The following is a 356510-nucleotide window of genomic DNA, read 5'->3' on the forward strand; positions in this document are numbered from 1 at the left end:
TTGCCAGCCAAAGACCTAATAGCACACCTGTACCGATAATAATCCCGTACCAATACACAGGAAACGGCCCAAGTTGGATAGCTACACGGTCAAGCTGTGGTACAGAAGCTAACAGCATATGTATATGACCTCCCTCTCCAAAGTTTACTCCTGATTTCCTAACTCAATTGCACTCATTAATCGTTCAGAGAACTGCTGTGCTGCATTGACTCCCATACGTTTCAAACGGAAGTTCATCGCTGCTACTTCAATAATAACAGCCAAGTTTCGACCAGGACGAACTGGAAGTGTAATCTTCGTAAGTTCTGTATCAATAATTTTCATCTTCTCTTCATCAAGACCTAAGCGATCGTAATTTTTCTTTTGATCCCAAATTTCAAGATTAATAACAAGTGTAATACGCTTATAATTTCGTACTGCCCCTGCACCGAATAACGTCATAACGTTAATAATACCTAGACCGCGAATTTCTAATAAATGCTCGATTAAATCTGGTGAACTTCCGACTAACATATCTTCATCTTCTTGACGAATTTCTACACTATCATCCGCAACAAGACGGTGACCACGCTTTACAAGCTCAAGAGCTGTCTCACTTTTACCAACACCACTTTGACCTGTAATTAAAACACCAACGCCGTAAATATCTACTAACACACCATGAACAGCTGTTGTTGGTGCTAACTTACCTTCTAAATAGTTTGTTAAACGACTTGATAATCTCGTTGTCGTTTGAGAAGAACGTAATAAAGGCATACCTGATTCACGTGATGCTTGTAATAACTCATCTGGTACATCTTGATTACGAGTTACAATAATACATGGCGTCTCCTCAGTACAAAGCGCTTTCATTCTCTCTTGTTTTTGCTCTGACGTTAACGTGTCAAAGAAAGTAAGCTCCGTTTTACCAAGAAGCTGCACACGATCTGCTGGATAGTATGTAAAAAATCCTGCCATTTCAATTCCAGGTCGTGATAAATCACTTGTATCAATTGGACGATGAATACCTTCTTCACCACTGATTAACTCCAATTGAAATTGTTCAATTAAATCTTTTGTCCTTACTTTCGGCATATGTATAAACCTCCACTCCGCTGCGGGTTCAGTCTCGTTTGATGTAAAATTCCATTCTATCGGATATTGTACCATTTTTTTCTGAAAACAAGAAATACGGTTTCTAATAAATAGAAAAAAACATTTCATACGAATAATGAAATGTTTTTCTTTTTGTCACTTTCTCTTTTTTTCATATAGAGGCTCAACAATTGCCTTTTCAATTATCATATTAAAAATTGAAATACAAATTGCCGCAACAATCGCTACACCAAATCCTGATATATTAAAAGCATCTCCTAATAATGAATCTGCTATTTTTAACGTAATCGCATTAATAACAATTAAGAAGAAGCCGAAAGTTACAACAGTAATTGGTAGCGTAATTAAAATTAAAAATGGCTTTACGAACACATTTAAAACCGCCAATATAATACTCGCAATAATTGCAGTTTGTATATTTGCTACGTAAAATGCATCTGGTGCAATCCCTTTTAAAAGTCCCGATACAGCGATTAACACAACGCTATTTACAAGAAGTGATACAATCCATCTCATTTCGTCACACATCCTTTTAAACATATATATTTCATCATACGCTAATAGATAATAAACGCAAGTATGATACGAACACTTATATCAACTTATTCTATCTTTCATGCTTGTATACCTACTAACATTTCTTAGTAAAATAAGGGCCGCACCATCTATGTTCATGAGTTTTTACAAAAGTCCAAGTGAACTCTTTATCTACAATATAGATATCACCTTTATACGCATCGTCCCTCTCACACAATATATCATCCATATGTAACAAACTCGCATCCTTTATTAACAGTACCTCATCACAGTGTTGATAGAAAATGTAGCACTCCTTTTTCACTTCATTATGAAACGCGTTCTTTGCTTCTTTCCCCTCTAAACACTTCTTTTTCTCATAACTAAATATGTGCCATAGATAATCACATCCATACTTATCTCCATAAAGAAAAATGTCTTCTTTTTCTTCATCACTTAAATGATTTGCAAAGTTATCCTCCCAGCGCTTCCGAAAATATACACCCCAATTTTGAAACTCTCTTACCTTCATATTTTTCTTTCTTAAAACATCTACAAATTCCATTTTCTCCCCCTATGAACGAAAAACCGAGTGCCATTTCCACTCGGTTTTTCGTAATACACTTATTGAGATAACTCTACTTCTTTTATCTTCTCTTTCATTCTTGCTTTATCACGATTTAAAATCTCTTTTAAATATTTACCTGTATATGAACGCTCTTCTTTCACTACTTGCTCTGGCGTTCCGGAAGCAACGATTTGTCCACCTTTATCTCCACCCTCTGGTCCAAGGTCAACGATATAATCAGCTGTTTTTATCACATCTAAATTATGTTCAATTACAAGTACCGTCTCACCGCTCTCAACAAGACGTTGCAGCACTTCTAGAAGACGTGCAATATCATGCGCATGCAAACCAGTCGTTGGTTCATCTAAAATGTATAACGTACGTCCTGTAGAACGACGGTGTAATTCAGAGGCTAATTTCACACGCTGTGCTTCCCCACCAGATAATGTTGTTGCTGGTTGACCTAATTTCATATAACCAAGCCCAACGTCTACAAGCGTTTGAAGTTTACGCTTAATTTTTGGGATATTAGCGAAGAACTCTACTCCATCTTCAATTGTCATCCCTAACACTTCAGAAATATTCTTATCTTTATATTTCACTTCTAACGTTTCACGATTATATCGTTTACCGTGACAAACTTCACACGGAACATACACATCTGGTAGGAAATGCATTTCGATTTTAATAATTCCATCACCACGGCACGCTTCACAACGGCCACCTTTTACGTTAAAGCTGAAACGTCCTTTTTGATATCCGCGCACTTTCGCTTCATTCGTTTGTGCAAACACATCACGAATATCATCAAATACACCTGTGTACGTCGCTGGATTAGAACGTGGTGTACGACCAATTGGTGATTGATCAATATCAATTACTTTATCTAAATGTTCAAGACCTTTAATCTCTTTATGAGTACCTGGCTTCGCTTTCGCTTTATATAACTTTTGAGCTAGCGATTTATATAGTACTTCATTAATCATCGTACTTTTACCAGAACCAGATACCCCTGTTACCGCTACAAACGTACCGAGTGGGAATGACATTTTCGCATTCTTTAAGTTATTCTCTTTTGCGCCGACAATCTCTACTTTACGTCCATCACCTTTACGTCTTTCAAGTGGAACTGGAATAAACTCTTTACCGCTTAAATACTTCCCTGTTAATGAATTCTCATCTTGCATAACTTCAGCCGGCGTCCCCGCTGAAACGACCTGTCCACCGTGAATACCTGCACCAGGCCCTATATCAAGTAAATAGTCAGCAGCCATCATCGTATCTTCATCATGTTCAACAACGATTAACGTATTACCTAAATCGCGCATTTCTTGCAATGTACGAATAAGACGATCGTTATCACGCTGGTGTAAACCAATTGAAGGTTCATCAAGAATATAAAGTACGCCAGTTAGACGAGAACCAATTTGCGTCGCTAAACGAATACGCTGCGCCTCACCACCTGATAAAGTTCCTGCGGCACGACTTAACGTTAAATAATCTAAACCAACGTTCACTAAGAACCCAACGCGCTCCTGAATTTCTCTTAAAATTAAATGAGCTATTTTTTGTTGCTTCTCCGTTAGCTCTACATTCGAGAAGAATTCTTGTACTTCTTGAACTGAATACTTCGTTACGTCAGCAATCGTTTTTCTGCCAACGAAAACAGCTAAACTCTCAGGCTTTAAGCGTCCACCTTTACACTTCGGACAAGCTTGCTCTGCCATATACTTTTCCATTTGCTCACGAACATAATCAGAACTCGTTTCACGATAACGACGTTCAATATTTGGAATAACACCTTCAAATAAAATCTCATTTTCCTTTACTTGACCAAATTCATTTACATAGCGGAAATAAACCTTCTCTTCACCGCTTCCGTATAACACTTTATCAAATAAATCTTTCGGTATATTTTTCACAGGCACATCCATATCAACGCCATAATGATTACATACAGATTGTAAAAGTTGCGGGTAATATTGTGAGCTTGTCGGTTCCCAAGGTGCAATTGCATGTTCATTTAATGATAAATCCCAGTTCGGGATAACAAGCTCTAAATCTACCTCTAGCTTTGAACCAAGTCCATCACAAGAAGGACATGCTCCGAACGGACTGTTGAATGAGAACATACGCGGCTCTAATTCTCCGATTGAAAAACCACAATGCGGACAAGCATGATGTTCACTAAATAGAAGTTCCTCTTCTCCCATTACATCAATTAACACTCGGCCTCCGCCAAGCTTTAATGCACTTTCAAGTGAATCAGCAAGACGGCTTGCGATTCCTTCTTTTACAACAATACGGTCAATTACAACTTCAATGGAATGCTTCTTATTTTTATCTAACGTAATATCTTCAGATACATCAAGCATTTCACCATCAACACGTACACGAACATATCCTTGCTTCTTAATATCTTCAAGTACTTTCACATGTGCACCTTTACGCCCAGACACGATAGGAGCTAACACTTGTAATTTCGTACGCTCAGGATATTCAAGAACACGGTCTACCATCTGTTCCACTGTTTGTGATGTAATTTCAATGCCATGATTTGGACAAATTGGCGTACCAATTCGCGCAAATAATAAACGTAAATAATCATAAATCTCCGTTACCGTTCCGACAGTTGAACGTGGATTACGACTCGTCGTTTTTTGATCGATTGAAATCGCTGGTGACAATCCTTCAATCGTGTCCACATCCGGCTTATCCATTTGTCCTAAAAACTGGCGCGCATACGCAGATAATGATTCTACGTATCTGCGCTGCCCTTCTGCATAAATCGTATCAAATGCTAATGATGATTTCCCCGAACCAGACAATCCCGTTACAACGACAAGCTGATTTCTCGGAATGGTTACATCAATATTTTTTAAGTTATGTGCTCTAGCACCTTTTACAACGATAAAATCCTTGCTCTTACTCACTTTTTTCACCCTTCCGCTTTTAATTCTAATAGTAAATCTCTTAGTTCAGCTGCACGCTCGAAGTCTAACGCTTTTGCTGCTTCTTTCATCTCTGCTTCCATCTTCGCAATTGTCTTTTCGCGCTCTTTTTTCGTCATTTTCTTAGAAGGAGTTGCTTCGTATGTTTCTGTCTCTTCAGCAGCTGTCGTTGCACGGATAACATCACGAACGCCTTTTTGAATCGTTTTCGGTGTAATACCATGCTCTTCATTGTAAGCTTCTTGTATACTACGACGACGCTTCGTTTCTTCAATCGCAATCCCCATAGATTTCGTTATACGATCTGCATACATAATAACGCGGCCGTTTTCATTACGCGCGGCACGACCAATTGTTTGAATTAATGAACGTTCTGAACGCAAAAATCCTTCCTTATCAGCATCTAAAATAGCGACAAGTGATACTTCCGGAATATCTAATCCTTCTCGCAATAAGTTAATGCCGACAAGTACATCAAATTTACCGAGGCGAAGATCACGGATAATTTCAATACGTTCTAACGTTTTAATTTCAGAGTGAAGATAGTTAACTTTAATTCCTACATCTTTTAAGTAATCCGTTAAATCCTCTGACATTTTCTTCGTTAAAGTCGTAATTAATACACGTTCATTTTTTGCAATGCGATCTTGAATCTCTCCTAATAAATCGTCAATTTGCCCTTCAATTGGTCGTATATCAATTGGCGGATCTAAAAGTCCTGTTGGACGAATAATTTGTTCTATTACTTCTGGTGACTGCTCTAACTCGTACGGTCCTGGCGTTGCCGAAACATAAATAACTTGATTCGTTTTCTCTTCAAACTCATCAAACGTAAGCGGCCTATTATCTAAAGCCGATGGCAGACGGAATCCATGATCCACAAGCACTTGTTTACGTGCTTGGTCACCGTTATACATCGCTCTTACTTGCGGTACTGATACGTGCGACTCATCCATAACGATTAAGAAATCTTTCGGGAAATAGTCTAATAACGTATACGGCGTTGCCCCCGCTGGACGAAGTGTTAAATGACGGGAGTAGTTTTCAATACCTGAACAAAAGCCCATCTCGCGCATCATTTCTAAATCATAACGTGTACGTTGCTCTATACGCTGCGCTTCTAACAACTTACCGTTATCATTTAACTCCTTTAAACGCTCTTCTAATTCTTTTTCGATATTTTCAATAGCGACCTTCATTTTCTCTTCACGTGTAACGAAGTGAGATGCTGGGAAGATTGCTACATGATCACGTTCTGCTAATACTTCACCTGTTAACGCATTTACTTCACGAATACGATCGATTTCATCACCGAAAAATTCAATTCGAATACAATGCTCATCAAGTGATGCCGGGAAGATTTCAACTACATCTCCGCGTACACGGAATGTACCACGCTTGAAATCAATATCATTACGTCCATACTGTACATCAACAAGTTCACGAAGCAATTGATTGCGGTCTTTTTCCATACCAACTCGAAGCGAAACAACTAGCTCGCGGTATTCTTCTGGAGAACCTAAGCCATATATACACGAAACACTCGCAACGATAATTACATCGTCCCGTTCAAATAATGCAGACGTTGCCGAGTGACGCAATTTATCAATTTCATCATTAATCTGCGCATCTTTTTCAATAAACGTATCTGTTTGCGGCACATACGCTTCTGGCTGATAATAATCGTAGTAACTAACAAAATATTCAACTGCATTATTCGGGAAAAAGTCTTTCAACTCACTATACAACTGCCCTGCTAACGTTTTATTATGAGCCATAACAAGTGTTGGCTTTTGCACTTCTTTAATGACATTTGAAATCGTAAATGTCTTACCCGTTCCTGTCGCTCCAAGCAACACTTGCTTTTTCTTTCCACTATTAATTCCCTCTACAAGCTTCTCTATAGCTACCGGCTGATCACCTTGCGGGGAATACGCTGAGACAATTTCAAATTGACGTTCCAAGAAAATCCGACCTCCTCATAAAAATCTGTATTATTATTTTACCACGAATACCTATAAAAAACCTAAAAAAACGAACAGATATTCGGTAAAGTTTTCGACAATATACACATAGAAAAAGGAAGGAGTAAATACTTCCTTCCTCTACTAATTCTATTTTTTAGGTACATATACTAAGTCATATCCATTGCGCCCAGCTTCATTCATACAATCTATTAACCGATAAGTACTTTCTGATTCGCGCTGCTCTTTAACAATACCTTTACAACTATCTTTATGTAACCCTTTATCCTTCCCAGCAAATTTGTCTTTTCTATTATCTGACACATAAAATATATCGTTCCCACTATACTCTAACGTTTGAAAAATCGGGTCCCCTTCAAGGGTATACTGTACAATTCTTATTTTATCAACTTCCCTTTGCTCGACATTCAAAACGAACTTTTCAAATTTATCTAGATTGAGAATTCCTGCTCCCTTTACAATGACATCATTCTTCTTATCAATTGTAGTGCTAGATGGTGAACATGCTACTAAACTAAAGAGAAATAGACTTATAAAACTGGTTCTTTTTCCTATTGTCATCCTCTCCTATAAAAATTATTTGTATACCAGAAAAGCTACTTTCAATTATGAAAGTAGCTATTCTTTTCCTTTCTCCTTCTTCGGAAAAATCACATATGAAAATGAAATCGCTGTATCAACTAAAAATATAATCGCCCACACTTGACTCACGCGACTTGCAGCTTTATTTAAAACGATTCCCGATTCTAACCAATTACCCCATTGTTCAAATGGAATAAATCCATACGCGAAGAAAAAGAATATGTGCACACCAACGAATAAAACAAGATGTAATACCCAATTTTTTATTTCCTGCTTTGCATAGGCCATACCTGTTAATTCTACCTGTTCTTCAATAATAGGCGCCGGTTCATTACGCCATTTCGCAACTGATTTTTGTACAAATATATCAAGCTTCTTTAAATCCTTTTTCCCGTAGAAAACTGCATATAATAAAATGATTACAGTAATAATCTGAAAGTTAGAGAACTTTCCTGTTTGATAATAGTCCACTACCCCTAAAGTTAAAATAAATACTTCATTTACGAGGAGTACAATCCCCATAATAAAACTCGCTCTTTTCAAACGGAATCCGTAGCGAAGTAAAAAGAAACCGATAGCTGATAACCAAAATACAATTTCTGCCCCAATTAAAAAATACCAACGATATTCTGCGAGTATACTCATTTATCCTTCTCCCTTTCATCATAAATACGAAAAGCCTCATCCATATATGCTAAAAGTTCTTCTTCAATTGGATACATGCTCATTTTCTGTGAATCTTCCTTCGATTTTCTAACTTCCCATAACTTATCTAAAAACGCTTCGTCACCATTAGCCATTTCTAAACATTTCTGCATTAATTTCTTCGTTGCCTCTTGTACTTCATCACTTGCGACTTCTTTACCGTCTTTCATAAAAGTACGTAATTGCTTTAATAAATCTATCCATTCTAAAACATTCGGATCTTCCTCACTCATATTTGGCAAATTCTGAAGCAATTTTTGTTCTTCCTTTGAAAATACTTCATTTTGAAATATTTCACGTATACGAGGAGACTGTTTTGAAAGCTGAATAAGTTCAAACATAACTTTCCAATCAAGTTCTCCCTCTACATCTACCGAATAAACAACTGCTTGTAAAACACGCTCCATTCGATTAAATTTCTTTTGTTCTTCCTGTACAAACCGAAGTTGTTTTTCAAGCGAATTTTTTAAATCCAGCTCACCTTTTACTAACATATTCGCAGCTTCTTTTAATGAAAATCCCATTTCTTTCAAAAATAAAATTTGTTGCAAACGAATAACGTCATTTTCACTATATAACCGATGTCCACCCTCTGTTTTTCCGCTCGGCTTTAATAAATCTATTTGATCATAATAACGTAGTGTACGTACTGTAACCCCTGTTTCTTTCGTCAATTCTTGTATTGAAATCACTACCATCACCTCTTCCCTCTCATTATAAAAGATGACGTTACGTAACTTTCAAGCGTTTTGTAAAAAAAATACAAAAAGCTGTTTATACAAAGTGTATAAACAGCTTTTATGGAAATAACCCCTTTTGTATGGCGCGCCCACAAAATAAAATAAGTGCTCCAACAACAACACTCGTTGCCGTTTTATGATAATGGGCTAATAATAATAAATAATACGATAAACCTACAGTACCAATCATAATACAAATGCTCGGCACTGGATTACGAGAAAAGTTTTGCATTCCCCAAAGAAGCGAAAATATAGCTGTAGCGACACATAACACCGGTAATCCCATCCCAGTTCCCCTTTTTCTATCTATTATTCCTTGTTGCTAACACGCTCGTTGATGCGATACTAATTAATAAATCAAAACCAATCCTTATATATTTAAACGTTTACTCTAATTGAAATCTCTCAAACTTATCGTTCATTTTCTCTCCCCTTACTCCAGCGTAAAGATTTCCTCCACCTTCACTCCAAAATACTTGGCGATTTTTAAAGATAACTCTAGACTCGGATTGTAATGATGGTTTTCAATCGCCACTATCGTCTGCCGCGTCACTTGCATCGCCTTTGCCATTTCAACTTGCGTTATATGATTTTGCTTTCTTAACTCTTTTATTTTATTTTTCACACCCATAGGCTCCACCTTCAAAAGTAAAGATATCTTTACTTAAATTATAAATATTTTCCAGTTATAAGTAAAGATATCTTTACAAATTTTAGAAAAACGTTTCACTGAACACCTACTCTAATAAAGTACAAGAGTAATTCAATTTATATCAGCGCAACTTAAATTATATCGGCGATTTCCCAAATATATCAGCGCAACTCCATTTATATCGGCGATTTTTCAAATATATCGACATCCGTAGCGCTACTATAATCATAAGAAAAAGCTGTCCCCAAATACCTTCGGGAACAGCTTTCTCCTCTACTACATAAATCCTAGCGCATATACAAGAACGTATCCAAGAACCGATAAGCAAACCGAGCCAATCAGCCCCGCCACGAACGCTTTGCTTCCTAACTTACGGAACGTTTTAAACTCTACATTTAAACCAAGTCCTGCCATCGCCATTGCGATTAGCATATAAGCAATGACAACAATGTATCCCGCAACAACTTCTGGAATAATCCCGAGCGAATGCACGGCACTCATCGCTAAAAATCCGAAAATGAACCATGGAATTGGAAGGTCGCGCCACGATCTTTTTTCCTTGCTTCCTTCACTCTTTCCAAACCATAATCCAATTAAAATTGCTACTGGTACGAGCATTGCAACGCGCGTTAGCTTCACGATAACTGCGATGTCTATAGCCGTACTTCCTCCTGGCGCCGCGGCTGCGATAACATGAGCAATTTCATGCAGCGTGGCCCCTGAGAATACACCGTAACCATATGGAGATAGGCCAAGCACTGGATATAATAACGTATAAATAAGCGTAAATATCGTACCTAAAATAGCAATAATTGCAGCCCCAACTGCCGTTTCATCATCTTTTGCTTTCACTTGCGGCGCAATTGCCACGACCGCTGCCGCCCCGCAAATTGCTGTACCACATGCTGTTAAAATCCCAAGTTTCTTTTCTACCTTAAATACTTTCGTTAGTCCATATACAACGAAAATCGTAAATGTAATAACAACCGCTGCGATGACCAATACTTTCGGCCCTGCCTTCGCAATATCAACAAGATTTAATCGCATTCCAAGTAAGATGATTCCAAAGCGCAGCAACTTCTTACTCGCAAAGTTCGTCCCTGCAATCGCATCTTGAGGGACTCCAATTGCCGCACGCCAAACCATCCCAATTAGAATAGCAATTACTAATTGTCCCATAATATTTAAAAATGGAAGCTCTGCTAAATATTTCGCGGCAATTGCGATTAATAATGTAATCCCAATTCCTTGCGAAAATCCAAAACGCTTCTTCTTTTGTATAACAAGTGTTTGTTCCATTTTGAACCACTCCAATAATCGTATTGGAACATGCATGTTCTTTCTACTTACATTATAAGAGAGTTTCTATAATAAGTTTAATACCAATACCAAATCTCTATCATTAGAAATACTTATGATAAGATAATAGAAAAAGAAAGGAGCCCATTATATGAACGTAGACATTTTAAAAATTTTTGTTACTGTCGTTGAACAGAAACACTTCTCCCGTGCAGCAGAATTATTAAACCTTTCACAGCCTGGAGTAAGTATGCATATACGCAACTTAGAAAACGAATTTGGCACTATACTTATTCAACGCTCCCCGAAGCACGTCCAAGTTACTGAAGCTGGAAACATATTATATATACATGCAAAGCAAATGCTCTCTCTTTACGAAGATGCTAAACAAGAAATTAATGAACTACATAACGTTGTAACAGGAACACTGCGCATTGGTGCTAGTTTTACAATTGGCGAATACTTACTTCCAAAAATACTGGCTAACTATGCGAATGAAAATCCACACGTCGAAGTTCATACTTTCATCTCAAATACAGAAGACGTTTTGCAAAGCCTTCGCTCTAATCAAATTGATATCGGCCTAGTGGAAGGACAAGTCGTATACGCCGACGTAGATGTTGAAACATTTATGCAAGATGAAATGAAGCTCGTCGTCCCGCCAAATCATCCATTACTCCGCACAAATGAAATAAATGAAAGTACACTCCAAGATCAAGTATGGGTATTAAGAGAAAGTGGTTCTGGTACACGCGCTTATAGTGACCGCTTTATTCATCAACACCATTTAAAAATGAAACGATTCTTTACATTCAGTAGTATCCAAAGCGTAAAGGAAGCTGTTAGTGCCGGGCTTGGCATCGCTATCCTTTCTGATTGGACTGTACGGAAAGAGCTACTAGCAAAAGAACTATTCCACGTCGAAGTTCCAAATGAACAACTCATCCGTCCATTCTCCATCGTGCGCGGCAAATATTTTATTCCGTCTAAAGCTATTCAAGTGTTTTTAAATCATGTAGATTCCTTTGCGAAAAAACAGCATTGACCTTCACATTAGTGTGAAGGTTTACAATACATGTAAAAGGAGTGAAATACATTGCGAATTGGAGAATTATCAAAAGAAACTGGCGTTAGTGAAAGATCACTAAGACATTACGAAGAAAAGGGCTTACTCCCTTCTAAGCGCCTTGCAAATGGTTACCGTGATTTTGATGAAAGTGCCATCGAAAAAGTGGAGCTTATTCAAATGTACTTACAAATTGGCTTAAATTTAGAAGAGACGGCAAGGATGCTGCGCTGCCTTGAAATTGAACCGCACCTGTACGACAATCCGTGCAGCAGTATCCTTACGCTTTACGAAGATAAACTCAATGAAGTAACAAAGCAAATCTCATTGCTTTCCAACATCCAAACGAATTTGCAAAAACACGTTTCACTCCTAAAACATGCAAAAGAAAAGGGATGATTACATGTTTGTTATACATGGCAGTTCAAGAAAAAACGGAAATACAGAAGCTTTAACACATATGATGATAGAGGACATTGAAACAGAACAAATTTATTTGCGTGATCATACCGTCTATCCTATTACAGACCAACGTCATGATGCAGAAGGATTCCAATCCGTAAATGATGACTATGAGCAGTTAACGAAACGCATGCTAGAACACGACACGATTATCTTTGCTACACCATTATATTGGTACGGAATGAGTGGACATATGAAAAATTTTGTTGATCGCTGGTCACAAAGCTTGCGCGATACATCCCTTCATTTCAAAGAAAAAATGAAAGGCAAAAAAATGTATGTTGTCATCGTTGGCGGGGACAACCCAAAGGTAAAAGCATTACCGCTTATTGCTCAATTCCAATATATCTTTGATTTTGTTGGCTCTTCATTTGAAGGTTATGTTATTGGGAATGCGAATGGAATAGATGAAATCCAAAATGATGCTGAGGCGCTAGCGAAGGCACAAATTTATAATAACGAATTCAAAAATCATAAATAGAAATAAGTTTGACAAAAACGATGACATCAAATCTCTCGAACAAGAATACGAAACATTATTAATTGAAATCCGGAAATGTAAAGAGGCACTCTAATGTCTTCCCTATATATCGACGGGACCTTCCGCATTTCCCAAGAAATATTGAAACTTCGACATAGAATATAAAAAGCCGTGCACCAGCACGGCTTTTTACTTTATATACGAACAGCAGTCCCGCTCACCGCAACCATTAGCATCCCTTCGCGAACTACTTCGTAATCCACGTCGATACCAACAATTGCATTCGCATTTTTTTGTCTTGCGAAAGTTTTCATTTCTTCCATTGCGATGTCGCGCGCTTCTTTTAATTTACTTTCATAAGCGCCAGCACGACCGCCGACAACGTCACGAACAGAGGCGAAAAGGTCACGAACGATATTCGCGCCCATAATCGCTTCTCCATTGACGATATCGATATACTCAATAATTTCTTTTCCTTGAATTGTAGACGTTGTTGTTACAATCATACTTTATAGCCTGGTTTAAAATTCTTATAAAAATCTATAAATTGTTGGCGAACCAAGTCAAATGCCAACTACCGAAAAGGAATCTCACCTTTTTCCTGTCCGTAAGGGTTGTGACCTTTTCATCCACCTATTGTGAAAGAATGACGGCAGGTTCCTGTTAGGAACGATCTGCCCTTGCATACTACCATTCATCCAAGTCAGTAGTATGCAAGAGGTTATAAGAAATAAACCAGTACCCCCCTTCTCATTTAAATTTTAAATACGAATTGTTGATTGTTCATATAAACAGTTTTGTGAAGAATGCTCCACAATTTCCAATTATGATATTCTTTCCACGTTTGAATTGTTTGTAACCATTTTTTATATACTTTTTGCGTATTCTTTTTACTTTCTTCCATGGAAGCAACAAGAATACGCAGTTTTGTTGTAATTTGGTTTTTTAATAATAATATAATTTCTTGTGGTACTTGTTCTTGCAATTCTAATCCACGTCTTGCGATCGTGAATGCGGCTGCTTCATGAACACTAATACCAAAATTTTTACTGTATTTTAATTTTCCGATCACACTTGTATAAGCGGGGTTTACTCTTTTAACAGAAAATCCGTTACGAAGAGCCATACGAATTAAACTGTTCAACATCTTTTTATACGTAAATTGATGGAAATTACGATTACTGTATTTATCAGTATCATGAGATTGTTGAAACTTTAAATCTTCTAAAACAATTCCACCTACATTGTTTTCCAATAACCATGTTTTAATTTGTTGTACGATTTGTCCAATTATCGTTGCGCGTTTGTTTGTTGAAAATGTATTCAGATTGTGTAGATAAAAAATTTTTGAACCTTTAAAATTACCTTGTTTTGTACATAAACTAACTGCAATGCGGTCCGGATTTACATCAATTCCTGCAATTACATCTGATTGTGGTGTTTCCTTGAAATCTAGTACACGACCTATTTCTGTTTCATCAAACGTAATATTTACATAAAATTCATTTTGTTTACGAATGATTTCTACACTATATTTTTGATGCTCTATAATCGGTTTTCCTTTTGGATTTACACCGATTTGCTTTCCCATAACGACATTTGTAATTTGATGATAAAAACGATATGGAATCATAATCGGAACTTTGATTCGGGGGCTCTTTGTTTTTCCATTTGTTCGTCCTAATGGATTTGCAATTTCTAACCATCCTTGCCCACAGTCATCAACTGTAATGCGCATGTTCAAATTCCCTTTTTTGCTTTTATCTCCGCGAGAATATAATTGTCGTGTCCGCAAATCTTTCCATTCTTGATTGGATATCTTGCTTTTCATTCTTTCATAGAAATTTTTCCGCCCACCAAAAATAATAGGAGGTAATGTTTTATTTTTAATATGTTTTGCATACGTTTCAATTCTTTGTTCTAATTTTTGTTTTCGTTTTCTTAAACCAATTAAACAAGTTTCTAATGAAACTTGTTTAATTCTTTTTTTGCCGCGTTCATAATCATCTATTTTTTGTAACGTCTTTTCTAACTTTTTTTGATTGTTTTCTAGGTAAACAGGAAGAAGTTCTTTTTGAGAGAAAAGGATCGTTTGCGCTTGTAAAATCGCATCTTCACAAAAACGTTTATTTAATAAATATTTAGGTTGTAGTTTTTTTATCAATTCTTTCTCGTTTTCGCCCTCAATCAAACGATTAAAACTATATCGTTTTGCACTTTCGAACGTACGGATCAAAGTAATTAAAGCTTCCGTTTGTTCTTTTGTAATAGAATTGATTTTACAAGTACGTGTTGTTTTCATCCTTTTCCCCCTTTTCATCACCTGAAAATATTATAGGTTGAATTCTGTAAAATATAAAACCTGTAATTGTAAATTTTTATAGTTTTTTATAGATTCTTATTTACTGTTATTACCTCCCATATGAGATTTTTACCTACTTATGGTGCACTAATTCAGTACAAATTATATTTACAAACTAAACTGAGCTTCGTATAACCTACTGTATCCTCCACCTTGCTCAATTAATTCATTATGTGAACCTTGTTCTGCAATGCCATCTTTATTTACAACGACGATGCGATCTGCATTTTTAATCGTTGCAAGTCTGTGAGCGATAACTAATGTTGTACGACCAACAGATAGTTCAGCAAGCGATTTTTGAATCGCAAGTTCCGTCTCTGTATCTAGTGCAGAAGTTGCTTCATCCAATATTAAAATTGGTGGGTTTTTTAAGAACATACGAGCAATAGCTAGACGCTGCTTTTGTCCACCTGAAAGTTTCACGCCGCGCTCACCGATAACAGTATCTAAACCGTCCGGCTGTGAGTAAATTAAATCTTCTAACTGCGCACGTTTTACTGCCTGCCAAATTTCAGCCTCTGATGCCTTTAAATTTCCGTAAGCGATATTTTCACGAATTGTTCCTGAAAATAAGAACACGTCTTGCTGCACAATTCCAATTTGCTTACGAAGTGAAGATAATGTCATATCTTTCGTATCAATTCCATCAATTTGAATCGATCCAGATGATTGCTCATAAAAACGTGGTAATAGGCTACATAACGTCGTTTTCCCAGCTCCTGATGGTCCAACGAACGCAACCGTTTCACCTGCATGTATTTTCAAACTAATGTCATTTAAAATCGGTTCTTTGTTTTCATATCCGAACGTAATGTTGTTATATTGAATATCACCATGTACATGTTTAACTTCCATTGCATCTTTAGAGTCTACAATGTCAGGCTCTGTTTCAAGAAGCTCTACATATCTTTTAAAACCGGCGATTCCCTTCGGATAGCTTTCGATTACCGCGTTAATTTTTTCAATTGGGCGGAAGAAAATATTCGTTAATAGAACGAATCCGATAAATCCACCGTACGTTAATTCTCCTTGCAGAACAAACCATGTACCGCATATTAAGACGAAGAGCGTTACGAGACGCATGAGCATATAACTAATCGATGAATTTAACGCCATAATTTTATACGCCATTAATTTCGTTGTACGGAAACGAGCGTTGTTGACAGCAAATTGCTCTTTCTCAAACTTTTCATTTCCGAATGCTTGTACAACACGAATTCCCCCAACATTGTTCTCAATGCATGCATTAAAATCAGCAACGTCTGAGAATAAACGTCTAAATGTACCTGTCATTTTTTTATTAAAGTAAAGTGCTAACCATAATAGGAATGGAATGACGAAGAACGTTAATAACGCTAACTTCCAGTTGATCATCATCATAAATGAGAATGCCCCAACTAAAGTCATTACGGCGATAAATAAATCTTCCGGTCCATGATGAGCAATTTCCCCAATTTCCATTAAATCGTTTGTAAGGCGTGAAATTAAATGACCTGTTTTATTATTATCAAAAAATCTGAATGATAGCTTTTGAATATGATCAAATAATTTCTGCCTCATATCTGTTTCAATGTTAACACCAAGCATATGTCCCCAATATGTAACGACATATTGTAAGCCTGCATTTAACATATAAACTGCGAGTAAACCGAAACAAGCCCATAAAATAAGCGTCCAGTTTTGCCCTGGCAATAACTTATCAATAAATTGATTTACGATAAGCGGGAAGCCGAGTTCTAATAATCCTGCGACAACCGCACAAGAAAAGTCGAGTATAAATAAACCTTTATACGGTTTATAGTACGAGAAAAATTTACGCAGCATATCTTACCTCCATTTTCCAAAATTAAAAAGACTCCCTAAATGATAACCATTATCAAATAATTATTCAAGTTATCCGTCTATGAAACTGAAAATAAGCTTTGCGATAGTTGTCGTTTTTTGCTGGAAAGTCGATATATTCGAATAATCGCCGATATATTTCGAGTTGCGCTGATATATTTGCAAAATCGCCGATATATTTCAAGTTGCGCTGATATATTCGGATAATCGCCGATATAAATTTCATTTACTAACTACTCTCCCCTCCCCCAAAAACAAAAAAGGTACCACCACAAGGTGATACCTTTCCTTCTATTACATCGCTTCCGAATCCCACTCGTGCTCCTGCTCAACGAATACAATACCTAATTCGTGATGCCCACCAGCATATAATGCAGTTTGTGCAAGACGAAGCTCACCATTTGTATCTAATACTTCTAATTTACAAAATGCTCCTGTCGTCTTCGTTTGAAGCGCATCATAAAATTCCTCAGCGCTTTTTGGAATAACTCCATTTACTTTCGTAATAATTTCTCCAGGCAGTAACTTTAGCTCTGCTCCAATTGTATTTGGAATTGTATCTAGTACAACGAGCCCATCATTGCGTGCAGCAAAATATGCTGGTCTTGTTTCATCGGCAATTTTCTCTTGCATCGAGATTGTGAAACGCCCAAGCATTGCGACTCCCATCGCGATAATTGCAAGTACGTGCCACCAATAACTTGCGATTCCTAAAACGAGCACAAGTCCTGCTAATCCATAAACACGTCTTCCTGTAAATAATAAGGCTTCCGTCGGCTCATAACTTTTAATCTTTCTCATAAATCCAATTAAAAATGGAACGAGGAATAGAGAATATGTATTTGAACCGATTGAAACGACAGGCCACCATGAAATAAACTGCGTTACCGCATCACCCGGTACAAGAATAAAAATAGGAACGATCCATAAACGCTTTGATTCGTGTAAACCAATCTTTAATCCACGCTTCCCCTTCCTAATCCTCGGCGTCGAATATCCTACTGCGTTTTTAGAAATCAATAAGCCTTCTACAATAAGCATAACGCCTAGTAAAATAACAAGGGATACAATGGTACTCTCTTCACCTTCTCGAAGCTGTAAAAAGGAAACTGGTAGCTTAGAAGATAATAGAACACATACAATCGCAATGCTAAATGTATAAGCTGCCGATAAATATCGATACATAGCCGTTAATCCAAATAGTAACGTCCAAATTAAAATGGCCCATAAGCTTGCTTTAGAAACAACAAGTCCAAGCCCAATCGTAACAATAGATACTACTAATCCGTATCCAATCCCTGCAAATAGAGAGGTTCGCAGTTCAAACCAAATATCATAAACTTTAAAAGAAAAATCTTTTCGTTCTCTTAACATACGTAAGTATCCAACGAAGATACTACTTATTACAAATATATAGACAGCAGGGTGTAAGAAAAAACGTCCAACTGCCCGCATTATTTCAAAAATCCACGCCTCCATGAACTCATTCACCACCATTTATATCATTCTTTCTTTTTATATTATCATAACTAAACAAACGTTTGTTTAACACAAAAAAATACAGGCAGCAAACTGCCTGTATTTCTTCTTATTTTGCCATTAATTTTAATGCTGACTGTAATTGTAGATCATTTTCTCCAGAACGAATTTTTTCGATAATTTTAGTTTGAATCGCTTCAGCTGTCTTTTTATCAAGCTGTCCTGTCGCTTCCATCTCATTTGCATTTTGGAATGCTTTCAGAGCCGATTCTGTCTCTTTACTAAAGTATCCATCTTCACGACCTGGTACATACCCTAAGCTCTTAAGCATTTCTTGAGCATGTTTTACTTGTACATCATTTGAATTGTATGAAAGTGTTTTTTCAATTTGAATTGGTGTCGCATGATAATAATTTGGTTGCTTCACTTCTACTGTTGGCGCGATTCCTTTTTTATGAATCCAGTTCCCATCCGGTGTTAACCATTTAAACATCGTTAATTTAATGTTGCTGCCGTCTTTAAATGGAACAGCTTGCTGGACAGTACCTTTACCAAATGTCTTTTCACCAATTAAATCGTATCCTTCTCCTTCTTTTAGCGCACCCGCTAAAATCTCTGAAGCAGAAGCACTTCCATTATCAATTAATACTGAAATTGGATATGGTTTTCTCTCTTTCAGTTCCGTAGAGAATTTCTTCTTCTCACCATTTCGCTGCTCTACTTGTAGCATCGGCTTTTTATTCGTCATAATTTCCCCTAGTATATCTTCTACACTATTTAAATAGCCACCAGGATTACCACGTACGTCAATAACTAAGCCTTTTATATTTTTCTTCTCTAACTCTTTTAACTGATCCTTAAATTCTTTCGCTGTATTTTCAGCAAAAGAAGTGATTTGCATATAACCGATATTTTTTCCACTCTCTTGCTTCACAGAACTAAATACTGTAAAGATTGGAATCTTTTCACGCTTAATTTTAAATACGATCGGATCAGTTACTCCCGCACGTTTAATTTCAATTGCGACAGTCGTTCCCTTTTTACCACGAATTTTTAATACTGCTTCTTCACGTGATAAGTCTTTCACACTGTTTCCATCTACAGATAAAATTTGGTCATTCGGTTTAATTCCTATCTTTTCTGCTGGTGAACCTTTAATTGGCGATACGATAATAAGCTTACCGTCCGTCTTGTTCACCTCAGCACCAATCCCCTCTAATTCGGGATCAAGTGATTCACTAAACTGTTTGGCTGTTTCTTTATCCATATACGTGGAATAAGGGTCCTTCAGCGTAGACAACATACCTTGTATTGCACCTTCAACTAACTTTTCATCTTTCACGTCTTCCACATAACGTGAATCAATTAGTGCATACGCCTCATTAATTTTTGCCAAATTCCCTTGCGCAGTGCTAGCATTCCCACTCGAAATTGTTTGCGTTACTTCTGATGGGTTAACCCCAAATACAGACATGCCTGCAAACATTCCGCCAGCACCAATTAAAAATGCAACAACCATTCCAATAATTGCAACTCTACGTTTCAATGCGGAATTCCCCTTTCCAAAACACACAGGTGGTGTAGCAAAAGGCATCACACAGTGTGTGATGCCTTTACCTATTTCTACTATATGATAAGCTTGTACGAATTATGTTTGCAACTTTTTATACTTTTAAGAAGCGACGAATTGACATTACACTTCCCCACATACCGATTAAAGCACCGATTAACACTAGTAAACCAGCTAATTGGAATACGAACGGACTGTATGGTAGAAGCTCGAAAATTGTTCCGCCAAGTTTTTCATTAAACACACCTTGCAACGAATTATACGTAATTAGAATTAGGCCAATTGGAATAATTGATCCTAATACTCCTAAGAATAATCCCTCTAGCAAGAATGGCCAACGAATAAACCAGTTTGTTGCACCAACAAGTTTCATAATTTCAATTTCTGTACTACGAGCATAAATTGTAATTTTAATTGTATTAGAGATTAAGAACATCGCTGTGAATAAAAGACCAGCAATTAATGCAATCCCAATGTTACGACCAGTTTTTACAGTATCAAATAATCGTTCAACTTGCCCTTTTCCGTACTGAACATTACTAACAAACTGCATTTTTTCAACCTTCTTCGCGATTGTCGCTGTATCGGTTGGTTCTTTTGCTTTTACAACGAATACGTTTTTAAGTGGGTTATCTTGTTCAAATAACTCAAATGTTTTTCCACTATCACCTAAGCTTTTAATTAAACGTTTTAACTCTTCTTCTTTAGAAGAATATTTAATAGAATCTACTTTTGCAATCTTACTCATATCTTCTTCTAATTTCTTTTGATCCGCTTCTTTTGCAGCTGGATCAATGTGTACACGAATCTCTACATCTTGCTCTACTTTCGTGGCAAAATGGTTCATATTCATAATCGCTGTTAAAAAGACACCTACAAGTAATAATGTAACTGTTACTGCACTAACAGAAGCAAATGTCATCCATCCGTTACGTGATAGATTCTTTACACCTTCTCGCAAATGTCGACTAAGGGTCTTAGCCTTCATATCCGTATCCTCCCTCAATCTCATCTCGAACAATTTTTCCGCCTTCAATCGCGATTACACGATGACGGATTGTATTTACGATATCTGCATTATGCGTCGCCATAACGATCGTTGTGCCGCGCTCATTAATGCGAGTAAAAATATTCATAATATCAAGAGCTGTTTCAATATCTAAGTTACCTGTTGGCTCATCGGCAATTACAACCTTTGGTCTATTTACAATTGCTCTTGCAATAGCCACACGTTGTTGCTCCCCGCCCGAAAGCTCACTTGGAAGTGCGTCTGCACGATCTTCAAGGCCTACAAGACCTAGCACTTCTGTTACACGCTCACGAATTGCATCCGGTTCTTCTTCAATTACTTCTAAAGCAAACGAAACATTCTCATATACCGTTAATTTAGGTAGCAATTTAAAATCTTGGAAAATTACGCCTAATTGACGACGAAAATACGGAACGTCTCTTTCTGCCAATGTTTCGATAGTAAGTCCATTTACATTAATAGATCCTGTAGATGGTTTCTCTTCACGATACATCATTTTAATAAATGTAGATTTCCCGGCTCCACTCGGTCCAACTACGTATACGAATTCACCTTGTTTAATGTTAACTGTAAGACCAGCAATGGCTTTCATACCATTCGGGTACTCCTTATAAACATTCGTCATTTTTATCATTATTTATCACCCAATACTTAATGATTTTTTTCGAAATACTTTTCTGTACATCTGAAAATAAAAGACATCCTTCATTTTCATTTAGTCATCCTTGTTGAAGGTAGTTTACTTATGCTTTCTCATAAGCAATACCACTCTATGTAATATATTTCAGCAAAATTCTACAAACCCCATTGTAACATCAAACGGTTTCCAATTTGGATACATTTTTGTTACAGTTATGTTACATACCAGAAAAAAGGAAAACGAGCTGACTATATTATCAACTCGCCCATTTCACCTTTTTATTTATGTTCAGCTAACCATTCAGATACTTTTTTCGCATCTTCACCTTGAATAAGTCCTGGTGACATTGAACCACGGCCTTTTTTAATAATCTCTTCGATATCTGCAGCGTCGTACTTACCGCCTACTTTTCTTAAATCAGGTCCAGTTGCCCCTGATAAATCTGTTGCGTGACATCCCGCACAACTTCTTTGGAAAATTTGTTCTGCGCTGTCTGTGCTTGCAGACTGTTTCGAAGACTTACTCTCTTCTTTATTTCCGCATGCTCCTAAAGCAAAAACAACTGATGTCCCTAGCGCAATAGCCAACAATTTCTTTTTCACTTCTATCGCTCCCTATTGTTGATATTCTTTTTATTCCTAACACACTCATTTTCATTATAAGCATTATCTTTATATAGAAAAACTAAGGTGTATTTCATATTCCTCAAAAATACAGTGAGAACCTTGATAAAATAAAGCTTTTATAAGTTGTTTCAATTCTGTGAACAACTTATAAAACTTCTATAAAGTATCCTTTTTAAAAGGAAAATTAGAAAAGTTCTATATAAATCTTTACCCTATTACCGCTCTATTTTACTATTCTCTACTTTTTACAAAACAATATACAGCATTGTAATCTACATATAATCCCATCAAAAAGAGAAGTTGTCGTTTCCAACTTCTCTTCCTCTTTACTTCATCTATAAAAATAAAATCAAATTCTTTATATCCTCTATTGTCCTCAGCATGCGCCAACAATTTCGTTGGCTTTTTTTCGCTTATTAGATGCGAGAACGTAAGTAAGCATCAATAAATGGATCAATCTCTCCATCCATAACAGCTTGTACGTTACCAACCTCCGTATTTGTACGATGGTCTTTTACAAGAGAATACGGGTGGAATACATAAGAACGGATTTGGCTACCCCATCCGATTTCTTTTTGCTCTCCGCGAATTTCATCTAATTCTGCTTGTTGCTCTTCTAGTTTCTTTTGATATAATTTCGCTTTTAACATTTTCATCGCATGCTCACGGTTTTTAATTTGAGAACGCTCCGACTGACATGTTACAACCGTATTTGTCGGTGTATGTGTAATACGAACTGCTGAATCTGTCGTATTTACGTGCTGCCCACCAGCTCCACTTGCTCGGTACGTATCAATTTTTAAATCTTCTGTACGTACTTCGATTTCAACTTCATCATTGAACTCTGGTACAACTTCACAAGATACGAACGATGTATGACGGCGCCCTGAAGAATCGAATGGTGAAATACGTACAAGACGATGTACACCTTTCTCTGCTTTTAAGTAACCGTAAGCGTTATGACCTTTAATTAATAAAGTTACACTCTTAATACCAGCTTCATCACCTGGTAAATAATCAACCGTTTCTACTTTGAATCCGCGTTTTTCAGCCCAGCGTGTGTACATACGTAATAACATAGAACCCCAGTCTTGTGACTCAGTTCCACCTGCACCTGGATGTAATTCTAAAATCGCATTATTTTTATCATAAGGATCACTTAATAGTAACTGAAGCTCATACTCATTCATTTCTTGAATTAAGCCTTTTACTTCTGATTCTAATTCCTCATGTAAATCTTCATCATACTCTTCTTTTAAAAGCTCATGCGTGATTTCTAAATTTTCAAACGTCTCATCTAACTGACGGAACTTTCCAACCATATCTTTTAACGCATTCGCTTCATTAATTACAGCTTGTGCGCCTTGTTGGTCATCCCAAAATCCTGCGCCCATCATTTTTTCTTCTAATTCTGCAATTTGTTTCTCCTTAGTAGGGAGGTCAAAGAGACCCCCTAAAAGCCGCTAATCGCTTAGCCATTTTCTCTAATTCCTGTCTAATTTCTACTAATTCCATTTCCTTCACCTCTATGTAATTGCTGTTACTTTCGTATGAAAACAAGGGAAACTCTCTCCACTTATTACGGAGAGAGTTTAATCCTTCTTAATTATACATTTTTGATATAAAAGTTTGCAAAACAGCCAAAGCTACCGTCCTATATTACTGAACGATACCACAGCAGTTTTTATATTTTTTACCACTACCACATTTACATAAATCGTTGCGGCCCACTTGGTCACCTTTTACAACTGGCTTTTTCTTTGCTTCTTCGCCATCGCTAGAAGGATGAACAGCTTCACCTTGAACAACTTCTTGACGTTCTAAGTTTTGTTCAATTTCAGCTTTCATAATGTAACGAGAAATTTCCTCTTCAATAGAAGCAACCATTGACTCGAACATCGCGAACCCTTCCATTTGGTACTCACGAAGTGGATCGATTTGACCGTAAGCACGTAAATGAATACCTTCACGAAGGTGATCCATTGCATCAATATGCTCTGTCCATTTCGTATCTACAACGCGGAATACAACAACCTTCTCAAACTCACGCATTTGCTCTTCTGGCATAAGCTTTTCTTTTTCATTGTATCGCTCTATTAATTTCGCGATAATCGGTTCGCTCATTTCCTCAGGAGCAAGGCGACGTAATTCTTCTTCTTTTACATCTCCGTCTTGAAGAAGGTTTGTATTTAAGTAGTCAACAAGACCTTTAATGTTCCAATCTTCTTCAATTTCCTCTTGCGTATGAAGGGCAACAGCACGTTCTACTGTAGATTTCATCATACCTTCAATAATGCCGCGTAAGTTGTCAGACTCCATTACCTCTTGACGCTGTTTGTAAATAACTTCACGTTGTTGACGAAGTACATCATCATATTGCAGTAACTGCTTACGTGCATCATAGTTATTTCCTTCAACACGTTTTTGTGCAGATTCTACCGCACGAGAAACCATTTTACTTTCAATCGGCTGAGAATCATCCATACCAAGGCGGTCCATCATTGCTTTCATATTATCTGAACCAAATCGGCGCATTAATTCATCTTCCATCGATAAGTAGAACTGCGTAACACCAGGGTCCCCTTGACGACCAGCACGACCACGTAACTGATTATCAATACGACGACTTTCGTGACGCTCTGTACCGATAACTGCTAAACCAACGTTTTTCACATCGTCTCCAAGCTTAATATCTGTACCACGACCTGCCATGTTCGTCGCGATTGTTACAGCACCTTTCATACCAGCCTCTGCAATGATATCTGCTTCACGAGCATGGTTTTTCGCATTTAAGATGTTATGACGTACACCTTTACGCGTTAACATTTTTGAAATAAGCTCTGAAGTTTCAATTGCAACTGTACCTACAAGAACAGGTTGTCCTTTTTTATGACGATTTACAATATCCTCAACAACAGCATTGAACTTACCTTCCATTGATTTAAAGATTAAATCGGCACGATCATCACGAATAATCGGTTTGTTTGTCGGAATTACAATAACGTTCATATTGTAAATGTTACGGAATTCCTCTTCCTCTGTTTTCGCTGTACCAGTCATACCAGATAATTTTTCATACATACGGAAGTAGTTCTGGAATGTAATTGTTGCAAGCGTCATGCTTTCATTTTGAATTTCTACACCTTCTTTTGCTTCAATCGCTTGGTGTAATCCTTCGCTATAACGACGACCTTTCATAAGACGACCAGTGAATTGGTCTACAATTACGATTTCGCCTTCTTGTACAACATAATCTGTATCACGGTGCATAACAACGTGTGCACGAAGCCCCTGATTAATATGGTGAAGAAGTGCTACATGTTTTAAATCGAATAAGTTTTCAATATGGAAAGCTTTCTCCGCTTTCGTAATACCATCTTCTGTTAGCATTACATTTTTCGTTTTCACATCAAATGAATAATCTTTTTCATTTTCTAACGTACGAACAAATGCATTTGCAAACATGTATAGCTCTGTTGATTTTTGAGCTTGTCCTGAAATAATAAGCGGCGTACGTGCTTCATCGACTAAAATAGAATCGACTTCATCGATAATAGCAAAGTGAAGTGGACGTTGAACGCACTGCTCTTTATATAAAACCATGTTATCACGTAAGTAATCGAATCCAAGCTCATTATTTGTGCTATACGTAATATCAGCAGCATAAGCCTCTTGTTTCTCTTCGCGTGACATACTATTTAAGTTAATTCCTACCGTTAAGCCAAGGAACTCATGAAGTTGTCCCATTTCGCTCGCATCACGTTGTGCTAAATATTCATTGACTGTAACAACATGAACACCTTTTCCTGTTAAAGCATTTAAATATACAGGTAATGTAGATGTTAACGTTTTACCTTCACCCGTTTTCATCTCAGAAATATTCCCTTCATGTAAGGCAATACCACCCATTAACTGTACGCCATATGGACGCATTCCAAGAACACGAGTTGCCGCTTCGCGAACAACTGCAAAAGCTTCAGGTAGTAAATCATCTACTGTTTCACCTTTTGTTAGACGTTCTTTAAATTCAAGCGTCTTTCCTTTTAATTGTTCATCAGTTAGTGGCTTAATAGATGACTCTAATGCATCAATTTGCTCAACTGTCTTTTGCATACGTTTAATTTGGCGTTGATTTACATCAAACACCTTTTTTAAAATACCGATCATAGGAAATACGCTCCTCTTTTTATTAAAATAAAACTTCCGATTGTTTTTCTTTTTCTCTATTACAATCAGTCGTTATAAAAATCAAATGTATGTTATGCCAATTTTTCTCCTAATTAAAAAAACTAAAATGTATATACCTAATGATAATTGTAACACTTGTCTTATAACTATGACAACAATCGGCAAGATGTCGGGCCTTATATTCAAAAAAAGTTTTTATTTCATTTGTTACGTTCCTTTTCTCTGTCTCGCTATTTCAATTTCACGTTACAAATTTCGTATTAAATCTAAGTCATATTCTTTCAAGTTTCCTTTTAAAGAATATGACTACCAGAAGTTCCTTAATAAAATCTAAATCAACAATTACAAAAAGCCGGAAACTTTGCAGGTGCAGCATCCATAGATACTTACACCTACAAAAAAACTCCGACTTTAAAAGATATTGTTATGTTGCAAGATCTACAAACACCATTAAAATATAGCTGTATCAATCATAAATTTTATTAATTTATCGGTATTTCTAATTCATGATATTTCCCTTCCTTATCTTTTATACAAGAAATGAATTTCACTTTAGTTGATTCATTTGAAAAGTTTTTATAATTTTTATAAGGGTCATCTCCTATAAAATAATTTGTCCCTATATACCCTCGTACTGTTTTACCAGCAGGTATTACAGGATCAAACTGATATTTTTTAGGTAATTCCATTGAATAAGGGATTAAATTATAAAACTCACCTATTTTAGAATAAAACATTGTATCGGAAATAGACTTATTACTAAGCAAGTTAATATCTCGATTTGTTGTATTTGTAATATCTAAAGGTAAAACATACGTCACTACTTCACGGTCTTCATAGGGATCATAAACTTTTGTAGGATCAAGAGGATTGAGTGCATGAAACGTAACTCCTTGCCCATCTTCAAAAGTTCTATTAGATAAAAACTCATCTTTTACCACTTTATAAGATTCATTATTAAGATTTAATGTTTTAAATCTTAATAAACTAGCAAATATACATAGCAACAGACACAATCCAATACTTATTAAGATATGTTTTCTCGTCACTCTTAATCTACCAACTTTCCATTATTAACATGTACAATACGATCTACCATTTCATTATCTAGAACATGCACATCATGACTGGCTACAACAATAGTCGTTCCCTTGGCTTTTTCTACTTTCAAAATATCTAAAACATCTTTTATCCCATCACTATCTAAAGCATTAGTTGGCTCGTCTAATAACAGTAATTTTGGTTGTTCCATTAAAGCTTGCGCTATCCCTAAACGTTGTTTCATACCTAAAGAGTATCTTTTATACTTTCTCTTATCTGTTTTATCAAGTCCAACCCTTTGAATAATATTATAAATCTCCTCATCGGAGATTTTATTGTTAATCGATGATAAAAATTTCAAATTCTGAAAACCAGTATACCCTGGAATAAAACTTGGATATTCAATCAATATTCCCATAGAATCAGGAAATTGCTTTTGTTTTCCAATCATTTCATTATCTATATAAACAACTCCAGAATTCAAGCGCATTAACCCTGATATAGCGCGTAAAATCATCGTTTTACCAGAGCCATTATGCCCCTTCAAAACTAAAAATTCGCCTTTTTTTACTGACAAACTAATATTATCTAACACAATATTTCCTTTTAATCTTTTCGTCATACATTCACATTTAATATAATTGTCCATAAATTATTCACCTATCACATCTAGTTTTTTAAAACAAAAACTACCTAATAAAATCATTACAACAACAATTACTACTCCTATTAAAAGTAAATCATTATATTGAATAGATTGATTATTACCTAAAGTCAATTGAATTGAACTGTGATCAACAAAATACCAACGATTTGGCATAACAAAAGAGCCTAAAAAATAAATACTATGAAAGAAAATAGACAAAAATAGGTACAACAACATTAGTACAAAAACAATAGTTATCGGTATATAAAAAGTTAAAAACTCAAAAATCAAAGCTAATAAAAAGCTTATAATTATTTGAATTAGCATAGTACCTAATATCTTATAAGGAAATTGACTATATAAATTTAAAAAATTATACTCGCCTAAAGAAAGCAAATAGTAAGCGCTAAACCAAATAAAATACATACCAATCCAAATAATAATTATATAAAAAAACAAAGATAATATTTTCGTTAACCACAGGAAATGCTTCTTCTTAACACGAGGAAATAAATAAACACCATTCTGTTGAATATCTGAAAAAGCAAAATTCCCTACAAGCAACAAAGGAGTGATTTGAAAGAATATCCAATAAAAAGGGATAGAAAATCGCCCCTCCTTATAAAAATAAGATAAATCCACAAAATCTACTCCATGAAAAAATCGATAAAAGGTAACATCTACTAATACAGATTCTTTACCATTACTAAGAGGCTGATTGTATAAAAAGGCAATTGCAATAATAGCGTAAATTAAGAATAAAAAAACCATTATCTTGATGGAATCTCGAAACCTTACATATAAATCTCTTTTTAACAAATAATATAAGATCATAATGTAAACTAGACCACCTCTGTCTCATCATTCATAGAAATATAACTTTTTTTAGATAAAATCCATACACTTATAAAAAAGATAAAAAAACAGCCAAATAAGCGTATAAATAAACCAGTAGCATCTTCAAAGACATTTATATAAAAAGCATTTGTAAATAAAAATCCATGTAATATAAATCTATCTAATAAAACAGCAGTAATCATACATATTATTACAAGTAAACTAGGTAAAAATAATTGCAATAAAGCACTTATCATACATATAAAAACACTCGCAAATAATTGAATGCAAAATAATAATGGATAATTTACATCAACACTAGTTACAGCCATCATAGTTGACATCAAAAACAACTGTAAAATCATACTCCCAGCAAAAAAGTAAACAAAAACGAATAATTTTAAATAATATATAGAAACTAATTTCAATGCATTATTCACTCTGTAAACAACATAAATACTAAAAAAGTTCGACATAGAATATACAGAAAAAACAATTGTTAAAGGAATAAATATAGTCGATAAATTATACAACGACATAACCTTATACAAAGCTTCCAATTCGTTCATTTTCTCTTTTACAATTCCGGGTTCAAAATAATTGAACAAGCAACCAATGATACTAACATTAAGTACAAAAAGAATACTTAACCAAACATATTTCATCCTTATAGTTTCTTTCATAACATTATAAAAGAACATGCTTCCTACTCCCCCGTAAATAAAGAACTACAGAACAAAACCAAATACATAACAGTACACTAAGAAAAATTTGTAATTCAAAAAAGCCAAAATCTTTAATTAAATAATCTTTAGGATTGAGAATCCCTTTTCCAATACCAAGCCCAAAAATATGTAAAATAAATGGAACTAAATAAATAAAATAAACTCGTTTTATAAAAAACGAAACTGATAAAGCTAAACTCGAAAAAACCGCACCGTATAAACCATTTAAAAATACATACATTAGAAAATATAAAGTAGGGTACTTATAATAAACTATATGAAATTGAGCTGTTGGCGAAACAGTAGAAGCCATATAATTTAATATTGGATGCGGAGCAACTGTTGGATAAGTCATCACATATAAATAAAAATTAAATAGTAAAGGGACACTTATAATAAAAAAAGATACAATAAAATTAATAAAATAAAGCAGCTTAAAATAATAACATGTTCCCATCTTAGAAATAACAGGATAAATAAATCCATAATTTTTATCAATTCTATAAATCCCTGCTACAGCCATTGCGGAAAGCATAGGAAATATAAGTAAATAAAACTCACTATAAAACGATAATCTATTAAAATATAAAATATTAGATAAATATGGGGATACCTTTATAATCCCAGCATCGTTAAATCCTTTAGTTGTCACAAACATAGCAATATATTGAGCAATAACAATTACTAACATAATAAATAAAGACAACCAAAACATCCTACCTTTTAAAATCCTTCCTAAAAAGTAACTCATCTATAGCTCCTCCATAAACCATTAAATTTAAATCTTTTTTAATATGAACAATTGATCCGCAACACCATAACATTTCTTTTCTTTATTTAACCAAATGTAACGAAAAGAAACATTTGCTCTCTCTCCTTCAAATTTAGGAAACTCAACTTCATACTGATAAACATCATTTGCACCTTTTCTTTTTACACTCTTAACTTCTTGTTTCCACTGAATTACTTCTCCATCAGTTTGTTCAATCCGTCCCAAGAGATACGTTGGTTTTTTCTTATTCGTAACACCCGTCAAAAAAACATAATAATTTTCTGGTATAACTCCTAATTTCAATTTTTCATTTGAAAGCTTACCCTCTATTAAACTATCATTTTTTTCTATTTGTCCTTGAAAGAAATCATCACCATTTTCACTTTCCAAAAACACTTGTTCAAAAATAGTATTTTTGTTAATTCCTTTTAATTCAATACTTTTCAAATTATCTTTTTCCGTTAAAGTATCTTCAATATGTACAATAGGTTCATCTACTTTCTTTTGACAAGAAACTAAGAAACTAATACTCAATATAAAAAAACAAACTAAAATATATTTTGAAATAAACCTCATTACAGCTCCTCCTATTTTAAAAATGAAATAGCAGGAAAAGTCGTATAATCCGGATTTGAAACTATACGACTTTTTCTAGCACTATAAAATAAATAATTTCAATTTATAATTTCTAAATCAATATTCAATGTAAGGTCCACTAGGTCTTACACTATCAGGACTCCAAGCAGTAGGATAAGCATTATTTTCTCTAGAATAACCACCAAATCTCACAGGCACATTTTTCCCATGGTTTTCATATGCATAATTTTGAAAAAGATATGTTCTACCTGGTATCACTGTTCCTTCATGCTTACCTGAAACATTTACCCATTTTCTATCTTCTGCATTTTTATTTTTATCTGCTTCTGTCCAAACATTGAAAGAACCTCCGCCCTTCTCACTGCTCTTCACACGCATATACATAGAGGTAGGCGTCTCTTTAGGACGTGCATTAGTATAATCATATGGACTCCAAAGTCTAAAGGTAAAATTCACATGGTCATCCCTTGTACTAGCCTTAGCCGGTTCGGTTAAAGCGAAAGTACTAGCTAAAATACCTAACGATAAAACAGATCCAAACATAAAACGACTTTTTTTCTTAATTCCCACTAAAAGCACCTCCGATAATTTGTAGCATTATATTGATTGTATTTTTCCACTGAAGGAACAAAATCAATATAATACAATATTATGGTAACAACACCTCAACACACCTTCAATGGATTTCAGAATATTTAATATTACTTTTACACTTGCGAACATTTCGTTAAATTTTTAAAAACAATACTATATCCCTAGCAAAGAATTACTTGTAAAGGTAGCTATATTCCTATGCTTGTTCCAAATAATAAAGAGTAACTCACCTCTCTAAATTTCGAATTTTCTCCTGCTGTTTTGAGGAAATACCGCCTAAAAATCATTTCTTAATGAAATCGGCTACTTATAAAACTTTTTTAACCTTGCTGCGAAAAATACAAAAAAGCGCAGCCATTTCGGCTGCGCTTTCGAATTATTATTTAGTTTCGATTAAACCGTATTTCCCATCTTTACGGCCATATACAACATTAGTTTCGTTTGTATCAGCATTTGTGAAGACGAAGAAATTATGTCCTAGCATATCCATTTGTAGGATTGCCTCTTCAACGTCCATCGGTTTTAAATCGAATCGTTTTGTACGTACAAGTTCTAATTCATCTTCTTCTACCTCATCCAAAACAGCTACTGCTTCTGGAAGGATAAAGTTCGTTTTCATAGAACCTTTCTCACGTAACTTACGATTTACTTTTGTTTTATGTTTACGAATTTGTCGCTCAATTTTATCAACTACTAAATCGATAGCAGCGTACATATCGCTATTAGTTTCTTCTGCACGAAGTAATAAATCAGTAAATGGTATTGTTACCTCGACACGTTGCTTGTCAGAGTATACTTTTAAATTAACTTTAATCTCTGGGAATGTATCAAAATAACGCTCTAACTTACTTAGTTTTTTCTCTACATATTCCTTTAATGCTGGAGTTACTTCAATATTTTCACCACGAATGTTGAATTTCATAGATGAATTCCTCCTTTCAAGCCTATGTATTATAATTTCGACATTGGCTTAAAAACTCCTTCTAACTTTTTTAAAAAAATTAGTAGAATTGCAATTTTTTTATCGTTTTTTGTTGAAATGAAAAGATGCATCGTTTCTATCTTTATTTTATCCTATTAACATCGTGAATAACGAATGTTTCTGTGGACAATTCGTTACAGAAAAGAAACAACTTTTTGACAACTTACCCTATAACAAAAACCCCTTGCGAAAAACAAGAGGTTCTACTACATATATATAACGTTGCCACAAACGCAGCTTTCTCTTCCAAAAACAATATCCCCTACAGTTTCACAACATTAGCTGCTTGTGGTCCACGTGCTCCATCTACAATGTCAAACTCTACTTGTTGCCCTTCTTCTAATGACTTATATCCATCTTGTTGAATAGCAGAAAAATGAACAAATACATCGTCACCATCTTCACGCTCAATAAACCCAAATCCCTTTTCTGCATTGAACCATTTCACTCTTCCTTGCATGTTCATTCCATTCCCTTCACTCTAAAAATCAGGGTATTCGCCCCATATTTTGACTATAACGAATGACAACATATGAAGTCAAAGAAGACTTATCGCCTTTTTATTATCCCTTTCGACACTGCCATATTAACTTCTACAAAGTGTCAAACTAGATACTTCTCTTGCCCCTCTTTCATATAACAAACTTCCGATTTGCCTAACTGTAATCCCTGTCGTATACACGTCATCAACGAGTAAAATATGTTGCCCAGAAAACATCTCTTCTCCCTGAAAATAAAAAGGATTGCTTCCTGACACCCTTTCTTTACGTGTCTTCTTACTTTGCTTTTCTGTTTCCCTTCTTCTTAATGATGGATAAGAAATTTTGACAGGCAAACAAGTTGCTAATAGCTCAGCTTGATTAAAACCACGTTCAATTTCCCTTTCCTTACTAAGCGGAACAGCGATAACAGTTGAAACATTGGCAAAATGCTTTTGAAATAAATTTCGAAAAGGACGATAAAAAATGTGCACTAACTCTGCATCCCCCCGAAACTTAAACTGCGCTACTATTTCTTTCATTTCATCATCATACATATATAACGAACGGTTTTTAAAAGAACGATACTCCTCCTCTTTCATCCACCTTATACAATCTATACAAATACCGTCTTCTTGAAATGAGGCAGGAACAAATTCTAAAGGCCGCCCACATTCCATGCAAATTTCTCCTATAATATAGGAAAGTTTCTGCTCACATCTATCACATATATATTTTCTATGACACTTTACAAAAAAAGTGTACCAACTAATCTTTTCTACAAAACACTCATCACAAAGTAAACAATGCATTAATCGATCAATCCTTGTTCTTTCGCATTTTTATTCATACCTTGAATATGTTTTTTCGCGCGCACCATCGCCTCTGTCTTGCCATAGTGAAAATAAATGACCTCTCCATACGGTGCTTCAAAGCTCCGCCCTGCTCGGCCCGCAATTTGTACGAGCGCACTTTCTGAAAATATTTCTTCTTCCGCCCCCAAAACTGCGACTTGCAAATTTTTCACAGTTACGCCTCGCTCTAAAATTGTCGTTGTAACTAATAATGGGATTTCTCCCTTTTTGAAAGCCGCTACTTTTTCTTTTCTCCCTGGATCTTCTGCATGTACACCTTCAATTCGATTGTTTAATGGTTTTAACAACAAGCTTATTTCTTCTATATATCGCACATGGGGGACGAATAAAAAAATAGGGAATTTTTTATTTAAGTATGTTTGTAACCACTGTAGTAAAACTCGAGGAATTCTTTTATGAATGAGGTTTTTTTTCCAATTCCCGCACCAACAAAATAAAGGAACTGGCAAAGGATGACGATGATATCGTCCAGAAACAATAACACCTTTTTGTTTACCTTGTTTAAGTTTTCGCTTCCACGTTTCATCTGGAGTCGCAGTTAAATAAATACGCGCCGCTTTTTCTTTCATCGCTTGTTTTACCGCGTACTGTAACATTTGATCTGCACAATATGGAAAAGCATCTATCTCATCTACAACCATGACATGAAACGCCCTATAATAACGTAATAATTGATGCGTAGTCGCAACGACTAGTACTGCATCTTTTTCTTTATCCACACTCCCTCCATATAAAGCCGCTACCTTTATATATGGAAATACTTCTTGCAATCTCGGTGCTAATTCCAGAACAACATCCGTTCTCGGCGTTGCGATACAAACTCTTTCTCCTTTTTGAAGCGCTTCGTTAATTCCGTAAAACAACATCTCTGTTTTCCCAGCCCCGCATACAGCCCAAATAAAAAATGATTCTTTTTGCTTAATAGCCTCTATAACTCCTTGCGCCGCCAAATTCTGGCCAGTAGACAACGTCCCGTTCCACTGTAACAAATTTGAATTCTTTTCTCTCTTTCTTTCAGCAATCCCGCGAACAAGTACAGCACATTCACTTACTCTCCCCATCGTTATACACTTCCGGCAATATGCGCACACTTTACTGCACCTTTTACATAAAAACGACGCAAATAGCCGCCGATCTACATTTCCGCAGCGTTGGCACATATATTTAGAATTCTTCTTTTTTACACCTTGTACACATACGATCTCTCCCTTCTTTTTCAAATCGTTTAATTCCCTCTGTAAATCTGAAGAAAGTTCTTCTAATAGCAACTGTTTCCCCGCTAGCATCAACAATCACCTCCAGCACTACTATAAACCTTTCTCATCATCTCGTAAAAACTCAAAAAAGCCGATAACCTACTTATAAAATAGTAAGCTATCGACTTTATACACGTTTTTTATTCTTTTATAAATCCTAGAATCGACCGTATCCTAAGAAATGTTTTTGGTTATACGAACTGTTAATATCACCGTACGCAATTCCTTTATCACTAGCATGGATCATTTGGCCATTACCAACGTAAATACCGATGTGAGATGGACCTGCTTTATAAGTACCTTGGAAGAATACTAAGTCTCCTGGTTGTGGGCTATCTACTTTAGAAACTGAGTTCCAGTAACCCCTAACGTCTTGACGACCTACACCAAAGATGTAAGAAATGAATCCACTACAGTCAAAACCACCGTTTGATGGAGATGCACTTCCCCAAACATATGGTAAACCTAAGTAGCTTTGCGCTTTACCAATTACGCCACCCACATTTGGAGCTGGTTTTTTCTCTTCTTGTTTAGGTGCTTCTTTTTTAGGCTCTTCTTTTTTTGGTTCCTCTTTTTTAGGTTCTTCTTTTTGAGCTTGTCCACCATTGTTTGCTGGTGCAGCTTGCTCTGCAGGTGCTTGTGCTGGTTGAGCTTGCGCAGCTTTAGCAGCTTGCTCTGCTTGTTTTTGAGCAGCAGCTTCTTGTGCAGCTTTTGCTTGTGCTTCTTCTTCTGCAATGCGTTGTAATTGTAACGCTTGTTTCTCAAGCTCTTTCAATTGACCTTCCGTACTTGTCATTGAAGTTACAACTGTATCCATTTTACCGCTTAAATCGTTTACCGCTGTTGCTTTTTTCTCTTTTTCAGCGTCAAGTTCTTTCTTAGCAGTTTCAATTTGAGCTTGTGCTTCTTTTAATTCTTTTTGTTTTTCTTTTACCGTTGCAACATCTTTTTTCACACTAGCTTGGTCTTCTTGTTGTGTTTTCATGATATCTTCATCAGACTCAAGAATTTTAGAAACAGAAGTTAAACGATCAACTAAATCTGCAACGTTTTTAGAGTTTACAAGAACTTCTGTTACAACGTTCGTATTTGGTTGTTCTTGAAGTGCAACTAAACGCTTTCTTAATAGCTCTTCACGTTTTGCAATCTTTGTTTGTAATTCTGCAATATCTTTATTTTTCTTTTCAATTAATTGCTCAGTATCAGCAACTTTTTTCATTGTTTCATCAAGCTTTGCAGCATTCTCTTGAACAGATTTATCTAAACCTTGAATTGTTTTGTTTAAGTCATTCATTTGCTTTTGTAATTCATCACGTTCTTGTTGTTGTTTATGTAAAGTGTCATTTTGTGTGTTAATTTGTGATTTCACGTCAGAAATTTTATCTTCTGCAAATACATTTGGTGTTAGCCCAGAAAACATTAATCCTGCAACTAATGCACAAGATGCCATTTTTAGCTTTTTCATTTTATTTTTTACACCGCTTTCTTTTTTCTTTTTCCGTATATAACCTATAAAATTTATACCATAATTCGGGATTTTTTTTGCTAATGTTACGTTTTTGTAAAACAAATGTAATATTATATGTAGCTCTAGCGCAAAATGCGTATATTTTTGTATGTATGTGTAGAAATTTATATAATTTTCTCACTTCTATAAACAAAGAAAAAACGTAAGGAATTCCTTACGTTTTATTAAATATACGAATACAAATGAAATACTACTTCATCCATTTCTCAGCCCAATTTTGGACCTCATCCATAACACTTTCTAACGCTTTTCCCTTGTCAGTTAAGCCATACTCTATTCGAACTGGTACTTCTGGATAGACATTACGAACTACAATGCCCTCGCTTTCCAATTCCTTTAAACGCTCTGACAACATACGATCGCTCATATTTGGGATAATATCTGCGATTTCTCTAAAACGTTTCGACTCTTCAAGCAAAGATTTAATAATTAAGCCAGTCCACTTCTTACTAAGCAGAGTAAAAGCTGACTCAAACTTTGGACATAAACAAGAATTATGCTCCATATGTTTCACCTCTCTTCTATTATAATATAGTTTCTTGTAAAAAGTAAGTTATAAAACTTTCCTCATTATTTTATTTTACGTACATTTTACCATTTCCAAATATTAACTTGTCAACTAAACGTAACATACCCGTAAAAAAACCCTCTTAAAAAGAGAGCTTTTTATATCTTTATTACTTCGTATACCATCCAAGACCTAATGCACCTTCACCTAAGTGCGTACCAATTACAGCTCCAAAATAACCTGTACGAATTGTGACGTGAGGATATTTTGCTTCTAATTCTTTCTTCCATTCATTCGCTTCTTCTTCACGTTGTGCATGAATGATAACTGCTTCCATAGGTACACCTTTACTTGCTTGCTCATCAAAAATTTCAATGATACGTTTTAATGCTTTTTTACGTGTACGAATCTTTTCAAACGGAATAATGATTTTATCTCTAAAATATAAAACTGGCTTCACTTGTAACAGACTGCCGATGAAAGCTTGCGCGCTATTTAATCGACCACCACGTTGTAAATGATGTAAATCATCAACTACAAAATAGGCGTCCATCGTTTTCTTCATTTCATCAAAACGAGCGATAATTTCTTTTGGGTTCTTTCCTTCACTTGCTAACTTTGCACCTTCACGCACATAAAATCCTTGTACTTCACAACTAATTTCAGAGTCATACGTGTATACATCAATACCTTCTACCATCTGTCCAGCTGTTGTTGATGTTTGATATGTACCACTAATTCCACTTGATAGGTGAATACTAATAACTGCATCATAATCTTTAGCTAGTTCTTCATATAGCTCAACAAACTTTCCGATTGCTGGTTGAGAAGTTTTTGGAAGTTCCTCTTGTTCACGTACTTTCACATAAAAATCATCTGCTGAAATTTCAGCTTCTTCTTGATAAGATTCTGTTCCAAACACAACGTTTAATGGAATCATATATATATTGAGTTCATCACGAATTTGCTTCGGTATATATGCCGTACTATCAGTAACAATAGCTATTTTCATTTTCGTACCTGCCTTATAAAAAGTTTTATTTCCTAATTTTACACGAAAACTACAAATGGTGCATCCATACATGAAAATGCCGGTTGAAATTATACCTACCATCTCGACAAATTACAACAAAAAGATAAAATACTCACCAAAAACTTCAGCATATTTAGAAAAAATGTTTGAATATAAAAAGGCTCGCTTTTAAAATGGAAAGTACTAGTCATTTTGATAGATAGGGGCGTACACAAGTGCTATTACAATATTTTACAATCAAAGACTACGGCGAACACGAAATCGTCATTCAAAAATCAAGATTTATTTGTTATATTAGCCGAGCAACAACTGAGGAAGAGGCTCAAGAATTTATACAAAAAATAAAAAAACAACATTGGAATGCAACACATAATTGTTCCGCTTATTTAATTGGCGAACAAGATCATATTCAAAAGGCAAATGATGACGGTGAGCCTAGTGGTACAGCTGGCGTACCAATGTTAGAGGTACTAAAAAAACGCGGACTAAAAGATACCGTCGTCGTCATAACACGCTATTTTGGTGGCATTAAACTTGGCGCAGGTGGATTAATTCGTGCATATGGAAAGTGTACAAGCGAAGGCATTAATCATGTCGGTGTTGTCCAGCGAAAACTAATGCGTGTGATGCAAACCGAGATTGATTACACATTACTTGGCAAAGTGGAAAATGAATTACGCAATTCAAAATATGCCATTAAAGATATTCATTATCTAGAAAATGTCACATTTGATACGTATGTAGAAGAAGACGGCAAACAAGCATTTACAGATTGGATGATTGAATTAACAAACGGGAAATGTACAATTACAGAAGGAGATATGTTGTACTTAGAACAAGATGTTATCTAAGAATAACCCATTTATCACCTTCAAAGATTAATGTAGTGAATTACTTCCCTACAAATGAACTAACGAACTAAGGAGATTATATATGGAAGAACGTTATTATCATCTCCAAAATAGCAGAATAAAAAAGAAGCGAAGAAGGAAACTTTTCTTCTTCCTTATTTTCGCATTTTTATTTGGCAGCATAGGAGTTTATGTGTTAAATTCTTACTCTTCTCTTATGGGGATGTATAGTGGTTTTACTCGTGAAAAATCGGATTTAAGAAACGAAGATGTAGAAATTACAAAGGAACCTTTTACAATTCTCATTATGGGTATAGAAGATTATGCGACAGATGGTCAAAATGGTCGTACAGACTCATTAATGTTTGCAACAGTCAATCCGAAAACTAAAAAGATTTCGCTTATGAGCATTCCTCGTGATAGCCGCGTTCCGATTGTCGGAAAGGGAAAAGAAGACAAAATTAATGCCGCCCATGCTTACGGTGGAGAGGAAATGGCAATCAAAACTGTAGAAGGTTTTCTAAAAGTTCCTGTAGACCATTATATTAAAATTGATTTCCAAGGCTTTAAAGGTATCGTTGATGCTGTTGGCGGTGTTACCGTTGACGTACCCTTCGATTTCTGGGAGCGCTCTGACGTGGATTACTACAAAAAAATTCAATTTAAGCAAGGACAGCAAAACTTAAACGGTGAAGAAGCACTTGCTTATGTCCGTATGCGAAAGCAAGATCCAAATGGCGATTATGGTCGAGCTGCTAGACAAAGACAATTACTGGCCGCTGTTGCCCAAAAGCTAAACTCCACCTCTACTGTATTTAAAATTAAAGATTTAACAGCTGTCGTTGGAAAATATATAAAAACCGACATTCCTATTTCAGACGGACTTGCTCTTTACAATAAACTTTCTGGATTTGATCCTTCTACAATGCAAACGTTAAAGCTTGAAGGCGAAGACAAAAAGATAGGCGGTATTTATTACTTCCTTCCAGATCCAATCAGTGTAGAAACGGTGCGTAACGAAATTGAAAAAGAATTAGGAGAAAAAGCAAAAAAACCAACTACAAAAAACAACTCAAGTCCTGATTCAAATTCTAATTCTAACGAACAAACAAAAAAAGCAACAAACCAAAATAAAACACCAACTGATCCGCCACCTTCTACAAATGCTCATGCAGAGTGGATTATGCGCAATCAGCCGTAACAAAAAGGCCCAATCTATGCGATTGGGCCTTTTTTATTTACTTATTAAAGTGCTGTAAAATTGCTTCTACAATACGCTCTGATGCACGACCATCACCGTAAGGGTTAGATGCTTTCGCCATCTTATCATGAGCTTCTTTATCTGATAACAGCTCATCAGCAAGACCAAAGATTGTCTCTTCGTCTGTTCCTGCTAATTTCAGCGTACCTGCTTCAATACCTTCAGGGCGCTCTGTTGTATCACGAAGAACAAGAACTGGTACACCAAGTGATGGAGCTTCTTCTTGTACACCACCAGAATCCGTTAACATTAAGTATGAACGAGCTGCAACATTGTGGAAATCAATTACATCTAGCGGCTCAATTAAATGAATACGGTTATGTTCACCTAAAATTTCATTTGCTATTTCACGAACAACAGGGTTCATATGAACAGGGTACACAACTTGTACATCTTCATGTTTGTCAACAAGACGCTTAATTGCACGGAACATATTACGCATCGGTTCACCTAAGTTTTCACGGCGGTGAGCTGTCATAAGTACAAGACGATCATTTCCAAGTTTCTCTAGTACAGGATGACTATATGTTTCTTTTACAGTCGTTTGTAGCGCGTCAATCGCTGTATTTCCTGTGATGAAAATACGTGACTCATCTTTATTTTCCTTCTGTAAGTTCGTTGCTGATTTTGCTGTCGGTGAGAAATGAAGATCCGCCATTACACCTGTTAATTGACGATTCATCTCTTCTGGGTATGGAGAATACTTATCCCACGTACGAAGGCCCGCCTCAACATGACCTACTGGAATTTGATTATAAAAAGCAGCTAAACTTGCAATAAATGTTGTTGTTGTATCACCATGTACAAGTACAATATCCGGCTTCGCTTCTTTCATTACTTTATCCAAACCTTCTAAACCACGCGTTGTAACATCAATTAAAGTTTGGCGGTCTTTCATAATATTTAAATCGAAATCTGGCGTAATTCCAAAGATACTTAATACTTGATCTAACATTTGGCGATGTTGTGCTGTTACAGTCACAATCGATTCAATTTTTTCTGGGTGTTTTTGCAACTCTAATACAAGAGGTGCCATTTTAATTGCTTCTGGACGTGTCCCGAAAATTGTCATTACTTTTAAACGTTCAGTCATGTGATTGCCTCTTTTCTTTCACTAATTACAGCTTCTATTATGACATATAAAAATATGCATGAGTACATCCCTTTTTAACGCATAACAGAAACTTTTCTATTACAAATACTTTTTCTTCCCACCGAGTAATAATCTATCTTTTGTTTCTTAACATCTTCATCAGTATAACAATTTCTCCCATCAAATAAAATAGGCTCCCTCATAAGTTGTACGTACTTTTCTAACGGATAAGTTTGAATATCTCCCCATTCTGTTACGATAAAAACCGCACTCGCATCTCTAATCGATTCATCTATACATCTACTATATTGTATAGCATCTCCAAATATATTCTTTACATATTGAATTGCTTTTGGGTCATAAAGAACAATATCTGCACCTATATTAATTAATGCTTCTATTATAATAAGAGATGATGCCTCTCTAATATCATCCGTATTCGGTTTAAAGGATGCGCCAAGAACTGCAATCCGCTTTTTATTCATGTTCATAACTTTTTTCGCTTTTTCAATCAATAGCAGCTGTTGCTTATTATTTACTTCAATAACTGCTTTTAACAAACGAAAATCATGAGCAACATTTCCCGCAATTTGTACCAGTGCTTTCGTATCTTTCGGAAAACACGACCCTCCGTAGCCAATGCCCGCATTTAAAAAAGATGCACCGATTCTCTTATCCATTCCCATCCCTTTGGCAACATCCAATACATTCGCGCCTACCTTCTCACATATATTTGAAATTTCATTAATGAAACTAATCTTTGTAGCTAAAAAGGCGTTCGACGCGTATTTAATCATCTCCGCACTTTTAATATCTGTAACATACGTTTCTAAGCATAATTGACTATACAAACTCTCTACTCTTCTTGCTACTTCCTTACTATCCGCTCCAATTACAATACGATCTCCATGAAAGAAATCATAAATACCTGAACCCTCACGCAAAAACTCTGGATTCGATACGATATGTACTGTATGCCTCTCTTTTAACTTCTCCTCAATCCATCCCTTCATTACATCATTTGTGCCTACTGGAACTGTACTTTTCGTAACAACAATAATATCGTTCGTCGCATATAATCCAATATCGTTACAAGCACTCTGAATATACGTTAAATCTGCCGTCCCATCTAATAAAGGTGGTGTTCCAACTGCAATAAATATAAACTCTACATCATCAAATGCCTCTTCTTTATTTGATGTAAAAGTTAAAGCATTATTCTCATATGCATAATTTATTAATTCATGTAATCTGGCCTCATAAATAGGTAAATCCCCTTGTTTTATCCGTTCAATTTTTTCATCATCTATATCAAAACATGTAACTGAATGCCCTAATTTTTCCAATCCTACTCCTGTAATCAATCCAACATATCCAGTACCTACTATCGTAATTTTCATTTCCTTTTCGCACAGGAATTTACAATAGAAAAGATATGAAAATTAGAATTCTCCCTGCGCTTCCCCCTCTCATATTAAAAATGAGAAAACCCTTTTCCTTCTTCATTATATGAATTACTTCCCTTACTTTTTTTTAAGTTTTTGTAAAATTAAATGCACTATAAAGTAAAACTTAATCAGTGAGAATCAGGCTGCCAGGTCACGCGTGATAAATTCCCACATTTTAACATGAAACTTACTCATTTCTACGTGCAACACTTATAATACTGAAATAAAAGTATTCACTATTGAAGAAAAAGAGGAAATGTTACATTCCAAAGCCCAGTACGATTAACCTTCTTATATGATTCAACATTCTATATACAATTGTCATATATTCTATCCGCTTCCATTAACCGTAAAAAGAAAAAAAGATTGAATTCTAATCTTTTTGTGATACCATATGTTATGAGCCTGTAAATAAACATCATAATTTTCAGATAAATATATTTTCAAAAAAAAAATTACGTTAGACTATAAAGGGTGGGGTATTAATGGACTCACAAGTGATTTATGCCATTTTGGCATCATTCATCACTGTACTCGTCGTTACTCCTTTAGTTATTAAATTAGCTTTTAAAATAGGAGCGACAGATAAGCCAAACGCACGTAAAGTGCACCAAAAGATTATGCCACGTCTTGGCGGGTTGGCAATATTTATTGGTGTAGCTGTAGGATTTGTTGTCGGCGGCTTATATGAACAAAGAATGTTATCGATAACGCTAGGTGCGATTATCATTGTAATCATCGGAATTTTAGATGATATGTACGAGTTATCTGCGAGAGTAAAATTCGGTGGACAACTGTTAGTTGCCATTATGATTGTAAAAAGTGGATTATTAGTGCAAGTATTATATATCCCATTCCTTGGGGATACTGAACTTGGATGGCTTGCTTATCCAATTACAGTATTTTGGCTTGTAGGTATTACGAATGCAATCAACTTAATTGACGGCTTAGATGGATTATCTGCTGGGATTTCATCTATCGTACTTGCAACGCTAGCATATATGGCCTTCACTAGCCCATGGGGTACTGGAACAGCTATTATCTTGCCACTTGCATTAATTATATTAGCAAGTACAATTGGATTTTTATTCTACAACTTCCATCCAGCAAAAATTTTCATGGGAGATACAGGAGCACTATTTTTAGGATACTGTATTTCTGTTATATCGTTACTTGGATTATACAAAAGTGTAACGTTATTCAGTTTTATCGTTCCAATTATCATTTTAGGTGTACCTATATTTGATACGATATTTGCAATCATCCGTCGTATCGTAAATAAAAAACCTATTTCAGCACCAGATAAATCGCATTTACATCACCGCTTACTTGCAATGGGATTCTCTCATCGCAAAACGGTACTAATTATATACGCATTCGGTATTTTCTTTAGTGTAAATGCCATTATTTTCACTAGTGCAACGTTATGGTTATCCATTATTCTTCTTTTCGCTTTGATTTTCTTCACAGAAATCATCGCTGAAATAATCGGGCTTGTACATGAACGCTACAAACCAATCATTTCCTTTTATAAAAAAGTGAAAAAACGCGAAGACTAATTGTAGTATAGCCTTTTCAATTATGAAATATTCAAATAGCATCCTCTTTCTTATAAGAGGATGCTATTTTTTATTCTCATTTTATATTTCCAAAATATAGATTGTTTGAGAGTTCCTCTATTGGAGAAAGATATACATAATAAGAAAAGTATCAAGTTTTCTTTTTTACATCTTGATTGTCAAACTGAGGGTGAATGTTATGATCAAGCGAGTATTTCAATGTATTATTTTATTTTTAACGATTACTATGTACGTATCATCTAATACTGAAGCAACAACTGTTATTCCTGCTGAATATCATCCAAATACTGAAACAACTTCTCCTACACAAAAAATTGCGTACTTAACATTTGATGACGGGCCAAACAAATATACTACACAAATTTTAAACATCTTAAAAGAAAAGAACGGAAAAGCAACTTTCTTTGTTATTGGTGGAAAAGTGCCACATTACACAAAAACGATGCAACGATTAATTAAAGAAGGACATTATATCGGGCTCCACAGCATGTCACATGATGTAAAACGCCTTTACACTGGTGACCCTTCCACTTTAATTGCAGAAATGGAGCAAACACAAAGCATTGTCCAGCAAGTTACGAAATTAAATACACATCTCGTTCGCGTTCCATATGGTAGTATGCCTTACTTAAAAAAGAATTACCGTGACGCACTTGTATCGGCCCAGTATAAAATGTGGGATTGGACGATCGATACATACGACTGGAAAAGCTATGACAATCCTTCTGCCATACTCGAAAGAGTACGTAATCAAAGTGATGAACAAGTCGAAGTCATTTTAATGCATGATTCGAGTGTAACCGTACAAATACTGCCAAAAGTAATTGATTATTTACAGTCACAAGGATACAAACTTCTTCCCTATAATCCTTCTTCTCATCTCAAGGTGAATTTTTGGAAAGACACAAGATTGTAACAGCTTTAGCGCCTATGTGCTAAAGCTGTTTTATTTTTCTCTTCCCACCCTTCCCATTTTTGTGTAAAATTTTAAATAGTGATGAAGTTTCGAGGTGAATAGAAATGAAACGAATAGATCTCATTTTTAACGCAATACAAAAAGGCAATTATACAGAAGGTGTAACCGCATCAGAACTCGCTACATTTTTGCAACTAGATCGCGCCAATGTAAGTAGCGATTTAAACAAACTTGTAAAAGATAAACGTTTATTAAAAACAAATACGCGACCTGTTCGTTTTTACATAGAAACGAACACTTCGTTGGAAACGCATTCAAAAGACATAACTTCATTAGATACATTTGCAATTGAAAATACGAGCCTTAAAATTGCAATTGAAAAAGCGAAAGCTTCTATTCTCTATCCTCCAAACGGTATGCATACTTTACTACTGGGAGAAACAGGGGTCGGAAAGTCTATGTTTGCTTCTTTAATGCACGAATATGCAATTGAAGTTGAACAGCTTCCCAAAGATGCACCATTTATCGTATTTAACTGTGCTGATTATGCAAATAATCCACAGTTACTACTCGGGCAATTATTTGGGATTAAAAAAGGAGCTTATACAGGGGCAAGTGATCAAAAAGGGTTAATTGAAAAAGCACATGAAGGAATTCTTTTCTTAGATGAAGTACATCGCCTTCCTCCAGAGGGACAAGAAATGCTTTTCACCTTTATTGACCGCGGAGTATACCGCCGTCTTGGAGAAACAGAGAACGAACGTAAAGCACAAGTATTAATCATTACTGCAACAACAGAAGAACCAAATTCATTTTTATTAAAAACATTTACAAGACGTATACCAATGACTGTTACGCTGCCACCACTTCGTGAGCGTACACATAAAGAGCGCTTTGCTTTACTACAGCTATTTTTCACAAATGAAGCAATTCGTCTGGGAAAAGACATTCACGTTAGCCCAAATGCAATGCGTGCTTTCGTCTTTTACAATTGTCCCAATAACATTGGTCAATTAAAAACAGATGTTCAAATTGCCTGTGCGAAAGCCTATTCTGATTTGGTCACAAAGAAACGTGATTCTGTCTATGTTTCAAGTACAGATTTACCTTGGTATATGAAAGAAGGGTTGTTCATTGAAAGGAAGAGCCGTCACTTATACCAAATACCAAATGAAACATTTGTATTTACAGGTGAGGAAGGTTGGAGTAATCATAAAACAGAAGATGAAAAACGCTCTTCTATTTACGATTATATTGATTATAAATACGAAGAACTTCAAGCACGTGGTATTGAAGAGGAAGAATTAGAATTACTAATAGAAAATGATGTTCAAAGCTTTTTCGTACAATATTTTAACCAAATATCAAAAAAAACAAGCCATGAAAATGTTTTTAAAATTGTGGATCGTAATATCGTTTCCGTATGTGAAAAAATAGCGGAACTTGCTGAAAAGCATTTATCTAAGACGTTTGATGAAAAAGTATTTCTCGCTTTAAGTTTACATGTACAGACAACTCTACAACGTTTACAAAGCGGAAAACAAATACATCACCCACAATTAAATCAAATTCGTACGAAATATAAAGAAGCTTTTTCCGTAGCTATGCAATGCATTCAACTACTGGAGGAAGAATTACAAATAACAATGCCTATTGATGAAGCTGGCTTTTTAACAATGTTCTTCGTTGTTGATCCAATTCCTGCCTCACAAACAGAAGTAAAAGTATTAATATTAGCACACGGTAGTGGCATCGCAACTGAAATGGCAAACGTCGCAAACGAACTTCTCGGCATTGAGGAAGTAACCGGTATTGATATGCCGTTACACGAATCACCGAAAGATTTCTTGGAACGTGTGAAAGTGTATATGAAAACACTACAAAATGTAAATGGGCTTCTCTTACTTGTCGATATGGGGTCACTTGCTTATATCGGTGACATATTAGAAACGGAGTTCAAAATCCCTGTACGTGTTCTCTCGATGACGAGCACACCACACGCACTAGAAGCAGCTCGAAAAGCTCAGCTCGGTTATTCATTAGATGCGCTGTATGAAACAGTAAAAAATTTAACACCATTTTACTTAAACGTACAAGAAGAAAAGAAAAAACCTCTCTCTCCAATGAAATCTGTTATTTTAACAGCTTGCTTAACTGGTGAAGGAAGTGCTTTAGCTATTCAAAAAATGTTAGAGAACTATTTACGATTTGATAAAGACTTAATTGAAATTATTCCGATTAGTATCGTCCATGAAAAAGATTTAACGAAAATGATTGAGAACATAAAAAAAGAGCGTAACATCATTTGTATCGTCACGAATTTCGATGTGCAAGTACCATGCTTAACATATCATTTCCAAGACATCGTAAACTACACAGCGATTCAGCCAATTCAAGAATTAATTACGTATGAAGAAACATATGCGAAAATGGCGGATATTCTTGAACAACAAATGCAGCGTAACGATGGAGCATTACTTATCAAAACAATTCGTTACGCATTAAATACAATTCAGGAATTAATTTCCTTACAGCTAACTCCTGATAGCTTAATGGGTGTTATTCTGCATATGAGCTGTATGGTTGACCGTCTTCAAAAAGGAGAAAGCCTTCTTCCTCACCCTGATAAAGAGAAAAGAAGACAAGATGAGTACTGGATGTATATGAAAGTAAAAAAAGCGTTGCAACCAATTGAAAATACATTTGAAATACAAATACCTGATGACGAAGTATTTTATGTTATGGACTTCTTTATTAAAAATCAGCCTGTGAAAAATTAATCGAGGCCGTTTTTAAAAATATCGACCGTAACGTGAGTTATATCAGCGATTATTGAAATATATCGGCGCAACTCAGATTATATCAGCGATTTTCAAAATATATCGATTTACCGACAATAATTGCTAAAACTAGCACCTTATATAATGAGAAAAGGCTGTTCCAACATATGGACAGCCTTTGCCTCTATTTCTTTACTTTTCTAACTCGCCCTCTTATTTCTCCTCTTTTTTGTGATTTCGTATGGACATTAACATATACATTTGCCTGAATAATTTCTTGAAGTAAATGTACGAATGATTTCCCTTGTAAAGGTCCCTCAAAATCCTCTACATTCACTACACCAGTAATACTTCCCTCGTTCAAGCTAATCCCTTGCTCCAGTGGACCATACAAATATAAAACAACAGGACCAATTTGAGTAGACTTCCCTAAATGAATTTGACAAGATGTAACCTTTTCTATATTTTTTAGTATTACTCTGTAATGCAATTTCGTTAAATCATCACTAAAAATAAACTCTGCTACCCCAAAAGCTTCTGTATTTACAGGAGGCACTTCCCTCTTACCTGTTAACCTGGCAAAGAAATGTGTTGTCATAAGGCATTCTCCTTATATAAATTTCCCAGCACTACTTCTACTACTTTATGGTTTAAACATAATCATTTATGACTTTTTCAATTTTAATTACAAAGAAAAGATTCACAAAATCTTTACATTGTGATTGTTCCTGTAGATTGAAAGTCTCTTGTATAATGCACATAGAAAAACATTATAGGAGGTTCCATTGAAAACTAACAAATACACTTTTCATACATTATTAGAGATTTTTCTCGTCTCATTTAAATTAGGACTTACTTCATTCGGCGGTCCTGTCGCTCATCTCGGCTATTTCCACCACGAATACGTGCAAAAAAGAAAATGGATGGATGAACGAAGCTATGGAGATTTAGTAGCACTATGTCAATTCCTTCCCGGTCCTGCCAGCAGTCAAGTCGGTATGGGGGTTGGATTATTACGGGGCGGTCTATTAGGAGCTATTATTTCATGGATTGGATTCACTTTACCGTCTGTGCTTGTTTTGGTTTTCTTCGCCTCATTCCTTAATCAGTTCGATCTTGGAAGTGCTGGCTGGATTCATGGACTAAAACTTGTAGCAGTCGCTATTGTCGCTCATGCCATATGGGGAATGGCGCGAAAGTTAACTCCAGATCGAAATCGTGCAACGATTGCGATTGTAACTGCCGCAATCGCCTTATTATGGCCAAGTAGTTGGACACAAGTCATCCTTATTATAATATGTGGCTTTATCGGTTGGTTTTTATATCGCAACCAACCAATTAGCCAATCTCAAAATATAAGAGTACCTATTTCAAAAAAGATAGCAGTTTCTTGCCTCGTCTTATTCTTTGGACTATTACTACTGCTACCAATATTAAGACCGTTCTCTTATTACATCGCTTTATTTGACAGTTTCTATCGCTCTGGCGCACTTGTATTTGGAGGAGGACACGTCGTGCTGCCCCTTCTTGAAGGTGAGTTCGTACAAAACGGAATGATGACGAAAGAACAGTTCCTAGCTGGATACGGATTAACACAAGCAGTACCAGGACCACTATTTACATTCGCCTCTTATATAGGAGCAGTGTTAAACGGGACGCTTGGGGCAATAATCGCAACAATTGCGATTTTCCTCCCTGCTTTCTTACTCGTTATTGGTGTTTTACCATTTTGGAACAATGTGAGAAAAATATCATTCATACAAGGCGCACTACTTGGTGTTAACGCCGCAGTTGTTGGTATTTTAATTGCCGCTTTTTACGATCCCATTTGGACGAGTACAATTATAAATGCTTCAGATTTCGTTTTCGCTTCGCTTCTTTTTTGCTTACTAGCTTTTTGGAAAGCACCGCCTTGGGTTATCGTTATACTTGGAGCTTTTGGCGGATATATTCTATCCATTTTGTAAATAAAAAACGACGGCATGATGTAGCCGTCGTTTTTCTATTAAAACTTCACAAGTTCTATCCCTTCAGGCAACTCACTCTCTGTTAAAATACGCAATTCCTTCACACGATCCATTACGTAAGAAGAACGCTTCACAAGCTCTGGATCAATATAAGCTGGATGAACCATAATTTCTACCGTTTGTTCACCTTGTACTTTTTCTTTTAACTTCACAAAGTAATCTTCCGTCACACCATCCGCATAAAAGTCACTGTAAAATACATCAGAAAATGGATGCACCGCTCTATCTTCCCCACAACGACGAATTGGAACATTATATTTAGCTGCTAATCTCTCAAGAACATCGTGTAAGATCGGTAATCCGTGTACATGATGATGACTATCTAAATGAGTTGGTGTTAATCCGTAAGATAGGAATTTCTCAATTTGAGCAGTCCACTCTCTCTCAACTTCTTCTGGATTTATATTCCCTTCCCTTACAACACTTTGTTTATGAAACAATCCGTCGCTACCTACAAGTGATGGTACGTTTCCAAGAAGTGGTTCCCCTGCTGTTAATACGAGATGTACGCCTACTCCGAGTAGGTTATACTCTTTCGCTAAGCGTACCGCATGCTCTGTTCCTGGCATATTCATCATCATCGTCGTTGAATTTACAAGTCCATTTATATGCCCATCAATAATGCCGTAATTTGTACCTTCTGTAAGACCGAAATCATCTGCATTTACAATTAACTTAATCATCATAATACCTCCTAATAGAATAAAAAAAGCGGGCTAAATAGCGCCGCTTTTACTTCTCTACCTTTTTAAAGAACTGTGGAAGATACTCTTTATGTGCTTCCAACATTTCATCTAAAATTTGTTTTGCAACTTTATCTGATGGTACAAGTGGATTGATTGTCATAGCAAGCAGCGCCTTATGATAATCCCCTGTAACAGCAGCTTCAATTGTTGTGCGCTCGAATGATTTAATTTGTTGTACTAAACCGCGAACTGGTACTGGAAGATCTCCAACTGCAATTGGTTTTGGGCCTTCTTTCGTAATAATACAGTTCACTTCAACAGCTGAATCATGTGGTAAGCTTGCAATTGTTCCGTTGTTTCGTGTATTAACAGGCTGGATATCACCTTTATTATTGTAAATAGACGTAATTAAGCTACATGCTGCATCACTATAATAAGCTCCGCCACGTTTTTCTAATTGTGGTGGTTTAATATCTAAGTTCGGGTCTTTATATAACTCAAATAAATCATTTTCTAATTGTTTTACTACTTCTGCACGTGTACCTTTTTCAACAGAAGCCTCTTTCTCTTCTTCTAACATTTCACGTGTTTTGTAGTAGTAACGATGGTATGGACATGGAATTGCACGAAGGCCGCGAATAAAGTCTGGTTCCCAGTTAAGCGCTGCGATATTTTCCATCGTAATTTGCTTTTCTGGATCTGTCACAAGCTCTAACACACGATCCATTACACTTACGCCATCTAAGTATACATCTAGTCCGTATACCATATGATTTAAACCTGCGAAATCAACGTGGACACGACTTGCATCTACTTCAAGTAATCTTGCAAGACCCATGCGGATTCCGATTGGAACGTTACATAGACCAACTACTCTTTGAATATTTGTATAACGAAGGACAGCCTCTGTTACCATACCAGCTGGATTTGCAAAGTTAATTAACCATGCATTCGGACAGAGCTCCTCCATATCTTTACAAATATCTAAAATAACAGGAATCGTTCTCAACGCTTTGAATAGACCACCAGGACCATTTGTTTCCTGACCGATTACATCATATTTTAACGGGATTGCTTCATCTTTTGCACGTGCTTCTAATAAACCAACGCGAAGTTGTGTTGTTACGAAGTCAGCATCTTTTAATGCCTCACGGCGATCAAGTGTTAAATGTACCTCGATTGGTAAACCTGATTTTTTCACCATACGTTTTGCTAAGTTACCAACGATTTCTAACTTTTCTTTTCCTGCCTCAATATCTACTAACCAAATTTCACGAACAGGAAGCTCATCATAACGCTTAATAAATCCTTCAATTAACTCTGGTGTATAACTAGATCCACCGCCGATTGTAGCAATTTTAATTCCAGTCATGCTTTATTCCCCTTTCGCTTCAAGCTTTTTATAAAGATCGATAAACTCTGCTGCTAATTCTTTCACTGTAATCGCATTCATTAAATGATCTTGTGCGTGAATTAAAAGAACACTAACCTCTGTTTTTTCTCCTCTTGCTTCTGATTGTATGAGCTCTGTTTGGAAATGATGCGCTTCATTAATCGCTTCTTTTGCCTTTACCATCGCTTCATCTGCTTCTACCATTTTCCCCTGTTTGGCAAATTGAAGTGCCTCCATCGCAAAGCTTCGTGCGTTACCACTATTTAAAATCAATTGGAATGGAATTTGTTCTGCTGTAGTCATCATAATTACCGCCCTCTCTATTATGGTTCAACCGATTTACATACCCCTTCAGTTTGAACATTTCTATTACATTATTATTTTATGAATGATAGTTTGGTGTTCTTGTAGATGGATTTCATCTTTTTGAACATGATATAAAGGTGATTGTTCTCACAGATAGTGTTATCTGTGAGAACAATTACTATGTTACATAGGTACAGAGTTATTATTTCCTTGTGCTGCTGCTTTTTCAGTACGAACAACTGAACGGTCACATAACACAACGAATGGATAATAAATTACCATTGCAATTACAAAGTTGAATAACTGTAGAATTGCACCAGAAATATGTCCACCTGTTACAAGATAACCACTAATAATTGGTGGTGTTGCCCATGGAATCATCACAACTGTTTTTGGTACCCACCCCATAGATATAGCTGTATAAGAAGTAATTACTAATACAATTGGTGTTAGGATAAAAGGTAAGAATAAAATTGGATTTAAAATAATTGGTGTACCAAATATTACTGGTTCGTTAATGTTAAATGCACCAGGTCCAATTGATAAGCGAGATACACCACGTAATTGTGCACTTTTTGCTACGAGTAATACCACTACTAAGAATGCTAATGTCGCACCAGAACCACCAAGGTATACGAAAGTATCAAAGAATGGTTTTGTAATAATATTTGGAACATCAAATGCAGATGTACCACCTTTAAATAAATTCATATTTTTCTCTAATGCCGGTAAGTATAATGGCTCAATAATACCACCAACGATATTTGGCCCATGTAAACCGAAGAACCAAAGAAGATGAACAAGGATTACAATGATAATTGCACTTGGTAATGTCCCTGCTAAACTTTGCAGTGGTGATTGAATCGTATTAAAAATAAATTCATGAACACTTGTACCAGATAATTTCACTGCTAATTGAATACCTGCAACTACTGTTAAGATAACAAATGCTGGAACTATAGCTGCGAAAGATCTTAAAACTGCTGGTGGTACTCCATCAGGCATTTTAAAAGTAATGTTTCTTTGTACAAAGAAACGGAATACTTCAGTAACAAGGAGTGCCACAATAATTGCTACGAATAACCCTTGTGCACCTGTCCAAGCTAAGTTCAATCCGCCTTCTTTCGGTGTTGTTGGTGTAAGAATAATTAACGCACCAAATGAAATAATACCTGCTGACAAACCATCAACGCCGTAAGATTTTGCTAAGTTATAACTTGTTGTAAATGCTATGATTAGTGCTAGAATCGCGAAAGAACCAGTCCACATTCCGCCGCCGACTTGTTTCCACGTTTCACCAAACAAACCTTTCATGAAATCTTGGAAAACTTCAGATGGAAAACCATTAATTAGTGATGCCAGTGCACCAACTAAAATAAGTGGCATAACTGCAATAAATCCGTCACGGATCGCAGCTAAGTGACGTTGCGATCCGATTTTACCAGCGACAGGAACAATATATTTCTCCATAAATGCAATAAACTTTTGCATTTCGCTTCCCCCCTAATTATTTTTTAAGTGTTAATGCGTGATCTAAAACTGCTTCTCCATTCATCATGCCGTAGTGCATTGGATTGATAACGTCGATTCCAACATTTTTCTCGTCAGCAAGCGTTTTCATTGAAGAGAGCATGTAACGAACCTGTGGTCCTAGTAATAACACATCTGCTTGGTCGATATTGTTTTTTACTGCATCCCCAGATACAGCCCAAATCTTTCCTTCTAGACCGCGAACTTTTGCAGCCGCTTCCATTTTTGTAACTAGTAAACTTGTAGACATCCCTGCTGAACAACATAATAAAATATTCATTTGAAAATCCCCCTTGTGTAGTATAAAAAATTTATGTTTATTTATTTTTCTTTACGCTATTTATTAATGCAATTAGCGTGCCAACTTTTTAAAACCACTAAAATCAGTGCTTTTTCGAGCATTTTCTTTGTGTGTTAACGCTTTCAATTAGTGTGTCGTCCAAAAAACACACAGTGTGTTATAAAACAACACGCTTTTAACACATAACTGTATGAAAATAGATTAGTGTTTAGTCGTCTAGTTGTGTTTAATATGAAAAAACACTAAAAAAACTTTTTCAATGAAAAATAATTCATTATTTTAACCCACTATTTAGTGAAATAAAAAAACCTTGCATAAGCAAGGTTCATTCATCCACCGACATCTTCCTATATAACTCTACAAACTCACTCGCTAATTCTTTCACCGTAATTGCATTCATTAAATGGTCTTGCGCGTGTACCATTAAAAGAGTAACTTCGGTCTTTTCACCACCAGCTTCTTTCTGGATAAGCTCCGTTTGTACACGGTGCGCCTCTTTTAATTCATCTAGTGCTTCTTGTAATTTAGCTTCAGCCTCTGTAAACTCCCCACGCTTCGCACAATCAATTGCTTCCATTGAACAACTTCTCGCGTTTCCCCCATGCAAGATTAAATGAAAAGCTTTCGTCTCTATCGTATCCATTTTAGTTCTTTACTCCCCCTTTTCTTCTGCCAGTTTTTGTTTATCCCATATTTTTAAGAACGGTAAATAAATGAAGAATGCTAGCGCAAAGTTAACAAGTTGCAAAATAACACCTGAAATTTTCCCGCCCGATCCTAAATATCCACTAAAAAGAATAGGTGTCGTCCAAGGTACAGCGGCCCCACTCGGACGTGCGACCCATCCCCATTCCATTGCAAAGTAAGAAACAATCGTTAGGACGACTGGAACTAATATAAATGGAATTAGTAAAAGTGGGTTCATCACAATCGGCATACCAAAAGTTACCATCTCATTAATATTAAATATACCAGGTGCAATTGACAATCTCCCTAAACTTTTTAATTGTTGACTTCGTGCAAATAGTAACATTCCGACAACTAGAGCAAGCGTTGCACCAGAACCGCCCATATAAATCCATAAATCAAAAAACTGTGCCGTAATCGTATTTGGTACATCTTGCCCAGCTTGAAAAGCAACTCGGTTTTGATCCATTAACGACAACCAAACGGGGCTCATTACACCACCAACAATAGTAGCACCATGAATTCCACAAGACCAAAGAACATGAACGAGAATAACTGCTATTATTGCGCCCCAAAGACTAGCACCAAGTACACTAAGCGGTTCCTGTAAAATTTGTCCTACAATATTATGGATACTGCCAAAAGAAGTATTTTCTATAATTAAGCGTAAAATCCAAATAACTGTTACAACAATAAATCCTGGAACAAGTGCTGCAAATGAACGCGTGACAGCTGGTGGAACTGTCTCTGGCATCTTTATAATTATCTTTTTTTGTACAATAAACCGATAAAGTTCAGTAGATATAAGTGCAATAATCATTGCTACAAATAACCCTTGGCTTCCCATTAATGCAGCTGGGATAGCGCCTTCTACAAGTACACTTTCTTTTGTACTTGGTATAATATATGCAACTTGAAATGGAGTCGCAAGTAAAAACGTCACAAGCGACAATGCCCCGGATGCTAAAGCATCTACTTTATAATACTCTCCAAGTCTGTAAGCGATTCCAAAAACAGCTATTAAAGCCATTATATTAAAAGTTGCACTAACTGGATACCCTAAAGCTCGCTGCCAATTCTCCCCAAACAAACCTGCCATAAAATCGTTATATCCCGGTATCGGCAGTGCACTAATAATGAGGAAAAATGATCCAATAATTAAGAAAGGCATCGTTAAAATAATTCCATCTCGAATTGCTTGTAAATGCCTCTGCTCTGCAACCTTCCCTGCTACCGGCATCACATACTTCTCTAAAAACCGTATCATCTATCCCACTCTCCTCATGGTTTCATTAACAAAGCTGCTTGCAAGATAGCTTCTCCATTACAAAGTCCGTAATGAACAGATTGAATGACATCAACAGGTATCCCTTTATCCTTACATAGTTCTTTCATTTTCGGTAATAAATAACGTACTTGCGGTCCAAGTAAAAGGACATCAGCTTTATCAATATGACTATTCACTTCAGAACCTGATACTGCCCAGATTGTTACTTCTATCCCTCTTGCCTCTGCTGCTTTCTCCATCTTTGTAACAATCAAACTGGAAGACATTCCCGCTGCACAGCAAAGTAAAATATTCATCCCGCTTCCCTCCCCCTTTTTCTCTACCTAAGTTATGGTGCACTCCTTGCCACCACTAGGTTACAAATATATATGTCTAGATTTCCTGCTGTATGCCGAGCTTAAAAACAAAAATTTCTTGATTTTCACGCTATTCCATTTATCCGTATTCTCCTAGTAAAGGGGCCCCTAACTCGCTATAATGATTCAGTATGATTTTTTTAATTGATAGGAGGATATATTTATGAAGGCATATCGCTTTCCACTTATTTTATTATCTTCTATCCTAATTGGTGGTTTCATTGGTTATTTCATGGGTGCCGATGCAGTTGCTTTAAAGCCGCTTGGTGACATTTTCTTAAACTTAATGTTTACGATTGTTGTACCTCTAGTGTTCTTTAGCATCGCATCGTCTATTGCTAATATGGATGGATTAAAACGTTTCGGTAAAATTATGTCTAGTATGGCTGGGACTTTCTTATTTACAAGTATTTTAGCTGCTATTTTTATGATTATTGTCGTGAAAGTATTCCCGCCAGCACAAGGTGTTGTACTAGAACTAACACAACCTGACAAAGCCGGCAAAGCTGTTAGTGTTGCAGATCAAATCGTCGGTATTTTAACAGTATCTGACTTCTCGAAGTTACTATCTCGTGAAAATATGTTAGCTCTTATTTTCTTCTCTATCTTAATGGGGATTGCAACTTCAGCAGTTGGCGAAAAAGGAAAGCCATTTGCTACATTCCTACAAGCTGGTGCAGAGATTTCAATGAAGGTTGTATCTTTCATTATGTACTACGCTCCAATCGGACTTGCTGCTTACTTCGCAGCATTAGTTGGCGAATTCGGACCACAACTTCTTGGAACTTACTTCCGAGCAGCAATGGTATACTATCCTGCTTCTCTCATTTATTTCTTTGTATTCTTCACATTCTATGCATACCTTGCAGGTCGCAAACAAGGTGTACAAGTATTTTGGAAGAACATGGTCTCTCCTACAGTTACATCACTTGCAACTTGTAGTAGTGCCGCAAGTATTCCAGCAAACTTAGAAGCAACAAAGAAAATGGGTATTTCTTCAGACGTTCGTGAAACAGTTGTCCTTCTTGGTTCTACTCTTCATAAAGATGGCTCTGTTTTAGGCGGCGTATTAAAAATTGCTTTCTTATTCGGTATTTTCAACATGGAATTCGAAGGACCGAAAACATTAGCAATCGCACTTGTTGTTTCTCTATTAGTAGGGACAGTAATGGGCGCTATTCCAGGCGGCGGTATGATTGGTGAAATGTTAATCGTTTCTTTATATGGCTTCCCGCCAGAAGCATTGCCAATTATCGCAGCAATCAGTACAATCATTGATCCTCCTGCAACGATGTTAAACGTAACAGCAGATAACGCTTGTGCCGTAATGACAGCTCGCCTTGTAGAAGGTAAGAACTGGATTAAAAACAAATTTGCTTAATAAATAGAAAGAGGATGCTCGTTTTGAGCATCCTCTTTCTTTGTTGTTAATCCATTCCGCCACAAATTTGTTAAAACCTTCACAAATATTCCACACCTCTTATCCATTCTCCGTACTATAATCATGTATGGAAAAGGAGATGGATCTAATGACTCAAAGCGCACCAGAATTTAAAGTTTTGCAAAGCATTGCATTTCTCGCTGTCGTTTTGCAAAGTTCTTTATTATATACAATGAATCAAGGAAATGTCTTACTTGAGCAATCCCTCATTATGGGCATGCTATTTAATCTTGCAAAATTCTCAGCACCAGCATTCATATTTATCGTTGGATTTCACTTAATTCGTCACTATACAAAGCAATTAGTATATAAAGAATATATTTTCGAAAAAGCGATACACTTACTCATTCCTTATTTCTTTTGGTCTATTCTTTACTTATTAACAACAAATGATCTTATTACGTTACAAAGTGGAATAAAAAGTTTATTACTCGGAACAGCCGCTCCCCATCTTTGGTACGTTATTATGATGTTCCAAATTCACTTATTGTTCCCTTTACTATGCACACTTTTTTATTGGTTTCAAAAACGAACAGAAAATAAAAAAGACATATATAAATATATGACCTTTTTCGCTTGCCTATATTTTCTATTAATGTGGTTCTCTTCTCACTATATTTTTAATGGAGAAAAATTAACAAGTTCAACAATTTTACATTATACAGATCGATCATTTCTATTCTACTCATTCTATTTCGTTATGGGCGGCATTGCCGCTGTAGCACTAAAAACTTGGCGTCTATTCGTCATGAAACATATCCCGCTTATAACAATATTATTTTTCATCTTATTTTTATTCATCAATTATGAGTTGTTTAGTTTTTACGGAGCAAACTCTATTCATTTAACTGTTTCTACCTATTTAAAACCATCTATGTTTTTATATATCGTATGCGAAATTATCATACTGTATGTGTTATCTATTATGATAGTACAGCGTCGTGGTTTCTTATATAAAACGTTACGTTTCATTGGTAATTACACGTATGGTGCTTATTTAGCTCATTTATTCTTCTTGCAACTATGCACAAAACTTCTTTCCTTATTCACACTGCAAGAAAATACTATATTATATGCCCTATTACTATTTGTGTTAACGGCCATTATCTCTATTTCAACAATGGTCATTTGTAGCACAATACCATTTCATACTTGGATTACAGGGCCTTCTCCTACAACAAAGATGAAATGGACGAAGGTTGTATTACGAAAAAATCATAAAAAACTATTCAAGCCATATATTTGATATAATAATACGCATATAAAAAGAAAGCGAGAGACACCTATGATTAATCAAGTTGGACAAATTATGCTATATGTAAATAACCAAGACGAAACAGTACAATTTTGGACAGAAAAAGTAGGGTTCCAAATCATTGCGGAAGAAAATAACGGAAACGGATTCCGCTGGATTGAAATTGCACCGGCGAAAGAAGCAGGAACAAGCATCGTCCTTCACGATAAAGCGTTAATCGCGAAGATGCAACCTGAACTAAACCTAAATACACCTTCACTTATGTTCTTCTCAAATGACTTAGACCGTCTATATAAAGATCTTTCTGAGAAAAATGTCACAGTTGGACAGGTTGTAGATTTACCTACTGGTAGAGCATTCAACTTTGCTGATAATGAAAATAATTACTTTGCAGTAATGGAACGCAAATAAAAAATAAGCTATCCGAAAAAATCGGATAGCTTATTTCATTTTAAGAAACTTGTTCTGCATTCGTTTCTCTATGCTGTATATGGCTCGTGATCCAAGCAATTCCACCGGCAACAACGAGATAACATAACAATATTAAAATTTGCATTTGTAATTGCGACCAATCTCCTAAAGAAATAACATCTTGTAATCCTCTAAGAGAATGAGACATTGGGAGAAACTGTCCAATTTTGCTAAGAACAGCTATGTTTAATTCTCCTGGGAAAGTACCTCCGCTCGTCGCTAATTGCAGGACAAGAAGCGTTACCGCTAAGAATTTTCCAACAAGACCAAATACTGTTACTAACATAAGAATAAATGTCATGAACGTAAAGGAAATAACAATACTTGATAAAACAAAAAGTGGCACACTTGCAACTTCTAATTTCATAACTCCTAGCACAACTACATCTACGAGTAGCGCTTGAATGAGTCCAATTAAATATACCAATCCTAGTTTATTGATAAAATGTACCGTTCCGCTTACCTTCATGTTTTGTCTGCGGCCAAGAGGTAAAATATTCGATGCCATAATTCCGCCAACATAAAATGCAAGTGATAAGAAATATGGTGCAATGCCTGAACCGTAGTTAGGAACGTCAGAAACTGTTGACTTCACTAACTGAACTGGCTCTGAGAACATCGTATTGCGTGCATCATCATTACGAACATCCGCTATCTTCTCTGCGCCCTCTCCTAATTTCGTAGAAAGTTCTTTCGCACCATCATCAAGTTTAACAAGTCCATTTGTTAATTTACTAGCACCGTTATTCAGCTCCGTTCCACCACTCGCAAGCTGATTTACACCTTCTTGCAGGGATGTAAATCCATTTCCCCACTTCATAAATCCATCAGCCAAATTCGATGCACCATCTGCTATCTTTTTCGTTCCAGCAGTAGCTTCATTTAACTTAAATCCGAATGTATTCATGCCTTCTTCAATCTTATGTTGACCATCAGTTAGCTTCTTCGCACCTTGTGTCAATTGTTGTTGGCTATTATTTAAAGTACTTGTTGCTTTAGTTAGTCCATTAGACGTAGCAACAATTTTTTGAAAAGCGGGATCTTGCTGCACTTCTGGATGATTTTTCACGTACTCTTCTAATTGTTGTTTTACACTATTTGCCGCATTGTCCGCTTTCGCTTGCCCTTCAGCAAGCTTCTCACTTCCGCTCACCCATTCATTTGTACCAGCACTTAATTCACTAATTCCTGATTGTAACGTTTTTTCACCTTGTGCTAGTAATTCCATACCACTATGAAGTGATGTCGCTCCTTGACTCAGCTCATTTGCTCCCCCGGTTAAAGCAGATTGACTGGATGCAAGCTTGTCACTTCCTTCTTTCAATTTCGATGTCCCATTACTTAAACGATCAATACCATCCGCAAGCTGATTCGCTCCATTTTTTGCATCGTTCGTTCCTTCCTGTAACTTCTCAGCACCATTACTTGCATCACTCAATCCTTGTGCCAAATCTTGAAACTTTGAAAAGACACCTTCTGTATAAGATTTCGTAATACTATTTGAGATTTTTGTTTTCATATTTTCAACAGCTGTCGTTCCAATTTGAGCCGCTACAAAGTTTTTACCTGGATTAACTTTGTACTGCAACTTTGCCGGCTCTGGTTTCTCATCCATAAGTGTACTTACCTTTTTAGAGAAATTCTCTGGAATCGTAACAACCATATAATATTTATCTTCTTTTAACCCTTCATCAGCATTTTTTTCTGATACGAAATGAAAAGCCAGTTCTTTATTCTCCTTTAAATTTTTTACAAAATCGTCTCCTGCATGAATTGTTTTCTCATCCATCGCAGCCCCCTTATCTAAGTTCACAACTGCAACAGGTAATTTATCTAATTTTCCGTACGGATCCCAATACCCAGCTAAAAAGAATCCTGAATAAATTAATGGAACGATTAATAAAAAAATTAAAGCGATACGTCCATGTTTATGGTGCCACATCGCTTTCCAATCTTTAAATATAAGTTTAATTCCCTTCATGAAACATACTCCTCTTCTAATTTAACACCCTTCGAATGGTTTAACAGATTTACTATACACGTCACTTTCCATACTGTATAATACATCTTTAATTATTAATTCATTCCTTTTGGTCTATAGAAAGGAGACTCGAAATGGAACTGCTCCAGTTAAAATACTTTCAGACAGTTGCACGACTAGAACACATGACAAAGGCAGCTGAAGAATTGCATATCGCACAACCTTCACTCAGCAAAACAATTGCTAGACTCGAAAAGGATTTAGGAGTCCCTTTATTTGATCGCCAAGGCCGACAGATTACTTTAAATTCTTTCGGAAAAGTATTTTTAAAACGAGTAGAACGTATTTTTCATGAATTAAGTGAAGGGCAACGAGAAATTAAAGATTTAGCAGAATTACAACAAAGCTCTATTACACTGGCCGTTTCTATTCCAAGAATACTACCAGAACTACTTGGCTCTTTTTTACTAGAACATCCTAACGTTCGATTCCAACAATTTCTTGCATCCACTCCTTCTATGAAACGACAACTAGATAATATAGAAATTGACTTTTGTATCTCCTCTGTGCCAATTGAAGGTGAGGAGATTGTTTGGGAACCACTTATTACAGAAGAAATTTTCTTAGTCGTCCCTTCAGGCCATCGTTTATCAGGCCGAAAAAATATCCACCTGCATGAAGTAAAAAACGAACCGTTTATTAGTATGAACACTGGCTATGGATTTCGACACTTAACGGATGAATTTTGCAAAGAAGCTGGTTTCACTCCGCATATTGCTTTTGAAGTAGATGAACCGACCGTGATTAGCGACCTCATTAAGCAAGGTCTCGGCATCGCTTTTGTTCCAAGTTTAACTTTATTAAAAAACTCTACTTTAGCATCAAGCAAGTTGCGTATTATTGAACCCAATTGTCAGCGAACCATCGGATTAAGTTGGTCAAAAAAACGCTACTTATCAAAAACAGCTCAGCAATTCCGTGAATTCGTGATTGATTACTTCTCCAACATTAGGACGTAAAATTATATCAACAAATAAAAGTTGCCACCCTCATATGGTGGCAACTTTTATTGTTCACTCTTTTTTAATTCCATTTCAGCTAAAAGCGGCAAAACATTATCAAAAATATGCGTATTATTATTTTCACCTGTTACATATCCACCGTAATATCTACTAAATACGTTGTCATTTCGGAATGTGGCCATATGATCATACAATTCCTTCGCAAACTTTTTATCACCTGTTTGTAGTACGTACAAAATCGTTAATCCGTATGCGGCTGGCGATTCATAATTCACAGTTTGTTTTCCCGTTTCTAAATTGTAACGACCGTATAGCTTTCCATCCTCCTGGAATTTCTTCTTTATAAATTCCAAATAAGCAGTTGATGAAAGACCACCTAAACTTCGATGATATGCAACGTATGATTGGTCAATAAGATTCACTTCTTTATCGTACGTAAATGTACCATCTTCTTTATACTCTTTCGGGAATGCCCAGCCATGCCTTGGATAGTCCGCTAAAAATTGAACGACTTCCTGATATTGCTGAGCAGAAACTTTGTCGTACTTCTTCATATAGGAGAATGCACGTGGATTTATGTATGATGTTGTTACAAAATTATTTTGTTTCCCTGCATCTGCATCATAATAATCAACATAATAATTATCTTTTTTATTATAACGAAGTACAGCATCACTTAATTGATCGGCAAGGTTTTTATAACGCTCTTCCTTATACATTTCATAAGCACGATATAATTGTTCTATAATACGAAGATCATCTATAAGTGCATTTGTAGCTGACTGCCTCTCTCCCTTTTCAGAGAGTTTCCATAAAACGATATGATTCTTATATACGAAATTATCTTGAATAACCTTTACTTGCTCATCAAATAACGCCTGATCATCTTTATCAAGTGTATATTGTAACCATAATCCCGCTGATTCTGATAAAGCTTCACGTCCCTTGGCTTCACCCGTACCTGCCTTAGTATCTACTAAACGATACGTGGCAAGAGTTCCATTGTCATTCACCATATGTCTTAAAATAAAATTTTCTGTACGGTTTCCTTGTAAAGCTGACCAAAATACAATTCCACCTAAAGCGATTAAGAAGATAACTCCAATCCCTATATATAAACGTTTCCGCAATCTTTTCACCTCCCTAGTAAGGCTAACCTTAATTTTATCAGAACATACATAAATTTAAAAAAGACAATCCACTAGATTGTCTCCCTCATTTCTATCCCTCGCAAACCTCTTTAGAAGGTTTATATAGCGATTGTACAAGTCGATCATATTCACGACGTGTAATCTCTTTATTATATAGCTTCAATAATAAATCTCTATGCTCTTTTGAAAATGCCATCTTTTTAATGACTTCAGGATACATAAAACACCCTCTCCATTTCACATAAACTTCTTTATTCCGAAAAACAGAACTTATGTTCGCATAAAAGATTATAAAAGATTCCTGTAAAAAAAACAAACAAAACATGAGAAACTATTTATTTCTTTCTATTCAAAATATTACAACATTATATTATCATATTCACTTTTTAAATACATATATATTTTTGGTAGTTTTTTTGAATAAATCTTCCAATTCAATCAGAAAATAATGGCAAAAAAGAAGAGGAGTTTACATATGGATACGGTAACATTAGCAAGAGCATTTTTTGGTTCTTCATTAGCATTCCACATTATTTTTGCAACACTTGGCGTCGGACTTTCATTGATGATTTTTATAAGCGAAATACTCTATCACTGGAAGAAAGACTCCGACTATGCCATTATGGCGAAAAGATGGACAAAGGCGTTTGCTATTCTTCTCGGTGTAGCAATTCCAACTGGAACAATTGTTGGTGTGCAAATCTCACTTCTTTGGCCTGGTTTCGCCAAAATTGTTGGGCAAGTTATTTCTGTTCCCTTCCAAATTGAGATTTTCGCCTTCTTTTTGGAGGCTTTATTCATGTCGATTTACGTATATGCAGCTGATAAACTTCCTCCATTTATGAGATTAATCTCGCTATTTTTCGTCATGCTTGGTGCCACGGCATCCGCCGTGCTTATTACATCAGCAAATACATGGATGAATACACCAGCAGGCTTTTCAATGAATCCAGATGGATCTGTTTTTAACGTTGATCCGTGGAAAGCTTTCTTTAATCCAAGTTTTGGCACAAGTGCATTTCATGTCGTTATTACGGCTTATGCAACCGGTGCGGCTGTCATTGCTTCTATTGCTGGATTTAAATTATTGAAGAAAAATTTAAGTACACGTGAAATTGCTTATCATAAAAAAGGGCTGCTATTAGGGCTTGTCGTTACATTTATTACAGGCGCTACGATGTGGCTTTCAGGACATGAATCAGCGATTGCCTTACATAAACACTCACCTGAAAAACTTGCATCTGCTGAAGCTTTATTTGAAACGACATCACACGCACCGCTATCCATTGGCGGAGTTGTGGATCCTAATACACTTGAACTAAACTATGCACTTGAAATTCCAAACATGCTTAGCTTATTAGTGGGACTAGACCCTAGCACTGTCGTAAAAGGACTAAACGAATTCCCACAAGAAACATGGCCACCATTTTATACACATACACTATTCAACTTAATGGTAGGAACTGCTGCGTTTACCTTTGCTGTTGCAACAATTGCACTCTTATATTGGTATTTCGTGTACCGAAAAAAGGGAACAGAACTACCGAAGTGGCTACTTTGGGGGGCTGCCGCATGCGGACCAATTATGATGCTCGGTATTGAATTCGGATGGATTTTCAGTTGTAGCGGTCGTCAACCATGGACAATTTATGGTATGCAACGTACCGTCGATGCATCTACACGCGCCGATTTCGTCGGTCCTTTATTTGTTTTGTTCATCATTTTGTATATTGGACTCGCTATTTTAACAGTCATTGTTCTACGGACATTCTTTAGAAGACATCCATTAAAGAATGATTTACAACACCAAGGAGGCGATTCTCATGTATGAGGAAAGTATTGCAATCATCATCTTATGGGCCCTTATTTTCGTATACAGTATACTAGGGTCCATTGATTTTGGCGCTGGTTTTTGGGGCATGGTATACGCAAAACATCCGACGCTCGCTGCTAAACTTGCGAATCGATACTTATCACCAACTTGGGAAGTAACAAATACGTTTCTCGTTTTCGTCGTTGTCGCATTTCTCGGCTTCTTTCCGAAAGCGGCCTTTACTCTTGCGACAGTAATGTTCGTACCAGTTATGTTAATTTTAGTGCTCATTGCAGTACGTAGTACATTTATGGTATTTGCTTACTCCTTGCCAAAATATCAATACCTTCTTCGGGTTATTTCAGGTATTACTGGTCTATTAATTCCAGCACTATTAATTACCGTTTTACCCGTTACAGAGGGAGCCTATATTACAATGTCTGAAGGAAAGGAAGTACTCCTATATGGAAAACTTCTTTCTAGCCCAGTTATCTACTGTTATATGCTCTTCGGACTAACTTCTGAACTATTTCTCTCCTCTCTCTTTCTTGCTGATTTTTCGAGAGAACAAAGTTCAGAAGATACGTATAGAATTTATAGAAGAAATGCTATCATCCTTGGTCCTGCCACGCTCGTTACGGCAATTATTGCCCTCGTTGTAATGGATCCAGAAACACATTGGCTTATGCAAGGATTAATAAAGCAATTCCCGTGGTTTACAGTTTCTATCGTTTTATTCGTTATCGGATACTCGTCCCTTTGGTGGACAAACAAAAAGTACAATACACTAGGATACCCTCGCATTGCCGTTTTAGCTGTCGTCGCTCAATATGCATTTGCAAGCTATGCTTACGGGGTCGCGCATTTACCGTATATTATTTATCCTGACGTAACTGTATTTACAAGCTTTACAACGAAAGAAACGTTCTATGCACTGCTCATTCTATACGCAATTGGGATTGCAATTTTATTACCAGGATTTATTTTCTTCTGGAACTTATTCTTGAAGGATCGTACTTTTTTGAAAGAAAAATAATATAGCATTGGAGTCTGTTCCAAAAGGCATTTTGGGATGGGCTCCTTTTGTCGTGTTTTGTCGATAAGTCGATATATTTTAAAAATCGCTGATATATTTTAACTTGCGCCGATATATTTCAATAATCGTTGATATATTTTAACTTGCGCCGATATATCTCAATAATCGCTGATATATTTTAACTTGCGCCAATATATCTCAATAATCGCCCATATAAATTTCATTTACTATCTTACTGCCCAATAATTTATAGACTCCTCTCATAATAGTTATTTCACTATTCGTGACACTTGTCCTTTAGCATGAAAAACACATATTCGGTTCATCTCGTTATACGTCTAGTTCTTCTTATTTTTTGCTGAATATACTACCAATATAAACTTGAGACAAGCTACATCTGTTCAAGGGAAAATAGAAAGGTAGGCAAAATATGAGCATTGAAATATGGATTACTATTATTGTATTTTTCTTAACGATGATCGTTATCTTTTGGCGACCTCGCGGCTTAAATGAGGCATGGCCAGCAGCAATCGGAGCTGGTATCATCATAATTACTGGACTTGTATCAAAACCAGACATCATGGATATTATAAGTAAAATTGGCGGTGCTTCCATAACAATATTAGCAACTATTGTTATGGCAGTTATATTAGAAAGCTTCGGCTTCTTCCATTGGTCCGCAGCGAAACTGGCAAATCTAGCGAAAGGTTCTGGACGCCGTCTATACTGGTATATTCAATTATTATGTTTTCTTATGACTCTTTTATTTAATAACGACGGTAGTATTTTAATTACAACTCCCATTTTAATTCTTCTTCTAAAAAACCTTCAATTAAAACCACATCAACAAATTCCTTATTTATTAAGTGGTGCTTTAATCGCTACGGCATCTAGTGCACCAATTGGTGTAAGTAATATCGTAAATTTAATCGCATTAAACATCGTCCATATGACTCTTTATATGCATACCGCTATGATGTTTGTACCTGCAACATTAGGCTTATTATTTATGTCATGGCTCATGTATACAGTTTTGAAGAAAAAACTTCCGAAAAAATTGCCTGTTTCTTCATATGATATTGAAGAAATTTTCTTCACGAAAAACTTCCATCCACTAAAAGGAAATAATTCTGTTGATACGAAACAAAAACGGACAAGATTCATGTTAAAAGTATTAGGTTTCGTCTTCCTGATGCGCTGTCTTCTATTCGTTGCATCCTTCTTATCCATCCCAATTGAAATCGTTGCGGTACTTGGTTCACTCGTTCTGCTTATTTGGAGATGGTACTACTTACGAACAAATCCTGTCGACATTTTGAAAAAGACACCGTGGCACATTTTAATTTTCGCCTTCTCTATGTACGTCATTATTTACGGACTACACAACGCAGGATTAACAGCCGCACTTGTACAATGGCTCGAGCCAGTTGTGAATCAGCATCTACTCTATGCTAGCTTTGCAATGGGCGGACTTGTATCCATCCTCTCTAACGTCTTCAATAACCATCCTGCCCTTATGATTGGTACAATCACATTAACAGAAATGGGACTAGATCCAGTCACATTAAAAACTATCTATCTTGCAAACATCATTGGTAGTGACATCGGTTCACTATTACTACCAATTGGTACGCTAGCTTCACTCATTTGGATGTATATTCTGAAACAAAACAAAATTAAAGTAAAATGGAAAGACTATTTAAGTGTATCCCTTATCGTTATCCCGCTCACAACAGTCATCACACTATTCCTCTTATTCTACTGGGTACATCTCTTCTTCGCCTTATAAACAACAGAAGCCCCATTTGCTACCGTCTTAGCAAATGGGGCTTCTTCTATAATAAAGTTAGGTACTACAGTGTGATCAATTAAGTAAAGAGATGTAACATGTTATTGATATAAATGACTACCAGCTTCTTTAAATTCTTCTGCTTTCTCTTTCATTCCTTTTTCAATTGCTTCTGTCGTTTCTAAATCATTTTCTTTTGCATATTCACGAATATCATGTGAAATTCTCATACTACAAAACTTCGGTCCACACATTGAACAGAAGTGAGCTGTCTTTGCCCCTTCTGCAGGCAACGTTTCATCATGATATTCCATCGCACGTTCAGGATCTAAAGATAAATTAAATTGATCGCGCCAACGGAATTCGAAGCGTGCTTTTGAAAGTGCATCATCACGCTGATGAGCCGTTTTATGTCCTTTCGCAAGATCAGCCGCATGCGCTGCAATTTTGTACGTAATAACACCCGTGCGTACATCATCTTTGTTTGGCAAACCTAAATGTTCTTTAGGCGTTACATAACAAAGCATCGCTGTTCCAAACCAGCCAATCATCGCAGCTCCAATTGCAGATGTAATATGGTCATAACCTGGTGCAATATCTGTCGTTAGTGGCCCAAGTGTGTAAAACGGCGCGCCCTGACAAATATCAAGCTCTTTCTCCATATTCTCTTTAATTAAGTGCATCGGTACGTGTCCAGGTCCTTCAATCATAACTTGCACATCATGTTTCCAAGCAATTTTGGTTAATTCACCAAGTGTTTCAAGCTCAGAAAACTGTGCTTCGTCATTGGCATCTGCAATAGACCCTGGACGTAATCCATCTCCAAGAGAGAACGAAACATCGTACTGCTTCATAATTTCACAAATCTCTTCAAAGTGAGTATATAGGAAGTTTTCTTTATGATGGAATAAACACCACTGCGCCATAATCGAACCACCGCGCGAAACGATACCTGTCGTACGCTTTGCCGTGATTGGAATGTAACGAAGCAATACACCAGCGTGAATCGTAAAGTAATCAACGCCTTGCTCCGCCTGCTCAATTAACGTATCACGATATACTTCCCACGTTAAATCTTCTGCAATTCCGTTTACTTTTTCCAGCGCTTGATAGATCGGTACAGTTCCAACTGGTACAGGCGCGTTACGAATAATCCACTCACGCGTCGTATGAATATTTTTACCTGTAGATAAATCCATAATCGTATCCGCACCCCAGCGCGTTGCCCATGTCATCTTCTCTACTTCTTCTGCAATCGAAGAAGATACAGCTGAGTTTCCGATATTCGCGTTTACCTTCACATGAAAATTACGCCCGATGATCATCGGTTCAGCTTCTGGATGATTAATATTCGCTGGTAAAATAGCGCGGCCTTCTGCGATTTCCTTACGAACAAACTCCGGCTCTACCCCTTCACGAATCGCAACATATTCCATCTCAGACGTAATAATGCCATTACGTGCATAGTGCATTTGCGTAACATTTGCACCTTGCTTTGCTCTAAGTGGCTGGCGATCCATTTGCGGGAAAACAGGTGTATGCTTCGAAGCTACTTTCACACCGTCATCCTCTGGTTTCACTTCACGCCCTTCGTATGCTTCTACATCACCACGCCCCATAATCCAAGAGTGGCGCGGCGTTGGAATTCCTTTTTCCAACTCGACCTTATACGCAGGATCTGTATAAGGACCGCTCGTATCATACACACGGATTGGTGGATTTGGAACGCCATTCGTTTCGCTTTGTTCAATCTCACGCATCGGCACTTTCATACCTTCTCGTGGTCCATCCACATATACTTTCTTACTCCCTGGTAAACTCGACTTCAATTCAATTTGCTCAGCTGAAACAGATTGTTTCATAAATTTTGTTGCCCCCCTGTTCGTGACAAGGACAAGATATGGCCAGCGCATGCCAAAATAAAAAGAGCCAGGTCCATAAAAAAATAAGGACCTGGCTCATAAAGACATCATTATGTAAAGCCGTTAACTTCCCTACGCTGGTACGAGCCAGATCAGGTCCAAAGGGTTAAGAAGTTCACGCGCTTCTCTCTCAGCCTACGCATACGTTAGGCACCCCTAGTTTATCACTGATTTAATTTTCAATACTTTCCCATCATACACGATAATCTGAAAAATGAAAAGTTTATTTCTTTTGCACTTTACGGAATCATCCACGTTAAATAATACGCCTGCACATACGTCATAATACCAACAATAATTACGAAGAATAAGCTATGCTTCACTGTAAAACGGAACAAATCCGATTCTTTTCCAGCAAGACCAACCGCCGCACAAGCGATCGCAATCGACTGCGGGGAAATCATTTTCCCTGTTACACCGCCTGTTGTATTTGCTGCAACAAGAAGCACTTCAGATACACCGACTTGCTGTGCTGTAATCGCTTGTAAATTCGAGAACAGTGCATTCGCTGACGTATCAGACCCTGTTAAGAATACACCGATCCATCCCAGGAATGGTGAGAAGAACGGGAATAGTCCGCCAGTTCCTGCAAGTGCTAACGCTAGTGTAGAAGATAAGCCCGAATAGTTTGCGATAAATGCGAATCCTAATACGAATCCGATAGATAGAATTGGCATTTTAAGTTCATTTAACGTTTCTTTCAATGTCGCTACTGCATCTTTTGCACTCATTTTCAAAATAAAGATAGAAATGATACAAGCAATTAAGATTGCTGTTCCTGTTGCTGATAATACATCAAACTTCAAAATTGCCTCGTAAGGCGTCGGTTTATTTACAATTGGTTCTGCTTTCATTACTAGATTATGCAGACCTGGAATTTCAAACTTAAATACAAAACTTTCTAAAGCCCCTCCTGGAGCGAATAATGCCTTAAAGAAACTTTGGCTCCAAATGACTACCATAACCGTTAATACGATAAATGGGGACCATGCCTTCACTACTTTTCCAAACGTTAATTTCGACATCGATGCTACTGTCGTTGTTGCTGCTACTTCACTATTTGCTTGCCCAGATTGATAAGTTTCTTTCGGCTGCCAAACTTTTAAGAATAGCGATAAACTCACTAAACTTACAAGTGCTGACGTAATATCCGGAAGTTCCGGTCCTAAAAATGTCGCTGTAATGAACTGCGTAATCGCAAATGAACTACCCGCTACAAGTAACGCAGGCCACGTTTGTCTTATACCTTTAAATCCATCCATTAAAAATACGATAAAGAATGGAACAAATAATGATAGGAACGGTAATTGATGCCCAGCCATTTGTCCAATTTTATGTGGATCAATACCTGTTACTTGTCCAGCAACTGTAATCGGAATTCCCATCGCTCCGAACGCCACTGGTGCAGTATTTGCAATCAAACAAAGACCTGCTGCGTATAAAGGATTTAACCCAAGACCCGCAAGAAGCGCTGCTGTAATCGCTACTGGTGCCCCAAATCCTGCCGCTCCTTCTAAAAATGCTCCAAATGAAAATCCAATTAAAATAACGAGTAGACGATGATCGTTCGTAATCGATAATACCGATGCACGAATCACATCAAATTGACCTGTTTTCACAGAAATTTTATATAAAAATACGGACATAATGATAATCCAAGCAATTGGCCATAACCCGTACAAAAAACCGTACCCGGTTGCTGCCATTGCCATCGTGAACGGCATTTTATAAGCGAATAACGCTACTAAAACTGTAAGTACAACTGTAATAAATCCTGCCACATACCCCTTCATGCGGAAAACTGCTAAAGCTAAGAAAAAAAAGATAATCGGAATAAGTGCGACCGCTGCCGAAATCCAAATATTTCCGAACGGATCATAAACTTGTGTCCATGTGTTCATTGTCTCTCCCCCTAAAGAATCCCCTTTTAAATAGAATAACCTCATCAATAGACTATCAGGTCATCATACCTTTAAGCCTAAAATAAAAAAACGTTTAAGAAAACGTTTTCAACAACTTTCATTTATACTGTACCATAACAATTTCTATTAAAAAAGATTTTTTTGAAAATTTTATTATTTAACAGAAAATCTTACAAAATCGTCACGTTCTTGTAATGTTCATCGATAGGAAGTTTGCCAAAATTATTGCATAATAATAGTATAACAACAGAAATTATTCATGAGGTGATATATATGAACGGAAATAAAATATTAGCTGCGTTATCATACTTTAGTGTACTATTTGCCCCTATCTTATTCCCTATTATCGTTTGGATTGTGGGAGACGCTGAAACAAAACCACATGCAAAACGTGCTCTATGGACACACATCATTCCAAGTATCGCTACATTCATTGGCGTAACTATTCTAGGAATTATGGGCCTTGGATCTGATCAACCAGATGTAACACTTGGAATTGGATCAATGATTGTCTTAGCTATTTGCGGAATCATCAGCTTATACTACTTCATCTGGAACATTGTAAAAGGAATTAAAGTGCTGAAAGCTTAATTTTAAACAAATGTTTGTTTAAAAAGGGCCCCTTGCAATTTGCAAGGGGCCCTTTTTCCTAATTCGTTCACTTTATCTTCTGCGTTTCTTCTTTTTTCTCATCATTTTCTTTCGGCGCGTATTCACTTTATCCGCTATAATGTGGAGCGTACTTGCCACAACAATTCCCATTAAGAACGTTACAATTTCAACCTCATGCTTCTTCGCAATTTCTATTAAATTACCATCCAGTGCGATTACATTTAATAGTAATAAAAATGGAGAAAAGACGATTAACATGTACGCAATACGAATTACATCACCAAGTATAATCGTATGTGTAAAGAAAGATCGATGCGGCATTACTTTCTTATAAGGATACCAAAATATACGTAAGAAACCCCATTTGTTATAAGCATTACTGTACGTATCTAAATCTGGTGTTAAAAATGAAGTACCTACTAAAAAACCAATCGCAAAAGTTAATAAAAAATCAAAATTTGTTAATCCATACGAAAAGAGCAAAAACAAAACAACCGGAAGGGATATTAAGTTTATTTTCGTATGCGTTCTTCCTGATGGCATAATGCACTTCCTCGCTTACGTTCGTCCTGTCACCTTATGACAGGTTTCACCTATTGACCTAATTTCTGATCGATAAATGTTGTGTCTATATCCGAACCAAACCATTCTGCCAACTTCACTCGTGCCTTATCTTTCACATCTTCATTGACGTATAACGACACCTGTATTAGTGCGGCCGTTAACGCCCCCAAATCATCCGTATAGCCAATTCCAGCAATGAAATCTGGAATCGCATCAATCGGTGCAATAAAATAAGCAAGTGCTCCAATTACAATAATTTTCACTCGTTTTGGAACATCGGGTCTTTGCAAAACGTAAAACAGTAATAAACTTGCATAAATGACCGATTGCCCTGCTTGCTTTGCAACATGTTTTACTTTCTTCCAAAACGCTTCAACTGAAAATTTTTGTTTCATGTAAAAAGCCTCCCTATTTTTAAAAAGAAATAAGCTACAATATGTTATCAGTAAAAGTTCATGGAAATTACACAAAACCTATCAATGAACTTTTATTGTAACAAACAAACCAAAAAAGAACAAGTGTTCGTTAATTTTCACACTATTTCCTTCATATAATAGATTTCTAGATAACCCTTACCCATCTTCATTTCTTATTTCTCAACAAAGAAAATTTTCACTTCCACTTAACATTCTGCTCTACCTTTGTTATATTTTCTAGTTGACGGACATATAAACGAATGTTAAAGTTTTCTCTGGTAGTGACAAATCTTATACAAAAAATGTAAAATGTTATAGTGTTTCTCAGAAATGAATTTTGTTGTATAATACAGAAATGACGTTATGCTTATGAGCAACAAAAGAAACCAAAAGGGTATGCATAGTTATAGTCGTATATGGGTGAATATAGAACCTTTAATTATGGCCAAGAAAACTATGTATTTTTTATTTTAACATTTTTCGCTCCAAAATCGACCAAGCCTGATAGAGAAAGGGTGGAAATGAATGAAAGAAACCTTGAAATCACAATTTCAAAATGTGCGTTTCACTGTATTCGTAGCTTTAGCCTTATGGCTGAAAACTTACCTTATTACACGCACAAGCTTTGATTTAAAACTTGAATCTTTCATGCAAGAATTCATTTTATTCCTTAGCCCATTAGCAGCATCATTACTGCTTGTTGGTCTTGCATTATTTGCAAAAGGGAAAAAACGTAACTATATAGCACTTGGAATTAATTTTGTCTTAACAATCGTTCTTGTTGGTAACGTAATGTTCTACGGATTCTACAATGACTTCGTTACATTACCGGTGCTAGGACAAACATCTAACTTCGGAAGTTTAGGTTCTAGTGTGAAAGAATTATTTAACTACAAAATTATTCTTGCATTTGCAGACATTATCGTTTTCTTCGTTCTATTAAAGAAAATGAAGAACTTTGCACCTACAGAGCGTGTAGCACGCCCGATGCGTTCTCTATACTTCGTATCAACAGTTGCTATTTTCTTCGCAAACTTAGGACTTGCAGAAGCTGAACGCCCGGAACTATTAACACGTTCATTCGACCGCGTTATGCTTGTTAAAAACTTAGGATTATATGTACATCAAGTATACGATCTTGGCTTACAAGCAAAATCAAGTTCACAAAAAGCGTTCGCTGACGGTAGTAAATTACAAGAAACAGAAAACTACGTAAAAACAACACAAAGTAAACCAGATCCAAATATGTTCGGTACTGCAAAAGGGAAAAACGTAATTGTTGTCTCTCTTGAGTCATTACAAACATTCTTAATTGGTGCAACAGTTAATGGACAAGAAGTTACACCATTCTTAAACCAATTTACGAAAGAAAGTTATTACTTTGATAACTTCTTCCATCAAACTGGTCAAGGTAAAACATCTGATGCTGAATTCCTAGTAGATACTTCGTTATATCCACTAGACCGCGGTGCTGTATTCTTCACACACGGTAACAATGAATATACAGCAACTCCAGAAATTTTACGTCAGCAAGGGTATCACACGTCGGTATTCCACGCAAACAACGCAACATTCTGGAACCGTAACATTATGTATCCAGCACTTGGTTATGATCGTTACTACAACGAGCTTGACTACAAGATTACGCCAGAAACAAAATTAAACTGGGGATTAAAAGATATCGAGTACTTCGATCAATCTATTGATATGCTAAAACAAGTGAAGCAACCATTCTATACTCGCTTCCTTACTTTAACGAATCATTACCCATTCACTTACGATGACAGTACAAAATTAATCGATGAATACAATTCTGGTGATGGAGTATTTGACCGTTACATGGTAACTGCTCGTTACTTAGACGAAGCAATGAAACACTTTATTGAGCGTCTAAAAGCAGAAGGTATTTACGACAACTCAGTAATCGTATTCTACGGTGACCACTACGGTATTTCTGAAAACCATAACCGTGCAATGGCACAGTTCTTAGGAAAAGAAGAAATCACTGCATTTGACCATATGAACTTACAAAAAACACCGATGTTTATTCACGTTCCAGGTCAAAAAGAAGGTAAAACAATTTCGAAACCAACTGGTGAAATTGACATTAAACCAACTATTCTAAACTTACTTGGTGTAGATTCTACAAATGACGTTCGATTCGGTCATGATGTATTCTCACCTGATAATAAAGGATTCGTTGTTCTTCGTGACGGTAGCTTCGTTACAGATAAATACATGTACACAAACAGTACATTCTATGACCGTGCTACTGGCGAAGTTGTACAATTACCGAAAGAAGAATCCCAGCCACTAATTGATCGTGCCCAAAATGAATTGAACATGTCTGATAAAATCATTGAAGGTGACTTACTTCGCTTCTCTGAAAGTAATAAGATCAAAACTGGTGAAGTAAAAACAGTTATTAAAGAAGAAAAGAAGAGCGCTGAGTAATCTCAGCCTCTTTTTTATTTTCTTCCATACAACTACTTATATTCATTAACTTTAAAATTACATAACCTTTACCAAATATTCACATAGTGTTAATGAAGAATCTCTATAATAAAATATGTAAACGAGGTTCTACATATTTCTTATCTCTCATCTTTCGTAAGATCCCTTAAAGAAATGTGTAAATCTTTTGTTTCTACTTTCTTATAATTGTCTTTCAACTTGTTTTGTTTCCATACACAAAGCATTCAACGAGACAATGTCCCTATGAAAGATAGCTACCCTCCTTGTGCAGCATTCCATAAGAATGTTGCTTTTTTTTATTTAAAAGCAGGATTCTCATTTCTTATTTTCGAATTTGTATATACAAAATGCTGTAAAGTGAAACTTTAATCAGCCCTCATCAATCGGGCATTTACGGGCAGTGATTCGCCCACTTCACTTCTTTGCTCTACCCGAATTTGTAAGTAGGGGCTTTACTGCCGTTAATGCGGGGTAGATCATCCTTATTTCTCTATGATTTACAAATACATATATGGTCATATGTAGAGAATTGCTCACATAAAAATTACTATAGTGATTTTTATCTCGCATGAATGAAAGTTTCACGTTACTTACGTACTTACGAAAGGATGGGACGGAAATTGGCATACGAAAAATTTGTACTTTGGAATGATGAAGTTATTGATACAACAAAACAACAAACGTACATAGAACTTGAAGAGAGAGGTTCGCAGTTCGGAGATGGTGTCTATGAGGTTATTCGCCTATATAAAGGGAACTTTCATTTATTAGATCCGCACATAACGAGATTATATCGATCCATGGAAGAAGTAGAATTATCGCTCCCTTTCTCAAAAGCTGAGCTCATCACTTTACTTTACAAATTAATTGAACGAAACCATTTCCACGAAGATGGCACCATTTATTTGCAAGTATCTCGTGGTGTACAAGCTCGCACACATGTATTTTCATATGACAACCCTCCGACAATTTATGCCTATATTACAAAAAAAGAACGACCAGCTTTATGGATTGAATATGGTATACGCGCTATATCAGAACCCGATACTCGATGGCTACGCTGTGACATTAAATCATTAAATTTATTACCAAACGTACTAGCTGCTACGAAAGCTGAACGGAAAGGCTGTAAAGAGGCACTTCTCGTAAGGAACGGTATTGTAACGGAAGGAAGCCATTCCAACTTCTTTTTAATTAAAAACGGAACGCTTTACACACATCCAGCCAATCACCTTATTTTAAATGGCATTATTCGTCAATATGTCCTTTCTTTAGCGAATACTCTTCACATTCCTGTGCAGGAAGAACTTTTCAGCGTTCGTGACGTTTATCAAGCAGATGAATGCTTTTTTACAGGCACAACGATTGAAATTTTACCAATGACCCACCTTGATGGGACCGCGATTCAAGATGGGCAAGTTGGGCCTATCACCAAAAAACTGCAAAAATCTTTTAATCAAATCTTATTACAATCCAATATGGCATCTTCTTAAACACGAATAATTTCTGTCCTTTCATATTCAATATATGCATTTAAATGGAAATCAAGGTGTAATTTTATGCCTTGATTTTTTTCTTGTAATCTTTTTGTCATATTCAGATTCCTATATAAGTCTTGACAGTAATCGACATGCTCTTTAGAATTTTTAACAGTTGGTAAATATTTCTTCACTACATTACAGACAGAAAGGAATCGACAAATTATGAAAAAGTATCTTGCCGGTCTTGCGGCAGTGTCTGTAGCAGGAGGAGCAGCACCTACACTTGATAGTGTTCAAGCTGCACCTGAACAAAATACACAAAAAGCTGCTACAACTGTCCAAGCTTCTGCATCAAACAGCTCATCTTATAAGGTAAACGCGAGCGTATTACATGTTCGTGCGGGATCAAGCACTTCTCACGACATCATCTCACGCGTTTATAACGGTCAATCACTAAACGTGATTGGCGAAGAAAACGGTTGGTTCAAAATTAACATTAATGGACAAACAGGCTTTGTTAGTGGCGAATTTGTATCAAAAAGTGGCGCAGCAAACAACAATGTAAGTACAGGTGGCAACAATAAAGTTACCGCTGATGTATTACGTGTACGTACAGCTCCTAACACATCTAGTTCTGTTTCTGGGCGTGTATATGAAGGACAAACATTAAACGTAATTGGACAAGAAAATGGTTGGGTGAAAATTAACCATAATGGACAAGTAGGTTATGTAAGTGGCGAATTCGTATCTGGCGTTTCTTCTAATGCAGGTTCTTCAAACAACAATACGAATAATAACAACCAAGAAGTAAAACCAGCAAGCGGAAACTATACAGTAAATGTATCTTCCCTTCGCGTTCGTACAGGTCCTAGCACTTCTCACACAACTGTAGGTTCTGTGACAAAAGGACAAGTAGTACAAGTTGTTGGAGAAGTTCAAGATTGGTTCAAAATCAATTACGCAGGACAAACTGCTTATGTAAGCAAAGACTATGTAACAAAAGGCGGTTCTAACGAAAACGTTACAGAAGGCAACAAACAAGAGCAAAACAATAATAATGGAACTATTCAAACTGGCGGTTCTTACGTAGTTAACGCTACATCTTTACGTGTTCGTACAGGCCCTGCCGCTTACCATAGTGTAATTGGTGGCGTTTTAAATGGTACAACATTAAACGTAGTTGGATCTGAAAACGGTTGGTTTAAAGTAAATTACCAAGGAAAAACAGGCTTTGTTAGTAGCGAATTTGTAAAATTCGTTAAAGGTGGTACTACTACTCCTGAGCAACCAAAACAACCTGAAAAACCTAACCAAGGTGCAATTGGCGACTACTACATTAATGCTTCTGCACTAAATGTACGTAGCGGCGAAGGTACAAATTATAGAATCATAGGCGCACTTCCACAAGGACAGAAGGTTCAAGTAATCTCTGAAAACTCTGGATGGAGCAAAATTAACTACAACGGTCAAACTGGTTATATCGGAACACGTTACCTATCTAAAACACCAGTTGGAGGCGCAGTAGATAATAAGCCTAACAATAACCAAAATAACAATCAAAACAATAGCAATAATAATAATACAGGCAACAATAGCGGCGACAGTTCTTCCGTACTTGCATATGCAAAATCAATGCAAGGTGTACCGTACGTTTGGGGCGGAACTTCTGCTAACGGCGTAGACTGCAGTGGCTACATCTACCACGTATTTAAGAAATTTGGTCATAACATTAGCCGCCAAAGTGTTGCAGGATATTGGAGTAGCCTACCAAAAACTTCAAGTCCACAACCTGGTGACCTAATTTATTTCCAAAACACTTATAAATCTGGTCCTTCTCACATGGGTATTTACCTTGGGGGCGGATCGTTTATCCAAGCTGGAGATAACGGTGTAGCAATCGATTCATTAAGTAAATCTTATTGGAAGAGCCACTTCTTAGGATACACGAAAGCACCTTAATTAATAGTTTCAAAGCCTTCTAGTTTACTAGAAGGCTTTTTTGCTATGAGTTCAACATATTACTCCCTTTCTCCTACCTTCTCTCTACAAAAATAATGTATCCATTCTTCCATTTCATACACTTTATTCTACAAAAACAATGCATAACGTTATCATAATGTATATATTTTCATAAAAAACATAACCTATTTCATGTCTATTTATTTTATATGTGTTTTTTTGAAGAATTTTCTTTTTATTTAAACTTTTCATTAGACGTTTGACCTCCGATGTCCATTATGATAAGTTACTAAAGATGTTATATTCGCAAACGTATAGACAACTGGTTTATACACTGTTTTTACTATGAGGAAGGAGCATACACTGCATGAATCTTTTATGGGGAATTGGCGGCGTGATTGGAGTATTAGCAATTGCTTTCTTACTATCTTCCAACCGCAAAGCTATTAATTGGCGCACAATTTTAATTGCGCTAGCATTACAAATGTCATTTTCATTTATCGTATTACGATGGGATGCTGGTAAAGCAGGTTTAAAACACGCTGCTGACGGTGTTCAAGGATTAATTAATTTTTCTTACGAGGGAATTAAGTTCGTTACTGGGGATTTAGTCAACGCAAAGGGACCTTGGGGATTTGTATTCTTTATTCAAGCACTACTTCCAATCGTATTTATTAGTTCATTAGTAGCAATCTTATATTATTTCGGTATTATGCAGAAATTTGTTAGCATCGTTGGTGGTGCATTAAGTAAACTTCTTGGAACTTCTAAAGCAGAAAGTCTAAACTCAGTAACGACTGTATTTTTAGGACAAACTGAAGCTCCAATTTTAATTAAACCTTACTTAGCACGCTTAACAAATAGTGAATTCTTCACTATTATGGTAAGCGGTATGACAGCTGTTGCTGGATCCGTTCTTGTCGGTTATGCAGCAATGGGTATTCCGTTAGAGCACTTATTAGCAGCTGCAATTATGGCGGCTCCATCGAGCTTATTAATTGCGAAACTAATCATGCCAGAGACAGAAAAAGTAGATAATAACGTTGAACTTTCTACAGAACGTGAAGACGCAAATGTTATTGATGCAGCTGCACGCGGCGCATCTGAAGGTATGCAACTTGTTATTAACGTAGCAGCAATGTTAATGGCTTTCATCGCATTAATTGCTTTATTAAATGGATTATTAGGATGGGTTGGTTCTCTGTTCGATATTAAACTTAGTCTTGATTTAATCTTTGGTTACTTATTATCACCATTCGCAATCTTAATCGGGGTTTCTCCTGGTGAAGCGATACAAGCAGCAAGCTTTATCGGTCAAAAACTTGCAATCAACGAATTCGTTGCATACGCAAACTTAGGACCACACATGGCAGAGTTCTCTGACAAAACAAATCTAATTTTAACATTTGCAATCTGTGGATTTGCAAACTTCTCTTCTATCGCAATTCAATTAGGTGTAACAGGAACGTTAGCTCCTACTCGCCGTAAACAAATTGCACAATTAGGGATTAAAGCAGTTATCGCTGGTACATTAGCGAACTTCTTAAACGCAGCAGTTGCAGGTATGATGTTCCTATAAACTTATATAGAGTCTTCTCTTTCTACAAGAGGAGACTTTTTTCATGCAATCCAAACGTCTTTTATGTATCTATTAATCAATTTATCCTAAATATAGGCACATTATGATACAATAATGTTTAAGTCTTTTTATTTTTCTTATGAAAATAGAGATACTACTTGTTGTTACCTTTCAAAAGAGTTTAACGACATGGTCAATTTCTTAATAATTGCGCATACTACAAGTATCTATTGATGAAATAGCTTTAAGGAGGAAAGTTTTGTGAAAGATAAGTTCTATAAAATCCTCTCTATGTGGATTTTACAAATTGTATTTTATTTTACTACTGTACATGTGACGAAATATGAGCATGCTCTCATTTTTACACTAATATACGTAATCGTAAATGTACTATTCTTATTTTTAGCTGACAAAACAGCATTTATTTTCTTCATACTAGGAACCATTATTTCCGTATTTTATTTGTTCTATCAAGCATGGCTTCACTTATGGAGTACATCAGATCAATGGCAATATATGATTACCCACTTCCTGATGGCAGCTAACTTCTTCATTGTATATATAACAACTCACCTATTGAAAAAAGTGATTCATGAAAATAAAGCTTTAACTGAGCGTGTGAGAACATTGGAACAATATATTGGAGAATCCAAATTACTAACAAGACAAGAATTCGAGAGACGCCAAGCGTTATTAACGACTGCAATGAATCGTCGTAATGAAACAGGCATTATTGTTTACTTTGATTTCACTTCCTTTAGTAAATATACAAAGGAAAGTGTTATGGACCGTGTAGCTTCTTTATTAGTTGAAACGGTAAGGAATGATTTTGACCTTGCTGCTGAATATGATAATAATACGCTAGTTATTTTATTACAAAACACAAATGAAGCTGGTGCTGACATTGTAATGAACCGCCTAAAACCAAAAATGGAGCAATGGCTTGCTGCTGAAGCAATCAAAGATATAAAAATTTCACGCGAGCAAATTGGAAACAAAGGACAGACACTGTTATGATGACTCTCGTTATACTTCTTTTATTCCTTCTGTTTTGCGTACTCGTTTTTTGGATTAGTATCACATTTTCAATTAAATATGTACTTATTTTTACGGCCTTTCTATTCTCTGGCTTACTCGTTTACTACTCTTTCTTAACAATCGCGGGCTTAATTCACCGAAATAGTAAACGAAAAGATCGTACGCTAGAACATTATCCGAGCGTCGATATTTTCATACCTGCCCATAATGAAGGCGTCGTTATTAAAGATACTTTAGAGGCGATGGCAAAGATTGAATATCCAGGAAAGCTAACTATTTATTTATTAAATGATAACTCTCAAGATGAAACACCTGAAATCGGAGATGATTTCGACAAAGCTTATGCTCATATTCGTCATATTCGTGTTCCTCCCGGTGAACCGAAGGGTAAATCACGTGTACTAAACTATGGGCTTAGTATTTCAGATGGTGAGTACTTCTGTGTTTACGATGCAGATAACCAACCTGAACCACACGCACTGCGAATGCTTGTAGAACACGCTGAAACAACTGAAGATGCTGTTGGAGCTGTTGGACACGTTCGTACAGTAAACGAAAAAAGAAACTGGTTAACGCGAATGATTTCGCTAGAATTCCAAATCTTCCAGCTCCTTATGCAATCTGGACGCTGGTTACTATTCCAAACGGGCTCGCTGACAGGAACAAACATGCTTCTTCGTCGCTCCGCACTAGAAGAGCTTGGTGGCTATGACCCTTACGCAATTGCAGAAGATGCTGAATTAACATTACGAATTACACAAAAAGGTTATCTCTTACCAATCGTCCCAGAATCAGTTACTTGGGAACAAGAACCAGAGCATTTAAAAATTCTTATTAAACAACGTACACGTTGGCTCCAGGGAAATTTATATATTTTAGAAAAAATGTTCTCATCATTAAGTTTCTTTAAAGGAAAGCTGCTTGTTCATTCCTTACAACAAGTTCTAGTGTATGTTGTATTTTGGCTATTCCTAATCATTTCGAACGTTTGGTTTGTAATTGGGCTACTCGGGATATTCCAAATTCAATATAGCATTCCGCTACTATTTATGTGGTATGTCGCATATATTACATATGTTTCTCAATTATTTAGTGCCCAGAGTGTCGAACGAACCTTTACACCGACTAATATTTTTATTAGCGTTATTATGTACTTTACGTACGCACAGCTCTTTACGTACTTATTTATTCGTAGCTTAATCTTATACTTACGTGCAAAGAGCAAGAAACAAGTCATTGGCTGGGATAAAACAGTTCGATTCAAAAAAGATAAATAATAAAAATAAGCACAGAGCGCCGTATGCTCTGTGCTTATTTATTGCCGTATAAATTATATATCAGACAATACCCCTTAGCTGAAAGTAATTTCACGTCCATCCCCCAACGAACGATCGACCTTCATTTATATACGAAAAAGTGATTGCTATTTTTGTAGAACCAATTGCTTCTCTTGCTGTTCTTTGCGCGTTTCAGTCTTAGGTTCCGTGCTTTCTTGGACACTACGATGTGCCACACGTTTCAAACAAATATGCTTCCACTTTCTTTCGTAACGTTTCATTATTCTAGATGTCCCCCTTGAATGCGCTTTAAAACTATTTGAAATCGCTTACAGGAAATAATATAGCACATATATATAAACGTGACAACACATTTCCGACAATTTTTTGTCAAAAATATGAATAGAATTCGTAAGGGATCGAATATTGTCGAAACCTATCGTTTTTTCTTCGTATAAAAGGCATACTACTTATATGGTAAAGTATTTTATTTCCCCTACCCGCATTTCAAATTCCTTCTATATAAAGTGAAACTTTCATTAGCCATCACCAATCGGGCTTTTACAAGCAGCTCGATTTATTTGCTTTTGCTGAATTTTGAGGTGGGGTTCTTACTGCTCAGCAAATAGAGGGATAAAAAAAGAGCTGATATGAAATCAGCTCTTTTCCTTCTATTATTAATGACGCTTCATACGTCCTTCTTTTTGTAACTCTTTAAATAATGCTGCCATCATAAAGAAAATAACAAAGACGAACGGGAATGCTGCAATGATAGCTGCCGTTTGTAATGCTTCTAATCCGCCAATATATAATAGCGTAGAAGCTATCGCGGCTAGAACGATACCCCAAATCATTTTAATACGATTTGGTGGGTTTAAACTACCATGTGTCGTTAACATCCCTAAAACGAATGTTGCAGAGTCTGCAGATGTAATAAAGAATGTTGCAATAAGTAAAATACCTAAAACTGATAAAGCTGATCCAAAGCTGCCCATCTGATCGAACATAGCGAATAATCCTACTTCTGTTCCCATCTCTTTCACTTTTTCGAAGATATGTGCATCACCAAACAGCTCCATATGAATACCTGTTCCGCCGAAAACGGAGAACCACAGTGCACCAATTACGGTCGGTACGAGTAACACACCGATAACAAACTCACGAATTGTACGGCCTCGTGAAACACGAGCAATAAACGTACCTACGAATGGTGACCACGCAATCCACCATGCCCAATAGAAAATTGTCCACGATTGAATCCATTGGTTTCCACCTTCGTCTAATGGACTTAAACGGAAGCTCATGCTTGGTAATTCCTGAATATAAGAACCGATTGTTGAAGTGAAGTAATTCATAATAAAGTTTGTTGGACCCGCAAATAATACAATGATCATAAGTGCAAACGCAAAAATAATATTCGTATTACTTAAATATTTAATTCCCTTATCAAGACCTGTTTGTGCAGATAACATGAAAAGAACCGTTACGATTGCAATAATAACTAACTGTGTCGTTAATGAGTTCGGGATAGATGTTAAATAACTAACACCACCCGCAATTTGTTTTGCACCGAGACCTAATGACGTTGCAACACCAAACACAGTTGCAAAAACAGCTAACACATCAAATGAATGAGCAATACGCCCGTGTTCCCCGCCCTTAAATAACGGACCTACTGTCGCACTAATCGTACTTGCTTTTCCTTTTCTAAAGGTAAAGTAAGCAATACATAACGCTACAAACGCATATAGTCCCCAAGGATGTAATCCCCAATGGAAAAATGAAAAACGCAGTGCAAGACGCGCACTTTCCTCAGTTGCACCTTCTCCAAACGGAGGTGCGTATAAATGGTTTAATGGTTCAGCAACGCCCCAGAAAACTAAGCCGATACCCATACCAGCACTAAATAACATAGCAAACCATGTCATGTAACTATAATCAGGTTCGTCATCATCTTTACCTAAACGAATAGAACCGTATTTCGAAACAATTAAAAAGATAGACACACCTAAAATAATAGAAACGGAAATAATATAAAACCAGCCGAACTTACTAACTAATGCAGTTTGAATTGCGGTTGTTACATTTCCTAAACTACCTTTTCCAATAATAGATTCGGGAATAATCCCCCAAATTGTAAATGCAATACATAATGTTAATGAAACGATGAATGTTTTTGTCAGTTTCCTCATCAAATCCCCCTTCGTAGGTTTCGCTTTTGTAAATAACATAAATTCCGATATGTAAAATCGGATAGAAAACTATAATTTTGCGGTGATTTTCTTACTTTCACCTTCACCAATTCGAATTCTTATGGACAGCCTTACCTTTCGTATAACCTTTTCACTCTGCAAGAGCTACAAGTTAGAAATACTGCTGTCAAATTGTGTGAGAAAAACGCGGATAGGAATGTATTTTCCTAAAAAAGGATGTGTTACATATGTAAAAAAGGGCAAATTTCTTCCTTGCAACCCTTTCGTTTTGTAACAATTATGCGGTTTTTTTGCTAGTATATAGCACGTGTTTATAGCTTCACAAACAAAATGTTTATGTTTATATAACTATATTACCCATAAAACGGTAAAATACTCAAGGAATGTAATCGTTTAGTAAACATCATGTAACATTACTGTAACATTTTTATTTACGTCGAAAAAAACATGTTGTATTAAATATTTTGAATATAACTAGAAACCTATGAGTCATATAGAATGAAAAACGCTTTCCCATATTTTTTGTTATATTACAGGATATTAACGACTTATTACGAATGGTTTGTAATTGTGTGTTTTCCCCAAATCCGAAAAAATCTGTTGCTATAATGAGGACACGAAAACAAACGCAATGGAGGCTATCATGAAAAAATTAATTGGTATAGCAACAGCAGCAGTTTTTGGTCTTGGGATTTTCACATCATCTGCTAATGCAGAAACTGTTGTAACAACAGATGTACTAAACGTACGCGAAAACCCTACTACGGAATCAAAAGTTGTCGGTAAATTACTAAACGGTAATAAAATAGATGTACAAAATACAGAGAACGGATGGTCAAAAGTTACTTTAGACGGTAAAGACGCATTCGTAAGTGCAGAGTTCACAAAAAGCATCTACTACGTAACAGCTAACGTATTAAACGTACGTGCTGAAGCGAACACAAACTCAGAGGTTCTTGGAAAGTTGAAGAAAGACGATGTAATCGAAACAACGAACCAAGTACAAAATGAGTGGTTACAATTTGAATATAACGGGAAAACAGCTTATGTTCATGTTCCTTTCTTAACAGGTACAGCACCTGTAATTGAGAAACAAGAAACAACGGCTCCCGCTAAAGCTGAAGCACCAGCTAAGGCTCAAGCACCTGTAGCACAAGCAAAACCAGCTGCTAAGCCTGCTGTGAAAGCTGCTGAAACTAGCGAACCATCTGGTGGTCGTGAGTTAACAGTTGTAGCTACAGCATATACAGCTCACCCGAGCGAAAACGGTGGCACATATGGCGGCCGTGTATTAACTGCAATGGGTCATGATTTAACTGCGAATCCAAACATGAAAATGATCGCTGTTGACCCGAAAGTAATCCCATTAGGATCTAAAGTTTGGGTAGAAGGTTACGGAGAAGCTATCGCTGGAGATACTGGTGGTGCAATTAAAGGTAACCGTATCGATATCTTACTTGGATCAGATAGCGCTGCTCAAAAATGGGGACGCAAAACTGTTAAAGTGAAAATTTTAAAATAACCAATAACTGCTAAATTACAAGCCAGTTCTCTTTATTGAGAGCTGGCTTGTATTTATTTATAATACATATAAGGAGGCTATGCCCATGAATGTACAAGCAAAAGTAGACTGGATTGGTACGCCAAAACCGTACATATATAAAGATGAAGTGACATATAACGCTACTTCTATTGATTTTTCACTCGCTGGCGATGATAACCGCTATAAGTTAATTGTGCTCAAGTCTGAAAACAATACACATTACAAAATTGTGCAATATGGAATAAAACCAGGCTCTCAAAAGCCATTTCCTATCGACATTCCATTTGAACAAAGCATGTTACCAATTATAGAGCAAATATTACATGATCCATATGTACAAGAAATATTAAAGGAAACACACTCATAATTGTAAAAAAATATATCAACGGTTCGACACGAAATATCGATTTAGCTACCAAAAAGAAGCTGTTCAAATATTGAACAGCTTCTCTCATATTAACGAGTTGGACCAGATACATCTTCTGATTTCAACGTATTATTTGCACCAAGAGAATGATACAGCATCTTTCCATTTCCATTCACAGTTACAATATGTTCGTTATTAAAACTTTTGAACTTCACAGATCCATCACCGTAACGAATATGATACTCTTCATATGTCGTTACTTTATATTTCGTATCACTTTGACGCTCTACATTACGAACTTCCATTGTTAATAAGTCTTCTGTAATTCCTTTTTTGTGTAAATACTGTATATAATCACGGTCTTCCTTATACGATTTCCCACTCTTATCATAATTCTTTTCAATTAAACTAAAATCATTTAATGAAATTGCACGTACGTTATCATAAATATGATTTCTTACAAATTCACCTACTGCTGAACTTGATGTTTCTTTCGGGAATTTTAAATAATACGTGCTTTGGTCTCCAATTTTAACACTTTCAGATTTCATCACACCAAAATCAGTAGTTTTCTCTAAATGTACTTCTACTGTTTCATCTGTGGATACAGGACCAAGCTTATAACTTCCATAATTTAATTTTCCACGTTTTTTCCCGTTCACAAATACAGTTGCATCACTTTCATCAGAAGAAATGCTTACATACTTGCCTTCAAGCGATAAATCCACTTTCACCTTCTCGCTCTGTTCATCCGCTAAATCTACTTCTTTCTCTGTTTCTAATTCAGTCAGTTCTGTCTTCGCCGTTGCCTTTACAACATATGTACCTGGGAAGTATGGCCCCAACTCTTTCGAAGTTTTATCACTAGAAAGCTCTGTTTCTTTTTTGTCATTCACATATATCTCTGCATTTTTTGCAGTTGTACTAATGCTCATATAATAAGATTTCATGCTAAACTTATACTTTGGATATAAGAACCATTCTTTTCCCTCTTCTACTATTTCCCCGTCCTTAAATGAAGATTTATCTTTAGTTAACTTTTGATCTACTGTCTCTTTCTGTAAATAAGACAGTAATTGTTTGTTGTAAGAAGGATTCTCTTTTAAATAACGCATGTACGCTTTAATATCCTCTATCTTAATCTTTAAGCTTGAATCATTCGCTTTTACAAACTCATCAATTGCATTAATATCTTTCTTTTGGAATGCTTCAATCATTACATTTACTTGCTTTTCTTTTGAAAACTTATATGCTCCAAATTTATATGCCCCAAATAATAATGCAGCAATAGCAGCAAAACCAATGATCAAAAATAAATTTTTCTTACTTTTCACTGGTTTTGTCTCGCTTTGTAATTCTGTATATGAAGCAGCAGTGTTATCAACGATTACTTCCACTTTACTCCCACACTCAGGACAAAAGTTCAAATGGTCTGCAACATTCTTTTTACATGTTCCACAAAACTTCAACGTGCTCTCCTCCTATTTTTTAGCTAATTTCATTCCAGCAAATGCCGCTACATATGTCACAATCAAGCTAAACAAAGTTAAATATATAAATGAATTTTGCATAGATAATACCGTTCCACTTGTTCCAAATAAACCTGTTACCGTTCCTGAAACATTAATTTGGAACTTAGAAATCATATTCATTACAATCATCATAATTGTGTAAGAACCACTACATACCGCTAATGTAATATATATATTGGCGGTCGGTAATTTAGCTAACTTTCTTCCCGCTCTAAACATAAAGAACAATGGAATAATAAGCAGTAATAAACCATAATGGAATACGTTATTCACTTTATCAAATTCTGCAAGGCTTTCCTCATTTGCTCCTTTTGAAATCAATATCTCCCTAAGCTCTACGCCATTTACAGAGACGCCTGATATAAATGAAAACGATAGTGTGCTCTCATATGTATTTGATTTCTTACCAATTCTAGTAAATTCTTTACTAAGTGCTGGACTTGATACTTCTAACGGCGCAAAATGAGCCATACTCCATAATTGAGGTGTTAGCTCTAATGCTAATAATGTACTTTCAGATTTTAAAGTTGTTATTTCTTTTAATGGTTCAATACCGTCTTCCTTACTTACTAACGCCATAATACAAACCGCTACCGCTGTTACTAAAAGTCCTTTTATCATAGCTGAAACACCGTAATACACAGACGCTCCATATGGCATTAACTCTTGAAATGCTACTGCCATATTGTTTTTGCTTGTATGAGCAATAAATCCTAATAAGGTAAATAATGTCCCACATACAAAACCACTCAATAAACTCTTAATCGCTGAATAGCCAACCGTAATCTTACCTGCTTCTGAGAATGGAATTGCAAAAGATTGTGATGCTATAAAACTTATAATGAATAAAAAGACGCCATAAATAATACCAACTGTTGCTGCCATAAAGATTTGATCTTTAATCGTTTTCGCAACATGCTGTTTCCCTAACCAAATTCCTGTACCAACGAAAATAATAAATGGAATGATTAATAATAATGTAAATGGAGTATGCCAAGATAAAGAAAATATCAACCCACTATCATCGTTAGCTGTAAAACCAAGTAAATGGTAACTTAACATCGTAGAAGTTGCACTCGAATAAAAACTTGGCAACATTTCTAATTCTTTTGCAAATTTGCTAAACATCTCACTTAACATAGCAGCAAATAATAAACTACCAATCCAACCAGCAATTAACATGAGAATACTTGCAACAGCCCCACCAATAAAACCTTTTTGTAAAACGGCTTTATCTGCTTTAAATTCAACTTTAGGAGCACCATCCATTGTAGGCAATTTTACAGATTGTTCTTTTTTCTTCACAACAGATAAAGAATACCCACACTTTTGACAATATAAATTTTTTTGAGCATTTTCACTGCCACAACCTTTGCAGTATTTTGCATTATCTTTTTCTAATGTTACTGCATCTATAGCTCCTGCAATCTCCATACTACCTTCATTTGGGCAATAATTTACTTCTTCACCATGTTGTTTTCCACATGTGCGACAATACATTTAATTCACTCCCCACTTTGCTTAATTCCACAAACTGGACAGTAAGTAGAGTTTTTATCGATATGCTCATTACATGAAATACAATTTACCGTTTCACCTTCATTTTCTACTGCTAACATCGGGTTAGGTTTTCCACACGAACCACAAAACTTATCATTTATTGATAAAGATCCACCACATTCACATGTAGCTTTTTCACCTTGTTGTTTTTGCAATTCAACAATGCGCTTTCTTGCTTGATAAATAGCTACATCAAATTCTTGAACTGGAGCAATCATTTCTTTTAAGCTCGCTTCATTTACTCCACTTCCTCTTAATTGAACATACACTTGCTGCCCAACCTCTAATAGAACCTCTGCTTTTTTCTGCATTTGCACTTGCATTCCCTTTTTCAATTGAGCAATTTCTTGTGCAACTTGCAACTTCATTTTCCCTTGTTCTATTCCTTCTTGTAACTTATTCATTCCACTACCTAACTTCGTCTGTAAATCTGACAAATTATTTCTCCTCCTATACGTATATATTCATATATGAAATTAACATTTTATATATTACCATGATTTTCAAGTTATGTAATCCAAATTTCATTTTTTCTGTTTTGAGCATTTTTTGTTTATAATGGTAAAGGAAAGAAATATGTGTACGGAGGAATATTATGCTGCAACACTCAATTACGAAAGATGAAATTATGATGATTGCGAATGAGTTCGTTCAAGGACTAGATCCACAGCAAACAGCTGATCAGGAACATGTCGCTACAGCTCGGCACCTATATCGTAGTGGTGTTGTCTACAACGTTGACTTTGATGGTTATACACTGTCAGGAACTGTAGATGCGGAAGGCAACGTATATAGCGTTCATATTCCGATTAGTAATGTCGCTGAAAGTTATTGTGATTGCTTCGCACCAACACAATGTGAGCATATGCTCGCTGTATTACTATCTGCAGCGTCTAGTTTCGGGCAAGTAGGAGATGTATTAACTTTATTTAAAAATAATACGAGACCTTCCCTTCCTCCTATTAGAACTGCAAGACAAGTATTGCAATCATCAGCTTTTGAAGAAACGGATTATAAAAGTTGGGAATCATATTTTGAAAAAGAATATGAATCATTTAAAAAAGAACAAGCTCGCCTTACTTATAAACAAATGTATTTTCTTATGAGTATCTTTACAGATTTCTATACGAAGCTTGAGCGGAAAGCTCCGCGCGTCATCGCCATACATGAATTATTCAGGTTACATGCAGCAATTTACTGCTTTCAAAAATTATTAGAAGAAATTCAGGCATTCGAAGCAAACAAAACGTATTCTTATCACCAACCTGTTAATGTCATTCGCCTATTTGTAGACAAAGTGGAATCCATCGTTCGGGACTTACAATCAGAAGCGATTCCTTCAGAGTCTGAAATAATTTTACAAGAAACAGCTCGTCTCGTTCATGAAGTATTCTTCTCTACCGACACTTATACGCAAGAGCGATTTTTCATTTATCGTCACATATGGAGTGAACTTTTAAACAATAAAGAGAAAATACAAGAAGAAGAAAAACGAATCGATACGAAAATCAATCCACTATCCAAAGCATTAGCGTCTTCTCATCTTCTCTTTTTAAATGATGAAGATTTACTAGCGATGGACTTACTAAAGAAACAACCTGCTTCTGTTGTGAGTCTATACTTCTATTGGTTAGAAGAACTATTAAGTGCCATGCAATGGGATCGTGCAAAAAACTGGCTTTCCTTTACGTATAAACAAGTAAAGAAAACGATCCAAGATCACGAAAATACGATTTTCATAAAAGATATCGTTCGGCTATTTGTAATCATGTATGAAACATACGCAACACATACAAATGAACAAGCTGGTTTTGAAATGATTTTACAAGAACTATTACCGTATAGTTTCACAAACTACGAACAGTACGTACTCGCGAAAAAACAGTATCGCACATGGGCAGAGCTTCATCTCTTATATGGATTTGAGGCAATTGAACTGTTGAAAGAGCCACTGAAAGATATTGAAAAAGAAGCGCCAGAAGTGGCACTTCCTCTTTACCATCTTGCTGCTGTAGAGGCGATTGAAGAACGAAATCGTAAATCATATAAACGTGCAGTTCGTTACTTAAAGAAATTACGTACATTATATAAACGATTAAAACGCACCGATGAATGGGATGCTTTCATTATTCACATCGCCAATCTCCATTCACGTCTGCGTGCACTACAAGAGGAATTACGGAAAGGAAAATTAATCGATGATCAATCAAACTGAAGTAACAATTAGGCTCCAGCATGTTAGTCAAGGTTGGTTCCTTTGGGGAGAAGATGACAGCGGTACTCCATTATCCGTAACAAGTTGGAAACGAAATGCATTCACATGGCACTCCACTTCTTTCTACGGTACGTTTCTAAAAGAAGCAACCTTCGAAGGAAAACAAGGTGTGCTGCTAACAAATGCACAAGCCTTTGAATACATTGCAAACAAACCGATGAATTCCTTTGCACATATTCAAATAAATGGCACGATTACAGCACTTACGAAAGATGCAAATGAACTATGGGATGCCTTTACGAGTGGTAGTTTCGTACCAGATATGAATCATTGGCCTAAACAACCATCTTGGAAAGTTCAAAATACACCAATTGAAGATGACACATTAGCATCGCTTTTCTCAGCAGCAGTAAATGAAAGCATATTACAAGACAACCGCTCAAATGACGGCTGGGAAGATGCTAAAAGACTATATGAACATTACGACTTTACGAAAAGACAACTGGAAACAGCACTACATGAAGAAGATTGGCTTCGGAAAATTGGTTATATCGAAGATGATCTTCCGTTTACAATCGGACTAAGACTACAAGAACCACAAGAAGAATTTGAAATGTGGAAGCTTGAGACAATTGTGACACCAAAGCGCGGGGCGCATCGCATATATGTATATGAAAACATCGATTCCTTACCGAAAAGATGGCACGATTACGAAGAACGGATTACAGAAACACAAGAAGGTTTTAGTAAACTCATACCGTGGTTAAAAGAAGGAGATACGTTCCGAAATGAACTCTTTGAAACAGAAGCGTGGAACTTCTTAACAGAAGCAAGCGACGAGTTACTTGCAGCCGGCATTACAATTTTACTACCATCATGGTGGCAAAATTTAAAAGCAACAAAACCGAAATTACGTGTCCAGCTGAAGCAAAATACAGCACAAACACAATCGTTCTTCGGTATGAATACGCTCGTTAATTTTGATTGGCGCATTTCGACGAACGGCATTGATTTATCAGAAAGCGAATTTTTCGAACTCGTTGAACAAAACAAACGTCTATTCAATATAAACGGTCAATGGATGCGACTAGATCCAGCCTTTATCGAAGAAGTAAGGAAACTCATGAACCGTGCCGATAAATACGGACTAGAGATGAAAGATGTCCTGCAGCAACATTTATCAAATACGGCTGAAACAGAAATTGTAGAAGATGATAGTCCGTTTACTGATATTGAAATCGAACTAGATGGATATTATGAGGAACTATTCCAAAAGCTGCTTCATATTGGAGATATTCCAAAAGTAGATGTCCCTACTTCACTAAACGCAACACTTCGCCCGTATCAACAACACGGCATTGAATGGTTATTATATTTACGAAAACTTGGATTTGGAGCATTGCTAGCTGACGATATGGGACTCGGGAAAAGTATTCAAACAATCTCTTACTTACTATATATAAAAGAAAACAATCTCAAAACAGGCCCTGCATTAATCGTAGCGCCGACATCTGTTCTTGGAAATTGGCAAAAAGAATTTGAGCGTTTCGCACCGAATTTACGTGTTCAATTACATTACGGAAGTAATAGAGATAAGGGCAATTCTTTTGAAGATTTCCTTCAATCAGCAGATGTTGTATTAACATCTTATGCATTGGCTCAACTCGATGAGGAAGAACTAACTTCATTATGCTGGGATGCTGTTATTTTGGATGAAGCACAAAATATTAAGAACCCACATACGAAACAGTCGAAAGCAGTACGAAACTTGCAAGCAAATCACAAAATTGCTTTAACTGGTACACCGATGGAAAATCGCCTCGCTGAACTTTGGTCCATTTTCGACTTTATTAATCATGGATATCTCGGAAGCTTAGGGCAATTCCAACGCCGCTTCGTCACACCAATTGAAAAGGATCGTGATGAAGGAAAAATCCAGCAAGTTCAACGGTTTATCTCACCATTTTTACTGCGTCGAACGAAGAAAGATCAAACAGTCGCATTAAATTTACCAGATAAACAAGAACAAAAAGCTTACTGTCCTCTTACTGGTGAACAAGCTTCCTTATATGAACAACTTGTTCAAGATACACTACAAAATGTCGAAGGATTAAGCGGAATTGAAAGACGCGGCTTTATATTACTTATGCTGAACAAGCTAAAACAAATTTGTAATCATCCAGCTCTTTATTTAAAAGAAGAAGATCCACAAAATGTCGTTGAACGCTCTATGAAAACAAAAACGTTAATGGAGCTCATCGAAAATATAAAAGATCAAAATGAAAGTTGCCTCATCTTCACTCAATATATCGGCATGGGGAACATGCTAAAACGTGTGCTAGAAGAAAAATTCGGCCAGCGTGTCCTCTTCTTAAACGGTAGTGTACCGAAAAAAGATCGCGACAAGATGATTGAGGAGTTCCAAAATGGAACGTATGACATTTTCATCTTATCCTTAAAAGCTGGCGGAACAGGATTAAACTTAACCGCTGCCAACCATGTCATTCACTACGATCGTTGGTGGAATCCAGCTGTGGAAAATCAAGCAACAGACCGCGCATATCGCATTGGTCAAAAACGATTTGTTCATGTTCACAAACTCATTACAACAGGAACATTAGAAGAAAAAATTGATGAAATGCTAGAAAGAAAACAATCTCTAAACAATGCGGTCATCACAAGCGATAGTTGGATGACTGAACTATCAACAGACGAACTAAAAGAATTACTCGGTGTATAAAGTGAAACTTTAATTAGGCCAATCACGTAGAGTTTTACTACCCGCAAAAAAAAGCGCTAATCTCGAAATGAGATTAGCGCTTTTTTCTATTCCAAAACCAATTACTTATTATAATCCCCGTTAACCCGCCGCACGTATCAAGCAATGAATCTTGCCACATTGGTGTACGGTCTCCCGTATACCATTGGTGAATTTCATCAAATGTTGCATAACCCGCAACGAAAAGAAGGGCATATATAAAACATCTTTTCCTCGAATAACCTGATCGATGAAAAGCGTAATAAATCAATGAACCTAGCATAAAGAACACCATAAAATGAGCACCTTTACGAAGGAAAAACTCAATAAATCCGCCTACACCTTTATTCGCAATACTAACAGGGGTTCCTCCACCATAATCGATAGATACCCATGAAAAATGCTCTTTCACAAATTCAACATTTACATATTGTTCAATATCTGAACGCATATCCTGCTTTTTATATGGTTGTGCCGAAGAATAGAAAATCAGCCCCATCCATAGTAATACAGGAATCCAAAATAACCATTTACGATTCATTATCCAGAATTCTCCTCTCTTAATCTTTTAAGGGTACCAAAAAAAAGAAAAAATTTCACGCCAAAACATGACATTTGCATCCTATTTATAAAGTGAAAGGAGGTGATACACATGGCAATTGAAACAATCGTAATGGATTTAACTTTACGTCTTGTCTTAAACAACGGATTAGATAAGAACGGCAAAACAGTTTTCAAGAGCAAACAATTTAAACGTGTTAAAACAAATGCGAGCTTAGATCAAGTACACAATGTAGCTCATGCTCTAGCTTCCTTACAAGCATCACCGCTTCACGCTGTACAACTTGTAAGCACATCAGATCTTTCTAAACTATAAAGTAAAACTCGGATCAGTGGGGATTTTATTCATCCCCGCTGATTATTAGCCCGCGATTCAACCGGCAGACCCAAATCCCGTAAATAGCGGGATAAATACAAAGGAGGGAATAACACATGCAAGTACTAGAGTTGATTTTCGCGAAGGAAGATGGAAAAACAGTCGTTTTTTCTATCGATACGCCCATCACACCAATCGATGCACAAGTCGTAAATCAAGTAATGGATACAATCCTTGCCTCATCTGTATTTTCATCCATTGATGAAAATACAAGAAAAAAGGGAGCTCGCCTTGTAGAAAAAAATGTATCTGAAGTTCCCATTACTCTATAAAATGAAAAAGACGAATCTGCATCATTTTGCAGATTCGTCTTTTTTCTTCGGCATTTCAATCGGAATAAAAATCTTTGAAAAACCGACGCATACGTACTTATAATGTTCTTCACCTATATCAAACTCAGTCGTATATGTTGAGAAGAATATATAATCATTTCGCTTCGTATAATGATCAATTAATAACCCAACTTGTGGCTCAACATACTTTTTCGCTAACTTTTTACCGGCCGATGCCAAGTCGCCAAGGAGACCCTCTTCATTCTCTTTTTGAACTTCATCTAGCTTCTTACTCACATCATTACGCTTCATAAACTGCTTCGCTGCCCATTCTGTATATTCTCCCTTACTCGGATTACTGTTTGCTAAATATACTAGGAGAACGACAACTAAAGCCATAATAATATACTTTTTCTTCATACTATATCACCGCCTACTCTTTTCTATTTTCATATATATGTACAAGCGATGCAAATTAGAAAGACTATCACCTATTGATTGTAAACGAATAGACAAAATTTACAATACAAAACAAAATATTAACACTTAATTTACTTATTTTGTATATAATTATATTCGAAATATTAATTTCATAAGGGAGGACTTAAAATCATGAATGATGAAAATAACATTATTATTTCTAGTTCTACTATGATGCTTGTTCCATACAATCACCCTTATTATCGTACAAAACTTATCGACAGTAGCGGAAATGATCTTCGTTCCTGCCAAACCGCATTACAACTCATCAAAAAATCTTGCTTAACCCATATTCACTCTACTTATCAAGGCAGGCGTAATGCAGTCCAAACAAATTTTAGATTCAAACAAAACGTTCCAATTCCAATTAATCATCGGGAATACATTTGTGCTTTTCCAACAGAATCTCCTTCATCTCCAAGCTGTATATGGCTATTTTATAACCACATACATGATATAGAATTTTGCCCAAAGATTAAAAAGACTAAAATACACTTTTCAAATGGCACTACTACAACAATATCTATCAGTCCCCATAAATTGCAGCAACAATTATTAAAAGCTGGATACATACTATCTCGTATGAACATGCAAGATTCACTACACTTTAAAAACCCCTTGTTACATTTACTACATTAAACTAATAAGTAGAATGGAAAGCAATATCTCTTGCCTTCCATTCTTATATTAATATTTATCCTTTTACACTATCCCGCATTTTCTCGATTGCTTGCCGATACATCCATCTTACTTGATAATATGTCATTTCCGTCTCTAAAGCGATTTCTCCCATCGTCTTCCCTACAAAAAAACGTTCAAAAATAATATACTTCTCCTTCTCGTCTAACACACTCATAAAATCCTTCACTCTTATTTCAACATCTTCAAAATGAAAGATTTCCTCATACTCACCTACACATACACATCTTTCTTGCAAAGTAGATTCTTTCTTCAATCTTTCTAATATATAACCACGCACCGTTACAAGTGCATATGCAGGGAAATACCCCTTCTTTGCATCAAACCTTTCATACGCATACCAAAGACCAATTAAACCACATTGATAATACTCTTCATAATCTTTACGAATACCTAATTTCTTTATTTGATTTACAATCATCCCTTCATACAAAACAACTGCTTCTTTAAAAGTCGCTGGCTTCACACAGTACCCGTTTCTAAAAGGTATACCTTTCTAGTATTCCGCGGTACCTTCACAATATAAAAATAAAGAAAAGATTTCACTGTGAGTAATTTCAAATACTACCGACAGAATTTGAAATTACAATAGATAGTATTTGAAATTTTGTTGGTGGTATTTGAAATAGGGGTAAAAATAAAAAAGGTGACTCTCTTGAAGAGTCACCTTTTTAAAATAATATGTTATGCACCAAAGCCGCTTACTAAACCTCTTACAACGCCTAATGCAATTGTTAGGATAAAGAAGATTACAATTAAAATCGTAGCTTGTTTCTTACTTAAACCAGCTACAATGTGTAAGCCTAGTCCTGTTAGAATGAGGCTCCAAATATTAAAAATTTCAATTGAAGAGGCAATTCCATGTGCTACTGTCCCTTGTTCAAATAAAGGAGCTAAACTTGTATAAACATCAGTGCCATTTCCATCAAAAATAAAGCCTAATCCTGCATTTAACAACCCGCCGATATAATAAACAAGATTAGCATATAAGTAAATCGATAATATTTTCATGTATGGTGTATCATTGCTCATAAACATCATAATAATTTTATAAAAACCTGCCGCAATAAAGAGACCTATAGGTGTTCCTAATAGACCAACAAGTGCGCCTCCACCAAGGGTAAATCCTTTTACCATTGCCCCTGTTTCACCATTTAATTCTTTTGCCAATTCTGGAGTACTAATTAATGTTAAGTAAGACACTGCTGTTGCTATAATCGTTCCTAATATAACAAATAAGACAAATGCCCCCCAAACCGGACTTTTCGTCTTCATTCTCTCAAACTGCTCACCTGGAGAAGTAATCATTCCTAATAATGATGGCTTCTTCGCACCTACATCTTGCGTATTAATATTTGCTTCCATTATAACGCCTCCTTCTATTTATATAACCCGTTCTAACGGGCGGTTCATTTCCTCATATAGAGGCTACGAACCGCCCACTAGAACGGTAATGTGTATTGTTACTACACTATTAATTACTCATAACGCAATGCTTCAATTGGATCTAATTTCGCAGCTTTATTTGCTGGAATTAATCCGAAAATAATACCGAGTGTCATCGAGAACAGTACGCCTCCAACGACAACTTCCCACGAAACGAGCGGTGGCCATTTTGCGAATGTAGAAACGATATATGCTCCGCCATACCCAAGACCAATTCCGATTAAACCACCTAAAAGTGTTAACATAACAGCTTCAATTAAAAACTGTAATAAAATTTTACTACGCGTTGCTCCAAGCGCTTTACGTATCCCAATTTCGCGCGTACGCTCCGTTACAGATACGAGCATGATATTCATAACACCAATACCACCAACGACTAATGAAATACCCGCGATACCACCGATAATCATCGTCATGATGCTAGTTACTTTAGAAACATTTTCTTGGAGTTCTTTTAAATTCACCAGTTCATATTTACCTGGGATTTCACTTGGCTTACGACTATTTAATACATCAACAGCTCGTTTCCCTGCTGCTTCTAAATTGTCTACATTTTTAGCTTGAATTGCGATATTTTGAATATCATCTGTCCCATATAAAACAGGCCATAACGTAAGAGGAATTAACGCTTCTTCCATTTCAAATCCCATAAATTCATTATCTGATGTATACACACCAATAATTTGCATTGGCTGTCCCTTCATCTCAATAATTTGTCCAACTGGGTTTACGTCCTTAAATAACGTTTCCTCTGTTTTTGTGCTAATCATCACAACGTTATTCGCGTGAGAAATATCTGCTTCATTTAAGGAGCGGCCCTTTACAACCTTTACTTTATTAACCGCAAAATATTCATTATCAAGTCCAATAACATTCAGCCTTGCTTTTTTATCATTTACATCAAGTGTCTCTGTTGTCGAATTTGTTGTAATAACGTGTGAAACATCTTTCACTTGTTTTACTTCCAAAATATCCTCTTCCGTTAACTTCGGTATTTCAAATCCACCTATAGCAAATTCATCATTAATATCTGCTTTAAATTGAATTGGCATAAGGTTATTACCACCAGAACCTGCGAATTTCGATTTCAACATCGCTTCCCCGCCTTGCCCAATTGCAACGACAGTAATAATCGAACCTACCCCGATAATAATACCGAGCATCGTAAGAGCTGAACGCAGTTTATGAGCTAAAATAGAAGATAAGGCAATTTTTATACTATCTAGTAAACTCATACCGCACACCTTCTATCTTCTGTAACTTTCCCGTCTCGCAGTACAATGCGGCGGGAAGAATACGCTGCCACTTCCTCTTCATGCGTAACCATAACAATCGTCGTACCTTCTGCATTAAGCTTCGTGAAAATATTCATAACTTGCTCACCAGACTTCGTATCAAGTGCACCAGTCGGTTCATCGGCCATAATAAACGTTGGATTATTTGCAATCGCTCTTGCAATCGCTACACGCTGCTTCTGTCCACCTGATAACTCATTTGGTAAATGATGCACGCGATCTGCCAATCCAACTTTACCTAGCGCCTCCAAAGCACGCTTGCGACGCTCTGCTTTCTTCACGCCACCGTATACAAGCGGAAGCTCAACATTTTCCACTGCTGAAAGACGAGGCAGTAAATTAAAATGCTGGAATACAAAGCCAATATATTCATTACGAATTAAAGCAAGCTTTGACTCGTCTGCTGTTAAGATATTCACGTCATTCAGCATATATTCGCCTTCTGTTGGACGATCTAAACAACCGATAATATTCATAAGCGTCGACTTACCAGAGCCAGACGGTCCCATAATCGAAACGAACTCACCGCTCTGAATCGTTAAACTAATACCGTGCAAAATCGGCACTGCCAACTTTCCTTGATAATACGTTTTAGCAATATTATTTAACGTAATCATTTCTCTTTCACTTCCATTCCGTCATACACATCGTCGGAAGGATTTTTAACCACCTTTTGCCCCACTGTTACGCCTTCTACAACCTCTGTCCAGTCCCCATCAGTAGAACCTTTTTTCACATTTTGTTTACGAAGCTTACCTTTATCCTCAACATAAACAAATGCATCATCGCCTTTTGCTACAATGCTCTTACTTGGGACAGCAATCATCTTCTTATTCTCTAAGTTTACTTGCAGAGAAACATGATAACCTGGAGATAAACCATCTTGACTATCAAGACTAGCTTTATATGTATATTGGGACATATTTTGAGTTGCTTCACCCACGCCGCCAGCTTGCGCCATCTCTGCGCTCGTTGGGAATTCGCTTACCTCTGTAATCTTACCTGTCCACTTCTTCTTATTATTTGCTTTCGCCGTTACAGTGAATGTTTGATCCTTTTGAATTTGTGACTTCTGAAGCTCAGTTAACGTACCTTGAACTTGGAATGGATCTTTAGAAGCTACTTGTAAAAACGCTTTTCCTTGACCACCTAACGCTTGAGATGAGCTTTGTGCCGCATCTTTATCTAACTTTTGAACAACACCAGCGAAATTACTATAAATCGTAAGTTCTTTCTGCTTCTTACTTAACTCTTCTTTCTGCAACTTTCCTTTTTCTTTCTCAAGGTCAATTGTTTTTTGCCCTATCTCTAACTCGTTTACTTGCTCGTCCATCGGATCTGTTACTTCTTTCCCAGCTCCGCTATCTTTCGCCTTCTTAATTTCTTTCTTCAACGAATCAATCTTCTTTTTCCCTTGATCGTAACGCATATCCGCCATCTTCTGATCAAGCTCAGCTTGCTTCATTTGAAGATTAATCTCTTCATTATCATAAGAGAATAACTTCGTACCTTTTTCTACCTCTTGCCCTTCTTTTACCTCAATATCTTTCACTTTCCCTTTGGCCGGATCTGCATAGAAGCTTTCAATATTACCAGGCTTCACCTGACCAGAAATTAACTTCGTATTATTCAGCTTACGCTCTGTCACTTTCTCAAAACTTACAGCATCAGCATTTGTTGATACACCCTTCTTCTTACCTTGCATAACAAAAATATTAATTGCCGCTACAATAACAATTAGTGCAATAACCCCAATAATAATCCATTTCTTCTTCTTGTTTGGAGTACGAACCGTATTTGGTAACATATTCTCGCTCCCTTTTATAACTTAATAGTTTAATATAAAAATTGTATAAAACTTTCTGAAAATAGATTACATATTATTACATTATTTTTACAAAGTTTTACACATCCATTTATATTGTAACAAAAATTCCAATGATTAGAAATATGACATTATATCTTTTAAGATAGATTTAAGGAAAGGAAAAAGGATAATTTAAATTGAATTTTCAAGTACTTTTTATATGAATATAAGCCATCTTTTATTAATAAACTTCTTACCAAGATAAATTATTAAAATCATTTTTGTCATATATATTTGACATTTCATCTATTCAATTATAAAATGTCACATATAAATGACATTTCGGTACACGAGGTCTACAACCATCAATGGGAGGGTTATATTTGAATAACGTTAAACAATATCGAAAATCTGAAGGGCTATCGCAACTAGAGTTAGCTAAAAAAGTTAACGTGGCGAGACAGACAATAAATTTAATTGAAAACAATAAATATAATCCCTCTTTAGCCTTATGTATCGAATTAGCAAAAGCACTAAAAACAGATTTAAATAGTCTATTTTGGGAGGGAGATTAAATGATGAAAATTGAATGGAAAGAAAGAGTTTATAATAGTTTTGTTGGAACACTAAGTGAGAGAGATGAATATCAAAAACAAGAAATCAATAAAGAGTTATCTGTAGCTGGAATTGGTTTATGGTGGTTAAATATGTTGGTAATGCTTATTATGTTACTTGTTGATACTATGAACCACACAATATCTATAGGAACTATATTTATTTTTCTATCTAATATGATTTACGCTAATTATTTAGCCTTTAAATTCAAGAAAAAAGGTTTAAGTGATACTGAATGTGCAACAAAAGAAGAATATTTACAACACAAGAAAAAATTAAGAAAAGCTGGCTTAAAAGCAGGTGTGCTTTGGGGCTTTCAAATGTTTGTTTTTATGAATTATATCCTTCCCTATGTAGGTTCAGAGGAAATCTCTATTTCTTTATTTAAGGTTGTAATTTTCATCTGTGGCGGCGGATTTTTCGGTATAACCATGTATCTATTTGGTTTATGGAATCTAAAAAAATTATATTAATTAACAAAAATCATTTATATATTAAACTGCAATTTTTCATACTGTTTGTTTTTTCTAATATAAAAGCTATCCAATCACACACAATTGGATAGCTTTTCAAACAAAATATTACGCTACTTTAGGATCTTTTCTCTCATGTCCACGTTGAACAATAAATAAGAAGATTGTTGATAAAACCGCACCTGTTAATAGTAAGATGAAACAACCATCCCAGCCAGAACTATCAACAATAACACCAATTGCTGCGTTAGCTACAAGACTTCCGCCTACATAACCGAATAGACCACACATACCAACTGTCGTACCTACTGCAAATTTCGGTACTAATTCCATCGCACTTAAACCGATTAAGAACTGTGGTACATAAATTAAACAACCGATAATAGAAACTGCAATACTTACAACAAGTACGCTAGTTGCTTGCCAATATATAAACGTACCAATAACAACTCCAACCATACTAATAATACATAATGGCATACGTTTTCCTTTAAATAATTTATCACTTAAAAAGCCAACGATTAATGAACTTGGAATTGCCATACCTTCAAAGATTGCATATGCCGCGTGCGCTTCTGCTTTTGAAAATCCTTTAACTGTCGTTAAATAAAGTGGAACCCAGTTAATAACACCGAAACGAATTAAATAAACAAAAGCATTCGCAATACATAAGAACCATACAAATTTATTTTTCACTACATACTTCATTAAAATTTCTTTTGGTGACATCTTGTTAGCATTATCTGCTTTTTCAAGATTTTCATAGTCATTACGATACTCATCAATTGGAGGAAGACCTTCAGATTCTGGTGTATCCTTCGCATTGATCCAAACAAGTACTGCAATTACCATTGCGATAATCGCAGGGAAAATAAACACGCCGCCTTGCCAATGATTTTCACCGAAAATACCTACACCAATTCCGACAAGTGGTGGTACAAGCATTCCACCAACGTTATGTGAAATATTCCAAAGGCCTGTTTTCGTACCACGTTCTTTCTTCGAGAACCATTTCGTCATAACAATACTACAAGGTGGTGCTCCCATACCTTGTACAATACCGTTAACAACGAGTAATGTAACAATCATCCCAAATGATGATGCAAAACCGAAACAAATATTTACAAGCCCTGATAAGAATAAACCGACTGCGATAAAGCGCTGGGCGAAAGCTTTATCTGATAAATTACCCATAAAGAACTTACTAAATCCATAAACAATTGCCATTACTGAGCCTAGTAGACCAATTTCAGCTGTACTAAAACCATATTCTTGTACTAAATACGTACTTGATAACGTAAAGTTACTACGAACTAAATAATAAGCAGCATATCCAACTGAAATCCCGATTAACACACGAATACGTAGTAATCGATATACACGATCGATCATATCCGCTGGCAATCTTTCAATTGCAGGTGCTGGCTTGAGCCATTTAAACATATATTTTCGTCTCCTTTTCTCACTTCAGAGAGAGACGCTGTCTATTCCATATCTCGATTATTCCGCTATTTGATATATTTTGGTTCGTCCTTCTAACCGGCTGTCCTTCTATTTCTTTCTCATTCTTCGCAAACATCGTTGGTACGCCAAACGACACTTTTTCTAAAATATGCCCCGCTTCTTCTGATAAACAATAATCAATAAATAAATCCGCAATAATACCACTCGGTGCACGTTTTAGTTTCGAAATCGCATTAACAGATAACCCTGTTTGCTCAGGTTCGTTACTTAAAATCGGAAAGCCTTGTTTTTGAAGCATTCTCTGATCTCCCATAAAGTTGATGCCTATCATATATTCACCGCTCGCAACAAGTTCTGCTGGGATGTAACCATTCACTGTTACTTCTCCAACTTGTTCTGCCAGATTCTTCACATATCCCTTCGCTTCCTCTTCACCTAACGTATCAATCAGTGATTGGAAAAACGTATATGCTGTACCTGAAACATTTGGATCGGGCATGACAATCTTTCCTTTATATACTGGATTCAATAAATCTTTCCATCTTAACGGATACGAGAGACCGAGCGGCGCTATTTCCTCGTTCCACCGCTCTTTATTAATCGCAATTGCCAGCTTCTCCACTTCATAACCGTACCAATAACCATCTTTATCTTTAACAGTTTTTGAAATACGATTTGCATGTTGGCTTATCACAGGAATAGAAAGATTTTTTTGCTTCATCATTTGATGCGCATCTACTGTACCGCCAATAATAATATCCGCCTTCGGATTTCCAGCTTCTTCTTCCACTCTACGAAGAAGTTCTTCTGTTGAAAGACGAATAAATTCATACGTACATCCGCGCGGCTTACAAAATGATGAAAGTAACGCTTCACCAACTTCCTCACGAGCCGCTACATACGCAACAATATGACGATCATCCAAAATAGGGAGACCATTTTTACTATATTTAATAGAGGTTGTATCTCGAGAGCAACTAGACATCGCTCCTCCAATTACTAGCAAAAAGAAGAAAAAGGCTATCTTTCTCATGACGCATTCTCCTTTACGAATAACTCTGCTAGAGAGCCTTTCATATACATGACATTCCCGTTATTATCACCGAGATATTGCACAACAAAGTACGATGGATACACAGAAATCGTAAGAATATCTTCACGATCATTCTTTACACGCTTACCTGTTTTATAAGCTGTAATATAAGCAATCGGTTCATTCTGCGATTGTAATAACTTCTGAATTTCTCCGTAATCTGTAATTTGCTTTGCGGACCGAATAGAATCAAGTATGTGCGTAAGATTGATAGTACGTACCACATCGCCTTGACGTACTACGACATCCTTTGCTGAAGCAAAGAAATTATTAATACGCTCTGGCGTGTAATACAGGCTTAATAAATACGTTTGAAGTGCTGAAATCATCGGATCCATGCCATTCTTTCCGTATACATTTTCCCCATACTGGAACAAGTCACCTACTGCAAAAGTACGCTTATGTCCATTCAAGTACGTTACTTCTCCAGTAAATACTTGTTCTTGGCTCTTAACGTCCCCAGGCTCTATTCGAATTCGGTCAAAGAATGAAACAATCGTATGCAAACGAACTTCATCCGTTACAACGATTTCTCCCCACTTTTCATGTCTTACTTTCACTTCAATTGGAAGAGATTCATTCACCCTTTGTAAAACGGCTTGTTTATCATTTACAATGTTGATTCGATTATAGATTTGCTTCTCCATAACATAAAACAAAACAAGAGAAACAATCATACAAATGACAAACATAAGAATTTGAAATGATAGCCTTTTCATTTCTGCCTACCTCCAAGATAAAAAAACGTTGTTTCGAAAATACCGCATAATTGTTTCATAAATGTATCATTTAACCGCTTTCAAGTTTTTTATGTCTTCCATCCTTCTCGGAAGCAAAAATGTAATGAATATTGTAGTACCTATTTCTTCACTACTCTCAATCCGCATGCTTCCGCCCTGCTTACTCATAATCTCCTGACAAATATACAAACCATAACCATTCCCGTAACTAGAAGGAAGTGCCTTTCCTTTCGGAGACTCATTCCACTCTGCAAGCACCACTTCATCTATACCGATCCCATCATCATGAACAAAAACCTTCGCCTCATGCTCATTTACAATTACATTCATACGAATGTGCGAAGCATCACTATACTTAATTGCATTATCAAGCACATTTAAGAAAATTTGCTTCGTCTTATCAAAATCCGCAACAACATGTACATCCGTTAACGCATTTATCACTTCAATTTCAAATTGATTTAGGCGAGGTTTCACAATTGAAACTGCTTCTTCTGCCAATTCCTTTATATTCACAACTGTAGGAGACACTTCAAACGTACTCGTCCCATATTTCGAGGACTTAAGCAGTTCCTCTACAAGTGATAATAAACGCTCACTTTCCACAGCCACATAACGAAGACTTTCCTGTACATCTTCTTTCGATTGTAACTTCGGAATTAAATCAACATAACCGATAATTGCCGTTAGCGGTGTTTTTAGCTCATGCGTAATGCGGTCTAGGAAATCTTTCTGCTTCTCCTTCTCCTCCTGCAATTGCTTAATATGCAGTTCAATTCCATCGGCCATCGCGTTAAAAGATGCTGAAAGCTGAGCGATTTCTACGTACTCATTTAACTCAATCTTACTCTTATAATCACCATTCGCGAGCCTCTGTGCCATTTGTCTCAACTGATCAATCGGTTTATGAAGAGACTTCGCCAAACGAATCGCAAAGAAAATACCGGTAGCTACTAAACAAAGAGATGTCATTAAGAACGTCCAGCTCACATTTGTTAAAACTTCCTTCTCACCCGTTAACTCATTTATAAAACGAATACTTCCAATGACATCGTTTCCATAATAAACCGGGCTTGAAAACAAAAGAATAGGAGCTGGATCCGCCTCCTCAAAAACGTAAGACTTCTTTCCCTTCAAAGAACTTTCAATGTCGATGTTACGGTGAAGCAATGCTCCTTTTTGTGTATCTGCAACAACATCGCCATTCTTCCCAATCATCTGCACACGGACATCCATACGCTTCGCTAAATACGACGCAATTAAAAGTGAATTCGGACCAAGCGTATCCACTTCTGCTTCCTTCTCTAAATAATTCATCGTATAAATTTGTGCTTCTACACTTAACTTTTCTAAAGAATCTGCTGCGTTATGATACATATTCTTTTCTAACGTAATATAAACAACTGCATATAAAAGAACAAAAATCGGAATTAACAGCCCAACTATTCCAAACACCATATTTCGCTTTAAAGACATACCATCACCACTTAACAATCCAGTTTATAGCCAACGCCATAAATTGTCTTAATATATTCCCCGCTCGTCCTAAGCTTCTTTCGAAGTCTCTGCACCATAATATCAACTGCTCTCGTATTTCCGATATACTCAAATCCCCATACTTTCTCAAGCAACTCATCCCTCATAAACACACGCTGCGGATTTGAAACAAATAACTGACATAAATTAAACTCTCGGTACGTTAACTGAATCTCTTGTCCACTCACATGTACCTTTCTTTCCTTAGGACAAATCACTATCTCTCCAGCCTCAATTACTTCATGACTTACAGCCGCCTCCGTCTTCTTTACACGCCGCGCCATATTCTTAACCCGAAGAATAAGCTCCGCATAATTAAACGGCTTCGTCACATAATCATCAGCACCAAGCTGCAAGCCAAGCAACTTATCATTCATCTGACTCTTTGCCGTTAACATCAGCACCGGAATATCCCTATCCCTCTCACGGAACAAACGAAGCAACTCATACCCATCCGTATCCGGAAGCATAACATCCAAAATCAATACATCCGGCCCTTCATTCCATCTCTCTAAAGCTTCTCTCCCATCAGCCGCTGCCAATACTTCATAACCTTCCATCTCCAACTGCATCCGAATCAAATTACGAATACTCGATTCATCATCAACCACAAGTATTTTCATCATTCTCCTCCTTCCACCACGTATTATAGTACAGTTTAGTATAGCAAAAATCCTATAAAAAAAGAGAGGGTATTGTCGAACATATTTTGTCGACGATACCCTCTCCCCTTTTATTATTTAGCTACAAAATAATCCGTTACATATTGTGCCCAAACTTCATGACCTTTAGCAGTTGGGAAACCAAACTCTTCTTTTAAGTATGGTAGGATAGCCTTTGTCGATGCATCCGGCCATGCTCCCCAATGATCAATATATGTATAATTATTTTGCGTCGCAAATTGTTTTAATGCTTCAATCGCTTTCGGATAATTTTTCGCACCATACACTGGATTTGATGGTTGAATCATAATCGTAGCGCCCTTTGCACTAGTAGAAAGTGCTTGAACGAACTTCTGTGTACTCGCAACAGAGTTCCCATTACCAGTTTTACCGTTATCAGTAATAAATGGTGGCTCAAATAAAATCACATCTGGATTCTCTTTCGCAATCTCTTTATCACGCTTATTCGCAATTAACTCTTCTGTGCTTTCACCCTTATATTCCTTTACAGTCACATTCCATAAACCTTTACCGTAAGCAGTTTCTAAATTAGACGTTAACTTAGCTGCCCAAGCACCTTTTTCAGATGAAGAAGCTTCATCACCAACAATAATAAGGTTTACTGCCTTTTTATCCTCAGCAGCTTTCTTTAACTTCTCTTTCACTGCATCTGGCAAATTCTTCGCGTATGCTTCATTAAAAGATGACTTCACATCTTGTTTTTTCTCTTCTTTTTTCTCTTCTTTTTTCTCTTCTTTCTTTGCTCCGCTATCTTTTACTTCAGTCTTTGTTTTCGTTACTTCACTCGTTTGTCCTGTTGCATTCGCAATCTTCTTATTCCAGTACAATTTACCGCTCACAATCGAAGCAACAAACAATACAAAAATAACAAGGACAAGTACCGCTTTCTTATTCATCGATTCACCTCATCTATTAATCTCACAATATATAATACTAATATAAATCCATGCAAAAATAAACCCAACTCCTTCCAAAGGAGCTGGGTTATTACATATTACTTAGTTAATTCAAGATGTGCTCTTAACTTATTCGTTATATCTTGTTTTGCTGCCTCTGGAACATAGTAGTACCAAATACCATCAGCGGCTTTGTGTCCGTCACCTGGAATTTGAATTTCTTCACTGTTCTCCATACAATCTTTATAATTCTTTTGAATATCAAACATTTGATCTTGCGTTAAACTTGTTTTTACGTTTTTCTCAATTGCTTTTAATACATCACCGTAGCTTGCTAGAGAAGATACACTTGCACCCTTCTTAATTACAGCTTGAATAACTTGACGTTGGCGCATTTGACGACCGAAGTCACCACGTGGATCTTCATAACGCATACGAGTATACTTTAATGCTGTTTCACCATTTAAATGGATGTTACCTTTAGCAAAATGTTGCTCCCTTGATGTAAACTCCAAATCATTATTTACATCAACACCACCAACAGCGTCTACAATATCTTTGAATCCAGCCATGTTTACCTCAATGTAATGATCGACTGGTACATTAAGAAAATTCTCTACTGTTTTTACAGCCATATCAATTCCGCCAAAAGCATAGGCATGGTTGATTTTATCTTTTTTCCCTTTCCCTACAATCTCCGTATAAGAGTCTCGTGGGATACTTGTAATTTTCATAGATTTTGTTTTTTGGTTTAAGGTAAATAACATAAGTGAATCGGATCTACCTGTTCCATTACCTTCTTGATCTACGCCCATCAGTAAAATAGATATAGGTTTATTATCCGCAATTTCTACTTTCTTATCTCGTTTATCAGACTTATCACGATCCAAAGGCTTATGCACTGTATTTAATGTATTAGATACATTAGAGTAAACAGTATACGCATATACTCCACCAGCAATAACAAGAACACCAATGATACCTAGAATCCAAAATAGAATCTTTTTCTTCATCGTTTTTCCTTCTTTCAAATAACAAATTCAACAACCTTATTCTTACTATTATTCCACATAAAACTATACAGATTTACAAATCATTTGTAAACTACTGATTCTTCCACTATCTTATAGCTTCTTGAGAAAATCTTTTAAAGCTTCCTTCCAATTTTGAAGCGATTCAAATCCATTTTCTTCAATCATCCCTTTATCCAGCACTGAGTACTTAGGGCGTGCAGCAGGCCTTGGAAAATCTTCGGTCTTTAGTGGATTGACCACTATTTCAATATTAGATTGCTTGAATATCTCTTTTGCAAACTCATACCAAGAGCACACCCCTGAATTAGAACCATGATATACTCCATATTTATCAGTTTGTACAAGACTAATAATAAATCTTGCTAAATCAGTGGTATAAGTTGGTGAACCCACTTGATCATGAACAATCCCTAATTCTTTATTTTCCTCTGCCAAACGTAGCATCGTCTTCACAAAATTATTACCATATAAACCAAATACCCAAGACGTTCTAACAATATAACTTTTTGAACAATACTCTTGTGTATACTGTTCTCCAACTAATTTTGATTTACCGTATACAGTCTGAGGATTCGTTTGATCATCCGGTTTATATGGAGTATCTTTTGTTCCATCAAAAACGTAATCAGTACTTACATAGCAAAACTTTGCCCCTACTGCTTCAGCAGCTTGAGCTAAGTATTTTGTTCCTTCAGCATTGACTTTAAAAGCAGATTCTTCATCGCTTTCCGCTTGATCTACTTGTGTATATGCTGCCGTATGAATGATAATATCGGGTTGAATTAATAATACTTTCTCGCTTACTTGTTTTTCATCTGTAATATTTAACTCTTCTCTGCCGAACCCAAAGACTTCCCATGTCTGTTCTTTTAATAAACTTACTACATCTTGTCCTAACTGACCTTTAGCTCCTGTTACTAACGCCTTCATGTTTTATACCTCTAATCTATTCGCATATTGATTCTTGAAGTATTCTTGGTACTCTCCAGAAATAATATTTTTCCACCAATCTTGATTTTCTAAATACCATTTAATAGTTTGCTCAATACCTGTGTCAAAATTGTACTTTGGTGACCAACCTAATTCTTCACGGAGTTTTGTCGCATCAATTGCGTAACGGCGATCATGACCTGGACGATCTGTAACATACTTAATCAGAGATTCAGGCTTGTCCAATGCTTTTAAGATTGTTTTTACAATTTCAATATTTGTACGTTCGTTATTTCCACCAACATTGTACACTTCACCATTTTTACCTTTATGAAGTACTAAATCAATTGCCTGACAATGATCCTCAACATGTAACCAATCACGTACATTTAAACCATCACCATATACAGGTAATTGTTTATCATTTAGTGCATTAATAATCATTAAAGGAATTAACTTCTCTGGGAAATGGAATGGTCCGTAATTATTTGAACAACGTGTAATATTTACTGGTAAACCAAACGTTTCATGATAAGCACGAACTAATAGATCTGCACCAGCTTTACTTGAACTATACGGGCTATTTGATGCCAAAGGTGTTTCTTCCGTAAAGTAACCAGTTTCGCCTAAAGTTCCATATACCTCATCTGTTGAAACTTGCAAGTATTTTTTTACTTCCGCATTTTTAGCAGCATCTAGTAATACTTGTGTACCTTGAATATTCGTTTGAATAAAAATATCAGGATTTGTAATACTTCTATCAACATGTGACTCTGCTGCAAAATTTAACACATAATCAAACTTTTCTTCTTTAAATAATTGGTTAATAAACTGACGATCTGCTATATCGCCTTTGACAAATTTATAATTAGATAATTCCTCAATATCTTTTAGATTTTCTAAATTACCTGCATATGTTAACGAATCTAAATTTACAATATTATATTCTGGGTACTTCTTCACCATATATCGAACAAAGTTACTTCCAATAAACCCTGCGCCACCTGTTACTAATACTTTCATGTTATTCCTCCTTATTTCTCGTACACAAAATTAATATTTGCTTCTTCTAATAATGGATGTTTAGTATCCTTTTCCGAAAGGATTGGTTCACTCACCGGCCAATCGATTCCTAAGGCTGGATCATTCCATAGAATACCAGCATCATGATTAGGAGAATAGTATTCATCTACTTTGTAAGCCACTGTCGAATTTGGCACTAATGTACAAAATCCATGTGCAAATCCTTTCGGCACGACTAATTGGCGTTTATTATGTTCACTTAAAATAACACCAACCCATTGTCCATATGTAGGTGAACCTTTCCGAATATCAACAGCTACATCATAAATAGCACCTGTGATACAGCGTACTACCTTTGTCTGTGCTTTAGGATTTAACTGAAAATGTAATCCACGTAATGTTCCGGCTGGTACAGATAAAGATTGATTATCCTGAATAAATTCGTAATCTAAACCAAGCTTATCAAAAACCTCTTTATTATAACTTTCCATAAAATATCCGCGATGATCGCCAAATACCCTAGGCTCTAAAATAACTACATCAGGAATTTTAGTTTCAACAATCTTCATTATAAGTACTCCTTTATTGATAAATTGGTTGTTTTTGTTTACTTTGTTCTGCCAATCGAATCAAGTATTGACCGTATTGATTTTTTTTCATCGGCTCTGCTAATTCAAATAATTGCTCACGGGTAATATATCCTTTTCTAAATGCTATTTCCTCTAAACAAGCTACTTTTAAACTTTGACGTTTTTCAATTGTTTCAATAAATTGAGATGCTTCTAATAATGACTCGTGCGTGCCAGAGTCTAACCAAGAAAAACCTCGGCCAAGAATTTCAACGTGCAACTCTTGTAATTGTAAATAAACCTTATTTATATCAGTAATTTCTAACTCTCCACGGGGTGATGGTTTAATATTCTTCGCAATCTCTATAACACGATTATCATAGAAATATAAACCTGTTACAGCATAATGTGACTTTGGCTCTTGAGGCTTCTCTTCAATAGAAATGGCCTTCCCACCTTCATCAAACTCTACAACCCCAAAACGTTCTGGATCATTTACATAATATCCAAAGACGGTTGCCCCTTCTTGGCGTTCTGCGGCGTTTTGTAATAGTTTCGTTAAACCGTGTCCATAGAATAAATTATCACCAAGAACAAGAGCTACAGAATCATCGCCAATAAACTCTTCTCCGATAATAAATGCCTGAGCTAAACCGTCGGGTGAAGGTTGCACAGCATATTCTAGCTTTATCCCAAACTGTGAACCATCTCCCAATAACTCTTTAAAACGAGGTGTATCCTGTGGTGTAGAGATAATTAAAATTTCTTGAATACCAGCAAGCATTAATACTGATAATGGATAGTAAATCATTGGCTTATCATATACAGGTAATAATTGTTTTGATACTGCTTGTGTTAGTGGATATAAACGTGTTCCACTACCTCCAGCTAGAATAATACCTTTCATAAATTGCTCGCGCTCCTTTTATATCATAGAAATAGGGAATAAATCTGTCCGGATTCATCCCCTTTCTAATTTATGACTTTAAAAATAAAGATTCATAATCAGTTACAATTTTTTCCCATGAGTATTCATGGATGATTCTATCTTTCGCCTTATTACTTAATTCATTAATTTGCTCTTGTGAATATTGCTCAACTTCATGAATTAAGTTAGCTAAGGATCCACTTTCTTTAGAGAAGTAAACAGCTCCTGCTTCCCCAACCTCTTTATTAAACACCACATCTAAAAGCATATTTAATTTTGTAGACGCCAATGCTTCCAATAATGATGGATTCGTTCCACCTACTTCATGCCCATGGAAATATGCAAATGCATTTTCACGAACTTTCTTTAATAGTTCTTGATCATATACAGTTCCAACAAACTTAACACGAGGATCCTTATCAAAATTCGTCGTTGCTAATAAATCCTGATAAAATTGATTTTGTTCGACATTAGAGATAATAACAAAGTCTTTTTTAGAATTTGATTTCATGAATTCACGGACCATTAACTCATAATTGTTCTCTGGAACGAAACGACCAACTACTAAGTAATATTCATTGGCGCTTATATCATGTTTCTTATACCATTCATTTAGTTTTACATCCTCGTCTTTTAGAGATGACGATGTAACATCCGCGCCATAAGCAATAAATGTCGTCTTAGGGTTATACTTTTTATAATCTGTTTTAATATATGACTCAATTCCTTTAGAATCACATACTAACAAATCTGCATTTTTAACCATTAACTTCTCAGATATTTTCCAATATGTTCTGATAGCAGGGCTCCATTTACTTCTTTTCCACTCATGCCCATCTGGATTTACAAATACTTTTACACCCATTTTTTCTAGCTTATTTTTATAGAAGGAAAAGAATGGACCAATACGACAAGCAAGCACGTAAACAATGCAATTTGTAAGGCTATTTCTTTTAATATAACGGATACACTCTTTTAAACTTAAAATATCGTATGCTACTGCTTTAGCACTACCAATTTCAGGTGTTTTGACATTAAAACATCTTGCATTATTATGCTTAAACTCATCATTATCATGAGCTAGACAAGATACGTGATATTGAATATCTTCACTTTGTTTTCGAGCTGTTAAGTATTCTACAAATGTTTCGAATCCACCATATTTTGCGGGAATTCCTTTAGATCCGATGATAAATACATGTTTCATTTATTCTTCTACTCCTGCTCTTACCTCTTGATATAGGTTTATTATTTCGTCAGTATGTTTTTTCATAATGAAAGGGAATTTCATTTTTAATATATTTTCATTTATTTTTGCCAATACCGAAGGATTGTCCAATATTAGAGACAGTTTATTCGCAAAATCATTTCCATCCGTCTTATAAATAAATCCAGTTTCACCGTCTTCTATTAAGTCCTTAAATCCGACGTTTTCAGAAACCATGATAGGAACACCATAAGATTGAGCCTCTAGGCCAATAAAGCCAAATGTTTCTTTCCAAATGCTTGGAATAATTAACAAATCAATTCCATTAAACATTTCTTCTAATTGACTGTACTCATATCGCCCATAAAAAGTATAATTCTTTGGATTATACGTTTCTGGATCATTTATAAAACCACCATATACACTTAAATGCCAATTTTCATATCCATTTTTCTTTAAGAAATCCAATGTATCCTTTAAAGTATAAAAACCTTTATATACATCTACAGGACCCAGGTATCCAAACCTTAAAATTGAGCTATTCTTCTTTTCATATAAACGCTCTTGACGATAATCATAAATATCTTTATGACTAATGGAAATCACTTTTCCTTTTACATCTAAAAAGCTTTCGAACTGCTCTTTTGCGACGGAACTATTAAAATGAAAACAGTCTAATATTTTAAATATCTCTAAATAATACTTACGTAATTCCACATATTGAGTAGCTAAATTATCATCTGATTTTATTGCATCTTCCGATATAATAGGTACTCCTATACTCTTTTTAACTTGTTTTTTTTTAAATTCACGTAATGATTTCACAATTCTACTATCCTTTAAATATCGATATGGATAGGATTGCATAACATAAATCATCGGAAAACTAAGGGCATTAACATTACACGATAGACAATTATGACCAAAATTGAAATCTTCACAAATATTTCCTTCTGCATCCATGAGATTGACCTTAGGACAAAGGCCAAAATAATCATGTGTAGTGAATACTAGTTTTATAGATAGATCTTTTGCTGCTTCAAAGAACTCCTTATGTATTCCCATCAAAGTATGGACATGAATTATATCTGGATTTATTTGCTTTAAATACGCTTCATAAATTCCCCTATCAACTTTTTTCATAAATGATTGTGGTTGATTAATACCATTTAACAAAGGAATAGGTAACGGGTTTACTAATTCATAAACCCCTATGTTTCCAAATGGTTTATTCTTTTTGATTGCTATTTTTTTTGAAATAGTAATTTTTCCGGGATATAAAAGAAATACTTTATGCTCACTGGATTGTTGAAACATTAAATCCGTTGCGTACTTCGTTAAACCACCTGTACGATATGGCGGCAACCCCAGTGAGATATGTAATATTTTCAATTTATTCTCTCCTTCATTTCAAGACGACTTTTAACAATCTTCACTGGATTTCCAACGGCAACACTATAGGCTGGAATATTTTTATTTACCAAGGTATTTGCGCCTATAACACAGCCATCACCCACCTCTACTCCATCTAAAAAGACCGCTCCGGATCCTATCCAGCAATCATTTCCAACGGTGATTCCTTTATTCGTAACTCCTTGTTCTTTAATAGGAATATCTAATCTATCAAAATTATGGTTTTCTGAATGAAATCGTACATTTTGTCCCATAATTACATTATTACCAATTTGAATTCCACCAGCGGCTCCAAAAAAGCAAAAATCTCCTATTCCGCTATTATTCCCAATTTTCAAACCTTTCCCTAAGTTTTTCAAGCTACCTGAACAAGCCATTTTAGTATATGTGCCGATGTGCACATTATTTCCAATATGAATTCCTTCTATTGATAATGCATCTAAACTAACATGATTATCTATCGTAATCCCATTTCCTAATTTTATAAAACGTTTCCCTTTTAGTTCTACTTTTTTTCCAACAAATAAAAACTTACCACATTTATCCGTACCAATTCTTCTGTATATCCCCCGCCATAAATATAGGACTCTTATCCAAACAATCCCTAATATATCAATTGTTTTTATACTACTGTCTAATTTATATTCTGTTTTCTTTAGTTTACTAATAAGGAAGTTTAAAATTGAAATCATATATACTCCTCCTTTTCAAAGACATCAATCAACCAAAATGCAACATCTACCTGTATTAATTAAAAATTTTATCCTCTAAATCCTTAACAACATTATCCCACCTGTAATTTACCGCTGCTTTACTCCAATTATTTTGGTCTGAATTCAAATTCCTCTCTATATCTTGAAGAGCCTCTAAAATGCTCTCTTCTTCATTTAAAACTACCGGTCCTTTTTTCACTTGATTCATTAATGGCTGTAGCTCATCTTGCTCATCTCCTAGAAGAGTGACAATTGCAGCCTTACTTCCTAAGTATTCATACACTTTTCCAGGAACTTGCGTGCTATTTTTGTTTCCATATAGTAACAAAGCATCAGCGTGTACAACATACCTTAATGCATCTTTATATGGCATAAGGGGCTTTACTGTGACATTCTCTAAATTTTTAACCCTATTTTCATCTTGAGTGTCTGTAAATTGACCTATAAATAACACATGTATTTTTTTGAACAAATTATAATCATCATACTTTAATTTTTCAAGAGCCTTACACAATGGCGTAATATCACGTAATTCCTTATAAATTGTTCCCGTATGTACAATATTAATTTTGTTCTTATTTAATTCTACTGGTAATTCCTTTTCCTTCTCTATATCCGAATATAACATTTCGTCATAACCTCGATATACAATATCCGTATCATCAGGATTTATCTTATATTTATCAATATACATTTGACGCGTACTATTTGTTGTAAATAAAAACCTATCTACTTTTTTTACAATATTATTTTCAATCTTTTCCTCTAAAATTGTTTTAAATAACGACCTACCTTTTCTTAAGCTATCACCATTCCAAGGGTCACTCCAATACCCAATCCACTTCATACTAGGGAACCTTCGCTTCAACCTAGAAGCAACGACATGACTGGAAGGTGTTTCATGCATCGAAAACATACAATCATATACTCCATTAGCTTTAACTAACGATGATGCTTTTTTAAATGCTGGGTTTATCCATTGTACAAACGGATCTGGGATTAAAATATTACTCTTAACAAATAGACCCACTTTCTTTTTAAAACTAGGCTTATTATTTTCAACTGTACCAGCATCACTTATCTTTTTACTCATTTTTTTTGTATAGGACACATTATAAATTAAGCCTGGACTTATCTTATGTATTTTCACTTCCCGATCAAATACCTCTTCAGAATTTTCATCATATGCTATAGAATCCCTTGGATAATCTACTGCTATTACATCTATTTCATGCCCTAAACGATTTAAGTAATTTATATAATTCAACGCCCTTATATTAGCCGAACCAATAAATGGCGGCAATTGTGTTGATATAAATAAAATTCTCATTTTTTCACACCTTTATATAATACATTTCAATAAAATAACTATTTTAAAAACTATCTATAATTTTGATTTAAAGTCATTCGCATAAAAAATTAATGGCACAGCATATAAAAATATAGGTAACATCTCCATGCTAAAAACAACATCCATCATACAGCTAATAAATAAAGCTAGGATAACTCCTATCATCCTACTATTACTTTTAAAAATTTGTAATTGTATAAGCATGTATATAATTACAAATAGTGTTCCTCCTATAATACCGTGCTTCATAAATTCATTTAGAAATATATTATGTGCATTATTAAATATTACTCCTCCGTAATATGAAGTCGTTAAACCATATTTTTCAGAAATATTGACTACACCCCATGGATTACTTTGAATAAATTCTATTGCAGACTGCCAAATAAACCGTCTACCACCAAAAGTGAAAATATCCCTTTTTTCACTCAATATTGATAAATATTTATAGACTAAGAAAGTACCTCCACCTAAAAAGCTTAGAAAAACAAGCCATTTTACGTAATAATTAATAGTTTTAAAATTCACTAAAAACAAGAATAAAATTAATGACGAAAACAAGACTGTCATAGAATTAGATAAATATATATCTATTAATCCCAAAGAAATAAAAATTATTTTTAAAAATCTATTGAAATTTTGATGATAATATATAAATAAAATTCCTAGCAAGCAAAAAACAGCAAATCTTACTTTATGGGTCATTAACCAAGATAACCTTTTTTCACCAAACATAAAATAATAATCTTGAGATGAAATAAAATGCAGGGATGAAGAGGAAATTTCCAACTTACTATATCCCATTAAAAAAATAAACAACGCTGTTATTAAACATGCACTAAAAAGCAAAGTAACAAAATGAAATACACTTTCTCTGATATCTTCGTACCTTTTAAAGTCAAGAAGAAGTAAAGTAAATGTGATATAAGAAATATTATCAATTAAAAGCTGCGTTATAGCTGATTTATCAACATATAGTGCATTTAAAGAAGTATATACAATATATAAACCAACAAATAGAATCAAAAAATTTTCCAAGCGAGAGAGAGGAATTTTTTGATGTTTATTCAACAAATTTAATAGAAAAACAAATATATATATTACACTTATAACACTCGAAGCTGATATTAGTATTTCATTAGCATTACCTAATTGCTTATGAACAATTAATCCAAAAGTAAAGAAATAGAGTAATTTCAAAATTGTGCTATACATCTTATCTCCCTTTAAAGTTAGACTTTTTTTGTTCTAAAGTATAAATTCCCTCTAAAATTGGAACATTAATATACTTTTTATCTTTTTTAATATAAATGCCATTTGGAAGGTGAATGCCACTTACTGTTTCTTCATCTATACATAAGGATATTAATTGTTTGCTTTTATACCCCGAGCTTTCTATTATAAAGCTTTTTTCATCTATTTGTTTAAACTTACAATTGTCCCTTGCCCTTACGTATTCAGCTAATTCGCTACCTGTACAATACCAAACATTTTTATCCTTCAAGTAATTAAATATATATAATAAACTGCACTTATCATCAAAAATATTTGGTCCTTGTCTCCTGCCATCGTCTCGTGAAGGTGCTATATGTTCTTGAATACTAATAACTAAATTATTTTCTAATAAAAAATCTAATTCTTTCATCCTTTTTTTAATTAAAAGATTTTTTAACATACTTTTAATAAATCCTTTAAATGATTTATCATTCTTGTTCAATAAATCATTTAACAATGCTCCGTTTATAGTTGAGGGTATATCTATTACTTTATTGTCACCAAATTTTTTAACGTCAAAGTTTGTTATCTTATTTGTATCGTTCCCTGTTATATTTGGAATTAATTCATCCTCAACTCCACGATTCCAATATCTGCACCACCAAGTAAATCCTGTTTTATCTATACTCACATCTGAAAATTCATTACTAGTATATCCACAATATTTCCCACCAGATGGGTTTACTCCGATTGCATCTTTATAAATTCCCTTCCCGTGTTCTACTACTCTAATTGCTTCTTCTACATCCCTAAATAATTCCCACTCTTGTTTAAAATCTAAATTTGATTCTCCAACCTCACCATGAGTAGTGCCATGATATGCAATTTCAAACTTAGGGTTTCCATGGATTTCCATAAAAAATTTTTTTGTTTCTTCATTAGCATCTATCTTTTTAGATATGAAAGGAAGTATTGGATTTTTTATCATTCCGACCCTAGTCCCCACAGGAACAAAAAAGGTAACTTTAACTTTTGGAAAATCATTCAGTATTACTTCATTTAGATAACGAAAAGAGGATTTTTCTTCGTTTTTCCAGAAACCCCAATCGCCACCTAAGGCTAATTTTCCATCTTTATTTGTATCCACCCAAACATTCGCCAAATCATCTATCATAAATAATACTGGTGCATCTGCATTATTTAGCCATTTTGCTATTTTAATATTCATTTTTTAACCTCTTAACAAAAATAAATTTACGTTTTAGAACCTTTAGCACTTTGTATCTAATGCTCTTTTTAAAATTAAATGATGTGTATGCTTTTTCAGAAGGAATGTTCCCTTCATAAACTAGTACATTTGCTTTTTTAAACCCCATTTTTTGTGCCTTAGTAATTCTAGCCTCAATAGAATATTTATGTACACCTTTCCCACGATGCTTTAAAAAAGTATAATCATCAAATAATACAACAGTATCATTTGATAAATTTATCCGCCTACCTAATCCTCCACTTTTCATTTCATTTTTTACTAAATGATAGTATCCACATATTTCTTCCTGTTTATTTACTACCACATACCCTATTTCATTATAAGTATTTAGCAATCTCTCTAATAAAATTTCATATTTCTTTTGATCAATTTCATTATAGTATTGCTTTTTTAATTCCATTAAAATGTCTTTATTCATCTCTTTTAAGGTATATCCTGAATCTATTGTTATTTTATAATTTTCAATGTGCAAAGAATATTCGTTAATTATCAAAAAAAACTTACCATAAATCTTACTATATAATTTTTTCACTCGTAGTCACCCATAAACACCCAACTATCCTTATTTTTTTTTAGATAAAATCTTATTAACAAGCATCTTGATTTCATTTATATTGGTAAATCTAAATACAATTAGTAATACAATATACATAACACATAGTATAAGGTTCCAGAAAAATTCTATATATAAATTTTCTAAGGAGGAAATAAAATAATAATAAACCACGTATAAAAGAATAAATACTATAAAATATTTATATGGATAAAAAATTCCTAGCCCTAAACTATAGTACTTTTCACTAAAATAATAATAAAAGACATTGGCAATCATATAGGCGATAATAGTAGCTATAGCTGCCCCATTAACACCAATTTTAGGAATTAATATAATATTAAGAAGTATATTTACAACCGCACTAATTACCACTATTAAAGAATTTGAAACCATTTTATTAGCGATATGCAGACCTAAAGAATAAAACTGTCCAACACCCCAAATAAAATACGAGATTGCAATTAAAGGAATGATTTTATATGCCTCTAAATACTCCTCATTTGCTAAAATATTAACTCCTATTTTCCCAAAAATCGACAAACCAAATACACAAAAACACCCTATCATATTATAAATATGAAACATTTTTTGTATTTTTTCCTTACCGTTAACTTCTTTATACGCCTTAAATTTGAAAGATGTAAATACTTGTGCAAATGGAGCAATAAAAACTGGATTAATCAGCATACCTATTTTATATGATAATGAATATATCCCTACCGCTGAATAACTAATTAGGTCTTTAATAAAAAAGCGATCAATTAAATTCAATACCCACGCCGATATTTGCCCTAATAACAGCCCTCCACCGTAATTCAACATATTTTTCAAATATCCCGTATGTATTTTAAATTTATAATTTCTAAAATCACCTACGAATAATATTACAAAAACGATAAGATTTGCTATAGAAATAGACTTGAGCGCACCTATTATTCCTTCTTCTCTGATTGCTACAAAATAAAATGCTAATCCAAAAGTTATCGTCAAGATAGATAGTTGAATAACAGCAGCACGAAATGCCTTAAATTCCATTTCATAAAAGCTGGTATAAATAGATATTAAGCAAGTTAATATCGAACTCACTACAATAAGCCTTATATAACCAATTGCTGCTTGTTCACCATTAAAGACATAGTCGCTTATGGTTGGACTGAGAAAATAGATAAATACATATACACTAGCCCCCCATAAAAATGAAAAATTCAAAGCCGTATTCTTTAATAGGTGCTTATTCTCTGTCTCATAATAAAATCTCTTTAATCCAGAATATACTCCAACTGTAATTGCTAGCCCTAATAGTTGTTGAATGGTATTCAATAATTCATATTTCCCATACTCCATTTGTGATAAATTATTGGTATACAACGGGATTAACAACATATTAATAACCTGAGTCAAAATAGAAAATACAAAATATACCACACCACTTGAAACTAGCTTCTTACTATCACTTTTCATATGATCCACTTTTCCTTAAATTAATTTCTTCTTGATTTTTGCCAATCTATTAATGTAATACGCTTTTTTACTATTAGGATTCCACATAGATAATGCATACGTAGTTAAATATGTATTCGTCCATTCAAACTTCCAAGGATACCCTCCAGCTCCCCAATCAATTGTGTAATATAATTGATTGTCAAAAAGATAATTTATAATTTCATACATCCGAACTTTACTTAAATTATAATTTACATAACTAGGATGATAACCCGTATTCCAAAAATGTAGTTTATCATGGAATTTATAACAGGTATTATAAGTTATAATTTCACCTGCACCTGAATACAAAACAAAAGTAAGAATATTCTCGTTATCCTTAAATAATTGATATAAGAAATCTGCTTTGCTAGGATCTTCAAATAGACTTTCTCTTTCTGTTCTTCCTTTTTGTTGATTTAAGAATTCTTGTTCTAATTTATGAATTTCAATTATTTCCTTAAATATGTTTTTATCATACTTATTATTAATTACTTCAAATTTATATCCTACTTCTTTTTTTAATTTATTAACAAATTTATTTGTTTTAGCGGGTACATTATTCTTTTTAAATTCATCAAAGTTCCGATAATCTTGTAGTTTAATCTTAGGATTTTGCACCAAATAATTAGTATATTTATTATATTTATTATTTTTCATTAGATGCCAAAATAATAAACTTTCTTCTGAAATATGTGTAAGCTCTAGTTTATCCCACATATTAGAATTTTGTTCTATTCCTAGGAAGATTTCCTTTATAATTTTACTCTCATTTCCTTGTTGCCTATTAATAATAAAGTTTAATGAGTCCCCTCTTCCTAAAAATATTAATTTCCAATAATTAAATATATTACCATTTTTCTCGAGCATTAGTGGTGCTATTCCAACTATTGAATTATTATGGTATACACAAATTATAAACAATTTAAGATTTATATTTTTTCTATTAGCTTCCCACCACGTATAATTAAAATGGAAAGTACTATAATAAGAAATGGTACTATCTGCACGTTCCATTTCTTCCCATACTCCTTTTAAATCATAGAATTCTTCTTTATTACTAATAATTTTGTACTCCATTTTCTCCTCCTTTTATACATATATTTAGTAACTATTCATTAATAATTTCTTTATAAGTTGCGACTAACTCGTTTGAATAATCCTTAATCTCTATTTTACTTATTCTTTTTACATAACGAGGGTGATTACAAATGATATCATTTACAATCCGATATAGATCTAAATCGTTCCTTGATTGAAATAATATCGTTCCTTGAGGCCGATTACATACATTACTTGCTACTGAAGGAACATTATAATAAAGTGCTTCCGCTATAGATACTCCTAATCCATCTGTATTTGTAGGTCTAATAAACAATTGACTCTTTTGTAAAATAGGATATAACTCTGTATTTTCCACTTCATAAAACATAAAAATCTCTTCTAAATCTAATTTACGTAGTCTATCTTGAAGCTCTTTATAATATTCACGCTCTTCTGCGGTTTGACTCTTCTTATCTAATAATGCAAATAGTAAGTGAGCCTTTACCCCTTGATTTTTCAATTTATACATCATATTAATAAGCATGTCTACCCCATATAAATCCTCTTCCTTATAGAACCTAATACATCCGTTGGCCGTAATAAGAAACGGAGATTCTTCAATAAAGTTATGGACGTTTTGGGGTATTGCCATCACATCTTCTTCATACTCTTTAGGATGAATGTATCCTGGTATAACGGTCATATTTGAATTATCCATACCTAATAAAATTAATTCATCCAATAATGATTGATTTACACAAATAACCTTATCAATTTTCTTTAGGCTCATTCTTAGTAAAAATCGCATAAGAGCATTTGACGTTTTTAGTTGATCTGAAAGACTTTCACCATGTATAGTTAAAATAATTTTCTTTCCAAAAAGCTTATAAGCCCCTAATAAGATACGAAGCTTCATATCTATAGAGTGGATATGCAAAAGATCTGCTTGAATAAAAGGTATCTTAAATATAAAAGATCTATATCTAGATATAGGATAAATACGTTCCTGTCTATTTCCCCATCCACCTTCATTATAGACACAGCTTTCAATTCCGTTTACTTCAAGCACCCTTTTTATCCTTTTTATATGAATAGAAATCCCACCTACTGGAGGTGGGATTGAACCAACTATTGAGACTTTCATGAATAGAGCGCTCCTTCATGTTTATTTGCAATAAATAACAAGGTTAGTGCATTAAACTACTTTATGTTAGAAATAATAAACCTATGCTTTTGATTTGAAGGACGATTAATTTTTCCAACTATCTTTATATCAATATTTATTTTATCATCAATGATTTTTGCCAACTCATTGATAAATTGGTTCCCCTCTTTAATTGTGTACCCTTCAGTGGGTACGATTAAAACTTCTACCTTATCATAAGACGATTGTATCAACTGTAAGTCTTTGAAATTCTCAACATAATCCATTGCAAATTCCAAAACTGTTGGTGAATAACATTTACCACTTTTAGTTATTAAGAAATCCCCTGATCTTCCGTCTATTTCTTGAACACTTAAATATGGTTTACCGCATATACCCTTAAATTCTGTCCCTGAAATAGTAGCCATATCTGAAGTTTTATAACGGATAAGAGGAAAAGCATAATTATTAAAACCAGTTCCAACAATTTCTGCTATTTCTCCTTTACCAGAAACCAATACATCATTTGAATCAACAAACTCCGTTATCCCGTATTCAGGTATAACATGATATAAATTACATTGAGGGCAATATTCCATTAAAGTCAGACCTTCATTATGCCCATAATAATCGATTACATCTGTATTAAACGCTCTCTTTATTTCTTTCCTTTGGAAATCATACATTCTTTCAGACGAGCAAAAAATTGCATTAAAGTTTCCGACTTTCCCAGAAATTCCCTTATCATTAATGTACCTAGCAAATAGATATACCAAAGATGGGTACGCTTGCAGATACTGTGGGTTGAATTTTTCAATAACCTTTAAAATACCTTCCATCTTTGAATCATCTAAATTTCTAGTATTAATTGCAATTCTCCTTTGGTAAGGATCGTATCTATAAAGCTCATCCTCCTTACCAGCAGCCCCTCTTAATACTAAGCATACCTGGTTAGTGTATCCATATTTATTCCATATACGATTAAAAAAGGCAATTTCCCTATTATTAGTTGTATCTGTATTAAAGAAATGCATAGGACTCGATGTGGTACCACCTGTATGTGTTGGCTTCAAATCATTCTTACTAAAATTTTTTGCTATAAATTTATCTCTATTTAATTTAACAATTTCTTTATTAATTAGAGGTAATCGTTTTAGATCCCTTATATCCTTTATATCTTCTGACTTTATTCCATAATCATGAAATACCTCTGTGTAAAATGGAACATTTTCATATGCATGCTTAATTAATAATCTCAGCTGTAAATTTTGAAACTCTACTATTTTTTTGCTATCCCACGAATCAGAACCTGCTAAAAAACTAGCATATTCTTTATATTCCTTACCTTGTCTTAAATTCTGTGGAATTAAAGAAGCTGTGTACAATAGAGGAAGCTTAATTTTATACGGTAATCTTTTTATAACGCCTCTCAAGTTAACCACCCTTTTAATTAATAGATATATGTTTCTATAGATTGACCTGAACTTTCCACTACAATTTTTTTACTTTTTCTTTTCTTACCATAGCCACCAGAAACGTAAACATCCTCTAGCGCTATTACCACATCTCCAATTATTTCTAAAACAAGATTCACATCATTCTTAACAATATTTACTTTATTATTATTACAACTAACTATTGAATCAGGATCTAGTACAAAATTTAATTTATAAGACACAGATTGCTTATCAACAAGTAAAGTGTCGATAATTTTCAGTTTATCTTTACTAAGTAAAAAACTTCTCTCATGTATCCCACCATTTTTATCCAAATAACCACGGTGATTACCTACAAAATTATTTTCACTAAAGGATATACATTTTGAAAATGTTTGCTCCTTCATCCGAAATAAATTATGTACTTCAAAGTCATTTTGTTCATATCCAGATATCTCCATAGTGTTATGCATACAAGTACTTCTAAATAAATTCCTCATTTTATAATCTGCTGTATAAATAAACGAACCTGGATCAATAAAGATATCTTCTCCAGCTACATTTAAAGTAAAGCTCAATTGGTCATTATGACTATGTACACCTTCTCCTCTAAAGGAAAGCTCTCCACTTCGAATAAAGCAATGAAATTGTTGATTTTTCAAGAGGTAATACCCTCCATCTTCAAAGGCTTTTGATTGAACAACTGGTTTATTATTTTGCTGTATTTCAGTCCAATTACCATTCGTCCACAAAGCATCTTCCTTGTAAACTCTCCCATGATGTCTAAAATCATTTCGATTAAAAAATTCACCAGCAACCGCTAACAGGTGTCGAAAATCACTTTTATCCCATGAATAATACTTTGAAAAAATAATTAATCTACCATCATCCGCATCACCAATTAATGGACTTCTTCCATTTGGTTGAGTGAGGTGCATAATAAATTCACACATTTTCTCTAAACGTTCCATATACTCATTAGAAAAACTAATATTATTTTTATCACATAAAATTGTTGTCAGTAAAAACAATTCCGTTACTAATCTATGATAAGATGTCGAAGCTTCATAATTTGTTCCATCGGGGTTTACTTGAATTTGCATTTCTTTTTTTATTTCTTGAAGACCAAAATCTAACCATCTTCGTGGAATATTTCTGTCCAATAAATTAGATATCTTAAAACTCCCAAAATATATTCCAATCCAAATCAATCCAACAATATTAGATAAATAATGGTTCCCAGTATAGTCCCCTTTATTCTCCAAATTATTAAAAATAAATTTCCCATGCTGATAAATACTCTTATGAAATATCATCCAAAAATCTTGGTCAATCTCTTTACAATCTTTAAAAAATTGATATCCTTCGATCCAATTCACTGCCCTAATTGCCACATCCATTGTACAAGCCCAATTTACAGATAGTTCAACTGGATTCTTTTCAATCCAATCTATAATTTGATTTTGGAATTCCTTTGCATACCTTGCATCTTTTGTAATCCAGTATGCTTTTCCTAATGTATTGATGTGTTGAAACCTTGATAGCTCCCAAGGTACTTTTACATCCGCATTATTGTTTAAGTCTATAATTTTAATATCCCTATAAAATTCATTTCCCCATATATATCCACTCTTGAAATCTTTATTCCAAGGAATTTTTCTCCCTAATTCCTTTTCTCCCGATCCCAGAAGATTAAAAACGTGACAACAAATTAATTCTGCATCCTGTATGATAGTAGTTTCAGCAGACAATACTTTTATTTTCTCCACATAATAATTACTATCTTGTGAATCAAATAAAGATGTACCTGATGGCTCAAAATTTCTAAAAAGCTCTGCTTCTACATCCACCATTTTTCTATAAACCATTATCTTTCTTATTCTATAATAAAATTTATCATATAACTTTTGAAAAACCTTATGCAGAATAACATGAATTGGTTTGCCCTTTAATTTACTGATTTTATTTACTAAATGAGACATTTTTGTCCTCCAAAATAACTACACGTTACTTAATGAAACCTTTCGTATCTATAACCACTTTTTCTTTTAATTGATCAAAATCGATTGAAAGAAAAACTTCATGGTCGACCATTACTAAAATAATGTCAGATTTTATTACCGCTTCTTCAACTGGCAAAAGTGAAATCCCTTGATTCTCCAAAATTGTTGGTAGCTTATTAACATGTGGCTCTACTGCAATAATTTCTCCTACACCGGATGCAGCCAGTTGTTTAACAATATCCACTGCAGGACTTTCACGTAAGTCATCGATATTTGCTTTAAACGCTAATCCCAAACAAGCAATGACTGGATTTTTAAATCTATCCGCTTTTTCTTTTACTTTTTCAACTACATACGTTGGTTTATAATCATTCACATTTCTCGCAGTATGTATAAGTTTAGCTTCTTCCGGCGCAGCATCTACAATAAACCAAGGATCTACAGCGATACAATGTCCCCCTACACCCGGTCCAGGCTGTAAAATATTCACACGAGGGTGACGATTTGCTAAACGAATTAATTCCCAAACATTAATATTTAGCTTGTCACATATTAATGATAGCTCGTTTGCAAAAGCAATATTTACATCACGGAATGAATTCTCAGTCAATTTCGCCATTTCTGCTGTTCTTGCATTTGTATCAAGAATTTTCCCTTTTACAAATTGTTTATAAAATTCTACTGTACGTTTGGTAGATTCTTTATTCAACCCACCAATAATACGATCGTTTTCTACTAGTTCCTTTAAAATATGCCCTGGTAATACACGTTCTGGGCAATGAGCCACATAAACTCTTCCTTTATCACTATGCATCTCTTCAGAAGTTGTTAAGTCCGAACGCTCCTCTAAAATCCATTCTGCAACCTTTTCTGTTGTACCGATTGGACTTGTTGATTCCAAAATAATAATATCTCCGTTTTTTATAACAGGCGCAATTGTTCTTGCAGCGGCCTCTACATATGCTAAATCTGGTTTATGACCATCTTTAAATGGTGTTGGCACTGCCAAAATGAAAATATCTGCTTCTTCAGGCTGTAATGAAGCTTTTAATTTCCCACTTTGTACCGCTGCTTTAACTAAAATATCTAAATCTGGTTCATAAATATGTACTTTTCCACTATTAATCATTTCAACTGCATTTTTATTTACATCAACACCATGCACTTGAAATCCTTTTGTTGCTAGTAAACTTGCAGTAGGTAAACCAATATATCCCAATCCCATTACACATATCTTTTTATCCATTTTCTTCGACCTCTTTTCTGTCATTAACTACTAAGATGCACCATTAGACTTAATCATAATTTGAATTGTTTTCAAAATAATCTTCAAATCATAGGATAGGCTTCTCTTATTAATATATTCTAAATCTAACTCTACCATTTCTTTAAAACCTACACTATTTCTCTCAGTTACCTGCCACAGTCCTGCACATCCAGGAGTAACAAATAATCTTTGTTTATCATATTGTGTATATTCCTTCACTTCCCTTGGAAGTGGTGGACGTGGACCAACTAAGCTCATTTCACCTTTTAATACATTTAATAGTTGTGGTAACTCATCAAGACTTGTTTTTCGTATAAATTTACCGATTCTTGTGACACGAGGATCTTCCTTCATTTTAAACATTGCGCCAGATACTTCATTATATTTTAATAAATCTTGTAATTTTTCTTCCGCATCTGTTACCATTGAACGAAACTTGTACATATAAAATTCTTTTCCGTTTTTACCAACACGAACTTGCTTGAAAAACACAGGGCCTTTTGAATCTTCATATTTAATTAAAAATGCTATAACAATAAAAATTGGCGATAATACTATTAATCCACATAAAGCCCCAATAAAATCCATACAACGTTTAGATACTAAATATACTTTACGACTATTTACCTTTTCAAAATCAATTTCTTCACTTTTTTCTTTTGCCACATCTCTACTCGAGATTTTTGCCAGATCCAATCCCTTTCACCTCACTTTTATACATTTACATTTTCCTTCATTGCAAGTGCACGTATATAATCTATTAACTCTTCTTTCAATTCAGTCTGCTGTAATGCTATTTCAATGGTTGTTTTAATAAATCCAAGTTTTTCTCCCACATCATAACGTGTTCCCTCAAAATCATAAGCAAACACTCTCTGAATTTCATTTAATCGTTGAATTGCATCTGTTAATTGAATTTCTCCACCTGCACCTGTCTGCTGATTCTCTAGGAACATAAAGATTTCTGGCGTTAATACGTAACGCCCCATAATTGCCAAATTAGATGGCGCTGTCCCTTGAGCTGGCTTTTCCACAAATTGACGCACTTGATAACGGCGATCATTTTGTTCAACTGGATCGATAATACCGTAACGATGTGTTTCACTTTCTGGTACTGTTTGTACACCAATAACAGATGATTGTGTGCCCTCATATTGATCCATTAATTGACGTAAACACGGTGTTTCTGCTTGTACAATATCATCACCAAGTAATACCGCAAATGGTTCATTTCCAATAAATTTACGTGCACACCATACTGCATGTCCTAAACCTTTTGGTTCTTTTTGTCTTATGTAATGAATGTTAATTTTTGAAGAAGCTTGCACTTTCTCAAGCATTTCATGCTTTCCTTTTTCTAGTAGGCTTTGCTCCAATTCAAAAGAATGATCAAAGTGATCTTCAATGGCGCGTTTTCCTTTTCCAGTAACAATAATAATATCTTCAATTCCTGATTCTATCGCTTCTTCTACTATGTATTGAATTGTTGGTTTATCAACGATAGGTAACATTTCTTTCGGCATCGCTTTCGTTGCTGGTAAAAATCTTGTTCCCAGACCAGCTGCTGGGATAATCGCTTTTCTTACTTCTTTCAAATCTAGTACCCCCCAAAAAACATTATTATATCCATATGTAACAATAACAAAAACCCTACTTATAGGGTCGTCTTTACAACTCCATAAGTAGAGTTTCTAACATAAATAAATTATGGGCATCTAACCCATCCTCACGTCATACTCCCGACGACAAGCGTCTAAGGTAGGTTCGAAATAAAAATTTCTACCCACAGCACGACCGAGTGCCCCCATTGATAACGGTTAGGAGACATCACCAATTCTTTATTTAAAAAATACCGAACAATTTTTTACGACGAATTTGTTCTGGATCTTCTTTGTAAATTGCCTTCCCGCTAATTAATAAGTACGGATTTTCTTTCAAATCACTCATAACATTCATTCCGAATTCTTTCTCAATTAGTTCATAGCTTTCCGCTAAATGAAATCCTCTTGACGTTATGTTATGCGCATCTGAAGCGACCATATGTGTTAAATTATGTTCCACAAGTTGCAAGGAAAACTTTTTAATTTTTTTACCGAATTTCCCTAATAAACTACCTGCCGTTACTTGTGTTAATGCACCTTTATTAACAAGGTTATATAACTTATCCGGCCGCTCGATTAACTCGGCATTACGTTCTGGGTGAACAATAATTGGAATCATTCCCTTTACACGTAATTCGTATAATAATTGTTCAGCATAACGAGGTACGTGATTCGATGGAAATTCAATGAATATATATTTATTTGTTTCATTTAAAGTAACGATTTTACCAGCTTCATAGTCTTCTAATAAATCGCCATATAACCTGACCTCTTGCCCAGGTAAAATAGTAAGTGGGATATTATGTTGTTGTAGTTCATCATTTAATTGTTTTACGTGATGAATAATTGAGGTACGTTCATTTACATATTTTCCATTTTGATGGTGCGGCGTTGCGACAATTGTATGTATTCCTTCTGACACGGCTTGTTGTGCCATTGCTAAACTATCTGTTACTGTCTGTGCACCATCATCGATACCAGGTAAAATGTGACAATGTAAATCTATCATTTGTTTCATCCTCCCTCTCTCCTATAAAGATCTTTTTTCCCTTGAATATGAGATATCGCTCATATTCAAGGGAAAAAAGGAGATATGTTTCAACCATATCTCACTCTTTTAATTAGTTTGCACCGTAATAATAATATAAGCCGTTTTCACGTTCACGATCGTTTAGAACAACACCTAACAATTTACCTTTAGCCGATTCTAACAATCCTTTTGCTTTTACTGCTGTTTCTTTTTCTGTTGATTCACTACGAACAACAAGAATAGAAGCATCACATACATTTGCCATAATTTGCGCATCTGTTACAGCTAAAATAGGAGGCATATCAAAAATAACTAAGTCGTACATGCTGTATGCTTGTCCAAGAAGTTCTTTCATTGATTTTGAACCTAACAATTCAGCTGGGTTTGGGGGGATTGGACCACAAGCTAAAAAGTGTAGATTATCAACTAGTGTTGTTTGCACACATTTCTCTAAACGTTCACTATGTGTTAATACGTTCGTTAGTCCAAAAATATTGTCTACTTGGAACATTTGATGCATTGCTGGTTTACGCATATCTGCATCAATTAATAATACTTTTTTTCCTTGTTGAGCAAACACAACAGCCATATTCGCTGTCGTTGTCGTTTTCCCTTCACTTGGATTTGCAGACGTGACCATTAATGAATGTAAATTCGTATCAACGGCTGCAAATTCAATATTCGTTCGAATATTACGATATTGTTCTGAAATTGGTGATTTTGGTTGTTGATGAGCAATTAATTGACGGCGTTGACGATGATTCTTTTTCTTTTTAAATAAATTAAGAGCCAATTGTTTGTCCCCTCACTTTTCTTGATGATGGAGCGTGTGATTTCACGTTCATTGTTTCTTCATCCATACGAGCTACAATCCCTAATACTGGTAAGCCAAGTAAGTTTTCCACATCTTCTTCTTTTTTCACTGTGTTATCTAAGTACTCTAGCAAGAATGCAAGGCCAACTGAAGCCATTAAACCAACAACGAAAGCGATTGCCACATTTAACATTGGACGCGGTTTAATTGGAGATTGATTTTCTGCAACTTCTGCTTTAGATAATACTGTTACGTTATCAACACTCATGATTTTTGCAATTTCACCTTTAAATACTTCTGCAGTTGTATTAGCAATATCCCGAGCAAGTTTTGGATCCTTATCTATTGCTGTTACAGTTACGACTTGTGAATCTTTTTCATTTACTACTTCAATTTTCCCATTTAGATCTTGAGTCGTAAGATCTAATCCCAACTTTTCTTTCACTTGATCCAAAATAACCGGACTTTTAATAATAACTTTATATGTATTCGTCAATTGAATATTTGATTGAATTTCCCCCAACTGAATTGCTGCACCCTCTTGTTTCTTCTGGTTAACAAGAATTTGCGTCGAAGATTGATAGATTGGTGTCATGAAGAAAAAGCTAATGATAGCACTTACAATAGCTGCACCAAAGGCGATTACGAGGATCATTGCTAAACGTTTTTTTAAGATATGAAATAACTCTTTTAGACTAATTGTTTCTTCCATAGGTTCCTCCAACTTTCTAAAATTTACACATAGGAAAAATTATAACATATAAATCTTACATTTTTTATTTTTAATAATTCAGTTCTATATTTGTTCACAAGAAACAAGTTTAATCTTACAAAATAATCTTAAATATGACAACACATTCCAATGATTTCCCAAAAATTTTATCATATCATGCTTTTTACACTGTATAACTTGATAAATAATTTTCAGAAAACAAAAAAGCCAACAAATTTTTGTTGGCTTTTTCATATTTTAGTAATAACCATACTGCTCTTTTTCTTCTCTTTTATCGTTCAAAATAACACCTAGTAGTTTTCCTGATGCTTTATCTAATATTTGTTTCGCTTTTACGATTTTATCTTTTTCTGTCTTTTCACTTCGTACAACGAGTACGATTCCATCACATTTATTCGCAAGTATTTGTGCATCTGTAACCGCAAGGACAGGTGGTGTGTCGATTAATATAATATCAAACATGTTATATGCTTCTAGCAACGCCTCGTCCATTGCCCGGCTCCCTAATAGTTCTGCTGGGTTTGGCGGGATTGGACCTGCTGCCATTAAGTATACGTTCTCTATATCTGTTTTTTGAATGCATTGCATAAGTTTTGCTTGTCCTGATAATAAGTTCGTTAACCCATTTGAAATATGAATGGCAAATAAGTTTTGTATCGTCGGCTTACGCAAGTCAGCTCCAATTAATAAAACTTTCTTTCCTTGTTGTCCGAAAACAACTGCTAAGTTTGCGATTGTTGTTGTTTTCCCATCACCTGGGTCGGCTGAAGTAACAATAATAGAACGAACATGATTATCTACAGATGTAAACTCAATGTTTGTACGAATGTTACGGTATTGTTCTGTAATACGCGATTTAGGCTCTTTATGTGTAATTAATTGTCGTAATGGTTTTCTTTTCTTTCTCCCGAACATATTCATAATCTCCTTTTGTGAAATGCGACATTTCCCTTTTCTCTCTTTTATGCTCGATTTCATACGTCTAATTAATTTTTTGCTGTTTTCCCCATATTTCATCATAATCAATAACATTCTACTTTGTCTTATTTAAGTATCTTAACAATATGACAATGCCCTTATTTCTTTATTACCTTTATCACTTATCCTGTTTTCTAGATAAATAATAAAGTAAGTATATGGTAATTACCATCTATTTACAAGATATTTTCTGATTAGTTTGTATATTATCGTTTCATCGTTATATAGCAGAAACTAAAAAATCCCCTTGTCTTTTCACAAGGAGATTTTTTAGTACTATCTATTCTTTTTTATCACCAATCGCAAATGTAATTTCTGCCTCACATGCAACTTCACCATCTACTGTTGCGATTGCTTTTCCTTTTCCAATTGGGCCGCGTACGCGTGTCATTTCTACTTCTAGACGAAGTTGATCACCTGGGCGTACTTGTTTTTTGAAACGGCAATTGTCGATACCTGCAAAGAAAGCAAGTCTTCCGCGGTTTTCTTCTTTCTTTAATACTGCAACTGCTCCGACTTGTGCTAATGCTTCTACAATAAGTACACCAGGCATAACTGCATAGTCAGGGAAGTGTCCGTTAAAGAATTCTTCATTTGCGGATACATTTTTAATCCCAACCGCTCTTTTTCCTTCATCTACTTCTAATATTTTATCAACAAGTAAAAATGGATAGCGGTGAGGAATGATTTCTTTAATTTGTTCTATATTTAGCATGTAACAATCGCCCCTTTTGTAATATTGGTCTTACCACTTGGACATATTGCTATTATCCCATTTTGTTTATTGTTTGTCATTACAAAGTAACATTTTATATTTAGCACAACTTCCTAAAAAAAATGCACACACTCTATTCCATTAAAATAGTTGCACATTTTTGCAACTGACACGGAGGTGGAAAAGAGTGTATGCCCAAATTAGGGAAAGGCAATATGTATTGAAACATTATTTGCCTTAATGTCGTATTCGACTCATTATATTATAAACGTTTTCAATTAAGGAAATATTAAATTTAACCATATATATGAATATTTTACCTGTTTCCTTCATATTTCTCTATTTTCCTTCCATTTTCGCAAAAAAACAAAATAAAAAAATATAAAAACGAAAAAGAACTAAGGCATTAGCCTTAGTTCTTTCAAATTATCTCAAAGCACGCTTTGGTAATCTGTCGATATTCTCTAACATAATACCTGTACCAACCGCAACGCAGTGCATTGGGTTTTCAGCAATTAATACTGGTACTTTTAGTTCTTCTGCTAGAAGCATGTCGATACCGTGTAGTAAAGCTCCGCCACCTGTTAGAATAACACCGCGGTCGATGATATCTGCAGATAGTTCTGGTGGTGTGCGCTCTAATACGCCTTTTGCAGCTTGTACAATAACAGCTGCATTTTCTTTTAATGCTTCTGTAATTTCTTCAGAGCATACTGTAATTGTACGTGGTAAGCCTGTTACCATGTCACGTCCGCGAATTTCAAGTTCTTCGCTACGTGCACCTGGGAATACTGTACCAACTTTAATTTTAATATCTTCTGAAGTACGTTCTCCGATTAATAGCTTATACTTACGTTTAATATAGTTTAAGATCTCCATATCAAACTTATCGCCAGCCATTTTGATAGAGGAAGAGGTAACAATATCACCCATAGATAGTACAGCGATATCTGTTGTACCTCCACCAATATCAACAACCATGTTACCGCTCGGTTGGAAGATTTCCATACCAGCACCAACTGCGGCTACTTTTGGTTCTTCTTCTAAAAATACTGTTTTACCACCTGAACGTTCAGCAGCTTCACGAATTGCTTTTTGTTCTACTGATGTAATATTTGTTGGACAACAAATTAAAATACGAGGTTTTGAAAAGAAGCTCTTTACGTCCAATTTGTTAATGAAATACTTTAACATTGCTTCTGTAATTTCGAAGTCTGCGATTACACCATCTTTAAGTGGACGAATTGCTACAATATTACCAGGCGTACGTCCCACCATGCTTCTCGCTTCTTCACCTACTGCTAATACTTTACCACTATTACGATCAATCGCCACAACAGATGGCTCATTTAATACAATACCCTTACCTTTAACATGAATTAATACGTTAGCCGTACCTAGGTCAATTCCGATATCTCGCGCAAACATTCCCGTTTTTTCCTCCTCGATATTCAAAATCAGGTTACACCCGAATTCTTTTCACCTAATTTCTGATTTTATCATAAATTTAACAGAAACGTAATATTCGCAAAAAGAATTCTTCTGAAAAATATTACCGAATGTGAACGGAATGTTTGCTACTGTAACATTATTGACGTACAGGCTTCTCTACATCTTCTTTTCTATACTTTTGTTTTGTTGCTTCTCCCCCTCTTAAATGACGAATAGACTTATGATAATCAAGAATTTCTTTCACTTCATTTGCGAGCTCTGGATTAATTTCTGGTAGACGTTCTGTTAAATCTTTATGGACTGTACTCTTTGATACCCCAAATTCCTTTGCAATGACACGCACTGTCTTTCTTGTCTCCACGATATACTTACCAATCTTGATAGTTCTCTCTTTGATGTAATCGTGCACACCACTCGCCTCCCTAATTTGGATGTGAGAAGGGTGAAATGAGCCTCGCTGCATACGACTAAGAAGTAAGTGTGAGTGCTGTTTGTAAGCGTTAAACATTCTTGGATTTATAATGAAATGATTCACGATTTCTCACCTCAAACACTCTCTTTGCTTTGGTTTATACCATTGTATTGCCCGCACTACTGATATATGCTACATGTTCACTATTTTTGCGGACTAAGTTAAGAAAAATTACATTTTTTTGTGAGAAATACGTTAACAGTGACTATTTTGGCGAAAAAAAATGACACCTTATATATAAGGCGTCATTCTTCTCTTTCAAACTCTTCTTCTAATAATTGATGGTGGGGAACCTCTTTCTTACCGGCAATATAATAATATAAAGTGAATAAAACAAACAATAAAATAATAGCAGTCGACAGAACAAACAAAAATGACACAGTATCCCCTCCCTTTTGTAATATATATTCGAGAATCTCGTCATTTTTCCTTGTTATTGCAACTTTTTTCTCGAAATTGAGTATTTTTATATAAAAATAAAAAAATCAGCTCCCCTAGTGGGAACTGATTTTTTCACTTTCTTATTCTTGTGAAGAAGAATCGTTAGATGATTCTGTAGAACCATTTGTTGATTTTTCTTCTTTCTTCGGTTCTTCTTTTTTGTCACTAGTTGAACCGCTTGTTGATTTCTCTTCTTTTTGAGACTTGTCTTCTGTTTTACTTTCTGGTTTCGTGCTCGTTGACTTCTCTTCTTTTTGAGATTTGTCATCAGCTTTTTTACCAGAAGCATTCGTAGCCTTTGCAGCACCTGCATCAGCTTTAATTTCTGTTACTGATTTATTTAAGTAACGTTCAGGGTTCACAGCCACATTGTCTTTACGTACTTCAAAGTGAACGTGAGAACCTGCCTCTTTATTCATTGCACTTAGACCGGATGTTCCTAATACTTCACCTTGTGCAACTCTTGCACCTTTTTCTACTTTCACACTGCCTAAGCTTTGATAAGATACCGCTACACCATTTCCACTATCAACTGTTACAACATAACCAAGAAGTGAATCTTTTTCAGCTTTCGTTACTGTACCACTTAAAGCAGCAGCAACATTGAATTCTTTTCCATTCTTCGCAGCAATGTCAATTCCTTTGTTCGGGGAATATGTGTTGTTATAAAAGACAAGTGCTTTTTCTTGTTCCGCCTCAGTTGCTGCATCTTCATAGAATTTCTTCTGTACGACTACTTCCGCATTCGCGGCAGCTGGCATTTTCACTACTTCTGAAGATTTTGTTACTGGTACTGCTGGATCTTCCGATTGTGTATACGGTGTTGCTTGATCGTGGTTTGGAGTCTTCTTCGGATTAGCTCCTTGGAACCATAGTGCAACCATTAAGATTACCGCTGCACAAGCAATGTATAGTGCCGGAAACACCCATCTTTTTTGAAATAAATGTACTACCTTTTGCGACTTTTTATTATTTCTTCCTCGCATTCCATCATCACCTCAGCAATCATTTTGAACAATATTCACGTATCCTATACAACGTATAACTAATTACTTTTCGACAAAATATGTAAAAATATGTATAAGAATTGTAAAATTCCCGAGGAAATGATAGAAAAAAGAAAAAACTGAGCGTTTCGGCTCAGTTTTTAGTCTAATTGTTTCTTTTTGTACACAATAATACAAAGAATGATAAGACATATACTCCAAATTGTATTGTTTAAAATATGTTCTTGAATCGCAATAAACCCTTCTCCCTTTATAACTTTTTGCAATGCCTCCATAACATGATTTGTCGGAAGAAGATTAACTACTTTTATAATAAATTCATTCTTAACCATTTCTTGTAGCATCGGCCCCATTATGAATATTATAAAAATCGGAAGCCCCAATATAGATGTTTGTGCTATATTTTGGGATAGTAAGCCAACTATAGTACCTAAAACGACACATAACAATGTTCCTATTAAAATAATAATAACTAGCATACCAATATTTCCTTTAAAAGTATCTAAAATCACTAAACTAATAAAACTAGATGCTAGTACAAAAAATACAGTTAATACACTTTTCCCTAAAATAACTTCTATTGGACTTGCCGGAGACAACATCAATACTCGTAACGTGTGTTTTTCCTTCTCCTCTGCAATAATAATTGCTTGCACATAACTTCCCACCATGGTAATCGTCATTACAATAATAAAACCTGCAAAGAACTCTTTTATAGAATCCATATTACTATAGAATACAGCAAGTAGAATAGGTAATAGCGCCATTAATATAACTTGTGAGTTTTTACCTGCATCATTTATTTCTTTTCTTACAATAGCCGAAAACCGTCTCATTGAAAATGTCATTATAATCCCCTCCCAGTAACTTCAATAAAAATATCGCCTAAAGTTGGTTCGTGTGAATGAATGGATAGTAATTCTCCTTTGTTCATCCATTCTGAAATACGTTTTGCACCTAATTCATCTTTTTGTACCGTTTCTTTCTTCTTATCCTTTAACACGACTTGTATTTGATCTTTCGCGTATTGTAAGCGAAGGTTCTCCGGTGTATCGAGTGCTACAATCTCTCCGCCACACAGGAAGGCAATGCGGTTACAAAGCGTTTCTGCTTCGTCCATGTTGTGAGTCGTTAAGAAAATCGTCGTTCCTTCTTTATTTAAGTCTTTTAAGATTTTATGAATGTTTTGTACGTTTACTGGATCAAGTGCAGATGTTGGTTCGTCTAAGAAGAGGATATCTGGTTTATGAAGGATTGCTCTTGCTAGTGTGACGCGTTGCTTCATTCCCTTTGATAATTTTTTTACTGGTGTTTTTTTATCATCTAATAAATTCACTTGTGCTAGTACTTCATCGATTCGTTCTTTTTTGCAATCGTATAAGTCACAAAATAATAGTAAGTTATCATAAATGCTAAGTCTTTCATATAAGCCGCTGTTATCTGTTAAAATACCAATTCGTTTGTAATCGATGCTACTTGGTCCTGTAATATCTTTCCCTAATACTCTTACCGTTCCAACACTATGAAGCAATTGAGAAGTTAAAATTTTTACTGTTGTCGTCTTACCAGATCCACTCGGTCCAAGGAATCCGAATATCTCTCCTTGCTTCACCTCAATATTTACATTTCGAAGTGCCGTTTTTCCACTGAAACTTTTCATTACATCTTTCATTTCAATTGCCAATGTCATTTCTTCATCCCCTTTGTTTTTCTTCTTTATAGATGAAAGTCGCTTTAGCGCTTTTCGTTCGTTTGTTTCGCTTTCTTGACTCAATCATATGAAAAACAAAGGGTAGGCGCATTAAAATACCGGTAAAAGGAGTATTTTTACCGGTGAATGAATCGCATGTTGAGCTTATTGGAGCACTTTTATAGTCCAATAACACCTTTTAATTCATCCATTCGTCCTTTTGAAAGCGGGATTGAACTTTTTCTTTCGTCGTCTAAAATTAAGCTAAAACTGTTACGAGTCCAAGTAATCACTTCTCGCACTCTTTGTAAATTCACAAGGTACGAGCGATGACATCTAAAGAAACCAAAACCTGTTAACCTTGCTTCTAGTTCACCTAATGTTAAAGCGCATACGAAATCTCCTTCACGAACGTGAATATGTGTTACTCCGTTTTGTGTTTCAATGAAATGGATTTCCATCGGATCAAGTAAAATGATTTTATCGTTCACCTTCGCAGGTATTCTTTCTAACTTCATTTGCGGAATTATTTGAACGACCTTCTCTTCATCGACTTCTTCCACTTCCTCTTGTTCAATTTCTACTTTTTTCACACCATCGTTGTTTAATATGTATACATCCTCTGTTAACGAAAGGGCATCCGATAGGAAAGATGACGTAATAAAAATTGCCTTTCCTTGTTCTTTCATTTTCATAATTGCTTTTCGAATAATAACCGTACTCTCTATATCTACATTTTGCTCTGGTTCTTCCAAAATGATTAAATCCGGATTATGAATCATAATTCGTCCTATATGAAGACGGCGCTTCTCTGAAAATGACAATTTTTCTATTTTAACGTTTAGTTTATCTAGGAGACCAACATACTGTACGACTTCTTCTATACTTACCTTTGATTCATAAAGTCCTAATAGAAACTTAAAGTATTCCTTCACCTTCAAACGATCATATGCTTCATCTTTCAAAAAACAAAAGCCGATGCGGAAATAATTTTTCTTTCCAATTGCTTCCCCTTCAAACAGTACGTTGCCAGTTGAAGCTTCTTCTTCACCAATAATAATGCGGTGTAACACTTTAGCTGTATGATTATTGCATTGCAAAACAATACATTGTCCTTTTTCAACCTTTAGCTCAATTTCTGGTAACTGGTTCGTCTTCCCTAACTGTTTCAACTCTAGTAACGCCATTTCATCTCCCCCAAATGCCTTTTTATCCTATTATATCAAACAATTAATGGAAAATTATGATATTTTAAACAGAAAAAAATAGGTGCCAGAGTTCTGCACCTATTTCTTCACCATCAGTTTTCCTTCATAATCATTCATCGTCTTTATTTCAACGCCTTTATAGTAATGAGCGACGATATCTGTATATTTCTTTCCTTCCGCTGCCATGCCGTTCGCCCCGTATTGACTCATACCAACGCCGTGACCGAAGCCTTTCGTTGTAACGATGATTTTATCTCCTTGTTGTTTCCACGTGAAATCAGAAGAACGTAAATCTAACTTTTCACGAACTTCTTTTCCTGTTAATGTTTTTCCTTGAAAAGCTACATCCTTTACGCGCTTTCCTTCCGTAAGGTCTTTAATATTTCCAACCTTCCCGTCTGCTAGCACTTTCACACCGAGACGTTTTTGAAAATCAGCTACTGTAAATGTTTGCTCGCTCGTAAACTTTGGAGAGGCTTGATCCCACGGACTATCTACACTTTTCAAGTACGGATAATCATTTCCCCAATAGTCAGCTGCATTTTCTGTTCGGCCATTACTCGTTGAAAAGAAGGATGCTGAAATTGGTTTTCCATCATACGTTAAAACTTGTCCTGCTGTTTTCGAAACGGCTTCTTCGATTTTCTTCAAATTATTTTCGTAGTTATTACCCCATTGCTTCTTCAATTCATCTTTGCTTTTGTACACTTGATCTTTCACCGTATCTGTCACGTCCGCATTATTTTTCTTTCCTCCGCTTAGCATACGTTGTACTACAAATGTTCTCGCTGCTAATGCCTGCGCCTTTAGTGCCTCTATTTCAAAACTGGCATTCATCTCAGAAGCTACTACACCTGTCACATACTCCTCCACTGGTAATGTTTCTACCTTCTTCTGTTTTTCGCGATATACAGCAACTTGAACAGCTGTATCTACTTTTCCTGGAGCTGGTATGCTTTCTATCGCTGGAGGAGTTTTAGAGGCCGTTTCTTCCCCTACTTTTGCTTTCGCAAATGGAATAACAAGGGCTGCAGGTACAATGATAACGAGCGCTATTAAGAGCGCTACTGTAATAAAAAGTGGCTTTGAAAATTTCATCCTATTTTCCCCCAATATAAAAGCTTTACTCCATTCATTCTTATGGAACAACTCTTTCTTTTAGAACATACTTAAGGGGAAGAGTATAAAACAGAAATTTTCTAAATATTTTTACTGGTACGTGCATAAGTATAGAATTTATTGACTATAACAGTAATAACCCAAAAAAATAGCCCCTATGTCAAAAGACATAGAGACTATTTCAATTAAGCGTGAAGATCAGAAACTTCTTGTTCTTTCACTTCTTCTACTTTTTCGTTTACACGTTCAATAGTTGCACCTAATGCAGCTAATTTCTTATGGAAGTTTACATAGCCACGGTCAAGATGTTTTAACTCAGTTACACGAGTATAACCTTCTGATACTAAACCAGCTAAGATTAATGCAGCTGCAGCACGTAAGTCAGTTGCTGCTACTTCAGCACCTTGTAAGCTGTTTGGACCGTTCATAATAACAGAACGACCTTCAATTTTAATATCAGCATTCATACGACGGAATTCTTCAACGTGCATAAAGCGGTTTTCGAATACCGTTTCTGTAATCATGCTTGTTCCATCAGCTTGTAGTAATAATGCCATCATTTGTGATTGCATGTCTGTTGGGAAACCTGGGTGAGGCATAGTTTTAATATCAACCGCTTTTAACTTATCTGGGCCGATAACACGTACACCTTCGTTTTCCTCAATAATTTTAACACCCATTTCTTCCATTTTCGCTGTAATTGAGCGTAAATGTTCAGGTACAGCATTTTCAATTAAGATGTCTCCACCAGTAATTGCTGCTGCAACCATGAATGTTCCCGCTTCAATACGGTCAGGAATAATAGAGTGGTTTGCACCATATAATTTATCAACGCCTTCGATACGAATCGTTCCAGTTCCAGCTCCGCGTACTTTCGCTCCCATCGCATTTAAGAAGTTAGCTAAGTCAACGATTTCTGGTTCTTTCGCTGCGTTTTCAAGAATTGTTGTCCCTTTTGCTAATGTAGCTGCAGACATAATGTTTTCTGTCGCGCCTACGCTTGGGAAGTCTAAGTAGATTTTAGCTCCTTTTAGTTCTCCCTCAACATATGCCTCAACAAAACCGTTACCAACCTGTACTTTTGCTCCCATTGCTTCGAAGCCTTTTAAATGTTGGTCAATTGGACGTGAACCAATTGCACATCCACCAGGAAGTGCAATACGAGCACGACCGTTACGTGCTAATAATGGTCCCATTACTTGAACAGATGCACGCATTTTACGTACATATTCAAATGGTGCTTCAATGTTTAGTTCTTTAGAAGAATCGATTGTTACTTGATTATTTTCAAATACGACTTCAGCATTTAAATGACGTAATACCTCATTAATTGTGTATACATCAGACAAAACTGGTACTTCAGATAGTACATTCTTTCCATCACTCGCTAATAGGGCTGCAGCGATTATAGGTAATACAGCATTTTTTGCGCCCTCAACACGCACTGTGCCGTTTAACCGCTTTCCGCCACGGACGATGATCTTTTCCAAATTATTCCCCTCCGTGTCCTTTTTTCAGTATCTATTCACTCAATACTCAGAAGTTATGATCGGTGTGCCAACCACAATTGTATCTTTGTTGTCTGTAGAACGTATTGCTATTTGCACATTTATTTTCTCTCTATTTGTTGAAAGAGCGTCATCCCACTTTTTATTGTATGCGGAGACTGACACAAATGCTCTTTCTTCTACTTGTTCGATCGCTCTTGCTGAAAGATCTTTCAAAACCTGATTGGTTTTATTTTGCAAAACACCTTCAATCTTATCATTCAGTACACCTTGAACACAAGTGTAAATTATAGGTTTTTCACTAAAAATTTTATTCATGTTTTGAACATACTTCGGGTCCCATTTCGCCCCACTTACTTCAAAGATAATGAAAGTGTTTTCTTTAGTATTTTCTTTACTCCAAGTTACTACTACTCGTTCTTCATAAGAAGAAAGCTTTTTATAGGATGTAGCTTTATATCCATCTGGAGATTGCTCTACTTCCCACTTTTGAATATTTGCCTTTTCCTTCACATCGTTTAACAACTTTTGAAACGTATGTATGTTAGAAATTGTTTTTGTTTCTCTCGCTAACCATGACCATTTTTCTACTTTAGCATCATTTTTCTCTAAAGCCTTGATCATGCTCTCCATTTTCTGTTCATCGCTTATCGGTTTCATCTCTCTATATCCAACCAAAAATAAAACAACACTAAGTGCAACAATAAGAATGGCTTTAAGCTTCAATTTCATCCCCTCCTATCCCCATTGTTAACGGAGATTTGAGGTTCTATACACTTACTTTACTAAATACGTTAAACTCTTCGAATAGCCTAAATAATCAAGGAAAAAGTTACTTACAGATGTCCCAATTGCAATTGTAATTAAGATGAGTAATACTCGCGTCTGCAGCACTTTTCCGGACTTCATTAAACGCTCAATGTGAATGCCTTGTAAGGCCCACCACGTAATGGTAATAAACAATAAATGCGAAACAATGGCAATCAGTGCTTGTTGCCCTAAAAGTTGTGCCAAAAAATCGACCCCTTTTTACTCAGCTACTACTTATGAAAGAATATAAAAACGATACCATAATAAGTAGGAGCTACACTTTTTCAAATGCACATAGACATCTTACATTTTACATCGTGATTTTCTTTCCAAAAACGTATATCTACATTACAAGTTAACACAAAATAAAAAGCGCAGAGTACTGACTCCACACCTTTTATTTTCACTATTGTACCACGTTCCCTAAGAAGAAGAAATCTTTCATTAATGGAAAATATTCATAAAAGAAATTGTACCCAATCATCGGCATAATCCCTAGTATTACAATCGAAATTGCACAAAGACTCATAACAACCTTTATATTTAACGGTAACCGTATTCTCTCTTCTGTCTCTCCTGTGCGGAAAAACATTTGTTGTAAAATACGGAAATAATATACGAATGAAACAACCGTCGTACCCATCATAATCGAAGCTAGTACGTAATGTGCTGGCTCTACATGAAGCGCGCCTAAAAAGATGTTAATCTTTCCAATGAAGCCAGCCGTTCCTGGTATCCCAGCCAGCGATAAAATAAAGATAGTCATCATAATCGCTGCAAATGGTGACCTTTTATATAAACCTGTGAAAATCGTTATATTTTCCTCATCATTTTGTAAGATTAAGCCGTGGATGATAGCAAATGCACCTATATTCATAAGCATGTATGCCAGCATATAAAACCACATGCTATCCATCGTAAATGGTGATAATGCCACAAGTGGAACGAGTAAATACCCCGCATGAGCAATGCCCGAATAAGCAAATAAACGCTTTATATTGTATTGTTTTAACGCAACTACATTCCCAACAATCATCGTAATACTTGCTAACACCGCGATATATATACTCATATGCCCATATAAAGATTGCATATCTCCTTGTATTAATACACTTGCAAAAACCATAAGGAACAAACGAATAATGAGCAGGAACCCAGCAATTTTAGAAATCGTTCCAAGAAAAGCAGTAACAGGTGTAGCCGCTCCTTCATACACATCAGGTGCCCACATATGAAACGGCACTGTGGCAATTTTAAATGAGAGACCAACTAGCAATAAAAGAAATGCGAGAGCTAACAATAACTGAATACCACTAGCGAGTTCCCCAGTGAGTACCTTTTGCATATCTACAATGTTAGTTGAACCTGTAATACCGTATAAATAACTCATTCCGAAGAGCGTAATCGCCGTTCCGATTCCTCCGCTAATGACGTATTTCATTGCCGCTTCATTTGATGCACGGCTCTTTTTTCGTATTCCTACTAAAATATAGGAAGAAAGTGAAAGTAACTCCAAACCAACGAAAAGGGTAATGAAATCAACACTAGAAGCCATGAACATCGCACCAAGAAGTGCCATTAAAAATAAGTAATAATATTCACCCTTATCTTCAATTGGATTCTTCTTATCATCGCTCATTGCGGTACATAAAATGAGAGCTGAGGCACCTAATAGCAATGTTTTAAACCCTTTTGAAAATCCATCTAACACAAACGATCCGTTTAAAATATCTCCAGCTGGTTCGCTATATAGCGTAATTAATGACACGATTGCTAATACGATAGCAGCAATCGCACCAAGAGCTACATATCTATGATTCAGCTTAAAAAACAAATCACATATGGAAAGGAGGATGGCGGCGCCGAGAATAATAAATTCTGGCACCATTAGATGCCACGATAAGCTAAGTAACGTATTCATATCCATCCTACTTCACCCCCAATGTTTTCAATGTATTTTGAAGCGGATCCCCTAGTAACTCTGGCATAACTCCAATTGCAATAATACAAAAGATAAGTAGTAAAACAGGGACATACTCCCATCCGTGTATATCAGATTTTGCTTCCCACTCTTTCTTTCCAAATGTCACTTGAAGTGTCGCCCTTAATACGTATACAGCGGTTAAAATGATGCCAATCACACCGACTGCAGCAATGACGGGCTCTCCTTGAAATAAACCGAGAAAGGCAAGAAATTCACTAACAAACCCAGACATCCCTGGTAATCCAAGCGAGGCCATTCCTCCTGCTAAAAAGAATCCGCTAAGTATCGGTACACTTTTCGCAAGTCCGCCTAGCACCGTAATATCCGAAGTTCCAAATCGTTGTTCTATAACACCCAGTAGGAAGAAGAGCAAGGCTGCAATTAAACCATGTGATACAACTTGGAATAACGCTCCTTGTGTACCAGGTGCATTAAGTGACGCAAGTCCCATTAACACAATTCCCATATGCGAAATACTAGAGTAAGCCAGTACTTTCCTAAAGTCCGTTTGGATGAGCGCTAAAAAGGCACCGTATAATAAATTAATTACGCCTAATATCGCAATTAGTGTTGCAACATCGTGAAAATATTCCGGGAATAGCCCTTTCCCGAAGCGAATAATACCGTACGCTCCAATCTTTAGCAAAACTCCAGCATGAAGCATAACTACAGCTGGATGCGCTTCTATGTGTACATTGACCATCCAGCGGTGCAACGGAAAAACAGGTAGTTTAATTGCAAAGGCAATCATTATGGCAATAAATACACTAAGCTGCAAACTACTTGGGATGACAAGTTCTCCTTCTGCACTTACGCTTCTTAATATCTCTTTCAGCTCCACAATATTTGTTGTACCTGTTTTCGCGAACAAAATTGAGAAAACAATGAGCAAAATAGCTGAGCCAATACCGTTATATATTAAATAACTATACGCAGCCTTTTCACTCGACAATTTTCCCCACTTTCCAATTAATAAGAACATTGGTGGCAACGTAATTTCAAAGAAGATAAAAAACAACATTAAGTTTTGAGCAGCAAAGACGCCGAGCATTCCTATTTCTAGCATAAGTAACAGCATATAAAATGCTTTTAAGTTTCTTTTAATAGAAAAGGCTGCAATTGCTGCAAGCATCGCTAGAAGAGCCGTCAGTACCATCATGACAAGCGACAAACCATCAATACCGAGCTCGTAATAAATAGAAAACCACCTTTTATCCACCGCTGTAAAATCTCCAAACTTAATCCATTTCACCTTTTCATCAAATAGTGACAAATTCTTTCCAGAAGCATATGTACAAGCGAGGACGATAGCGATTCCAAATGGAAGTGCCGTCCCAAATAAGCCAAGCGCCCGCACTGTACGCAATTCCTTTTTCGGTGTTAATACAAGCAATAAAATTCCTAAAAGCGGGGAAAAAATGAAGAACGTTAACAACAAATCATTCATCGTAAATCCCCTCCCGTATAGAGCAAAATAATGACGAGTACAGCGAGCGAAACCGCCGTTACAGTACCGTACACTTGTACATTCCCGTTTTGAAGTTTCGATCCAAGATTACTTGTGCCTTTAACTACACTTCCAATTAAAACTGCAATTCCTTCGACTACATACACTTCAAATAAGCGAAGCACATGAGCGATTCCTTTCGTAATAGGGATCACCGTCATGTTGTATAGTTCATCCACATAATATTTTTCTTTCAAAAGATTATAAAGAGATGTTTCCGTACCCCCAGCCCAATCTCTAGAAATTGATTTCTTGCCATATATGAAATATGCAAGAGCGATTCCCGCAAATGAAACGAGTGTCGCAACAATCATAATCCAAACTGGTCCATGCGCTTCTTCAACCTTAAACCCTACATCTTTCGTCAACCAATCTCCGAGAAATGTCCCAAACCATGGTGTATTTATATATCCTGCCACTACCGCAAGAACGCCGAGAACAATCATTGGATACGTCATAACGCGAGGCGATTCATGCACTTCTTCCTTCGTCTTCGTTTCTCCAGTAAAGACAAGAAAGTATAGGCGGAACATATAAAATGCTGTTAAAAACGCCGCAATTACTGCTAAAGTAAATAAAACGTAATTGCCATTCATCCACGTCGCCGCTAAAATTTCATCTTTGCTGAAAAAACCGGAAAGCAGCGGAACACCGCTAATGGCAAGGGTACCTATTAAAAATAGCGTACCAGTTACTTTCATCTTCTTCTGTAAACCGCCCATTTTATTAATGTTTTGCGTATGCACAGCATGAATTACACTTCCTGCTGCCAAAAATAGTAGTGCTTTAAAAAAAGCGTGTGTCGTTAAATGGAATATACCAGCTACATAGCCGGCAGAACCTAACGCGAGCATCATATACCCGAGCTGGCTAACTGTAGAATAAGCAAGCACCCTCTTTATATCTGTTTGCACAAGACCGATAGAGGCCGCAAAGATTGCAGTGAAAGCTCCAACGATTGCCACTGTCTGCATCGCCACTGTACTTGCTGAAAATAGAGGGAACATCGTCGCTACTAAATATACGCCAGCCGCGACCATCGTCGCCGCGTGAATAAGTGCCGAAACGGGCGTTGGCCCCTCCATTGCATCTGGCAACCACGTATGAAGCGGGAACTGACCTGATTTTCCCATCGCCCCGATAAAAATTAATATCGCTGTTATTGTAATCATGTAAGGAGGTAGATCCCCTGTATAAATCGCCCTAAATATTGCGTCATATTCAAAACTACCTGCGTACCAAAAAATTAAGATCATCCCGATAAATAAACCAACATCCCCAATACGGGTCATAATAAAAGCCTTTTTTGCAGCAGCCTTCGCTTCTTCTTTAAAGAAATAAAAACCGATAAGTAAAAATGAACCAAGGCCAACTAATTCCCAAAATATATAAAGCTGTAATAAATTCGTTGATATAACAAGCCCTAACATCGCAAATGTAAAGAGTCCTAAATATGCGTAAAAGGTTGGTAATCGTTCATCACCTTTCATATAACCTTTCGAATACACATGTACAAGTAGACTCACAAGCGTCACGATAAATAACATTAAAGCTCCTAATGCAGTCACTTCAAAGCCGAATGATATATCCACATCTCCAGCTCTAAGCCACACCCACTTATGCTTCACGCTTGCTTCTGAAAACCTTTCTATTAACACAAGTACCGCAAGTATAAAGGAGAGAAAGACGAAAAAAATACTAAGTACGCTGCTTCCTTCTCTAATTTTCTTCCCGAATATAATAAGTAACAAAAACGAAACGAGTGGGAAAAGCGGTATGAGCCATGCATAATCGATCATTGTTTCCTTCCCCCTTTTTCGGTCACAATGCTATCCTTTAAGCGTATCCATTTCATCCACCTGAACTGTTGTACGATTACGATATAAAGCAATTAAAATAGCGAGTCCTACCGCCGCTTCCGCTGCCGCTACAGCCATCGTAAACAGTGAGAAAATTTGACCTGTTAAATTCGGAAATAAGCCTAATTTACTAAACGCCACTAAGTTTAAATTGGCAGCATTCAGCATTAATTCGATACAAACTAATACGATTACTGTATTCCGCTTTGTTAAAGCTCCAAATAGACCGATGCAAAACAAAATAATCGCAAGTGTTAAATATGCAGAAGCTGGAACGCTACTCATTGGAATCCTCCTCTTTCTCATCCTTTTTCGCAAGTACAATCGCGCCAACGAGTGCTACAAGTAAAATAACTGAAGTTAGTTCAAATGGGATAATATATTTTGAATAGAGAAGCGTACCGATTTGAAGTGTGTTGTTTTCATGGAGAGGTAAACTTCCTTGTGTGCTTTCATTTGCAAAATCAACATTATTAACAGCGAAATACATAACCGCTCCAAATGCTACAACTGCAAAGAAGATAATCCATTTTCGAAGAGTAAGACGCGATTCATTTTCCGCGTTATGTTTCGTTAACATAATGCCGAAAATCATAATAATTGTGATTGCACCAGAGTAAAGTAAAATTTGTGCAACGCCTATAAATTCAGCTGATAAAAGAAAATACAAACCTGCAATGCTGAGAAATGTCAGAACGAGAGCTAGCATCATGTGCATAACTTTCGTTAAGTTCAACATAAGAACACCGCCGATAATTGCAGACAAGGATAGTATAAAGAATGCTACAAACTCGCCATTCATGCCTTGTTCTCCTTCCTGACGTTTTCGTCGTTTTCGTCAAGCCACTGCAAATTTTTAAATAAGTCATCACGTGAATATTCCGCGAGTTCAAAGTTATTTGTCATGACAATTGCCTCTGTCGGACAAACTTCTGTACATAAATCACAAAGAATACAAATTTCAAAATTAATATCATACGTGTCGATAATTTTTCCTTTTTTCGTAGGATCCGGATGTTTCTTTCCTGTTAACTGAATACAGTCTGTCGGACAAATGTTAGAGCACTGATTACAAACAATACATTTCTCCGGATAAAATTTTTGAATTCCACGAAAACGGTCTGGCAACGGCAACGGTTGATTTGGATAATCATACGTTACCTTCTTCTTGCTCAAATTACTTAATGTATATTTTAATCCTTTAAATAGTCCTTTCATCTCTTACTGGCACCCCCCTCATAGATTAGAAGAATAACTCCTTAATCAATGCCGTTAAGAAAATATTTGCAAGTGCAATCGGCAATAATACTTTCCAACCAAACTCCATTAACTGGTCACCTCTTATACGCGGGAACGTAACGCGGAACCAAATTAATAGAAAGACTACACTGCTAAATTTCAAAGCAAACCATACGGCACCTGGGATAAATCCAAGAAACATGACTGGATTCCATCCGCCTAAAAAGAGCACTGTAATTAACGATGCCATCCCGAAGAAATATACGTACTCTGAAAGCATGAAAAACGCCCAGCGAAAACCTGAGTATTCCGTATGATATCCAGAAACAAGTTCTGACTCCGCTTCTGGCAAATCGAATGGCGTTCTATTTAACTCTGCAACTGCTGCGATTAAGAAAACGACGAAGCCAATTGGCTGTACGAAAATGTACCAAACCTTCTCCTGCGCCGCTACAATCTCATTTAAATTCAGGCTACCAGCTAGCAAAACGATACCAATTACACTCATTACGAGCGGAATCTCATAAGAAATCATTTGCGCCGCCGCACGCATCCCTCCTAAAAGGGAATATTTATTATTCGATGCCCATCCCCCAGTTACAACACCTATCGTCGTAATACCGGAAACAGCAATATAATAAAGTAGCCCAACTCCAATATCTGCAAATTGAAATTTATCAGTGAACGGGATAACCGCAAGCACCATAAATGCTGGTGCAAATGCAATGACAGGCGCTAATATAAACAGCGGTTTATCTGCTGCTTTCGGAATACTATCTTCTTTCAATAATAGTTTTAAAACATCAGCTACCGTTTGCAGTAAACCAAATCGGCCTCCAACCTGGTTTGGGCCAATCCGCCCTTGCATAAACCCCATCACTTTCCGTTCTGCCAAGATTCCATATGTAACGAAGCCAAGGACTGCAAATAGTAGAAGTACCGCTAATCCGAAAAAAATGAAGAAATTCGTCCAGCTTGAAGGTGATTGTAAGAGCGTCTCAATCATTAGCCATCAACCTCCCCAAGTACAATATCAACTCCACCTAAAATCGTAATTAAATTAGCGATGTTTTCACCTTTCAATAACTTCGGTAAAATTTGCAAGTTATAAAAAGATGGCCTACGAAACTTCAAACGGTACGGCTCTTTCTTTCCGTCACTAGCGATATAACACCCAATCTCTCCGCGCGGCGATTCGATACGTACAAATGCTTCTCCCTTAGGTGCCTTAATAATTTTTGGTACTTTTGCCAGCACAGCTCCATCTTTCGGGAACTGCTGAACCGCTTGCTCAACAATCTTTAAAGACTCCTCGATTTCTTGCATTCGGCAAACGTAGCGATCCCAAGCATCTCCCACGCTTCCAACAGGAATATCAAAATCAAAACGATCATAAATCGAATACGGCTCATCTTTGCGAAGATCCCAGTTTACTCCAGTGCACCGCAAATTTGCTCCGCTTAAAGAATACGAAATCGCTTCTTCCGCGCTATATATACCAACGCCTTTCACACGATTTAAGAAAATCTCATTACCGCTAACAAGATCATGATAACCTGCCAGTTGCTCCCTCATATACGGAACAAACTCTTCCACCTTTTCAATCCAACCATCTGGCGCATCCCACTTCACACCACCAACTCTCATATAGTTAAAAGTAAGCCGTGCCCCGCATAATTCATTTAATAAATTTATAATCATCTCTCGTTCACGAAACGCGTACAAAAACGGGCTAACCGCTCCTATATCAAGAAGATTCGTCCCCCACCAAACGAGATGGCTTGCAATTCTTCCTAGCTCCATCGCAAGTACTCGCAAGTATTCGGCACGCTCTGGAATTTCAAGCCCCATCATCGTCTCTACAGCATGGCAAATGACGTAATTATTCGTCATAGCTGATAAATAGTCCATTCGATCTGTATAAGGAATAATTTGCGTATACTGTAAGCTCTCAGCGATCTTTTCCGTCCCGCGATGTAAATACCCAATAACAGGTGTAGCTTCTTTAATAATTTCCCCGTCAATCTTAATTACGAGCCTGAACACACCATGTGTACTCGGATGCTGAGGTCCTACATTCAAAAGCATCTCTTCCGTGCGGATCATAGCTACACCTCCACATCATACGGTTCATAGTCTTTTCTAAGCGGATATCCTACCCAATCCTCTGGCATTAAAATACGTGTTAAATTCGGATGCCCTTTAAATATAATGCCGAGCAAATCGTATGCTTCTCGCTCCGGCCAGTCAGCCCCTTTCCAAAGCGCTGTCACAGATTCGACTTGCGGCGTTTCCCGGTCTAGCTTTACCTTCACCGCTACCGATTGTTTCTTGCCATATGAAAACAAATGAACATACACTTCCATATGTGTCACAAAATCCGTCGCATGTAGCTCTGACATATAATCAAAAGCAAGTCCCTCATGGAATCTCAGTGACTCCATCACTTCATAATATTTTTCGGGATCCACCACAAGAGTTGGCACATCCTTTGACAGTTTATTAATGTAGGAATCTACTAATGCACCCTCTCCTAACTTCTCCCTAATAGCCTCAACATACTGATTTAAATACGGCTGATTTACGGACAGTTCTTTCTGCTTCGGCTCATCCTCTTTCTTACCTTCAGCCCCCTTTGTCTTCGCTCTTGCAGCCGCTGCTGCTTTCGCTTTTGCCGCTGCAATTGCCTTTGCCTTTTCATCTCCCGAATCCCCATCACCTTGCGAGGCTTTCTGCTTCGCCAATGCTGCCGCTTTTGCCTTGGCAGCTGCCACCGCCTTCGCCTTGGCTTTCGCTTTTTCTTCTTCCGTTACTTCTTCTGTCCCTTCTCTTTTCTGCTTCGCTAACGCCTCCGCTTTTGCCTTTGCGGCGGCTGCTGCCTTCGCCTTGGCTTTCGCTTTTTCTTCTTCCGTTACTTCTTCTATTCCTTCTCTTTTCTGCTTCGCTAACGCCGCCACTTTTGCTTTTGCAGCCGCTGCTGCCTTCGCCTTGGCTTTCGCTTTTTCTTCTTCCGTTACTTCTTCTGTCCCTTCTCTTTTCTGCTTCGCTAACGCTGCCGCTTTTGCCTTTGCAGCCGCTGCTGCCTTCGCCTTGGCTTTCGCTTTTTCTTCTTCCGTTACTTCCTCGGTTCCTTCTCTTTTCTGCTTCGCTAACGCCGCCGCTTTTGCTTTTGCAGCAGCTGCTGCACGTCGTTTTGCTTCTTCTATAGTAATATCATCTTTTTTTGGTAGCGCTTTCCCTTTTTCTTGATCTTCTTCCTCAAGCTCACTTATTTCCGCCTCGTGTTTCGCTACAAGGCGTTTTCTCGCTTCTTCTTTTGCACGCCTAGCTGCTTCTTTTTTCAGCTCCTCTAAATCTTTATTTGGATTGCTCATTTATTCGTCACCTGCTTCCCGGTCTTTGCTTCGTAACGAATTTTTTCTTTTAATTTATTAATTCCATAAATTAAAGCAGCTGGATTTGGGGGACAACCAGGAATATACACATCAACTGGTACAATTTGGTCTACACCTTTCACAACAGCATATGAATTTACATACGGACCACCTGCTGTTGCACAAGATCCCATCGCAATAACCCATTTCGGTTCGGGCATTTGATCATATAAGCGCCGAACAATAGGAGCCATCTTCTTCGTTACCGTTCCCGATACAATCATGACGTCCGATTGCCTTGGTGAAGTCCGAAAAAATGACCCAAATCGATCTAAATCATAATGTGATGAGCCTACTCCCATCATTTCAATTGCACAGCACGCCAGTCCGAATGTCATCGGCCATAAAGAATTGCTCCTCGCCCATCCTTTCAACTGTTCCAATGTAGAAAAAAAGATATTTCGTTCTAATTCTGCTCGCTCATTTGGATGTAATTCCTCAAAATTTATAACCATTGTAACACCTTCTTTTTCCAAGCATACGCTAATCCAACTAGCAACATTACAACAAAGATGAGCATTTCAATTAATGCAAATAAACCTAGCTTGTCATACGCAACAGCCCAAGGATATAAAAATAAAGTTTCTACATCAAAGATCACAAACAATAAAGCGAAAATATAATAACGAGCATGAAACCGAATATTTGCATCATGAAAAGGCTCAATTCCACTCTCATACGTCGTCGCCTTTGCTGCACTTGGTTTATTTGGGCGCAGCATCCTTCCTAATGTAAGAGCCACTACCGGCAGCAATATACCTAATAGCAAGAAAATCAAAACGATCATATAACTATTTTCATATACACTTGCCATTGTGAAACCCTCCCCCCTAAATTAAGAACAAGTTCACATAGTAAACAATATGTCCTAGTTGCAGTAATTATTATTTTTAAATTTTTCTAAATAATGCAACTATTCTAATCATTATAGCAAACTTCAAATTCCTATGTCGATATGTTGGGAGGCAGAAACAAGAATTATTAAAATCTATCTTTACAACTTACTATAATTGTGCAAAATAAATATAAAACTTATATATGCTTTTCAAGAAACCGTAGGTGATATAAATGAAAAAACAAACACATGTAAGTATTCTTATAAGCATTGTATTGCTGTCTATAACGCTTCACTATGTAGCGATGCCTTTTCTATATGAATACTCATTTTCTTTTCAGCTATTAATCGGAACGAGTACCCTATTAATTGATATTATCGCTTGTAGTTATATACTTTATTTTTCAAACATGAAAGAAGGGCTATCTCGTTTATTTTGGATCATATTATCTGTTGGAGCTCTCTCTTATTTTATCGGTGATATAGTCGTTGCCTATCAGCGTTTAATTGTAAAGGACTTCTATACGTTCGTTGATCCATCTGACTTTTTTTACTTACTTTTTTTAGTTAGCTTTACGTTTGCCTTTCTATACGAAATCATTTATAACCGAGATTTATTAGAAAAACTTTTTATGCTATGTGATATTTGTATTATCGTTACAGCCCAATTTACTTTAAGTTACTACTTACTTATTGAACAAACTATTCATATCTTTACAACATCCTATATCGACATATTTGTTCAACTTACCTATCCAATGGCTGATTTACTCTTTCTCTTAATAGGAATCAACCTTTTATTCAAACCACTATCCTTATTACCTAAAAAGGTCGGTGCACTTCTTGGCAGTGCTTTAATTTTATATGCTACTACAGATGCGATTTATGCGTATATAAAATACTTCATACCAGAGTATTCTATGTTTACAGTTACTCCTTTCTATCAAGTAACCTTAGTACTAGTAGCAATCGCCTGTATTCTCCATACAAAAAAGCCTGAAAAACAAGAACAAGTACTACTAACACCTAAAATTGGTGAATCAATCCGATTATCATTACCGTATATTTCGGTAGTAATGCTTATTGTTTTCATATTAGTTGAATACGTTTTTGCGCCTATTATAGTAATCGGACTTATAATAACTTTCTCTTTCGTGCTCATACGTCATAGTTTAGTTCGAAAACAAAATAAAATCTTATTGCTAGCTCAAATGCAATTCAACTCAGAACTCGAGAAACAAATTAAACTACGTACAGAAGATTTAGTAGAACAGAAAAATGAACTCTATCATAATCAACAAATGTTTAAATCTTTATACGAGCATCATCCAGATCCAATCTTCACATTAGATTTGTACGGTAATTTTCTCAAAGTAAATAACGCTGGTACTACTTTACTCGGTTATCAAACGAATGAATTATTAAACCAGCCTTACTATTCACTCATATACGAAGAAGATTTAGAAGAAATGATTAACGCCTTTCATCGCGTGAAAAAGGGGTATTCTATCTCTTTAGAAATACGGGCGTACCATAAAAACAGAGATATTTACTACTTGCACGTTACCGCCGTACCGATCTTTTTAAAGGAGAAAATTTCTGGGGTTTATTTAATGATTAAAGATATTACGGAAAGCAAACAACAACAAGAACAAATTAATTTCCTAGCATACCATGATACTTTAACAGAGCTTGCAAATCGACGTGCATTTCATCAACATTTAGAACAGGCAATTGCACGAGCAAAAATATCGAAAAAGCCTTTTGCTGTTATGTTTCTCGACCTAGACCGTTTTAAAGTTATTAATGATACCCTCGGTCATCGAGTAGGAGACCTGTTGCTCATCGCAGTAGCAAAAAGGCTCGAAAGAATAGCAACATCAAATATGAAACTCGCGCGGCTAGCTGGGGATGAGTTCACAATCCTTATCGAGAATTACAAAAAAAAGCCAGATGTCCAAAAAATAGCTGATAGGATTGTAGCGGCCATGAATGAGCCATTTGAAATCGAAAATCAACATTTACAAATCTCACCGAGCATCGGAATTGCAATATATCCTGAAGCAGGTGAAGATGCGCTATCCATTTTGCAGCATGCTGATATGGCCATGTACGAAGCAAAGAATAAAGGAAAAAACGGTAGCTCTCTTTACACGAAAGAACTATATAAAAAAATGGAACGAAAAGCTCGAATTGAAAAAGATTTGCCAATCGCTTTAGTAAACAAAGAATTTTATCTCGTTTATCAACCACAAATTGATACGACAACAAATAAAATTATCGGTGCTGAAGCTTTAATACGTTGGAAACACCCACTATTAGGTGACATTTCACCATGTGAGTTTATTCCAATTGTAGAAGAGACGCCACAAGTAGTCCCACTTGGGCATTGGGTATTACAAGAAGCTTGTCTCCAATTAAAAATATGGCATACCTTTGGCTACCAAAATTTAAAAATAAGTGTTAATTTATCCGCAAAAGAATTCCGGCAAGATCAATTAATCGAAAACATTTCACAAATATTAAACGACGTGCAAGTCGATCCAAAATATGTAACACTTGAGTTAACAGAAAGAATTGCAATGATTGACGAGAAAGAAACGTTATTGAGACTGAAGCAATTAAAAGAGTACGGTATCCAAACTTCCATTGATGACTTCGGTACTGGGTACTCTTCTCTTGCTTATTTATCAATTTTTCCAATCGACACATTAAAAGTACCGAGAGAATTTACACAATTAGCTGATCATCGTCCTGAAGAACGAGCCATCGTTTCTACAATTCTTTCCCTCGCGAATACTTTAAATCTTTCAGTCGTCGCCGAAGGAATTGAAACCGAAAAACAACTTAAGTTTCTGCAAAAACATAACTGTAAATATATGCAAGGTTACTATTTCAGTAAACCACTTACTAGTAATCAGTTTATAAAGTTTCTACAAAAAACCCCCAGTATGAACAAATAATTCATACCGGGGGTTTTTTAGTGCTAAATATTTTTCTCATAATATTCTTCTGCAATCTCTTCGTAAAAAGCTGCAGATGTCGTATAGAAATATGGAATTAACCATAAGAATCCAATCCCTAACGTAATACAACTTAATATAAACCAGCCAATAAAACTTAAACATAAAATGAAATACTCCATCTTATGTCCATCCATCATACGACGACTTTCTGTAATAGCTTGGTTCAGTGAATACTCAGGATGATCGTTTATAATAAAGTATGTCATCGCATAAGAAAATGATTTAATAATACCTGGAATAATGAACAATAACGTCCATAAGAAAAGATAAAGATTTACTAATAAATATAATAAAAATGATTTTAGAAATCTCTTTCCCTCTGAAAACCAAATGAATACATTACCGATACTAGCTTGCTTTTCACGAAGGATATTTAAACCAAGGTAATATCCACCTAAAGTTAACGGTCCAGTAACGAAAAATGTAAGAATATTCATTGAAAGTGAACCGTTTGTTTTTTGCCAACCGAAAATTAAAGAAAATCCCCAATCAACACTAAAATCAAAAGCTGTGATAAGAATTGAAATGAGTAGTGTAGCCCCAACAGCTAATCCCCATTTCCCTTCTAATGAATCTAGTGCTTCTCCTTTTAAATCACTAATCATGCGTAGCCTCGCCTCCTATACACAATAATTCTATTAGTATAGCATGTTCCTATTGAAATTCACCTTTTGAAATATAGCGATAAAAGTGTGCTGTCGTCGTACTCATATACGGACTAAACCAAAGAAATCCTATTCCAAAAGTAAGAAGCGCTAAAATAGCCCATCCTATGAAGCTCAGCCATAAAAGAAACAAATCTAACTTATGACCCTTCATAAGATTCTTACTTTCCTTCATCGCCTGCGAAACACTATATTCTGGATTTTCAATCATCACATAGTACGTCAGTGCATAAGAAAAATACATCACAATCATACCAACAATTGAAATTGCTAGTAGTACACAGATAGCAATAGCAAACGACGCATTTCCTTCTTCACCAAAAAATGCAAATAAGGCTACTAACAATATCGGAATCCATGTACCTGTATATAATAAAATTGCAAGCATTGCCCACATTGTTTTCATCATTCTTTTAAAGCCACGAAATCCTTCAAATAAGTAATCTACTTTAGCATCTTCTCGTTTACTGATCTGTAAAAATACATTTGTATAACCGTATGATGTAATCCCATACGATGCGCTACTCAAAATTATCATAATGCAATAAAAAATCCCGAATGTAACACTTGCTCCATTTGATATTGTTTGCCCTTCAAGTGAACCTGCTAGACCAGCAAATAAGAGAAATATAATAATTCCTGGAATTAATAGTATAAGCATTGCAGCCATCGAAACGACATAACTTAAAATAAAATATAAAATTGTTGATCCAACACCTAGTCCCCATTTTCCCTTTAAAGAGTACAATGCTTCTCGCTTCATTTCACCAATCATTGATTCATCCCCTTTATGAAATATAAATTGTTGTACACTTCTACTTATACAAGCATCAATATAATTATACCAGTTTTGTAAAATTATCCATAAAATACACAAAAAAAAATCCGTAAAGGCAAAGCCCTTACGGATTTTTTCACTTCATATCGGAAACGTTTAAACGGTTCACGGCACGTTGTAATGCCATTTCTGCACGTTTAAAGTCAACATGTGCTTGTTTATCTTGCAGACGTTGCTCAGCGCGACGCTTCGCTTCATTTGCGCGATGGATATCGATATGGTTTGCTTCTTCAGCAGATGATGATAATACAGTCACTTTATCTGGACGAACTTCGATAAAGCCACCGCTTACTGCTACATAATCAGTGTGTCCACCATTTTTCAGACGAACTGCACTAATTTTTAATGGTGCAACAGTTGGAATGTGACCTGGTAAGATCCCCATTTCCCCACTCTCTGCTTTTACACTTACCATTTCTACTTCTTTTTCGTAAACCGGTCCATCAGGAGTTACAATACTGACTGGAAATGTCTTCATACTTCGTCCCTCCTAAGGCCTTACGCCATCATTTTCTTCGCGTTTTCAATAACTTCTTCAATGCCACCTACTAAACGGAATGCATCTTCTGGAAGGTCATCATATTTTCCTTCTAGAATTTCTTTGAAACCACTAACTGTATTCTTTACAGGTACGTAAGAACCTTTTTGACCTGTAAACTGCTCAGCTACGTGGAAGTTTTGAGATAAGAAGAATTGAATACGACGAGCACGATGTACAACTAACTTATCTTCTTCAGATAACTCATCCATACCTAAGATAGCGATGATATCTTGAAGCTCTTTATAACGTTGTAAAGTTTGCTGTACTTGACGAGCTACTTCATAATGTTCTTCTCCTACGATTTCTGGAGAAAGTGCACGAGATGTAGATGCTAATGGATCTACGGCTGGATAAATACCCATTTGCGTTAAACGACGCTCTAAGTTTGTTGTTGCATCTAAGTGAGCGAACGTTGTAGCTGGTGCTGGGTCAGTATAATCATCGGCTGGTACATATACCGCTTGGATAGACGTGATAGACCCTTTATTTGTAGATGTAATACGCTCTTGTAATTGACCCATTTCTGTTGCAAGTGTTGGTTGGTAACCTACCGCAGATGGCATACGACCAAGAAGGGCAGATACTTCAGAACCCGCTTGCGTGAAACGGAAGATGTTATCGATGAACAGAAGTACGTCTTGTCCTTGCTCATCACGGAAATGCTCAGCCATTGTTAAACCTGTTAATGCAACACGTTGACGTGCTCCAGGTGGCTCGTTCATTTGTCCGAATACCATCGCAGTTTTCTTGATTACGCCAGAATCGCTCATTTCGTGGTATAAGTCATTACCCTCACGAGTACGCTCACCTACACCAGCGAATACAGAGATACCACCGTGCTCTTGTGCGATGTTGTTAATTAATTCCTGAATTAATACTGTTTTACCTACGCCGGCACCACCGAATAGGCCGATCTTACCACCCTTAATGTAAGGAGCAAGTAAGTCTACTACTTTAATACCAGTTTCAAGAATTTCTACTTTAGTAGATAATTCTTCGAATGCAGGTGCTTGACGGTGAATTGGATCACGATGTACATCTGCAGGAACCTCACCATCTAAGTCAATTGCATCACCTAATACGTTAAATACGCGACCAAGTGTTACATCACCAACTGGTACAGAGATTGGTTTACCAGTATCTTCTACTTCTGTGCCACGAACAAGTCCATCTGTGGAAGACATTGCAACTGTACGAACTGTATCATCACCTAAATGAAGTGCAACTTCAAATGTTAAGTTAATACTTCCGTTTTCGTTGCTTTGTTTTACCGTAAGGGCGTTGTAGATTTCTGGTAGCTTTCCGCCATCAAACTTAACGTCTACAACCGGACCCATGATTTGCGTAACGCGCCCTTTATTCATCGGGTTCCCTCCTAGCTTTCTTTTAATTAGCCAACTTTCTACGAGCAGCTAGCTTTTAATTTTTTATTGGTTTATAGCTTACGCGACTCTTTTGACAGAGCCGCTTCCGCCTTTTATTGAATCTAGCTCCGGTGGCTAGAAGGGTCGGTCATTTCACCCCTTCCTACGAGGCAAAGAACACCTCTTTGTCAGGAGTTCCAATGCCCTCCCCTTCTGAGCAAGCCACCTACACTTTTTATTGAATCCAGCTCCAGCGGTTAGAATGTTCGGTGGCTTCGCTTTTTCCTACGAGGCACAAATCGCCTCTACGTCAAAAGCTCCATCCCCCTCTCATTCTGAACGAACCGCTTCCGCCTTTTAATACTATTCTAACGCTGCTGCTCCACCAACGATTTCCGTAATTTCTTGCGTAATCGCTGCCTGACGCGCACGGTTGAATGAAAGTGTAAGTGAATCGATAACTTCCATTGCGTTGTCTGTAGCACTCTTCATTGCTGTCATACGCGCTGCGTGTTCACTTGCTTTACCGTCTAGTAATGCACCGTACACTAAGCTTTCTGCGTATTGTGGCAATAGTACTTTTAAAATTTCTTCTTCAGAAGGTTCGAATTCATAAGCTGTCGTCGGTTTGTCAGACGCCACATCAGTAAGCGGTAAAATTTTATTTTCCGTTACCTCTTGTGAAATTTTACTTACGTAATGGTTGTAGTAGATGTACAGCTCATCATAAGCACCATCTGCAAACATCGCAATTGCTCGAGAAGCAAGGTCTTTAATATCAGTAAATGATGGGTGGTCAGATAATCCAACTACTTCATCAATAATGTTAAAGCCGCGACGTTTTAAATAATCACGTCCTAGTCGTCCAAGCACAATAATAGAATATTGGTTTGAATCCATATTATGACGTTCACGAATTACGTTACTTACTGTACGTAATACGTTACTGTTATAACCACCTGCTAGTCCGCGATCAGACGTAATAACGATGTATCCTGTACGCTTTACAGGACGCGCATTTAGCATTGGATGATTAATCCCTTTGCTTCCTTGCGCAATGCTCGCTACTACTTCTTGAATCTTTTCCATATACGGAACGAAAGATTTAGCATTTTGCTCTGCACGGTTTAACTTAGATGCAGATACCATCTCCATCGCTTTCGTAATTTGACTCGTTTTCTTTGTCGAGTTAATCTTCGCTTTTATATCGCGTAAAGATGCCACAGGTTTTCACCACCTTTTTTCCGGAAGTTGGCACGATTAGTAAGAATCCTCTTCCTAATCTACGTTGCAAGATATTCTTGCTCATGATTGAAGGAAAAGAATAGGTGCACCTACTCTTTTCCTTTACATGACCTTTAGCAATCTCAGAGCCCGAGATGCCTTTTATATATACTATCTAGCTCCAGCGGCTTGAATGCTCGGTGGCTTCACTTCTTCCTACGAGGCAAACACCACCTCTTCGTCAGAAGCTCCATCCCCCTCACATTCAGAACGAGCCGCTTCCGCTTTTATTAATCTAGTTCCGCCTCCTAGCCCCTTTCGTCTAAGAACCTTCCCCACAAGAAGGTAAAAAGCACCTTCTGTGAGAAAGAACCTTAGCCGATGGGGCTGAACAGTCGGCTTCACTTTTTATTATTATTCAGAAGCTACAAATACTTTTTTAAATCCATTGATTGCTGCTGCAAATTTGTCGTCATCCGCAAGTTTCTTAGTTGTGCGGATTTCTTCTAATAAGTCAGTCGCATTAGAATCTAACCAAGCATGGAATTCTTCTTCAAAACGAGTGATATCTACTACTGGGATATCATCTAGGAATCCACGTGTTAAAGCGTAAAGAATGATAACTTGTTTCTCTACACGTAATGGTTTGTGTAATCCTTGTTTTAATACCTCAACAGTACGAGCACCACGGTTTAATTTCGCTTGAGTTGCTTTATCAAGGTCAGAACCGAACTGAGCGAACGCTTCTAACTCACGGTAAGATGCAAGGTCAAGACGAAGTGTACCTGATACTTTACTCATTGCTTTAATCTGAGCAGATCCACCTACACGAGATACAGAAGTACCCGCATCGATCGCTGGACGTACGCCAGAGAAGAATAGGTCAGATTGTAAGAAGATTTGTCCATCCGTAATAGAAATTACGTTTGTTGGGATGTATGCTGATACGTCCCCTGCTTGTGTTTCGATGAAAGGTAGTGCAGTTAAAGAACCGCCGCCTTTTGCATCACTTAATTTTGCTGCACGCTCTAATAAGCGAGAATGTAAGTAGAATACATCCCCTGGGTAAGCTTCACGACCTGGAGGACGACGTAATAGTAATGACAGCTCACGGTAAGCCGCTGCTTGTTTTGATAAGTCATCATATACTACTAATACGTGTTTACCATTGTACATGAACTCTTCACCCATTGTTACACCAGCGTAAGGAGCTAGGTATAATAATGGAGCTGGTTGAGAAGCAGATGCAGTTACAACGATTGTGTACTCTAATGCACCGTGCTTACGTAGTGTTTCTACTACGTTACGTACAGTTGATTCTTTTTGTCCAATTGCTACGTAGATACAAATCATGTCTTCATCTTTTTGGTTAATGATTGTATCAAGTGCAACTGCTGTTTTACCAGTTTGACGGTCACCAATGATTAACTCACGTTGACCACGGCCAATTGGTACAAGAGCATCGATCGCTTTAATACCTGTTTGAAGTGGCTCATGAACAGATTTACGATCCATTACACCTGGTGCTGGACTTTCGATTGGACGAGTGTTTGTTGTATTGATTGGGCCTAAACCATCAACTGGTTGACCTAATGGGTTTACAACACGACCAATTAGTTCTTTTCCTACCGGTACTTGCATGATGCGACCAGTACGACGAACTTCGTCACCTTCACGAATTTCTGTGTAAGGTCCTAAAATGATAATACCTACGTTGTTTTCCTCTAAGTTTTGTGCTAGTCCCATAACGCCGTTAGAGAACTCTACAAGTTCACCAGCCATAACGTTATCAAGACCATGAGCACGCGCGATACCGTCACCAACTTGGATAACTGTACCAACATCACTAACTTCGATTTCAGACTGATAGTTCTCGATTTGTTGCTTTATCAGTGCGCTAATTTCTTCAGCTCTGATGCTCATGTGCTTCACCCCTATCTATTCTTCATTAATTCACGCTGAATACGTGCTAATTTTCCTTGTAAACTTCCGTCATAAATGCGATTTCCAATACGTACTTTAATTCCGCCTAGTAAATCTTCATCTACAACATTTTTCACGCGAATTGCATCTTTTCCCGTTCTCTTTGCAAATGCTTCAGCAATGTTAAGCTTCTCTTCTTCTGATAGAAGACGAGTAGAATATACAGTTGCGTCCGCTACGTTACGTTCTTCATTAGCAAGAACAACATATTCATCTGCAATTTCAGGTAAGATATCAATGCGTTTGTTATCAATTAAAATATATAACGTATTTAAAATAGATTCAGAAACAGATCCGAATACGTTTGCAAGAAACGTTTTCTTTTGTTCCTTTGAAATGTTCGGTTGCGTTAAAAAGCTATGTAGTTCTCCGTTCTTTACATAAACGTTTTGTACAAGGCGTAATTCCTCTTCAAACATTTCTAATACGTGTTTTTCTTTAGCAATTTTAAAAAGAGCGACAGCATAACGTTTTGCTACAATCCCATTGCTCATCGCGCTTCTCCTACTTCTTTAATATAATCGCGAATTAACTTCACTTGATCTTCTTCTTTTAATTCTTTTTCAATTACTTTAGAAGCAATTTGAACAGATAAAGAAGCAACTTGTTCTTGTAAAGCAGCAATTGCTTGCTCTTTTTCGCGTTGAATTTCTTGTACAGCAGATGCTTTAATTGATTCTGCTTCTTCTTTCGCAGCAGCAACAATAACATCTTTTTGATCTACAGCTTGCTTTTTCGCTCTTTCGATTAACTCTTGTGCTTCAACACGTGATTGTTTTAACATTTCACGTTGTTCTTCTACTAATTTCTTCGCCTCAGCATTACTTCTTTCTGCAGCGTCGATTTCATTAGTAACATGCTCTTCACGTTCTTTCATAATTCCCATTAAAGGACCCCACGCAAATTTGCGTAGCATTACTAATAGAAGTAAGAAAATGAACAATGTATAAGCAATCGTTCCAAATGGAATGGCAGCACCTAATAATAAAGTTGGCACAAGGATTCACTCCCTTCAAAATATCTAAATTGATCATATGAAAAAAAAAGACATACGTTTCATTCATAAAGCAATGGCGAAGAAAGTTCGGAAAAACACTCTTCGCCATCTATGTAAGGGGAGTCTCCCTTATTTGTTCATTACGATGAATGCAATAACTACACCGATGATTGGAAGTGCCTCAACTAAAGCAACCCCGATGAACATAATTGTTTGAAGTGCGCCTTTTAATTCTGGTTGACGAGCAACACCTTCGATTGTACGTGATACGATAAGACCGTTACCAATACCTGCACCTAATGCTGATAAACCAATTGCAATTGCAGCTGCGATTACACCTAAACTCATTTAATTTGTCCTCCTTTGTATTATAAAAAAATAAATTTTTTCTTACTTAAATTATATTAATGGTCATGGCTTACTTTATGAGCCATATAAACCATCGTTAACATAACGAAAATAAATGCTTGGATTGATCCAACGAATACACTGAATCCCATCCATGCTAACATTGGTACAAGCGCACCTAATGCCCCAAGGACTGATGCTCCGCCCAACTTAGCAAGTAATCCTAATAAGATCTCACCTGCATAAATGTTACCAAATAAACGAAGACCTAACGTTAATGTGTTAGCAAACTCCTCAATAACCTTTAATGGGAATAAGAATTTCATAGGTTGGAAATAACCTTTTACGTACTCTTTCGTACCCTTCATCTTAATTCCATAATAATGGGTGAGGGTAACTACCATCACGGCTAATGTTAATGTAACTGCTGGATCAGACGTTGGTGATCTCCACCATGCAATATGTTCGCCAGCTTCAGTTGCTGAATACATGAATGGTAAACCAAGGAAGTTCGATACGATGATAAACATGATAAGCGTAACGCCAAGCGTTAAGAAACGTCCACCTGTTTTCCAGTCCATCGTACTATTGATAATCCCTTTCACGAAGTCAAACACCCATTCCATGAAGTTTTGCATTCCGGTTGGGCGAAGAGCTAAGCTGCGAGTTCCAATAACAGCGATTAAGAAAACAATAACTGCTGCTACAGTAACCATCATAACTGATGACAAATCGAACGTTAAACCTAGAAATTCAACTAATTTACCGTGTTCCACTAGTAATTCACCTCTCTTCCCTGCTCTTATACTCTAAATAAAGAAAATCTATGATCATGACAAGGTATCCTGTCAGCAATCCTACACCTAGGCCCCACATCGCGATTAACTCTTGATATTTGGCTGCAAATAAAATTAATAACCCAATCGTGGCGAATCTTGAATATGTACTTACCGCTGTTGCCTTGAACTTCACGTTTTCTCCATTTGTTACGCGATCTAGCAGCTTGTCTGTTCTACGTGCAATGATGCGCAAACTAAGAAAACTGAAAATCGTCCCGATAATCAGTCCAAGAAATACATCCTTGTAAGAGGTAAATCCCCATCCTAGCACTAGAAGCGCAAGCAAGTAGTACATATATTTCTTTTGTCTTTGGACAAGTCCATGTACGTCTATCATCATTGCTCTCCCGAATAGTAATGTCGAATGAGTCGAATCATTGCGTATACCCCTGTTCCTAGTCCGAGTAATAACCCTATAATAAGAAACAACGGAAACGTTCCAACCTTATTATCAATCCACTGCCCACCAAAGATTCCAACAAGAATAGAACCGACTAATTGAGCAAGAATACCTGACATTAAAGCATAAGCTTTTATATGGCTGCGATCGTTTTTTTGCAAGGATTCATCCCTCCAATATGTAACCCTCATTCACGATGTGTTAATAATAACTCATTTTTTTGCATAAATCCTATACAAAACAAAAAGTTTACATTTTCGTCACGGAATAGATGTAATTTTGTCACTGAAAGCCCTACCATCTATCCCCGTTGTTAGCATACAATAGGGTATTAACAGTGTCAACGAGAAATCGTAAAAAATCTAAAAATTTGAGTATTAGGCATTTCCTCCCAAAAATGAAAACGTTCCCCTTCTAAATACTGGTTACATATATGCAATTTCTAACAGTTTTCTCTTTATAATAGAAGGAAATGTTCACAAGTTTGTCACTATTATATTTTCGAGATATAACGCTTTTCTTCCATAATATAGTGTTCCTCAGACGTAAGACTTCTATATTATATGTGAGGTGTATGCAACTTATGTTGTATATACGATGTATATTTATCCTCTCCCCCTCCCCTACTTGCTTACAACAAAAAAGACGAGCTAGGGAATCTCCCCTGCTCGTCAGTTGTCTTACTTCGTTCCGAATAAACGGTCACCAGCATCACCAAGACCTGGTACTACATATCCGTGGTCATTTAATTTCTCATCTAATGCTGCTACATAAATATCAACATCAGGATGTTCTTCTTGTACTACTTTTACCCCTTCTGGAGCTGCAACGATACACATTAATTTAATTTGTTTCGCACCGCGCTTTTTCAGAGAGTTAATTGCTTCAGCCGCAGAACCACCTGTTGCTAGCATCGGATCTAGTACGATAAAGTCACGCTCTTCTACATCCGTTGGAAGTTTCACATAGTATTCTACCGGTTGCAATGTTTTAGGGTCACGGTATAAACCAACGTGTCCTACTTTTGCTGCTGGAATTAATTTCAGAATTCCATCAACCATTCCTAAACCTGCACGTAAAATCGGAATTAAACCAAGTTTTTTACCAGCGATCACTTTTGTTGTCGCTTTGCTTACAGGTGTTTCAATTTCAATGTCCTTAAGTGGAAGGTCGCGAGTAATTTCGAAAGCCATTAAGCTTGCTACTTCGTCCACTAATTCACGAAAATCTTTCGTACCTGTATTCTTATCGCGAATATATGTAATCTTATGTTGAATTAACGGGTGATCAAATACATACAGTTTTCCCATGTGAATCTCTCCTTTAGATGATATTCATGCGTTTGCACGCTTTTTTACACTATTTACGATTGTAAAGAAAACGCTACTAATATTCAAGGGCAAATTTGGCAAAATCATGATTTTACGATGAATCTATCTAGTATCTTTACCAATTATGGGAGCTGTATCCTTCATTATATCGCCAAAATTTATTCATCATTTGTATACATACTTTAAAAATAATATATGTCCACAAAAAAGACCGCCAAAACAATTAAGTCTCGGCAGTCTTCTTCAATCTATTATAGATTTGGATACATTGTGAATTTGCTAGTTAACGCTTCTACACGCTTACGTACTTCTTCTAATGCAGCTTCATTTTCATGATTTTTTAATGTATAAGCAATAAGTGACGCAATTTCATCCATTTCTTCTAAACCGAAACCACGAGATGTTACAGCTGCTGTACCGATACGTACACCACTTGTTACAAATGGGCTTGCTGTTTCAAATGGAATTGTATTTTTGTTCACTGTAATACCAACTTCATCTAATACGTGCTCTGCTACTTTACCTGTGATTTCTAAGTTACGAACATCAATCAAGATTAAGTGATTGTCTGTTCCGCCAGAAACAAGTGTAAGTCCTTCTTTTTGAAGACCTTCAGCTAAGCGGTTCGCATTGTTAATGATATTTTGTGCATATGTTTTGAAATCATCTTGAAGTGCTTCACCAAATGCAACAGCTTTTGCAGCGATTACGTGCATAAGTGGACCACCTTGAATACCAGGGAAGATTGATTTATCAATTTGTTTTGCAAATTGCTCTTCACATAAAATCATACCACCACGCGGACCACGTAACGTTTTATGTGTTGTCGTTGTAACGAAATGTGCATGTGGTACTGGATTTGGGTGTAAACCAGCAGCTACTAAACCAGCGATATGTGCCATATCAACCATTAAATAAGCGCCCACTTCATCTGCAATCTCACGGAATCGCTTGAAATCGATAACACGAGGGTATGCACTTGCACCTGCAACGATTAATTTTGGTTTATGTTCTTTCGCTTTTGCTAATACATCATCGTAATTAATACGGTGAGAGTCAGCATCCACGCCATATTCTACGAAATTATATTGTACTCCACTGAAGTTAACAGGGCTTCCGTGTGTTAAGTGACCACCATGAGATAAGTTCATACCAAGTACTGTATCGCCTTGCTCTAAAATCGTAAAGTATACTGCCATGTTCGCTTGTGCACCAGAGTGTGGTTGAACATTTACGTGCTCTGCGCCGAAAATTTCTTTCACGCGATCACGTGCGATATCTTCTACTACGTCTACGTGTTCACAGCCACCATAGTAACGTTTTCCAGGATATCCTTCAGCATACTTATTCGTTAAAACAGAACCTTGTGCCTCCATTACTGCTTCACTTACGAAGTTTTCCGAAGCAATTAACTCAATCTTTGAACGCTGTCTTCCTAGTTCTGCCTCAATTGCAGCAAATACCTTTTCATCTTGACGTTTTAAATGATCCACCAAAATCCCCCTTTTCTGAACGAATTACATCGATTCCCAACAGTTTTTTCTTATTTATTCAGAAAAAACGAAAATTCAGGTTGTAATTCTTTCGAACCTTCATGTTTTCAACTACATTCTAACATGACTTTCTATATCATAAAAGAAAAAAAAGACCGAAAATCGGTCTTTTCTTTCTTCTATTATAAAGTCAGACAACATACCTTTTATCTTATGATAAACAGTTACTATATGACTTCCTAATTTCTCATATTTAACGGCAAGTGATAGTCTCTTCCACTGCCGCATAGACAGCACGCGCTCCACCAATTAGTTTTCCACGTGTTTTGGCCATCGTTACATGCGCACTTCCAATTGCCTTCACACTTGTACGAACCGGAACAGCTACATGCTTTAAATGCATACCGATAAATGTATCACCAATATCCATTCCTGCATCAGCTTTAATAAACTCAACTACTACCGGATCTTTCAAATTGTGATACGCGTATGTCCCCAATGCACCACCTGCTGATCTAACAGGCGTAACTGTTACAATTTCAAATTGATATTTTATCGCTACTTCTCTCTCAACTACTAAAGCACGGTTTAAATGCTCACAACATTGAAACGCTAATTCAATACCTGTTTGCTCTTGAAATTGTTTTAACTCAGAGAAAATCGCCTCTGCTACTTCCATCGTTCCTGATGTTCCAATTCTTTCGCCTAGCACTTCGCTCGTGCTACAACCCACTACAAAAATTTGACCGCTTTGTAATGAAGCTTGTTCTTGGAAATCAGAAAGCGACATTTGTAGCTGTTCTCTTACCTTTACGATTTCTGTCATTACGCCTCTTCCTTTCACAGGTTGGTTCACCAAATTATATTTCACACTACTGATAGTTAGAATCTATTACTTTGTTTCGTATGTTTTAATTTTTCCTACGCGGTTTTCGTGACGACCACCTTCATAGTCAGTTGTTAACCAGATTTTCGCGATATCACGCGCTAGACCAGCACCAATTACACGCTCGCCCATCGCTAGCATGTTAGTGTCATTATGCTCTCTCGTTGCTTTCGCGCTGAAAGTATCATGAACTAACGCACAACGGATACCATTTACTTTGTTTGCTGCGATTGACATACCAATGCCTGTCCCACAAACTAAAATACCACGATCTACTTCACCATTCGCTACCATTTCAGCTGCTGGAAACGCAAAGTCAGGGTAATCAACAGAACCAGCTTCACATTCACAACCTAAATCAATATATTCAATATTTAACTCTTCTAATAAACTTACAAGTTCTTTGCGGATATTCATACCGCCGTGATCAGATGCTATTACTACTTTCATTTTTACCCCTCCAAATTTTCAATCAATTATCTTCATTTCACACTCGCTACCTCACATAGGAAGAAGTGATCTCCAATATCGTATTATACACGAAACATCAACCTACTGAATGTTTTTTCAGGAAAGTTTGTACAAGTTTTTCCATCTCATCTAACGTTTCTTTATAAATAGAAAGCGAGCCTCCAAATGGATCTGAAATGTCCTTGCCTATACCTTCAGTTAATCCATATAACGTATTTAATTTCTTTTCAACGCTCGGATAATGCCCAAGTACAATTTGCTTATGGTTTTCTGTCATCGTTACGACAATATCAGCCCAATCAAGCAAAGTTTCATTTACTTGCTGCGCCGCATGATCAATTAAAATTCCTTTTTCAGCTAAAGCTTCCTTCGCATGTACCGATGCATCGCTCCCAGGATAGGCGAAAACACCAGCAGATTGCACTTCAAACTTATCTCCTCCGTGATGACGAAGCAACGCCTCAGCCATTGGACTACGACATGTATTGCCAGTACAAACAAATAACACTCGTTTCATTCAAACCCACCCCTATATTCGATTTCTTACCATTCATCATAACTTACATTAGAATAGAACAAAAGAAATGTGAATATACAAAAGGCGCATTTCTCTTATATTTTTTCTAAGAAAAATGCGCCTTATCCACATATATGTGAAACCCTATTTCCAAGTGCCTAGAGTATTTTAACATACATGCTGAACATGCAACAAAAATAAGGAATCCATTTCATACGAAACGGATTCCTTATTTTTGTTGCAATTATTTCATTGTAACTTTCATTACTTCTGTTGAACCTTTTGTAGCTGCTACGCCTACAGTTGTCTTAATAGACTCAGCTGCATCTGTGTTTGTAATAACAATTGGAGTAATTGTGCTTTTCGCTTTTTCACGGATTAATTCTAAGTCGAATGAGATTAATTTATCTCCAGCTTTTACAGCTTGGCCTTCAGAAACGTGAGCTTCGAAACCTTCGCCTTCCATTTTTACAGTTTCTAATCCAACGTGGATTAAAATTTCTGTACCGTTTTTCGCTTTAATTCCGATAGCATGTTTTGTGTGGAATAATTGTACGATTTCACCATCAACTGGAGATACAACTACACCTTCAGTAGGATCGATTGCAACACCGTCACCCATCATACGACCAGCAAATACTGGATCTGGTACTTCTTCAATATTTTTCACTGCTCCAGTTAATGGAGCTACGATTGTTTCTTCATTTGTTTTTGAACCAAGACCGAATAATTTTTTAAACATAGGATAGTCCTCCTTATAATTTACCTAAAAGTTTATAGGGCAATCCCTAGTAAAGCTCGGGATACATGTAAGACTTCATACTTCGAATATTATACTGTAAAAACGCTTTCGAAATAAATTACGTCATTACTAATAGACTCTTATTGTAGCGCTTCACAAAATTCCAGTCAATTCTGATTGTCTGAATAACAATTAGAAGTTAACTTCTATTTATATTTTCTCTTTTTTTGCCCAACTTGTCTAGAGGTCTTTACTACATTTTATTTTTTGTTGTTAATTTGTAAAATTTAATTCAAACTTTTTTCGAAATTCACTTGACTAAAGTAAGTAACTATTTTATTATTACTTACGTAATGTAAGTTAATAACTTTTAGGAGGTTTTTAAAAATGATGGATTTCGGTCTACTTATTATTCGTCTTATTATAGGAATTACATTCATGGGTCATGGCGCTCAAAAATTATTTGGTTGGTTCGGCGGTTACGGTTTAAAAGGAACAGGTGGCTGGATGGAGTCAATCGGTTTACGTCCTGGTGTATTTATGGCATTTATGGCTGGCGCAACTGAATTACTAGGTGGTTTCTTATTTGCATCAGGTATTTTCATTGTAGTTGGTTCATTATTTATCGTTGGAACAATGTTAATGGCTATCTTCACCGTTCACGGAAAAAATGGTTACTGGGTAACACAAAACGGATATGAATATAACTTAATGTTAATCGCTGTCGCTGTTGGTGTAGCTTTAATCGGACCTGGGGCATACGTTTTACTTTAATTTTTATCTCAAATTTGAGATTCTCGAAAAAAGAACTTACTTCATTACAATTGAAGTAAGTTCTTTTTATGAAACAAAATATTATTTCCAGCAGGATTTTCTCATCGTTATCTTGTAAACAAACAATAAGTATTCATATTTAGAAAGGGGATTACAAGCATGTTATCCATTAATCCAAATGAACAAACTGAAAAAGATAATTACAAATTACTTACTGGAAGTATCATCCCTCGTCCTGTCGCATTCGTTACTTCTATAACAAAAGAAGGCGTACTAAACGGAGCACCATATAGTTATTTCAATATTGTCGCTGCTAATCCACCACTTATCTCAGTATCTGTACAACGAAAAGCCGGAGAAAGAAAGGACACTTCCCGAAACGCAATTGAAAAAGGAGAATTTGTCGTACATATTTCTGACGAATCATATGTAGCAGCAATTAACGAAACAGCAGCTAACCTCCCGCCAAATGAAAGTGAAATTGAACTAGCAAAACTAACACCAATCGAAAGTGAAGTCATCTCTGTTCCAGGTGTAAAAGAAGCAAATATTCGAATGGAATGCGTATTAGAACGTGCAATTCCACTTGGCGGAACGGAAGACTCACCAGCTTGTGATCTACTAATTGGACGCGTCGTTCGTTTCCACGTTGCCGAACATCTATATGAAAAAGGGCGCATTCACGCCGAAGGACTCAAACCAATAAGCCGCCTAGCAGGACACAACTATGCAAAATTAGGAGAACAATTTGAATTGGTTAGGCCAGTTTAAAAGTGGAAGTGGCCCGTTTAGCTCTGACCAGCTAAGGTTCTCTCGCACAAAAGGTGCTTTTTACCTTTCGTGCGGGAGGTTCTTAGATGCGAAGAGCTGGCCACTGGAACTGGATAATATCTAAAAGTGGAAGCGGCTCGTTCAGAATGGGAGGGGGATGGAGCTTCTGACGTAGAGGCGCTTTTTGCCTCGCAGGAAGACGCGAAGCCACCGACCATTCTAGCCGCTGGAACTGGATATATTTAAAAGCAAGGCGGCTAGATTCCTCCCATCACTCAAATATAAAATCCCCTGCTTTTTAGCAGGGGATTTTCTCATTGTAATTCTTCCTTCTTTTCCTCTAAAGTAGGCATTTTCTCTTTTTTCGGCTTCCCTAGCTTAATTACGAAGAAGTATAGGGAAAGCAATGTAATAAGAAAAACAATTAAAAACGGGTACGGAGAGTAAAAGGCACGCGCCGCCTCAGTCTTTCCCGCAACAAATTTCAATGACTCAATATCTAAAAACTCAGCAAACATTTGTACACCGAGCATACTAAACCAAAAAACAAAAAAACTAATAATAATACCAAAAACTTGCTTCAATCTCGTCATTCATCTCATCCTTTCTATATCTGTAATTTTTAGCGCAATAAATATAGTACAAACAAAATATTCACAGAAAGGAACTATCTCACCATTCACGAATTAACTTAATCCAACCTAACATCGAAATTTGCAAAATAATACCCCAAATTATAAGTCTTCTTAGCCATCGAGGATAGAAGGTCAAAAATTTAACATACCATTCCAATAGCTTGTTCATAATTCCCTCCTACATAAAATTATATAGGAAAAAGGATATATAATCCAAACCCAACCAAAATGATACCACCTACTATCTCACCATATGTACCGAGCATATCTTTCGCATGTCTCCCAATTAATAAACCCATCCACGCTAATAACATGCTAACAAATCCAAAAAGTAAAATCGTAATAATTGTTTGTGCCCCATAAATACCAAGACTAAGTCCTACTGAGAAACTATCTATACTGACGCCAAATGCAAATACGAATAAACTAATTCCAATAGGGGCTGTTCTAGTCTCTTCATTTTGTAAAATGCTCGAATATACGATATAAAACCCTAGTCCGATTAATAAAATAGCACCCGCAAAATGTGCGATATCTCCATACTTCTCTGATAAAAAACGACCTAGTACCATTCCTATAAACGGCATAATAATATGAAATATCCCTATCGTCATACCAATATACAGGATTTGTCTTAACTTTAGGGGTATCATCCCCATACCAAGACTCACCGAGAACGCATCCATCCCTAAGGCGAATGCCATAATTATTAAAGGTATTAGCTGTTCAAACGTCATTCATGCCCCTCCTTGGACGTGCTACTTCACAATATGCTTATCCAAGGAGAAATATTCTGTTTGCTAATCTTACCTTATCATTCAATAATAATATGATGTCCTGCCGCTTTTGTTAAACGATTCATAATTGCATTCCCTATTCCTTCATTAGGGAATGACTCACTAAAAATAACATCCACTTCACTTGCATCAAATGTTCTAAGTACATCATATAATTTAGTCGCAACACTAGCTAAGTCACTTCTAACACCACAAGATAATATAACATCTGCACTATATACATGCTGATACTCTTCTGTCGTTAATACGCCTACTTTAAATCCTTCTTCCTTTTTCTCATCCACAAGATGCTGAATAAACTCACGTGAGCCCTCAACAATACTAAGTGGTGCTTTCGGGGCATAATGTGTGTATTTCATTCCAGGCGATTTCGGTTTTTCCTTCTCATCCTTTAAAGCTGGATCTAAAGAAACAGTACCTATCACCGCTTCTAATTGTTCTTTCGTAATCCCACCTGGACGTAATATTGTTGGAACCGCGCTTGTACAATCAATTACAGTTGATTCAACGCCTACTCCAGTTGCACCACCATCAACAATACCTGCAATCTTCCCATTCAAATCTTCATATACGTGAGAAGCTAATGTTGGACTTGGACGCCCTGAACGATTCGCACTTGGTGCCGCAACAGGTACATTCGCCTCTTCAATAAGAGCAAGTGCAATTGGATGATCAGGCATTCTTACTCCAACCGTATTAAGTCCTGCCGTCACCTTCTCTGAAATCCCTTCTTTTCTCGGCAAAATAATTGTTAATGGTCCTGGCCAAAAATGCGCCATTAACTTCTCTGCAACTGGTGGAATTTCTTTCACAATCCCATCTAACTGAGATTTTGTACCTATATGGACAATGAGTGGATTATCACTCGGTCTTCCTTTCGCTTCGAAAATTTTCGCGATTGCTTCATCATCCATCGCATTTGCACCTAACCCATATACTGTTTCCGTAGGGAAAGCAACCGCCTCATTTTCTCTTAATAATTTTGCTGCTTCTTGTAACTGTGGATAATATTTTTTTCTTTCCACAACATTATCCACAACCCACATGTTTGTATGCATTTTTTTCCACGTCCTTTTCTACCCTTAAATACTTGTATATTTTTAGTTTACTATGAGATTTATCCAAAAGACAAACAAGGTTTATCCACAAAATGTGGATAAACCTAATTAATCCGTGGATAACTTTGTGAATAGCTGACAATTTAGTATTATTGCATTCTGCTCTTTTATATTTTTACAAAAATGTTCTAGTTGTTGAATTCCCTCTGGAACCTCATCCTTTTCTATAGTAAAAAAGTCAAAAAACTGAAAGATCGGTACAGATTGTGGATGATTTGTTAGTAAGTACAATTGTTGAACACTTTTTTCTTTCATATACTGCAAAAACATTTCAAAAAAATATAAGAAAGTCTGTTTATCCACATGAGGTGTGAATAAACAAGAACGAATAAGCACATCTTCCCCACTTCGTTCATAACCAATTACAGCTCGTATTTCTTCCGCCTCTTCCAAAATCATAAATTGTGCGTACAACTCATTTATTTTATCATCTTTTTTATTAGCTTGTCCGAAAAAAGAATGTAATCTTTCCACATCTGCTTTCGTAGCAAAATACACTTTCTTCATAATAAATCCCTCCTCATTTTTATATATGAAGAGGGATTTATTAATAGTACTATTTAGAGAATAAAGATGTAAAAGCTTCTACAATAAACAATTTAACTTCTGGCTTTTCTTCTTCCTCTTCTACTTTTACATACTCATTTTGCTTTTCTTGTTTTTTCTCCACAGGTTTCTCCACTTTTTCCACAGTTTTTATTTCTTCTTTACTTACAGGCTGCTCTTCGACTTTTGTTTCATTTTTTACTACTTTCTTTTCAGAAGCTGTTACTTTTTTTACTACTTCCTGCTTTACAGCTTTCGTTTCTTTTACCTTATCTACTTTCTTCTCTTCTTTATCTATTACTTCCTCATCTAGTTGTTTCACCTGCTCCTCTTCAGGAGATTCCGCCTTCACAACGTGCTCTTCTTTTCTTACAGCTGTCCCGCTCGAAAAATCTAAGAAACACATTGGTGGAAATAATACACACCACCAGTTCGCCCCTTCACCTTCTCCAATTGTGATTAATACTGCTTCATATTCTCCTGCTGGATAAATAAAATTCCCGTATACCTTTGTAGGAAACTTTACATTCTTACTAAATTTCACTTGAAATGAATCTTTACTTCCTTCTCTTTTTAACGTATTTTCCACCGTTTTCTCGATTTCTGGAATATGACTTTGAATTACTTTGCGTGCCTCTTCAAATGAAGTTAAATCCGCTACCCACCCATCAATTTGTGCTTTTACTTCATCACGCACTTTACGCTTTAATGCCTGGTCTTTATCTGAATCACTATTTGCTAAAATTCGTAATCGAACGGCCTCTTTCGGAATAACTGAAGGCCCTTTCGCATCAGCTTTCATATATCCAAACTGCACAAGTAACTGTGCACCAATTAATAGTATAAGAAGATAAGCAATAACTTGTTTTTTCATTTCCTCCACCGTCCCTTCTACAAACAGTGTGGACAGACTTTCATCTTTCTAAACTATTAAATTCAAAATCTATATGAATTTTTCCACAAAAAAATAGAGTAAGGTGTGAACCTTACTCCATCTCTGCAAATACCATACGATCTTTTCCGTTAATATCGAAAACAACCTCAACATGAGCATGTGGGAAAGCTTGTTGTAACAATCTTTTTACATCCTCACCTTGTCCTACTCCAATTTCAAACGCCACAATTGCTTTCTTCTGCAACACATTCGGCAATTCTTCCATAAAACGGCGATAGAAATCTAATCCGTCTTCACCACCAACAAGTGCTCTCTTCGGCTCATGCTCTTTCACAACAGGAGAAAGACCACGCCAATCCTCTTCCGGTATATATGGAGGATTTGAAACAACAACATCTAGCTTTTGACCCGTTTTATGAAATGGTGACAATAAATCACCGTGATAGAACGTTACTTCTGCACCTAAAGCTTTTGCATTTTCTTTTGCAACTTCAATCGACTCTTGTGCAATATCTACTGTATACACATGAAGATTTTCATTTTCTAAAGCAAGCGTAATAGAAATCGCTCCACTACCTGTACCTATATCTGCTACATGTAGTTTCTCATCACCAAAATGGCGCTCGATTCTTTCTAATACTCCCACTATAAGCTCTTCTGTTTCCGGTCTTGGTATTAATACTTCTTCATTCACAAAGAAAGACCGTCCATAAAACATTTCATAACCAATCATATATTGAATAGGAATACCTTCTACATGCTTGTGGATAAACTCCGTAAAGCTTTTCTCTTGATCCTCAGTTATTTCTTCACGCATATTCATAAGTAATCCTGTTCTGTTCACCTTTAATACATGACAAAGGACAATTTCTCCCGCATTTTCATCTCGTCCATTTTCCTGTAAAAAAGAAGAAGCCCATTTCAGGGCTTCATAGACACGCATTACTCAGCTGCCTCCATCTTTTGAGCCTGATCTTCCATCACTAAGGCATTGATGAAATCATCTAACTTACCTTGTAAGATTTGATCTAGCTTTTGAATCGTTAAACCGATTCGATGGTCTGTAACACGGTTTTGCGGGAAGTTATACGTACGAATACGCTCTGAACGATCTCCCGTACCAACAGCTTGTTTACGGTTTTGATCATACTCAGCTTGCGCTTCTTGTCTAAACTTATCATAAACACGTGCGCGTAATACTTTCATCGCTTTTTCTTTATTCTTGATCTGTGATTTCTCATCCTGACAAGATACAACTACACCAGTCGGTAAATGCGTTAAACGCACCGCTGACATCGTTGTATTAACGCTCTGTCCACCAGGTCCACTAGAAGCGAATGTATCAACACGAACATCTTTCTCATGAATATCAATTTCTACTTCTTCTGCCTCTGGTAATACAGCTACAGTTGCTGTAGATGTATGAATACGTCCACCAGATTCCGTTTCAGGAACACGTTGTACACGGTGAGCACCATTCTCGAATTTCAGCTTCGCGAAAGCACCTTTACCATTAATCATAAAGATAATCTCTTTATATCCACCTAACTCTGTATAGCTAGCCTCAATAATCTCCGTTTTCCAGCCCTGTACCTCAGCGTAACGGCTATACATACGGTATAAGTCACCAGCAAATAAAGCTGCCTCGTCTCCACCAGCAGCTCCACGAACCTCAACGATAACGTTCTTATCATCATTAGGGTCTTTTGGAACAAGTAAAATTTTCAGACGCTCTGATAATGTTTTATCTTGTGATTCTAACTCAGAAACTTCTTCTTTTACCATTTCACGCATTTCTGCGTCTAACTTATCTTCTAACATTGCTTTCGCATCTTTTAATTGCTCACGAACATCCTTATACTCACGATACACCTCTACCGTTTCCTGTATATCAGACTGTTCCTTTGAATATTCACGAAGCTTATTTGAATCACTAATAATCGCTGGATCACTTAACAATTCATTTAACTTCTCATAACGATTTTCTACAGCTTGCAAACGATCTAACACATCATTCACCTCTACATCCTAGTATCTAATACAAATAGTATATGGTACTTACTCAAAAAAACGCAAATTATATTTAAAAGCGCAAGCGGCTCGCTCAGAATCGCAGGCCATTGGAGCTCTCGACCTTGAAGCGCTTTTTGCTTCGAGCGAGAGAGCGAAATGGCCGGAGATTCTAGCCGCTGGAGCTAGATAATATATTTAAAAGTGGCGGTGGCTCTTTCAGCTCTGACCAGCTAAGGTTCTTTCGACCTAAAGGTGCTTTTTACCTTTTGGGCGGAAGGTTCTTAGATGCGAAGAGCTAGCCACCAGAACTAGATATATTTAAAAGCGCAAGCGGCTCTTTCAGAATCGCAGGCCACTTTCAACTCTCGACCTTGAAGCGCTTTTTGCTTCAAGCGAGAGAGCGAAATGGCCGGAGATTCTAGCCGCTGGAGCTAGATAATATATTTAAAAGTGGCGGTGGCTCTTTCAGCTCTGACCAGCTAAGGTTCTTTCGACCTAAAGGTGCTTTTTACCTTTTGGGACGGAAGGTTCTTAGATGCAAAGAGCTAGCCACCAGAACTAGATATATTTAAAAGCGTAAGCGGCTCACACCGCTCATTCTCTCTATTTTGAAAAAAACCCGCCTTGCGCAGCGAGTTTTACTTATCTTTGTTTGCAGGTACTGCATGACAATGACGACAACGCGGTTCATACGATTCTGAAGCTCCAACTAAAATAATTGGATCATCAAATGCCGCTGGTTCTCCATCAATTAATCGTTGTGTACGACTTGCTGGAGATCCACATACAGAACATACTGCTTGTAGTTTTGTCACATGTTCAGCAATCGCCATCAGCTGAGGAACTTGTCCAAATGGTAGACCACGGAAATCTTGGTCTAAACCAGCTACAATGACACGATAGCCACGATTTGCCAATACTTGCACCACTTCCACAATGTCCCCATCAAAAAATTGCACCTCATCGATTGCAATAACATCCAGCTCTTCTGTAATATGTTCAAATATATCCTTTGAAGCTGAAACAGGAACTGCTTTTACCTTTAATCCGTTATGTGATACTACATCTTCTTCACTATATCGATTATCAATACATGGTTTAAATACAATTGCATGTTGTTTTGCAAATTGCGTACGGCGCACACGGCGGATTAGCTCTTCTGACTTGCCAGAAAACATACTACCGCAAATCACTTCAATCCAGCCATTTTGATTTATTAAGTACATGAAGCTCTCCTTTCATCTACTTTTCAGTTAAAAGTAGGGTAAAGGTATAATATTTTCGCAAAAAAAACAGACAAGCGAATACATACACTTGCCTGTTTTATGTTTTTATTACTTAAGACCGTATTTCTTATTGAAGCGGTCAACGCGTCCGTCTGCAGTAGCAAACTTCTGACGTCCAGTGTAGAATGGGTGAGAATCAGAACTGATCTCAACTTTTAGTAATGGATAAGTGTTACCATCTTCCCACTCAACAGTTTCGTTAGATCCTTTAGTAGATCCGCTTAAGAATTTGAAGCCTGTGTTTGTGTCCATGAATACAACTTTCTTGTAATCTGGGTGAATTCCTGCTTTCATTCTTTTCATCTCCTTCCGCCCTGAATCATTTTCGAAACAGAGTTTTTCATCTTCAGCTGCATACACAACTATATTGATGAAACACATATGATGAAATTATAACAAGGCTAACTTCATTTTGCAACTACCTGTTTTTGTCTTTTTAATTTTAAAAGCGCACGCGGCTCGTTCAGAATGGGAGGGGGATGGAGCTTCTGACGTAGAGGCGCTTTTTGCCTCGTAGGAAGACGCGAAGCCACCGACCATTCTAGCCGCTGGAGCTGGATATTAAATTGAAAGTGGAGGTGGCTCGCTCAGCTCTGACCAGCTAAGGTTCTTTCGCCCTAAAGGTGCTTTTTACCTTTCGGGCGGAAGGTTCTTAGATGCGAAGAGCTAGCCACCGGAACTGGATACCATTTAAAAGCAGAAGCGGCTCGTTCAGAATCGCAGGGCATTGGAACTCTCGACCTTGAAGCGCTTTTTGCTTCGAGCGAGAGAGTGAAATGACCCGAGATTCTAGCTGCTGGAGCTGGATATCACCTTAAAGCGCACGCGGCTCGTTTAGCTCTGACTGGCTAAGGTTCTCTCACTTATCTCTCTCTTTAATATCACCTAAACAGCATAAAAAACTCGCTTACTATAAAATAAGCGAGTCCTGATTTTTTCCCTTTACTTAGTTGTTACATACCTTTTTGAGTCTGCAACAATGTTTTGTAAAAACTCTTCATTTGTCTTCGTTTGACGAAGCTTACGTAAGAAACTTTCAACGAAGTCTGGTGTATCACGCATTGTTTTACGAATGCCCCATAACTTGTCTAAATGTTCTTTTGGAATTAATAGATCTTCTTTACGTGTACCAGAACGACGAATATCGATCGCCGGGAAGATACGACGTTCAGCTAATGAACGATCTAAGTGAAGTTCCATATTTCCAGTTCCTTTAAATTCCTCGTAAATAACATCGTCCATACGTGATCCTGTATCAACAAGGGCTGTTGCTAAAATTGTTAAGCTACCGCCTTCTTCAATATTACGCGCAGCTCCAAAGAAACGCTTCGGTCTATGGAAGGCAGCTGGATCGATACCACCTGATAATGTTCTACCACTTGGTGGAATAACGAGGTTGTAAGCTCGAGCTAAACGGGTAATACTATCCATTAAAATGATAACATCTTTCTTGTGCTCTACAAGACGCATCGCACGTTCTAACACAAGCTCAGCTACTTTAATATGATTTTCTGGCACTTCATCAAAAGTAGAACTTACAACATCTCCTTTAACAGAACGTTCAATGTCTGTTACTTCCTCTGGACGCTCATCAATTAAAAGTACAATTAATTCTGCTTCCGGATGATTTGTTGTAACACTATGCGCGATTTCTTTTAATAGACTTGTTTTACCAGCCTTTGGAGGCGCAACAATTAAACCACGTTGTCCAAATCCAACTGGTGCGATTAAATCCATGATGCGTGTCGGTAACTTTTTAGGTTCCGTTTCCAATTTCATTTGGCGATCTGGGTATAATGGTGTTAATGCAGGGAAATGCACACGCTCTTTTGCTGAATCTGGATCATCTCCGTTTACAGCTTCAACTTGTAATAACCCAAAATAGCGTTCATTTTCTTTCGGAGGTCGTACTTTACCAGAAACCTTATCTCCATTACGTAAATCGAAACGACGAATTTGCGAAGCTGAGATATAAATATCTTCTGAGCTTGGAGAATAGTTGATAGGACGTAGGAATCCAAATCCTTCTGATTGAATAATTTCTAATACGCCTTCCATGAAAAAGAAACCTTCTTTTTCTGCTCGAGCTTTCAAAATAGAAAAAATTAACTCTTTTTTCGTTAATTTGCTATAATACGAAATCTTAAATTCTTTCGCAAGCTCGTATAACTCTTTTAATTTCATGTTTTCTAATGCTGCAATTGACAAATTCATTCAGACACCACACTTTAACGTTATTCTCTTTTTTCATGGGTAAAGGGAAAAAATACGGAAGGCAAATAATTAATAATGAAAGGCAATAAGTTCAAGTAGGGTAATATTCACTATTGTAACCCTTTTATCTAGTTTTAATCAATACGTTGGAACACAAATACAAGAAGCGAAGACAAGAAAATTTGTCTTCGCTTCTTATTTAATTTAGTTCCAGCTCCGATAGTTAGAAAAGTCGACCATTTTAACCTTTCTGAGCGAGCCGCTTGCACTTTTTATTTAATCCAGCTTCAGCAGCTAGAATGGTCAGGAGTTCCAATGCCTTCCCCTTCTGAGCAAGCCACCTCCGCTTTTTACTTAATCCAGCTTCAGCAGCTAGAATGGTCGGTGGCTTCACTTCTTCCTACGAGGCAAAAAGCGCCTCTACGTCAGAAGCTCCATCCCCCTCCCATTCTGAACGAGCTGCTTACGCTTTTTATTTAATAACCAAGTTTGGTTTTTTATTCAAGCTATGACGTCCATCCACGAAGCGAACTGTGCCTGATTTTGCGCGCATAACAAGGGATTGCGTTGTTCCTACGCTACCTTTAAATTGAACACCGCGTAATAGTTCTCCATCTGTTACGCCTGTTGCTGCAAAGATTGCATCGTCACCTTTTACTAAGTCCTCCATGCGAAGGATACGATTAATGTCTTCTATGCCCATTTTTTTACAACGTGCTAATTCAGCTTCGTTTTGTGGCAATAGTTTTCCGTGAATTTCTCCACCTAAACATTTTAAAGCAACTGCTGCTAATACACCTTCAGGTGCTCCACCAGATCCAAATAAAATATCTACACCTGTACGATCAAACGCTGTATTAATCGCTCCAGCTACATCTCCATCATTAATCAATTTAATGCGCGCACCAGCTTTACGAATTTCTTCGATAATTTCTTGATGACGTGGACGATTTAAAACTGTCGCTACAACATCTTCAATATCTTTATTTTTCGCTTTCGCAACTGCACGTAAGTTATCAATAATAGGCGCATCAATGTCGACCGCCCCAACTGCTTCTGGGCCAACCGCGATTTTATCCATGTACATGTCAGGGGCATGTAACAAATTACCGTGGTCTGCAATTGCAATAACAGCAAGAGCATTCCAGCCACCAGCTGCTACGATGTTTGTCCCTTCTAAAGGATCAACCGCAACGTCTACACGTGGTCCATATCCTGTACCTAATTTCTCTCCGATATATAGCATTGGTGCTTCATCCATCTCACCTTCACCAATTACAACTGTACCCTTCATCGGAATTGTATCAAATACATCACGCATAGCTGATGTTGCTGCACCGTCTGCCTCATCCTTTTTCCCGCGCCCCATCCAACGCGCTGATGATAAAGCCGCAGCCTCTGTTACACGTACTAACTCCATAGATAAACTTCTCTCCACGATAATCCCTCTCCTTTAAGTCTTTATATTTCTGCCGTATTTTGTGAACCGTGTTTTTCTATAAAGTGTACTTCCGCAAGTAGTGATGCTTCGCTTCCCCCTTGCGGAAGTATCACTTATGCGTTCTTCATTTCTTCAATTTCTTGCTTTGTCATTTGTTCTCGCCAAATGTTTGCTCCAAGCCCTTTAAGCTTGTCCACTATATTCTCATAACCTCGATCAATATGCTCAAGTCCTGTTACTTCTGTAATTCCATCTGCCATTAATCCTGCAATAACAAGTGCCGCTCCTGCTCGTAAATCACTCGCTTTCACTTTTGCACCTTGCAATAATACAGGACCAGTTACAATTGCCGAACGACCCTCTACTTTAATTTGAGCATTCATACGACGTAATTCATCAATGTGTTTGAAACGGGCACCGTAAATTGTATCTGTTACAACTCCCGTCCCGTGCGCCTTTGTTAAAAGCGTCGTAAACGGCTGTTGTAAATCCGTTGGAAAACCTGGATATACAAGCGTTTTGATATCAACTACTTTTAACTTTCTATTACCGTTCACCGTAATTTGATCATCGTTCGTTTCAACTTGAACACCAGCTTCTCTTAGCTTTGCAGTAACTGATTCTAAATGCTGAGGAATAACGTTATCAACCGTTACTTCTCCTCCTGATGCAGCTCCTAGAATCATATACGTACCAGCTTCAATACGATCTGGGATGATAGTATGGTGACAACCATGTAAAGAGTCAACACCATCTATTCGGATTACATCAGTACCAGCACCTTTAATACGGGCTCCCATGCTTGTTAACAATGTAGCTACATCAATGATCTCAGGCTCTTTCGCTGCATTTTCAATAACAGTTCTACCTTTTGCTCGTACAGCTGCTAGCATAATATTAATTGTAGCTCCTACACTAACAACATCTAAATAAATACGTGCCCCGCGTAGCTCATCTGCTCTTAAATAGATGGCACCTTGTTCATTCGTAACATGTGCACCTAGCGCTTCAAACCCTTTAATATGCTGATCAATCGGCCTCGGGCCTAAATGACATCCACCCGGAAGCCCAATAACAGCTTTTTTAAAACGGCCAAGCATTGCACCCATTAAATAATAAGAAGCGCGCAATTTTTTCACTTTTCCATTTGGCAAAGGCATTGCAACCATGTTAGAAGGATCGACTACCATTTCTTCCTCCTGTCCATAAGTTACTTTCCCTCCAATTTCCTCTAGTAAGTCTCCTAACATTTTCACGTCCGAAATATTAGGGACACCACCAATAGTTACTGGAGTATCTGCTAAAATTGTCGCTGGAATTAATGCAACGGCACTGTTCTTTGCACCACTTACTCGAATTGTTCCATTTAAAGCTCTTCCGCCTTCAATTAGCAATTTTTCCATATTGAGCTCCCTTCTTGTGAATGTATTTACTTTCTATCTTTTTATAGAAAGCTCCCCTTAAGAATCTCAATTACTCTTTCCATCCCAAAACTCAATAAATAGGAAACCATTATCTTCATTTCTCCTGTAGCACGAATAGATAAAGATCAACTATTCATCGAATTCACTTTATCAATTTAGATACGTTATCACATTTATTAATAGGACTATGCACATTATTTTCTATTTAAAAACCAAAAATGATAAAATCTTTAGACTTGTTCACGCTTTCATTATACAACGAAAGGAAACCGTCTAAAAGACTAGACGGTTTCCAAAACGGAATTTTATTCTTACGCTTTACCGTTAGAACCGAATTCGCGAATTTTACCAATAACAGTTGCTTTGATAGCGTCGCGGCCAGGTCCGATAAATTTACGAGGATCGTAAACTTCTTGGTCTTTGTTTAATACTTCACGAACAGCTTTTGTAAACTCGATTTGGTTCTCAGTGTTTACGTTGATTTTTGAAGTACCTAAAGAGATAGCTTTTTCGATATCAGCAGTTGGGATACCAGTACCACCATGTAATACTAAAGGTACGCCAGTGAAGTCACGAACTTGTTCCATTTCAGCGAATCCTAAGTTAGGCTCACCTTTGTAAGGACCGTGTACAGAACCTAAAGCTGGAGCTAGGCAATCGATACCTGTTGCTTCAACAAGGTGCTTACACTCTGCTGGGTCAGCGTAAATTACGCCTTCAGCGATTACGTCATCTTCTTGTCCGCCAACTGTTCCAAGCTCAGCTTCAACAGATACGTTACGAGCGTGTGCGTATTCTACTACTTGTTTAGTAGTTTCAACGTTTTCTTCGAATGGGTGGTGAGAAGCGTCGATCATTACAGATGTGAAACCTGCATCGATTGCTTCTTTACATTTTTCGAAGCTTGAACCATGGTCAAGGTGAATCGCTACAGGAACAGTGATGTTCATTTCTTCGATTAAAGCTTTAACCATAGCTACAACTGTTTTGAAACCAGTCATATGACGAGCTGCACCCTCAGATACACCTAGGATTACAGGAGATTTTTCTTCTTCCGCAGCAGCTAAGATAGCTTGAGTCCACTCTAAGTTGTTCATGTTGAATTGACCAACTGCGTATTTTCCTTCTAGTGCTTTGTTTAGCATTTCTTTCATAGAAACTAAAGGCATGGTGAATCCTCCTAAAAAACGTTTTTTGTATCCGATAAGTTCTTATCGCTGGTAGTATGACCAGAATAAGGTAAAATATGTATATCTACATACCGGACTTTTTTCTACACTCAATAGGATAACAACTTGTACTCAAAAACTCAACCGTATTCACCTGCACAATAGTCCATGTAAACGCTTTTTTCCATATTTTTTATAAAAAATTCATTTTTACGCCTCTACAGCGAGCTCATTTCTCACAGCTTGACGAATTTCATCAATATCAAATGGTTTAGCAAAATGCATTAAAGCACCTAAATCTTTTGCTTCTTGGATCATATCAAGCTCTCCATAAGCAGTCATTAAAATTACTTTAATACTCTCATCAATTTCTTTTACATGCTTTAAAATCTCTATACCATCCATGCCTGGAATTTTCATATCTAACACTACTAAATCTGGATTATCTTTTTTCACGATATCTAAAGCTTGAAATCCATTTGCTGCTTGGAATGTCTGATAACCTTCTTTTTGGAACACTTCATGTAATAGCACACGAATCCCATATTGATCATCAACGATTAAAATTTTACCTTCCATAATTCCCAACCTTTCTGTGTAAGTACAAGATTTAAAGCTTCTTATATCTTAACGATTTATTTTCGCTATTCTTTGGCAAATTCCTTCCTATTCTTTCTTATTTTACCGTTTCCTATTTTGTTATGCTACCCTACGATTTCACCTTTCTAAAAAAATAAACTATAATGAAAGCCGGCAAACACGTACGAAGGGAGTAACATTATGTTAAAAATTTTTTCAACTCAATTAAGTGGTTATTTCTCCAGAGTTTCTCAAAAAGAAGAAATGAATATAGAAGATAGTGCTCGTTTACTTGCTCAAGCACTAGTTGGCGATGGTTTCATTTATTTACATGGTACAAATGAAATGGAAGGCGTTGTTGCCGAGGCACTATTCGGTGCTGAACCAATGAAGCAAGCAAAACGCTTATTTGAAAATGGTAAAGAAGCAGAAGTAACCTCTGCGGATCGTGTACTTCTTATTAGCCGTTTTTCAACAGATGAAGCGGTTGTAGAAATTGCAAAAAAACTACAAGAAGAGGGACACTCTATTGTCGGCATTTCTGCTCTTCAAGAAGGTACGGAATCACTCGAACGATATACAGACGTACATATTGATACAAAACTGTTAAAAGGTCTTATTCCAGACGATGAAGGTAATCGCTACGGATTCCCAAGTTTAATAGTAGCTTTATTTGCTTATCACGGAATCAAATTTACAATCGATGAAATGTTAAATGAATATTAAAAAAAAGCGCCTTATTTCAGGCGCTTTTTTTATTACTTGCTCTCTTTATTCGTAATAGAAGCTCTTACGAAGTCATGGAACAATGGTTGTGGACGGTTTGGACGAGAAACAAGTTCTGGGTGGAACTGTGCTGCCACGAACCAAGGGTGGTCTTTTAATTCAATGATTTCAACTAGACGGCCGTCTGGGCTTGTACCAGAGAATACAAATCCTTCTTTTTCCATATCAGGACGGAACTGGTTGTTGAACTCATAACGATGACGATGACGCTCATATACAACCGGCTCATTATAAGCATTGTAAGCATTTGTTTCTTCAGCAAGCTTACATGGGTATAGACCAAGACGAAGTGTACCACCTAGGTCCTCTACATCTTTTTGTTCTGGTAATAAGTCGATGATTGCATATGGTGTGTCAGGGTTGATTTCAGAAGAGTTAGCACCTTCTAAACCTAATACATTACGTGCGAATTCGATTGATGCAAGTTGCATACCTAAGCAAATTCCTAAGAATGGAACTTTGTTTTCACGAGCATATTGAATCGCAACGATTTTACCTTCTACACCACGATCGCCGAAGCCACCTGGTACAAGGATACCATCTGTATCGCCAACTAATTCTTTTACGTTTTCTGCTGTTACGTGCTCAGCATTTACCCATTTTACTTCTACATCTGTGTCGAATGAGTAACCAGCATGACGAAGTGCTTCTACAACAGAAATATAAGCATCTTGAAGTTCTACATATTTACCAACAAGAGCGATTTTTGTTTTCTTAGAAAGATTACGCACTTTGTTAACTAGCGCAGTCCACTCTGTCATATCTGCAGCTGGATTGTCTAATTTTAAGTGGTCACAAACGATTTGGTCCATGTTTTGTTCTTGAAGAGATAATGGAACCGCATATAAAGTATCTGCATCGCGAGCTTCGATAACTGCTTTTGTATCGATGTCACAGAATAATGCAAGCTTGTCTTTCATATCTTGAGAAACAGGCATTTCTGTACGAACAACGATAATGTTTGGTTGAATACCTAAGCTACGAAGTTCTTTAACACTATGTTGTGTTGGTTTTGTCTTCATTTCACCCGCTGCTTTTAAGTACGGGATTAACGTACAGTGAATGTACATTACATTGTCACGACCGATGTCGCTCTTAATTTGACGGATTGCTTCTAAGAATGGTAGAGACTCGATGTCACCAACAGTTCCACCGATTTCTGTAATAACAACATCCGCATTTGTTTCACGACCAGAACGATATACGCGTTCTTTAATTTCGTTAGTAATATGAGGAATAACTTGAACTGTTCCTCCTAAATATTCACCGCGACGCTCTTTTTGAAGAACTGAAGAGTAAATTTTACCTGTTGTTACGTTGCTGTATTTGTTTAAGTTAATGTCGATGAAACGCTCATAGTGACCAAGGTCTAAGTCAGTTTCTGCGCCATCATCTGTTACGAATACCTCACCGTGTTGGTATGGGCTCATAGTCCCTGGGTCTACGTTAATGTATGGATCAAACTTTTGAATCGTTACGTTTAAACCACGATTTTTTAAAAGTCTTCCAAGAGATGCTGCTGTAATACCTTTTCCTAAAGACGATACTACACCGCCTGTTACAAAAATATACTTAGTCATGAAAAAGCTCCCTTCTATTTTGCTGTTATATAATCACCGTTGCAAAGCGCAACGTATGTAGATAACACTGTATCCATCTTATTGTTAGACTCTTTTTATTTTCTAAACAAAAAACAAAAAAGAAAATTGCTCCCCTCATCACAAAAAGTAATAAGTAGGGAGCAATTTTCTTTTATATTTACACTTTAAAAGTATTATCGTCCTTTTTTAAAGAGCCCAAAAATGATTCTACATGGACGATAATGAAAAGTCAAGAACTACAGTTCTTCCTCTTCTTCTTCTTCAGTTTCATCATACTCAAGTTCTTCTTCAGCGAAGTCGTCGTCATCTTCGTCTAAATCATCAAGATCGTCGTCATCTCCGTCTTCTTCTTCAAGAACCTTGTCCAAATCTTCTACATCGTCTTCATCTTCACTTACATCTGCATCGTCGAAGTCATCTTCGTCTTCTTCAATGTAGTCGTCAAAACCGTCTTCTTCAACTTTACGTTTCTTCTTCGGTTTTGGTTGAGGCAAGATTTCTTCATCAATTTGCTCATATGGGTACCAGCTGCGTAGTCCCCAACGATTTTCTCCTAAATTAATGAAACGTCCATCGATGTTTAAGTCTGTATAAAATTGTGCGATTTTCGCATTAACTTGCTCTTGAGATAGTCCCAGCACTTGAGCGATTTCTTGAACCAACTCGTTGAATGTCGTTGCTTGTTTTTTATCCCCTAAAACGCTATGTACAACTTCAATCATTGAACATTCTTTTAGCTCTTCTGGTGAATATTGCTTAAAATCCACTTATGCGGCACTTCCTTTCATCAAATATAACCTTATATATAACGGCCTGCTTAAAAAAATCCATACTATTCATTATAAACAAAAGTCGCACAAATATGCTACAAAAAAAACGGGAAACTTTTATAGGGTAGTAAAATTATAATTTGTCTGTTCCTTATTTCGGAAGCATATGGGCCCCTTGCAATACATACCTAATTTGCATTTCTGTATATTCTTCGAGCGTATACAGTTTTTGCAGCGCCCAGCGTCTAAATCCCCACATCTGTCCTTGTATAAAAATATTATGCGCAAGAAGCTGTATTTCTTTTTTATTTAATGTAAATGTTCCATTTTCCGTACACTGTTCTAAAATATTCTCGAACATTCCTACCATTTGAAACTCCTTTTCTAATACATACGGAAGTGATTCTTTCGGTAAAAAGCGTACCTCTTGATACATTATCAATACTTCTTCCTGTAATTCGTCCATCACTTTAAAGTAATTCGTTATTGCTATCTTTAAACTTTCTATACTCCCTTTTTCTGTACAAACTACTTCCTCTAATCTTTCTTTTACATGTTCATAAATACTATCACAAACTAAATATAAAACATCATCTTTGGTACGAATGTACTCATAAAGTGTCCCTATACTAAACCCAGCCGCTTTTGCAATCTCTCTCGTTGTTGTACGCGGAAATCCTTTTTGTTTAAACAGTTGAACCGCACCTTTAATCATTTGTTCACGTCTTAACGCAACTAATTTTTCATCTTTCACCGATGCATGCACATTATGTTTAACCATTCCCTTCACCTCTCTCTATTATTTTTTGGAAGGAAAAAGCGTAGGAAAATACCTACGCTTTCGTTCCTACTTCGTTAACATACGAGAAATTACAAGCCTCTGAATCTCTTGTGTTCCTTCATATATTTGTGTAATCTTTGCATCTCGCATATAACGCTCTACTGGATAATCTTTCGTATAACCGTAACCACCAAATACTTGCACCGCTTCAGTCGTCACCTTCATCGCTGTATCTCCTGCAAATACTTTTGACATCGCTGATTCTTTTCCATACGGAAGCCCTTCTGATTCAAGCCAAGCCGCTTGATATGTTAAGAGGCGTGCCGCTTCTACATCTGTTGCCATATCCGCAAGTTTAAAGCCAATCCCTTGCTGCGCCGCAATTGGTTTTCCAAACTGATGGCGCTCCCTTGCATATTCTACAGAAGCATCTAAAGCCCCTTGTGCAATCCCAACAGCTTGCGCCGCAATACCGTTACGACCTCCATCTAATGTTTGCATCGCAACTTTAAACCCTTGCCCCTCTCCTCCAAGTAGATTCTCTACAGGAATACGGCAATCTTCAAACATAATTTCAGTCGTTGGTGAAGAGCGAATCCCTAGCTTGCTCTCCTTCTTCCCAACTGAAAATCCCGGTGTATCACTTTCTACAATAAATGCACTCGTACCGCGCTGCTTCGATTCAGGATCAGTTAGCGCAAAAACAACATAAATATCAGCAATACCGCCATTTGTAATGAAAATTTTTGATCCATTTAAAATATAATGATCGCCATCTCTCTTTGCGATTGTCTTCATTCCACCAGCATCCGATCCAGATCCTGGTTCCGTTAAGCCGTATGCACCAATTTTCTTCCCTTCAGCCATCGGCCGTAAAAACTTTTGCTTTTGCTCTTCCGTCCCAAATTTAAAAATTGGCCATCCCGCAAGTGAAGTATGCGCAGACAGTGTTACACCTGTTGAAGCACAAACGCGAGATAATTCTTCAATAGCGATTACGTATGCTAAGTAATCGCTTCCAATTCCACCGTACTCTTCAGGCCATGGAATACCAGTTAAACCAAGCTCTGCCATTTGATCAAATAACTCTCTATCAAATCGCTCTTCTTCATCACGCTCAGCTGCTGTTGGTGCCACTTCATTTTTAGCAAAATCTCGAACCATTTTTCTTATCATTTCATGTTCTTCTGATAGTTTAAAATGCATCTCCGTCTCCCCCTCGCCCTTTTATAAAGCACGGCTAATAACAAGTTTCTGTATTTCACTTGTTCCTTCATATATTTGCGTAATTTTCGCATCGCGGAAAAATCGTTCTACTGGATAGTCTTTCGTATAACCGTAACCACCAAATACTTGCACCGCCTCAATCGCGACTTCAACCGCTGTCTTAGAAGCAAATAATTTCGCAATAGATGCTTCTTTACCGCATGGTAATCCTTGTGCCCTAAGAGATGCCGCTCTATATACGAGTAACCTTGCTGCCTCGACACTTGTTGCCATATCTGCAAGCTTGAAGCCAATCCCTTGCTGCGCCGCAATTGGCTTCCCGAATTGCTCTCTTTCTTTTGCATAATCAATTGCACAGCCAAGCGCCGCTTCAGCAATTCCTAAAGCCTGCGCACCGATTCCAATTCGCCCAACATCTAAATTCGCCATCGCCACTTTGAATCCTTGTCCTTCTTCCCCAAGTAAATTCTCAGCTGGCACTTTCATATCTTCAAAAGTAAGTTGTACTGTACGAGAACCGAGAAGTCCCATCTTATGTTCATCTTTTCCAATGATTAAACCAGGTGTATCTTTCTCTACTATAAATGCAGAAATACCACTTTTTCCTGCCTCTGGATTTGTAGAAGCGAATACAATGTATGTACTTGCTTCACCACCATTTGTAATAAACACTTTCGATCCATTAATAATATAATGATCACCTTTTTTCACAGCTCTTGATTTCAAACTCCCTGCATCTGATCCTGCATTTGGCTCTGTTAAAGCAAATGCACCTAAATATTCCCCGGTTGCAAGTTTAGAAACATATTTTTTCTTCTGTTCTTCTGTTCCAAAATATAAAATCGGATTCATTCCAACTGACGTATGTACAGCTAAAATTACACCAACTGTTGCACTTACCTTTGAGATTTCCTCAATTGCTAGAATGTAAGAAATAAAGTCCATTTCTGCCCCGCCGTATTTTGCAGGCGCTGGAATACCCATTAATCCAAGCTCACCCATCTTTTGCAAAATCTCTTTCGGGAACACCCCTTGTTCCATACTAGGAACAAAGGGAGCTATTTCCTTCTGTGCAAAATCCCGAACCATTTTCCTCATCATTTGCTGCTCTTCATTAAAACGAAAGTTCATATATTCCGCCTCCATTTGCTATATATCCTTTAAATAATTTGGTAAGACCACTATGTTGTAACAAAGGGGGCATTTATTCGTAAACGTAGAATCCACGACCTGTTTTACGCCCTAACCATCCTGCATTCACATACTTACGTAATAATGGACATGGGCGATATTTACTATCTCCTAATCCTTCATGCAACACTTCCATAATGTATAAACACGTATCTAAACCGATAAAATCAGCGAGTGTCAAAGGCCCCATCGGATGGTTCATACCAAGCTTCATGACTTCATCAATTGCTTCTTTCGTCGCTACACCTTCATATAACGTATAAATTGCTTCGTTAATCATCGGTAGTAAAATGCGGTTTGATACAAAACCTGGGAAATCATTCACTTCAACTGGTACTTTCCCAATTTTTTTCGTAATATCTTCAATTGCTTCATATACCGCATCATCGGTAGCCAAACCACGAATAATCTCAACAAGCTTCATAACTGGGACTGGATTCATAAAGTGCATACCGATTACTTTTTCCGGACGCTTCGTTACCGCTGCAATTTCTGTAATTGGTAGAGATGACGTATTCGTCGCTAAAATTGCGTGTTCTGGAGCAATTTCATCTAGATTCGCAAAGATTTTCTTTTTAATATCCATTTTCTCAACAGCTGCTTCAATAATAAGATCCGCTTCTTTCACACAATCTAAATCAAGCGTTACTGTAAGACGATTTAATGTCGCTTCCTTCTCTTCTTCCTTCATGCGTCCTTTTTCTACTTGGCGCGCTAAGTTTTTCGTAATGATAGCCATTCCTCTATCTAATTGCTCTTGCTTTAAATCTTGTACCTTCACGTCATATCCTGCCATTGCACATACTTGTGCAATTCCTGATCCCATTTGCCCTGCACCAATTACAACAATGTTTTGTACACCCATTTTTTCTTCCCCCTTAATTGTTAATAAATTTTATACCCTCGAACTTTAATTAGTGAACTTCAATCATCACTGCGTCCCCTTGACCGCCACCGCTACAAATCGAAGCAATTCCAATTCCGCCGCCGCGCTGCTTAAGTGCATGGATTAGTGTAACGATAATGCGCGCTCCGCTTGCTCCAATTGGATGTCCCATCGCTACCGCGCCGCCATTTACATTCAATTTTTCCGGATCAATTCCTGCGATTTCTGTACTTGCAATTGCTACCGCTGCAAATGCTTCATTAATCTCGAATAAATCGATGTCTTCAATTTTCTTGCCTGTTTTTTCAAGCAATGCGTTAATTGCATAACCTGGCGTTCTTGGGAAATCTTTAGATTCCACTGCAATTGCTGTATGCGCCAAAATTGTCGCTAATGGCTTTCTTCCTTCTTGCTTCGCTCTGTCTTCGCTCATTAATACAAGTGCGGCACCACCATCATTTAGTCCCGGCGCATTACCAGCTGTCACCGTCGCTGTCTTATCAAATACAGGTTTTAACTTTGCTAACTTTTCAATCGTTGTATCTTCACGTGGCGCCTCATCCTTTGCAACGACAATAGGATCGCCTTTTCTTTGCGGAATCGTTACTGGCACGATTTCCTCTTCAAAACGCCCTTCTTTATGCGCTGAAACCGCACGCTGATGGCTACGATATGCCCATTCATCTTGCGCTTCGCGAGAAATTCCATCTTCCTTCGCAACTTCTCCGCCATAAACGCCCATGTGTGTACCTGAAAATGCGCATGTTAAACCGTCAGCAACGTTTAAATCAACAACTTCGTTGTTACCCATTCTGTATCCCCATCTTGCTCCGCGTAAAATGTAAGGACTGTTACTCATCGACTCCATACCGCCGGCTACAATCAGTGATTGATCGCCAGTACGAATAATCTGATCCGCTAACGTAACCGCACGAAGTCCTGATGCACAAACTTTATTCACTGTTTCCGTCTGCACTTCCCAAGGGATTCCAGCAGCCCTCGCAGCTTGGCGCGATGGAATTTGCCCCTGTCCACCTTGAATAACCGTTCCAAATATAACTTCTTCAACATCACTAGCCGCAACATTTGCTCTTTCAAGCGCTGCTTTAATTGCAATTCCTCCAAGTTCCGTCGCTTTTACATCTTTTAAAGATCCTCCAAATTTTCCAACTGGTGTTCTTGCAGCACTTAAAATAACTGTTTTACTCATGTTTCTTTCCCCCATTTCATTTTTTAACACTGAGCGCTCGCTCGGTATCCCTACGTTGAGAAGAGGTGCAATCATTGCACCTCTTTCTAAAGTTGTATACATTCTTACAAATTACATCGCTTCTTTTTTCTGTCCGATAACAGATCGTTCTAAAATCTCTGTCACATCAAGAGTTTGAACTTTCTCTTCTACCTCTTTCGCTTTCGTTCCATCACTGATCATCGTTAAGCAATATGGACAACCTGTACCAATAATCGATGGCTGTACAGCTAATGCTTGTTCTGTACGAGCAACGTTAATACGTGAACCTGTTGTTTCTTCCATCCACATTAAGCCACCACCTGCGCCACAGCACATTCCCGTTTCACGGTTACGTGCCATTTCTACAAGATTCACTCCAGGAATCGCTTTCAAAATGTCACGTGGCGCTTCATACACTTCGTTGTATCTTCCTAAATAACAGGAATCATGGTACGTAACTGTTTCTTCAATAGCGTGAACAGGCTTTAAGCGCCCTTCTTTCACCCACTGAGCTAACAATTCTGTATGATGATAGACTTCTGCTTGCAAGCCAAAGTCCGGATACTCATTTTTAAATGTGTTATAAGCATGAGGATCAATCGTAACGATCTTCTTCACTCCTGCCTTTTCAAATTCTTCGATATTCTTTGTCGCCATCTCTTGGAATACAAATTCATTTCCAAGGCGGCGTGGTGTATCTCCAGAATTCTTTTCTTTATTACCGAGAATTGCGAATGAAATGCCTGCTTCGTTCATTAACTTCGCAAACGATATCGCAATCTTCTGACTACGATTGTCGTATGATCCCATTGAACCAACCCAGAATAAATACTCGAATTCCTCCCCAGCTTTTGATTTTTCTTTTACAGTTGGAACTGTTACTTCGTCATCACCTTGGCGCCATGTTTCACGCTCTTTACGGTTCAGCCCCCACGGATTTCCTTGACGCTCGATATTTGTCATCGCGCGTTGTGCTTCCGCGTCCATTTTCCCTTCAGTCAAAACGAGATATCGACGTAAATCAATAATTTTATCAACATGCTCATTCATAACTGGGCATTGATCTTCACAGTTACGACACGTTGTACATGCCCAAATCTCTTCTTCTGTAATAACATCTCCGATTAAACTCGGATCGTAAGCGAGCGTTGTAGACGCTGATTCTTGTTGTCCTTTTCCAGCTGCCATCATCGCTAACTGATTTCCTTGTGTATTATTGAAGGCAACTACTGGAACCCACGGTGCTTTTGATGTTACCGCAGCTCCTTTATCAGTTAAATGATCGCGAAGTTTTAAAATTAAGTCCATCGGCGATAACATTTTTCCTGTTCCTGTTGCAGGACACATATTTGTACAACGGCCACACTCTACACAAGCGTATAAGTCAATAAGTTGATTTTGTCTAAAGTCTTCAATTTTACCAACACCAAATGTTTCTTGCGTTTCATCTTCAAAATCAATCTTTTCAAGCTTTCCTGGGTTTGAAAGACGACCGAAGAATACATTAGCTGGTCCTGCAATTAAATGCGCATGTTTTGATTGTGGAACATACACTAAAAACGTTAACAAAATTAGTAAATGCACCCACCAAGAAAAATAGAACACTGAAATGGCTACGGTTTCATTTATCCCGCTAAAAACGTAAGCGATTGCAGAAGCAATTGGTTCACTCCATGAAAGCTCCTCGCCATGCCATATAAGTCCCATACCGTTACCAAGTAGCACAGAAATCATTAAACCACCGATAAAGATAAGAACAAGACCTGATTTGAAGTTACGTTTTAAACGAACAAGCTTTTCTACATAACGTCTATGAAAAGCCCAAAATACTGCAATTAAAATAACAAGTGTGACAATTTCCTGGAAGAATGTAAATGCAGGGTATAGTGGTCCAAGTGGAAGATGTGATCCTGGTGCGAGTCCTTTCCAAACGAAGTCAATTGCTCCAAATTGGACAAGAATAAATCCGTAAAAGAACATAACGTGAATGATGCCGCTTTTCTTATCTTTCAGCAGCTTTTTCTGACCGAAAACATTGACCTTAAGGAGATCCCAACGCTCTTTAAAACGACGGTCAAACTCAATTTTTTTTCCTAATTGTATGTAGGCCATTCTCGTCCGTATAAGATATACAAACAAATATCCTGCATAAGCAATAACAGCAATGGCAGCCAGCCAATTAATAATCAGTAAGCTATTCATTTTTATGCTACCCCTCTCTTTGTAAGCCCTCTTTCTTTTTGAATCTTCAAAAATATATAATTTTCTGAATTATATCCCCTATCCCCATTATATAATGAGTGAGCATTCAGTCAACAGTTTTTTGTTATAGAACAACACATTTTTTCATAAAGCTGTTTATTTCGGTGAAACTATAAAGTGAAACTTTAATCAGTAGGGGCGGTTCTTCCCCCGCTGATTATTAGTTGAACCAATCGGGCTTTTACGGGCAGTTGATTTCCAAACTAACTTCTACTTATTCAACAGTTTTTGAGGTGTGAGGCTTACTGCCCTTTAAAGCGGGATAAAGTGCAACTTTCATCAATGCAACATACTATCCTCTGATGAAGTTTATAATAACAACCGTGCTACCCGTATCATTTGTAACACACTGAAGGTGAAAAGAATGCGAAGGAGGGAATTCACTGATGCTCTACTTATCTCTTTTGTTAATATCCGTTGCTCTTTGGATTACAATTGACCTTTCATACGGGAGACTTCTTCATTTAAAACGGGTCAGCTCTCGCACTTTCCCTTTACGTCAAAGTGATTTTCGCCTTTATACATACGGGAAAGATTTATATGACGCTTTATTTACTGACATAAAACAAGCACAGCACCACATTCATATTTTATTCTTCATTGTAAAAAACGATAAAATCAGTCGTGAATTTTTAAAATTGTTGATTGATAAGGCTCAGGAAGGAATTGAAGTACGACTTTTACTTGATCGATTTGGCAGCCATTCTTTATCAAACGAAGCTATTCGCTCCCTGCGAAAACATGGTGTATCTTTTTCATTTTGTCATAAGGTAAAATTTCCTCTTCCTTTCTTTTCTGCCAATCAAAGAAATCATAGAAAAATTACAGTGATTGATGGGAAAACCGGCTATATCGGGGGATTTAATATTGGCGAAGAGTATCTAGGGCATAATGAACACTTAGGATTATGGCGAGACTATCATTTACGTCTTACAGGAGAAGGGGTTCAAGATTTACAAAAGCAATTTTTACATGATTGGTTTGATGATACGAAACAGAATTTATTGGATGCTTCTCTTTATTTTCCAAAACAACAACCAGGTACCATCCTGCATCAATTTATTCCGACTGATGGTGCTTATTTACAGCATACTTTTTTTCATTTAATTAACGCGGCAAAAAAAGAAATCTGTATCGGTACGCCATATTTCATTCCTGGAAAAAAAATTATGAATGCCTTATTAAAAGCAAGAGAAAGAGGGGTTCAAATCACAATTCTTGTTCCAGAAAAAGCTGATCACCCTCTCGTTCGGGAAGCAAAATTCCCGTACTGCCGAAAATTAATACAGGCTGGTTGCAATATTTATGCATTTCAACAAGGTTTTTTTCACGCCAAAATTATTATAGTGGACGATGATATTTGTGATATCGGAACGGCAAACTTTGATATGAGAAGTTTATATATTAATCATGAAATAAACTGCCTGTTATATAATAAACATTTCATTCAAACAGTAAAAAATAAATTCCATGAAGATCTAGAGAATGCATCCGTACTTTCCTATAGCGATGTAAACCCGCCTTCTCTTATCGATAGAGGAAAAGAATGGATTGGAACAATGTTTGCTTTCTTTTTATAGGAAAGACAATGAATAAAAGAGGTGTATCTCATATGATTATACGGTTTGGATATGTCTCACATGCAATGGCACTCTGGGACTGTTCTCCTGCCAAAACAATGACGTTTACAAGCTTTAAGAAACTTAGCAAGCAAGAACGAGAAGACAAACTGTATCATATTATAAGGCAAAATTTAGAGCACACAATACGTATCCTTCATTACAATATAGCACATGAAATCCCACTATATCGCCTATCGTCTTCCATCGTCCCACTTGCAACACATCCCGAAGTCGAGTTTGACTATATTGGGGTATTCACACCACTTTGGCATAAAATAGGGGCTTTAATTAAAGAACACAATTTACGAATAAGTTTTCATCCGAATCAATTTACGCTATTTACAAGCGACAAACCACATATTACTACTAACGCTATTACGGATATGACTTATCATTATAAAATATTGGATGCTATAGGCATTGCAGATTCTTCTTACATTAATATTCATGTAGGTGGAGCCTATGGAAATAAAGAAAAGGCAATTGAGCGCTTCCATGAAAACATAAAAAAACTTCCTACACATATAAAAAAACAAATGACTCTTGAAAACGATGATAAAACCTATACAACCGCTGAAACTTTATCAATTTGCCAAAAAGAAAATATCCCATTTGTATTTGATTATCATCATCATATGGCCAATCTTTGCGAAGAACCACTAGAAGAGTTGCTTCCTGCAATTTTTGAAACTTGGTCACATACAAATATCTCTCCTAAAGTTCACATTTCCTCCCCAAGATCGGAAAAAGAATTTAGGGCCCATGCTGAATATATCGATTTAGAGTTTATTAAGCCTTTCTTACACATTGCGAAAAAAAACAATCATAATTTCGATATTATGATTGAAAGTAAACAAAAAGATTTAGCACTATTCCAATTAATAGATGAACTTTCTGCTATAAGAGGAATGAAAAGAATAGGTGGTGCAAAGTTACAGTGGTAAATTGTAACTTTGCACCATTTTTTCAAAAAAGTAATTTTTATAGTAAAAAATATTCTATTTTATATGCTATTATTTAAATTAGCATTTTCTCCCCGAGATTCAACTTTATTGAAACGGAGTCATAATATGATTAATCAAAAAAAGTATATACAATCTGTCATAATATACATATTTATATTTGCTCTTTGGATATTCCTTATACCAAATGAGTCGAATATAAAAGAAATCGGGATTCTTTTCTTATTCTGTTTCGCTGCACTTTTTTCTTGCTATTGCTTATGTAAAGCGATTAGAAAAATGACGCATGGTGATAAATTATTTTGGATTTTATTATTATGTACTTGTCTATGCGGGTTAGCTATGGAAATAACTTTATTTCTTCCTTCACTTTCTATTCATAAGCAAGTTATATTCTCATATAAAGCATTACCTTTTTTTATCATACAATATGTTTTACTCTTTGTTGGATTTGCTATAAAGTTTATAAAAATTTACTCTATTAAGGGTCTTGCTCAATTTTCATTCGATAGCATCTTTATTGTTATTATGAACATTTATTTCACTTTAACTTTTATCTTGGACCTTTCAAGCTTCCGTATGTTAACAAAGGAAACTTGGATTTTAATTGGCTATTTTATTGCACAATCATTAGTAATTTACGCCGTTATTAGTCTATATAGAAGAGAACAATATTCTTCTAGTAGAATCGCATTAATTATCGGTTTCACTATTATACTCGTATACGGTTACATTCATCTGTTTCAATTAAATTTTGGGATGAAAACTTCTCCTGAATTTAATTATTTAATACACACTGCTTCTATTTTATTAATTGGACTTTCTTCCATACTATATATCTTGGATAAACCAATGCAACATGAAACGAAAGCAAAATATTATCGATTCGATTATGTACGTTTTATACTACCTTATTTTAGTATAATTATTACTTTTTCCTTTATTATCATTCAACCTTGGGATGATAAATTTATGTTAATTGGTCTCGTATTATCACTTATTTTGTTATTCTTGCGGCAACTTTACATGTGGAAAGATAATCAAGCACTAATCCTTACATATGAACAGTTGACTACACAACTAGAGGATGAAGTTGAAGAAGGTGCATTTGCATTATCAAAAAGTGAACAACGCTATAAGTCTTTATTCGAAGATCATCCCGATGCCGTTTTCTCTTTAAATATGAATGGCATTTTTCAACAATCTAATAAGGCTTGCGAAAGCTTATTTACTGCCTATTATTGCCAAGTGGCAAGCTATTCTCTGGTACACTTCATTGATTCAAAAGACCACGAACTACTAAAGAAGGCTTTACAAATTACAAAGGAAGGTAGGCCACAAACGTTAGAAGTTCGGACAAAAGAACAAGAAGGCTATTATTATTATCTTCATATTACACTTATCCCTACTTTTATAAACAAAGAAGTGGTCGGAATGTTTGGGATAGCACGTGATATTACCACCTTATATGAAAAACAAAAACAAGTAGAACATTTAGCCTTTCACGATGCACTTACTGGATTACCAAATCGCCGAAAGTTCGAAAAAGATTTAAAAGCCATTTTAAATACAGCTCAAACTAACGCAAATGATGTCGCCGTCATATTCCTTGATTTAGATCGATTTAAAAAAATTAACGATAGACTTGGTCATGACGTCGGAGATTTATTATTAATTGAAGTAGCAAAAAGATTACGCGGTTGCTTGCGTTCAAAAGATATCGTCGCTCGCCAAGGTGGAGATGAGTTTACAATTCTATTACCAGAAATGTACTCAGAAAAAAGTGCAATTTTTATAGCTGAACAGATTTTAACTATTTTAAACAAACCATTCTTCATTCAAGGCGAAGAACTCTCTATTACACCAAGTATCGGAATTGCGATGTACCCTGATTATGGAACTGATGTAAATGAGTTAATGAAAAATGCTGATATGGCTATGTATCGTGCGAAAGCAAATGGAAAAAACCGATTTGTTTTCTTCTCAAAAGAAATGAGTATCGCTCAAAATGAAATTCAATTCTTAGAAGGTGAACTTTCAAAAGCATTACAACAAAATGAATTTTTCCTTGAATACCAGCCACAAGTAAGCACAAAAACAAAACAAATTATCGGTTTTGAAGCATTAATACGTTGGAAGCATCCAAAACTCGGTATCGTATCTCCTGCCCAATTTATTCCTCTAGCAGAGGAAACTGGTTTTATTATTGAACTTGGCAATTGGATTTTACGTACTGCCTGTTTAGAGGCAAAAAGATGGCATAATCAAGGTTTCTCTCACTTAAAAGTTGGTGTAAATTTATCTGTTGTTCAATTTAACCATGCAGATTTAATCCCAACTATTTCAAAGGTGTTGGAAGAAACAGAACTGAAACCAGAAGCACTAGATATTGAAATTACGGAAAGCATCGCAATTAATCAAAATCAATCTGTAGTTGCAAAACTAGAACAACTTCAAAATCTCGGTATTCAAATTTCAATCGACGACTTTGGTACTGGTTATAGTTCTTTAGCTTATTTAACAAAATATCCAATCAACACATTAAAAATCGCTCGAGAGTTTATTTGTGGAATTACAACTAGCCCTTTAGAAGAAGCAATTGTCTCTTCCATTATTACACTATCAAAAGAACTAAATTTAAAAGTGATTGCAGAAGGTGTAGAAACAGCAGAAGAATGGGAATTTTTACATAAACAAAATTGTGATCACATTCAAGGATTCTTTATTAGCAAACCTGTTTCTAGTAAAGACGTTTGGATGTTACTCCATAAAAAAACAACCGCCTAAGTAAGACGGTTGTTTTTTAATATTCAAAAGGTAAATCTTTAGCTAATTGTACCTCTTGATCGTTATGAGAAATTATATGGCTTTTCTCTAATGCCGTATCGCCTAATGAAATACCCCATGCCATCGCTAACGTCAATAAACTACCAATAAGTAATTTCTTCATATTCCATCACCCACATTTTTTATTTTAATATATCATGAAAATTTATCCCTATTATATGCAATTATGCATACCCATTTTTTGGGATTTTTATCTACTGATTTTATTTACGAGCGCTTCTTTATATGCATGCATTTCTAATATATCAAAAAAGAAACTTGCCTTTTTATATGCATCTTCAACCTCTGCCTCATCGTACTCCAACTTCCCTAGGCATTCACCTCTTTGATAATATAGCTGTCCAATTAATGCCATACTATTAATTCGGCATGATATTTCAATCGCTTTATTTACTTGATAAAGTGACTCTTCATATTGATTATCTAAATATAATGCTTTTGCATGATTATATCTTACCTTCACTTCAAATTCTTCATTATCATGCAATACATCTAATTGTTTTAATATATCTTCAAATAACTCAATACTCTTCTTAAAATAGCTATTTTCAGCATAAATATTTGCAATCGCATTTTCTATATAAAGATTTTGGTATACGTCTATTCCAGCTAACTGTTGATTTAACAATTTTTTCAATTCTAAAATACAATATTCGTAATCGATTTTCTTTAATATGTAAGCTGCTACATGATATTGCCATTGAAGAAACTGCTGAAATTCAGGATGATATTCTTCCTTTTTCAGCTCATTCCATACTTTATTATAAATTTCTTTATATCTTTTTTGCTTACAAAGCATAATGATTTGATCTTTAAACTGTTTTTTTCTTTCAATATCAGAATAAATGAGTACCTCATAAAAATGAATAATGGGAACTTGTAATTTTGCTGCGATACCTTGCAATATATCCATACTTGGGTATACCGCGCCCGATTCAATCCTGCTCACTTCCGATTGATGACATATGTTCTCGGATAACTGTTTCTGTGTTAATCCTCTCATCACCCTAATTTTCTTAATTTCACTTCCTAATTTTTCTGCGTGCATACTTACTCACCATCCCATTAGAACAATCTAATTTTTTGAGTTGTCATACCACTACAATAATGTGAATTCGACAATTTTTGATATGAAATAATGCATAATATATATAAAATTCGGCAAATTTTTCATACAATTCATCTCACATACAATAATAGATTAGGAGTGTTATAGATGAATTATAGAAAACTTGCTAGTGCTTTCGTTACATTCGGTCTTCTTTGCCCTTTATCAACAGAAGCTATTCATGCTCAAGAATTAGACAAAAGTGCAGTCAAAGTTGAAATTGCTCAGCCTGGTTTAACAATCGGGAAATTAACACAACCTCAAAATGATACGAAAGAAAATATTGCTAAAAAGTATTTAAAAGGTGAGGTAAATGGGGCGAAAGCTCAACAAGAACAAGTCACTACTGAAAAAAATGTAGATTTCCAACCTACAAATAAAGAAACCAAAGAAAATCAAACCGAAGTTCGCCTTGCACAAACATATAAAAACTATAAAGTATATGGCCAAGATCTCATTGTAAAAGTAGATAAAAATGGAGTAATCACAACTGTTAGTGGTAAAGTTGTTCAAAATTTAAATCAACAACCTAATCTTACTATAACAAATTTTTTGTCGAAAAATGAAGTAAAATCTAAATTACGCGATATAGTTCAAATTCCAAGTGATGCAGTTGAGACAGAATTCTCTAGCGAAACCGTTGTTTATAAGAAAAAAGATGGCTATTATACATTCGCAACTGTTATTACATTTACTTATGAAAACAATGAACAAATTATAAACGGCAATGCTATAGTTGATTTAAAAACTGGCGAAGTACTTTTCCAAGAAAAATTCATTAAAAACAAAGAGAATAAGACTATAAATCAAGTAACATCACCTAGATTATCCCCTGCAAGTGAGCAAGGAACTGGGAAAAATGCACTTCAAGAAAACATCTCTTTCAATATTGCCAAAGGAACTGATGGAAAATTTTATTTAGCGGATTTATCACGGGGAAATGGTATTTATATTTATAATGCAAACTACGCCGATTCCCTCGGGGGATATAGTCAAGCTGGTTATCCAGGGACACTAATTTCAAGTAGTACTCCTAATTTTGCAGATAAAGAAGCCGCGGGCGCTATGAAGAACATGAGTGATATTTACGATTACTTTAAGAAAGAACATAATCTAAAAAGTTACGACAATAAAGATTCAAAAGTTGTTGCTAGTGTACACGGTTTTGATTCTACTGAAGTTAGTGATGGTGTAAAAGAAGACTATGTAAATGCATTTTGGCATCCCGCTTGGAACCAAATGGTATTTGGTGATGGTTTAGACGGAAAACTAACATCCGCTCTTGATGTAACAGCTCATGAATTTGGACATGCTGTATTTAGTGGCACGACGAAAAATAAAGTCGTGAGATATCCAAGCGCTGAAACATCTGCACTAAACGAGGGATTAGCGGATTTCTGGGGTACACAAATCGAATATTACGTAAAGAAAGATAAAGGAAACTGGATTATGGGCGATACATTAGGTGGCCTAACAATTCGTGATATCCCAAGGGAAATTGGTGACGGCGGTCATAAATTATATACAAATTTACAAGATTTCTATAACGATGGTAATAATCAAGAATCACACGTAAATTCTGGTATTATCAGTCACGTATTATATCAATTAGCTGAAGGTAAAACATATAACGGTGTTGCTGTTCAAAAGCAAGGAAATGAAAAAGTAAGTAAAGTTGTTATGCGTACATTGCAAAATTATGCAACTTCCGCTGAAGACTTTGAATCACTTCAATCTCATATTGTACAAGCTGCAAAAGATTTATATGGCACTGCCGTATCAAATGAATTTGCAAAGGCATTTGAAGCACACGGTTACAAACCGTTACAAAAAATAAATAAAGTAATAGCGGTACAATAATAAAAAAGAAGTTTACCAATCATAGGTAAACTTCTTTTCATATCCATCCCTTTTCTTCCGCAATTGTAATTGCTTCAATTCTATTTTTCGCATCAAGCTTCGCTAATACTTCAGAAATATAATTACGCACTGTACCCGGCGAAAGATAAAGTGCCTTCGCAATTTCGTTTGCCGTCTTTCCTTCTTTCGCAAGCAACAATACTTCCTTTTCGCGATCTGACAACGGATTTTGCTCCTGCCATAAACCAAACATTAAATCTTGGGAGACCTCTCGTTTCCCCTTCATTACATTACGAATTGCTGCCGCTAAATCTTCACTTGGGCTATCCTTTAATAAATAGCCGTGCACACCAGCTTTCATTGCTCTTTCAAAATATCCCGGCCGTGCAAATGTTGTTAAAATCATTACTTTGCATGATGATTTTTCTTTCTTTAACGCTTCAGCAACATCTAATCCACTTTGAATCGGCATTTCAATATCCATGATACTTATATCCGGTTTTAACGATTCAATTAATTTTAGCACCTCTTCCCCGTTTGCCGCTTGTCCAATTACTTCGATATCATCTTCTAGATCAAGCAGAGCCCCTAACGCACCACGAAGCATCCGCTGATCTTCTGCAATAATAATTCGGATCATGCCCTCACCTCATCTTTTCCTGTTCTAATAACAACTGGAACTTTTACTGTTAACAACGTCCCTGGATTGATTGTACCTAGTTCAACAAATCCATCAATAAGAGCAATTCGTTCTTTCATGCCGCGAATACCATTTCCATCATGATTTTGATCTGTTAAACCAATTCCGTTATCTTCTACTTTCAAAATCAGTTCACCTTGTGATTCTAATACAGAAACTGCGCACCGCGTCGCCTTACTATGTTTTACAACATTTGTAACGGCCTCACGTAAACACATCCCGACAATATTTTGTTCAATTGGTGATAACGAGCTCGATCTTGCTTCTTGCCTCACTTCTAATTCAATATTAGCTGCTTGTAAGATTGCTTTTATTTGCTCTAGCTCTTCTTCTACCGTAATCATACGCATATCAGAAATTAATTCTCTCAGCTGTTTTAAGGCTGTACGAGACGTTTGTGTAATTTCCTTCGCTTCCGCACTTGCACGCTCTGGATTTTTTACGATTAACTTCTCTACAAGCTGGCTTTTTAAAGTAATAAGAGATAACGTATGCCCTAATGTGTCATGAAGATCTCTTGCAATCCGCTGCCGTTCTTCACGTTTTACTAAGTCTTTAATTTGCTCGTTCGCCTCATCTAATTGATTTCTTAACATCTTTTTCTGATTAAAATTACGCATACCAAATGGCGTAAGAAGCATTAAAATAAACATCGGAACGATATTTACTAAACTTGTAGTTGTTATTTGATTCATATTTACAAATAAAAATGCTCCAAGCATTATAACTAACGAGCATAACAGCACTCGAAATACTTTCTTATTTGGCGCAAATCCCATCGCACTTGCTGTGAAAAAGCCAAAAAATATCATAAAAGGATTATAAAATAAAGCAAATAAAAAGATGAGTATCATTTGAATGCATGCCCATAAAATAAACGTCTTCTGAACAAAATAAAGCTGACGGTATGTGATAATAAAAAGTATCAACATACCGCTTCCTAGCACAAGCTTCCACCCTGATGCTTGTGCTAAATGGTAAATTGGAAATAATAAATACACAAGCCACATGTAAGGAAAAAATCCCATATGTTTTGGAAAAATCTCAATCCTCTTCTTCTCTATCATTTATACCGCTTCCTGTCTTTTTCTTATATATATTGATACTACAACAAATATAAGGAAATAACCTCCTAATACCGCGATATTTTCCCATCCAATTGATTTTCCAGCTACAATATCCCACGCACCACTTCCGAAATGGTATGTTGGTGTCCATTCACCAATCGTTCTTAAGATTTTGGGGAATACTTCAATCGGCATCCATAACCCGCCAACTATAGCTAAACTCATATTTAAAATATTTGCTAAGCCAGCAGCTGCGTCCGCCTTCTTAATGGAACCTATTACTGTTCCTAACGCTAAAAATGGTGTTACCCCTAATAATAACCATAACCCCGCACCAATCCATTGCCCTACCGTTAACTCAACATGATTAATTAGTATCCCTGCAATAAAAATAACTAATATTGAAAAAGCATTTACTACTGTTTGAGCAATAATTTTTGCTGTTAAATATGCTCCCTCTGGAAGCGGTGTAATTTTTAAAAGATGTGTCCATCCTTGCCCTTTTTCCTGAGAAAGTCTCACACCGAAACTAAAGAGTGCAGTCCCTACAATACTGAAAGTTGCCATCGAAATTAAATAATGTGCTTTCCACGCATCTCCGTTTTGTGGTACTTGAACAACATTTGTAAAAATGTAGTAAAACATAACAGGCATTAATAATGAGAAAAAGATAAATAATTTATTGCGGAATGTACGTAAAATTTCTATTTTGCACTGCATCCATAACGCTCTCATGCGATTTCCTCCTTCTGATTTGCGACAAACTGTTCAAATGCCTCATCAAGGCTTCCACGTTCAACTGAAACATCTGTTACAGGTAAACTCCTTTGATAAATGGCTTTTAAAGTTGCATCCGTATCCTCCGTTGTTAAAATGAAGCGTCCTTCGTTTGACTTTACTTCTGTTACATTTGGTAATTCCTTTAGTAATTTTGTAGGAATGCTTTCCTTTGAGTAAAATGTAATTGTTTTTCTCGAAATCGTTGCTTTCATTTCGTCTGGTGTACCATCTGCGATAATCTTTCCGTTCGCAAATAATAAGATACGATTTGCTAAAGCATCTGCTTCTTCTAAATAATGCGTCGTTAAAATAATCGTTTTCCCTTCACTTGCTAACTTTCGAATCGTTTCCCAAAACGTTCTTCGAGACGTAATATCCATTCCGACTGTCGGCTCATCTAAAAATAACAAATCCGGATTTCCCGCAAGTGCAAGCGCAAAGTTTAACCTTCTTTTTTGCCCACCTGATAATTTCTCACATCTTTGCTTTCGCTCTGATTCTAAATTTGATAACTGCAGTAACGTCTCTTTCTCTATAGGATTCGTATAATAACTACGGAATAACTCAATTGCCTCTTCCACCGTAATACTATCAATGACACTTACTTCTTGCAGCATCGCACCGAGGCTATTACGAACATCTCTATGCTTTGGACTCTTTCCAAATATAGAGACCTTACCTTCCGTTGGTTCCTTTAACCCAAGCATCATCGACATCGTCGTTGTTTTCCCAGCACCATTCGGACCAAGCAACGCTACTATTTCCCCTTTATTTACATGAAATGAAACATTATTTACTGCGTTTTTATGTTTAAATGTTTTAGAAACATCATTTACTTCAATAATCTTTTCCATCTCTCCACCCCCGCTGTTTCTTATATTTACATTGTATTCCTTGGAAAACTTAGGAAACAGTATGATGCGTCATGACATCGATATGACAATTGTCATGTATTCTTTATGAGAGGAATCAACCCGCATACCGCAAGCGAGTAGCAGGACGAAAATAAACATGATACAATCGGATAAGATATATATTCGAGGAAGGACAGTGGTTTTCATGATTATTCGTAATGAACAAGATTTAGAAGGCTTACGAAAAATCGGCCGCATCGTTGCGCTTGCACGTGAAGAAATGAAAAAACAAGCGAAGCCAGGTATGACAACGAAAGAGCTTGATTTGATCGGTAAAAAAGTATTAGATGAGCATGGTGCTATTTCTGCACCTGAAAAAGAATATGATTTTCCAGGTGTAACTTGCATTAGTGTAAATGAAGAAGTTGCTCATGGTATTCCAGGAGATCGTGTATTAAAAGAAGGCGACTTAGTAAACGTCGATGTATCTGCTGCACTTGATGGCTATTATGCAGATACAGGCATTTCATTTGTTCTTGGAGAAGACGAGGCAAAAGAAAAACTTTGCCAAGCAGCGGTTGATGCATTTTGGGCAGCAATGAAAAAGGTTAGAGCTGGCTCAAAACAAAATCAAATTGGTCGTGCTGTTTCAAACTTCGCACATAAAAGTGGATACAATGTTATTCAAAACTTAACTGGTCACGGCATTGGTCTTAGCTTACATGAAGCACCAAATCACATTTTAAGTTACTATGACCCAATGGATAATGCACTTCTAAAAGACGGTCTTGTTATCGCTGTAGAACCTTTCATCTCTATGAAAGCTGATCATATTATTGAACGTGGTGACGACGGTTGGACATTCGTTACACCAGATAAAAGTCTTGTTGCACAATGTGAACATACCGTTGTCGTAACACGCGGTGAACCAATAATCTTAACAGAAATCTAATACCAAAAACGGCTGTTTTGTAGATTTATTCCACATAAAACAGCCGTTTTTTATTTTTGGGAAAATATGTGAACTAGTGTTGAACTCTTTATCATTTAAGTATATAATCTTTAGCGGAGGTTACTTAAGCTTATCTTTACTAAAAAGATATTGTAACTAAGGAGTAAAACACCTTCTTTCTTATTGTTTAAACAGGCTCAAAAATGACCGTAGTAACGTGTTAGTCGAATATTCTGTAATCCTTATATTTCTCTAACAATGTAAGAAACTATCACCTTTCAACTTCGGTCCACTAATCGCACAACTCTCTTTAGACAAAATAAATGACTATTTTCAAAGTACATATTGTCTTCATTCTGACCAAAACCAACCCTATCTAGATTTTTATTTCCACATAACTTTAAGGCAAAAATAAGCCTTCACAAAGGGATACACTACATTGGTTAGTATGTATCGTAAAACTTACCTTTATAACCATTCTTTTTTACTAGATATACATGAAAACTATCTCACATATAAAGGTCTGATATCATTATTTATATCAGTATTTTTTTCGACATTTTTTGTCGAATTGTGTATATTTCCATAGAACTGTGTAAATATACATTTTGTTTTACGTTAAATAATATTGCTTTGAACATAATTCTGTTTGTCTGAGAACGCGTATAGAAACGGAGGGATAACAAAAATAAATAGCTTATAACAAATACTTTTAATATTCCATTTGTTCATGTGGAATAAGTCCCCAATGGACAAATGAATGTTCAGAGGAGGAAAAATGAAAAAACTTTTTAATGTATGTTTAATTGTATTCGTACTATTTTCGCAACTTGCTAGTTTTCCATACAATCAAGTAAGAGCGGAAACCTTAACAGGAGATTCCTTATTTGACACTGTTGAAATGAAAGATGCGACGAATCATATTATTGACGAATCAAAAAATCCTAACAATTTAATAAAGATAGGATCAACCATTCAAGTAGAATACGCTTGGTCAATAAAGGATCAACAAGTTGCACACGCAAATGATACAGCAGTAGTTCAAATACCACTTGCATTAAAAGTATCTAAAGATTTGCAAGGGGATTTAGTAACAGATCAAAAAAATATTGGTCAATATTTTATAACAGCTAAAGATAATAAATTAAAATTAATATTTAATGATCAAGTAGAAAATTTGAAAGACGCTAAAGGAAAAATTAAAGTTGATACCGTGTTTAACTCAACTTTAAAAACTGGGGAAAAATCAGTTCAAATCGCTTTTCCTTTAGGAACAATGGTTCAGCCTATATCAGTTCCTGTTCAAGTAGAAAACTCTAAAGAAGATGGCATCAAACAGGATACTAATAAACAAGCGCAAGATCCAGTAGCTAAACCTGTTACTGACAATCTGGAGCAAGATCCAGTAACTAAAACTGTTACTGATAATCCGGAACAAAACCCAGCAGCTAAAACTGCCACTGATAATCCGGAACAAAACCCAGCAACTAAAACTGTTACCGATAATCCGGAACAAAACCCAGCAGCTAAAACTGCCACTGATAATCCGGAACAAAACCCAGTAGCTAAAATTGCTACTGACAATCCAGAACAAAAGCTATCAAGCGACCCTGCTGAGAATACAAATTCAGGTCCAAAGCAAATAACAACAAACATTTTAACCGGTGTAAAGTTGACGGATAAAGACGGAAAACCATTTACAGAGGATAACCGTCCAAGTACAGATTCCCCTGCCAATATTGAGTTTACATGGGAACTTTTAAAATCAATGAATGTGAAAAATGGAGATTACTATATTTTTGATCTTCCTAAACATTTTAAGATTTACAATACAATTAACAGTCCTTTATATGATAGTGAAAACCATAAAATTGGTAATTTTACTGTTACAAAAGATGGAAAAGTCACGATGACATTCAACGATTATGTTGAAGAGCATCCAGATGTTGCTGGTAACCTACAATTAAAGACAGAATTTAATAAAGCTGAAATTAAAGGTACAACAACACAAGAAATTCCTTTCCCGATTAAAGATAAGGATGTTTCTATTACAGTTGACTTTAAGCCTAATGTACAAACAGCTACGAATAAAAAAGGATTACCTGATAGACCAATTAATACAAATGAAATTAATTGGAAAGTAGAGATGAACAAAACGCAAGACACCCTTAAAAACGCTATTTTTAAAGATAACATTCCACAAGGTACAAACTTAAATAAAGATTCTATTAAAGTTTATTATTTAGAAGTTGATGTTAATGGGAATGTAACGCGTGGTGCAGAAGCTGAGCCAACAGATTACAATATTATTTCATCAGATGGCTCAAAATTGGAGATTGCTTTTAAAGATTCTATCAATAAAGCATATCAAATCGAATATGCCACAAAAATTACTGATGAAAATATTAAAAGTTTCCGAAATAACGTTACGATAACGAGTGATAATCAAAAGCAACAAAACGCAAGCTCTACTGTAACGGTTTCTCGTGGTACACACTTAAATAAAACAAGTAAATATGATCCAAAGACGCAAACAATTGAGTGGACAATTACTTACAATGGTGATCAAAGAGAGATCAAAAAAGCAGATGCGATTTTAAAAGATATTTTTGACGATACACACGAACTAGATGCAAATTCTATTGTTGTAAAAAACGCTTCATATAATGAAAAAGGAACGCTTGTAACAGGAGACGCTGTTAATAATTACACTGTAAGTAACAAGAAGAATGGCTTCGATTTACAGTTTAATGATGATATTAATAGTGCTTATGTGATTACCTATAAAACCAAGCCAACTAATAAAGTTATAGAAGATGGAAAAGTAAAAAATAAAGTTACAGCTGATAATGATTCAAGTAAAGAAAATGAAGCTAGCTTCAAGCAGCAAAATATTATTAAATCTAATAATAAAGCTGAAACAAATTATAAAGACAAAACAACAACTTGGACAATTATAGTAAATAATAACAACTATCCATTAAACAACGCGATTATTACGGACACCTTTAATCATGGTGGATTACAATTAAAAGATAAGAAACTAGAAATTAAAGACGGAAATTATACCCTTCAAGCTGGGACTGACTATGTTTTAGATGTAACAGATAAAGGCTTCAAAATCACTCTTATAGGTACGTATCAGTCTAATATGACAAAGACATTAGTCGTAAAATATACGACAGACTTTGATTATACAAAGCTAGAAAGTGGTAAAACTTCATTTAAAAATACAGGTAATCTTTCTTGGATAGATACGGATTCTAATCCACAATCAAATAAAGTTGAAGCTAATTTTGATCCTGATACTTTCACAAAGGCAAATGGTTATAAATACGGTTCTTATAACGCCCAAACGAAGGAAATTACTTGGATAATAGGCTTTAACTATAATAATGTTGAGATTAAAGATCCTTATGTTATAGACGTCATACAAGATAAACAAAAGTTAGTGCCTGGATCCATTGAAGTGCGCGATATGATTTTAAATGGAAATCCTGATAATGCACAACCTGGTAATGCTGTACCAACTGAGAAATATGAACTTGAAGAACCTACAGAGGAAAATAAAAACACCCTAAAGGTTCATTTCAAACAATCAATTAATTCACCTTACTATATTATCTTTAAAACAAGCCTTGATGGTGAACTTATCCAAGGCACCTACAAAAACGAGGCAGATTTAAAAGATGGCTCTAAAATCGTAAACACCCTTACAGGTGACACTCAAGTAAATAAAGGTGGCAGCTTCGTTACTAAAAAAGCTGTGCAAGACGACAACTATATTAATTGGAGTATCGCAATTAACGAAAGCCAATCAACCATTGCAGATGCCGTTGTAACAGATGACCCAACCGAAAATCAGGTAATTGTGGAAGATTCATTCCACTTATATCCTACAACTGTTGATCCATATGGAAATTTAACAAAAGATACAGTAAACGAATTAAAAGAAGGAACAGACTATAAACTCAAAATAACAACAGACAATAATACCGGAAAGCAACATTTCGAAATTGCCTTCTTGAAAAAAATTGATCGAGCTTATATTTTAGAATATCGCTCACTTATTAATGCAGACGATAAAGAAAAAGTAAGTAATAAAGCGAAAATCACAGGCAATAAGTTGACAGTTAAAAACACAGAAACTACTGAAACGATTGAAGTGAGAATGTCTTCTGGTTCAGGCGGAGGATCTGCTACTAAAGGCCGTGGAAACCTTGAAATTATAAAGGTAGATAACGACAATAAAAACGCACTATTAGCTGGGGCAGAATTTACTTTATACGATCGTACAGATAAAACTGTTATCCGTAAAATTACAACAGACAAAGACGGTATCGCTAAATTTAATAATTTAAAACGCGATAAATATTTATTAAAAGAAACAAAGGCTCCTGAAGGCTATGTAATTAGCTGGGATTTAAAACAAGGAAAAATTGTTGAACTTGGTACACAAGAGACTACAACATATAAACTTGCAAATAAGAAGTTTGTCGGTAAAGTAGTTTTAACAAAGTCTGATGACCTGAATAAAAACGTCACACTGCAAGGTGCCGTTTTCACACTACTTGATAAAGATAAAAAAATAATTTCAGAACACGAAAAATTAACAACAAATGATAAAGGACAAATTACTGTAGATAATTTAAAACCAGGAACTTACTATTTAAAAGAAATAAAGGCTCCTGAGCATTATCAATTAGATGATCGACTTATTGAATTTACAATCGAGGAAGATCAAACAACAGTAATCAATAAAACGGCCCAAAACAGCTTAATTAGAGGCTCAGCTATCCTAACAAAAGTTGATAAAGAGGGTAATACTTTAGAAGGTGCTGTATTTAGTATACGGGACCAAAATAACAAAAGAATTCCTGGTTATACCAAATTAACGACAAATGGTAACGGACAAATCGAAGCGAAAAATTTACTTCCTGGAGAGTACCAGTTTGTTGAAGAGAAAGCACCTGAACATTATGAAATAGATAAAAAACCGCTTAAATTTACAATTGAAAAAAGCCAACAGAAAGCACTTACTGTTACCGCGACAAATCACCTCATTAAAGGTGGTGTCACTTTAACGAAAGTCGATGATGTCGATGGCACTGCCCTTGAAGGTGCTGTATTTAAAATTGTCGATGCGAATGACGAGAAACAAGTAATTCGTGAAAATATAAAAACAGGTTCAGATGGAAAAGTTACCATTAAAGATCTAGAGCCTGGTGTTTATAAATTTATCGAAACAGAAGCTCCTAAGGATTATACGTTAAGTACAAACCCTATCGAGTTTACAATTGATAAAAGCCAACAAGCTCTTGCTACTGTTACGGCAAATAACAGCTTAAAAACGGGCGAAGTTGAATTATTAAAAGTTGATGAGTTTGGTGAGAAAAAACCACTTGAAGGTGCAGTATTCAAGCTTGTCGATACAAATAATAATGACGTTTCCCCTTACACTAACTTAACTACTGATAAACACGGTAAAGTTAAAGTTAGTAACCTACGTCCTGGTACGTATAAATTCATTGAAATAGCTGCTCCTGAACATTACGTTTTACGAGCAGAACCTATTGAATTTACAATCGATAGAAGTCAGAAAGAAACTCTACTTGTGAAAGCTGAAAATGCTTTAAAACCAGGAGATGTTGAATTAACAAAAGTTGATGATATCGATGGTACAGCTCTTGAAGGTGCTGTATTTAAAATTGTTGATGCTAATGATGAAAAGAAAGTCATTCGCGAAAATGTAAAAACTGGTGCGGATGGTAAAGCTATCGCTACTGGCTTACGCCCTGGCGATTATAAATTTATCGAAGTAACAGCACCGAAGTATTACGACAAAAATACAAAACCAATTAAATTTACGATTACAGAAAGTCAAACAACTCAGGCTACTGTTACCGCTAAAAACAGCTTAACAAAAGGCGGTATTGAGTTAACAAAAGTGAATGCTGCAGATGAAAAGGAAACACTTGAAGGTGCAGTATTTAAAATCGTTAATAGAGATACTAATGAAGATGTTCGTACGGACCTTGTTACGAATAGTAAAGGAAGGCTAGTTGTAGATGACTTACGTCCTGGTAACTATAAACTTATCGAAACAAAGGCTCCAACTTATTACGATGTAAATGTAGAACCAATTGAATTTACAATCGAAAAAGGACAACAAAAACTCCTTCCACTTACATTTAAAAATAGTTTAACGAAAGGAAAAGTTAAACTTATTAAAGAAGATGATGTGGAAAGTAGTAAAGCTCTTGCCGGCGCTGTATTCACATTGCAAGACCCAACTGGCAAAGAAATTATGAAAGATTTAACAACAGATGATCACGGAGTATTAGTTATTCCTGATTTAGCACCAGGGGATTATCAATTTATCGAAACAAAAGCCCCTGAACATTATAAATTAGACAAAACACCTATTAAGTTCACAATTAAAAAAGGTAGTAAGGAAGATCTTCCTATCCCTGTTACTGTAAAAAATAGTTTACTTACAGGTGGCGTCACTTTAACAAAAGTTGATGATGTTGATGGCACTACTCTTGAAGGTGCAGAATTTATAATCGTTGACGCTCATGATACTAAAAAGGTAATTCGAAAAGGTTTAACGACTGATAAAAACGGTAAAATTACTGCTTCTGATTTACGTCCTGGAGACTATCAATTTATTGAAGTAAAAGCTCCAAAAGACTATACCTTAAGCAAAGACCCTATTCCGTTCACTATCGAAAAAAGTCAAAAAGAGAATATTACTGTTACCGCTACTAACAGTTTAAAGAAAGGTGCAGTAACATTAACAAAAATTGATGACATCGATCGTACGATGCTCGAAGGTGCAATCTTTAAGATTGTGGATATGAATGGTAAGGAAGTTCATACGAATCTTGTTACAGATAAAAACGGAAAAATTTCTGTTTCTGATTTACGCCCTGGAGACTATCAGTTCATTGAAACAAAAGCTCCTGAGCACTATGTATTAGATGAAACAACGATTCCATTTACAATTGAAAGAAGTCAAACGAAAGAGATCAATGTTACAGGCAAAAATGCTTTGAAAAAAGGTAGCGTTGAACTAACAAAGATTGACGATATTGATATAAATACAAAACTTTCTAACGCCGTATTTAATTTATTAGATGCAGACGGTGAGCTAGTTGAAGAGGGCTTAAAAACAAATGCTGAAGGTAAAATTGTTGTTGAAAATCTACGTCCTGGTACGTATCAATTCGTTGAAACAATTGCTCCTGAACATTACGATTTAGATAAAAAGCCTATCGTATTTACAATTAAAAAGAGCCAAACTGAAACTCTTCATATCACTGCTACAAATGCTTTAACAAAGGGTGCAGTTAAACTTTCTAAAGTAGACGATATTGATAGCACTGTTCTTAAAGATGCAGTATTTAAAATTGTTAATATGAACGGTGATGTAGTTCATAAAGACCTTGTTACAAATGAACAAGGAATAATCGAAATTAACGACCTACGTCCTGGTGATTACCAATTCATCGAAACGAAAGCTCCTAAGCATTACGTTTTAGATGAAACACCAATCAAATTCACTATTGAAAAAGGACAGAAGAAAGTTATTTCTTTAACTGCTACAAATAGCTTAAAACAAGGTAGTATCGAATTACTTAAAGTTGATGATTTAAACACTCAAACAAAACTTGCCGATGCGGTATTTAATTTACTAGATCAAGATGGCAAAGTACTTAAAACAGATTTAAAAACAAACAGTGAAGGTAAAATCGTTATCGAAAACTTACGTCCTGGTACGTATCAATTCGTTGAAATAACGGCTCCTGAACACTATGATTTAGACAAAAAACCAATTATATTTACAATTGAAAAAAGCCAAAAAGATATTGCTACCGTTACTATGAAAAATAGTTTAACAAAAGGCGGCGTGGAACTTTCTAAAGTGGATGACGTCGATGGCACTACTCTTGAAGGCGCAGTATTTAAAATTGTGGATATGAATGGCACTGTAATTCGCAAAGATCTTGTTACGAATCAACAAGGTAAAATTAGCGTTTCTGACCTACGTCCTGGTGATTATCAATTCATCGAGACAACGGCTCCGAAACACTATGATTTAAACAAAGAGCCAATTCCATTCACAATCACAAAGAGCCAAGCTGATCCTATCTCCGTTACAGCTACAAATAGCTTAACGAAAGGCACTGTGGAACTTTCTAAAGTAGATGATGTAGATGGTACTGCTCTTAAAGATGCGATATTTAAAATTACTGATATGAATGGTAACGACATTCGCACTGAACTTACAACAGATGTACATGGAAAAGTTTCTGTTTCTGATTTACGTCCTGGGGACTATCAGTTTATTGAAACGAAAGCTCCTGAACACTATAAATTAGATAGTACACCTATTAAGTTTACAATTAAGAAAAGCCAAAAAGAAAAGCTCCAAGTTACTGCTACAAATAGCTTAACTGAGGGTGCTGTAGAATTAATAAAAGTGGATGATATAAATCCAGATACAAAACTTTCTGATGCAGTGTTTAACATCATCGATGCGAAAGGTAAAATTGTTCGCACTGATTTAACTACTGATAAAGATGGGAAGATTTCAGTTTCTGATTTACGTCCGGGAGATTATCAGTTCATTGAAACGAAAGCTCCAACTGGCTATGATTTAAACGTTAAACCAATTCCTTTCACAATTACGAAAGGACAATCTCAGGTTACCTCTGTTACAGCCTTAAATAGTTTAACAACAGGTTCAATTGAGTTAACTAAAGTTGATATTGATCACCATGGAACACTTGAAGGTGCCATTTTCAATATTTTAGACCAAGATGGAAAAGTCATCCGAGAAGGTTTAAAAACAGATCAACACGGAAAAGTAATCGTAAATGATTTGAAACCTGGTAATTATCAATTAGTAGAAACAAAGGCTCCTAAAGGCTATCAATTAGATGCATCACCAATAAACTTTACAATTGATAAAGCCCAAGCTAAGCCACTACAAATTACAGTTTCAAATAAAAAAATTGAATCTTCTTCAGGTGGAGATGACAAGCCAATTACTCCTCCAAATAAAGAAGATAACAAAGGCAATGAAACATCTGAGAAACACGAAAACGGAACTTCTGAAGAACAAAATAATGAAACACCTGAGAAACACGAAAACGCAACTTCCGAAGAAACATCGAATAAAACAGATAACAAACAGCAAGATGATCGAAATACGGATAAGCACCTTCCAAATACAGGTCATAAAGAAGACCCTACACAAACAGTAGGTATTGTTCTTCTACTAGCTGGATTATTAAGTATTTTAGCTACAAAACGCAAAAAAAATTATTAATAATTTTTTCACATCCAATCAATCTCTCAATTGATTGGATGTTTTTTTATACAAAAAGGACGATACATAAAGTATCGTCCTTTTAACGGGGTGAGGCTGCCCAAAAGTACGGAAAACCTTTGAACAGCCTCTTATTTTCATATGGATGCCTTACATATATCACTGATAATAATTATGAAATGCGGAAACATAATTACCATCAACTGATTCAAACATGAGAAATGAAACCCTACAGTGGTTCCATTCCTCTACATAATCTAAAGTTTGGGTACACTAGATTCATGCAATGTAGGAGCTTTCAGAGTAGAAAGCGAACCTTCGTTTAAAATGATAGCATACATATCTCCCTCAAAAATATGCAAATATGCATATATCGTTTTTTTATTTCTCAATGTCAGAATATTGAAAAATAAAAGGTGTGAAGGTAAAATAAAGTCATTATCCGTCTTCTTTTGTCAGTCAGAGAGAATAGAAGAATAGGAGAGGAAAAAATGATAAAATCATTGAAACAAAAAATAGTAAGCTCTTTGCTTGCTGTATCACTTGCTGTTAGCTTAGCTCCAATTGGGCAAGCAAAAGCGGATTCCACGTCAGAGGTTACACAAACTCCATCTATTACAAAACAGATTGATCCAAACCGCGCGATTGAACATGTTCGTTTCTTATCTGAAACAATTGGTCCTCGCCCCGGTGGAACAAAATCCGAAGAATGGGCTTCTCGTTACATTGGTATGCAGCTTAAATCAATGGGCTATGAAGTAGAATATCAACCATTTCAGGTGCCCGATCAATACGTTGGATTCATTGAATCACCCCTATCAACAAAACGTAATTGGCAAGCTGGTGCTGCTCCTAATGCACTAATTTCTACAGAAGCTGTTACAGCTCCCCTTATCTTTGTTCAAGGTGGGACAAAATTAGAAGATATTCCAAATGAAGTAAACGGTAAAATTGTTTTATTTGAAAGAGGAACGACAGTTACCGACTATAATAAACAAGTTGAAAATGCTGTTAGCAAAGGTGCAAAAGGTGTTCTTTTATACAGTTTAATTGGCGGACGCGGAAATTATGGACAAACCTTCAATCCCCGCCTAATGAAAAAGCAATCTATCCCTGTCTTTGGTCTTGCTTATGCGCAAGGAAATGCATTTAAAGAAGAAATCGCTAAAAAAGGGACAACAATTCTTTCCCTAAAAGCGAGACATGAATCTAAATTAACATCTCTAAATGTTATCGCCAAAAAGAAACCAAAGAAGAGTACAGGTAATGAAAAAGCAGTCGTTGTAAGCTCGCACTATGATAGTGTTGTCGGAGCACCTGGCGCAAATGATAATGCTTCTGGAACTGGATTAGTATTAGAACTAGCTCGTGCTTTTCAAAATGTAGAAACTGATAAAGAGATTCGCTTTATTACCTTTGGTTCTGAAGAAACTGGATTACTTGGTTCGGATTATTACGTGAATAGTCTATCCCAAAAAGAACGCGACCGTATTTTAGGTGTCTTTAACGCCGACATGGTTGCAACAAATTATGATAAAGCAAAGAATTTATATGCTATGACACCTGATGGCTCTACAAACTTTGTAACAGACGCTGCCTTGCAAGCAGGTAAACAACTAAATAATAACCTCATCCTACAAGGTAAATTCGGTTCTAGTGATCATGTTCCATTTGCTGAAGCTGGTATTCCTGCTGCTCTATTCATTTGGATGGGTGTCGATAGTTGGAATCCATTAATCTATCATATTGAGAAGGTATACCATACACCTCAAGATAACGTATTAGAAAACATTTCACCTGAACGAATGAGAATGGCATTAGACGTTATCGGAACAGGAGTTTATAACTCGCTTCAAAAACCTGTTCCTCAAACTGAACAGAAAGCTGCTTAATCATTTAAAAGACCACTGATTTTTGAACTGAACCCAAAAAATTAGACAAATATATTAAGCAGCTACTAAGGATTGAACTCTGTATTGCACAGGGGACAATCCTTTTAGTTTTGTTTTAATTCTTTTGTGATTGTAGTAATGAATATAAGTTTCTAGTTCTTGCTTAAATTGTTCCATACTTTCAAACTCTTTAAGATAAAGTAATTCAGACTTTAATAAGCCAAAGAAATTTTCCATGACTGCATTATCTAAGCAATTTCCCTTACGGGACATACTTTGGATAACGTTATGTTTTTTAAGCGACTGATGATATTGTCGCATTTGATAATGCCAACCTTGATCCGAGTGTAAAATAGGAGTTTCCTTATCATTCAAACATTGAAACGCCTTATTTAACATTTTAGAAACAAGGGAATAGGCAGGTCTATGTTCTATATTGTAAGCTATAATTTCTCCGTTATATAAGTCTAAAATGGGTGATAGATATAGTTTTTTACCATGTAAGTGGAACTCCGTCACATCTGTTACCCATTTCTCGTTTGGTTTTGATGCGTGAAAATTACGTTTTAAAATATTAGGAGCGAATTTCCCGACAGTCCCTTTATATGAACGATATTTTTTTAATCGAACAAGACATTTTAATCCCAGGATATTCATTAAACGTCGAACGGTTTTATGATTTAATGCATGGCCTCGATTACGTAATTCCAATGTAATACGACGATAACCATACCTCCCAAAATTCTCACTAAAAATCTCTTTAATTAATTCTTTAACTTTCTTATATTTATCTGGACGTTTCGCTTGTTTCATCCAGTAATAATACGTACTACGAGCGATATTAGCGACTTTCACAAGGTCAACGACCTTATATTTATGCCTTAATTCATAAATCAATTGCGCTTTGTCTTGGTCTGTGATGTTTTCTTCTTTTGAACTAAGGCATTCAACTTTTTTAAATAGTCATTTTCCATACGCAGACGTTCATTCTCTGCTTGTAGCGCTTCTATAGAACCTTCAAGAAATACTTCGTTTTGTTTTAAATGTTGTAGCTTAGCTTTTTCTTTGGCCATGGTTAGACGCCCCTTTTTCTTTGATTTTAGGGCATCTAATCCTTCTGTTTCATAAGCTACTTTCCATTTTCGGAGTGTTTCGCAAGAAGGAATATTAAAAAAAGCAGCTGTTTCTCTCAGAGATGTCCCATTTTCATTCATATAATGAATTACATCTAGTTTATACTCGAGAGGGTAAGTTGTATAGCGTTTTTTAAACGCCTTTTCCCCTGAAAATTCAAACCGTTTAATCCATTGATAAAGTTCTCTAGGATGAACCCCTATAGAATTAGCAATGGTTTTTCCGCCTTCCGTACCTTCTAGATATCGTTTTACTGCTTGTATTTTATCTTTTGAAGAAAATTTAGCCATAAAAAATGCACCTCCAATTGTTAGTTATGTGTCTAACAATTGGGGTGCACTTCATTTATCGGTGGTCTTTTATTGAGAAAAAATATATATGCATAAAAGCATATTTTATCCTACCCATTATCGTATACAATATTAATTGTAACGAAACTGATTACAACTAATAAGGAGGCTTTTTCTATTATGAAAAAAATGATTTTAGCAGGTGCATTAACTTTAGCAGGAATTACTGGAGCTACTGCGTTTATTCCTGAAACAAAAGTCGCTGCTGCCGCTCAAGAACAAAGCTTTACAAAATTTTATTCTTTGCAAACTGGAGGTAGTTCTGAACAAGAACCTATTTTCCTTCAAAAAGGACAAGAACTAACAATTCATCATAACAGCAAAACTCCTAGTTACAGTGTTTATGACTCAAATCATAACCTAATTGGACGTTATTCTGATGGTTACGGCCGAATTTTCACTGCAAAAACAGATGGAAATATGTATGTTCAATTTCATGCACCTTACGTTTACTATAGTCCTGTTAGTTTTTCTGTTACTTATACTATTCAATAAAAAAGAGGTCCTTTATAGGGCCCCTTTTATTTCTCTTGCCAATTCACTTTTACAAATCCATCTTTTACTGTTAATCCGCTTATATTCAATACATATTCTTCATTTGCTTTTAAAGTAACTGTAAAAGTACCTTTTTTCGATTCACAAATTTCCTTTAACTCTTTTATACCTTCTCCTTGTCTTTCATACACACTAAAACATAAGTTTCCTCGTTTTGCATCTGTCTCATAAGAAAATGTCACTTCTGTATCCTTTTCATACTGAAATTCAATATCCTTACTGGCAATATCCCATGATGAGAATTTTGCCTCATAACTTGTTTTCCCTTGCTTCTCATTTGCTAAATATATATCCCCGGCTCTCCATGCATCATCTAACGTTTGTGCAAAAGTAAAACCACTAAGTAATACAAACATTGTGCTTGCCAATATCGCAACTAATGTTACTTTCTGTTTTTTAACAAAATTCACCTTACATTCTCCTTCAACCTTCTTTTTACTTCTTCTTACCATATATAATAAAAACCCAATAAAGAATGGCAATATAACTGCTAAAATACTCCATCCTTTGCTCATTTGATGTGCTTTAGCATCTGTATATACCCATGATGCAACACATATTAAAAGTGCTATAAAAGCTAAAAACATCGTCACTCCAGCTACTTCAAATAGTACAAACGGATTAGCGAACTCTTTCATGTAATCTATACTCCTTCTTTAAAAATGACTGTATTACAACATATATCGGAATGTATACATGCATCATAATCACAATGGCTATCAACATAGGAATTTTATAATCCAAATGTGTGACAAATTGTTCTATAACAATTGTTAACAAAACAATCCAAATGGTGTGAATACAAATCATCCATTTCCTCTCTAACTTCTGAGCCTTTCGCACGCCCTGCTTCGTGTTATTTATTAGCTCTTCGCTTGGAGTTATCTCTTCTGCTAAGCTACTCTTTACCTTCTGTTCAAATTTATCTTCTGTCATAAACGAACCCCTCCAAATGTTCTCGCATTTGCTTCTTCGCATAATTAAGGCGATATTTCACTGTACCAATCGGTATATTTAATATTTCGCTCATTTCTTTATAAGAGTATTGTTCATAATAGTAGAGTACGAGCACGGTTTTATATTTTTCATTCAATAGCTGTATAACTTCCCGTATCATTTCCGCTTCCACTTTTTGAATAAATTCTTCTGATATATTCACATCATCTGCGAAATCTATTTCTCCACCATCTTCTTTATGAAATAAATCTAAGACGCGATCTTTCCATCTTTTCTTCTTGCGGTAAAAGTCATAAAATGTACGAACGCAAATTGTAGTAATCCACTTTTTATAATTATCCACATAAGAAAGTTGGTGCCTTGATGAAAAAACCTTTATCCACGTCTCTTGAAAAATATCTTCCGCATCTTCTTTCGTTTTCGCTAACTTATAGCATAAGGAATATATTTGCTGCTTATATATATCAATTAATTCTTCTATCTTTTCTTCCATCATAAGCCTCCTGTCATTTATATAAGACGATGCAAATTCCCCTTTTGTTTGATAAATTTTTTTTATTATCTCCACATAAAAAGGCAATCACAACATCGTGTGATTGCCTTTTATTTAAAAACGAAAGTCCGCTTCCGCTTTTCTTTATGTCCAGCTCTGCCTCCTAGCCCCTTCTGTCTAAGAACCTTCCCCACGAGAAGATAAAATACATCTTCTGTTGGAAAGAACCTTAGCCTTCGGGACTAAACAGTCGGCTCCGCTTTTCTTTATTGTCCAGTTCCAGCGGCTAGAATACTCGGTGGCTTCGCGCCTTCCTCCGAGGCAAAGTACACCTCTCTGTCAGGAGCTCCATCCCCCTCCTATTCTAAACGAGCCGCTTCCGCTTTTCTTCATTACATTTTTTCTGGTGCAGATACTCCTACGATTGCTAATGCATTTTGAAGTGTAGTGCGTACTGCTTTCATTAACTCGTAACGAGCTTTACTTAATTCTAAGTTATCTTGGTTTAATACTTTTTCTGCATTGTAGAAGCTGTGTAATGTTGCTGCTAATTCAAATGCATAGTTTGTAATACGGTGTGGTAGACGTTTTTGTGCTGCATCCGCAACTACCGCTGGGAATTCACCAAGTTTTTTCAGTAACTCTACTTCTTTCTCAGAAGTAACAAGTTTATAGTTCACATCTCCATCTACAGCTAATCCTAATTCTTCGCCTTGACGAAGGATACTGCATACGCGAGCATGAGCATATTGTGCATAGTATACTGGGTTTTCATTAGATTTTGATACAGCTAAGTCCATATCGAAGTCTAAATGAGAATCACCGCTACGCATTGCGAAGAAGTAACGCATTGCGTCCACGCCTACTTCTTCCATAAGCTCACGAAGTGTAACTGCTTTACCCGTACGCTTACTCATCTTCATTTTTTCACCATTTTGGTATAGTTGTACCATTTGGATGATTTCTACTTCAAGCGTGTCTTTATCGTAACCAAGTGCTTGAATAGCAGCCTTCATACGAGGAATGTAACCGTGGTGGTCAGCACCCCAAATGTTGATTAACTTATCAAAACCACGCTCTAATTTATCACGGTGATACGCGATATCTGGCGTTAAGTATGTGTAAGAACCGTCGTTTTTAATTAATACACGATTTTTGTCATCGCCGTAAGTCATTGAACGGAACCAAGTTGCGCCCTCTTCTTCAAAGATCTCTTCACGCTCTTTTAATACAGCAAGAGCTTGATCGATTTTTCCGTTTTTGTATAGTGATGTTTCTGAGAACCATACATCAAATTTAACGCGGAAGCTTTCTAAGTCTTTTTGAAGTTTTGCTAATTCATATTTTAAACCGTACTCACGGTAGAATTCATAGCTTTCTTTTTCATCAGCTTTCGCATAACGATCGCCGAATTCTTCTGCTAAACGTTTACCGATTCCAATGATATCCGCACCATGGTAACCGTCTTCTGGCATTTCTTTATCTAAGCCTAAAGCTTGCATGTAACGAGCTTCAACAGAAAGAGCTAAGTTATGAATTTGGTTACCAGCATCATTAATGTAGTACTCACGAGATACATCGTAGCCTGCTTTTGCTAATAGGTTACATAAAGTGTCACCTACTGCCGCACCACGTGCATGTCCTAAGTGAAGGTCACCTGTTGGATTAGCAGATACGAACTCAACTTGTACTTTTTCACCTTTACCAGTATTCGTTTCACCGTAAGCTTCACCAGCGTTTACGATTGTTGGAATTAAATCTGTTAAGTAGCTATTATCCATATAGAAGTTAATAAAACCAGGACCAGCGATTTCGATTTTTTCAATAGAAGCTTTTGCTTTATCGAAGTTTGCAACTAGTTCTTCTGCAATCATACGAGGTGCTTTTTTCGCAACGCGTGCAAGTTGCATTGCCATATTTGTAGAGAAGTCACCATTTGTTTTATCTTTTGGAGATTCTAATACAACGTTTGGAATCTGTTCTTCTGTCGCTAATTCTGCCTTTAATACAGCAGCCTGAATTTCTTCTTTAATCAATCCTTTTACTTGTTCTAAGGAATTCATTATTTTGCCTCCTTCAAATTAATTGTAATAGTATATCTGCCAGCTTCTTGTTCACTTAGAAGCAATGCGTAAGTTAAGAAGAGTTGTCCTTTTTTCTTTTCATCCGACCATTTAAAAAGAACGTTATCAGTCTTTGTTTGCAATGCAAACGTACCAAGTTCACTCATATACGTACCAGTTGTCCATTCACCTTTCACATGCGTCTGACGCATAGAAACAGCACCTGAACGCATAATGAGAACTTGTTCATCTTGAATTTTAATAATTGTTTTCACTTCGCCTTGTTCGTTCGGCTCCTGGAATGTTACATATGTACCTTGACCTTTTACATAGTATTGACCATTTGCTTCAAAAGCAACGGTTTCCTTCCTCGCCCCTTCACGGATTTCTGTTACGAAATGAACGTGTACCGGCAAGCCTGCAAGTTGTTTCTCCACGTCTTGCACACCTTTCAAATGTTATAGATATTAAATACTACTTATAATAAATCACTTTTCCTATCATATCAAAAAAAGACTCTGTCTGTCTGCTGAAAAATCAGGAAAACTCCATTTCAAAAAATAATTCACTTCTACTTTATTTCATATGATAAAATATTTTTTAAATCTAAATATTCTTTCAATTAAGGAGGTGAATATAGTGATACCAACAAAGTTAAAAAAGGGTGATGAAATACGAGTGATTTCACCATCGTATAGTTTAAGTATTGTTTCAAATGAAAATAGAAAACTTGCTATAAAAAGATTAACTGACATGGGCTTTCAAGTTACATTCTCAAAATATGCTGATGAGATAGATCGATTTGCTTCCTCCTCTATTTCTTCCCGCATTCAAGACCTCCATGAAGCATTTGGAGACCCTAATGTAAAAGCTATTTTGACTACACTTGGCGGATACAACTCAAATGGTTTATTGAAACATCTCGATTATGATTTAATTCGTGAAAACCCGAAATTTTTCTGTGGTTATTCTGATATTACTGCTTTAAATAATGCAATTTACGCAAAAACAGGTCTCGTTACATATTCAGGACCCCATTTCTCTTCCTTTGGAATGGAGAAAGGGCTCGAGTATACAACCGATTACTTTTTAAAGTGCTTAACTTCTAATGAGCCTATTGAAGTCCTGCCATCTGAAACATGGAGCGATGATTCTTGGTATATAGATCAGGAAAATCGAGAATTTATTAAAAATGAAGGATACGTTTCAATTCAGGAAGGAGAAGCTACGGGAGATATTATCGGTGGCAATATGAGCACATTTAACTTACTGCAAGGCACACCATATATGCCAAATTTAAAGCACAAAATTTTATTTATTGAAGAAGATAGTTTAACTGGAACATCTACTCTTAAAACTTTTGATCGTTATTTACATTCCCTTATGCAGCAGCAAGATTTTGAATACATAAAGGGAATCATTATAGGAAAGATGCAAAAAGGTGCAGAATGTACGATAGAAGACATTCAAGAAATGATTGCTTCAAAACCTGAACTTGCACATATTCCTATCATTGCAAACGCCAGTTTCGGGCATACAACCCCGATTTTCACTTTCCCAATTGGTGGACGTGCAAAAATTATTTCTAACAAGAAAAAAACATCTATCACTATTTTAACGCACTAAAAAAGGAGCGAATGAGTCGCTCCTTTTATGGTTTTTCTATTTTTTCCAACGCTTTTTGCGGAATGGATTCTTTCGGGATTTCAGCCCATCCTTTTCCTTGCATACCTTTTGCATAAATTTTTATAAACGCCCCCTTATGCAATTCACGGTTCATCATTCTTTTAATAACCTGTAACTTTCCATCTTCTGTATACCCTTTAAAAGTATACAAGTATTCTCCGTCTTTTTTCTCACCTTTATCTATAACCGCATAATAATCTTGTATTTCTTTATTTGAAAAGAAGTTGTCTACAAAAGCATGTACACCTTCTGTTTTTGTGTTCAAATAATACGCTGTTCCACCTAGAATAATGGCGAATACAGCTAAAACTTTAATTACCAATTTCATACATGAACCTCCTGTTTGCACTTCTTTCTCACTAGTATTATATCTATACTTGTATTATACGGAAAAGAGCATACTATACTCTATCTAAAAGTCTTACACTTTCCTTACATTATTGTAAGGGATTTTTTCTTACAGCAAGTTCCCAAGAAAAAATTTTTCCGTTTCATACACTTTTATATTATTATTGAATGATACGAATTTTTATTACAAAAATCAAAGGAGACAGTTTTCAAATGGCTATCTTGCAAGGTTTAGCACTATTACTTGTTGTACTTTGTCTATTTACACTTTTCAGTTACCGTGCGCCTTACGGAATGAAGGCGATGGGCGCTTTAGCTAATGCAGCAATTGCAAGTTTTCTTATTGAAGCATTTCACCGTTATATAGGTGGAGAAATGTTTCATAATGACTTTTTACAATCAGTAGGAGAAGCTTCCGGTAGTATGAGCGGTGTCGCAGCAGCGATTTTAGTCGCATTAGCAATCGGTGTTTCCCCCGTATACGCTGTTTTAATTGGTATCGCTACTAGTGGATTCGGTATTTTACCAGGATTTTTCGCTGGATACGTTTGTGCCTTCGTCGTGAAATTTCTCGAAAAGAAATTACCAGCTGGCGTGGAATTTTTAGCAATCCTATTTATCGCTGCACCAATCTCACGCGGAATGGCAATGCTTATGGATCCGCTTGTTAACGCAACACTCGGTAAAATCGGTTCTATGATTTCAGTTGCAACTACAGAAAGTCCTATCATTATGGGTATTATGCTTGGTGGATTAATAACAGTTATTTCTACCTCTCCACTAAGTTCTATGGCACTAACTGCAATGCTTGGATTAACAGGTTTACCAATGGCGATTGGTAGTCTTGCCGTTGCCGCCTCAGCCCCGATGAACTTTATTTTCTTTAAACGATTAAAAATTTGTTCAAAGAAAGATACAATTGCTGTAGCAATCGAGCCTTTAACACAAGCTGATGTTGTCTCAGCAAATCCAATTCCTATCTATATGACAAATTTCGTTGGCGGTGCACTTGCCGGTATTATTACATCGCTATTCCAGCTTGTTAATAATGCACCAGGAACAGCATCACCAATTCCAGGTCTTCTTGTCCTATTCGGATTTAATGACGTTATAAAAGTAACGATCGCTGCCGTACTATGTGGAATCGTTACCACTATTGTCGGATACATTGGATCTATTGTGTTCCGTAAATATCCAATCCGCTCTGCTGATGAAATTCGCGGAGTTACTTCAGAAGAGAAGGTTGCATAAGAAAAAAAGCTATTCCCATCGTTTGAGAATAGCTTTTTTTTGTGTTGCGTAACGGTAAATGAAATTATATCGACGGTTTTTTAAATATATCAGCGCAACTCAAATTATATCAGCGATTTTTTTAATATATCGACTTACCGACACATAACGACAAAATAAGAGCCCTCTAATCATATAGAGGGCTCTTACTTTATCTAGCTGCAGCGGCTAGAATCTCCAGCCATTTCACACTCTCGGTCGAGCGTTCCAATGACCTGCGATTCTGAGCGAGCTGCCTCCGCTTTTATTACTATCCAGTTACGCCTCCTAGACCCTTGCGTCTAAGAACCTTCCCTGCCAAAAGGTAAAAAGCACCTTTTGCAGGAAAGAACCTTAGTCACCGGGTCTAAACAGTCGGCTTCACTTTTACTTTATCTAGCTGCAGTGGCTAGAATGATCGGTGGCTTCGCTTCTTCCTTCGAGGCAAAAAGCGCCTCTACGTCTGAAACTCCATCCCCCTCACATTCTGAGCGAGCCGCTTCCGCTTTTATTTCACCCAACCGAGCAGCATTTCCCGCACGAATTTGCTTGCTGCGACTGGTGTTTGATCACTATGGTCGTAGACTGGAGCTACTTCTACTAAGTCTGCTCCAACTACATTTATATTTGAATTTGCAATTGCTACGATGGAATCTAATAATTCTTTAGATGTGATACCGCCAGCTTCTAACGTTCCTGTTCCTGGAGCGTGAGCTGGGTCTAATACATCAATGTCGATTGTGACATAGACTGGGCGGCCAGCAAGTTTCGGTAATACTTCTTTTAACGGTTCTAATACGTCAAATTTGTATAAGTTCATACCTACTTCTTTCGCCCATTCAAATTCTTCCTTCATTCCAGAACGAATTCCGAAAGAATATACGTTTTCCGGACCAATTAAATCACACACTTTACGAATTGGTGTAGAGTGGGATAAAGGCTCCCCTTCATACGATTCACGTAAATCAGTATGAGCATCCATGTGGATGATTGCTAAATCCGGATATTTTTTTGCCATTGCCTTAAAAATTGGCCAAGACACTAGGTGCTCACCGCCGAGACCTAGTGGAAACTTATCGGCATCTAAAAGTTTTGATACATACTCTTCAATCATGTCTAAGCTGCGTTGTGCGTTTCCGAATGGTAATGGGATATCACCCGCATCAAAATATTTTACCTCTTCTAGTTCACGATCTAAATACGGGCTATATTCTTCAAGACCGATTGATACTTCACGAATACGTGCAGGGCCAAAACGAGATCCCGGACGGTAACTTACTGTCCAATCCATAGGCATCCCATAAATAACTACCTTTGACTCTTCAAAACTTGGATGACTTTTAATAAATACTTTACCTGAATAAGCTTCATCAAAACGCATATTCTTTTCCTCCTTATGTGGAACTTAAGGTATCCCAACCTTTCACTATTTCTCAAATTTGGAGCGAATTGCTCCTCTTTCTCGATTTACCGGGTCTTCTGTTTCATAACAAGAAGACGATTTTCTTTACAGGAGTGTAAGTATCTAGCATGTTCAAGTCTTCTGGACAAACACCTTAAATGAGCTACTTACACTTTATTTGTTTGATACAATTCTCTTACTTAATTAAATCGCCAACAAATTTCGGTAATGCGAATGCTGCATTGTGTAATTCTTTTGTGTAGTATTTCGTTTCGATTTCGTGGAAACGCTCTTCACTTACTTCTAATGGATCATGTTTTTTAGATCCAATTGTGAACGTCCAAAGACCACTTGGGTAAGTTGGAATGTTTGCTGTGTATAAACGAGTAATTGGGAAGATCTCTTTTACGTCTTTAAACACAGTTGTAATTAGTTCTGGTGTAAACCAAGGGTTGTCCGTTTGTGCAACGAAAATACCATCTTCTTTTAACGCTTTTGAAATTCCAGCGTAGAAGCCTTTTGTAAATAGGTTTACTGCTGGTCCTACTGGCTCAGTAGAATCTACCATAATTACATCGTATTCATTTTCGCTTTCGGCGATATGTAGGAAACCGTCTCCTACTTTTACTTCTACACGCTCATTATCTAATGCGCCTGCAATTGATGGTAAGTATTGTTTAGAGTACTCAATTACTTTTCCATCGATTTCAACAAGAGTTGCTTTCTTTACACTTGGGTGTTTTAACACTTCACGAATAACACCACCATCACCGCCACCAACAACTAATACGTTTTCAGGGTTTGGATGTGTAAATAAAGGTACGTGTGCTACCATTTCGTGATAAACGAACTCATCTTTTTCTGTTGTCATAACCATGCCATCTAAAATAAGCATGTTTCCAAACTCTTCCGTTTCGACCATATCAAGTTTTTGGAATTCTGTTTGCTCCGTATGTAATGTGCGGTTAATACGCGCCGTAATCCCAAAATGTTTTGTTTGTTTTTCAGTGAACCATAGTTCCATCGTACAATCACGCCTTTCAATGCAAATTTATAATAGGGACATCATTAATGTCCCCTAACAAAAATAAAACAAAACATCCAAAATGTATAGTTAAAAGTACAAAAATACCGAAAATATATTTTAGTCAGAGGGTTCTAACATATGTGCGGAAAGGGTTTGCACCGTAAAAGGAAAGAAAACCCTTTCCTATGAAAGGGCTTTTGTCTCTATTTCTACTGGTTTACGAATTGGAATTAGGATCATAATACAACCAACTAACACAACAATTCCACCTACTAAAAACGGACTTTGTGGTGAAACAGTATGACCGATAATTCCTGATAAAATTGGAGCAATCGCACCACCTAACCAACGAACAAAGTTATAAACACCTGACGTAACAGATCTTTCATAAGGTGAAATATCCATTACATAACTTGTATATAATGCATTGTTTAAGCCAGATGCCAATCCTGATAAAACGATAAGAGTAATTTGTAACCACATAATTTTCACAAAGAATAGTGCAATTAAGAAAATCGCAAATACGAGTAAACTACCCTTTAATAATGTTTTTGGTTCATATTTCCCTTCTAGCTTATGTGCTAAAATTGCAGAACCGTAAGCTAACGCGAGCCCCCATCCGCAAAATACAAAGCCTAATTGAATAGCTGATAAATGCATAATAAGTGGTGAATATGCTAACACAACGAAAAATCCGTAGTAGTATAACATTCCTGAAATCGCACCTTGCATAAACGGTTTATACTTCACCAGGTTAAGTAATTCTCCTACCCCAGCAGCCTTACGCTTCACTTTTCGCTCCGGTTCTTTTACAAAAAAGAATACTAAAATAAATGCTAAGAAAATTAAAATACTTGTCGCGAAAAACGGATAACGCCAAGAATGACCACCTAATATCCCGCCTAATAATGGTCCGCCAGCCATGCCTAAACCGATAGCTGCTTCGTATAATCCTACTGCTTCATGAACTTCTTTACTTAATGCTATTAATAGCGTCATTGCTGTAGCAAAAAACATCGCATTTCCTAATCCCCATCCAGCGCGGAAAAGAGATAATTGAGCAATCGTTTGCGATATACCGCATATAAACGCAAATACAGTCACAATCGCAAGACCGATTGTCATCATCCGTTTATCACCAAATCTCGATGCAAATATACCAGCTGGTAACATCATGATTGCCATCGTTAAAATATAAGCGGTAAATAACATTTCAACTTGCCAATGCGTTGCACCGATTTTCTCAGCAATAATTGGCAAAATTGGGTCAACTACCCCTATACCCGAAAAGGCAAGGAAGGTAGCCACCACTGTAATCAATCTCCCTAGTTTTTGTTTGCTCTCCATTTTGATTACTCTCCTTTTGTGTTCTCTAAAAATGTTACTGCACGATGTAAACTATCTTCTAGTTCTGCCTTTACACGTTGCATTTGCTCCATTTTTTCGTCTAGCGTTTCCACTTGTTTTTCAAGCATATCTTTAATTTCTTGAATCACTTCACGATCACGAGGGTTTTCGCTATTTCTTCTTTGCTCCATTCTTTCTTTTAACGATAAAAAATGCTGCATCTCTTGAAGCGTAATTCCTAACACTTCTTTCGCTTCCACAATTTTTTTAATTCTGGCGATATCCCCGTCTGTATACAGGCGAATGTTCCCCTCACTACGTTCAGGGGGATGAATTAAACCAATTTCCTCATAATAACGAAGTGTACGTTTTGTCAAACCAACTTGCTTTGTTACTTCATCAATTTTATACATGTTTATTCCTCCCTTCACTTGATTATTACATTTTACGTTAACGTTAACTTTTGTGCAACTGTTAGACTTTTGTAAATGTTTGTCATATTCAATTGTATTTTCCCTAAAGCAGTTTCATAATGAAAGAAAAGAGATAATAAGGAGAATTTCACATGAGTAAACCACTTATTTTCGCTCACCGCGGAGTAAAAGGAACACATCCCGAAAATACGATGATTGCCTTCCAAGAAGCAGAACGCATTGGTGCTCACGGAATTGAACTCGATGTCCACTTATCAAAAGATAGTGAACTTGTCGTAATTCACGATGAAACCGTCGATCGTACAACAAATGGCGTTGGACTTGTTTCGGAAAAAACGGTAGAGGAACTACAATCATTGGACGCTGGTAGCTATAAAGACCCTTCTTTCCATGAAGCAAAAATCCCAACGTTGCGTGAGGTTTTCATTTGGCTTTCCACAACGAACTTACAACTAAATATTGAATTAAAGACAGATGTTATTCATTACCCAAATATTGAGGAAAAAGCTGTTGCACTTGTGCGTGAATATCATCTTTCTAATCAAATTGTATTTTCATCATTTAACCATGACTCTGTTTCATTATTAGCAGAAATTGCTCCTGAAATCCCAAGAGCAATTTTATATGATACACCACTTTCTGATCCAATTGCCGAAGCAAAACATAGAGAAGCAAATGGATTACATCCAAACTTCCAGTTATTAACGAAAGAATTTGTGCAGTCAGCACAAGAGCAAGGGTATGTTTTCCGTCCATATACAATTAATGAATACAAAGATTTACAAACTATGATTGATTATGGTGTAGATGTCATCATTACCGATTGGCCAGCACGTGCCTTTGAGCTCCTTTCTTAATGGAAGGGGCTTTTTTATTTTCGAAATTTCATTGTTTAAAATAAATGAAAACCCTCAATACTAATACAATAACGCTTGTATTAATGAGGGGCTGAAAAAAGATGGATCAAACTATAAATCCAAAACTTAAAAAATATAAACGTCTTTTCTTCACCGCAATGTTTTCTTGCGTCCTTTTCTTCGTTTTTTCTTTTTTTGTTATTATTATAGTTGCAAAAATTATGGGACCTCCTCCTGTTGCGGTCCCGCAAACAAGCGTCTTTTACGCAAATGATGACACTGTTATAGGACAAAGTAATGAAATGCAAAAACGTTACAATGTATCTCTTAATGAAATTTCACCTTATGTAAAAGAGGCGACACTATCTATTGAAGATCAACGATTCTACAAACATCATGGCTTTGATATGAAACGTATTGCTGGTGCCATTGTTGCCGATTTAAAAGCAATGGCAAAAGTCCAAGGTGCTAGTACGATTACACAACAGTATGCTCGTAACCTTTACTTAGATCATGATAAAACGTGGAAACGTAAACTATTAGAAGCAATGTACACAATTCGCCTTGAGGTGAATTATAATAAAAATCATATTTTAGAAGGATATTTAAATACAATTTATTACGGACATGGCGCTTATGGCATCGAAGCTGCATCCCGTCTATATTTCGATAAAACGGCAAAAGAGTTAACATTAGCAGAAGCTAGTATGCTCGCAGGTATCCCGAAAGGGCCAAGTGTCTATTCTCCCTTTTTGAAAGAGGATCGTGCGAAAGGACGACAAGCTCTCATATTAGATGAAATGGTAGAACAAGGATATATTACGAAGCAACAAGCAGCCTTAGCGAAGAAAGAGCCACTAACTTTTGCCTCATTAGATACGAAAAAAGTAGCAGAGGTCGCACCATATTTCCAAGATGCTGTACAAGCTTCGCTCCTTCGTGATGTTGGATTAGACGAACAAGCTTTACAACGGGGTGGCTTGCGAATTTATACAACGCTAGACCCTAAACTACAAGCTGTAGCAGAACAAGCTGTAAAAGATCACATACCTGACACAACAAACATACAAACTGCTCTCGTCTCTATGAATCCAAAGACAGGTGAAGTGGCTGCTCTTGTTGGTGGAACTGATTATACTACGAGTCAATTTAACAGGGCTACACAAGCCATTCGTCAGCCTGGTTCTACATTTAAGCCATTTCTATATTATGCGGCATTAGAACGAGGATTCACGCCTGCTACGCGCTTAAAAAGCGAATATACTGTATTCACCTTAGGTGACGGCGTTTCAAAGTATAAACCGAAGAACTATAAAGATTATTATGCAGATGATTTCGTAACGATGGCACAAGCTCTCGCAGTCTCTGATAACATTTATGCTGTGAAAACGAATTTGTTTTTAGGCGATGACGCGCTTGCAAAAACAGCGAAACAATTTGGAATTAAAAGTGCATTAAAAGATGTGCCTTCTCTAGCTCTCGGTACGTCACCAGTAAAACCAATTGAAATGGTTAACGCTTATAGCATGTTCGCAAACGGTGGAAAAGAAGTAAAACCTACTTTCATTCGCCGCATTATGGATCATGAAGGAAATATATTATACGATGCTCATTTAGAGAGTAAACAAGTTCTCGACAAGAGCAAAGCGTTTGTAATGGAAGAAATGATGACTGGTATGTTTAATAAGAAACTAAGCAGTTATGCTGCTGTAACTGGCCAATCGATGTTATCAAAATTATCAAGAACATATGCAGGAAAATCCGGTTCTACTGAAACGGATAGTTGGATGATCGGATTTACTCCGCAAATCGTAACAGGTGTATGGATCGGATATGATCAACCTAAATCTATTTCAAACGTAGCAGAACAAGGGTATGCCAAGAAAATATGGACTGATACGATGGAGAAGGGCTTAGATGGACAGCCTAAAAAAGAATTTAAACAACCAAGTGACGTCGTAGCGGTTAATATCAATCCAGAGAACGGTAAAATTGCTACAAAAAATTGTCCTATTTCTGTGAAAATGTATTTCGCTAAAGGTACCGAACCGACTGAATATTGTATGGATCACGTCGATGATAAAGAAGAATTTGAAAAAACGACTGAAGAAAAGAAAAAAACAAGTTGGTGGAAAAAATATCTTCCTTGGTAAAAAAAATAGCTGACGGGCATCCGTCAGCTATTTTTTATTCACTTAATAATGCACGGCGCAATTCTTCACTAGATTCGTTCCAAATAGCTTCATTATGTTCTTTCAAGAACGTACCAAGTACCTTTTTAGATGATTCATCCATATGGTCAACCATAATGTGACGCTTCAATGATTTATCCATTTTATTTACGTGCTCTGGAAGTGATTTATATCCGCGGCGAATTTCACGGTCTACTGTCATTTCACAAGCTGTTACACCTGCATAATACGCACCTGTCGCAGTTCTTTCAATCGTTACCCAAACAAGCCAAAATGGTTTTCCGTTTGGAACTTCATCTTTATTTGTTAAAAACTTAATACCTTTTTCTACTGTACTACGCGCGTGCATCGCACCAATATCAACGAATGCAGTTTTCTCTAGTACATCAACAAATACAGGTGAAATGTTTTCTAAGCTTAATGCCCCAACACCAAATCCACCATGTCCATCTGTTGAATCATTTTTCACGATATTAAAACCGATTTTTTTCTTTTTCTCTGTCATATGTAAAATCCTCCTCACTTAAAAATTATAAAAGGCCAAAAATAGGCGCAATGATGCTATCTAAAAATACAAATACATGCGGAATAACTACCTGGAAAATAGGTTGAATTGTGTAATTACTAAGCGGTGTAATAACGAGAATTAATAACGCAATTGCCCCGTATTTTTCATACTGTGTCATTTTCGCGCGAATATTTGCTGGCGCTAAATCTTCCACAACTCGATACCCATCAAGTGGCGGAATCGGTAATAAGTTAAATACAAGTAAAACGATATTCAGCATAATAAAAATCTGGAAAAATTGAGCTAACGTATCTGCTACTGCAGATGGAATTGAGTATAATACACCAAATTTTACTAAGCTATACCAAATAATTAAACCAATTGCGCTTAAAATTAAGTTACTAATCGGCCCTGCAATTGAAACTAATATACCTGCAAGACGCGGTCTTTTAAAGTTATATGGGTTAACAGGAACCGGTCTTGCCCAACCGAATCCAAGAATTAATACTGCAATCAAACCTATAGGATCTAAGTGTGCCATCGGTGATAACGTTAAACGGCCTTGTCTCTTTGCTGTATCGTCTCCAAATTTATATGCTACATATGCATGTGCAAATTCATGAACTGATAATGCGATAATAATGGCCATTGCTACCAAAGGAATTTGGTGCAACGGGTATCTAAATAACTGATCCATGCTTCATCTCCTCTTCCATATGTCAAAAAAAGAAATTATTTGTTTTTTCGATTGTTCTTCCCCATAATCCGCTATAATAAGAGTGTAACTTACATAAAAGGAGCGATTGTACATGCCATACGTAACAGTGAAAATGCTAGAAGGACGCACAGAAGAACAAAAGAAAGCTCTTGCTGAGAAAGTAACAGCAGCAGTAAGCGAAACAACTGGTGCTCCTGAAGAAAACATTGTTGTTTTCATCGAAGAAATGTCTAAAAACCATTATGCAGTTGGCGGAAAACGCTTAAGCGACAAATAATTTCAAGTTTTTTCATAAGAAGCAGCCATTAGCTGCTTCTTATTTCTTTCCTTCTAACAACTCAATAATTCTCTCTTTATATTTTCCTTTTCTTCCATCTTCATAGATTAAATCATGTGGATAGAATAGCTTTTGATCCGTTCTTTTCTTACCTGTAATCGCCTCAACAATATCCGACTCACGTGAAAGCTCTCTAAGCTCTCCGTTTGGCATAAGAAGTAGGATTGGTAGACGCTCTTCTTCTTCTCCTGCACGATAAAAGTCATACGGTAAGTCTGATGTTGAATCAACTACTAAATAATACTCCGGATCAAGTCCAATCTTTTTAAATAAACTACTTAATTCCATCCAATTATCTAAACCGTGTTTATCTGTAAACTCTACATATTTAAATAGATTTCGATTCATAAAACGGCGGCATAAATCGCTTAAAATTGGATCTTCTTCTTCCTGCCATACTTGGAAGTAGTAATACATAACGTTCTCGTCTAACTTTAAATAATCCTCTACTGTTACTTCTTCTTCAAATAAAGAATAGAAATGAACAGGATGATTTTTAAATGTATAATACTTCTCGTGCAGTGATTTCGCACGGTGTAAAATCTTCGTTAAAATAACTTCTGCACTTCGCGTTACCGGGTGGAAATATACTTGCCAATACATTTGATAACGACTCATAATGTAATGCTCAACAGCATGCATACCACTATTTTTAATGACTACTTGATTCCCATACGGACGCATTACACGCAGTATACGTTCCATATCGAAGTTTCCGTACTTTACGCCTGTAAAATAAGCATCTCTTAATAAATAATCCATACGATCCGCATCAATTTGGCTCGAAATCATACTAATCGCTAATTTATTAGTAGATGTTTTTGCAATTACATCTGCTACCTTTTGTGGAAACTCCTTATCAACACGACTTAATACATCATTAATCTCCGTATCGCCTACGATAATCTTTTGCGTAAATTTCTCATGATCTAATGAAAATACTTTTTCAAACGAGTGAGAAAATGGGCCGTGACCGACATCATGAAGTAATGCCGCACATAAACATAACAATCTATCTTCAGCATTCCAATTTGGTCTGCCATCAAACACATCATCAATCATACGACGAATAATTTCGTATACACCTAACGAATGAGTAAAGCGACTATGCTCTGCACCGTGAAATGTAAAAAATGTCGTTCCAAGCTGCTTAATACGGCGCAAGCGTTGAAATTCTTTCGTTCCGATTAAATCCCAAATAACACGATCACGCACGTGCACATATTTATGTACTGGGTCTTTAAACACTTTTGTTTCGCTGAGTTTGTCGTTTAAATATACCACTTTCCGACATCCCCCTTTCTTTACTACATTCTTACTTTATATTATAAACGAAATGAGAAACAGAAAGAAATGAAAGACTGTATTAATTCCCTTTATAAAAAGAAAAAATCACCTTTACCGAAGTAAAAGTGATTTCCTTTATACATTATTTACCTAAAACGAATTCAGCAACTTCGTCTAAGATCATATCTTTCCCTAGTGGGAAGTAACCTTTGTTTAAGTCTTCATTTTTAATTGTAAATACGTGGTTATTTTTAACAGCGTTCATGTTTTTCCAAATTGATTCTTCTTGGAATTCTTTTAAGCGCTGAGAACCGTCACCAGTTGTAAATACGAATAAGTAATCTGGGTTGTAATCGATTAAAGCTTCTTTTTGTACTTGTACTAACGGTTTATCAGTTGGTGTACCTTTAACTGCTGGTAGTTTTAAATCATTAAAGATTACGCTACCGTAACCGTAATCACCATATACGCGGAAAGCATTTGGATATGCAGCCATTTTCATAAATGTTGCTTCACCAGTTTTAGCGACGATTTTGTCATGTAATTTGCTTGCTTTTTCATCATACTTTTTGAACCATTCTTTTGTTTCTTTTTCTTTACCGAAGATTTGACCTACTTCTTCGAATTTTGGACGCCATTGATCTAATGGAGTGTTTAACATAACTGTTGGTGCAATTTTAGATAATTGATCATAAATCTTTTCTTGGCGATTATTTACAAGAATTAAATCTGGTTTTGCAGCAGCTACTGCTTCAATGTTAATTTTATCGCCCCAAGCAGAACCAACTGGTTTAACGTCTTTTAGTTTCTTTTCAATATGTGCATCAATTTTTTCTTGAGATGTATTAGCAGTAATAACCGGTTTCATACCGAAAATTAATAATTCTTCTGTTGAACCACTAAGGTCAGCAATTTTCTTTGGGTTTGCAGGAATTTTAATTTCCCCTTTTGCATGTTTTACAGTGCGCTCTTCAGTCTTTGCATCTGCTTTCTTTTCTTCTTCTTTGTTAGAACAAGCTGCAAATAGTACAGAAGTCACAACTAGTACCATTGCTAATAGTGCCATTTTAAAATTCTTCATGTTCCCACTCCTTCTAGCTGTATTTATCTTATAAGTTACAATGAACTATAAGAAACAAAGATAACAATTAATTAATATATATTTATTAACTGTTGTTAATAACCCATTCTAACGGGCGTTCAACTTCCCATTCATATATAAGAAGCTCAACGTCCATTAGAAGCCCCCCCCTCTTTACGAGGGGGTTCTACTTATGCTTTTTTACGCAATTGATTACTAATCATCGCTAAATCATATGTTAAACAAATTGGCTTACAGTTTACTGGACATGGAACGATTTGAGCTTCAATCTCAAATACACTGCGAAGTGTTTCACTTGTCATAACTTCATCTGGCGTTCCTTGTTTCATTAACTTACCTGCTTTTAATGCAATCATATGATCAGAGAAACGAGAAGCGTGGTTTAAGTCATGGATAACCATAACAATCGTTCTACCTTCTTCTTCATTTAACTTTTTCAATAAGTTTAATACTTCTAATTGATGAGCCATATCTAAGTACGTTGTTGGTTCATCCAATACAAGTAATTCTGTTCCTTGTGCAAGAGCCATTGCGATCCAAACACGTTGACGTTGGCCACCTGATAGCGCTTCTGCTGGACGATTCGCAAATTCTTTCATTCCTGTCACTTCAAGTGCCCAGTTAATGTAGCGATAATCCTCTTCTTTCAACGTGCCAAACCCTTTTTGATGAGGGAATCTTCCATATGACACAAGCTCAAATACAGTAAGACCCGTTGGCACTTCTGCAGTTTGTGGTAAAATCGCCATTTTCTTTGCAATTTCTTTCGTTGGCTGTTTCTCAATTGCTTTTCCGTCGAGATAAACAGTACCTTGCTTTGCCTTCAAAATACGAGACGCCGTTTTTAATAATGTGGACTTCCCACAACCATTTGGTCCAATAATTGTTGTAATTTTCCCTTCCGGAATTTCAACTGTTAACCCGTCAATAATTAAACCTTCATTATAGCCAACAGATACCGCATCCACCGCTAAAGTTGCCATACGAAAAGCCTCCCTTTATTTTGTCCTCATAAGTAAATAAATGAAATATGGTGCACCAATTACAGAAATAACAAGACCGACTGGTATTTCTGAAGTTGTTAATACACTTCTTGAAATTACGTCTGCGAATAAAAGTAAAAACGTTCCTATTAGCGCAGCGGTGGGCAACATAATTTGATGTTTACCACCAACAAGGCGCCTTGCTAAATGCGGGGCCATTAAACCGATAAAGCCAATTCCGCCCGCAACAGCAACAGATGCACCTGCTAAACAAACTGCAATAAATAATAATTTACGTCTTTCTTTTTCTACGTTTACACCAAGGCCAACTGCTGTAGAATCGCCTAGGTTCATTACATTTAATATGTGTGCTTTACTTATAGCAAGCGGTAAGAAAATAACCATCCATGGAAGTACACTTAATACGAATTTCCAATCTGTACCCCATAGACTTCCCGCCAGCCAAATCGTAGCAAAACGAAAATCGTTAGATGTCATCTTCATAGAGAAAATTAAACTAACAGCTCCAAATCCAGCTGCAACGGCAATACCGACTAGTATTAATCGAGTCGATGAAACGCCGTCTTTCCATGCTAGTAAATAAATAATTACCGCTGCTAATATCGCTCCAACTAGTGCGAAGAATGGAAGAATGAATACAGATAAAAATGTACCAGTCCCTACTTTTCCAAAGAAGAAGTAGACGAATATAACAACTGTTAATCCCGCTCCAGCATTAATACCTATAATACCTGGATCAGCAAGCGGATTTCGTGATAAACCTTGCAAAATCGCGCCTGACATAGCTAAAGCAGATCCGACTAGTATAGCAATTACCATACGCGGCATACGGAATTCAAATAAAATAACAGACTGATCTTCAGCCCCTAGTCCAACCAATGACTTTAATACGTCCATTGGCGGGATTTTAAAAGTTCCTGTATTTAAACTAATAAGAAATATAGAAACGATTAGTCCTACTAAAATCGTTAATATAGAAATGTTCTTTTTTGTTAAGACACTCGTCCTCACATCTTTCCTCTCCCTTCATTACGTGCTAAGTAGAGGAAGAATGGAACCCCAATTAGCGCTGTAATTGCTCCAATTGGCGTTTCAAATGGCGGGTTAATAACGCGAGATAACATATCTGCACATTCAATTAACAGCCCACCTAAGACCGCAGAACATGGAATAACCCATCTATAGTCCGAGCCTACGAGGAAACGAGTCATATGCGGAATTACAAGACCAACAAATCCAACTGATCCTGCCATGGAAACTGCGGAACCCGTTAAAACAAGAACAAGTACTGTTCCGATAAATTTAATCAATGTCGTATTTTGACCAAGTCCAATTGCAATTTCTTCACCGAAGCTCAAAATTGTAATATATCTCGACATCATAATTGCGATAAAAAGACAAACAAGGCCAATTGGCACTAACATATTAATACTTTGCCATTTCACTCCAGCGACTCCGCCTGCATTCCACATACTCACCTCTTGGGCAAGATTGAAATACAATGCGATTCCAGATGAAATTGCCCCTAATAAAGCACTAATAGCTGCACCTGCTAAAGCTAATTTCACAGGTGTTAATCCACCTGGTGAAGAAGATCCAATTCCATATACAATGCTTGCACCAAACGCAGCTCCAATAAAAGATGCGATAACAAACATTAAATAAGGTGAATTAGGGAAAAATGCATACATAATTGCAATTCCAAATACAGCTCCATCTGTAATCCCCATTAACGATGGTGAAGCAAGTGGATTTCGCGTCATACCTTGCATAATTGCTCCTGATACCGCTAAAAAGGCACCTGCAACTACGCCCCCTATTGCTCTAGGCATGCGAAGCTCTTGAATTACGTTATGATGTGTAATAGATCCATCAAACTGAAATACAGCTTGCCATACAGTCTTTAAACTAATATCTGCAGCCCCAAAAGAAATAGAAACTGCCATGCTTAAAGCTAACAAAATTGTACCCGCTACTAAAATAATAGAAGCGATGAGCGGTCTGCTCTTAATCTCTTTAACATTCTCTTCTTGCTGTTCTATACTGCTTGCGCTCGCTTCCATCCCTCAACCATCCTAACCAACAACATATATTTATTGAAATGAAATTTATTCTCAAATAGTAATAAAAAAATTAGGTGAATTGTTATTTTCCTGATAATGATTATCAGAATCAGACACTTCTATTCTACCTATCGCTTTAAAAGACTGTCAACCATTATTTTGAAATATAAATTTATACAAATTGGAATTTTAATACAAAAGTTGTGTCTATCCTTTAGAAAACGTTCGTCCACACAAGAGTACTTTCGCAGAATAAATTATTCCTCTTATGGGCATAAAAAAGAAGAGTAATCTTTTCACTCTTCTTTTTCTTACTTATTTAACTTTGCTTCAATTTTTGCGATTAACTCATCTTCTGTTGGAGCCGCAACTGGACGGTTATTTACAAATGCGAATGATTTTTTACGACCAGGACCACAGTAAGACTGACATCCAACTTCAATCGTTGCACATGAATCTACTTTTTTTAACTTCGGAACTAACGTTTTAACGTTCGTTGCCTGACAGTCATCGCACACGCGAAACTCGTTTCCCATTATATAACACTTCCTCTATTTTAAACTTTTCTCAAGTACGTTTAAAAATAAACACTAAATGGTATTTTACCGCTCTTTGAAGCTCGTTGCAAGTTTCCCTACAAAGCCTATTCTCTACATAATGCTACATATTTTATATGCTCTCCTACAGAAGCGCTCACCATTCATGGGAAAATTTTTACCTTTCATCGAAATCTACCATATTTTTAAAAGCTTTGTATAAAAGTTTATTTTTTTGCCCATTATAAAAATAGGAAGTTCATAAAAAGAAAGGGAGTTGAATCTATGAAAGTAAGACAAGATGCTTGGACAGATGAGGATGATTTATTACTTGCTGAAACGGTACTTCGTCATGTTAGAGAAGGAAGTACGCAATTAAATGCATTTGAGGAAGTAGGGGATCAGTTAAATCGTACATCTGCTGCTTGTGGTTTCCGCTGGAATGCTGTTGTTCGCTATAGCTATGAACAAGCTCTTCAACTAGCAAAAAAACATCGTAAAGATAAAATGCGTGCTGCAAGCGGTGAACAAGCGAAAAAACGTTTACTTTATACACCACCAGCTTCAGATTCAATAACTGATTATGAAGAATTAGTACAAGAAGAATCAATCGTACAATATAAAGAAGCTATTCCATATCAAGAATCTACTGCTCCTGCTGCAAGAAGCTCTATGACAATGCAAGATGTTATTTATTTTTTACAAACAGTCGGATCTTCAAATATAAAAGTGACAGCTCTTGAAAACGAGAATACGAGATTGAAACAAGAAATTAAAGCACAAATCCTTCGGAATGAGGAACTAGAAAAGAAACTAGAAAAATTAGAAAAGCAATCTCATACTGTACAAGAAGATTACGAAACACTTATGAACATTATGAACCGAGCTCGTAAATTGGCAGTCATGGATGACGAAGAACGTCCTCAAACATCTTTCCGAATGGACCGAAACGGTAATTTAGAAAAAATTGCAGAATAAAAAGGATGCATGTAATGCATCCTTTTTATTATTTCACCTATAAGCTCCCCCTTTATATGTGAGAAAACTCCATTCTTCATTTTTTGCTATAATAGAGATTGTCATTTTAAAGATAAGGGGTTAGTTATATGAGCAATTCCCGTTCCATTTTATCTCAGCCAGAGTGGCGCATTGTAGATCAATCTAGTTTAGGACCAACATTCCATGCACTTCAGTCATTCGCAATGGATGACACATTATGCACAAGCATTGGAAATGGCAAGTCAGCGGCAACAATGCGTTCATGGGTTCATCACAATACAATTGTCCTTGGCATTCAAGATTCACGCCTTCCGCATTTAGAAGAAGGTATTTCTTTTTTAAAACAAAACAACTTCAATGTTATTGTCCGTAATTCTGGCGGGCTTGCGGTCGTGCTTGATGAAGGTGTTTTAAACGTATCACTTTTATTCCAAGAAACAGAAAAAGGTATCGATATTGACCTTGGATACGATACAATGTGGCATTTGATTAAGGAGATGTTAAAGGATTACGACGTTACTATCGAGGCAAAAGAAATTGTCGGCTCTTACTGTCCTGGTAGTTATGACTTAAGTATTCGCAATCAAAAATTCGCTGGTATTTCACAACGTCGTATTCGCGGAGGTGTCGCTGTCCAAATCTATCTCTGCGCTACCGGAAGTGGCTCTGAGCGTGCCGCACTCGTTCGTGATTTCTACAACCTAGCAATTCAAGGGGAAGAAACACGCTTTACGTACCCTGAAATTGTACCAAGTACGATGGCCTCACTCTCAGAATTACTTGGTGAAACCATTACAGTACAAGATTTAATGATGCGTCTTTTAAAAACATTGCAACAATTCGCTCCAAAGTTAACACCATCTCAATTAACAATAGATGAGATTCCTTTATATGAGACGAATTTACAACGTATTATTGATCGTAATAATAAAGCACTTGGTTTAGAAAAATAAAGACCGTCGCTATAATAGCGACGGTCTTTATTTCAATTCATTATAGAATTAAAGTGCTTGAGCTGCTGTAATTAAAGCTAACTTGTACACTTCTTCCTCGTTACATCCACGAGATAGGTCATTTACAGGCATGTTTAAGCCTTGTAAGATTGGTCCTACTGCTTCGAAGTTACCTAAACGTTGAGCGATTTTGTAGCCGATATTACCAGCTTCTAAGCTTGGGAATACGAATACGTTAGCATCACCTTTAATTGTAGAACCTGGAGCTTTTTTCTCAGCTACAGATGGTACGAATGCAGCATCGAATTGGAATTCTCCATCTAAAGTTAACTCAGGAGCCATTTCTTTTGCAATGCGAGTTGCTTCTACAACTTTTTCTGTTTCTGGAGATTTCGCAGAACCTTTTGTAGAGAAGCTTAACATAGCAACGCGTGGATCAATGCCGAATAACTCAGCAGTTTTCGCACTTTCGATACCGATTTCAGCTAAATCTTGGCTGTTTGGTGCAATGTTAATTGCGCAATCAGCGAATACATATTTCTCTTCTTCACGTACCATGATGAATACGCCAGAAGTTTTTGTAACGCCTGGTTTTGTTTTAATAATTTGAAGTGCTGGACGAACTGTATCAGCTGTAGAGTGAGCTGCACCACTTACTAAACCGTGTGCTTTGCCCATGTATACAAGCATTGTACCGAAGTAGTTTTCGTCTTTAAGGATTTTGCGAGCGTCTTCTTCAGTTGCTTTACCTTTACGGCGTTCAACGAAAGATGCTACCATTGCATCCATTTCTTCGTATGTAGCTGGGTCGTAAATATCAACGCCTGCTAATGTTAAATTCATGCTAGCAGCTTTTGCGCTAATTTCTTCTCTATTACCAACTAAGATTGGTTTTACTAACTCTTCTTTTGCTAAACGCTCTGCAGCGCCTAAAATTCTTTCATCAGTTCCTTCAGGAAGTACGATAGAAATGCCTTTTCCTTGAACTTTTTCTTTTACTGTTGTAAATAAGTTGCTCACGAATAAACCCTCCTACATATGTTAAAAAAACTCTATCTTTAAGAATACTGCTTTTCTTCTATATTTTAAACTTATAGCTCCCAAAAAATAGATAAAATAAAAATGATTATATTTTCATAAAATTCAGCCGTTAAATTCACCTTGCTTAAACACTTAAATGTGACAATTTTATGCGCCAAGGTTTTATATAGATGATTTTAAAACTATATATGCTATAGTTAACGTGTAAAACTATCATTAACTGAGGTGAATAGAATGAGTGAAGCAACAACAACGTTAGATGGCTGGTATTGTTTACATGATTTACGTTCTATTGATTGGGCTGCATGGAAAACATTATCTAGCGACGAACGCGGACAAGCAGTGTCTGAATTTTTAAATGTCGTTGAAAAATGGAACGAAGTAGCTACTGCGAAAAAAGGTAGTCACGCAATGTATACAGTTGTTGGCCAAAAAGCTGATATTATGCTTATGATTTTACGTCCAACAATGGAAGAGTTAAATGAAATTGAGACAGAATTGAATAAAACAACTTTAGCTGAATATATGGTTCCTGCATATTCTTACGTATCTGTTGTTGAATTAAGCAACTATCTTCCAGCTGATGAGGATCCATACCAAAACCCGCAAATTTTAGCTCGCTTATATCCTGAATTGCCGAAAGCAAATCATATTTGCTTCTATCCAATGGATAAGCGTCGCCAAGGTGATGACAACTGGTACATGCTTCCTATGGAAGAGCGTAAAAAAATGATGTACAGTCATAGTAAAATTGGCCGTCAATACGCAGGTAAAGTACGCCAAGTGATTTCAGGATCTGTTGGATTCGACGATTTCGAATGGGGCGTAACATTATTCGCTGACGATGTTCTTCAATTTAAAAAACTTATATATGAAATGCGCTTCGATGAAGTAAGTGCTCGTTATGGTGAATTTGGAACATTCTTCGTTGGAAACATTTTACCAGACGAAAAAGTAGAGAAATTTTTACACATATAAATGGTGAAAAGGAACGAAATTCGTTCCTTTTTTTATTCTTCTTTATATTTATCCTCAAAAATCCCCTTTTTTCTGCACTTTTGAAGAAAAACCGACATTTTTTCAAATTTATTGTAAAATTGTAACCTTTTTATATGTAAAGATATGCTAAAATGATACGAGCTATATGCTAAATAACGATGCGAAGGTGATAATCTATATGAAAAAAATTTTGTCTATTTTACTATTGCTTGTATTGTCAATTTCTTCCTTAGGAGTAACAACATCCCATGCGGAAGAAAAAATACATATTGAGGCAGCCGCTGCACTTTTATTTGATGCAGATACAGGAAAAATACTTCACGAGCAAAATCCAGATGAATTGCTAGCTATTGCTAGTATGTCGAAATTAATTGTTGTTTACGCTGTTTTAGAAGCAATTAAAGAAGGAAAAATCACATGGGATACGAAAGTAAATATTTCTGATTACGCTTATGAAGTCTCTCGTAATAATGAATTCTCTAATGTACCGTTCGAAAAAGGACGTCAATATACTGTAAAAGAATTATATCATTCTATTGTTATATTCTCTGCAAATGGATCTAGTATCGCTTTAGCAGAACTTCTTGCAGGAAGTGAGAAAAACTTCTTAAATCTTGCAAATGAACATGCTAAAAAGCTAGGATTAAAGAAATATAAATTTGTAAACGCTACGGGCTTAAATAACGCTGACTTAAAAGGAAAACATCCTGAGGGTACTGATCCAAATGCAGAAAACTCTATGTCAGCTCGTGATATGGGTATGCTTTCAAAAGCAATGATTACAAAGTATCCAGAAATGCTAGAGGATACAAAACAAAGATTTAGAAACTTCCCAGACAATCACCCAAAACCAATTCGTATGGAAAACTGGAATTGGATGTTACCAGGAGCTGCTTTCGCTTATGAAGGTACTGATGGTTTAAAAACTGGAAGTTCTGATACAGCTGGATACGGATTTACTATTACTGCTAAACGTGGTGATGTACGTCTTATCTCGGTTATTATTAAAACAAAATCAATGGATGAACGTTTCACAGAATCTCGTGAATTAATCGAATATGGATTTAATAACTTTGAAAAACAAAAACTAAAAGTTAATAAGAACAATACAATCTCTGTAGTAAAAGGGAAAGAAGACCAAGTAACTGTTGCACCCGAAAAAGAAATAACAGTAATTGCGAAAAAAGGTAGCAAAGAACCTTATAAAATTGGGACTGAATTAGATAAATCTCTTGCTGAAGATGGACATTTAGTTGCTCCTATTAAGAAAGATGCCAAAGTAGGCTCAATTACTTTAGAATCAACTGATAAATATGGTTTCTTAGACGGTAGTAAAAGTATGAAAGTTACTGCAAAAACGACAGAGGAAGTTGAAAAAGCAAATTGGTTTGTGTTAACAATGCGCTCTATTGGTGATTTCTTCTCAAACTTATGGTCTAAAGTTTTTTAATAAAAAAGCTGGCTCACGCTAGCTTTTTTTATTTTCCGCTCTCAATGTAAAACTTCGTTTGGTTGTCATATCTGAGCCCTTTTCCTCATACGTATGAACTAGTAATTGTTACACACTTCATCTAGAGATAAACCTCTTTCCAAAAGGTATTCCAAAAAGAGAGGTGACACATAATGGGAGTTATTGCTTATAACGAAGAAGATGTAAAGTTGTTAGCTAGACTGATGCGTGCTGAAGCCGAAGGAGAAGGACAACAAGGAATGTTAATGGTCGGAAACGTTGGGGTAAATCGTGTCCGCGGAAATTGTTTAGACTTTAAAAGCATTCGTAATTTACGTCAAATGGTTTATCAAAACCCCGGCGGTTTTGAAGCAACGCAAAAAGGATACTTTTATCAACGGGCACGTGAACAAGATATTGCCCTAGCGAGACGGACCATTCAAGGGCAACGTTTTTGGCCTGCCAACTTTGCCTTATGGTTCTTTAGACCTGAAGGGGCATGTCCACCAACTTGGTATAACCAACAAAACTCTGGTCGCTTTAAAAAGCACTGCTTCTTCCAGCCATCTGCTGGAGACTGCCCTAGCGTATATTAAGGAATAAAAATGAGGAGGGATTTTTGAATGGCACAGCAACAAAATCCGTACTATGGAACAGGTTTTTATCAACCATCTGGAACTTATGTACAACCGCAACAAATGACTCAACAACAGCAGCAAGCGATGCAACAACAAACAGCTCAAGCTGCGCAAGCTCAATATGCAATTTCTCAAGGCATGTTACCTCTAGAGCAATCCTATATTGAAAATATCCTTCGTTTAAACAAAGGTAAGCAAGCTACGGTTGTAATGACTTATGAACGTGGCAGTTCCCTTGGTACACAATCTTATACAGGTATTATTGAAGCAGCTGGCCGTGACCATATTGTTATTAGTGAACCGCAATCAGGAAAACGCTATTTACTACTAATGATCTACTTAGATTACGTAGAGTTTCCAGAAGAAATTACGTATTTACCTAGTCAACAAGCAACTTATACTCCAAGACCATAAAAAAAGCTGGCAAATGCCAGCTTTTGTTTTTTTATAATCCTTTTACAACTGCAGTCCCTACTAGAATCCACGCCACAATAAACGCTACACCACCAAGAGGTGTAATTGGACCAAAGAACTTAATGCCTGTCGTACTTAATGCATACAAACTACCTGAGAACATAATAATTCCAGCTACCATTAGCCAACCAGCAGTAGTTAAAAGTGATGATTGAACCTTATCCATCAATAAAGCAACTACGAATAGTCCACCTGCATGAAACATTTGATATGTAACGCCTGTTTTCCAAACTTCTAACATTTTTGCAGAAATTTTATTTTCTAAACCGTGTGCTCCAAAGGCCCCTAACGCAACAGATAGCCCCGCTGCAATACAACCTAGTAAAAAGAAAATTTTCATCTTAATTCCCCTTTTTTACCTTTATCATAAGCAATTTTTGCATATAAGCCAAACGATTTATCTTCTAAAAATCAAATAAAGAATTACCGTTTGCATCACTTTCTTTTATATATACTGGCTCCCCAGAAACAGGTGCAATTGGTTGCATAGTTGTTACTAGTTGTGACCCAATTACTTGCGATTGAATTTTCGGTTCTCTATATGTAGATGTTTCAACTTGTTCATCTAATAATAAGTCACATAAAGCACGCACAACTAATAAATGTTCTTTTGACTTTTGTCCTTCACTACTTTTTGCCTTCGCAATTTCATTCGCCATTTTATTTAAAATCTTGTCGCTAGATATTTGCATTCCTTATCACCTCGTACTTTGTAATTCTTTCTCGAATTGTCCCAATTTTTCTACTGAACCAAATACTATTATCATATCACGTTCTTTCAATTTTTCCTGCCCTGCCGGATTATGTATAATATTCCCATTTCTTGAAATCGCTAATATTGTTACATCAAACTGATTCCTTACATTACTCTCTAGTAACGATTTACCAACTAATATTGAATCTTTTCCAACTAGAATTTCTTCAATGACAAATGACTGTTCTACTCCATACAACACTGTATCAATATAATGAACGGTTAATGGATTTGCAATACCTTTTGCGATATGAATACCCGCCATACTAGATGGATTAATAACCTTATTTGCACCAGCACGCCTTAATTTCTCTTCAGTTTCTGGCTTTTCAGATCTCGCCACAATTTTAATCGTATCGTTTAACCCTCTTGCTGTTAATGTAATAAATACATTTTCGGCATCATTTGCAACAATAGCAACTAAACCAGCTGCTTTTAAAATTCCGGCATTATGTAATACTTGATCTTCCGTTGCATCTCCATGTACAAATAAAAGCTTTTCCTGCTCCAATATACTTTCATCTTTATCAACAACGACAAATGGAATATTCTTTTCTTGCAATTCATGTACAACTTGAAGCCCCACTCTACCGCAACCACATACTATAATATGATTTTTCAACTGCGCTATTTGTTTATCCATCTTCTTCCTCCGTACTGCATGAAATAAATTCCCTTCAATAATCATAGCTGCCACTACCCCAATTGCATACGTAACAATACCTACGCCAACAGGAATAATAAGAAGCGCAAATACTTTCCCCGCTTGCGTTACAGGAACGGCATCTCCGTATCCAACAGTCAATACAGTAATCATTGTCATCCAAAATGCTTGAAACAAACTAATCTCTTCAATCGTCATAAATCCTATCGTTCCTAGAATTACAACAAAAGTCATACATATAACTGCTATCCATAATTGCTTACGTGCATTCATACTGTGTTTCAACTCTTTTCTCTATCTACAATCTTTGCCAGTGGAAATAAAATACGTATATACTAGATACGGAATCTATGAAAGAGGTTGATATAATGAAGACATTTCTTTCCGCCTTACAATGGGCACTATTTATTTTAGCTGGAAGCCTTATTGTACCAATTAGTGTCGCAACTAGTTATGGTCTTAATGGCGCTGAAGCCATCGCATTTGTACAAAGAACATTATTTGTTCTAGGTTTTGCTGGTCTCTTGCAAGCTATATTTGGGCATAAACTTCCTATTCAAGAAGGTCCTGCTGGCCTTTGGTGGGGAATTTTCTCCCTTTACGCAAGTTTAGGCGTCGTACTATTTGGATCAAATAATGAGACACTTAAAGTTCTTCAATATGCTTTCTTATTAAGTGGTATTATTTGTATTATTCTTAGCGTTTTTGGACTTATTGATAAACTCGTTCGCTATTTTACACCGACAGTCATTGGAACGTATTTATTTCTTCTTGTCGCGCAGCTTAGTGGCTCCTTCTTAAAGGGAATGTTTGGCCTTGATGGAAAACATACAGAAGTACAACCTAACGTATTTATTCTTTCACTCATTGTTATTTTACTATCCTTTTTCATCATGAAGCTACCTATTATTGGACAATATTCCGTTCTTTTCAGTATCGTATGCGGCTGGATATTATTCGCATGCTTCGGATTATCTAATCCAATAACACCAGTGACAGACATAATCCGTTTTCCATCCTTATTTGTTTTCGGAATGCCTCGTGTTGAATGGAACATGGTAATTACGGTCATTTTCGTTACGCTCTTACTTCTAACAAATATGTTAGCAAGTATTCGCGTTGTACAAAAGGTTGTCTCTAAATATGAAGAAAACGCTGCATCAGATCGTTTTAAACAAGCTGGCATTATAACAGGAATCAACCAATTGCTAGGCGGCCTATTTTCAGCTATTGGGCCTGTCGCTATTTCTGGATCAGCAGGTTTTATTGCAACGACTAATATTTATAAACGTCTCCCGTTTATATTAGGGTCAAGCTTTATTATTGTCGTTAGTATATTTCCAAAGATTACTTCATTCTTTGCAGCAATCCCTGTTGCAGTTGGTTATGCCGCTATTTATCCTGTATTCGCAAGCATGATTGGTCTCGCCTTTCGAGAATACGAAACTGTCCAGGATAAAGAACGATTATTTAAAGTAGCCGGTCTTTCAATCTTTACAGGAGTCGGAGTTATGTTTGTTCCAGCAGGAGCATATTCCACACTTCCACCATTTCTAGCATCGTTTTTAAGTAATGGTCTCGTTCTTGGATCTGTAATGGCAATCTTGCTAGAAATACTATTTTCTCGTTCCACAGCAAAACAAATATCTTAAATTGGAAAACTTCCATTATTGCACTCTACCTTTAGAGTTGTTACGATAAAATCAAACTTTAATCATTGGGGTTTTATTCATCCCCAATGATTATTAACCAATATTATGAGCAACACACTCATAATAATTTATCTACTTCTTTTCAAAGAGGTTTGATGTCTTACTATTATTCCTCAATCTCTTCATGAACATGTATTTTGATTTCAATTAAAGAAAGGAATTTTCTATATGACTTATAAAATGATTGTTTTAGATTTAGATGATACTTTATTACGTGATGACCATACTATTTCACCTCGTACGAAAGAAGCGTTAATGACTGCACAAGAGCAAGGCGTAAAGGTTGTACTTGCTTCTGGACGTCCAACGTTCGGTATGCGCAATGTAGCGAAAGAACTTCGTTTAGAAGAATACGGCAGTTTCATTTTATCTTTTAATGGTGCAAAAATTATTAACTGTAAAACAAACGAAGAAATCTTTAGTAGTACACTATCTCCTGAAATCGTTCACAACCTATTTGAAATTAGTCAAACTGAAGATGTATGGATTCATACTTATATGGGCGATGATATCGTAACGGAAGAAAATAATCCTTATACTGAAATTGAGGGCGATATTACTGGTATGCCAATTGTTGTAGTAGATGACTTTAAAGCTGCAGTTAAAGAGCCCGTAGTAAAAGTATTAATGAATAAAGAAGCTGAACGCCTTGTTGAAGTTGAAAAAAAACTACAAAAACAGCTAGAAGGCCAATTAAGCGTGATGCGTTCGAAACCATTCTTCTTAGAATTTACTGAAGCTGGTGTTACAAAAGGAACGAGCTTAAACAAACTGATCCAAAAGCTTGGCATTAAGCGTGAAGAAGTTATCGCAATGGGCGATAGCTATAACGACCAAGCGATGATTGAATTTGCTGGTCTTGGCGTTGCAATGGGCAATGCACCTGATGATATTAAAGAAATTGCAAACTACGTAACAGATACAAATATGAACGATGGTGTTGCAAAAGTTGTAGAGAAATTCGTTTTAAAAACGGATGTACTTGTTTAATATTTTCATTCACAAAACCTATTTGAAGTCAAATACTTCAAATAGGTTTTTATTTAAATTCTCATGCTTTTGTGACTATATTTTGAACTTTGCACTATTCTCGTAGTGTAAACTTTCTTTTTGTATATAATGAAACAAAATAGACTATTTTATTTTGAAAAAGAATACAAATTTACTATATACAAGCATACGTTAAAGGAGGCTACTTTATGTTATCTACACCAATCGGACGATTAAGAGCAATTGGACTAGTTGAGGGTATTTCTTTCCTATTACTATTATTTGTAGCAATGCCATTGAAATATTTCGCAGGATTTGCAACAGCTGTTAAAATTACAGGCATGGCTCATGGTGTTCTATTTATTCTATTCATCTTTGCAGTAATTCAAGTAACAATCGTACACCGTAAATCAATTTTATGGGCACTTGGAGCATTTGTTTCATCAGTTATCCCATTTGGCACTTTTGTACTAGATGCAAAATTAAAGAACGAGCAACAATAATAATAAAAAGGTAGTTAACGACTGTTAACTACCTTTTCTATTTATAAATTTGGAATTTCCCAATCAATTTCTCTTTCGCCCATATTAGCTAAAATCGTATTTACTTTAGAATATGGCTTACTACCAAAGAAACCACGTCTTGCCGATAATGGGCTTGGATGTACAGATTCGATAATATGATGATTCGGATTCGTAATTAACTTCTTCTTCGCCTGCGCATGGCGCCCCCACAATATGAAAATAACTGGCTTTTCACGTTCATTCAACAGTTCAATTACACGATCTGTAAAGTGCTCCCATCCTTTTCCCTTATGAGAATTTGCTTCGCCTTGACGAACTGTTAATACGGTATTTAGTAATAATACTCCTTGTTCCGCCCATTTTACTAAATAACCGTTATTCGGGATTTCATAACCATATTCATCTCGAAGTTCTTTATACATATTTAACAATGACGGTGGTGTTTTAACACCAGGTTGCACAGAAAAGCTTAAACCATGCGCTTGATTCGGTCCATGATATGGATCTTGTCCTAAAATAACAACCTTTGTATTTTCATAACTTGTATACTGAAGAGCGTTAAAAATATCTTCTACCTTCGGATAAACAACATGCGTGCTGTATTCTTCTGTCAAAAAACTGGATAGAGTAAGATAATACTCTTTCTCGAATTCTGGTGCCAATAGTGGCTCCCAATCATTCTTTAAAACATTTTCCATACTGTCACTTCCTGTCTAATTAATTCACCATATCCTGTCTTGTAAATACTACGAACGAAATAACAAGAGAAACAACTGCCCAAACAGTTAAATTCATCAAAGAAAATCCCATCGATAAACCTTGTAATGCAGGTAATTTTCCTGATAAATAATCCGTTAATGATAGATTCACACTAAAAATATATTTGGCGCCTTCCCAAGATGTTGCGAACGAGCTTAAAATACCGCCTGCAATTAATGCAGCTAGCATAACGCCCATACCAGCTGGTGTATTACGAATTAAAACAGAGACCATAAATGATATAGTTCCGACAACGATAGCAACAAACCAGGCTAGTCCATACGCCATTAAGATGTATTGCCACTGCGGAATAAGATGCACAAAGTTCGTATTTAACGTTTCCTTATCAATAACGAATCCTGTTAAAACAGGTAAATTCCATCCCGAGTACCCAAATACAAGCCCTGATAATATGTAAGCAAACAAACCTACAAGAAACAGTATGAGCGAAATGAAAAATAACATCGTCACGTATTTACTAAGGAGTATTTTCCAGCGCCGAATTGGCCGCGTAAGTAACATCTTCATCGTCCCATCACTTCGTTCTCCTGAAACGATATCAATGGCTACAATCATTACAAGAAGCGGAATAAATAATGTAATTCCTTGTTCAATAAATGCTCTGACAAAAGTCGGTGCACCCGGTGCCATCGGATTAATATCATGATCTAAATAATATTGTTGTTGCTCAACTCTTACCTTTAACCAATCACGCCATTCTTCTGGCAACCTAGAATTGTTCAACCGGTTCTGAGAATCAACAATTTGCTGTTGCAATGAAACCTTCCAATCAGTTGTACCGAGTCTTTTTTGTGTCGTTTCTATTTCACGATACTGCGCATACACAAAAAGCGGGATCAAGATTGCTAAAATAAGCATGACAACAAAAATACGTTTCTTGCGGTAAATCTTTTCTGATTCATTTAAAACTAGATTCGCAAATTCACGCATGCTGCTCACCCCTTGTGAGTTCAATAAATAAATCTTCTAGCGTAAATACATGCTCCTTAACGCTATGTACATCTATTTCATTTTCGACAAAGTGTTTATTCCAACTACTTATAGATGCAATATCCATGCGGCATAGTAATCGCTCGCCTTCTACACTCACTTCCCTTACTTCTTCGGCCGCTTCTAGCATATCTTTCGCCTTAGAAATCGGTGTAACAATCCATTCTACACGATCACTTGCTGTTTTAATTAATTCTTCAACCTTGGCAACTGTTATCATCTTTCCTTTATGAATAATAGCAACGCGATCGCATATCATTTGCACTTCACTTAGCAAGTGACTTGAAATAAACACGCTCATATTTTCTTCTTTTACAAGCTTATGTATAAATTCCCTAAGTTCTCTAATCCCTGCTGGATCTAAACCATTCGTTGGCTCATCTAATATGAGCAATTTCGGATTCCCAAGGAGCGCCTGCGCAATTCCAAGGCGTTGTTTCATACCAAGTGAGTACGTTTTTACCTTGTCATGAATTCTTTCATCTAAATGAACCATTTCAGCAATTTCAATAATACGTTCATCTGATATATCACCTAACATACGAGCAAATTGCTTTAAATTTTCCCATCCCGTTAAATATGTATACAACTCTGGGTTTTCAACGATACTCCCAATTTGACGCATCGCTTCTCTGAAATTTTCCTTAATCGAATAACCACCGATAGAAATCGTACCTTCTGTCGCCTTAATCAATCCGACTAACATTCGAATGGTAGTCGTCTTTCCAGCACCATTTGGTCCTAAGAACCCGAACACTTCTCCTTGCTTTACATCAAAGGAAATATTCTCTACAAGAGTCTTCTTTCCAATTACCTTCTTCAAGTCTCGTACGGAAAGTATCGTCGTCATTTTACCCCTCCTTGTTCTAATTTTAATTTACTTACAACATTTTGAACTAAACGTTCTGCCATATACGTATAACCTACTTCGTTCGGATGAAAATGATCAGAGTATAATAAATCTTTCCCGCGGTTTTGGAATAAATCAAATGTCGGTGTAATATATACATTTTTATCGTTTAGCGCTAACTTCTCTAAAGATGCATTCCAGTCCACAACAATGTTTGAAGACCCTTTTAAATCTTCTACATCTTCAAAAGGATTGTATAAACCAAGCCAAAAAATCGGACTATCTGTATTTAATTTACGAATTTCTTCTATAATTTTCTTTGCTTCATTTTGAAACGTTTCTGTGTCAGGACGATACGTCTCTAAATCTATTTTCCCAAGTGATTCCCAGCCCGGGAACAAATCATTTCCACCAATCGTTAACACGATTACATCTGCTTGCTTAATTGAATATTGAGCGCCATTACTTTCAATTTGTTTTAATAAATCGGGCATTTTTGCACCACTAACTGCTAAATTTGTTAATGCAATTTTTTGCTTATAATCTTTTTGTAAATCCTCTTTCATTCGCCCAACATAGCCAATTCCTTCTTTATCACCAACGCCACGCGTTAATGAATCACCTAAACTAACGATTTGTAACGTTCCCGTTTTCTTTTTCTCTTTTGTCACTACATCGGTCTTTTTAATTAAATTTGAAGCTTTCGGATTTAATACATCATTTACACCTGAAACAAAGCCATATGCAAATAAACAGAAAGATGCAATTGTAATGAGTAGAATTACTTTTACTACTTTTGATCTCATATCAAAACCCCTTTTAGCCCTCATAGATTGTCCATAATTATACCAAACGAAATTTTGAAAAGCGATTTTCACACCTTCTCAATTACGTCGTTTCTCTATTTACTAACTCTGGTAATAACTCTATATGCTTCACATCTAATTTCTCTTCATTAATCTTTTCATATAATAATTCAAACGCTTTTACTCCAACGTTTTTACTAGAATGCGAAATCGTCGTTATACCCAATATATCTGCCACCTCTTGATCATCACACCCGATAATCGTAATATCCTCTGGAATACGAATTCCTTGTTTTTTTGCTTCTGTAACCATCCCCGCTGCAATATGGTTACAAGATACAAGGAACGCCGTCGGTTTTACTGACATATGAGCCCATTCTCTAATTACATTGCGTCCATCTTCCACTGTAAAACAACCCTCAAATTTCCAGGTCTCTAACGGTGTTACGATACTCTGTTGAAGCGAATCTTCATATGCCTTCTTTCGTCTTTGGCTATTAACACTATTACTTCTTCCAATACAATATCCAATATGTGTATGACCGGCATCTATTAAGCTTTTCATCCCAAGTGAAAATACTTTGTAGTAATCGATATGGACACTTGAAATGTATTTTGAATCTATTTCTTCACACATAACAATCGGGCCGAATTTTGTATATTCTTCAAGCTTCTCCTTACTATTTGCCCGAGAACAAATAATAACCCCATCAAGCTTTTTCATTTTTAACATATTTAAAATTTCTAGTTCTCTTTCTTCGCTATAATTCGTCTGGCAAAGCATCATATTATAATTATTCTTTGCTGTCTCTTTTGATATCCCCTCGATAATAGCGCTATAATATTGATCATTTACGTGTGGCAATAAAACGCCAATTACATTCGTTTTTCCTTTCACTAAATGAATTGCATTCACATTTTGCGTGTAATTTAATTCTTCTATAATCGCTAAAATTTCTTTTCGTTTCTGTTCATTTACGTACGGATGATTATTTAGTACACGTGAAACAGTTGAAACAGATACTCCAGCAAGTTCAGCAATCTTTCTTATATTTGTCATCTCATTTTCCCCTTCTCACAAAAATTCTCCCTTGACCTGGTAAGCTTTCCACAATATATCCTTTCCTAGCAAATACATTTAGAAAGGATATACAACTATGCTTCGATTCAAATTAGAATATATATTTTTCATTGGCGGTTTACTCATTCTTGCCATCGGTATTAATATGATGACGACAATTACTTCCTTTGGACTTAGCCCTTATGATTCCTTCTTTATTGCACTATATCAAAATTTTGGCATAAGTATTGGTTTTTGGATTTTCATGATTAACTTTGCTTTTACACTTATCGTACTCTTTTGGAATAAAAAACAAATTACAATCGGTACAATTGTAACGATGGTTCTTATTTCTCTTTTTGTTGATTGGATTGGTTCCATTACAACTATTATGGACGCTATCCGCTCTCTTCCAAAATATATAACACTTATTTGCGGAAATCTATTCGTTGGAGCTGGAATTGGTCTTTACGTCTCTACAAACCTTTGCGCAGCGCCTCAAGAAGCTTTCGTTTTAACGGTTGCTGAGAAGAAAAAATGGACGTTTAGAAGAACAGAGATTTCATTAGCCTTTTTATTTTTAACGTTAAGCTTTTTATTAGACGGACCTATCTATTTTGGAACAATCATCTTATCCTTTACAACAGGCTGGATTATCCAAGCATTTATTCAAGTTGGTACGCAGATTTTAAATAGAAAAGAGCCTATTAAGCAAGCTGCTTAATAGGCTCTTTCTGTTTTATGGTAAGGATACTACTTAGCATCCCCTTCAATTCGATAGTTCGCTTTCAAACAATCTATTTCTTCATACCCTTGCAACGTATGTAGAATATAATCATAATCAGCAAGAGACGCACGATGCGTTACAATTACAATTTCAGCCTTTCCTTTCTCTTCAAGCGGCATTTGAATAATTTTCTCAAAGCTAACTCCGCGCTCAGAGAACAATGAAGTAATTTTTGCAAATACACCAATTTCGTCTTTTACATGCAGTCTTAAAAACTTTTTCACGACAATTTCGTCTGGCTCTTTTAATACTTTTTGATATTGTGGGACTACAGCACTATTTCCTGTTACCCCTAATCTAATATTTTGCATTACAGCAACTAAATCCGAAACAACAGCTGTCGCTGTTGGTAAACTTCCTGCGCCTGGTCCATAAAACATCGTTTCCCCAACTGCTTCACCGTACACATACACAGCGTTATATTCATTTTGTACTGCCGCAAGAGGATGTGTATTTGGAAGTAAAGTTGGTTCAACTGTAACCTCCAATTTTTCACCATCTCGTTTTGCAAGACCGATTAATTTAATTGTATAACCTAAGCTCTTACTATATTCAATATCTTCCTCTGTAATAGAGGTAATCCCTTTTACTTTCACGTCTCCAAGCTCTACATTTGTAGAGAAACCGAGAGTAGCTAAAATCGTCATTTTTCTTGCTGCATCTAAACCTTCTACATCTGATGTTGGATCTGCTTCTGCAAATCCAAGTTGTTGGGCTTCTTTTAACACGTCGTTATATGCTCTCCCTTCGTCTGACATTTTCGTCAAAATAAAATTTGTCGTTCCATTTACAATTCCCATTACTTTCGTAATAAGATCTGAGGAAAGTCCTTCTACGATACTGCGTAAAATTGGAATTCCCCCTGCCACACTCGCCTCATAGAATAAATCAGCCTTATTATCTTTTGCTGTCGCTAATAATTCAGCTCCATGTAATGCCATTAAGTCTTTATTTGCAGTTACAATATGCTTTCCGCTTTTTAAAGCTTGTAAAACATATGATTTTGCATCATCAATGCCACCCATCACTTCAATGACAACATCAATATTTGGATTATCTAAAATTTCATTTGCATCTTGTGTTAATAGAGTAGAAGGTACCTCTACCTCTCTCTCTTTCTCAATGTTTTGCACTAATACTTTCGTTACCTTCACTGGACAACCTACTTGGTGTATGAGTCGTTCTTGATGATCCGTAATAATACGAACCACACCACTGCCAACTGTCCCAAGACCTAATAACCCAACTTGAATTTCTTTCATAGTACTGTCCACCCCTCAAAAATTGTGTTTAGATGAAATTATATGAGTAAAAAATCTGAAAAACAATGTATTTTGAACATTCGGAAAAATAAAGGTTAATCTTTACAAGGAAAACGTTGCCACGTGTTACACAATCCTTCTTTACAATATATAAGGGGTTTCTTGATACACGTAATAATTCAACCAATTAGAAAACAATAAATTACCATGACTCCTCCACCTAACAAGCGGCTTTTCATCTGGATTATTATGTTTAAAATAGTTTTTTGGCACATCAATATTTAATCCCTTGTCACGATCTCGTTCGTATTCTTGTTTTAACGTCTCACAACTATATTCGCTATGTCCAAGGGCAAACACTTGCCTTCCTTCTGGCCCAATAACAAGGTGAACACCTGCTTCTTCAGAGTTTGCTAACAATGTTAAGTCTTTCACTCCTCTAATATCATTCTCTCGTACTTCTGTATGACGAGAATGCGGAGCAAAAAACAATTCATCAAATCCTTGTAACAATTTCACATGTTGCTCGCAAACTTCATGTTCAAATACACCGAACATTTTTTCCTTAAGGGGATACTTTGGAACACCATAATGATAGTACAAGCCAGCCTGTGCTCCCCAGCAAATATGGAGCGTAGATGTTACATTCGTTTTTGAATACTCCATAATATGTTTAAGCTCTTCCCAATAATCTACCTCTTCAAAAGCAAGGGTCTCCACTGGCGCTCCTGTAATAATGAGCCCATCAAACTTTTCATTTTCAATATCACGAAACGTTTTATAAAAGCTTGTTAAATGTTCTTGCGTTACATTACGAGATAGATGTGATTCCATATGAAGCAAATGAACATCTAATTGTAACGGTGTGTTTCCAATTAAGCGAAGTAATTGTGCCTCTGTGTCTTGCTTCGTTGGCATTAAATTTAATATAGCAATTTTCAAAGCGCGTATATCTTGTGTTTCCGCTCGCTCCTTCGTCATTACAAAAATATTTTCTTTTTGTAACACTTTGCGAGCCGGTAAATCTTTATCAATTATGATCGGCATGTGTTTTGCCCCCAACTAGAGCTGCTTCCAAATCTGCAATAATATCAGAAACATCTTCTATACCAACTGATAAACGAATTAAATCAGATGTAACACCAGCTAAACGCTGATCTTCAGCATTTAATTGTCTATGCGTCGTACTAGCAGGATGTATAACGCAAGTTCGTGCATCAGCTACGTGTGTTACAAGAGTTGCTAGTTTTACATTTGCGATAAATTCTTTTGCTGCTTCTAATCCGCCTTTAATACCGAAAGTTAAAACACCACTAGCACCTTTTTTCAAGTACTGTTGTGCCAATGAGTAATTTTCATTACTATCTAAGCCCGGATAATTCACCCATTCAATACGTTCATGATTAGCAAGCCACTTAGCAACTGCAAGAGCATTTTCACTATGACGTTCCATTCGTAAATGCAATGTTTCTAAGCCAATATTGCTAATATATGCATTGAATGGGCTCATACAATTTCCATAATCTCTTAATAGCTGAACACGTGCTTTCACAATATACGCTGCTGCACCAAAGTTTTGAACGTAACTTACACCGTGATAACTTGGATCTGGTTCAACAAGTTCAGGATACTTTCCATTTGTCCAATCAAAGTTTCCACCGTCAATTACAATACCGCCTAAGGAGCTCGCATGCCCATCGATATACTTCGTCGTAGAATGAACAATAATATTTGCCCCATGTTCAAACGCCTGGCATAAATAAGGAGTTGCTAATGTATTATCAACGATAAAAGGTACCTCTAATTCTTTAGCAGCAGCTGAAAATTCTTTAAAATTTAAAACATTCATCGCTGGATTTCCTAACGATTCTGCATAGATAAGTTTCGTCTTGTCATTAGCAAGCGCCGTAATTTCATCTGCCGTTAAATTTGGATTAAAGAACGTAACATCAATGCCCAGTTTACGCAAACTCACTCCAAATAAATTAAACGTTCCCCCGTAAACCGTTGAAGAACAAAGTAAATGATCCCCACTACTACAAATATTTAAAACTGCGAGCATAATAGCTGCTTGCCCAGAAGCCGTTGCAACAGCTCCTACACCGCCTTCTAAATCTGATAACTTCTGCTCAAATGCGGCTAGAGTAGGGTTTCCAATACGTGTATAAATATATCCTTCTGCCTCTAAGTTAAATAGGGCTGCTAAATCATCTGAAGTATCGTATTTATATGTTGTACTTTGATAAAGTGGTAAAACACGTGGTTCACCATTTTTTGGCGTATAGCCACCTTGCACACAAATTGTTCCTTTTCCCCATGATTCTCCCATCTCTCATTCTCCTTTCTTTTATACAAAATAAAAAACTGCCCCTTTCCTGAAAACAAGAAAGGAGCAGTTTGAAAACACGCTCTAAAGGCTCTTTCTTATCTCTCAGGATTACTACCTGCAGGATTTGGCACAATTCCGTTATACGGCTGTTGCCAAGGTTTCATCGGGCCTGTCCCTCCACCTTTTCTTGATAAGACTATGCAATTACCGTTGATTTTATAGCAATAATTTCCTAATGTCAAACAGTTTTTCTGAATGTTCTAAAATAAATGTTAACAGTTTCATATAAAGCAACAAAAGAAATATATTCTAGTCTATTTCAAAAAAGACCTTTAAAAACCTCAAATCAGTCTATAAAATTAAATAAGTAATTTAACCTATAAATTCAAATTCCCCTAAAGTTAGCCTATATGTTGAATAGGCCATCTTCTCAAAAAGATACTATATATATTCAATCCATTTTTCACTAGTATATTTCACTTTTTTACCTACTAAGATTTACATAACGGAGGTATAACATGACAAATAAAAAAGATATGCAGTACATACTTGCTCTATATGGCATTCTTCTAGGATCTATAGTAGGAGCTACAGTCTGGTTATTTTTAGTCACAATAAATATTGGAATCCACTTTATTTGGGGATACTTGCCTGAAGTTCTCTCTTTTCCCTCTTATTACACCCTTTGCGTAACAATAATTGGCGGGGTCCTTGTTGGTCTATCACAAAAACATTTCGGTACATACCCACGCCTTATGCCTGAAGTGATGGCTGAATATAAAAAAACTGGTCGAATCGAATATCGCTTTGTCCATCAGGCTACTTTAACAGCGATTATTGTTTTAATTTTCGGTGCTAGTCTTGGTCCAGAAGCCGCACTAGTTGGAATTATAGGCGGACTGTGCACATGGGTAGGGGATCGCTTTAAATTTGCCTTAAAGGGTATGAATGAGCTAACCGAGATCGGAATTGGAGCTACTTTAAGTGTCATTTTTAACGCACCATTATTCGGTTATTTAGCACCAAATGAAAATGAGGGGGAACAAATTGCTGCTTTTTCTAAAGGAAAAAAGGCGATTGTATACTTAGCTACTACTTTCGCAGGTTTTTCTGTTTATTTACTACTGAGTAAACTCGATAATCGTGGATCCTTTATTGTTGATTTCGGGGAAGGTGCACTTTCTTTCAATGAATGGATCGCATTTCTTCCACTTGCTAGTATCGGTGCTATAGTTGGTTTCTTTTATTTCAAGTTAGAATTCACATTAGAGAAGTTAATTCACCCTTTTAGGGAATACAAACTGACACTCGGAATTATCGGTGGTATTTTATTAGGAATTGCGGGAACTTTTCTTCCGTACACATTATTTTCAGGGGAACATCAATTAAAAGAATTAGTTGTTGAATGGAGCCATTTATCTTTTTGGATACTACTTCTTTCAGGGATTTTAAAGTTGTGCATTACTGCCGTTTGTTTGAACACAGGGTGGCGAGGTGGACATATCTTCCCAATTATATTTTCCGGGTCAAGTATCGGATACGCTGTAGCATCTATTCTTCCTATAGATCCAGTAGCATCTGTTGCCATCGTAACGACAGCAATTTCAAGCTATGCGTTACGAAAGCCAATAGCTATAACATTACTATTACTTATGTTTTTCCCGCTTAATTTACTATTGCCCATGCTTGGTGCAGCTGCTATCGGGAATGCCTTTCCGCTGCCAAAACATAACGAAAATAAAAATTAATAAAAATAGGAGTGGGGATGAAAGCTCCACTGCCTATTTTTTTATTACACATGCTGCTTTAATAACGCTTCTAACTCCTCAAAATTATGCACTTCATATGTCGGTATAATCCCACTATCATTTAATTTCCTTTCTGGATTAAACCAACAAGTATCAATTCCCGCTACATATCCACCTTTAATATCCGCGCTTAATGAATCTCCAATAATCAGCCCTTCTTCAGGTGCAAAGTTAGGAATCCGTTCAAAAACATAATCAAAATACTCTTTCATCGGCTTTTGAAAACCTGTATCTTCCGAAACAAAAACATCTTTAAACAATGAATGTAACCCTGCATTACGCAAACGTTTATCTTGCGTCTTAGAAACACCATTTGTCACTATATACAACTCATACTCCCCTTGAATTTGATTTATAAATTTAAACGCACCTTGCATGAGTTGATTTCCTTCTTCTAAGTAGTTACGGTAATTATTTTCGAATAATATTCCGTCTACTTCTTCTCCATACTCTTTAAACAACAGAGAGAATCGTGTATTTACAACTTCATTGCGTGATAGTTCACCTTTTTCAAAAGCATCCCAAAGACCTTTATTTATTTTTTTATAACGAGCCTCTATCTCGTCTGTTAAAGGGATTCCCTTCTCTTCAAAAAGCACCCGTAAAGCCACTTTTTCAGCCTTTTGGAAATCTAATAATGTATCATCTACATCAAATAGCAATGTTTTATATTTTTTCATAAACTCATCACACTCTCTTTTCTACAAAAACAAATTTACATAAATCGTATCATTCCTTCTTGTAAAGATAATAGGAGATATCTCATACTATACATAGGGGTGAAAATATGAAAATCAGCAAAAATAAGGAAGAAATTTATCAATACATGCAAATCCATCAATTCCATACCCTATTTTCATTTCATGTCTTGCCATATGTAGAGCTACATTCTTTTCAAACGAAAGAGATGATATGTAGCGAAGGAAATACTCTCCCTTATCTCTATTACTTAATTTCTGGGAAGGCAAAAATATATATGAGTCATAAAAACGGGAAGGTTTCATTAATTAATTTTATTCAAGCACCATCTTTTATCGGGGAATTAGGATTAATAGGAGTAGAAAATATTACTAAGTCTGTTGAAGTACTAGAAGATTGTGTGTGTTTGGCACTTCCTCTTAAAGATTGTCAGCAACTTTTATTACAAGATGCAACGTTTTTACAGCACTTATGTAAATTTATTGGAGAAAAGACAATTACTCGCACTGAAAATTACGCAAAAAACTATAGTTATCCTTTTGAAAATCGATTAGCTGCTTTTATTTTATTAACAGAGCAAAGTAATTGTTATATAGAAAAGCATACCGAGGCCTCGGAATATTTAAATGTCAGCTACCGTCATCTTTTATATGTATTAAATCAGTTTTGCCAACAAAATTATTTAAGAAAAGAAGGCCGAACATATTATATACAAGATCGAAATACATTAGAAAAACTTGCTGATGAACTAAAAATATAAAAAAACAGCATTAACGTTTACATGTTAATGCTGTTTTTTCGAGTGACGATTATACTTTTAATTAAAATTTACTTGCTACTTTAGCTGCTTCTTCAAGACCTGCAGCAATGATTTCTTCTGCTTTATCTGGGAATTGGTTATGCCCTTCAATAACTACTGTTTCCATGTTTGTTGCGCCGAAGAAGCCCATCATACTTGCTACATATTTAACAGCCATTTCTACCTCAGCTGCTGGACCTTCTGAATATACGCCGCCTCTTGCATTTAATAATGCAATCTTCTTATCTCCGATTAGGCCAACTGGACCCTCTGGCGTATATTTGAACGTTTTACCAGCACGGTTTAAATAATCAATATATGTGTGCAATACTGCTGGAATCGTTAAGTTCCATAATGGGAAGCCGAAAACAACTTTATCAGCTTCTAGGAATTGATTTAAATACTTATCAGCAACTGCTACTGCTTTTGCCTCTTCTTCTGTTAAATCAAATCCTTTACCTACCTTGAATGTACCATTAATCATATCTACGCCTACATATGGTAATTCTTCTTTATATAAATCAAGTTCTACTACTGTATCATTTGGGTGTGCTTCTTTATAGTTTGCTAAAAATGCCTCATATAATTTTACACTAACTGCTTGTTCCGCTGGACGGTTATTTGCTTTAACGAATAAAACTGTTGCCATTATTTATTCCTCCTAGTACTCACTCTTATGTTGTTATATGCTTTCAAAAAAGGTATCCCTTGTAATTGTTGTTTTGTTGCTTACAAACATATTTTATCTTTATATAATGACAATTTCGTCCTCACATAGACGTATTTTTCCATAAAAAAAGTCCACCTTCCAAAGGCGAACTTGGTCTTACGACTTTCGTCTTATACAATTCCATTTTTCACTGCATATAATGCCGCTTGCGTACGATCAGATAAATTCAACTTACTCAAAATGCTACTTACATGCGCCTTAACCGTCTTTTCTGTAATAACTAAAACAGATGCAACTTCCTTATTGCTCATCCCTTTCGCTAATAGCTGCAATACTTCATTTTCTCTCGCTGTTAGCACATCCACTTGAATAGAAGGTTCTTCTTCCTTTTCTTCTACAGGTAATGTTTGAGAGAGAAGAGCATTTGCTATATCCGGATGTAATTGAATATTACCTTTATATGCGCTTCGAATAGCCTCAACAAGCTGATCTGGTTCTACATCTTTTAAAATATAACCACTTGCTCCAGCCCTTAATGCAGGTAACACATGCGCCTGATCAGAAAAGCTAGTTAATACAATTACTTTCACATTTGGATACTCTTTTTTAATATATGCCGTCGCCTCAACACCATCCATTTCAGGCATGTATAAATCCATTAATATAACATCGGGAGTTGTTTCTCCTACTTTCACTAACGCTTCTTTCCCATTATTCGCTTCTCCAACTAACTCTAAATCTTCCTGTGTACTTAAGAAAAATGCTAATCCTTTTAAAACGACTGTATGATCATCAACTAACAATACTTTTATTTTCACAAACTTCCCTCATTTTCACATCATAATGGTACATTTACTTTTACGCTCGTTCGTTTATTACTACTTACAATTTTAATTGTTCCACCAACTAATTCTACTCTTTCACGCATCGTAATCATACCTAGTGATTTCTTTTCTTTTATATTCTTTTCCACAAATCCCTTTCCTTGATCAACTATTTCTAATGATACATTTTTCTCATTCACTGTAAAATAAATCGTCGCTTCTTTTATACCTGCATGCTTACTTACATTGTTCAGTGCTTCTTGGCCTATGCGCCACAAAGCTTCTTCTACTACACGAGGTAAATCACGAACACCCGTAACTTGCTCCCTAATTTTCAGTCCCAAATTTTCACCGTACTGCTTTAGAGCTGGCAATAATCCTTTTTCTAATCCCGCCGGACGAAGCTGCCAAATTAATGTCCTCATTTCTTTCAAAGCTCCTTGCGCAAGTTCACGCATCTCATGCAAAGATTGATCTACCTTTTCATTTTTACCTTTTAAAACTGCCTCGGCGCCTTTTGTCATGAAGGTTAATGAAAATAATTTTTGCGAAACAGAATCATGTAAATCTCTTGCTAACCGATTTCTTTCTTCCATTCGCACAAGTTCACGGCGCTGCTCGTTTAACCTCAAATTCTCTATTATTAACGAAACATGGTTCGATAATGCTTGAATTACGTCTATTGTATTAGCATCAAACTCTCCATTATTCAGGCTAACACATAAAACACCAAATATATGGTTTTGAATATGTATTGGTGTAGCAATAACAGCTCGATTTAGATGTACATTATGTCCTATTTGATGTTTTATTAGAACTGGTTCATCTTGTTCTAACGCCCTCTTGGCCGCCTCTTTTATATCCTCTTTTAACTCTTCCTGAACGTAAGACGCTCGCAGAGATAATTCTTTTTCCTCCCTAATAAAAAGCGCTACTTGATTCCATTGAAATACTTCACCCACGTGATTTACCACTTTTTCAGGTAGTACATTAAACTTATGAATCGTTTTTAAATCTTGAATGAAACGCTCTAATTTCACATAATAATGTGCTCTTCTCTTTTCATTTTCATATAATTTTGTTCGCTTTAAAGCCGTACCAATTTGGAAGGCAACCGATTGGAGTAATACTAATTCTTCTTCTGAAAAATGTGTTTTACCCGGACTTGCAACATTTAACAACCCAAATTTTTCTCCCCCAGCTTTTAAAGGAACCGTAGCATGATGAAGAATGCCCTCCGTATCCCCCCAATTATATTCAATTGCATTATTAATTCTTTTACATTCAATAATATTAACGGCTCTCTCTAATTTTCCATCTACAAAACCTCGTAAACACCAACATTCACCTTCGCACATCGGGCGTTTATTTTCATATGTAAGTGCCTCTGGTAATTGATAATCAATTAACTTCGTATACTTCCCATTTTCATCCGCAAGAAAAATCCATCCTGTCGTTAAACCTGTTACACTTAGTAATTTCTCTAGGACAGCTTGCAATACATGATATGTATCATTTGATGTATTTAATGTTTCTGCAATTTCCTTTAATATAACTAATTCATTTGTACGATTATCTCGAAACATACTCAGTCTCCTGCATACAAGATTTTAAATAGCTCTTAAAATAAATCATCTACTTTTCACTTTGTACTTATTCGTAACATTGATATAATGGTGAGAACATAGTTTTCATTATATCACTCGAGGGGGCTTTCATAATGACATTAAATAAAGCACTTACTATCGCTGGTTCTGACACAAGTGGCGGTGCTGGTATACAAGCAGATTTAAAAACATTCCAAGAACTGGGCGTATACGGAATGACATCTCTTACAACAATCGTAACGATGGATCCACATAACGGTTGGGCACATAACGTATTTCCAATCCCAGCTTCTACATTAAAACCACAATTAGAAACAACAATTGAAGGTGTTGGCGTAGACGCTTTAAAAACAGGTATGCTTGGATCAGTAGAAATTATTGAAATGGTTGCAGAAACAATCGAAAAGCACAATTTCAAAAATGTAGTAGTTGACCCTGTTATGGTATGTAAAGGTGCTGATGAAGCATTACATCCTGAAACGAATGATTGCTTACGTGACGTTCTTGTTCCAAAGGCATTAGTTGTAACACCAAACTTATTTGAAGCTTACCAATTAAGTGGCGTAAAGATTAATTCTCTTGAAGACATGAAAGAAGCAGCGAAAAAGATCCATGCTTTAGGTGCGAAATACGTCCTAATTAAAGGCGGTAGCAAACTTGGTACGGAAACTGCAATCGACGTCCTATATGATGGAGAAACATTCGACCTTCTAGAATCAGAAAAAATTGATACGACAAATACACACGGCGCAGGTTGCACATATTCTGCTGCAATTACAGCAGAACTTGCAAAAGGAAAACCTGTGAAAGAAGCAGTAAAAACTGCTAAAGAATTCATCACGGCTGCTATTCGTTACTCATTCAAAATTAACGAATACGTAGGTCCAACTCACCATGGTGCATATCGTAAATTTGTTGTATCAAAAGAGCTTGTCTAATATATAAATAAAAAACACTCACAAAGTTCATACATGGCCTCTGTGAGTGTTTTTTATAAGCTTTATGTCTTCTGGTCATCTTATCTTTAAGATACAGAGCTGACCTTATTTCTACCATTTCGTTTCGAGTAGTATAACGCATCATCCGCCGCTTGAATAAATTTCTCCGGTGATTCTTCATATTCTGAAACCCCCACCGAAACTGTAATTTTTATTTTCGTTTCATCTAACAATTGAAATGGGTGACTTTCAACAGCTGTACGAATTTGCTCGCCCATACGAATTCCGTAAGCTAATCCCTTATTCGGTATCAAAAGCGCAAACTCCTCTCCACCCTTTCGAAAAGCCAAATCTGGAAATTGTGAAGTTTCTCGTAAAATACATCCTACTTGTTTTAGCACTTCGTCCCCTGCAGGATGCCCGTACGTATCATTTACATACTTAAAGTGGTCAATATCTATAAGTAGTAAACAAAACGAATCATTTTTCATGTTCTTATTACTAATATGACGATTCATCTCTAAATCAAACTGTCTTACGTTTCCTAAACCTGTCAATGCATCTATCGTTGCGTATTGTTTCATCTTTTGAAATAACTCATTGGATTGTAAAACATAATTTGCACTTATGAATGTTATGTAACCTGTAATAATACTAGAAATTAAATATAATCCCACTATGTGGATCTCTTTAATTAACCATATATATAACGCTGGGATTAGAATAGATAAAATATATGTGTGTAACCATACCCACTTTCCCCCTAAAGAAAGCTTCATGCGCGAAATAAAGATACTCCCTATTCCTATCGCAATGATTGTATAAAAAGCCACTTGAGAAGCTAATGAATAATCCATAAACAACAGCCTAGTTACTAAAATCATACCAATTGTTATGGTACTCGCTATCGGTCCTCCAATAATAACAGCTAGAATAACAGCTAAATAGCGTAAATCCAATAGAATGGTACCAACACGAACACTGAAATACATTAATACTATACCTAGTATCCCAGTAAAAATGCCTACTACACATTTCTGCCCAAAAGAGAATCCTTCTTTTAACGGCTTATCCCTTAAAAGCTGACCCCCAATAAAAATAAAGGAAAGAATAATTGTTGTATTTACAAATAAGTCCCTTAACATAAAATAATCTCCCTACTTTTCCATCTATCCCCTTCCTCACTTTATTGTATACGAAATACCTTTAATTCCCAAAGGTTTTGTTTATTTTTGCTGTTCCACGTGAAACAGCAAAAAAATAAAAAGAGCGAAAACTCGCCCTTTTTCATTAACAACAGCGTGATATTTTTCCACCCTTTGCATTAAATCTTGCTTCTTGTGCCTCAGCAAAAAATTGCTTTTGACATACAACCTCTTCTTCAGGATGATGCTTTTTCATATGCTCCACATATACTTCATAACTTGGTACTCCAACGAGCAAACTAATAAAGCGTTTTCTTTCACCCCATACTTGCCACAACTTTTTAAGCATAGTTCCTCGACTCACTTTCATCTCTAGGAATATATGGTGCCTCTTTTAACGGCATTGGCTTATTTCTTAATACTTGGATCCAAATTCGAAGTGCTGAAATTAACACAGCGATTACAACTATCATAAAAATTCCGCAAAGCGCTGCATCGATATAATCATTGAAAATAATTTGCTTCATTTGAGCGACATTTTTAGCTGGCGCTAACACTTTTCCCTCATCTAATGCTCCCTGAAATACCTTTGCATGCGATAGAAATCCAATTTTAGGATTTTCATGAAATAGCTTTTGATATCCCGCCGTCATCGTTACAATCAGCAACCCGATAGTTGGAATAAGTGTTACCCAAACGTACGCCTTTTTTCCCATTTTAAACAAAATTGTCGTTCCAAGTAATAATGCAATACCTGCTAGCATTTGATTTGCAATACCGAAAAGTGGCCATAATGTATTAATTCCACCGAGCGGATCTATTACCCCTTGGTATAAGAAATATCCCCACCCTAATACACATAATGTTGTAGCGATTACATTCGCTAATGTAGAATCCGTTTTCCCAAATGGCTTATATACATGCCCTAAAATATCTTGAATCATAAATCGGCCGACACGCGTTCCGGCATCAATTGTTGTTAAAATGAATAGAGCTTCAAAGAGAATCGCAAAATGATACCAAAATGCCATCATGGCCGTTCCACCTATTACTTGTGAGAAAATATATGCCATACCTATCGCTAATGTTGGCGCACCACCTGTACGTGATAAAATTGTTTGCTCTCCAACATTTACAGCGAGATCTTTTAGTTCATTTGGTGTAATAGCAAATCCCCATGAGGAAATAACTTGAGCTGCCTGCGAAACATCTGTACCGATAAGTGCTGCGGGGCTATTAATTGCAAAATACGTTCCCGGTGTTAATACACAAGCTGCAATCATCGCCATCGCTGCTACAAACGACTCCATTAACATTGCTCCATAACCGATTGGCTGTGCGTGTCCCTCTTGCTCGATCATCTTCGGCGTCGTACCTGATGAAACGAGAGCATGGAATCCAGACACTGCACCACAAGCAATAGTAATAAATAAGAACGGGAATAAGTTTCCAGAAAACACAGGACCAGTTCCATCAATAAATTTCGAAACTGCTGGCATTTGTAAATCTGGTGCTACAATTAAGATACCGATTGCTAACCCTACAATTGTTCCGACTTTTAAAAATGTACTTAAATAATCACGTGGTGCTAAAAGCATCCAAACTGGTAATGCCGATGCGATAAATCCATATACAATAAGCATAATAGCAATTGTTTCACCACTAAATGTGAACATACTTGCAAGTGTTGGATTTTCTGCTACATACTGTCCTCCAACAAGAGATAAAATAAGTAGGATAATACCAATTACTGATCCTTCTCCAACACGACCAGGCCTAATATAGCGCATATAAACTCCCATTAAAATAGCGATAGGAATCGTTGCTGCTATCGTAAACATTCCCCAAGGACTTCCGATTAGTGCCTTTACTACGACTAACGCTAATACTGCTAATAAAATAATCATAATTCCTAAAATACCTATCATTGCAATTAGTCCTGTAACAGGTCCAATCTCATCTTTAATCATTTCTCCTAACGATTTACCATTACGTCTCATCGAAGCAAATAAAATGACAAAATCTTGGACAGCCCCCGCAATAACTACCCCAACAATAATCCAAATGGTTCCTGGTAAATATCCCATTTGTGCTGCTAAAATCGGTCCTACTAAAGGTCCCGCCCCAGCAATCGCTGCAAAGTGATGTCCAAACAATACCCACTTATTTGTTGGAACATAGTCTTTCCCATCGTTTAATGTATGGGCTGGTGTTTGCCGATTATCATCTAAATTAAAAACCTTTCTCGCTATAAATCTACTATAAAAGCGGTAAGCAACTGCATATACACATACGGCAGCTACTAAGAGCCATACAGCATTAATGGTTTCACCTTGTGATAAAGCTATTACCCCAAAAGCACCTGCTCCTACTGCTGTAATAACGCCCCAAAGTAAGATCGATTTCAATGTCTTCACATACAATTCCCCCAATACTATTTCTTAGTGGAGATTGTACTAAATTTTCTGAATATTTAACTTGAATCCTCCCTATCATGAAGGATTTTCAGTTTATCATGTTAAATTACTCTCATTACCTACTATAATTCAATGTTATTTCGAAGGCGTTTTACATAATTACGACTGACTGGAATCGGTTGCTCATCATACCTATCTAAATACAAATTATACGTGCCATTATAATAAGGTTTCAGTTCTTTTACATATGACATATTAATTAAATAGCTTTTATGTACACGTAAAAAATCATATGCATTTAGCTTATTTTCTAATTCCTGAAGTGTATATGTTGAAATATACTGATTATTCGTTGTGTAAATTGAAACAGTTTTATTTTCTTTATTTTTACTTACATATACGATATCTTCTGGAAGAATATATCGTATACCCTCTTGACTTTCTATCGGTAGTTTTCGCAAATAACTCTTTGCTTTCTCACCTTGTTCTTTACCTATTTTATATAAAAGAAATTGTAAATCTTCTTCACGAAATGGTCGCAATAAATAATAAAATGCTTGGAAACGAAAGGCTGTAATAGATTCTTCTATGTTTTCACCTACAAAAATAAATTTTGTATAGCAATTTATTTCTCGTAATAAACTTGCATATTCAAAACCAGTACCATCTAGTAATTTGGAACTTAAAAAAACAAAGTCTGGTATATGTTTTTTCATCATAAATAAAGATTCTGTTCCTGTCTTTGCTTCAAAACATTCTACATTTCTCATATTTTCAGTGAAATTTTCAGCTAACTCTCTTCTCTCTTCTGCCTCTTCCATGATCAGTAAAATTTTCATTTCTTCAACCACCTAATTCTTTGTCCATATGTCCTGTTGTATACATTCGCTTTTATAAGAAATAATCCCTTTTTCTTACTATACCATTATTTATCTAAAAAAACAGAAAAAAGGAAACCACTTCGGTTTCCTTTCCCCTTTTATCCCGCACTAACTGCCTATAAAGAGCCGAGTAGTGTAGGATAATAAACGGTCAGGGATACGTTTAAATTTTCACTTTATACTAATTCTCGTTGCTTCGTTTCCTGTCCAAGTATTATTACAGCGAATACACCAATTAAAATTGATCCACAGAAAATCGTAAATATTAATGATAGTGAAGCTTCTGAAGCAACTAAATATCCCACTAATAGTGGCCCAAGAATACCACCAATACGACCAAATGCTGCTGCCATTCCTGCACCTGTACCACGAATAACCGTTGGATACTGCTCAGGTGTATAGGCGTATAATGCTCCCCAAGCACCTAAGTTAAAGAAGGATAGTAACATACCTGCCACGATTAATACTGTTAATGAATCCGCAACCCCAAACAAATAAGCACTGCAAGCTGTCCCGATTAAATACGTAACCAAAACAAATTTACGACCGAGACGTTCAATAAACCAAGCAGCTGTGAAATATCCTGGAAGTTGAGCTAATGTCATAATAAGTACGTATTGGAAACTTTTTATTAAACTAAATCCTTTTAGCACCATTACACTCGGTAACCAAAGGAACATTCCATAATAGGAAAAAACAACACAAAACCATAGAATCCATAGCATAATTGTTGCTTTACGATATTCCCCAGACCAAACTGATTTTATATTTTCAATAACAGATGGCCTTTTTTCAACTTTTTGGAACCTTGGGGAATCCGGTAAATTCCATCTTAAATATAAAGCATATAATGCTGGAACTGCACTCAATACCATCGCAACTTCCCAACCATATTTAGGAATAACAAAATACGAGATAAGAGCTGCAATTAGCCATCCACCTGCCCAAAAACTTTCTAATAACACAACAATTTTCCCACGCTCATGCGCTTCAACACTCTCTGATACTAGTGTAGAGGCAACTGGAAGCTCTCCACCAAGCCCCATACCAATTAAAAAGCGTAAAACGAGAAACATCGCAAGTGTCGTTGTTAATGCAGTTAAACCACTACCGATAGAAAATAATAATAATGTAATAATAAAGACTGATTTTCGCCCTATTTTATCTGATAGTATCCCAAAAATAAGCGCTCCTACTGCCATACCGATTGAGTTAATACTGCCTATCCAGCCCATTTCTTGCGTACTTAATCCCCAATCCTTTTGCAAGGCTACCATTACAAATGAAAGCATTCCAACATCCATTGCATCAAATAGCCATCCAAGCCCAGCTATACCAAGTAGTTTGCGCTTCGAAATTTCTTTTACCTTGCCCACTAGAAGTCCTCCTCACACAGGTGTCTTTACACATCATTTTACATGTGTGAATTGTATAAGTAAAATACTTTTGTGTAAAAAATTCTCCTTCATCATTCCCAAAAAGTAAAACGTCTATCCCGATTGGTGAGAGCTAATAATCAGTGGGGATGCCTCACTGATTAAAGTTTCAATTTATTAAAAATGAACAAATAAAAAAAGCAGCGATATTTCGCTACTTTTTCGAACGCATTACTTCTTTTAAAAATTCCGCTAATACTAACTGACGACGCCAGCGTGTTGGATTACTGCATAATCTATAAAACCACTCTAAATGAATCGCTTGAATCCATTTTGGTGCGCGTTTTACCTCTCCAGCCCATACGTCTAAACTTCCACCCACTCCAACAGCCATTTTCGTTTCTAAACGATGCTTATTGTTTTGGATAAAGTTCTCTTGTCTCGGGAAACCAAGTGCAACAAGTAATAAATCTGGTTTTGCTTCTTGAATGCGAGAAATAATATTCTCTTCGTCTTCTTGTTTAAAATAACCATCTTGTATACCAGCGATGGATACAGCTGAATATGTCTTTGTTAAATGATCTGCTGCAGCTTGTACAACATGCGGCTTTGCACCTAATAAGAAAACAGATACCGGCTTACTATCTTCTGATAACTTCGCAAGTAAATTACACATTAAATCAAAACCTGCTACACGTTCTTTTAAAGGTGTACCAAGCATCCCGCTTGCCTTTACAACCCCAATACCATCAGGTGTAATTAAATCTGTATTCAATAATGTTTGATAGAACTTTTCATCCTTTTTTGCGCACATAACAATTTCAGGGTTTGCTGTTACTACCTGAAACGTATGAGTTCGCTCCGCTTCTAGTTGTTCTTTTAAATATTGGACCGTTTCATCCATTGTCATTGTAGAAAAAGGAACGCCTAGAATATCAACTGTTTGTACTGCCATAGTTAACTATCCTCTCTATCATTACAAGTTTTTCGCTATTAATTGCTTATATGTTTCCTTTGTATCTTCATATAGTTTTTGAAGTGAGAAGTTCATAGTAGCATGCTCATAAATATGTTTACCCATTGCTGCTAACTCTCCAGTTTTCCACTTATCATACGCTTCTTCTAAAGCTAATGCTAATGCCTTTCCATCACCTGTCGGCACAATCCATCCGTAAGTTTCATCTACGATTAATGGTTCAATTTCTCCAGCCCTAGTCACAATTGATGGTACGCGCTGATTTGCCGCTTCTAATAAAACTAGTGGGAACCCTTCACTATGGGAAGTTAATAAATTTACATGTGACGACGCAAATAATTGTTTTACATCTTGACGATGTCCTAAAAACTCTACTTTATCGTTAATCCCTTTTTCAGTAGCTAATGACTTTAGATTTTCTTCTAATGGGCCATCGCCAACTAATAATACTTTAATTTTCTCTAATTTTGTTTGTTGTAACGCATCGAATAAAACTTCATGTCCTTTGACAGGATGTAATCGTGCTACTTGAATTGCCGTAAATACATCTTCATCAATATTGAACATTTCTTTTTTATTATAGCCTTCTGCTTTTTCCTTATCGTATTCAATTCCATTATAAATAACATGCATCTTTTCATTTGAAATACCTAATGCTGCCAGGCTTTTTTTCAATCTATTTGTTACAACGAAAAATAAGTCTATATTTTTTAAGGCTTTCAAATTTAATTTCGTAAAAATCCAACCTTTTAAGCCCTGTTTAGTAAAGTCTTGAAATGGATCACTATGAATAGTCGTTACCCATTTTGCCTTTATTCTCTTTTTCATTAAAGAAACATAGAAATTAGCCCTAGGGCCATGTGTATGAACTACATCAAATTTTTCTTTATTAATAAATTCACTTATATTCTTTAAAATGGATAAATCATAGCGCGACTTTTGTGAAAACACATGGACTTTTATCCCTAACTCCCTTGCTTCCTTCGCAACAATTCCATCTTCAAATACTGCTAATTCTACTTCACCAGCTGGAAACTGATCGAGAAGTGAAATAATATGTGTTTTCCCTCCCCCATCTTCTGCTCCTGCATTCATATGCAATATTCTCATATTTTTTCCTCCTTTAAATCCTCGCTACGTTTCCATCTATTTTTATTTTACTGTACTAAAAAATAAAAGCTAACAAAAGTTAGCTTTTATTTTTATCATTCAATTTCTAGGTCTACTATTAGATAAGCTAACACCACTACAAAGTAAATACCAACTCCTGGTGCTGTTAAAATATGTCCTGCAATATAAGCAATACCTAACGCTAACAATAAGCTTGCTGAAATCATTCCATATTTTATATTAAATATGTCCTTAAATCTCGTAGCAAATGCTAGTAGAATTCTTAGCCCGTAATAAATAAATGGAATCATTAGTAATACAAAGCCAATAATCCCGAAATCATAAAACCAATCATGGAAGTCCATTTCAATTAGTTTTGGATCTGGCTGCTTTTGTTCATTGTATTTAAAGTTACCTGCATAACCCATTCCTAATAACTTTTGTGACATTGGCGCTTCTTTAAAGAACTGCTTATGTCTTTCTTCATATACTTGACGTCCACTGAAAATAAGATTTTCTTGATTTTCTTTCTTTTGCTCTTTCTCAAGCTCTTTCTTAACTTCCTCTTCTATCTTCGCCTTTTCTTCTGGCTTTTCAACTTTATGGTGATTTTCTTCTTTTTCTTTAAGTTCTTGCTCTTTTTTCAGCTTCTCTTTAATTTCTTTTTCTTTTTGACCTTGCTGCGCCACATTTTGCTCTGATAAATAATTATTGTGAATACCCATATTTTGTGCTAATGGCGTTTGTTTAAACGTTCCAACTACACCAGCTAATAGGACAATAGCAATTACTGCATTAAGCGCAAGGGATTTTTTGTTCGGATTTTTTCTATCAAATAATAATTGTAGTACAATGATTCCGATTGCTGCCGCTAACGTAGCACCAATTGAGCCCATCCCTACTTTTGTACCAACTTGAATTAGCGAATAAATCATTAAAAGTGATGGAATCCAATATAAAATGTGTTTCCAGCTCTTTGTTTTTTGAATAGAATATAGTACCACAATAGGGAAAATAATAGCTAAGATTGAACCTAGTTCATTCCCTGCATAGAACCAACCTCGAGAACCAACCTTCATCCATTCATAACTACCAAAGTCAGTAGATGTTGAAATAGAAATAACCATAATTGCGTTAATGATTAATGTAGAATATACAATACTATTTCGAACCTTATCACTAATATTAACTGTCTTTTTCAATGATTTTAAAGCTAAAATGTATGATCCCAGCATGATATATATATATAATGCTTTCGCAACGAATTTAACTTCTTCACTAAGTACAATAGGATCCTTAACTAGTTTGTTATTAATAAATCCTATTCCTAAAACTCCGGCTAATAATATAAGATAAATTAAAAACTTTCTATTTTCCTTCTCTTTTGCCTGAATTAAAATATAAATGCCACCAACAGCCATAATAAGGAATCTTACTAAAATTCCAACGGTAGCATTTGACTTTAATAAAGTGATGCTAAGAGACGTTAATAAATCTAAAACAGGCTGTAAAATAATAAAAAAGAGCAAAAAACGCTCAAATCTAACCCTAGCTTGATTTGCTAACATTCCAAGACCTCCATACAAAATCTTAACATTATCTTTTAATCATAATTTATTATCGTTAAAACACACCTAGCAATTATAACATAACTCATATTTAAATTGAGAACTATTTTTATACCGAAACTAGCCACTCTACCTTAAGTAGTACTAGAAAATATTATCCTTTAGCTATCCTTCCCTATCTCTATAAAAACTATCTAACACTCTTCTACTTATTATCAGCATTATAGTAACATTCATTAATTATTATATTAATATATAGAATTTAGTAATTACAAAATGACATCTACTCAGCTATCCCACAACTAAAGGTTAACCTTGCTTCATTTTTCCCTAAACATTTTCAAACGCTTTCTTTATGTATTTTATCCGTTTTTCTACATGTAACGAAAAGTAATTGTTATTTCCAATACTTTAGTGTATATTTTTTCTCTGGAACATCTTTAAGAGGAAGGGATTAAGGCCATGTTATTAATCGATATATTTACGTTTCTTGGCATTATCGCCGCTGCCATTTCTGGTACATTAGTTGGTTTAAAAAAAGATTTAGATTTATTTGGTGTCCTTTGTTTAGCTGTAGCTACTGCGCTCGGCGGCGGTATTATTCGTGATATTATGATCGGTAACCTGCCCCCTGTCGCATTTGTAAAACCCATTTACTTTTTCGTAAGTGTATTATCAGCATTATTTACTTGTATGTTTTTTGAACGCATCAATAAACTTCAAGTCGTTATTATGCTTTCTGATGCTGTTGGCTTAGGCGTTTTTACAGCTATTGGTGCAAATGCGGCAATGTCACATCATGTTGACGCCTCATTTCTAGTTGTTTCAATGGGAGTCATTACAGGTATTGGAGGCGGTATTTTGCGTGACATTTGTGCTCAAGATATCCCTTACGTATTCCGAAAAGAAATTTACGCAATCGCTTCTATCTTAGGAGCAATTAGCTTCCTAATCACACACGCTATGGGGGCGCACGTATTAGCTTTCTATGTTTGTTTATTAGTAACATTCATTATTCGTGTCGTCACTGTAATATATAATGTTCATTTCCCTGTTTTCTTTAAAACACATGCTAAAATTAATAAAGGCCATTAAGAGAATTCTAGATAGAATTCTCTTAATTTATATACTATTCAACGAACTAATATAGAGTAATTATATATAAGCATATATAATTACTCTATATTAGTTTTAAAATTGAAAACGTTTTATATACAGGGGGAAGAATGATGCTTGGGGTTTTCAAAAAAAATATTAATAAAACAAATGCCAGTATAATCGAATTAAGTAAGGACCAACAAATAACTTTTAATGTCCCTACTAATTCTGAATTAAAAATTCAAATGGATATGCTACATATTTCAAAAGAAGATTTACAAGTTGTAAAAGTACTACAGCCTTTTATTTATGCAGAAATTGATTGGATTACTGAAAAATTCTATGCCAACATTACAAAACAACCTAATTTAATTACTATTATTGAACGTTACAGCTCTATTCCAAAACTAAAACAAACTTTAAAAACACATATTAAAGAATTATTCAGCGGCAATATGCATGAAGATTTTATTGAACAGCGTGTTAGGATTGCCAAAAGGCATGTACAAATTGGTTTACATCGAAAATGGTATACTGCTGCTTATCAAGAATTATTCCGCTCTATCATGAAGATTTTGCAAACAAAAATAACAACAATCGATGATTTTTCCTATTCTATAAATGTCATAAATAAATTATTCACTCTTGAACAAGAACTTGTTCTTGCAGCTTATGAATCTGAATATGAAAGAATGCAAAAAGAGCATGAAAAAGAAAAAGAATTAACTGCTATGACAATTACGCATATCGCAACAGAACTAGCTGCTGTATCTGAAAAAACAAGCTCTTCTATTCAAAAACTAACCGCCAAATCTGAAACTATTGTAGAGATTGCTAAAACAGGTACATCATTAGCTACAACATCTGAAGAAAAAGCAAATAAAGGGAAAGAACAATTAAACCAGCAGAATAAACGAATGGGATCTATTCAAATGAATATGGAAACGATTATTACAGATACTCATGAACTTCTCAATATTTCTAACAAAATTAATGAAATCATAGATATTGTTAAATCGATTGCGGAGCAAACAAATTTACTCGCACTAAACGCTGCTATCGAGTCTGCACGTGCTGGAGAATTTGGGAAGGGGTTTTCTGTTGTTGCTGGTGAAATTCGAAAATTATCAGAGCAAACGAAAGAATCTATATTTAACGTTACAAAGCTCGTCGAAAAAACAAATGAACAAATTACTCGTGTCTCGTCTTCCGTGAAACAAATTAGCTCTCTCGTATCGGAAGGAACGGATAGTATGTCGGCAACAGATCGATACTTCCAAGAAATTGTAAAAGATATGTCTAACTCAAAAGAACAGAATAAGAAAATTGAACACGAACTACAAGCTATTTCACAAGTAATGAAAGGAATTCAAGATGATTCCTCACAAATGGCTCTAACAGCCGATAATTTGCAACTAGAACTAAATCGATAAGATAAAGTAAAACTTTAATCAGTGGGGGGTTGTTCATTTCCCACTGATTATTAGCCCTCACTAATCAGGCTTTTACGGGCAGCAGGGCCCCACCTAATTTCTTTGTTTTCGCTGAATTTTAAGATGGGGGTCTTACTTCCTGGAAAATAGCGGCATAAAATTCAGGTCAGGCATACTTTTCATCTGCACTGACTATTAAATTTCATCTTCCATCAAAAAAAGAATCCAGAATGGATTCTTTTTATTTTCTGAAAAATATTTTTTGACAATACACATAACTCATATAAACACCAAAGCTCTGCAAAATAAACAATGCCGGCATAATTACATTGTAATATACCATATCTACTTGGAAGAGCCTTAGCAATACGTAGCCACTAATTAAAAATAAGAACAACATATATCCCTCATTTTGTTGTTTCTTAATAAGGAAGTGTAATAGAGCTATAGTCATAAACAATGTTACGGCTATATATATCAGTTTTTCACATTTGAAAAGAATAGAATTTATCCCCTCATCTGAAAACTGATTTATCATCGGTTCTAAAAGTTTAAATCTTTCTCCCTCAATCTCTTTTAACTTTTGATCAATATGCTCTGTTACACTTTGATTTTTCGATATTTTTTCCCCATGTTTCGTTTTTCCAATTAAGACAGATTGAACATATGTCTCATTCGCAATCGTATATTGTGATAATCCCATTGTCTTAATTCCATAATTCACACCAAAATGAGCACTATAAAACAGAATAAGTATCCCTATCATCTTTAGTAACACTTTCTGTTTCGTTGCTGATTGAAATACTTCAATTAATAATACATATACCGTGATAAAAATAGGAATAAATAGTCCCATTGGGAAAATCATATTACTAAATGCAAATAAAATCGCTGAAAACACCCACATATAAAAATGATCTAATCCTCTATATAAAAGTATGTAACAAGCAAAATAAAATAAAAATATTGCAAGTGACTCAGGAGTTAATACGGAACTCATGAATATGTTTGGAATATACAGAGCATAAAATATAGAAGCAATACGACCGCATTCTTCTCCAAAAACCATTACCGCAATACGATAAATAAAAAATGTGGTTCCTGCGCAAAATAACACATTAAATAGTTGTAAAGCGAATAATGTATCACCAAATATACGAATAATTACTGACTCATATATAATAAAAGGCAAATGAGTTACAGTCCCTATATTATTACCAATTGCAATCTGCTTTGCAGACTCATACATCACTTTCATATCACCTATTATTGGAGCGTCTACAAATAACAGCATACTAAGCCTCACAACTATAGATATACTTATAAGAAAAATAAGAAATTGTTTATCTGTAAAACGATATTGTAGAATTGATGCCACTAACAAAATGAGTATGACGAAAATTGCCAATATGATTGTTACACTTGTTGTACTTCCTCCAAAGAATTGCTTACTTGTCTCAAATGCTGCCCAACAACTATAAACAAAAAATGCGAGCATTGCACCGATCATAATTTTATTGAAGAAAGATGAAAAATTTGTTTGTATATGATTCATATGTCCATTGCACCTCTATTTCCATTCATAACAAAACGATTCTATCATGAATGGGTACACGGCTGATAGAGAATTTCTATGACAAATACATAGTCATTACTTTTTACTTGCAATGTAAGCGAATCCTCTTTTAAACTACATTTTAGATAAAATAAATTTTCTTTCAGTTACATGAATACAAATACAGAAATTTAAATAATCCTCTTTTGGAATACACTTTACTTCATTAAATATCTAATATGAGTAATCCGCTTACACATATTATTCTGATTGAAAACAGACTATAGGGGCTGAATATATGGAAAAGAAATTCATGCGAGAATCTAAAGCAATTAAGACAACACGTGTCTTTCCTAACGATTTAAATAATCACCAAACACTTTTTGGAGGGAAATTATTAGCAGAAATTGATAGTATTGCTTCGATTGCGGCTGCAAGACATAGTCGTAAACATTGCGTAACAGCATCTATTGATTCAGTTGATTTTTTAACTCCAATTCACCAAGCTGATTCTGTTTGTTATGAAGCATTTGTATGTTATACAGGGAAATCTTCAATGGAAGTTTTCGTAAAAGTAATCGCAGAAAATTTATTAGCAGGCGAGCGTAGAATTGCTGCTACTTGCTTCATTACATTTGTGGCTATAAAAGATGGAAAACCTTCGTCCGTACCACAAGTACTACCTGAAACAGAAGAAGAGCACTGGCTACACCAAACTGGATCAGAACGCGCAGAAAACCGAAAAAAAGGGCGTTTAAAAAGTAAGGAAATGGCTGAAGTATTAACCTTAAGTAAGCCATGGAGCATATAACACTATGTAACACAGGTAAACATTCCTTTATGTTTACCTGCTTTTTTATTTCAATTTTAATTATAAACACCTATCACTACCTAAATATGCTTCCTAGTTTACAAAACAACCCACTAACTTGTCCTTTATTTTGTTATACTATTAATGGTATAGTATATGATGTTTAATAAAAGTAATGATGCCGATTATATGAAGGATGGTGCAATATGTCTGTTGAGGTACCAATTGTAATACCTAAAACTTTGATTATTATTCCTGCTTACAACGAAGAAGAAGCGATTGCAGATACATTAACAAGACTTTTAGAACTAAAAGAACATTTTGTAGGATTAGATATTTGTGTAATTAACGATGGTTCAATGGATAAAACACCTGAGATTGTTACAACATTCCCAGTCCATCTTGTAAATCTACCTTATAATTTAGGAATTGGGTCAGCTGTACAAACTGGATATAAGTATGCTTATGAGAATGACTATGATATCGCTATTCAATTTGATGCCGATGGACAACATAACCCAGAGGATTTATATAAAATCATCCAACCTATTGCTGAAAATCAATGCGATATGGTGCTAGGGTCTCGATTTACGGAAAAAACTGCATATAAAGGAAGTCTTTCAAGGCGAATTGGAATATTTTACTTCACTGCCTTATTAAAGTTACTAACGAAACAAACATTTATGGATCCAACATCTGGATACCGTGCTATTAATCGCGAAGTAATTCAGATTTTCGCACACAATTATCCAAAAGATTATCCAGAACCAGAAGTACTTATTCACTTAAAAAAGAAAAATCTTCGCATTAATGAAATATCAGTTAATATGCAAGAAAGACAAGGTGGACAATCTTCTATTACACCATTGAAATCTGCATATTACATGATTAAAGTAAGTTTAGCTATATTAATGCAAAAAATTGTGAAAGGTTGATAATCCATGCCTATAATTACCTTTTCATTTATCTTTATTCTATTATTATTTTTCCTGATTATTAACTCGATACGTAAAGGAGCTTTGGAAACAAAATATTCCATTCTTTGGATTTTTGTTTGTATCGCAATGGCGATTTTAAGCTCTACAGATAAGATTATAAATTGGATTGGGAAGCTATTACACGTAGAATACCCACCATCTGTTTTATTCCTGTTCGGACTTTTATTCTGTTTTATTTTAATTTTTGATTTAACTCGTAAGGTTTCTAAACAGCATCACCAACTTGTAACATTGACACAAGATTATGCGTTGCTAAAACAAAAATTAAATAATAAAGAGCAAAATGATTCTTTACACGATGCATAATTAAAAATGACCTACTTTCTATTTTAGAAAGTAGGTCATTTTTATATACCATTTAAATGTAATTTTTTTGATAGGCTTAATGAAATCATTTACCTATTTTAAAAATGGTCTGCTAACCCTCATAACAGTTGCGACAATACCTACACCTATCATTATAAAAAGCATTGGCATCAATGGGAGCGCATAGCGATCATACGCAAGGTATAAACTATTGAAAAAGGTTTGGAATAAAATGTTTATCCATAAAAATGAATACTCTCTCCACCTTCTCCAACAGAATACAAATGCTAGGATCGAGCAAATTATGAAACCTGTTTTAATTGGATCATAAATTTTCTTCATATCTTCCCCAGATATATCAAAAATACTAATTGGAGTGCCTGGATAATAATATGCTTTTTCCCAGAAAATTTGTGGTTTTAAAATTAAATAACTTTTCAACATTGATTTTTTATCTGTATGCCACCATTCCTTAATACGGTCCATCGCTATTTCTTGTTGCTTCGCCATTAATTCATGCGCTTCTATACCCGGATATTTCGCAAGAAGTTCCGCATCAATTTCTTCCACACTTTTTCCAGGGGGATAACCTTCACCCTGATATGTGCCCAGTAATAACGGATTACCTGAACCTGCTGTAAGCGGGATAAACTTGTGAAATTGAACGTAATTACGTGCCCACCAAGGACCAAGCACAACAAATAATACCAATACACTAATAAGGGCTTGCTTTACCATTAGACGTACTGGATAACGTTTTAATACAAGATATATAAATAATAAAATTGGATATAAAGCGATTTGTACCCTAAAATATAGTGCTACAAAGTAGAATAATAAAATAATATAAAAATCTTTCATTGAATGCGTATCTGCTAATTTCAAGCTCCAATATAATAGCCCTAATGATAGAAATAGATACGGACTTTCTGTCAACGTCAAGTTCTCTACTACTACTTCAGGAGGGTATAATGCTAATAACAATGCGGCAATTAATCCTACTGCTGGATTTAAGATATATGTACCAATCTTATAAGTCATATAAATACTTAGGACACCAAAAGTTATCATAACTAATTTTGCACATAAAACACCAAGGCTTCCATGCCCAAATATGGCGAATATGCCTGCTAATAAAAATACTTGTCCAGGCATAATATGAATAGTTGGTTTTGTCGGATCATGATAAGTCAACATACCTGTTTCTAAAAAATTGACAGCATTTTTTTGATACATTAAGTCATCGCTACCAAGCGTCAAATCACTACCATATGTTTTTAAAGTCATTAACCGAAAGATTAGGCCAATAACTAGAATGATACCTAATATTATTAATTCAGGTCTTCGCATATACTTTTGTAACATTCTAAAGTTTCCTCCCTTTTATTACAATACATTTTTCTATTATAACCATCTTTCATATCTAACTTCTATACCTTTAATAATTATTATTATATACATTAAGTTGATTTACAAAGTTTATATGCGGTAAACTTATACAGATATTCTTTTCATTTTATTCCTTATAAAAGGAGTTAATTTAAAAACATAAAAATTTGAGGAGTTAAAATTCTATGATGGAACAAAACCAGCTTGTCTCAGTTGTTATTCCTCTATACAATGCAGAGAAATATATTGAAGAGACAATGCAGTCAATACTGGATCAAACATATAAAAATATCGAAATTGTAATTGTAGATGATGGAAGTAAAGATCGGTCACCTTCTATCGTAAAAAATCTTGCTGAAAAATACCCAGGGCAAGTAAAATACGTTCATCAAAAAAACCAAGGCGTTTCGGTAGCTCGTAATACAGGAATTGAAAACGCTAGTGGAGAATATATTGCTTTCCTTGATAGTGATGACTTATGGCATCCAACTAAAATTGAGAAGCAAGTCGACAGTATACATAAAAACAACATGGATGCGTGCTATTGTGGTTATATGAATTTCTACGAAGAAACAGGCGAAAAGGTTGAACATACAACAAACTTTATTAAAGGTGATATGGCAAAAGCATTCCTAACACATCAAGTTGTTGCTCAAACAAGTACTTGGATTTTCAAACGATCCATCGTAATGAATCATAACATTCGTTTTACACCAGGATGTAGTTGGGGAGAGGATTTAGAGTTTTTATTTAAACTTATGAGTGTGACAAATGTATGTTATGTCGATGAATACTTAACTTACTATAGAATCTTATCAGAAGGGAATCTTTCTTCTAAGTATAAAGATTATGAATTAAAAACGACAAAAGAGTTGGAAGTATTCAATCGTATGAAAGATTGGGTACATAATAAATCTCAAGATTTCATTACAAAAGACCCTCAGTCACTTATTGAGATTCTTGAGACTTATTTATTCCCTTATACAGTCATCAATAACGCTTGTATATATATTAAGGGAAACTCTCAATTAGATAAATCACAAGTTCAATTAATCAAAAAAGATATAAAGAAATATTGCCGTAAAATCTATTCAAAGAATGGAAAACGTAGTAAAAAACTATATGCAATGCTTTGGTTTGTACGAATTAAATTTCTGTTTTCTTAAACTGAAAATATAACGATACTCTCTCTTTCTGTGAACAAATCAAATTTACAAATAGGACAAGCTAACCGGGTCCTAAAGAATAGAAAGGTCTTTTCCCATGAAAACAAATAAAATTCTAAAAAACGCATCCTACCTCTTTGTAGGAAACATTACTGTCCGTTTTGTACTGGCTATTGCAACAATTTTCTTTGCAAGATATGTTTCTCCAAGTGATTACGGTATGTTTACAACTGCGTTAGCAGTTTCAGCTGTTATTTGTTACTTTACAGATGCAGGTTTGACACATACGTTTATGCGTGAAGGAACGAGAAGCGATGCTAATATTAGCGTGCTAATAAGTAGTTATTTACGTATTCGTTTAATATTAGCTATCGTAATTTCTGTACTTTTCGCTATTTGTGCCCAGTTCTTCTATCCCGATGCTTACTTACGTGCGATGGTATATTGGGTTGTTCTGCCAACAATGTTTGGAGCAACTTTACAAGGTGTTGGAATGGCTTACTTCCAAGTAACAGAACGCATGCAATTTACAGCTATTATTTCTGTACTACAAGGTGTAACAGCTGCTGCTGCCCTATTACTAGGGATGTCTTTCCAATGGTCACTTATGATGGTTGCTGCCATGTATGGGGTATCTAGTCTTGTAACAGGTGTTATCGCCTTTATAATGACAATACGTTACACGAAAGTCCATAAGGGTTGGGATAAAGGCATTTTAGATCAACTACTTATTTTCACAATCAATGGAATCATCATTATGCTCTTACCACAATTGGGCCCTATTATATTAGAAAAGGTTTCAACGTATAATCAAGTTGGATTCTTTGGTGCTGCATCTAAAATACCTGCTGTACTATATCAAATACCTGGGGTAATTGCAGCTGCCTTTTATCCAAGGCTGTTTGCTTTTGGTAATGAGAAAAATATTGAAGAACATAGAAAATTATCAAGTTTTGAATTAAAACTTATGTCTTTTTTAGGAATGGGAATTTCTATCCCCTTTATTGCTGATCCAAGTTTCTGGATTGTTAGTTTATTAGGAGAAGAATACGCTCCCGCCGGTGACGCTCTTGCTATTCTAGCGTTTATGGTTATTTTACAATCAATTAACTATCCACTAGCCGATAATTTAACAACGATTGGCCAGCAATGGAAACGTGCAACAACAATGACTATTGGATTAGTTGTTGCCATCATAGGTTATATTGTATTAGGTAGTAAATATGGAATGATGGGGGCAGCTGTCGCAGCTATCCTTACCGAAATTACACTATTAATCGGATTTACCCTCTTTATTCGTAAAGGCATGCAATTATTAGTTAAAGGAATTATATTTAATTCCTTAGCCTTTATTATTAGTTACGGTTTATACCGAATTGCATTAATTAACTTACCACCACTAATTGCTTTAACTCTTACTGGTATACTATACGGTATAATCGGAATTGTAATTGATCCTCAAATACGTGGATTCGTTTTAGGGTTTATAAAACAAAAATCAGGTGAAAAGGTAGTATAAAGTTAAGTTCCTTTTCAAAATCATGAAAAGGAACTTAACTTCTTTATTTACATCTGTTTTTCATATACATAATTGTTTCTTTTAACCCATCATAATAAGAATTTTTTGGTAACTCTCCAATACATTTCTCGTATTTCTCTCCACTTAATACAACTGGTTTTTCCGTCAAATATAGCATTTCCACAAATTCTTTCATCTGCTTATCAAAAAGACCAATGAACTGGATCATTCCTCTTTTTACAGTTATTATTCGTTTGGTATATCCCGCTAATTCCCGTATGTGTTGAATCATTTCCTCACCTGTAATGACACCATAATCTGTTATGTTCCAATTTTGTCCATAAGCCTCATCATGTGAAGCTAATTTAACCATTGCTTTTGCACCATCTGGTGTGAAAATATATTCACGGGCAATCTTTTTATCTCCAACAAAGCTAGACATTTTATTTGTAAGTATTGCCTTTAATGTATGATGGACAAGTGTGCTTTTTGCATTTGGACCATAAAAGTCTGGGAAATGAGCAATAAACATTTGTACATTAGCTTGTTTTGAAAATATATACATTTTGAAATGATGGCATTATATGAAAGAATTTAGTATCATGATTCAAGGTACTATTTCAAGTTGGACGGAGGATACTATGAGCTTATTAACAGTTGAAAAATTAGGACATACATTTGGTGATCGTACATTATTTAAAGATGTATCTATGCGATTATTAGCAGGTGAGCACGTTGGATTAGTTGGTGCAAACGGTGTTGGTAAATCAACATTCATGAATATCATTACTGGTCAGCTTATTCATGACCAAGGTCGTGTAGAATGGACACCGGGCACACATTACGGCTACTTAGATCAGCATACTGTTTTAACGCCTGGACGTACAATCCGTGACGTACTAGCGGATGCATTTTTACCGTTATTCGAAAAGGAAAAAGCTTTAAATGAAGTTACAGAAAAAATGGGAACTGCTACACCAGAAGAACTAGAAGAACTTCTTGAACAAATGGCAGAAATACAAGATGCACTTGAAGCAGGTGGTTTTTATTTACTAGATATGAAAATTGAAGAGGCTGCACGTGGTCTTGGAATTGATGCTATTGGTTTAGATCGTGATGTTTCAGCACTAAGTGGTGGACAACGTACAAAGGTATTGCTTGCAAAGCTATTACTTGAACAGCCAGAAGTGTTATTGCTTGATGAACCTACTAACTATTTAGACGTTGAACATATTCATTGGTTAACAAATTATTTGAAAGAATACCCACATGCATTCTTATTAATTTCTCATGATACAGAATTTATGAACAAATGTGTTGATGTTATTTTCCATCTAGAATTCACAAAAATGACACGCTATACAGCGACATATGAAAAATTCCTAGAACTAGCAGAAATCAATAAAAATCAACATATAAACGCTTATGAAAAGCAGCGCGAGTTTATCAAAAAGCAAGAAGACTTCATTGCAAAAAACAAGGCTCGTTATTCAACGACAGGTCGTGCAAAGAGTCGTCAAAAGCAACTTGATCGCATGGAACTTATTGATCGCCCAGAAACAGCAATTAAACCTGAATTCTCATTTAAAGAAAGTCGCGCAAGTAGTCGCTTCGTCTTTGAAGGTGAAAATGTAGAAATCGGATATACACATCCGCTACTACCAAAGCTATCAATGACGATCGAACGTGGTGAAAAAATTGCTATTGTTGGATGTAACGGTGTTGGTAAATCAACGTTACTAAAAACAATCTTAGGTAAAATTAAGCCTTTAAGCGGTAAAACAAGCCTTGGTGACTTCTTAGAGCCTGCATACTTTGAGCAAGAAGTTAAAGCTGACAATATAACACCAATTGATGATGTATGGAATACATTCCCTGGTTTAGACCAGCATCAAATTCGTGCGATGTTAGCAAAATGCGGATTAAAAAATGAACATATTTCTCGCCCATTAAGTCAATTAAGTGGTGGAGAACAAGCAAAAGTTCGTTTATGTAAGCTAATGGGTGAGGAAAGTAACTGGCTACTATTTGATGAGCCGACAAACCATCTTGATGTTACAGCAAAAGCGGAACTTAAGAAGGCTATGAAAGCATATAAAGGAACAATCCTCCTTGTATGTCACGAACCGGACTTCTATGAAGATTGGATTACAAAAGTTTGGGATGTTGAAGAATGGTCTCAAAATAGTAAATAGTCTTTAAGAAAAAACTCCTTGTGTAGACAAGGAGTTTTTTACTTATTTTTATTAAGAATTTTTTATATTGTAGTATCCTATAAGTCGTAATCGAAATTCTTTTAATTCCGGATACGCCTCTAAATTTGCTAACATACCTCTAATTACTGGAATTCTTGGATTAAGCAATCGTATTTCCGCCTCTAAAACATCTAACGTTACTAACAACTCATCATCCTCTAATTGATCAGCTAAACTACGCTTAAATACAATAATTTCTTTTAAAAAATGCTCTTTAACTTGTTCCTTAATAAGCTCTGATTTACAAAGGAATTCTCCAAGCTTTTCTTCATGTAAAATAGGTTCTTCCGAAGATTCTACCAAACCATCTACTAAATGATCTACTCTTTTTAAAATAAAAGCAGCGACATACGATAAATCAATTTCTGGTGCTTGTAAAATAATTAATTCTAAATAACCACGGCATATGCCTTCTACTATAATTACTAAATCCAATAAATATGGCATAACCTTTTCACCATAAATGGACAATAAACTATTCCGATAAAATGCATGAGACTCTAACTTCATCCGCATCATAAATTCTTCTACTTCTTTATTAAACGGAATTGCATTTTCTCTCGCATGCATAATAATAAATTCTTTATGCTTTTGTATATCATTAAACTGACAATGTAATTGTTTTGCAAATTTTTCACGTGGTAATAAAGACTCTTGTTCAATATCCAGCATTTTCTTTTGGATTTTGTCATAATAATATCGAAGTGTCGCTAATAAAAGCTCATCTTTCGATTTAAAATATAAGTAAAAAGCTCCCTTAGATATACCACTAGCTGTCACAATTTCCTGCACTGATGTCGCATTTACACCCTTAGTAGCAAATAACTTCATAGCCGATTCTATAATCAAACGCTCTTTTTCTTTCATATCTTCTCTCCTAAATTTAATCTCGCATCTTATTATAAATGTATTATACCATCTCTTTTTATTGACGATTGACCAAACGGTCAGTTATATTATGTATTAGACTGACCAGTTGGTCAATATAATAAAAAGGGAGCGCAAACATGAACAAAATCATCAATTTCTCGTTAAAAAATAAGTTCGCAGTTTGGCTACTAACCATTATTGTTACTATTGCCGGGATCTACTCTGGACTCAATATGAAGCTGGAAACAATTCCTGATATTACAACACCGATTGTGACAGTAACTACGGTCTATCCTGGTGCTACACCAGAAGAAGTAGCTGATAAAGTTTCAAAGCCGATGGAAGAACAACTACAAAATTTAAGTGGTGTTAACGTTGTGAGCTCATCATCTTTTCAAAACGCATCTTCTATTCAAGTAGAATACGATTTTGATAAAAATATGGAAAAAGCAGAAACAGAAATTAAAGAAGCTCTCACAAATGTAAAGCTCCCAGAAGGTGTTAAAGATCCTAAAGTTTCACGAGTAAACTTCAATGCCTTTCCTGTTATTTCGTTAAGCGTAGCAAGCAAGAATGAATCTTTAGCTACCTTAACTGAAAATGTAGAAAAGAATGTTGTACCAGGATTAAAAGGACTTGATGGTGTTGCATCTGTCCAAATTGCTGGCCAACAAGTAGATGAAGTACAGCTTGTCTTCAAGAAAGATAAAATGAAAGAACTAGGACTAAGTGAAGATACTGTAAAAAATGTTATTAAGGGATCGGATGTATCTTTACCACTTGGCTTATACACATTTAAAGACACGGAAAAATCAGTTGTTGTAGATGGCAATATTACAACGATTAAAGCATTAAAAGAACTTAAAATCCCAGCTATACCTTCCTCACCTAACGGTCAAGGTAGTCAAAATGCTGGCGCTGGTGCACAAACGCCGCAAATGAATCCAGCTGCTATGAACGGGATTCCAACAGTTACATTAGAAGAAATTGCTGACATTAAAGAAGTTGGGAAAGCAGAATCTATTTCTCGAACAAATGGAAAAGAAGCAATTGGAATTCAAATTGTGAAGGCCTCTGATGCAAATACAGTTGATGTTGTAAATGCAGTAAAAGATAAAGTAAAAGATCTTGAGAAAAAATATAAAGATTTAGAGATCATTTCAACATTCGACCAAGGTGCACCTATTGAAAAATCAGTTGAAACAATGCTAAGCAAAGCAATTTTCGGTGCTATCTTTGCGATCGTTATTATCATGCTGTTCCTACGAAATATTCGAACAACGTTAATCTCTGTCGTTTCAATACCACTTTCTTTATTAATTGCTGTTTTAGTCATAAAGCAAATGGATATTACGCTTAACATTATGACACTTGGAGCAATGACCGTTGCTATAGGCCGCGTTGTCGATGACTCAATTGTTGTTATTGAAAATATTTACCGACGTATGTCGTTATCAGAAGAGAAATTGCGCGGAAAAGATTTAATTCGTGAAGCTACGAAAGAAATGTTTATCCCAATTATGTCTTCTACCATCGTAACAATTGCTGTATTTTTACCACTTGGACTAGTAAAAGGTATGATTGGTGAAATGTTCTTACCATTTGCCTTAACTATCGTCTTCGCCTTATTAGCATCATTACTAGTAGCAGTTACAATCGTACCGATGCTAGCTCATTCCTTATTTAAGAAAGAGAGCATGAGGGAAAAAGAAGTACATCATGAAGAAAAACCAAGTAAATTAGCAAATGGGTATAAACGCATACTTGCATGGGCTTTAAATCACAAAATTATTACATCAAGTATCGCTGTCCTTCTATTAGTTGGTAGTCTTGCACTTGTACCAGTTATCGGTGTAAGTTTCTTACCTTCTGAAGAAGAAAAAATGATTATCGCAACATACAACCCTGAACCAGGTCAAACGTTAGAAGACGTTGAAAAAATTGCAACAAAAGCTGAGAAGCACTTCCAAAATAATAAAGACGTCAAAACAATTCAATTCTCATTAGGTGGCGAAAACCCAATGAGTCCTGGTCAATCAAACCAAGCAATGTTCTTCGTGCAATATGATAACGACACGAAAAACTTTGAAAAAGAGAAAGAACAAGTCGTTAAAGATTTACAGAAGATGTCTGGCAAAGGCGAATGGAAAAACCAAGACTTCGGAGCAAGTGGCGGTAGTAACGAAATTAAACTATACGTTTACGGAGATAGCTCAGAAGACATTAAGCCTGTTGTAAAAGATATTCAAAATATCATGAAGAAAAATAAAGACTTAAAAGATATAGATTCTAGTATTGCAAAAACGTATGCAGAGTACACTTTAGTCGCAGATCAAGAAAAGCTGAGTAAAATGGGCTTAACGGCTGCTCAAATTGGAATGGGACTTTCTAATCAACATGATCGCCCTGTTCTGACAACAATTAAAAAAGACGGTAAAGATATCAATGTATATGTAGAAGCTGAAAAACAAAATTATGAAACAATCGATGACTTAACAAATCGTAAAATTACAACGCCACTTGGTAATGAAGTGGCTGTGAAAGATGTTATGACTGTAAAAGAAGGTGAAACTTCGAATACAGTGAAACACCGCGATGGCCGTGTTTATGCAGAAGTAAGTGCAAAACTAACATCTGATGACGTTTCAAAAGCATCTGCCGCTGTTCAAAAAGAAGTAGATAAAATGGATCTTCCTTCTGGCGTAGATGTTTCTATGGGCGGCGTTACAAAAGATATTGAAGAATCATTTAAGCAACTTGGCTTAGCGATGTTAGCTGCGATTGCCATTGTATACTTCGTTCTTGTCGTTACATTTGGTGGTGCCCTTGCACCATTCGCAATTTTATTCTCGCTACCATTTACAATTATCGGAGCTCTTGTTGCCTTATTAATCTCCGGTGAAACATTAAGTGTGTCTGCAATGATTGGTGCGCTTATGTTAATCGGTATCGTTGTAACAAACGCAATCGTGCTTATCGACCGCGTTATTCATAAAGAAAATGAAGGACTATCAACACGTGAAGCTTTATTAGAAGCTGGTGCAACACGCCTTCGTCCAATTTTAATGACTGCAATTGCAACAATCGGTGCTCTTATCCCGCTTGCACTAGGATTTGAAGGTAGTGGCTTAATTTCTAAAGGACTTGGTGTAACGGTAATTGGTGGATTAACAAGTTCAACGTTATTAACACTTCTTATTGTTCCAATCGTTTATGAAGTATTAAGCAAATTTAAAAAGAAAAAAACAAAATAACAAAAAATAACCTCGCTAACTGCGAGGTTATTTTTTATTTCCAAACAAGATTAGGAAATCACCATAGCCTTCTTTCTCTAATTCCTCTTTTGGAATAAATCGAAGAGCTGCGGAATTAATACAGTAACGAAGGCCATTTGGTCCTGGACCGTCTGGAAATACGTGCCCAAGATGTGAGTCTCCTTCTTTACTTCTCACTTCTGTACGTGTCATATTATGACTCACATCCATCTTTTCTTTCACACTTGCTGACATAACTGGTTTTGTAAAACTAGGCCATCCACATCCACTATCAAATTTGTCTAGAGAAGTAAATAGCGGCTCACCTGAAACGATGTCTACATAAAGACCTTCCTCTTTATGGTTCCAATACTCATTTCGAAATGGTGGTTCTGTACCATTTTCCTGCGTTACATAAAACTGCATCTCATTGAGTTTTTCTTTTAAATGAGCATTATCCTTTGGCCAATGTTGCTTAATAAAAGCATCTCGTCCTGAGCCTTTACGATATAACTCATAGCGGAATGTGTTTTTCTTATGATATCCTTGGTGATATTCTTCAGCTGGATAAAATGTAGCTGCTGGTAGTATTTTTGTCGCAATTGGTTTTGAAAAGCGCCCACTCTGCTCAAGTTCTTCTTTTGAGGCTTCTGCTTTTTTATGTTGTTCTTCATTATGATAAAAAATCACTGTTTCATAAGACTGTCCGCGGTCGTGGAATTGTCCTCCAATATCGGTCGGATCAATTTGTCTCCAATATATATTTAACAATTCCTCATACGACATTTTATTTGCATCAAATGTAATTTGTACCGCTTCATAATGTCCTGTTGTTTCTGAGCACACTTCTTTATACGTTGGGTCCTCTTTATGACCGCCTGTATAACCTGAAATAACCTGTATAATGCCCTCCATCTCTTCAAATGGAGAAACCATACACCAGAAACACCCTCCAGCAAATGTAGCTAACTCTACCTTTTCATTTACAGCCATTACTTCACCCCTATTCTATATTCTCCTTACAGTATGGCATAAGAAACCTAATGTTATAAAAGAAAAAGCATCGAACATCGATGCTTTTTCTTACTTCACTTTATTTTTTCCAACATCCTTCTCCATTTCATCACTTGTCACGTCTAAAACATCTAGTAAGAAAATGAAGATTGGAATACCGATAATCAGTCCCCATACACCTAAGAAGTGCTCTGAGAAAATTAATACCATAAAAGTATAGAAAATCGGTAAATTTGTTTTTTGCGACATAAACTTCGGATTTAATACGTAACTTTCAAGTGCATGAATCACTGTTACGATAACTAAAATATAAACAACGTACATAATACCGCCAATATTGTAAGCAATCATACAAAGTGGGAATAACGAAATGATAACCCCCGCTACTGGAATTAATCCAAGCAAGAAAATCATTAATGCTAAACCTAATAATTGCGGGAATCCTAATATCCATAATGCGATAACTGAAAGAACACAGTTAACAATAGCAATTAAAAATTGTGCTTCGATTACCTTTCCAAATGAACGTGCAAATTTCTTTCCGAAGTACTCGATTTCAGTATAGAAAATTGCAAGCCTGCTTTCTTTAAACTTTGCAGTAAAACCAACAATACGAGATTTTTCTAATAAGAAAAACAAACTCAAAATTAAAGAAAGTAAAACCTGAAGGCCAAATTTACCAACATTCGTAATCGATTTATACAAAATGTCTACGCCTTGTCCTACATATTTAGAAAGCTCCATATGATTGACAGCATTAACTGCATACTTAATTAGTTCACTATCTGGTGGGTTTCTTAAAAATACATTGAATTGGTAAATCAGTTGTGAAATTTGTATCGTCAATACTGGTAAATATTTAAATAGCGTAATAGCAATTCCACCAATTAACATTACATATAGAAATGCTATAATAATTTTTCGATTAATAGGCATGAAATGATCTAATTTGCGGGAAATAAACTTTTGGAATCGATCCATTAAATACGTGAGAATAAACGTAATTAATATTAAATTCAACATACTTTGCAGCCCGTATAACACGAGAGCAAGTATTACTAATACGAGTAACCTCTGAAATCCTTTACTTTGAAACAGGTTTTTTATTTGCATAATCGACGAATACTCTCTCCTGTCCTATAAACTAAAACGTTAATAAGTAGATTTCTCTCTCTTTTCTACTTTTAATTATTCATTCATATTAAGATTTTTATAAACTCATTATATGCCTACCTTAACAGGTATATAGTAGCTTACTTCTTATTTTACAATACAATGACCTAATTCAAAACGTATTCTACATAGTATTAATGAAGATTTAAGGAAACTTATATTTTTTTAAATAGGTCTTACCACTACTGTAACATAAAAAGCAAGCTATCAGTAGAAATCTGTCCTACAAATAGCTTGCTTTTCTTGTTTTTTAAGTAAGTTTTACTATCCAATGAATGGTATGAACATTGGGATGACAACTACTGTTACAACCCCAACTACTGTTACAGCAATACTTGCCATCGCTGCCTCTACCTCACCCATTTCAATTCCTACCGCAACTCCTAATGCATGACCCGCTGTTCCAAGTGCTAAACCTTTTGCAATCGGATGTTTCACTCTAAATGTTTTTAAGAATAATGCTCCTAATGCGTATACGATAACTGCGTTGAAAATAACTGCAAACGATGTAATTGCTGGAATACCACCAATACTTTCTGAAATTGGTAACGCAATTGCTGTTGTTGCTGCTTGTGGTAGCATTGAATTCATTACTGCTGTATCTAAACCGATTGCTTTTGCAACAATGAACACGACAATTACTGAGCAAATAGATCCAACCACGATAGCTGATAAAATTTGCCACCAATATTTTTTCAACTTATCAACTTGTTTATAGAGTGGGATAGCAAATGCAATTGTTGCTGGCTCTAAGAAGAAACTAATCATTTTTCCGCCAGTATTATATTCTTCAAAAGTAAAGTTACCTACCTTTAGAAAGACAATCCCTAATACCATCGCTACGAATAATGGTGTAAATAGGAAGAACCCTTTTGAATGCTTGAATAATAATGTTCCGATTCCGTATGCGATTAATGAAACGACGATTCCGAAATATGGAGTCATTGTGCTTGCCATGTTCATTACCTCCTAACAATATATAAATGCAATGGTTACGCAACCTTTCCGTGCTTGCGTCCTTTATTTACTACTTTCAATTCTTTTGTATCTTCTGTTTCTTTTTCATCTTTTCCTAAAATAAATTGTGCAAATAACCCTGTTACAGCAAGTAAAATAACTGTTGCTACAACAATTACAGTTAAAATTTGTACAAAGTATTGCCCCATTACACCAAGAGAATTAATAACTGAAATACCTGATGGGACGAATAAGAATCCAATAATACCTGTTAAAGCTGTTCCGAGTGATTCAACTTGCTCCAATTTAATAACTTTTAAACATAATAGACTAAATAAAATAACTAACCCGATTACCGATGAAGGCATTGGAATTGGTAAATGTGTTGCAATAATATTAGAAATTAACATAATAGCTGAGAATATGAATGCTTGTGATAAGAAACTATATACTTTTTTCGTACTCATTTTGGCCACCTCTTTCGATTTGGTACCTTTATTGTATAGGATACAAACGCATAAGTAAGCGTTTACATAACAGAACGTCAAATATACAGAATCAGTTACAAATATAAAAGGATGAAATACAAAAGCTGCTTCTTAAATACGAAGCAGCTTCTTGAGTTCTTTTGCATATGTACGGCTAACAGGTACTTTCGATCCTTCTTTCATGATTAAATTATAAGTAGAATTAAACCATGGCTGAATTTCAGTAATATGATTAATATTCGCAATAAAGCTACGGTGTACGCGCATGAAGCTTGCTTGTGGTAACTTCTTCTCTAAAATTACAAGTGTATCATGTGTTACATACGTTTCCCTCGTTGTTTTTACTGTTACTTTCCCATCTACAAGCCCTACATATATAATATCTTCAATATTCACAAGTACGATTGATTCTTCAATTGGTAATGCTAATTTATGCATCTCTGCTGTTACATCTGTCCCCTTTATTTCGTGCTTCGTTTCTATTTGCGCTTGTTTTTGTTTTTTATACTTCTTTAATGTCTGCACAATACGCTCTTCATCAAATGGTTTTAAAATGTAGTCTAACGCATCTACTTCAAATGCTTGCAGCGCATATTGATCATAGGCAGTAGCAAATACAATTGCAGGTGGATTTTTCATCTTCTTTAATATATTCGCGATTTCAAATCCGTTATCATCGGATAATTGAATATCTAAAAACACAATATCTGGTCTACTTTGCATTAGTTCTTCTAATGCGTCTTCCACACAATCAGCCTCACCAATTATCTCAACTTCTTTCGTTCTCTCTAATAAATACTTTAGTTCATCACGTGCTAACATTTCATCGTCAACTACTAATACTTTTAACACCCGGCTCTTCCTCCCCTACTTTTTTTGGAATAATAAAGGTAATCTCCGTCCCTTTATTTAATTCACTTTCAATATGAAGCATCGTTTCTTTCCCAAATAACCCAATAAGACGTTCATTAATATTATATAAAGCTGTTCCAGTCCCTTTCTTTGACGAAACTACCATCTTTCCTAATTGTTCTAAACGTTCTTCCTCAATTCCCTGTCCATTATCTTTTACTTCAAAGTGAACCATACCCTCTTTTTCAAAAACATGCACTTCCACTTCGCATACTGGTTGCTTCTTCGGAAAAGCATGTCGCAATGCATTTTCAACCAATAGTTGAAGAACAAATGGTGGTACTAAAGTTGTCTTTAGCTCATCTTCAATATACATCTTTACCTCATACTTATTTGGGAACCTTGCTTGTTCTAGTGATAAGTATGCCTGTACATGGTTTAATTCTTGTTCTAGTGGAATCAATAACTGACGTGCCCCTTGCAAATTACAACGGAAATATACGCTAAGCTGTAATAATAACTTCCTTGCTTTTTCTACATCTGTTCGACATAAAGCTGATACTGTATTAATCGCATTAAATAAAAAGTGTGGGTTAATTTGCGCTTGTAATGCTTTTATCTCCGCATCTTGAAGTAATTTACTTTGCAACTCAGCTTCTCCTAACTCTAACTGCGTGGAGAATATTTTTGCTAACCCTTCTGCTAATTCCTCTTCCACACGACTTAACTGGTTAGGATTTTTGAAATAGAGTTTTAATGTTCCTATCGTATTTCCATGCGAAGTTAGTGGAATTACAATCGCCGCTTGCAAAGGGCAGCCTTCATGTTGACAATTAATAACCTCACGTGATTTCGCTTTCATTATTTTCCCTGTGTTTAACACTTCTTTCGACAAACCGGTTATTAAACTATGTGAAGGAATATGGTGATCTGATGCTAATCCAACATGAGCTAATATTTTCTCTGTATCTGTTAAGGATACCGCATCTGTTCCTGTAAAACGGTGAATAATTTGTGCCACATGCTTACATGATTCTTCTGTTAAGCCTTGGCGGAAATACGGTAACGTTTTATCTGCAATACGTAATACTTTATGGGTCTGAAGTGCCTTTGCATTCTCCTCCTGACGCAAAATAGCTTGTATCATAGAAAGTAAAATAAAACTTCCAAAACTATTTACAAGAATCATCGGTATCGCTATTGTTTTCACAACGCTAATTCCATCCTCTATAATTAATAAAATCATTAGCATTTCTAAAGATACGATAAAAACACTTAAAACTGCTGAAAACTTAGGAGTAATTGTACGATTATATTTTTTGAAAATATGTCCAATATAACCAGTTATAATCCCAGCTAAAATAGAAGAGATTGCGCAGCTTAGCGCTGTCGTACCACCAAGCATATAACGATGAATACCAGCAATAAATCCTACTCCAACCCCTACGATAGGGCCACCAAGTAAGCCGCTAATACCGACACCCATAATACGCGTATTCGCAATTGTACTTGACGAAGAAACACCTTGTAACCAGTTTTCATTCATAATCGTATTTCCTGCTATTTCAATCCCAGTGTAATTGCTTACAATTGTAAATACCGAAAAAATACAAATAAGCTTCAGCTTATCTACATAGCCATCCTGTTTATGAAGGAGGCGTCTGAAAGTTTTAATATGAGAGAGTAAAAATCCTAAAATAACTATAAGTCCGACTCGTTCGATCATCATGAGTACTAAATTTAGCATCTTTGATTCATTCCTTTTTATTTAGTTAGTTTTATTATGGGAAAATAATGAAGTCGGCGTCAAGAAGAACGAAATGTTTTTTGAAATATTTTACACATAATAACTTCCTCTTTATTTGACAATACAATAGAAGAGTGCTAAAAATAAAGTAATATAATACAGTCCTTTAACCCAACCCCGTGAGGTTGAGAAGGAAGTCGGAATACAATATACGTATGTTCTTTTTTGGGGATACGTATGCTTTTTTGGCCTTCTCATCATATCAGGTGAGAAGGCCTTTTGTTATTCTTCCATAGCGACTGTAGAAAATAAGGAGGAGTAATAATGAACGTCACTACTGATGTACAACAAACAACAGAGGAGACAAAAGCGAAAAGATATAAAACATTATTTGGTTCTGCGCTAGGATATGCAGCAGAAGGTTTAGATATGTTGCTATTATCTTTCGTACTTGTCTATATTTTAAAAGAGTTTCACTTAAGTCCTGTTGAAGGTGGAAACTTAACTTTAGCTACCACAATAGGAATGTTAATTGGTTCTTATTTATTTGGATTTATTGCTGATTTATTTGGCCGTATTCGTACAATGGCCTTCACAATCTTACTGTTTTCACTAGCAACCGCACTCATTTATTTCGCAACAGACTACTGGCAATTATTAATTCTGCGCTTTTTAGTTGGAATGGGAGTTGGTGGTGAATTCGGAATCGGAATGGCCATCGTAACAGAAACATGGTCTAAAGAAATGCGAGCTAAAGCGACATCTGTTGTTGCACTTGGATGGCAATTTGGTGTACTGATTGCTTCACTCCTTCCAGCATTTATTGTCCCACACTTTGGATGGAGAGCCGTTTTCTTATTTGGATTAATTCCAGCTTTACTAGCTGTCTATGTCCGTAAAAGTTTAAGTGAACCGAAAATATGGGAGCAAAAACAACGCTACAAAAAGGAACTGTTGCAAAAAGAAGCTACAGGTAAATTAACAACTACTGAAGCCGAACAACTAAAACATATAAAAAAATTCCCACTTCGAAAGTTATTTGCCAATAAAAAAGTAACAATTACAACAATTGGTCTTATTATTATGTCGTTTATCCAAAACTTCGGATATTACGGAATCTTCACATGGATGCCCACTATTTTAGCAAATAAATATAACTATACATTAGCAAAAGCAAGTGGCTGGATGTTCATTTCTACCATCGGTATGCTAATTGGAATTGCAATCTTTGGTATTCTAGCTGATAAAATTGGTCGCCGTAAAACTTTTGCAATCTATTATATTGGCGGTACAGTATACTGTCTCATTTACTTCTTCTTATTCACAGATTCAACATTATTATTATGGGGAAGTGCATTACTTGGATTCTTTGCAAATGGAATGATGGGAGGATTTGGAGCAATTTTAGCTGAAAACTATCCTGCTGAAGCTCGCTCTACCGCTGAAAACTTTATTTTCGGTACAGGACGTGGGTTAGCTGGATTTGGGCCTGTTATTATTGGCTTACTCGCTACAGGTGGCAACCTACTTGGAGCATTGTCCTTGATTTTTATCATCTACCCAATCGGGTTAATTACAATGCTACTATGTGTACCAGAAACAAAGGGAAAAGTATTAGATTAAACGTAAAAGAGGAAGCATCTCATTTAAGATGCTTCCTCTTTTACGTTTTTATTTATTTTGATTTACTAGCCTTCTGAAATAAGAATGCAGTTTTATCTTCTTCTTTTACAATACCTTGTTTTAATGCTAATTCTCCCGCAACTTTAGGCGCTAACCATAGCATTGGGAATAACAAGATTGATACCGGAACTGCCGTCACCACGATAAACGATTGTAGCGCATTAATACTTCCTTCACCCATATATAAAAGAATTGCTGCAACTGCGCCCATAATAAGCGACCAAAAAATTCGCAAACTAATTCTAGGATCTCCGTCTCCAGTCACTGCCATTGAAATGGAATACGCCATTGAATCCCCTGTTGTCACTACAAATAAAATTGTTAATAAAAGAAATGCTGGTCCAATAATATTAGAAAGTGGCAATTGTCCTGTAATTGCAATCATAGCTGCCGGCATACCAGATTCACTTAATGCGTCCGAGATAGACCCAGGATTCATCAACTCATAAAACACGCCTGATCCACCTAATATAGTAAACCAAAACGTTGTAATAATAGGTGCGATAATTCCAATTGCAACGATGATTTCTCGAATCGTTCTCCCTCTTGAAATTCGACTCACTAAAATTGCCATCATTGGTCCGTATCCAATAAACCATCCCCAGAAAAAGATTGTCCAAGATCCTAACCAACTTGCATCACCACGGTATGTGCTCATCGGTATAAATTCATTTACATAAAATCCAAACGAAGAAACAAACGAATCAATAATAAATCCACCTGGCCCAAATAGTAATATGAATGCCATTAATACAATTGCTAATCTAACATTTAAATTACTTATAATTTGAATCCCTTTATCAATACCTGTTACTGCCGATATGGTAGACACGGCCACCACACAAACAATAATTGCTAATTGAGTAGTAAACACATCAGAAATTCCAAATAATTCTTGTAATCCATAACTTGCTTGTAAACCTAAAAATCCAATTGGGCCAATTGTACCTGCAGCTACTGCAATAATTGCAGCTGCATCAATTATCGTTCCAAGCAGGCTCTTTCTTAATTTTTCCCCAAAAATAGGATATAAAAGCGTTCGAGGTTTTAGCGGCATATCTTTATGATAATGTCCATACATCATAACTACCGCACTAATTGTACCTAAAATCGTCCATGCTAAAAATCCCCAATGCATATAACTTTGTGCTAAAGCAGGCATGACTGCTTCTTTCGTTCCAGCAGATATACCATCATGTATTGGTGGCACCGTCATCAAATGATACATTGGCTCTGCTGCTGCCCAAAAAACGCCACCTCCGGCAAGTAATGTAGACATAATAATAGCAAGCCATTTTGCCGTACTAATCTCAGGTTTTTCTAATCCTCCAAGCTTAACTCTCCCATATTTGGAGAACGCCATACACATCGCAACAATAAATGTACCTAATAATAAAATTTGCCAGAAGGCACCGAAATATTTAATTGAAAAAGCGAAACTTTTATTAATCGCACTCTCTACATAATCCTTGTTCAAAAAAACTGCAATTACAAATAATAAAAGTGAACCACCACTAATAATAAATACAGGCCAATCAGTTTTTCGACTCTTCATCCTCATTTACACTTCCTCCTTCCTCAGCAATCTAAAAAAACAACTTTATTATGTTTTATTGTTTAAAACCAAAACACAATAATTATATATGCATAACATTTTATCGACTTCCCACATACTTATGTTGTCCCTAAAAATATGCCAAATCCCTTATTAAAAAGAAAGAATCTCTTCCTCTTACATAAAAAAGCAAAACAAAAGACCTTATATTTCTATAAGGTCTTCGAAACAGAAATTTGATTATAACATAAGGAACTCCTTGGTTCAAAAAGCCTCTTCCAAAAATAACCGAGAGTAAAGGCTTCCATTTGCTACATAACAGTAATTAAAAAAAATTATATTTCACAGAAAAAACCTACACTAAATATCATTTATGAAAGAAATTTGGCTTCAAAATTTCATTCGGATACGGTTTATGATAAATGTGGGTGGTAGCTGGAGATAATGGTGGAATAAGCCATACCCAATTACCTGTTACAACACGACCACAAGCAGCTTCTTGCTTCTCAAATTGCTGAAATTGTTGTGCAGCAGTATGGTGATCAACAATACTAACTCCTTGTTTTTTAAAGGAGTGTAGTACGGCAATATTTAACTCAATTAGCGCCTTATCTTTCCATAAGGTACCGTTTCTCGATGTATCTAAATCCATCATCTCCGCAACAGCCGGAAGTAAATTATAACGATCATGATCTGCTAAGTTGCGCGCCCCAATTTCTGTTCCCATATACCATCCATTGAACGGAGCGGCTGTATAAGAAATACCGCCAATTTCTAAACGCATATCTGAAATCATTGGAACACCATACCATTTTACTCCAAGTGATGAAATAGGATATTCCGGGTGTTCAATTGGCACTTCTTTTACTTCTTCTCTCGGAATTTCTTTATATATAGGCGCTTTTCCATTTATAGAAAACACAAGTGGCAATACATCGTAATTCGTACCTTCTCCTTGCCAACCAAGCTCCTGACAAAAGTCCGTAAATGTAGCGGAATGAGAATCACCAATCACTCCCGTTTCTGTTTTATATCCTGCATATCGAATCAATTGGTGATTATAAATTCTTATATTATTTTCTTCACCTTGATATTGCTTAAAAATCGTAATGGTTGGTTTAACTTTTCCGTCGTTCGTTGCATATTTAATATGATGAATTAATGCATTATATACACCCTCTTCATCATTTACTTCGCGCGCATCTAATATGTGCATCTTACTCCAAAATAGTCTTCCAATACATCTATTACTGTTACGCCATGCCATTCGTGAACCATGAACAAGTTCTTCAAATGTATGCTCATATGTCCCTGTCTTCTCTATCTCAATTTGAATTTCTTTTATACGTTCTTCTATCAATTGTTCTTTATGAAGCTCCTTATAACAAATCGTAATAAAATTACTTGCTTCCTCTATTAATTGTTTCGTTTTACTCATAAACAATCTCCTTCTATTTCAACAAAACCCTGCTACTTTACAGTATAAGCAAAAAGGATAGGAGTCACAAATGAAAGTGAGAGTGTTACTTTTATTGTAATATTTTTCAGAAAATTAATGGAATTACTATTGACTTATATGGAAAATGGGTGTATTTTTGACTCAGGTAAATTGTTTTTACCTAGACCAACTTTTTAAGTCGAAAGGAGGGAATGTTATGTCTTCATTTCAATTGCCAAAGCTTTCATATGACTATGATGAACTAGAGCCACATATTGATAGCAATACACTTGCCATTCATCATGGAAAGCACCATGCGACATACGTAAACAATTTAAATGCTACTTTAGAAAATTATACTGAATTACATAATAAATCTTTAGAAGAATTGCTATGTAATTTAGATGCTTTACCGAAGGAAATTGTTACAGCTGTACGAAATAACGGTGGTGGTCACTATTGTCATAGTCTTTTTTGGGAAGTGATGAGCCCACGAGGTGGCGGTGAGCCTAATGGAGACGTTGCAAAAGTAATTGATTATTATTTCAATACCTTTGACAACTTAAAAGATCAACTTTCCAAAGCAGCTATTAGTCGTTTTGGAAGTGGCTATGGATGGCTTGTTCTTGACGGTGAGGAACTCTCTGTTATGAGTACACCAAATCAAGATACGCCTTTGCAAGAAGGGAAAATCCCCTTACTCGTAATTGATGTATGGGAACATGCTTATTATTTAAAGTATCAAAATAGGCGCCCAGAGTTTGTTACCAACTGGTGGCATACAGTAAACTGGGACCAAGTAAACGAGAAGTATTTACAAGCAATTCAATCACAAAAACATTAGTCGTACGTATAAGGTAAATTTGGTAATGTAAAATCAGTATTGTCGAAATCCTCCAGAATCCCCCGGATTGCCACCGGGGGATTTATGATTACTTCATTGTATTTATATAATGTTTTAAAATATTTTTTATTTCTAGTTTCAGCTCTCGGAACAAAAATCCGAATTCACGAGCCTTTCCATTATGTAACGTACAGTTAGTTACCTCATTATAAGGAGCTATATTTCCCCCAGCTTTCTGAATGAGTGCTTTTATTCCTGTCTTCTCTTCTATGAAATGAATAATTTCTTCCATAGAAACTACTCCGTTACTACAGGCGTTAATTGGTCCTCTCACATTTGCCATTCCGCACCAAGCTAGAAACTCTCCTGCCTCTTTTTCATGTATAAATGACAAAGTTCCATCTACATGATCCACAACGATAGGTTTTTGGTTCACAATACATTCAACGTAAAATTGTAACCTTTTCGTATAATCATTTTCTCCAATAACAACTGGAAAACGCACTGCAACGACTGGGAATGTTGCATGTTGAAATACAACGGCTTCAGCTAATCTCTTTCCTTCACCATAATTGAAGTCATTCCTATCTCCATACGCGATTGCATACTCGTACGGATTAAAGTCTTCTTCTGATAAGCTTAGGGCAGGTTCATAGACGGCCATTGAAGATGTCATAACATATTTCTTCGTTTTCCCTCGTAACACTTCACATATTACCTTCGCTGCATTCGAGCTATAGCATAAATTATCGTATACAATATCATAACTTTTATCTCCTAGACGCTCTGCTAGTTGTTTTTCATCTTCCCTATCTACAATAAGTCTTTTTACTCTACTGCCAAAAGAATCTTCCGTAATTCCTCTCGTCGCAATCGTTACATCGTGCCCCTCTTGCAAAAGTGCTTCTACTAAATGTTTACCAAAAAATCTTGTTCCCCCTAGCACCAATACTTTTTTCAACTTCATCATCCCCACTTTAGCAAATTGTAAAATACTACCTCTCTATTATAAGTGCTAACATATAAAAAGCATGGAATTCGTTTAACGATTCCATGCCTTTATACAGATAATATATTAACGTACTCGATATTTATAAATACAATAACAGAAGTATAAAATAGAAATTACAGATACATAAACCCATAATTCATATACGAATCCCTCTCCCCACACTCCCATAAAATAAAAGAGTGAAGGTAAAGTCAATGTTACCCATGATTGTACGAAGGCAATCCTTCCAAGATATTGATTAATGTTCTTCTTTTGTGTATTTAATACAAAGAATAAATACCAAAGTAATGCCCACATAAACCACGTTAACGCATTAACAACATCATGGAATTGAACAAATGAAACAACCATATAGAATAAGGCTATAATTGCTACCCAAATACAAAACCATCCTAGACCACTACTATCCATTCCTTTTATAAAAGTAACACCTACATATAAATAAGTTAATCCAAATAAGAAAGTAGCCGCATATGAATACACTGTCCAATTGCTTTGGTCAGAAATCATAATCAAATAAAACGGAATAATAATTTGTAGTGCACCCACAAATAAATTAAAAACACCCGCACTTTTCATCTCTGCTTTCCCTAATATAACAAGACTATTTAAAAATAAAGCTGCCCCTGAAAGTAATAATCCTACATAACCCATATATATTCGTGTGAAAATCTTTACCTTTCACACTTTTAACCTCCCCACACTATAAAATGATACTTATATTATTTTTCTTCCCATTTAAAACTACATACATAATTTTTCACCTAAATAAGTCAGACCTCCTACCTCGAAAAAAGGAGTGAACTTAAAACGCTTTCAATAATAAATACTCCTATCAAAACATGAACTAGGATTCCTTGATTATAAACGTACTCTAGCAATGATACAAGTGTTGGAATACATTTCAATAATACGCTTTCAATTCCCATAAAAAATTAATAAAATAATACATTACTCTATCTCATTCTACTACCTTCTAGCATAAGATATTGTAAAATCATATCATTTAAAACAGCGAACGTTCTGTTCTAGGTTCGCTAATAAACTTAGTAGAAAATGAATATAAAAAATGACCTCTTGCTTTTATGCAAAGGTCATTTTTTATATTCATCATTAAACTTCTAAATAGCCATTTTTATTATTTGATTGCCATTTCCAAGAGTCAGCACACATTTCTTCTAATCCGCGTGTTGCCTCCCAGCCTAATTCACGCTTTGCTTTCGATGCATCAGCAAAACATACTGCCACATCACCTGGGCGACGCTCTGTAATTTTATAAGGAACTTTCTTGCCCGAAACTTTTTCAAACGCTTCAACCATCTCTAGTACACTATAGCCCATGCCTGTGCCCAGGTTATAAGCATCTACTCCTGTTGTACTCAGTACTTTCTCAAGCGCCTTTACGTGACCATTTGCTAAGTCCACAACATGGATGTAATCACGGACTCCTGTTCCATCTTTCGTTGGATAGTCATTTCCGAATACGCTTAATTCTTTTAACTTACCTACCGCTACTTGCGTTACATATGGCATTAAGTTATTTGGGATTCCATTTGGATCTTCTCCGATACGCCCACTTTCGTGTGCACCAAATGGATTGAAATAGCGAAGTAATGCGATACTCCATTCTGCATCTGCAAATGCTACATCACGCATAATTTGCTCAATCATTAATTTCGTTTGACCATATGGATTTGTTGCACTTAATGGAAACTCCTCCGTAATCGGTGACGTTTCCGGGATACCATATACAGTTGCAGATGAACTAAAGATTATCTTCTTTACATTATGTTTCTGCATTACTTCACATAGCACTAACGTGCTTGTAATGTTGTTATGATAATATGTTAATGGAATCGCTACTGACTCCCCTACAGCTTTAAATCCTGCAAAGTGAATAACTGCTTCAATTGCATTTTCTTCAAAAATTGCGTCAAGCGCTTCGCGATTTAAAACATCTTCTTTATAAAACTTAAATTGTTTTCCTGTTATTTCTTTTACTCGATTTATAGATTCTACCGAGCTATTCGAAAGATTATCCACTACTATAACTTCGTAACCGCTATTTAGTAATTCTACACATGTATGACTACCAATATATCCTGCTCCACCTGTTACAAGTATTGCCATAATTATAGTCCTCCATATTTCATTCATTATAAACTTCTCAAAGTATATCACATATTTCTTATCCTATGTTTAACATGCGAACACAGAAACTTACATTTTATCCCATAATAATTTTATAACATATACGATTCTAATCAGGTAATAAAAAAATGCCACATAATTTTTATTATGTGGCGTTTTTTTATTAAATTACGTAACAATATACACTTAGAAAATGCGCAAGACTACCTAATAATACAAAAACATGAAAAATTTCATGATGCCCCATATATTTAAACTCTAACCATTTTGGCTTTGTTCCATAAATAAATCCACCAATTGTATAAAAAATGCCCCCAAGTACTAAGAAAATAATGCCTCCTGTACTTAAATTCTCAGCTAACGGTGCAAAGAATAAAACAATTAACCAACCCATCGTAATATAAATTGCTGTCGATAACCACCTTGGACAATTAAACCAAAACATTTTAAATACAATGCCACAAATCGCAGTTGCATAGACTAAACAAAATAATAGCAAACCACTTGCTGAATTTAATGTAATTAAGCAAAAGGGTGCATATGTACCTGCAATTAATATAAAAATCATAGAATGATCTAGCTTCCTAAAGAAGTAAATAACACGTTCATTGGCCACAACACTATGATATACAGCTGACGCCGTATAAAGGACCATCATTCCAATACCAAACAAAATAACAGCTGTAATTGCAGCAAATGATGGCATCTTGATAGAAACTTTCACAAGCATAGCTAATAACGCAATAAATGATAATATCGCTCCACCTAAGTGAGTAAATGCATTAACTGGTTCCCTTACATAAGTATTCATAATAACACCCCTCATATAATTACATGTAGTTTCCATAACTACATGTAATTATATACACATTTCTTTTTAAGGTCAACATTTACAATTCATTTGTTTCGTAATACCATATTTAAAGATATATTAAACATTAAGTTCCACTAAGTTATAAAAGTGAGGGATTCTACGTGGAAAATATAAATGAATTACTTAAGACATTACATTTAGAAAAAAACATTAAACTTGAGGATATTCCAAATGTTGACTTATATGTAGACCAAGTTGTCCAACTATTTGAGAATACTTATGCAGATACAACGAGAACTGATGATGAAAAAGTATTAACAAAAACGATGATTAATAATTACGCAAAAGGGAAACTATTCATCCCTATCAAAAATAAAAAGTATTCAAAAGAGCATATGATTTTAATTAGCCTAATTTATCAATTAAAGGGAGCTCTCTCCATTAACGACATAAAAAGTTCATTAGAAACTATAAATGACTCCTTATTAAATGATGATTCATTCGAATTAAATACGTTATACAAAAATTATCTTGCTCTTACTGAAAGCAATGTCGAAAGCTTTAAACAAGACGTAAATAACCGTGTTACAGAAGTAAATGAGATTTCTTCCTTAGAAGATACAAAGCTAGAAAAATTTCTACTACTAACATCCTTCGTGACTATGAGTAATATGTATAGACGTTTAGCGGAGCAACTAGTGGATGATTTAAAAGAATCATAAATAAAAAACTATCCACCTATTAAAGTGGATAGTTTTTTATTTACTTAATTGCTTCATGAACTTTTAGTTGTTTCCCTTTAATCGTTGTAGTCTTCATGACTTTCAAGACAAGTGGTCCTTTTCCATTTAATATTTCAACGTAAGAAACATTATCTTGTATCGTAATAATACCTATATCTTCTGCTGTAACACCTTTAATTTTAGCAATTGTACCGACGAAATCTACCGCCCTAATTTTCTTTTTCTTCCCGCCATTAAAGTACAGCTTCATAATGCCTTTGTTGATATCTGCATTTTTATCTTTCTTTATAATTGGTTTAGCATGTATCTTTTCTTCAAATGCAGCTTTCTCTTTCATAACTTCTTCTTTTAAAGGTCCAATTGCCTTTGGAATTTCAAATCCAATATACTCCTCAATCTCTTCTAAAAATCTATTTTCATATGGTGTTATAAATGTAATAGCTTTTCCACTATTTCCAGCTCGTCCCGTTCTTCCAGTACGATGTACATAGCTTTCTTTTTCAAGTGGAATATCATAATTAATAACATGTGTAATATTATCAATATCAATTCCTCTCGCAGCTACATCTGTGGCTACTAAATAACGGAATTTTCCTTTTCTAAAATCATCCATGACTTCAAAACGATCTTCTTGTACCATACCACCATGTATTTTGTCACAAGGATAGTTAGCTCGTTTTAATTGTCTATATACATGATCTACATTTTCTTGTGTACGACAGAAAATAATACAGCTATCAGGATTCTCAATCGTTGTTACATCTTTAAGTAGTGAAAGCTTCTCGTCTTCTATCACCTCAAAAAGAGTATGTTCAATTTTATCCGTCGTAATCCCAGCTGCTTTAATTTCAATATGAATTGGTGAATTCATATATGTACGAGACAATTTCTCAACATCTTCTGGAAGTGTTGCTGAAAATAACATCGTCATTCTTTTTGTAGGTAATTCATCAATAATTGCCTCTACTTGATCGATAAAGCCCATATTTAGCATCTCATCTGCTTCATCAATAACTAAATACTTCAAACACTCTAAAGAAAGGGTACCCTTCTCAATATGATCCAACACACGACCAGGAGTACCAACTACAATATGTGTCTTTTGCTTTAATTCTAATTTTTGACGTGCAAATGGAGATTTCCCATAAACTGCCGCAGCCTTAATCCTTTTGAATCGACCTATATTTGTAATATCTTCTTTTACCTGTACCGCAAGCTCTCTCGTTGGTGTTAAAACTAATGCTTGTGGTTTATTCTCTTCCCACTCCACCATTTCACAAAGTGGAATACCAAATGAAGCTGTTTTTCCACTTCCAGTCTGGGACTTCACAACAAGATCCTTCTTTTGTAATGCGACTGGAATAACCTCACCTTGTACTTCTGTTGGATGATTATAACCTAAACCATTAAGTGCTCTTATAATTTCTTTACTTAATGTATACTCAGCAAAGCTTCTTTTACTCATGTACTAACCTCATTTTATTCTTTATTTAATAATTATATTTTTTATTCTCCTACACTTAATTATACTAAGATGATATATCAAACTAATATTTGCAATTCGTTGAAATATCATCTTAACCTAAGTATAACTCTTTTTATATTATTTTTTAAAACAACATAGAAAAGGGCAGTCTTAATAATAAGCCTGCCTACCTACATAATGAAAAATATATTTTTTTAGATAAAATATATTTACGGAACTAACCTTTTTACAAATGGTATTCGTTGCAATACTAAAGTTATTATCATACTCAGAAAAAGTGTAATCATTACATTTATAGGTATTGCCAGTATTGCATGTACATGGGCATCTACCTTTGGAATAACTATGTATAGATAGTTATTTAATAAGAAAAAGTGAAGAATATAAATTCCAAGACTTGCTTGGTTTATACCACGTAATAAAAATGGTAATTGTCTTTCCGAATTTTGGAAAGTGTATTTAAAAAAGACAAATAATCCAATTGCCATAAGTACAACACCTGGCGCAAAATATTCATACCAATATTGGTCCAATTGCCCATTAGCTTTGACTGTATAATAGTATGTAATAAAGAACGTACCAATAAACCCTAAAATTCCCCCAATATAAGATAGGTTTCTCCATTTTTTTGCAATATCATAATTAGATAAGTAATAACCTAGTAGAAAATATCCTACATAGTTTGTCACATAAAATAGTTCGATATTAAAGTTGATAGGATAATAATAATTTACTAGTTTGACTATAACAGATGCATATAACCATAAAATTAAAAAATATTCTATCTCTCTCTTTTTAGCATTTTTCACGAATACTTTCAGTAAAGGGGCGATTAGGTATATTCCTACAATCATGTATAAGAACCATAGATGTAAACCAATACTATTTGTTAAAAAATACTTTACCCCCTGTTTTAAAGAAGCCGGAAAATATCCTACGCAAGCTCCATAGATGTAAAATATAGCACTCCAACCTATAAAAGGTATGATTACTTTACTTGCACGTTTCTTTAAAAATTCCCCAATAGAACTATCTTTTGCTCCCCTTAACAATAAAGCTCCGCTAATCATTACAAATATCGGAACACTAGCACGTGAAAATGAATCATAAAAATTACCAGCCATCCAACGCGATACGTTACTTGCATCTAACATAGAAACATAACCAGCAGAAACGTGAATTGTAACGACCGCAATTGTTGCTAATACGCGTAGCCAATCCATATAAACTAAACGTCCCATAAAACCTCTCCCATAATTAATATATCTATCTACTATTTTCCAAATATAATTCTACAGTAAACCAATAAACATTAAAATACATTATAGACATTTAAATACAAAAAACATTAAATAAAATTTAAATTCCAAATTAATAATTAAACCTTTGACTTCTTAATAAAAATAATGTAAATTATCCTATGGACGAACATTTTTAATTAATAAAAATAAAATATTCGTATTTTAGGGGTGTAAATGATGGAAAACGTATTCGACTATGAAGATATTCAATTAATTCCTGCAAAATGTATTGTAAATAGCCGCTCTGAATGTGATACAACTGTCACTTTAGGAAAACATAAATTTAAATTACCTGTCGTACCTGCAAATATGCAAACGATTATTGATGAAAGAATTGCAACTTATTTAGCTGAGAACAACTACTTTTATATCATGCATCGTTTCCAACCAGAGAAACGAATCTCATTCATTAGAGATATGCAATCACGTGGATTAATCGCTTCTATCAGCGTTGGTGTAAAAGAGGACGAATATGAATTCGTACAACAATTAGCTGCTGAGCAACTGACACCTGAATATATCACGATTGATATCGCACACGGTCATTCTAATGCTGTGATCAACATGATTCAACATATTAAAAAACATTTACCAGAGAGCTTCGTTATCGCTGGAAACGTTGGAACTCCAGAAGCGGTAAGAGAATTAGAAAATGCTGGTGCCGATGCAACAAAAGTTGGTATTGGACCTGGTAAAGTTTGTATTACTAAAATTAAAACAGGCTTCGGAACTGGTGGTTGGCAGCTAGCTGCACTTCGCTGGTGTGCAAAAGCTGCAAGCAAGCCAATTATCGCTGATGGTGGTATTCGTACACACGGCGACGTAGCTAAATCTATTCGATTTGGGGCAACTATGGTCATGATCGGTTCTCTATTCGCTGGTCACGAAGAGTCTCCAGGGGAAACAATTGAAAGAGATGGCAAACTTTATAAAGAATACTTCGGTTCTGCTTCTGAATTCCAAAAGGGTGAGAAGAAAAACGTTGAAGGTAAGAAAATGTTCGTTGAGCATAAAGGTTCTTTAGAAGATACGTTAATCGAAATGGAACAAGATCTTCAATCTTCTATCTCTTACGCTGGTGGAACAAAATTAGACGCTATTCGTACTGTAGATTATGTTGTCGTGAAAAACTCGATTTTCAATGGTGACAAAGTATATTAATTCTTAAATTAACTTGAAGGACAAGCATTTTCATGCTTGTCCTTCTTTTTTGTATATAAAAATGAAAAACATTTTAATTTAACAGAATTTTCTATCGTTATATTTTTAGATAGTCTTAAGAAGGAGGATATACGACTTGAAAAATGTAATAGAAAATCGTCTTAATTGCGCAGAGGTGCCTGCTGAACTAACATGGGATTTATCCAATTTGTATAATTCTGATGCCGAATAGCATACTGCATTAAACGCATTGGAAAATGATATAAAGAAACTTGATTCATTTAAAGGACATTTACATACTAGCTCCCACACTTTATTAAATTGCCTACTTTTAGAAGAAGAACTTTTAATGACGTTAACAAAACTGTACTCATATGCAAGTTTAAAAGAATCTACTGATCGTACAAATCCAAGTATTCAAGCGAACTCTTCCAAAATTTCTGCTTTATGGACGAAAGTACATACTGCACTATCCTTTATTCATAATGAAATCCTCATATTCGGCGAAGGAACAATTGAAAAATATTTAACTGAAGAAACAAAACTTGAACCTTTCCGTAAATCGTTACTAGAAATACTACAAAAAAGGCAGCACACACTGCATCCACTGCAGTAGCTCAAATGATTAAAGAAGAAGTACAACCTGCTATTGATCGCTGGTGGTACAATGAAACATGCCGGAGTAGATATGTCAAAACCAGATGCAATCCGTAAAGCTGTTTCTTACGTTGGTTCATTAATTGATAAATTAGAGCATTCTTATCAAGTATAAAAAATAAGCCCTCGCTTTATGAGGGCTTATTTCATATTTACTTCCCAAACCGTTTGCGATATCCACATTTCCTGCAAAGTTCTTCAACCGCAACTCTTTTCGAAAATCCATCGACAATGTTTGTTGCTCTTTCACCTTCGATAATGTTAGAAAATGAATCATTATTAATATTCCCAAGGTTAATAATCCCTTCACCATCTAAACAACAAGGAATAACTGTTCCATTCGCTAAAATACCCGCTTGATTACGAAGTCCATGACAGAATCCTTTCCCATCATCCTCTTCTTCATGTAATGCTGGCCACTGGAATTCATAGTCTTGATTAATAAAGACACGTTCTGCAATTTTTATACCTTTTCCTGGTGTAAGCTTCTCTTCAATTTGATAAGATAGATCAAATTCATTTTCAATTATAGATAATAACTCTCTATTTTTCTGGATTTCAGCATTCGTTTTATTATCCTGAGTTAAATTCCATAACCTTAACGATACAATTAAATCTGATTGACTTGTCGCTTCCCTAATAAAGGAAAGTATACTCCTTACATAGCCCTCTTTATCTTGCGAACCTGGATGTCCATCAAAACTATGCAGTGAAAAATTCATTTGTCTTAACGCAGGCTTATTTAACAGCCTATGTCTTCTCTTATTAATTAACGTTCCGTTCGTTGTAATATTAACTTTAAACCCTTTTTCATGACTTAAGTCTAATAGTTGATCTATTTTCGGGTGGAGCAACGGCTCACCCTTCACGTGCAAATAAATGTAGTCTGTGTGAGGTTTAATTTGGTCTAATCTTTTAGCAAAATCCTCCACAGAAATGAATTGCTTCTGCCTTTCCGTCGGCGGACAAAAGCTACACGCAAGATTACATACACTCGTAATCTCCAAGTAAAACTTCTTAAACTTCTTCACCTTTAATTCCTCACTTCTCTAACTACTTATACTTTTTCCTCTTCATATTACAGCATATTTTTATGGAAATAGAAACATACTTATTTTAGGAAATCTACATACCATCTAATAATATTTAAAAGACCATCGGTAATTTTTGTCCAATGGTCTTTTTATCCTTTTATATGCAAAGAATAAATTTATTTATGATACGGTTCATCGTAACTATTCTAAATAAGGTTATTTTTTATTATTTTCATAATTAAATTTAACAAAAAAGGTAGTGCCTTCCGATCCTGTTTGAATTTCTATTTTTGCATTATGGCGGGCAGCAATGGCATAACATACACCTAACCCCAATCCAGTTCCATTATCTTTGGTCGTGTAAAACGGCGTACCCAGTTTCTCTAATACTTCAGGCCTGATACCTTTTCCTTGATCCCGCACTGCAAGCACCACACAATTTTGACCTTCCTTGTAAGTGCTAATGGTTAGAACTTTCCCTGTATTCATCGCTTCTAAGCCATTACGATATAGATTCATTAATAATTGCCGTATTTCATTACGATTTAAAAGTAATTCTGGAATGTCATTTGTATCGACTTGAATATATTTATTTTGATTGTACGTATCAATCTTTATTAAAGGAATAATATCGCGGATAATTGAATTTAAATCTAACATCTGCAAATCCGATTTCCTTGTATTACCCATTGAGAGAAATTCAGTAATAATAGAATTGGCACGGTTAAGTTCTTCAATCATTAAATGAAAGTACTTATTATGTTTCTCATAGGTATTCTCTTCTTTTAATAACTGTAAAAATCCTAGTACTGTTGTCATTGGATTTCTAATTTCATGGCTGATACCTGCTGCCATTTGCCCTATTAAATCTATGTTGGATAATCTTTTCAATTCCTGTTCATATTTCTTTTTTTCCGTTATGTTTTTAAAAATACAACAAATACCATCATCATACGGGTATGCAATAACTTCGTGCCAATATTCATCTGCAGTAGAAAGAAATTCGAAATGAACTGTAGTTCGCTCTGACATCGCACGATGAAATTCCTTATACATAACTGTGTCGATTTCACTCGGGAAAACATCCCATATATTCTTTCCTAATACATCTTTTGCTGTTTTTCTTTGCGGAAAATATTGGTGCTTATTTACGTACGTAAATTCCCATTTATTATTTAAAATAAAAAATCCATCCGTAATACATTCAATCACACTTGTAACTTTTTCATTAGCAGCAGCTAGCTCTCTCGTTCGCTCTTCCACTATGCTTTCTAGTTGATCCATATATGACAAATTCGAAAACGTAGGGGCTGTGGCATCAACGATAGATTTTGCTAGTTGAAGTTGAGAATGATCATAATTGTGAGCTTTTCCTTCTTTGCCAACGACGATTACCCCTAATACTTCTCCAATTGAAACCAATGGAATCATCAATAGACCCTTACTATCTATATTTTTTGTTTGAATAACTTCTTGAATCTTGGCTTCATAGCTTTTCTCTGTCCAATCCGCTTCTGTCCAATGACAGCCCTTACTTAATTTCGTTGTTTTAATTGTTGTTTTATCTAGCGGATCTAGAAGATGGGCAGTCATATTTTTACTCTCTAAAATCTGTTCTAGGTAAAAAAAGCATTTATCAAAACTCTCCTGTATCGAGGAACACATTGATAAATCACGTGTAACATTTAGTAACAGCTGCTTCTCAGCAATAAGGTTTTCCTTTTGTTTTAAATTATTTGTGTTTTGAATTGCAACCGCAGCCATATTTACATAAGCTTCAACACTTTGAATTTCTGAATCTGTTAAGTTCATCGGAATTCCATAATCAAATAAAAAAACTAGACCAAATAACTCTTGCCCAAATGAGATAGGCAAAGCTAATAAGGACTTAATTTTGAATGCATTAACCGGTCTAGGATCTGGTCGATGATCCTTTGAGGTATCAGGAATATAGATGGTTTTTTTCGTTTCAATAACCTCTTTTGCCAGTAAGTCTATTTCAGGATCAATTACTTGAGTATCGAGCGTTACGCCATTTATAGTCTCTGGTTTTCCTGCAAACCCTCTAAATGTTCCATCTTCCTGGGGTAAATAAATTCCAACAGCATCGCACCTAACAATTTCCTCTGATATCGCCATTGTCACACGCTGCAATACGTCACGTAGTTCTAATTTCGTATTTATTATTTTTGTTATATTTGCGAGTCTAGAATATCTCGTCTGATCACTTACCATTCACATAGCCTCCAATTATAGGCATAATAAAATAAATATGATAATATCAGTGTTTTACATAGAATACATTACTTATGATACGGTTCTCCACGATTAATCCGAAACGCTCTATAGACTTGCTCAAGCAACACTAATCGCATTAATTGGTGTGGTAATGTCATCTTTGAAAAAGAAAGTGATTCATTTGAACGCTTCATCACTTCTGAACTTAGTCCGAGTGATCCACCAATTACAAATGCGACTTTACTCTTTCCGTATGTAGCAAGGCGATCTAGGCTTACCGCAAATTCTTCTGATGACTTTTGCTTTCCTTCTATAGCTAATGCAATCACATGCGTGTCATCAGAAATTTTATCCAGTATACGTATACCTTCTTTTTCCTTTACAATTAACATTTCTGCTTCACTTAAATTTTCTGGCGCCTTTTCATCAGGTAATTCAATTACTTCTACTTTTGCGTATGCAGATAATCGTTTTAAGTATTCTGCTATACCTTGTTTCAAATATTTTTCTTTTAATTTCCCAATTGAAATAATCGAGATATTCACACGTATCCTCCACCTTACAAACATGTTATCCACAAAACTTATCCACATATCCACAAATACTACCCACATATTGTGTGAGAATCTGTGTTCGATACAACATATGTCGCCTCATTTTGACAAAATTCACATGTTTTTTTCTCTTTTCCCGAGTTATCCACATTGTTGATAACTGGTGCAACTTCACACTCATCCACAATAATATCTAACGCTAATTCAACATGTTCTAAACAACAAGGTAAATTCATTTTCTACACCTCACTTTTCTACAATAGAAAACAGGAGGTAGGCCCTCCTGTTTTTAATACTTTTGAATGCCTAATTTCACTGTTGTTGTTACTCTTTTTGTACCACGATAAAACGTAAGAGTCATTTTATCATTAATTTCCTTATCATATAAGGCCGTACGGAATCCAATAATATCGCGAATCGGTTTTCCATCTACTGCCACAATAACATCATGTTCTCTTAAACCAGCATCCGCACCTGGCGAAGGACTTTTCACATCCAAAATACAAACGCCCTCTGTTACAGTACCTGGTAAATGTAATGTTTTTGACCAATAATAGTTTGGGATTTCATTTAATGACCTAAGTTCAATCCCAACATACGGTCTTCTTACTTTTCCATACTTCTCAAGTTCATTCATAATCGGAACAGCTCTAGTCACCGGAATAGCAAGGCCGATTCCTTCTACTTCTTTTGCAGCAATTTTCATTGAATTAATACCAATTAATTGTCCTGCTGCATTTACAAGCGCACCACCACTATTCCCCGGATTAATCGCTGCATCTGTTTGTAACACTTCTACTTGCCAATCATAATGTCCATCTTGATCTAAATCTACAGGGACAATACGTTCATTAGCTGAAATAATACCTTGTGTAACTGTTCCAGAAAATTGCAGTCCAAGTGGGTTTCCAATCGCAATAACTGGTTCTCCTCTGCGAACAGTATTAGAATCGCCAATTTCAATTATTTTTTTCACATGCTTTGCATCTATTTCTAATACAGCTAAATCTGTGACTACATCGGTTCCTAATACTTTTCCAGGAACCTTCTTACCATCACTTAGACTTACTTCAATACGATTCGCTCCAGCTACAACATGATTATTCGTTACAATATAAGCTTGACCATCTGTCTTTTTATAAATTACTCCTGATCCTGTACCGGCCTCTGAATCTGCCTCTGAAAAATTATCTCGTTGAATGTTAATAACACCCACAACAGCTTCAGATGCACGATCAACAGCATCTACAAAGCTAATCTGTTTAATCCCTTGAGCTTCAGCCATATTACTTCCACTTGCTTCAGCTTGCGGAAGCGTATCAGCAGAATTCGAAAATAAAGGCGCTCCAAACGCAAATAAAGAAGCTCCTACAATTGTTCCCGCTATACTCGAAAGAACTATACCTTTGTGCTTCTTTTTTCCTGCACGTTTCATACGATAACTTTCTTCATCAATAAAGGACATATTTGTTCACCTATCTTCCTGAAAACAACTATATTCACCTTTATTGTTTACTAAAATGAAGAATTATACGTATTGAATTTTTGTAGGCATTTTTGGATCTGTATCGTGAATTTCAAAGGATTCACCCACTCCAAATCCTTTTTCCTCTAGTACTTGTGATACTGACATACGCGCTAGTTCTTTCATGTTATTATCTAAGCTTAAATGGGCTAAATAAATATGCTTTGTCTCATCTGTAATTACATCTGCCATCGCTAATGCAGCATCCTCATTACAAACATGCCCAACGTCACTTAAAATACGTCGTTTAATGCTCCATGGATAACGTCCCATACGAAGCATTTCTACATCATGATTACTTTCAAATACAAAAGCATTAGCTCCCTTAATAACGCCCTTCATACGGTCACTTACGTATCCCGTATCTGTAATAAGCGCTAATTTCCTATTATTGTTATGGAAAGCATAAAACATCGGTTCTGCCGCATCATGAGAAACTCCAAATGACTCGACTTCAATATCACCAAATGTTTTCACATCACCAACTGAGAAAATAAACTTTTGTTCAGTTGGGATATTTCCTATTAAATGTTCCATTGCATTCCATGTTTTCTCATTCGCATAAACAGGTAAATCATATTTACGTGCCAATACACCTAATCCTTTAATATGATCACTATGCTCATGCGTTACAAGAATACCTGATACATCATTTATATTTAGTTCTGCTTGTTTAAATAAAGCCTCTGTTGCTTTACCACTTAAACCTGCGTCGACTAGTAATTTTTTTTCATCGGTTCCTACGTATAGCATATTTCCTGTACTTCCACTTGCAAGTACGCTAAAATGCAACCCCATTCTTTCTCACTCCAGTATGTTCATCAACCACTTGATTTTCCTTTTCTCCTAATTCCATAACTTGTCCTTCAATTGCATTCACAAAGAAGTCCTGCTTCTGCTCCGTTTTTAAATTCCACGTTGGAGCAAGTACTTGGTTATTAGAAGTAGATGCGGTAAGAGTGGCATAACCAATTTGCGCTTCTTTAACATGCGTATTTCCATGAATTTTATTTTTTAAATACAAATTTTCTAAAGCTGTTTGAGCCGTAATAATTTCTTGCTCTTTCGTTTTTTCACCTTCGCCCATTTCTTTTAAATCAGTTAGCATTGTCTGCGTATATGAAACAAGTTCATTTTTTTCATTTAATTCCACAACAATCATCGCCTGATTATTATAGAAAATAGGCTTATCTTTATATTTTTGGAAGAAATAAATTTTAGAGTCTTTCACCGCTCCAAATTCATACTTTTGTCCATCCAATACATAGTTCTTCAAAAATTCATTATACTTATCTTTTGATAATGATTTCGTATTTAAAAAAGGCTCTTTTAGCTTACTTTCTATCTTGTACATATTTTGTATATGCACCGTTTGATTTTTCAAAGACTGTATATCTTCTTCTTTAAAGGCTTTATTTTCCGCTCTAATAAATGACTCTTTTTTCGGTTCTTTAGGGATATTTCCCATCGTAATTTTATTTGCTTTTAATTCTTGATCTATCTTTGTTTCTGCAATAAGCTCCAATTGATTACTATCTTGCTTTTGAATGAATTGGAAAATGAGAAAGAGGTCCAAAACAAAAAAGGTCACAATAAATATGGTTTTAATCCGATCCCAATCCATTTAGTCCTCCCTCACTCCACTCATAGATTTTCTGTTTACCTGTTTCATCTTCAACAAGCTTTACATACCAAATTGGTTGTAGTCGAACCACTTGCCCATCTAGTGATAACTTGTATCCAATGCCAATATCCTTAATTACTTGTTTCTTTATCTCTGGATTATTTTCTAGGGATGCTATTACAACATGCCCTGACGGAAGAGTAACCTTCTGTTCTATACCTTTAGTATTTAAAGACAGCAACGGTCTTTCATATTCCATTACTTCTTCTGATCCCCATACTTGTCTTAATTCCGCTAATCCATCTGCATTGAATACTGGATATCCATCTTCATTTAAGCGAAATACTGTCTCTCCTTTATTCATATAGTCCAAACGATATGAATCCAAACTCCCACTGTGACCACTTACAAATTCAAAGCTTTTTTGTAAAAGCATTAAATTATCTATCGTTTTCTCAGTTAAGACAGAAGAGTTTTTATACTTTAGCATGTGACGATCGTTTTCAATTTCCATGGATCTAATACCATCTGTAAATGTTTCTTTCGACATCTCGGTAATCGGACTTAAATAACGAGGATCACTAAACAGAGCATTCTTAAACGTATCAACTGCTAAATTAGATGAAATATATGTTATATTGCTTAACTCTGTCGTTCCATCTGGTAAAAATAATTTTTTCATATCATTGAGTTGATAATCAAAATAAGGTTTTGCTGATACTATAAATTGATTTTGGGCATTTACAATATCTTTTAAATACAAGCCACTTAATTTTGCCTCGTATATTTTAAAGTTATCACCATCAGAAACAAAGTTAATTTTAATTTCTTGATCCTTACTTCTAGAAGGATCAAGGAGAATACGATTAAAATGTTTAGGCTTATCTGTACTTTTCTCTTTCATGTTAAACATGGATTTTACTGCATCAAATGGGATATCGGTAGGGAAAACAAGTTCAACTTTCCCTTCACCATGCACATATGAAAGGAAATCACCCTTAGTGATTGATATCTCTCTAAAATCATGTAGTTCCCCTACTTCCAGGGGCTTATAGATTGATTCTATATCTGCCTCTCTTCTGCTCCCATAATGATTTTTATCTTTATGCACGATAATAGAAGTAGGACGGACAACATCGGAAATTTTAGTTTGGTTCATTCCTTCATTCCCCTGTACAAATTTCGCGTTTTGCATGGATGTAGAATCTGGCACATACGTCCATAGATTAAAAGTAAGAAATAGGCTAATTACAACTAGGTTAATTAAAACTATTGTTTTAAAGTTTTCCATACTCATTCCCAATCGTCCTCTTCATCTGCTGCCATTGGTAACGTGAAATAAATAGTTGTCCCTTTTCCTTCTTCACTCTTCGCCCAAATAGAGCCACCATGTGCCTCAATCATTTCTTTTGCAATTGCTAATCCAAGTCCCGTACCACCCATTTGTCTTGAACGAGCTTTATCTACGCGATAAAAACGTTCAAAGATTTTATCAACGTTTTCTTTTGGAATACCCATTCCTTGGTCACTTACACTAATTTCTAATAAATCACCGCGATCACGTAAACGATATGTTACTGTTCCACCTTCTGGTGAATACTTTAATGCGTTAGAAATAATGTTATACAGCACTTGAGTAATTTTGTCAGTATCCATATCAATAAATCTAGATTTCTTAGAGAAAGATCGTTTGAAACTTACATTTTGCTCTTTAGACATTTCAAAGCGATCAATAATATTATTAAAGAAATCAGTAAAGTCGACCCATTCTTTCATTAAACGATGCTCTGTACTATCCAGTTTAGATAGCTGTAACAACGCATTGACAAGTCTAATCATTCTTTCTGTTTCTTCTTGTGTAACCGTTAAAAATTGTGGTGCAATATTTGGATCCTGCCATGCTCCATCTGTAAGTGCCTCTAAATAACTGCGCATCGTCGTTAATGGCGTCCTTAATTCATGAGAGACATTTGCCACAAACTCACGGCGTTCCCGTTCTATACGTTCCTGCTCTGTTACATCATATAGTACAGCAATTAAGCCGTTTGCCTTCCCTGTTTCTTTTTGAATAACAGAGAAACTAGCACGTAAAATATATGGTTCATTTCTCGTACTAAAATCTAATAAAACAGAATCTGGCTCTTCATATAAATGATCGAGCGTAAATTCTTCCTGTATCCCTAATACCTCTAAAACAGATTGATCGAGCGCTGTTTCACGAGAAACATTTAACATCTTTTCCGCAGGGTCATTTAGTAAAATAATATCCCCTTTTCGATCAGTAGCAATTACTCCATCTGTCATATGTGATAAAACAGATGATAATTTACGCCTTTCACTTTCTGTAGAAGAACGAGCTTGTTGTAATTTTTTCGATAAATTATTGAAGGATAATGCCAGTTGTCCAATTTCATCATGGCTATGCACTTTTACTTTTCTGGAATAATTTCCTTTTGCCATTTCAATTGCTTGTCTCCGCATATCTGAAATTGGTCTTGTAATTGTTTGAGCCAATAAAATCCCAAGTACGGCCGTTACTAATAAAGCAATTACTGTTCCCGTAGCAAAAATTTGATTTATATCCTTCATTTGTTTATATACATCTTCCATAGATGCCACAATGTAAATAACACCAAGCGCATCCTTACCGTTATCATCTAGAATCGGAGTAAGCATAACTTGAACACGATGACCTGTACTACCATCCTTCTCAATTTTCACTTCTGGCTTTTTTTGTACTAACACTCGCTGAACAGCTATATCAGTTGATGTTCGATTCACCTTATTCTGCTTTGATTCATCTGAAATAGCCAGTAACTTTCTGTGCGAATCAAATACACTTACCTCTTGTATAACTTTCTTCTGATCAGAGGCAAATTTTCGAATTGACGTTTTAATCGTTTCATCTGTTGACTCTGTTTCTGCTTTTGTATAACTTTTTTTAAACTCTTGCTTCAAATTATATGATAATAAGTTTGTTTGCTGCGTTAAAGAATCCCTAAAACCTTGTACTAAGCTCTTCTCTAATTCCCTTACGAAATATACTCCAATAACTTGCATCGCTATTAATATTAATAGCATATATATAAGCACAAATTTTAAATGAATAGATTGAAAAAAACCAACTTTCTTCATATACTATTCCTGCTCTGGGTCACGCAAGTAATACCCTACTCCACGTCTAGTTACAATTAAAGTAGGATGGCTTGGATTATCTTCAATTTTTTCACGCAAACGACGTACTGTAACGTCTACTGTGCGCACATCTCCAAAATAGTCATAACCCCAAACTGTTTGTAATAAATGTTCGCGTGTCATAACTTGTCCTAAATGTTTCGCTAAATAATGTAGCAACTCAAATTCACGATGTGTAAGTTCGATATTTTCCTCGCGCTTCGTTACACTATATGCATTTGGATTAATCACAATTGGTCCAATAACCATTTCTGTATTTTCTTCTTTTTCCGCAGCACCACCTTGTTGATGGCGGCGTAAATTCGCCTTCACACGAGCAAGTAATTCCCTTGTACTAAATGGCTTCGTTACATAATCATCTGCCCCAAGCTCAAGCCCTAATACTTTATCAATCTCAGAGTCCTTTGCTGTAAGCATAATAATCGGCATTTCTGAGCTTTTACGTATTTCACGGCAAACCTCTAAGCCGTCTTTACCTGGTAGCATAATATCTAATAAAACCATATCTGGTTGCTCTTCATTAGCCTTTTCAATTGCTTCATCACCATCATGCGCCATTACTATTTCAAAACCTTCTTTTTCTAAGTTAAACTTCAAAATATCTGCAATCGGCTTTTCATCATCAACTACTAAAATTTTCTTTCCCATCATCGTCTATTTCCTCCTTATAAAAATATGGTCAATAATCCCTAAACATATTGATGTTTACATAGTATGTCCTATATGACCGCATCCTTTGTTTAAGTATTTTCTCCTCTATTCTCATAGACTCATGTATGATCCACTTTTACACGGCATCTTATACGATCTATAGAAAAACCTCTAGCTTCAACTGCTAGAGGCTCCTCGTTCTATTTTAAAATAACTACTCAGTTTTGTAAAATTACATAAATAAAAAGGATATTAAGTGGGCCCACTTAATATCCTGAGAGTGGCTCGGGACGGAATCGAACCGCCGACACGAGGATTTTCAGTCCTCTGCTCTACCGACTGAGCTACCGAGCCAAAACTATATATAAAACCACTAATGGTGGTATAAACAAAAGTGGCGGTCCCGACCGGGGTCGAACCGGCGATCTCCTGCGTGACAGGCAGGCATGTTAACCACTACACCACGGGACCAAAAATAAGCAAAAAAAAACATGACCCGTACGGGATTCGAACCCGTGTTACCGCCGTGAAAGGGCGGTGTCTTAACCACTTGACCAACGGGCCACGAAAAATAAAATGGTGAGCCATGAAGGACTCGAACCTTCGACCCTCTGATTAAAAGTCAGATGCTCTACCAACTGAGCTAATGGCTCATACTCACCAACGTCATATTTTCGTGACGACAAGATGTATCATAACATGTATTCTGTATTTATTGCAATACTTTTTTTGTTTTTTTATAAAAGAATAAGAAAAAACTCATGCGGACATGAGTTTTTTCTAAAAAATATTAATTAAGCTTCATATACATTACGAACAATATTTGTTTGGTTACGATCTGGTCCAACTGAGAACATAGATATTTGAATTCCTGTTAACTCAGAAACACGTTCTACGTATTTTCGTGCATTTTCAGGAAGTTCATCTAATGATTTTACACCAGTAATATCTTCTTCCCAACCTGGAAGCTCTTCATATACAGGCTCACATTTCGCTAAAATGTTTAAGTTAGCTGGAACTTCATCAATAACTTCGCCATTGTATTTGTAAGCAACACAAATTTTAAGAGTTGGAATACCTGTTAAAACGTCGATAGAATTTAATGATAAATCCGTTAAACCACTAACACGACGTGCATGTCTTACAACAACGCTATCGAACCAACCTACGCGGCGTGGACGACCAGTTGTCGTTCCGTACTCGCGACCAACTTCACGAATTTGATGACCAATTTCATCATGAAGTTCAGTAGGGAATGGACCATCACCAACACGGCTTGTATATGCTTTACATACACCTACAACGCGAGTAACTTTCGCAGGACCAACTCCAGTTCCAACTGTTACACCACCAGCAATTGGGTTAGAAGATGTAACGAACGGGTACGTACCGTGGTCAATATCAAGCATAACACCTTGCGCACCTTCAAATAATACACGGTGATTATTATCTAATGCATCATTTAATACAACAGACGTATCACATACATATTGCGCGATTTGTTGCCCGTACTCGAAGTACTCTTCGAAAATTTCTTCTACAGTGAAACCTTCTGTATCGTACATTTTTTCAAATAAACGATTTTTTTCTACTAAATTGCGCTCAAGCTTCTCTTTAAATGCTTCACGGTCTAAAAGATCAGCCATACGAATACCAATACGAGCAGCTTTATCCATATATGCAGGACCGATACCTTTTTTCGTTGTACCGATTTTGTTATCACCTTTACTTGCTTCTTCTAACTCATCTTGCTTTAAGTGGTAAGGTAAAATAACATGTGCACGGTTACTTACACGTAAATTATCAGTACTTACACCACGATCGTGTAAGTATTTTAACTCTTCAAGTAATGCTTTTGGATCTACTACTAATCCGTTTCCGATTACACAAATTTTCTCTTTATAGAAAATACCAGATGGAATTAAGTGTAATTTATATTTAACTCCGCCGAAAACAATTGTATGTCCCGCGTTATTTCCACCTTGATATCTTGCAACTACTTCCGCATGCTCAGAAAGAAAATCAGTGATTTTACCTTTTCCTTCGTCGCCCCATTGTGTTCCTACAACTACTACTGAAGACATTATTAAAGCACCTCCGCAATTTTCAAACGATCTATTCAAACAATATAATTGTACCAAAACCGAAAAAGAAGTCAACCGAAAAGCGAACATTTTTTCATAAAAAAACTTTTTCGTTCGTAAGAATTATATATTTAACTTATGAAAGCCTTATCTTTCTAAAAAAAAAAAAAGAAACACATCTTATTATAAGAAATGTGTTTCTTTTTTATACTGCCTTTATGCCGGCGGAGCATGTCCATCCTCAAAACGACGTTCTAAGTTAACGAACTTATTGAACTCTTTGACGAATGCAAGTTCCACTGAACCTACTGGACCGTTACGCTGTTTTGCAATAATAATTTCAATTGTATTTTTGTTTTCCGTTTCTCGATCATAGTAGTCTTCACGATATAGGAAAGCTACAATATCAGCATCCTGCTCAATACTTCCAGATTCACGAATATCAGACATCATCGGGCGTTTATCTTGACGAGATTCTACACCACGAGATAACTGTGATAAAGCAATAACAGGCACTTGCAATTCACGTGCAATCCCTTTTAAGGTACGAGAAATCTCAGATACTTCCTGCTGACGGTTTTCTCCTGATTTCCCACTTCCTTGAATAAGCTGCAAATAGTCAATCAAAATCATACCAAGACCTTGTTCTTGCTTTAATCTACGACATTTTGCTCGAATCTCATTTACTTTAATACCTGGCGTATCATCAATATATATACCAGCATTTGAGAGACTCCCCATTGCCATTGTTAATTTTGCCCAATCATCGGAAGTTAATGAACCAGTACGAAGTCTTTGTGCATCAATATTCCCTTCTGCACAAAGCATACGCATAACAAGCTGATCAGCACCCATCTCCAAACTAAAAATCGCTACATTTTCATCCGTTTTCGTCGCTACGTTTTGTGCAATATTTAATGAAAATGCCGTTTTCCCTACCGATGGACGTGCTGCCACGATAATTAAATCATTTCGTTGGAAACCTGCTGTCATCTTATCTAATTCAGTAAACCCAGTTGGTATCCCAGTAACTTCACCCTTTTGATTATGCAAAAGTTCAATTTTGTCATAAGCATCTACAAGAACATCTTTAATGTTTTGGAATGCTTTTGCATTCGTTTGATGGGATACTTCTAATATTTTTTTCTCAGCCTCATTTAAAAGACCATCCACATCATCTTCTCTCTCATATCCATCCGATACAATATGAGTCGCCGTGCGAATTAAACGACGTAAAAGCGCCTTTTCAGCGATGATGCGTGCGTAATATTCTACGTTAGCTGCAGTTGGCACAACCTCTGCTAACTCTGCTAAGTAAGAAACCCCACCAACTTCTTCTAATAATCCTTGATCAGCCATTGCTGATGTCATCATTACTAAGTCGATCGGCTCTCCCTTATCAGATAGCCCAAGCATGACTTCAAAAATCTTTTGATGTTTCGTTCGATAGAACGAATCAGGTACCAATAACTCTGATGCTGAAGTTAACGCATCTTGATCAATCAATATGGCCCCTAAAACCGCCTGCTCAGCCTCTATATTATGCGGAGGGGTACGATCAGCAAGTACATCACTCATACGCAATCCTCCTTGCTTAATTTATTTTTATTGTTCACTAACATGAACTTTTACTGTTGCTGTTACTTGTGGATGCAATTTCACAGTAACGTTTGTATAACCTAACGCGCGGATTGCATCGTCCATTTCAAACTTACGTTTATCAAGCTTAATCTTGTGTGATTTTTGCATTGCATCCACGATTTGTTTGCTTGTGATAGAACCAAATAAACGGCCACCTTCTCCAGATTTCGCCTTTAATTCTACAGTTAATTTCTCTAAAGTCTCTTTTAACTCTTTTGCATTTTCAAGCTCTGCTGCTGCATCTTTTTCTTCTTTACGCTTTTGAGCTTCTAAAGTTTTCATACTGCTATTTGTTGCTTCAGCAGCCAATCCTTGTTTTAGTAAGAAGTTATTTGCATAGCCATCCGGTACGTTTTTTACTTCTCCTTTTTTACCTTTACCTTTTACGTCTTTTAGAAAAATTACTTTCATGATTGTGTGCCTCCCTGTAAATAGTCATCAATAACAAATCGAAGCTTCTCCTCAGCTTCATCTACTGTAACATTTTTCATTTGTGTGGCTGCATTCGTCAAATGCCCGCCACCGCCTAAGTTTTCCATAATTAGCTGCACATTCACTTCACCTAAAGATCTGCTGCTAATTCCAATGAGATTCTCGCCACGTTTCGCAACAACAAATGATGCAATAATCCCTGTCATCGTTAATAACGTGTCTGCCGATTGCGCAATAAGCACTTGATCGTAGTAATCATCACTATCAACTTTAGCAATCGCAATTCCATTTTTATAAATGTACGCATTTTTTATAGCTTTTGCAACCCGTAAATACTGATCCATATCTTCCTTTAAAAGTTCTTGTACAAGTACAGTATCTGCACCATGTGAGCGTAAATAAGAAGCAGCATCAAATGTACGAGCCCCTGTCCGGAATGTGAAACTTTTCGTGTCGACAATAATACCCGCTAACAATGCCGTCGCTTCTAACATTGTCATCTTTAAATTTTTAGGTTGATACTCAAGTAATTCTGTAACCAATTCTGCTGTTGAAGAAGCATATGGTTCCATATAAACTAGCAATGGATCTTCAATAAAATCTTCTCCACGGCGATGATGATCAATAACTACTACATTTTCAATTTTATGTAACAGTTTTTGCTCCATCACCATAGAAGGTTTATGCGTATCGACAACAACAAGTAACGACTCATCATTTGCAAATTCCATCGCTTGCTCTGGAGTAATAAAACGAGACCATAACTCCTCATTTTGTTTCACTTTGTCCATCAAACGCTTAATTCCTTTATCGGAATCATTTTCATCTAACACAATATATCCTTTACGCTCATTTAATTGAGCCACTTTTAAAATACCAATCGCAGCACCAATTGCGTCCATATCGGGAGCCCTATGCCCCATAATAATGACATTACTACTTTCTAATACTAAATCCTTTAACGCATGCGAAATGACCCTAGCGCGTACACGGGTACGTTTTTCAACCGGATTTGTCTTACCTCCATAGAACTTAACTTTACCTGTCGCTTGTTTAATAGCTACTTGGTCTCCCCCACGCCCAAGCGCAAGATCTAAACCAGATTGAGCCATTGCTCCAAGCTCTGATAAAGGTAAATCACCTGATCCGACACCCACACTTAATGTAAGTGGTATATTCCTTTTAGATGTTTCTTCACGCACCTGATCTAAAATGCTAAATTTCCCTTTCTCCATCTGCGTCAAAATACTTTCATTTAGCACAACGAAGAATCTTTCTGAAGATGCACGTTTTAAATACGCACCATACTTAAGTGCCCATTCATTTAGTCGCGATGTCACAAGACTTGTTATATTCGTACGTAATTGATCATCTAATCCTTGTGTAACTTCATCATAATTATCCAAATAGATGACAGCTAAAACAGTCCTTTGATCCTCGTACATCTTTTCGATTTCTGTTTGTTCCGTTACATCAAAGAAATAAATTAACTTTTCTTCTTTCCTTACAAAAACGCGAAACTTTCGATTATTTAAAGAGACTATATCATCAGAAGTTTCTCCTTTAATGAAAAGAAGTAATGTTTCTGATACATCGTAAAGGTGCCATCCAGCTAATGCATGCTGTCCCAGACATGAAGATAAATAAGGATTTGCCCAATCAATCCCATAATCCTTATTGTATAACAAAATACCAATCGGCATTTGGTTAAATGCTTCATTACTTACTTTCTTTACTCTTGTAATCATATCTGTCGTATGCTTTTCGAAATTCCTTTGAAAATTAAGTTCAAATCGTATAACGATAAAGAATACGATACAAAAAATGACAAAAGCAGCTATCCCCATAATTAAATGAAAATAACAGAGAATTGAAATGAGCACAAACACAAAAAATGCCAATACATAAACAGGATATAAAAACCACTGTTTCTTATCAAATTCAGGCATGTATACAACTCCTATAAAGTAAAACTAACTCACCTTCCAGTTAGTTAAACAGATTAAAATAGTATAAGGAATATTATTTTATCCCCCTATTTTAGAACGCAATGAAATCCCTAAGTCAATTATACCTAAGATTGTCACAAGAGGAAACAGCATCGGAATAAACATGCATGCAATAAAACTAATAATAGGAACCCCTTTAGTAAAACCTTTTCTATACGCTAAAAAGGCGATAAATGTCAGACCTTGCAGTACAAGTAATAGTGCAAATATGACATTTAGGTTAGAAAATACCATATGTAAATATGATGTTGGTTCTACTTTTATAAAAGTTGCTAACAAAATAAATATAACGTAATACCAAATGATACTCTTTAGTAATTGTATATCTTTAAATTTAGGCCAAGATATAACGTCATATTTTAACTTTTTCAAAACACTACCTGATATTATCACTGTAATCCAAGAAAAACATACTGAAACTAGCACAAGTATACTCGGAAGTAACGATTGTAATATATCATTCATTTGTGCAAGTAACTCTTTTTGTTCCTTACTAATCGGCATACCTGTAGCACTTACTATCTTTTCGCTTTTCGCCATACTTTCACTAAATATACTTCGCATTTGCTTCATTATATCTATGTTGAAAAACTTTATACTCGCAACATAAATAAGTACAAAACCAATTAATTATGCAAGCGTCCCAGCTATTAAGATTTCCACTGGCTTTTTTCTTGTTTTATACATATATCCTAAAACAATCCCTATCAATCCAAACATAATTGTCTTCACTAAATTCATCGGTTGACTCACAATAATAGTAACAAAAAGTGCCGCTACAAAAACCACGAGCACATTAGATAGTTTATGTCTTATCATTAATAGTATAAATGGTAACGGCAACGCAAAAGTTACAACTGTACCCAAAATCGGAACATACATAGATATAAACAATAACATTACATATATAGTCAACAACGCGGCACCTTCAGTAATAAATCTTGCTTGTTTCACATTTTAACCTCTCTTTCAAAAAAGAAAAGCATAGCAAAATGCACAGTAGAGTCCGACTCTACTGTGCATTTCATACGCTATTATTCACCAACATATGGTAAAAGTGCCATTTGACGAGCACGTTTAATTGCAACTGTAAGTTTGCGTTGGTATTTCGCGCTTGTTCCTGTTACACGACGAGGTAAAATTTTACCACGCTCAGAAACGAAACGTTTTAATAAATCAACATCTTTATAGTCAATGCGAGTGATGCCGTTAGCTGTGAAGAAACACACCTTACGACGTTTCGCACGTCCACCTTTGCGTCCTGCCATGTCTATTTCCCTCCATTCTTTGTTAAAACTAACAAATTTACTGTATTAGAACGGTAAATCGTCGTCGGAAATGTCGATCGGTTGACCTACATTTGAAAATGGATCGTCATTCTTCGTAAATCCAGAGTTACCTTGGTTACCTGAATTACTAGATTGACCAAATGGGTTAGAGCCTTGGTTACCGAAACCAGCTCCTGATGGTTGCTGATTAAATGAACCACGTTGCTCCCCACCGCCATTACGCGGCTCTAAAAATTGCACGCTTTCCGCAAGAACTTCTGTTACGTATACACGTTTACCATCTTGTCCCTCGTAATTACGAGTTTGAAGACGTCCATCTACGCCTGCTAAGCTACCTTTTTTCAAATAATTTGCTACGTTTTCTGCTTGTTTACGCCATATTACACAATTAATAAAGTCAGCTTCACGCTCACCTTGTTGATTGGCAAATGCGCGATTCACAGCTAACGTAAAAGTAGCTACTGCAACACCATTGGGCGTGTAACGTAAGTCAGGGTCCTTAGTTAAACGACCAACGAGGATAACACGATTCATCAATCGAACCACTCTCCCTTATATATCAATTATTTTTCTTCTTCTTTAACAACGATATGACGAAGGATGTCTTCGTTGATCTTAGCTAAACGGTCGAATTCGTTAATCGCTTCTGCGTTAGATTTCACGTTTAAGATCATGTAGAAACCTTCACGTAAGTCGTTGATTTCGTAAGCTAAACGACGCTTACCCCACTCTTTCGTGTTAATGATTTCTGCACCATTGTTTGTTAAAACACCTGCAAAACGTTCAACTAAAGCTTTTTGAGCTTCTTCTTCAACGCCAGGACGAATGATGTACATAATTTCGTACTTTCTCATTACACTTTCACCTCCTTTTGGTCTAAACGGCCCGTAATGGGCAAGGAGCAATTAATTTATAGTAATTACTCACGAGTTTAGATTATATCATAGTAAGTTATATGAATCAACTCACCAATACATAAAAAACTTGGCAAACATATAATATATTTGCCAAGCTCATATCTTTATTTTTCCTAGGAAATATTAAATTAAACGTTAAAACGGAAGTGCATAACATCTCCGTCTTTTACGATATATTCTTTTCCTTCTAAACGTACTTTTCCAGCTTCTTTTGCAGCTGTCATAGAACCGTTTGTCATTAAGTCATCGTAAGAAACTGTTTCTGCACGAATAAATCCACGCTCAAAGTCTGTATGAATAACACCAGCACATTGCGGTGCCTTCATTCCTTGTTTAAATGTCCAAGCACGTACTTCTTGAACGCCAGCTGTAAAGTAAGTAGCAAGTCCTAATAGGTCATATGCTGCACGAATTAATTGATCTAAACCAGACTCTTCAATTCCTAATTCTTCAAGGAATACTTTTTTCTCTTCTTCGTCTAATTCAGCGATTTCTGATTCGATTTTTGCACATACAACGATTACTTGAGAATTTTCATTTGCTGCAAATTCTTTTACCATTTGTACGTATTTATTTTCCGAAGGATCGATAACATCGTCTTCACTTACATTCGCTACGTATAACATTTCTTTTGTTGTAAGTAAATGAAGGCCTTTAACAACCTTCATCTGCTCTTCTGTAAATTCAACAGTACGAGCTGGTTTTCCCTCTTCAAAAGCTTCTTTTAAACGAACTAAAATTTCATGCTCATATACCGCTTCTTTATCTTTTTGTCTTGCTAATTTCGCAACACGCTCGATACGCTTATCAACAGACTCTAAGTCCGCTAAAATTAGCTCTAAATTGATTGTTTCAATATCATCAATTGGATCTACTTTCCCTGAAACGTGCGTAATATTTTCGTCTTCAAAACAACGAACAACTTGGCAAATTGCATCTACTTGACGAATGTGAGATAAGAATTTATTTCCTAAACCTTCACCTTTACTAGCACCTTTTACAATACCTGCAATATCAGTAAACTCGAATACAGTCGGAACAGTCTTTTTCGGTTCTACTAATTCCGTTAATTTATTTAAACGCTCATCTGGTACTTCTACAATCCCTACGTTTGGATCAATTGTACAGAATGGATAGTTCGCAGATTCTGCTCCTGCTTGTGTAATTGCATTAAATAAAGTGGACTTCCCTACGTTAGGTAATCCAACAATCCCAGCCGTTAATCCCATATTTTTCACTCCTATGTCTCAATCTTTCATCATTATAGATAGTAACGAAAAAAATGACAAGTTTCCGCCAAACGAAAAAAAGTAACAGTTACCTACTGTAACTGTTACTCTCCCTCTATTCTTCGTGCTTCACAAGTATTTTTTTCACCTTACGATCAAACTCTCTTCGAGGAATCATTACTGAATGGTCACACCCCTCGCACTTAATGCGGATATCCATTCCCATACGAATAATTTTCCAACGATTCTCGCCACATGGATGGGCTTTCTTCATTTCCACAACATCATACAAGTTATATTCCTTTTGCTCCACTCTCCAAACTCCTCTCCATACTAAATTGCTTTTCCACTAACTAATTCTTCACGATTATATAAAACCATACGTGGATATGGAATTTCAATTCCATGTAAATCAAGACGATTTTTAATCTCTTTACGAAGTGCCCTTGCAATAACTGCATGTTGCATCGGTTCTACTTCAGCAATAACACGTAATATAACTTCTGATGCAGCTAATGTTTGCACACCTAATAATTGAGGTGTTGTTACCATTTTTTCGTACTTTGAAGGTAATTCTACTAATAAATCTTCAATAACTTGCTCTGCTTTCGCAATATCAGCCTCATATGAAATAGATACATCAACAAACGCTACACTATTACTAACTGAGTAGTTAGTAACTTGAACAATACTTCCATTTGGTAAAGTATGAATTTCACCTGTCCAACTCTTTACTTTCGTTGTACGAAGTCCAATTTCTAAAACGACTCCTTCAAATTGACCGATTTTAACATAATCGCCAACCGAAAACTGATCTTCTAACAAAATAAATAAACCTGTAATAACATCTTTCACTAAACTTTGAGCACCAAATCCGACTGCTAAACCAATTACCCCAGCACCCGCTAATAAACCTGATGCATTAATATCAAACACACCTAAAATCGCAATTAGCATAATGAACATAACAACGTACGCTACGATATTTTCAAGTAATTTCGCTACTGTAACTGTACGACGTTCTGAAATTTGAATTGGAGAACGACTTCCCATGCGAAACGCATTTCGTACAACCGCTCTTGCAATTCGCACAACAACTGCACCAATTGTTAAAATAATACATATTTTTAATGTCGCAACTCCAATATGAGCCCAACGATCAGCATCTAATAAATACTGTTTCATAGAATTAAACCACTTCGCTAATAAATCCATGTACCTCTACCTCTCTAGCTAAAATTTCTTTTTAGTTACCCTTATTATTGTATCAGAAGTCCCCTAATTGCTGAAAAAATTTTATGATTTTAATCCTATTTTATCCCCGACATCCAGGTATAAAATGGAACGAATATATATATACTAGTACTATTATTTCCGTTTTCATTCACATTTTGCAAAAATTACGCACTTATAACTTTCCATTTTCCTCACCATATAACATATATTGAAAATTTATTAAAAGGATGGGTGCTTCATGAATATTGGAAGTTTTCGCTTACCATTTTTTGAGAAAGAAACTCAAAACGTTATGCACCAAGATCTAGAAGCCTCCGAGATAATCAGTAATTTCTTACTTACCCATATTCCTATTAAAACTAATATACCACTCATTCTCGTTTGTATCGGCACAGATCGCTCTACGGGTGACGCACTCGGCCCATTAGTTGGTACAAAACTTGAACAAATAGACATCCAAAACCTCCAAGTATTCGGTACACTAGATGAGCCAGTACATGCGCTAAATTTAGAAGAGAAAATTCAGAATATACAGAAAGAATATCCTACTGCATTTATAATTGCTGTTGATGCATGTTTAGGAAAGTCCCAAAATATCGGATCAATCACTACTGGAAAGGGACCTAGTAAACCTGGAGCTGCTATGAATAAGAAATTACCTGCAGTTGGTGATTTGCACATACACGGTATCGTCAATCTAAATGGGTTTATGGAGTTTTTCGTTCTTCAAAATACAAGATTAAGTTTAGTCATGAAAATGGCTGATGTAATCGCACAAAGTATAAAAGAGACGGATCAAAAATTATCCGCATTAAAAAAAGCAAACCATCTATAAATAATAAGATGGTTTGCTTTTTAATTTTTCTGTGCTAATAGTTCTAAAATACGATTTAAATCTTCTTTATTAAAAAATTCAATTTCGATTTTACCTTTTTCTTTTTTCGTCTCTTTAATTTTCACATCTGTGCCAAACTTTTCTCTTAAGAACGTTTCACGTTCTACGAAAAATATATTTCGCTCTTTTTTCACTTTTTTTGTTTCACGTGAAACGTGTTGATTAATCTCTTGGACGATTTTCTCTAATTGACGAACATTTAATCCTTCTTTTTCAATGCGTTTCAATAAGGACTTCAATTGTTCTTCATCTTTTATCGTAAGTAAAGTTCTCCCATGAGCCATTGAAAGTTGACCATTTGCAATCATATCTTGTACGAAAGAAGGTAGGCTTAATAACCTAGTATAATTTGCAATGTAAGGTCTGCTTTTACCAAGACGTTTCGCTAATTGTTCTTGCGTTACATTTAGCTCATTCATTAACATCTGGTATGCCATTGCCTCTTCCATAGGATTTAAATCTTCTCGTTGTAAGTTTTCTAACAAAGCAAATTCCATCATTTGCTGTTCATTTAATTGTCTTACAACCGCAGGTACTTTTTCTAAACCAGCCTCTTTCGCAGCACGAAATCGTCTTTCACCTGCAACAATTTCATATCCTTTAATGCTCTTCCTAGCAATTAATGGTTGTAGAATACCGTGTTCCTTAATCGAAATTGCTAATTCCTGAATCGCCTCTTTATTAAAGTGTTTACGCGGTTGATATGGATTCGGCCTTAATTCAGTTACAAGAATCTCCTGAATTGTTTCCTCTTCTTTCACATCTAAATCAGGAAAAAACACATTAATTCCTCTTCCTAATCCTTTAGCCACCTGCAATCACTTCCTCTGCTAAATCTATATATACTTCTGCTCCTCTTGATTTAGCGTCATACTGCATAATAGGTTTCCCATGACTTGGAGCCTCGCTCAAGCGTACATTACGCGGAATAATCGAGCGATATACTTTATCCCTAAAATACTTTTTCACTTCATCTATAACTTGGATTCCTAAATTTGTACGGGCATCCAACATTGTTAACAATACACCTTGAATTGCTAAATTTTTATTTAAATGTTTTTGTACAAGTCGAACTGTATTTAATAGCTGACTTAACCCTTCTAGTGCGTAATATTCACACTGTACAGGAATAATAACAGAATCTGCTGCTGTTAATGCATTAATCGTTAATAACCCTAAAGATGGGGGACAGTCGATAATAATATAGTCATATTCATCACGAACTGGCTGTAATGCTCTTTGCAAACGTACTTCCCGGGAAATAGTCGGTACCAATTCAATTTCAGCACCAGCTAATTGAATTGTAGCGGGTAGAACATCTAAGTTTTCAGTTGCGGTTTTCTGTATAACCCCTTGAACATCTGCATCTTCCACAAGAACGTTGTAAATACATTGATCTAATTCAGATTTTTCAATTCCCACACCAGTCGTTGCATTTCCTTGAGCATCAATATCTACAAGAAGGACTTTTTTACCTACTTGCGCCAATCCAGCCCCTAAATTAACAGATGTTGTTGTTTTTCCAACACCGCCTTTTTGATTAGCAATAGCAATGATTTTTCCCATGATGTCACCTACTTTCAACCTTTCTATCTTATTCTAGTAACAATTACGTTTATTGTAACATGAAATAAAACTTTTTCTTTTACGTCCTTTATTAAACTTCAAAATTTATTTCTAAACTCCTTCTTCATTTAACAAGAAAATATAGTAAAAGAGACCTCTCCAATAGGATAAGGTCTCTAGCACGTCATTATTATTTTTTCTTTGGAATTTTAATTGTAATTTGATAGTACTCATCAAATTCTTCTTCCTCAGAATTAACATTCAAACCACTTTCAGTAACCATTTGTAAAGATTGTCTAATTGTATTCATAGCAATCCTCGTATCTCGACTTACTGCTTTTTGCTTTGCCTTACGCTTCGGTTTCGCTTCCTCTAGTAACTTCGCAATTCGTTCTTCTGTTTGCTTTACATTTAGTTGTTTCTCCACAATTTCCTGTAAAACTTTCAGTTGTAATTCCTCATTTTTTAAAGGAATGAGAGCGCGGGCATGACGTTCTGTAATGCTTTTTTCTAATAATGCACTTTTTATTTCTTCAGGCAACTTTAACAATCGCAACTTATTTGCGATTGTAGATTGTCCTTTTCCAAGTCGTTGTGCCAATGCTTCTTGTGTTAAATTATGTAACTCAATCAGCTTTTGATATGCCACAGCTTCCTCGATTGCCGTTAGTTCCTCACGTTGCAAGTTTTCAATTAAAGCTACAGAAGCTGTCTCTGTATCATTTAAGTTCTTTATAATTGCAGGAACCTTTTCCCACCCTAACTTTGTTGCCGCGCGAAAACGTCTTTCTCCAGCAATAATCTCGTACTTATCATCCTCATATTGCCTTACAACAATCGGCTGAATAAGTCCATGTGTACGAATTGTTAATGCTAGCTCATCAATACGCGCATCATCAAAAACTGTTCTTGGTTGATAACGGTTAGGGGTAATATTTACTATCGGAATTTCTTGTATTTCTTCATATACCTTTTTATCTATCTCTTCATGGCTTTCGTCTTGTAATTCGAATTCGCTCTCTTTATCTCCAAAGCCAAATAAACGAGAAAACGTATTTTTCATACATATTCCACCACCTTTTAGGCCTATTGACTATTCTCCATAAAATGTTTCCTATGAAACATTTACGTTTTCATTTATATAATTTAATCTTACGTCTAATAAGATTTATTTTTCAATAGGTAATTTATTGGGTGTTCCCGGTTTGCGTGGATATTTCTTTGGTGTCTTGCGCTTTTTCTCGATTAATAAAATATTACGTTCACTCTCTTCAAACGGTAATTGGAACGTAGACATCTCTTTTAACTCTCCGCCTAGCACCTCTAAAGCATACTTGCCATTTTCAATTTCTTCGTTTGCTGCTGCACCTTTCATTGCAATGAATGTTCCTCCAACTTTTACAAGCGGTAAACATAGCTCACTTAATACAGAAAGACGCGCAACTGCACGTGCCATTACAATATCGTATGATTCACGTACACCTTCTTTTTTCCCAAACGTTTCAGCACGATCGTGACAAAATGCAACATCACTTAATTCTAACTTTTGTGCTAAGTGATTTAAGAAATTAATACGTTTTTGCAACGAATCTACAATTGTTACTTTTAAATGCGGGAAACAAATTTTTAAAGGAATACTTGGGAATCCAGCCCCTGCACCAACATCGCAAATTGAGAATGGTTTTGAAAAATCATAATAAAAAGCAGCTGTAATGGAATCAAAAAAGTGTTTTAAATATACTTCTTCTTTTTCTGTAATAGCCGTTAAGTTCATTTTTTCATTCCACTCTACTAATGTTTCAAAGTAGATTTTGAACTGCTCTAACTGTCTAGAAGAGAGGGTGATTCCCTTCTCTTCTAGCATAGATTGAAATTGTTCTATGTTCATCTAGCAATATCTCCTTACTATTTATTGGTTCGATACGCGTGCAATTTTTCCTTGTTCTATATACACAAGTAAAATGGAAATATCCGCTGGATTTACGCCAGAAATACGTGAAGCCTGCCCCATTGAAAGTGGACGAACATCTTTCAATTTCTGTCTAGCTTCTGAAGCAATGCTAGAAATCGCATCATAATCAATATCTACAGGGATTTTTTTATTCTCCATTTTCTTCATACGCTCTACTTGCTGTAAAGATTTTTCAATATATCCTTCATATTTAATCTGAATTTCAACTTGTTCTTTAACTTCATCACTTAATTCTACTTCACTTGGTACTAAAAGATGAATATGCTCATATGTCATCTCTGGACGACGTAATAAGTCACTTGCACGTATTCCATCTTTCAATTCACTTCCGCCAATATTGCGAATTAATTCTTGAACTTCAGGACGTGGTTTAATAATAATGCTGCTTAAACGTTCCTTTTCCTGTTCAATTTGTAATTTTTTATTTGTAAATCGCTCATAGCGCTCTTCTTTAATTAATCCAATTTTACGACCAACTTCAGTTAAACGAAGATCAGCATTATCGTGGCGTAATAATAGACGGTATTCTGCACGAGACGTTAATAAACGATATGGTTCATTTGTACCTTTCGTTACAAGATCATCAATTAAGACGCCAATATAAGCATCCTCGCGACCTAAAACAACTTCTTCTTTACCTAAAGAACGGCATGCTGCATTAATTCCAGCCATAAGCCCTTGTCCGGCCGCCTCTTCGTAACCAGAAGTTCCATTAATTTGTCCTGCTGTATATAAATTTTTAATCTTTTTCGTTTCAAGTGTTGGCCATAGTTGTGTTGGCACAATTGCATCATATTCAATTGCATAACCTGTACGCATCATTTCAACATTTTCTAGGCCTGGAATTGTTCTAAGCATGTCACGTTGTACATCTTCTGGTAAGCTTGTGGATAAACCTTGTACATATACTTCTTGTGTATTACGCCCTTCTGGCTCTAAGAAAATTTGATGACGTGGTTTATCATTAAATCTTACTACTTTGTCTTCAATAGAAGGACAGTATCTAGGACCTGTTCCTTTAATCATACCAGAATACATAGCTGAACGATGTAAATTTTCACCTATTAAACGGTGTGTTTCTGTACTTGTATATGTCAACCAACATGGAATTTGATCCATAATAAATTTCGTTGTTTCAAAAGAGAATGCACGTGGCTTATCATCACCTGGTTGAATTTCTGTTTTACTGTAGTCAATTGTATTACTGTTTACACGAGGAGGTGTCCCTGTTTTAAATCTCACAAGATCAAATCCAAGCTCCTCTAAATGCTCAGATAATGTAATAGACGGTTGCTGATTATTTGGACCACTTGAATATTTTAAGTCGCCCATGATAATCTCGCCACGTAAAAATGTTCCAGTTGTAATTACAACTGTTTTTGCTGTATATTCTGCACCAGCTTGTGTAACTACCCCTTTACATACACCTTCTTCAACGATTAAACGCTCTACCATTCCTTGGAACAACGTTAAGTTTGGTGTTTCTTCAATTGTTTTCTTTAATTCATGTTGGTAAGAGAATTTATCAGCTTGCGCTCGAAGTGCACGTACGGCTGGTCCCTTACCTGTATTTAGCATACGCATTTGAATATGAGTTTTATCAATATTACGTCCCATTTCTCCGCCTAATGCATCAATTTCACGAACAACAATCCCTTTTGCTGGTCCACCAACAGAAGGGTTACATGGCATGAATGCTACCATATCCAAGTTAATTGTTAACATTAATGTTTTTGAGCCCATTCGTGCTGCCGCAAGACCAGCTTCACATCCTGCATGACCTGCACCGATTACTATGACATCGTATGAACCGGCATTGTATCCCATTGTTTATTCCTCCTAATAATCTCTATCTTTCTACAACTTCACTATATTATTTTCCTAAACAAAATTGAGAGAACAACTGGTCAATTAAGCTTTCATGCACTGTGTCCCCAGTAATTTCACCAAGTATTTCCCACGTTCTTGTTAAATCAATTTGTACTATATCAATTGGTACACCATTTTCAATCGCCTCAACTGCATCACCGATTGTTTTTCCTGCTTGTGTTAATAATCCAATATGTCTCGCATTAGAAACATATGTCATATCTGCAGAATCGATTGTTCCTTCAAAGAATAAATCAGCTATTGCCTTTTCGAGTTCATCTATTCCTTGTTCCTCAATTAAGGATGTTGTAATAACACGATTTCCCGCGGCTAACTCTGTAACACGTTCCATATCAATCGCTTGCGGTAAATCAGTCTTATTCACAATAACAATAAAGTCTTTTCCTTGTACCGCACGGAATAGATCTTCATCCTCATTTGTTAAAGCCTCGCTATAGTTGACAACAACTAATACTAAATCCGCTTGGCTCATCATTTCTTTTGAACGTTCCACACCAATTCGTTCAACAACATCTTCTGTCTCCCGAATACCGGCTGTATCTATAAGTTTAAGAGGTACACCACGCACGTTAACGTACTCTTCAATAACATCACGAGTTGTTCCTGCAATATCAGTTACAATTGCCTTTTTCTCCTGAACAAGACTATTTAATAACGATGATTTCCCAACGTTGGGTCTACCGATAATTGCTGTAGCAATACCCTCACGTAAAATTTTCCCTTGTTTTGATGTTTCTAATATTTTTTCGATTTCCGAACGAACATGCGTCGCTTTCTCAATTAAAATATTATGTGTCATCTCTTCTACATCATCGTATTCTGGATAATCTATATTTACCTCAACATGAGCTAATGTTTCTAATATTTCTTGACGCAAAAGACCAATTAATTTAGATAATCGCCCTTCCATTTGATTAATTGCTACATTCATCGCACGATCTGTTTTTGCTCGAATCAAATCCATAACAGCTTCTGCTTGTGATAAATCGATACGTCCATTTAAAAAAGCACGTTTTGTAAATTCGCCCGGTTCTGCCAATCGTACTCCTTGTGCTAGAATAAGTTGCAATACTTTATTTACTGAAACAAGTCCACCGTGACAGTTAATTTCCACTATATTTTCACGTGTAAAAGTCCTTGGTGCGCGCATAATAGACACCATAACTTCTTCAATAACTTGATTTGTATCTAAATCAACAATATGACCATAATGAATAGTGTGAGAAGGAACCTCTGTTAAATCCTTCCCCTTAAAAATACGATTAACTTTCTCAACCGCATCATCCCCACTTACTCGAACAATGGCAATTGCACCCTCTCCAAGCGCTGTGGAAATCGCAGCAATTGTATCAAATTCCATGTCCTTTCACCTCACTTGCTTATTTATCTCTATTTCAACATGATTATTTCTTTCACTAAATTATTAGGATACCATAACGAACCTATCTACAAAAGAAGAATAACTCATTTTATTATATCCCCATGTAAAAAACACTAAACTTATTCACAGTGGATAAGTTTAGTGTTTTTTAGTTATCCACATCTATTTTTCGCTCAAAAAAACCGGCACTCATTTGAGCAACCGGTCATTTAGGAGATATTACAACATGCCGATGTGGTTCATTTCCTTCAGAAGTTGTATTGATACCTTGATGATTTGATAATGCCTGATGAATAATTTTTCGTTCAAAAGATGGCATCGGTTCTAAAATAACTCTTTTTTTCGTATTAAATACTTGTTTCGCTAATCGATAAGAAAGTGATTCTAACGTACTTTTTCTTTTACTACGATAATTTTCAGCATCTAGTGTAATACCGATATACTGCTTCGTGTTACGATTCGCGACAAGTTTTGTTAAATACTGTAAAGAGTTCAATGTATTACCTCTTTTCCCAATTAAAACACCTACATTATCACCAGAAATTGTAAATTCAATTTCGCGTCCTTTTACAATTTTACTAATCTCAACTTCCACACCCATATCGTGAATAACATTTCTTAAATATTCTTCACATTCTTGAATTGGATCTTTCTTCAATACAACTTCTACTACTGCAGGACGATTCCCAAATAAACCTAAGAATCCTCTTTTACCCTCATCGACAATATTTATATCTACTCGATCTTTTGATGTATTTAATTGCCTTAAAGCATCCTCTACTGCCAGCTCGACTGTTTGTCCTTTAGCAGTAATTACACTCACTTGCTTGAGCCTCCAGCTTTGCTAGCCTTAATTTCTGGCCCTTTGATAAAGTACATTTGAGCAATACCAAAGATATTACCAACAACCCAGTAAAGTGATAATGCGGCTGGGAAGTTAATTGCAAAGATTAAAATCATAATCGGCATAAGCCAAAGCATCATTGCCATTTGCGGATTTTGACCAGCTGTTCCTGCCATTGCAAGCTTTTGCTGAATAAATGTCGTAATTGCTGCAACGACCGGTAAGATATAGAACGGGTCTGCATGTCCTAAATCGAACCATAAGAAGCTATGTTGTTTAATTTCAGCTGTTCTCATAATTGCATGATAAAAAGCGAACAGAATTGGCATTTGAATAAAGATTGGTAAACAACCAGCTAATGGATTTACACCATTTTTTTGATATAACTGCATCATTTCTTGCTGCAGTTTTTGCTGTGTCGCTTGATCTTTAGAGCTATATTTCTCTTTTAACTTCACCATTTCCGGTTGTAACGCTTGCATCGCTTTCGTACTCTTCGTTTGTTTAATCATTAGTGGTAATAATGCAAAACGAATGATAAGAGTTGTAATAACAATTGCTAAACCGTAATTACTGTTAAATAAGTCGGCAAAATACGTGATTAACTGAGAAAGCGGATATACGAAATATTCATTCCAAATCCCAGTACTTTTCGATGTAATCGGCTGACCCGTTTCACTACAACCGGTGGCAATCGCCATTAATGCAACGACCATGGCTAGTAAACCTAATTTCTTTTTCAAAGCCTACTCCTCCTTGTATCGGTATGTATATAGTGTAATTCATTTCCTTACGCTACTTTTTTATTCTTTTCATACCAGAGCGTTTAAAGACATGAATTAAGCTTTTCTTTACTTCTTCATATGTCATCTCTGCACAAGGCTTCCTTGCTATTATAACAAAATCTTTCCCAGAATCTATCTCATCTTTTAACTCTGTAATAGCCTGACGGACCATGCGCTTAATTCGATTACGAACTACTGCATTTCCAATTTTCTTGCTAACAGAAAGGCCGATGCGAAAGTTTGGCTGTTCTTCTTTATCTAATTGGTATACAACAAACTGACGATTCGCATTTGATTTTCCTTTTTGAAAAACCGCCTGGAATTCATCATTCTTCTTTATACGATGTTTTTTCTTCATATCAATTGACACTCCTGTATTTCATCAGCGGAAATTCACTATTATTAGAAAAAAAGACCACTGAACGATCAGTGGTCTACGCAGATAATACTTTTCTTCCTTTACGACGACGAGCTGCTAGCACTTTACGTCCGTTCGCTGTGCTCATACGGCTGCGGAAACCATGTACTTTGCTGCGCTTACGTTTATTTGGTTGGTAAGTTCTTTTCATTATATGACACCTCCCTGAGGAATATCTGTTAAAGACAGTCCTATAAATTATAGTTAATCAACTAGGAAAATGTCAATGGTTCTAGAAATTTTCATCAAATATTCATTTTGAACCTATTCACATACTTTTACACAGCACCTATATTTCCTTGTGGATAAATGTTTTTTCACGTTTTTTATATCCACAAACTTTTTTCGCACTTTTACACAGTATATCGTGTTGTGGACAAGTTTATTCCACAAGGTATTGATTTTGTGGATAACTTTCTTAAATTCATTGCTATAGCCACTTTTTTTTGATATTATAGTTGTGTTTTCACTTTGAATAAGTTTTCCACACCTTTATTTTATCCACAGTTTGTGTATAACATGTGGACAGTTTTAATCACATGTGGGTAAATAGTTGTCCACATTTGCTTTTTTTGTCGAAAACCCTATCTCATATACAAACGACGTTTTTAGGTTTTAAAATACGTTTCGTATAAATATACATTTTATATTTATTGGGTTGTACATTTGTTGCGCAACCTTATTCTTTTACCATCTTAGTAAAGGAGGGACACCT

333 protein-coding genes, 4 tRNA genes, 5 pseudogenes and 2 riboswitches (1 of these 344 only partly in view) are annotated in these 356510 nt (G+C 35.8%); of the genes and pseudogenes, 80 read left to right on the forward strand and 262 right to left on the reverse strand.

Annotated features, from left to right (window positions below; translation table 11 throughout):
• From lgt to BHV55_RS25705, 12 genes are all read right to left on the reverse strand, one after another.
• Positions 1 to 118: the beginning of a prolipoprotein diacylglyceryl transferase gene (gene lgt / locus BHV55_RS25650; protein WP_000922848.1), read on the reverse strand. Its footprint begins 695 nt before the window's first position; 118 of the gene's 813 nt are visible here — the first part of the coding sequence; its start codon is at positions 116 to 118; the stop codon falls past the left edge of the window.
• A gap of 26 nt (positions 119 to 144) precedes the next feature.
• Positions 145 to 1074, reverse strand: coding sequence for an HPr(Ser) kinase/phosphatase (gene hprK, locus BHV55_RS25655; protein ID WP_001127250.1), 930 nt, complete (start codon positions 1072 to 1074; stop codon positions 145 to 147).
• A gap of 156 nt (positions 1075 to 1230) precedes the next feature.
• Positions 1231 to 1611, reverse strand: a complete 381-nt coding sequence (locus BHV55_RS25660) for a phage holin family protein (protein ID WP_001267308.1) — start codon at positions 1609 to 1611, stop codon at positions 1231 to 1233.
• 115 nt (positions 1612 to 1726) lie between these two features.
• Positions 1727 to 2176 (reverse strand): DUF4275 family protein, encoded by a 450-nt coding sequence (locus BHV55_RS25665; protein WP_070757707.1) that lies wholly within the window; start codon positions 2174 to 2176, stop codon positions 1727 to 1729.
• Positions 2177 to 2235: 59 nt separating this feature from the next.
• Entirely contained in the window at positions 2236 to 5112 is a 2877-nt protein-coding gene (gene uvrA / locus BHV55_RS25670; protein ID WP_070757706.1) for an excinuclease ABC subunit UvrA, read from the reverse strand.
• Positions 5113 to 5117: 5 nt separating this feature from the next.
• The gene (gene uvrB, locus BHV55_RS25675) at positions 5118 to 7094 is read right to left on the reverse strand and encodes an excinuclease ABC subunit B (protein WP_000441060.1); all 1977 of its coding nucleotides are present in this window, start codon (positions 7092 to 7094) and stop codon (positions 5118 to 5120) included.
• A gap of 150 nt (positions 7095 to 7244) precedes the next feature.
• The gene (locus BHV55_RS25680) at positions 7245 to 7676 is read right to left on the reverse strand and encodes a DUF4362 domain-containing protein (protein WP_000152001.1); all 432 of its coding nucleotides are present in this window, start codon (positions 7674 to 7676) and stop codon (positions 7245 to 7247) included.
• A gap of 57 nt (positions 7677 to 7733) precedes the next feature.
• Positions 7734 to 8342 (reverse strand): hypothetical protein, encoded by a 609-nt coding sequence (locus tag BHV55_RS25685; RefSeq protein WP_000025224.1) that lies wholly within the window; start codon positions 8340 to 8342, stop codon positions 7734 to 7736.
• The gene (locus BHV55_RS25690; protein ID WP_070757704.1) at positions 8339 to 9100 is read right to left on the reverse strand and encodes a MerR family transcriptional regulator; all 762 of its coding nucleotides are present in this window, start codon (positions 9098 to 9100) and stop codon (positions 8339 to 8341) included. The genes BHV55_RS25685 and BHV55_RS25690 overlap by 4 nt, the downstream gene beginning before the upstream one ends.
• Before the next feature lie 100 nt (positions 9101 to 9200).
• The gene (locus tag BHV55_RS25695) at positions 9201 to 9428 is read right to left on the reverse strand and encodes a hypothetical protein (RefSeq protein ID WP_000524139.1); all 228 of its coding nucleotides are present in this window, start codon (positions 9426 to 9428) and stop codon (positions 9201 to 9203) included.
• A 147-nt stretch (positions 9429 to 9575) separates the two neighbouring features.
• Positions 9576 to 9773, reverse strand: coding sequence for a helix-turn-helix transcriptional regulator (locus BHV55_RS25700; RefSeq protein ID WP_000538364.1), 198 nt, complete (start codon positions 9771 to 9773; stop codon positions 9576 to 9578).
• A gap of 297 nt (positions 9774 to 10070) precedes the next feature.
• A complete protein-coding gene (locus tag BHV55_RS25705; RefSeq protein ID WP_000438437.1) occupies positions 10071 to 11093 on the reverse strand; it encodes a YeiH family protein in 1023 nt (340 codons plus the stop codon).
• A 151-nt stretch (positions 11094 to 11244) separates the two neighbouring features.
• On the opposite strand from BHV55_RS25705, the gene BHV55_RS25710 reads away from it, so the two are divergent.
• The 4 genes and pseudogenes from BHV55_RS25710 to BHV55_RS27960 all read left to right on the forward strand — a co-directional run.
• The gene (locus BHV55_RS25710; RefSeq protein WP_070757702.1) at positions 11245 to 12138 is read left to right on the forward strand and encodes a LysR family transcriptional regulator; all 894 of its coding nucleotides are present in this window, start codon (positions 11245 to 11247) and stop codon (positions 12136 to 12138) included.
• 51 nt (positions 12139 to 12189) lie between these two features.
• A complete protein-coding gene (locus BHV55_RS25715; protein ID WP_001219199.1) occupies positions 12190 to 12558 on the forward strand; it encodes a MerR family transcriptional regulator in 369 nt (122 codons plus the stop codon).
• A gap of 4 nt (positions 12559 to 12562) precedes the next feature.
• Positions 12563 to 13102, forward strand: a complete 540-nt coding sequence (locus BHV55_RS25720; RefSeq protein WP_070757701.1) for a flavodoxin family protein — start codon at positions 12563 to 12565, stop codon at positions 13100 to 13102.
• A gap of 16 nt (positions 13103 to 13118) precedes the next feature.
• Positions 13119 to 13196: pseudogene (locus tag BHV55_RS27960) on the forward strand (macrolide transporter); the annotation flags it as partial.
• A 100-nt stretch (positions 13197 to 13296) separates the two neighbouring features.
• Here BHV55_RS27960 and BHV55_RS25725 read toward each other — a convergent pair.
• From BHV55_RS25725 to BHV55_RS25840, 24 genes are all read right to left on the reverse strand, one after another.
• Entirely contained in the window at positions 13297 to 13608 is a 312-nt protein-coding gene (locus BHV55_RS25725) for a heavy metal-binding domain-containing protein (RefSeq protein WP_000637523.1), read from the reverse strand.
• A 248-nt stretch (positions 13609 to 13856) separates the two neighbouring features.
• Positions 13857 to 15404 carry an IS200/IS605 family accessory protein TnpB-related protein gene (locus BHV55_RS25730; RefSeq protein ID WP_070757699.1) on the reverse strand — a complete coding sequence of 516 codons (1548 nt, stop codon included), beginning with the start codon at positions 15402 to 15404 and terminating at the stop codon, positions 13857 to 13859.
• A 168-nt stretch (positions 15405 to 15572) separates the two neighbouring features.
• Complete coding sequence (locus BHV55_RS25735; protein ID WP_070757697.1) at positions 15573 to 17288, reverse strand: ABC transporter ATP-binding protein; 1716 nt, start codon at positions 17286 to 17288, stop codon at positions 15573 to 15575.
• Positions 17289 to 17600: 312 nt separating this feature from the next.
• Positions 17601 to 18785, reverse strand: a complete 1185-nt coding sequence (locus BHV55_RS25740) for a PDZ domain-containing protein (protein WP_000388615.1) — start codon at positions 18783 to 18785, stop codon at positions 17601 to 17603.
• Between the two features lie 109 nt (positions 18786 to 18894).
• On the reverse strand, positions 18895 to 20331 hold the full coding sequence (locus tag BHV55_RS25745; protein ID WP_080336154.1) for a S41 family peptidase: 1437 nt from the start codon (positions 20329 to 20331) through the stop codon (positions 18895 to 18897).
• Between the two features lie 118 nt (positions 20332 to 20449).
• Positions 20450 to 21343: a permease-like cell division protein FtsX gene (gene ftsX / locus BHV55_RS25750; RefSeq protein WP_000645027.1), complete on the reverse strand. Its 894-nt coding sequence runs from the start codon at positions 21341 to 21343 to the stop codon at positions 20450 to 20452.
• A complete protein-coding gene (gene ftsE, locus BHV55_RS25755; RefSeq protein WP_000594321.1) occupies positions 21333 to 22019 on the reverse strand; it encodes a cell division ATP-binding protein FtsE in 687 nt (228 codons plus the stop codon). The genes ftsX and ftsE overlap by 11 nt, the downstream gene beginning before the upstream one ends.
• A 284-nt stretch (positions 22020 to 22303) precedes the next feature.
• A complete protein-coding gene (gene cccB / locus BHV55_RS25760; protein WP_000727971.1) occupies positions 22304 to 22627 on the reverse strand; it encodes a cytochrome c551 in 324 nt (107 codons plus the stop codon).
• 440 nt (positions 22628 to 23067) lie between these two features.
• Positions 23068 to 24166, reverse strand: a protein-coding gene (gene prfB / locus BHV55_RS25765) for a peptide chain release factor 2 (protein ID WP_096001716.1) whose coding sequence is annotated in 2 segments (ribosomal slippage) — positions 23068 to 24093 and positions 24095 to 24166 — 1098 coding nt in all. Because the reading frame shifts where the segments join, the coding sequence is not laid out codon by codon here.
• Positions 24167 to 24310: 144 nt separating this feature from the next.
• A complete protein-coding gene (gene secA / locus BHV55_RS25770; RefSeq protein WP_000579387.1) occupies positions 24311 to 26818 on the reverse strand; it encodes a preprotein translocase subunit SecA in 2508 nt (835 codons plus the stop codon).
• Positions 26819 to 27321: 503 nt separating this feature from the next.
• Positions 27322 to 27849 (reverse strand): hypothetical protein, encoded by a 528-nt coding sequence (locus BHV55_RS25775; RefSeq protein ID WP_033671094.1) that lies wholly within the window; start codon positions 27847 to 27849, stop codon positions 27322 to 27324.
• A gap of 41 nt (positions 27850 to 27890) precedes the next feature.
• Positions 27891 to 28529: an ATP-binding cassette domain-containing protein gene (locus BHV55_RS25780; protein ID WP_048568611.1), complete on the reverse strand. Its 639-nt coding sequence runs from the start codon at positions 28527 to 28529 to the stop codon at positions 27891 to 27893.
• Positions 28530 to 28532: 3 nt separating this feature from the next.
• The gene (locus tag BHV55_RS25785; RefSeq protein ID WP_033667451.1) at positions 28533 to 29297 is read right to left on the reverse strand and encodes a hypothetical protein; all 765 of its coding nucleotides are present in this window, start codon (positions 29295 to 29297) and stop codon (positions 28533 to 28535) included.
• Positions 29298 to 29368: 71 nt separating this feature from the next.
• Positions 29369 to 30064, reverse strand: a complete 696-nt coding sequence (locus BHV55_RS25790) for a hypothetical protein (RefSeq protein WP_000466510.1) — start codon at positions 30062 to 30064, stop codon at positions 29369 to 29371.
• A complete protein-coding gene (locus BHV55_RS25795; RefSeq protein WP_070757695.1) occupies positions 30051 to 30839 on the reverse strand; it encodes a hypothetical protein in 789 nt (262 codons plus the stop codon). Before BHV55_RS25795 ends, BHV55_RS25790 begins: the two co-directional genes overlap by 14 nt.
• Positions 30840 to 30866: 27 nt before the next feature.
• Positions 30867 to 31436, reverse strand: a complete 570-nt coding sequence (locus tag BHV55_RS25800; protein WP_070757693.1) for a hypothetical protein — start codon at positions 31434 to 31436, stop codon at positions 30867 to 30869.
• Between the two features lie 117 nt (positions 31437 to 31553).
• On the reverse strand, positions 31554 to 32027 hold the full coding sequence (locus BHV55_RS25805) for a hypothetical protein (protein ID WP_000511548.1): 474 nt from the start codon (positions 32025 to 32027) through the stop codon (positions 31554 to 31556).
• 403 nt (positions 32028 to 32430) lie between these two features.
• Positions 32431 to 32973 (reverse strand): ribosome hibernation-promoting factor, HPF/YfiA family, encoded by a 543-nt coding sequence (gene hpf, locus BHV55_RS25810; protein ID WP_000671186.1) that lies wholly within the window; start codon positions 32971 to 32973, stop codon positions 32431 to 32433.
• 322 nt (positions 32974 to 33295) lie between these two features.
• Positions 33296 to 33493 (reverse strand): cold shock protein CspC, encoded by a 198-nt coding sequence (gene cspC / locus BHV55_RS25815; protein ID WP_001990088.1) that lies wholly within the window; start codon positions 33491 to 33493, stop codon positions 33296 to 33298.
• 126 nt (positions 33494 to 33619) lie between these two features.
• Entirely contained in the window at positions 33620 to 34324 is a 705-nt protein-coding gene (locus BHV55_RS25820; RefSeq protein ID WP_033685746.1) for a ComFC family protein, read from the reverse strand.
• Positions 34324 to 35673: an ATP-dependent helicase ComFA gene (comFA, locus tag BHV55_RS25825; RefSeq protein ID WP_070184465.1), complete on the reverse strand. Its 1350-nt coding sequence runs from the start codon at positions 35671 to 35673 to the stop codon at positions 34324 to 34326. The genes BHV55_RS25820 and comFA overlap by 1 nt, the downstream gene beginning before the upstream one ends.
• Positions 35674 to 35800: 127 nt before the next feature.
• Positions 35801 to 37213: a C40 family peptidase gene (locus BHV55_RS25830; RefSeq protein ID WP_070757690.1), complete on the reverse strand. Its 1413-nt coding sequence runs from the start codon at positions 37211 to 37213 to the stop codon at positions 35801 to 35803.
• Between the two features lie 148 nt (positions 37214 to 37361).
• A complete protein-coding gene (locus BHV55_RS25835) occupies positions 37362 to 37676 on the reverse strand; it encodes a winged helix-turn-helix transcriptional regulator (protein ID WP_000400857.1) in 315 nt (104 codons plus the stop codon).
• Positions 37677 to 37848: 172 nt separating this feature from the next.
• Positions 37849 to 38691, reverse strand: coding sequence for a DegV family protein (locus BHV55_RS25840; protein ID WP_000684725.1), 843 nt, complete (start codon positions 38689 to 38691; stop codon positions 37849 to 37851).
• A 236-nt stretch (positions 38692 to 38927) separates the two neighbouring features.
• Here BHV55_RS25840 and BHV55_RS25845 point away from each other — a divergent pair, with 236 nt between their 5' ends.
• Together BHV55_RS25845 and BHV55_RS25850 are read left to right on the forward strand one after the other, a co-directional pair.
• Positions 38928 to 39563: a YigZ family protein gene (locus BHV55_RS25845; RefSeq protein WP_048568614.1), complete on the forward strand. Its 636-nt coding sequence runs from the start codon at positions 38928 to 38930 to the stop codon at positions 39561 to 39563.
• An 82-nt stretch (positions 39564 to 39645) separates the two neighbouring features.
• Positions 39646 to 40764, forward strand: coding sequence for an LCP family protein (locus BHV55_RS25850; RefSeq protein WP_000392785.1), 1119 nt, complete (start codon positions 39646 to 39648; stop codon positions 40762 to 40764).
• A gap of 37 nt (positions 40765 to 40801) precedes the next feature.
• Here the strand turns inward: BHV55_RS25850 and wecB are convergent, their stop codons facing one another.
• Both wecB and BHV55_RS25860 read right to left on the reverse strand, forming a co-directional pair.
• On the reverse strand, positions 40802 to 41917 hold the full coding sequence (gene wecB / locus BHV55_RS25855) for a non-hydrolyzing UDP-N-acetylglucosamine 2-epimerase (protein WP_000140145.1): 1116 nt from the start codon (positions 41915 to 41917) through the stop codon (positions 40802 to 40804).
• 74 nt (positions 41918 to 41991) lie between these two features.
• Positions 41992 to 43317, reverse strand: coding sequence for a UDP-glucose dehydrogenase family protein (locus tag BHV55_RS25860; RefSeq protein ID WP_070757688.1), 1326 nt, complete (start codon positions 43315 to 43317; stop codon positions 41992 to 41994).
• Positions 43318 to 43850: 533 nt separating this feature from the next.
• On the opposite strand from BHV55_RS25860, the gene BHV55_RS25865 reads away from it, so the two are divergent.
• The 3 genes from BHV55_RS25865 (at position 43851) to BHV55_RS25875 (ending at position 48641) form a co-directional block, all read left to right on the forward strand.
• Entirely contained in the window at positions 43851 to 44924 is a 1074-nt protein-coding gene (locus BHV55_RS25865; protein ID WP_000378319.1) for a glycosyltransferase family 4 protein, read from the forward strand.
• A 199-nt stretch (positions 44925 to 45123) separates the two neighbouring features.
• Positions 45124 to 45861: a polysaccharide deacetylase family protein gene (locus BHV55_RS25870; RefSeq protein ID WP_000597152.1), complete on the forward strand. Its 738-nt coding sequence runs from the start codon at positions 45124 to 45126 to the stop codon at positions 45859 to 45861.
• 104 nt (positions 45862 to 45965) lie between these two features.
• Entirely contained in the window at positions 45966 to 48641 is a 2676-nt protein-coding gene (locus tag BHV55_RS25875; RefSeq protein ID WP_070757685.1) for a sigma-54-dependent transcriptional regulator, read from the forward strand.
• Positions 48642 to 48825: 184 nt separating this feature from the next.
• Here the strand turns inward: BHV55_RS25875 and exsM are convergent, their stop codons facing one another.
• Positions 48826 to 49239 (reverse strand): exosporium regulatory protein ExsM, encoded by a 414-nt coding sequence (exsM, locus tag BHV55_RS25880; RefSeq protein ID WP_000207046.1) that lies wholly within the window; start codon positions 49237 to 49239, stop codon positions 48826 to 48828.
• Positions 49240 to 49426: 187 nt separating this feature from the next.
• On the opposite strand from exsM, the gene BHV55_RS25885 reads away from it, so the two are divergent.
• Positions 49427 to 50608 carry a chromate transporter gene (locus tag BHV55_RS25885; protein WP_000856213.1) on the forward strand — a complete coding sequence of 394 codons (1182 nt, stop codon included), beginning with the start codon at positions 49427 to 49429 and terminating at the stop codon, positions 50606 to 50608.
• Positions 50609 to 50646: 38 nt separating this feature from the next.
• On the opposite strand, the gene chbG is transcribed toward BHV55_RS25885, so the two are convergent.
• From chbG to BHV55_RS25925, 8 genes are all read right to left on the reverse strand, one after another.
• Complete coding sequence (gene chbG / locus BHV55_RS25890; RefSeq protein WP_000593491.1) at positions 50647 to 51351, reverse strand: chitin disaccharide deacetylase; 705 nt, start codon at positions 51349 to 51351, stop codon at positions 50647 to 50649.
• Between the two features lie 49 nt (positions 51352 to 51400).
• Positions 51401 to 52726, reverse strand: coding sequence for a 6-phospho-beta-glucosidase (celF, locus tag BHV55_RS25895; protein ID WP_000145762.1), 1326 nt, complete (start codon positions 52724 to 52726; stop codon positions 51401 to 51403).
• A 3-nt stretch (positions 52727 to 52729) separates the two neighbouring features.
• Entirely contained in the window at positions 52730 to 53053 is a 324-nt protein-coding gene (locus BHV55_RS25900) for a PTS lactose/cellobiose transporter subunit IIA (protein WP_000989059.1), read from the reverse strand.
• Positions 53054 to 53236: 183 nt separating this feature from the next.
• A complete protein-coding gene (gene celB, locus BHV55_RS25905) occupies positions 53237 to 54544 on the reverse strand; it encodes a PTS cellobiose transporter subunit IIC (RefSeq protein WP_001168836.1) in 1308 nt (435 codons plus the stop codon).
• Positions 54545 to 54560: 16 nt separating this feature from the next.
• Positions 54561 to 54863 (reverse strand): PTS sugar transporter subunit IIB, encoded by a 303-nt coding sequence (locus tag BHV55_RS25910; RefSeq protein ID WP_070757683.1) that lies wholly within the window; start codon positions 54861 to 54863, stop codon positions 54561 to 54563.
• Positions 54864 to 55209: 346 nt separating this feature from the next.
• Positions 55210 to 55527 (reverse strand): PTS sugar transporter subunit IIA, encoded by a 318-nt coding sequence (locus BHV55_RS25915; protein WP_000379632.1) that lies wholly within the window; start codon positions 55525 to 55527, stop codon positions 55210 to 55212.
• 9 nt (positions 55528 to 55536) lie between these two features.
• On the reverse strand, positions 55537 to 56838 hold the full coding sequence (gene celB, locus BHV55_RS25920) for a PTS cellobiose transporter subunit IIC (RefSeq protein WP_000617782.1): 1302 nt from the start codon (positions 56836 to 56838) through the stop codon (positions 55537 to 55539).
• 14 nt (positions 56839 to 56852) lie between these two features.
• Positions 56853 to 57155 (reverse strand): PTS sugar transporter subunit IIB, encoded by a 303-nt coding sequence (locus BHV55_RS25925; RefSeq protein ID WP_001023554.1) that lies wholly within the window; start codon positions 57153 to 57155, stop codon positions 56853 to 56855.
• Between the two features lie 223 nt (positions 57156 to 57378).
• Between BHV55_RS25925 and BHV55_RS25930 the strand changes: the two genes are divergently transcribed.
• The 3 genes from BHV55_RS25930 to BHV55_RS25940 all read left to right on the forward strand — a co-directional run bounded on the left by BHV55_RS25930 (position 57379) and on the right by BHV55_RS25940 (position 60322).
• Complete coding sequence (locus BHV55_RS25930; protein ID WP_000649376.1) at positions 57379 to 58596, forward strand: dicarboxylate/amino acid:cation symporter; 1218 nt, start codon at positions 57379 to 57381, stop codon at positions 58594 to 58596.
• A gap of 148 nt (positions 58597 to 58744) precedes the next feature.
• Complete coding sequence (locus BHV55_RS25935; RefSeq protein ID WP_070757681.1) at positions 58745 to 59902, forward strand: acyltransferase; 1158 nt, start codon at positions 58745 to 58747, stop codon at positions 59900 to 59902.
• Positions 59903 to 59941: 39 nt separating this feature from the next.
• On the forward strand, positions 59942 to 60322 hold the full coding sequence (locus BHV55_RS25940) for a VOC family protein (protein ID WP_000610162.1): 381 nt from the start codon (positions 59942 to 59944) through the stop codon (positions 60320 to 60322).
• 40 nt (positions 60323 to 60362) lie between these two features.
• On the opposite strand, the gene BHV55_RS25945 is transcribed toward BHV55_RS25940, so the two are convergent.
• A complete protein-coding gene (locus BHV55_RS25945; RefSeq protein ID WP_070757679.1) occupies positions 60363 to 62363 on the reverse strand; it encodes a YhgE/Pip domain-containing protein in 2001 nt (666 codons plus the stop codon).
• A gap of 134 nt (positions 62364 to 62497) precedes the next feature.
• Here BHV55_RS25945 and BHV55_RS25950 point away from each other — a divergent pair, with 134 nt between their 5' ends.
• The gene (locus tag BHV55_RS25950; protein WP_000421940.1) at positions 62498 to 63382 is read left to right on the forward strand and encodes a LysR family transcriptional regulator; all 885 of its coding nucleotides are present in this window, start codon (positions 62498 to 62500) and stop codon (positions 63380 to 63382) included.
• A 47-nt stretch (positions 63383 to 63429) separates the two neighbouring features.
• Here the strand turns inward: BHV55_RS25950 and BHV55_RS25955 are convergent, their stop codons facing one another.
• Both BHV55_RS25955 and BHV55_RS25960 read right to left on the reverse strand, forming a co-directional pair.
• Positions 63430 to 64515, reverse strand: coding sequence for a hypothetical protein (locus BHV55_RS25955; protein ID WP_048568618.1), 1086 nt, complete (start codon positions 64513 to 64515; stop codon positions 63430 to 63432).
• A 91-nt stretch (positions 64516 to 64606) separates the two neighbouring features.
• Entirely contained in the window at positions 64607 to 64756 is a 150-nt protein-coding gene (locus BHV55_RS25960; RefSeq protein ID WP_000283179.1) for a hypothetical protein, read from the reverse strand.
• Between the two features lie 255 nt (positions 64757 to 65011).
• Here BHV55_RS25960 and cydA point away from each other — a divergent pair, with 255 nt between their 5' ends.
• The 3 genes from cydA (at position 65012) to BHV55_RS25975 (ending at position 69174) form a co-directional block, all read left to right on the forward strand.
• On the forward strand, positions 65012 to 66367 hold the full coding sequence (cydA, locus tag BHV55_RS25965; protein ID WP_000381987.1) for a cytochrome ubiquinol oxidase subunit I: 1356 nt from the start codon (positions 65012 to 65014) through the stop codon (positions 66365 to 66367).
• Complete coding sequence (locus BHV55_RS25970; protein ID WP_000272787.1) at positions 66360 to 67385, forward strand: cytochrome d ubiquinol oxidase subunit II; 1026 nt, start codon at positions 66360 to 66362, stop codon at positions 67383 to 67385. Before cydA ends, BHV55_RS25970 begins: the two co-directional genes overlap by 8 nt.
• Positions 67386 to 67815: 430 nt before the next feature.
• Complete coding sequence (locus BHV55_RS25975) at positions 67816 to 69174, forward strand: arsenic transporter (protein WP_070757677.1); 1359 nt, start codon at positions 67816 to 67818, stop codon at positions 69172 to 69174.
• A gap of 101 nt (positions 69175 to 69275) precedes the next feature.
• Here the strand turns inward: BHV55_RS25975 and thiC are convergent, their stop codons facing one another.
• Positions 69276 to 71036 carry a phosphomethylpyrimidine synthase ThiC gene (thiC, locus tag BHV55_RS25980; RefSeq protein WP_000814479.1) on the reverse strand — a complete coding sequence of 587 codons (1761 nt, stop codon included), beginning with the start codon at positions 71034 to 71036 and terminating at the stop codon, positions 69276 to 69278.
• A 112-nt stretch (positions 71037 to 71148) separates the two neighbouring features.
• Positions 71149 to 71264: riboswitch (TPP riboswitch) on the reverse strand.
• A 71-nt stretch (positions 71265 to 71335) separates the two neighbouring features.
• The gene (gene lldP, locus BHV55_RS25985; protein WP_070757675.1) at positions 71336 to 72997 is read right to left on the reverse strand and encodes an L-lactate permease; all 1662 of its coding nucleotides are present in this window, start codon (positions 72995 to 72997) and stop codon (positions 71336 to 71338) included.
• 294 nt (positions 72998 to 73291) lie between these two features.
• Between lldP and BHV55_RS25990 the strand changes: the two genes are divergently transcribed.
• Positions 73292 to 73609 carry a magnetosome magnetite crystal formation protein family gene (locus tag BHV55_RS25990; protein WP_001014099.1) on the forward strand — a complete coding sequence of 106 codons (318 nt, stop codon included), beginning with the start codon at positions 73292 to 73294 and terminating at the stop codon, positions 73607 to 73609.
• 72 nt (positions 73610 to 73681) lie between these two features.
• Here BHV55_RS25990 and BHV55_RS25995 read toward each other — a convergent pair whose 3' ends face one another.
• Positions 73682 to 74173, reverse strand: a complete 492-nt coding sequence (locus BHV55_RS25995; protein WP_001139060.1) for a metal-binding protein — start codon at positions 74171 to 74173, stop codon at positions 73682 to 73684.
• Positions 74174 to 74223: 50 nt separating this feature from the next.
• On the reverse strand, positions 74224 to 74589 hold the full coding sequence (locus BHV55_RS26000) for a YkvA family protein (RefSeq protein WP_000810369.1): 366 nt from the start codon (positions 74587 to 74589) through the stop codon (positions 74224 to 74226).
• Between the two features lie 546 nt (positions 74590 to 75135).
• Here BHV55_RS26000 and BHV55_RS26005 point away from each other — a divergent pair.
• From BHV55_RS26005 to BHV55_RS26030, 6 genes are all read left to right on the forward strand, one after another.
• A complete protein-coding gene (locus BHV55_RS26005) occupies positions 75136 to 77064 on the forward strand; it encodes an LTA synthase family protein (RefSeq protein ID WP_000665358.1) in 1929 nt (642 codons plus the stop codon).
• Positions 77065 to 77693: 629 nt separating this feature from the next.
• Entirely contained in the window at positions 77694 to 78578 is an 885-nt protein-coding gene (locus tag BHV55_RS26010) for a D-amino-acid transaminase (RefSeq protein ID WP_074595267.1), read from the forward strand.
• A 210-nt stretch (positions 78579 to 78788) separates the two neighbouring features.
• Positions 78789 to 80525, forward strand: coding sequence for a C40 family peptidase (locus BHV55_RS26015; RefSeq protein WP_048568622.1), 1737 nt, complete (start codon positions 78789 to 78791; stop codon positions 80523 to 80525).
• A gap of 367 nt (positions 80526 to 80892) precedes the next feature.
• The gene (locus BHV55_RS26020) at positions 80893 to 82104 is read left to right on the forward strand and encodes a NupC/NupG family nucleoside CNT transporter (protein ID WP_001051029.1); all 1212 of its coding nucleotides are present in this window, start codon (positions 80893 to 80895) and stop codon (positions 82102 to 82104) included.
• 261 nt (positions 82105 to 82365) lie between these two features.
• Entirely contained in the window at positions 82366 to 83121 is a 756-nt protein-coding gene (locus BHV55_RS26025; RefSeq protein WP_000653224.1) for a nucleotidyl cyclase domain-containing protein, read from the forward strand.
• Positions 83118 to 84419, forward strand: a complete 1302-nt coding sequence (locus BHV55_RS26030) for a glycosyltransferase family 2 protein (RefSeq protein ID WP_000988751.1) — start codon at positions 83118 to 83120, stop codon at positions 84417 to 84419. The genes BHV55_RS26025 and BHV55_RS26030 overlap by 4 nt, the downstream gene beginning before the upstream one ends.
• Positions 84420 to 85096: 677 nt before the next feature.
• Here BHV55_RS26030 and opuD read toward each other — a convergent pair.
• Positions 85097 to 86611 (reverse strand): glycine betaine transporter OpuD, encoded by a 1515-nt coding sequence (gene opuD / locus BHV55_RS26035; RefSeq protein WP_001230117.1) that lies wholly within the window; start codon positions 86609 to 86611, stop codon positions 85097 to 85099.
• A gap of 664 nt (positions 86612 to 87275) precedes the next feature.
• Here opuD and BHV55_RS26040 point away from each other — a divergent pair.
• Together BHV55_RS26040 and BHV55_RS26045 are read left to right on the forward strand one after the other, a co-directional pair.
• On the forward strand, positions 87276 to 88154 hold the full coding sequence (locus BHV55_RS26040) for a cell wall-binding protein EntA (RefSeq protein WP_070757673.1): 879 nt from the start codon (positions 87276 to 87278) through the stop codon (positions 88152 to 88154).
• Between the two features lie 85 nt (positions 88155 to 88239).
• Entirely contained in the window at positions 88240 to 88542 is a 303-nt protein-coding gene (locus BHV55_RS26045; protein ID WP_048568624.1) for a DUF3910 family protein, read from the forward strand.
• Positions 88543 to 88631: 89 nt separating this feature from the next.
• Here the strand turns inward: BHV55_RS26045 and BHV55_RS26050 are convergent, their stop codons facing one another.
• Genes BHV55_RS26050 through BHV55_RS26060 form a run of 3 tightly spaced genes read right to left on the reverse strand, consistent with a single transcriptional unit; the run spans position 88632 to position 92071 of the window.
• Positions 88632 to 90011 carry a zinc ribbon domain-containing protein gene (locus tag BHV55_RS26050; RefSeq protein WP_000666881.1) on the reverse strand — a complete coding sequence of 460 codons (1380 nt, stop codon included), beginning with the start codon at positions 90009 to 90011 and terminating at the stop codon, positions 88632 to 88634.
• Between the two features lie 12 nt (positions 90012 to 90023).
• Positions 90024 to 91574, reverse strand: coding sequence for a zinc ribbon domain-containing protein (locus tag BHV55_RS26055; protein WP_070757671.1), 1551 nt, complete (start codon positions 91572 to 91574; stop codon positions 90024 to 90026).
• Positions 91575 to 91579: 5 nt separating this feature from the next.
• Positions 91580 to 92071 carry a zinc ribbon domain-containing protein gene (locus tag BHV55_RS26060; protein WP_070757669.1) on the reverse strand — a complete coding sequence of 164 codons (492 nt, stop codon included), beginning with the start codon at positions 92069 to 92071 and terminating at the stop codon, positions 91580 to 91582.
• 158 nt (positions 92072 to 92229) lie between these two features.
• Here BHV55_RS26060 and BHV55_RS26065 point away from each other — a divergent pair, with 158 nt between their 5' ends.
• Both BHV55_RS26065 and BHV55_RS26070 read left to right on the forward strand, forming a co-directional pair.
• Positions 92230 to 93849: an SWIM zinc finger family protein gene (locus BHV55_RS26065; RefSeq protein ID WP_070757667.1), complete on the forward strand. Its 1620-nt coding sequence runs from the start codon at positions 92230 to 92232 to the stop codon at positions 93847 to 93849.
• Positions 93833 to 96589 carry a DEAD/DEAH box helicase gene (locus tag BHV55_RS26070; RefSeq protein ID WP_070757665.1) on the forward strand — a complete coding sequence of 919 codons (2757 nt, stop codon included), beginning with the start codon at positions 93833 to 93835 and terminating at the stop codon, positions 96587 to 96589. Before BHV55_RS26065 ends, BHV55_RS26070 begins: the two co-directional genes overlap by 17 nt.
• 73 nt (positions 96590 to 96662) lie before the next feature.
• Here the strand turns inward: BHV55_RS26070 and BHV55_RS26075 are convergent, their stop codons facing one another.
• The gene (locus BHV55_RS26075) at positions 96663 to 97148 is read right to left on the reverse strand and encodes a VanZ family protein (protein ID WP_001080709.1); all 486 of its coding nucleotides are present in this window, start codon (positions 97146 to 97148) and stop codon (positions 96663 to 96665) included.
• A gap of 111 nt (positions 97149 to 97259) precedes the next feature.
• On the opposite strand from BHV55_RS26075, the gene BHV55_RS26080 reads away from it, so the two are divergent.
• Both BHV55_RS26080 and BHV55_RS26085 read left to right on the forward strand, forming a co-directional pair.
• On the forward strand, positions 97260 to 97484 hold the full coding sequence (locus tag BHV55_RS26080; RefSeq protein ID WP_000963861.1) for a DUF1659 domain-containing protein: 225 nt from the start codon (positions 97260 to 97262) through the stop codon (positions 97482 to 97484).
• 116 nt (positions 97485 to 97600) lie between these two features.
• A complete protein-coding gene (locus BHV55_RS26085) occupies positions 97601 to 97816 on the forward strand; it encodes a DUF2922 domain-containing protein (RefSeq protein WP_001197593.1) in 216 nt (71 codons plus the stop codon).
• A 21-nt stretch (positions 97817 to 97837) separates the two neighbouring features.
• Here BHV55_RS26085 and BHV55_RS26090 read toward each other — a convergent pair whose 3' ends face one another.
• The gene (locus BHV55_RS26090; protein ID WP_000731405.1) at positions 97838 to 98236 is read right to left on the reverse strand and encodes a DUF4359 domain-containing protein; all 399 of its coding nucleotides are present in this window, start codon (positions 98234 to 98236) and stop codon (positions 97838 to 97840) included.
• Positions 98237 to 98428: 192 nt separating this feature from the next.
• Here BHV55_RS26090 and BHV55_RS26095 point away from each other — a divergent pair, with 192 nt between their 5' ends.
• Positions 98429 to 98935, forward strand: a complete 507-nt coding sequence (locus tag BHV55_RS26095; protein WP_061139613.1) for a competence protein ComK — start codon at positions 98429 to 98431, stop codon at positions 98933 to 98935.
• Between the two features lie 55 nt (positions 98936 to 98990).
• Here the strand turns inward: BHV55_RS26095 and BHV55_RS26100 are convergent, their stop codons facing one another.
• The 5 genes from BHV55_RS26100 to BHV55_RS26120 all read right to left on the reverse strand — a co-directional run bounded on the left by BHV55_RS26100 (position 98991) and on the right by BHV55_RS26120 (position 103543).
• On the reverse strand, positions 98991 to 99461 hold the full coding sequence (locus tag BHV55_RS26100) for a sigma-70 family RNA polymerase sigma factor (protein WP_070757663.1): 471 nt from the start codon (positions 99459 to 99461) through the stop codon (positions 98991 to 98993).
• A gap of 218 nt (positions 99462 to 99679) precedes the next feature.
• On the reverse strand, positions 99680 to 100360 hold the full coding sequence (gene yknW / locus BHV55_RS26105; RefSeq protein ID WP_070757661.1) for a YknW family membrane protein: 681 nt from the start codon (positions 100358 to 100360) through the stop codon (positions 99680 to 99682).
• Positions 100361 to 100473: 113 nt separating this feature from the next.
• Positions 100474 to 101676 carry an ABC transporter permease gene (locus BHV55_RS26110; RefSeq protein ID WP_070757659.1) on the reverse strand — a complete coding sequence of 401 codons (1203 nt, stop codon included), beginning with the start codon at positions 101674 to 101676 and terminating at the stop codon, positions 100474 to 100476.
• Positions 101673 to 102353: an ABC transporter ATP-binding protein gene (locus tag BHV55_RS26115; protein ID WP_000631626.1), complete on the reverse strand. Its 681-nt coding sequence runs from the start codon at positions 102351 to 102353 to the stop codon at positions 101673 to 101675. The genes BHV55_RS26110 and BHV55_RS26115 overlap by 4 nt, the downstream gene beginning before the upstream one ends.
• A complete protein-coding gene (locus BHV55_RS26120) occupies positions 102350 to 103543 on the reverse strand; it encodes an efflux RND transporter periplasmic adaptor subunit (RefSeq protein ID WP_070757657.1) in 1194 nt (397 codons plus the stop codon). Before BHV55_RS26120 ends, BHV55_RS26115 begins: the two co-directional genes overlap by 4 nt.
• A gap of 383 nt (positions 103544 to 103926) precedes the next feature.
• Here BHV55_RS26120 and BHV55_RS26125 point away from each other — a divergent pair, with 383 nt between their 5' ends.
• On the forward strand, positions 103927 to 104118 hold the full coding sequence (locus BHV55_RS26125; protein ID WP_001067016.1) for a helix-turn-helix transcriptional regulator: 192 nt from the start codon (positions 103927 to 103929) through the stop codon (positions 104116 to 104118).
• On the forward strand, positions 104119 to 104631 hold the full coding sequence (locus BHV55_RS26130) for a DUF3278 domain-containing protein (RefSeq protein WP_000975590.1): 513 nt from the start codon (positions 104119 to 104121) through the stop codon (positions 104629 to 104631).
• Positions 104632 to 104739: 108 nt separating this feature from the next.
• Here the strand turns inward: BHV55_RS26130 and pgtP are convergent, their stop codons facing one another.
• The 53 genes from pgtP to nuoA form a co-directional block, all read right to left on the reverse strand.
• Positions 104740 to 106074, reverse strand: coding sequence for an MFS transporter (gene pgtP, locus BHV55_RS26135; RefSeq protein WP_000477602.1), 1335 nt, complete (start codon positions 106072 to 106074; stop codon positions 104740 to 104742).
• Between the two features lie 19 nt (positions 106075 to 106093).
• Positions 106094 to 107128 (reverse strand): ABC transporter substrate-binding protein, encoded by a 1035-nt coding sequence (locus BHV55_RS26140; RefSeq protein ID WP_001225645.1) that lies wholly within the window; start codon positions 107126 to 107128, stop codon positions 106094 to 106096.
• Positions 107125 to 107907, reverse strand: a complete 783-nt coding sequence (locus BHV55_RS26145; RefSeq protein WP_000826621.1) for a DUF3919 family protein — start codon at positions 107905 to 107907, stop codon at positions 107125 to 107127. Before BHV55_RS26145 ends, BHV55_RS26140 begins: the two co-directional genes overlap by 4 nt.
• Before the next feature lie 66 nt (positions 107908 to 107973).
• Entirely contained in the window at positions 107974 to 109404 is a 1431-nt protein-coding gene (locus BHV55_RS26150) for a HAMP domain-containing sensor histidine kinase (RefSeq protein WP_070757655.1), read from the reverse strand.
• Positions 109405 to 109415: 11 nt separating this feature from the next.
• On the reverse strand, positions 109416 to 110087 hold the full coding sequence (locus tag BHV55_RS26155; protein ID WP_070757653.1) for a response regulator transcription factor: 672 nt from the start codon (positions 110085 to 110087) through the stop codon (positions 109416 to 109418).
• Positions 110088 to 110200: 113 nt separating this feature from the next.
• Positions 110201 to 111043, reverse strand: a complete 843-nt coding sequence (locus BHV55_RS26160; protein WP_070757651.1) for an SGNH/GDSL hydrolase family protein — start codon at positions 111041 to 111043, stop codon at positions 110201 to 110203.
• 98 nt (positions 111044 to 111141) lie between these two features.
• A complete protein-coding gene (gene tagU, locus BHV55_RS26165) occupies positions 111142 to 112056 on the reverse strand; it encodes a polyisoprenyl-teichoic acid--peptidoglycan teichoic acid transferase TagU (RefSeq protein WP_000727065.1) in 915 nt (304 codons plus the stop codon).
• Positions 112057 to 112167: 111 nt separating this feature from the next.
• A complete protein-coding gene (rfbD, locus tag BHV55_RS26170; protein WP_070757649.1) occupies positions 112168 to 113007 on the reverse strand; it encodes a dTDP-4-dehydrorhamnose reductase in 840 nt (279 codons plus the stop codon).
• 3 nt (positions 113008 to 113010) lie between these two features.
• Positions 113011 to 114030: a dTDP-glucose 4,6-dehydratase gene (gene rfbB, locus BHV55_RS26175; protein ID WP_000866932.1), complete on the reverse strand. Its 1020-nt coding sequence runs from the start codon at positions 114028 to 114030 to the stop codon at positions 113011 to 113013.
• An 11-nt stretch (positions 114031 to 114041) separates the two neighbouring features.
• The gene (gene rfbC, locus BHV55_RS26180) at positions 114042 to 114599 is read right to left on the reverse strand and encodes a dTDP-4-dehydrorhamnose 3,5-epimerase (protein WP_070757647.1); all 558 of its coding nucleotides are present in this window, start codon (positions 114597 to 114599) and stop codon (positions 114042 to 114044) included.
• Between the two features lie 13 nt (positions 114600 to 114612).
• Positions 114613 to 115506, reverse strand: coding sequence for a glucose-1-phosphate thymidylyltransferase RfbA (rfbA, locus tag BHV55_RS26185; protein WP_000676105.1), 894 nt, complete (start codon positions 115504 to 115506; stop codon positions 114613 to 114615).
• A 70-nt stretch (positions 115507 to 115576) separates the two neighbouring features.
• Positions 115577 to 116734, reverse strand: coding sequence for a beta 1-4 rhamnosyltransferase Cps2T (gene cps2T, locus BHV55_RS26190; protein ID WP_070757645.1), 1158 nt, complete (start codon positions 116732 to 116734; stop codon positions 115577 to 115579).
• On the reverse strand, positions 116735 to 118126 hold the full coding sequence (locus tag BHV55_RS26195) for a glycosyltransferase (protein ID WP_070757643.1): 1392 nt from the start codon (positions 118124 to 118126) through the stop codon (positions 116735 to 116737).
• Positions 118123 to 118839, reverse strand: coding sequence for an acyltransferase (locus BHV55_RS26200; protein ID WP_044306721.1), 717 nt, complete (start codon positions 118837 to 118839; stop codon positions 118123 to 118125). The genes BHV55_RS26195 and BHV55_RS26200 overlap by 4 nt, the downstream gene beginning before the upstream one ends.
• Before the next feature lie 55 nt (positions 118840 to 118894).
• Positions 118895 to 120190: a glycosyltransferase family protein gene (locus BHV55_RS26205; protein ID WP_070757641.1), complete on the reverse strand. Its 1296-nt coding sequence runs from the start codon at positions 120188 to 120190 to the stop codon at positions 118895 to 118897.
• A 54-nt stretch (positions 120191 to 120244) separates the two neighbouring features.
• A complete protein-coding gene (locus BHV55_RS26210; RefSeq protein ID WP_070757639.1) occupies positions 120245 to 121426 on the reverse strand; it encodes an O-antigen ligase family protein in 1182 nt (393 codons plus the stop codon).
• 1 nt (position 121427) lies between these two features.
• Positions 121428 to 122654, reverse strand: coding sequence for a hypothetical protein (locus BHV55_RS26215; RefSeq protein WP_070757637.1), 1227 nt, complete (start codon positions 122652 to 122654; stop codon positions 121428 to 121430).
• Entirely contained in the window at positions 122644 to 123228 is a 585-nt protein-coding gene (locus tag BHV55_RS26220) for a GNAT family N-acetyltransferase (protein WP_070757635.1), read from the reverse strand. Before BHV55_RS26220 ends, BHV55_RS26215 begins: the two co-directional genes overlap by 11 nt.
• Positions 123229 to 123258: 30 nt before the next feature.
• The gene (locus BHV55_RS26225; RefSeq protein ID WP_070757633.1) at positions 123259 to 124713 is read right to left on the reverse strand and encodes an oligosaccharide flippase family protein; all 1455 of its coding nucleotides are present in this window, start codon (positions 124711 to 124713) and stop codon (positions 123259 to 123261) included.
• A 15-nt stretch (positions 124714 to 124728) separates the two neighbouring features.
• Positions 124729 to 125814, reverse strand: a complete 1086-nt coding sequence (locus BHV55_RS26230; protein ID WP_070757631.1) for a GNAT family N-acetyltransferase — start codon at positions 125812 to 125814, stop codon at positions 124729 to 124731.
• Positions 125815 to 125845: 31 nt separating this feature from the next.
• Positions 125846 to 126922 (reverse strand): glycosyltransferase family 4 protein, encoded by a 1077-nt coding sequence (locus BHV55_RS26235; RefSeq protein WP_070757629.1) that lies wholly within the window; start codon positions 126920 to 126922, stop codon positions 125846 to 125848.
• Positions 126923 to 126978: 56 nt separating this feature from the next.
• Complete coding sequence (locus BHV55_RS26240; RefSeq protein WP_070757627.1) at positions 126979 to 128355, reverse strand: phenylacetate--CoA ligase family protein; 1377 nt, start codon at positions 128353 to 128355, stop codon at positions 126979 to 126981.
• Positions 128356 to 128372: 17 nt separating this feature from the next.
• Positions 128373 to 130340: an alginate lyase family protein gene (locus BHV55_RS26245; protein WP_070757626.1), complete on the reverse strand. Its 1968-nt coding sequence runs from the start codon at positions 130338 to 130340 to the stop codon at positions 128373 to 128375.
• 25 nt (positions 130341 to 130365) lie between these two features.
• Positions 130366 to 131607, reverse strand: a complete 1242-nt coding sequence (wecC, locus tag BHV55_RS26250) for a UDP-N-acetyl-D-mannosamine dehydrogenase (RefSeq protein WP_044306730.1) — start codon at positions 131605 to 131607, stop codon at positions 130366 to 130368.
• A gap of 30 nt (positions 131608 to 131637) precedes the next feature.
• Positions 131638 to 132324 (reverse strand): sugar transferase, encoded by a 687-nt coding sequence (locus tag BHV55_RS26255; RefSeq protein WP_044306731.1) that lies wholly within the window; start codon positions 132322 to 132324, stop codon positions 131638 to 131640.
• 17 nt (positions 132325 to 132341) lie between these two features.
• Positions 132342 to 133223, reverse strand: a complete 882-nt coding sequence (bpsC, locus tag BHV55_RS26260) for a UTP--glucose-1-phosphate uridylyltransferase BpsC (protein WP_070757624.1) — start codon at positions 133221 to 133223, stop codon at positions 132342 to 132344.
• A gap of 247 nt (positions 133224 to 133470) precedes the next feature.
• Complete coding sequence (locus tag BHV55_RS26265; RefSeq protein WP_070757792.1) at positions 133471 to 134238, reverse strand: tyrosine-protein phosphatase; 768 nt, start codon at positions 134236 to 134238, stop codon at positions 133471 to 133473.
• A 112-nt stretch (positions 134239 to 134350) separates the two neighbouring features.
• Positions 134351 to 135052, reverse strand: a complete 702-nt coding sequence (locus BHV55_RS26270; RefSeq protein WP_044306734.1) for a CpsD/CapB family tyrosine-protein kinase — start codon at positions 135050 to 135052, stop codon at positions 134351 to 134353.
• Positions 135042 to 135785 carry a YveK family protein gene (locus BHV55_RS26275; protein WP_070757622.1) on the reverse strand — a complete coding sequence of 248 codons (744 nt, stop codon included), beginning with the start codon at positions 135783 to 135785 and terminating at the stop codon, positions 135042 to 135044. The genes BHV55_RS26270 and BHV55_RS26275 overlap by 11 nt, the downstream gene beginning before the upstream one ends.
• A gap of 258 nt (positions 135786 to 136043) precedes the next feature.
• A complete protein-coding gene (locus tag BHV55_RS26280) occupies positions 136044 to 136721 on the reverse strand; it encodes a CpsD/CapB family tyrosine-protein kinase (RefSeq protein WP_070757619.1) in 678 nt (225 codons plus the stop codon).
• Between the two features lie 343 nt (positions 136722 to 137064).
• Positions 137065 to 137499 carry a 3-hydroxyacyl-ACP dehydratase FabZ gene (gene fabZ, locus BHV55_RS26285; protein WP_000931959.1) on the reverse strand — a complete coding sequence of 145 codons (435 nt, stop codon included), beginning with the start codon at positions 137497 to 137499 and terminating at the stop codon, positions 137065 to 137067.
• A 426-nt stretch (positions 137500 to 137925) separates the two neighbouring features.
• Positions 137926 to 138927 (reverse strand): rod shape-determining protein, encoded by a 1002-nt coding sequence (gene mreB / locus BHV55_RS26290; protein ID WP_000457978.1) that lies wholly within the window; start codon positions 138925 to 138927, stop codon positions 137926 to 137928.
• A 160-nt stretch (positions 138928 to 139087) separates the two neighbouring features.
• Positions 139088 to 139360: a sporulation transcriptional regulator SpoIIID gene (gene spoIIID / locus BHV55_RS26295; protein WP_000544012.1), complete on the reverse strand. Its 273-nt coding sequence runs from the start codon at positions 139358 to 139360 to the stop codon at positions 139088 to 139090.
• 308 nt (positions 139361 to 139668) lie between these two features.
• Positions 139669 to 139803, reverse strand: a complete 135-nt coding sequence (locus tag BHV55_RS26300) for a hypothetical protein (protein ID WP_000008901.1) — start codon at positions 139801 to 139803, stop codon at positions 139669 to 139671.
• 141 nt (positions 139804 to 139944) lie between these two features.
• Positions 139945 to 140850, reverse strand: coding sequence for a stage II sporulation protein SpoIIQ (gene spoIIQ, locus BHV55_RS26305; protein WP_001214926.1), 906 nt, complete (start codon positions 140848 to 140850; stop codon positions 139945 to 139947).
• A 161-nt stretch (positions 140851 to 141011) separates the two neighbouring features.
• On the reverse strand, positions 141012 to 141719 hold the full coding sequence (locus BHV55_RS26310) for an ABC transporter permease (protein WP_070757617.1): 708 nt from the start codon (positions 141717 to 141719) through the stop codon (positions 141012 to 141014).
• Positions 141719 to 142561: an ABC transporter ATP-binding protein gene (locus BHV55_RS26315; protein ID WP_000170864.1), complete on the reverse strand. Its 843-nt coding sequence runs from the start codon at positions 142559 to 142561 to the stop codon at positions 141719 to 141721. The genes BHV55_RS26310 and BHV55_RS26315 overlap by 1 nt, the downstream gene beginning before the upstream one ends.
• A 179-nt stretch (positions 142562 to 142740) precedes the next feature.
• On the reverse strand, positions 142741 to 143748 hold the full coding sequence (locus BHV55_RS26320) for a LytTR family transcriptional regulator DNA-binding domain-containing protein (RefSeq protein ID WP_053513724.1): 1008 nt from the start codon (positions 143746 to 143748) through the stop codon (positions 142741 to 142743).
• Positions 143749 to 143847: 99 nt separating this feature from the next.
• Complete coding sequence (gene spoIID, locus BHV55_RS26325; RefSeq protein WP_000672663.1) at positions 143848 to 144867, reverse strand: stage II sporulation protein D; 1020 nt, start codon at positions 144865 to 144867, stop codon at positions 143848 to 143850.
• Positions 144868 to 145073: 206 nt separating this feature from the next.
• Positions 145074 to 146378, reverse strand: a complete 1305-nt coding sequence (gene murA / locus BHV55_RS26330; protein ID WP_000411274.1) for a UDP-N-acetylglucosamine 1-carboxyvinyltransferase — start codon at positions 146376 to 146378, stop codon at positions 145074 to 145076.
• A 39-nt stretch (positions 146379 to 146417) separates the two neighbouring features.
• A complete protein-coding gene (locus BHV55_RS26335; protein WP_000767916.1) occupies positions 146418 to 147122 on the reverse strand; it encodes a YwmB family TATA-box binding protein in 705 nt (234 codons plus the stop codon).
• Between the two features lie 51 nt (positions 147123 to 147173).
• A complete protein-coding gene (locus BHV55_RS26340) occupies positions 147174 to 147410 on the reverse strand; it encodes a DUF1146 family protein (RefSeq protein WP_000057889.1) in 237 nt (78 codons plus the stop codon).
• 202 nt (positions 147411 to 147612) lie between these two features.
• Positions 147613 to 149127, reverse strand: coding sequence for an NADH-quinone oxidoreductase subunit NuoN (nuoN, locus tag BHV55_RS26345; protein WP_033668383.1), 1515 nt, complete (start codon positions 149125 to 149127; stop codon positions 147613 to 147615).
• A gap of 7 nt (positions 149128 to 149134) precedes the next feature.
• Positions 149135 to 150637, reverse strand: a complete 1503-nt coding sequence (locus BHV55_RS26350; RefSeq protein ID WP_070757615.1) for an NADH-quinone oxidoreductase subunit M — start codon at positions 150635 to 150637, stop codon at positions 149135 to 149137.
• Positions 150634 to 152496, reverse strand: coding sequence for an NADH-quinone oxidoreductase subunit L (nuoL, locus tag BHV55_RS26355; RefSeq protein ID WP_000568224.1), 1863 nt, complete (start codon positions 152494 to 152496; stop codon positions 150634 to 150636). The genes BHV55_RS26350 and nuoL overlap by 4 nt, the downstream gene beginning before the upstream one ends.
• Before the next feature lie 30 nt (positions 152497 to 152526).
• Positions 152527 to 152841, reverse strand: coding sequence for an NADH-quinone oxidoreductase subunit NuoK (nuoK, locus tag BHV55_RS26360; protein ID WP_000100079.1), 315 nt, complete (start codon positions 152839 to 152841; stop codon positions 152527 to 152529).
• A complete protein-coding gene (locus BHV55_RS26365; protein WP_001012814.1) occupies positions 152834 to 153358 on the reverse strand; it encodes an NADH-quinone oxidoreductase subunit J in 525 nt (174 codons plus the stop codon). Before BHV55_RS26365 ends, nuoK begins: the two co-directional genes overlap by 8 nt.
• Positions 153355 to 153774 (reverse strand): NADH-quinone oxidoreductase subunit NuoI, encoded by a 420-nt coding sequence (gene nuoI, locus BHV55_RS26370; protein ID WP_000677191.1) that lies wholly within the window; start codon positions 153772 to 153774, stop codon positions 153355 to 153357. The genes BHV55_RS26365 and nuoI overlap by 4 nt, the downstream gene beginning before the upstream one ends.
• Before the next feature lie 25 nt (positions 153775 to 153799).
• On the reverse strand, positions 153800 to 154801 hold the full coding sequence (gene nuoH, locus BHV55_RS26375; protein ID WP_000573426.1) for an NADH-quinone oxidoreductase subunit NuoH: 1002 nt from the start codon (positions 154799 to 154801) through the stop codon (positions 153800 to 153802).
• Positions 154801 to 155901 (reverse strand): NADH-quinone oxidoreductase subunit NuoD, encoded by a 1101-nt coding sequence (gene nuoD / locus BHV55_RS26380; RefSeq protein WP_000621434.1) that lies wholly within the window; start codon positions 155899 to 155901, stop codon positions 154801 to 154803. The genes nuoH and nuoD overlap by 1 nt, the downstream gene beginning before the upstream one ends.
• 2 nt (positions 155902 to 155903) lie before the next feature.
• Complete coding sequence (locus BHV55_RS26385) at positions 155904 to 157169, reverse strand: NADH-quinone oxidoreductase subunit C (RefSeq protein WP_070757613.1); 1266 nt, start codon at positions 157167 to 157169, stop codon at positions 155904 to 155906.
• On the reverse strand, positions 157166 to 157684 hold the full coding sequence (gene nuoB, locus BHV55_RS26390) for an NADH-quinone oxidoreductase subunit NuoB (protein WP_000236331.1): 519 nt from the start codon (positions 157682 to 157684) through the stop codon (positions 157166 to 157168). The genes BHV55_RS26385 and nuoB overlap by 4 nt, the downstream gene beginning before the upstream one ends.
• Positions 157675 to 158043: an NADH-quinone oxidoreductase subunit NuoA gene (gene nuoA, locus BHV55_RS26395; protein ID WP_000179273.1), complete on the reverse strand. Its 369-nt coding sequence runs from the start codon at positions 158041 to 158043 to the stop codon at positions 157675 to 157677. The genes nuoB and nuoA overlap by 10 nt, the downstream gene beginning before the upstream one ends.
• A gap of 254 nt (positions 158044 to 158297) precedes the next feature.
• Here nuoA and BHV55_RS26400 point away from each other — a divergent pair, with 254 nt between their 5' ends.
• The gene (locus BHV55_RS26400) at positions 158298 to 161027 is read left to right on the forward strand and encodes an EAL domain-containing protein (RefSeq protein WP_070757611.1); all 2730 of its coding nucleotides are present in this window, start codon (positions 158298 to 158300) and stop codon (positions 161025 to 161027) included.
• Between the two features lie 23 nt (positions 161028 to 161050).
• Here the strand turns inward: BHV55_RS26400 and BHV55_RS26405 are convergent, their stop codons facing one another.
• From BHV55_RS26405 to BHV55_RS26495, 19 genes are all read right to left on the reverse strand, one after another.
• Positions 161051 to 161695, reverse strand: coding sequence for a DUF975 family protein (locus tag BHV55_RS26405; protein WP_070757609.1), 645 nt, complete (start codon positions 161693 to 161695; stop codon positions 161051 to 161053).
• Between the two features lie 49 nt (positions 161696 to 161744).
• Positions 161745 to 162632 (reverse strand): DUF975 family protein, encoded by an 888-nt coding sequence (locus BHV55_RS26410; protein WP_103653264.1) that lies wholly within the window; start codon positions 162630 to 162632, stop codon positions 161745 to 161747.
• Between the two features lie 37 nt (positions 162633 to 162669).
• Positions 162670 to 163071 (reverse strand): F0F1 ATP synthase subunit epsilon, encoded by a 402-nt coding sequence (gene atpC / locus BHV55_RS26415; protein ID WP_000847211.1) that lies wholly within the window; start codon positions 163069 to 163071, stop codon positions 162670 to 162672.
• A gap of 20 nt (positions 163072 to 163091) precedes the next feature.
• Positions 163092 to 164498: a F0F1 ATP synthase subunit beta gene (gene atpD, locus BHV55_RS26420; RefSeq protein WP_001032593.1), complete on the reverse strand. Its 1407-nt coding sequence runs from the start codon at positions 164496 to 164498 to the stop codon at positions 163092 to 163094.
• 363 nt (positions 164499 to 164861) lie between these two features.
• Positions 164862 to 165722, reverse strand: coding sequence for a F0F1 ATP synthase subunit gamma (gene atpG, locus BHV55_RS26425; RefSeq protein WP_000157696.1), 861 nt, complete (start codon positions 165720 to 165722; stop codon positions 164862 to 164864).
• Between the two features lie 414 nt (positions 165723 to 166136).
• A complete protein-coding gene (gene atpA, locus BHV55_RS26430) occupies positions 166137 to 167645 on the reverse strand; it encodes a F0F1 ATP synthase subunit alpha (protein ID WP_000027518.1) in 1509 nt (502 codons plus the stop codon).
• Positions 167646 to 167656: 11 nt separating this feature from the next.
• On the reverse strand, positions 167657 to 168199 hold the full coding sequence (atpH, locus tag BHV55_RS26435) for a F0F1 ATP synthase subunit delta (protein ID WP_000064683.1): 543 nt from the start codon (positions 168197 to 168199) through the stop codon (positions 167657 to 167659).
• Complete coding sequence (atpF, locus tag BHV55_RS26440; RefSeq protein WP_001142618.1) at positions 168196 to 168702, reverse strand: F0F1 ATP synthase subunit B; 507 nt, start codon at positions 168700 to 168702, stop codon at positions 168196 to 168198. Before atpF ends, atpH begins: the two co-directional genes overlap by 4 nt.
• Positions 168703 to 168831: 129 nt before the next feature.
• Positions 168832 to 169050, reverse strand: a complete 219-nt coding sequence (gene atpE, locus BHV55_RS26445; RefSeq protein ID WP_000052064.1) for a F0F1 ATP synthase subunit C — start codon at positions 169048 to 169050, stop codon at positions 168832 to 168834.
• A 56-nt stretch (positions 169051 to 169106) separates the two neighbouring features.
• A complete protein-coding gene (gene atpB, locus BHV55_RS26450) occupies positions 169107 to 169826 on the reverse strand; it encodes a F0F1 ATP synthase subunit A (protein WP_000399871.1) in 720 nt (239 codons plus the stop codon).
• Positions 169827 to 169833: 7 nt separating this feature from the next.
• On the reverse strand, positions 169834 to 170226 hold the full coding sequence (locus tag BHV55_RS26455; RefSeq protein WP_000567600.1) for an ATP synthase subunit I: 393 nt from the start codon (positions 170224 to 170226) through the stop codon (positions 169834 to 169836).
• Positions 170226 to 170450: an AtpZ/AtpI family protein gene (locus BHV55_RS26460; RefSeq protein WP_001171223.1), complete on the reverse strand. Its 225-nt coding sequence runs from the start codon at positions 170448 to 170450 to the stop codon at positions 170226 to 170228. The genes BHV55_RS26455 and BHV55_RS26460 overlap by 1 nt, the downstream gene beginning before the upstream one ends.
• 26 nt (positions 170451 to 170476) lie before the next feature.
• Entirely contained in the window at positions 170477 to 170590 is a 114-nt protein-coding gene (locus tag BHV55_RS26465) for a DUF4024 domain-containing protein (protein ID WP_000232962.1), read from the reverse strand.
• Between the two features lie 379 nt (positions 170591 to 170969).
• Positions 170970 to 171599, reverse strand: a complete 630-nt coding sequence (gene upp / locus BHV55_RS26470; RefSeq protein WP_000517539.1) for a uracil phosphoribosyltransferase — start codon at positions 171597 to 171599, stop codon at positions 170970 to 170972.
• Positions 171600 to 171871: 272 nt separating this feature from the next.
• Positions 171872 to 173113 carry a serine hydroxymethyltransferase gene (glyA, locus tag BHV55_RS26475; protein ID WP_000349807.1) on the reverse strand — a complete coding sequence of 414 codons (1242 nt, stop codon included), beginning with the start codon at positions 173111 to 173113 and terminating at the stop codon, positions 171872 to 171874.
• A gap of 253 nt (positions 173114 to 173366) precedes the next feature.
• Complete coding sequence (locus BHV55_RS26480; protein ID WP_000136375.1) at positions 173367 to 173939, reverse strand: TIGR01440 family protein; 573 nt, start codon at positions 173937 to 173939, stop codon at positions 173367 to 173369.
• Positions 173940 to 174005: 66 nt separating this feature from the next.
• Positions 174006 to 174449 (reverse strand): ribose 5-phosphate isomerase B, encoded by a 444-nt coding sequence (rpiB, locus tag BHV55_RS26485; protein ID WP_000869542.1) that lies wholly within the window; start codon positions 174447 to 174449, stop codon positions 174006 to 174008.
• Between the two features lie 97 nt (positions 174450 to 174546).
• Positions 174547 to 174987, reverse strand: coding sequence for a low molecular weight protein arginine phosphatase (locus tag BHV55_RS26490; protein ID WP_070757607.1), 441 nt, complete (start codon positions 174985 to 174987; stop codon positions 174547 to 174549).
• 244 nt (positions 174988 to 175231) lie between these two features.
• Positions 175232 to 175729 (reverse strand): PTS sugar transporter subunit IIA, encoded by a 498-nt coding sequence (locus BHV55_RS26495; protein ID WP_000473665.1) that lies wholly within the window; start codon positions 175727 to 175729, stop codon positions 175232 to 175234.
• A 387-nt stretch (positions 175730 to 176116) separates the two neighbouring features.
• Here BHV55_RS26495 and BHV55_RS26500 point away from each other — a divergent pair, with 387 nt between their 5' ends.
• Positions 176117 to 176503: a DoxX family protein gene (locus tag BHV55_RS26500; protein WP_000968616.1), complete on the forward strand. Its 387-nt coding sequence runs from the start codon at positions 176117 to 176119 to the stop codon at positions 176501 to 176503.
• A 159-nt stretch (positions 176504 to 176662) separates the two neighbouring features.
• Entirely contained in the window at positions 176663 to 177274 is a 612-nt protein-coding gene (locus BHV55_RS26505) for a flavin reductase family protein (protein WP_070757605.1), read from the forward strand.
• A gap of 314 nt (positions 177275 to 177588) precedes the next feature.
• Here BHV55_RS26505 and BHV55_RS26510 read toward each other — a convergent pair whose 3' ends face one another.
• The 15 genes from BHV55_RS26510 to spo0F form a co-directional block, all read right to left on the reverse strand.
• Positions 177589 to 177867, reverse strand: a complete 279-nt coding sequence (locus BHV55_RS26510) for a DUF3935 domain-containing protein (RefSeq protein WP_000197472.1) — start codon at positions 177865 to 177867, stop codon at positions 177589 to 177591.
• A 79-nt stretch (positions 177868 to 177946) separates the two neighbouring features.
• Positions 177947 to 178078 carry a hypothetical protein gene (locus BHV55_RS27705; RefSeq protein ID WP_001037636.1) on the reverse strand — a complete coding sequence of 44 codons (132 nt, stop codon included), beginning with the start codon at positions 178076 to 178078 and terminating at the stop codon, positions 177947 to 177949.
• A 19-nt stretch (positions 178079 to 178097) separates the two neighbouring features.
• The gene (locus BHV55_RS26515) at positions 178098 to 178646 is read right to left on the reverse strand and encodes a manganese efflux pump MntP (RefSeq protein ID WP_000142463.1); all 549 of its coding nucleotides are present in this window, start codon (positions 178644 to 178646) and stop codon (positions 178098 to 178100) included.
• Between the two features lie 77 nt (positions 178647 to 178723).
• Positions 178724 to 179764, reverse strand: coding sequence for an L-threonylcarbamoyladenylate synthase (locus tag BHV55_RS26520; protein ID WP_000557351.1), 1041 nt, complete (start codon positions 179762 to 179764; stop codon positions 178724 to 178726).
• Between the two features lie 108 nt (positions 179765 to 179872).
• Positions 179873 to 180331, reverse strand: coding sequence for a GNAT family N-acetyltransferase (locus BHV55_RS26525; protein WP_000758446.1), 459 nt, complete (start codon positions 180329 to 180331; stop codon positions 179873 to 179875).
• Positions 180332 to 180380: 49 nt separating this feature from the next.
• Positions 180381 to 181244 (reverse strand): stage II sporulation protein R, encoded by an 864-nt coding sequence (gene spoIIR / locus BHV55_RS26530; RefSeq protein WP_000745063.1) that lies wholly within the window; start codon positions 181242 to 181244, stop codon positions 180381 to 180383.
• A gap of 112 nt (positions 181245 to 181356) precedes the next feature.
• The gene (prmC, locus tag BHV55_RS26535; RefSeq protein ID WP_001267055.1) at positions 181357 to 182208 is read right to left on the reverse strand and encodes a peptide chain release factor N(5)-glutamine methyltransferase; all 852 of its coding nucleotides are present in this window, start codon (positions 182206 to 182208) and stop codon (positions 181357 to 181359) included.
• On the reverse strand, positions 182208 to 183275 hold the full coding sequence (gene prfA, locus BHV55_RS26540) for a peptide chain release factor 1 (protein WP_000887064.1): 1068 nt from the start codon (positions 183273 to 183275) through the stop codon (positions 182208 to 182210). Before prfA ends, prmC begins: the two co-directional genes overlap by 1 nt.
• A 641-nt stretch (positions 183276 to 183916) precedes the next feature.
• Positions 183917 to 184504 carry a thymidine kinase gene (locus BHV55_RS26545; RefSeq protein ID WP_000280859.1) on the reverse strand — a complete coding sequence of 196 codons (588 nt, stop codon included), beginning with the start codon at positions 184502 to 184504 and terminating at the stop codon, positions 183917 to 183919.
• A gap of 108 nt (positions 184505 to 184612) precedes the next feature.
• Positions 184613 to 184858, reverse strand: a complete 246-nt coding sequence (locus BHV55_RS26550; protein ID WP_000643433.1) for a type B 50S ribosomal protein L31 — start codon at positions 184856 to 184858, stop codon at positions 184613 to 184615.
• 648 nt (positions 184859 to 185506) lie between these two features.
• Positions 185507 to 186778 (reverse strand): transcription termination factor Rho, encoded by a 1272-nt coding sequence (gene rho, locus BHV55_RS26555; protein WP_001053903.1) that lies wholly within the window; start codon positions 186776 to 186778, stop codon positions 185507 to 185509.
• Between the two features lie 472 nt (positions 186779 to 187250).
• The gene (gene glpX / locus BHV55_RS26560; protein ID WP_000442340.1) at positions 187251 to 188216 is read right to left on the reverse strand and encodes a class II fructose-bisphosphatase; all 966 of its coding nucleotides are present in this window, start codon (positions 188214 to 188216) and stop codon (positions 187251 to 187253) included.
• 116 nt (positions 188217 to 188332) lie between these two features.
• Positions 188333 to 189622, reverse strand: coding sequence for a UDP-N-acetylglucosamine 1-carboxyvinyltransferase (gene murA, locus BHV55_RS26565; RefSeq protein WP_000413254.1), 1290 nt, complete (start codon positions 189620 to 189622; stop codon positions 188333 to 188335).
• 332 nt (positions 189623 to 189954) lie between these two features.
• The gene (locus tag BHV55_RS26570) at positions 189955 to 190812 is read right to left on the reverse strand and encodes a class II fructose-bisphosphate aldolase (protein WP_001131855.1); all 858 of its coding nucleotides are present in this window, start codon (positions 190810 to 190812) and stop codon (positions 189955 to 189957) included.
• 210 nt (positions 190813 to 191022) lie between these two features.
• A complete protein-coding gene (gene spo0F, locus BHV55_RS26575; RefSeq protein ID WP_000398594.1) occupies positions 191023 to 191391 on the reverse strand; it encodes a sporulation initiation phosphotransferase Spo0F in 369 nt (122 codons plus the stop codon).
• A 201-nt stretch (positions 191392 to 191592) separates the two neighbouring features.
• On the opposite strand from spo0F, the gene BHV55_RS26580 reads away from it, so the two are divergent.
• On the forward strand, positions 191593 to 192117 hold the full coding sequence (locus BHV55_RS26580) for a DUF2529 domain-containing protein (RefSeq protein WP_000912402.1): 525 nt from the start codon (positions 191593 to 191595) through the stop codon (positions 192115 to 192117).
• Positions 192118 to 192149: 32 nt separating this feature from the next.
• Here the strand turns inward: BHV55_RS26580 and pyrG are convergent, their stop codons facing one another.
• The 8 genes from pyrG to BHV55_RS26620 all read right to left on the reverse strand — a co-directional run bounded on the left by pyrG (position 192150) and on the right by BHV55_RS26620 (position 202066).
• Positions 192150 to 193757 (reverse strand): CTP synthase, encoded by a 1608-nt coding sequence (gene pyrG, locus BHV55_RS26585; protein WP_000170460.1) that lies wholly within the window; start codon positions 193755 to 193757, stop codon positions 192150 to 192152.
• Positions 193758 to 194014: 257 nt separating this feature from the next.
• Positions 194015 to 194545 (reverse strand): DNA-directed RNA polymerase subunit delta, encoded by a 531-nt coding sequence (gene rpoE, locus BHV55_RS26590; RefSeq protein WP_000346280.1) that lies wholly within the window; start codon positions 194543 to 194545, stop codon positions 194015 to 194017.
• Positions 194546 to 194699: 154 nt separating this feature from the next.
• Complete coding sequence (locus BHV55_RS26595; RefSeq protein ID WP_000238599.1) at positions 194700 to 195329, reverse strand: TetR/AcrR family transcriptional regulator; 630 nt, start codon at positions 195327 to 195329, stop codon at positions 194700 to 194702.
• A gap of 66 nt (positions 195330 to 195395) precedes the next feature.
• On the reverse strand, positions 195396 to 196535 hold the full coding sequence (gene acdA / locus BHV55_RS26600; protein ID WP_050822179.1) for an acyl-CoA dehydrogenase AcdA: 1140 nt from the start codon (positions 196533 to 196535) through the stop codon (positions 195396 to 195398).
• A 21-nt stretch (positions 196536 to 196556) separates the two neighbouring features.
• Positions 196557 to 197687, reverse strand: a complete 1131-nt coding sequence (locus tag BHV55_RS26605; RefSeq protein WP_001011179.1) for an acyl-CoA dehydrogenase — start codon at positions 197685 to 197687, stop codon at positions 196557 to 196559.
• A 73-nt stretch (positions 197688 to 197760) separates the two neighbouring features.
• Positions 197761 to 198612, reverse strand: coding sequence for a 3-hydroxybutyryl-CoA dehydrogenase (locus tag BHV55_RS26610; protein ID WP_000538880.1), 852 nt, complete (start codon positions 198610 to 198612; stop codon positions 197761 to 197763).
• 49 nt (positions 198613 to 198661) lie between these two features.
• Positions 198662 to 199945, reverse strand: a complete 1284-nt coding sequence (locus BHV55_RS26615) for an acetyl-CoA C-acetyltransferase (RefSeq protein ID WP_002005994.1) — start codon at positions 199943 to 199945, stop codon at positions 198662 to 198664.
• 9 nt (positions 199946 to 199954) lie between these two features.
• The gene (locus tag BHV55_RS26620) at positions 199955 to 202066 is read right to left on the reverse strand and encodes a (Fe-S)-binding protein (RefSeq protein ID WP_001086776.1); all 2112 of its coding nucleotides are present in this window, start codon (positions 202064 to 202066) and stop codon (positions 199955 to 199957) included.
• A 446-nt stretch (positions 202067 to 202512) separates the two neighbouring features.
• Between BHV55_RS26620 and cls the strand changes: the two genes are divergently transcribed.
• The 3 genes from cls (at position 202513) to BHV55_RS26635 (ending at position 207497) form a co-directional block, all read left to right on the forward strand.
• The gene (gene cls, locus BHV55_RS26625) at positions 202513 to 203706 is read left to right on the forward strand and encodes a cardiolipin synthase (RefSeq protein ID WP_070757602.1); all 1194 of its coding nucleotides are present in this window, start codon (positions 202513 to 202515) and stop codon (positions 203704 to 203706) included.
• Positions 203707 to 203738: 32 nt separating this feature from the next.
• A complete protein-coding gene (gene uvsE, locus BHV55_RS26630) occupies positions 203739 to 204692 on the forward strand; it encodes a UV DNA damage repair endonuclease UvsE (protein WP_047387337.1) in 954 nt (317 codons plus the stop codon).
• A gap of 126 nt (positions 204693 to 204818) precedes the next feature.
• Positions 204819 to 207497, forward strand: a complete 2679-nt coding sequence (locus BHV55_RS26635) for a DUF4084 domain-containing protein (protein ID WP_016111031.1) — start codon at positions 204819 to 204821, stop codon at positions 207495 to 207497.
• Between the two features lie 16 nt (positions 207498 to 207513).
• Here BHV55_RS26635 and BHV55_RS26640 read toward each other — a convergent pair whose 3' ends face one another.
• Together BHV55_RS26640 and plcR are read right to left on the reverse strand one after the other, a co-directional pair.
• On the reverse strand, positions 207514 to 207660 hold the full coding sequence (locus BHV55_RS26640; RefSeq protein WP_000734730.1) for a quorum-sensing peptide PapR: 147 nt from the start codon (positions 207658 to 207660) through the stop codon (positions 207514 to 207516).
• A gap of 87 nt (positions 207661 to 207747) precedes the next feature.
• Positions 207748 to 208605 carry a transcriptional regulator PlcR gene (plcR, locus tag BHV55_RS26645; protein WP_000542919.1) on the reverse strand — a complete coding sequence of 286 codons (858 nt, stop codon included), beginning with the start codon at positions 208603 to 208605 and terminating at the stop codon, positions 207748 to 207750.
• 168 nt (positions 208606 to 208773) lie between these two features.
• On the opposite strand from plcR, the gene BHV55_RS26650 reads away from it, so the two are divergent.
• On the forward strand, positions 208774 to 210525 hold the full coding sequence (locus BHV55_RS26650; RefSeq protein WP_070757600.1) for a M4 family metallopeptidase: 1752 nt from the start codon (positions 208774 to 208776) through the stop codon (positions 210523 to 210525).
• Positions 210526 to 210562: 37 nt separating this feature from the next.
• Here the strand turns inward: BHV55_RS26650 and BHV55_RS26655 are convergent, their stop codons facing one another.
• Genes BHV55_RS26655 through BHV55_RS26670 form a run of 4 tightly spaced genes read right to left on the reverse strand, consistent with a single transcriptional unit; the run spans position 210563 to position 213926 of the window.
• Positions 210563 to 211165 carry a response regulator transcription factor gene (locus BHV55_RS26655; protein ID WP_070757598.1) on the reverse strand — a complete coding sequence of 201 codons (603 nt, stop codon included), beginning with the start codon at positions 211163 to 211165 and terminating at the stop codon, positions 210563 to 210565.
• Complete coding sequence (locus tag BHV55_RS26660; protein ID WP_000570624.1) at positions 211162 to 212292, reverse strand: sensor histidine kinase; 1131 nt, start codon at positions 212290 to 212292, stop codon at positions 211162 to 211164. The genes BHV55_RS26655 and BHV55_RS26660 overlap by 4 nt, the downstream gene beginning before the upstream one ends.
• Positions 212293 to 213027 (reverse strand): ABC transporter permease, encoded by a 735-nt coding sequence (locus BHV55_RS26665; RefSeq protein WP_001202427.1) that lies wholly within the window; start codon positions 213025 to 213027, stop codon positions 212293 to 212295.
• A complete protein-coding gene (locus tag BHV55_RS26670) occupies positions 213024 to 213926 on the reverse strand; it encodes an ABC transporter ATP-binding protein (protein ID WP_070757596.1) in 903 nt (300 codons plus the stop codon). Before BHV55_RS26670 ends, BHV55_RS26665 begins: the two co-directional genes overlap by 4 nt.
• A gap of 157 nt (positions 213927 to 214083) precedes the next feature.
• Here BHV55_RS26670 and map point away from each other — a divergent pair, with 157 nt between their 5' ends.
• From map to BHV55_RS26685, 3 genes are all read left to right on the forward strand, one after another.
• Positions 214084 to 214878, forward strand: a complete 795-nt coding sequence (gene map / locus BHV55_RS26675) for a type I methionyl aminopeptidase (protein ID WP_003313889.1) — start codon at positions 214084 to 214086, stop codon at positions 214876 to 214878.
• A 778-nt stretch (positions 214879 to 215656) separates the two neighbouring features.
• Positions 215657 to 224215 carry a SpaA isopeptide-forming pilin-related protein gene (locus BHV55_RS26680; protein ID WP_070757594.1) on the forward strand — a complete coding sequence of 2853 codons (8559 nt, stop codon included), beginning with the start codon at positions 215657 to 215659 and terminating at the stop codon, positions 224213 to 224215.
• A gap of 491 nt (positions 224216 to 224706) precedes the next feature.
• A complete protein-coding gene (locus BHV55_RS26685) occupies positions 224707 to 226107 on the forward strand; it encodes a M28 family metallopeptidase (protein WP_048568667.1) in 1401 nt (466 codons plus the stop codon).
• A gap of 54 nt (positions 226108 to 226161) precedes the next feature.
• Here the strand turns inward: BHV55_RS26685 and BHV55_RS26690 are convergent.
• Positions 226162 to 227531 (reverse strand): IS3-like element ISBth167 family transposase gene (locus BHV55_RS26690; protein ID WP_139147413.1). Its coding sequence is split into 2 segments (ribosomal slippage): positions 226162 to 227066 and positions 227066 to 227531, totalling 1371 coding nucleotides; the frame shifts between segments, so codons are not numbered across the junction.
• A gap of 180 nt (positions 227532 to 227711) precedes the next feature.
• Between BHV55_RS26690 and BHV55_RS26695 the strand changes: the two genes are divergently transcribed.
• A complete protein-coding gene (locus BHV55_RS26695; RefSeq protein WP_070758254.1) occupies positions 227712 to 228086 on the forward strand; it encodes a hypothetical protein in 375 nt (124 codons plus the stop codon).
• 26 nt (positions 228087 to 228112) lie between these two features.
• Here BHV55_RS26695 and BHV55_RS26700 read toward each other — a convergent pair whose 3' ends face one another.
• The 5 genes from BHV55_RS26700 to BHV55_RS26720 form a co-directional block, all read right to left on the reverse strand.
• Complete coding sequence (locus BHV55_RS26700) at positions 228113 to 228784, reverse strand: hypothetical protein (protein WP_000657192.1); 672 nt, start codon at positions 228782 to 228784, stop codon at positions 228113 to 228115.
• Positions 228768 to 229082, reverse strand: a complete 315-nt coding sequence (locus tag BHV55_RS26705; RefSeq protein ID WP_000133823.1) for a hypothetical protein — start codon at positions 229080 to 229082, stop codon at positions 228768 to 228770. Before BHV55_RS26705 ends, BHV55_RS26700 begins: the two co-directional genes overlap by 17 nt.
• Complete coding sequence (locus BHV55_RS26710; RefSeq protein WP_000391479.1) at positions 229069 to 229596, reverse strand: RNA polymerase sigma factor; 528 nt, start codon at positions 229594 to 229596, stop codon at positions 229069 to 229071. Before BHV55_RS26710 ends, BHV55_RS26705 begins: the two co-directional genes overlap by 14 nt.
• Before the next feature lie 392 nt (positions 229597 to 229988).
• Entirely contained in the window at positions 229989 to 231659 is a 1671-nt protein-coding gene (gene argS / locus BHV55_RS26715; RefSeq protein ID WP_070758256.1) for an arginine--tRNA ligase, read from the reverse strand.
• Positions 231659 to 232096: a YwiB family protein gene (locus BHV55_RS26720; protein ID WP_070758258.1), complete on the reverse strand. Its 438-nt coding sequence runs from the start codon at positions 232094 to 232096 to the stop codon at positions 231659 to 231661. Before BHV55_RS26720 ends, argS begins: the two co-directional genes overlap by 1 nt.
• Before the next feature lie 202 nt (positions 232097 to 232298).
• Between BHV55_RS26720 and BHV55_RS26725 the strand changes: the two genes are divergently transcribed.
• A complete protein-coding gene (locus BHV55_RS26725; RefSeq protein WP_070758260.1) occupies positions 232299 to 233285 on the forward strand; it encodes a S66 family peptidase in 987 nt (328 codons plus the stop codon).
• Positions 233286 to 233310: 25 nt separating this feature from the next.
• On the opposite strand, the gene BHV55_RS26730 is transcribed toward BHV55_RS26725, so the two are convergent.
• Complete coding sequence (locus tag BHV55_RS26730) at positions 233311 to 233673, reverse strand: YxeA family protein (RefSeq protein WP_048568669.1); 363 nt, start codon at positions 233671 to 233673, stop codon at positions 233311 to 233313.
• A 233-nt stretch (positions 233674 to 233906) separates the two neighbouring features.
• Here BHV55_RS26730 and BHV55_RS26735 point away from each other — a divergent pair, with 233 nt between their 5' ends.
• On the forward strand, positions 233907 to 234944 hold the full coding sequence (locus tag BHV55_RS26735; protein WP_000996328.1) for a PTS sugar transporter subunit IIC: 1038 nt from the start codon (positions 233907 to 233909) through the stop codon (positions 234942 to 234944).
• Positions 234945 to 235470: 526 nt separating this feature from the next.
• Here the strand turns inward: BHV55_RS26735 and speB are convergent.
• The 4 genes from speB to BHV55_RS26755 form a co-directional block, all read right to left on the reverse strand.
• Positions 235471 to 236343 (reverse strand): agmatinase, encoded by an 873-nt coding sequence (gene speB, locus BHV55_RS26740; protein WP_001209831.1) that lies wholly within the window; start codon positions 236341 to 236343, stop codon positions 235471 to 235473.
• 217 nt (positions 236344 to 236560) lie between these two features.
• On the reverse strand, positions 236561 to 237388 hold the full coding sequence (speE, locus tag BHV55_RS26745; protein WP_000424696.1) for a polyamine aminopropyltransferase: 828 nt from the start codon (positions 237386 to 237388) through the stop codon (positions 236561 to 236563).
• Positions 237389 to 237574: 186 nt separating this feature from the next.
• Entirely contained in the window at positions 237575 to 238738 is a 1164-nt protein-coding gene (locus BHV55_RS26750) for an MFS transporter (RefSeq protein ID WP_000444233.1), read from the reverse strand.
• 5 nt (positions 238739 to 238743) lie between these two features.
• A complete protein-coding gene (locus BHV55_RS26755; RefSeq protein ID WP_000276578.1) occupies positions 238744 to 239151 on the reverse strand; it encodes a MerR family transcriptional regulator in 408 nt (135 codons plus the stop codon).
• A 152-nt stretch (positions 239152 to 239303) separates the two neighbouring features.
• On the opposite strand from BHV55_RS26755, the gene BHV55_RS26760 reads away from it, so the two are divergent.
• Together BHV55_RS26760 and BHV55_RS26765 are read left to right on the forward strand one after the other, a co-directional pair.
• Complete coding sequence (locus BHV55_RS26760) at positions 239304 to 240029, forward strand: glycerophosphodiester phosphodiesterase (RefSeq protein WP_065702767.1); 726 nt, start codon at positions 239304 to 239306, stop codon at positions 240027 to 240029.
• A gap of 101 nt (positions 240030 to 240130) precedes the next feature.
• A complete protein-coding gene (locus tag BHV55_RS26765; RefSeq protein WP_070758262.1) occupies positions 240131 to 242182 on the forward strand; it encodes a transglycosylase domain-containing protein in 2052 nt (683 codons plus the stop codon).
• A 34-nt stretch (positions 242183 to 242216) separates the two neighbouring features.
• On the opposite strand, the gene BHV55_RS26770 is transcribed toward BHV55_RS26765, so the two are convergent.
• Together BHV55_RS26770 and BHV55_RS26775 are read right to left on the reverse strand one after the other, a co-directional pair.
• The gene (locus BHV55_RS26770; RefSeq protein ID WP_000136678.1) at positions 242217 to 242726 is read right to left on the reverse strand and encodes a YwhD family protein; all 510 of its coding nucleotides are present in this window, start codon (positions 242724 to 242726) and stop codon (positions 242217 to 242219) included.
• A 25-nt stretch (positions 242727 to 242751) separates the two neighbouring features.
• Positions 242752 to 243426 carry a site-2 protease family protein gene (locus tag BHV55_RS26775; RefSeq protein WP_000372455.1) on the reverse strand — a complete coding sequence of 225 codons (675 nt, stop codon included), beginning with the start codon at positions 243424 to 243426 and terminating at the stop codon, positions 242752 to 242754.
• A gap of 112 nt (positions 243427 to 243538) precedes the next feature.
• On the opposite strand from BHV55_RS26775, the gene BHV55_RS26780 reads away from it, so the two are divergent.
• Positions 243539 to 243724, forward strand: coding sequence for a 2-hydroxymuconate tautomerase (locus BHV55_RS26780; RefSeq protein ID WP_001147171.1), 186 nt, complete (start codon positions 243539 to 243541; stop codon positions 243722 to 243724).
• 39 nt (positions 243725 to 243763) lie between these two features.
• On the opposite strand, the gene BHV55_RS26785 is transcribed toward BHV55_RS26780, so the two are convergent.
• The 6 genes from BHV55_RS26785 to BHV55_RS26810 all read right to left on the reverse strand — a co-directional run bounded on the left by BHV55_RS26785 (position 243764) and on the right by BHV55_RS26810 (position 249776).
• Positions 243764 to 245068, reverse strand: a complete 1305-nt coding sequence (locus BHV55_RS26785) for an HD domain-containing protein (protein ID WP_000262730.1) — start codon at positions 245066 to 245068, stop codon at positions 243764 to 243766.
• A gap of 145 nt (positions 245069 to 245213) precedes the next feature.
• Positions 245214 to 246152: an ABC transporter substrate-binding protein gene (locus BHV55_RS26790; protein ID WP_000787724.1), complete on the reverse strand. Its 939-nt coding sequence runs from the start codon at positions 246150 to 246152 to the stop codon at positions 245214 to 245216.
• A 191-nt stretch (positions 246153 to 246343) separates the two neighbouring features.
• Entirely contained in the window at positions 246344 to 247156 is an 813-nt protein-coding gene (locus BHV55_RS26795; protein ID WP_000212069.1) for an ABC transporter ATP-binding protein, read from the reverse strand.
• A gap of 15 nt (positions 247157 to 247171) precedes the next feature.
• Positions 247172 to 248188: a FecCD family ABC transporter permease gene (locus tag BHV55_RS26800; protein ID WP_001260757.1), complete on the reverse strand. Its 1017-nt coding sequence runs from the start codon at positions 248186 to 248188 to the stop codon at positions 247172 to 247174.
• The gene (locus BHV55_RS26805) at positions 248185 to 249240 is read right to left on the reverse strand and encodes a FecCD family ABC transporter permease (RefSeq protein WP_000388294.1); all 1056 of its coding nucleotides are present in this window, start codon (positions 249238 to 249240) and stop codon (positions 248185 to 248187) included. The genes BHV55_RS26800 and BHV55_RS26805 overlap by 4 nt, the downstream gene beginning before the upstream one ends.
• A gap of 311 nt (positions 249241 to 249551) precedes the next feature.
• Positions 249552 to 249776, reverse strand: a complete 225-nt coding sequence (locus BHV55_RS26810) for a YuzB family protein (protein ID WP_000526078.1) — start codon at positions 249774 to 249776, stop codon at positions 249552 to 249554.
• 285 nt (positions 249777 to 250061) lie between these two features.
• On the opposite strand from BHV55_RS26810, the gene BHV55_RS26815 reads away from it, so the two are divergent.
• Both BHV55_RS26815 and lipL read left to right on the forward strand, forming a co-directional pair.
• Positions 250062 to 250754, forward strand: coding sequence for an RsfA family transcriptional regulator (locus BHV55_RS26815; protein WP_000868357.1), 693 nt, complete (start codon positions 250062 to 250064; stop codon positions 250752 to 250754).
• 128 nt (positions 250755 to 250882) lie between these two features.
• A complete protein-coding gene (gene lipL, locus BHV55_RS26820) occupies positions 250883 to 251728 on the forward strand; it encodes an octanoyl-[GcvH]:protein N-octanoyltransferase (RefSeq protein WP_070758264.1) in 846 nt (281 codons plus the stop codon).
• 48 nt (positions 251729 to 251776) lie between these two features.
• Here the strand turns inward: lipL and pta are convergent, their stop codons facing one another.
• Positions 251777 to 252748 (reverse strand): phosphate acetyltransferase, encoded by a 972-nt coding sequence (gene pta / locus BHV55_RS26825; protein ID WP_000067225.1) that lies wholly within the window; start codon positions 252746 to 252748, stop codon positions 251777 to 251779.
• A 255-nt stretch (positions 252749 to 253003) separates the two neighbouring features.
• On the opposite strand from pta, the gene hemQ reads away from it, so the two are divergent.
• From hemQ to gerQ, 4 genes are all read left to right on the forward strand, one after another.
• Entirely contained in the window at positions 253004 to 253747 is a 744-nt protein-coding gene (hemQ, locus tag BHV55_RS26830; protein ID WP_001287595.1) for a hydrogen peroxide-dependent heme synthase, read from the forward strand.
• Between the two features lie 199 nt (positions 253748 to 253946).
• Positions 253947 to 255218: a serine hydrolase gene (locus BHV55_RS26835; protein WP_000722867.1), complete on the forward strand. Its 1272-nt coding sequence runs from the start codon at positions 253947 to 253949 to the stop codon at positions 255216 to 255218.
• A 173-nt stretch (positions 255219 to 255391) separates the two neighbouring features.
• The gene (gene cwlJ, locus BHV55_RS26840) at positions 255392 to 255814 is read left to right on the forward strand and encodes a cell wall hydrolase CwlJ (RefSeq protein WP_000538167.1); all 423 of its coding nucleotides are present in this window, start codon (positions 255392 to 255394) and stop codon (positions 255812 to 255814) included.
• Between the two features lie 27 nt (positions 255815 to 255841).
• Complete coding sequence (gene gerQ / locus BHV55_RS26845; RefSeq protein ID WP_000068652.1) at positions 255842 to 256270, forward strand: spore coat protein GerQ; 429 nt, start codon at positions 255842 to 255844, stop codon at positions 256268 to 256270.
• Positions 256271 to 256301: 31 nt separating this feature from the next.
• On the opposite strand, the gene BHV55_RS26850 is transcribed toward gerQ, so the two are convergent.
• From BHV55_RS26850 to BHV55_RS26860, 3 genes are all read right to left on the reverse strand, one after another.
• Complete coding sequence (locus tag BHV55_RS26850; RefSeq protein ID WP_000688315.1) at positions 256302 to 256670, reverse strand: DUF423 domain-containing protein; 369 nt, start codon at positions 256668 to 256670, stop codon at positions 256302 to 256304.
• A 64-nt stretch (positions 256671 to 256734) separates the two neighbouring features.
• On the reverse strand, positions 256735 to 257022 hold the full coding sequence (locus BHV55_RS26855; RefSeq protein ID WP_070758266.1) for a YwdI family protein: 288 nt from the start codon (positions 257020 to 257022) through the stop codon (positions 256735 to 256737).
• Positions 257023 to 257028: 6 nt separating this feature from the next.
• Positions 257029 to 258021 (reverse strand): potassium channel family protein, encoded by a 993-nt coding sequence (locus BHV55_RS26860; RefSeq protein WP_000993982.1) that lies wholly within the window; start codon positions 258019 to 258021, stop codon positions 257029 to 257031.
• Between the two features lie 95 nt (positions 258022 to 258116).
• Here BHV55_RS26860 and BHV55_RS26865 point away from each other — a divergent pair, with 95 nt between their 5' ends.
• The 3 genes from BHV55_RS26865 to BHV55_RS26875 all read left to right on the forward strand — a co-directional run bounded on the left by BHV55_RS26865 (position 258117) and on the right by BHV55_RS26875 (position 260953).
• Positions 258117 to 259400, forward strand: coding sequence for a purine/pyrimidine permease (locus BHV55_RS26865; protein WP_000847044.1), 1284 nt, complete (start codon positions 258117 to 258119; stop codon positions 259398 to 259400).
• Between the two features lie 228 nt (positions 259401 to 259628).
• On the forward strand, positions 259629 to 260450 hold the full coding sequence (locus BHV55_RS26870; protein WP_000221395.1) for a Cof-type HAD-IIB family hydrolase: 822 nt from the start codon (positions 259629 to 259631) through the stop codon (positions 260448 to 260450).
• Between the two features lie 209 nt (positions 260451 to 260659).
• Positions 260660 to 260953 carry a DUF3817 domain-containing protein gene (locus BHV55_RS26875; protein ID WP_000953396.1) on the forward strand — a complete coding sequence of 98 codons (294 nt, stop codon included), beginning with the start codon at positions 260660 to 260662 and terminating at the stop codon, positions 260951 to 260953.
• A 41-nt stretch (positions 260954 to 260994) separates the two neighbouring features.
• Here BHV55_RS26875 and BHV55_RS26880 read toward each other — a convergent pair whose 3' ends face one another.
• From BHV55_RS26880 to BHV55_RS26900, 5 genes are read right to left on the reverse strand one after another with little or no spacing between them, the layout of a single operon-like run.
• Positions 260995 to 261672 carry a uracil-DNA glycosylase gene (locus BHV55_RS26880; RefSeq protein WP_000432520.1) on the reverse strand — a complete coding sequence of 226 codons (678 nt, stop codon included), beginning with the start codon at positions 261670 to 261672 and terminating at the stop codon, positions 260995 to 260997.
• 19 nt (positions 261673 to 261691) lie between these two features.
• On the reverse strand, positions 261692 to 262684 hold the full coding sequence (locus BHV55_RS26885) for an ABC transporter permease subunit (RefSeq protein ID WP_001206477.1): 993 nt from the start codon (positions 262682 to 262684) through the stop codon (positions 261692 to 261694).
• On the reverse strand, positions 262677 to 263594 hold the full coding sequence (locus BHV55_RS26890) for an ABC transporter ATP-binding protein (RefSeq protein WP_070758268.1): 918 nt from the start codon (positions 263592 to 263594) through the stop codon (positions 262677 to 262679). Before BHV55_RS26890 ends, BHV55_RS26885 begins: the two co-directional genes overlap by 8 nt.
• Entirely contained in the window at positions 263591 to 264472 is an 882-nt protein-coding gene (locus BHV55_RS26895; protein WP_002097903.1) for an SGNH/GDSL hydrolase family protein, read from the reverse strand. Before BHV55_RS26895 ends, BHV55_RS26890 begins: the two co-directional genes overlap by 4 nt.
• 10 nt (positions 264473 to 264482) lie before the next feature.
• A complete protein-coding gene (locus tag BHV55_RS26900; protein WP_000181969.1) occupies positions 264483 to 265460 on the reverse strand; it encodes a LacI family DNA-binding transcriptional regulator in 978 nt (325 codons plus the stop codon).
• A gap of 97 nt (positions 265461 to 265557) precedes the next feature.
• On the opposite strand from BHV55_RS26900, the gene BHV55_RS26905 reads away from it, so the two are divergent.
• A complete protein-coding gene (locus BHV55_RS26905) occupies positions 265558 to 266184 on the forward strand; it encodes a YczE/YyaS/YitT family protein (RefSeq protein ID WP_000943411.1) in 627 nt (208 codons plus the stop codon).
• A gap of 29 nt (positions 266185 to 266213) precedes the next feature.
• Here the strand turns inward: BHV55_RS26905 and BHV55_RS26910 are convergent, their stop codons facing one another.
• The 3 genes from BHV55_RS26910 to BHV55_RS26920 form a co-directional block, all read right to left on the reverse strand.
• A complete protein-coding gene (locus BHV55_RS26910; protein ID WP_070758270.1) occupies positions 266214 to 267509 on the reverse strand; it encodes a homoserine dehydrogenase in 1296 nt (431 codons plus the stop codon).
• A 141-nt stretch (positions 267510 to 267650) separates the two neighbouring features.
• The gene (gene metA, locus BHV55_RS26915) at positions 267651 to 268556 is read right to left on the reverse strand and encodes a homoserine O-acetyltransferase MetA (protein ID WP_001121538.1); all 906 of its coding nucleotides are present in this window, start codon (positions 268554 to 268556) and stop codon (positions 267651 to 267653) included.
• Positions 268540 to 269838 carry a bifunctional O-acetylhomoserine aminocarboxypropyltransferase/cysteine synthase gene (locus BHV55_RS26920; RefSeq protein WP_000504780.1) on the reverse strand — a complete coding sequence of 433 codons (1299 nt, stop codon included), beginning with the start codon at positions 269836 to 269838 and terminating at the stop codon, positions 268540 to 268542. Before BHV55_RS26920 ends, metA begins: the two co-directional genes overlap by 17 nt.
• Positions 269839 to 269930: 92 nt before the next feature.
• Positions 269931 to 270035, reverse strand: a riboswitch (SAM riboswitch).
• Positions 270036 to 270356: 321 nt separating this feature from the next.
• Between BHV55_RS26920 and BHV55_RS26925 the strand changes: the two genes are divergently transcribed.
• Positions 270357 to 271586 (forward strand): chloride channel protein, encoded by a 1230-nt coding sequence (locus BHV55_RS26925; protein WP_000182464.1) that lies wholly within the window; start codon positions 270357 to 270359, stop codon positions 271584 to 271586.
• A gap of 44 nt (positions 271587 to 271630) precedes the next feature.
• Here BHV55_RS26925 and BHV55_RS26930 read toward each other — a convergent pair whose 3' ends face one another.
• Entirely contained in the window at positions 271631 to 272326 is a 696-nt protein-coding gene (locus BHV55_RS26930; protein WP_000760189.1) for a YjjG family noncanonical pyrimidine nucleotidase, read from the reverse strand.
• 107 nt (positions 272327 to 272433) lie between these two features.
• Here BHV55_RS26930 and BHV55_RS26935 point away from each other — a divergent pair, with 107 nt between their 5' ends.
• Positions 272434 to 273105, forward strand: coding sequence for a transcriptional regulator YeiL (locus BHV55_RS26935; protein ID WP_070758272.1), 672 nt, complete (start codon positions 272434 to 272436; stop codon positions 273103 to 273105).
• A 61-nt stretch (positions 273106 to 273166) separates the two neighbouring features.
• Here the strand turns inward: BHV55_RS26935 and BHV55_RS26940 are convergent, their stop codons facing one another.
• From BHV55_RS26940 to BHV55_RS26950, 3 genes are all read right to left on the reverse strand, one after another.
• Complete coding sequence (locus BHV55_RS26940) at positions 273167 to 273793, reverse strand: FMN-dependent NADH-azoreductase (RefSeq protein WP_000246735.1); 627 nt, start codon at positions 273791 to 273793, stop codon at positions 273167 to 273169.
• Positions 273794 to 273984: 191 nt separating this feature from the next.
• The gene (locus BHV55_RS26945) at positions 273985 to 274632 is read right to left on the reverse strand and encodes a response regulator (RefSeq protein WP_000695813.1); all 648 of its coding nucleotides are present in this window, start codon (positions 274630 to 274632) and stop codon (positions 273985 to 273987) included.
• A gap of 20 nt (positions 274633 to 274652) precedes the next feature.
• Entirely contained in the window at positions 274653 to 276224 is a 1572-nt protein-coding gene (locus tag BHV55_RS26950) for a GAF domain-containing sensor histidine kinase (RefSeq protein ID WP_000488129.1), read from the reverse strand.
• A 134-nt stretch (positions 276225 to 276358) separates the two neighbouring features.
• Here BHV55_RS26950 and pdxK point away from each other — a divergent pair, with 134 nt between their 5' ends.
• The gene (gene pdxK / locus BHV55_RS26955; RefSeq protein ID WP_000174252.1) at positions 276359 to 277183 is read left to right on the forward strand and encodes a pyridoxine/pyridoxal/pyridoxamine kinase; all 825 of its coding nucleotides are present in this window, start codon (positions 276359 to 276361) and stop codon (positions 277181 to 277183) included.
• Between the two features lie 86 nt (positions 277184 to 277269).
• On the opposite strand, the gene BHV55_RS26960 is transcribed toward pdxK, so the two are convergent.
• The 8 genes from BHV55_RS26960 to BHV55_RS26995 form a co-directional block, all read right to left on the reverse strand.
• On the reverse strand, positions 277270 to 278328 hold the full coding sequence (locus BHV55_RS26960; protein ID WP_048568675.1) for a GGDEF domain-containing protein: 1059 nt from the start codon (positions 278326 to 278328) through the stop codon (positions 277270 to 277272).
• Between the two features lie 145 nt (positions 278329 to 278473).
• Positions 278474 to 278677: a YbdD/YjiX family protein gene (locus BHV55_RS26965; RefSeq protein ID WP_000914504.1), complete on the reverse strand. Its 204-nt coding sequence runs from the start codon at positions 278675 to 278677 to the stop codon at positions 278474 to 278476.
• Positions 278670 to 280745, reverse strand: a complete 2076-nt coding sequence (gene cstA / locus BHV55_RS26970) for a carbon starvation protein CstA (protein WP_070758274.1) — start codon at positions 280743 to 280745, stop codon at positions 278670 to 278672. Before cstA ends, BHV55_RS26965 begins: the two co-directional genes overlap by 8 nt.
• A 122-nt stretch (positions 280746 to 280867) precedes the next feature.
• The gene (locus BHV55_RS26975; protein WP_000698256.1) at positions 280868 to 281584 is read right to left on the reverse strand and encodes a LytR/AlgR family response regulator transcription factor; all 717 of its coding nucleotides are present in this window, start codon (positions 281582 to 281584) and stop codon (positions 280868 to 280870) included.
• Between the two features lie 218 nt (positions 281585 to 281802).
• Positions 281803 to 283002 (reverse strand): MFS transporter, encoded by a 1200-nt coding sequence (locus BHV55_RS26980; protein WP_000521077.1) that lies wholly within the window; start codon positions 283000 to 283002, stop codon positions 281803 to 281805.
• 214 nt (positions 283003 to 283216) lie between these two features.
• The gene (locus BHV55_RS26985) at positions 283217 to 283957 is read right to left on the reverse strand and encodes a WecB/TagA/CpsF family glycosyltransferase (protein WP_000290748.1); all 741 of its coding nucleotides are present in this window, start codon (positions 283955 to 283957) and stop codon (positions 283217 to 283219) included.
• 21 nt (positions 283958 to 283978) lie between these two features.
• Positions 283979 to 285088, reverse strand: coding sequence for a glycosyltransferase family 4 protein (locus BHV55_RS26990; RefSeq protein ID WP_001221215.1), 1110 nt, complete (start codon positions 285086 to 285088; stop codon positions 283979 to 283981).
• A gap of 95 nt (positions 285089 to 285183) precedes the next feature.
• Complete coding sequence (locus tag BHV55_RS26995; protein ID WP_000880764.1) at positions 285184 to 286656, reverse strand: O-antigen ligase family protein; 1473 nt, start codon at positions 286654 to 286656, stop codon at positions 285184 to 285186.
• A gap of 462 nt (positions 286657 to 287118) precedes the next feature.
• Between BHV55_RS26995 and BHV55_RS27000 the strand changes: the two genes are divergently transcribed.
• The 3 genes and pseudogenes from BHV55_RS27000 to BHV55_RS27970 all read left to right on the forward strand — a co-directional run bounded on the left by BHV55_RS27000 (position 287119) and on the right by BHV55_RS27970 (position 289187).
• Positions 287119 to 287751, forward strand: a complete 633-nt coding sequence (locus BHV55_RS27000) for a trimeric intracellular cation channel family protein (RefSeq protein WP_000924369.1) — start codon at positions 287119 to 287121, stop codon at positions 287749 to 287751.
• Between the two features lie 134 nt (positions 287752 to 287885).
• A pseudogene (locus BHV55_RS27965) lies at positions 287886 to 288431 on the forward strand (protoglobin family protein); the annotation flags it as partial.
• A gap of 54 nt (positions 288432 to 288485) precedes the next feature.
• On the forward strand, positions 288486 to 289187 hold the full coding sequence (locus BHV55_RS27970) for a methyl-accepting chemotaxis protein (RefSeq protein WP_370658441.1): 702 nt from the start codon (positions 288486 to 288488) through the stop codon (positions 289185 to 289187).
• 241 nt (positions 289188 to 289428) lie between these two features.
• Here BHV55_RS27970 and BHV55_RS27010 read toward each other — a convergent pair whose 3' ends face one another.
• The gene (locus BHV55_RS27010; RefSeq protein WP_070758276.1) at positions 289429 to 290742 is read right to left on the reverse strand and encodes an ArnT family glycosyltransferase; all 1314 of its coding nucleotides are present in this window, start codon (positions 290740 to 290742) and stop codon (positions 289429 to 289431) included.
• A gap of 298 nt (positions 290743 to 291040) precedes the next feature.
• Here BHV55_RS27010 and BHV55_RS27015 point away from each other — a divergent pair, with 298 nt between their 5' ends.
• From BHV55_RS27015 to BHV55_RS27025, 3 genes are all read left to right on the forward strand, one after another.
• On the forward strand, positions 291041 to 291553 hold the full coding sequence (locus BHV55_RS27015; protein WP_000412119.1) for an acyl-CoA thioesterase: 513 nt from the start codon (positions 291041 to 291043) through the stop codon (positions 291551 to 291553).
• A gap of 206 nt (positions 291554 to 291759) precedes the next feature.
• Positions 291760 to 292488, forward strand: coding sequence for a glycosyltransferase family 2 protein (locus BHV55_RS27020; protein WP_000110207.1), 729 nt, complete (start codon positions 291760 to 291762; stop codon positions 292486 to 292488).
• A 6-nt stretch (positions 292489 to 292494) separates the two neighbouring features.
• A complete protein-coding gene (locus tag BHV55_RS27025; RefSeq protein ID WP_001121765.1) occupies positions 292495 to 292857 on the forward strand; it encodes a DUF2304 domain-containing protein in 363 nt (120 codons plus the stop codon).
• 93 nt (positions 292858 to 292950) lie between these two features.
• Here BHV55_RS27025 and BHV55_RS27030 read toward each other — a convergent pair whose 3' ends face one another.
• On the reverse strand, positions 292951 to 294222 hold the full coding sequence (locus BHV55_RS27030) for a glycosyltransferase family 39 protein (RefSeq protein WP_000939653.1): 1272 nt from the start codon (positions 294220 to 294222) through the stop codon (positions 292951 to 292953).
• 209 nt (positions 294223 to 294431) lie between these two features.
• Between BHV55_RS27030 and BHV55_RS27035 the strand changes: the two genes are divergently transcribed.
• Positions 294432 to 295412: a glycosyltransferase family 2 protein gene (locus BHV55_RS27035; RefSeq protein WP_000970540.1), complete on the forward strand. Its 981-nt coding sequence runs from the start codon at positions 294432 to 294434 to the stop codon at positions 295410 to 295412.
• A gap of 97 nt (positions 295413 to 295509) precedes the next feature.
• Positions 295510 to 296931, forward strand: a complete 1422-nt coding sequence (locus BHV55_RS27040) for an oligosaccharide flippase family protein (RefSeq protein ID WP_000856127.1) — start codon at positions 295510 to 295512, stop codon at positions 296929 to 296931.
• A gap of 43 nt (positions 296932 to 296974) precedes the next feature.
• Here the strand turns inward: BHV55_RS27040 and BHV55_RS27045 are convergent.
• Positions 296975 to 297484, reverse strand: a pseudogene (locus tag BHV55_RS27045) (NAD-dependent epimerase/dehydratase family protein); the annotation flags it as partial.
• Between the two features lie 88 nt (positions 297485 to 297572).
• Here BHV55_RS27045 and BHV55_RS27050 point away from each other — a divergent pair.
• Positions 297573 to 299126 carry an ABC-F family ATP-binding cassette domain-containing protein gene (locus BHV55_RS27050; RefSeq protein WP_000055410.1) on the forward strand — a complete coding sequence of 518 codons (1554 nt, stop codon included), beginning with the start codon at positions 297573 to 297575 and terminating at the stop codon, positions 299124 to 299126.
• Between the two features lie 51 nt (positions 299127 to 299177).
• Here the strand turns inward: BHV55_RS27050 and BHV55_RS27055 are convergent, their stop codons facing one another.
• Entirely contained in the window at positions 299178 to 300053 is an 876-nt protein-coding gene (locus tag BHV55_RS27055; RefSeq protein WP_000659645.1) for a TetR/AcrR family transcriptional regulator, read from the reverse strand.
• 140 nt (positions 300054 to 300193) lie between these two features.
• Between BHV55_RS27055 and BHV55_RS27060 the strand changes: the two genes are divergently transcribed.
• Positions 300194 to 303310, forward strand: a complete 3117-nt coding sequence (locus BHV55_RS27060; RefSeq protein ID WP_070758279.1) for an efflux RND transporter permease subunit — start codon at positions 300194 to 300196, stop codon at positions 303308 to 303310.
• A 27-nt stretch (positions 303311 to 303337) separates the two neighbouring features.
• Here BHV55_RS27060 and msrB read toward each other — a convergent pair whose 3' ends face one another.
• The 6 genes from msrB to lytS all read right to left on the reverse strand — a co-directional run bounded on the left by msrB (position 303338) and on the right by lytS (position 309541).
• Positions 303338 to 304303 (reverse strand): peptide-methionine (R)-S-oxide reductase MsrB, encoded by a 966-nt coding sequence (gene msrB / locus BHV55_RS27065; protein ID WP_000290174.1) that lies wholly within the window; start codon positions 304301 to 304303, stop codon positions 303338 to 303340.
• A 90-nt stretch (positions 304304 to 304393) separates the two neighbouring features.
• Entirely contained in the window at positions 304394 to 305437 is a 1044-nt protein-coding gene (locus tag BHV55_RS27070) for an AI-2E family transporter (RefSeq protein ID WP_053513752.1), read from the reverse strand.
• 324 nt (positions 305438 to 305761) lie between these two features.
• On the reverse strand, positions 305762 to 306454 hold the full coding sequence (lrgB, locus tag BHV55_RS27075; protein ID WP_000168868.1) for an antiholin-like protein LrgB: 693 nt from the start codon (positions 306452 to 306454) through the stop codon (positions 305762 to 305764).
• Positions 306455 to 306489: 35 nt separating this feature from the next.
• Positions 306490 to 306921, reverse strand: a complete 432-nt coding sequence (gene lrgA, locus BHV55_RS27080) for an antiholin-like murein hydrolase modulator LrgA (protein ID WP_000104901.1) — start codon at positions 306919 to 306921, stop codon at positions 306490 to 306492.
• Between the two features lie 132 nt (positions 306922 to 307053).
• Complete coding sequence (locus BHV55_RS27085; RefSeq protein ID WP_000921841.1) at positions 307054 to 307794, reverse strand: LytR/AlgR family response regulator transcription factor; 741 nt, start codon at positions 307792 to 307794, stop codon at positions 307054 to 307056.
• Positions 307772 to 309541 carry a two-component system sensor histidine kinase LytS gene (gene lytS, locus BHV55_RS27090; RefSeq protein WP_048568682.1) on the reverse strand — a complete coding sequence of 590 codons (1770 nt, stop codon included), beginning with the start codon at positions 309539 to 309541 and terminating at the stop codon, positions 307772 to 307774. The genes BHV55_RS27085 and lytS overlap by 23 nt, the downstream gene beginning before the upstream one ends.
• A 324-nt stretch (positions 309542 to 309865) precedes the next feature.
• Between lytS and BHV55_RS27095 the strand changes: the two genes are divergently transcribed.
• Entirely contained in the window at positions 309866 to 311164 is a 1299-nt protein-coding gene (locus BHV55_RS27095; protein ID WP_048568683.1) for an MFS transporter, read from the forward strand.
• Positions 311165 to 311216: 52 nt separating this feature from the next.
• Here the strand turns inward: BHV55_RS27095 and BHV55_RS27100 are convergent, their stop codons facing one another.
• Together BHV55_RS27100 and BHV55_RS27105 are read right to left on the reverse strand one after the other, a co-directional pair.
• A complete protein-coding gene (locus BHV55_RS27100; RefSeq protein WP_001242440.1) occupies positions 311217 to 312785 on the reverse strand; it encodes a BCCT family transporter in 1569 nt (522 codons plus the stop codon).
• Positions 312786 to 313146: 361 nt separating this feature from the next.
• A complete protein-coding gene (locus BHV55_RS27105; RefSeq protein WP_048568684.1) occupies positions 313147 to 314217 on the reverse strand; it encodes a nitric oxide synthase oxygenase in 1071 nt (356 codons plus the stop codon).
• 217 nt (positions 314218 to 314434) lie between these two features.
• On the opposite strand from BHV55_RS27105, the gene sodA reads away from it, so the two are divergent.
• Complete coding sequence (gene sodA / locus BHV55_RS27110) at positions 314435 to 315061, forward strand: superoxide dismutase [Mn] (protein ID WP_000094035.1); 627 nt, start codon at positions 314435 to 314437, stop codon at positions 315059 to 315061.
• An 88-nt stretch (positions 315062 to 315149) separates the two neighbouring features.
• On the opposite strand, the gene BHV55_RS27115 is transcribed toward sodA, so the two are convergent.
• From BHV55_RS27115 to trhA, 4 genes are all read right to left on the reverse strand, one after another.
• Positions 315150 to 316031, reverse strand: a complete 882-nt coding sequence (locus BHV55_RS27115; protein WP_033668094.1) for an NAD-dependent epimerase/dehydratase family protein — start codon at positions 316029 to 316031, stop codon at positions 315150 to 315152.
• 105 nt (positions 316032 to 316136) lie between these two features.
• Positions 316137 to 316727: an AmiS/UreI family transporter gene (locus BHV55_RS27120; protein WP_000542569.1), complete on the reverse strand. Its 591-nt coding sequence runs from the start codon at positions 316725 to 316727 to the stop codon at positions 316137 to 316139.
• A 459-nt stretch (positions 316728 to 317186) separates the two neighbouring features.
• Positions 317187 to 318203: a UDP-glucose 4-epimerase GalE gene (galE, locus tag BHV55_RS27125; protein WP_000996540.1), complete on the reverse strand. Its 1017-nt coding sequence runs from the start codon at positions 318201 to 318203 to the stop codon at positions 317187 to 317189.
• 184 nt (positions 318204 to 318387) lie between these two features.
• Entirely contained in the window at positions 318388 to 319035 is a 648-nt protein-coding gene (gene trhA / locus BHV55_RS27130) for a PAQR family membrane homeostasis protein TrhA (RefSeq protein WP_001099728.1), read from the reverse strand.
• A 164-nt stretch (positions 319036 to 319199) separates the two neighbouring features.
• Between trhA and BHV55_RS27135 the strand changes: the two genes are divergently transcribed.
• Entirely contained in the window at positions 319200 to 319760 is a 561-nt protein-coding gene (locus BHV55_RS27135) for a DUF1836 domain-containing protein (protein WP_000427884.1), read from the forward strand.
• 40 nt (positions 319761 to 319800) lie between these two features.
• Here the strand turns inward: BHV55_RS27135 and BHV55_RS27140 are convergent, their stop codons facing one another.
• Positions 319801 to 321246 (reverse strand): DEAD/DEAH box helicase, encoded by a 1446-nt coding sequence (locus BHV55_RS27140; protein WP_070758281.1) that lies wholly within the window; start codon positions 321244 to 321246, stop codon positions 319801 to 319803.
• 230 nt (positions 321247 to 321476) lie between these two features.
• Positions 321477 to 322508, reverse strand: coding sequence for an acyltransferase (locus BHV55_RS27145; RefSeq protein ID WP_000533187.1), 1032 nt, complete (start codon positions 322506 to 322508; stop codon positions 321477 to 321479).
• Positions 322509 to 322745: 237 nt separating this feature from the next.
• Here BHV55_RS27145 and guaC point away from each other — a divergent pair, with 237 nt between their 5' ends.
• From guaC to BHV55_RS27160, 3 genes and pseudogenes are all read left to right on the forward strand, one after another.
• The gene (gene guaC, locus BHV55_RS27150; protein ID WP_000432447.1) at positions 322746 to 323729 is read left to right on the forward strand and encodes a GMP reductase; all 984 of its coding nucleotides are present in this window, start codon (positions 322746 to 322748) and stop codon (positions 323727 to 323729) included.
• Positions 323730 to 323865: 136 nt separating this feature from the next.
• Positions 323866 to 324336, forward strand: a pseudogene (locus BHV55_RS27155) (oligoendopeptidase F); the annotation flags it as partial.
• Between the two features lie 60 nt (positions 324337 to 324396).
• A complete protein-coding gene (locus tag BHV55_RS27160) occupies positions 324397 to 324501 on the forward strand; it encodes an oligoendopeptidase F (RefSeq protein WP_009327392.1) in 105 nt (34 codons plus the stop codon).
• 37 nt (positions 324502 to 324538) lie between these two features.
• On the opposite strand, the gene BHV55_RS27165 is transcribed toward BHV55_RS27160, so the two are convergent.
• From BHV55_RS27165 to BHV55_RS27285, 25 genes and pseudogenes are all read right to left on the reverse strand, one after another.
• Complete coding sequence (locus tag BHV55_RS27165) at positions 324539 to 325417, reverse strand: radical SAM/SPASM domain-containing protein (RefSeq protein ID WP_000713633.1); 879 nt, start codon at positions 325415 to 325417, stop codon at positions 324539 to 324541.
• A 219-nt stretch (positions 325418 to 325636) separates the two neighbouring features.
• On the reverse strand, positions 325637 to 327655 hold the full coding sequence (locus tag BHV55_RS27170) for a GAF domain-containing sensor histidine kinase (RefSeq protein ID WP_000253111.1): 2019 nt from the start codon (positions 327653 to 327655) through the stop codon (positions 325637 to 325639).
• A 68-nt stretch (positions 327656 to 327723) separates the two neighbouring features.
• Complete coding sequence (rlmH, locus tag BHV55_RS27175; RefSeq protein WP_001027003.1) at positions 327724 to 328203, reverse strand: 23S rRNA (pseudouridine(1915)-N(3))-methyltransferase RlmH; 480 nt, start codon at positions 328201 to 328203, stop codon at positions 327724 to 327726.
• Between the two features lie 59 nt (positions 328204 to 328262).
• The gene (locus BHV55_RS27180) at positions 328263 to 328448 is read right to left on the reverse strand and encodes a CxxH/CxxC protein (RefSeq protein WP_001052831.1); all 186 of its coding nucleotides are present in this window, start codon (positions 328446 to 328448) and stop codon (positions 328263 to 328265) included.
• Positions 328449 to 328501: 53 nt separating this feature from the next.
• Entirely contained in the window at positions 328502 to 329677 is a 1176-nt protein-coding gene (locus BHV55_RS27185) for a S1C family serine protease (RefSeq protein ID WP_000008042.1), read from the reverse strand.
• 63 nt (positions 329678 to 329740) lie between these two features.
• Positions 329741 to 330535 carry an MBL fold metallo-hydrolase gene (locus tag BHV55_RS27190; RefSeq protein ID WP_000522837.1) on the reverse strand — a complete coding sequence of 265 codons (795 nt, stop codon included), beginning with the start codon at positions 330533 to 330535 and terminating at the stop codon, positions 329741 to 329743.
• Entirely contained in the window at positions 330519 to 331361 is an 843-nt protein-coding gene (locus BHV55_RS27195) for a two-component system regulatory protein YycI (protein ID WP_000383740.1), read from the reverse strand. Before BHV55_RS27195 ends, BHV55_RS27190 begins: the two co-directional genes overlap by 17 nt.
• The gene (locus BHV55_RS27200; RefSeq protein WP_000061563.1) at positions 331342 to 332658 is read right to left on the reverse strand and encodes a YycH family regulatory protein; all 1317 of its coding nucleotides are present in this window, start codon (positions 332656 to 332658) and stop codon (positions 331342 to 331344) included. The genes BHV55_RS27195 and BHV55_RS27200 overlap by 20 nt, the downstream gene beginning before the upstream one ends.
• On the reverse strand, positions 332655 to 334496 hold the full coding sequence (walK, locus tag BHV55_RS27205; RefSeq protein WP_000755367.1) for a cell wall metabolism sensor histidine kinase WalK: 1842 nt from the start codon (positions 334494 to 334496) through the stop codon (positions 332655 to 332657). Before walK ends, BHV55_RS27200 begins: the two co-directional genes overlap by 4 nt.
• Positions 334497 to 334499: 3 nt before the next feature.
• Positions 334500 to 335207 (reverse strand): cell wall metabolism DNA-binding response regulator WalR, encoded by a 708-nt coding sequence (walR, locus tag BHV55_RS27210; protein ID WP_000971865.1) that lies wholly within the window; start codon positions 335205 to 335207, stop codon positions 334500 to 334502.
• Between the two features lie 281 nt (positions 335208 to 335488).
• A tRNA-Phe gene (locus tag BHV55_RS27215) sits at positions 335489 to 335561 on the reverse strand.
• Between the two features lie 41 nt (positions 335562 to 335602).
• Positions 335603 to 335678, reverse strand: a tRNA-Asp gene (locus BHV55_RS27220).
• A 21-nt stretch (positions 335679 to 335699) separates the two neighbouring features.
• Positions 335700 to 335771: transfer RNA gene (locus BHV55_RS27225), tRNA-Glu, on the reverse strand.
• Between the two features lie 13 nt (positions 335772 to 335784).
• Positions 335785 to 335860 (reverse strand) — tRNA-Lys (locus tag BHV55_RS27230).
• 141 nt (positions 335861 to 336001) lie between these two features.
• Complete coding sequence (locus BHV55_RS27235) at positions 336002 to 337291, reverse strand: adenylosuccinate synthase (protein ID WP_000100238.1); 1290 nt, start codon at positions 337289 to 337291, stop codon at positions 336002 to 336004.
• Positions 337292 to 337507: 216 nt separating this feature from the next.
• Complete coding sequence (gene dnaB / locus BHV55_RS27240) at positions 337508 to 338869, reverse strand: replicative DNA helicase (RefSeq protein WP_001286148.1); 1362 nt, start codon at positions 338867 to 338869, stop codon at positions 337508 to 337510.
• Between the two features lie 27 nt (positions 338870 to 338896).
• Positions 338897 to 339343, reverse strand: a complete 447-nt coding sequence (gene rplI / locus BHV55_RS27245; RefSeq protein ID WP_000864228.1) for a 50S ribosomal protein L9 — start codon at positions 339341 to 339343, stop codon at positions 338897 to 338899.
• Positions 339340 to 341313 (reverse strand): DHH family phosphoesterase, encoded by a 1974-nt coding sequence (locus BHV55_RS27250; RefSeq protein ID WP_001113788.1) that lies wholly within the window; start codon positions 341311 to 341313, stop codon positions 339340 to 339342. Before BHV55_RS27250 ends, rplI begins: the two co-directional genes overlap by 4 nt.
• 78 nt (positions 341314 to 341391) lie before the next feature.
• Positions 341392 to 342327, reverse strand: a pseudogene (locus tag BHV55_RS27255) (YybS family protein).
• A gap of 80 nt (positions 342328 to 342407) precedes the next feature.
• Positions 342408 to 342641 (reverse strand): 30S ribosomal protein S18, encoded by a 234-nt coding sequence (rpsR, locus tag BHV55_RS27260; protein WP_000918873.1) that lies wholly within the window; start codon positions 342639 to 342641, stop codon positions 342408 to 342410.
• 45 nt (positions 342642 to 342686) lie between these two features.
• Positions 342687 to 343199, reverse strand: coding sequence for a single-stranded DNA-binding protein (ssb, locus tag BHV55_RS27265; protein ID WP_000981966.1), 513 nt, complete (start codon positions 343197 to 343199; stop codon positions 342687 to 342689).
• 26 nt (positions 343200 to 343225) lie between these two features.
• On the reverse strand, positions 343226 to 343516 hold the full coding sequence (rpsF, locus tag BHV55_RS27270; RefSeq protein WP_001233778.1) for a 30S ribosomal protein S6: 291 nt from the start codon (positions 343514 to 343516) through the stop codon (positions 343226 to 343228).
• Positions 343517 to 343707: 191 nt separating this feature from the next.
• Positions 343708 to 344808, reverse strand: a complete 1101-nt coding sequence (gene ychF, locus BHV55_RS27275; protein WP_000524672.1) for a redox-regulated ATPase YchF — start codon at positions 344806 to 344808, stop codon at positions 343708 to 343710.
• A 115-nt stretch (positions 344809 to 344923) separates the two neighbouring features.
• Positions 344924 to 345121 (reverse strand): DUF951 domain-containing protein, encoded by a 198-nt coding sequence (locus tag BHV55_RS27280; protein WP_000435485.1) that lies wholly within the window; start codon positions 345119 to 345121, stop codon positions 344924 to 344926.
• A gap of 20 nt (positions 345122 to 345141) precedes the next feature.
• Complete coding sequence (locus BHV55_RS27285) at positions 345142 to 346023, reverse strand: mechanosensitive ion channel family protein (RefSeq protein WP_000364815.1); 882 nt, start codon at positions 346021 to 346023, stop codon at positions 345142 to 345144.
• Positions 346024 to 346282: 259 nt separating this feature from the next.
• Between BHV55_RS27285 and yyaC the strand changes: the two genes are divergently transcribed.
• Complete coding sequence (gene yyaC / locus BHV55_RS27290) at positions 346283 to 346879, forward strand: spore protease YyaC (protein ID WP_001020715.1); 597 nt, start codon at positions 346283 to 346285, stop codon at positions 346877 to 346879.
• Positions 346880 to 346899: 20 nt separating this feature from the next.
• Here yyaC and spo0J read toward each other — a convergent pair whose 3' ends face one another.
• The 10 genes from spo0J to rpmH form a co-directional block, all read right to left on the reverse strand.
• Positions 346900 to 347751, reverse strand: coding sequence for a stage 0 sporulation protein Spo0J (gene spo0J / locus BHV55_RS27295; protein WP_001051829.1), 852 nt, complete (start codon positions 347749 to 347751; stop codon positions 346900 to 346902).
• Positions 347744 to 348505 (reverse strand): sporulation initiation inhibitor protein Soj, encoded by a 762-nt coding sequence (gene soj / locus BHV55_RS27300; protein ID WP_000516114.1) that lies wholly within the window; start codon positions 348503 to 348505, stop codon positions 347744 to 347746. Before soj ends, spo0J begins: the two co-directional genes overlap by 8 nt.
• A 190-nt stretch (positions 348506 to 348695) precedes the next feature.
• Positions 348696 to 349568, reverse strand: coding sequence for a nucleoid occlusion protein (gene noc / locus BHV55_RS27305; RefSeq protein WP_000799016.1), 873 nt, complete (start codon positions 349566 to 349568; stop codon positions 348696 to 348698).
• Between the two features lie 105 nt (positions 349569 to 349673).
• A complete protein-coding gene (gene rsmG / locus BHV55_RS27310; protein ID WP_001019628.1) occupies positions 349674 to 350393 on the reverse strand; it encodes a 16S rRNA (guanine(527)-N(7))-methyltransferase RsmG in 720 nt (239 codons plus the stop codon).
• 21 nt (positions 350394 to 350414) lie between these two features.
• Positions 350415 to 352304, reverse strand: coding sequence for a tRNA uridine-5-carboxymethylaminomethyl(34) synthesis enzyme MnmG (gene mnmG / locus BHV55_RS27315; protein ID WP_070758283.1), 1890 nt, complete (start codon positions 352302 to 352304; stop codon positions 350415 to 350417).
• A 46-nt stretch (positions 352305 to 352350) separates the two neighbouring features.
• Positions 352351 to 353727 (reverse strand): tRNA uridine-5-carboxymethylaminomethyl(34) synthesis GTPase MnmE, encoded by a 1377-nt coding sequence (mnmE, locus tag BHV55_RS27320; RefSeq protein WP_070758286.1) that lies wholly within the window; start codon positions 353725 to 353727, stop codon positions 352351 to 352353.
• 226 nt (positions 353728 to 353953) lie between these two features.
• The gene (gene jag / locus BHV55_RS27325) at positions 353954 to 354571 is read right to left on the reverse strand and encodes an RNA-binding cell elongation regulator Jag/EloR (RefSeq protein WP_000111516.1); all 618 of its coding nucleotides are present in this window, start codon (positions 354569 to 354571) and stop codon (positions 353954 to 353956) included.
• Positions 354568 to 355335, reverse strand: coding sequence for a YidC family membrane integrase SpoIIIJ (gene spoIIIJ, locus BHV55_RS27330; RefSeq protein WP_000727737.1), 768 nt, complete (start codon positions 355333 to 355335; stop codon positions 354568 to 354570). Before spoIIIJ ends, jag begins: the two co-directional genes overlap by 4 nt.
• Before the next feature lie 52 nt (positions 355336 to 355387).
• Positions 355388 to 355735 (reverse strand): ribonuclease P protein component, encoded by a 348-nt coding sequence (gene rnpA / locus BHV55_RS27335; protein ID WP_000726621.1) that lies wholly within the window; start codon positions 355733 to 355735, stop codon positions 355388 to 355390.
• A 76-nt stretch (positions 355736 to 355811) separates the two neighbouring features.
• Positions 355812 to 355946 carry a 50S ribosomal protein L34 gene (gene rpmH / locus BHV55_RS27340; protein WP_000831901.1) on the reverse strand — a complete coding sequence of 45 codons (135 nt, stop codon included), beginning with the start codon at positions 355944 to 355946 and terminating at the stop codon, positions 355812 to 355814.
• Between the last annotated feature and the right edge of the window lie 564 nt (positions 355947 to 356510).

Origin of the sequence: Bacillus sp. RZ2MS9 (genome assembly GCF_001816185.2) — a bacterium.
GTDB lineage: Bacteria > Bacillota > Bacilli > Bacillales > Bacillaceae_G > Bacillus_A > Bacillus_A cereus.

Excerpts from the sequence above, each read along its gene's own strand:
- BHV55_RS25820 (WP_033685746.1), bottom strand. The coding sequence starts at position 34,324 with ATGCATTGTTTACTTTGTGATGAGTGTTTTGTAGAAAAGATTAGTTGG.
- BHV55_RS26950 (WP_000488129.1), bottom strand. The coding sequence starts at position 276,224 with ATGTTTCGAGATAATCGTACAAATGAATTAGTTATATTAAAGGAAATT.
- BHV55_RS26085 (WP_001197593.1), top strand. The coding sequence starts at position 97,601 with ATGCAAGTACTAGAGTTGATTTTCGCGAAGGAAGATGGAAAAACAGTC.
- celB (WP_001168836.1), bottom strand. The coding sequence starts at position 54,544 with ATGCAAAAGTTTATTGCATTTATGGAGAAATATATTGTTCCTGTCGCT.
- BHV55_RS26870 (WP_000221395.1), top strand. The coding sequence starts at position 259,629 with ATGACTTATAAAATGATTGTTTTAGATTTAGATGATACTTTATTACGT.
- BHV55_RS26705 (WP_000133823.1), bottom strand. The coding sequence starts at position 229,082 with ATGACAGAAGATAAATTTGAACAGAAGGTAAAGAGTAGCTTAGCAGAA.
- BHV55_RS25725 (WP_000637523.1), bottom strand. The coding sequence starts at position 13,608 with ATGATTGTAACAACAACGTCTACAATTCAAGGAAAAGAAATTATTGAG.
- BHV55_RS25840 (WP_000684725.1), bottom strand. The coding sequence starts at position 38,691 with ATGAAAATAGCTATTGTTACTGATAGTACGGCATATATACCGAAGCAA.
- BHV55_RS26875 (WP_000953396.1), top strand. The coding sequence starts at position 260,660 with ATGTTATCTACACCAATCGGACGATTAAGAGCAATTGGACTAGTTGAG.
- BHV55_RS27010 (WP_070758276.1), bottom strand. The coding sequence starts at position 290,742 with ATGAATCATATACAAACAAATTTTTCATCTTTCTTCAATAAAATTATG.
- BHV55_RS27105 (WP_048568684.1), bottom strand. The coding sequence starts at position 314,217 with ATGAGTAAAACGAAACAATTAATAGAGGAAGCAAGTAATTTTATTACG.
- BHV55_RS25870 (WP_000597152.1), top strand. The coding sequence starts at position 45,124 with ATGATCAAGCGAGTATTTCAATGTATTATTTTATTTTTAACGATTACT.
- atpC (WP_000847211.1), bottom strand. The coding sequence starts at position 163,071 with ATGAAGACATTTCCAGTCAGTATTGTAACTCCTGATGGACCGGTTTAC.
- BHV55_RS26465 (WP_000232962.1), bottom strand. The coding sequence starts at position 170,590 with ATGGTAGGGCTTTCAGTGACAAAATTACATCTATTCCGTGACGAAAAT.
- BHV55_RS26665 (WP_001202427.1), bottom strand. The coding sequence starts at position 213,027 with ATGAGAGCGTTATGGATGCAGTGCAAAATAGAAATTTTACGTACATTC.
- BHV55_RS26150 (WP_070757655.1), bottom strand. The coding sequence starts at position 109,404 with ATGTCTTTAAAGCGAAATATGGTGTTTGGAATAGTTGGGCTGTTAATT.
- BHV55_RS26115 (WP_000631626.1), bottom strand. The coding sequence starts at position 102,353 with ATGATTACGTTAAATAATATTGCTAAAACGTATTATCAAGGAAAGTTG.
- BHV55_RS26775 (WP_000372455.1), bottom strand. The coding sequence starts at position 243,426 with ATGGATCAGTTATTTAGATACCCGTTGCACCAAATTCCTTTGGTAGCA.
- BHV55_RS26000 (WP_000810369.1), bottom strand. The coding sequence starts at position 74,589 with ATGAAACAAAAATTTTCAGTTGAAGCGTTTTGGAAGAAAGTAAAACAT.
- BHV55_RS26095 (WP_061139613.1), top strand. The coding sequence starts at position 98,429 with ATGAATGATGAAAATAACATTATTATTTCTAGTTCTACTATGATGCTT.
- rfbB (WP_000866932.1), bottom strand. The coding sequence starts at position 114,030 with ATGAAAGTATTAGTAACAGGTGGCGCAGGGTTTATTGGAAGTAACTTT.
- BHV55_RS27190 (WP_000522837.1), bottom strand. The coding sequence starts at position 330,535 with ATGGGGTTGCATTTTAGCGTACTTGCAAGTGGAAGTACAGGAAATATG.
- BHV55_RS26155 (WP_070757653.1), bottom strand. The coding sequence starts at position 110,087 with ATGAAAATACTTGTGGTTGATGATGAATCGAGTATTCGTAATTTGATT.
- BHV55_RS26160 (WP_070757651.1), bottom strand. The coding sequence starts at position 111,043 with ATGAATAAGAAAGCGGTACTTGTCCTTGTTATTTTTGTATTGTTTGTT.
- BHV55_RS26770 (WP_000136678.1), bottom strand. The coding sequence starts at position 242,726 with ATGACAGAGAAAAAGAAAAAAATCGGTTTTAATATCGTGAAAAATGAT.
- rpiB (WP_000869542.1), bottom strand. The coding sequence starts at position 174,449 with ATGAAAGTAGTAATAGCATCTGATCACGGCGGTATGAATATCCGCAAA.
- BHV55_RS27070 (WP_053513752.1), bottom strand. The coding sequence starts at position 305,437 with ATGCAAATAAAAAACCTGTTTCAAAGTAAAGGATTTCAGAGGTTACTC.
- BHV55_RS25875 (WP_070757685.1), top strand. The coding sequence starts at position 45,966 with ATGAAACGAATAGATCTCATTTTTAACGCAATACAAAAAGGCAATTAT.
- BHV55_RS26215 (WP_070757637.1), bottom strand. The coding sequence starts at position 122,654 with ATGAATATTAAAATAGCAAAATGGCTAAATAATGCAGATGCACCAGTA.
- atpE (WP_000052064.1), bottom strand. The coding sequence starts at position 169,050 with ATGAGTTTAGGTGTAATCGCAGCTGCAATTGCAATTGGTTTATCAGCA.
- nuoD (WP_000621434.1), bottom strand. The coding sequence starts at position 155,901 with ATGATCCGCACGGAAGAGATGCTTTTGAATGTAGGACCTCAGCATCCG.
- BHV55_RS27200 (WP_000061563.1), bottom strand. The coding sequence starts at position 332,658 with ATGAGTATGGAAAACTTTAAAACAATAGTTTTAATTAACCTAGTTGTA.
- BHV55_RS25720 (WP_070757701.1), top strand. The coding sequence starts at position 12,563 with ATGTTTGTTATACATGGCAGTTCAAGAAAAAACGGAAATACAGAAGCT.
- BHV55_RS26710 (WP_000391479.1), bottom strand. The coding sequence starts at position 229,596 with ATGGAAGAAAAGATAGAAGAATTAATTGATATATATAAGCAGCAAATA.
- BHV55_RS26685 (WP_048568667.1), top strand. The coding sequence starts at position 224,707 with ATGATAAAATCATTGAAACAAAAAATAGTAAGCTCTTTGCTTGCTGTA.
- BHV55_RS26145 (WP_000826621.1), bottom strand. The coding sequence starts at position 107,907 with ATGAAAAGGCTATCATTTCAAATTCTTATGTTTGTCATTTGTATGATT.
- BHV55_RS27025 (WP_001121765.1), top strand. The coding sequence starts at position 292,495 with ATGCCTATAATTACCTTTTCATTTATCTTTATTCTATTATTATTTTTC.
- tagU (WP_000727065.1), bottom strand. The coding sequence starts at position 112,056 with ATGAAGAAAAAGATTCTATTTTGGATTCTAGGTATCATTGGTGTTCTT.
- ychF (WP_000524672.1), bottom strand. The coding sequence starts at position 344,808 with ATGGGATTAACGGCTGGGATTGTTGGATTACCTAACGTAGGGAAGTCC.
- BHV55_RS27000 (WP_000924369.1), top strand. The coding sequence starts at position 287,119 with ATGTTATTAATCGATATATTTACGTTTCTTGGCATTATCGCCGCTGCC.
- BHV55_RS26605 (WP_001011179.1), bottom strand. The coding sequence starts at position 197,687 with ATGAACTTTCGTTTTAATGAAGAGCAGCAAATGATGAGGAAAATGGTT.
- opuD (WP_001230117.1), bottom strand. The coding sequence starts at position 86,611 with ATGAGGAAACTGACAAAAACATTCATCGTTTCATTAACATTATGTATT.
- BHV55_RS25915 (WP_000379632.1), bottom strand. The coding sequence starts at position 55,527 with ATGGATACGATAGAGACGAAAGCTTTTCATTTAATCTTGCATGGGGGA.
- BHV55_RS26080 (WP_000963861.1), top strand. The coding sequence starts at position 97,260 with ATGGCAATTGAAACAATCGTAATGGATTTAACTTTACGTCTTGTCTTA.
- galE (WP_000996540.1), bottom strand. The coding sequence starts at position 318,203 with ATGGCAATACTTGTAACAGGTGGAGCAGGATATATTGGTAGTCATACA.
- BHV55_RS25940 (WP_000610162.1), top strand. The coding sequence starts at position 59,942 with ATGATTAATCAAGTTGGACAAATTATGCTATATGTAAATAACCAAGAC.
- BHV55_RS26885 (WP_001206477.1), bottom strand. The coding sequence starts at position 262,684 with ATGCGTGAATTTGCGAATCTAGTTTTAAATGAATCAGAAAAGATTTAC.
- BHV55_RS25690 (WP_070757704.1), bottom strand. The coding sequence starts at position 9,100 with ATGGTAGTGATTTCAATACAAGAATTGACGAAAGAAACAGGGGTTACA.
- BHV55_RS27185 (WP_000008042.1), bottom strand. The coding sequence starts at position 329,677 with ATGTCCTTTATTGATGAAGAAAGTTATCGTATGAAACGTGCAGGAAAA.
- BHV55_RS25975 (WP_070757677.1), top strand. The coding sequence starts at position 67,816 with ATGAGCATTGAAATATGGATTACTATTATTGTATTTTTCTTAACGATG.
- BHV55_RS27285 (WP_000364815.1), bottom strand. The coding sequence starts at position 346,023 with ATGGATTTATTAGCGAAGTGGTTTAATTCTATGAAACAGTATTTATTA.
- BHV55_RS26735 (WP_000996328.1), top strand. The coding sequence starts at position 233,907 with ATGGCTATCTTGCAAGGTTTAGCACTATTACTTGTTGTACTTTGTCTA.
- BHV55_RS26320 (WP_053513724.1), bottom strand. The coding sequence starts at position 143,748 with ATGGCGTTACTAGAGTTGAAACAGTTAGGGAAGACGAACCAGTTACCA.
- BHV55_RS27055 (WP_000659645.1), bottom strand. The coding sequence starts at position 300,053 with ATGAAAGAAAAAGAGCGTTTGATTATAGAATCGGCTATGAAGTTATTT.
- soj (WP_000516114.1), bottom strand. The coding sequence starts at position 348,505 with ATGGGAAAAATCATTGCTATTGCTAATCAAAAAGGCGGTGTTGGAAAA.
- BHV55_RS25925 (WP_001023554.1), bottom strand. The coding sequence starts at position 57,155 with ATGAATATTTTACTTTGCTGTGCAGCGGGAATGTCTTCCAGTTTGATT.
- noc (WP_000799016.1), bottom strand. The coding sequence starts at position 349,568 with ATGAAAAATACGTTTTCTCGTTTATTTGGCTTTGGAGATAAAGAGAGC.
- BHV55_RS25780 (WP_048568611.1), bottom strand. The coding sequence starts at position 28,529 with ATGGACAATTATATTAAATGTGAATGTATGACGAAAAGATTAAAAGGA.
- BHV55_RS26350 (WP_070757615.1), bottom strand. The coding sequence starts at position 150,637 with ATGAATGATTTGTTGTTAACGTTCTTCATTTTTTCCCCGCTTTTAGGA.
- cydA (WP_000381987.1), top strand. The coding sequence starts at position 65,012 with ATGGATACGGTAACATTAGCAAGAGCATTTTTTGGTTCTTCATTAGCA.
- nuoB (WP_000236331.1), bottom strand. The coding sequence starts at position 157,684 with ATGGTTATAAATTTTGAGGAATTACATCCAAATGAGCGAGCAGAATTA.
- rfbC (WP_070757647.1), bottom strand. The coding sequence starts at position 114,599 with ATGAAGATTGTTGAAACTAAAATTCCTGATGTAGTTATTTTAGAGCCT.
- BHV55_RS25710 (WP_070757702.1), top strand. The coding sequence starts at position 11,245 with ATGAACGTAGACATTTTAAAAATTTTTGTTACTGTCGTTGAACAGAAA.
- BHV55_RS26700 (WP_000657192.1), bottom strand. The coding sequence starts at position 228,784 with ATGAAAGAGTTCGCTAATCCGTTTGTACTATTTGAAGTAGCTGGAGTG.
- BHV55_RS26230 (WP_070757631.1), bottom strand. The coding sequence starts at position 125,814 with ATGGAGTACAAAATTATTAGTAATAAAGAAGAATTCTATGATTTAAAA.
- BHV55_RS27115 (WP_033668094.1), bottom strand. The coding sequence starts at position 316,031 with ATGATGAAGTTGAAAAAAGTATTGGTGCTAGGGGGAACAAGATTTTTT.
- trhA (WP_001099728.1), bottom strand. The coding sequence starts at position 319,035 with ATGAATACTTATGTAAGGGAACCAGTTAATGCATTTACTCACTTAGGT.
- murA (WP_000413254.1), bottom strand. The coding sequence starts at position 189,622 with ATGGAAAAATTGCTAATTGAAGGCGGAAGAGCTTTAAATGGAACAATT.
- atpH (WP_000064683.1), bottom strand. The coding sequence starts at position 168,199 with ATGAGCAATGGGATTGTAGCAAAACGTTATGCTGTCGCTCTTTTTAAA.
- ftsE (WP_000594321.1), bottom strand. The coding sequence starts at position 22,019 with ATGATAAAAATGACGAATGTTTATAAGGAGTACCCGAATGGTATGAAA.
- BHV55_RS26500 (WP_000968616.1), top strand. The coding sequence starts at position 176,117 with ATGATGGATTTCGGTCTACTTATTATTCGTCTTATTATAGGAATTACA.
- BHV55_RS27160 (WP_009327392.1), top strand. The coding sequence starts at position 324,397 with ATGAAACATGCCGGAGTAGATATGTCAAAACCAGATGCAATCCGTAAA.
- thiC (WP_000814479.1), bottom strand. The coding sequence starts at position 71,036 with ATGAAACAATCTGTTTCAGCTGAGCAAATTGAATTGAAGTCGAGTTTA.
- BHV55_RS26055 (WP_070757671.1), bottom strand. The coding sequence starts at position 91,574 with ATGTATTGTCGCACATGTGGAAAACAACATGGTGAAGAAGTAAATTAT.
- BHV55_RS26610 (WP_000538880.1), bottom strand. The coding sequence starts at position 198,612 with ATGGGTGTACAAAACATTGTTGTAATTGGTGCAGGGCAAATGGGATCA.
- BHV55_RS25705 (WP_000438437.1), bottom strand. The coding sequence starts at position 11,093 with ATGGAACAAACACTTGTTATACAAAAGAAGAAGCGTTTTGGATTTTCG.
- hprK (WP_001127250.1), bottom strand. The coding sequence starts at position 1,074 with ATGCCGAAAGTAAGGACAAAAGATTTAATTGAACAATTTCAATTGGAG.
- BHV55_RS26835 (WP_000722867.1), top strand. The coding sequence starts at position 253,947 with ATGAAAAAAATTTTGTCTATTTTACTATTGCTTGTATTGTCAATTTCT.
- BHV55_RS26755 (WP_000276578.1), bottom strand. The coding sequence starts at position 239,151 with ATGTATAAAATTGATGAAGTAACAAAGCAAGTTGGTTTGACAAAACGT.
- BHV55_RS26880 (WP_000432520.1), bottom strand. The coding sequence starts at position 261,672 with ATGGAAAATGTTTTAAAGAATGATTGGGAGCCACTATTGGCACCAGAA.
- BHV55_RS26995 (WP_000880764.1), bottom strand. The coding sequence starts at position 286,656 with ATGTTAGCAAATCAAGCTAGGGTTAGATTTGAGCGTTTTTTGCTCTTT.
- BHV55_RS26020 (WP_001051029.1), top strand. The coding sequence starts at position 80,893 with ATGAATCTTTTATGGGGAATTGGCGGCGTGATTGGAGTATTAGCAATT.
- comFA (WP_070184465.1), bottom strand. The coding sequence starts at position 35,673 with ATGCTAGCGGGGAAACAGTTGCTATTAGAAGAACTTTCTTCAGATTTA.
- BHV55_RS26030 (WP_000988751.1), top strand. The coding sequence starts at position 83,118 with ATGATGACTCTCGTTATACTTCTTTTATTCCTTCTGTTTTGCGTACTC.
- BHV55_RS26900 (WP_000181969.1), bottom strand. The coding sequence starts at position 265,460 with ATGACAAATATAAGAAAGATTGCTGAACTTGCTGGAGTATCTGTTTCA.
- rfbA (WP_000676105.1), bottom strand. The coding sequence starts at position 115,506 with ATGAAAGGTATTATTCTAGCTGGAGGTAGTGGAACACGTTTATATCCA.
- cwlJ (WP_000538167.1), top strand. The coding sequence starts at position 255,392 with ATGGGAGTTATTGCTTATAACGAAGAAGATGTAAAGTTGTTAGCTAGA.
- nuoN (WP_033668383.1), bottom strand. The coding sequence starts at position 149,127 with ATGAATACGTTACTTAGCTTATCGTGGCATCTAATGGTGCCAGAATTT.
- BHV55_RS26550 (WP_000643433.1), bottom strand. The coding sequence starts at position 184,858 with ATGAAAGCAGGAATTCACCCAGATTACAAGAAAGTTGTATTCATGGAC.
- BHV55_RS26985 (WP_000290748.1), bottom strand. The coding sequence starts at position 283,957 with ATGGCAGTACAAACAGTTGATATTCTAGGCGTTCCTTTTTCTACAATG.
- guaC (WP_000432447.1), top strand. The coding sequence starts at position 322,746 with ATGGAAAACGTATTCGACTATGAAGATATTCAATTAATTCCTGCAAAA.
- lrgA (WP_000104901.1), bottom strand. The coding sequence starts at position 306,921 with ATGAGTACGAAAAAAGTATATAGTTTCTTATCACAAGCATTCATATTC.
- BHV55_RS26790 (WP_000787724.1), bottom strand. The coding sequence starts at position 246,152 with ATGAAGAATTTTAAAATGGCACTATTAGCAATGGTACTAGTTGTGACT.
- BHV55_RS25685 (WP_000025224.1), bottom strand. The coding sequence starts at position 8,342 with ATGAGTATACTCGCAGAATATCGTTGGTATTTTTTAATTGGGGCAGAA.
- BHV55_RS26015 (WP_048568622.1), top strand. The coding sequence starts at position 78,789 with ATGAAAAAGTATCTTGCCGGTCTTGCGGCAGTGTCTGTAGCAGGAGGA.
- mnmG (WP_070758283.1), bottom strand. The coding sequence starts at position 352,304 with ATGGGATACAATGCCGGTTCATACGATGTCATAGTAATCGGTGCAGGT.
- BHV55_RS26965 (WP_000914504.1), bottom strand. The coding sequence starts at position 278,677 with ATGCTTAAAAAGTTGTGGCAAGTATGGGGTGAAAGAAAACGCTTTATT.
- walK (WP_000755367.1), bottom strand. The coding sequence starts at position 334,496 with ATGAAGAAAGTTGGTTTTTTTCAATCTATTCATTTAAAATTTGTGCTT.
- BHV55_RS26655 (WP_070757598.1), bottom strand. The coding sequence starts at position 211,165 with ATGATCCGAATTATTATTGCAGAAGATCAGCGGATGCTTCGTGGTGCG.
- BHV55_RS25730 (WP_070757699.1), bottom strand. The coding sequence starts at position 15,404 with ATGAAAACAACACGTACTTGTAAAATCAATTCTATTACAAAAGAACAA.
- mnmE (WP_070758286.1), bottom strand. The coding sequence starts at position 353,727 with ATGGAATTTGATACAATTGCTGCGATTTCCACAGCGCTTGGAGAGGGT.
- BHV55_RS27060 (WP_070758279.1), top strand. The coding sequence starts at position 300,194 with ATGAACAAAATCATCAATTTCTCGTTAAAAAATAAGTTCGCAGTTTGG.
- BHV55_RS27040 (WP_000856127.1), top strand. The coding sequence starts at position 295,510 with ATGAAAACAAATAAAATTCTAAAAAACGCATCCTACCTCTTTGTAGGA.
- rsmG (WP_001019628.1), bottom strand. The coding sequence starts at position 350,393 with ATGAACATAGAACAATTTCAATCTATGCTAGAAGAGAAGGGAATCACC.
- spo0F (WP_000398594.1), bottom strand. The coding sequence starts at position 191,391 with ATGGAAGGTAAAATTTTAATCGTTGATGATCAATATGGGATTCGTGTG.
- BHV55_RS26065 (WP_070757667.1), top strand. The coding sequence starts at position 92,230 with ATGCTGCAACACTCAATTACGAAAGATGAAATTATGATGATTGCGAAT.
- lytS (WP_048568682.1), bottom strand. The coding sequence starts at position 309,541 with ATGCTAAATTTAGTACTCATGATGATCGAACGAGTCGGACTTATAGTT.
- rplI (WP_000864228.1), bottom strand. The coding sequence starts at position 339,343 with ATGAAAGTAATTTTTCTAAAAGACGTAAAAGGTAAAGGTAAAAAAGGA.
- BHV55_RS25930 (WP_000649376.1), top strand. The coding sequence starts at position 57,379 with ATGAAGGCATATCGCTTTCCACTTATTTTATTATCTTCTATCCTAATT.
- BHV55_RS25665 (WP_070757707.1), bottom strand. The coding sequence starts at position 2,176 with ATGGAATTTGTAGATGTTTTAAGAAAGAAAAATATGAAGGTAAGAGAG.
- dnaB (WP_001286148.1), bottom strand. The coding sequence starts at position 338,869 with ATGAGTGATGTACTTGCTGATCGTACCCCTCCGCATAATATAGAGGCT.
- pdxK (WP_000174252.1), top strand. The coding sequence starts at position 276,359 with ATGACATTAAATAAAGCACTTACTATCGCTGGTTCTGACACAAGTGGC.
- atpD (WP_001032593.1), bottom strand. The coding sequence starts at position 164,498 with ATGAATAAAGGGCGCGTTACGCAAATCATGGGTCCGGTTGTAGACGTT.
- BHV55_RS27180 (WP_001052831.1), bottom strand. The coding sequence starts at position 328,448 with ATGAATTTACCTTGTTGTTTAGAACATGTTGAATTAGCGTTAGATATT.
- atpA (WP_000027518.1), bottom strand. The coding sequence starts at position 167,645 with ATGAGCATCAGAGCTGAAGAAATTAGCGCACTGATAAAGCAACAAATC.
- nuoA (WP_000179273.1), bottom strand. The coding sequence starts at position 158,043 with ATGGCAAGTGTATATGAAAATAGTTATATGATCGTTTTGATTTTCTTG.
- BHV55_RS27145 (WP_000533187.1), bottom strand. The coding sequence starts at position 322,508 with ATGGGACGTTTAGTTTATATGGATTGGCTACGCGTATTAGCAACAATT.
- BHV55_RS25990 (WP_001014099.1), top strand. The coding sequence starts at position 73,292 with ATGAACGGAAATAAAATATTAGCTGCGTTATCATACTTTAGTGTACTA.
- BHV55_RS26570 (WP_001131855.1), bottom strand. The coding sequence starts at position 190,812 with ATGCCTTTAGTTTCTATGAAAGAAATGCTAAACAAAGCACTAGAAGGA.
- BHV55_RS26005 (WP_000665358.1), top strand. The coding sequence starts at position 75,136 with ATGAAAGAAACCTTGAAATCACAATTTCAAAATGTGCGTTTCACTGTA.
- BHV55_RS26510 (WP_000197472.1), bottom strand. The coding sequence starts at position 177,867 with ATGACGAGATTGAAGCAAGTTTTTGGTATTATTATTAGTTTTTTTGTT.
- BHV55_RS26070 (WP_070757665.1), top strand. The coding sequence starts at position 93,833 with ATGATCAATCAAACTGAAGTAACAATTAGGCTCCAGCATGTTAGTCAA.
- BHV55_RS26310 (WP_070757617.1), bottom strand. The coding sequence starts at position 141,719 with ATGACATTTTCAATGAGACGGTTTTCGGCTATTGTAAGAAAAGAAATA.
- BHV55_RS25910 (WP_070757683.1), bottom strand. The coding sequence starts at position 54,863 with ATGAATATTTTATTATGTTGTTCAGCAGGGATGTCTACAAGTTTACTA.
- nuoL (WP_000568224.1), bottom strand. The coding sequence starts at position 152,496 with ATGATCGATTATGCATGGCTCATACCGCTTTTCCCACTCGTTTCGTTT.
- BHV55_RS27170 (WP_000253111.1), bottom strand. The coding sequence starts at position 327,655 with ATGGTAAGTGATCAGACGAGATATTCTAGACTCGCAAATATAACAAAA.
- pyrG (WP_000170460.1), bottom strand. The coding sequence starts at position 193,757 with ATGACTAAGTATATTTTTGTAACAGGCGGTGTAGTATCGTCTTTAGGA.
- hemQ (WP_001287595.1), top strand. The coding sequence starts at position 253,004 with ATGAGTGAAGCAACAACAACGTTAGATGGCTGGTATTGTTTACATGAT.
- BHV55_RS26935 (WP_070758272.1), top strand. The coding sequence starts at position 272,434 with ATGAAAATCAGCAAAAATAAGGAAGAAATTTATCAATACATGCAAATC.
- BHV55_RS26225 (WP_070757633.1), bottom strand. The coding sequence starts at position 124,713 with ATGAAAAGTGATAGTAAGAAGCTAGTTTCAAGTGGTGTGGTATATTTT.
- BHV55_RS25900 (WP_000989059.1), bottom strand. The coding sequence starts at position 53,053 with ATGATGACTACAGCAGAACAAATTCCATTCCAATTGATTTTAAATAGT.
- BHV55_RS25735 (WP_070757697.1), bottom strand. The coding sequence starts at position 17,288 with ATGCTGCGTAAATTTTTCTCGTACTATAAACCGTATAAAGGTTTATTT.
- spoIIR (WP_000745063.1), bottom strand. The coding sequence starts at position 181,244 with ATGAAAAAACAAGTTATTGCTTATCTTCTTATACTATTAATTGGTGCA.
- BHV55_RS25700 (WP_000538364.1), bottom strand. The coding sequence starts at position 9,773 with ATGGGTGTGAAAAATAAAATAAAAGAGTTAAGAAAGCAAAATCATATA.
- cspC (WP_001990088.1), bottom strand. The coding sequence starts at position 33,493 with ATGCAAGGAAGAGTGAAATGGTTCAATGCAGAAAAGGGATTTGGGTTT.
- BHV55_RS26765 (WP_070758262.1), top strand. The coding sequence starts at position 240,131 with ATGGATCAAACTATAAATCCAAAACTTAAAAAATATAAACGTCTTTTC.
- BHV55_RS26780 (WP_001147171.1), top strand. The coding sequence starts at position 243,539 with ATGCCATACGTAACAGTGAAAATGCTAGAAGGACGCACAGAAGAACAA.
- map (WP_003313889.1), top strand. The coding sequence starts at position 214,084 with ATGATACAATCGGATAAGATATATATTCGAGGAAGGACAGTGGTTTTC.
- BHV55_RS26090 (WP_000731405.1), bottom strand. The coding sequence starts at position 98,236 with ATGAAGAAAAAGTATATTATTATGGCTTTAGTTGTCGTTCTCCTAGTA.
- plcR (WP_000542919.1), bottom strand. The coding sequence starts at position 208,605 with ATGCACGCAGAAAAATTAGGAAGTGAAATTAAGAAAATTAGGGTGATG.
- BHV55_RS26805 (WP_000388294.1), bottom strand. The coding sequence starts at position 249,240 with ATGGAAGCGAGCGCAAGCAGTATAGAACAGCAAGAAGAGAATGTTAAA.
- BHV55_RS27970 (WP_370658441.1), top strand. The coding sequence starts at position 288,486 with ATGACAATTACGCATATCGCAACAGAACTAGCTGCTGTATCTGAAAAA.
- BHV55_RS27050 (WP_000055410.1), top strand. The coding sequence starts at position 297,573 with ATGAGCTTATTAACAGTTGAAAAATTAGGACATACATTTGGTGATCGT.
- BHV55_RS27020 (WP_000110207.1), top strand. The coding sequence starts at position 291,760 with ATGTCTGTTGAGGTACCAATTGTAATACCTAAAACTTTGATTATTATT.
- BHV55_RS26140 (WP_001225645.1), bottom strand. The coding sequence starts at position 107,128 with ATGAGAAAGATAGCCTTTTTCTTCTTTTTGCTAGTAATTGGAGGAGCG.
- BHV55_RS26265 (WP_070757792.1), bottom strand. The coding sequence starts at position 134,238 with ATGATAGATTTACATTGTCACATTTTACCTGGTATCGATGATGGTGCA.
- BHV55_RS26205 (WP_070757641.1), bottom strand. The coding sequence starts at position 120,190 with ATGAGAATTTTATTTATATCAACACAATTGCCGCCATTTATTGGTTCG.
- BHV55_RS26505 (WP_070757605.1), top strand. The coding sequence starts at position 176,663 with ATGTTATCCATTAATCCAAATGAACAAACTGAAAAAGATAATTACAAA.
- BHV55_RS27140 (WP_070758281.1), bottom strand. The coding sequence starts at position 321,246 with ATGAGTAAAAGAAGCTTTGCTGAGTATACATTAAGTAAAGAAATTATA.
- BHV55_RS26010 (WP_074595267.1), top strand. The coding sequence starts at position 77,694 with ATGGGACGGAAATTGGCATACGAAAAATTTGTACTTTGGAATGATGAA.
- BHV55_RS26120 (WP_070757657.1), bottom strand. The coding sequence starts at position 103,543 with ATGTTACCAAATACGGTTCGTACTCCAAACAAGAAGAAGAAATGGATT.
- rfbD (WP_070757649.1), bottom strand. The coding sequence starts at position 113,007 with ATGAAGGCGTTAGTAACAGGAGCTAAAGGTCAGTTAGGACAAGATGTA.
- BHV55_RS26400 (WP_070757611.1), top strand. The coding sequence starts at position 158,298 with ATGAAAAAACAAACACATGTAAGTATTCTTATAAGCATTGTATTGCTG.
- BHV55_RS26495 (WP_000473665.1), bottom strand. The coding sequence starts at position 175,729 with ATGTTTAAAAAATTATTCGGTCTTGGTTCAAAAACAAATGAAGAAACA.
- BHV55_RS25660 (WP_001267308.1), bottom strand. The coding sequence starts at position 1,611 with ATGAGATGGATTGTATCACTTCTTGTAAATAGCGTTGTGTTAATCGCT.
- BHV55_RS27095 (WP_048568683.1), top strand. The coding sequence starts at position 309,866 with ATGAACGTCACTACTGATGTACAACAAACAACAGAGGAGACAAAAGCG.
- BHV55_RS25945 (WP_070757679.1), bottom strand. The coding sequence starts at position 62,363 with ATGAAGGGAATTAAACTTATATTTAAAGATTGGAAAGCGATGTGGCAC.
- chbG (WP_000593491.1), bottom strand. The coding sequence starts at position 51,351 with ATGATTAAGTTAATTGTAAATGCAGATGATTTCGGTCTTACAGAAGGT.
- spoIIQ (WP_001214926.1), bottom strand. The coding sequence starts at position 140,850 with ATGCGAGGAAGAAATAATAAAAAGTCGCAAAAGGTAGTACATTTATTT.
- BHV55_RS25950 (WP_000421940.1), top strand. The coding sequence starts at position 62,498 with ATGGAACTGCTCCAGTTAAAATACTTTCAGACAGTTGCACGACTAGAA.
- BHV55_RS25850 (WP_000392785.1), top strand. The coding sequence starts at position 39,646 with ATGGAAGAACGTTATTATCATCTCCAAAATAGCAGAATAAAAAAGAAG.
- lipL (WP_070758264.1), top strand. The coding sequence starts at position 250,883 with ATGAGCAATTCCCGTTCCATTTTATCTCAGCCAGAGTGGCGCATTGTA.
- cls (WP_070757602.1), top strand. The coding sequence starts at position 202,513 with ATGCTCTACTTATCTCTTTTGTTAATATCCGTTGCTCTTTGGATTACA.
- BHV55_RS27705 (WP_001037636.1), bottom strand. The coding sequence starts at position 178,078 with ATGAACAAGCTATTGGAATGGTATGTTAAATTTTTGACCTTCTATCCT.
- BHV55_RS25995 (WP_001139060.1), bottom strand. The coding sequence starts at position 74,173 with ATGCCATCAGGAAGAACGCATACGAAAATAAACTTAATATCCCTTCCG.
- BHV55_RS26810 (WP_000526078.1), bottom strand. The coding sequence starts at position 249,776 with ATGGGAAACGAGTTTCGCGTGTGCGATGACTGTCAGGCAACGAACGTT.
- BHV55_RS26860 (WP_000993982.1), bottom strand. The coding sequence starts at position 258,021 with ATGAATGCACGTAAGCAATTATGGATAGCAGTTATATGTATGACTTTT.
- BHV55_RS26595 (WP_000238599.1), bottom strand. The coding sequence starts at position 195,329 with ATGGTTAAACATAATGTGCATGCATCGGTGAAAGATGAAAAATTAGTT.
- BHV55_RS26525 (WP_000758446.1), bottom strand. The coding sequence starts at position 180,331 with ATGAAGAAAGTGTATTTTGCTACGAAAGCAGATGTGGAAAGATTACAT.
- BHV55_RS26280 (WP_070757619.1), bottom strand. The coding sequence starts at position 136,721 with ATGTTCGGGAGAAAGAAAAGAAAACCATTACGACAATTAATTACACAT.
- walR (WP_000971865.1), bottom strand. The coding sequence starts at position 335,207 with ATGATGGGAAAGAAAATTTTAGTAGTTGATGATGAAAAGCCGATTGCA.
- BHV55_RS26385 (WP_070757613.1), bottom strand. The coding sequence starts at position 157,169 with ATGAGCAATCCAAATAAAGATTTAGAGGAGCTGAAAAAAGAAGCAGCT.
- celB (WP_000617782.1), bottom strand. The coding sequence starts at position 56,838 with ATGATACGGTTTTTAGAGAAGTATGTGATGCCGGTAGCAGGGAAGGTT.
- BHV55_RS26670 (WP_070757596.1), bottom strand. The coding sequence starts at position 213,926 with ATGGAAAAGATTATTGAAGTAAATGATGTTTCTAAAACATTTAAACAT.
- BHV55_RS26635 (WP_016111031.1), top strand. The coding sequence starts at position 204,819 with ATGATTAATCAAAAAAAGTATATACAATCTGTCATAATATACATATTT.
- mreB (WP_000457978.1), bottom strand. The coding sequence starts at position 138,927 with ATGTTTGCGCGAGATATCGGAATTGACCTAGGTACGGCTAACGTATTA.
- gerQ (WP_000068652.1), top strand. The coding sequence starts at position 255,842 with ATGGCACAGCAACAAAATCCGTACTATGGAACAGGTTTTTATCAACCA.
- metA (WP_001121538.1), bottom strand. The coding sequence starts at position 268,556 with ATGCCGATCATAATTGATAAAGATTTACCGGCTCGCAAAGTGTTACAA.
- BHV55_RS26490 (WP_070757607.1), bottom strand. The coding sequence starts at position 174,987 with ATGAAACGAGTGTTATTTGTTTGTACTGGCAATACATGTCGTAGTCCA.
- prmC (WP_001267055.1), bottom strand. The coding sequence starts at position 182,208 with ATGCGTGTCTATGAAGCCCTGAAATGGGCTTCTTCTTTTTTACAGGAA.
- rpsR (WP_000918873.1), bottom strand. The coding sequence starts at position 342,641 with ATGGCAGGACGCAAAGGTGGACGTGCGAAACGTCGTAAGGTGTGTTTC.
- BHV55_RS27035 (WP_000970540.1), top strand. The coding sequence starts at position 294,432 with ATGATGGAACAAAACCAGCTTGTCTCAGTTGTTATTCCTCTATACAAT.
- BHV55_RS26890 (WP_070758268.1), bottom strand. The coding sequence starts at position 263,594 with ATGACGACGATACTTTCCGTACGAGACTTGAAGAAGGTAATTGGAAAG.
- BHV55_RS25835 (WP_000400857.1), bottom strand. The coding sequence starts at position 37,676 with ATGGAGCATAATTCTTGTTTATGTCCAAAGTTTGAGTCAGCTTTTACT.
- BHV55_RS25865 (WP_000378319.1), top strand. The coding sequence starts at position 43,851 with ATGGACTCACAAGTGATTTATGCCATTTTGGCATCATTCATCACTGTA.
- pgtP (WP_000477602.1), bottom strand. The coding sequence starts at position 106,074 with ATGTTTAAATGGCTCAAGCCAGCACCTGCAATTGAAAGATTGCCAGCG.
- speB (WP_001209831.1), bottom strand. The coding sequence starts at position 236,343 with ATGCGTTTTGATGAAGCTTATTCAGGTAAAGTATTTATTAAAAGTCAT.
- BHV55_RS26990 (WP_001221215.1), bottom strand. The coding sequence starts at position 285,088 with ATGAGAATATTGCATATGAATGCAGGAGCAGAAGATGGGGGAGGGAAA.
- BHV55_RS27100 (WP_001242440.1), bottom strand. The coding sequence starts at position 312,785 with ATGAGGATGAAGAGTCGAAAAACTGATTGGCCTGTATTTATTATTAGT.
- BHV55_RS26750 (WP_000444233.1), bottom strand. The coding sequence starts at position 238,738 with ATGGAGAGCAAACAAAAACTAGGGAGATTGATTACAGTGGTGGCTACC.
- BHV55_RS26545 (WP_000280859.1), bottom strand. The coding sequence starts at position 184,504 with ATGTACTTAATAAATCAAAATGGCTGGATTGAAGTGATTTGCGGTAGT.
- BHV55_RS26365 (WP_001012814.1), bottom strand. The coding sequence starts at position 153,358 with ATGAATGGCGAGTTTGTAGCATTCTTTATACTATCCTTGTCTGCAATT.
- BHV55_RS26075 (WP_001080709.1), bottom strand. The coding sequence starts at position 97,148 with ATGAATCGTAAATGGTTATTTTGGATTCCTGTATTACTATGGATGGGG.
- cps2T (WP_070757645.1), bottom strand. The coding sequence starts at position 116,734 with ATGAAACATGTATTTATCATCGGATCTAAAGGAATTCCCGCAAAATAT.
- BHV55_RS25935 (WP_070757681.1), top strand. The coding sequence starts at position 58,745 with ATGACTCAAAGCGCACCAGAATTTAAAGTTTTGCAAAGCATTGCATTT.
- BHV55_RS26580 (WP_000912402.1), top strand. The coding sequence starts at position 191,593 with ATGTTAAAAATTTTTTCAACTCAATTAAGTGGTTATTTCTCCAGAGTT.
- fabZ (WP_000931959.1), bottom strand. The coding sequence starts at position 137,499 with ATGCTAAATATAGAACAAATTAAAGAAATCATTCCTCACCGCTATCCA.
- BHV55_RS26405 (WP_070757609.1), bottom strand. The coding sequence starts at position 161,695 with ATGATTAGTGATTTAAAAGGAGAAGCACTAGATTCATTAGAAGGGAAA.
- BHV55_RS26925 (WP_000182464.1), top strand. The coding sequence starts at position 270,357 with ATGACAAATAAAAAAGATATGCAGTACATACTTGCTCTATATGGCATT.
- BHV55_RS25785 (WP_033667451.1), bottom strand. The coding sequence starts at position 29,297 with ATGGTTTTTTTATTCTTAATTTACGCTATTATTGCAATTGCCTTTTTA.
- BHV55_RS27195 (WP_000383740.1), bottom strand. The coding sequence starts at position 331,361 with ATGGATTGGGATCGGATTAAAACCATATTTATTGTGACCTTTTTTGTT.
- BHV55_RS26730 (WP_048568669.1), bottom strand. The coding sequence starts at position 233,673 with ATGAAATTGGTAATTAAAGTTTTAGCTGTATTCGCCATTATTCTAGGT.
- BHV55_RS26815 (WP_000868357.1), top strand. The coding sequence starts at position 250,062 with ATGAAAGTAAGACAAGATGCTTGGACAGATGAGGATGATTTATTACTT.
- BHV55_RS26045 (WP_048568624.1), top strand. The coding sequence starts at position 88,240 with ATGAATGTACAAGCAAAAGTAGACTGGATTGGTACGCCAAAACCGTAC.
- BHV55_RS26620 (WP_001086776.1), bottom strand. The coding sequence starts at position 202,066 with ATGAATAGCTTACTGATTATTAATTGGCTGGCTGCCATTGCTGTTATT.
- BHV55_RS26855 (WP_070758266.1), bottom strand. The coding sequence starts at position 257,022 with ATGCAAATATCTAGCGACAAGATTTTAAATAAAATGGCGAATGAAATT.
- rpsF (WP_001233778.1), bottom strand. The coding sequence starts at position 343,516 with ATGAGAAAGTACGAAATTATGTACATCATTCGTCCTGGCGTTGAAGAA.
- BHV55_RS26210 (WP_070757639.1), bottom strand. The coding sequence starts at position 121,426 with ATGTATAGCACAATTTTGAAATTACTCTATTTCTTTACTTTTGGATTA.
- BHV55_RS26910 (WP_070758270.1), bottom strand. The coding sequence starts at position 267,509 with ATGAAAGAAATTCAAGTTGGGTTATTAGGTCTTGGGACAGTTGGCAGT.
- BHV55_RS25680 (WP_000152001.1), bottom strand. The coding sequence starts at position 7,676 with ATGACAATAGGAAAAAGAACCAGTTTTATAAGTCTATTTCTCTTTAGT.
- upp (WP_000517539.1), bottom strand. The coding sequence starts at position 171,599 with ATGGGAAAACTGTATGTATTTGATCACCCGTTAATTCAACATAAGATT.
- BHV55_RS26850 (WP_000688315.1), bottom strand. The coding sequence starts at position 256,670 with ATGAAAATTTTCTTTTTACTAGGTTGTATTGCAGCGGGGCTATCTGTT.
- nuoH (WP_000573426.1), bottom strand. The coding sequence starts at position 154,801 with ATGATTGAGACGCTCTTACAATCACCTTCAAGCTGGACGAATTTCTTC.
- BHV55_RS27235 (WP_000100238.1), bottom strand. The coding sequence starts at position 337,291 with ATGTCTTCAGTAGTAGTTGTAGGAACACAATGGGGCGACGAAGGAAAA.
- BHV55_RS26920 (WP_000504780.1), bottom strand. The coding sequence starts at position 269,838 with ATGGGAGAATCATGGGGAAAAGGAACAATTTGTGTGCAAGGTGGCTAT.
- BHV55_RS26040 (WP_070757673.1), top strand. The coding sequence starts at position 87,276 with ATGAAAAAATTAATTGGTATAGCAACAGCAGCAGTTTTTGGTCTTGGG.
- BHV55_RS26940 (WP_000246735.1), bottom strand. The coding sequence starts at position 273,793 with ATGGCAACAGTTTTATTCGTTAAAGCAAATAACCGTCCAGCGGAACAA.
- BHV55_RS26275 (WP_070757622.1), bottom strand. The coding sequence starts at position 135,785 with ATGGAAGAAACAATTAGTCTAAAAGAGTTATTTCATATCTTAAAAAAA.
- ftsX (WP_000645027.1), bottom strand. The coding sequence starts at position 21,343 with ATGAAGGCTAAGACCCTTAGTCGACATTTGCGAGAAGGTGTAAAGAAT.
- BHV55_RS26130 (WP_000975590.1), top strand. The coding sequence starts at position 104,119 with ATGATGAAAATTGAATGGAAAGAAAGAGTTTATAATAGTTTTGTTGGA.
- celF (WP_000145762.1), bottom strand. The coding sequence starts at position 52,726 with ATGACTGGAATTAAAATTGCTACAATCGGCGGTGGATCTAGTTATACA.
- BHV55_RS26110 (WP_070757659.1), bottom strand. The coding sequence starts at position 101,676 with ATGAGTTTACTAGATAGTATAAAAATTGCCTTATCTTCTATTTTAGCT.
- BHV55_RS25795 (WP_070757695.1), bottom strand. The coding sequence starts at position 30,839 with ATGAGTTACTTTTTAGGAAGGATTTTAAAAGGTAGGATGTTTTGGTTG.
- BHV55_RS26615 (WP_002005994.1), bottom strand. The coding sequence starts at position 199,945 with ATGTATACAACTTTAGAAAGAGGTGCAATGATTGCACCTCTTCTCAAC.
- BHV55_RS26650 (WP_070757600.1), top strand. The coding sequence starts at position 208,774 with ATGAATTATAGAAAACTTGCTAGTGCTTTCGTTACATTCGGTCTTCTT.
- BHV55_RS26930 (WP_000760189.1), bottom strand. The coding sequence starts at position 272,326 with ATGAAAAAATATAAAACATTGCTATTTGATGTAGATGATACATTATTA.
- BHV55_RS26975 (WP_000698256.1), bottom strand. The coding sequence starts at position 281,584 with ATGAAAATTTTACTGATCATGGAAGAGGCAGAAGAGAGAAGAGAGTTA.
- BHV55_RS26200 (WP_044306721.1), bottom strand. The coding sequence starts at position 118,839 with ATGATTTCAATTTTAAACTTCCTTATTAGTAAACTAAAGAAAACAGAA.
- rpmH (WP_000831901.1), bottom strand. The coding sequence starts at position 355,946 with ATGAAAAGAACTTACCAACCAAATAAACGTAAGCGCAGCAAAGTACAT.
- BHV55_RS26680 (WP_070757594.1), top strand. The coding sequence starts at position 215,657 with ATGAAAAAACTTTTTAATGTATGTTTAATTGTATTCGTACTATTTTCG.
- rho (WP_001053903.1), bottom strand. The coding sequence starts at position 186,778 with ATGAATTTGTCAATTGCAGCATTAGAAAACATGAAATTAAAAGAGTTA.
- BHV55_RS26315 (WP_000170864.1), bottom strand. The coding sequence starts at position 142,561 with ATGACATTGGCAATTGAAATGAAAGATGTAATGAAAAGTTTCAGTGGA.
- BHV55_RS26795 (WP_000212069.1), bottom strand. The coding sequence starts at position 247,156 with ATGGCAACTTTAGCGGTGGATGCGGTATCTGTTGGCTATAATGAAGGT.
- BHV55_RS26660 (WP_000570624.1), bottom strand. The coding sequence starts at position 212,292 with ATGATAGAGAAGAAGAGGATTGAGATTTTTCCAAAACATATGGGATTT.
- BHV55_RS25860 (WP_070757688.1), bottom strand. The coding sequence starts at position 43,317 with ATGAAAATTACGATAGTAGGTACTGGATATGTTGGATTGATTACAGGA.
- nuoK (WP_000100079.1), bottom strand. The coding sequence starts at position 152,841 with ATGAGTAGCGTTCCAGCTTCTGCATATTTAACACTTGCGATTATTTTG.
- BHV55_RS26695 (WP_070758254.1), top strand. The coding sequence starts at position 227,712 with ATGAAAAAAATGATTTTAGCAGGTGCATTAACTTTAGCAGGAATTACT.
- BHV55_RS26640 (WP_000734730.1), bottom strand. The coding sequence starts at position 207,660 with ATGAAGAAATTACTTATTGGTAGTTTATTGACGTTAGCGATGGCATGG.
- msrB (WP_000290174.1), bottom strand. The coding sequence starts at position 304,303 with ATGGCTGTAAATGAAAAGGTAGAGTTAGCTACATTTGCTGGAGGGTGT.
- rnpA (WP_000726621.1), bottom strand. The coding sequence starts at position 355,735 with ATGAAGAAAAAACATCGTATAAAGAAGAATGATGAATTCCAGGCGGTT.
- spoIID (WP_000672663.1), bottom strand. The coding sequence starts at position 144,867 with ATGAAATTTTCAAAGCCACTTTTTATTACAGTAGCGCTCTTAATAGCG.
- BHV55_RS26865 (WP_000847044.1), top strand. The coding sequence starts at position 258,117 with ATGAAGACATTTCTTTCCGCCTTACAATGGGCACTATTTATTTTAGCT.
- BHV55_RS25970 (WP_000272787.1), top strand. The coding sequence starts at position 66,360 with ATGTATGAGGAAAGTATTGCAATCATCATCTTATGGGCCCTTATTTTC.
- BHV55_RS25695 (WP_000524139.1), bottom strand. The coding sequence starts at position 9,428 with ATGGGATTACCGGTGTTATGTGTCGCTACAGCTATATTTTCGCTTCTT.
- BHV55_RS27030 (WP_000939653.1), bottom strand. The coding sequence starts at position 294,222 with ATGTTACAAAAGTATATGCGAAGACCTGAATTAATAATATTAGGTATC.
- lrgB (WP_000168868.1), bottom strand. The coding sequence starts at position 306,454 with ATGGCAAGCACAATGACTCCATATTTCGGAATCGTCGTTTCATTAATC.
- yyaC (WP_001020715.1), top strand. The coding sequence starts at position 346,283 with ATGAATATTGGAAGTTTTCGCTTACCATTTTTTGAGAAAGAAACTCAA.
- secA (WP_000579387.1), bottom strand. The coding sequence starts at position 26,818 with ATGATCGGTATTTTAAAAAAGGTGTTTGATGTAAATCAACGCCAAATT.
- uvsE (WP_047387337.1), top strand. The coding sequence starts at position 203,739 with ATGATTATACGGTTTGGATATGTCTCACATGCAATGGCACTCTGGGAC.
- BHV55_RS25800 (WP_070757693.1), bottom strand. The coding sequence starts at position 31,436 with ATGAGGTTTATTTCAAAATATATTTTAGTTTGTTTTTTTATATTGAGT.
- BHV55_RS26905 (WP_000943411.1), top strand. The coding sequence starts at position 265,558 with ATGCTTCGATTCAAATTAGAATATATATTTTTCATTGGCGGTTTACTC.
- sodA (WP_000094035.1), top strand. The coding sequence starts at position 314,435 with ATGTCTTCATTTCAATTGCCAAAGCTTTCATATGACTATGATGAACTA.
- BHV55_RS26515 (WP_000142463.1), bottom strand. The coding sequence starts at position 178,646 with ATGACGTTTGAACAGCTAATACCTTTAATAATTATGGCATTCGCCTTA.
- BHV55_RS26520 (WP_000557351.1), bottom strand. The coding sequence starts at position 179,764 with ATGCATACAAACATGTGGGTTGTGGATAATGTTGTGGAAAGAAAAAAA.
- argS (WP_070758256.1), bottom strand. The coding sequence starts at position 231,659 with ATGAATTCCTTAGAACAAGTAAAAGGATTGATTAAAGAAGAAATTCAG.
- BHV55_RS27250 (WP_001113788.1), bottom strand. The coding sequence starts at position 341,313 with ATGCCTGAATTTGATAAGAAACAGTGGTTTTTATATCCTGTTTATGTA.
- BHV55_RS25960 (WP_000283179.1), bottom strand. The coding sequence starts at position 64,756 with ATGTATCCTGAAGTCATTAAAAAGATGGCATTTTCAAAAGAGCATAGA.
- wecC (WP_044306730.1), bottom strand. The coding sequence starts at position 131,607 with ATGGATAAAAAGATATGTGTAATGGGATTGGGATATATTGGTTTACCT.
- exsM (WP_000207046.1), bottom strand. The coding sequence starts at position 49,239 with ATGACAACACATTTCTTTGCCAGGTTAACAGGTAAGAGGGAAGTGCCT.
- nuoI (WP_000677191.1), bottom strand. The coding sequence starts at position 153,774 with ATGAAAGGACTATTTAAAGGATTAAAATATACATTAAGTAATTTGAGC.
- BHV55_RS26760 (WP_065702767.1), top strand. The coding sequence starts at position 239,304 with ATGAGTAAACCACTTATTTTCGCTCACCGCGGAGTAAAAGGAACACAT.
- BHV55_RS26480 (WP_000136375.1), bottom strand. The coding sequence starts at position 173,939 with ATGACAGAAATCGTAAAGGTAAGAGAACAGCTACAAATGTCGCTTTCT.
- lldP (WP_070757675.1), bottom strand. The coding sequence starts at position 72,997 with ATGAACACATGGACACAAGTTTATGATCCGTTCGGAAATATTTGGATT.
- wecB (WP_000140145.1), bottom strand. The coding sequence starts at position 41,917 with ATGACTGAACGTTTAAAAGTAATGACAATTTTCGGGACACGTCCAGAA.
- hpf (WP_000671186.1), bottom strand. The coding sequence starts at position 32,973 with ATGAAATTCAACATTCGTGGTGAAAATATTGAAGTAACTCCAGCATTA.
- BHV55_RS26960 (WP_048568675.1), bottom strand. The coding sequence starts at position 278,328 with ATGTTAAGGGACTTATTTGTAAATACAACAATTATTCTTTCCTTTATT.
- BHV55_RS26245 (WP_070757626.1), bottom strand. The coding sequence starts at position 130,340 with ATGTCTCATTTAGTAAATAAAATCAGTAAATTAAAGGGCAAACCAATT.
- yknW (WP_070757661.1), bottom strand. The coding sequence starts at position 100,360 with ATGGAAGCAAATATTAATACGCAAGATGTAGGTGCGAAGAAGCCATCA.
- BHV55_RS27120 (WP_000542569.1), bottom strand. The coding sequence starts at position 316,727 with ATGGGTTATGTAGGATTATTACTTTCAGGGGCAGCTTTATTTTTAAAT.
- BHV55_RS25740 (WP_000388615.1), bottom strand. The coding sequence starts at position 18,785 with ATGGAGGCGTGGATTTTTGAAATAATGCGGGCAGTTGGACGTTTTTTC.
- BHV55_RS26235 (WP_070757629.1), bottom strand. The coding sequence starts at position 126,922 with ATGAAAGTCTCAATAGTTGGTTCAATCCCACCTCCAGTAGGTGGGATT.
- BHV55_RS25790 (WP_000466510.1), bottom strand. The coding sequence starts at position 30,064 with ATGTTCTTTTATAATGTTATGAAAGAAACTATAAGGATGAAATATGTT.
- acdA (WP_050822179.1), bottom strand. The coding sequence starts at position 196,535 with ATGCATTTTAAACTATCAGAAGAACATGAAATGATAAGAAAAATGGTT.
- BHV55_RS26455 (WP_000567600.1), bottom strand. The coding sequence starts at position 170,226 with ATGATAGACGTACATGGACTTGTCCAAAGACAAAAGAAATATATGTAC.
- BHV55_RS27015 (WP_000412119.1), top strand. The coding sequence starts at position 291,041 with ATGGAAAAGAAATTCATGCGAGAATCTAAAGCAATTAAGACAACACGT.
- speE (WP_000424696.1), bottom strand. The coding sequence starts at position 237,388 with ATGGAACTATGGTTCACTGAAAAACAAACAAAACATTTTGGGATTACG.